At 66.7% G+C, this 461373-nt stretch carries 405 protein-coding genes, 3 tRNA genes and 4 pseudogenes (2 of these 412 only partly in view); 221 read left to right on the top strand and 191 right to left on the bottom strand.

What is annotated here, in order from left to right:
* The 4 genes from ACNQR1_RS02645 to ACNQR1_RS02630 all read right to left on the bottom strand — a co-directional run.
* A protein-coding gene (locus tag ACNQR1_RS02645) for an MmpS family transport accessory protein (protein ID WP_418050253.1) crosses the window boundary here: on the bottom strand, positions 1-332 show its 5' portion. The gene continues 94 nt to the left of window position 1, outside the view; the window shows 332 of its 426 coding nt (coding positions 1-332); the start codon lies at positions 330-332; the stop codon falls past the left edge of the window.
* A 242-nt stretch (positions 333-574) separates the two neighbouring features.
* On the bottom strand, positions 575-1222 hold the full coding sequence (locus ACNQR1_RS02640) for a maleylpyruvate isomerase family mycothiol-dependent enzyme (protein WP_418043821.1): 648 nt from the start codon (positions 1220-1222) through the stop codon (positions 575-577).
* Between the two features lie 12 nt (positions 1223-1234).
* Positions 1235-1993, bottom strand: a complete 759-nt coding sequence (locus tag ACNQR1_RS02635; RefSeq protein ID WP_418043820.1) for an SCO6745 family protein — start codon at positions 1991-1993, stop codon at positions 1235-1237.
* A complete protein-coding gene (locus ACNQR1_RS02630) occupies positions 1990-2784 on the bottom strand; it encodes a DUF1906 domain-containing protein (RefSeq protein WP_418043819.1) in 795 nt (264 codons plus the stop codon). Before ACNQR1_RS02630 ends, ACNQR1_RS02635 begins: the two co-directional genes overlap by 4 nt.
* A 215-nt stretch (positions 2785-2999) precedes the next feature.
* On the opposite strand from ACNQR1_RS02630, the gene ACNQR1_RS02625 reads away from it, so the two are divergent.
* Together ACNQR1_RS02625 and ACNQR1_RS02620 are read left to right on the top strand one after the other, a co-directional pair.
* Positions 3000-5081: an AMP-binding protein gene (locus ACNQR1_RS02625; RefSeq protein ID WP_418043818.1), complete on the top strand. Its 2082-nt coding sequence runs from the start codon at positions 3000-3002 to the stop codon at positions 5079-5081.
* A 73-nt stretch (positions 5082-5154) separates the two neighbouring features.
* On the top strand, positions 5155-5718 hold the full coding sequence (locus ACNQR1_RS02620) for a dihydrofolate reductase family protein (RefSeq protein ID WP_418050252.1): 564 nt from the start codon (positions 5155-5157) through the stop codon (positions 5716-5718).
* Between the two features lie 11 nt (positions 5719-5729).
* On the opposite strand, the gene abc-f is transcribed toward ACNQR1_RS02620, so the two are convergent.
* Entirely contained in the window at positions 5730-7376 is a 1647-nt protein-coding gene (gene abc-f / locus ACNQR1_RS02615) for a ribosomal protection-like ABC-F family protein (RefSeq protein WP_418043817.1), read from the bottom strand.
* A gap of 150 nt (positions 7377-7526) precedes the next feature.
* Between abc-f and ACNQR1_RS02610 the strand changes: the two genes are divergently transcribed.
* Positions 7527-9560, top strand: coding sequence for a toprim domain-containing protein (locus ACNQR1_RS02610; protein ID WP_418043816.1), 2034 nt, complete (start codon positions 7527-7529; stop codon positions 9558-9560).
* A gap of 11 nt (positions 9561-9571) precedes the next feature.
* Positions 9572-11719 carry a DNA gyrase subunit A gene (locus ACNQR1_RS02605; RefSeq protein WP_418043815.1) on the top strand — a complete coding sequence of 716 codons (2148 nt, stop codon included), beginning with the start codon at positions 9572-9574 and terminating at the stop codon, positions 11717-11719.
* A gap of 24 nt (positions 11720-11743) precedes the next feature.
* Here the strand turns inward: ACNQR1_RS02605 and ACNQR1_RS02600 are convergent, their stop codons facing one another.
* Both ACNQR1_RS02600 and ACNQR1_RS02595 read right to left on the bottom strand, forming a co-directional pair.
* Positions 11744-12742, bottom strand: a complete 999-nt coding sequence (locus ACNQR1_RS02600) for a hypothetical protein (RefSeq protein ID WP_418043814.1) — start codon at positions 12740-12742, stop codon at positions 11744-11746.
* Entirely contained in the window at positions 12739-13404 is a 666-nt protein-coding gene (locus tag ACNQR1_RS02595) for a hypothetical protein (RefSeq protein WP_418043813.1), read from the bottom strand. The genes ACNQR1_RS02600 and ACNQR1_RS02595 overlap by 4 nt, the downstream gene beginning before the upstream one ends.
* Before the next feature lie 158 nt (positions 13405-13562).
* Between ACNQR1_RS02595 and ACNQR1_RS02590 the strand changes: the two genes are divergently transcribed.
* The gene (locus ACNQR1_RS02590) at positions 13563-14372 is read left to right on the top strand and encodes a DUF1906 domain-containing protein (RefSeq protein ID WP_418043812.1); all 810 of its coding nucleotides are present in this window, start codon (positions 13563-13565) and stop codon (positions 14370-14372) included.
* A 13-nt stretch (positions 14373-14385) separates the two neighbouring features.
* Here ACNQR1_RS02590 and ACNQR1_RS02585 read toward each other — a convergent pair whose 3' ends face one another.
* Positions 14386-15414: a coiled-coil domain-containing protein gene (locus tag ACNQR1_RS02585; protein WP_418050251.1), complete on the bottom strand. Its 1029-nt coding sequence runs from the start codon at positions 15412-15414 to the stop codon at positions 14386-14388.
* A 210-nt stretch (positions 15415-15624) separates the two neighbouring features.
* On the opposite strand from ACNQR1_RS02585, the gene ACNQR1_RS02580 reads away from it, so the two are divergent.
* Positions 15625-16515, top strand: coding sequence for a hypothetical protein (locus ACNQR1_RS02580; RefSeq protein ID WP_418043811.1), 891 nt, complete (start codon positions 15625-15627; stop codon positions 16513-16515).
* A 27-nt stretch (positions 16516-16542) separates the two neighbouring features.
* Here the strand turns inward: ACNQR1_RS02580 and ACNQR1_RS02575 are convergent, their stop codons facing one another.
* On the bottom strand, positions 16543-17310 hold the full coding sequence (locus tag ACNQR1_RS02575; protein WP_418050250.1) for an SDR family oxidoreductase: 768 nt from the start codon (positions 17308-17310) through the stop codon (positions 16543-16545).
* A gap of 138 nt (positions 17311-17448) precedes the next feature.
* Here ACNQR1_RS02575 and ACNQR1_RS02570 point away from each other — a divergent pair, with 138 nt between their 5' ends.
* Positions 17449-18834 carry an NAD(P)/FAD-dependent oxidoreductase gene (locus ACNQR1_RS02570; RefSeq protein WP_418043810.1) on the top strand — a complete coding sequence of 462 codons (1386 nt, stop codon included), beginning with the start codon at positions 17449-17451 and terminating at the stop codon, positions 18832-18834.
* Positions 18827-19519 carry a maleylpyruvate isomerase family mycothiol-dependent enzyme gene (locus ACNQR1_RS02565; RefSeq protein ID WP_418043809.1) on the top strand — a complete coding sequence of 231 codons (693 nt, stop codon included), beginning with the start codon at positions 18827-18829 and terminating at the stop codon, positions 19517-19519. The genes ACNQR1_RS02570 and ACNQR1_RS02565 overlap by 8 nt, the downstream gene beginning before the upstream one ends.
* A 52-nt stretch (positions 19520-19571) precedes the next feature.
* Here the strand turns inward: ACNQR1_RS02565 and ACNQR1_RS02560 are convergent, their stop codons facing one another.
* The 6 genes from ACNQR1_RS02560 to rpsF all read right to left on the bottom strand — a co-directional run bounded on the left by ACNQR1_RS02560 (position 19572) and on the right by rpsF (position 23820).
* The gene (locus ACNQR1_RS02560) at positions 19572-20297 is read right to left on the bottom strand and encodes a Type 1 glutamine amidotransferase-like domain-containing protein (protein ID WP_418043808.1); all 726 of its coding nucleotides are present in this window, start codon (positions 20295-20297) and stop codon (positions 19572-19574) included.
* Positions 20298-20310: 13 nt separating this feature from the next.
* Positions 20311-21696, bottom strand: a complete 1386-nt coding sequence (gene dnaB / locus ACNQR1_RS02555; RefSeq protein ID WP_019345200.1) for a replicative DNA helicase — start codon at positions 21694-21696, stop codon at positions 20311-20313.
* 499 nt (positions 21697-22195) lie between these two features.
* On the bottom strand, positions 22196-22651 hold the full coding sequence (gene rplI / locus ACNQR1_RS02550; protein ID WP_418043807.1) for a 50S ribosomal protein L9: 456 nt from the start codon (positions 22649-22651) through the stop codon (positions 22196-22198).
* Between the two features lie 11 nt (positions 22652-22662).
* Complete coding sequence (gene rpsR, locus ACNQR1_RS02545) at positions 22663-22923, bottom strand: 30S ribosomal protein S18 (protein ID WP_003884147.1); 261 nt, start codon at positions 22921-22923, stop codon at positions 22663-22665.
* A 36-nt stretch (positions 22924-22959) separates the two neighbouring features.
* Positions 22960-23460: a single-stranded DNA-binding protein gene (locus ACNQR1_RS02540; protein WP_064932225.1), complete on the bottom strand. Its 501-nt coding sequence runs from the start codon at positions 23458-23460 to the stop codon at positions 22960-22962.
* Between the two features lie 69 nt (positions 23461-23529).
* Entirely contained in the window at positions 23530-23820 is a 291-nt protein-coding gene (gene rpsF, locus ACNQR1_RS02535) for a 30S ribosomal protein S6 (protein ID WP_003884149.1), read from the bottom strand.
* 157 nt (positions 23821-23977) lie between these two features.
* On the opposite strand from rpsF, the gene ACNQR1_RS02530 reads away from it, so the two are divergent.
* The 3 genes from ACNQR1_RS02530 to ACNQR1_RS02520 all read left to right on the top strand — a co-directional run bounded on the left by ACNQR1_RS02530 (position 23978) and on the right by ACNQR1_RS02520 (position 26074).
* Positions 23978-24709 carry a hypothetical protein gene (locus ACNQR1_RS02530; RefSeq protein WP_418043806.1) on the top strand — a complete coding sequence of 244 codons (732 nt, stop codon included), beginning with the start codon at positions 23978-23980 and terminating at the stop codon, positions 24707-24709.
* An 87-nt stretch (positions 24710-24796) separates the two neighbouring features.
* Positions 24797-25378: a hypothetical protein gene (locus ACNQR1_RS02525; RefSeq protein ID WP_418043805.1), complete on the top strand. Its 582-nt coding sequence runs from the start codon at positions 24797-24799 to the stop codon at positions 25376-25378.
* Positions 25379-25444: 66 nt separating this feature from the next.
* On the top strand, positions 25445-26074 hold the full coding sequence (locus tag ACNQR1_RS02520) for a hypothetical protein (RefSeq protein ID WP_418043804.1): 630 nt from the start codon (positions 25445-25447) through the stop codon (positions 26072-26074).
* Between the two features lie 15 nt (positions 26075-26089).
* Here ACNQR1_RS02520 and ACNQR1_RS02515 read toward each other — a convergent pair whose 3' ends face one another.
* The 3 genes from ACNQR1_RS02515 to ACNQR1_RS02505 form a co-directional block, all read right to left on the bottom strand.
* The gene (locus ACNQR1_RS02515) at positions 26090-27733 is read right to left on the bottom strand and encodes a glycosyltransferase family 87 protein (RefSeq protein WP_418050249.1); all 1644 of its coding nucleotides are present in this window, start codon (positions 27731-27733) and stop codon (positions 26090-26092) included.
* A gap of 32 nt (positions 27734-27765) precedes the next feature.
* Entirely contained in the window at positions 27766-30207 is a 2442-nt protein-coding gene (locus ACNQR1_RS02510; RefSeq protein WP_418043803.1) for a transglycosylase domain-containing protein, read from the bottom strand.
* 151 nt (positions 30208-30358) lie between these two features.
* Positions 30359-30781, bottom strand: coding sequence for a DUF5318 domain-containing protein (locus tag ACNQR1_RS02505; RefSeq protein WP_036443617.1), 423 nt, complete (start codon positions 30779-30781; stop codon positions 30359-30361).
* A 69-nt stretch (positions 30782-30850) separates the two neighbouring features.
* Here ACNQR1_RS02505 and ACNQR1_RS02500 point away from each other — a divergent pair, with 69 nt between their 5' ends.
* From ACNQR1_RS02500 to ACNQR1_RS02455, 10 genes are all read left to right on the top strand, one after another.
* Positions 30851-31723 (top strand): DUF1707 SHOCT-like domain-containing protein, encoded by an 873-nt coding sequence (locus tag ACNQR1_RS02500; protein ID WP_418043802.1) that lies wholly within the window; start codon positions 30851-30853, stop codon positions 31721-31723.
* Between the two features lie 165 nt (positions 31724-31888).
* Positions 31889-32434: a PadR family transcriptional regulator gene (locus tag ACNQR1_RS02495; protein WP_418043801.1), complete on the top strand. Its 546-nt coding sequence runs from the start codon at positions 31889-31891 to the stop codon at positions 32432-32434.
* 57 nt (positions 32435-32491) lie between these two features.
* Complete coding sequence (locus ACNQR1_RS02490; protein WP_418043800.1) at positions 32492-33583, top strand: inositol-3-phosphate synthase; 1092 nt, start codon at positions 32492-32494, stop codon at positions 33581-33583.
* Positions 33584-33673: 90 nt separating this feature from the next.
* Entirely contained in the window at positions 33674-34567 is an 894-nt protein-coding gene (locus ACNQR1_RS02485) for an alpha/beta fold hydrolase (protein WP_418043799.1), read from the top strand.
* A 103-nt stretch (positions 34568-34670) separates the two neighbouring features.
* Positions 34671-36755 carry a PhoX family protein gene (locus ACNQR1_RS02480; protein WP_418050248.1) on the top strand — a complete coding sequence of 695 codons (2085 nt, stop codon included), beginning with the start codon at positions 34671-34673 and terminating at the stop codon, positions 36753-36755.
* Entirely contained in the window at positions 36752-37570 is an 819-nt protein-coding gene (locus ACNQR1_RS02475; protein WP_418050247.1) for an LLM class F420-dependent oxidoreductase, read from the top strand. The genes ACNQR1_RS02480 and ACNQR1_RS02475 overlap by 4 nt, the downstream gene beginning before the upstream one ends.
* Before the next feature lie 110 nt (positions 37571-37680).
* Positions 37681-38346 (top strand): GntR family transcriptional regulator, encoded by a 666-nt coding sequence (locus ACNQR1_RS02470; RefSeq protein ID WP_418043798.1) that lies wholly within the window; start codon positions 37681-37683, stop codon positions 38344-38346.
* A gap of 45 nt (positions 38347-38391) precedes the next feature.
* On the top strand, positions 38392-40164 hold the full coding sequence (locus ACNQR1_RS02465; RefSeq protein ID WP_418043797.1) for an ABC transporter substrate-binding protein/permease: 1773 nt from the start codon (positions 38392-38394) through the stop codon (positions 40162-40164).
* Positions 40164-40901 carry an amino acid ABC transporter ATP-binding protein gene (locus tag ACNQR1_RS02460; protein WP_418043796.1) on the top strand — a complete coding sequence of 246 codons (738 nt, stop codon included), beginning with the start codon at positions 40164-40166 and terminating at the stop codon, positions 40899-40901. Before ACNQR1_RS02465 ends, ACNQR1_RS02460 begins: the two co-directional genes overlap by 1 nt.
* Positions 40902-40987: 86 nt before the next feature.
* Positions 40988-41470 carry a MarR family winged helix-turn-helix transcriptional regulator gene (locus ACNQR1_RS02455; protein ID WP_418043795.1) on the top strand — a complete coding sequence of 161 codons (483 nt, stop codon included), beginning with the start codon at positions 40988-40990 and terminating at the stop codon, positions 41468-41470.
* 4 nt (positions 41471-41474) lie between these two features.
* On the opposite strand, the gene ggh is transcribed toward ACNQR1_RS02455, so the two are convergent.
* Positions 41475-42815 (bottom strand): glucosylglycerate hydrolase, encoded by a 1341-nt coding sequence (gene ggh, locus ACNQR1_RS02450; RefSeq protein WP_418043794.1) that lies wholly within the window; start codon positions 42813-42815, stop codon positions 41475-41477.
* 77 nt (positions 42816-42892) lie between these two features.
* On the opposite strand from ggh, the gene ACNQR1_RS02445 reads away from it, so the two are divergent.
* Entirely contained in the window at positions 42893-43582 is a 690-nt protein-coding gene (locus tag ACNQR1_RS02445) for an SDR family oxidoreductase (RefSeq protein ID WP_418043793.1), read from the top strand.
* A 48-nt stretch (positions 43583-43630) separates the two neighbouring features.
* On the opposite strand, the gene leuS is transcribed toward ACNQR1_RS02445, so the two are convergent.
* Entirely contained in the window at positions 43631-46477 is a 2847-nt protein-coding gene (gene leuS / locus ACNQR1_RS02440) for a leucine--tRNA ligase (protein WP_418050246.1), read from the bottom strand.
* Between the two features lie 259 nt (positions 46478-46736).
* On the opposite strand from leuS, the gene ACNQR1_RS02435 reads away from it, so the two are divergent.
* Both ACNQR1_RS02435 and ACNQR1_RS02430 read left to right on the top strand, forming a co-directional pair.
* Positions 46737-47663, top strand: a complete 927-nt coding sequence (locus ACNQR1_RS02435) for an LpqN/LpqT family lipoprotein (RefSeq protein WP_418043792.1) — start codon at positions 46737-46739, stop codon at positions 47661-47663.
* A gap of 58 nt (positions 47664-47721) precedes the next feature.
* The gene (locus tag ACNQR1_RS02430; RefSeq protein ID WP_418043791.1) at positions 47722-48072 is read left to right on the top strand and encodes a hypothetical protein; all 351 of its coding nucleotides are present in this window, start codon (positions 47722-47724) and stop codon (positions 48070-48072) included.
* 18 nt (positions 48073-48090) lie between these two features.
* Here the strand turns inward: ACNQR1_RS02430 and ACNQR1_RS02425 are convergent, their stop codons facing one another.
* Entirely contained in the window at positions 48091-48696 is a 606-nt protein-coding gene (locus ACNQR1_RS02425) for a YqgE/AlgH family protein (protein WP_418043790.1), read from the bottom strand.
* 89 nt (positions 48697-48785) lie between these two features.
* Between ACNQR1_RS02425 and ACNQR1_RS02420 the strand changes: the two genes are divergently transcribed.
* Both ACNQR1_RS02420 and ACNQR1_RS02415 read left to right on the top strand, forming a co-directional pair.
* Positions 48786-50069, top strand: a complete 1284-nt coding sequence (locus ACNQR1_RS02420) for an MFS transporter (protein WP_418043789.1) — start codon at positions 48786-48788, stop codon at positions 50067-50069.
* Between the two features lie 23 nt (positions 50070-50092).
* A complete protein-coding gene (locus ACNQR1_RS02415; protein WP_418043788.1) occupies positions 50093-50869 on the top strand; it encodes a TIGR03084 family metal-binding protein in 777 nt (258 codons plus the stop codon).
* A gap of 5 nt (positions 50870-50874) precedes the next feature.
* Here ACNQR1_RS02415 and ACNQR1_RS02410 read toward each other — a convergent pair whose 3' ends face one another.
* Positions 50875-51366: a pullulanase gene (locus ACNQR1_RS02410; RefSeq protein ID WP_418043787.1), complete on the bottom strand. Its 492-nt coding sequence runs from the start codon at positions 51364-51366 to the stop codon at positions 50875-50877.
* A gap of 18 nt (positions 51367-51384) precedes the next feature.
* Positions 51385-52842: a CCA tRNA nucleotidyltransferase gene (locus ACNQR1_RS02405; RefSeq protein ID WP_418043786.1), complete on the bottom strand. Its 1458-nt coding sequence runs from the start codon at positions 52840-52842 to the stop codon at positions 51385-51387.
* A gap of 84 nt (positions 52843-52926) precedes the next feature.
* Here ACNQR1_RS02405 and ACNQR1_RS02400 point away from each other — a divergent pair, with 84 nt between their 5' ends.
* The 8 genes from ACNQR1_RS02400 (at position 52927) to ACNQR1_RS02365 (ending at position 64079) form a co-directional block, all read left to right on the top strand.
* Positions 52927-53742: an NUDIX hydrolase gene (locus tag ACNQR1_RS02400; protein WP_418050245.1), complete on the top strand. Its 816-nt coding sequence runs from the start codon at positions 52927-52929 to the stop codon at positions 53740-53742.
* Positions 53739-56249 (top strand): DUF6049 family protein, encoded by a 2511-nt coding sequence (locus ACNQR1_RS02395; RefSeq protein WP_418043785.1) that lies wholly within the window; start codon positions 53739-53741, stop codon positions 56247-56249. Before ACNQR1_RS02400 ends, ACNQR1_RS02395 begins: the two co-directional genes overlap by 4 nt.
* Before the next feature lie 127 nt (positions 56250-56376).
* On the top strand, positions 56377-59937 hold the full coding sequence (gene murJ, locus ACNQR1_RS02390) for a murein biosynthesis integral membrane protein MurJ (protein WP_418043784.1): 3561 nt from the start codon (positions 56377-56379) through the stop codon (positions 59935-59937).
* Positions 59938-60036: 99 nt separating this feature from the next.
* The gene (gene sigM / locus ACNQR1_RS02385; RefSeq protein WP_418043783.1) at positions 60037-60690 is read left to right on the top strand and encodes an RNA polymerase sigma factor SigM; all 654 of its coding nucleotides are present in this window, start codon (positions 60037-60039) and stop codon (positions 60688-60690) included.
* Entirely contained in the window at positions 60641-61393 is a 753-nt protein-coding gene (locus ACNQR1_RS02380; protein WP_418043782.1) for a hypothetical protein, read from the top strand. Before sigM ends, ACNQR1_RS02380 begins: the two co-directional genes overlap by 50 nt.
* An 81-nt stretch (positions 61394-61474) precedes the next feature.
* The gene (trxB, locus tag ACNQR1_RS02375) at positions 61475-62410 is read left to right on the top strand and encodes a thioredoxin-disulfide reductase (RefSeq protein WP_418043781.1); all 936 of its coding nucleotides are present in this window, start codon (positions 61475-61477) and stop codon (positions 62408-62410) included.
* A 34-nt stretch (positions 62411-62444) separates the two neighbouring features.
* Positions 62445-62777 carry a thioredoxin gene (gene trxA / locus ACNQR1_RS02370; protein WP_418043780.1) on the top strand — a complete coding sequence of 111 codons (333 nt, stop codon included), beginning with the start codon at positions 62445-62447 and terminating at the stop codon, positions 62775-62777.
* A gap of 111 nt (positions 62778-62888) precedes the next feature.
* Complete coding sequence (locus ACNQR1_RS02365) at positions 62889-64079, top strand: peptidoglycan-binding protein (RefSeq protein WP_418043779.1); 1191 nt, start codon at positions 62889-62891, stop codon at positions 64077-64079.
* Between the two features lie 129 nt (positions 64080-64208).
* Here the strand turns inward: ACNQR1_RS02365 and ACNQR1_RS02360 are convergent, their stop codons facing one another.
* From ACNQR1_RS02360 to rpmH, 11 genes are all read right to left on the bottom strand, one after another.
* Positions 64209-65594 (bottom strand): family 1 glycosylhydrolase, encoded by a 1386-nt coding sequence (locus ACNQR1_RS02360; protein WP_418043778.1) that lies wholly within the window; start codon positions 65592-65594, stop codon positions 64209-64211.
* Positions 65595-65621: 27 nt separating this feature from the next.
* The gene (locus ACNQR1_RS02355) at positions 65622-66203 is read right to left on the bottom strand and encodes a TetR/AcrR family transcriptional regulator (protein WP_418043777.1); all 582 of its coding nucleotides are present in this window, start codon (positions 66201-66203) and stop codon (positions 65622-65624) included.
* A gap of 200 nt (positions 66204-66403) precedes the next feature.
* Positions 66404-67210 carry an acetyltransferase gene (locus tag ACNQR1_RS02350; RefSeq protein WP_418043776.1) on the bottom strand — a complete coding sequence of 269 codons (807 nt, stop codon included), beginning with the start codon at positions 67208-67210 and terminating at the stop codon, positions 66404-66406.
* A gap of 222 nt (positions 67211-67432) precedes the next feature.
* Positions 67433-68476, bottom strand: coding sequence for a ParB/RepB/Spo0J family partition protein (locus ACNQR1_RS02345; protein WP_418043775.1), 1044 nt, complete (start codon positions 68474-68476; stop codon positions 67433-67435).
* Between the two features lie 55 nt (positions 68477-68531).
* On the bottom strand, positions 68532-69398 hold the full coding sequence (locus ACNQR1_RS02340; RefSeq protein ID WP_418043774.1) for a ParA family protein: 867 nt from the start codon (positions 69396-69398) through the stop codon (positions 68532-68534).
* A 128-nt stretch (positions 69399-69526) separates the two neighbouring features.
* On the bottom strand, positions 69527-70243 hold the full coding sequence (gene rsmG, locus ACNQR1_RS02335; protein WP_418043773.1) for a 16S rRNA (guanine(527)-N(7))-methyltransferase RsmG: 717 nt from the start codon (positions 70241-70243) through the stop codon (positions 69527-69529).
* A 58-nt stretch (positions 70244-70301) separates the two neighbouring features.
* On the bottom strand, positions 70302-70844 hold the full coding sequence (locus ACNQR1_RS02330) for a protein jag (RefSeq protein WP_055119208.1): 543 nt from the start codon (positions 70842-70844) through the stop codon (positions 70302-70304).
* A gap of 39 nt (positions 70845-70883) precedes the next feature.
* On the bottom strand, positions 70884-71912 hold the full coding sequence (gene yidC, locus ACNQR1_RS02325; RefSeq protein WP_418050244.1) for a membrane protein insertase YidC: 1029 nt from the start codon (positions 71910-71912) through the stop codon (positions 70884-70886).
* Positions 71913-71955: 43 nt separating this feature from the next.
* Positions 71956-72309, bottom strand: a complete 354-nt coding sequence (yidD, locus tag ACNQR1_RS02320; protein ID WP_418043772.1) for a membrane protein insertion efficiency factor YidD — start codon at positions 72307-72309, stop codon at positions 71956-71958.
* Entirely contained in the window at positions 72306-72662 is a 357-nt protein-coding gene (gene rnpA, locus ACNQR1_RS02315) for a ribonuclease P protein component (RefSeq protein ID WP_418043771.1), read from the bottom strand. Before rnpA ends, yidD begins: the two co-directional genes overlap by 4 nt.
* Positions 72663-72683: 21 nt before the next feature.
* Positions 72684-72827 (bottom strand): 50S ribosomal protein L34, encoded by a 144-nt coding sequence (gene rpmH / locus ACNQR1_RS02310; RefSeq protein ID WP_003898363.1) that lies wholly within the window; start codon positions 72825-72827, stop codon positions 72684-72686.
* Between the two features lie 514 nt (positions 72828-73341).
* Here rpmH and dnaA point away from each other — a divergent pair.
* The 10 genes from dnaA to ACNQR1_RS02260 all read left to right on the top strand — a co-directional run bounded on the left by dnaA (position 73342) and on the right by ACNQR1_RS02260 (position 85473).
* Positions 73342-74874, top strand: coding sequence for a chromosomal replication initiator protein DnaA (gene dnaA, locus ACNQR1_RS02305; RefSeq protein WP_418043770.1), 1533 nt, complete (start codon positions 73342-73344; stop codon positions 74872-74874).
* Between the two features lie 623 nt (positions 74875-75497).
* Positions 75498-76691, top strand: a complete 1194-nt coding sequence (dnaN, locus tag ACNQR1_RS02300; RefSeq protein ID WP_418043769.1) for a DNA polymerase III subunit beta — start codon at positions 75498-75500, stop codon at positions 76689-76691.
* A gap of 25 nt (positions 76692-76716) precedes the next feature.
* Positions 76717-77610, top strand: a complete 894-nt coding sequence (gene gnd, locus ACNQR1_RS02295) for a phosphogluconate dehydrogenase (NAD(+)-dependent, decarboxylating) (protein WP_044514326.1) — start codon at positions 76717-76719, stop codon at positions 77608-77610.
* Positions 77611-77621: 11 nt separating this feature from the next.
* Positions 77622-78776, top strand: coding sequence for a DNA replication/repair protein RecF (gene recF, locus ACNQR1_RS02290; protein ID WP_418043768.1), 1155 nt, complete (start codon positions 77622-77624; stop codon positions 78774-78776).
* Positions 78773-79351, top strand: coding sequence for a DUF721 family protein (locus ACNQR1_RS02285; RefSeq protein WP_418043767.1), 579 nt, complete (start codon positions 78773-78775; stop codon positions 79349-79351). The genes recF and ACNQR1_RS02285 overlap by 4 nt, the downstream gene beginning before the upstream one ends.
* Before the next feature lie 210 nt (positions 79352-79561).
* Positions 79562-81589 (top strand): DNA topoisomerase (ATP-hydrolyzing) subunit B, encoded by a 2028-nt coding sequence (gene gyrB, locus ACNQR1_RS02280; RefSeq protein ID WP_418043766.1) that lies wholly within the window; start codon positions 79562-79564, stop codon positions 81587-81589.
* Between the two features lie 85 nt (positions 81590-81674).
* A complete protein-coding gene (gyrA, locus tag ACNQR1_RS02275; protein WP_418043765.1) occupies positions 81675-84179 on the top strand; it encodes a DNA gyrase subunit A in 2505 nt (834 codons plus the stop codon).
* A gap of 52 nt (positions 84180-84231) precedes the next feature.
* On the top strand, positions 84232-85122 hold the full coding sequence (locus ACNQR1_RS02270) for a DUF3566 domain-containing protein (protein WP_418043764.1): 891 nt from the start codon (positions 84232-84234) through the stop codon (positions 85120-85122).
* Positions 85123-85178: 56 nt separating this feature from the next.
* A tRNA-Ile gene (locus ACNQR1_RS02265) sits at positions 85179-85252 on the top strand.
* 148 nt (positions 85253-85400) lie between these two features.
* A tRNA-Ala gene (locus ACNQR1_RS02260) sits at positions 85401-85473 on the top strand.
* Positions 85474-85633: 160 nt separating this feature from the next.
* Here the strand turns inward: ACNQR1_RS02260 and cwsA are convergent.
* Positions 85634-86032, bottom strand: a complete 399-nt coding sequence (cwsA, locus tag ACNQR1_RS02255) for a cell wall synthesis protein CwsA (RefSeq protein WP_418043763.1) — start codon at positions 86030-86032, stop codon at positions 85634-85636.
* 144 nt (positions 86033-86176) lie between these two features.
* Here cwsA and ACNQR1_RS02250 point away from each other — a divergent pair, with 144 nt between their 5' ends.
* On the top strand, positions 86177-86704 hold the full coding sequence (locus ACNQR1_RS02250) for a peptidylprolyl isomerase (protein ID WP_418043762.1): 528 nt from the start codon (positions 86177-86179) through the stop codon (positions 86702-86704).
* Positions 86705-86780: 76 nt separating this feature from the next.
* Here ACNQR1_RS02250 and ACNQR1_RS02245 read toward each other — a convergent pair whose 3' ends face one another.
* Together ACNQR1_RS02245 and crgA are read right to left on the bottom strand one after the other, a co-directional pair.
* Complete coding sequence (locus ACNQR1_RS02245; protein WP_418043761.1) at positions 86781-87197, bottom strand: PH domain-containing protein; 417 nt, start codon at positions 87195-87197, stop codon at positions 86781-86783.
* 155 nt (positions 87198-87352) lie between these two features.
* The gene (gene crgA / locus ACNQR1_RS02240; RefSeq protein WP_418043760.1) at positions 87353-87637 is read right to left on the bottom strand and encodes a cell division protein CrgA; all 285 of its coding nucleotides are present in this window, start codon (positions 87635-87637) and stop codon (positions 87353-87355) included.
* A gap of 94 nt (positions 87638-87731) precedes the next feature.
* Between crgA and ACNQR1_RS02235 the strand changes: the two genes are divergently transcribed.
* Together ACNQR1_RS02235 and ACNQR1_RS02230 are read left to right on the top strand one after the other, a co-directional pair.
* Positions 87732-88481: a DUF881 domain-containing protein gene (locus ACNQR1_RS02235; protein WP_418043758.1), complete on the top strand. Its 750-nt coding sequence runs from the start codon at positions 87732-87734 to the stop codon at positions 88479-88481.
* Between the two features lie 31 nt (positions 88482-88512).
* Positions 88513-89187 (top strand): aminodeoxychorismate/anthranilate synthase component II, encoded by a 675-nt coding sequence (locus ACNQR1_RS02230; protein ID WP_418043756.1) that lies wholly within the window; start codon positions 88513-88515, stop codon positions 89185-89187.
* Here ACNQR1_RS02230 and pknB read toward each other — a convergent pair.
* The 7 genes from pknB to ACNQR1_RS02195 all read right to left on the bottom strand — a co-directional run bounded on the left by pknB (position 89165) and on the right by ACNQR1_RS02195 (position 98852).
* Positions 89165-91033 (bottom strand): Stk1 family PASTA domain-containing Ser/Thr kinase, encoded by a 1869-nt coding sequence (pknB, locus tag ACNQR1_RS02225; RefSeq protein WP_418043754.1) that lies wholly within the window; start codon positions 91031-91033, stop codon positions 89165-89167. The two genes, ACNQR1_RS02230 and pknB, sit on opposite strands and share 23 nt — an antisense overlap.
* A complete protein-coding gene (locus tag ACNQR1_RS02220; RefSeq protein ID WP_418043752.1) occupies positions 91030-92307 on the bottom strand; it encodes a protein kinase domain-containing protein in 1278 nt (425 codons plus the stop codon). The genes pknB and ACNQR1_RS02220 overlap by 4 nt, the downstream gene beginning before the upstream one ends.
* 73 nt (positions 92308-92380) lie before the next feature.
* On the bottom strand, positions 92381-93859 hold the full coding sequence (gene pbpA, locus ACNQR1_RS02215) for a D,D-transpeptidase PbpA (RefSeq protein WP_418043750.1): 1479 nt from the start codon (positions 93857-93859) through the stop codon (positions 92381-92383).
* Complete coding sequence (locus ACNQR1_RS02210; RefSeq protein ID WP_418043748.1) at positions 93856-95271, bottom strand: FtsW/RodA/SpoVE family cell cycle protein; 1416 nt, start codon at positions 95269-95271, stop codon at positions 93856-93858. Before ACNQR1_RS02210 ends, pbpA begins: the two co-directional genes overlap by 4 nt.
* Positions 95268-96779: a PP2C family protein-serine/threonine phosphatase gene (locus ACNQR1_RS02205; protein WP_418043746.1), complete on the bottom strand. Its 1512-nt coding sequence runs from the start codon at positions 96777-96779 to the stop codon at positions 95268-95270. Before ACNQR1_RS02205 ends, ACNQR1_RS02210 begins: the two co-directional genes overlap by 4 nt.
* A 31-nt stretch (positions 96780-96810) precedes the next feature.
* The gene (locus ACNQR1_RS02200; RefSeq protein WP_029110475.1) at positions 96811-97278 is read right to left on the bottom strand and encodes an FHA domain-containing protein FhaB/FipA; all 468 of its coding nucleotides are present in this window, start codon (positions 97276-97278) and stop codon (positions 96811-96813) included.
* A gap of 131 nt (positions 97279-97409) precedes the next feature.
* The gene (locus ACNQR1_RS02195; RefSeq protein WP_418043744.1) at positions 97410-98852 is read right to left on the bottom strand and encodes a DUF3662 and FHA domain-containing protein; all 1443 of its coding nucleotides are present in this window, start codon (positions 98850-98852) and stop codon (positions 97410-97412) included.
* Between the two features lie 274 nt (positions 98853-99126).
* On the opposite strand from ACNQR1_RS02195, the gene ACNQR1_RS02190 reads away from it, so the two are divergent.
* Positions 99127-99209, top strand: a tRNA-Leu gene (locus tag ACNQR1_RS02190).
* A 347-nt stretch (positions 99210-99556) separates the two neighbouring features.
* Here the strand turns inward: ACNQR1_RS02190 and rfbA are convergent.
* The 3 genes from rfbA to ACNQR1_RS02175 all read right to left on the bottom strand — a co-directional run bounded on the left by rfbA (position 99557) and on the right by ACNQR1_RS02175 (position 101958).
* Entirely contained in the window at positions 99557-100423 is an 867-nt protein-coding gene (gene rfbA, locus ACNQR1_RS02185; RefSeq protein ID WP_418043742.1) for a glucose-1-phosphate thymidylyltransferase RfbA, read from the bottom strand.
* 98 nt (positions 100424-100521) lie between these two features.
* The gene (ygiD, locus tag ACNQR1_RS02180; protein ID WP_418050243.1) at positions 100522-101295 is read right to left on the bottom strand and encodes a 4,5-DOPA dioxygenase extradiol; all 774 of its coding nucleotides are present in this window, start codon (positions 101293-101295) and stop codon (positions 100522-100524) included.
* 30 nt (positions 101296-101325) lie between these two features.
* Positions 101326-101958, bottom strand: coding sequence for a nitroreductase family protein (locus ACNQR1_RS02175; RefSeq protein WP_418043740.1), 633 nt, complete (start codon positions 101956-101958; stop codon positions 101326-101328).
* A gap of 227 nt (positions 101959-102185) precedes the next feature.
* Here ACNQR1_RS02175 and ACNQR1_RS02170 point away from each other — a divergent pair, with 227 nt between their 5' ends.
* The 4 genes from ACNQR1_RS02170 (at position 102186) to ACNQR1_RS02155 (ending at position 108316) form a co-directional block, all read left to right on the top strand.
* On the top strand, positions 102186-104114 hold the full coding sequence (locus tag ACNQR1_RS02170; RefSeq protein WP_418050242.1) for a hypothetical protein: 1929 nt from the start codon (positions 102186-102188) through the stop codon (positions 104112-104114).
* Complete coding sequence (locus ACNQR1_RS02165) at positions 104111-106570, top strand: hypothetical protein (protein WP_418043738.1); 2460 nt, start codon at positions 104111-104113, stop codon at positions 106568-106570. The genes ACNQR1_RS02170 and ACNQR1_RS02165 overlap by 4 nt, the downstream gene beginning before the upstream one ends.
* A 1-nt stretch (position 106571) precedes the next feature.
* Positions 106572-107729: a hypothetical protein gene (locus tag ACNQR1_RS02160; RefSeq protein WP_418043736.1), complete on the top strand. Its 1158-nt coding sequence runs from the start codon at positions 106572-106574 to the stop codon at positions 107727-107729.
* Positions 107730-107812: 83 nt separating this feature from the next.
* A complete protein-coding gene (locus ACNQR1_RS02155) occupies positions 107813-108316 on the top strand; it encodes a pyridoxamine 5'-phosphate oxidase family protein (protein ID WP_418043734.1) in 504 nt (167 codons plus the stop codon).
* Here the strand turns inward: ACNQR1_RS02155 and ACNQR1_RS02150 are convergent.
* Positions 108313-109281 (bottom strand): pirin family protein, encoded by a 969-nt coding sequence (locus ACNQR1_RS02150; RefSeq protein WP_418043732.1) that lies wholly within the window; start codon positions 109279-109281, stop codon positions 108313-108315. The two genes, ACNQR1_RS02155 and ACNQR1_RS02150, sit on opposite strands and share 4 nt — an antisense overlap.
* Positions 109282-109325: 44 nt before the next feature.
* Here ACNQR1_RS02150 and ACNQR1_RS02145 point away from each other — a divergent pair, with 44 nt between their 5' ends.
* Positions 109326-109592, top strand: coding sequence for a DivIVA domain-containing protein (locus tag ACNQR1_RS02145; protein ID WP_418043730.1), 267 nt, complete (start codon positions 109326-109328; stop codon positions 109590-109592).
* A gap of 232 nt (positions 109593-109824) precedes the next feature.
* Here ACNQR1_RS02145 and ACNQR1_RS02140 read toward each other — a convergent pair whose 3' ends face one another.
* A complete protein-coding gene (locus ACNQR1_RS02140; protein ID WP_418043728.1) occupies positions 109825-110118 on the bottom strand; it encodes a WhiB family transcriptional regulator in 294 nt (97 codons plus the stop codon).
* A 385-nt stretch (positions 110119-110503) separates the two neighbouring features.
* Between ACNQR1_RS02140 and ACNQR1_RS02135 the strand changes: the two genes are divergently transcribed.
* Positions 110504-111295, top strand: coding sequence for a transcriptional regulator (locus ACNQR1_RS02135; protein WP_418043726.1), 792 nt, complete (start codon positions 110504-110506; stop codon positions 111293-111295).
* A gap of 10 nt (positions 111296-111305) precedes the next feature.
* Here ACNQR1_RS02135 and ACNQR1_RS02130 read toward each other — a convergent pair whose 3' ends face one another.
* Positions 111306-112805, bottom strand: coding sequence for a MinD/ParA family ATP-binding protein (locus ACNQR1_RS02130; protein WP_418043724.1), 1500 nt, complete (start codon positions 112803-112805; stop codon positions 111306-111308).
* Between the two features lie 392 nt (positions 112806-113197).
* Here ACNQR1_RS02130 and ACNQR1_RS02125 point away from each other — a divergent pair, with 392 nt between their 5' ends.
* The 18 genes from ACNQR1_RS02125 (at position 113198) to ACNQR1_RS02040 (ending at position 135976) form a co-directional block, all read left to right on the top strand.
* Positions 113198-114745, top strand: a complete 1548-nt coding sequence (locus ACNQR1_RS02125; protein ID WP_418043722.1) for an EspA/EspE family type VII secretion system effector — start codon at positions 113198-113200, stop codon at positions 114743-114745.
* A gap of 31 nt (positions 114746-114776) precedes the next feature.
* The gene (locus ACNQR1_RS02120) at positions 114777-115088 is read left to right on the top strand and encodes a type VII secretion target (protein WP_418043720.1); all 312 of its coding nucleotides are present in this window, start codon (positions 114777-114779) and stop codon (positions 115086-115088) included.
* A gap of 15 nt (positions 115089-115103) precedes the next feature.
* Positions 115104-115955, top strand: coding sequence for an ESX secretion-associated protein EspG (locus ACNQR1_RS02115; protein ID WP_418043718.1), 852 nt, complete (start codon positions 115104-115106; stop codon positions 115953-115955).
* Positions 115956-115969: 14 nt separating this feature from the next.
* On the top strand, positions 115970-116548 hold the full coding sequence (locus ACNQR1_RS02110) for a YbaB/EbfC family DNA-binding protein (protein WP_418043716.1): 579 nt from the start codon (positions 115970-115972) through the stop codon (positions 116546-116548).
* Positions 116541-118265 (top strand): type VII secretion AAA-ATPase EccA, encoded by a 1725-nt coding sequence (gene eccA, locus ACNQR1_RS02105; RefSeq protein ID WP_418043714.1) that lies wholly within the window; start codon positions 116541-116543, stop codon positions 118263-118265. Before ACNQR1_RS02110 ends, eccA begins: the two co-directional genes overlap by 8 nt.
* A 2-nt stretch (positions 118266-118267) precedes the next feature.
* Positions 118268-119710 carry a type VII secretion protein EccB gene (eccB, locus tag ACNQR1_RS02100; RefSeq protein WP_418043712.1) on the top strand — a complete coding sequence of 481 codons (1443 nt, stop codon included), beginning with the start codon at positions 118268-118270 and terminating at the stop codon, positions 119708-119710.
* Positions 119707-121935: a type VII secretion protein EccCa gene (gene eccCa / locus ACNQR1_RS02095; RefSeq protein ID WP_418043710.1), complete on the top strand. Its 2229-nt coding sequence runs from the start codon at positions 119707-119709 to the stop codon at positions 121933-121935. Before eccB ends, eccCa begins: the two co-directional genes overlap by 4 nt.
* A gap of 2 nt (positions 121936-121937) precedes the next feature.
* Positions 121938-123689 carry a type VII secretion protein EccCb gene (gene eccCb, locus ACNQR1_RS02090; RefSeq protein WP_418043708.1) on the top strand — a complete coding sequence of 584 codons (1752 nt, stop codon included), beginning with the start codon at positions 121938-121940 and terminating at the stop codon, positions 123687-123689.
* Positions 123690-123869: 180 nt separating this feature from the next.
* A complete protein-coding gene (locus tag ACNQR1_RS02085) occupies positions 123870-124163 on the top strand; it encodes a PE domain-containing protein (RefSeq protein WP_036390665.1) in 294 nt (97 codons plus the stop codon).
* A gap of 40 nt (positions 124164-124203) precedes the next feature.
* Complete coding sequence (locus ACNQR1_RS02080) at positions 124204-125532, top strand: PPE family protein (RefSeq protein WP_418043706.1); 1329 nt, start codon at positions 124204-124206, stop codon at positions 125530-125532.
* Positions 125533-125627: 95 nt separating this feature from the next.
* A complete protein-coding gene (locus tag ACNQR1_RS02075; protein WP_418043704.1) occupies positions 125628-125930 on the top strand; it encodes a WXG100 family type VII secretion target in 303 nt (100 codons plus the stop codon).
* Between the two features lie 35 nt (positions 125931-125965).
* On the top strand, positions 125966-126253 hold the full coding sequence (locus ACNQR1_RS02070) for a WXG100 family type VII secretion target (protein ID WP_003883250.1): 288 nt from the start codon (positions 125966-125968) through the stop codon (positions 126251-126253).
* A gap of 130 nt (positions 126254-126383) precedes the next feature.
* The gene (locus tag ACNQR1_RS02065) at positions 126384-127814 is read left to right on the top strand and encodes an ESX-1 associated ATP-binding protein EpsI N-terminal domain-containing protein (RefSeq protein WP_418043702.1); all 1431 of its coding nucleotides are present in this window, start codon (positions 126384-126386) and stop codon (positions 127812-127814) included.
* The gene (gene eccD / locus ACNQR1_RS02060; RefSeq protein ID WP_418043700.1) at positions 127811-129346 is read left to right on the top strand and encodes a type VII secretion integral membrane protein EccD; all 1536 of its coding nucleotides are present in this window, start codon (positions 127811-127813) and stop codon (positions 129344-129346) included. Before ACNQR1_RS02065 ends, eccD begins: the two co-directional genes overlap by 4 nt.
* 642 nt (positions 129347-129988) lie before the next feature.
* A complete protein-coding gene (locus tag ACNQR1_RS02055) occupies positions 129989-130636 on the top strand; it encodes a hypothetical protein (RefSeq protein WP_418043698.1) in 648 nt (215 codons plus the stop codon).
* A 214-nt stretch (positions 130637-130850) separates the two neighbouring features.
* Positions 130851-131816: a hypothetical protein gene (locus ACNQR1_RS02050; protein WP_418043696.1), complete on the top strand. Its 966-nt coding sequence runs from the start codon at positions 130851-130853 to the stop codon at positions 131814-131816.
* The gene (locus ACNQR1_RS02045; protein ID WP_418043694.1) at positions 131813-134215 is read left to right on the top strand and encodes a hypothetical protein; all 2403 of its coding nucleotides are present in this window, start codon (positions 131813-131815) and stop codon (positions 134213-134215) included. Before ACNQR1_RS02050 ends, ACNQR1_RS02045 begins: the two co-directional genes overlap by 4 nt.
* A gap of 198 nt (positions 134216-134413) precedes the next feature.
* The gene (locus ACNQR1_RS02040) at positions 134414-135976 is read left to right on the top strand and encodes a PPE domain-containing protein (protein ID WP_418043692.1); all 1563 of its coding nucleotides are present in this window, start codon (positions 134414-134416) and stop codon (positions 135974-135976) included.
* A gap of 157 nt (positions 135977-136133) precedes the next feature.
* On the opposite strand, the gene ACNQR1_RS02035 is transcribed toward ACNQR1_RS02040, so the two are convergent.
* The 7 genes from ACNQR1_RS02035 to ACNQR1_RS02005 all read right to left on the bottom strand — a co-directional run bounded on the left by ACNQR1_RS02035 (position 136134) and on the right by ACNQR1_RS02005 (position 143538).
* The gene (locus tag ACNQR1_RS02035) at positions 136134-136472 is read right to left on the bottom strand and encodes a YbaB/EbfC family nucleoid-associated protein (RefSeq protein WP_043368130.1); all 339 of its coding nucleotides are present in this window, start codon (positions 136470-136472) and stop codon (positions 136134-136136) included.
* A 49-nt stretch (positions 136473-136521) separates the two neighbouring features.
* Positions 136522-137919 (bottom strand): type VII secretion protein EccE, encoded by a 1398-nt coding sequence (eccE, locus tag ACNQR1_RS02030; protein WP_418043690.1) that lies wholly within the window; start codon positions 137917-137919, stop codon positions 136522-136524.
* Positions 137916-139265 (bottom strand): type VII secretion-associated serine protease mycosin, encoded by a 1350-nt coding sequence (mycP, locus tag ACNQR1_RS02025; RefSeq protein WP_418043688.1) that lies wholly within the window; start codon positions 139263-139265, stop codon positions 137916-137918. Before mycP ends, eccE begins: the two co-directional genes overlap by 4 nt.
* A gap of 252 nt (positions 139266-139517) precedes the next feature.
* On the bottom strand, positions 139518-139775 hold the full coding sequence (locus tag ACNQR1_RS02020) for an HPr family phosphocarrier protein (RefSeq protein WP_075922126.1): 258 nt from the start codon (positions 139773-139775) through the stop codon (positions 139518-139520).
* A gap of 9 nt (positions 139776-139784) precedes the next feature.
* Positions 139785-141809 carry a PTS fructose transporter subunit IIABC gene (locus ACNQR1_RS02015; RefSeq protein ID WP_418043686.1) on the bottom strand — a complete coding sequence of 675 codons (2025 nt, stop codon included), beginning with the start codon at positions 141807-141809 and terminating at the stop codon, positions 139785-139787.
* Entirely contained in the window at positions 141806-142774 is a 969-nt protein-coding gene (locus ACNQR1_RS02010; protein WP_418043684.1) for a 1-phosphofructokinase family hexose kinase, read from the bottom strand. The genes ACNQR1_RS02015 and ACNQR1_RS02010 overlap by 4 nt, the downstream gene beginning before the upstream one ends.
* Positions 142771-143538, bottom strand: coding sequence for a DeoR/GlpR family DNA-binding transcription regulator (locus ACNQR1_RS02005; protein WP_418043683.1), 768 nt, complete (start codon positions 143536-143538; stop codon positions 142771-142773). The genes ACNQR1_RS02010 and ACNQR1_RS02005 overlap by 4 nt, the downstream gene beginning before the upstream one ends.
* 102 nt (positions 143539-143640) lie before the next feature.
* Between ACNQR1_RS02005 and ptsP the strand changes: the two are divergent.
* Both ptsP and ACNQR1_RS01995 read left to right on the top strand, forming a co-directional pair.
* Positions 143641-145322: pseudogene (gene ptsP, locus ACNQR1_RS02000) on the top strand (phosphoenolpyruvate--protein phosphotransferase).
* An 81-nt stretch (positions 145323-145403) separates the two neighbouring features.
* Complete coding sequence (locus tag ACNQR1_RS01995; RefSeq protein ID WP_276130889.1) at positions 145404-146378, top strand: pirin family protein; 975 nt, start codon at positions 145404-145406, stop codon at positions 146376-146378.
* A gap of 7 nt (positions 146379-146385) precedes the next feature.
* On the opposite strand, the gene ACNQR1_RS01990 is transcribed toward ACNQR1_RS01995, so the two are convergent.
* Both ACNQR1_RS01990 and ACNQR1_RS01985 read right to left on the bottom strand, forming a co-directional pair.
* Positions 146386-152094 (bottom strand): CHAT domain-containing protein, encoded by a 5709-nt coding sequence (locus ACNQR1_RS01990; protein WP_418043681.1) that lies wholly within the window; start codon positions 152092-152094, stop codon positions 146386-146388.
* A 13-nt stretch (positions 152095-152107) separates the two neighbouring features.
* On the bottom strand, positions 152108-152953 hold the full coding sequence (locus ACNQR1_RS01985) for a caspase family protein (protein WP_418043679.1): 846 nt from the start codon (positions 152951-152953) through the stop codon (positions 152108-152110).
* Between the two features lie 203 nt (positions 152954-153156).
* Here ACNQR1_RS01985 and ACNQR1_RS01980 point away from each other — a divergent pair, with 203 nt between their 5' ends.
* The 5 genes from ACNQR1_RS01980 (at position 153157) to ACNQR1_RS01960 (ending at position 160500) form a co-directional block, all read left to right on the top strand.
* Complete coding sequence (locus tag ACNQR1_RS01980) at positions 153157-153894, top strand: hypothetical protein (RefSeq protein ID WP_418043677.1); 738 nt, start codon at positions 153157-153159, stop codon at positions 153892-153894.
* Between the two features lie 178 nt (positions 153895-154072).
* Positions 154073-155449, top strand: coding sequence for a toll/interleukin-1 receptor domain-containing protein (locus tag ACNQR1_RS01975; RefSeq protein WP_418043675.1), 1377 nt, complete (start codon positions 154073-154075; stop codon positions 155447-155449).
* A complete protein-coding gene (locus tag ACNQR1_RS01970; protein WP_418043673.1) occupies positions 155446-157593 on the top strand; it encodes a hypothetical protein in 2148 nt (715 codons plus the stop codon). The genes ACNQR1_RS01975 and ACNQR1_RS01970 overlap by 4 nt, the downstream gene beginning before the upstream one ends.
* Before the next feature lie 89 nt (positions 157594-157682).
* Positions 157683-159002, top strand: coding sequence for an IS256 family transposase (locus ACNQR1_RS01965; protein ID WP_016894482.1), 1320 nt, complete (start codon positions 157683-157685; stop codon positions 159000-159002).
* A gap of 37 nt (positions 159003-159039) precedes the next feature.
* On the top strand, positions 159040-160500 hold the full coding sequence (locus tag ACNQR1_RS01960) for a WD40 repeat domain-containing protein (RefSeq protein ID WP_418043671.1): 1461 nt from the start codon (positions 159040-159042) through the stop codon (positions 160498-160500).
* A 2-nt stretch (positions 160501-160502) separates the two neighbouring features.
* Here the strand turns inward: ACNQR1_RS01960 and ACNQR1_RS01955 are convergent, their stop codons facing one another.
* Complete coding sequence (locus tag ACNQR1_RS01955; protein ID WP_418043669.1) at positions 160503-162659, bottom strand: FUSC family protein; 2157 nt, start codon at positions 162657-162659, stop codon at positions 160503-160505.
* An 11-nt stretch (positions 162660-162670) separates the two neighbouring features.
* Positions 162671-163246: a TetR/AcrR family transcriptional regulator gene (locus ACNQR1_RS01950; protein ID WP_418043667.1), complete on the bottom strand. Its 576-nt coding sequence runs from the start codon at positions 163244-163246 to the stop codon at positions 162671-162673.
* 123 nt (positions 163247-163369) lie between these two features.
* Here ACNQR1_RS01950 and ACNQR1_RS01945 point away from each other — a divergent pair, with 123 nt between their 5' ends.
* The 3 genes from ACNQR1_RS01945 (at position 163370) to ACNQR1_RS01935 (ending at position 165972) form a co-directional block, all read left to right on the top strand.
* Complete coding sequence (locus tag ACNQR1_RS01945) at positions 163370-164005, top strand: TetR/AcrR family transcriptional regulator (RefSeq protein WP_418043665.1); 636 nt, start codon at positions 163370-163372, stop codon at positions 164003-164005.
* Between the two features lie 72 nt (positions 164006-164077).
* Positions 164078-165040 (top strand): class I SAM-dependent methyltransferase, encoded by a 963-nt coding sequence (locus ACNQR1_RS01940; RefSeq protein ID WP_418043663.1) that lies wholly within the window; start codon positions 164078-164080, stop codon positions 165038-165040.
* Complete coding sequence (locus ACNQR1_RS01935) at positions 165037-165972, top strand: class I SAM-dependent methyltransferase (RefSeq protein WP_418043661.1); 936 nt, start codon at positions 165037-165039, stop codon at positions 165970-165972. The genes ACNQR1_RS01940 and ACNQR1_RS01935 overlap by 4 nt, the downstream gene beginning before the upstream one ends.
* Positions 165973-166026: 54 nt before the next feature.
* Here ACNQR1_RS01935 and ACNQR1_RS01930 read toward each other — a convergent pair whose 3' ends face one another.
* Positions 166027-166194, bottom strand: a complete 168-nt coding sequence (locus ACNQR1_RS01930) for a hypothetical protein (RefSeq protein ID WP_090429246.1) — start codon at positions 166192-166194, stop codon at positions 166027-166029.
* A gap of 218 nt (positions 166195-166412) precedes the next feature.
* On the opposite strand from ACNQR1_RS01930, the gene ACNQR1_RS01925 reads away from it, so the two are divergent.
* Genes ACNQR1_RS01925 through ACNQR1_RS01900 form a run of 6 tightly spaced genes read left to right on the top strand, consistent with a single transcriptional unit; the run spans position 166413 to position 170692 of the window.
* Positions 166413-167276: an SDR family oxidoreductase gene (locus ACNQR1_RS01925; protein ID WP_135451404.1), complete on the top strand. Its 864-nt coding sequence runs from the start codon at positions 166413-166415 to the stop codon at positions 167274-167276.
* A gap of 5 nt (positions 167277-167281) precedes the next feature.
* The gene (locus ACNQR1_RS01920; RefSeq protein WP_418043659.1) at positions 167282-168259 is read left to right on the top strand and encodes an NADPH:quinone oxidoreductase family protein; all 978 of its coding nucleotides are present in this window, start codon (positions 167282-167284) and stop codon (positions 168257-168259) included.
* Complete coding sequence (locus ACNQR1_RS01915) at positions 168256-168954, top strand: haloacid dehalogenase type II (RefSeq protein ID WP_418050241.1); 699 nt, start codon at positions 168256-168258, stop codon at positions 168952-168954. The genes ACNQR1_RS01920 and ACNQR1_RS01915 overlap by 4 nt, the downstream gene beginning before the upstream one ends.
* Before the next feature lie 9 nt (positions 168955-168963).
* On the top strand, positions 168964-169686 hold the full coding sequence (locus tag ACNQR1_RS01910; RefSeq protein ID WP_418043657.1) for a methyltransferase domain-containing protein: 723 nt from the start codon (positions 168964-168966) through the stop codon (positions 169684-169686).
* Positions 169683-170171 carry a DUF456 domain-containing protein gene (locus tag ACNQR1_RS01905; protein WP_418043655.1) on the top strand — a complete coding sequence of 163 codons (489 nt, stop codon included), beginning with the start codon at positions 169683-169685 and terminating at the stop codon, positions 170169-170171. Before ACNQR1_RS01910 ends, ACNQR1_RS01905 begins: the two co-directional genes overlap by 4 nt.
* Complete coding sequence (locus tag ACNQR1_RS01900) at positions 170168-170692, top strand: YceI family protein (RefSeq protein WP_418043653.1); 525 nt, start codon at positions 170168-170170, stop codon at positions 170690-170692. Before ACNQR1_RS01905 ends, ACNQR1_RS01900 begins: the two co-directional genes overlap by 4 nt.
* A gap of 285 nt (positions 170693-170977) precedes the next feature.
* Here ACNQR1_RS01900 and ACNQR1_RS01895 read toward each other — a convergent pair whose 3' ends face one another.
* Both ACNQR1_RS01895 and ACNQR1_RS01890 read right to left on the bottom strand, forming a co-directional pair.
* Positions 170978-171778: a tyrosine-protein phosphatase gene (locus tag ACNQR1_RS01895; protein WP_418043651.1), complete on the bottom strand. Its 801-nt coding sequence runs from the start codon at positions 171776-171778 to the stop codon at positions 170978-170980.
* On the bottom strand, positions 171775-173016 hold the full coding sequence (locus ACNQR1_RS01890; protein ID WP_418050240.1) for an acyl-CoA dehydrogenase family protein: 1242 nt from the start codon (positions 173014-173016) through the stop codon (positions 171775-171777). Before ACNQR1_RS01890 ends, ACNQR1_RS01895 begins: the two co-directional genes overlap by 4 nt.
* Before the next feature lie 55 nt (positions 173017-173071).
* Between ACNQR1_RS01890 and ACNQR1_RS01885 the strand changes: the two genes are divergently transcribed.
* A complete protein-coding gene (locus tag ACNQR1_RS01885; RefSeq protein WP_418043649.1) occupies positions 173072-173557 on the top strand; it encodes a nuclear transport factor 2 family protein in 486 nt (161 codons plus the stop codon).
* Here ACNQR1_RS01885 and ACNQR1_RS01880 read toward each other — a convergent pair.
* On the bottom strand, positions 173503-174762 hold the full coding sequence (locus ACNQR1_RS01880; protein WP_418043647.1) for an MFS transporter: 1260 nt from the start codon (positions 174760-174762) through the stop codon (positions 173503-173505). The two genes, ACNQR1_RS01885 and ACNQR1_RS01880, sit on opposite strands and share 55 nt — an antisense overlap.
* Before the next feature lie 46 nt (positions 174763-174808).
* Positions 174809-175690 carry a LysR family transcriptional regulator gene (locus ACNQR1_RS01875; RefSeq protein WP_418043645.1) on the bottom strand — a complete coding sequence of 294 codons (882 nt, stop codon included), beginning with the start codon at positions 175688-175690 and terminating at the stop codon, positions 174809-174811.
* 43 nt (positions 175691-175733) lie between these two features.
* Between ACNQR1_RS01875 and ACNQR1_RS01870 the strand changes: the two genes are divergently transcribed.
* Positions 175734-176384 carry a response regulator gene (locus ACNQR1_RS01870; RefSeq protein ID WP_418043643.1) on the top strand — a complete coding sequence of 217 codons (651 nt, stop codon included), beginning with the start codon at positions 175734-175736 and terminating at the stop codon, positions 176382-176384.
* Position 176385: 1 nt separating this feature from the next.
* Positions 176386-177552, top strand: coding sequence for a sensor histidine kinase (locus ACNQR1_RS01865; RefSeq protein WP_418043641.1), 1167 nt, complete (start codon positions 176386-176388; stop codon positions 177550-177552).
* 6 nt (positions 177553-177558) lie between these two features.
* On the opposite strand, the gene ACNQR1_RS01860 is transcribed toward ACNQR1_RS01865, so the two are convergent.
* Positions 177559-179178 carry an LCP family protein gene (locus ACNQR1_RS01860; RefSeq protein WP_418043639.1) on the bottom strand — a complete coding sequence of 540 codons (1620 nt, stop codon included), beginning with the start codon at positions 179176-179178 and terminating at the stop codon, positions 177559-177561.
* Positions 179179-179270: 92 nt separating this feature from the next.
* Here ACNQR1_RS01860 and ACNQR1_RS01855 point away from each other — a divergent pair, with 92 nt between their 5' ends.
* Positions 179271-180185 carry an alpha/beta fold hydrolase gene (locus ACNQR1_RS01855; RefSeq protein WP_418043637.1) on the top strand — a complete coding sequence of 305 codons (915 nt, stop codon included), beginning with the start codon at positions 179271-179273 and terminating at the stop codon, positions 180183-180185.
* Here the strand turns inward: ACNQR1_RS01855 and ACNQR1_RS01850 are convergent.
* Positions 180160-181299 carry an acyl-CoA dehydrogenase family protein gene (locus ACNQR1_RS01850; RefSeq protein WP_418043635.1) on the bottom strand — a complete coding sequence of 380 codons (1140 nt, stop codon included), beginning with the start codon at positions 181297-181299 and terminating at the stop codon, positions 180160-180162. The two genes, ACNQR1_RS01855 and ACNQR1_RS01850, sit on opposite strands and share 26 nt — an antisense overlap.
* A gap of 114 nt (positions 181300-181413) precedes the next feature.
* On the bottom strand, positions 181414-182574 hold the full coding sequence (locus ACNQR1_RS01845) for an ROK family protein (RefSeq protein ID WP_418043633.1): 1161 nt from the start codon (positions 182572-182574) through the stop codon (positions 181414-181416).
* Positions 182575-182695: 121 nt separating this feature from the next.
* Between ACNQR1_RS01845 and ACNQR1_RS01840 the strand changes: the two genes are divergently transcribed.
* Both ACNQR1_RS01840 and ACNQR1_RS01835 read left to right on the top strand, forming a co-directional pair.
* Positions 182696-185509 carry an Ig-like domain-containing protein gene (locus ACNQR1_RS01840; RefSeq protein ID WP_418043631.1) on the top strand — a complete coding sequence of 938 codons (2814 nt, stop codon included), beginning with the start codon at positions 182696-182698 and terminating at the stop codon, positions 185507-185509.
* Between the two features lie 216 nt (positions 185510-185725).
* Positions 185726-188515, top strand: coding sequence for an Ig-like domain-containing protein (locus ACNQR1_RS01835; RefSeq protein WP_418043629.1), 2790 nt, complete (start codon positions 185726-185728; stop codon positions 188513-188515).
* Between the two features lie 72 nt (positions 188516-188587).
* Here ACNQR1_RS01835 and ACNQR1_RS01830 read toward each other — a convergent pair whose 3' ends face one another.
* The 5 genes from ACNQR1_RS01830 to ACNQR1_RS01810 form a co-directional block, all read right to left on the bottom strand.
* Positions 188588-188971, bottom strand: a complete 384-nt coding sequence (locus tag ACNQR1_RS01830; protein WP_418043627.1) for a RidA family protein — start codon at positions 188969-188971, stop codon at positions 188588-188590.
* Between the two features lie 103 nt (positions 188972-189074).
* Positions 189075-190514 (bottom strand): Re/Si-specific NAD(P)(+) transhydrogenase subunit beta, encoded by a 1440-nt coding sequence (gene pntB, locus ACNQR1_RS01825; protein ID WP_418043625.1) that lies wholly within the window; start codon positions 190512-190514, stop codon positions 189075-189077.
* A gap of 34 nt (positions 190515-190548) precedes the next feature.
* Positions 190549-192075, bottom strand: coding sequence for a Re/Si-specific NAD(P)(+) transhydrogenase subunit alpha (locus tag ACNQR1_RS01820; RefSeq protein WP_418050239.1), 1527 nt, complete (start codon positions 192073-192075; stop codon positions 190549-190551).
* A gap of 248 nt (positions 192076-192323) precedes the next feature.
* Positions 192324-193340 carry a magnesium transporter CorA family protein gene (locus ACNQR1_RS01815; protein WP_418043623.1) on the bottom strand — a complete coding sequence of 339 codons (1017 nt, stop codon included), beginning with the start codon at positions 193338-193340 and terminating at the stop codon, positions 192324-192326.
* Positions 193337-193999, bottom strand: coding sequence for a helix-turn-helix domain-containing protein (locus tag ACNQR1_RS01810; RefSeq protein WP_418043621.1), 663 nt, complete (start codon positions 193997-193999; stop codon positions 193337-193339). Before ACNQR1_RS01810 ends, ACNQR1_RS01815 begins: the two co-directional genes overlap by 4 nt.
* A gap of 123 nt (positions 194000-194122) precedes the next feature.
* Between ACNQR1_RS01810 and ACNQR1_RS01805 the strand changes: the two genes are divergently transcribed.
* The 3 genes from ACNQR1_RS01805 (at position 194123) to ACNQR1_RS01795 (ending at position 197118) form a co-directional block, all read left to right on the top strand.
* On the top strand, positions 194123-195436 hold the full coding sequence (locus ACNQR1_RS01805; protein ID WP_418043619.1) for a cytochrome P450: 1314 nt from the start codon (positions 194123-194125) through the stop codon (positions 195434-195436).
* A gap of 55 nt (positions 195437-195491) precedes the next feature.
* Complete coding sequence (locus tag ACNQR1_RS01800; RefSeq protein ID WP_418043618.1) at positions 195492-196106, top strand: DUF3159 domain-containing protein; 615 nt, start codon at positions 195492-195494, stop codon at positions 196104-196106.
* 148 nt (positions 196107-196254) lie between these two features.
* Entirely contained in the window at positions 196255-197118 is an 864-nt protein-coding gene (locus tag ACNQR1_RS01795; RefSeq protein WP_418043616.1) for an ABC transporter permease, read from the top strand.
* Between the two features lie 44 nt (positions 197119-197162).
* On the opposite strand, the gene ACNQR1_RS01790 is transcribed toward ACNQR1_RS01795, so the two are convergent.
* Positions 197163-198344 carry an RNA-guided endonuclease InsQ/TnpB family protein gene (locus tag ACNQR1_RS01790; RefSeq protein ID WP_418043614.1) on the bottom strand — a complete coding sequence of 394 codons (1182 nt, stop codon included), beginning with the start codon at positions 198342-198344 and terminating at the stop codon, positions 197163-197165.
* Positions 198345-198457: 113 nt separating this feature from the next.
* Here ACNQR1_RS01790 and ACNQR1_RS01785 point away from each other — a divergent pair, with 113 nt between their 5' ends.
* Positions 198458-199489, top strand: a complete 1032-nt coding sequence (locus ACNQR1_RS01785; RefSeq protein WP_418043612.1) for a glycine betaine ABC transporter substrate-binding protein — start codon at positions 198458-198460, stop codon at positions 199487-199489.
* Positions 199470-200258 (top strand): ABC transporter ATP-binding protein, encoded by a 789-nt coding sequence (locus ACNQR1_RS01780; protein ID WP_418043610.1) that lies wholly within the window; start codon positions 199470-199472, stop codon positions 200256-200258. The genes ACNQR1_RS01785 and ACNQR1_RS01780 overlap by 20 nt, the downstream gene beginning before the upstream one ends.
* Before the next feature lie 141 nt (positions 200259-200399).
* Here ACNQR1_RS01780 and ACNQR1_RS01775 read toward each other — a convergent pair whose 3' ends face one another.
* Genes ACNQR1_RS01775 through ACNQR1_RS01765 form a run of 3 tightly spaced genes read right to left on the bottom strand, consistent with a single transcriptional unit; the run spans position 200400 to position 202917 of the window.
* Complete coding sequence (locus tag ACNQR1_RS01775; protein ID WP_418043608.1) at positions 200400-201380, bottom strand: zinc-binding alcohol dehydrogenase family protein; 981 nt, start codon at positions 201378-201380, stop codon at positions 200400-200402.
* Complete coding sequence (locus ACNQR1_RS01770; protein ID WP_418043606.1) at positions 201377-202054, bottom strand: haloacid dehalogenase type II; 678 nt, start codon at positions 202052-202054, stop codon at positions 201377-201379. The genes ACNQR1_RS01775 and ACNQR1_RS01770 overlap by 4 nt, the downstream gene beginning before the upstream one ends.
* Entirely contained in the window at positions 202054-202917 is an 864-nt protein-coding gene (locus ACNQR1_RS01765; protein WP_418043604.1) for an alpha/beta fold hydrolase, read from the bottom strand. The genes ACNQR1_RS01770 and ACNQR1_RS01765 overlap by 1 nt, the downstream gene beginning before the upstream one ends.
* Positions 202918-203002: 85 nt before the next feature.
* Between ACNQR1_RS01765 and ACNQR1_RS01760 the strand changes: the two genes are divergently transcribed.
* Positions 203003-203530, top strand: a complete 528-nt coding sequence (locus tag ACNQR1_RS01760; RefSeq protein WP_418043602.1) for a CGNR zinc finger domain-containing protein — start codon at positions 203003-203005, stop codon at positions 203528-203530.
* On the opposite strand, the gene ACNQR1_RS01755 is transcribed toward ACNQR1_RS01760, so the two are convergent.
* Positions 203531-203641 carry a hypothetical protein gene (locus tag ACNQR1_RS01755; RefSeq protein WP_003883225.1) on the bottom strand — a complete coding sequence of 37 codons (111 nt, stop codon included), beginning with the start codon at positions 203639-203641 and terminating at the stop codon, positions 203531-203533.
* A gap of 126 nt (positions 203642-203767) precedes the next feature.
* Here ACNQR1_RS01755 and ACNQR1_RS01750 point away from each other — a divergent pair, with 126 nt between their 5' ends.
* The gene (locus ACNQR1_RS01750) at positions 203768-204445 is read left to right on the top strand and encodes a TetR/AcrR family transcriptional regulator (RefSeq protein ID WP_418043600.1); all 678 of its coding nucleotides are present in this window, start codon (positions 203768-203770) and stop codon (positions 204443-204445) included.
* Between the two features lie 3 nt (positions 204446-204448).
* Entirely contained in the window at positions 204449-205222 is a 774-nt protein-coding gene (locus ACNQR1_RS01745; RefSeq protein WP_418043598.1) for an SDR family oxidoreductase, read from the top strand.
* Here ACNQR1_RS01745 and ACNQR1_RS01740 read toward each other — a convergent pair.
* Positions 205215-205595: a DoxX family protein gene (locus tag ACNQR1_RS01740; RefSeq protein WP_418043596.1), complete on the bottom strand. Its 381-nt coding sequence runs from the start codon at positions 205593-205595 to the stop codon at positions 205215-205217. The genes ACNQR1_RS01745 and ACNQR1_RS01740 overlap by 8 nt on opposite strands.
* Before the next feature lie 80 nt (positions 205596-205675).
* On the opposite strand from ACNQR1_RS01740, the gene ACNQR1_RS01735 reads away from it, so the two are divergent.
* Positions 205676-206560 (top strand): sigma-70 family RNA polymerase sigma factor, encoded by an 885-nt coding sequence (locus ACNQR1_RS01735; RefSeq protein WP_418043594.1) that lies wholly within the window; start codon positions 205676-205678, stop codon positions 206558-206560.
* Between the two features lie 9 nt (positions 206561-206569).
* Positions 206570-208288 (top strand): acyl-CoA dehydrogenase, encoded by a 1719-nt coding sequence (locus tag ACNQR1_RS01730; RefSeq protein WP_418043592.1) that lies wholly within the window; start codon positions 206570-206572, stop codon positions 208286-208288.
* On the opposite strand, the gene ACNQR1_RS01725 is transcribed toward ACNQR1_RS01730, so the two are convergent.
* Complete coding sequence (locus tag ACNQR1_RS01725) at positions 208285-209376, bottom strand: alcohol dehydrogenase catalytic domain-containing protein (RefSeq protein WP_418043590.1); 1092 nt, start codon at positions 209374-209376, stop codon at positions 208285-208287. The two genes, ACNQR1_RS01730 and ACNQR1_RS01725, sit on opposite strands and share 4 nt — an antisense overlap.
* A gap of 26 nt (positions 209377-209402) precedes the next feature.
* On the opposite strand from ACNQR1_RS01725, the gene ACNQR1_RS01720 reads away from it, so the two are divergent.
* On the top strand, positions 209403-209867 hold the full coding sequence (locus tag ACNQR1_RS01720) for an acyl-CoA thioesterase (RefSeq protein ID WP_418043588.1): 465 nt from the start codon (positions 209403-209405) through the stop codon (positions 209865-209867).
* On the top strand, positions 209836-210276 hold the full coding sequence (locus ACNQR1_RS01715) for an SRPBCC family protein (protein WP_418043586.1): 441 nt from the start codon (positions 209836-209838) through the stop codon (positions 210274-210276). Before ACNQR1_RS01720 ends, ACNQR1_RS01715 begins: the two co-directional genes overlap by 32 nt.
* Here ACNQR1_RS01715 and ACNQR1_RS01710 read toward each other — a convergent pair.
* From ACNQR1_RS01710 to ACNQR1_RS01700, 3 genes are all read right to left on the bottom strand, one after another.
* On the bottom strand, positions 210273-210575 hold the full coding sequence (locus ACNQR1_RS01710; RefSeq protein WP_418043584.1) for a hypothetical protein: 303 nt from the start codon (positions 210573-210575) through the stop codon (positions 210273-210275). The genes ACNQR1_RS01715 and ACNQR1_RS01710 overlap by 4 nt on opposite strands.
* Positions 210576-210579: 4 nt before the next feature.
* A complete protein-coding gene (locus ACNQR1_RS01705) occupies positions 210580-210729 on the bottom strand; it encodes a hypothetical protein (RefSeq protein ID WP_418043582.1) in 150 nt (49 codons plus the stop codon).
* Between the two features lie 311 nt (positions 210730-211040).
* Complete coding sequence (locus ACNQR1_RS01700; protein ID WP_418043580.1) at positions 211041-211733, bottom strand: GntR family transcriptional regulator; 693 nt, start codon at positions 211731-211733, stop codon at positions 211041-211043.
* Between the two features lie 126 nt (positions 211734-211859).
* Between ACNQR1_RS01700 and fadD5 the strand changes: the two genes are divergently transcribed.
* From fadD5 to ACNQR1_RS01630, 14 genes are all read left to right on the top strand, one after another.
* Entirely contained in the window at positions 211860-213449 is a 1590-nt protein-coding gene (gene fadD5, locus ACNQR1_RS01695; protein ID WP_418043578.1) for a fatty-acid--CoA ligase FadD5, read from the top strand.
* A 304-nt stretch (positions 213450-213753) separates the two neighbouring features.
* Positions 213754-214491, top strand: a complete 738-nt coding sequence (locus ACNQR1_RS01690) for an MlaE family ABC transporter permease (RefSeq protein WP_165610635.1) — start codon at positions 213754-213756, stop codon at positions 214489-214491.
* A 94-nt stretch (positions 214492-214585) separates the two neighbouring features.
* Complete coding sequence (locus tag ACNQR1_RS01685; RefSeq protein WP_418050238.1) at positions 214586-215362, top strand: ABC transporter permease; 777 nt, start codon at positions 214586-214588, stop codon at positions 215360-215362.
* A 4-nt stretch (positions 215363-215366) separates the two neighbouring features.
* On the top strand, positions 215367-216584 hold the full coding sequence (locus tag ACNQR1_RS01680) for an MCE family protein (RefSeq protein ID WP_418043576.1): 1218 nt from the start codon (positions 215367-215369) through the stop codon (positions 216582-216584).
* Positions 216585-216645: 61 nt separating this feature from the next.
* On the top strand, positions 216646-217677 hold the full coding sequence (locus tag ACNQR1_RS01675) for an MCE family protein (RefSeq protein ID WP_418043574.1): 1032 nt from the start codon (positions 216646-216648) through the stop codon (positions 217675-217677).
* Entirely contained in the window at positions 217674-219239 is a 1566-nt protein-coding gene (locus tag ACNQR1_RS01670; protein ID WP_418043572.1) for an MCE family protein, read from the top strand. The genes ACNQR1_RS01675 and ACNQR1_RS01670 overlap by 4 nt, the downstream gene beginning before the upstream one ends.
* A gap of 21 nt (positions 219240-219260) precedes the next feature.
* Positions 219261-220901 (top strand): virulence factor Mce family protein, encoded by a 1641-nt coding sequence (locus ACNQR1_RS01665; protein WP_418043570.1) that lies wholly within the window; start codon positions 219261-219263, stop codon positions 220899-220901.
* A 35-nt stretch (positions 220902-220936) separates the two neighbouring features.
* Complete coding sequence (locus tag ACNQR1_RS01660) at positions 220937-222091, top strand: virulence factor Mce family protein (RefSeq protein ID WP_418043568.1); 1155 nt, start codon at positions 220937-220939, stop codon at positions 222089-222091.
* Positions 222092-222097: 6 nt separating this feature from the next.
* Positions 222098-223651: an MCE family protein gene (locus ACNQR1_RS01655; RefSeq protein ID WP_418050237.1), complete on the top strand. Its 1554-nt coding sequence runs from the start codon at positions 222098-222100 to the stop codon at positions 223649-223651.
* Positions 223621-224277, top strand: coding sequence for a hypothetical protein (locus ACNQR1_RS01650; protein ID WP_418043566.1), 657 nt, complete (start codon positions 223621-223623; stop codon positions 224275-224277). The genes ACNQR1_RS01655 and ACNQR1_RS01650 overlap by 31 nt, the downstream gene beginning before the upstream one ends.
* Entirely contained in the window at positions 224274-225248 is a 975-nt protein-coding gene (locus tag ACNQR1_RS01645; protein ID WP_418043564.1) for an RDD family protein, read from the top strand. Before ACNQR1_RS01650 ends, ACNQR1_RS01645 begins: the two co-directional genes overlap by 4 nt.
* Positions 225245-225796, top strand: coding sequence for a mammalian cell entry protein (locus ACNQR1_RS01640; RefSeq protein ID WP_418043562.1), 552 nt, complete (start codon positions 225245-225247; stop codon positions 225794-225796). Before ACNQR1_RS01645 ends, ACNQR1_RS01640 begins: the two co-directional genes overlap by 4 nt.
* Positions 225763-226674 (top strand): mammalian cell entry protein, encoded by a 912-nt coding sequence (locus ACNQR1_RS01635; RefSeq protein ID WP_418043560.1) that lies wholly within the window; start codon positions 225763-225765, stop codon positions 226672-226674. Before ACNQR1_RS01640 ends, ACNQR1_RS01635 begins: the two co-directional genes overlap by 34 nt.
* Positions 226675-226690: 16 nt before the next feature.
* Positions 226691-227389 (top strand): YoaK family protein, encoded by a 699-nt coding sequence (locus tag ACNQR1_RS01630; protein ID WP_418043558.1) that lies wholly within the window; start codon positions 226691-226693, stop codon positions 227387-227389.
* Here ACNQR1_RS01630 and ACNQR1_RS01625 read toward each other — a convergent pair.
* The gene (locus ACNQR1_RS01625; RefSeq protein WP_418043556.1) at positions 227340-228095 is read right to left on the bottom strand and encodes a hypothetical protein; all 756 of its coding nucleotides are present in this window, start codon (positions 228093-228095) and stop codon (positions 227340-227342) included. The genes ACNQR1_RS01630 and ACNQR1_RS01625 overlap by 50 nt on opposite strands.
* 95 nt (positions 228096-228190) lie before the next feature.
* On the opposite strand from ACNQR1_RS01625, the gene ACNQR1_RS01620 reads away from it, so the two are divergent.
* On the top strand, positions 228191-229009 hold the full coding sequence (locus ACNQR1_RS01620) for a fructosamine kinase family protein (RefSeq protein ID WP_418050236.1): 819 nt from the start codon (positions 228191-228193) through the stop codon (positions 229007-229009).
* 347 nt (positions 229010-229356) lie between these two features.
* Positions 229357-231570, top strand: a complete 2214-nt coding sequence (locus tag ACNQR1_RS01615) for an AAA family ATPase (protein ID WP_418043554.1) — start codon at positions 229357-229359, stop codon at positions 231568-231570.
* Between the two features lie 2 nt (positions 231571-231572).
* On the opposite strand, the gene ACNQR1_RS01610 is transcribed toward ACNQR1_RS01615, so the two are convergent.
* Positions 231573-231899 (bottom strand): antibiotic biosynthesis monooxygenase family protein, encoded by a 327-nt coding sequence (locus ACNQR1_RS01610; protein ID WP_418043552.1) that lies wholly within the window; start codon positions 231897-231899, stop codon positions 231573-231575.
* 61 nt (positions 231900-231960) lie between these two features.
* Here ACNQR1_RS01610 and ACNQR1_RS01605 point away from each other — a divergent pair, with 61 nt between their 5' ends.
* Genes ACNQR1_RS01605 through ACNQR1_RS01595 form a run of 3 tightly spaced genes read left to right on the top strand, consistent with a single transcriptional unit; the run spans position 231961 to position 234625 of the window.
* Entirely contained in the window at positions 231961-232416 is a 456-nt protein-coding gene (locus ACNQR1_RS01605; protein ID WP_418043550.1) for a MarR family winged helix-turn-helix transcriptional regulator, read from the top strand.
* Positions 232413-233060 (top strand): TetR family transcriptional regulator, encoded by a 648-nt coding sequence (locus ACNQR1_RS01600; protein WP_418043548.1) that lies wholly within the window; start codon positions 232413-232415, stop codon positions 233058-233060. The genes ACNQR1_RS01605 and ACNQR1_RS01600 overlap by 4 nt, the downstream gene beginning before the upstream one ends.
* A 17-nt stretch (positions 233061-233077) precedes the next feature.
* Entirely contained in the window at positions 233078-234625 is a 1548-nt protein-coding gene (locus ACNQR1_RS01595; protein WP_418043546.1) for a carotenoid oxygenase family protein, read from the top strand.
* Positions 234626-234628: 3 nt separating this feature from the next.
* On the opposite strand, the gene ACNQR1_RS01590 is transcribed toward ACNQR1_RS01595, so the two are convergent.
* Positions 234629-236764 (bottom strand): acyltransferase family protein, encoded by a 2136-nt coding sequence (locus tag ACNQR1_RS01590; protein WP_418043544.1) that lies wholly within the window; start codon positions 236762-236764, stop codon positions 234629-234631.
* A 92-nt stretch (positions 236765-236856) separates the two neighbouring features.
* Here ACNQR1_RS01590 and ACNQR1_RS01585 point away from each other — a divergent pair, with 92 nt between their 5' ends.
* From ACNQR1_RS01585 to ACNQR1_RS01575, 3 genes are all read left to right on the top strand, one after another.
* Positions 236857-237291, top strand: coding sequence for a ribonuclease domain-containing protein (locus tag ACNQR1_RS01585; RefSeq protein ID WP_418043542.1), 435 nt, complete (start codon positions 236857-236859; stop codon positions 237289-237291).
* On the top strand, positions 237288-237566 hold the full coding sequence (locus tag ACNQR1_RS01580; protein ID WP_418043540.1) for a barstar family protein: 279 nt from the start codon (positions 237288-237290) through the stop codon (positions 237564-237566). The genes ACNQR1_RS01585 and ACNQR1_RS01580 overlap by 4 nt, the downstream gene beginning before the upstream one ends.
* A gap of 207 nt (positions 237567-237773) precedes the next feature.
* Positions 237774-238307 (top strand): LuxR family transcriptional regulator, encoded by a 534-nt coding sequence (locus ACNQR1_RS01575; RefSeq protein ID WP_418043538.1) that lies wholly within the window; start codon positions 237774-237776, stop codon positions 238305-238307.
* 8 nt (positions 238308-238315) lie between these two features.
* On the opposite strand, the gene ACNQR1_RS01570 is transcribed toward ACNQR1_RS01575, so the two are convergent.
* The 7 genes from ACNQR1_RS01570 to ACNQR1_RS01540 form a co-directional block, all read right to left on the bottom strand.
* The gene (locus ACNQR1_RS01570; protein WP_418043536.1) at positions 238316-239395 is read right to left on the bottom strand and encodes a phosphodiester glycosidase family protein; all 1080 of its coding nucleotides are present in this window, start codon (positions 239393-239395) and stop codon (positions 238316-238318) included.
* 63 nt (positions 239396-239458) lie between these two features.
* Positions 239459-240190: a TMEM165/GDT1 family protein gene (locus ACNQR1_RS01565; protein WP_418043534.1), complete on the bottom strand. Its 732-nt coding sequence runs from the start codon at positions 240188-240190 to the stop codon at positions 239459-239461.
* Positions 240191-240493: 303 nt separating this feature from the next.
* The gene (locus ACNQR1_RS01560; protein WP_418043532.1) at positions 240494-242857 is read right to left on the bottom strand and encodes an ATP-binding cassette domain-containing protein; all 2364 of its coding nucleotides are present in this window, start codon (positions 242855-242857) and stop codon (positions 240494-240496) included.
* A gap of 3 nt (positions 242858-242860) precedes the next feature.
* Entirely contained in the window at positions 242861-243271 is a 411-nt protein-coding gene (locus tag ACNQR1_RS01555) for a VOC family protein (protein ID WP_064881344.1), read from the bottom strand.
* Positions 243272-243276: 5 nt separating this feature from the next.
* On the bottom strand, positions 243277-243711 hold the full coding sequence (locus tag ACNQR1_RS01550; RefSeq protein WP_418043530.1) for a helix-turn-helix transcriptional regulator: 435 nt from the start codon (positions 243709-243711) through the stop codon (positions 243277-243279).
* A 16-nt stretch (positions 243712-243727) separates the two neighbouring features.
* Positions 243728-244978, bottom strand: coding sequence for a PQQ-dependent sugar dehydrogenase (locus tag ACNQR1_RS01545; RefSeq protein ID WP_418043528.1), 1251 nt, complete (start codon positions 244976-244978; stop codon positions 243728-243730).
* A complete protein-coding gene (locus ACNQR1_RS01540; protein ID WP_418043526.1) occupies positions 244956-245675 on the bottom strand; it encodes a pirin family protein in 720 nt (239 codons plus the stop codon). Before ACNQR1_RS01540 ends, ACNQR1_RS01545 begins: the two co-directional genes overlap by 23 nt.
* Before the next feature lie 72 nt (positions 245676-245747).
* Between ACNQR1_RS01540 and ACNQR1_RS01535 the strand changes: the two genes are divergently transcribed.
* The 5 genes and pseudogenes from ACNQR1_RS01535 to ACNQR1_RS01515 all read left to right on the top strand — a co-directional run bounded on the left by ACNQR1_RS01535 (position 245748) and on the right by ACNQR1_RS01515 (position 248458).
* Complete coding sequence (locus tag ACNQR1_RS01535) at positions 245748-246524, top strand: SDR family NAD(P)-dependent oxidoreductase (protein WP_418043524.1); 777 nt, start codon at positions 245748-245750, stop codon at positions 246522-246524.
* A gap of 93 nt (positions 246525-246617) precedes the next feature.
* A pseudogene (locus tag ACNQR1_RS01530) lies at positions 246618-246716 on the top strand (hypothetical protein); the annotation flags it as partial.
* Positions 246717-246779: 63 nt separating this feature from the next.
* Entirely contained in the window at positions 246780-247109 is a 330-nt protein-coding gene (locus tag ACNQR1_RS01525; protein ID WP_418050235.1) for a transposase, read from the top strand.
* Positions 247106-247960, top strand: coding sequence for an IS3 family transposase (locus ACNQR1_RS01520; RefSeq protein ID WP_418043522.1), 855 nt, complete (start codon positions 247106-247108; stop codon positions 247958-247960). The genes ACNQR1_RS01525 and ACNQR1_RS01520 overlap by 4 nt, the downstream gene beginning before the upstream one ends.
* Positions 247961-248044: 84 nt before the next feature.
* Positions 248045-248458 carry a YkvA family protein gene (locus ACNQR1_RS01515; RefSeq protein ID WP_418043520.1) on the top strand — a complete coding sequence of 138 codons (414 nt, stop codon included), beginning with the start codon at positions 248045-248047 and terminating at the stop codon, positions 248456-248458.
* 59 nt (positions 248459-248517) lie between these two features.
* Here ACNQR1_RS01515 and ACNQR1_RS01510 read toward each other — a convergent pair whose 3' ends face one another.
* A complete protein-coding gene (locus ACNQR1_RS01510) occupies positions 248518-249642 on the bottom strand; it encodes an NDMA-dependent alcohol dehydrogenase (protein WP_418043518.1) in 1125 nt (374 codons plus the stop codon).
* Between the two features lie 125 nt (positions 249643-249767).
* On the opposite strand from ACNQR1_RS01510, the gene ACNQR1_RS01505 reads away from it, so the two are divergent.
* Positions 249768-250286 (top strand): VOC family protein, encoded by a 519-nt coding sequence (locus ACNQR1_RS01505; RefSeq protein WP_418043516.1) that lies wholly within the window; start codon positions 249768-249770, stop codon positions 250284-250286.
* Between the two features lie 14 nt (positions 250287-250300).
* Here the strand turns inward: ACNQR1_RS01505 and ACNQR1_RS01500 are convergent, their stop codons facing one another.
* Positions 250301-251326 (bottom strand): sigma-70 family RNA polymerase sigma factor, encoded by a 1026-nt coding sequence (locus ACNQR1_RS01500; protein ID WP_418043514.1) that lies wholly within the window; start codon positions 251324-251326, stop codon positions 250301-250303.
* 24 nt (positions 251327-251350) lie between these two features.
* Here ACNQR1_RS01500 and ACNQR1_RS01495 point away from each other — a divergent pair, with 24 nt between their 5' ends.
* Genes ACNQR1_RS01495 through ACNQR1_RS01475 form a run of 5 tightly spaced genes read left to right on the top strand, consistent with a single transcriptional unit; the run spans position 251351 to position 255072 of the window.
* Positions 251351-252190 carry a lysophospholipase gene (locus ACNQR1_RS01495; protein WP_418043512.1) on the top strand — a complete coding sequence of 280 codons (840 nt, stop codon included), beginning with the start codon at positions 251351-251353 and terminating at the stop codon, positions 252188-252190.
* The gene (locus ACNQR1_RS01490; protein WP_418043510.1) at positions 252187-253173 is read left to right on the top strand and encodes a hypothetical protein; all 987 of its coding nucleotides are present in this window, start codon (positions 252187-252189) and stop codon (positions 253171-253173) included. The genes ACNQR1_RS01495 and ACNQR1_RS01490 overlap by 4 nt, the downstream gene beginning before the upstream one ends.
* Before the next feature lie 9 nt (positions 253174-253182).
* Positions 253183-253926: a DUF2786 domain-containing protein gene (locus tag ACNQR1_RS01485; protein ID WP_418043508.1), complete on the top strand. Its 744-nt coding sequence runs from the start codon at positions 253183-253185 to the stop codon at positions 253924-253926.
* Positions 253923-254393, top strand: coding sequence for a TIGR04338 family metallohydrolase (locus tag ACNQR1_RS01480; protein ID WP_418043506.1), 471 nt, complete (start codon positions 253923-253925; stop codon positions 254391-254393). Before ACNQR1_RS01485 ends, ACNQR1_RS01480 begins: the two co-directional genes overlap by 4 nt.
* A 22-nt stretch (positions 254394-254415) precedes the next feature.
* Positions 254416-255072, top strand: a complete 657-nt coding sequence (locus ACNQR1_RS01475; RefSeq protein WP_418043504.1) for an O-methyltransferase — start codon at positions 254416-254418, stop codon at positions 255070-255072.
* A gap of 106 nt (positions 255073-255178) precedes the next feature.
* Here ACNQR1_RS01475 and ACNQR1_RS01470 read toward each other — a convergent pair whose 3' ends face one another.
* The 3 genes from ACNQR1_RS01470 to ACNQR1_RS01460 are packed head-to-tail and all read right to left on the bottom strand — an operon-like array spanning position 255179 to position 259063.
* Positions 255179-258079, bottom strand: coding sequence for an RND family transporter (locus tag ACNQR1_RS01470; protein ID WP_418043502.1), 2901 nt, complete (start codon positions 258077-258079; stop codon positions 255179-255181).
* Positions 258076-258450 (bottom strand): MmpS family transport accessory protein, encoded by a 375-nt coding sequence (locus ACNQR1_RS01465; RefSeq protein ID WP_418043501.1) that lies wholly within the window; start codon positions 258448-258450, stop codon positions 258076-258078. Before ACNQR1_RS01465 ends, ACNQR1_RS01470 begins: the two co-directional genes overlap by 4 nt.
* A complete protein-coding gene (locus ACNQR1_RS01460) occupies positions 258368-259063 on the bottom strand; it encodes a class I SAM-dependent methyltransferase (RefSeq protein ID WP_418050234.1) in 696 nt (231 codons plus the stop codon). Before ACNQR1_RS01460 ends, ACNQR1_RS01465 begins: the two co-directional genes overlap by 83 nt.
* A gap of 155 nt (positions 259064-259218) precedes the next feature.
* On the opposite strand from ACNQR1_RS01460, the gene ACNQR1_RS01455 reads away from it, so the two are divergent.
* Positions 259219-259800, top strand: a complete 582-nt coding sequence (locus ACNQR1_RS01455) for a TetR/AcrR family transcriptional regulator (protein WP_418043499.1) — start codon at positions 259219-259221, stop codon at positions 259798-259800.
* Positions 259801-259805: 5 nt separating this feature from the next.
* Here ACNQR1_RS01455 and ACNQR1_RS01450 read toward each other — a convergent pair whose 3' ends face one another.
* A complete protein-coding gene (locus ACNQR1_RS01450; RefSeq protein WP_418043497.1) occupies positions 259806-261497 on the bottom strand; it encodes an aldehyde dehydrogenase family protein in 1692 nt (563 codons plus the stop codon).
* A gap of 1 nt (position 261498) precedes the next feature.
* Complete coding sequence (locus ACNQR1_RS01445) at positions 261499-262584, bottom strand: oxygenase MpaB family protein (protein ID WP_418043495.1); 1086 nt, start codon at positions 262582-262584, stop codon at positions 261499-261501.
* A 91-nt stretch (positions 262585-262675) separates the two neighbouring features.
* Between ACNQR1_RS01445 and ACNQR1_RS01440 the strand changes: the two genes are divergently transcribed.
* The gene (locus ACNQR1_RS01440) at positions 262676-263383 is read left to right on the top strand and encodes a TetR/AcrR family transcriptional regulator (protein WP_418043493.1); all 708 of its coding nucleotides are present in this window, start codon (positions 262676-262678) and stop codon (positions 263381-263383) included.
* 92 nt (positions 263384-263475) lie between these two features.
* Here the strand turns inward: ACNQR1_RS01440 and ACNQR1_RS01435 are convergent, their stop codons facing one another.
* Both ACNQR1_RS01435 and ACNQR1_RS01430 read right to left on the bottom strand, forming a co-directional pair.
* Positions 263476-264456, bottom strand: coding sequence for an NAD(P)H-dependent flavin oxidoreductase (locus ACNQR1_RS01435; protein ID WP_418043491.1), 981 nt, complete (start codon positions 264454-264456; stop codon positions 263476-263478).
* Positions 264457-264556: 100 nt separating this feature from the next.
* A complete protein-coding gene (locus ACNQR1_RS01430; protein ID WP_418043489.1) occupies positions 264557-266080 on the bottom strand; it encodes a hypothetical protein in 1524 nt (507 codons plus the stop codon).
* Positions 266081-266217: 137 nt separating this feature from the next.
* On the opposite strand from ACNQR1_RS01430, the gene ACNQR1_RS01425 reads away from it, so the two are divergent.
* Both ACNQR1_RS01425 and ACNQR1_RS01420 read left to right on the top strand, forming a co-directional pair.
* Positions 266218-266658 (top strand): SPW repeat protein, encoded by a 441-nt coding sequence (locus ACNQR1_RS01425; RefSeq protein ID WP_418043487.1) that lies wholly within the window; start codon positions 266218-266220, stop codon positions 266656-266658.
* A gap of 185 nt (positions 266659-266843) precedes the next feature.
* Entirely contained in the window at positions 266844-269450 is a 2607-nt protein-coding gene (locus ACNQR1_RS01420; RefSeq protein WP_418043485.1) for a LuxR C-terminal-related transcriptional regulator, read from the top strand.
* Here the strand turns inward: ACNQR1_RS01420 and ACNQR1_RS01415 are convergent.
* The 3 genes from ACNQR1_RS01415 to ACNQR1_RS01405 form a co-directional block, all read right to left on the bottom strand.
* The gene (locus ACNQR1_RS01415) at positions 269422-270591 is read right to left on the bottom strand and encodes an ankyrin repeat domain-containing protein (protein WP_418043483.1); all 1170 of its coding nucleotides are present in this window, start codon (positions 270589-270591) and stop codon (positions 269422-269424) included. The two genes, ACNQR1_RS01420 and ACNQR1_RS01415, sit on opposite strands and share 29 nt — an antisense overlap.
* 61 nt (positions 270592-270652) lie before the next feature.
* The gene (gene ilvD / locus ACNQR1_RS01410; protein WP_418043481.1) at positions 270653-272353 is read right to left on the bottom strand and encodes a dihydroxy-acid dehydratase; all 1701 of its coding nucleotides are present in this window, start codon (positions 272351-272353) and stop codon (positions 270653-270655) included.
* 96 nt (positions 272354-272449) lie between these two features.
* Positions 272450-272905 carry a hypothetical protein gene (locus tag ACNQR1_RS01405; protein WP_418043479.1) on the bottom strand — a complete coding sequence of 152 codons (456 nt, stop codon included), beginning with the start codon at positions 272903-272905 and terminating at the stop codon, positions 272450-272452.
* Positions 272906-273005: 100 nt separating this feature from the next.
* On the opposite strand from ACNQR1_RS01405, the gene ACNQR1_RS01400 reads away from it, so the two are divergent.
* Positions 273006-273311 (top strand): metal-sensitive transcriptional regulator, encoded by a 306-nt coding sequence (locus ACNQR1_RS01400; RefSeq protein ID WP_064933699.1) that lies wholly within the window; start codon positions 273006-273008, stop codon positions 273309-273311.
* Here ACNQR1_RS01400 and ACNQR1_RS01395 read toward each other — a convergent pair.
* Together ACNQR1_RS01395 and ACNQR1_RS01390 are read right to left on the bottom strand one after the other, a co-directional pair.
* Positions 273308-273607, bottom strand: a complete 300-nt coding sequence (locus ACNQR1_RS01395; protein WP_418043477.1) for a thiamine-binding protein — start codon at positions 273605-273607, stop codon at positions 273308-273310. The genes ACNQR1_RS01400 and ACNQR1_RS01395 overlap by 4 nt on opposite strands.
* A gap of 47 nt (positions 273608-273654) precedes the next feature.
* Entirely contained in the window at positions 273655-274044 is a 390-nt protein-coding gene (locus ACNQR1_RS01390; RefSeq protein WP_418043475.1) for a PPOX class F420-dependent oxidoreductase, read from the bottom strand.
* 64 nt (positions 274045-274108) lie between these two features.
* Between ACNQR1_RS01390 and ACNQR1_RS01385 the strand changes: the two genes are divergently transcribed.
* Together ACNQR1_RS01385 and ACNQR1_RS01380 are read left to right on the top strand one after the other, a co-directional pair.
* Positions 274109-275356: an MFS transporter gene (locus tag ACNQR1_RS01385; RefSeq protein ID WP_418043473.1), complete on the top strand. Its 1248-nt coding sequence runs from the start codon at positions 274109-274111 to the stop codon at positions 275354-275356.
* Between the two features lie 142 nt (positions 275357-275498).
* Positions 275499-276518 carry a L,D-transpeptidase gene (locus ACNQR1_RS01380; protein WP_418043471.1) on the top strand — a complete coding sequence of 340 codons (1020 nt, stop codon included), beginning with the start codon at positions 275499-275501 and terminating at the stop codon, positions 276516-276518.
* A gap of 57 nt (positions 276519-276575) precedes the next feature.
* Here ACNQR1_RS01380 and ACNQR1_RS01375 read toward each other — a convergent pair whose 3' ends face one another.
* Entirely contained in the window at positions 276576-278564 is a 1989-nt protein-coding gene (locus ACNQR1_RS01375; protein WP_418043469.1) for a M13 family metallopeptidase, read from the bottom strand.
* 65 nt (positions 278565-278629) lie between these two features.
* On the opposite strand from ACNQR1_RS01375, the gene ACNQR1_RS01370 reads away from it, so the two are divergent.
* On the top strand, positions 278630-279238 hold the full coding sequence (locus ACNQR1_RS01370) for a hypothetical protein (RefSeq protein WP_418043467.1): 609 nt from the start codon (positions 278630-278632) through the stop codon (positions 279236-279238).
* Positions 279235-279924, top strand: coding sequence for a hypothetical protein (locus ACNQR1_RS01365; protein WP_418043465.1), 690 nt, complete (start codon positions 279235-279237; stop codon positions 279922-279924). Before ACNQR1_RS01370 ends, ACNQR1_RS01365 begins: the two co-directional genes overlap by 4 nt.
* 70 nt (positions 279925-279994) lie before the next feature.
* Here ACNQR1_RS01365 and ACNQR1_RS01360 read toward each other — a convergent pair.
* Positions 279995-280453 (bottom strand): annotated as a pseudogene (locus ACNQR1_RS01360) (XRE family transcriptional regulator); the annotation flags it as partial.
* Positions 280454-280869: 416 nt separating this feature from the next.
* Positions 280870-283728 (bottom strand): MMPL family transporter, encoded by a 2859-nt coding sequence (locus ACNQR1_RS01355; RefSeq protein ID WP_418043463.1) that lies wholly within the window; start codon positions 283726-283728, stop codon positions 280870-280872.
* A 270-nt stretch (positions 283729-283998) separates the two neighbouring features.
* Between ACNQR1_RS01355 and ACNQR1_RS01350 the strand changes: the two genes are divergently transcribed.
* From ACNQR1_RS01350 to ACNQR1_RS01335, 4 genes are all read left to right on the top strand, one after another.
* Positions 283999-284556: a hemophore gene (locus tag ACNQR1_RS01350; protein ID WP_418043461.1), complete on the top strand. Its 558-nt coding sequence runs from the start codon at positions 283999-284001 to the stop codon at positions 284554-284556.
* 169 nt (positions 284557-284725) lie between these two features.
* A complete protein-coding gene (locus tag ACNQR1_RS01345; RefSeq protein ID WP_064933716.1) occupies positions 284726-285109 on the top strand; it encodes a heme-binding protein in 384 nt (127 codons plus the stop codon).
* Positions 285110-285185: 76 nt separating this feature from the next.
* Entirely contained in the window at positions 285186-285854 is a 669-nt protein-coding gene (locus ACNQR1_RS01340; RefSeq protein ID WP_162563172.1) for a response regulator transcription factor, read from the top strand.
* A 49-nt stretch (positions 285855-285903) separates the two neighbouring features.
* Positions 285904-287244 (top strand): sensor histidine kinase, encoded by a 1341-nt coding sequence (locus ACNQR1_RS01335; RefSeq protein WP_418043459.1) that lies wholly within the window; start codon positions 285904-285906, stop codon positions 287242-287244.
* Here ACNQR1_RS01335 and ACNQR1_RS01330 read toward each other — a convergent pair.
* Genes ACNQR1_RS01330 through ACNQR1_RS01320 form a run of 3 tightly spaced genes read right to left on the bottom strand, consistent with a single transcriptional unit; the run spans position 287232 to position 289984 of the window.
* On the bottom strand, positions 287232-287597 hold the full coding sequence (locus tag ACNQR1_RS01330; protein ID WP_418043457.1) for a DUF3054 domain-containing protein: 366 nt from the start codon (positions 287595-287597) through the stop codon (positions 287232-287234). The two genes, ACNQR1_RS01335 and ACNQR1_RS01330, sit on opposite strands and share 13 nt — an antisense overlap.
* Complete coding sequence (locus ACNQR1_RS01325) at positions 287584-288783, bottom strand: M23 family metallopeptidase (protein WP_418043456.1); 1200 nt, start codon at positions 288781-288783, stop codon at positions 287584-287586. The genes ACNQR1_RS01330 and ACNQR1_RS01325 overlap by 14 nt, the downstream gene beginning before the upstream one ends.
* Before the next feature lie 22 nt (positions 288784-288805).
* Complete coding sequence (locus tag ACNQR1_RS01320; protein WP_418043454.1) at positions 288806-289984, bottom strand: lysylphosphatidylglycerol synthase transmembrane domain-containing protein; 1179 nt, start codon at positions 289982-289984, stop codon at positions 288806-288808.
* 71 nt (positions 289985-290055) lie between these two features.
* Between ACNQR1_RS01320 and ACNQR1_RS01315 the strand changes: the two genes are divergently transcribed.
* On the top strand, positions 290056-291204 hold the full coding sequence (locus ACNQR1_RS01315) for an AI-2E family transporter (protein ID WP_418043452.1): 1149 nt from the start codon (positions 290056-290058) through the stop codon (positions 291202-291204).
* A 7-nt stretch (positions 291205-291211) separates the two neighbouring features.
* On the opposite strand, the gene ACNQR1_RS01310 is transcribed toward ACNQR1_RS01315, so the two are convergent.
* Genes ACNQR1_RS01310 through trmB form a run of 3 tightly spaced genes read right to left on the bottom strand, consistent with a single transcriptional unit; the run spans position 291212 to position 295750 of the window.
* Positions 291212-294211, bottom strand: coding sequence for an MMPL family transporter (locus tag ACNQR1_RS01310; RefSeq protein ID WP_418043450.1), 3000 nt, complete (start codon positions 294209-294211; stop codon positions 291212-291214).
* Positions 294212-294239: 28 nt separating this feature from the next.
* On the bottom strand, positions 294240-294938 hold the full coding sequence (locus ACNQR1_RS01305) for an NYN domain-containing protein (protein ID WP_418050233.1): 699 nt from the start codon (positions 294936-294938) through the stop codon (positions 294240-294242).
* Positions 294939-294952: 14 nt separating this feature from the next.
* Positions 294953-295750 (bottom strand): tRNA (guanosine(46)-N7)-methyltransferase TrmB, encoded by a 798-nt coding sequence (trmB, locus tag ACNQR1_RS01300; protein ID WP_418050232.1) that lies wholly within the window; start codon positions 295748-295750, stop codon positions 294953-294955.
* 276 nt (positions 295751-296026) lie between these two features.
* Between trmB and ACNQR1_RS01295 the strand changes: the two genes are divergently transcribed.
* The 4 genes from ACNQR1_RS01295 to ACNQR1_RS01280 all read left to right on the top strand — a co-directional run bounded on the left by ACNQR1_RS01295 (position 296027) and on the right by ACNQR1_RS01280 (position 301432).
* A complete protein-coding gene (locus ACNQR1_RS01295) occupies positions 296027-296884 on the top strand; it encodes a hypothetical protein (protein ID WP_418043448.1) in 858 nt (285 codons plus the stop codon).
* A complete protein-coding gene (locus tag ACNQR1_RS01290; protein WP_418043446.1) occupies positions 296881-298407 on the top strand; it encodes a hypothetical protein in 1527 nt (508 codons plus the stop codon). Before ACNQR1_RS01295 ends, ACNQR1_RS01290 begins: the two co-directional genes overlap by 4 nt.
* A 157-nt stretch (positions 298408-298564) precedes the next feature.
* On the top strand, positions 298565-300391 hold the full coding sequence (locus tag ACNQR1_RS01285; protein WP_418043444.1) for a phosphoenolpyruvate carboxykinase (GTP): 1827 nt from the start codon (positions 298565-298567) through the stop codon (positions 300389-300391).
* A gap of 153 nt (positions 300392-300544) precedes the next feature.
* Positions 300545-301432, top strand: coding sequence for an LLM class flavin-dependent oxidoreductase (locus ACNQR1_RS01280; protein WP_418043442.1), 888 nt, complete (start codon positions 300545-300547; stop codon positions 301430-301432).
* Here the strand turns inward: ACNQR1_RS01280 and ACNQR1_RS01275 are convergent.
* Together ACNQR1_RS01275 and ACNQR1_RS01270 are read right to left on the bottom strand one after the other, a co-directional pair.
* A complete protein-coding gene (locus tag ACNQR1_RS01275) occupies positions 301356-301799 on the bottom strand; it encodes a MerR family transcriptional regulator (RefSeq protein ID WP_418043440.1) in 444 nt (147 codons plus the stop codon). The genes ACNQR1_RS01280 and ACNQR1_RS01275 overlap by 77 nt on opposite strands.
* Positions 301800-301841: 42 nt before the next feature.
* Positions 301842-304892, bottom strand: coding sequence for an MMPL family transporter (locus tag ACNQR1_RS01270; protein WP_418043438.1), 3051 nt, complete (start codon positions 304890-304892; stop codon positions 301842-301844).
* A gap of 85 nt (positions 304893-304977) precedes the next feature.
* Here ACNQR1_RS01270 and ACNQR1_RS01265 point away from each other — a divergent pair, with 85 nt between their 5' ends.
* Positions 304978-305538: a TetR/AcrR family transcriptional regulator gene (locus tag ACNQR1_RS01265; protein WP_418043436.1), complete on the top strand. Its 561-nt coding sequence runs from the start codon at positions 304978-304980 to the stop codon at positions 305536-305538.
* A gap of 3 nt (positions 305539-305541) precedes the next feature.
* On the opposite strand, the gene ACNQR1_RS01260 is transcribed toward ACNQR1_RS01265, so the two are convergent.
* Positions 305542-308214 carry an adenylate/guanylate cyclase domain-containing protein gene (locus ACNQR1_RS01260; RefSeq protein WP_418043434.1) on the bottom strand — a complete coding sequence of 891 codons (2673 nt, stop codon included), beginning with the start codon at positions 308212-308214 and terminating at the stop codon, positions 305542-305544.
* 223 nt (positions 308215-308437) lie between these two features.
* Here ACNQR1_RS01260 and fadD4 point away from each other — a divergent pair, with 223 nt between their 5' ends.
* Both fadD4 and ACNQR1_RS01250 read left to right on the top strand, forming a co-directional pair.
* Positions 308438-309958, top strand: coding sequence for a fatty-acid--CoA ligase FadD4 (gene fadD4 / locus ACNQR1_RS01255; RefSeq protein ID WP_418043432.1), 1521 nt, complete (start codon positions 308438-308440; stop codon positions 309956-309958).
* Between the two features lie 5 nt (positions 309959-309963).
* Entirely contained in the window at positions 309964-310848 is an 885-nt protein-coding gene (locus ACNQR1_RS01250; protein WP_418050231.1) for an enoyl-CoA hydratase/isomerase family protein, read from the top strand.
* On the opposite strand, the gene ACNQR1_RS01245 is transcribed toward ACNQR1_RS01250, so the two are convergent.
* Together ACNQR1_RS01245 and ACNQR1_RS01240 are read right to left on the bottom strand one after the other, a co-directional pair.
* Positions 310838-311263 carry a nitroreductase/quinone reductase family protein gene (locus tag ACNQR1_RS01245; RefSeq protein WP_418043430.1) on the bottom strand — a complete coding sequence of 142 codons (426 nt, stop codon included), beginning with the start codon at positions 311261-311263 and terminating at the stop codon, positions 310838-310840. The genes ACNQR1_RS01250 and ACNQR1_RS01245 overlap by 11 nt on opposite strands.
* Positions 311260-312513, bottom strand: a complete 1254-nt coding sequence (locus ACNQR1_RS01240) for an NADH:flavin oxidoreductase/NADH oxidase family protein (protein WP_418043428.1) — start codon at positions 312511-312513, stop codon at positions 311260-311262. Before ACNQR1_RS01240 ends, ACNQR1_RS01245 begins: the two co-directional genes overlap by 4 nt.
* A 144-nt stretch (positions 312514-312657) precedes the next feature.
* Here ACNQR1_RS01240 and ACNQR1_RS01235 point away from each other — a divergent pair, with 144 nt between their 5' ends.
* From ACNQR1_RS01235 to ACNQR1_RS01210, 6 genes and pseudogenes are all read left to right on the top strand, one after another.
* Positions 312658-313224: a TetR/AcrR family transcriptional regulator gene (locus ACNQR1_RS01235; protein WP_418043426.1), complete on the top strand. Its 567-nt coding sequence runs from the start codon at positions 312658-312660 to the stop codon at positions 313222-313224.
* 93 nt (positions 313225-313317) lie between these two features.
* Positions 313318-314223: an acyl dehydratase gene (locus tag ACNQR1_RS01230; RefSeq protein WP_418050230.1), complete on the top strand. Its 906-nt coding sequence runs from the start codon at positions 313318-313320 to the stop codon at positions 314221-314223.
* Entirely contained in the window at positions 314223-315335 is a 1113-nt protein-coding gene (locus ACNQR1_RS01225) for a CoA transferase (RefSeq protein ID WP_418043424.1), read from the top strand. The genes ACNQR1_RS01230 and ACNQR1_RS01225 overlap by 1 nt, the downstream gene beginning before the upstream one ends.
* Positions 315329-316606, top strand: coding sequence for an amidohydrolase family protein (locus ACNQR1_RS01220; RefSeq protein WP_418043422.1), 1278 nt, complete (start codon positions 315329-315331; stop codon positions 316604-316606). The genes ACNQR1_RS01225 and ACNQR1_RS01220 overlap by 7 nt, the downstream gene beginning before the upstream one ends.
* Positions 316603-317748, top strand: a complete 1146-nt coding sequence (locus tag ACNQR1_RS01215) for an MFS transporter (RefSeq protein ID WP_418043420.1) — start codon at positions 316603-316605, stop codon at positions 317746-317748. Before ACNQR1_RS01220 ends, ACNQR1_RS01215 begins: the two co-directional genes overlap by 4 nt.
* Positions 317714-319178: pseudogene (locus ACNQR1_RS01210) on the top strand (aminotransferase class I/II-fold pyridoxal phosphate-dependent enzyme). The gene ACNQR1_RS01215 and the pseudogene ACNQR1_RS01210 overlap by 35 nt, the downstream one beginning before the upstream one ends.
* Here the strand turns inward: ACNQR1_RS01210 and ACNQR1_RS01205 are convergent.
* On the bottom strand, positions 319094-319795 hold the full coding sequence (locus tag ACNQR1_RS01205; RefSeq protein WP_418043418.1) for a UdgX family uracil-DNA binding protein: 702 nt from the start codon (positions 319793-319795) through the stop codon (positions 319094-319096). The pseudogene ACNQR1_RS01210 and the gene ACNQR1_RS01205 sit on opposite strands and share 85 nt — an antisense overlap.
* A 79-nt stretch (positions 319796-319874) precedes the next feature.
* Between ACNQR1_RS01205 and ACNQR1_RS01200 the strand changes: the two genes are divergently transcribed.
* Positions 319875-320858: an alpha/beta hydrolase gene (locus ACNQR1_RS01200; protein WP_418043416.1), complete on the top strand. Its 984-nt coding sequence runs from the start codon at positions 319875-319877 to the stop codon at positions 320856-320858.
* A 50-nt stretch (positions 320859-320908) separates the two neighbouring features.
* Positions 320909-321172 (top strand): hypothetical protein, encoded by a 264-nt coding sequence (locus tag ACNQR1_RS01195; protein WP_418043414.1) that lies wholly within the window; start codon positions 320909-320911, stop codon positions 321170-321172.
* Between the two features lie 8 nt (positions 321173-321180).
* Here ACNQR1_RS01195 and ACNQR1_RS01190 read toward each other — a convergent pair whose 3' ends face one another.
* From ACNQR1_RS01190 to ACNQR1_RS01145, 10 genes are all read right to left on the bottom strand, one after another.
* The gene (locus ACNQR1_RS01190; RefSeq protein ID WP_418043412.1) at positions 321181-321948 is read right to left on the bottom strand and encodes a GntR family transcriptional regulator; all 768 of its coding nucleotides are present in this window, start codon (positions 321946-321948) and stop codon (positions 321181-321183) included.
* A gap of 49 nt (positions 321949-321997) precedes the next feature.
* Positions 321998-322777 (bottom strand): 3-oxoacyl-ACP reductase FabG, encoded by a 780-nt coding sequence (gene fabG, locus ACNQR1_RS01185; RefSeq protein ID WP_418043410.1) that lies wholly within the window; start codon positions 322775-322777, stop codon positions 321998-322000.
* Between the two features lie 18 nt (positions 322778-322795).
* Positions 322796-323791, bottom strand: a complete 996-nt coding sequence (locus tag ACNQR1_RS01180; RefSeq protein WP_418043408.1) for a phosphotransferase enzyme family protein — start codon at positions 323789-323791, stop codon at positions 322796-322798.
* Between the two features lie 127 nt (positions 323792-323918).
* On the bottom strand, positions 323919-324581 hold the full coding sequence (locus ACNQR1_RS01175; protein WP_418043406.1) for a microcompartment protein: 663 nt from the start codon (positions 324579-324581) through the stop codon (positions 323919-323921).
* A 2-nt stretch (positions 324582-324583) separates the two neighbouring features.
* Complete coding sequence (locus ACNQR1_RS01170; RefSeq protein ID WP_044514625.1) at positions 324584-324865, bottom strand: BMC domain-containing protein; 282 nt, start codon at positions 324863-324865, stop codon at positions 324584-324586.
* Between the two features lie 12 nt (positions 324866-324877).
* Positions 324878-325141 (bottom strand): EutN/CcmL family microcompartment protein, encoded by a 264-nt coding sequence (locus ACNQR1_RS01165; protein WP_044514627.1) that lies wholly within the window; start codon positions 325139-325141, stop codon positions 324878-324880.
* On the bottom strand, positions 325138-325650 hold the full coding sequence (locus tag ACNQR1_RS01160; RefSeq protein WP_418043404.1) for a hypothetical protein: 513 nt from the start codon (positions 325648-325650) through the stop codon (positions 325138-325140). Before ACNQR1_RS01160 ends, ACNQR1_RS01165 begins: the two co-directional genes overlap by 4 nt.
* Positions 325647-326252: a BMC domain-containing protein gene (locus tag ACNQR1_RS01155; protein ID WP_036446433.1), complete on the bottom strand. Its 606-nt coding sequence runs from the start codon at positions 326250-326252 to the stop codon at positions 325647-325649. The genes ACNQR1_RS01160 and ACNQR1_RS01155 overlap by 4 nt, the downstream gene beginning before the upstream one ends.
* Positions 326253-326256: 4 nt before the next feature.
* Positions 326257-327810: an aldehyde dehydrogenase family protein gene (locus ACNQR1_RS01150; protein ID WP_418043402.1), complete on the bottom strand. Its 1554-nt coding sequence runs from the start codon at positions 327808-327810 to the stop codon at positions 326257-326259.
* A complete protein-coding gene (locus ACNQR1_RS01145) occupies positions 327807-329087 on the bottom strand; it encodes an aspartate aminotransferase family protein (protein WP_418043400.1) in 1281 nt (426 codons plus the stop codon). The genes ACNQR1_RS01150 and ACNQR1_RS01145 overlap by 4 nt, the downstream gene beginning before the upstream one ends.
* A gap of 184 nt (positions 329088-329271) precedes the next feature.
* Here ACNQR1_RS01145 and ACNQR1_RS01140 point away from each other — a divergent pair, with 184 nt between their 5' ends.
* Entirely contained in the window at positions 329272-330807 is a 1536-nt protein-coding gene (locus ACNQR1_RS01140) for an APC family permease (RefSeq protein WP_418043398.1), read from the top strand.
* The gene (locus ACNQR1_RS01135; protein ID WP_418043396.1) at positions 330808-331053 is read left to right on the top strand and encodes a hypothetical protein; all 246 of its coding nucleotides are present in this window, start codon (positions 330808-330810) and stop codon (positions 331051-331053) included.
* Here the strand turns inward: ACNQR1_RS01135 and ACNQR1_RS01130 are convergent.
* Positions 331033-331968 carry an alpha/beta hydrolase gene (locus tag ACNQR1_RS01130; protein WP_418043394.1) on the bottom strand — a complete coding sequence of 312 codons (936 nt, stop codon included), beginning with the start codon at positions 331966-331968 and terminating at the stop codon, positions 331033-331035. The genes ACNQR1_RS01135 and ACNQR1_RS01130 overlap by 21 nt on opposite strands.
* A 118-nt stretch (positions 331969-332086) precedes the next feature.
* A complete protein-coding gene (locus tag ACNQR1_RS01125) occupies positions 332087-334249 on the bottom strand; it encodes an acyl-CoA dehydrogenase (protein ID WP_418043392.1) in 2163 nt (720 codons plus the stop codon).
* Between the two features lie 123 nt (positions 334250-334372).
* Between ACNQR1_RS01125 and ACNQR1_RS01120 the strand changes: the two genes are divergently transcribed.
* The 3 genes from ACNQR1_RS01120 (at position 334373) to ACNQR1_RS01110 (ending at position 338719) form a co-directional block, all read left to right on the top strand.
* Positions 334373-335596, top strand: coding sequence for an alpha/beta hydrolase fold domain-containing protein (locus ACNQR1_RS01120; RefSeq protein WP_418043390.1), 1224 nt, complete (start codon positions 334373-334375; stop codon positions 335594-335596).
* Positions 335597-335623: 27 nt separating this feature from the next.
* Positions 335624-337054, top strand: coding sequence for a WS/DGAT/MGAT family O-acyltransferase (locus tag ACNQR1_RS01115; RefSeq protein WP_418043388.1), 1431 nt, complete (start codon positions 335624-335626; stop codon positions 337052-337054).
* Positions 337055-337216: 162 nt separating this feature from the next.
* On the top strand, positions 337217-338719 hold the full coding sequence (locus tag ACNQR1_RS01110) for a GMC family oxidoreductase (RefSeq protein WP_418043386.1): 1503 nt from the start codon (positions 337217-337219) through the stop codon (positions 338717-338719).
* Positions 338720-338748: 29 nt separating this feature from the next.
* Here the strand turns inward: ACNQR1_RS01110 and ACNQR1_RS01105 are convergent, their stop codons facing one another.
* Positions 338749-339645, bottom strand: a complete 897-nt coding sequence (locus ACNQR1_RS01105; RefSeq protein WP_418043384.1) for a LysR family transcriptional regulator — start codon at positions 339643-339645, stop codon at positions 338749-338751.
* A 110-nt stretch (positions 339646-339755) separates the two neighbouring features.
* Between ACNQR1_RS01105 and ACNQR1_RS01100 the strand changes: the two genes are divergently transcribed.
* Complete coding sequence (locus ACNQR1_RS01100) at positions 339756-340169, top strand: cupin domain-containing protein (protein WP_418043382.1); 414 nt, start codon at positions 339756-339758, stop codon at positions 340167-340169.
* Between the two features lie 33 nt (positions 340170-340202).
* Here ACNQR1_RS01100 and ACNQR1_RS01095 read toward each other — a convergent pair whose 3' ends face one another.
* Together ACNQR1_RS01095 and ACNQR1_RS01090 are read right to left on the bottom strand one after the other, a co-directional pair.
* Positions 340203-341015, bottom strand: a complete 813-nt coding sequence (locus tag ACNQR1_RS01095) for a transposase (protein WP_418043380.1) — start codon at positions 341013-341015, stop codon at positions 340203-340205.
* A 128-nt stretch (positions 341016-341143) separates the two neighbouring features.
* A complete protein-coding gene (locus tag ACNQR1_RS01090) occupies positions 341144-341488 on the bottom strand; it encodes a transposase (RefSeq protein WP_418043378.1) in 345 nt (114 codons plus the stop codon).
* Between the two features lie 73 nt (positions 341489-341561).
* Between ACNQR1_RS01090 and ACNQR1_RS01085 the strand changes: the two genes are divergently transcribed.
* Complete coding sequence (locus ACNQR1_RS01085) at positions 341562-342485, top strand: NADP-dependent oxidoreductase (RefSeq protein WP_418050229.1); 924 nt, start codon at positions 341562-341564, stop codon at positions 342483-342485.
* A gap of 85 nt (positions 342486-342570) precedes the next feature.
* Here ACNQR1_RS01085 and ACNQR1_RS01080 read toward each other — a convergent pair whose 3' ends face one another.
* The 5 genes from ACNQR1_RS01080 to ACNQR1_RS01060 are packed head-to-tail and all read right to left on the bottom strand — an operon-like array spanning position 342571 to position 346906.
* Positions 342571-343416 (bottom strand): TauD/TfdA dioxygenase family protein, encoded by an 846-nt coding sequence (locus tag ACNQR1_RS01080; protein WP_418043376.1) that lies wholly within the window; start codon positions 343414-343416, stop codon positions 342571-342573.
* Positions 343417-343444: 28 nt separating this feature from the next.
* Entirely contained in the window at positions 343445-343780 is a 336-nt protein-coding gene (locus tag ACNQR1_RS01075) for a hypothetical protein (protein WP_418043374.1), read from the bottom strand.
* Positions 343780-345048, bottom strand: coding sequence for an aromatic ring-hydroxylating oxygenase subunit alpha (locus ACNQR1_RS01070; protein WP_418043372.1), 1269 nt, complete (start codon positions 345046-345048; stop codon positions 343780-343782). Before ACNQR1_RS01070 ends, ACNQR1_RS01075 begins: the two co-directional genes overlap by 1 nt.
* A gap of 53 nt (positions 345049-345101) precedes the next feature.
* Positions 345102-345845: an SDR family NAD(P)-dependent oxidoreductase gene (locus ACNQR1_RS01065; RefSeq protein WP_418043370.1), complete on the bottom strand. Its 744-nt coding sequence runs from the start codon at positions 345843-345845 to the stop codon at positions 345102-345104.
* Positions 345842-346906: a 2Fe-2S iron-sulfur cluster-binding protein gene (locus ACNQR1_RS01060; protein WP_418043368.1), complete on the bottom strand. Its 1065-nt coding sequence runs from the start codon at positions 346904-346906 to the stop codon at positions 345842-345844. Before ACNQR1_RS01060 ends, ACNQR1_RS01065 begins: the two co-directional genes overlap by 4 nt.
* A 232-nt stretch (positions 346907-347138) precedes the next feature.
* On the opposite strand from ACNQR1_RS01060, the gene ACNQR1_RS01055 reads away from it, so the two are divergent.
* Positions 347139-348236, top strand: coding sequence for a fatty acid desaturase family protein (locus tag ACNQR1_RS01055; RefSeq protein WP_418043366.1), 1098 nt, complete (start codon positions 347139-347141; stop codon positions 348234-348236).
* Positions 348237-348258: 22 nt separating this feature from the next.
* Here ACNQR1_RS01055 and ACNQR1_RS01050 read toward each other — a convergent pair whose 3' ends face one another.
* Genes ACNQR1_RS01050 through ACNQR1_RS01035 form a run of 4 tightly spaced genes read right to left on the bottom strand, consistent with a single transcriptional unit; the run spans position 348259 to position 351612 of the window.
* Positions 348259-348711 (bottom strand): MarR family winged helix-turn-helix transcriptional regulator, encoded by a 453-nt coding sequence (locus ACNQR1_RS01050; RefSeq protein ID WP_418043364.1) that lies wholly within the window; start codon positions 348709-348711, stop codon positions 348259-348261.
* A 48-nt stretch (positions 348712-348759) separates the two neighbouring features.
* Positions 348760-350019 (bottom strand): amidohydrolase family protein, encoded by a 1260-nt coding sequence (locus tag ACNQR1_RS01045; RefSeq protein WP_418043362.1) that lies wholly within the window; start codon positions 350017-350019, stop codon positions 348760-348762.
* On the bottom strand, positions 350016-350342 hold the full coding sequence (locus ACNQR1_RS01040; RefSeq protein WP_418043360.1) for a hypothetical protein: 327 nt from the start codon (positions 350340-350342) through the stop codon (positions 350016-350018). Before ACNQR1_RS01040 ends, ACNQR1_RS01045 begins: the two co-directional genes overlap by 4 nt.
* Before the next feature lie 4 nt (positions 350343-350346).
* Positions 350347-351612, bottom strand: a complete 1266-nt coding sequence (locus ACNQR1_RS01035; protein WP_418043358.1) for an aromatic ring-hydroxylating oxygenase subunit alpha — start codon at positions 351610-351612, stop codon at positions 350347-350349.
* 145 nt (positions 351613-351757) lie between these two features.
* Between ACNQR1_RS01035 and ACNQR1_RS01030 the strand changes: the two genes are divergently transcribed.
* Positions 351758-353218: an aldehyde dehydrogenase gene (locus ACNQR1_RS01030; protein WP_418043356.1), complete on the top strand. Its 1461-nt coding sequence runs from the start codon at positions 351758-351760 to the stop codon at positions 353216-353218.
* Positions 353219-353228: 10 nt separating this feature from the next.
* Positions 353229-354383, top strand: coding sequence for an amidohydrolase family protein (locus tag ACNQR1_RS01025; RefSeq protein WP_418043354.1), 1155 nt, complete (start codon positions 353229-353231; stop codon positions 354381-354383).
* Positions 354384-354461: 78 nt separating this feature from the next.
* Here ACNQR1_RS01025 and ACNQR1_RS01020 read toward each other — a convergent pair whose 3' ends face one another.
* On the bottom strand, positions 354462-355064 hold the full coding sequence (locus tag ACNQR1_RS01020; protein WP_418043352.1) for a TetR/AcrR family transcriptional regulator: 603 nt from the start codon (positions 355062-355064) through the stop codon (positions 354462-354464).
* Positions 355065-355188: 124 nt separating this feature from the next.
* Here ACNQR1_RS01020 and ACNQR1_RS01015 point away from each other — a divergent pair, with 124 nt between their 5' ends.
* The 3 genes from ACNQR1_RS01015 to ACNQR1_RS01005 are packed head-to-tail and all read left to right on the top strand — an operon-like array spanning position 355189 to position 358882.
* Positions 355189-356358: a spirocyclase AveC family protein gene (locus ACNQR1_RS01015; RefSeq protein WP_418043350.1), complete on the top strand. Its 1170-nt coding sequence runs from the start codon at positions 355189-355191 to the stop codon at positions 356356-356358.
* Entirely contained in the window at positions 356355-357176 is an 822-nt protein-coding gene (locus ACNQR1_RS01010) for a CbbQ/NirQ/NorQ/GpvN family protein (protein ID WP_418043348.1), read from the top strand. Before ACNQR1_RS01015 ends, ACNQR1_RS01010 begins: the two co-directional genes overlap by 4 nt.
* Positions 357173-358882: a nitric oxide reductase activation protein NorD gene (locus tag ACNQR1_RS01005; RefSeq protein ID WP_418043346.1), complete on the top strand. Its 1710-nt coding sequence runs from the start codon at positions 357173-357175 to the stop codon at positions 358880-358882. Before ACNQR1_RS01010 ends, ACNQR1_RS01005 begins: the two co-directional genes overlap by 4 nt.
* 49 nt (positions 358883-358931) lie before the next feature.
* On the opposite strand, the gene ACNQR1_RS01000 is transcribed toward ACNQR1_RS01005, so the two are convergent.
* The 5 genes from ACNQR1_RS01000 to ACNQR1_RS00980 form a co-directional block, all read right to left on the bottom strand.
* A complete protein-coding gene (locus ACNQR1_RS01000; protein WP_418043344.1) occupies positions 358932-360305 on the bottom strand; it encodes an FAD-binding oxidoreductase in 1374 nt (457 codons plus the stop codon).
* Between the two features lie 10 nt (positions 360306-360315).
* A complete protein-coding gene (locus ACNQR1_RS00995; RefSeq protein ID WP_418043342.1) occupies positions 360316-361551 on the bottom strand; it encodes an alpha/beta hydrolase in 1236 nt (411 codons plus the stop codon).
* On the bottom strand, positions 361544-363190 hold the full coding sequence (gene fadD12 / locus ACNQR1_RS00990; RefSeq protein WP_418043340.1) for an acyl-CoA ligase FadD12: 1647 nt from the start codon (positions 363188-363190) through the stop codon (positions 361544-361546). Before fadD12 ends, ACNQR1_RS00995 begins: the two co-directional genes overlap by 8 nt.
* Positions 363191-363196: 6 nt before the next feature.
* On the bottom strand, positions 363197-364006 hold the full coding sequence (locus ACNQR1_RS00985; protein WP_418043338.1) for a 1-acyl-sn-glycerol-3-phosphate acyltransferase: 810 nt from the start codon (positions 364004-364006) through the stop codon (positions 363197-363199).
* A 149-nt stretch (positions 364007-364155) separates the two neighbouring features.
* Positions 364156-364728 (bottom strand): hypothetical protein, encoded by a 573-nt coding sequence (locus ACNQR1_RS00980; RefSeq protein ID WP_418043336.1) that lies wholly within the window; start codon positions 364726-364728, stop codon positions 364156-364158.
* Positions 364729-364786: 58 nt separating this feature from the next.
* On the opposite strand from ACNQR1_RS00980, the gene ACNQR1_RS00975 reads away from it, so the two are divergent.
* The 3 genes from ACNQR1_RS00975 to ACNQR1_RS00965 all read left to right on the top strand — a co-directional run bounded on the left by ACNQR1_RS00975 (position 364787) and on the right by ACNQR1_RS00965 (position 367144).
* The gene (locus tag ACNQR1_RS00975) at positions 364787-365626 is read left to right on the top strand and encodes an arylamine N-acetyltransferase family protein (RefSeq protein ID WP_418043334.1); all 840 of its coding nucleotides are present in this window, start codon (positions 364787-364789) and stop codon (positions 365624-365626) included.
* Between the two features lie 63 nt (positions 365627-365689).
* Complete coding sequence (locus ACNQR1_RS00970) at positions 365690-366613, top strand: helix-turn-helix domain-containing protein (protein ID WP_418043332.1); 924 nt, start codon at positions 365690-365692, stop codon at positions 366611-366613.
* Positions 366614-366616: 3 nt separating this feature from the next.
* On the top strand, positions 366617-367144 hold the full coding sequence (locus tag ACNQR1_RS00965) for a dihydrofolate reductase family protein (protein WP_418043330.1): 528 nt from the start codon (positions 366617-366619) through the stop codon (positions 367142-367144).
* Here ACNQR1_RS00965 and ACNQR1_RS00960 read toward each other — a convergent pair.
* Together ACNQR1_RS00960 and ACNQR1_RS00955 are read right to left on the bottom strand one after the other, a co-directional pair.
* Positions 367128-367772, bottom strand: coding sequence for a TetR/AcrR family transcriptional regulator (locus tag ACNQR1_RS00960; protein WP_418043328.1), 645 nt, complete (start codon positions 367770-367772; stop codon positions 367128-367130). The two genes, ACNQR1_RS00965 and ACNQR1_RS00960, sit on opposite strands and share 17 nt — an antisense overlap.
* Positions 367756-367920 carry a hypothetical protein gene (locus ACNQR1_RS00955; RefSeq protein WP_418043326.1) on the bottom strand — a complete coding sequence of 55 codons (165 nt, stop codon included), beginning with the start codon at positions 367918-367920 and terminating at the stop codon, positions 367756-367758. The genes ACNQR1_RS00960 and ACNQR1_RS00955 overlap by 17 nt, the downstream gene beginning before the upstream one ends.
* Positions 367921-368086: 166 nt before the next feature.
* On the opposite strand from ACNQR1_RS00955, the gene ACNQR1_RS00950 reads away from it, so the two are divergent.
* Positions 368087-368884 (top strand): crotonase/enoyl-CoA hydratase family protein, encoded by a 798-nt coding sequence (locus tag ACNQR1_RS00950; protein ID WP_418043324.1) that lies wholly within the window; start codon positions 368087-368089, stop codon positions 368882-368884.
* A gap of 20 nt (positions 368885-368904) precedes the next feature.
* Here ACNQR1_RS00950 and ACNQR1_RS00945 read toward each other — a convergent pair whose 3' ends face one another.
* The 3 genes from ACNQR1_RS00945 to ACNQR1_RS00935 all read right to left on the bottom strand — a co-directional run bounded on the left by ACNQR1_RS00945 (position 368905) and on the right by ACNQR1_RS00935 (position 371579).
* Positions 368905-369126, bottom strand: a complete 222-nt coding sequence (locus tag ACNQR1_RS00945) for a hypothetical protein (protein WP_036446466.1) — start codon at positions 369124-369126, stop codon at positions 368905-368907.
* A gap of 150 nt (positions 369127-369276) precedes the next feature.
* Positions 369277-370764 (bottom strand): aldehyde dehydrogenase, encoded by a 1488-nt coding sequence (locus ACNQR1_RS00940; protein ID WP_418043322.1) that lies wholly within the window; start codon positions 370762-370764, stop codon positions 369277-369279.
* Positions 370765-370820: 56 nt separating this feature from the next.
* Complete coding sequence (locus ACNQR1_RS00935; protein ID WP_418050228.1) at positions 370821-371579, bottom strand: class I SAM-dependent methyltransferase; 759 nt, start codon at positions 371577-371579, stop codon at positions 370821-370823.
* Between the two features lie 48 nt (positions 371580-371627).
* Here ACNQR1_RS00935 and ACNQR1_RS00930 point away from each other — a divergent pair, with 48 nt between their 5' ends.
* Positions 371628-372797: a glycosyltransferase family 4 protein gene (locus tag ACNQR1_RS00930; protein ID WP_418043320.1), complete on the top strand. Its 1170-nt coding sequence runs from the start codon at positions 371628-371630 to the stop codon at positions 372795-372797.
* Between the two features lie 86 nt (positions 372798-372883).
* On the opposite strand, the gene ACNQR1_RS00925 is transcribed toward ACNQR1_RS00930, so the two are convergent.
* Positions 372884-374536 (bottom strand): hypothetical protein, encoded by a 1653-nt coding sequence (locus ACNQR1_RS00925; protein ID WP_418050227.1) that lies wholly within the window; start codon positions 374534-374536, stop codon positions 372884-372886.
* Positions 374537-374550: 14 nt separating this feature from the next.
* A complete protein-coding gene (locus ACNQR1_RS00920) occupies positions 374551-375747 on the bottom strand; it encodes a DUF3068 domain-containing protein (RefSeq protein ID WP_418043318.1) in 1197 nt (398 codons plus the stop codon).
* A gap of 238 nt (positions 375748-375985) precedes the next feature.
* Between ACNQR1_RS00920 and ACNQR1_RS00915 the strand changes: the two genes are divergently transcribed.
* Complete coding sequence (locus ACNQR1_RS00915) at positions 375986-377104, top strand: acyltransferase family protein (protein WP_418050226.1); 1119 nt, start codon at positions 375986-375988, stop codon at positions 377102-377104.
* Here ACNQR1_RS00915 and ACNQR1_RS00910 read toward each other — a convergent pair.
* From ACNQR1_RS00910 to ACNQR1_RS00895, 4 genes are read right to left on the bottom strand one after another with little or no spacing between them, the layout of a single operon-like run.
* Positions 377067-378551: an AMP-binding protein gene (locus ACNQR1_RS00910; protein WP_418043316.1), complete on the bottom strand. Its 1485-nt coding sequence runs from the start codon at positions 378549-378551 to the stop codon at positions 377067-377069. The two genes, ACNQR1_RS00915 and ACNQR1_RS00910, sit on opposite strands and share 38 nt — an antisense overlap.
* A gap of 1 nt (position 378552) precedes the next feature.
* Positions 378553-379524 carry a phosphotriesterase family protein gene (locus tag ACNQR1_RS00905; RefSeq protein ID WP_418043314.1) on the bottom strand — a complete coding sequence of 324 codons (972 nt, stop codon included), beginning with the start codon at positions 379522-379524 and terminating at the stop codon, positions 378553-378555.
* Positions 379525-379543: 19 nt separating this feature from the next.
* Complete coding sequence (locus tag ACNQR1_RS00900; RefSeq protein ID WP_418043312.1) at positions 379544-379960, bottom strand: PPOX class F420-dependent oxidoreductase; 417 nt, start codon at positions 379958-379960, stop codon at positions 379544-379546.
* Positions 379957-380442, bottom strand: coding sequence for a MarR family winged helix-turn-helix transcriptional regulator (locus ACNQR1_RS00895; protein WP_418043310.1), 486 nt, complete (start codon positions 380440-380442; stop codon positions 379957-379959). Before ACNQR1_RS00895 ends, ACNQR1_RS00900 begins: the two co-directional genes overlap by 4 nt.
* A 121-nt stretch (positions 380443-380563) precedes the next feature.
* Between ACNQR1_RS00895 and ACNQR1_RS00890 the strand changes: the two genes are divergently transcribed.
* Complete coding sequence (locus tag ACNQR1_RS00890) at positions 380564-381178, top strand: class I SAM-dependent methyltransferase (protein ID WP_418043308.1); 615 nt, start codon at positions 380564-380566, stop codon at positions 381176-381178.
* Here ACNQR1_RS00890 and ACNQR1_RS00885 read toward each other — a convergent pair.
* On the bottom strand, positions 381175-381492 hold the full coding sequence (locus ACNQR1_RS00885; protein WP_418043306.1) for a GNAT family N-acetyltransferase: 318 nt from the start codon (positions 381490-381492) through the stop codon (positions 381175-381177). The genes ACNQR1_RS00890 and ACNQR1_RS00885 overlap by 4 nt on opposite strands.
* Before the next feature lie 40 nt (positions 381493-381532).
* On the opposite strand from ACNQR1_RS00885, the gene ACNQR1_RS00880 reads away from it, so the two are divergent.
* From ACNQR1_RS00880 to ACNQR1_RS00870, 3 genes are read left to right on the top strand one after another with little or no spacing between them, the layout of a single operon-like run.
* Complete coding sequence (locus ACNQR1_RS00880; protein ID WP_418043304.1) at positions 381533-383119, top strand: MFS transporter; 1587 nt, start codon at positions 381533-381535, stop codon at positions 383117-383119.
* A gap of 54 nt (positions 383120-383173) precedes the next feature.
* Positions 383174-383839 (top strand): TetR/AcrR family transcriptional regulator, encoded by a 666-nt coding sequence (locus ACNQR1_RS00875; RefSeq protein WP_418043302.1) that lies wholly within the window; start codon positions 383174-383176, stop codon positions 383837-383839.
* Between the two features lie 14 nt (positions 383840-383853).
* Complete coding sequence (locus tag ACNQR1_RS00870; protein ID WP_418043300.1) at positions 383854-384795, top strand: R2-like ligand-binding oxidase; 942 nt, start codon at positions 383854-383856, stop codon at positions 384793-384795.
* A gap of 370 nt (positions 384796-385165) precedes the next feature.
* On the opposite strand, the gene ACNQR1_RS00865 is transcribed toward ACNQR1_RS00870, so the two are convergent.
* Both ACNQR1_RS00865 and ACNQR1_RS00860 read right to left on the bottom strand, forming a co-directional pair.
* A complete protein-coding gene (locus ACNQR1_RS00865; protein ID WP_418050225.1) occupies positions 385166-389440 on the bottom strand; it encodes an alpha-(1->3)-arabinofuranosyltransferase domain-containing protein in 4275 nt (1424 codons plus the stop codon).
* A 7-nt stretch (positions 389441-389447) separates the two neighbouring features.
* The gene (locus tag ACNQR1_RS00860) at positions 389448-389621 is read right to left on the bottom strand and encodes a DUF2613 domain-containing protein (RefSeq protein ID WP_003891682.1); all 174 of its coding nucleotides are present in this window, start codon (positions 389619-389621) and stop codon (positions 389448-389450) included.
* Between the two features lie 103 nt (positions 389622-389724).
* Here ACNQR1_RS00860 and ACNQR1_RS00855 point away from each other — a divergent pair, with 103 nt between their 5' ends.
* On the top strand, positions 389725-390864 hold the full coding sequence (locus tag ACNQR1_RS00855; protein WP_418043298.1) for a glycoside hydrolase family 3 N-terminal domain-containing protein: 1140 nt from the start codon (positions 389725-389727) through the stop codon (positions 390862-390864).
* A 16-nt stretch (positions 390865-390880) separates the two neighbouring features.
* On the opposite strand, the gene ACNQR1_RS00850 is transcribed toward ACNQR1_RS00855, so the two are convergent.
* Positions 390881-392065 (bottom strand): amidohydrolase family protein, encoded by a 1185-nt coding sequence (locus tag ACNQR1_RS00850; RefSeq protein ID WP_418043296.1) that lies wholly within the window; start codon positions 392063-392065, stop codon positions 390881-390883.
* Between the two features lie 154 nt (positions 392066-392219).
* On the opposite strand from ACNQR1_RS00850, the gene ACNQR1_RS00845 reads away from it, so the two are divergent.
* From ACNQR1_RS00845 to ACNQR1_RS00830, 4 genes are all read left to right on the top strand, one after another.
* Positions 392220-392840: a TetR/AcrR family transcriptional regulator gene (locus ACNQR1_RS00845; RefSeq protein ID WP_418043294.1), complete on the top strand. Its 621-nt coding sequence runs from the start codon at positions 392220-392222 to the stop codon at positions 392838-392840.
* Between the two features lie 81 nt (positions 392841-392921).
* Positions 392922-393227, top strand: coding sequence for a hypothetical protein (locus tag ACNQR1_RS00840; RefSeq protein ID WP_418043292.1), 306 nt, complete (start codon positions 392922-392924; stop codon positions 393225-393227).
* Between the two features lie 2 nt (positions 393228-393229).
* On the top strand, positions 393230-395104 hold the full coding sequence (locus ACNQR1_RS00835) for an alpha/beta hydrolase (RefSeq protein ID WP_418043290.1): 1875 nt from the start codon (positions 393230-393232) through the stop codon (positions 395102-395104).
* A 95-nt stretch (positions 395105-395199) separates the two neighbouring features.
* Positions 395200-395610 (top strand): hypothetical protein, encoded by a 411-nt coding sequence (locus tag ACNQR1_RS00830; protein WP_418043288.1) that lies wholly within the window; start codon positions 395200-395202, stop codon positions 395608-395610.
* On the opposite strand, the gene ACNQR1_RS00825 is transcribed toward ACNQR1_RS00830, so the two are convergent.
* Positions 395607-396695 carry a methyltransferase gene (locus tag ACNQR1_RS00825; RefSeq protein ID WP_418043286.1) on the bottom strand — a complete coding sequence of 363 codons (1089 nt, stop codon included), beginning with the start codon at positions 396693-396695 and terminating at the stop codon, positions 395607-395609. The genes ACNQR1_RS00830 and ACNQR1_RS00825 overlap by 4 nt on opposite strands.
* Before the next feature lie 143 nt (positions 396696-396838).
* On the opposite strand from ACNQR1_RS00825, the gene ACNQR1_RS00820 reads away from it, so the two are divergent.
* The 5 genes from ACNQR1_RS00820 to ACNQR1_RS00800 all read left to right on the top strand — a co-directional run bounded on the left by ACNQR1_RS00820 (position 396839) and on the right by ACNQR1_RS00800 (position 403559).
* Complete coding sequence (locus ACNQR1_RS00820) at positions 396839-398317, top strand: DUF3375 domain-containing protein (protein ID WP_418043285.1); 1479 nt, start codon at positions 396839-396841, stop codon at positions 398315-398317.
* Entirely contained in the window at positions 398314-399087 is a 774-nt protein-coding gene (locus tag ACNQR1_RS00815) for a DUF4194 domain-containing protein (protein WP_418043283.1), read from the top strand. The genes ACNQR1_RS00820 and ACNQR1_RS00815 overlap by 4 nt, the downstream gene beginning before the upstream one ends.
* A complete protein-coding gene (locus ACNQR1_RS00810) occupies positions 399080-402442 on the top strand; it encodes an ATP-binding protein (protein WP_418043281.1) in 3363 nt (1120 codons plus the stop codon). Before ACNQR1_RS00815 ends, ACNQR1_RS00810 begins: the two co-directional genes overlap by 8 nt.
* A gap of 401 nt (positions 402443-402843) precedes the next feature.
* Positions 402844-402987 (top strand): hypothetical protein, encoded by a 144-nt coding sequence (locus ACNQR1_RS00805; RefSeq protein ID WP_418043280.1) that lies wholly within the window; start codon positions 402844-402846, stop codon positions 402985-402987.
* Positions 402987-403559 (top strand): hypothetical protein, encoded by a 573-nt coding sequence (locus ACNQR1_RS00800; RefSeq protein ID WP_418043278.1) that lies wholly within the window; start codon positions 402987-402989, stop codon positions 403557-403559. Before ACNQR1_RS00805 ends, ACNQR1_RS00800 begins: the two co-directional genes overlap by 1 nt.
* 143 nt (positions 403560-403702) lie before the next feature.
* On the opposite strand, the gene ACNQR1_RS00795 is transcribed toward ACNQR1_RS00800, so the two are convergent.
* Complete coding sequence (locus tag ACNQR1_RS00795) at positions 403703-404518, bottom strand: MaoC/PaaZ C-terminal domain-containing protein (protein ID WP_418050224.1); 816 nt, start codon at positions 404516-404518, stop codon at positions 403703-403705.
* 13 nt (positions 404519-404531) lie between these two features.
* Positions 404532-405884 (bottom strand): 3-oxoacyl-ACP reductase, encoded by a 1353-nt coding sequence (locus ACNQR1_RS00790; RefSeq protein WP_418043276.1) that lies wholly within the window; start codon positions 405882-405884, stop codon positions 404532-404534.
* 109 nt (positions 405885-405993) lie between these two features.
* Here ACNQR1_RS00790 and ACNQR1_RS00785 point away from each other — a divergent pair, with 109 nt between their 5' ends.
* The 5 genes from ACNQR1_RS00785 (at position 405994) to ACNQR1_RS00765 (ending at position 411626) form a co-directional block, all read left to right on the top strand.
* Positions 405994-407295: an acetyl-CoA C-acetyltransferase gene (locus tag ACNQR1_RS00785; RefSeq protein WP_418050223.1), complete on the top strand. Its 1302-nt coding sequence runs from the start codon at positions 405994-405996 to the stop codon at positions 407293-407295.
* 414 nt (positions 407296-407709) lie between these two features.
* Positions 407710-408621: a TIGR03564 family F420-dependent LLM class oxidoreductase gene (locus tag ACNQR1_RS00780; RefSeq protein WP_418043274.1), complete on the top strand. Its 912-nt coding sequence runs from the start codon at positions 407710-407712 to the stop codon at positions 408619-408621.
* A 78-nt stretch (positions 408622-408699) separates the two neighbouring features.
* The gene (locus ACNQR1_RS00775; RefSeq protein WP_418043272.1) at positions 408700-409974 is read left to right on the top strand and encodes a sensor histidine kinase; all 1275 of its coding nucleotides are present in this window, start codon (positions 408700-408702) and stop codon (positions 409972-409974) included.
* Complete coding sequence (locus tag ACNQR1_RS00770) at positions 409971-410618, top strand: LuxR C-terminal-related transcriptional regulator (RefSeq protein ID WP_418043270.1); 648 nt, start codon at positions 409971-409973, stop codon at positions 410616-410618. The genes ACNQR1_RS00775 and ACNQR1_RS00770 overlap by 4 nt, the downstream gene beginning before the upstream one ends.
* Before the next feature lie 69 nt (positions 410619-410687).
* Complete coding sequence (locus ACNQR1_RS00765; RefSeq protein ID WP_418043268.1) at positions 410688-411626, top strand: aromatic alcohol reductase; 939 nt, start codon at positions 410688-410690, stop codon at positions 411624-411626.
* Between the two features lie 16 nt (positions 411627-411642).
* On the opposite strand, the gene ACNQR1_RS00760 is transcribed toward ACNQR1_RS00765, so the two are convergent.
* Together ACNQR1_RS00760 and ACNQR1_RS00755 are read right to left on the bottom strand one after the other, a co-directional pair.
* On the bottom strand, positions 411643-414540 hold the full coding sequence (locus ACNQR1_RS00760) for an RND family transporter (RefSeq protein ID WP_418043266.1): 2898 nt from the start codon (positions 414538-414540) through the stop codon (positions 411643-411645).
* Complete coding sequence (locus tag ACNQR1_RS00755) at positions 414537-414983, bottom strand: MmpS family transport accessory protein (RefSeq protein ID WP_418043264.1); 447 nt, start codon at positions 414981-414983, stop codon at positions 414537-414539. Before ACNQR1_RS00755 ends, ACNQR1_RS00760 begins: the two co-directional genes overlap by 4 nt.
* Before the next feature lie 153 nt (positions 414984-415136).
* Here ACNQR1_RS00755 and ACNQR1_RS00750 point away from each other — a divergent pair, with 153 nt between their 5' ends.
* Positions 415137-415733, top strand: coding sequence for a TetR/AcrR family transcriptional regulator (locus ACNQR1_RS00750; RefSeq protein ID WP_418043262.1), 597 nt, complete (start codon positions 415137-415139; stop codon positions 415731-415733).
* Between the two features lie 15 nt (positions 415734-415748).
* Here ACNQR1_RS00750 and ACNQR1_RS00745 read toward each other — a convergent pair whose 3' ends face one another.
* Together ACNQR1_RS00745 and ACNQR1_RS00740 are read right to left on the bottom strand one after the other, a co-directional pair.
* Complete coding sequence (locus ACNQR1_RS00745) at positions 415749-416042, bottom strand: DUF3618 domain-containing protein (protein ID WP_418043261.1); 294 nt, start codon at positions 416040-416042, stop codon at positions 415749-415751.
* Complete coding sequence (locus ACNQR1_RS00740; RefSeq protein WP_418043259.1) at positions 416029-416439, bottom strand: phage holin family protein; 411 nt, start codon at positions 416437-416439, stop codon at positions 416029-416031. The genes ACNQR1_RS00745 and ACNQR1_RS00740 overlap by 14 nt, the downstream gene beginning before the upstream one ends.
* A gap of 168 nt (positions 416440-416607) precedes the next feature.
* Between ACNQR1_RS00740 and ACNQR1_RS00735 the strand changes: the two genes are divergently transcribed.
* Complete coding sequence (locus ACNQR1_RS00735; RefSeq protein ID WP_418043257.1) at positions 416608-416880, top strand: DUF4235 domain-containing protein; 273 nt, start codon at positions 416608-416610, stop codon at positions 416878-416880.
* A 15-nt stretch (positions 416881-416895) separates the two neighbouring features.
* Here ACNQR1_RS00735 and ACNQR1_RS00730 read toward each other — a convergent pair whose 3' ends face one another.
* The 4 genes from ACNQR1_RS00730 to ACNQR1_RS00715 form a co-directional block, all read right to left on the bottom strand.
* Positions 416896-417387 (bottom strand): hypothetical protein, encoded by a 492-nt coding sequence (locus ACNQR1_RS00730; RefSeq protein WP_418043255.1) that lies wholly within the window; start codon positions 417385-417387, stop codon positions 416896-416898.
* Between the two features lie 113 nt (positions 417388-417500).
* The gene (locus tag ACNQR1_RS00725; RefSeq protein ID WP_418043253.1) at positions 417501-418142 is read right to left on the bottom strand and encodes a DUF1361 domain-containing protein; all 642 of its coding nucleotides are present in this window, start codon (positions 418140-418142) and stop codon (positions 417501-417503) included.
* Between the two features lie 91 nt (positions 418143-418233).
* The gene (locus ACNQR1_RS00720; protein ID WP_418043251.1) at positions 418234-419823 is read right to left on the bottom strand and encodes a phospholipase D-like domain-containing protein; all 1590 of its coding nucleotides are present in this window, start codon (positions 419821-419823) and stop codon (positions 418234-418236) included.
* A gap of 94 nt (positions 419824-419917) precedes the next feature.
* The gene (locus tag ACNQR1_RS00715; protein ID WP_418043249.1) at positions 419918-421756 is read right to left on the bottom strand and encodes an acyl-CoA dehydrogenase; all 1839 of its coding nucleotides are present in this window, start codon (positions 421754-421756) and stop codon (positions 419918-419920) included.
* 235 nt (positions 421757-421991) lie between these two features.
* On the opposite strand from ACNQR1_RS00715, the gene ACNQR1_RS00710 reads away from it, so the two are divergent.
* Positions 421992-423071 (top strand): dihydrodipicolinate reductase, encoded by a 1080-nt coding sequence (locus ACNQR1_RS00710; RefSeq protein ID WP_418043248.1) that lies wholly within the window; start codon positions 421992-421994, stop codon positions 423069-423071.
* 98 nt (positions 423072-423169) lie between these two features.
* On the top strand, positions 423170-424912 hold the full coding sequence (locus ACNQR1_RS00705; RefSeq protein ID WP_418043247.1) for a DUF3556 domain-containing protein: 1743 nt from the start codon (positions 423170-423172) through the stop codon (positions 424910-424912).
* A 106-nt stretch (positions 424913-425018) separates the two neighbouring features.
* On the opposite strand, the gene ACNQR1_RS00700 is transcribed toward ACNQR1_RS00705, so the two are convergent.
* Positions 425019-436205 (bottom strand): type I polyketide synthase, encoded by an 11187-nt coding sequence (locus tag ACNQR1_RS00700; protein ID WP_418043246.1) that lies wholly within the window; start codon positions 436203-436205, stop codon positions 425019-425021.
* Positions 436206-436438: 233 nt separating this feature from the next.
* Here ACNQR1_RS00700 and ACNQR1_RS00695 point away from each other — a divergent pair, with 233 nt between their 5' ends.
* The 4 genes from ACNQR1_RS00695 to ACNQR1_RS00680 all read left to right on the top strand — a co-directional run bounded on the left by ACNQR1_RS00695 (position 436439) and on the right by ACNQR1_RS00680 (position 443982).
* Positions 436439-437860, top strand: a complete 1422-nt coding sequence (locus ACNQR1_RS00695) for a condensation domain-containing protein (protein ID WP_418043245.1) — start codon at positions 436439-436441, stop codon at positions 437858-437860.
* Positions 437861-437966: 106 nt separating this feature from the next.
* Entirely contained in the window at positions 437967-440945 is a 2979-nt protein-coding gene (locus ACNQR1_RS00690) for an RND family transporter (protein WP_418043244.1), read from the top strand.
* A 95-nt stretch (positions 440946-441040) separates the two neighbouring features.
* Positions 441041-442180 carry an acyltransferase PE gene (gene pe / locus ACNQR1_RS00685; RefSeq protein ID WP_418043243.1) on the top strand — a complete coding sequence of 380 codons (1140 nt, stop codon included), beginning with the start codon at positions 441041-441043 and terminating at the stop codon, positions 442178-442180.
* Between the two features lie 47 nt (positions 442181-442227).
* The gene (locus ACNQR1_RS00680) at positions 442228-443982 is read left to right on the top strand and encodes an AMP-binding protein (RefSeq protein WP_418043242.1); all 1755 of its coding nucleotides are present in this window, start codon (positions 442228-442230) and stop codon (positions 443980-443982) included.
* Positions 443983-443984: 2 nt separating this feature from the next.
* On the opposite strand, the gene ACNQR1_RS00675 is transcribed toward ACNQR1_RS00680, so the two are convergent.
* Positions 443985-444647 carry a GAP family protein gene (locus tag ACNQR1_RS00675; RefSeq protein WP_418043241.1) on the bottom strand — a complete coding sequence of 221 codons (663 nt, stop codon included), beginning with the start codon at positions 444645-444647 and terminating at the stop codon, positions 443985-443987.
* Between the two features lie 83 nt (positions 444648-444730).
* Between ACNQR1_RS00675 and ACNQR1_RS00670 the strand changes: the two genes are divergently transcribed.
* Positions 444731-445699, top strand: coding sequence for an isopenicillin N synthase family dioxygenase (locus ACNQR1_RS00670; RefSeq protein WP_418050222.1), 969 nt, complete (start codon positions 444731-444733; stop codon positions 445697-445699).
* A gap of 46 nt (positions 445700-445745) precedes the next feature.
* Positions 445746-446231: a flavin reductase family protein gene (locus tag ACNQR1_RS00665; RefSeq protein WP_418043240.1), complete on the top strand. Its 486-nt coding sequence runs from the start codon at positions 445746-445748 to the stop codon at positions 446229-446231.
* Between the two features lie 18 nt (positions 446232-446249).
* On the opposite strand, the gene ACNQR1_RS00660 is transcribed toward ACNQR1_RS00665, so the two are convergent.
* The 5 genes from ACNQR1_RS00660 to ACNQR1_RS00640 form a co-directional block, all read right to left on the bottom strand.
* The gene (locus tag ACNQR1_RS00660; RefSeq protein WP_090433699.1) at positions 446250-446411 is read right to left on the bottom strand and encodes a hypothetical protein; all 162 of its coding nucleotides are present in this window, start codon (positions 446409-446411) and stop codon (positions 446250-446252) included.
* Between the two features lie 124 nt (positions 446412-446535).
* Positions 446536-447285 carry a succinate dehydrogenase/fumarate reductase iron-sulfur subunit gene (locus tag ACNQR1_RS00655; protein WP_418043239.1) on the bottom strand — a complete coding sequence of 250 codons (750 nt, stop codon included), beginning with the start codon at positions 447283-447285 and terminating at the stop codon, positions 446536-446538.
* Positions 447286-447287: 2 nt separating this feature from the next.
* The gene (locus ACNQR1_RS00650) at positions 447288-449207 is read right to left on the bottom strand and encodes a fumarate reductase/succinate dehydrogenase flavoprotein subunit (protein ID WP_418043238.1); all 1920 of its coding nucleotides are present in this window, start codon (positions 449205-449207) and stop codon (positions 447288-447290) included.
* A 63-nt stretch (positions 449208-449270) separates the two neighbouring features.
* Positions 449271-450092, bottom strand: a complete 822-nt coding sequence (locus ACNQR1_RS00645; protein WP_418043237.1) for a hypothetical protein — start codon at positions 450090-450092, stop codon at positions 449271-449273.
* 52 nt (positions 450093-450144) lie between these two features.
* Complete coding sequence (locus tag ACNQR1_RS00640) at positions 450145-450441, bottom strand: hypothetical protein (protein WP_044514772.1); 297 nt, start codon at positions 450439-450441, stop codon at positions 450145-450147.
* A gap of 211 nt (positions 450442-450652) precedes the next feature.
* Between ACNQR1_RS00640 and ACNQR1_RS00635 the strand changes: the two genes are divergently transcribed.
* On the top strand, positions 450653-451411 hold the full coding sequence (locus ACNQR1_RS00635) for an isocitrate lyase/PEP mutase family protein (RefSeq protein WP_418043236.1): 759 nt from the start codon (positions 450653-450655) through the stop codon (positions 451409-451411).
* A 102-nt stretch (positions 451412-451513) separates the two neighbouring features.
* The gene (locus tag ACNQR1_RS00630) at positions 451514-451990 is read left to right on the top strand and encodes a hypothetical protein (protein ID WP_418043235.1); all 477 of its coding nucleotides are present in this window, start codon (positions 451514-451516) and stop codon (positions 451988-451990) included.
* 50 nt (positions 451991-452040) lie between these two features.
* Here ACNQR1_RS00630 and ACNQR1_RS00625 read toward each other — a convergent pair whose 3' ends face one another.
* Entirely contained in the window at positions 452041-452949 is a 909-nt protein-coding gene (locus ACNQR1_RS00625) for a DMT family transporter (RefSeq protein WP_418043234.1), read from the bottom strand.
* Here ACNQR1_RS00625 and ACNQR1_RS00620 point away from each other — a divergent pair.
* The 3 genes from ACNQR1_RS00620 (at position 452948) to nirD (ending at position 457416) form a co-directional block, all read left to right on the top strand.
* Positions 452948-454360 (top strand): PLP-dependent aminotransferase family protein, encoded by a 1413-nt coding sequence (locus ACNQR1_RS00620; protein ID WP_418043233.1) that lies wholly within the window; start codon positions 452948-452950, stop codon positions 454358-454360. The genes ACNQR1_RS00625 and ACNQR1_RS00620 overlap by 2 nt on opposite strands.
* Before the next feature lie 114 nt (positions 454361-454474).
* The gene (nirB, locus tag ACNQR1_RS00615) at positions 454475-457048 is read left to right on the top strand and encodes a nitrite reductase large subunit NirB (RefSeq protein ID WP_418043232.1); all 2574 of its coding nucleotides are present in this window, start codon (positions 454475-454477) and stop codon (positions 457046-457048) included.
* On the top strand, positions 457045-457416 hold the full coding sequence (gene nirD, locus ACNQR1_RS00610; protein ID WP_418043231.1) for a nitrite reductase small subunit NirD: 372 nt from the start codon (positions 457045-457047) through the stop codon (positions 457414-457416). The genes nirB and nirD overlap by 4 nt, the downstream gene beginning before the upstream one ends.
* Here the strand turns inward: nirD and ACNQR1_RS00605 are convergent.
* The 4 genes from ACNQR1_RS00605 to ACNQR1_RS00590 form a co-directional block, all read right to left on the bottom strand.
* Positions 457401-457652 (bottom strand): Fur family transcriptional regulator, encoded by a 252-nt coding sequence (locus ACNQR1_RS00605; RefSeq protein ID WP_418043230.1) that lies wholly within the window; start codon positions 457650-457652, stop codon positions 457401-457403. The two genes, nirD and ACNQR1_RS00605, sit on opposite strands and share 16 nt — an antisense overlap.
* Before the next feature lie 671 nt (positions 457653-458323).
* A complete protein-coding gene (locus tag ACNQR1_RS00600; RefSeq protein WP_418043229.1) occupies positions 458324-459019 on the bottom strand; it encodes a sirohydrochlorin chelatase in 696 nt (231 codons plus the stop codon).
* The gene (locus tag ACNQR1_RS00595) at positions 459016-460167 is read right to left on the bottom strand and encodes a uroporphyrinogen-III synthase (protein WP_418043228.1); all 1152 of its coding nucleotides are present in this window, start codon (positions 460165-460167) and stop codon (positions 459016-459018) included. Before ACNQR1_RS00595 ends, ACNQR1_RS00600 begins: the two co-directional genes overlap by 4 nt.
* A 34-nt stretch (positions 460168-460201) precedes the next feature.
* A protein-coding gene (locus ACNQR1_RS00590) for a nitrate/nitrite transporter (RefSeq protein ID WP_418043227.1) crosses the window boundary here: on the bottom strand, positions 460202-461373 show its 3' portion. 244 nt of this gene lie beyond the right edge of the window; 1172 of the gene's 1416 nt are visible here — the last part of the coding sequence; the start codon falls outside the window, past its right edge; its stop codon occupies positions 460202-460204.

The raw sequence follows: 461373 nt of genomic DNA, 5'->3' as shown, positions 1-461373 counted from the left end.
ATGCTGTCGCCGTCGGTCTGGGCCAGGATGTTCGGTGACGACGAGGGGGCCGTGGTCGTCAACGTCAGGCTCCAGGGCAGCCCCACGGTTCCGGCGCGCTGCGGTTTTCCGTCGAGATCCTTGTAGTTGATCACCGCCGTACTGCCCGAGCCGTAAACCTCATACGTGACGACCTTGGGATTGAACTTCTCCGCGGTGTCAGCGCCGATGGGTGTCACCAGCACCGGATGCGCGCCGAAGATGGTCCTCAGGTGCGACACCGTGAGAACGCCAACGGACAGGGCAACCACGATGGCGATCGGCAGCCAGACCTTCCGGAAGATTTTTGTCAGCATGGCTGCCTCCCGAAGTTGACCGATGCAACCTTCGGCCACCTGCCGACCCGACCTGTTTCCCAAGGCCATCGAACACGTGGCCGGGGCACACGTGTCGGAAACCTATTGGCAGCTGTCATCGTCCAGGCCCTTCGACGTTTCGAATGGCCACAGGATTCGGTGGTCGTGGTCAGCTTAAGGAGCAAATACGGGCTGCCGGATGAAAATGCAACGAAATGCGTGGTCGAGAGCTCAGCCCGCTACTGCAGACGCGAGACGAGGACGGGAAGTCCGGGGCCTGACAGTCCGTCGATCGCGACGGTACGTCCGCACACCGCCAGCATCAGCGCGACGCCGGGGCCGGCAATGACCTGGCCGTCACCCCAGGTGCGCCCGGTGTCCTCGTCGTGCAGCGCGATGCCGCGCAGCCGCCGGTGCGGAAAGAAACCCAGCTGCGTTCGGCTGGTGAGGAAATCGAGTACCTGCGCGACATGCTGCGGATCCGGGTGATGCGGAAGTCCCAGCGGTATCCGCATGTCGGCGCCGTGCACCAACACGTCGGTCAGGCCTGACCGCGGACCGGTGACGGGCGGGCTCAGGCGATGATCGGCTTGGCTGCGCAATGTCTCGGCGATCTCGGCGGCGGATGCCTTGGCCCGGCGACGGGCCAGTGCGTCGATCCCGCGGTCGACACTGCCGTGGCGGATGCCGCTGGCCAGAAAGCCCCAGAAGCCGTCGGTGAAATCGCTGACCAGGTGCGCCGCAACGGTTTTGACGTCCCATCCGGCGCACAGGCTCGGCGTGGTCAGCTGCTCGGCATCGAGCCCTTCGACCAGGGTGGCGATCGACCGCCGCTCGTCGGCCACGGCCGCGAACACCCGCTCGCGTTCCTCCCGGCTCAACCGCATTGCGTGGACCGCTCAGCCCGGTACGTTCGCCTTCAACGACTCCAGTGCCTCGGTGCTCAACTCCGCCAGTTCCCCGGCCTCGGCCGGATCGAGAGCGGCCGTGAAGATCTCGGCCATGCGCCGGTTGGTCACCTGCTCGATCTCGGCATAACGGTCCTTCTTGTCCGCGCCGTCGGCGAACGGCTCGGGCCAGCCGAACATCGTCGTGTACTGCGGCCCCTTGTTCAGCATGTGCGCCTCCACCGGGGCGATGCCGGAGATCGTCAGTGCATTGAAGTGCACCCCGGCGCGCAGTTCGCGGAGCACGAACATCACCTGCAGCGCGCGGGCGGCGGCGTCGTCGGCCAACGGCATCGCACGCCAGCCGGCGAACAACGGCAGCCCCGCGATCGGAGTCTGCGCGATGATCTTCTCTCCCAGTGCGGCGATGCGGTCCAGGCCCCGGGCGCCCGCCAGGTACTTGGCCCCGAACTCCGCGGCCTGCTCCCAATACTGTTGCGCCGCACCGGCAGCACCGCGCACCGCCACGCCCTGGTCCCACATCGCCGCGAGCCCGTTGGGTTCGAACACCGCGAAGACGGCGCTGACGGTGGCGCCGGTGGCGTCACCCAGCACTCCGCCGCGGCCGGCGACGTAGCCGGCCAACGGGTTCTCATAACCGGCGGCAACGCTGGCACCGAAATTCTCCGGGTGCAGCATGAAGATCGCGACGGCCTGCTCCATCGCCGTTCCCGTGGTCGCGGCAGCGTCCAGCATGTCGGTGTTGCTCATGACGGTGACTCCTGTCTGGCGAGATCCCATTGGCCGTAATCGGCTGCGAGAACGTCGTTCACGTCAACGTGGATGCCGTCGATGACAAACCCCGGATCGGAGGCGGTGACGACTTCCCTCTGGAACAATACGGCGGCCGGTTCGCGCTCACCCCGCGACCATGCCTTGGTCTGCCACGCCCACCGATGACCCGGGCTGGTCGAAGAGCCCACGACACCGTCGGCGATCGCCCAGCCGCACTGGCGACGCCCACCGTAGATTCCGGTGCGGCCAACCCCCAGTACCGAGTTGATTCCCCGAAACCACTGGACCCCCAGGGTTTTCCAAGTCTTGGCGTCGATGTCCTCGTCGACGCTGAAGAAGATCGGCGCCGACGCCGGACCGCCGGCCGCGGTGTGCAGGCCCAGTGCCGTCTGCGCGTCGGCCACTCCCCCGTCGTAACCGCGGGTGAAGTCCGACGGCGTCGGCCAGCCCGGTTTGCCGAATTGGTAGCAGCTGACGACCTGCAGTCCCGCCGATCGGAGGCGGTCAGCGTAGTCACGGGTCACAGGTTTGAAATCGAACGTGGCCCCCGGCCGCAGTTCGGACACGTAGACCAGAGCGCCACCGAAGCCCGCGGACTTGATCTGCTCTGGCTGCACCAGCCGGTCGGCGAAGTCGACGAGCTGCAGTCCGTCGGCAGACGCCCTCCCGGTGCCGACCGATGCGGCCAGCGCACCAGGTACTGCCAGAGCCGGGACAAACAGCGCTGCATACCTGAGGACTTCACGTCGCGAAGCGGATCGCGTCACGGCCCGAAGCGTATCCGCGGATCTGGCGCAACTCCACCCCCCGCCCGGCCATTGTCCAAGGCTCACCAGCGGCATTCCCCGCTGCGGACTCTGCCCCGAACTTTGCCCGGGGAACAGCCAAATGTGCGTACGTCGGCGAAACAGGCCCGTACCGGGGACAGATGAACCAGAATGGCTAGTCGCAGCTAACTCCCGACACCCTGGCAGAAACCACAGTGGCACGAGACGTGATCGCCGTCGACACGACGCTCGATCACCCATGTCCGGACATCTGGTCCATCCTGGAGGCGCCAGAGCTGTACCCGCGGTTCTTTCGCGGCCTCGGTTCGTGCGAACACATTGCCGGCGACCCACATCTCTTCGAGTTACGTCTGTCCACCTCCCGCGGTGCCGTCGTCGTGCAGGAGATGCGCCGGACAGTCCGCCTGTCGGGCATGGAGTTGCGCCTCGACGCAACCCAGACGGGTCGCTGTTTCGCCTCGATTCGTCTGACTCCCGAAGGGACCGGCGCTCGGATCGCATTGCGGATCTTCGCGGTCGGCACCCTGCATCCCGACATCGCGAAAGCCAGCGACAGCGCCATCGAGAGCTGGATCCGCGAAGGCCTCCAGCGAATCTCGGACTCCCTTGCGGGTAAACCGTCCTCACAGCTGGTCAATATGGGCGACGGGCGCTCCCTGCAACTCAACGTCTTGAAGACCATGATCACCAGCGGTGTGGTGCGCGCGTCTCGACCCGATCGTGGACTTCGCCAGCTCAATTCGCTCGCCAAATGGGGATTCACGCTCGCGGGCGGACTCACCGCTGCCGCCGCGCGCTCACCGCGCACAATCGCGTCGATCGACCGGTACGGGACCTCGACCTACGCGGACGTGGCCGAGCGCACCAACCGATTGGCATCGGGCCTTGCGGTGATCGGTTTCAGCAGCGACAGCACGTTCGCGGTTCTCGCCCGCAACCATTCGGCGATGGTCGAGTGCATGGTGGCGGCGAGCAAGTTAGGTGCGGACCTGGTGTTGCTCAACACCGGCCTCGCCGCCCGCGCGATCGAAGAGATCGTGAAACGCCACGCCGTCGACGCCATTTTCCTCGACGGCGACTTCGAACCGGAGGTGCGGTACGTTTCCGCGGACATCCCGCGAATCTCGATCCACGCTAATTCGGCTACCCAGCATCGGCGTTCGATCGACGATCTCATTTCCACCGGCACCGGCGCCGCACCCGTGGCACCACCGAAACAACCCGGCAAACTGGTGGCGCTCACCTCGGGCACCACCGGCACGCCCAAGGGTGCCCGACGGCCCACGCCACCCGGCTTCGGCGCCATCGCCGCGATGTTGTCGCGCATGCCGCTGCGTCACGGCGAGGTGATGCTGATGTGCGCACCGATGTTCCACACCTGGGGTCTGGCCGCACTGCAAGTGAGCACACCGTTGCTGGCAACGGTGGTGTTGATGGACCGGTTCGACGCCGAAGAATGCCTCAAAGCCATTGAGCGCCACCGCTGCACCGTGGTGATCCTGGTTCCGGTGATGCTGCAGCGCATTCTGGAATTGCCCGCCGCCGTGGTCAACCGATACGACACATCGTCGCTGAAGGTGGTCGCCAGCAGCGGGTCGCCCATTCCCGGCGCAGCCGTCACCAAGTTCATGGAGATCTTCGGCGACGTGCTCTACAACTTCTACGGATCCACCGAGGTGTCCTGGGCCACGATCGCCGACCCCGCCGACCTGCGCGTGGCCCCGACCACGGCAGGCCGGCCACCCCTGGGCACTCGCGTCGCCATCCTCGATGACGCGGGCGCAATCGCGCCGGCAGGCGCCGTCGGTCGCATCTTCGTCGGCAACGACATGCTGTTCGACGGCTATACGAATGCGGCATCACCTGCCGTCGAGGACCGGCTGATGGACACCGGCGATCTCGGATACCTCGACGGCAGCGGACGTCTGTTCGTCGCCGGACGCGACGACGACATGATCATCTCCGGAGGCGAGAACGTCTTTCCACGGCCTGTCGAAGAAGCCATCGCCGTGCTGCCACAGGTCGCCGATGTGGCGGTGGTCGGGGTTCCGGACCCGGAGTTCGGCCAGCGGCTGGCGGCGTTCGTCGTCCGCACCGAGGGGGCGTCGCTCGACGCGGACACCGTCAAGAACTATGTCCGGAACCGGCTGAGCCGGTTCTCGATTCCGCGTGATGTCACCTTCGTCGACCAGCTCCCACGCACCGCCACCGGAAAGGTCCTGAAGCGGCATCTGATCGAGGGCCAGTTTCCCCTGGAGATGGGCTGGCCGGGCTAGCTCGCAGTGCCCGATGAGTTTTTCCTGCGGTGCCGGTCTGTACGACGACCATCGACTACGGGAGGACGCCGCGATGCGGAAGCTGATCTACGGCATGAACGTGACCCTTGACGGCTACATCGCCGCCCCCGGCGACAACATCGGCTGGGGCGGGCCGCCGAGCGACGAGCTGTTCCAGTGGTGGCTGGACCATGACCTGGAGAGCAGCGTGGCGCTGTACGGGCGCAAGCTGTGGGAGACGATGAGCGCCTACTGGCCGACCGGCGATCAGCAGCCCGGCGCGACACCGGCGGAGATCGAGTTCGCCCGCAACTGGCGGGACACACCGAAGGTGGTGTTCTCCTCGACGATCGAGAAGGTCGACTGGAACGCCCGACTGGTCACCGGCGACCCGATTGCCGAGATCACCCGGCTCAAGGCCGAGGACGGCGGCCCGATGACCATCGGCGGGGCGACGCTGGCCGGGGCGGTCATGCGGGCGGGGCTGATCGACGAGTACGTGATGGCGACCTACCCGGTCCTGACCGGCGGCGGTACGCCGTTCTTCACCGCGATGGACAGCTCAGTGGACCTGAACCTGGTGGAGACGCGGACGTTTCCCGGCGGCGTGGTGCTGGCCAGGTACGAGACGAGCTGAAGCCTCGCCGACTACAGCTCCGCCACCTGCCCGTGGTCGACCGACCACGAACGATCCAGCCGGACGTTCTGCAGCATGCGGCGATCGTGCGTCACCAGAAGCAGGGCACCGTCATAGCTTTCGAGCGCCTGCTCCAGCTGCTCGATGGCGGGCAGATCGAGATGGTTGGTCGGCTCGTCGAGCACCAGCACGTTCGTCCCACACGCCTGCAGCAGCGCAAGGCCGGCGCGGGTGCGCTCACCGGGCGAGAGATCGTCGACCACACGCTCCACGTGGTCGGCCTTGAGCCCGAACTTCGCGAGAAGAGTCCGCACGTCGGCCGTCGACCACTCCGGCACGCGGCGCTCGAACCGATCGACGAGCCGGTCCCGTCCGGTGAAATCAGAACGGACCTGGTCGATTTCGCCGATGGCGACGTTCGCACCCATGCCCGCCCGTCCGTCGTCAGGTTGCCGGCGGCCCAGCAGCAGCCGCAGCAGCGTCGACTTGCCGGCCCCGTTGGGGCCCGTGATGCCGATCCGCTCGCCCGCGTTCACCTGCAGTGACACCGGCCCCAGGACGAAATCGCCCTGCCGCACAACAGCATTGTCGAGGGTCGCCACCACCGAACTCGACCGGGGCGCGGCCCCGATGCTGAACTGGAGTGTCCACTCCTTACGAGGCTCCTCGACCTCCTCCAGGCGGGCGATCCGGCTCTCCATCTGCCGAACCTTCTGCGCCTGCTTCTCACTGGACTCGGTTTGGGCCCGGCGCCGGTTCTTGTCGTTGTCGGGCGCCTTGCGCATCGCGTTGCGCACACCCTGGCTCGACCACTCCCGCTGGGTACGGGCCCGCGCCACCAGATCGGCCTTCTTCTCCGCGAACTCGTCGTATTCCTCGCGGCGGTGCCGGCGGGCGACTTCGCGTTCCTCCAGATAGCTTTCGTACCCACCGCCGTAGACAGTGGTCCTGTTCTGCGCCAGATCCAGCTCCAGGACGCGGGTCACGGTGCGGGACAGGAACTCCCGATCGTGGCTCACCAGCACCACTCCGCCGCGGAGGTCCCGGACGAAGTCCTCCAGCCGGGCCAGTCCGTCGAGGTCCAGATCGTTGGTCGGCTCATCGAGCAGGACTATGTCGAACCGCGACAGCATCAGCGCCGCGAGTCCGACTCGCGCCGCCTGCCCGCCCGACAAGGCGGTCATCAGGGTCGACTCCGGCCGCATCGCGTCGACATCGAACCCCAGGTCGGCCAGCACCCCGGGCAACCGTTCATCGAGGTCGGCGGCGCCGGTGGCGAGCCAGTGGTCCAGCGCCGCGGAGTAGGCGTCGGCGTCTGCTCCGGGATCCGCCAGGGCTTCGGCTGCGGCTTCCATTGCCAGCGTCGCTGCAGTGCATCCTGTGCGCCGCGCGATGTAGGCCGCGACGGTCTCCCCCGGCACCCGCTCGTGCTCCTGCGGCAGCCAACCGACGAACCCGTCGGCCGGAGCGAGATTGACCACACCTTCGAGCGGATTGAGATCTCCGGCAAGGATGCGCAGTAGTGTGCTCTTGCCCGCACCGTTGACCCCCACGACCCCGACGACGTCGCCGGGTGCCACGGTCAGGTCCAGCTCCTCGAACAGCGTGCGGTGGGCGAATCCGCCTGCCACATTCTTCGCGACAAGCGTTGCGGTCATGGCCTCATCGTCGCATTTGCCGGAATGTCAGCCTGCATCGCCAGGTTGAGCGCTGTTTCAGCCGCGGCGGTGAGACAGAGCGTCGGCCGACCAAGGCAGAATGCTTACGCCACCCGCGGGATCCGGAGTGGTTGGTGGAAAGGACCAGCAGTGAGTTACAACGCCGCAGACATCACCGAACTCGATGATGTCCAGCACACGCGCCTGCGGCCTGCGGTGAACCTGGGCCTCGACGTGCTCAACACCGCGTTGCGCGAGTTGGTGGACAACGCGATCGAAGAGGTCGCCGATCCCGGCCACGGCGGGTCCACCGTGACCATCACCCTGCACGGCGACGGATCGGTCAGCGTCGCCGACGACGGGCGCGGCCTGCCCGTCGACTCCGACCCGGTGACCGGGAAGAACGGCATCGTCAAGACACTTGGCACCGCTCGGGCCGGCGGCAAGTTCTCCGCCCACAGCGACGCGACCAGCACGGGTGCCGGATTGAACGGGATCGGCGCCGCGGCAGCGGTGTTCATCTCCGCCCGCACCGACGTCACGGTGCGCCGCGCCGGCAAGACCTATCTGCAGAGTTTCGGCCACGGGTACCCCGGCACGTTCGAAGGCAAGGAATTCGACCCGGACGCGGAGTTCACCCGTGCCGACACGCAGAAACTGCGCGGCGCAGGCAACCGCAAGCCCGATGCGCACGGCACGACGGTGCGGATCCTGTTCGACCCGGCCGTCGTGCCCGATTCCAGCCTGGATGTCGGGGAGGTGCTGCTGCGGGCGCACGCCGCATCGCGGATGTCGCCCGGGGTGCACCTGATCGTCGTCGACGAGGGCTGGCCGGGCGAGGAGGTCCCGCCCGCGTTACTCGAGCCGTTCAGCGGCCCCTGGGGCACCGACACCCTGCTGGACCTGATGTGCACCGCCGCGGGCACGCCCCTGCCCGGCGTGCGCGCCGTGGTGGAAGGCCGCGGGGAGTACTCCACCGGACGCGGGCCCACCCCGTTCCGCTGGTCGTTGACCGCCGGGCCGGCCGAGCCGACGACGGTGGCCGCGTTCTGCAACACCGTGCGCACCCCGAACGGCGGATCTCACCTGACCGCCGCGGTGAAAGGACTCTCCGAGGCCTTGGCCGACCGCGCGTCCCGGATTCGCGACCTCGGTCTGGCCAAGGGCGAGGACGGGCCGGAGGCACAGGATTTCGCCGCCGTCACCGCGCTGGCCGTGGACACCCGCGCACCCGATGTGGCCTGGGACTCCCAAGCCAAGACCGCGGTGTCATCACGATCACTGAACGTCGCGATGGCTCCCGATGTGGCGCGCAGCGTCACCATCTGGGCGGCGAACCCGGCCAACGGCGACGCGGTCACGCTGTGGACGAAGCTGGCTCTGGAGGCCGCCCGGGCCCGGCGCAGCGCCGAAGGGGCCAAGGCCCGATCGCGTGCCGCGTCCAAAGCCAAAGGGCTCGGCACGAATCTGTCGCTGCCACCGAAGCTGCTGCCCAGCCGGGAAACCGGGCGTGGGTCGGGTGCCGAGTTGTTCCTGTGCGAGGGTGACTCGGCGCTGGGCACGATCAAGGCAGCCCGCGACGCCACCTTCCAGGCGGCCTTCCCGCTGAAAGGCAAGCCGCCCAACGTGTACGGCTTTGCCCTGAGCAAGGCGCGGGCCAAAGACGAGTTCGACTCGATCGAGCGCATCCTGGGCTGCGGGATCCGTGACAGCTGTGACCCCGAACTGTGCCGGTATGACCGGATCCTGTTCGCCTCCGACGCCGACCCCGACGGCGGCAACATCAACTCCAGCCTGATCTCGATGTTCCTCGACTTCTACCGGCCACTCGTCGAGGCCGGGATGGTCTACGTGACGCTGCCGCCACTGTTCGTGGTCAAGGACGGCACGCAACGGATCTACTGCCAGGACGAATCCGAACGCGACACCGCCGTGGCCCAGTTGAAGGCCACCTCCAAGCGGAAGGTGGAGGTGCAGCGGAACAAGGGTCTCGGCGAGATGGACGCCGACGACTTCTGGAACACCGTGCTGGATCCACAGCGCCGCACGGTGATTCGAGTTCATCTCGATGACGGCGAGAAGAAGCTGCACCACACACTGTTCGGCGGTCCGCCGGAGGGTAGGCGCACGTGGATGGCCGATGTTGCCTCCCGTGTCGACACCTCCGCGCTGGACCTCACCTAGGAGGAAGTACCGTGACCGCCACCCTGGACGTTCCTGAGCAGAACCAAGACCTGGTGCTCGACCAGAGCGCCGACGACTACTGGAATCACTACCAGCTGACGTTCGCGCTCTACAGCGTCAGCGACCGCGCGATCCCGTCGGCGTTCGACGGACTCAAGCCGGGCCAGCGCCGGCTGCTCTACCAGATGCACGACTCGAAACTGCTCCCCGGAAACAAGCCGCAGAAGTCCTCCAAGATCTGTTCCGCGGTCACCGGCAACCTGCACCCGCACGGCGGTGCGTCGATGTACGGCGCCGCGGCGTTGATGGCCGCCGAGTTCCAGCGCGTGAAAGTCATCGACGGACAGGGCGCTTTCCCGCGCATTCAGGGCGACATCCCCGCCGCCGACCGCTACACGGAGATGCGGCTGTCCGCACCGGGTGCGGCGCTGACCGCCGAGCTCGACGATCACGCCGTGCCGATGGTCCAGACCTTCGACGGCGAATGGACCGAGCCGACGATGCTGCCGGCCCAGTGGCCGGTGCTGCTGTGCAACGGCGCGGTCGGCATCGCCGAAGGCTGGGCCACCAAGGTGCCCGCGCACAACCCGCGCGAGGTGATGGCCGCCTGCCGGGCGCTGCTGAAGACCCCGAACATGACCGACGACAGGCTGGTGAAGCTCATCCCCGGCCCCGACTGGGGTTGCGGGTCGACGGTGGTCGGCACCGCCGGACTGCGGGAGTACATCACCACCGGGCGCGGCCAGCTCACCGTGCGCGGCACGGTGTCCGTCGACGGCAAGAACTGCGTCATCACCGAGCTTCCGCCCGGTGTCGCGAGTAACACTGTGCAGGACCGGATCCGGGCGCTGGTCGAATCGGGTGAACTGTCGGGTGTGGCCGACATGTCGGACCTGACCGATCGCCGCAACGGGCTGCGGATCGTCGTCACCGCCAAGCGCGGCCACAGTGCCGAGACCATCCGTGACCAGCTGCTGGCGCTGACCCCGCTGGAGTCGACGTTCGCCGCCAGCCTGGTCGCGCTCGACGAGGACCGGGTGCCGCGCTGGTGGAACGTACGCGAGCTGATCGGCGCGTTCCTGCACCTGCGTGACTCGGTGGTGCTGCACCGCAGCGAGTACCGGCTGGAGAAGGTCACCGCCCGTCGCCATCTCGTGGCCGGCCTGATGAAGATCCATCTCGACATCGATACCGCCGTCGCGATCATTCGGGCGTCCGACACCGTCGACGACGCCCGCCAGGGTCTGCAGGAACGGTTCAAGATCGACGAAGAGCAGGCCAATTATGTTCTGGCACTGCAGCTTCGGCGACTGACCAAGCTCGACGTGATCGAGCTGCAAGCCGAGGCCGACAAACTGGACGCCGAGTTCGCCGAGCTGACCGAACTGGTGTCCAACCCGGACGCCCGCCGCAACGTGATCGACAAGGAACTGGTCGAGACCGCCAAACTGTTCAAGGGCCCCGAGTTCGACCGCCGTACCGTGCTGGACGCCGAGGCCACCCCGGTGACCTCGGGCTCCGACGAGGACGGGCCGCGCGAGCGCAAGGTCAACGCCGCATGGCGCCTCGACGACCGCGGGGTGTTCTCCGACAGCCATGGCGACCTGCTCACCTCAGGCCTCGGGTGGGCGGTGTGGACCGACGGACGGGTGAAGTTCACCACCGGCAACGGCCTGCCGTTCAAGATCCGTGACATCCCCGTCGCGCCGGACATCACCGGGCTGCTCCGCTCGGGCGTGCTTGCCGACGGCTACCACCTGGCCTTGGTGACGCGACGCGGCAAGATCCTGCGGATCGACCCCGCCGCGGTGAATCCGCAGGGCGCGGCCGGTAACGGTGTGGCCGGGGTGAAGCTGGTGGCCGGCGACCCGGAAGACGCCGTGATCGCCGCGCTGCCTGTCACGTGTGAAAACGGCGAGGCGATCCTGTCGATCTCCGAAAAGGGTTGGAAGGTCACCGAAGTCGCCGACATCCCGGTCAAGGGCCGCGGCGGAGCCGGCGTCGGGTTCCACCCGTTCGTCAACGGCGAGAACGCCTTGTTGTCGGCGTCGATCTCCCCGACCGGATTCGTGCGGGGCAAGAGGGCGGTACGTGCGGAGAATCGCGCAAAGGCCTCGGTCAAGGGCGCGGGCGGCGCCGACGTGACGCCTGCCGGCTAGACGCACGCAAGCCGGCAGGTTGCATCACGCGGGACTGCACGCAAACTTCTCATCGGCGCCGGCCCCGCCCAGTCCTGCGGTGGGAACGAACTGAAGCCGGATCGCCCCTGACCGCGGGAGCACCACCGCGACGCCATCACGGCGAGTCCACTCCGTCGGGATAAGGACCAGCTGATTGCCGGACTGCAGCATCAACTTCAGCCCGTCGTATCGGTAGCCGTACGCCGCGTCGCTTGCCGGGCAATGGATCTGCCTGACCCCCGGTGCGGCGATGTTCAGGCTTTTCTCGCTGTACACGATGGTGCTCGGATACGTCGGGAGTTCGGCCACGAACTGGGCCGCACGAGATCGCCCGACCGCTGCGGAATAGTCGTTGGCCGCCCAGAACATGCTGAGCCCGACCAGCACGAAGATCGTCGCCCACTCGGCCAGGGCGAGTCCGTGCGGACTGTCGGCGTCCGCACGCGTCAGAAGACTCCGGCGTACATACGCGGTGTAGGCGAGCAGTAGGACGCCGATGGCCAGGGTCAGCGGCGCCGCGGCAACTCGCTGGTCCAAGGGGGTTTCGATGACGATGCTCAAGGCCCCCGCGGCCGCTGCGGCCGCGCCGATCGCGGTGACGACCCAGCTGGCCCGCCGCCAACGCGTATTGGCCGGGTCTGCTTCGATCCGCTTGCGCAGCAAATGATGCACGCGAAAGGCGATCAGCCCCGCGATGGCCAGCACCACCGCAGGCACGAACAATCCGTCCTGGCTGCGCATCAGATAGTCCGACGTGGTCAGGCCCAATGTCGTCGAATGCACGCCGAAGTACTCGAAGAAGTAGTACGCGTGAGACCACCCGAAGTAGAACAGCAGCGCAGTGACCGCCGTGGTCGGCGCCACGGCCGCACCCACCAAGCGAGCCAGCCGCGGAAGGGCGGACGGTGCACCCGCGTCTGCCGGCTCGCGGGTTGGCACCGAACCCTGACCGGTCGCCGTCGAGGCGGCCTGACCGTTCGCCTCCGCTTCGACTTCGGTCATTCGGCATCCCCGCCGGCGGGTGTAGTGGCCGTCGGGCTTGCTTCGGGTGTTCCGGGATCCGCCGAGGTTGGCGGGGTGTCGGGATCCGGAACCGGGCTGGAATCGTCGGGTTCCTTGTAGTGCCACACGCAGTTGAGCGCGATGGTTGCCGGCTCGGTGTAGGTGACGGATTCCTTCTGTTCCTCGCCCTGGGTGTAGGCGCAGTAGTCGCGCTCAGCGGACGCCTCCGGCGGGGTATCAGGCTCGTGACGAACCGCGGTCACGGTGAAGCCGCACAACGTGCCGTCAGCACACTGATTCCGGATGAGCTCCTCCACGAAGCCGATCACTCCACCGGGATATCGCACGTCGTCGTCGACCGGCTGGCCCTGCTGTTGGATCGCGGGAATCGTGATCGGCGAGGCGAGCGCGGTGCCCGTCTTGGATCCGTCACCGATCGGGCCGCCCTTGGCCTCACCCTGACCCTGACCATTCGGGGCGCCTTTGGCGCCCTGCTCGGGCCACTCATCGGTGGGCCCCTTGTCCGTTGTCGGGGTATTCGCCCCCGCGGTGGTTGAGCGCTCGGCCCCAAGCTCTGGCTGCTCGTCTTGCTTGGCGCAACCCGTCGGCAGCAGGAGACACAACACGGCGGCGGCAATACCCGCTGTCCTGCGTGATGGCATGGCTTGATGGTGCGCCGGATCCACCGCAGCGACGTGCGTAGTGCACTACCCGAAATTTGCCTGGGCAACGTCGGCGTCGACGACTGGATCGGATGACGCCAATCGTCTCCCCGGCGTGGTCACATTATTAACATTGGCCACTTTGTTAACATCACGCAATGCAGGACTCGCCTGGGAGCAGCGGCCTGCGCCGCTCAGGCCCGGTTTCCCGGCGCGACGCGCTGCGCTACGCCACCGCGGTGTCGGCGCTCGCCGGGCTGGGTGTGGCAGCAGCAGGCCTCGGCACGCCCACAGCATCGGCCGCCGCTCCGACACTCATCGACTTCGCCATGCGCCAGATCCCGGCGCACGACATCCGGGCCGCGGGCCACTCCGGCGTGATCAACTACGTCTCGACGTCGCGTCCCGGCTCGTCCTTCGGGGCCAAGCCGATCACCCTGCCCTACGCTCGGCAGCTCACCGCCGCCGGGCTGGTGATCGTCAGCAACTTCCAGTACGGGAAGCCCGGGGGCACCGCGCCGTCGGACTTCACGCGCGGCTACCCCGGCGGCGTCGCCGATGCACGCACCGCCTGGCAACTGCATACCGCCGCGGGGGGCGGCCAGAGCGCACCGATCTTCTTCAGCGTCGACGACGATATCGACCGCAACACCTGGAACACCGTCGCTCTGCCGTGGTTTCGCGGGATCAACTCCGTGATCGGAGTGCAGCGCACCGGCATCTACGCGGGGATCAACCCGTGCCAGTGGGCGATCGCCGATGGTGTCATCGGGAGATCGAGCACGCCCGGCCGCGCGTGGGCGTGGCAGACCCGGTCTTGGTCAGGCGGGCAGGTCCATCCCGCCGCAGTTCTGTACCAGCGCATCATCGACACCGCCTCGAATCCCGGACCGGTGGTCGGCGGTCTGCGTGTCGACGTCAACGACGTCCTGGCCCAGGATTGCGGCCAGTGGAACATGCACCCGTGAGGGTGCGAACCACTCAGTGACTCGGCGTCGTGGTGATGTGCACGTGGTCGTAGTGGCCGTAACCCGAGGACTGCGGACCCGATGGCGTGTAGTAGGTACCCCGCCAGATCACATCCTGTAGCCCGAATCGGGCCGCGTTGCTCATCGCGAACGCGAGAATCTCGTCTCCGAGTGCGATGCCTTCGGGGCTCCCTGGATTGGGAATCATGATGTCGATGGCCAGACCACTGGGGTGCCATGGCTTCGAGTCCGGCCGGACGCCGTCGATGTCGGAAATCTGGGGAAACCGTGCACTGACGGCCCGGGCGGCCAGGATGGTGTTGGGCTGCAGTCCGGCCTCGGAAGCGACCCCGACGGGCAACCCCTCCGGGATGTCTGCGGGGACGGCTGCCGGAAGCGGGCCCGCACTGTCGATCACCGCTTGCTGCTGCGGCGACAACGACCCGTATTGCGCCTCTGCGGCGGCGATCTGACGCTGGAGTTCACTCCATTTGGCCTGCAGGTCGGCGCGCACGGTGGAGGCTCGCTCGGCCGCGGCGCGGGCCTCGGCAGCTGATCTCTGCGAGGCCTCTGCCGCGGCGGCGGCGCGTTCACGCGTCGACCGGAAGGCCTTCATGTCGTCGGCCGCCTTGGCTGTCACCACCCGCTGCAGCGACAGCTTGTCGATCAGGTGTCGCGGCGAGGCCGCGGTCAGCACCGCCGCCATCTGGCCATCCCCGCCACTCGTATAGGTCATCGCAGCGACCCGGTTCACCGCCGCCTGATACGGCTGGAGCTGGGAGTTCGCGACCGCAAGTGCCTCTACATCGATGCGGTGGCGGTCCTCGGCCTCCGCCTGGGCGGCCAACCTGGCGTCGACATCCCGTTGGGCGGTGGTGACGGCCGCCCGGGTCTGCACCGCCTGCCGGGACAACTCGTCGAGCTTGGACATCGCGTCAGCTGCGGGCTCCGCCTCCGCAACGCCCACCGAGGTCGCCAGCATCAGGACCGCGACCGCTGAACCACACGCCCTTCGCCCAAGTGAATGGCGCAACCAGGTCATACGGATTGTCACGGTCTTTCGCTGCAAGGACCGATGTCGGCCCGGCCGGGGAGGTCTGGGACAGGCTACGAATTGACATGGGCGATGTCTAGTCCCGGCGACCGACAGATGCATGACCCGCATCGTCGGGGCCTGCCGGTTAGGCTGAGACCCCCTGGCAGGCGCAGAGTCCATCTCAACTCCCCTGGCTCTGGATCATTTGGAGGACTTATGCGGAGGCGGCTGTCGAAGCCGGCGATGGCAAGCTTGGCGATCGTCAGCGTGGCGATGCTCGTCAATGGGTGTGAGGCACAGGCCTCGGGCATGCCGTCAGTTCAGAACGTTCCCCGGGCACCGGTCATCGACCCGCAGGCCCCGGTGGCGCCGCTGGAGGGGCTCGACGCCCGCACCCGGCAGGCCACCGCCGACGCGGCCAAGTCCGGGGCCGACATCGAGATCGTCGTGCTGGACCGCGACACCGGCCAGGTCGTCTCCAACGGTGCCAGCCAACCCTTCCCGATCGCCTCGGTGGTCAAGCTGTTCATCGCCGACGACCTGCTGCTGCAGGAATCGAAAGGCGAGACGAAACTGTCTGCTGCCGACCGCAAGTCACTCGACATCATGTTGCGCTCGTCCGACGACGGTGCGGCCCAGACCTTCTGGGACCGCAGCGGAGGAAACGCCGTCATCTCACGCATCGTGGCGCGGTACGGGTTGTCGGGCACCACCGCGCCCTACAACGGTCACTGGGATGTCACGCAGAGCACCGCAGCCGATCTCGTGCGGTACTACGACAAGCTGCTCGACGGCAGTGGCGGGCTGCCCCCCGAACAGGCCGGGGTGATCATGGGCAACCTCGCGCAATCCACACCCACCGGCACCGACGGCTACCCGCAGCGATTCGGCATACCAGATGGTCTGTACGCCGAGCCGGTCGCGGTCAAGCAGGGCTGGTTCTGCTGCTGGAACGGCGGCAACCAGTTGCACGTGTCGACCGGGGCGATCGGACCCGACCGGCGCTACGTGATGGTGATCAGCTCCCTCGAACCCGGCGACGCCGCCTCTGCGCGCAACACCGTCACCCAGGCCGTCAAGACGATGTTCCCCGGCGGGCACATCTGAGAACCTCTGGTCCGCAACGGAGTTCGCTCAGATCAGGTAGTCCGCGCCACCGACATAGGTCATGTCGCGATGGTCGGGATCCGTTGCCGCCCGCGCGATAACGGCGGCGAACTCCTCGACGCTGGGAAGCGCGGCCCGGTCGCGCCGGGCAGCGACGGCAGCGGGGTCGCGCCGTTGCAGCAACCTGACGATGATGGTCCCGTCGATCATGTCGCCGGACACGACCTTGAGCGCGATTCCACGTTCGGCCAGGGAGGGTTTCGCAGCCAGCAACGCGTCTTCGCCGGCACGTTTACTCAGTGCGATCGGTTCATAGCCCTCGGGCACCGGCTTGGCGGGGTAGAAATGCGCTTGATGACTGGTGACAAACACGATTCGTGCCCCTGACGGCATGAGCGGAAGTGCCAGCGTCGCGAGACGCAGTTGCGCATCGCGGTTGAGGCGCATGGCGTAGCCCGGGTCGGCTCCGCGCTCCAGACCACCGGAGGCGTTGAGTACCAACACGTCGAGCGCGCCGAATCGCCCATCGATATCGGCCAGCAGCGCCTTGACCGCGGCCGCGTCGCAAACGTCGGCACCGACAGCCGATGCCTGTCCCCCGGCTGCACGAATGGCGTGAACCACGGTGTCCGCCCGCGCGGCCTTCTCACGGTAATTGACCAACACATGGAGGCCGGCCGCACCCAGCATGCGGGCCACCTCGGCGCCGATTCCGCGCGAGGCACCCGTGATCAGGGCGACCCGTTTCCGCTGCTCATGCTCGCGGGAAGCCCCAATGTCCGGGACGACATCCATCTCCGCGCCCTGTCTGCTCACCGAATTCTCCTCCACCCTCCGGCCTTAGCGTTTACTTATTTTTACCTTATTTTTCTTAATTTTGTGCTAGCGTCGGCGCCATCGCTCAGTTCGACACGCAGGGGAGGCGTGCACGACATGACTGATCAATCCGTTGTCCTCGGCGCGGGCATGGCGGGCCTGCTGGCCGCGGCCGCACTCGCCGATACCGGCCACGACGTGACGCTCGTCGAACGAGACCGCCTGCCGGACAAACCCTCTCAGCGCCGCGGCATACCGCAGGGACCTCACCTGCACAGCCTGCTGTCGCGCGGCTGGCACACCATCGAGGATTTGGTCCCGGGCGTGATCGACGACGTGATCGCCGCAGGCGGACACGTTCTCGACGACGCCCGCCTGGGTGCGCGCATGCACATCCAGAACGGCCCATACGCCTTCAACCGCACCGACCCGGTCGCGGATCCGGCCGCGCTCGCCAACTACCTGGTGACACGACCGCTGCTCGAGTGCGCCTTGCGCCGCAGGGTCGCGGCCCTGCCCAACGTCATCGTCAAAGATGGTCACGACGTCGGCGAACTTGTCGCCGCACAGCCCGATCGCATCACCGGTGTCACCATCCACGACCGGCGGACCGGTGCGGCACAGAGGCTCGAGACAGATCTCGTCGTCGACGCCACCGGACGCGCAACACGCACGCCCCGACTGTTGGAGATGCTCGGCTACGAGCGACCACCGCAGCGGTCGTTCACGGTGCGCGGCGTGTACTACAGCCAACAGATCGCCATCCCGGACCAGGACACCTTTCCTGAGCGTCTTGTCCTGGTCATCCCGTCCGGTGGTGCCGGCCGCGGAGGCCTGGTCATCGGTGAGAACGACACCTGGACGTTGACCATCGCGGCACACACCGGCGAACACCCGGCACCGCCCACGACCTTGGCCGAGATGCTCACCCTCGCCGAGGAGTTCGTGCCGTCGCATATTCAGCCCGCACTTCGCCGGGCCACACCGCTGTCGGACGTCGCGGTCTACCACTACCCCGGCGGCACCTGGCACCGCTATGACCGCTGCACCCGGCACCCGGCCGGCCTGCTCGTCATCGGCGACGCGCTGTGCTGCCTGGACCCCATCCACGGGCAAGGGATCACCATGGCCGCGCTACATGCCGCGGCGCTGCGCACCCATCTCCGCGACCGTGGAACCATTGAGCCACAACGGTTTTACCAGTCGATGGCGCATCTCATCGCCCCGGTATGGGCTGCCAACCAGCCTCCTGGCCATCGACCCGACCGAGGGGTGAAGGACAGGGCCCGACGCCGTGTCTTGCAGTGGAGTCGCCGCAAGGTGCTCGAGGCCGCCGACGACATCGTCATCACCGAACGCCTCGTGCGGATCGTGAACATGGTCGACTCGCCCCAGCGACTCCTCGAACCCCGCATGCTCGCCCGCGTCGCCGCCCACCACCTCCGGAAGGCGCTGCCATTGCCCGTGACCCGACCCTTCTGGAGGACGAAAGCCCATGCTTGACACGTCATATCGCAACGCCCGTCTTCGCGTCGCCGCCGTCGCGGCGGGTCTCGACGAAACTCAGCTGCTGACACCGGTTCCGGCGACACCCGGCTGGACCGTGCACGATCTGCTGGCGCACCTGGTCGGTGGCGCGGCCGACGGCGCATCGGGTCGCCTCGACGGCGCGGGCGGCGCCCGCTGGACGGCGCGACACGTCGCAGAGCGACAACAGGATTCGGTCGAGTCGCTGCTCGCCGAATGGGAGCGGGTAGCCCCCGTGGTCGAGGTGAACCTGGCCGGTCAGCAGTTCACCGGACCCAACCTCGCCGCCGACCTCATCTGTCACGAGGCCGACCTGAGCGAGGCACTCGGCCTACCCCCCGTGGACCGTGCCCACTGGCATCAGCCGTTCCTGACCGTGATGATGCGGCTGCTGGTCCACCGGCTCAAGCCCCTCACCTCGGCCCTCCTCCGCGATGAGCAAGGCAACGAATGGCACTGCGGGTCAGAGCAACCCGCGCTCACGCTCGACGCCGATGGTTATGAGCTCTTTCGTGCCATGTTCAGTCGGCGCTCTCGGCGGCAGATCGCCGCGTGGAACTGGATGCCCGCCCCCGGACAGCAAGTCGTCGAGAGCTTCGGGTTCTTCGGGCCGCGCGACGACGACCAACCGCTGCCGCGGACGAGAGGTAACGCGCCGTAGTTCTCCAGCTCGATGGCCTCGCCGCCACCCAGCACGGTGTGTGCTCGCGTGGTCAGAGCCGCCGGATGTCGAGCGCCGTCTCGGTTACGCCGCCATCTCGCGCCTGCACGAAGTAAGCCCCGGCAGTGGGGTTTTCGGCGACTGCTTCGGCAAACGCACTACCGCGGTACAGCAGTCCGGCGCCGTCATCGGTGGCATAGGCGTCCGGTAGCGACCCGTCACCGACCAGTCGGTGCAGCAGAGGACGGCGCTGGTCCTCGGAGTCGTAGTGCACACCATTGGCGTACGGAACGAACCCGAGGCCGTTGGTGACTGGTTGCAGGTCAGGTCCGAACGAATCTGTGGTGCCGCCGGCGTGCCAACAGATCGATCCCGCCGAGATACCGGTCAGCACCACCCCGGCCTGCCACGCCGCGTGCAAGGCGTCATCCACACCGTGAAGGCGCCACATCGCCAGCAGACCGGCAACACTGCCGCCGAACACCCACACCACGTCCTGCTCCAGCAGATGAGCAGCGATGTCCTCAACCGTGGGCATTGGGAACAACGCCACATGCGACGGGACGAACCCTCTGCTCTGCGCCGCCTCGGTCAGATGATGCAACACGGCCTTGTCATCACCCATGGCCGTAGCCAGCAGACAGATGCGTGGCGCCCGGCCGGTCACCCCGGACAACTCCACAGCGAAATCGGTCAGTGCGGTGAACGTGAAGCGGGTGCGCTGTCCCTCCCCGATTCCACCACTGGTCGCCAAGATGGTCGGTGTATCAGCAGGCATGCTGCGACTATGCCTAGCGCGCCATATTCGTGAATCGCGAGAAGTGAAGCTGGTGCGCCACAGTGATATTCGCCGTCGGGCCGTTTCGGTGCTTACCCAGGATGATGTCGGCCTCACCGCCACGCGGGTCTTCACGGTCGATCGCGTCAGGGCGGTGCAGCAGCAGCACCATGTCGGCATCCTGTTCTAGCGAGCCGGATTCGCGAAGATCCGAGACCTGCGGACGCTTGTCGGTGCGCTGCTCGGGACCACGGTTGAGCTGGCTGATCGCGATCACCGGCACTTCAAGTTCTTTGGCCATCAGTTTGAGGCTTCGGGAGAAGTCCGAAACCTCCTGCTGCCGTGACTCGTACTTCTTGCCCGAGCTCATCAGCTGCATGTAATCGACGACCACGAGCTTCAGATCCGCCTTCTGGGCCAGCCGCCGGCCCTTGGCCCGGATCTCCATCATGGTCAGGTTCGGAGAGTCGTCGATGTAGAGCGGAGCCTCACTGATCTCGCTCATCCGGCGGGCCAGCTTGGTCCAGTCGTCGTCGCTCATCCGGCCCGAACGCATGTCGGCCAGTTTGATCTTCGCCTCGGCCGAGAGCAGTCGCATGACGATCTCGGACTTGCTCATTTCCAGCGAGAAGATGACGCTGGCCATCCGGTGCTTGATGGAGCAGGACCGCATGAAATCCAGTCCCAGGGTCGATTTCCCGACGCCAGGTCGAGCCGCGATGATGATCATCTGCCCTGGGTGCAGGCCGTTGGTAATCTCGTCGAATTCGGTGAACCCGGTCGGCACACCGCGCGAGATGCCGCCCTGCGAAGCGATGGCGTCGATCTCGTCCATGGTGGGCTGCAACAGGTCTTCGAGCGCGACGAAGTCCTCGGACGCGCGCCGCTCGGTCACGTCGTAGATCTCGGCCTGCGCCCGGTCCACCACGTCGGTGACATCGGCACCGTCGGCGCCGGCGTAGCCGTACTGGACCACCCGGGTGCCCGCCTCCACCAACCGGCGCAGCAGCGCCTTCTCGGCCACGATGCCGGCATAGAAACCGGCGTTGGCCGCAGTGGGCACGGTGGAGATCAGCGTGTGCAGATACGGCGCCCCGCCGATGCGACGAAGCAGTCCGCGGCGATCGAGTTCGGCGGCGACGGTGACGGCGTCGGCGGGTTCACCCCGGCCGTAGAGGTCCAGGATCGCGTCATAGACGTTCTGATGCGCCGGCCGATAGAAGTCTCCGGGACGCAACCGCTCCAGTACGTCGGCGATCGCATCCTTGCTCAACAGCATGCCGCCGAGGACTGCCTGCTCGGCCGCCATGTCCTGAGGCGGCTGCCGGCCGAAGTCCTCCCCAGGCGGAGGGCCATCCATCTCCGAATCCGGATGCCCCAGGTCGTCCACCACCGCCACGGACTCCCCACCCCCTTCCGAGACCCGCCTCACGACGGGCTCGAACGTTTATTCGAATCGGTACTGCAACTGTAAAACAGGGCTCCGACAAAGCTTCGTGACGGCGCTGCGACGCATCACGGTAGACGTTGCTGGCGCCGCCCGAAACCACCCCTGTTGATGAACCTGTGGATGGCATGGGGATAGGTCTCGGTCGCAGTGTTGAGCCTCTGGGGAGAACCTGTGGATCATTCCCGAGCAATATGAAGTTTCCCCAGGTCAGGGTGCCATAGGGGTTGTCAGTGATTGTGTATGGGAAGTTCTTCGGCGTGTCGTGCCGGGTTGCCGTCCCGGGCGTGTTGTGTTGCGCCCAGGGACCCGGCGGGTTAACACCGAGTTAGCTTCGCTGTCCAGAGTTTTGCGCAAAGGGTTCGCCAGAGATACAGCAAACGCCCGGGCGGAAACCTCTGCAGGCTCCGACCCGGGCGATTGAGTGCTGGCGGAATTACTCCGCTACGGATTACTCCGCTACGACATTCAGCGACACCTTGGCTTCGACCCCGGTGTGCAGCTTCACGGTGATCGGATGCGTGCCGACCGACTTGATGTGCGCCTTGGGCAGTTGCACGGTGCGCTTGTCCAAGTTGGGGCCGCCGGCCTTCTTGATCACGGCCACGACATCAGCCGCGGTGACCGAGCCGAACAGCTTGCCCGTGTCGCCTGCGGCCTGAACCGGCAGCGACACCTCGCCCAGACCCTCCAGCGCGGTCTTGAGCTCGTTGGCGTGCTCGACGCCACGGATGGACTTGGCCTCGCGCGCCCGACGGATCTCCTCGGCCTGGCGCTCGGCGCCGCGGGAGGCCACGATGCCCAGCCCACGGGGCAGGAGGTAGTTACGGCCGTAGCCGTCCTTGACCTCGACGACATCGCCGGCGACACCCAGGTGCTCAACCTCAGCGGTGAGAATCAGCTTCATTGGTCTGCCCCCTACCGCGTCGACGAGCCGAACGGCAGCAGAGCCACCTCGCGGGCATTCTTGACCGCGATGGCGACATCGCGCTGGTGCTGGACGCAGTTGCCGGTCACCCGGCGGGCACGGATCTTGCCGCGCTCGCTGATGTAGGTGCGCAGCAGCGCAGTGTCCTTGTAGTCGATGACCTGCCCCTTACCCTTCTTGGAGCAGAACACGCACTTACGAGTCTTGACCGGCTTTTCCGGTGCCGGCCGTCGCTTTGTGGACTTGGCCATTGGTTATCTCTTCCTTGCAAAAATTTTCGTTGTTGATCAGAACGGCGGCTCGTCGTCGGCCCCACTGAAGGAGCCGGACGCCGGTGCACTGCCCCACGGATCGTCCTTGGGCTCGGCCTGGCGCGACCCACCGCCGCCACCACCGCCGAAGCCGCCGCCACCGCCACCACTACGGCTGGCCTTGTTGACCTTGGCCGTGGCGTAGCGCAGGGACGGACCGATCTCGTCGACCTCGACCTCGACAACGGTGCGCTTCTCACCCTCGCGGGTTTCGAACGAACGCTGCTTGAGCCGGCCGGTGACGATCACCCGCGAACCCCGGGTGAGGCTCTCGGCCACGTTCTCGGCCGCCTCACGCCAGATGTTGCACCGCAGGAACAGCGCCTCGCCGTCTTTCCACTCGTTGCTCTGCCGATCGAACATTCGCGGCGTCGAGGCAACGGTGAAGTTGGCGACTGCTGCGCCAGACGGAGTGAAACGCAGTTCCGGGTCAGCGGTCAGGTTTCCGACAACTGTGATGGTGGTGTCACCAGCCACGAGATCCTCCTGGGATAGGCATGTCCGTTTGCGCGAAGCCTACGTAGCCCCGCCGACGACTGACAGCCTTTAGTGCTTGTCGGTCCGCATCACCTTGGTCCGCAGCACGGACTCGTTCAGGTTGAGCTGACGGTCGAGCTCGGACACGGTGGCCGGTTCAGCCTTGACGTCGACAACGGCGTAGATGCCCTCGGCGTGCTTGGCAATCTCGTAGGCCAGCCGGCGGCGTCCCCAGATGTCGACCTTGTCGACAGAACCGCCATCCTTGCGGACGACGTTCAGGAACGTCTCCAACGACGGAGCTACGGTGCGCTCGTCAAGTGTGGGGTCGAGAATGACCATGATTTCGTATGGACGCATTAGAACCTCATCACCTCCTCTGGTCGTGTGCGGCCACGGCGGATTCCGTGGCAGGAGGGTCGCCTGCGTCGGCAACCGGCCCAGGCTACCCGAAACCCTCCTGATCTGCGAAATCCGTATAGGGTGAGCTCCTTGGTTCTGGAGTCGAGGGGGATGCGTGAACTATCCGTACGGGCCTTACGGGCAGGGCCTCCCGGGGCAACCCGGCCAACCGCAGCCGGGATATCCGCAGCAGCCTGGATTTCCGCAGCAGCAGGGCTACCCGCAGCAACCCGGTTTCCCGCAGGACCCCGGCTACCCCCAGCAACCCGGCTTTCCCCAACAGCCCGGCTTCCCGCAGCAGCCGGGCTACCCGCCTCCGGGGTTCCCCCAGCAGGGCGGCTTCCAACCCCAGCCCTACGGGATGCTCAGCCCTGAACCCAGTGGTGTCACGGGCACCATCGCAGCGGTGCTCGCGGCCCTGGGCGCTGTGGCAGGACTCAGCGGCGGCGTTCTCGCCGCCATCGGTCTTGCCGCACTCGGCGCCGACTCCAGCCTCTCGGGCGGGTTGTATGCGGTGATGATCGTCGCGATCCTGTTCAACTTCGTCTTCGGAGTGATGATCGCCGCCGGAGCGGTGCTGCTGTTCCAACGAAAGATGCTCGGCCGGTGGCTCGTGGTCGGCGCATGCGCGCTGGCGATCCTGAGCAACTTGATCAGCTTCGGCGTGGCTGCCGCCGCGACATCCGCAGCCCACGGTTCCTTGGGCGGTGGCGGCTTGGCCACCTTGGCGGGTCTCATCTTCCCGATCGCGACGCTCGTGCTGGCCATGCTGCCGTCGACGACGGCGTGGATCAAAGCGAAGCCGAATCCGATTGCACCCCAATTCTACCCGCCCTATCCGGGCTGAGCTGGTAGCTTCCCGGTCTACGAGGTGCCGCGCAGCCGGCCGTTGTCGACTCGCCGGGCTCCTCGATCGTGTCTCTGAGGGGGGTCCGTGAGCTATCCGTACGGGTCTTATGGGCAAGGACTCCCGCCGCAATCCGGCGGACCGTACCCGCCGGGCTTTCCGCAACAGGCCTTTGCGGGGGCGCCCGGAAAGCCCAGCGGGGCGACAGGCATCACCGCCGGTGTTCTCGCCGGGCTCGGTGGCCTGGCGAACTTCGTCGGCGGCATCGGGATGGCTTTCGGGCTTGCCGTCATGATCGGCGCGTCGACCGATGCCACCGGCTTCACCGACAGTGCGTGGAACGGGCTCATCGCGATCACCGTGCTGAACGTGGTCGCCGGGCTGCTGCTTCTGACCGGCACGGTAATGCTGTTGCTACGCAAGATGGTTGGACGCTGGCTCGTGGTCGCAGGGTGTGCCGTCTCCATCCTGAGCACCCTGATCAACTTGACGTTGCTGCCCTCGTCCATCGCGGACTATGAGTACGACCGCGGCGTGGGGCCCGACCTCGTCGGCGTCATGTTCGCGATCACCACACTCGTTCTGGTCTTGCTCCCGTCGACGACGGCGTGGATCAAGGCGAAGCAGTACCCGGTTGCACCCCAGTTCTATCCGCCCTATCCGAGTTGACCTGACACCGGCTGATCTGTGAGTACCGCTGTGCGGACTCGCCGATCATCCAGGATCGGAGCCGCAGTGACCTCCCCCCACGGACCCCAGGGCCCGGAGTTTCCCGGCGAGCCCAGCTATACCGAGCAGCTTGGCCACCAACAGCCCGAATACCCGCAGTCCGAAGCCCCGTCGGATGCACTGCGGCCCGGCGCGGCGAGGTCGCCGAGCGCGGCCACCGCGATCATCACCGCCGTCCTCGCCGGGCTCGGCGCCCTGTTGACGCTCAGCAACGGCATTCTCGGGCTGATCGGACTCGCCGCGCTCGCCGGCGACGCGGGACTGCGGACTCTGGCAGCCAGGTCTGCCGGGGCCCTCACCCTGACCGTCCTCGCGACCCTGCTGAGCGTGGTGTGCGGAATCCTGCTCCTGGCCGGAACGGTGGCCCTGTTGCAGCGCAAGATGATCGGCCGCCGGCTGATCGTCAGCGGCTGCGCGTTGATCATCCTGGGCAGTTTGATCAGCCTCGGGCTCAGTTTCGGCGCGGCTGCCCGCTACGGCACCCCAGGCACCAACGGACTGGCAGTCCTGAGTCTCATACTTCCGATGGTCACGCTCGTGCTGGCCGTTCTGCCGTCGACCGCGGCCTGGATCCAGGCGAAACAGAATCTCGGCGCATCACCCTCTCCCCCTTCGTCTTCCGAAGGCGATGTGTGAATCGTCCGTCGCCGTCTACTTGGACGCGGCCAACTCGGGTTCGGGTTCCGGCTTGGGTTCGATCCTGACGCGGTCCGCCGAAGGGCGCAACCAGTCCGGGAGCCACCGGGGCGGATTGTCCGGCGCGTGATCGAACACCCCGCCGGTGGGATCGTCGATGCGCCCGCCGTAGCGGACGAGATCTAGCTGCGGGCGGTAGATCTGACGAATGACCAACGCACACAACACGATCACCGCAAGGTCACGCACCAGGACGGTGGTGGTGAACCACTGTTCGGGCAGACCCTTGTTCTGTTCGCCGTACAGATAGAGCATGCGCGGCACCCACACCAGGGCATCGATCGTCATCCACGCCAACAGGATTCGGCGGTGTGGCAGTGCCAGCACCGCCAGCGGCACCAACCACAGCGAGAACTGCGGACTCCACACCTTGTTGGTCAGCAGGAACGCCGCCACCACCAGAAACGCCAGTTGCGCCACCCGCGGCCGCTGCGGCGCCGTCAGTGCGATGTAACCGATCGCAATGCAGCACGCCGCGAACAACACCGCGGTGACAGTGTTGAGCACCGTCGGGGGCTGCCAGAAACCCAGATCCGGATCGAAGCCGCGCCAGTCGCTGAACGACTTCACGACGTTGTAGAGAGAGTCCATATCGTCACCGCGACGGGTGTTGAGCCGGAAGAACTCTGACCATCCACGTGGGAACAGCACCATGATCGGCAGGTTGATCAGCAACCATGTCACGACGGCGGTCAGCGCGGCCTTGCCGACCTCGCGCAGGCGTCCGGAGCGCAGCCCGAGCAGCACCAGCGGGACGAACAGCAGCAGCGGATACAGCTTGGCCGCCACGCCGATTCCGATCAGCGCCCCGGCCCACACCGGTTTTCGCCGGGCCCAAGCCAGCATCGCGCCCGCGGCAGCGGCGGTCGCCAGCGCATCGAAATTGGTGAAAACCTGGAAGATCACGATCGGCGAGCCCGCCACCAGCGCGGCATCCCACACCCGTCGGCCGGCCATTCGCGAGGTGGCCCAGACCGTGGCCAACCAGGCCAGCGCCAGACCGAAAGCCGAAATGTTGAAGAACATCACCACTTCGGCGATCAGCGGCACCGACACCAGCTTGGTCACCGCGGTGTAGGTCTTGGCCAGTGACATCGACACGTACTGGTAGAGCCCGGTGAGCACCGGATACTCCATGTAGCGGATCGCCGGGCTTCCGTCGTACTGCGCGCGTGGCTTGCCCGTCGCGTCGTTCTCGACCCAACTGGACTTGTAGGGAAACTTGCCCCGGTTCAACAACTCTGCGGTGTAGAGCGGAACCGTGTCGGAGTAGCACAGCTCGTAATAGGCCCGGTTGTTCTGCCAGTTGGCCACGCGCTCACCTGCGGTGCCCTTGCCGGTCGTCTGCAGACAGGCCGCCTTGGTCGTGTACCCCAGCGCCAGGAACACCACGGCGATCACGAACATCACCCGCAGCGGGGTCATGAACCGCGTCCGGCCGATCAACGCGTGACGGCCGACGGGCCCGCCCACCGTCTGTGACAGCGCCGCGGCGAGCCGGTCGTTGCGGCTGGGGAGATCGCGGTCGTCGGCACTCCGCCGGTCTTCTGCCGGCGGAGACGGCGAGTCCAATCCAGCCGGCGGAGACGGCGAATCCAACCCTGCCGGCGGAGACGGCGAGTCCCGGTCCGTCACGGAGGCGGCGGTGGCACCGGGACGCCCGGCGCGCCGGGCACAACGGGAGCCCCGGGCGGCGGTCCGATCGGCACGGTCGTCGGAGGGCCGATCGGGATCGTGATGCCCGGGGCCACTTCGATGGTCGGCTGAATCACGGTCTCCGACGGCATCACGATCGGTGGGCCGCCCGGTGTACCGGGGGCCGGTGGCGGCGGCGGGGCCTGCGGCACACCGGCATAGCCACCGATCTCGGTCGGCTTGGGGAACGTCTCGTTGTCGGTGCCTTTCAGCGCACCGTCCATCGTGGACTTCCAGATGTCCGACGGCAGGCCCGATCCGTAGACCGGCCCACCACCGGGCGTCTTCAACGGGTTCACGCCCTCTGAGGTACCCACCCAGACCGCGGTCGAAAGCGACGGGGTGTATCCGACCATCCAGGCGTCGCGATTGTCGCCGGTGTCACCGAGCTGGTTGGTGCCCGTCTTGGCGGCGGAGGCGCGGCCGCCCGCCAGGTTGTGACCGCGCGACCAGCCGGCGATAGGCTGCATGGCCGCCGAGACGTTGTCGGCGACCGCCTTGTCGATGCGCTGTTCACCGTTGTCCTGGCTGGAGGCGTCGAACAACACCTGCCCGGAGGAGTTCACGACCTTCTGCACGAAGTGCGGCTTGTGATACACGCCGGAGGCCGCCAGCGTCGCGTATGCGGAGGCCATGTCGATCACCCGGGACTGGTACTGGCCGAGCACCACACCGTTGTTCGGCGGGCCGCCCTTGCCGTCTTCGGACAGCGTGTGCTCAACGCCCGGGAAGCTCTCGGCCACACCGGCATCGTGCGCGGCCTTGGCCACATCCTCGGGACCGTGCTCGAGCTTGAGCATCAGCCGGTAATAGCTGGTGTTGAGCGACCGCTTGAGCGCCTCGGCGATCGAGCAGGTGCCACACCCTTCACCTTCGACGTTGCTGATCTTGATGCCGTTGACGGTGACTGGCCCACTGTCGACCTGGTAGCCCAGGCCGATGCCCTGTTGCAGGGCTGCGACGAGCGCGAACACCTTGAACGACGAACCCGTCGGCAGACCGGCCTGGGCGAAGTCGAAGCCGTTGGCGTCCGAGCCGCCGTAATAGGCCTTGACCGCGCCGTCATTCGGATCGATGGAGACCACAGCCGTCCGCATGTCGGGGTCCTGGCCATCCATGTACTTGGACACCGCGTTCTCCGCGGCTTGCTGGGCCTGCGGGTCGATCGTGGTGGTCACCTGCAGACCTTCGGTGTTCAGCGCCTGCTCACTGATGTCGAACAGATCGAGCAGCTCCTTGGTGACCTGCCGCTCGATCAGTCCGTTCGGGCCGGTGGTCTGGTTCGCCTGACGGGCCTGATCCGGCGGCACCGTCGGCGGGAACACCTGGCCGGCACGTTCCTGGGCCGACAGCGCGCCCATGTCGACCATGCCGTCGAGCACCCAGTTCCACCGGTCGGCCGCGCCGTCCGGATTCACCGCCGGGTCCAGCCCCGACGGTCGCTGGATCAGCGCGGCCATCAGGGCGCCCTCGGCGACGGTGAGTTGCTCGACCGGCTTGTCGAAGTACGCCTTGGCCGCCGCGGCGATTCCGTACGAGCCGCGGCCGAAATAGATCATGTTCAGATACGCCTGCATCACAGCGTCTTTGGACCACTCGCTGGCCATCTTCGTCGAGATGACGAGCTCCTTGGCCTTACGGATCAGACCGCCGATGCCCGAGCGCTCGTCACCGACGAGCGCGTTCTTGACGTACTGCTGGGTGATGGTCGATCCGCCCTGCAGATCACCACCGACCAGGTTGTTCTTGATCGCACGCAGCAGCGCGGTGAACGAGAAGCCCGGATTGCTGTAGAAATCGCGGTCCTCGGCGGCCATCACCGCGTTGCGGACATGCTCCGGGATCTTGTCGATACCGACGTCGACCCGGTTGCCTTCGGGAGGCACGATCCGGGCGATCTCGCTGCCGTCGGCGGCCAGGATCGTCGACACCTGGTTGGTGCGGATGTCGCCGGGCTGCGGGACGTCGACGATCATGTACGCCATACCGAACGTCACGAGCGGAAGCAGGATCATCGCCGCGACGGCGGCGACCGACAGACGTCGGACCAACTTCCAGTTGATGTGGAACTGTCGGGTCGGCCCGGGGCCCGGGCCCGAGGGACCTGAGGGCCCCGACCCACGGCCGCCTCCCGGCGGCGGGGGCGGCGGAGATTTGGGTGGCTGCGGTTTCGGCGGCGGAGTGCCGTCCATCGCTGCCCTGACGACATCGAGCGGGGCCGGCCCGCCGTCCCGCACCGGCGGCAGCACCGCGGTCAGCCGGTCGTCGGGGGGTACCGCCGGACGACCCGGACGACCCGTCGGGGCGTTCTCCCGGCCCGTGGGGCCGTTCTCGCGGGCCGGAGGGCGGTTCTCCCGCACCGGGGGCTTGTCCAGCATCGGGGGTTTTTCCCGTGCCGGCGGGTTCTCCCGTGCGGGCGGGTTTTCCCGCACCGGGGGCTTCTCCCGTGCAGGCGGCCGATTTTCGCGCGCGCCGAGACGGTCAGCCGCATTACGGATGTCGTTGGCTGACCGGCTATGGCGCCCTTCGCTATTCACTGGCCGTACGCGCCGACTTGCGCGTGCCTCGAGTGCCACGTGCCTTCGGCGGCCGAGGCGCGCCCAGGACATATGACTTGACCAAATGATTCCAACTGCAGGTGCGGCATACCTCAACCACATGGACTGCGAACTCGTCGTAACGAGTTGCCAACATCACCAGCTCCTCCGCGGTGCGCGCTGAGCCCGACACCGGACCCAGATGATCACCGAAAACCCACGACACCAGCGTGAGCTGCTCTTTACGGCAGATCGGACACATCACCGAACTCTGCTTGCCGTGAAACTTTGCCGCGCGCAGCAGGTACGGGTTGGCATCACAGACCTCCGAGACGCCGGTGCGCCCCGAGTAGACCTCAGCCAGCAGGGACCGCCGCCGAAGCGCGTAGTCCACCACCTGTCTCTGCAATCGCACGATGACCAGAGTACGTCGACCCCCTACACATCGAGGCGCGACCGCGTCACAGCTCCTACGATCATCGGCGTGGCAACTCGGCAGACCGCGACGACCCGGGCCAAAGACAGTGATCGCAACGACACCTGCAAGGTGCTCGACAACGCGCTCGGTGAGGGCCAGTTGTCGATGGAAGAACACCGCCAACGTGTGTCGGCGGCCACCAACGCCACCACCCTGGGGGATCTGGCCCGCCTGGTCGAAGATCTGCAGAACGCCGATGCGCCGGTGCAGTTGCCGACCCTGGCCAAGCCCCGCCTGCCCCGTGTCCGCAAGCCGGCCGGATCCGGGTGGGGCCTGCGGCTGGCCACGGCGGCAGTGCTGGTCCTGCTCGGCATGGGCATCGGCTGGGGCGTGTACGGGAACACCTCCTCACCGTTGAGCTTCAACCCCGACCCGGGGGCCGTGCCCGACGGCATCGACCCGGTGGTGCTGACCCCGCCGACACAGCTGCAATCGCTCAACGGGCTCAAGGGACTGTTCGAGCAGATGCGCCAGAAGTTCGGCAACACCACGGGCTTCGAGCTGCACATCGACCCGGACTCGGCATTGCTCTACCGGCCGGACCCGCAGGACAGCCGTAAGAAGCTCTATTACCGGTACACCGGGGGCTGGGGAGATCCGAGCACCGATCCGCGCAATGTCGAGAAAGACGATCGCCTCGTCGACCTCGCGGCATTCGACTACGAGAAGGTCCTCGGGATCATGCGGGGCGCGCCCGACACGCTCAACACCAAACGCGCCGACGTGAAGAGCACGTGGCTGCGTCTCACACCGTCCGAGGATCCGTCGACACCTGAGGCCGTCAACATCGCCGTCATCGTCAGCAGCGATTTCGGCGGCGGGTCCATCGACCTTTATCCCGACGGCACCGTCAAGGCGATGTACCGCAACAACGGGTGAGCCCTCTCCGCTGAGCGGCCGCCGTCGCGGTTCGGCGGCCGGCCTCATGCTGCGCGACTATCGGCGATCACTTGGCACCAAATATATCGGCGCGATACAGTTTGGCGAGGTGTTGATCCGTCGTAGCGATCAATTCCATCTGATCTGTCGAAAGGGGTGATCTTGATGCTTGAGCTCGCAGTTCTGGGCCTCCTGCTCGAGTCACCCATGCACGGCTATGAGCTGCGCAAGCGATTGACGGGTCTGTTGGGGGCGTTCAGAGCGTTCTCGTACGGGTCGCTCTACCCGGCATTACGTCGCATGCAGGCCGACGGCCTGATCGTCGAGGACGCGGCACCCTTGGGTCCGACCAAGGTGCGCAGGGCTCGGCGCGTGTATCAGCTGACCGATGCCGGCAAGCAGCGATTCACCGAGTTGGTCGCCGACACGGGGCCACAGAACTTCTCCGACGACGGGTTCGGTGTCCACCTCGCCTTCTTCAACCGCACCCCGGCCGAGGCCAGGATGCGAATCCTGGAGGGGCGGCGGCGTCAGGTGGAGGAACGCCGGGAAGGTCTGCGCGAAGCCGTGGCGCGGGCCAGCAGTTCGTTCGACCGCTACACCCGTCAGCTGCACCAGCTGGGCCTGGAGTCCAGCGAACGAGAAGTCAAATGGCTCAACGAGTTGATCGCGGCCGAACGTACGGCGCAGGGACGCTCGGAAAACGCATGAACACAGTCCCGCACATGGCCCAAGGCCGAGCACACAGAACGAGTAAGGAGATCGTCCATGTCTGAGCACGCAGGAGAAATCCGGGTCGCCATCGTCGGCGTCGGTAACTGCGCATCGTCCCTGGTCCAGGGCGTGCAGTACTACCACAACGCCGATGAGAACACGACTGTGCCGGGCCTGATGCACGTGAAGTTCGGCCCGTACCACGTCCGCGACGTGAAGTTCGTGGCCGCGTTCGACGTGGACGCCAAGAAGGTCGGCTTCGACCTGTCCGAGGCCATCTTCGCCTCCGAGAACAACACCATCAAGATCGCCGACGTGCCGCCGACCAACGTGACGGTGCAGCGCGGCCCGACCCTCGACGGCATCGGCAAGTACTACGCCGACACCATCGAGATCTCCGACTTCGAGCCCGTCGACGTGGTCCAGGCGCTCAAGGACGCCAAGGTCGACGTGCTGGTCTCGTACCTGCCGGTGGGTTCCGAAGAGGCCGACAAGTTCTACGCCCAGTGCGCCATCGACGCCGGCGTGGCCTTCGTCAACGCGCTCCCGGTGTTCATCGCCTCCGATCCGGTGTGGGCCAAGAAGTTCGAGGACGCCGGCGTCCCGATCGTCGGCGACGACATCAAGAGCCAGGTCGGCGCGACCATCACCCACCGCGTCATGGCCAAGCTGTTCGAGGATCGCGGCGTCACGCTGGACCGCACCTACCAGCTCAACGTCGGCGGCAACATGGACTTCCTGAACATGCTGGAGCGCTCGCGGCTGGAGTCCAAGAAGGTTTCCAAGACCCAGGCCGTCACCTCCAACCTGACCGGCTCGCTGGCCGGCAAGGTCGAGGACAAGAACGTCCACATCGGCCCGTCCGACCACGTCGCGTGGCTCGACGACCGCAAGTGGGCCTACGTGCGCCTGGAGGGCCGCGCCTTCGGTGACGTGCCGCTGAACCTGGAGTACAAGCTCGAGGTGTGGGACTCGCCCAACTCGGCCGGCGTGATCATCGACGCGGTGCGTGCCGCCAAGATCGCCAAGGACCGCGGCATCGGCGGCCCCATCGAGGCAGCCTCGGCCTACCTGATGAAGAGCCCGCCCAAGCAGATCGCCGACGACGTCGCGCGCATCGAGCTGGAGACCTTCATCGAGGGCTGAGACTTCGCATTCGATTCTGCGCTCAGGGCGTGTGCTTCTCGCACATCTACGCCCTGGGCGCAGAGTCGTTTTGGAAGTAGGGTCGGCGGCGTGGTGAGCGACGACGCATTGACGGGCCTGGACGAGTTCGGGCTCCTGGACGAGAACGCCGAACAGATCGGTGCGACCGGCCCACTGCCGCCGGTCGAGCGTATCGAGCAGGGGCCGATCAGCGCGTTGAAGTTCGGCACCGAGACCCCTCGGATCGTCTTCCTGCACGGCGGCGGCCAGAACGCACACACCTGGGACACCGTGATCCTCGGCCTCGGCGAACCCGCGCTGGCCGTCGACCTGCCCGGGCACGGCCGGTCCGCCTGGCGCGAGGACGGCGACTACGGGCCGAAACTCAATGCCGCAAGCCTGATTCCGGTGCTCGAGCAACATGCCCCCGCCCCACGCCTGGTGGTCGGCATGTCGCTGGGCGGGTTGACGGCACTGCGGATCGCGGCGACCGAACCCTGGCTGGTACCCGAACTCGCGCTCGTCGACGTCACCCCGTCGGCACCCGAACGGCACAACGAGATGACCAAGGCCCAGATGGGCACCGTCGCGCTGGTGCAGGAGAGCCGCACCTTCCCGTCCTTCCAGGCCATGCTGGACATGACCGTCGCCGCTGCTCCGCACCGGGATCCGAAGTCGTTGCGGCGCGGGGTGTTCCACAACTCCAAACAGCTCGACGACGGCACCTGGACGTGGCGCTACGACTCGTTCCGCAAAGGTGACGGCTTTGAGGGGCTATGGGACGACGTCCCGGCGATCACCATGCCCACCACCCTGATCCGGGGCGCCAACTCGTTCTTCGTCAACGACGAAGACGCCGACACCTTCGCCAAGACCGCGCCCGGATTTCAGCGCACCCACGTCGTCGCCGACTCGGGACACTCCGTGCAGGGCGATCAGCCGGCCAAGCTGGTGGAGATCCTGCGCGGCATTCTCGGTACCTAGCAGGTTGCCTGCTGTTAACCCGCTGCTAGCTCAGCTCCCGTAGGTTTCCGCCCGTCCGGCCACTCAGCCCGTGGCCGCTGTCTGGTGGAAGGATCTGCGCGGAATGCCGCTCGTACCGCTGAATCTCTTTGTCACCCACCGTGGGACGTCGTCGCGCCAGCACGTGACCTGCCGTTACCGCTGTGGCGATGCGTGTTCCAAGCCCGCTCCGAACACCAGTGACAACCAGTATTTCGGCGACATCGTCAAGCAGATGTCACGCCGATCGATGCTGCGGGCCGCAGGTGTCACCGTGCTGGCCGTCGGCGCCGGATCTGCGCTGGCCGCCTGCGGTACCGACACGAAGCCTGGACCGACACCGTCCCCCGCTGCGCTGCCCGTCGAAACGCCGCCCGGCATGAAGTTCACCGCCGTCGCACCGAACACCGAAGACGCCGTGGTCATCCCCGACGGCTACCAGCAACGGGTCGTGATCGCGTGGGGCGACGCGGTACTCCCCGACGCCCCGATGTTCGACATCAACCGGCAGACTGCCGATGCACAGCGCAAGCAGTTCGGGTTCAACAACGACTTCGCCGCGCTGCTGCCGATCGAAGGACAAGCCGACCGGTTTCTATTGGTCACCAATTTCGAGTACGTCACGCCGGAATTCATGTTCCCCGGCTATAACGCGGCGGCGCCCACCCGCGAGCAGTTCGACATCGAGATCGCGGCGGTCGGGATGGGCGTGGTCGAGGTGGAACGGGGCACCGACGGCGCACTCAAACCCGTGATGGGCCGCTACAACCGCCGCATCACGGCAGACACTCCGTTCACGCTCACCGGACCCGCGGCGGGCACCGACTTCGTCAAGACCGCTGCGGACCCAACCGGGCGTGCCGTGTCAGGCACCTTTGCCAACTGTGCCGGCGGCGTAACACCCTGGGGCACAGTACTTTCCGGTGAGGAGAACTTTCACGGCTACTTCGGGGCCGCCGAAGGCGCTCCGGCGCCGAAGCCGGCCGACGCCGACCGCTACGCCCGCTACGGCGTCGAGCACGAGCGGTCCGAACTCAAGTGGGAAGACTTCGACCCGCGCTTCGACCTCACCAAGACGCCCAACGAGGTCAACCGCTTCGGCTACGTCGTCGAACTCAACCCGTGGGATCCGGCCTCGACGCCGGTCAAACACTCGGCGCTGGGCCGGCTCAAGCACGAGGGCGCGAACGTGTACGTGACCGGCGACGGCAGCGTGGTGGTCTACACCGGAGACGACGAACGCTTCGACTACATGTACAAGTTCGTCTCCGCCAAGAAGATCGCGCCCGAATGGAAGACCGGGGACCCCGCCGCGATGGCCCACAACATGACCATCCTCGAGGAAGGCACGTTGTACGTCGCCAAGCTGGCCAGCGACATCCCCACCGACGAGATCGATGGCACGGGCAAGCTTCCGGCGAAAGGCTCGTTCGCCGGCTCCGGCACCTGGATCCCGCTGCTGAAGTCCGGACCGAACGGGCAGGCCGAATCTCTCGTCGACGGCGTGACCGCCCAGGAGGCCGCCGTGTTCACCCGCATCGCCGCCGACAAGGCCGGCGCCACCAAGATGGACCGGCCCGAAGACTTCGAGGCCAACCCACACACCGGCAAGGTCTACGTGGCGCTGACCAACAACGCCGAGCGCGGCACGCCCGGCGAGGCCGGCGTGGACGCGGCCAACCCGCGCAACGAGAACAAGAACGGCCAGATCCTGGAGATCACCGACAACCACACCGGCACCGACTTCACCTGGGATCTGCTGCTCGTGTGCGGCGATCCCAAGGCTGCCGACACCTATTACGCCGGGTTCGACAAAGGCCAGGTCAGTCCCATCTCCTGCCCCGACAATCTGGCCTTCGACACCCACGGCAACCTGTGGATCTCGACCGACGGCAACGCGCTCGACGCCAACGACGGACTGTTCGCGGTGGCGCTCGACGGCCCGAGCCGCGGTGAGACCAAACAGTTCCTCACCGTGCCGGTCGGTGCCGAGACGTGCGGGCCGGTGGTGACCGACGATCTCGTCACGGTATGCGTGCAGCACCCGGGCGAGGGTGACGACTACAGCCTCGACAAGCCGCTGTCGCACTGGCCGGGCGGTGGCAACACCCCCGCACGGCCCGCCGTGGTCGCGGTGTGGAAGCCCGGCGGCCAGATCGGCACCGTCTGAGTAGGCTCGAAAAAGTGAGCCATCCCATACGCATCGGTGTACAACTGCAGCCGCAACACTCCCCCAAGTACAGCCATATCCGCGATGCGGTGCGCCGCTGCGAGGACATCGGCGTCGACATCGCCTTCAACTGGGACCATTTCTACCCGCTCTACGGCGACCCCGACGGCGCGCACTACGAATGTTGGACGATGCTCGGCGCCTGGGCCGAGCAGACCTCGCGCATCGAGATCGGCGCCCTGGTCAGCTGCAACTCGTATCGCAACCCCGAACTGCTGGCCGACATGGCCCGCACCGTCGACCACATCTCCGACGGCCGGCTCATCCTGGGCATCGGAAGTGGTTGGAAGCAAAAGGATTACGACGAATACGGGTACGAGTTCGGCACTGCGGGCAGCCGGCTGGACGACCTGGCCCAGGCATTGCCCCGCATCGAAGCCCGGCTGGCCAAGCTCAACCCGGCGCCCACCCGGGAGATCCCGATCCTGATCGGCGGCCAGGGCGAACGCAAGACGCTGCGCCTGGTGGCCGAGCATGCCCACATCTGGCACGCGTTCGTCGACCGCAACACCTATCCGGGCAAGGCCGCCGTACTCGCCGAGCACTGCGCCACCACCGGCCGCGATCCGTCCACCGTGCAGCGCTCGGCAGGTGTGCAGGAAACCGGCGGGATCGACGCGATGCTCGCCGAGGCCGACGCGCTGGCAGACCTGGGGGTCAGCATCATCACCGTCGGCGTCAACGGACCGGAATACGACCTGACCGCCGCCGAGGCTCTCTGCCGGTGGCGCGACGGGCGCGCGCGCAAAGAATAGCGACTGCGCTGAGGCCGCTCACGTCTCCGATCGGGCGAACACGTGAGAAACTTTTGCAACGCCAACGCACGGGGGGTGTGCGTCCCGACTCAAAGGGGGAGTTAACAAGGGTGCCGAAAAACTACGGGGTCAAGGAGAAGGACCAGGTTGTCACGCACATCATCAATCTGGTGATGACGGGCAAGCTGCGTTCCGGCGACCGGATCGACCGCAACGAGATCGTCCGTGACCTCGGGCTCAGCCGCGTCCCCATCCAGGAGGCAGTGGTTCAGCTCGAGCACGACGGAATTCTCTCGACGCGGTACCACCGCGGCGCATTCGTCTCCCGATTCGACGAGGCAACCGTGGCCGAACACCACGAGTTGTACGGGATCCTCAACGGCATCGCCTCAGCTCGCTGTGCCACAAACCCCACCCCGCGCATCATCGCCCACCTCGATGACACGTTGCGCGTGATGCGTTCAGCAAAGGACACCAAGACCTTCCAGGAGGCCTGCTGGGTGTTCCGCGACTCGATCAACGACGAGTACGCCGGACCGCGGCTACACGCCACCATCCGGGCAGGTAAGAGCTTCGCGCCATCGGAGTTCTGGATCAACTACCCGAAGGCCAAGGCCGAGTTCCTCGCCGGCTACGAAGAGGAGACCGCCGCCATTCGCGACCGTGATCCCGAGGCGGCCCGGAAGGCCTGCACCGAGCGCGCCGACCGGATGGCGGAGATCATGATCGCCGAGCTCACCCGGCGCGGAGTGCTCGGCGACTTGCGGTCCCCGTGAGCGGAATCCCTCATCGCCGGGCGTCCGCCCACTAGGTTGCTTCAGATGGACGCCAGACGACCGGCCGCGTTGCTGATTACGGTCCTGATCGTGCTCGGGCTGGTGTGGGCGGCGCCGGCCGGCGCGGACGTCGACCAGTGCGCGCCCCCCGGTGTGGACAGCGCCAGTGCGCTGCCGACCAACCTGGCAGCCGCGGCCACCGGGCCGGGCGCCGACAAGTACACGACCGCCACCGTCGCCCCTGTGGACACGATCCGGGCCGAGAACCTCGGCCTGGGAACCCCGGGCGTGCTCACCGTCGGCACGCTGTCGGACGCACCGCCCAGCATCTGCATCAACTCGGCCGGCCAGTTCACCGGTTTCGACAACGAACTCCTGCGCGCCATCGCCGACAAGCTCGGCCTGCGGATCAACTTCGTCGGCACCGACTTCTCCGGCCTGCTGGCCCAGACCGCTTCCCGACGCTTCGACGTGGCGTCCTCGTCGATCACCACCACCGACGCCCGCAGACGCACCGTCGGCTTCACCAACGGCTACGACTTCGGTTACTTCTCGCTGGTGGTTCCGACCGGCTCACCGATCACCGGCTTCGGCCAGCTCGCCCCCGGTCAGCGCATCGGGGTGGTGCAGGGCACCGTGCAGGAGGCCTACGTCATCGACACACTGCACCTGCAGCCGGTGAAGTTCCCCGACTACAACACCGTCTACGCCAGCCTGAAGACCCGCCAGATCGATGCCTGGGTGGCGCCGTCCCAGCAGGCCTCGGGCACGGTGCAGCCCGGTGACCCGGCACAGATCATCGAAAACACGTTCAGCCTGGACAATTTCGTGGCGTGGGCGGTGGCCAAGGAGAACCGGCCGCTGATCGACGCGCTCAACTCCGGACTGGACGCCGTCATCGCCGACGGCACCTGGGCCCGCCTGTACTCCGACTGGGTCCCGCGGGCCCTGCCCCCCGGCTGGAAGCCCGGCTCCAAGGCCGCGCCCGTCCCCCAGCTGCCCGATTTCGCCGCGATCGCCGCCGCCAAGGAGAAACCCGCCGCCGGAGCCCCGGTGGCGGCCAAATCGACACTGGCGCAACTGGCGGACTCGTTCCTGGACTGGGACCTCTACAAGCAGGCGATCCCCGACCTGCTGCGCACCGGCCTGCCCAACACGCTGATCCTGACCGTGTGCGCCAGCGTCATCGGGCTGGTCCTGGGGATGCTCCTGGCGGTGGCGGGTATCTCGCGGTCGCGGTGGCTGCGGTGGCCGGCCCGGGTCTACACCGACATCTTCCGCGGCCTGCCCGAAGTGGTGATCATCCTGCTGATCGGCCTCGGCATCGGGCCTGTGGTCGGATCGCTCACCGGCAACAGTCCCTACCCCCTTGGCATCGCGGCGCTGGGCCTCATGGCAGCGGCCTACGTCGGGGAGATCTTCCGTTCGGGCATCCAGAGCGTCGAGCCCGGGCAGCTGGAAGCCTCACGCGCCCTTGGCTTCAGCTATGCCTCGTCCATGCGTCTGGTCGTGGTTCCACAGGGCATCCGGCGGGTGCTGCCGGCCCTGATGAACCAGTTCATCTCGCTGCTCAAGGCCTCGTCGCTGGTGTACTTCCTCGGCCTGGTGGCCAGCCAGCGAGAACTGTTCCAGGTGGGCCGGGATCTCAACGCGCAGACCGGAAATCTGTCGCCGCTGGTGGCAGCCGGACTGTTCTACCTGCTGCTGACCATCCCGCTGACCCATCTGGTGAACTTCGTCGACAACCGGCTGCGCAGAGGACGCCCGCCCGCCGAAGAGGATCCCCTGCCGGCGGCGACCAACCAGGAGATGATCTGATGTCGGCACCACAGCCAGTCGCGCTGGCCGCGAAGGACATCCACCTGTCGTTCGGGCCCAACGCTGTGCTGCGCGGGGTGGATCTGGATGTGCCCGCGGGCACCACGACGGCCATCATCGGCCCGTCGGGCTCCGGGAAATCGACGCTGCTGCGCACGCTGAACCGCCTGTACGAGCCCGACCGCGGCGACATCCTGCTCGACGGCCGCTCGGTGCTGGCCGACAATCCCGACCGCCTGCGCCAGCGCATCGGCATGGTGTTCCAACAGTTCAATCTGTTCCCGCACAAGACCGTTCTGGACAACGTCACCCTCGGCCCGCGCAAGCTCAAAGGGCTCAGCGCCGACCACGCCCGCACATTGGGGCTCGAGCAACTGGAACGGGTTGGTCTGCGGCACAAGGCCGATGTCCGTCCGGCAACGCTGTCGGGCGGCCAGCAGCAGCGCGTCGCGATCGCCCGCGCCCTCGCCATGGCGCCGGAGGTGATGTTCTTCGACGAGGCCACCTCGGCGCTGGATCCCGAGCTGGTCAAGGGAATCCTCGAGTTGATCGCCGAGCTGGCCGCCGAGGGGATGACGATCCTGGCGGTCACCCACGAGATGGGCTTCGCCCGATCGACCGCCGACGCGGTGGTGTTCATGGACCACGGCAAGGTGGTCGAGTCGGGTACCCCTGACCAGATCTTCGAAGCGGCCGAGACAGATCGGCTGCGCCGCTTCCTGTCGCAGGTGCTGTGAGGGCGAAGCGGTGGGGAGGGAAAGCGCTGCGCCAAACCCCACAAGCTGCCGACCTGGCAGCTTCAGACAGGTTAGACTAGCGAATTATGGCGGAGCCCGATTCACAGGTCACTGAGCTGGCCGGAGAGCTGCAACGCGTCCTCTCCAAGGTGTTCTCCGTGCTGCGCCGCGGCGACACCAACAAGGGCACCGCCGGCGAACTCACGCTGGCCCAGCTCTCGATCCTGCTCACCCTGCTCGACCAGGGCCCGATCCGGATGACCGAACTGGCCGCCCGTGAGCGCGTACGCACCCCCACCACCACCGTCGCGATCCGCCGGCTGGAGAAGCTGGGCCTGGTCAAGCGTTCTCGCGACCCTTCGGACCTGCGGGCCGTGCTCGTGGAGGTCACCCCGCGCGGGCTGGTGCAGCACCGCGAATCGCTGGCGGCTCGACGGGCCGATCTGGCGGCCCGCCTGGCCAATCTGAGCCAGGATGACCTCGCCACCCTCGCCACCGCGCTGGCCCCGCTTGAGCGCCTGGCCGTCCAGAACGAGCAGGCGCCGGCCGCCAGCGCCAAGTCCGAGTAGCGGTCTAGCCCAACCAGTCCAACACCGCGGCCGCGGTCCACGACTGCTGCATGCTGCCCAGCGGCTCCCCGGTGAACGGCTCGTAGTACTCGGCGAAAGTCCCATCGCTGGCCTGGCGCAACCCTTCCCGGCGCAGGGTCGAGGCCCGCTCGGCCCAGCCCCGGCGCGCGAAGCACCACGAGAACAGCCACGTCATCACCGGCCACACCGGGCCGCGCCAGTACTCCCGCGACCGAAAGTCCCGCGACACCGGCGACGTCGACGGGATGAGCCCGTACCGCAGGTCCGGATGCCCACAGAAGCGTGGGCCTTCCAGCAGCTTCAGCAGTGCGCGTTCCCGCTCGTGCGGCAGCCCGCCGCACAGCAGCGGTGCGAACTGCGCGACCGTCTCGGTGGCCACCCACTTGTTCGCACGCACGTCGTAATCCCTTGCTGCGCCGGTGCGTTCATCGGTGGTTTCGACGACGCCGACGCGGAAGCGCTCCGCCCAGGAGTAGAGATCGCGGACATCGGCATGCGGGCGCTTGTAATCCTCCCCGATCTCGGCGAGCACCTGGCAGGCCACCGAGAAGATCGCCGAGACGAACACGTCCTCGACCGCGAAGCTCATCACCTTGGGGAGCAGATCATCGTCGTACCGAACGGATTTCATCTCCTCGAGCAGCCACAGATACCGGTCGTACTCGAGATCGCTCGGCCGCTGCGTGGCGTCGGTGATGATCGCGTTGTCCTCACGCTGATACTCCGGCACGGTACCGGGAATCACGTTGGCGTACGCGCTGTCCCAGCGCGGTGAGTTGTCCATGCCGGACTCCCACCCGTGGTACAGCGTGATGCGGCCCCGGCCGTCCTGGTCCCGGGTCTCTGCCAGCCAACGGTGCCAGCGCACCAGGTCGGCCCACCGCCGGTCCAGGAAGCTGGCCGCGACCGCCCGGGTGGACCGGCCACGGCTGCGCGCGTGATCGAGGATGCGCTGCACCGCGATCGCGTGCACCGGTGGCTGCGTGATGCCGGAGGTGTGCCGGACCCGCGGCGCGTTGGCCGCCAACGCCGAGGTGGCCCATCTGGCCGGGCCGGGGAAGTAGCCGTCGACGCCGTTGGCGAAGACGATGTGCGGGATCATCCCGTTCCGCCACTGGGCGGAGAGCAGCGTGTCGAGCTCCACCACAGCGCGCTCGACACTCAGCGGGGCGAGCCCGATCGAGACGAACGCCGCGTCCCAGCTCCACATGTGCGGATACAGCAACGGCGCGGCAGTGGTCATCACACCCAGGTCGTTGCCGCGCAGGAGGTACGCGGCCCGCGCGGCGAGCTGGGTGGGAGCGAAGCTGGGATCCGGTGGCATCCCTACCATGATGCGACGCCGCGCCCCGGTCCGCAGGTCGGCCCCGTGTCGTCGAGCGTCACAGTAACGTTGCAGTCGTGCCGTCTGCATTGATCACCGGAGCCGCTGGCGGCATCGGTTCGGCCATCGCCGCCGCCCTTGCCCCCACCCACACGTTGTTTCTGGCCGGACGTCCGTCGGCCCGCCTCGATGCGCTCGCCGAACGCCTCGGCGCGCCGACCTGGCCGCTGGACCTGACCGACGCCGATTCGATCGAATCGGCCACCGAGGTGCTCGCCGAGCTCGACGTGCTGGTGCACAACGCCGGGGTGCTCTATCCGGGCCGGGTCTCCGACTCCATCGCCGAACAGTGGCGGGCGTCCTTCGAGGTCAACGTCACCGGGGCGGTGGCCCTCACCCTGGCCCTGCTGCCCGCACTGCGGGCTGCCCGCGGGCATGTCGTCTTCATCAATTCCGGTGCCGGCCAGAAGGTTTCACCCGGGATGGCGTCCTACTCCGCAAGCAAGTTCGCGCTGCGGGCATTCGCCGATTCGCTGCGCGCCGACGAACCGTCACTGCGCGTCACCTCGATCTTCCCGGGGCGTACCGACACCGAGATGCAACGCGACCTGGTGGCCTATGAGACTGCAGTAAGCGATACCGAAGGCGTCGGCGAATACGACCCGGCGAAATTCCTCAAGCCCGAGACGGTCGCCGGGCTGGTGGCGACGGCTGTCACCACCCCGCCCGACGGCCACGTGCACGAAATCGTGGTCCGCCCAGGGTGATTTGTGCACCTCCCGTAACGGTCAGCGTTACGGGACGTGCACAAGTCACTACACGACGAGGTTGACCAGCCGGCCCGGGACGACAATGACCTTCTTGGGGGTGGCGCCGTCCAGGAAGGCCAGCACCTTCTCGTCGGCCAGCGCCGCGGCTTCGAGCCCGGCCCTGTCCACATCGGCGGCCACCGTGATCTTGCCCCGCACCTTGCCGTTGACCTGGACCGGGAACTCGATGGTGTCGTCCACCAGGTACTGCGGATCGGCCACCGGGAACGGCCCGTGCGCAAGTGGGGTGTCGTGGCCCAACCGCTTCCACAGCTCCTCGGCCAGGTGCGGCGCCAGCGGGGCCACCATCAGCACCAGTGGCTCGATCGCGGCGCGGGCTGCCACCCCCTCCTTGGTCAGGTGGTTGGTGTACTCGATCAGTTTGGCTGCGGCGGTGTTGTTGCGAAGCGCCGCATAGTCTTCGGTCACCCCGGCGATCGTGCGATGCAGGACCTTGAGCGTGTCGGTGTCGAGTGCCTCGTGCTCGTTGACGCCGCTCGCGCCGGTTCCCTCGTCGACCACCGCACGCCACACCCGCTGCAGGAAGCGGTGCGCACCGACGACGTCCTTGGTGGCCCAGGGCCGCGACGCCTCCAACGGACCCATCGACATCTCGTACACGCGCAGGGTGTCCGCGCCGTACTCGTCGCAGATCTCGTCGGGTGAGACGGAGTTCTTCAGGCTCTTGCCGATCTTGCCGAACTCCTGGTTCACCTCGATCTCACCGTCGGGGCCGGGCCAGAAGAACTTCCCCCCGCGCTCGACGACTTCGGCCGCGGGAACATAGCTGCCGCGGGCGTCGGTATAGGCGAAGGCCTGGATGTAGCCCTGGTTGACCAGACGGCGGTACGGCTCCTTCGAACTGACGAAGCCGAGGTCGAAGAGCACCTTGTGCCAGAACCGCGAGTACAGCAGGTGCAGCACCGCATGCTCGACACCGCCGACGTACAGGTCGACCCCGCCCGGATCATCCGGACCGTGCTCGGCCGGACGGGGGCCCATCCAGTAGGCCTCGTTCTCCTTGGCACACAGCTCTTCTGAGTTCTGCGGATCGGTGTAGCGCAGCTCATACCAGGAGCTGCCCGCCCACTGCGGCATCACGTTGGTGTCGCGGGTGTAGGTCTTCAGCCCGTCACCGAGATCCAGCTCGACATGCACCCATTCGGTGGCCTTGCCCAGCGGCGGCGACGGCTCACTGTCGGCGTCGTCGGGGTCGAACGACACCGGCGCGTAGTCCGGGATGTCCGGAAGTTCCACCGGCAGAGCCGATTCCGGCAGAGGGTGGGCCCGACCCTGGGCGTCGTAGACGATCGGGAACGGCTCACCCCAGTACCGCTGCCGGGCGAACAGCCAGTCCCGCAGCTTGTACTCGATACGGGCGCGGCCACGACCGTCGGCCTCGAGGTGTCCGATGACAACTTCCTTGGCCTCGGCCACCGACAGCCCGTTGAGGTAGTCGGAGTTCACCATGGTGCCGTCACCGTTGTAGGCCGCCTCGGTGATGTCGCCCCCCGAGACCACCTCGATGACGGGCAGGCCGAACTCGGTGGCGAAGTCCCAGTCGCGCTGGTCGCCACCGGGCACCGCCATGATGGCGCCGGTTCCGTAACCGGCCAGCACGTAATCGGCGATGAACACCGGAACCTGCTGCCCGTTCACCGGATTGGTGGCGTAGGCGCCGAGGAACACGCCCGTCTTGGTCTTGTTCTCCTGGCGCTCCAGATCCGACTTGGCCGCGATCCCGGCCCGGTAGGCGGCCACGGCCTCGGCCGGCGTCGCCGCACCGAAGGTCCAGCGCGAATCGGTGCCCTCGGGCCAGGCGTCGGCGACCAGTGCGTCCACCAGATCGTGTTCGGGGGCCAGCACCAGGTAGGTGGCGCCGAACAGCGTGTCCGGACGGGTGGTGAACACCTCGACATCGCCTGCCGCGGTGCCGAATTCGACAGAAGCTCCGGTGGACCGGCCGATCCAGTTGCGCTGCATGGCCTTGACCTTGTCCGGCCACTCCAGCAATTCCAGGTCGTCGAGCAGCCGGTCGGAGTAGGCGGTGATGCGCATCATCCACTGCCGAAGGCGCTTCCGGAACACCGGGAAGTTGCCGCGGTCGCTGCGGCCGTCGGCGGTGACTTCCTCGTTGGCCAGCACGGTGCCCAGACCTGGGCACCAGTTCACCATCGAGTCGGCGCGGTACACCAGCCGATAGCCGTCCAACACGTCGGCACGCTCGGCCGCCGACAACTCGGCCCACGCCTTGCCGACGTCGAGAGTCCTTGTCCCGGACTCGAATTCGGCAACCAGCTCGCTGATGGGCCGGGCCTTGGCGGCTGCGGTGTCGAACCAGGCGTTGTAGATCTGCAGGAAGATCCACTGCGTCCACTTGTAGAAGTCGACATCGGTGGTGGCGAAGCTGCGCCGCGAGTCGTGGCCGAGGCCGAGCCGGCCCAGCTGCCTGCGGAAGTTGACGATGTTCGCCTCGGTCCGGGTCCGCGGATGCGTGCCGGTCTGCACGGCGTACTGCTCGGCAGGCAGGCCGAACGCGTCGAAGCCCAGTGCATGCAGCACGTTGCGTCCGGTCATCCGGTAATACCGGGCGTAGACGTCGGTGGCGATGTAACCCAGCGGATGCCCGACATGCAGGCCGTCACCGGACGGGTACGGGAACATGTCCTGGACGAACATCTTGTCGGCGGGCAGCTCCGAGCCGTCCTGCGGTGCCAGCGAGCCCACCGGATTGGCCACGTTGAACGTCCCCAGCGCGTGCCACCGCTCTTGCCAGGTGCGCTCGATCCGGCCCGCCAGTTCCGCGGTGTAGCGATGCTGCGGGGTGTCTTCCCCCGCACGAGAGGAGGACAAATCACCTTCTGACTGCCCTGGCTGGGACGTGGTGGCGGGTTCGATCACGACGTTCAGGGTATAAGGCCACGGTTTGAGCAGCTCACCACCCGTCTGCCGTCCCCGTCGGCCACAGCTTGGTATCGGTTGCGTCGCGGCACTGTCAGGGGTTGATTCCAGGTCGATTGAGTTGCTGGTGGCGGGTGGTGACCCGTGGATAGTCTCGGCCCCTAGTGAAGAGGCTGCCTGGTGAGGGCACGGTTTGCGGAGGGAACGAGTGATGATCGAGTTGGCCCGTCGGTGGCGGGTGCTGGCAGCAGGCACGGCCGTCGGAGTGGCCGGGGTTGTCGGCCTCGCCGGTCAGACTGCCGCAGCCGAACCCCTGCTGCCGGCTCCCAGCGTCCCTGGTCCGGTGACGGTGACCCAGACCGTCACGGTCGCCCCTGCCGCAGCCCCCGCGGCACCGGTCGCGGCAGCACCCGCGGCACCCGCGGCCGTCGCCCCCGGCGCGGCCGTCGTCCCGGGTGCGGCGGCCAACCCCGTCCCCGCGGTCGCGGCGCAGGCCCCGGTGGCCCAGACCATCACCCCAGCCACGTCAGGCACCTTCGCCGAGTTCTTCAAGAGCAAGGGCGTGAAGATGGAGCCGCAGGTCAGCCACGATTTCAAGGCGCTGAGCATCGTCCTGCCGCTGCCGTCGGGCTGGACCAAGGTGCCCGATCCCAACGTCCCCGACGCCTTCGCGGTGATCGCCGACCGGGGCAGCGCCGACCTGTACACCCCCAACGCACAGGTGGTGGTCTACAAACTCGTCGGCAATTTCGACCCGGCCGAGGCGGCGAGCCACGGTTTCGTCGACACCCAGCAGTTGCAGAGCTGGCGGCCCACCGACATGGCCATGGGCGACTTCAACGGTTTTCCGTCGGCCTTCATCGAAGGTAGCTATATGTCGGGCAGTCAGATGCTCAACACCTCGCGCAGGCACATCCTGGCCACCGCGGGACCCGACCACTACCTGGTGTCACTGTCGGTGAACTCCTCGGCCGCCAACCAGGGCGTTTCCGCGGCTGCCGACGCCGCCGACGCGATCGTGTCCGGGTTCAAGGTCAGCGCTCCGGCCCCGGCCGCTCCCCCGCCGCCAGCTACTCCGGCCGCGCCCGCAGCTGCTCCGGCGCCGGGTTTGCCCCAGCTCCTGGGCCTGCAGGGCTGAACCACCAGGGCCCTCCCCGACCTCGCAATACCGACCGGCGCCTCGTATTGTGTGGCGCATGCTGATCGCCGCGCTGCTGTGCCTGAGCGCCGCCGTCATCGTCGGTGTGTTCGGGCTGTGGTTGTTGACCAGACCTCGTACCGGTGATCCCGTGCGCTCGGTCCTGAGGGCCGTGGCCCCCACCCAACTGGCTGCCGCGGTGATGCTCGCCGCCGGTGGTGCCGCCGCCCTGGCGGCCGCACCCCACACCGGCCTGATGGTCGTCATGGTGTGCATCATCGGCGCCGTCGCCACGGTCGCCGCCGGCTGCTGGCAGAGCGCCAAGGCCGTCGCGGCGGCGGAGGCCGGCTCGGCCTCCGGTGCGGGCTGCGCCGGTCCGTGCGCCAGCTGCACACTTTCTTGCAAGTGACGGAGTGCAGGTAGCCCGTTAGTTGCGGCTCACATCGATCGGATGGGTCGCCAGTAGCGACATCGGCAACGGCTGACGACGCAGCACCCGGGCCCACAGGTCGATCCGCGGCTCGATCAGCACATCCGACGGCAACGCCGAGAGCACGATCCAGTCGTCGCGTTCGATCTCGCCGTCCAGTTGTCCGATGGTCCAGCCGGAGTACCCGGCGAATATCCGCACGCCCTCGATGGCCGGGGCCAGGGTGTCCGGGTCGGCGTCGAGATCGACCATCACCACGCGGCCCTGCACGTGCCGCAGCCCCGGAATACCCTCGGCCTGCACGCCGACCCGCAGCGTCGCCAGGCACAACGCCGAGTCCCGCTTGACCGGGCCGCCGATGAACATGGTCTTGGGTTTGGTGGTGAGCTTCGACCACTGCGGCAGCACGTTGTACACCGCTGTCTCGCTGGGCCGGTTCAGCACGACGCCGAGGGTTCCGCCGGCGTTGTGCTCGACGATGTAGATGACGCTGCGCCGGAATGTCGGCTCCAGCAGATCGGTGTTGGCCAGCAGCAGTGTGCCCGGTCGTACCCGGTGCGCCGCAGGCGCGATGAAATCCTCCGGATCTTCTGACTGCGCCACGCCCTACATCATGGCACCGCAATTGCCCAGACGTGGCGAACAAGCCCGGGCGCGGTCGGATTTCGGCGCAGCTTTGTACTGTTGATCGGGTGATTCATGCGCGTGCTCCCCGTGCCCTCTGGCACTCGTTGCGCGGCATGACCGAATTCCGCAGGCTGCTGGAGTTGCGCGCGGTCAGCCAGTTCGGCGACGGCCTCTTCCAGGCCGGTCTGGCCGGCGCGATCCTGTTCAACCCGGAGCGTCAGGCCGAACCGTGGCAGATCGCCGCGGCATTCGCGGTGATGTTCCTGCCGTACTCGGTGCTGGGCCCGTTCGCCGGAGCCCTGCTGGACCGCTGGGACCGGCGCCTGGTGCTGATCGGGGCCAACCTGGGCCGGCTGTTGGTGGTGCTGCTCGTGGCCGTGCTGCTGGCTTTCGGTGCCGGCGATGTGCCGATCTTGTGCTGCGCGCTGATCGTCAACGGGTTGACCCGGTTCGTCTCGTCGGGCCTGTCGGCCTCGCTGCCCGATGTGGTGCCGAGCGACCGGGTGATCACGATGAACTCGGTGGCCACCGCGGTCGGTGCGCTGGCCGCGTTCCTCGGCGCGGACTTCATGCTGGTGCCGCGCAAGGTGTTCGGTGCCGACGACACCGGAGCCTCGGTGGTCATGTTGATGGTGGCGGTCCCCGTGGCGCTCGCGCTGTGGCTGTCGGTGCGCTTCGGTCCGCATGTGCTGGGCCCGCACGAGAGCAAGCGCACCATCCACGGCTCGGTCGCCTATGCGGTGGCCACCGGCTGGGTCCACGGTGCCCGCACGGTGTGGGCCGTACGGCCCGTCGCGGGCACCCTGGCCGGGCTGGCCGCGCACCGGATGGCGTTCGGGATCAACTCGCTGCTGGTGCTGGTGATCGTCCGGCACAGCGACAACCCCGATGTGACCGGACTCGGTCTGGGTACCGCGGTGCTGTTCATGGCCGCCGGCGGTATCGGACAGTTCGCGGCCACGGTCGCCGCCCCGGCGGTGATCGGCCGCTTCGGACGCTACGCGACGGCCAACGGCGCCCTCGGTTTCGCCGTGGTGGTCCAGCTGGTGGCGATCGGCCTGCACATACCGGTCATGGTGACCTGCGGCCTGCTGCTGGGGGCGGCGGGCCAATTGGTGAAGCTGTGTGCAGACTCGGCCATGCAGATCGACGTCGACGACGCGTTGCGCGGCCACGTCTTCACCGTGCAGGACGCGCTGTTCTGGATGTCGTTCGTCGCGGCGATCTCCGTGGCGGCCGCGGTGATCCCCGCCGACGGGCACTCCCCGGCCCTGGTGGCCGCCGGGGCCGTGGCCTACGTCGTCGGGCTCGGTCTGCACGCCGTGGTGGCATCGCCGAAGCGGGTGTGACCCACCGGTCTAGGCTGACCGCCATGGTGAGCGCCGAGCCGATCGTGGCCGACCTGTCCGCCGAGAGCGACGACCTCGATGCCCTGGTGGCCGACCTCCCGCCCGAGCGCTGGGCCACCGCCACCCCGGCCGAGGGCTGGACCATCGCCCACCAGATCGCCCACCTGCTGTGGACCGATCGGGTATCGGTCATCGCGATCACCGACCAACCCGGCTTCGACGCCGTCCTTGCCGATGCGATGCAGAATCCGACCGGGTTCGTCGACGCCGCAGCCGAGGAGCTCGCGCTGACGCCACCCGAGCGGCTGCTGGAAGACTGGCGCGAGACGCGGGCCAGACTGCACACCGAACTCGTGAACGTCGCCGAGGGCCGCAAGCTGCCGTGGTTCGGCCCGCCGATGAGCGCGACGTCCATGGCCACCGCCCGCATGATGGAGACCTGGGCGCACGGCCTCGATGTGGCCGACGCGCTCGGAGTGCACCGGCCCGCCACCGCACGCCTGCGCTCGATTGCCCACATCGGTGTGCGCACAAGGGATTTCGCGTTCACCGTGCACGGTCTGACGCCGCCCGCCGAGCCGTTCCGCGTCGAACTGCGCGCGCCCGACGGCACCCTGTGGGAGTGGGGACCCGACGATGCGCAGCAGCGCGTGACGGGGTCGGCCGAGGATTTCTGCATGCTGGTGACCCAGCGCCGGGCGCCCGCCGAACTGGACGTGACCGCGGTCGGTGACGACGCCACCAAGTGGCTGACCATCGCGCAGGCCTTCGCCGGTCCGCCGGGCGCCGGGCGAGGCTGAGCGCCTCAGGACACCGCGTCGGCGCGGCCGTCCCCATCGGTGTCGGCCAGCTTCAGGTCCCACCGCCCGTCACCGTCGGTGTCGACGTATGCCAGGCCCCCTGCCAGCACCCGGTCCGCCCGACCGTCACCGTCGGCGTCGATCAACTGGTCATCGACAGCACCGTCGGCGTCGAAATCCACCATCGGTCCGCCGGTGGCCTCGACCCCGTCCAGACCGAACCAGCGAACCTGCCCCGACCGGTCCACTCGCACCGCCCAGGTGCCCGAACCGTCGTCGGAGAAATAGCTCTCGGCCTGCCCGTCGTCGTCGCCGTCGAGCACTGCCCGCTCGGCGACACCGTCGCCGTCGAAATCTGCCATCACGTCATCGATGCGGCCGTCACCGTCGAAATCCAGGCCGATACCGTCAGGGCTGCCGTTGCCGTCCACATCCACATCGGGCACCCCGGTGACGATGGTCGCGGTCCCGTCAGGGTCACCCAGGCAGTAGTCCATGACTGATCAGACGCACGATCAGCTTCTGGCGTTCCACCATTTCAACAATTCGTCGATGGCCTGCTCGCGAGACAGCGGGCCGTGGTCGAGGCGCAGCTCTTTGAGGTACCGCCAGGCCTCGCCGATCTGCGGGCCCGCCGGGATGCCGAGGATCTCCATGATCTCGTTGCCGTCGAGGTCGGGCCGGACCCGCTGCAGATCTTCCTTGGCCGCCAGCTCGGTGATCCGGTTCTCCAGATCGTCGTAGTTGGCCTGCAGCCGTGCGGCGCGACGCTTGTTGCGGGTGGTGCAGTCGGCGCGCACCAGCTTGTGCAGCCGGCCCAGCAGCGGGCCGGCGTCGGTGACGTAGCGGCGCACCGCCGAGTCGGTCCACTTGCCGGTGCCCTTGTCGTCGGCGTAGCCGTGAAACCGCAGATGGAGATACACGAGCTGCGAGACGTCGTCGACCATCTGCTTGGAGTACTTGAGCGCACGCATCCGCTTACGGGTCATCTTGGCGCCGACCACCTCATGGTGGTGGAAGCTCACCCCGCCGTCGGATTCATGCTTGCGCGTCGCGGGCTTGCCGATGTCGTGCAGCAGCGCGGCCCAGCGCAACACCAGATCAGGACCCTGATCTTCGAGATCGACCGCCTGGCGCAGCACCGTCAGCGAATGCCAGTAGACGTCCTTGTGCTGGTGGTGTTCGTCGATGGCCATCCGCATCTCGCCGACCTCGGGCAACACCACGTCACCCAACCCGGTCTGCACCATCAGATCGACACCGGCCACGGGATCCTTGCCCAGCAGCAGCTTGTCCAGCTCCGCGGCGACCCGTTCGACCGTTATCCGTTCCAACTGCGGAGCCATCTCCAGCAGTGCCTCGAGCACGCGCGGCGCCACCCCGAATCCCAGCTGCGACACGAACCGGGCCGCCCGCAGCATCCGCAGCGGGTCGTCCCCGAACGACACCTGCGGCGCCGACGGCGTATCGAGCACCTTGGCCTGAATGGCCGCCAAACCGCCGAGGGGGTCATGGAATTCGGCCGGGCCGTCAGCCGTGATGCGGACCGCCATGGCGTTCACGGTGAAGTCGCGGCGCACCAGATCGTCGTCGAGGTTGTCGCCGAACTCGACAGTCGGATTGCGTGACACCTGGTCGTAGCTGTCCGCCCGGAACGTGGTGATCTCCAGGCGGTGCTCGCCCTTGCCGACGCCGATGGTGCCGAACTCGATTCCGGTGTCCCACAGGGCGTCGGCCCACGGGCGCAGGAACTTCAGCATCTGCTCGGGGCGGGCGTCCGTGGTGAAGTCGAGATCGCTGTGCTCGGTCAGGCGGCCCAGCAGGGCGTCGCGCACACTGCCGCCGACGAGATACAGCTCGTGGCCCGCCGCAGCGAACACCGCGCCGAGCCCGCGCAGCACCTCGCCGCGGTGGTTCAACGAGACCAGCGCGCCGGCCAGCAATTCGGCATCAGTAACAACAGCGTCGGACACGTTCGATGAGCCTAATGCTCGCGGTGTGGTCACAACCGGCGAGTGCGGCAGGAGGCCAACCCCATGGCAGCTACTATCGCTTGGGTGTCGGACGGCGAACAGGCCAAACCACGACGGCGCCGCAACCGGCGTCGTGGCCGTCGTCGTGCACAAAGGGCGGCCGGCCCACCCGCCGGTGATCAGGGTAATGATGATGCCCGTCACACCGACGGTCCCGGCGAAGCTCCCGTCGGCACCGCAAATCCCGCCCCGACCCCCCGTGACCAGTCCAAGCAACACAAGTCGAGGCCGCGTCGTCCAGCGGAGCGGCTACGCACCGTTCACGAGACCTCAGCCGGCGGACTCGTCATCGACGGTATCGACGGACCCAAGGACACCCAGGTGGCAGCGTTGATCGGCCGGGTCGATCGGCGCGGCCGGATGCTGTGGTCGCTGCCCAAGGGCCACATCGAACTCGGCGAGACGGCCGAGCAGACCGCGATCCGCGAGGTCGCCGAAGAGACCGGTATCCGCGGTGACGTGCTCGCCGCGCTGGGCAGCATCGACTACTGGTTCGTCACCGAAGGTCGCCGGGTGCACAAGACCGTGCACCACTATCTCCTGCGCTTCCAGGGCGGGGAACTGTCCGACGACGACGTCGAGGTGACCGAGGTCGCCTGGGTCCCGCTGCGGGATCTGCCCTCCCGGTTGGCCTACGCCGACGAGCGCAAGCTCGCCGAGGTGGCCGGGGAGCTCATCGACAAGCTGCACACCGACGGGCCGGGCTCGTTGCCGCCGCTGCCGCGCAGCGCGCCGCGCCGACGGCCCCAGACCCACTCGCACGCCCGTAACCACCGCCGAGACGATCCTGCGCAACCCCAGCCCCGCCGGCGCACGAACGGATGCGGACAGGGACCGTGACCGCCGCCCCGGCGGTGCGCCGAGGGGTCTCCCTCCTGGCGCACACAGTGGTGCTTGTGGCGGTGGTGTTGCTGTTCTCGGTGTGGTCCACCGCCGCGCTGCCTGTTCTGCTGCCCCGAGCGGAGGCAAGCGAACCCGGCGCCCTGCCGTTCCTGCAGATCCGCATCGACCGGGTCACCCCCAACGTCGTCACCACCACCAGCGAATCGGTCCTGACGGTCAGCGGGGCCGTGCTCAACGTCGGTGACCGGCCGGTCCGCGACGTGGACATCCGCATGGAGCACGCGCAGGCGGTGAGCTCGTCGAGTCAGCTGCGCACCGACCTCACCGGCGATGTAGACCGGTTCGAGCCGGTGGCCGACTTCGTCACATTGGCACCGGAGATGCAGCGCGGCGAGTCGGTGCCGTTCACGCTGACCTACCCGCTGCGGTCCGAAGGTGCCGGGTCGCTGCACATCACCGAACCCGGTGTCTACCCCGTACTGATCAACGTCAACGGCACGCCCGATTACGGCGCCCCGGCCAAACTCGACGACGCCCGGTTCCTGCTGCCGGTTCTCGGAGTGCCCCCCGACCAACCCGGAGACGGCAACCCGGAATCGATGTCGGCCGCGGACACCCTCAATTCGGTGGTGCCTCCGGACACGTCCCGGCCGGTGCGGATGACCATGCTGTGGCCCCTGGCCGACCGGCCGCGGCTGGCCCCCGGCGCCCCGGGCGGCACCACCCCGGTGCGGTTGCTCGACGACAGCCTCGCCGCTTCGCTGGCCCCCGGCGGACGGCTCGACACGTTGCTGTCGGCGGCCGACTTCGCCACCGGACCGACCGTCGACTCCGGCGGCCAGATGCGGGCCACCCTGTGCCTTGCCGTCGACCCCGACCTGCTGGTCACGGTCAATGCCATGACCGGCGGCTACGTCGTCAACGACGGACCCGACGCCGGCCCCGGCACCCCGACGCGCCCCGGCGCCGGCCAGGAGGCCGCCCTCGGCTGGCTCAATCGACTGCGGGCCCTCGCCGGGCGGCTCTGTGTGGCACCCACCAATTACGCCCAGGCCGATCTGACCGCACTGCAGCGGGTCGGCGATCCCGGATTGAGCGGGATCGCCACCAACGGTGCCGGTGACATCGTCGACCAGATTCTGGGCGTCGCCTCGATCCGCGGCGCCAGCATCATGGGCGACGGTCCGCTCACCCGTCCCGCCCTGGACCTGCTGGCCGCCCAGGGCCAGACGGTGGCCATCTCCGCCGCCCACATCACCGCCCAGGATTCCGAGACCGGCGCACCAGAGACCGCCGATGTGACGCCGCTGCGGTACGGGCCGGAGGTTGTGGACGCCGGGTTCGACCCGGCCGTCGGTGCCGCGCTGGCCGGTGCGGGCACCGATCCCGTCGTGCCGTCCTATCTCGACCCCTCACTGGAGATCCCGGTACGCCACGACTCGCAGACCGCGCGGCGCCAGGACGCACTGGGTGCGCTGCTGTGGCGCGGGCTCACGCCGACCGAGGAGCCCCGCACCCAGATCCTGATGCCGCCGCTGGTGTGGTCACTCGACGCCGACGACGCGCAGGCGGTCCTGACGACGGTGGCCACCACGATCCACGCCGGGCTGGCCGTGCCGCGCCCGCTACCCGCGGTGATCGCCGAGAGCAACGCGGTGCCACCCGAGCCCGTCGCATCCCCGCCACCGGACACCCTCGGCAGCCCCCGCGGCAGCATCGACGACAACATCAACGGCGGCATCGCGGCGGTGATCAGCCGGCTGTGGGGGCTGACCGCCGCGCTGACCACCGACGAGCGCACCGGGCTGACCGGCCTGCAGTACACCGCGCCGCTGCGGGAGGACATGCTGCGGGCGCTCAGCCAGTCGGTGCCCCCGGAAGCCCGTGAGGGGCTGGCCGAGCAGCGGTTGCAGACCGTCAGCCGCAGCGTGGACGACATGTTCGGTGCGGTGACGATCGTCAATCCGGGTGGCGCGTACACCCTGGCCACCGAGCGCAGCCCGCTGCCGCTGGCCCTGCGCAACGACCTGCCGGTGCCGGTACGGGTCCGGCTGCACGTCGACGCCCCGCCCGGCATGACCGTGACCGACATGGGCGAGATCGAGCTGCCGCCCGGCTACCTGCCGCTGCGGGTGCCGATCGAAGTGCACTTCACCCAGCGGGTGGCCGTCGACGTGAGCCTGCAGACCACGGACGGTCTGACCCTCGGTGAGCCGGTGCGGTTGTCGGTGCACTCCAACGCCTACGGCAAGGTGCTGTTCTTCATCACGCTGTCAGCCGCGGCGGTACTGGTGGCGCTCGCCGGGCGGCGGTTGTGGCACCGCTTCCGCGGCCAGCCAGACCGCGCGGACCTCATCCCACCGGGCGAGCATCCCGACCCGCTCGACGTCGCCATGGCGTTCAACAACGACGCGGCCGACGATGACGTCGAGGCCGCCCCGAAGCCGACCGCCGCGACACCGGCCTCCCCTCCGGCGCCCGAACCCAGTTCGGATCGACCCTGATGATCCCGCCCGACCAACCCACGGCCCGCCCCCCGGCCCGCCGAGGATTCCGCATGCGACCGGTCCGATCCGGCCAGCCGGGCGCGCGGAACTCTCGGACGCCGCGGTCGTTTCCCGCTCGTGGGGCATGGCGTTCGCGACGCTGATCTCACGCATCACCGGGTTCTTCCGGTTCGTCCTGCTCATGGCTCTGCTCGGCGGTGCGTTGACCAGCTCGTTCTCGGTGGCCAACCAACTGCCCAACATGGTGGCCGCGCTGGTGCTGGAAGCCACCTTCACCGCGATCTTCGTGCCGGTCCTGGCCCGGGCCGAGCGTGACGACGCCGACGGCGGCACCGCCTTCGTGCGGCGGCTGGTGACCCTGGCCACGACGCTGCTCCTGGTCACGACGGTGCTCTCGGTGCTGTGCGCGCCGCTGCTGGTGCGCCTGATGCTCGGCAGTGATCCGAAGGTCAACAATCCGCTGACCACCGCGTTCGCCTATCTGTTGCTGCCGCAGGTGCTGTTCTACGGCCTGTCGTCGGTCTTCATGGCAATCCTCAACACGCGCAACGTCTTCGGTCCTCCGGCCTGGGCCCCCGTCGTCAACAACGTGGTGGCGATCGTGACCCTGGGCGTGTTCGTCCTGGTGCCCGGCGAGTTCTCGATCGATCCGCCCCACATGGGCACGGCCAAGCTGTTGGTCCTGGGGATCGGCACCACCCTGGGCGTGGTCGCGCAGGCCGCCGTGCTGCTGGTGGCGATCCGCGCCGAGCGGATCAGCCTTCGGCCACTGTGGGGCGTCGACGACCGGCTGAAGAAGTTCGGGACCATGGCCGCCGCCATGGTGCTCTACGTTCTGATCAGCCAGATCGGCCTGATCGTCGGCAACCAGATCGCCAGCGGGGCGGCCGACACGGGGCCCGCCATCTACAACTACACCTGGCTGGTGTTGATGCTGCCGTTCGGGATGATCGGCGTCACGGTGCTCACCGTCGTGATGCCGCGGCTGAGCCGCAACGCGGCCGCCGACAACATTCCGGCCGTGCTCGACGACTACTCCCTGGCCACGCGGCTCACCATGCTGACGCTCATCCCGGTGGTGGCGATGATGACCGTCGGCGGGCCCGCCATCGGCAGCGCACTGTTCGCCTACGGCAACTTCAGCGCCACCGACGCCGGCTACCTCGGCATGGCGATCACCCTGTCGGCCTTCACCCTCATCCCCTACGCGCTGGTGCTGCTGCAACTGCGGGTGTTCTACGCCCGGGAGAAGCCGTGGACACCGATCGCCATCATCGTGGTCATCACCGCCGTCAAGATCGTCGGCTCGATCATCGCGCCCCACCTGACCGACAACCCCAACATGGTGGCCGGCTATCTCGGACTGGCCAACGGGCTGGGGTTCGCTGCCGGGGCCGTGATGGGTTACGTGCTGCTCAAGTCCGACCTGCGCCCGCGGGGCGGCCGGCTGCTGCGCGACGCGGTGATCCGCACGATCCTGGTGACCATCGCGGCGTCGTTGATCGCGAGCCTGGTGGCCCACGCCGCCGATCGGCTGCTGGGCCTGGACTCGCTGACCGAGCATGCCGGCGCCGCGGGTTCGTTGCTGCGCCTGCTCGCGCTCGGCGTGATCATGGTCCCGATCATCGCCGGCGTGATGCTCGCGGCTCGGGTGCCGGAGGCCCAGGCGGCGCTGGCCATGGTCCGCCGTCGGCTCGGGCGAGGGCGCGTGGCACCGCTTCCGGCGGCCGGACAGGTAGCCGTGCAAACAATTGCGCCGCCCGTCGGGCCTCATCCCGCTGCGCCCGTCACGTACCCTGATCAGAGGAATTCTTCTCCCAGCGGGTGGCCGTCAAGCCCGGCAGCCGCCGGAAGCGGGACTCCGGCAGGTGTTGCCGGGGCGGGGATGTGGAAAGGATCACCGGTGACCGACGAATCTGCGGACGGCCCGGCACCGAACTCCGCGTCGAGTTCTGGGATGACCACCGACACGACGAAGTTGCCGCGTCCGGCCGCCGACGAGTTCCAACCGGACGTGGCCCCGGCCGCTCCGGCTGCGGCCACCCAGTCGGCCGAGGGCACCGGGTCCGGCGACTCCGCTGCGACCCGGACCAACGGAGCCACGCGCCCACTCACCGACTACGGCGGTGACCCGACCCGTGAACCGATCTCGTTCGCCCCGCCGCACGACGCGGCGCTGGAATCGGCGGACGACGATGTGCACCTCATCCCGGGAGCGACCATCGCCGAGGGCCGCTACCGGCTTCTCGTGTTCCACGGCGGACCCCCGCACCTGCAGTTCTGGCAGGCGCTGGACACCGCGCTGGACCGTCAGGTGGCACTGACCTTCGTCGACCCGGACGCCACCATGTCCGACGCGCAGGTGCAGGAAATCCTTTCGCGCACACTCAAACTCAGCCGCATCGACGTTCCCGGCATCGCCCGGGTGCTCGACGTGGCCCACAGCGGATCGGGCGGCCTGATCGTCTCCGAGTGGATCCGCGGCGGCTCGCTGGCCGAGGTGGCCGACACCTCGCCGTCCCCGATCGGTGGGGCCCGGGCCATCCAGTCGCTGGCCGCTGCCGCCGAGGCCGCCCACCGCGCCGGGGTCGCCCTGTCGATCGATCACCCGGGCCGGGTGCGCGTCAGCATCGAAGGCGATGTGGCACTGGCCTTCCCGGCCACCATGCCCGACGCCACGCCCGACGACGACATCCGCGGCATCGGGGCCGCGCTCTACGCGCTGCTGGTCAACCGCTGGCCACTGCCGGAATCCGGGGCGCGCAGCGGCCTGGAACCCGCCGCACTCGACCAGGCCGGACAGCCGGTCGAGCCCCGCGCCATCGACCGGGACATCCCGTTCCAGATCTCCGCGGCGGCCGCTCGTGCCGTCCAGCCCGGCGGTGGGATCCGGAGCGCTCCAACCCTTTTGAATCTGCTGCAGCAGGCCACCGCGATCGCCGACCGGACCGAGCTGTTGGGGTCGGTCGAGGAGACTCCCGCTCCGGCCGCCCCGGTCCGGACGCATGAGACGCCCGAGGAACACGAGGCTGCCGAGGCCCGGCGCCGCAAAGGCCTGATCATCGGGATCAGCGTGGCCGCGGGCATCATCCTGGTGGCGCTGCTGGTGATGGCTTCGGTGCTCAACAGCATCTTCGGCGACGTCGGCGGCGGGCTCAACCGGGATGAACTCGGCCTGAACGCACCGTCGTCGAACGGCGAAGAAACCCAGGACAATTCGTCGGCCGCCACCGGAAGCACGGTGAAACCCGTTCGGGCCACGGTGTTCTCACCGGAGGGCGAGGCTGATTCACCGGCCACGGCCGGTCAGGCCATCGACGGCAACACCAGCACGGCGTGGTCCACCGACACGTATTCGGATCCCGCCCCGTTCCCCGGGTTCAAGAACGGCGTGGGCCTGATGCTGCAGTTGCCGCAGCCGACGGTCGTCGGCTCGGTCACCCTCAACGTGACGAGCACCGGCACCTCGGTGCAGATCCGCGCGTCCCAGTCCGCCACACCGTCGTCCCTGTCGGACACCACGGAGCTGACCCCGACGACTCCGCTCAAACCCGGCTCCAACACCATCTCGGTGAACAAGGCGTCGTCGACGTCCTACGTCCTGGTGTGGATCTCGACGCTGGGCACCGTGGACGGCAAGAGCCGCACCGACATCTCCGAAATCACCCTCAAAGCGGCCTCCTGACCCGTCATCCCCAACCCGCACAGCGCGTTGACCTGGCCATATATCAGGCCCGGCAAACAAGTGTCCAGGGCACGGCCGGACAGCGTTTAAGTTCAGCGTGTGGGAAGGTTCGGGGGGGCCGACAAGCCGGGCGCAGAGCAGCCGTCGGGGCATGACGCGGCCGCGCGCTCGGATGCCGAACTGCTGGCCGCCCACGTCGCCGGGGACCGCTACGCGTTCGAGGAACTGGTCCACCGGCACCACCGCCAGCTGCGCCGCCTGGCCTTTCTGACCAGCCGGCACCACGAGGACGCCGACGACGCCGTGCAGGACGCGTTGTTGTCGGCACATCGCACCGCCGCCTCGTTCCGCCACGACTCTGCGGTCAGCAGCTGGCTGTACCGGATCGTGGTCAACGCCTGCCTGGACCGCGTCCGCCGATCCCGCAGCCAACCCACCGCGTCTCAATACGAACTCGGTCACCTGGTGCACCTGCGCGACCCTGCCGGCGACCCGGCTCCCCGGGTGGCCACCGCGATCGTGGTGGAGCGCGCCCTCATGCAGCTGCCGGTGGAACAGCGCGCCGCGGTGGTCGCGGTCGACATGCAGGGCTATTCGGTGGCCGAGACGGCGCTGCTGCTGGGGGTGGCGGAGGGCACCGTGAAGAGCCGCTGCGCCCGCGCCAGACACAAGCTGGCCCGCCTGCTCCAGTATTTTGAAGCCGATGAACGGCAGCACGCCCCGAGCGCCGTCGGACGGCCCGATTCCTGCTGAGCTGCTGGCCGACCTGCAGGCCGGGCTGCTCGACGACGCCACCGCCGCGGACCTGCGCCGGCGTGTGCGTACCGACCCGCTGGCCGGTCCCGAGGCCAAAAACACCCTCGCCGCCCTCGACCGGGTGCGCCGCGACCTACGCGAGCTCGGTGTGGATACGGAGTCCGCTGCGCCGGTGCCGGCGGAGGTCAGTGCGCGGCTGTCCGAGGCGCTGCGTGCCGAGGCCGCCCCGCCGGCGGCGCCAGAGCGGCGCTGGAAGGTCATCGCCGCTGTCACCGGAGCAGGTGCAGCCGCGCTGGCCGCCGTGGTGGGCGGCGCCATGCTGACGCGCCCGGCCGGTCACACTCCGTCGACGATGACCAGCCTCGGGCAGATCACCGTGTCACCGCCGCGCGGCGAGATCAGTTTGTCCGAACCCCAGATCCTGGGCCTTCTGTCGGCACCACCGGACCTGGGGCCGTTGACCGACCCGACGCGCCGCACCGGGTGCCTGACCGCCCTGGGCCGTCCCTCCGGCGTACCGGTCCTCGGAGCCCGGCCCCTGGAGGTCTCAGGCCGGCCCGGCGTGCTGGTCTTGGTGCCCGCCGGCGCGCCCGCCACGCCCGACACCCTCGTCGCCCTGGTGCTGCCGGTGGACTGCGATGCCGAACACGCCGGGACGCTGGCCCAGACCGTGGTGAAACGCCCGGTGAAACGTCCGTAGTCTGTCCTACGAACTCACCTGGGAACACATCCGGCCTAGGCTGACGTTGCAACCCGTGCCGAGTACGGCAGAAAGGCCTACATGTCCACCTCAGCGACGGTTCACGACGTCATCATCATCGGTTCCGGCCCCGCCGGATACACCGCAGCCATCTACGCTGCCCGCGCCCAGCTCAAGCCGCTGGTGTTCGAGGGCACGCAGTTCGGCGGTGCATTGATGACCACCACCGAGGTGGAGAACTACCCGGGATTCCGCGAAGGCATCACCGGCCCCGAGTTGATGGACGAGATGCGGGAGCAGGCGCTGCGCTTCGGTGCGGATCTGCGCATGGAGGACGTCGACGCCGTCGACCTCACCGGCCCGGTGAAATCGGTCACCGTCGGTGACGAGACCCACCAGGCCCGCTCGGTGATCCTGGCCATGGGTGCCGCCGCACGTCACCTGGGTGTCCCCGGCGAGGAAGCACTGACCGGTATGGGTGTGAGCACCTGCGCCACCTGCGACGGCTTCTTCTTCCGTGACGAGGACATCATCGTGGTCGGCGGCGGAGACTCGGCGATGGAGGAGGCGACCTTCCTCACCCGGTTCGCCCGGTCGGTGACCCTGATCCACCGCCGCGACGAGTTCCGCGCCTCCAAGATCATGCTGGAGCGCGCCCGGGCCAACGAGAAGATCACCTTCCTGACCAACACCGAAATCACCCAGATCGAGGGCGATCCGAAGGTGACCGGTGTGCGGCTGCGTGACACGGTGACCGGCGAGGAATCCAAGCTCGAGGTCACCGGCGTGTTCGTGGCGATCGGCCACGACCCCCGCTCGGGTCTTGTGCGCGGCCAGATCGATCTCGACGACGAGGGCTACGTGAAGGTCGTCGGCCGTACCACCGCCACGACACTCGATGGCGTGTTCGCCGCAGGCGACCTCGTCGACCACACTTACCGCCAGGCCATCACCGCTGCGGGCAGCGGCTGTTCGGCGGCTATCGACACCGAGCGCTGGCTCGCCGACAACGACTGACCACCAACAGATTTCGACCTGACAGGAGAATTCCATGAGTGCGGACAGCGCGACAGTAACGGTCACCGACGATTCGTTCTCCACCGACGTCCTGACCAGCAGCACCCCGGTGCTGGTCGATTTCTGGGCGACCTGGTGCGGCCCGTGCAAGATGGTGGCCCCGGTGCTCGAGGAGATCGCCGGCGAGAAGGCGGGTGAATTGCGCGTCGCCAAGATCGACGTCGACGCCAACCCGGCGACCGCCCGCGATTTCCAGGTGGTGTCGATCCCGACGCTGATCCTTTTCAAGGACGGCGCACCCGTCAAGCGCATCGTCGGCGCCAAGGGCAAGGCCGCGCTGCTGCGGGAACTCGCCGACGCACTCTGACATCACACACACCCCGGATACGCCTGGCGTTTTCCGGTATGTGGCCGAAGTCTGAGACAATGCTGGCTAGCTAGTCCGGCAGACGGCCGGAAACCAGCATGGAGGGGCCGAATGTCGAGTCTGCGTCGCGGTGACCGTGGCGGAGCAGTCACCGAGATCCGGGCAGCGTTGGCCGCGTTAGGTCTGATGGACAACCCTGACGCGGACCTGAGCACCGGTCGGCATGTTGCGCTCGACGCTTTCGACGACGAGCTCGACAGTGCCGTCCGGGCATTTCAGCAGCATCGTGGCCTGCTGGTGGACGGAATTGTCGGGGAGGCCACGTATCGCGCTCTGCGCGAGGCCTCCTACCGACTCGGTGCACGCACGCTGACCCACCAGTTCGGTGCGCCCATGTACGGCGACGACGTGGCCACCCTGCAAGCCCGCCTGCAGGACCTGGGTTTCTATACCGGCATGGTCGACGGACATTTCGGCCTGCAGACCCACAATGCGTTGTCCTCGTACCAGCGTGAGTACGGGCTGTACCCAGACGGTATCTGTGGTCCGGAAACGTTGCGCTCGTTGTATTTCCTGGGTTCTCGGGTGACCGGCGGGTCGCCACATGCGATCCGGGAAGAGGAGCTGGTGCGCCGCTCCGGCCCGCAGCTGTCGGGTAAGCACGTCATCATCGATCCGGGCCGCGGCGGCGCCGACCACGGCATGATCATGCACGGGCCCGACGGCCCGATCAGCGAAGCAGACATCTTGTGGGACTTGGCAAGTCGGCTCGAAGGCCGGATGACCGCGATCGGCATGGAGACGTTCATCTCGCGGCCGGCCAATCGCAGCCCGATGGACCCCGAACGTGCCGCCACTGCCAACCGGGTCGGTGCCGATCTGATGATCAGCCTGCGGTGTGAGAGCCAGCGCTCCCCCTCTGCCAATGGGGTCGCTTCGTTCCACTTCGGGAATTCGCACGGCTCGGTGTCGACCATCGGCCGCAACCTTGCCGACTTCATTCAGCGGGAAGTGGTGGCCCGTACCGGTTTACGCGACTGCCGATCCCATGGCCGGACCTGGGATCTGCTGCGGCTGACCCGGATGCCCACCGTGCAGGTCGACATCGGCTACATCACCAACCCCCACGACCAGGGCCTGCTGCTGTCCACCCAGACCCGGGACGCGATCGCCGAGGGCATCCTGGCCGCCGTGAAGCGGCTGTACCTGCTCGGCAAGAACGACCGGCCGACAGGAACTTTCACTTTCGCCGAGTTGTTGGCGCATGAACTTTCGGTGGAACAGGCCAGCCGCGGCGCGTGAGCGCCAATCCCGCCTGAGCGCGTGAGCGCCAATCCAACGTGAGCGCGGGATATCCAGGCATCCGCGACCCGTTTCGTCATGTGACATCACACATCTGGTGAATCGGCCCATCACATCGACCGCCAGGACTCACTTCAGCTCGGCGAGCGGCCCGTTCGGATCCAGTGGTTCACAGCTGTCCTTGCCGACAGTCGTCGAGCAGTGCGCGGCGGGGAGCGCCGGCCGGTAACCCGGGACGGTGCCGCCGTCGCGCGTGATCTGGGCATAGGTCGCCACCGCGTCGGTGGGTACGCGCTTGAGTCCCGGGTCGCCCAGCGCGTCCACGGTGTACAGGCCGAAACGTGGCCGGTAGCTGCCCCATTCGTAGTTGTCGACCAGCGACCAGTAGTTGTAACCGATGATCGGGATACCGTCGGCCTTCGCACGCTGCAGCCAGAACACGGTGTCCTCGAGGTACTGCGACCGAGTCACCCTGTCGGACCGCGGTTTACCGTTGTCGGTCACCATCCCGTTCTCGACGACATAGATCGGCAGGCCAGGGTACTGCTGGGAGTAGTGGCGCGCGACATGGTAGATGTCCTCGGCTTGCAGTTTGGTGTTCCATCGCGCCGTCATGCTCTGCGCCGACGCAGGATTGTCCTCGGCTGTTCCGGTGTAGTAGTCGAATCCGAGGTAGTCGAGGCTGTCCTCGACCCGGTCGAAGAAGGAGCCTTCGATGCCCTTGACGCCGAGACCGACGAACTGCGCCAACACTTCCGGCGAAATGTAGGCCTCGTTGGTGGTGACCTTGGCGTCCGGGTCGGCGGCGTGCGCCGCGCGGTAGACAGCACGGTGTGCGTCGGCCACGCGATCGAGGAAGGCATCGAACTGGTCCGGTTTGATGGCGCCGGTGCGTACCTCCATCGCTCCGAAAGCCAGCGGTTCGTTGATGCTCACCCATAGGACACCTTGTCCCGCATAGCGTTTGGTGATCGCCGTGGCGAACTCCTCGAATGCCCCGACATTGTTCATGAACCCGCCTCGATCGGCGATCCATCCGGGATATACCCAGTGCATCAGCGTGATCATCGGAGTCATGCCGTTCTTGCGCAGCGTCGCCAGCACGTCGTCGTAGTACGCCAGCTCCCGCTCGTCCCATCTGCCCGGTTCGGGCATGACCCGGGCCCACTCGATGCCGAGACGAAAAGTGTTGACACCCATGGCATGGGCGTTGGCGATGTCCTCGTGATAACGGTGCCGGAAGTCGACGGCCTGTTTGTATGGGTCGACCGGACCCGCCCCCAATGGATCAGAGTCGGGCGTCACCGGCTTGCCTGCGGTCCGGTCGACGTAGCGGCGCCAGTTGCTGTCGGGCGCATCTCCCTCCACCTGGTACCCGGCGGTGGCAGTACCCCAGTAGAAGTTGCGGTCCCAGGCCGCTTTTTGGGTGGCCGAGGGCTGCGCATCACACGCGGTCACACTCAGAGCGGCAAGGATGGCGGACGCCAACAGGACCCGGTTCCACTTCAACACCATACGAAAACCATACACTGCATGGTTTTACTACGAGAGCAGCCTCTCCCACACCCTGCGCACGTGATCACCCATATCGATGGACGCATCGGACATCCACTGGATCTGGATGCCGTCAGCCGCGGAAATCAATGCCGCGGCAACGAATTCAGCGTCAACATGCTCCGGTACGGTCCCCGCGGCCTGCCGGCGTCGCACGTAGTCAGCCACCCCATCGCGCATCCGTCCGTACCGTCCGCGCAGATACAGCGCGGCCGGATGCGACGGGTCGACGGCCGCGGCGGCTGCCAACGAAAGGTAGACCGTTCCTGACCCCGGCTTGCTCGCCTTGTCCACCATGGCCCGCGCGAGCGCCTCCCCCGGGTCGACATCGACATCTGAATTCCGGTACCACTCTTCGAATTTCGCGTCCCCGTCACGCTGGATCTCGGTGAGCAAGAGATCCCGTGTCGGGAAATAGTGCATCAGCCCCGCCAGGCTGATGCCGGCTTCCTTGGCGATCAGCCGCATCGATGCACCCGCCTCGCCGTCGCGTTCCAGGAGTGCGAGTGCGGCCGCCTTGATCTCGGCGCGTTTGACCTCACCCTTGGCGTACCGCCCCACAGCTGGCATGACCACAGGCTAGAGCTCGACGGTGGTGACTTCCAACCTCCCGCCCACGATCATGACCAGATGCCCGAGTGAATACGCGCGATATGAACTGCTGTCGGGTTTTCGTTCCGTGAGGACACGGACCAGTTCACGTGAAACCCCAACGCGGGAGATCCGCCTCGCCAGTACCAGGACGGCCGGCAGGACCTGCGGTTGACGGCCTACGTCAGACCACGCTGCCGGACAACGCTTTTCGCCCCGACCCCGGCACCGGACATTCCCGCACCGACCGGCAATTCGATCCGGGCACTCTCCAGCAGCCGCTCGAGTGCGGCCTCCACCTCGGCCTTCCAGCCGAGTCCCTTGTCGAGTTCCAGGCGCAGCCGCGGGAAATATGGATGCGGCGCCACCACCGTGAAACCGACGTCCTCGAGGAAGTCCGCTCCGAGCATGCACTGGTCGACGGCACAGTCCCCCAGCACCTCGACGACCGGGGCCAACTCTGCGGGCATCCGGCCGCAGTCCGCGAGCTCGGTCAGTGCCGACGTGTAACCGAACGCCTCCAAAGCGCGGACGCCTCGGCGCACCAGGTCGTTCACCACCGCGGCGAGCAGACTCTGCGACAACCGCTCGGTGTCGTCGGCACATTCCACACCGACCGCCGTCAGCAGGATCGCATCGGCACTCACCGGGGCGGTGGGAAAAAGCCGGGCCCGAGGCACCGCACCCGGGGGCGCATAGAACGCGAAGCCCAGGCAAGGCTCGTCCGACGCGACCTCGCCTGCCATGTCGCCGGTGTCCGGCCCGAGGTCCGCAACCGCGTCCGGACGGGCAGTGACCGCCAGCTGACCACACGATCCCCACTCGAGCATGACCATCGAGAGCCACGCTTCTTTTTCGAACTCGGGATCTGTCAGGTGGTCATCGCCGACTGTGGACGGATCGACTTCCCAGAACACACAGCGCCGCGCATGCTTGGGCAGCTGCTCGAAGCCCTCGAGCCGAAGCGGCGTGATTCGTGCTGTCACTGAGGTCCCTGGCTTTCACACTGTGTGCGTGGCTGCCCCTCAAGGATAGGAGAGTCCGCCGGAGCCGGCTCACTGCGCCCCGCAAATCTCATCGAGTTCCGCCTCCGAAGTGAAATGCTATGCCGCACAAACGCTTTGCGCTATGTGGCGATCGCAACTGCATACGCTGATCACTGATGTGTCACAGTGACGGAACAACCTGGTGTCGTTGGTCGTGGGCTCTCAGTGCTCTTCGGCGCTCATGATGTCGACAATCCGCTGAAGGTCGTCGACCGACCCGAACTCGACCACGATCTTGCCTTTTCGTTTACCGAGACTGACCGTGACGCGGGTATCGAAGGCCGACGAGAGCCGCTCAGCAACGTCCTGCAGTCCTGGCATCTGAATCGGCTTGCGCCGCGGCGCCGGCGGTGCGGTGTTGCCGTCTCGGTTGGCCAGTGTCACGGCCTCCTCGGTCGCCCGCACCGACATCCCCTCGGCCACGATCCGAGCGGCGAGCTCCTCCTGTTTCTCCGCTCCCCCTTCCAGGGCAAGCAGTGCCCGCGCGTGGCCCGCGGAGAGCACGCCGGCTGCGACACGGCGCTGCACGGCGATCGGCAGGCGCAGCAGACGGATCATGTTGGAGATCAGCGGGCGTGAGCGACCTATGCGCGCGGCGAGTTCATCGTGGGTGACTTCGAATTCGTCGAGCAGCTGTTGGTAGGCGGCCGCCTCCTCCAGCGGGTTGAGCTGGACCCGGTGGATGTTCTCCAACAGCGCGTCGCGCAGCATGTTGTCGTCGCCGGTCTCGCGGACGATCGCCGGGATGGTCTCAAGGCCGGCCTGCTGTGCGGCCCGCCAGCGCCGTTCCCCCATCACCAGCTGATAGTGGGATTGACCGTTCTCCTCGACCGCGCGGACGACGATCGGCTGCATCAGTCCGAACTCGCGGATGGAGTGCACCAGTTCGTTCAGTGCCTCTTCATCGAACACCTGGCGGGGCTGACGCGGATTCGGCTGAATCAGGCTGGGGTCGATCTCGCGGTAGGTCGCACCGACATCGCCGGTCAGGACCGGGTCATCTCCATCGGGCACCGCGGACGTCGGGGCCGACGTCGATGTCCCGGAATCCCCCGCGCCGGCCGGTGGGCCGCCGAGCAGAACATCGGCTGCGGTCGCACCGATCCTGGGGCTCAGGGCGTCGGTGCCGTCCTCGGCAGGACCGGTCGGAATGAGGGCTGCCAGTCCCCTGCCGAGGCCACTCCGCTTCCGTACCGGCTGATTCATGGTCGTCTCCTGCTCATTGCTGCCGTCCGCTGTCTGTCTGCTCGGTTACTAGCGTCTACTGCCCGCGGGGCGGTGCCCCGCGCTCTGCGATCTCGCGGCTCGCGTCGAGGTAACTCAGCGCTCCACGGGAACCCGGATCGTAGTCGAGGATCGTCATGCCGTACCCGGGAGCTTCCGACACCTTCACGCTGCGCGGGATGACCGTGCGCAACACCTTGTCGCCGAAGTGCTCGCGCACGTCGTCGGCGACCTGATCCGCCAGCTTGGTCCGCCCGTCGTACATCGTCAGTATCACGGTGGACACCGACAGTTCCGGGTTCAGATGCGCCTTCACCATCTCGATGTTGCGCAGCAGCTGCCCCACACCTTCCAGCGCGTAGTACTCGCACTGGATCGGGATCAGCACCTCGGGTGCAGCCACCAGAGCGTTGATGGTCAACAAGCCAAGGGACGGCGGGCAGTCGATGAACACGTAGTCGAAGTTGTGGTTCGCCAGCGCCGCCAGTGCCGCCCGCAGCCTCCCCTCGCGCGCAACCATGCTGACCAACTCGATCTCGGCGCCGGCCAGATCGATCGTCGCGGGAATGCAGAAGAGCCGGTCGCTGTGGGGGCTCTGCTGGAGCGCTTCCTCCACAGGGATGTCTCCGATGAGGACCTCGTACGAGGACGGGGTCCCGGGTCGATGTTCGATGCCGAGCGCCGTGCTGGCATTGCCCTGCGGATCGAGATCGATCACCAACGTCCGCAATCCCTGGAGCGCGAGGGCCGCGGCGACGTTGACCGCCGTGGTCGTCTTGCCGACGCCGCCCTTCTGATTCGCGATCGTGAACACCCGCTGGCGCGACGGCCGAGGAAGCTGTCCGTGCGAGGTGTGGAGCACGCGCGTCGCCTGCTCCGCCTCTGCCGCGATCGGGGTGTCCATGCTGGCGTCCGTGGACCACGCGGTGCCGCCATTGTTGTTGTTCTTCCATGTTTCACGTGAAACCGTTTCACGTGAAACGGCGGGCGTAGCATCCGCGCCAGCGGTTGCCTGCCGATCAGAACCCATCCTCATCTCCTGCCCGATCTCCCCCGCGACCCGGAGGCTCTGCCCGTTGACCGGCTGGCCGGCCTCACCGCCACGCGTCGCACGGCGACGACGGTTACGGGCGGGTTCAAATAGTTCACGCCACATTTCACCACCCTGGCATCGACTGCACCCAGGGAAGCCATCACACGCCGATGCTCTTCGATCTCAGCTTCGGCGCGCTCGCCTTTGAGGGCGAGCATCCTTCCGTCGACGCGAAGCAGCGGCATGCTCCAGCGCGTCAACTTGTCCAACGAGGCGACCGCTCGCGAGGTCACCACATCCAGTTCGCCAACTGATTTGCGAACCTCGGAGTCTTCGGCCCGGCCGCGGACCACCGTCACGTCGAGACCCAATTCATCGACCGCCTCGCGCAGGAATTCACTGCGGCGTAGCAGCGGCTCGATCAACATGACATGCACATCGGGGCGCGCCAGGGCCAAGGGAATTCCAGGGAGGCCGGCCCCGCTGCCGATATCGGCGACGCGCTCATCGGGAGCCAGGAGCTCACCGAGAGCGGAGCTGTTGAGAATGTGTCGATCCCAGAGCCGGTCCACTTCCCGCGGACCGATCAGACCCCACTCGACACCGGCACCGGCCAGAATCGCCGCGTACCGTTCGGCGGTCTCCAGACGCTCTCCGAAGACCTCCGCCGCGGCGTCCGGTGCCGCGGGGACCGGTCCATGTTTCACGTGAAACATCCTCCGCACTCCCTACGGCACCGTCGCCGCAAACGAACTACACCTTTGTAACTAAGACTCAGCCAAGCAGAACGACGACGCGTCGCGACGGCTCCACGCCCTCGCTCTCACTGCGGACACCATCGACCGCGGCCACCGCGTCATGAACGATCTTCCGCTCGAACGGCGTCATCGGAGCCAGCTCTTCACGCTCACCCGACTCCAGCACACGCCGGGCCACCTTGTCGCCCAATGCCGCGAGCTCATCGCGGCGACGGCGACGCCACCGCGCGATGTCCAGCATCAGCCGGCTGCGCTCACCGGTCTTCTGGTGCACGGCCAGCCGGGTCAGCTCCTGGAGTGCGTCGAGCACCTCTCCCTTGCGCCCGACCAGCTTGCTCAGATCGCCGCCGCCGTCGATGCTCACGACCGCGCGGTCCCCCTCGACATCGAGGTCGATGTCGCCGTCGAAGTCCAGCAGGTCGAGCAGCTCCTCGAGGTAGTCGCCGGCGATCTCGCCTTCCGCGACCAGTCGCTCCTCCAGGTCGTCCTCGCTCTTCGGCGCGGACTGGGTGTCCTCCTCCAGCTCTGCGCCGGGCTCGGTCGTCTGTGCGTCCGTCATATCGGTCTTCTCCCTACTTGTAGCCAGTGTGAGAACTGGTCACCGTTTCCGCTTCTTGGGGCGTGCACCGGGCTTGGGCGTGCGGCTCACGCTCGGCCCTCCCGATCCACCTGCCGTATCGCTCTGAGCCTCGCCCTGCGTCGTATCCGCGTCCGGTTGCGCGCCTGCCGCCTCACCGGTCCCGGCCGGGCTCGCAGCGTCGCTCTTACGGGCCTTGTTGGGCTTCGCGCCCGGGGCGGGGGCATTCGCAGAGCGGCGTTCCAGCGCCTCGGCCTTCTTGGCCTCTTCTTCCTTCTCGATCATCCCGAACACGTAGTGCTGCTGACCGTAGGTCCAGATGTTGTTGGACAGCCAGTAGATGATCACGGCCAGTGGCAGGAACGGTCCACCGACGACCACGCCGAGCGGGAACACGTAGAGCGCGAGCTTGTTCATCATCGCGGTCTGCGGGTTGGAGGCAGCCTCCACACTCTGGCGCGCCACCGAGGCACGGCTGTTGAAGTGCGTCGCGATGCCGGCCAGGATCATGATCGGCACGCCGACCGCGACCACGGCGATCCGGTTGAATTCCGTGAACGCCTCGAGCCCGTGCTGCTGGATCATCGTCGCGCCGAGCGGAGCACCGAACAGGTTCGCGTCGAGGAAGTGACCCACGTCGGTCGCGCTGAAGACGTAGTTGGCCAGGCTGCGGTTCTCCTCCACCGACAACCCCAGCCGGCCGATGCCGGTCTGCGTCCGGTTGAAGGACATCAGCACGTGGTACAGGCCGAGGAACACCGGCACCTGCGCCAGCATCGGCAGACAGCCGAGGATCGGGTTGAACCCGTGCTCGCGCTGCAGCTTCTGCATCTCCAGCGCCATCCGCTGGCGGTCCTTGCCGTACTTCTTCTGCAGCGCCTTGATCTGTGGCTGCAGTTCCTGCATCTGCCGCGTGGTGCGGATCTGCTTGACGAAGGGCTTGTAGAGGATCGCGCGCAGGGTGAACACCAGGAACATCACCGACAGCGCCCAGGCGAAGAAGTTCTCGGGGCCGAGCAGGAAGGCGAACGCCTTGTACCAAACCCACATGATCGCCGACACCGGGTAATAGATGATGTCCAGGCTGAACCAATTAAACACGCGACTTGCTCTCCCCTCGCTTCGCTGGGGTCTCCCAGACAAGGTTTTCGGCGGCTATATCGCCAGACACGGTCTCATCGGACGTGAAGGACTCGTGATCGTGTGGGCACCGGTCCGGGATGGGGTCCCATCCCCCTGGATGCCATGGCCCGCATTTCAGCAGTCGGATCAATGTCAGCCACCCACCGCGGAACATGCCGTATTCGGTGAGGGCGTCGACCGCGTACTGACTGCAGGTCGGCATGAACCGGCACGACGGCAGTCGAAGCGGAGAGATGGTGTGACGGTAGAGCTGAATCAGGAAGATCGCACCGCGGGCAGCACCGGCACCCGCCCTGCGGATCATGGGGACGTCCTGCGCCGCGCCTCGAGGCGCTCCAGCGCGCGCTGCAACTGCTGCTCCAGCTTCGACGACGGCGCTTCACTGCTGCCCGCCCGAGCCCGGATCACCACCCGATCGGTGGCATCCAATTGCGGTATCACTGTCCTGGCGACATGACGCAGCCGCCGGGACACGCGGTGGCGTTCCACGGCGTTACCGACGGCTTTGGACACGATGAGACCGACCCGCGGGCCGGTAGCGTCCGTCCCCTCGTGTAGCGCGTGTACGACAACGTCAGGTTGGACCGCACGCACGCCACGACTGACGGTGGCACTGAACTCCGCGGACCGCCTCATCCGGTATCGAGCCGGAAGCACCGCGCTAGATCCTGCGTCGAATCACGCAGTAAGTGCGCGACGGCCCTTGCTACGACGGTTGGCGACGATTGCGCGGCCGGCGCGAGTGCGCATCCGCAGCCGGAACCCATGCACGCGCGCACGGCGGCGGTTGTTGGGCTGGAAGGTCCGCTTGCCCTTGGCCACGTCAATCTCTCCTTGTTCCATTTGGCACCCGCGCTCGCCGACGACAAAATGTCGTCGAGAACACGGTTACCGTGCAAGCTCGGTTTAAGCTCGTCCGTCGTGCTTTACTAACCGGCGCGTTCTCCGGAACTTCCCGGGCGCAGCCGTATCGCCACGTGCGGGCGACTGCTCGAGGGTACTGATGAGATTTCCCTCGGTCAAACCTGCGCCGAACCGCCCAGATCGTCGGCATTCGATGTTGCAGAACTGTTGGCACATCGAGAGAAAACTGTTAGCTTCTGGCAATGCCGTTCCGAGCCTGGACCGGCTCCGGACAATAAAATGAGGACGTCGCTCCGCGGTGCAGCTTCACAAGATGTGACGAACCCGGCCCCGACGCTCTCACAACAGACAACAGAGCGACGACGACTGTCCTTTCTCCACAAGCTGTGGATAAATATGTGGACAGTTCGTCATCGTTCTTTTTGGTCGTCACCGGGTCGACCTCGATGCACCTCAAAGGGGGAAACGGTCGTTGACAGCGGACCCCGACCCACCATTCGTCGCCGTCTGGAACAGCGTCGTAGCCGAACTCAACGGTGACCGCGATGCCGAGTCCGGTCCCGCGGGTGATTCAGCCGCACCCCAACTGACCCCCCAGCAAAGGGCCTGGCTCAAGCTGGTGGAGCCACTCGTGATCGCCGAGGGGTTTGCTCTGCTCTCGGTTCCCACCACGTTCGTCCAGAACGAGATCGAACGCCACCTCCGCGAGCCCATCATCAACGCGCTCAGTCGCAAACTGGGGCAGCGCGTGGAACTCGGTGTGCGTATCGCCACTCCGTCCGAGGAACCCGCCGACTCCCCCGCCGACGCGCCGGACTCCGGTGCCGAGCCGGCATCGGACACCTCTTCGGCCGAGCCGGCCGCCGACACCGACGAGATCGACGACGACCGCGCCGCCAAGGTCAGTGCCGAGGAGAGTTGGCCGACCTACTTCAGCAGCCCGCAGCGGGACTCGACGGTCAGTGACGACAACGCGGTCAATCTCAACCGGCGCTACACCTTCGACACCTTCGTCATCGGTGCGTCCAACCGCTTCGCCCACGCCGCGACCCTCGCCATCGCCGAGGCGCCCGCCCGGGCCTACAACCCGTTGTTCATCTGGGGTGAATCCGGCCTCGGCAAGACGCATCTGCTGCACGCGGCCGGAAACTATGCGCAGCGTCTCTTCCCCGGCATGCGCGTGAAGTACGTCTCCACAGAGGAATTCACCAACGACTTCATCAACTCGCTCCGCGACGACCGCAAGGCGTCGTTCAAGCGCAGTTACCGCGACATCGACATCCTGCTCGTCGACGACATCCAGTTCATCGAGGGCAAGGAAGGTATCCAGGAAGAGTTCTTCCACACCTTCAACACCCTGCACAACGCCAACAAGCAGATCGTCATCTCCTCGGACCGGCCGCCCAAGCAGCTGGCCACCCTCGAGGACCGGCTGCGCACTCGCTTCGAGTGGGGACTGATCACCGATGTCCAGCCGCCCGAACTCGAGACGCGCATCGCGATCCTGCGTAAGAAGGCGCAGATGGATCGTCTGGACGTGCCCGACGACGTGCTCGAGCTCATCGCCAGCAGCATCGAACGCAACATCCGCGAGCTCGAAGGTGCGCTGATCCGTGTCACCGCCTTCGCCTCGCTGAACAAGACCCGGATCGACAAGTCGCTGGCCGAGGTCGTGTTGCGCGATCTCATCGCCGACGCCACGACCATGCAGATCAGTACGGCCGCGATCATGGCGGCCACGGCCGAGTACTTCGAGACCACCGTCGAGGAGCTGCGCGGTCCCGGCAAGACCCGGGCGCTGGCTCAGTCCCGGCAGATCGCCATGTATCTGTGCCGGGAGCTCACCGATCTGTCCCTGCCCAAGATCGGCCAGGCATTCGGTCGTGATCACACCACGGTCATGTACGCGGAGAAGAAGATCCGCGGCGAGATGGCCGAGCGACGTGAGGTTTTCGACCACGTGAAGGAACTCACCACACGGATCCGTCAGCGCGCCAAGCGCTGAACCACTCCGAAACCCCGCGCTGAATCCCCCGCCGCCCCGTCGAGATGACTTCGGACGGGGGTTTGATGCTGCCGTGATGGGGTATCCGCCGTCTCACATCGTGGTCACCCTGGACCCGTTCGGCGAAAAATCTTGTAACAACTTTCGCCCCGCGAGTCATCAGATGTCACAGGTGACCGCTGTGGATACTGCTGTGCACAACCTGCGGGCAAACCACGGGATGAATGACAAAATCATCCACACGATGTCATTTGTCCACACTCGGCGGCCGGTCCGTCCACCGGTCTCCACAGCGCACTCACATTGCGACACACCTAAGGTGCAGGGCAAACACCCGTTCATCCCCAGTTTTCACAGGCCCTAATACTGTTACTCAAATATCTTCTAAGAATTCTTTCTAGAAGAAGGGTGTTGGGGACACCGGGCGGACCTCCCGTCCGACCGGGCTCGAGGAGCAGGGATGTCACCCCGATCGATTAGCTTTCAAGTTGATGCGGAAAGCTCTACGGTGGTTCATCGACAGCGGTTTCCAGCTTTGTCATTCAGCGTCATGCTGTGTGGTGCGGTTTCGGGAAGACGCTGGTAGAGCTCGTTATGGGGATCATCGAAGGGGCGCATAGCACGTGGCGACGACGACGGCTGGGCTGACCGACTTGAAGTTCCGCGTGGTGCGTGAGGACTTCGCGGACGCGGTGGCCTGGGTGGCCCGCAATCTGCCGACCCGGCCCACCATCCCGGTGCTGGCCGGCGTCCTGCTGACCGGCACCGATGACGGCCTGACCATCTCGGGCTTCGACTACGAAGTTTCCGCCGAGGTGCGTGTCAGTGCCGAAATCGCTTCTCCGGGAAGCGTTTTGGTGTCGGGACGGTTGCTGTCCGACATCACCAAGGCGCTGCCCGCCAAGCCGGTCGAACTCAGCGTCGAGGGCACCCGGGTCGCGCTGACCTGTGGCAGCGCCCGGTTCTCGCTGCCGACCCTGGCGGTCGAGGACTACCCCGCGCTGCCGACCCTGCCGGAAGAGACCGGCGTGGTGTCCTCGGATCTGTTCGCGGAGGCCATCGGCCAGGTCGCCGTCGCGGCGGGCCGCGATGACACCCTGCCCATGCTGACCGGCATCCGGGTCGAGATCTCCGGTGAATCAGTGGTTTTGGCGGCGACCGACCGTTTCCGTCTCGCCGTTCGTGAGCTGACCTGGGAAACCAGCGCCACCGACGTCGAAGCGGCGGTGCTGGTGCCGGCGAAGACGCTGGCCGAGGCGGCCAAGGCGGGCACCGACGGCAATCAGGTGCATCTGTCGCTGGGCTCCGGCGCGTCGGTCGGCAAGGACGGCCTGCTCGGGATTCGCAGTAACGGCAAGCGCAGCACCACCCGCCTGCTCGACGCCGAGTTCCCGAAGTTCCGTCAGCTGCTGCCTGCCGAGCACACTGCAGTGGCCACCATCGGGGTCGCCGAGCTCACCGAAGCCATCAAGCGTGTGGCGCTGGTGGCCGACCGGGGTGCCCAGATCCGCATGGAATTCGGTGACGACGTGCTGCGGTTGTCGGCAGGCGCCGACGACGTCGGCCGGGCCGAGGAAGATCTTCCGGTCGAGTTCGCCGGGGACCCGCTGACCATCGCGTTCAACCCGACCTACCTGACCGATGGTTTGAGTTCGCTGCATTCCGAGCGCGTTACTTTCGGTTTCACCACGCCGAGTCGTCCCGCCGTGTTGCGGCCGACCGACGAGGATGGTGGTACCGGTGGTGGTTCGGGTCCGTTCCCGGCCGCCAAGACCGATTACGTCTATCTGTTGATGCCGGTACGCCTTCCCGGCTGACCGGCCCGGGCTAGAGAGGGCGCACATGCAACTGGGGTTAGTCGGCCTGGGCAAGATGGGCTTCAACATGCGCGAGCGCCTGCGCACCGGGGGCCATGAGGTTGTGGGTTACGACCCTCGGCCCGAGGTGAGTGACGTGGCGAGCCTGGAGGATCTTGCCGGGGCGCTCGAGGCGCCGCGGGTCGTCTGGGTGATGGTGCCGTCCGGAACGGTGACGCACGAGACCATCGGCGAGCTCGCCGACGTGCTGGGTCCCGGTGATCTGGTCATCGACGGTGGGAACTCCCGCTACACCGAAGACGGTCCGCACGCAAAGTTGTTGGGCGACAAGGGAATCAATTTCATCGATGCCGGGGTATCAGGCGGTGTCTGGGGTCTGCACGAGGGTTACGGGCTGATGGTCGGTGGCAGTGACGCCGACGTGGCTCGAGCCATGCCGATCTTCGACACGTTGCGTCCCGAGGGTGACGTGGCCGACGGATTCGTCCACGCCGGCCCGGTGGGCGCGGGTCACTACGCCAAGATGGTGCACAACGGCATCGAATACGGCCTGATGCACGCCTATGCAGAGGGGTATGAACTGCTGGCGGCCGAGGAACTGATCACCGACCCGCAGGCGGTGATCCAGGCCTGGACCAACGGCACGGTGGTGCGGTCGTGGCTGCAGCAGCTGCTGGCCAAGGCACTCAAGGAGGATCCGGGTTTCTCCGCGATCAGCGGGTACACCGAGGATTCCGGTGAAGGCCGCTGGACCGTCGAGGAGGCGATCAGCCACCGGGTTCCGATGCCGGTGATCGCGGCGTCGCTGTTCGCCCGGTTCGCCTCGAGGCAAGAGGACTCCCCCACCATGAAAGCGGTGTCGGCCCTGCGCAACCAGTTCGGTGGGCACGCTGTGCACCGGATCAGTGAGTCCGGTTAGGCGCCCTTCCGATGTATGTCCGTCACCTGGGACTGACCGACTACCGGTCCTGGGCACATGTCGAGCTCGAGCTCGAGCCCGGGCGCACGGTATTCGTCGGATCGAACGGCTTCGGCAAGACGAATCTCGTTGAGGCGCTGTGGTATTGCGCCACGCTGGGGTCTCACCGGGTGGCTTCGGACGCACCTCTGATCCGGGCGGGCGCGTCGCGCGCGATCGTCTCGAGCATCGTGGTCAACGAAGGACGCGAACTCGCGGTCGACCTCGAGATCACCAGTGGCCGGGCCAACAAGGCGAGGCTGAACCGGTCGCCGGTACGTTCGCCGCGCGAAATCCTCGGAGTCCTGCGGGCGGTGTTGTTCAGCCCGGAGGACCTGGCGTTGGTCCGGGGCGATCCCGGCGAGCGGCGACGCTACCTCGATGAGTTGGCCACCACCCGCCGGCCCGCCATCGCCGGGGTCCGCGCCGACTATGACAAGGTCGTGCGCCAGCGCACCGCGTTGCTGAAAACCGCTGCCGGAGCACGTTATCGGGGTGATCGCAGCGTTCTGGACACCCTCGATGTGTGGGACGGGCACCTGGCTGCCCACGGCGCGGCGCTGATCGCGGCGCGCATTGCGCTGGTCGAGCAGCTGCATCCGGAGGTACAGAAGGCCTACCAGTTGTTGGCGCCGTCGAGCCGGCCCGCGGCCATCCGGTATCGCAGCAGCGTGGAGGCCATCGAGAACGCTCCCGGCCCGGAATCCGTGGAGTTCTACGAGGCGGCTCTGTTGGACGGACTGGCCCGGCGGCGCGACGCGGAGTTGGATCGCGGGGTCTGCCTGGTGGGTCCGCATCGCGACGATCTCGAGCTGTGGCTGGGCGATCAACCCGCCAAAGGTTTTGCCAGTCATGGTGAATCGTGGTCGATGGCGTTGGCTCTGCGGTTGGGTGCCTACGAGTTGCTGCGGTCGGACGGCGTCGACCCGGTGCTGCTGCTGGACGACGTCTTCGCCGAGCTGGACACATCGAGGAGGCAGGCACTGGCTGCCGTGGCCGGTGAGGCCGAACAGGTTCTGGTCACCGCGGCGGTCGGCGAGGATATCCCGCAGGACTGGGCGGTCAACCGCGTCGAGATCAGGATGACCGACGACGACCAGGGACGGATATCGGTGGTGCAGCCATGACGAACAATCCCGGAGAATCCTCCGACCCGACCCCGGCCGTGACGCCCGAAGATCTCACGCGCATGCGCGGGATGGATCTGGTGCGCCGCACCCTCGAGGAGGCTCGAGGCGCGGCCCGCAGCCAGGGCAAGGATGTCGGCCGCGGCCGTAGCGCCCCGGTCCGACGCGTGGCGGGCAATGCCGGCCGGCGCCGGAGTTGGTCGGGCCCTGGGCCCGATGTCCGGGATCCCCAGCCGCTCGGGGCCGCGACCCAGGATCTCGCCAAGGTGCGCGGCTGGTCCTCGAGGGTGGCGGAGGGATCGGTGTTCGGCCGTTGGCGGACAGTGGTCGGCGACCAGATCGCCGACCATGCCAACCCGACCGGCCTGAACGAGGGCGTGTTGACGGTCTCGGCGGAATCCACCGCGTGGGCCACCCAGCTGCGGATGGTGCAGTCCCAGCTGCTGGCCAAGATCGCCGCCGCGGTCGGTGACGGTGTGGTGACCTCGTTGAAGATCGTGGGCCCGGTCGGTCCGTCGTGGCGGAAGGGCCGGTACCACGTGGCGGGCCGCGGGCCCCGCGACACCTACGGCTAGGACTGCGCTGAGAACGCCGAGACGCCCAAAATGGATCTCCTCAAGCGTCCGGAGGCACCAATGGCCGAGAAATTCCGCGCACGGCGCAGTTAGATAGGTGAAAACGCCGCTACAGAGTCAGCCCTGTAGGTGTCGACCGGTAGACTGTGGCGAGATCTGCAGGGCGGTGACGCAACCGCCTCCCGCGAACCCCAAGGAGACGCGTCCGACGTGGCTGCCCAGAAGAAGAATGCTCCAACCGAGTACGGCGCCGATTCGATCAAGGTGCTCGAAGGCTTGGAGGCAGTTCGTAAACGTCCGGGCATGTACATCGGTTCCACCGGTGAGCGGGGTCTGCACCACCTGGTGTGGGAGGTCGTCGACAATGCGGTGGACGAAGCCATGGCCGGCTTCGCCACCAAGGTCGATGTCCGCATTCTCGAGGACGGCGGGGTCCAGGTCACCGACGACGGCCGAGGTATCCCGGTGGCCATGCATGCCACGGGCATCCCGACCGTCGACGTCGTGATGACGGTCCTGCACGCCGGCGGCAAGTTCGAGGAAGGCGCCTATCAGGTGTCCGGCGGCCTGCACGGCGTCGGCGTTTCCGTGGTCAACGCGTTGTCGACCCGGCTCGAGGCCGACATCTACAAAGACGGTTATGAGTGGTTCCAGACCTACGACAACTCGGTGCCGGGAACCCTCAAGCAGGGTGACAAGACAACGAAGACCGGTACCACCATCCGGTTCTGGGCCGACCCGAATGTCTTCGAGACCACGGTGTACGACTTCGAGACCATCGCCCGGCGCCTGCAGGAGATGGCCTTCCTCAACAAGGGCCTGACCATCGAGCTCACCGATGAGCGGGTCACCCAGGCCGAGGTCGTCGACGAGGTGGTCGCCGACACCGCCGCCGCACCGAAAACCGCGGAGGAGACGGCGGCCGAGGCGGCCGCACCCCACAAGGTCAAGCACCGGACCTTCCACTACCCCGGTGGTCTGGTCGATTTCGTCAAGCACATCAACCGCACCAAGACCGCGATCCAGCCCAGCGTCATCGATTTCGACGGTAAGGGCACCGGCCACGAGGTCGAGATCGCGATGCAGTGGAACGCCGGCTACTCCGAGTCGGTGCACACCTTCGCGAACACCATCAACACCCACGAGGGCGGCACCCACGAAGAAGGTTTCCGCTCTGCGCTGACCACCGTGGTGAACAAGTACGCCAAGGACAAGAAGCTGCTCAAGGACAAGGATCCGAACCTCACCGGCGACGATATTCGCGAGGGCTTGGCAGCGGTGATCTCGGTCAAGGTGGCCCAGCCGCAGTTCGAGGGCCAGACCAAGACCAAGCTGGGAAACACAGAGGTCAAGTCGTTCGTCCAGAAGATCTGCAACGAGCAGTTGACCCACTGGTTCGAGGCGAATCCCGCCGAGGCGAAAACTGTTGTGAACAAAGCGGTTTCGTCGGCACAGGCGCGTATCGCCGCACGTAAGGCCCGTGAACTGGTCCGGCGCAAGAGCGCGACCGACATCGGTGGCCTGCCGGGCAAGCTCGCGGACTGCCGCTCGACCGATCCGACCAAGTCCGAACTCTATGTGGTGGAGGGTGATTCGGCCGGTGGCTCGGCCAAGAGTGGCCGGGACTCGATGTTCCAGGCCATCCTGCCGCTGCGCGGCAAGATCATCAACGTCGAGAAGGCCCGCATCGACCGGGTTCTGAAGAACACCGAAGTCCAGGCCATCATCACCGCGCTGGGCACCGGTATCCACGATGAGTTCGACATCAGCAAGCTGCGCTATCACAAGATCGTGTTGATGGCCGACGCCGACGTCGACGGCCAGCACATCTCGACCCTGTTGTTGACCCTGCTGTTCCGCTTCATGAAACCGCTGGTGGAGCACGGCCACATCTTCCTGGCGCAGCCGCCGCTGTACAAGCTCAAGTGGCAGCGGCAGGAACCGGAGTTCGCCTACTCCGACCGCGAGCGCGACGGCCTGCTCGAGGCAGGCAAGGCGGCGGGCAAGCGGATCAATGTCGACGACGGTATCCAGCGTTACAAGGGTCTCGGAGAGATGGACGCCAAGGAACTGTGGGAGACCACCATGGATCCGTCGGTGCGGGTATTGCGTCAGGTGACGCTTGACGACGCGGCCGCGGCCGACGAGCTGTTCTCCATCCTGATGGGTGAAGACGTCGAAGCACGGCGCAGTTTCATCACGCGTAACGCCAAAGATGTTCGGTTCCTGGACGTTTAGGCGTACTACATGCGCGCCACCGTGATTCACGCCGCTTCCAGATGGCCTTTGACCACATCACGCCGAGCCAACGAGCGAGGAACACATGACTGACACCACGTTGCCACCGGGCGACGGAGCCTCTGACCGGATCGAACCGGTAGACATCCAGCAGGAGATGCAGCGCAGCTACATCGATTACGCGATGAGCGTGATCGTGGGCCGTGCGTTGCCGGAGGTCCGCGACGGTCTCAAACCCGTGCACCGCCGCGTGCTCTACGCGATGTACGACTCCGGCTTCCGCCCCGACCGCAGCCATGCGAAATCAGCGCGGTCGGTGGCCGAGACGATGGGTAACTATCACCCACACGGTGACTCGTCGATCTACGACACCTTGGTCCGGATGGCCCAGCCGTGGTCGTTGCGTTACCCATTGGTCGACGGCCAGGGCAACTTCGGCTCGCCGGGTAACGATCCCGCCGCCGCCATGCGTTACACCGAGGCCCGGCTGACGCCGTTGGCCATGGAGATGTTGCGGGAAATCGACGAGGAGACAGTCGAATTCATCCCCAACTACGACGGCCGGGTGCAGGAACCCACGGTGCTGCCCAGCCGGTTCCCCAACCTGCTGGCCAACGGTTCGGGCGGTATCGCCGTCGGCATGGCCACCAACATCCCGCCGCACAACCTGCGGGAGTTGGCCGAGGCGGTGTACTGGTGCCTGGAGAACCACGAGGCCGACGAAGAAGCCACCCTCGCGGCGGTGTGTGAGCGGGTCAAGGGTCCGGACTTCCCCACCTCGGGCTTGATCGTCGGATCCCAGGGCATCCAGGACGCTTACACCACCGGCCGCGGCTCCATCCGGATGCGCGGTGTGGTGGAAATCGAAGAGGACAGCCGTGGCCGCACCGGCATCGTCATCACCGAGCTGCCCTACCAGGTCAACCACGACAACTTCATCACCTCGATCGCCGAGCAGGTGCGCGACGGCAAGCTGGCCGGCATCTCCAACATCGAGGACCAGTCCAGCGACCGCGTCGGTTTGCGAATCGTGGTGGAGCTCAAGCGCGATGCCGTCGCGAAGGTCGTGCTGAACAACCTCTACAAGCACACCCAGCTGCAGACCAGTTTCGGCGCCAACATGCTGTCGATCGTCGACGGGGTGCCACGCACACTGCGCCTGGACCAGATGATCCGGTATTACGTCGCACACCAACTCGACGTCATCGTCCGGCGCACCCGGTACCGGCTGCGCAAGGCGAACGAGCGGGCCCACATCCTGCGCGGACTGGTCAAGGCCCTCGACGCACTCGACGAGGTGATCGCGCTGATCCGGGCGTCGCAGACCGTCGAGATCGCGCGGGCCGGCCTGATCGAGCTGCTCGACATCGACGAGATCCAGGCCCAGGCCATCCTGGACATGCAGCTGCGCCGGTTGGCTGCCCTGGAACGGCAGAAGATCGTCGACGATCTGGCCAAGATCGAAGCCGAGATCGCCGACCTCGAGGACATTCTGGCCAAGCCGGAACGGCAGCGCGCGATCGTCCGCGACGAGCTGGCCGAGATCGTCGAGAAGCACGGTGACGACCGCCGGACCCGCATCATGCCGGCCGACGGCGAGGTCAGCGACGAAGACCTGATCGCCCGCGAGGATGTGGTCGTCACGATCACCGAAACCGGGTATGCCAAGCGCACCAAGACCGACCTCTACCGCAGCCAGAAGCGCGGCGGCAAGGGTGTGCAGGGCGCCGGGCTCAAGCAGGACGACATCGTCAACCACTTCTTCGTCTGCTCGACCCACGACTGGATCCTGTTCTTCACCACGCAGGGCCGCGTCTACCGGGCCAAGGCCTATGAGCTGCCGGAGACCTCACGCACCGCGCGCGGTCAGCACGTCGCGAACCTGCTGGCGTTCCAGCCGGAGGAGCGGATCGCCCAGGTCATCCAGATCAAGAGCTACGAGGACGCGCCGTATCTGGTGCTCGCCACCCGCAACGGGCTGGTGAAGAAGTCCAGGCTGGTCGACTTCGACTCGAACCGTTCCGGCGGCATCGTCGCGATCAACTTGCGTGACGGTGACGAACTGGTCGGTGCGGTGCTGTGCTCGGCCGACGACGACCTCCTGCTGGTCAGCGCCAACGGTCAGTCGATCCGTTTCTCGGCGACCGATGAGGCGCTGCGGCCGATGGGCCGGGCCACCTCGGGTGTGCAGGGCATGCGGTTCAACGAGGATGACCGGCTGTTGTCCCTGAATGTGGTGCAACCGGACACATATCTGCTGGTCGCGACCGCCGGTGGCTACGCCAAGCGGACTGCGATCGAGGAATACTCGGTTCAGGGCCGCGGCGGCAAGGGCATCCTGACGATCCAGTACGACCGCAAACGTGGCAGTCTGGTCGGAGCGTTGATCGTCGATGACGAGACGGAGCTGTACGCCATCACCTCCGGTGGCGGCGTCATCCGGACCGCCGCACGTCAGGTTCGCAAGGCCGGCCGCCAGACCAAGGGTGTCCGCTTGATGAACCTGGGCGACGGCGACACACTGATTGCGGTTGCGCGCAACGCCGAAGAGGACTCGGATCCGGATGGCGAAGAGTCCGACGAGGCGTGACGCTGTCGCCGGGGTTCGCCGCGGACCCCGGCCCGAGCTAAGGAGCTGTTAGGTGAGTTCACCGAGCGAGCCGGGGTACCCGCGAGCGGGCGACCGGCCCGGCAGCTCCAACGGCTCGGGCAACGGGACCGCCGGGGCCGAGAGCGCCTCGTCCACGAGCAAGGCGGGCGGGGGCCAGGCCCGGCCCGCAGGCGGTCAGATCACCGAAACCGGTGAGGTGCCGCCGTGGCAGCGCGGGACAGGGATGACCACCCCGCCGCCGGCCACCGAGTCGCGCGACGACAGTGCCCGCACGCCAGGCTCCCACTCCCCTGGTGTGGAAGCCCGGCTGCAGCGCTTCGTCGCCGGTACGGAGAACCAGGAGACCGAGCAGCAGGCGCGTCCCGCACGTCCGGCGCCCCCAGCCGGGCGCAGCGAGCCGGCGCGGCCCGAGGCCTACGCGAGTGAGATCCCGGACCTGTCCGGGCCGGCGCCGCGTCCGGCGCCGCGCAAGGCGTCCGCCGAGACCCCGGCTGCGAGGTCTTCGAGCAACTCCCCGACCACCCGGATTCAGGTCGGCAACCGTGCTGCACATCAGGGGCCGGTCCGGGCGAGCATGCAGATCCGCCGGGTCGACCCGTGGACTGTGCTGAAGGTCTCACTGGTGCTGTCGGTGGTGCTGTTCTTCGTGTGGATGATCGCGGTGGCGTTCCTCTACCTCGTGCTCGGCGCGATGGGCGTGTGGAGCAAGCTCAACAGCAACGTCGGCGACCTTCTGACCAGCGCCAGCGGCGCCTCAGGAGGCGAATTGGTGTCCAGCGGAACGATCTTCGGCGGGGCGGCGCTCGTCGGCCTGGTGAACATCGTGGTGCTGTGTGCGATGGCGACCATCGGCGCCTTCATCTACAACCTGACCACCGATCTGGTCGGCGGGGTCGAGGTCACGCTGGCCGACAGGGATTGATTTGGGAGTCTGCGCCTCGGTGCGGTAATCTCTGCGCTCGGTCGATCCCAATTTTCGGGCCTATAGCTCAGGCGGTTAGAGCGCTTCGCTGATAACGAAGAGGTCGGAGGTTCGAGTCCTCCTAGGCCCACGACACCCGGTGTAACCGGTGATCACCGAGAGGTTGCGCCCATGCGGTATCTGCTTCTGGCCGGCGTCGCAGCCGTCGCGGTGATCATCTGGCGATCACGACACGGTGAAGAGGTTTGGCACCACGCGGAGAACCCGCGGCCAAATGAGGGGCCTTAGCTCAGTTGGTAGAGCGCTGCCTTTGCAAGGCAGATGTCAGGAGTTCGAATCTCCTAGGCTCCACAAATCAAGACAGTCATGAGCGGTTCCGGTCCAGATGCCGGGGCCGCTTTTTCGTTTGTCACCCCCGCGCGGCCGGCTGACGGCAGCTATCGACCGATCACATTGTCCGACAAGTAATTCCGAACAGTGACGACGGCTGGCCCGCCCAGCAGGGTTGCCGCTAGGGCCTGGGGCTGACCTCGACGCTCGGCGGCAGCGGCGAGGGCTCGGGCCGGGTGGAGCGCCGCACGATCGAGAAAGCCACGGCCCCACCGGCCAGGACCGCAGCGGCGACCCCCGCGATCACCAGGCGGCGGCGGCGCCGCTTCGGCTGTGGGTCTGCGGCGGCCTCCTGCAGGACCACGGGCAGGGCGGCAACCGCTTCTGCGGCTGCCGCCAGCTGACGGCGCAGCTTGCCCGACTCGTAGCGCTTGCGCAGACCGGCTGCGGCGGCGGACACGGTGTCGGCGCTCAGACCCACCACCCCGCGGGTCACGTCGACCGGCCCGACGGTGCTGTATTTCAAACCGCGGGCTAGACGCTGACGGGGGGCCAACCGGGTATCGACGTTCGCGGTCATCTGGCACCTTTCTGGGCACTGGCGGCGGAGTGAGCTGAGGCCGGTGTGTCGGCTGAGATCCACATTGCCATCTCAGGGCAAGTCGCGGGGTGTTGGTGGGGTATCTGACGGCCGCCGACGGCCGGGATGGCAGACTGAGTAGCCGTGACGAGCCCCATTCAGACCGCGACGGCGACACTGCACACCAACCGCGGCGATATCAAGATCGCACTGTTCGGAAACCACGCTCCCAAGACCGTGGCCAACTTCGTCGGCTTGGCGCAGGGCACCAAGGACTACAGCACCGAGAATGCCTCGGGCGGTACGTCGGGTCCGTTCTACGATGGCGCGGTCTTCCACCGGGTGATCGACGGCTTCATGATCCAGGGTGGCGATCCGACCGGAACCGGCCGTGGCGGCCCGGGCTTCCAGTTCGCCGACGAGTTCCACCCCGAGCTGCAGTTCGACAAGCCCTACCTGCTGGCCATGGCCAACGCCGGGCCGGGCACCAACGGGTCCCAGTTCTTCATCACGGTCGGCCAGACGCCGCACCTGAACCGGCGCCACACCATCTTCGGTGAGGTCGTCGACCCGGAGTCCCAGAAGGTGGTCGACGCCATCGCGTCCACCCCCACCGATCGTTCCGACCGTCCCGCCGAGCCGGTGGTCATCGAATCGGTCACCGTGTCATAACGGGCCCAACCCCGCACCTATAAATGCGCGACGCCCCCGACTACGGGGGCGTCGCGTGTTGTGTGGGGTCTGTTTCTCAACGGGGCGCGTAACCGGCCTCGGTGAGCACATCCAAGACGTCGAGCGGGTCTGTTCCCAGATCCCATCTCGTGAGGACCACCAGGCGGTCGTCGACGGTGTCGATCTCCAACAGGCGGACCTTCCGGGCGATCCGACGGAACTCCGTGATGCGGATCGTGCGGATGTCATTGCGGCGATATGTCCGGGTATGCAACCAACCGGCGACCGTGAGACCGTCTTGGTTCATTGCCAGTTTGGGTCGGGCCCGCCACGACAATGTTGCGAACGTGAGCAATCCCACCCCAGCTATGCCGGCAAGAGCACGTCCAGGCGGGTCTGTGATCAGGGTCACAGCTGCGATAGCCATCATAACTCCGGCTATGCCGCAACCAGCGACTCCGGCGGCAGGTGGGCCCCAATGAGTTTGCTGCACGGGCTCTTCACACCCTCTTACCGCGACTAATGGAGTTATCCACAGGTGCTATCCCCAATGGGGATGAATCACAACGATGTGATTGAGCATCGCCAAGGTTGCTGAACCGGTAACGCTGAAAACGTAAGATGAATTCATTATGACGTCGCCCGGGGTCAGCGCCAGCGCATCGTGAGCAACAACCCACTGATCATGAAGGCAAAGGCGACCGCGTAGTTCCACGGACCCAGGTCGGCCATCCACTGAAGGAAGGACGGAGTGTCCACCGGATTGGTAGCGGCCAGCTGGAAAACCAGCAACCAGATGAGGCCGAACAACATGAGGCCGATGAACAGCGCGACGAACCACACACTCGACGGCCCGGCTTTCACCTTGACCGGGGTCCGGCTCACCGCCTTGATGGTGAAATCGTTCTTCTTACGGACTTTGGACTTGGGCATGGGTACCTTCGCGGACAGTCGGCGTCACACGGTGCGACGATGAGGCAGGATGCCTCACGAGCCTAACGTAGCTGCACGTCCAGGAGAGACTGCGATGGACCAACCGGATCGATCCCCGTGGCGCTTCGGCGTCCCGGTCGTCTGCCTGGCCGCCGGCTTGCTGCTGGCCGCCACACACGGGGTCTCCGGCGGTGACGAGATTCGCCGCAGCGACGCGCCCCGCCTGGTCGACCTGGTGCGCGAGGCTCAGCAGTCGGTGGACCGGCTGACGGCCCAGCGCGATTCGCTGGCCACCGCGATCGACAGCCATCACGGCGGATCCCCGGGTTCACACGCGGCGCTGGGAGCCATCACCCGGCGTTCGGCCGAGCTGGCCGTCGATGCAGGCACGGTGCCCATGCGCGGACCCGGCCTGGTCGTGACGCTCAACGACGCCCAGCGCGACGCTCAGGGCCGCTTTCCCCGCGACGCCTCCCCTGACGATCTGGTGGTGCACCAGCAGGACATCCAAGCCGTCCTCAACGCACTGTGGAGCGCAGGTGCCGAGGGCATCCAGATGCAGGACCAACGGATCATCGCGACGTCGGCACCGCGCTGCGTCGGCAACACCCTGCTGCTCAACGGGCGGACCTACAGTCCGCCCTACGTGATCACCGCGATCGGCGACGCCACCGCCATGCAGGCCGCCCTGGCCGCGGCTCCGTACGTCACCCTCTACAAGCAGTACGTGGTGAGATTCGGACTGGGCTATGTCGAAGAGCCACGCGGCGAGGTCGAGCTGACCGGCCACACCGAGCCGTTGCGGATGCGCTACGCGAAACCCGCGGGTCCTGTCGGCTACTAAACCCGCTTTTCGGGGCCGGTAGCCTAAGTCAATGCAGGTTCTGGTCGTCGACAACTATGACAGCTTCGTGTTCAACCTGGTCCAGTATCTGGGCCAGCTCGGGGTGGACGCGCAGGTCTGGCGCAACGACGACGAACGCCTGGCCACCGAAGCCGACCTCGCCGAGGTGGCGGCCGATTTCGACGGCGTCCTGCTGAGCCCGGGCCCGGGTACCCCGGAACGGGCCGGCGCCACGATCCCCCTGGTCCGCGCCTGCGCGGCAGCCGGCACTCCCCTGCTGGGCGTCTGTCTCGGCCACCAGGCCATCGGGGTGGCGTTCGGCGGCACCGTCGACCGGGCGCCCGAGCTGCTGCACGGCAAGACGAGCGTCGTCCATCACGCCGATGCCGGTGTGCTCAAAGGACTTCCCGACCCGTTCACGGCCACCCGCTACCACTCGCTGACGATCCTGCCCGAGACCGTGCCGGATGAGCTGGAGGTCATCGGACAGACCGACGGCGGCGTCATCATGGCCGTGCGCCACCGGACGCTGCCGATTCACGGCGTGCAGTTCCACCCGGAGTCGATCCTCACCGAGGGTGGGCACCGCATGCTGGCCAACTGGCTGGGCGTGTGCGGTGCCGCCCCCGAGGAACATCTGGTGGGCGCCCTCGAGGCCGAGGTGGCTCGCGCCGTAGCGGCGGCTACGACGCGAAGCTCAGCGTGATCCGCGCGTCGCGGTTCACCCCGGTGCCCGGCGCCGGGCTCTGGGTGACCACGGCATTGGTGCGCTGACCGCTGTCCCTGATATCCGGGCCCTTGTCGAGAACCCCGGTCCAGCCGAGCGCGGTCAGTCGCGGGTAGACGTCATCCCAGACCTGACCGACCAGGTTGGGCATGACGAACTGATTGCCCTTGGACACGTGGATCTGGATCGGGGTGTCCTTCGGCACCGAGGCGCCTGCGGCCGGTTCGGTGCCGACGACCTGCCCCGCGGGTGCGGTGTTGTCGACATCGATCACGACCGTGCTGGTGAATCCCGACGCGGTGAGGATCTGCTTGCACACATCGGCGCTCTGGCCGCTGCAGTCGGGAACCGCGGTGGCTTCCGGCCCCGAACCGATCACGAGGGTGACCTCGTAGATGATCCCGGCGGTCTGGTTGGCCGGCGGGTTGGTCGCCAGCACGCGGCCCTTCTGCTCGGGCGTCGACGGGCTCGGCGATTCCTTGACCTTCTCGAAGCCGGCGTCCTTGAGCTTCTGTCGGGCCTGAGACGGGCTCAGGCCGGCGACGTCGGGGATCTGGGCCTGCTTGGGGCCGATCGACACGTTGACGGTGATCTCATCGCCTGCGGCGACCATGCTGTTGGCCGACGGGTCGGTGCTGATCACGTACTCCGGCCGAACCTGGTTGTCTTCCTTGGATTCGGTGCGGGTCTTGAATCCCCGGTTCTGCAGCGCGGCAATGGCGTCGGCGGATTTCTGGCCACTGACGTCGGGCACCTGCACGTCCCGGGGCTTGCCGTCGAACATGTTGATCGCCACGGTCACCACGACGGTTAGCACCGCCAGCACCGCGACCGCGATCAGCCACCGGGCGACCGAGGCATTGCGGTCGGCCGGACGGGGCACCACCAGGTTCTGCGTGGGCACGCCACCCGGGGCCAGCATCGGCCCGGAGTTCATCATCGACGTCCGCTCGGATTCGGTCAGCACCTTGGGAGCCTCGGGGGCCTCCCCGCTGTGCACCCGGATCAGATCCGTGCGCATCTCGGCAGCGGTCTGGTAGCGGTTGTCCGGATTCTTGGCCAGGGCCTTGAGCACCACCGCGTCGAGTTCCGGGGAGATCCCGGTGTGCCGCTGCGACGGCGGGATCGGGTCCTCGCGGACATGCTGATACGCCACCGCGACCGGCGAATCGCCGATGAAAGGCGGTTCCCCGGTGAGCATTTCGTACAGCACGCAACCCAGCGAGTAGACGTCCGACCGGGCGTCGACGGTTTCACCGCGGGCCTGCTCGGGCGACAGGTACTGCGCCGTGCCGATCACCGCGGCGGTCTGCGTGACGCTGTTGCCGGTATCGGCCAGGGCCCGCGCGATACCGAAATCCATCACCTTCACAGCGTTGTTCTTGCTGATCATGATGTTGGCCGGCTTGACGTCGCGGTGCACGATGCCGTGCTGATGGCTGAAGTTCAGCGCCTGACAGGCGTCGGCGATGACCTCGATCGCGCGCCGCGGCGACATGGGCCCGTCGGTGTGCACGATGTCGCGCAGCGTCACACCGTCGACGTACTCCATGACGATGTAGGGCAGCGGCCCGTTGGGTGTCTCGGCCTCGCCGGTGTCGTACACCGCCACGATGGCGGGATGGTTCAGCGCAGCCGCGTTCTGCGCTTCGCGACGGAACCGCAGGTAGAAGCTGGGGTCGCGGGCCAGATCGGCGCGCAGGACCTTGACCGCGACGTCGCGGTGCAACCGCGTATCGCGTGCGATGTGAACTTCGGACATGCCACCGAAGCCGAGAATTTCACCGAGTTCATATCGGTCAGAGAGATGCTGAGGCGTCGTCATCGCAGTATCTGTTCCGGTGCCTTCGGGACCGCCTGAGCGTCCGCCCCGGCTTCCCTAGGCATGATCACGTGGAATGCCAGGTCCGGCAACGCTGCCGGAGTCTGGTAGGGCGTCGTCTGGGTCACCGTGTCGGTGACCGTGGGCGGTGGTGACTGCTGCTGATCCTTGCGGTCCTGCGCGTTGAGCACGATCAGGATGGCAATCACGATTGCCAGCGCGCCGAGTACCCCGGCGGCCCACAGCAGGGCCCGCTGACCGGACGAGAACGTACGCCGTGCAGGTGGCGCAGGTCGATGTGCGGCCGTGGTCGGCCTGGCCCGCGTGGCGGTCACGGGGGTGCGGCCGGAGAGGTCCGCAGCGGCGCGGGCCTGGGCGGCCGACGGCACCGCGGCCGGAGCGGCCCGGCCGAGCGTCGGAGCCTGGTTGGGGCGCGGGGGGCGGCGACCGGAGCGCACCGCGGCGACCGCGTCGGCGAACGGACCGCCGGACTTGTAGCGCATCCCCGGGTTCTTCACCAGGGTGATCTCGATCAGCTCGCGAACATTGGGCGGCAGATCCGCGGGCAGCGGTGGCGGCGTCTCCTTGATGTGCTTCATCGCCACCGTCAGCGCTCCGTCGCCGGTGAACGGGCGCTTACCCGAAACCGATTCGTAGCCAACGACTCCCAGCGAGTACACGTCGCTGGCCGCGGTGGCGTCATGGCCGAGGGCCTGCTCGGGCGCGATGTACTGGGCAGTGCCCATCACCATGCCGGTCTGGGTGACCGGGGCGGCGTCGACGGCCTTGGCGATGCCGAAGTCGGTCAGCTTCACCTGGCCGGTGGGGGTGATCAGGATGTTGCCGGGCTTGACGTCGCGGTGCACCAGACCCGCGGTGTGTGCGACCTGCAGGGCGCGCCCGGTCTGCTCGAGCATGTCGAGGGCATGGCGCAACGACAGCCGGCCGGTTCGCTTGAGCACCGAGTTCAGCGGCTCGCCGTTGATCAGCTCCATCACCAGGTACGCCGTACGACCCTCGCCGTCCAGTTCGGTCTCGCCGTAGTCGTACACGCTGGCGATGCCGGGGTGGTTGAGCATGGCCACGGTGCGGGCCTCGGCGCGGAACCGTTCGACGAACTCCGCGTCCTCGGAGAACTCCGCCTTGAGCACCTTGACCGCGACACGTCGGCCCAGCCGCGAGTCGACGGCCTCCCAGACCTGACCCATACCGCCCGTGGCGATCAGTCGCTGCAGCCGGTACCGCCCGGACAGCGTGACTCCAACGCGAGGGCTCATCGCTCGACTCCCACTCGCTCCGGTCCTCGCTCGTCCCTCGCTGCGATCCTCACTCGGGGTCGCCTTCGCGGACTCATGAACCCTCCCGCAGCGCCGCGGCTATCGTGGCGCGTCCGATCGGGGCGGCGAGTGCGCCGCCGGTGGCCGACAACCGATCCCCGCCGTCCTCGATCAACACCGAGACCGCGACCTTGGGGTCGGAAGCCGGTGCGAATGCGATGTACCAGGCATGCGGCGGAGTGTTACGGGGATCCGTCCCGTGCTCTGCCGTACCGGTCTTCGAAGCGATCTGCACGCCGGCGATGGCTCCCTTCTGCTGAGTCACCTGCTCGGCGGCGACCATCAAGTCCGTAAGTGTAGCTGCGACCTGGGGTGACACTGCCCGGCGCTCTTGGGCAGGTGCGGTGGTGGCGATCGTGGCCAGGTCGGGTCCTTTTAGGCTATCCACAAGATACGGGCGCATCGCGATGCCGTCATTAGCGATGGTCGCGGCCACCTGCGCGTTCTGCAGCGGAGTCAATGCGACATCGCGTTGTCCGATGCTCGACATCCCGAGGGCGGCCCCGTCCGCGATCGGTCCGGTGGTCGACTCAGCCACCTGCAGCGGGATGGCCGGCGGGGGAGAGTCGAGGCCGAAGGCCTGGGCGGTGGACTTGAGCTTGTCGGCGCCGGTCTTGAGACCCAGCTCGACGAAGGCGGTGTTGCACGATTTCGCGAACGCCTCGCGCAGCGTGGCGGTCGGACCGGACCCGCACGACGCTCCACCGAAGTTCTCCAGCGTCGCGGTGCTGTCGGGCAGCGGGATCCGCGGCGCCGCGGTGAGCTGGGTGTCGGGGGTGCTCCCGGCCTGGAGCGCCGCCGCGGTGGTGATCACCTTGAACGTCGAACCCGGCGGGTAGGTCTCCGAGATGGCGCGGTTGAGCAGGGGGGACTGCTCGTCATCGCGCAACTGCTGCCAGGCCTGGCTCTGCGCGTTGAGGTCGTGTGTGGCCAGCTGGTTGGGGTCGTAGGACGGAGACGACGCCATGGCCAGGATCTTGCCCGTCGAGGGCTCCAGGGCCACCACAGAGCCCTTGCAGGGGCCGTCGCTGCAGCCGTGCTGCAGCGCGTCCCAGGCGGCCTGCTGGACCTGCGGGTTGATCGTGGTGTCGACGTTGCCGCCACGCGGGTCGCGGCCGGTGAAGAAATCGGCGAGCCGGCGGCCGAAGAGCCGCTCGTCGGAGCCGTTGAGGATGCCGTCCTCGGCCCGCTCCAGCCCGGTGCTGGAATAGCCCAGCGAGTAGAACCCGGTGATCGGGGCGTAGACGTCGGGGTTGGGATAGGTGCGCAGGAAGCGGAAGCGGCCGTCGGTGGCGACCGAGTAGGCCAGCAGCTGGCCGCCTGCGGTGATCTGGCCTCGCTGGCGCGAATACTCGTCGAGCAGCACCCGCTGGTTGCGCGGGTCGGCGCGTAACCCGTCGGCCGTGAAGACCTGGGTGATCGTGGCGTTGGCCAACAGCAGCACGATCAGCACCATGATCGTGACTGCCACCCGGCGCAGGGAGGTGTTCATACCTTCTCGATCACCTCGGTGTTGGCCGCGGCGATCGGGGTGGGGTTCGGCGTCGGGGTGGTGGTGATGGGCCGCCGGGCGGCGTGCGAGATGCGCACCAGGATGGCCAGCAGGATGTAGTTGGCCAGTAGCGAGGAGCCGCCGTATGACATCCACGGGGTGGTCAGACCGGTCAGCGGGATCAGCTTGGTGACGCCGCCGACGACGATGAACAGCTGAATGGCCAGTGTCGAGGCCAGGCCGGCGGCGAGCAGCTTGCCGAAGCTGTCGCGCACCGCGATCGCGGTGCGCATCCCGCGGATGATCAGGATCGTGTAGAGCATGAGAACGCCTGCCAGCCCGACCAATCCGAGCTCCTCGCCGATAGCGGCGATGATGAAATCGGTGGCCGCGGCAGGCACCGTCCCGGGCTGTCCGTTGCCCAGGCCGGTGCCGAAGATGCCTCCGGTGGCGAAGCTGAACAGGGACTGGACCATCTGGTAGCCCGCGCCGTCAGGATCGGCGAACGGGTCGAGCCAGGTCTCCACCCGCACCCGCACATGGCCGAAGACCTGGTATGCCACAACGCTTCCCGCGGCGAACAGGGCCAGACCGATGACGACCCAGCTCAGCCGCTCGGTGGCCACGTAGACCAGTACGAGGAACGACGCATACAGCAGAAGTGAAGTGCCCAAGTCTTTTTCGAAGACCATCACGCCCACCGAGGCGGCCCAGGCCAGAAGCAGGGGAGCCAGATCGCGCGGCCGCGGCAGGTCGAGTCCGAAGAAGTGTTTGCCCGCGCTGGTGAACAGATCGCGCTTGGCCACCAGCACCGCCGCGAAGAAGATCAACAGCAGGATCTTGGAGAACTCGGCGGGCTGAATCGAGAAGCCGGGGAACTGGATCCAGATCTTGGCGCCGTACTGCTCGGAGTACTTCGTCGGCAGCAACGCCGGAATGACAAGCAGCACAAGGCCGGTCAGGGCGCAGATGTACCCGTACCGGGCGAGCATGCGGTGATCGGTCAGCAGTGCCACCACGACGGAGAATCCGATGACACCGACCAGCGTCCACATCATCTGCTGGTTGGCGGTGCCGCCGAGCCCGTCGGAGGTCATCTCACCCTTGGCCAGGTCCAGCCGGTGGATCATGACCAGGCCCAGTCCGTTGAGCACTGCCACGACCGGCAGCAGAAGCGGGTCGGCGTAAGGGGCGAACCGGCGCACGGCCAGGTGTGCGGCGCCCATCAGGACGATGAAGGCCAGGACGTAGCGGACCAGGTCCCAGCTGAGACCTTGTTCCTGATTGGCCTCGACGATCAGGAGTGCGACCGTGGTGATGAAGGCCGCGAACCCCAGAAGCAGCAGTTCCGCGTTGCGCCGATTGGGTAGCGGCGGCATGACGGTAACCGGCGACTGGGGTTGAGTCGTCATGACACGGCTCGGCAGTTCTTCCCCGGTTCTTGTGGTGGGGGAGGCAGTGCGGTGACGGTAGGTGACGGCGACGGGGGAGCCGGGGTCGGGGCGCCAGGCACAGGTGCGTCGGGCGCGGGTGCCTCGGGGGCAGGTGGCTCCGCGCTGGGCGTGGGGGTCGGCATCGGGCCCGGCGAAGGCGCGGGTGACGGTGACGGGCTGGGTGCCGGGGTGGGCTTCGACGTCGGCGTGGCGGTACGCGGAGCGCACACCGGCAGGACCGAGCTTCGTGCCAGCTTGGTGATCTGCTCGATGGCCTCGTCCTGGGTGCCGCCGATCAGACCGGCCTTCACCGAAGCCCGCTCCGAGGGACGCAGGTCGTCGATCGCCATCAACCGGCAGTCGCGCTGGTTCTGGTTGTCGTCGGCGCTGATCAGCGAGAGTTCATTGCGGGCGTTGAGGCAGCCGAGGCGATAAGGCTCCTGCAGGGAGACGCCGAGAAAGGAGCCCTGCACCCCCCGCATGATCGAGACCGTGCCGTCGTGCTCGGCGACGTAATAGTTGTTGCGGATGATCTCCCGGCCGATGGCCAGGCCGCCGACGAGCACCAGTACCAGCAGCACGGCGGCGATGAGGAACCGGCGACGCGATCGAGGCCGGCGGGCCGGTTCGGCCGGCTGGGGCACCACGCGTTTGGGCTCATTGCGGCGGGGATTGAACGCCGAGGCCCGTCCGGCAGCCGTGTCCGGCGGCGCGGACTGATCGTCGTCCCCGGACACAGCGCCGGCCAGGATGGGCTGGGTTTGTCCGTAGTCGTAGTCGACGACATCGGCGACCACCACGGTCACGTTGTCCGGGCCGCCGCCGCGCAGGGCCAGCTCGATCAGCCGGTCGGCGCTCTCGGCGACGTCCTCGATCTGCAGGGCCTCGTGGATGGTCTCCTGGCTGACCGGATCGGACAGACCGTCCGAGCACAGCAGGTAGCGATCACCGGCCTTGGCCTCACGCATGATCAGGGTCGGCTCGACCTCATGCCCGGTCAGCGCCCGCATGATCAGCGATCGCTGCGGATGGCTGTGGGCCTCCTCGGCGGTGATGCGCCCTTCGTCGACCAGCGTCTGGACGAACGTGTCGTCCTTGGTGATCTGGGTCAGCTCACCGTCGCGCAGCAGATAACCGCGGGAATCGCCGATATGGACGAGGCCCAGCCGGTTGCCCGCGAACAGGATCGCGGTGAGCGTGGTGCCCATGCCGTCGAGCTCGGGGTCGGCCTCCACGTGGGCCGCGATCGCGGAATTGCCCTGGCCGACTGCGGTGTTGAGCTTGCTGAGCAGGTCGCCGCCGGGCTCGTCGTCGTCGAGATGCGCCAGAGCCGCGATGACGAGCTGTGAGGCCACCTCGCCTGCGGCATGGCCGCCCATGCCGTCGGCCAGCGCCAGCAGCCGCGCCCCGGCATACACCGAGTCCTCATTGTTGGCGCGAACCAGTCCGCGATCACTGCGCGCGGCGTATCGGAGTACGAGGGTCATAGTGTGTCTCGCGCTCCTCGCATGCGGGGCGTCACGGACGCAACTCGATTACCGTCTTACCGATTCGAACCGGTGTCCCGATTGAAACCCTTACCGCTGTTGTCACCTTCGCCCTGTCAAGGTATGTGCCGTTGGTCGATCCTAGGTCCTCGACGTACCACTCCGAACCTCGTGGTGAGAGCCGGGCGTGGCGCGTTGAAGCGTAATCATCGGTGAGCACGAGAGTGGAGTCGTCGGCACGGCCGATCAGCACCGGCTGGGCACCCAACGTGATGCGGGTGCCGGCCAGTGCGCCCTCGGTGACCACCAATTGCCGCGCGATATGGCGTCGGTCCCGACTCGGCAGCAGGGAACCGCGGAGAGCCAAACCCCGGCGGACCATCACCGCGCCCGTGGGCGCGTAGATGTCCGTCCGCAGGATGCGCAACACCGACCAGATGAACAGCCACAGCAGCAGGAGGAATCCGACACGCGTCAGCTGCAGCACTAACCCCTGCATCTGACGTCCTCTCCGTATCCGCCCCACTGGTATCGCTCAGCTACCGTCGGCAACGTCACGATACTTGGACGGTGATCGCCGTGAGGGCGAAGCGGGGTGCTTGCCACTCAGGTGTGTCCGGTCTCAGACGCTCAGTGCACGCGCACGATGATCTCGGAATGGCCCAGCCGGATCACGTCGCCGTCGGCCAACTGCCACTCCTGCACCGGCGCGTTGTTCACCGTGGTGCCGTTGGTGGAGTTGAGGTCTGACAGCAACGCGACCTGGCCGTCCCACCGGATCTCCAGATGCCGGCGTGACACCCCGGTGTCGGGGAGACGGAACTGGGCGTCCTGGCCGCGGCCGATCACGTTGGCACCCTCGCGCAACTGGTACGTCCGGCCACTGCCGTCGTCGAGCTGGAGGGTGACCGCAGCGCCGCCGGCGGCATAGTCGCCGCCGCCGTACCCGCCCTGCTGGCCGCCGTACCCGGCCGGGCCGCCCTGCGGCGGTGCGCCGTACTCGCCGCCGCCGTAGCCGCCCTGCTCGCCATAACCAGGCTCGCCGTAGCCGCCCTGTTCGGGGTAGCCGCCCTGCTGGGGCTCGGCATAGCCGCGGCCGTAGTCCTGCTGTTGGCCGTAGTCCTGACGTCCGTAGGGCTGGCCGCCGCCGTAGCCGCCACCCTGTTCGGGGTAGCCGCCGCCTTGGCGCGGGTCCTGCCGTCCGTAGTCGTACTCGCCGCCGCCGTAACCGGGCTGACCGCCCTGGGCGGGCTGGCCGTAACCGCCGCCCTGCTGGCCGCCGTAACCGCGGTCGTAACCGCCGCCCGGCTGGCCGCCGTAACCGGCGGGCGGACGCTGCTGCTCGTAGGACTGCGGGGGGTACCCGCCCTGATCGGGGTAGCCGCCTTGATCCGGATATCCACCCTGGTCCGGGTAGCCGCCCTGATCGGGGTATCCACCCCGGTCGCCGCCGTAGCCGCCGCGCTGCTGCGGGGGGTAGCCGCCCTGATCCTGAGGCGGGTAGCCGCCCTGCTCAGGCGGGTACTGGCCGCCGCGGGGATCGTCCTGCGGGTGGCCGTAGCGGTCGTCGTAATAGTCGTCGCCGGGCCGCCCTTGTCCCTGGCCGCCGCGGTAATTCGGGTTATCGGTCATAGGTGGTTCTCCTGATTCTGCGGTGAACGCATGGTCGCCTTGGGCTCGCGCGGATTCGCCAGCGGTCGAATCGGGGTTGACCGCGCCATGGGCGCGGAACTGTCCGGTGTGCAAGTTCGGTGATTGCTCGAATCTAACGACCACTTCACCATACGTTTGCCACCCCTGATCACGAATGAATCCCCCCAGATGTCTGGCGAACGCGGTCGAGGTCAGGTCAGTATCGGCGCTTACTTTCTTATAGTCAGTGCCACTGAGCGTAATTACGTAGTCGTTCGGTGCCAAAACTTGTCCACCGGCCACGGTACGGGCCCGGGACTCGGCTTCCCGGCACAACGCCGTCTCTACTTCTTGAGGCACTATCGAGCCGCCGAAGACCCGGGCGAACGCATCGCCGACGGTCGACTCGAGTTTGCGTTCGATGCGGTCGACCAGACCCATGTCACCGCCCGCCTTTTCTCGTTGTCGTTCGTCGCCTCGACACGGCCACCCGTGCTCCCGCGTGTCGCTCTGGCCACACTGCTCACAAGCATGGTATCGGCCTAGTGCCGTAATGCGGGACCAACAGAACTCTGAGAATCCGATCGTTGCAGGTCAGTGACCTGATCTAGATGAGCTTAAGGATTCTCTGACAGTCCCCTGACCGTCTGATCGACCTGCTGATCGGCCGGTTTGGGAACTGCGCGCTCGCAGTGCTACGCTTCCCCGGTCATTCGGGCGAGTGGCGGAATGGCAGACGCGCTGGCTTCAGGTGCCAGTGTCCTTCGGGACGTGGGGGTTCAAGTCCCCCTTCGCCCACACAGAGCGGTTCAGATGAACTGCGACGAAGGCCGTGAACTCAACTGAGTTCACGGCCTTCGTGTTTCGGGCCGACTGCCGTCGCACCGGCCGGGCACCGGATCGTGCGGCGCGCGAGACGAGACCACCCCACCGAGTGCCACTGAAGGCGCCCCACAGTTTCGCCGCGGAGGCTGCCGATCTACGGTGCGTGCTGAATTGCGCGAGTGAATCCTTTGGCGGGAAGGCGCATATCGTCGGCGGGTCCAATAGGCGACGGTCGTCCTTTATGCCGCCGCGGCCGATGCCGATCGAATTGCATCGCCGGCCTTGTTCGAGCCGCCATTGCTGTAGCCGGGCGCAGGTGACTACTTACGCTCCAACAACTGCAGCAGATAATCGCCGTACCCGGATTTGGGCAGTTCCTTGGCGCGGGCGGCCAGCTGATTGTCGTCGATGTAGCCGGTCCGCCATGCGATCTCCTCGGGCACACCGATTTTCAATCCTTGGCGGCGTTCGATGGTGCGGACGAAATCGCTGGCGTCCAGGAGTGAGTCGAAGGTGCCGGTGTCCAACCACGCCGTTCCGCGGGCCAACACCTCGACCGAGAGCCTGCCCTGGTTCAGGTAGGTCTGGTTGATCTCGGTGATCTCGTATTCGCCGCGCGCCGACTTACGGAGCGAGCGGGCCATCTCGATGACGTCGTTGTCGTAGAAGTACAGTCCCGGCACGGCGTACTGCGATTTGGGGACGGCCGGCTTCTCCTCGAGGGACAGTGCTGTGCCGTCCTCGCCGAACTCGATGACGCCGTAGGCGGCCGGGTTGGCCACCCAGTACGCGAAAATGGCTCCGCCCTTGACATTCTGGAACCGGCGCAGGTTGGTACCCAACCCCGGGCCGTAGAAGACGTTGTCGCCCAATACAAGTGCCACCGAATCCGTGCCGATGTGGTCGGCCCCGATCACGAACGCCTGGGCCAGGCCTTCGGGCTCCTGCTGTGCGGCGTAGCTCAGGTTCACCCCGAAGGCCGAGCCGTCACCCAACAGGCGCTGGAACGCCGGTGCGTCGACAGGGGTGGTGATCACCAGGATGTCGCGGATCCCGGCCATGATCAGGGTGGACAGGGGGTAGTAGACGAGAGGCTTGTCGTACACCGGCAGCAACTGCTTGCTGACACCTGTGGTGATCGGATGCAGCCGGGTGCCGGACCCGCCGGCCAGGAGAATTCCGCGCATGCCTGCCTACACCCCGACGCCGTCTGCCGGCTTGTCATGGCACAACACGCCGACACCTTATCGTGCGGGCACCGGCGGCCTCGCCGGAATGAACAGCCTCAACGCAGCAGGTAGGACGTCATCGACAGCGAGCCGTAGGTGTAGCCGCTGACGATGGCGTCGACCGAGCGGGCGGAATCGGATGCGGCACCGGCCAGCCCGGCGAAGTACAGCATCGGGATGAAGTGGTCCGGGGTGGGAACCGCGGACGCATAGTCGGGGTGGGCCTCGAGGGTGAGGACGTCGGCAGGGGAGTGGGTGAGTTGTCGGCGGGCGGCATCGTCGAAGCGCTCGGCCCAGGCGAATCCCTGCTCGGGCTTCCCGGGGTCCATCCCGGCGAGGTTGTGCACGATGTTGCCGCTGCCCACCACGAGCACTCCGCGCTCGCGCAACGGCGCCAGCTTCGCACCGAGTCGCAGGTGGTACTCGGCCGGTTCGTTGGCATTGATCGCCAGTTGCACAACAGGTATGGACGCATCGGGAAAGGCGTGCACCAGCACCGACCAGGTGCCGTGGTCGATACCCCAGCTGTCCACGTCGGCACCCACCCAGGTCGGGTGCACCACGTCGCTGACCTCCTCGGCCAATTCGGGCAACCCCGGCGCCGGGTATCGGACGTCGAACAGCTCGCGCGGGAATCCGTAGAAGTCGTGGATGGTGCGCGGGCGCGGCATCGCCGTGACCGCGGTGGCGTTGATGTACCAGTGCGCACTGATCACCAGGATCGCGCGGGGCCGGGGCACCGCCTGCCCGAAATCGCGCCAGGCCGCGGTGAAGCGGTTGGATTCGAGGGCGTTCATCGGGCTGCCGTGGCCGATGAACGCCGCGGGCATGAGTGCAGGTGCCGGACCCATGAACCGAGCCTAGGTCGACGGGTTGTCCCAGTGGTCCGTGCAGACCAGTTCGCCGACAGGGCGCCGGCGCACCGGACCGTGGGATCCGCGCGGCCAGCCCACCACGACGTGGCCTGCCAGCATCCAGTCCGCGGGTACCCCGACTGCCTCGCGCAGCAGCTGCTCCCCGCCATAGGAGGCCCAGCTGGTCAGGCAGGCGCCCAACCCCTGGGCCCGGGCCGCGAGCAGGAAGTTCTGCATGGCGGGAAAGATCGATCCGCCAAGCAGAAGTTCCGAGGCGGTGGGGAAGCGCTGCTGGGTGAACAGCACCGAGGTGAACTCGCCTGCCCGGTCGTGCAATTCATAGGTGGCGCGGTTGGTCCTGGCGCGCCGGCTGGCGTCGTCCTCGGCCGGCCGGGTCATGCCGTAGACGGGTTCGATGACGGCCAGCGCTTGCTTGGCGGCCTTCGCCACCACCGCGCGCTGCTCGGCCGAACGCAACACCACGAACCGCCAGGCCTGCGCGTTCGCCCCCGACGGTGCCCACGCCGCGGCCTGCAGGCAGCGGGCCAGGGTCGCGTCGTCGACCGGTTCATCGGTGAACCGCCGGATGGTCCGCGATGTCGACATCACTTCCCAGATGTCGTCGCTGGCAGATGACATGTCCCCCCTCAGATCGCGGCCCATCCGAATGTGCCGGACACATGCGGTGGCGCACAAGCCCATCGCGTCGGCCCGGCCAACCATGTGAGGGTCATAGGGCCGCCGCTGCGGTAGCGTTTCCGGGTGTGCAGGCCAGTGTGGGTCTGGCACCTCAGGAGTTCGCGCTGTTCGAGCTGCCGGAGCAAGTGATCCGCAGCGATCACGTCCGGCGGGGATTTGGTGTTCTGATGCCCGATCTGTATCCCGTCGACGATCCCGACGACGCGGATCCCCGCTTGGCGCCGCTGCTGGCCTGGCGCCAGCAGCTGGTCGACTCCGGCGCGGTCGCGGCCCGCAGTTTCAAAGAGGCGCATCTGCGCCTGGTCCTGAAGTCCGGCCGCACCGATGTCGAGCAGATCCGCGAGATGCTGCCGGGCTCGGTGGCCGACCATGCCGAAGCGATGGCCCGGCTGCTGGCCGAGCTGGAATCCGGGACTGCGGACACTCCGCCGGAGCCAGTGGTACCCGCAGGCGTTGACGTGCACGCCATCGCGTTCCGCCACGGTGAATCCCGGCCCGACGTCGTCGAATTGAGTTGGCCCGACTACCAGGCCAACGGGGGAGTGGTCCTCTACCGGGTGGTCAGCGGCGAAGACCGAGCGCCCAAATCCCCGGAGAACGCCGACCTCGTCGCGGCCACGCCGTTGTCGGCGGCCAGTGACGACCGGCCCTTGACCGGGCCGGTGCGCTACTACCAGGTCTGGGTGATCACCGGGACGTCGCGTGCGGATGCCCTGAGCACCCGGCCGGTGTTGCATGCCAGTGGGGTGTTCGTCGCGCCACTCGGCGACGTGTCCGTCCGTGAGGACAACGGCCTGGTGATCGGCCAGTGGACGGAACCACCCGCGACGAGTTCGGTGCACGTGTACCGCATCCCGCGCGACGCGGCCGATGAAACCGGGATCGACGAGGCGCGCTACCGGATCCTCGCCGATGGCGAGCATCGGACCGGCTTCGTCGACTCCGGCGCCGCCCGGGGGATGCGCTACCGCTACCGGGTGCGTTGCGCCGTCACCGTCGACGGGGCCGTGCAGTACTCGGAGCCCGCCGACGTCGACGTCGAGGTGTCGGCGGTACTGGCTGCGGTCACCGATATCGCGGTCGACACCGGTCTCGACGGTGAGTCGTTCGACGTGTCGTGGGCCGCGCCCGGGGCTGAGGTCGTCATCTACCTCAGCCAGACCGGTCCGAGTGCCGGTGGCGTTTCCACCGAACTGCCCCAGAACGCGCTCGAGCAGGTCGGGCTCACCCCGGATCTGCGGTTGCGGCAATCGGCGACGGATCAGGTACTGCCCGACGGCAGCCATCGCTCGATGATCGCGGGGGTGGCGTGGCCGCAGGGCTGGAGCCGGGCCTACCTCACGCCGGTGACGATCCTGGCCGGGCGGGCCGTGCTGGGCCGGACCGTGTCGGCGGTGCGCACCGGCGCGATCCGCGACATCGAACTCGCCGAGTACTGCAACAAGCAGGTGCTGACGTTCGAGTGGCCCGACGGGGCGGCAGGGGTGGTGGTGACCCTGGCGGCCACGGGCTACGACCCCCGAGCCGGCCTGACCGGCAGATCCTTCGAGATCTCACTCGAGGACTACGAGAAATACGGCGGGATGCACCTGACCGGCGCGCTCCCGGTGGGCGGATGCTCGCTGCACCTGGCGCCGGTGGCGTTCTCCGGTGGCCGGCGGGTGACCGGGCCGGTCGCCAGCGTCGAGTACCCGGGCATGTTGCGGCTGCAGTACGCGGTGCGAATCGGGCGTGATCCCAACGGTTTTCCCAACACGGCCACCGTCGCCGTGCGTTCGGAGTACGACATCCCCGGCTCGCCGTCGTTCGTGTTGGTCAACAACCCTCAGCGGATGCCGTTGAGCGTGCATGACGGCGCGCCGGTCGATGTGGCGCCGCTGGACGCCAACGGGCAGTTGGCGGACCAGCCGTCGAAGCAGTTGCGCTGGACGGCGTTGACGGCGTCGGGCAGCGGCGAACTGTGGGCCGCCAACGTCAGCGGCCTGCACGGCTGGATCCGGCTGTTCCTCAACATCCCGGACCCGGCCCAGCTGCGGACCCTTGCACTGCTGGACCCGCCGGTGCAGACCCTGCAGCTCACCGCGACGGTGCTATGACGTCGCGCTACGGCCAGCTCGCCTATACGTCGTTCGATGCCGTCGGGACGGTCGGCGGCTGGCAGGTCAAGGAGACCAGCGGAGGTCTGACGCCGGCGGAGACGCAGGCGTTGATCGCCGGCGTCCGCACGGTGTTCCGTCCGGTGGGCGAGATGCCCGATTTCCCCACCCCCGAGCAGCTCGAGCACGGCCCGCGCCGGCTGGCCTACCGCCACCTCGGTGACGCCGCCGGCTACTGGCACACCTTCCCGGCCGGGTCGGACAGCACGGGCCGGCCGGGCAACGTGTTCGCCCACGCGCTGTTGGACCGCGCGCCCGACACCCATCCCCGCTACCGGGCCATCCAACGGTGGCGGTCTCCGCACTGGTTGCAGCCTTTCGGCGCGGCTGCGGTGGCCCGTGCCGCACTGCCCGGGACATTGCCCGAGCTCGGCAACGCGGTGACGAAGGACAGCGTGGTTACTTTCGCGCTGGACACCGTCACCTGGCGGTTGGCGACGTTGTTCGCGCTGATGGATGCGGTAGCCGCGGCGCTGGCAGGCGGCCCGCCGGTGGTGCTGGGCGTGCAGTCTCCGGATGCGGCAGCGCAGTGGATCGGCCTCGTGAGTTTCCTGATGTCGCCCGGCACCGCAGCGGCACTGAGCTTCTCCACCTTCGATCGCGCAGAGCAGGTGGCGCCACACAATGGTCAGGTGCTCAGCGCGGTGCCGATCGAGGACCTCGTCGCGGTCGAACCCGGCATGGTCGTGATCAGCGAAACCGAGACCGTATCGCTGGGTGAGCTCGGTGGCGATCCGCACCGCACCGCGGGCGGACACCGCATCGCGGTGACCCGGTGGTCGGTGATGGCACAGGTGGTGTTGCTCGACGTGGCCTCGGCCCGGCGGGTGCTCGACGACATCGACACGTTGTCAGGTCAGGTGCGCGATGACGGGCTGCACCCGGCGTGGCCGATGGCCATGGCGGTGGCCGGGCGTCCGGAATTCGCCGACGCGCAGGTGGAGGCCCATGAGGTGATCGCCGGGCACTCCCCGTCGGGTGCGCTGGTCGGGTCTGAAGCCGCGCACATCATCGCCGATGTGCTCGCCGCCGTGATCGGCACCACGACGGCCGACGCCTGGCGGGTGGTGCACGAGTTGCAGGATGGGGCAGGAGCGGCGTTCGCCGACGCCACCTACTTCGCCCGGGCCATCGCCGACGACACCTGGATGGCCCAAAGCGGACCAATCCCGTTGGGGCCGAGAATGTTTCACGGGAAACCAATACCTTCGTCGCTGCGGGTGGCCATCGGCCCGGCCCTGGAACGCAGCCGGGAGCAGGGTCCCGACCGGTTGCTGCGGGTCGTCGACCTGCTGTTGCGGGCCGGGGTCGCCGACGACCGGCTGACGGCGGCGCTGACCGACGCCGTACTGCCCGGCCTGGCGGATCCGGGGGTGCGCACGCGCATCGGTCCGGCGGACCGGCTGTCGCTGGCAGCATGGTTGCTCCGCGACGTCGACGCCGAGGGCACCGCCATCGACGATGACGTATTGGACTGGCTGGCCGAGGCGGCTCCGGTGCCGGTGCCCGCGGAGCTCGCGAGCGCGCAGCCCGGGGATCCGGTGTGGATCCGGGCCGCGCTGCGCGGCTTGCGGTCCCGTCGGCACGGACCACAACTCGCCGGTGACCTCGGCGCGCAACTGTGGTGGCTGCGGATGACGGAGCCCGGGCACTTCGCGGCTGCCGCAGCGGCCTCGGTGTGGAATCCAGCCGATCTGTTGCTGGCCATCGGGACCGAGCCGCTACCCAGGATGGCCGCGTTACGCACCCTGGTGGGGGCTGCGGACTCGGCCGCATTGCACCAGTTGGCCGGCAAGGTGATCGAGGACAACGGCGACAACGTGGCGGTGGCCTGTGCGGCGGTGCGCCACATCGAGCCGCGGGAGTGGCTGCATCAGCGCTATCTGCACACCCACCAGAGTTCCTATGTGCCGTTGTGGGACCACGTCCTGGCCGGTTTGGAGCCGGGGTCCGTGCACCCGGATTTCTCGGTGCGGCTGCTGGCGTTCGCGCTGCTGGGCGTGCTTGCCGGTCAGCCGTATCCGCAGGCCTGCAACACGTTGGCCGTCGAAAACGGTTGTGGCGCACAGGCGGTGGCCCGGGTGCTGCCGTTGGTCGACGGCGGACAGTTGGCACCGGTGACGGTGGTGGCGATCAGCCTGCTCCGGGCGGCCGCGGCCGAGTCCGGCACACGCGCTCTCGACCCGGTGGATCAGCTCGCCGGTGTGCTGGCAGGGCAGGTGGCGGCCACCATGGGCGGCGCCGACGCGGAATCCGTGGTGGTGTTGATGGCGCAGATGTCGGGCGATGCCTCTGAGGGGACGATGCGCGGATACCGCAAAATGGTGAACAGGCTGTTGACGCGGCGGGGTGAGCAACCGTCGCTGGCGGAGCGACTGAGGGGGAGCCGGGGCTGACATGAGCAAATGCCCGCGGTGCTTCACCGTATTGAGCCCGAACAACCATCTGTGGACGTTGCCTGCCCAGGCGGGGGGCACCCGGTACCGCGATGACGTCGCCTCGGCGTATGTCGGTGCACCCGCCGATTGCGGACCGCTCTACACGTGGACCCGCACCCCCGGTTACAACGGGCCGCCGCCGCCGACGTCCGAGGCCAGCCGGGCGCTGCAGGGACCTGCGGTGGAGATCTGCCCGGTCTGCCACTTCACGCTGCCCGACGGCTTCCGCGAGGGACACGCGATCTGCATCGCGCTGGCCGGCGCGCGCGCGACGGGCAAGAGCCTCTACATCGCAGTGCTGGTCAAGCAGCTGGAACTGCTGTGCGAGCGCTTCGGGGTGGTGATGGAACCGGTCACCCGGGCCACCGCCCAGAACTACGCCGCCAACTACGAGGGGCCGCTGTACGTCCAGCGGGGCCTGTTGCCACCCACCCCGACGGTGCACACCCAGGCCCCGAATCAGCGTGAGCCACTGGTGTTCTCGATCGGCGTCTGGCACGGGATCCGCCGGTTCCTGGTGCTGCGCGACGTGGCGGGTGAGGACCTCGAGAACGGTGACCTGCGCGCGGCGCCCTTCCAGTTCTTCGCCCACGCCGATGCGGTGTTCTTCATGTTCGACCCGTTGCGGGTCAAGGCCATCCGCGATCAACTGCAGGACCTGCTGCCGCCGCAGCCGTTCAGCGGTGGGGAACCGCGTTCGGTGCTGGGCAATCTGCTGTTGGCGGTCAACCCCGGTCAGCCCAAGCTGGCGGTGATCCTGTCCAAGTTCGATGTGCTGCGGGCGCTGCGGGACGTGCAGGGGTCGGAATGGGCGCTGGTGATGTCGAACGGGGGAGCGGCCTTCCTGCGAGACACCTCCGACGGCAAGCACTACGACGACGCAGACGGTCAGCTCCTCGACCAGGAGGTGCGCAGCCTGCTGGTCCGCCTGCACGGCGGTTCGATCGTCGCGGGCGTGGAGAACCCGTCTTTGGGTGCGCGGTTGGCCAGCCGGTACTTCGCGGTGTCCGCGCTGGGGCATCCGCCGAACGGAAATCGTCTGCACGCCAGGGGTATTGCCCCCTTCCGGTGCGTGGATCCGGTGCGCTGGGTGACTTCGCAATTCGGCGTGCTGTAGCCGGCCGGTCGGGTTAGCGACCGCGTTCTCGGGGCCGGGTGACCCCGTGGCTATGGTGGGCTGACCGAGCAGAGAGGTGACAGGTGGGCAAGAACGAGCGCACGAAGATCGTCATGGGCGACGATGAGATCGCCGAATTCATCGAACGCAGTCGGACCGCGACGATGGCCACGGTGCTGCCGAGCGGCCGACCTCACCTGGTCGCCATGTGGTACGCGGTGCTCGACGGCGAGATCTGGTTCGAGACCAAGGCCAAGTCGCAGAAGGCGGTCAACCTGCGTCGCGACCCCACGATCACGGTGATGATCGAGGACGGCGACACCTACGACACCCTGCGCGGCGTGTCGATCGACGGCACCGCAGAGATCATCGACGATCCGGAAACGATTCTGCGCGTGGGCATCAGCGTGTGGGAGCGCTACACCGGGCCCTACACCGAGGAGATGCGCCCGTTCGTCGACCAGATGATGAACAACCGCATCGCGGTGCGGGTGGTCCCCAGCCGTCAGCGCAGCTGGGACCACCGCAAGCTCGGGCTGCCCGAGATGCCGGTGGGCGGCAGCACCGCTCAGTATCTGAACGCCTAGCCCGACGGGCGCGGTCGCGGCTTGAGCCGTCCATTGGGCAGGGGCGGCGCGGGTAACCGCGCGACACGGCCGGTGTAACCCTGCACATCGCCGAACCGGACGTCGCCGGCCTGCCACAGTTCGCGGTAGGTCGCGATGTCGTCATGGCTGCGGCCGACGAAGTTCCACCACATCACCAGTTCCTCGGTGAACGGTGGCCCGCCGAGCAAGATGGCCCGGGCCGGCCCGTCGCCGCGGTTGGCCAACCGCAGTTGTGCGCGCCCCGGCGCCTGGTAGGCCAGGTCGGCGACCGCCAGCGTGGTGCCGCACACCTCGATCACGCCCTGGTCGAGCAGGACGCCGTGTTCGAATCCCGGGTCGACATCCAAGGTCAGCATCGCTCCGGGATCCAGGTCGATCTGCGCGCCCAGTAGTGGCGTGAAGGTGTGCACCGGGGACGTCGAGTCGGCCAGCTCACCGAGAAACACCCGCAATGTGGCGCCGTCGAGGATCCGAGGCGGCGGCGCGTAGTGCGCGAAGTCGCGGTCGGTGTCGCGGGAGGGGTCGGGCAGGGCCACCCACAGTTGCACGCCGTGCAGGATCGTCGTCTCCGGCGTCGAGACCTCCGAGTGGCAGATCCCGGCGCCGGCCGTCATGAGGTTCAGCTCACCCGGCCGGACCATGGCATGGACTCCCGCACTGTCCCGGTGTTCGATCAGGCCTTCGAAAAGCCAACTCACCGTTTGCAACCCGGTATGGGGATGTGGCGGTACATCCATGCCCCTGCCGGCGGATCGGACGTCGTGCGGACCGTAGTGGTCGGCGAAGCACCAGGCACCGATCATGGACCGGTCCCGCTGCGGCAGGGTGCGACGGACGAGCATCGCGCGCGGCCCGCCCAGCGGCACCTCCCGCGGATGCAGAACACCGGTGAACTCCGAGTTGGCGCAGGTGACTTCGGCGGGCGCCGTATCGGTGTTGCTCATGAACCTCACGGTAACCGTGTTCGAGTGAACCGGGCGCGATTAGCATGACCGGCATGACCGGGGGATTGACAGCCGAAGATGTTCGCAGCACCGAGTTTTCGAAGCCGCCGCTGGGCAAGCGGGGATACGACAAGAAGTCGGTGGACGATTTCATTGCGCTGGTCGCCCGGAGGCTCGACGGGCGCGGGCATCTGGGTGCCGAGGACGTCCGCAACATCATTTTCCCCAAGCCGCCGATGTTTCAGCGCGGCTATGACGAAGACGAAGTCGACTCGCTGCTCGATGCGGTGGTCGCCACGCTGGAGCAGTAGTCGAAGGAGAAGTTGGGGGACGGTGCCGTCACTGCGCCTCTCGGCGAGTGGTCGCTCGAAGCGACGATTCTGGTGTGGGGCCCGGGGCAATGCCCGACACCGTCAGCTGGTGTAACGACATACCCCGGGCCCCTATTCCTCCCCCGGTGGAAACCTGCCCTTGCCCTGCCGTCCCCTCGAATCGGCAGCGCAAGGGCCAGAAAAGATCTCGTGTGTTGCGCGGAATCGAGGATCAGGCGGCTTCAGGAAAGACCAGGCCGAGTTTGCGTACCGGGTAGCCGTTGCGTTCGGCCAGCGATCGCAGCTGCTTGAGCGCGAAGCTGCGGCCACGGCCGGCCTCGGGAACCATGATTCCGGCCCAAACTCCTTCGGCGCGTGGCAGTTCGCAGGCCTCGCGGGCGCACAGCCAACGCCGCGGGCATTCGCGGCAGATGACCTTGGCCTGATCGTCGGGGGTGGAGGTCCACCGCTCCGGGTCACTGGTGCACACGCCGAGCGGGATGCCGTTGGCCATGAGTGCGTTCATGCTGCTGCTCCTGTTTAGGACTTTTGTTGCGGTGTCTTCCGCGTTGGGGGGAACGCTATAGCAAGAACCGTAGCGATGCAACAGTTTGGTGCAAACCGCAGCGGTGCAACGCTACGGAAATTTGCATTGGTAACGATGGGGAATCACCAGGGAAAAGTGGCTTTAGATCTAAAACCGCACGTCAGAACGCCCGTGGGTACCTTCATGTACCCGTAGCAGCAGTACGGTTTGTCCTGCTGGGAAGCCGTAGCGTAGGGGTTGTTTGCTACGAAAGCGAAAAACCCATTGCGTAGCGGTGCTTCGGTCTGGGGTTAGGATTGACGGGTCCCGGCAACCGCTTCAGCACTGGCTGAGGCTGAGCACATCGGCGAGGAAACAGCCCCGTATGACCGACGCTGAGTACGATCTCGCCACGGGCGAGTTCGATGTCGGACTCATCCGCGCCGGCGCCGCAGCCGCGGCCAGGCGCCGCGAACTCGACATCAGTCAGCGCAGTCTCGCCGCCGACGGGATCATCAACGCCGGGGCCCTCATCGCGTTCGAGAAGGGCCGCAGCTGGCCCCGAGAGCGCACCCGGCTCAAGCTCGAAGAGGTGTTGCGCTGGCCGCCGGGCACCATCGCCCGGCTGCGCCAGGGTGGCCCGGTACCCGATCCGGCCCTGCCTCCTCCGGCCCCTGTGGAATCGCCGACCGTCGTCACCGCGCAGCCGATGGCGGGGCCGTTGGCGACCACGCCGCCGGCCAGCGAAGAGGTACCGCTGATCGCCCAGGCGGTCCTGACCGCGGTGAGCACCCTGGAGTCGACGATCGCCACGCTGCCCGCCGTCGGAGAACCCGAGTTCACCCCGCGGGTCACGTCGGTGCTGGCTGACCTACGTCAGCTCGAGGCGGTGGCCGCCCGCGCCGCGCGGCTCAGCATGGTGACTCCCGCGCTGATCAAGGCGCTCAGCGCGGTGCGGCGTCAGATCGATGAGCTGACCACCCGCGCGGCCACCGCTCCCGGTGCCACTCTCGGGCAGCGCCTGTACGCCGCCCGACGGCACGCCAATCTCACGATCGGTGAGACTGCAACGGCCGCAGGTGTTTCCGAGGACACCGTGGCCCGCGCCGAGGCGGAATATCCCATCGACGCACCCGCAGTCCATGCCCTGGAGGGGCTGATCGGCGCGATGCGCTGACCAGATCCGGCTAGCGGTCGCGCCGCTCGTCCTGGGTCGGGAAGTGCTCGGCAAGGGCCGCGGCGATCTCGAGGAACTTGCGGCGGGTCGGGGTCGACATCTCCCGCGGGTCGACGACGCCACCGGGCCGCAGATGCCCGTCGAACGGCACCTCGATCACCCGCTGGCCCTGGCCCGAGAACTGACCGGCCAGGATCGTCCGCGTGCGTTTGTCGGCGTGGCCGTCGGAATCGTTGAGCACCACGACGGTGCGCTGCAGCAGGTCCGTCATCTCATGGGCCGCGAGCCAGTCCAGCGTCTGGCCCGCGGTCGCGGCGCCGTCCACCCACGGTGAGGACACCACGATCAAGCCGTCGAGGTCGCGCAGCACCTCCTGGGTCACCGGCGAATCCATCGTCGAGCTGCAGTCCACCACGGAGATGGAGAAGTGTTTGTCGAGCCGAGTGGTGGCCTCGCGGTAGATGGCGGCGTCGAGCACCCGGCGTCGGGCCGGCGTGCCCTCGCCGGCGAGGACGAACAGCCCGGCGGCGTTGGTGCCGACCCGGCTACGCACGTCGGCGAATGAGTCGAGGTGCTTGTCGTTGGCGAGTTCCCAGTACGAGCTCTGCGCCTGCGGGTCGACGCGGCTGCCGAGCTTGCCGAAGGACGTGTCGGCGTCGATCGCCACCACGCGGTCGTCCTGGCGCAGCTGGGCGAAGATCGACCCGACGCTGGCCGAGACGGTGGTCTTCCCGACCCCGCCCTTGCCCATCACTCCGACCTTGTAGTGCCCGCGCAGGAGGCCCTTGATCTTGGTCTCCAACTCGGCCATCCGAAGGTCCTCGGGTGACGGACCGGGATTGACCAGTCCGAATGTCGCCCGGTAGACGAACAGTCGCCAACCGCTGCCCGGCGGCTGACGCTTCGGCGGCACGAGGTCGTTGACCCGGATGCGGTCGGCGTACGAGCCGGTCGGCAGTGGGGGAATGCCCTGTGTCGCGGCTGGATCCGGTGCGAATCCACCTTCGGTGGGCCAGGGCTGGCCGGGAGGCGGCCCGTATGGATGCTGCGGCGGCGGGCCTCCGGGGCCGGGCGGACGCTGCTGCGACGGAAGCTGCCAGCCGGGCGGATGCTGCTCCCATGCGTCGGTCCGGGGATCGGGCTGGCCCTGGTTGGGCGGTGCCTGATGGGTCTCGCGCGGAGGGTGCGATGGTGCCGGAGGCGCGGGCGGTGGGGGTGGTGGTGGCGCCTGCTGCTGCGGAGGGGCGGGTGCTGCGGGCGGCGCCTCCCGGAATGTGCTGCGGGCCCGCTCGGCGTCGGGGTCGGTCGGTATTCCCTGCGATGACCCGGAATCGTCGGGATCAGTACGTTCCGGGGGTTTCGACGGCACGAAATTGACCGGCGGGCGCCCGGGAATCGACGGCGGCTCTGGCGGCTTGCGACGGGTCGGCCGGGTGTCGGGTTCGAAGTGGGATTCCTCCGGACCCGTCCAGCCGAGCTCTCGCCGCAAGGTGTCGTCGGGGTCGGGCACGCCTGAATCTCCTCCGGAACTCACACAAGGGAACTTTGACCGTGCTCAAGTATCGACTACAACCCGTCCGGCTTGCACGATCCGTCCGTAATCGGGCCGAAATTGCGGTGCAGCAAATTTGTGCGGCAAACCTCGGAGTACTCCGAAACCGCGGTTGAACGGTGCCCATCGGAGGGGGTGCAGAACCCGGGTACAGCCACTGTGCGCGACGCGCGCGGGCGTTGTTGGCGCGGGTTCGCACACCACGGGAAAAACGACCGTTCAAATGCGATAAACCGTGGTCGGAGTCACTCCCGGGACCGTCGATCTCGTCGGCGTCGAGGGCCGAAATTAGTGTGCTGACCGGGTCGGATGCGCTGGTAATCTCTGTTCCGGCGAAGGGGATACGGGGCATGGGACTGCTGGGCGATATTGCCGATTTCGGCAAAGGCGTGATCGCGAACAATCTGAAGTGGACCGAGCGTGCCGCGAAGGTCGGAGAGTTCATCGCCCGCAACACAGTGGGTCCCGAACTCGAGCAGGTTGGCAAGTTCGGCGGCCAGATCGTCGATCTCAGCCAGAAGGCCACCAACTTCTTCGCCTCGCAGATCGGCCAGCGGCTGATCAGGACGGCGCGGTCGCCCATCCTGGCCGCCGGTCAGCAGACCATCGAGTCGATGAAGCACAGCACCGGGGTCGGTGCTCCCGAGAACGGACAACGCTTCGGTCAGGGGGCTGACAAGATGGGCGCGGTCGGGCAGGTGCTCGCGTCGGCGTTCCCCGACGACAGTTGGAACAGCGGCGGCGCAGGCGTCTACGCCAGTCGCAACACCGAGCAGGTCGGCCGGGTCCAGACGATGCTCGGTCTGGACAACATGGTGGCGGGGGTGCTGACGGCCGAAGCCGGCCAGATCACGGCTGCCCGCGACAGCCTCGACGAGCATTCCGACTGGCTGGGCGCGATGAGCCTGCTCACCACGAGCGCCGGAGTCATTCCGGGCTTCGGAACGGCAGCCCAGATGTCAGCTGAATTCGCGATGGTGGCCAAGGCAGTCGGCGACTCGAGCGGCGATCTGAAAACCCTGCATGGGCATATCGACCAGAACGCAGCGGTATTGCGCAGCGCTGCATCGCAATACGAGAGCCTGGCCGGCGGTGCGGCCCCCAGCGGTGCGGAGTTCGCGCCTCCGGTCGGCGACCAGGAGGAGCCCGCCACACCGGGAGAGCCCGGGATCACCGCACCGGGCGAATCCACCGGCGAGCCGTCGGGCGGTGGCGGAGATGCCCCGTCCGGAGGAGGTGTTCCGACCGGTGGTGGCGCAGGCGGCGCACCCACGGGTTCGACGGGCCCGGCGGCGGCTTCCGCGATGCCATCGAGCATGCCGGCTGCTGCGCCGTCTCCGTCCCCAGCGATGGCCTCGGAAGCCGCCGGCGCGCTCGGCGGGATTCTGGGGTCGTTGGTGAGCCCGCTCGGCGGAATCCTCGGCGGCGTGTTGCAGGCGGCCAGTCAGGCGGCCCAGGCCGGAATGCAGGCGGCGCAGTTGGGCAGTCAGGTGGGTGGCGCCGGCGCGGACCAGCTCGTCCAGGCTTCGGGCGGCACCGACGCTGACAACCCCGATGACGAGGACCGCGAGGACGGGGACGGCCGCGACAAGGACGACTCCAAGGACGGCGAGAAGGACGACGAAGGCGAGGGTGACGAGCCGGCGAAGGACCAGGCCGAAGGCCCGTCCACAGCAGATGCTGCGGGTGAGCCGGCCGATCCGCTGGGCGGCGGGGCGGCGGACGAGCCCGCCAAGACACTGCCGCCCGACTTGGAAGCCGTGGCCGCCGGCGGCGGCGTGGCGGGTCCGGCTCCGGTGCATGTCGGGGCGGATTTCGAGCAGGGCCAGCTGCATATGGCAGCGGCGGCTACATTAGATCGCGGTGTACCCGGATCTGCGGCCGTGATCGACAGGTAAGAATCCGGGGACAGGGATCGAGGGGAATTTCATGGCGGGTGATTTGCGGGTTGCCACCGCTCATTTGCACGAGCTATCAACAAAACACAGTCAGGCTGCGAACGGCCTGGCCATGGCTACCGGAGTTGTCGACGGTGTCGGCGCGTCCGTGCGTGTCACACACGGGCCGATTTCATCGTCGTCGGCTGCGGCCGTGGAGGCCGCGCTCAACGCGCGTCGAGCTGCCGGGGCCGGTATGGCCAGGGTGTCGCAGGACCTCGGCGAGAAGCTGACCCGCGCAGCGGGTGGGTACGACCGGACGGATTCGACGATGGCCGGCGCCCTCCGTGGAACCGTTCGATAGCGGCGGGGCGGACTCATGACCAATCCCTACAGTGTCGACGACGCGAATACCGCGGCGATCGACGATGTCGTCGGGGCCGAACTGACCATCGACGGAATCCTGGTGGTCGCCGACAAGCTGGGCCTGGCCGATTTCCCGCCTTCGATGGGAATCCGGCTGAACATTCCGCAACCCGACCTGCGCAAGACCGTGTGGGAACAGGTTGAGCGGGACCTCATGGCCCAGGGCGTGCTGGACGTCTTCGGCACCCCGCACCCCGAGGTGGCCGCCATGCTCGACACCTTGAGCAGGCCCGATCGCACGTTGGAAGGGCGCTGGTGGCGTCGCGACGTGGGCGGGAAGATGATCCGGTTTGTGGTGTGCCGCAAGGGTGGTCGGCATGTGGTCGCCGCCCGCGACAACGACATGCTGGTGCTGCAGCGGGTGGCCGCGCAGGTGGGTCTGGCCGGCATGGTGATGACGGTGCTCGGAGAAGGCATGCCGGCCAGTGTCGAGCCGTTGACCGGTGTCGCGGCGACCCTGGCCAATTGTCGGACCGCCGACGAGCTGACCGGTTACGGGATCCCGCCGACCTCGGCGCGGGTGTACGCGAACATCATCTCCGAGCCGGAGAGCTGGGTAGAACTCGTGGTGTCCGAGCGGAATCCGGGCGGCACCACCTCTCAGGTCGACGTCGCCGCAGGTGTGCTCGATTCCAAGCTGGGACGCATCGTGTCCATCCCGCGCCGGGTGAACGGGGAGCTCTACGGCAGCTTCCTGACCGGAACCAAGGACAATCTCCAGCGTGCCCTGGATGGGTTGATCGAATTCCTGCCCTCGGGTTCATGGTTTGACAAGGCTGAACCGGATAGCTCCTACCTGCACTGAAAGAGGCCGCCACGGTGGGTGACTTTCCGCCACATCATCCGGACGACGATGACGACTATGACAACCTCTCGGCCCTGGATTCCTCGTACCCGGACGACGGTTCGGACGCTGCAGCTCTGGATGCGTTCGGGACGTATGACGACGACGGTGTCGTCTTCGGGGATGTCGAATCGGACGAAGACGAACCAGAGTCCGATGACGCCGCACCCGGCGGCACCGGGTACTGGGACGGCTCCGTCGAAGAGGACGAGAACCTTGCAGTGCCGCTGTTCACCGTCACCAACCCGCCCGAAACCGTCACGGTGACGGCGTTCATGGACGGCAGGGTGCATCAGATCGAGCTGGCACCCAGAGTCACCAACCTGACCGAACGGGATCTCGCCGAGGAGATCCTGGTGATCGCGGGTCTGGCCGCTCAACAGGCCAAGTCCGCCCAATACTCGTTCATGCTCGAAGGAATGCGCGAGCATGGCCACGACGACGCGGCGACCCGCGACTTTCTGACCCGCGACCTGGATCTGCTCACCCCGGAGCAAGCCGATGACGCTCGGGCCCAGGTCTTTTCGACTCGCTATGGAGGCGATCATGGTTGACCACCTCGCTGGGATGTTCGGCTCGGCAGTCGGGATGCTGAGCAGTTCTCCGGCGCGTTCGCTCGAGATGTTCACCGAGATCACCAATTACGACGAATCCGCGTGTGACGCGTGGGTCGGCCGGATCCGCTGCGGTGACAACGACCGGGTCACGCTGTTCCGGGCCTGGTACTCGCGCTCGAACTTCGGCCAATTGGCCGGCTCGGCCGAGATCTCGATGAACAGTGTCGGCGCGCGGATCCCGATCGGCGGCATCTACGGGAAGGACATCTCCTACCCGATCAACTCGCCGTTGGCGATCACCATGGGCTTCGCCGTTCAGGAGGCGTCCGAGGGGAACTTCGCCGACGCGATGGAGGCGTTGGAGGATGCCCCGTCCGGTGGGTCCGACCATCTGGTGGCCTGGGTCAAGGCGGTCATCTACGGTGCGGCACAACGCTGGACCGATGTGATCGACCAGGTGCGCGGCGCCGATCAGTGGCCGGACAAGTTCCTGGCTGCGGCGGCCGGGGTGGCCCACGGCGTGGCGGCGGCCAACCTCGGGTTGTTCACCGAGGCGGACCGCAGGCTGACCGAGGCCAATGACACCCCGGCCGGTCAGGCGTGCGCACCGGCGATCGCCTGGTACCTGGCGATGGCCAGGCGCTACCAGGGCAACGAGGAGTCCGCCCAGGTTCTCCTGGAATGGCTGCAGGCCAACTTCCCTGAACCCAAAGTCACTGCGGCGCTGCGTGACTCGGCGTATCGACTGGAGACCACCACCGCCGAGAAGATCGCTGCCCGCACCGATCCGTGGGATCCGTCCAGCGTGGTGGCCGACACCTCGGGCCGGGACAAGCTGCTGGCCGAGGCGCAGGCCGAGCTCGACCGGCAGATCGGTCTGGGCCGGGTCAAGGAGCAGATCGAGGCGTACCGGGCGGCCACCCAGATGGCCAGGATCCGTGCCGCGCGCGGCATGAAGGTGGCCCAGACTTCCAAGCACATGATCTTCGCGGGCCCGCCCGGCACCGGTAAGACCACGATCGCGCGCGTGGTGGCCAACATCCTGGCCGGCCTCGGGGTCATCGCCGAGCCGAAGCTGATCGAAACCTCGCGTAAGGACTTCGTCGCGGAGTACGAGGGTCAGTCGGCGGTGAAGACGGCCAAGACGATCGACCGGGCCCTGGGCGGCGTGTTGTTCATCGACGAGGCCTACACCCTGGTGCAGGAGCGCGACGGCCGCGCCGATCCGTTCGGCACCGAGGCATTGGACACCCTGCTGGCCCGGATGGAGAACGACCGCGACCGGTTGGTGGTGATCATCGCCGGCTACAGCAACGACATCGACCGGCTGCTGGAGGCCAACGACGGCCTGCGCTCGCGGTTCGCGACCCGCATCGAGTTCGACTCCTACTCGCCCGACGACATTGTCGAGATCGGCAAAGTCATTGCCAAGGCCAATGATTCGTGGCTCGACGATGACGCTTGCAAGCGGGTCAACGAGGCTGCGACGTTGTTGAGCCAGCGCAGGCTCAACAACAAGCCCGCACTGGACATCGCGGGCAACGGTCGTTACGCGCGCCAGCTGGTGGAGGCCGGTGAGCAGAACCGCGACATGCGGCTCTCCCGATCGCTGGATTTCGAAACGCTCGGCGTCGAGCAGCTCAGTGAGATCAACGGAGAAGACATGGCGGCGGCGATCGCGGCGGTCCACAGCCGCCTGAACATCGGCGAGTAGGGATGGCAGGTTTCCGGCTCACCACCAAGGTCCAGGTCAGCGGCTGGCGCTTTCTGCTGCGGCGCGTCGAGCACGCGATCGTGCGCCGGGACACCCGGATGTTCGACGATCCGCTGCAGTTCTACAGCCGCGCGGTGTTCGCCGGCGTCGTGGTCTCCGTGCTGATCTGCCTCGGTGCGGCGCTGATGGCGTACTTCAAGCCGTTGGGCAAGCAGGGCAGCGACCAGCTGTTGGTGGACCGCACCACCAATCAGCTCTACGTGATGCTGCCCGGCAGCAACCTGCTGCGGCCGGTCTACAACCTGACCTCAGCCCGGTTGGCCCTCGGTAATTCGGGCACCCCGTCGGCGGTGAAGTCCGAGGAGCTCAATCGGCTGCCCAAGGGCCAGCCGATCGGTATTCCCGGTGCGCCGTATGCCACGCCGACCGGCGTGCCCGCGTCGCGCTGGACGCTGTGTGACACGGTGGCCAAGCCCGACAGCTCAGCCCCCAAGGTGGAATCCTCGATCCTGATCCGTTCATTGGCAACCGATCTGGCCGTCGGACCGATGAAGCCGAACCAGGGCATGCTGGTGTCGTTCGAGGGCGGCAACTGGCTGGTCACCGCCGACGGCAGGCACAGCATCGACCTGGGCGACCGGGCGGTGAGTTCGGCGGTGGGCATCCCGGTCACGGCGAAGGCCACACCGGTATCGGAGGGATTGTTCAACGCGCTGGCGAACATGGGCCCGTGGCAGCTGCCGGCCATCGCGGCCGCCGGTGCACCGAATACCGTTGGCCTGCCCGACAATCTGGTGATCGGGTCGGTTTTCCAGACGGCCACCGAATCCGAACCCCAGCATTACGTGGTGTTGCCGGACGGGGTGGCCCGCGTCAACCCGACCACCGCGGCGGCCTTGCGCGCCACCAACTCCTACGGACTGTTGCAGCCGCCGTCGGTCGAGGCCAGTGTGGTGGCCAAGATCGCCGAGCAGGTGTACGTTTCGCCGCTGCCGGACAAGCCGCTCGAGGTGCTGCTGCGGCAGGACTCGCCGGTGCTGTGCTGGGCCTGGCAGCGTGAACCCGGCGATCAGGCGCCGAAGACCACCGTCATCGCCGGCCGACGGCTGCCGATCCCGTCGTCGGCGGTCGGCACCGGGATCGACCAGATCGGCGGTGACGCAACGGTGTACATCGAAGGCGGCCAGTTCGTCCGGCTGCAGTCACCGGATCCCCGGGTGGGCGAGAGTTTGTATTACATCGACCCGCAAGGGGTGCGGTACGGCATCGCCAATGACGATGCCGCGAAGAATCTGGGCTTGTCCGGTTCGGTGAACGCGCCGTGGCAGGTCGTCGGGCTGCTGGTCGAGGGCCCGGTGTTGTCGAAGGACGCGGCGCTGCTTGAGCACGACACGCTGCCTGCCGACCCACATCCGCGCAAAGTCGAAAGCAAGCAAGGCTCATGACGACCAAGAAGTTCACTCCCACGATCAAGCGGGGGCCGCGGCTGACACCGGGCGAGATCAACGTCGCCGCACCGGATGACCTCGGGATCGAGATCCCGCCCTCGGGCATGCAGAAGGCCATGCCGTGGGTCATGGGTGGCTGCATGATCGGCATGATCGCGATCATGATCTTCACCGGCGTACGCCAGCTGTCTCCGTACATGCTGATGATGCCGCTGATGATGATCATGGGCACCGTCGGTTTCATGTCCGGCGGCGGTCAGGGCGGCAAGCGGGTGCCCGAGATCAACGCCGACCGTAAGGAATACCTGCGGTACCTGGCCGGCCTGCGTACCCGCGTGACGTCGTCGGCGACCGCGCAGGTGGCGTTCTTCGGTTACCACGCACCGCATCCCGACGATCTGTTGTCGATCATCGGCACGCACCGGCAGTGGTCCCGTCAGGCCAACTCGGACTTCTACGCCGCCACCCGGATCGGCATCGGCGCCGAGATCGCGGTGGACCGGCTGCTCAAGCCGAACACCAGCGGCGAGCTGGCCGGTCCGCAGGGCGCGCCGCAACCGCACCTGGAGCCGGTCAGCCACATGTGGGTGACCAAGTTCCTGCGGACCCACGGCCTGATCCACGATTGCCCGAAACTTGTTCAGCTGCGCACCTTTCCGACCATCGCCGTGGGTGGTGACATCGACGGTGCCTCGGCGTTGCTGACCGCGATGATCTGTCATCTGGCGGTGTTCCATCCGCCGGACCTGCTGCAGATCCGGGTGCTCACCGACAACCCGGAAGATCCGAAGTGGTCGTGGCTCAAGTGGTTGCCGCATGTGCAGCACCAGACCGACACCGATGCGGCCGGGCCCACCCGGCTGGTCTACACCCGCCCCGACGGTCTGAGCGACCTGACAGCGCGCGGCCCGCACAGCGCGGACGCCGCTCCGGGCGGTCCGTACGTGATCGTGGTGGACCTGACCGGCGGCAAGGCCGGTTTCCCGGTCGACGGCCGGGCCGGCGTCACCGTGCTCACCCTCGGCAACCACCGCGGCTCGGCGTACCGGCTGCGGGTCGACGCGGACGGGACGGCCGACGACAAGCTGCCGAACCAGAACTACCGCGAGGTGACCCGGGTCGTCGACCGGATGACCCCGGCGCAGGCCGGCCGAATCGCCCGCAAGCTGGCGGGCTGGTCGATCACCGGGACGATCATCGACAAGAACGTCCGGGTGCAGAAGAAGGTCTCCAAGGAATGGCACCACCTGGTGGGCGCCAAGTCGGTGGAGGAAGTGACCCCGTCGCGTTGGCGGATGTTCACCGACACCGACCGGGACCGGCTCAAGATCCCGTTCGGCCACGAGCTCAAGTCCGGCGAGGTGATGAAGCTGGACATCAAGGAGGGCGCGGAGTTCGGTGCAGGCCCGCACGGCATGCTCATCGGAACCACCGGCTCGGGTAAGTCGGAGTTCCTGCGGACGATGATCCTGTCGCTGGTGGCCACCCACCACCCCGACCAGATCAACCTGCTGCTCACCGACTTCAAGGGTGGTTCGACCTTCCTGGGTATGGAGAAGCTGCCGCACACCGCGGCCGTCGTCACCAACATGGAAGAGGAAGCCGAGCTCGTCGGCCGTATGGGCGAGGTGCTCACCGGTGAGCTCGACCGGCGCCAGCAGATTCTGCGTCAGGCCGGTATGCAGGTGGGTGCCGCGGGTGCGCTCTCGGGTGTGGCCGAGTACGAGAAGCACCGCGAGCGTGGTGCGGACCTTCCGCCGTTGCCGACGCTGTTCGTGGTGGTCGACGAGTTCGCCGAGCTCCTGCAGAACCATCCGGACTTCATCGGGTTGTTCGACCGGATCTGCCGCGTGGGTCGCTCGCTGCGCGTGCACCTGTTGCTGGCCACCCAGTCGCTGAACACCGGCGGTGTCCGCATCGACAAGCTCGAGCCGAACCTGACCTACCGAATCGCGTTGCGTACCACCAGCTCCGCTGAGTCCAAGGCGGTGATCGGTACCCCGGAGGCGCAGTACATCACCAACAAGGAGAGCGGCGTCGGTTTCCTGCGGGTGGGTATGGAGGACCCGGTGAAGTTCAGCACGCTCTACACCGGCGCCAACTATGTGCCCGAGGTGGAGGACTCCGCGGACGGCGAGGCCCGGCCGCGGTCGCAACGGCAGACCCGGGTGCGGATTCACCAGTTCACGACGACCCCGATTTTTGATACGGCGGTGAGCTAACCATGAGTACCGACGCCGAACCCCGGGTGTTGCGCGAGGTCGTCCTGGAGCAGTTGGGCACCGGTGAGAGCCGCGCCTACAAGATGTGGCTGCCACCGCTGACGGATCCGACCCCGGTCAACGAGCTGATCGAGCGCGACTACCAGCGGGCGCCGCTGCGCTTCGCGCTGGGGATCATGGACGAGCCGCGCCGTCACCGGCAGGACATCTGGGGCGTCGACGTCTCGGCGGCCGGCGGCAACATCGCCATCGGCGGTGCGCCGCAGACCGGGAAGTCGACCTTCCTGCAGACCCTGATGCTGTCCGCCGCGGCCACCCACACGCCGCGGCAGGTGCAGTTCTACTGCATCGACCTCGGCGGTGGTGGCCTGATGTACATGGAGGACCTGCCGCACGTGGGTGGCGTGGCCACCCGTGCCGAGCCGGACCGGGTCAACCGCGTGGTGGCCGAGGTCAAGGCCGTGCTGAGGGCCCGTGAACAGGTGTTCAAGCAGTACCGCGTCGGTTCGATCTCGTCCTACCGTGAGATGCGGGAGGATCCGAGCAACCCGGCTGCGCAGGATCCGTTCGGTGACGTGTTCCTGGTGATCGACGGCTGGCCCGCCTTCGTGGCCGAGTTCCCGGACCTGGAACCGGCCGTGCAGGATCTCGCCGGCCAGGGTCTGGCCTACGGCGTGCACGTCATCATCTCCACGCCCCGCTGGACCGAGCTCAAGTCCCGTGTGCGCGACTACCTGGGCACCAAGATCGAATTCCGCCTCGGTGACGTGAACGAGACCCAGATCGACCGCATCACCCGGGACATCCCGGCCAACCGGCCGGGCCGGGCGGTCTCCCTCGAGAAGCATCACCTGATGATCGGGGTGCCCCGGTTGGACGGCGTCCACAGCGCCGCCAACATCGTCGACGCCATCTCGGCGGGTGTGCAGGAGGTGGCCGCGCGCCACACCGATCAGGCGCCGCAGGTGCGCGTGCTGCCGGACCGGATCTACCTGCATCAGCTCGACCCGAATCCGCCGGGACCCGATTCCGATTACCGGACGCGTTGGCAGGTGCCGCTGGGGCTGCGCGAGTCTGACCTCACCGTGGCCTACAACCAGATGAACCTGACACCACATCTGCTGATCTTCGGTGCCCCGAAGTCGGGCAAGACGACCATCGCGCATGCGGTGGCCAAGGCGATCTGCAGTCGCAACAGCCCAGACCAGGTGCGGTTCATGCTGGCCGACTACCGGTCTGGCCTGCTCGACGCGGTGCCCGAGACGCATCTGCTGGCCGCCGGCGCGATCAACCGCAACAGCGCGTCGTTGGAAGAAGCGATCAAGGCACTGGCGACCAACTTGAAGAAGCGGCTGCCACCGCCGGACCTGACCACCGCCCAGCTGCGGGCGCGGTCGTGGTGGAGCGGTCCGGACATCGTGCTGCTGGTCGACGACTGGCACATGATCACCGCGGCCGCAGGCATGATGTCGCCGATGGCGCCGCTGGGTCCGCTGCTGCCTGCAGCAGCCGATATCGGCCTACACGTCATCGTGACGTGCCAGATGAGCCTGGCGCACCGGGCCACGATGGACAAGTTCGTGGGTGCCGCCTACGGCGCCGGTTCGCCGACCTTGTTCCTCTCGGGCGAGAAGAACGACTTCCCCTCGCGGGAGATCATCGTCAAGAAAAGGCCCCCTGGCCAGGCATTTATGGTCGCCCCGGAAGGCAAGGAAGTCATCCAGGCCTCGTATGTGGATCCACCCGCTGAATAAGTGTTCTCAGCACCCCAGAACGGCAGTTAGTATTTATCCAACGCACTCAGCAACGCTGGCGGCGGCCCGCCAGCAAAGGGATCGGGGGACAGATTCCTTGGCGACTTGGCAAACTTCATGCCACGTCGGTCTTGAGTGCTTGTCCCTGGTTATTTGCAATCGAAACAGGGGAGCAAGCAAATGCAACCGATGATGCACAACCCGGGTGCCGAAGGTGTTGCGGCACAGGTGATCGCAAACGCGGCCCGTGGTCTGGCCGGCGGCACCACCGCAGCTGCCGCCGTCACCGCGCTGGTTCCGGCAGGCGCCGACGAGGTCTCGGCAATGGCCGCCATGGCCTTCGCCAGCGAGGGTGTCGAGGCTCTTGCGGCGAACTCGTTCGCCCAGGAGGAGCTCACCCGGGCCGGCGCGGCCTACCAGGAGATCGCAGGCATCTACAACGCGGTCGACGCAGCCCAGGCGACCACGCTCTAGCAAGCCGTAGGCAAATCGTCAGAGATAGGGTCATCGAGTCATGGTTGCGGCACCACCCGTTCCACCGACCTGGTTCGCGCTGCCTCCTGAGGTCAACACCGCCCGCTTGATGGTCGGTGCCGGCCCGGCACCGATGCTTCAGGCGGCAACCGGGTGGGAGGGTTTGGCGATCCTGCTGGAGACCCAAGCTGACGAACTTGCCGGGGCCCTGAGCAACCTGACCGCGGTGTGGAGCGGCGGGGCCAGTGAACGCGCTGTCTCCGCGGCCATGCCGATGATCATCTGGCTGCGGACGATGGCGCTGCAGGCGCAGAAACGCGCACTGCAGGCCGGCGCTCAGGCCAGCTCGTACACCCTGGCTCTGACGACCACTCCGCCCATTCCGGAGATCGAGCAGAACCACATCACTCACGGCGTCCTGGAAGCCACCAACTTCCTCGGCATCAACACGATGCCGATCGGGCTCAATGAGATGGACTACTTCGTCCGGATGTGGAACCAGGCGGCCGGGGCGATGGAGGCGTACCACGCCGAAACGACCGTGAACCTGCTGTTCGAGCCGATCATGCCGATGACGCCGATCGTGCTGCCGGGGATCGGTGAGACGACCGTGGCGGCGGCGCTCGCGTCGACGGCTCCGCGGACGGCAATGGGTGCGGCCCGCAACATGACGGTTGAAGGGATCAGCGCGCTCTCCACGCTCTCGTCGATGAAACTGCTCGCCGGCAATGCCGCTGCGCAGGCCAACCATGCCGAGCAGCGGGCGGTCGGCGCGGCGAGCAAGGGTGAGAACGCCGGGCAGCAGGAGAAGCAGGACCCGACCGAGAAGAACCCGATGCAGCAGGGCATGCAGATGGCCATGCAGATGGGGCAGCAGGCGGGGCAGATCGCGGGGCAGATCCCGCAGATGCTCCAGAGCCCGATGCAGGCCATGACGCAGCCGTTGCAGCAGGTGACCCAGATGGTCAGCCAGTTCTCCAGCATGGGGGGCAGCGATCGGGGTATGCAGGTCGGGTTGATGGGGGCGATGCCGTTCTCCAACCATCCGCTGGCCGGCGGCGCGGGACCGAGTTCGGGAGCCGGTCTGGTGCGTGCGGCGTCGCTGCCGGGCGCGCTCGGATCGCCTCCGCGCACGGCGCTGCTGTCCAGCATGTTGGGCATCAGCGGCGAGGCCAAGCCGGCCGCGGCCGGTGTAGCTTCGGGCGCAGCCGGCCCGGTGGCACCCGTTGGTGCCGGCGGGGGCGGCGGACCCGGAGCACCGGTTGGTGCCGGGCACAACGAAAAAAAGGGTGGTGGCACGAAGGACGGGCTGATCGCGCCGACCGCTCTCACATACGACCAATCAGAAGACGCCGACGACGACTGGTAGTCGTCGGTCACAACACAAGACTTTCCGGCCACCCGGCCGGAGGACTCGCCAAATCGTTACTGGTGAGGACAAAGGAAAAATAAGGGGAATCCAACATGGCACAGATGAATACAGATGCCGCCGTCCTCGCCAAGGAGGCTGCTAATTTCGAGCGCATCTCGGGTGAGCTGAAGAGCGTCATCGCTCAGGTCGAGTCGACCGGTGGCACCTTGGCTGCCCAGATGCAGGGTCAGGCCGGCACCGCCGCCCAGGCTGCGCTGGCTCGGTTCCACGAGGCTGCTGACAAGCAGATCCAGGAGCTGAACGAGATCTCGACCAACATCCACACCTCGGGCTCGCAGTACTCGAGCACCGATGACGATCAGGCCGGCAACCTGGCCTCGTCGATGCAGATCTGACCTGACCTAACAGACCTCAAGAACGGAGACAAAACATGACAGAACAGGTTTGGAATTTCGCCGGTATCGAAGGCGGAGCCAGTGAAATCCAGGGCGCCGTCGGCACCACCGCCGGCCTGCTGGACGAGGGCAAGGGCTCTCTCGCCTCGCTCGCCTCGGCGTGGGGTGGCTCGGGTTCGGAGGCCTACCAGGCCGTTCAGACCCGTTGGGACAACACCTCCAACGAGCTCAACCAGGCGCTGCAGAACCTCGCCCAGACGATCAGCGAGGCGGGGCAGACCATGTCCCAGACCGAGGCCGGCGTCACGGGGATGTTTGCCTAGTACCGCGCGGCAACAAGCATGCTTTGGTGGGCGGGTGCTTGGTCTATCTGGTGATAGGCCGAACCCGCCCACCACTTGTGCTTGGGTGTAAAGATCTAACCATCTGTATTTGACTATCTGAGGGGTCCCCATGTCGGCCGACTATGACCGGCTCTTCCACTCGTCTGAACCGGGTAAACCGGTCGACGATGCCACCGCCATCGTGGACAGAGATGCCATTCTGAAGGCCGCCGCAGCCGCGTCGCCTCCGCCGCCGGTCCCGGTTGGGGAATCCAGTTCCACGGACGTGCCCGTGGCCCCCTCGGCAACCACTCAGACTCAGGCTGCTCCGCAGCCGCGGCACGCGGAGACCACGCCGCAGATGCCTGCGCCGATGCCGCAGCCGCCGGCGAGCGCTCCGCAGTGGCCGCAGAACTCTATGCTGCGGGCCCCGCAGCAACAGCAGTTCGGCGCGGGCGCACGCCACGAGCAGCCCCGCACCATGCCCGGCCCGGCCGCGCGCGTCGCGCCCGGCCCGGCGCCGTCACAGTTCGCCGACCTCGATCCCGAGGTCAGTGGCCAGTGGCGGGCGGGACAGGCGATCCCGACCCCAGCCGCGCCCGGCCCCACCTCGGCCGCCTCGATGGGTAACCACCGCGCGATCGACGCGCTGTCGCACGTCGGGGTGAAGACCGGTGTGAAGATGCCGTCGCAGCGCGGATGGCGGCACTGGCTGTACCTCACGACCCGGATCAACCTGGGCCTGTCGCCCGATGAGGTCTACGAACTCGAATTGCACGGCCGGATCCGGCGCAATGCCCGCGACTCCTACCAGATCGGCGTATTCGGACTGAAGGGCGGCGTCGGCAAGACCGCCGTCACCGTCGCGCTGGGGTCGGCGATGGCCAAGGTCCGCGGCGACCGCATCCTGGCGATCGACGCCGATCCGGACGGCGGCAACCTGGCCGACCGGGCCGGCCGGCAGTCCGCGGCGACGATCTCCGATCTGCTCGCCGACCAGGAACTGTCCCGCTACAACGACATTCGTGCCTACACGAGCATGAACGGGTCGAACCTCGAGGTGCTCTCCTCCGAGGACTACAGCGGCGCCCAGCGCGAATTCAACGACGATGACTGGAAGGGCGCCACCGCCGTGGTGTCGCGCTACTACAACCTGGTCCTCGCCGACTGCGGCGCAGGCCTGTTCCAGAAGGCGTCCCGCGGCGTGCTGTCCACGGTGTCCGGCATGGTGATCGTGGCCAGCGCCTCGATCGACGGGGCCCGGCAGGCCGCCATCACGATGGACTGGTTGCGCCAGAACGGATATCAAGATCTGCTCGGCCGGTCCTGCGTCGTCATCAACCACGTCACGCCGGGCAAGCCCAACGTCGACGTCGAGGATCTGGTGCAGCAGTTCGAGCGCCACGTCCCTCCGGGCCGGGTCATCGTGCTGCCCTGGGACAAGCACGTCGCCGCGGGCACCGAGATTCAGCTCGAGCTGCTCAGCGATACGTTCCAGCGACGGATCACCGAGCTGGCCGCTGCCCTGTCCGACGATTTCGACAGGCTTGAACGGCGTTGACCGCGACCGCAGCCGCCGCAGGCACGACCAGCGGCGCGACGTCCAGTAGGCCGTCCACCACCCGGGTCACCATCCTGACCGGCAAACGGATGACCGATCTGGTGTTGCCGGCCACCGCGCCGATCGAGACCTACATCGACGAAACCGTGAGTGTGCTGGGCGAATTGCTCGAGGACACTCCGAAGGACACCCTCGCGGGGTTCGACTTCTCCGAGCAGGGTATGTGGGCGTTCGCCCGCCCGGGTGCGCCGCCGTTGAAGGCCGACGAATCCCTCGACGATGCCGGGGTGGTCGACGGTTCCTTGCTGACGCTCGTCTCGGTCAGCCGTACCGAGCGGTACCGCCCGTTGGTCGAGGACGTGATCGACGCGATCGCCGTGCTCGACGAATCACCGATCTTCGACCGGACCGCTCTGAATCGCTTTGTCGGCGTGGCCATCCCGGTGGTGGCCACGGCCGTCACGGTGATGTCGTTGGTGTCCTCGAGTGGCGCCGGTCAAGGCTGGTGGTGGGCGATAGCGCTGGGACTGTTCGGCCTGGGCCTGCTCGGTGGCAGCTTCGCCGCCCAGAGTCGCTACGACAACCTGGACCTGTCCGAGAGCCTGCTGCTGGGCGCGACGATCGTGCTGGGCGGTGCTGCGGCGCTGGCCGTGCCGTTGCCCTATGACGCGGATTCGCTTGGCGCGCCGCAGCTTGCCGGTGCGGGCGCGGTGGTGTTGTTGTTGACGTTGGCGACCCGCGGCGGACCGCGCCGTCGCGCCGATGTGGCCTCGTTCGTCGCGATATTGGCGATCGCCATCACCGGTTCCGCGATCGCCGTCGGGTACGGCGGGGGTTTCTGGGTGCCGGCCGGTGCGATCGCGTTCGGCCTGATCGTGGTGACCAACGCCGCCAAACTCACTGTCGCTGTTGCCCGTATCGCCCTGCCGCCGATCCCGGCGCCCGGTGAGACGGTGTCCAACGATGAGCTGCTCGATCCGGTGATCACACCGGACGAGGTCGACGAGGCGTCACCCACGTGGAAGGCGATCATCGCCTCGGTGCCGGAATCGGCTGCGCGACTGCAAGAACGCAGCCTGCTCACCCGCCAGCTGTTGATCGGATTCCTGTCGGCCGGCTCGCTGGTGCTGTCGGTGGGTGCGATTGCGGTTGTGGTGCAGGGACATTTCTTCGTGCACAGCATGCTCGTCGCCGGCCTGGTGGCCGTGATCTGTGGCTTCCGGTCCCGGCTGTACGCCGAGCGGTGGTGCTCCTGGGCACTGCTCGCGGCGGCGGTCGCCGTGCCCACCGGGGTGATGGTGCGGCTGTGTCTGTGGAATCCGGGCAATGCCTGGCTGGTGCTGGCGATCTACACGGCGCTGGGACTGGTCGCGGTGATCGCGGTGGGTGCGACCGACGGCGTGCGCCGGGTGTCGCCGGTGACCAAGCGGATCCTCGAGCTGGCCGACGGCGCAGCCATCGCTGCGGTCATTCCGCTGCTGCTGTGGATCGCCGGTGTGTACGACCTGCTGCGAAACCTGCGGTTGCACTGACGGTTTACCGGTCCCGGGGACCGGCCTCGCCGGTTAGAACAGCGTGTTGCGTTGGGGTGAGCACGTATCCCTGCGCCACGACGTGACACCCAGTCATTCCACCCGTGAGCTTGTGCATCGCGTGCGGAACTTTTACGAACCCGGGCCCACGCGGGATCGGCGTACCGCAGGAGTCGATGGGTCAACTCGGCAATGGCAGTTCTGCAGCCCGTGGTTGCGAATGGTCAGTGCATCCGTGACCGAGATGCCCGAACAGCTGCCGGACGGTCTGACGGGCCGGGCAGATAGATGACGTGCGGTGCGAGTCGCGGCTGAGCAGCTAGAAGTTGTGCGTTCGGCGTGTCCTGAGCTCGGGTAGCATTTTCCTCAACCACTGGTAGAGGGGACTGTCAACGGTCGCTGCTGGGAACTCGTGTTTGGCGGCCGTAACTGTGGCTCGTGTTCCCGGGGCCATGCTGCTGGTCGGCCCGGCAGTCAGGTCTCCTCGTGACTAGTTGATGGGGGTATGTGGTGACTGGTGAGTTGCGGGTCAATATTGCCGAGCTGAGGGCGGGTGCCCTGGGCTTTAGAGATGCGGCTGACGCGCTTCCGGATCCGCCGAGTGCGTTTCCTTCGTTGGGCACAGATCGGTTGGCGCAGGCGTTGACCAACCGCACGAATGACGTGGAGTCGTCGCTGCACGACACGATGCCGACGGCCAGAAGCGATGCGCGCACGACGGCAACCAACATCGGCACGGCCGCTGACCGCTATGAGAAGACCGACCAGCAGGCCCACGCTGATGTCAATGCCCGGTTGGCGGAGTTCGATTCGAAATTCGGTTCGTCGAGCGGCGGCGGTGGCGGCATGGATGCGATGGGCCAGTTCGGTCAGCTCATGCAGATGCCGATGCAGATGGCTCAACAGCTGGGCCAGGTGCCGATGCAGATGGCTCAACAGCTGGGCCAGATTCCGCAGACGATCATGCAGAGCGTGCAGCAGCTCGGCCAAATGGGTGGCGGGCTCGGCCAAGGCGGTGGTGGCGCGGAAGGCCCCGGGGGGGCGGGCGGCCCTGGCGCGTTGGGGTCTGGTGCGAAGCAAGAAGGCCCTGCCAGCGACGAAGACCGCGACGACCGGGCTGAGCGGAAAGACCATGAGCAGCGTGAGGGCGCTGCGGCTCCCGACGGTGGCACGCAGCGAGCTCCAGCCGCTGGGCCATCGGCCGAGGCAGCGGCCCCTGGGCCGAAGGCAGAGGCCGCGCCGGCCCAGCCGCCGCGCCGACCGCCGGTTGATCCTTCAGTGTTGTTGTGACCAACAGTTCTTTTGATGTGAAGGTGTGTTGATGACTCTTCCTCCCCAGGGGCCGTACGGTGCGCAACCGACCGGGGGTGGTGGGCCGCAGTGGGGCGGGCCACCACCGGGCGCACAGCCGCCATACGGGCCGCCCGGCGGGCCGTGGTCGCAGCAGGCGTGGGGTGCCCAGCCGCCTCCTAACCCCAAGGGCGGCAAGGGGAAGTGGATCTTGGTGGGTCTCGCGCTGGTCGCCATCATCGCCGTCAGCATTGTCGGCACCGTTCTGGTACTGCGCACAGACTCAGGAGGCGGCAACGGTCAGCAGGCCAATACCGCCAATGGGTCCGAATTCGCCAGTGCCAACGATACCGGGCCTGCGAACATCATAATTGAAGAACCCACTTGTGAAGCGTGGGTAAAGATCGCGCACGATATCGATACGGCGGCCCCTGATTGGAACAAACAGGATTATTCGATTCCGGCGACGGAATGGACGCCTGAGCAGAAGTCGGTATTTGAAAAGAAGAGTGTCGCGTTAGCGGACGCAATCAAGAAATCGTCAAACCTCGCGAAGCAGACTCCGCACCGGGTAATGCGCGAGCTTTACGGTCAGTACATTGCCTACGCTCAGGCGGTTATCGATTTGATTCCGAGGTACTCAACAGGAGACGATAATATTGTTGGTGCCTCCAATCAATTCTTTAGTGCGCTGAACAGAATATGCGATGCCATCCACTACCGTGCAGCCCAGCAGACCGCTCCCCTTGTGCCGGTCCCATCGCCGCCGTCGGAAGTACAAACGTTTAATCGGGAGGCGGCCACGGCGCCGGAACGATTTCTCAATGGCGATAACGGCGTCTGCGCTGACTGGATAACCGCCGCTGAGCGTTTCGACAATGACACGAAGGACTGGCGCGGCATCGATTCAAAGATACCGGCGACAGAATGGACGCCAGACCAGAAATCGGTAATGGACGCGGTAGGGCCGGTGATGACCGCTTATGCCGATGATGTGGAACGCATGGGTCGAAAGAGCGGGAATGCAGTCTGGGAAGATTTCTCAGTAGTCACTGCGCAGTACTTGCGCGCGTACATTGAGACGATACCCACGTATTCGGTGAACTCTAGCTACCTCGCGTCAGCGTCGACACGTCTAGCAAATGCGATCTATTGGGCATGTAAAGCTGAGTCGTCATGAGCACCGTCGCTCGTCCCACGCTCACCGGACCGGTGATGCTGGACGATATTACAGATCTCGTTGCCCTGCTGGGTGGACAAATTGCAAAGCCAGGCGGTGACGAGTACCTAGATATCATGGCAGGTCCGGGTGCCTGGCCAGAGTTCGATGAGTCAGTGTTCGATCAGCGCAAGGAAATGCTCAGCGGTATAAAATCGACGGTTACTCAAGCCCGTGTGAATTGGGATGCCGTCCACGCGGCAATCTTTAATGGGCTGTTCGTATGGGTTGGTGGTAGTGCATCGGCCGCGTCGACTAAATCCGAGCAACACAGCAAGGCAATGCAAGAGATCGAAAACCAACTTGCCGCCGCGATTGAATGGTGCGCTAATGCGTGGTCGACAACCAGAAATGCGAAAAAAGCGATCGCTGATTTTATCTGGCTCACCCACAACGCAATTAGTGATTTACTAAGTAAAGACTACGAAAACGATACGGACAAGAAAGACGCCGAGAATGCCGCCAAGAAGATGGCCGAGCAGGCATACCTCGCTAACAAGCAGTTCCTTGACAGCCTCGCGGAAAGCCTGAGCGGAAAAATCGAGGAGGACGGATCTCCGCCGTCTGAAACTCATGCCGCCGCACCTCTTGACAACGGCACCGAAGGATCAGAATCGGCACCATCCGCTGGTAGCACCTCAGGTGCAGGTGGATCGTCGTCGGCATCGCCGGCGAGCGGTCCAACTCAAGGAGAATCCGGATCTGGGGCGGGTGCGCCAGCCGCTGAGGATGCGGATCCAGGGTCGGACAAGGCGAGCTTGTTTTCCAAGGCTGAGACGCCTCCTGAGACGCCAGCAGTTGTTAAGGATGCGGCTCCTGGGGCGGCTCAGGTTGGTTTGCCTACTAAGGCTGAGACGCCTCCTGACAGGCCAGCAGATGCTGAGCCTGCGGCTCCTGGGGCGGCTCAGGTTGGTTTGCCCACTAAGGCTGAAACTCTTCCTGACACGCCCGCGACTGTCTTGCCAACTCCCGCCCAGCCCACTCCCGGGCGCCAATCACCTACAACCCCAGTAACTCCGTCTGTCCCGTCGGCGCCGAGTGCCCCAAGCGCTAGCCCTTTGTCTAGCGCGGCGAGCAGCCTGCCCAGCGCCGGGTCACCGTCCTCCTCTGCGGCCAGTCCAGGCGCCGGGATAGATCCGTCAAAGGCAGCGGGACAGGCGCCGATCGGTGGTGCGCCGACCGATCCGCTGCAGGCCTTCTCACAGGGCTTCGCTGACTCGGCGGGAACGCCCGTGCATGCCGCTTCTTCTGGTGGCGCACCCCCGCCGTTGGCTCCATCGCCCGTAGTGCCGGCCAGCGATGCAATGACACCGGCCAGTACGACGTCGGCGCCGCTGTCGCAGGCAGGTACACAAGCAACTGCTGCCCCGGTGCAGGCTCCACCGGCGGGTGGCTCGATGGGTGGTGGAATGGGCATGGGTGGTATGCCGCTGGGTCCGCCGCCGACGCCACCTCCTGCCGCACCCGTAGCGCCGGCAGCTGCTCCGCCGCCCGCGGTTGCCCCGCCGGCGAATGTCGCCGGTGGTGCTCAGGTGGCGCCGATTCCGGTGTCCGCAGCTCGAGCCGAACGGGACGCGGCGCAGAACGCGGCCAAGCGCAGTTCGGATCCGTTGGCTTTGGCACGCACGATCGCCGCGGCGCTCAATGCACCTGACATGGTCAATCTCGACGACTTCAACTTCTACTGGATCACGGCGCTCACCACCGATGGGCAGATCGTGGTGGCCAACAGTTATGGGTTGGCCTACATCCCTGCGGAGGTTCACCTACCTGCACAGGTGAAGATGGCCTCGGCGGACGAGTCGATCCCGCCCGCTGACCGCGCCAGCTGGGCCACCTACCCGATCGTGGCGTTGCAGCGTTGGGCCCAGCATCACGAGGTGACGCTGCGTGCGGTGATCGGCTGTGAGCATCACTTCACCAATTCCGATTCCGGTGTGCACCAAGTGGTTTTGGCGCCCGAAGACATCCCGGCCAAGGGCAAGATGGCGGGCCGCGATCGGCTGCAGGTCATCGCTCCGGACATCAGCATGAGGCTGGCGGGATTCAGTGACGCCGATCTGGTGAAGATCCTGCCGCCCGCGCCGGCCGACACCACGCCGCCGGCCGATCATCGACCCGAGCTGTGGGACAAAGTCTGGCAGCCGTTGGCCAGCAGCGCATCCAACCGTGGCCAGGTGCATTTGCAGGCGTTCTTGGCCTATGCGGCCCACGCGCAGGAGTACGCGGTCTATGAAGCGCACACCGCGGTGGAGGCTCAAGACCAGCGCCGTGCTGTCAGTGACTTCATCTACTGGCAGCACGTGGGTCAGTTGATCGCAGACGCGCTCGCAGACGCCGACGTCAGCAGCAGAGGCTAGTGACCGGCTAAACGAACGAACCGCAGCGTTCAGTCAAATTGGCGAGTTCACGGGGGCAGACCGGCCCTTACTATTGTTTGCGAGAAACCGTTGGGGCGGACTGTTGGTGACAACAGGCCGGCCGCGGGGACAACTGTGGTTTCGCTAGCGCGTCTGTACCGATCGGGGAATCGGCAGGCGTAGGGAGGAAGAGTTGCGATGGGTGCGCCGGGTGACAAGGTTCAAGTCACGTCGTCGGAGCTGACGACAAAAGCCGAGTCGATCTCGACACCCCGGCCGCAGGGGCCGGGACCTGCAAATCCCCCAGATGGTTTGGACATCACCTCAGCTGCGATGAGTCAGCTCCATGCGTCGGTCGAGACTCTCGCGACGACCCTTTCGGCAGGCGATGTCGAGGCGCAGCGTCTCGCGGGGGCCCTTCGTGCCGCCGCCGGTGCGTACGACAAGGTCGATGCGGATCGCAAGGCAGCACTCGATGGTCAGATGAACGGCGGCAACGGCGAGACGCCGGCCGGCGGGAGCCCGGTCGCCCCGGATATGAGCGGCATCCCGGAGGCGCCCAGCATTCCGTGCTTCGCGTATCCGGACGCAGGCAGCTGGGACTTCTTCACCGATTGGCAGAGCGCAGCGCGCACGATTCATTCCGGCGACACCCAAGCACTGTCCGTCAAGTATTTGCGCGACCAGTGGAAGACCTACAAGCAATCGCTGCACGAGCACGCGAGCAATTTCGCGCGCCCGCCTGCTGAATGGGAAGGCGCCGCCGCTGAGAGCTGCGCGGGTTCCATGCAGAGCCTCTACGGCTGGTGGCTGGACATGGGTGACGAGGCAGAGAGATTGGGCTTGCAGGCGGAGAAGTTCGCCGACGCACACGACAAACTCGTGGGCGACCACCCCACGATGGAGGATGTCGAGACCTTCAACGGCATGAACTGGTCGTCGTTCGTGCCCGGCGCCAAGGCCGCCCAGTGGGCGGTCTTCCAGACACGCTCAGAAGTAGCGCTGCGCGAGTACGCCAATGGCACCGGCCTCATGCAGATCAGGCCGGGTAAGCCGCCGTCAATCGGTGGTCTGCCTGCGGTGAATCCCGGCGAGGTCCCGTCGAAGCCCGGCAACCAGACGCCGGGCGGTCCCAGCACGCCGACCGGTGGTGGCGGGACCGGCGGCGGAGGTGCCGGAGGCGGCACTCCCGAGATGCCGTCGGTTGACTCACCGTCGATGTCGCCGGCCAGCGCTGATCCGTCCGCTGGTCAAGGCTCGGGCGGTTCTCCCAGCGGTGGTTCACCGAGTGGCGGTCAGGGCGGTGGCCAGCCGAGTGGTGGCTCGCCCAGCGGCGGGTCCCCGTCGACGGGCGGCCTGCCCACGGGAACCGAGGGCATGCCGGAGATGCCCGGTCTCGACGATCCCAGCCTCAAGCCGGCCAGCGCGGGCGGCGGCGGTGGCGGTACTGGTGGCGGTGGTGGCGGTATGGGCGCCGGACCGCTCGGGCCCGCCGTCGGCGCTGAAACGGTGGCGGCATCGCCGTCCGGTTCCCGAGGCGCTGGTGCCGGACCCGCAGGTATGGCGGGTGGCGCTGGTGCCGGTGGTATGGGCGGCGGCATGGGCGGCATGGGTGGTGGCCACGGTCAGGGCGGCCAGGGCAAGGAGAAGCGCCGCAACCCGAACCTCACGGAGGACGAGGATCTTTACGTCGAGGACCGCGCGTACACCGAGGCGGTCATCGGTCGTCGTGCACGCAAGGACGCGAAGGACGGCAAGTAGACCGGCGCCGGTAGACAGACGCTCGCCGACGACACGCAATGTGTCGTCGGCGAGTTTCGTTGTACGCCAAGCTGTTCCCGCAATACTCATAGCCACATGAGTCAGCCCGCCTCGCCACACGGACGAGACGGGCTGACTTGCAGGAACTTCGTGGGCCTCAGCCCAGTTGCGGCCCATCGGCCGTCAGCTCCGCGACCATCGCATCGAGCCGCTCACGGTCGGCTTCGATGGACGCCGTCGCTGCGGCCGTTGCCTTCTGGATCGCTTCGTTGAGGCGCTGCTCGACGGCTTGAGCGCCCAGACGCAGCAATCCGTCCTTGATGTACACGTCGATCAGGTGGTGGTGCCCGTTGAGCGTGACTTCGACGCTCTGGGCTTCGTCTGCCGCCGTGAACGTTTCGCTGTTCATCTTGTGCAGTTGATCATCCATGAGCGACTGCAGCTGCTGGGCCTGACGCAAGACCGCGGCGACCTGCGGATGCATCTCGTCTGTCATGACTATTCCTCCCGACCTTTCTGGGACCCCTCTCCCAGGAAGCTTGATGTCATTGCTCCAGCGCCATCTGGTAGCGGCTCTCCTCACGCGGATTGATCAGCGTGATGGGCAGCTGCCGGTGGCGTGGTGTGTCAATGAAGTTGGGGCGCATGATCACTCGGCCGACACCTTGATGCGGACCGAGGTAGGTCGTGGCATGGGGCCACGCGACGCGCGGCACACGGCCGACGCGTCCGTTGATCATGGTGGCGAATTCACGGAACTGCGGCCCGAGGGTCACCACGGCGCCGGAAGCAGCGGAGCGGATGACGAACTGGGTGAACAGCCGGGCGTCACCGAGGTTGATGCTGACGTCGACGTTGTCGAACGGCATGTAGACCGGGTAGCGGTCAGACGTCTCGCCGACCAGCACGCCGGCCGACCCGATCGGCAGATCGTAGTGCTTGTCGGTCACCGGGGTGAGCCCCTGAAGGGCGGCCCGCTGCCCGCCGTACAGGCAGGAAAACCCTCGCGGCGTCGTCGGATTGGACAACGTCGTCAGCAACACGGTCGACGTCGGCGCCGCTCCGGGACGAATCCGCACGCACGTCGTGGTGTGGTCGGCCCGGGCCGACCACCAGACGTCCGGGCCGCCGGGTGCGTTGTAGGCCGCGGTGAAGGTACTGCGGCCCTTGATCACCGACCAGGTTTCCTTCTCGAAGCTGATCTCGGTGGCCTTGTCGTAATCGTCGAAGCTGCGCGAGCACCGCGCATCGATTCCGTTGCTGGCCAACTGATCCGCGATCCGGGTGGCTGACGCCACCAAGTACCGGGCCAATCCGGACACCCCGCTGTCGCGGCGCTGGGCCGAGCGCCGGGTCTGCTCCGGGTCGGCGCGCAGCACGATCCAGGTGCGCCGGTTCGCCGGCGCCGGGTAAGGCCCCACCACCTGCTCGTAGAGCGCCACCAGGCTGGCCGGGGCGGTCTTGCCGACGCGATATCCGGCCGACACCACATCGGCCTCCAGGTCGGGGCAGTGCGCCCGCAGCAGCTTCTCGACCAACTTGGTGCTGACGGTGTCGTCCGAGACGGCCTCGCCGTTGACGATCACGGTCGGGGTGAAAGGCCTTGGAATCAGCTCGATCACCGCGACCAGGTAGTCGCCCTGCCAGCGCACGGCAACGTGATCGCCCGGCATGACGGTCGCCCCGACCGCAGGCTCCGACGGCACATCGGGGGTGCTGCGGTGGCGTCGCCGCCAGGAAAACACTGCCCTGACCCAGCCGGTGAGCCGGTAGCCGCGAATCGTGAGCACGGAGAAGATCGCGATCAGGACCGACAGTGTGATCCCCAGCCAGAGCAGCTTGAAGTGCAGGCACACCGCGATGCACGCGGGGATCAGCGTGGCCGCCCAGATGGCGTGCCCGGTGGTGAAGCGGAAACCGAAATGCCGCCGTAAGAAGTTCATGGGCGGCGCCGCAACGCGCGTCGGGTCATCGCAGCGATCCCGAGGATGACTGCCAATGCGGCTCCGGCGACCACCACACCGGTGATCGGGCCGCGGTCTGGCGGCGGGATGTAGACGGGCGGCGGAACTTCCTTGACGCGGAACGGCGCCTTGGCCGGACCCTCGGGCACCTCCCACGTCAGTGCGGCCACCGGATCGACCACGCCGGCACCGACATAGTTGTCGACGCCTCCGCCGGGATGCCGTGCGGTGGACGTAATCCGGTTGATGATCTGGGCCGGGGTCAGATCCGGGTAGCGCTGTTTGACCAGCGCGGCCAGACCGGAGACGAACGCGGCCGAGAACGACGTGCCGTTGAGCGGCACCGGGCCGTCCTCACCGGGGGTCGCGTTGATCGGCTGGCCTTCGTAACCCAGCGCGGTGAGATTCTCGCCGGGAGCGGCGGCGCCCAACCACGGACCCGACATCGAGAAGTTGCTCGGCTGACCGTTCTGGCCGACGCTGCCTACGGTGAGTACCAGCGGGTCGTACCAGGCCGGGCTGACGATCGTCTGCACGCCCTTCCAGCCGCGCGCGTCGGCGGGAAGCGACGGATCCGGCGGCGGGTTCTGCGTGCAGTCCTGGCCGGTGTTGCCGGCCGCGACGACGATCACCACGCCCTTGACGTTCACCGCGTAGTTGATGGCCGCACCCAGGCTGGACTCGTCGATCCGGCGGGTCACCTTGTAGCAGGCGGCCTCGCTGATGTTGATCACCTGCGCACCGAGGTTGGCCGCGTGGACCACCGAACGGGCCAGGCTGCGGATCGAACCCGCGGTCTGGGTGGTGTTCGGGTCGTTGGGATCCTGACGCGAACCCTTGGGCTGGAACGCGACGGACGTCTGGCGCAGCGAAATCAGTCGTGCATCGGGGGCGACACCGACGAATCCGTCAGTGGGGGACGGCCGCCCGGCGATGATCGACGCGGTCAGCGTCCCATGTGCGTCGCAGTCGGACATCCCGTTGCCTGCGGCGTCGACGAAGTCGCCACCGGGCTCGGCTGGAACCCTGGGGGACCCGTTGACCCCGGTGTCGATCACCGCGACAGTTACGCCGGCCCCGGTTGCGAACTTCTGCGCCTCGGAGAGCTTCAGGTAGTCCGCTGCCCACGGCTTGTCGGCGAAGTTCGAATTCGGCATGACCGTCGGCGCGGCGCAGATCTTGCGCTGCTCCGTGGGCTGGTCCGGACCGGTTTCATCAGGTGGAACGGCTGCGGCGTCGATCGCAGGCGGATCGATCGCAAACGCCGGAGGCGCACTGAAAAGGGCCAACAAAACTGCCAGCAGCATCACGGCTAAGCGCTGCACGCCTCACACTCCCCCAAGGACATCGGACATGTCTGCAGTGTGCTGACGCACTTTCAGCAAACAAAATCCGGTCTGCTCGACAATGCATCTTCTCACTTCAAGCCGTCCGGCTAATTGCACGCAGGCAATCATAAGGGTGCCCAGGTGAGGCTGATAACGCTTTGTGCCCGCGGTGACTGCTGCGCGTGGCAAGGCTTGGGTGTGACGGCGCCGCGCCACCTCGGGTTCTACCGCCCGGTGCGCGACAGGGAGCTACGCGTCCAGATCCTGCTCCACCAGCCCGGCCACGGTGGCCAAGGCGTCGGCGTCGTCGGATTCCACGGTCACCTGAGCCCCTTTGCCGGCACCCAGCGTCATGATCATCAGGGCCGAGCCGGCGTCGACGGGCTCACCCCCATCCATGGACAGGGTGACCGGAACTCCGGCGTTGACCACAGCCTCGGCGATGATCGCGGCGGGGCGGGCGTGCAGGCCGATGGCCGAACCGACGGTGACAGTCTTGCTGGGCATGTTTTCTCCTTAGGTGGTGGCCAGCGCCGGGGATTCCGGCGTGGTGACGGATGATTTGGCTAACTGTTTGGCCGTGATGACCGCCAGGGCGCTGACGACGGTGCCTGCGGCCAGGGCGACCAGGAACCACAGCAGGTTGCCGATCGCGAAGAACACGAAGATGCCGCCGTGCGGTGCTTTGAGCGTGACGTCGAAGGCCATGATCAGACCGCCGGTGACAGCGCCGCCGAGCATCATCGACGGGATCACCCGCAGCGGATCAGCCGCGGCGAACGGGATGGCACCTTCGGAGATGAATGATGCGCCCAGAAGCCATGCGGCGCGGCCATTCTCGCGTTCCGGTTCGGTGAACAGCCCGGGCCGCAGTGTCGAGGCCAGCGCCATCGCGAGCGGTGGCACCATCCCGGCCGCCATCACCGCGGCCATGATGCGGAGTGTGGCGGGGTCGGCGACATTGAGGCCGGCGGTCGCGAAAGCGTAGGCCGCCTTGTTGACCGGGCCACCGAGGTCGAAGCACATCATCAACCCGAGGATGACACCGAGAATGACGACGGAGGTTCCGGTCATGCCGCTGAGCCAGTTGGTCAGGCCGGTGGTCAACGCGGCCAGCGGTCGGCCGAGCAGCAGGAACATCAACAGGCCCACGATCAGTGACGCGCCGAGCGGGATCACCACGACGGGCATCAGTCCCCGGAACCACTGTGGCACCTTGAAGGAACTGATCCATTGCGCGGCGAACCCGGCGATCAGACCGCCGACGATGCCGCCGATGAACCCGCCGCCGACGAACACGGCCACCGCTCCGGCGGTGAAACCCGGTGCGATACCGGGCCGGTCGGCGATCGCGAACGAGATGTAGCCGGCCAGGGCGGGGACCAGGAACATGAAGGCCAGCCCGCCCAGGGTGAACAGCACCGCCCCGAGATACTGCGTCAGGCCACCGGGCGGCAGGTCGGCCAGGGTGTTGGTGACGGCGATGTGATGACCCAGCGAGTTCATCCCGTAGGCCAGCGGGCTCGGTTGACCCTCAGCGGTGTTGCCGATGTCGTAGCCGGCGAACAGGAAGCCCAGCGCGATCAGCAGGCCGCCGGCGGCGACGAACGGGATCATGTAGCTCACACCGGTGAGCAGGATCTGGCGGATGCGGGTACCCCAGCCCACATCGCCTGCCGTGGCCGGGGCCGCGGTGGCATCGGCCGATCCGGCCACCCGCGGGGCATTGGGATTGCCTGCGGCACCGATGGCTTCGGAGATCATGGCGCCGGGTTCGTTGATGGCGCGTTTGACACCGGAGGCGACGACGGGCTTGCCGGCGAAGCGCTGCTTGTCCTTGACCCCGACGTCGGTGGCGAAGATGACGGCATCGGCCGCGGCGATCGTCGCCGCGGACAGCGGCGTGCTTCCGGACGAGCCCTGGGTTTCGACGGTCAAGTCGACGCCGGCGGTCTCGGCGGCCTGCTTGAGCGCATCGGCAGCCATATAGGTGTGGGCGATGCCGGTGGGGCAGGCCGTGATCGCGACGATCGAGACGGCCTTGGCGGGTTCAGCGACAGGTGCAGGCACCGGGGCAGGCGCGGGCGCCGGATTGACGACGCCGTCGACGAGCGTCACCACTTCGTCGTCACTCGCAGCCTCGCGCAATGACGCCACGAAGTCCTTGCGGACCAGCGCCCGGGCCAGGCTCGACAGCAGCTTCATGTGTTCGGCCCCGCCGGATTCCGGTGCGGCGATCAGAAACGCCAGATCGGCCGGACCGTCCGGGGCGCCGAAGTCGACCTTGGGTGAGAGCCGGGCGAAGCCGATCGTCGGGGTGTCGACGTAAGGGGAGCGGCAGTGGGGAATCGCGATTCCGCCGGGCAGACCGGTGGCGGACTGGGCTTCCCGCGCCATTGCCGCGCCCACCAGGCCGTCGGCGTCGGAGGTGCGGCCCGCCTGGGCGAGCGCACTGACCAGACGCGTGATGACGGCCTGCTTGTCACCGCCCGCGTCGACATCGAGCAGGACCAGACCGGGGGTGATGATCGGTTGGGTCATAGTGGCACCTTCACGGGGTGGGTACGGACAGCATCGAGGTCGAGTTGATCGGGGCCGGGCAGCGCCGATCCGGGCAACGCCGCAGCGGCACTGCCGTAGGCGACGGCCATCTGCAGTCGTTGTGCGGCTTCGGCACCGGCGACGGCGGCCCGCAGGTAGCCGGCCAGTGAGGCATCGCCCGCACCGACGGTGCTGCGCGGAACGATCGGCGGTGGCGTGGCCAACCAGGCGCCGGTGCCGTCGACCAGTACCGCGCCGGCAGCACCCAGCGTGGCCAGCACGGCGCCGACGCCTCGCGAGACGAGGGCCTGAGCGGCGTCCACCACAGGCGACGGATCGCCCTGCGCGGCAGCGTCTTCCAGGTCAGCAGCCGGAACTCCGGCGAGGTCGGCGAGTTCCTCGGCGTTGGGCTTGATCAGATCGGGCGCGGATACGTCGAACGCGGCGGCCAGAGCTGCCAACGGTGCCTCGGAGGTATCGACGGCCACCCGGCAGTCAAGTGGCGCCAGCAGCGAGACCACCTGCGCGTACCAGTCGACCGGCATCCCGGGCGGCAGCGACCCGGACAGTGCCACCCACGACGCGTCCTGCGCCTTGGCCAGCACGCAGCGGGTCAGCGCCTCGAGCGCGTCGGCATCCACGACCGCGCCACGTTCATTGATTTTGGTTGTGGTGCCGTCGGATTCGGTGATCGCGATGTTGGTGCGGACGGACCCCGCAATGGGAACGCCCGTGAACGGGACATCAAGCGCCCGGAGAGCGCTCAGGAGCGGATCGGAGTCGGCGGCCGGCAACACGGCCTCCGCGGCAACGCCGGCCAGGGTGAGGGCTCGGGCCACGTTGATGCCCTTGCCGCCGGGTTCGACGGTGACGGAGTCGACGCGCTGGACTGCTCCGCGCGTCAACGGCGATCCCAACGTCACGGTGCGGTCCAGGCTGGGGTTCGGGGTGACAGTGACGATCATGCGACCACCACCTCGACGCCGTGCTCGGTGAGCAGTGCGCGGTCGGCATCGGAGATTTCACTGTCGGTGATCAGGGTGTCGACACTGTCGATCGGGGCGAAGCTGACGAAGTCCTCCTGACCGACCTTCGATGAATCTGCGACCACCACGACGTAGTTCGCTGCCTGGACCATGGCCCGCTTGACTGCCGCTTCTTCGGTGTCCGGGGTCGACAATCCGTGCCGTGTGCTGATGGCGTTGGTGCCGATGAACGCGATGTCCACCCGCATGGTCTCGAGTACGCGCAGCACCTGCTCGCCGACCGCGGCTTGGGTGAGGCCGCGGACCCGTCCACCGAGCAGCTGCAGGGTGACGGTCGGCACCGTCGCGAGCAGGCCGGCGATCGGTACCGAGTTGGTCACCGCGGTGAGCTCCCGATCGGTAGGCACCTGCGAGGCGACGCGGGCTGTGGTGGTCCCGGCGTCCAGCAGGACGCTGGCACCGCTGAGGGGAAAGAAGTCGACAGCGGCCGCGGCGATGGCATCTTTCTGGGCGGCGCGGGTGGTGTCCCGTTCGCCGACGCCGGCTTCCACGAGGTGCAGGGTCCGGGCAGGCACGGCTCCTCCGTGTACGCGGCGCACGACGCCGGCCTTGTCGAGTACGGCGAGATCGCGGCGGACTGTCTCGGTCGTGACGTCGTATGTCTGCGCCAGTTCGGCGACCGAGGCACGGCCCCTGCTCATGACCAGCGCGGCGATGGCCTGCTGGCGCTCCTCGGCGTACATGAGCCTCCGTATGTGTGGGTTAAAGCCCGCTAGAATGTTGATATATGTTGTTTTACGCTTGACTGTGTTGACTTGTCAACGTTTTCTTGTAATCTGTCTCACATGGGCACTACATCGTCGGTTGGATCACGCACCGTCCTCCGCGGGGTTCCGGTGGTCCCGGGTGTGCAGTACGCACCTGTGATCCGCGTCAGCAGGCTTCCGGAGATCCAGGTCGCTGCCGGCGACATCGATGAGGGGGACCGGCCGGCCGAGGCGGGGCGTTTCGCCGCTGCGGTGACGGAGGTCGCCACCCGGCTGCGAGACCGGGCCGCGCACGCCACGGGTGCCGCCTCGGAGGTACTCGCCGCGACCGCGACACTGGCCCAGGATCGGGCCTGGATAGGCGCGGCCGACAAACGGATCGCCGCAGGCGCGCCCGCGGTCCGCGCGGTAACAGAGGCCGTCGACCAGTTTGTAGACCTGTTCACGCAGCTCGGCGGGCTGATGGCCGAACGTGTCACCGATCTGCGGGATATTCGCGACCGGGTCATCGCCGAGCTGTCCGGACTGCCGGAACCCGGGGTGCCGCTCCCGGATGTCCCGTCGATCCTGTTCGCAGAGGACCTGGCGCCCGCCGACACCGCGGGCCTGGACCCGCAGCTGGTGGTCGGGCTGGCCACCACCCTCGGCGGACCGACCAGCCACACCGCGATCATCGCCCGTCAGCTGGGAATTCCGTGCGTCGTGGCGGTGAGCGCGCTGGATTCGGTCGCCGCCGGTGCCATGGTGCTGCTCGATGGCACCGCTGGGACGGTGACCACCGATCCGGACCCTTCTGTCGCTGCTGATGCCGTGGCCGCCGCTCAACGGAACGCCCTGGCGGCTCGGCAATGGACCGGCCCGGGTGCGACGGCAGACGGTCACACGGTCGCCGTCCTGGCCAATGTCCAGGACGGTGCCGCAGCCCGAACGGCACGGGAAACTCCTGCCGAAGGCGTGGGCTTGTTCCGCACCGAGCTGTGCTTCCTCAATCGCGACACCGAGCCGACCGTCGAGGAACAGGCGACCATCTACGGCGAGGTGCTCGCGGCATTCGCCGGACAGAAAGTGGTGGTCCGCACCCTCGACGCCGGCTCGGACAAGCCATTGAAGTTCGCAGGTCATCCCGACGAGGCCAACCCGGCACTCGGTGTGCGCGGCATCCGGATCGCCGAGGGCAATCCCAGCCTGCTCGAGCACCAGCTCGAGGCGGTGGCCGCTGCGGGCACGGCCACCGGAAACCCGCCGTGGGTGATGGCGCCCATGATCGCCACCGCGGCGGAAGCGAAAAGCTTGCGGACAAAGCGCGTTCGTACGGGCTCACGCCGGGAGTCATGATCGAGGTACCCGCTGCGGCCCTACTGGCCGACAAGATCCTTGAGCACGTCGACTTCCTGTCGATCGGCACCAACGACCTCGCGCAGTACACGATGGCCGCCGACCGGATGTCGGCCGACCTGGCCGCTCTCACCGACCCGTGGCAGCCCGCGGTGCTGGCTCTGGTGGCGATGGCGGCCCGCGCCGGAGCGGCAGTGGACAAGCCGGTCGGAGTGTGCGGCGAGGCCGCGGCCGATCCGCTGTTGGCCGCCGTGCTCGTGGGCCTGGGTGTGACGTCGTTGTCGATGGCTCCGGCGGCCATCGCTGCGGTGGGCGCGCGGATCGCGCAGGTGACGCTGCCGCAGTGCCGCGCCGCCGCCGAGGCGGTGCTGGCCACGGCGACAGCTGCGGAAGCCCGCGAGGCTGCGCTGGCCCAGCTGTCCTGACCGTGTAAAGACGCCGGGGGAATAATCGGACCGCAGTCCGGTTATAGCTGGCATCAGGCTTACACAAACAGGAGGTAGGAGATGCCAGCCATCACCGCAGACACCTTGACCCTGCCCCGCATCGCGGCAGCTCAGGCGTCGGACACCGAACGCCCGGTCCGCTCGATCACGACCGGCCCGCGCGGATACGAAGGCGAGGGATTCCCCGTCGTGCGCGCATTCGGTGGAGTGAGCGCCGCAGACCTCGACCCGTTCGTCCACATGGATCAGATGGGTGAGGTGGAGTACCAGCCCGGCGAGCCGCGGGGCACCGATTGGCACCCGCACCGCGGGTTCGAAACCGTCACCTACATGATCGACGGTCGTTTCGCCCATCAGGATTCACACGGCGGCGGCGGTCTGATCACCGACGGCGCCACCCAGTGGATGACGGCGGGATCCGGCATCCTGCACATCGAGACCCCGCCGGCCGAACTGGTCGAGAACGGCGGCACCTTCCACGGCATCCAGCTGTGGGTGAACCTGCCCAAGAAGGACAAGTTCGCGACGCCGCGCTACCAGGCCATCGAGGGTCCCGACGCCAAGCTGCTGTCCTCGCAGGACGGCGGAGCCTTGGTCCGGATCATCGCCGGCGAGATCGACGGTGCGCAGGGCCCGGGCAGCACGCACACCCCGATCACCATGGCGCACGCCACGATCGAACCGGGTGCGCAGCTCAACCTGCCGTGGAACCGCGACTTCAACGCACTGGTGTACGTACTGAGCGGACGCGGCAGCGTCGGCCCGGTGGGCCACCCGATCCACCAAGGCCAGCTCGCCGTCCTGGGCCCCGGTGACCGGATCACGGTCTCGGCCGAGGGAACCCAGGACTCGAACCGGCCCGCGATGGAGGTTCTGCTGCTGGGCGGCAAGCCGATTCGGGAACCGGTCTTCCACTACGGCCCGTTCGTGATGAACTCGAAGTCCGAGCTCATCCAGGCGCTGGAGGACTACCAGGCGGGTAAGTTCGGCCAGATCCCGCCGAATGCGCTCATGCCGCACCGGCCCCTGAGCTGACCACCGACTACCCCGAAATACCGACGCCGCCCTGTCTGCGACTGGGCGGCTTAGGCTGGCTCGCAGTCGGTTTCGGGGTCGATCCGTTGGTCTGAACTATGGCTGCCGTGGGTTCGAGGCTTTGCCCGTTGCGCTGATCACCGCCGATTCTGCGGCGCAGCTCGTCGAGGTGAGCCACCGTTATCCGGCTGCTGGCGCGGTTGGGATGGATCTTGATCAAGAGCCTGCTGGTGATGTCGAGGTGCGTACAGACCGAATCGAGGTTGCTCGCGGTAGGCGCAGCCAGTTGAACCACCTCTTCGAAACGGGCCAGCAACCGGGCTACTTCCTGTTGTCCGGCTTGGCCGTTCCGCCCGAGCCTGCCCGACCTGAGCGCGCGCACCAAGGCCGCATCGGCGATCGCGACTGCCGTGTAGAACGTGCGGTCGATCGAGAACCGCTCGCGTGCGGTGGCTTCGCAACGGTCGATCAACGCATCGGCGTCCGTCACGCTTTCACCCAGGATTGCCGCCAAGGTCAACCAGTTCAGCACCGAGTAGGGATCGAGGCATTGACGCTGCAGGGTGAGCAGATGCGCCCGGTGGTATCGGCAGGACGCTTGGCGCAGCATTTCCGTGGCGGCCCCGGCGGTCGGTTCTGAGGCGGCACGACGCTTGTAAGCGCTACCGAGCAGGTTGTACCGCTCTGCCGTCTTGGACACCTCGAGCAGCCGTTCGAGGCGCGCGATGGCCTCTCCGTACAACTTCTTGGCGCGTTCGGGCTCGCTACCGGCGAGATCGTTGGCCATGCGTGCCTCGAAATTGGCGAGTTGTTCAACGGCGCGCATCGTCGTCGTTGACGTCTCGCCCTCCCCGGCCAGCGCGGCGATCAGGTACCGGCGGGCATCCTCGAAGCGGCGCAGATTGCCATAGGCGTAACCGATCGCCATCTGAACATCGGTCTGCTCAAGCCAGTCGGCGGGGCATTCCTTCACCAGTGCGTTGAGTTGTTGTGCGGCCTCACTCGGCGCAATCGCGGGAGCCGAACCAGCTTCCGGCTTGCGGCCGACGTAGCTCACCGCTTCGATGAACTCGGCCACGTCCACCCGCCCCGGCCCGGCCGCTGTCGTGCCGGTCGCGGTGGGATCGAGCCGGTAGTCCGGATCGCCATACGCCTGATATGCGCCCCAGGTATTGCTGTCGCCGAACTCTTCGTGGGTGTGGCCGCGAGCGGCCTTGAGCGCGAAGCCGAAAGACTCTCCGCTGAGCATGCATTCGTAGAATTTCTGGGCGAACTCCTTGGCGGCGTCATCCTTGACAGCCCAACCGGCGGCTACCACAGCGCGCACACCCATCTCGATCAGTTCGCGGGAAACGCTGGCGGCCAGTCGATTGAACTCGACAGTGGGCGTCTGCGCTGGTGCCTCAGGTCCGGTCTGGCCGATGTGGCAGCAGTTGAGGAAGACCAATTCCGGTACCTGCTGCATCTGGCCGACCTCGACTGCGGTGAGAAACACGCCATTGTCGAGCACCATCCCACTGCGGGCCTTGCCGTCCGCACTCGCAGGCGGCTCGTAGTAGCCGTGGCCGGCCAGATGCACGATGCGGTAGGGCTTTCGGTACAGCCCGGCGAGGACTTCGAGCGCCGTCGGTTTGGTCACCGGCTTGTCGACGTCGAATCTCCCGCGCAGTAGGTCATACACGGCGCTGGCCTCGGCCATCGCGCCGGGTAGTTGATTGAACGGTGGACTGACCAGCGGATCGCCGACAACATAGGCTGCCGTGCCCGCCCGCGCACCGATCTGTGGGCGGTAGTTCGAGGTCTGCAACTGCCGTACCAGAGCCTTGTCGAGACACAGAGCCTTGTCGCCCGCGCTCATCAGCTCCCATGGATAGGCGGCGGTTTCGGCGTCCAAGACCAGCACCAGGTTGTCGACCTGTGCGAGCCCGGACTTGAGCTCGTTGGGAACCGTGAGTTCGAACAGCACGCGCGATTCGTCTGCCCGGAATCGGGTTTGGGAGATCGAGTCCTTGATCAGCCGGTCCACCAGCTCGGGCTGCCGCTGCTGCGAGGTCGCCTCGGCGCGGGCGCGGTCCGACAGTGTGAGGAACTTGATCTGACGGTGGGTGTCAGCCCGGCCGGCCGGTGCGCTGATCGCCAATTCCGCCAGTGCGGCAAGGAGTTCGGGGTCTGCGTTGTCCGATTCGAGTACTGCGCGCTTGAGCCGGTCGGCCAGCGGCTTGGGCAGGCAGGCCGGTTCGGACTTGCGCTGCGGCACCACGACGCTGACCTCCCACCGGCGCCAGGCGTGTTGGCGCCCCGCGGAGGCAGTCAGGCGCCGACGGCCCTCCCGGCCGCGCCGCAGCAGGGGAGCCGCCTCGATTTCGGTCTCGAGCTCCTTGCCGATCAGCGGAGCCAGGCGCTTGACCGCATGCGCGGCTTCGATCGCCGTGTCGGCGTAGAGCTCGACGATCTCGACTTCCTGGATGGTGAGGGGGGTGCTATTGCCTTCGGCGAGTTCGCGATTGGCCTGGCCGATAGCACGCAGAATGGCACCGACCGAGTCCCCTATTGCGATGTTGGCGGTCGAATTGCCGCCGACGAGCAGCACCGACAAGCCGATCTTCTCCGTTGCGGAGTCGTCCTCCGGCGACCCGGACAGACCGTCCCGCCGTTCGAGAACGTACTGGAGCGCGGCGCGTCGAAGCAGATCGCAGAGTTGGCCCGCACTGAGGTCGCCCCATTTGCCCAGGCCGACGACAATCGCCCCGGTTGGCAGGGCCAGCGCCTTCTGTAGCGCCGTCGGCTTGCGTAGGACCACCGCCACGGATCCGAACACGCCGGGGTAGAGGCCGAGCGCGTAGCGCTCCGTCAGCGCGCCCCGCAGCAGCCCATCCAATTGGGCCTCGGCGCCGATGATGGTGTCGCCCTCGTAGTGCCCCACCACAATGGGATAGCGCGCGTAGCGCAGGTCGTCGTGGACCACTGATACCCGGAAGCTCGGCTGGGCACCTTCTTGATACGGCTTGCGCGCGGACTTTCCCAGGAGGTCGGCAGCCAACGATGTCTCGGTCGGATAGAGCACCGGTTCGGGCAGGGCCCGGAAGTCCTGCGCGCCTCCGCGTGCCGCGCTGAGCGGAGTCTCCGAGAGTCGTGAGGTGGTACCGGAATCGAGAAGATCCTGGAGCGCGAGGAAGCTCGGAACGTGCGACGCCAGGTCGCCGTGCACCGCATCCATGTACCAGGTGCGGACGCCGGGCAGGCGGCCGGAGAGATACGTGACCCGACCGTCGCCTTCCGTCGTACATTCCAGGACGATCCGGTCGCCGACGTGGTCGACGCCCTTCACGGTGCGTGGCGAGGTTCCCGCCACGTAGTGCACCCGATCCGCGTGGGGTAGACCCGACAGCTGGTCTTTGATGGCGTCGCGCGTGGCACGCGCGCCGTCCAGCAGTGCTTCACCGGGAATGGCCGACTTGCGGCGTTCGCTCCGGTAGTCCTGCCAGTGCGACACCGTGAAGAAACGTTCGTCGTCGGGCAGCAGCTCGAGCACACCGGGGAACTTCGCGATGGTGTCGACAACTTCCGCCGTGTTGTGGGTCAGGTCCAGCAGCGCGAGCTTTTGGACGGTCGCTGCAGTGCCCAGCAAGGATTCGACGATGTCGTGCGAGCCGCGGTTTGGGGTGCCGAGCATCACCAGGCGCCCGCCGGGGCGTTTGCAGATGCGGTCCCACAGGTCGGGCGCTTGCGCGATCATCGCGCGCACCACAAGCCCGCCCATACTGTGGGCGATGATGCGTACCGGCTGCTGCGTTCGTCGCAAGGCATTCTCGAGCTCGACGATCAGCAGATGTGCCGCGTCGGTCACCGACCGGCGCCAGTCGTAGGCGAACGGGACGACCTCGTGCGTGTTCTGCAGGAACTCGCACAGCTCGCGATAACCGTCGCCGACCAGGGAGACGGGACGCACGTTCGCCGCGGTGACGTCGGCGAGATCGCCGAGCCCGCCGCGCAACAACGCGAGGTAGCGCATCCAGACCTCGCGCTCGCCGATGTTCAGGTGGGAACCCATGATCCCCGGTAGGACAAAGACAATCGGCTGGTCTGCGTTGGCGCGGGTCTGCAGCGACCGCAGCATCGGCACTGGATCGAGCTCGCTCGCCACGATGTCTCGGAAGATGATCGGAGGCTTGTCGGCGGGCGCCGCGAGCCACTCGACCAGCGCCCCGCGCGTGCTCGGATTGGCGAAGTAGTTGAAGTGGCTGACGTCGGCGCCCTGGTCGAATACATAGCGGGCGGCGGTCCGCCGGGCCCCGTGGAACATGGCGTCGGTGTTGACGACCAGATCGTTGTCCCGGCCTTCGTAGATGATGTGATCGCTGGCGAACACCCCGATCTTCTTGAGCCAGTTGCCGCCCTGGATATCGCCGGCGATGACGCCCATCGCGCCGCGCGCGGGATCGGTCAGATTGTTGAGCAGCGCGACCAGCGGCGATTGCGGCATCATCGCTTCGAGTCCCGGAACCAGAGACGGCAGGGTCCGGTTCTTGACGATCTCCAGCGTGATCCGCTTGATCACCTCGTAGAGCGGCGTTCCGCCGATACCCGGAATGAAACCGATGAGGTTGGTGAGCACAGACAGGAAGACGTCGATGTTCTCACCCGCCAGTAGCGTGCCGCGGGACGGCGAGGCGCAGCGGACGAACCGTTCCACCCGAAGCTGTTTCTGCGCAACCAGTTCCGCGAGCCGGCCGAGTTGTCTGCGGTCATGCAGATCTGCCAGGTCCAGATCGGAATTGCCACGTTTGAAGTTCGCGACCAGTTCGGTGTTGATCGATGTCAGCGTGACGAGATCACCGACCAGTCCGCCGCGTGAATGGGACACGATGCTGACCCGGGCATTTCGCGGCAACGCGGTGAGCAGTTCGATGGCGTTGTCGATCGGGCTGTCGCTCAAGGTGCGGTGCTCGAAGGCGTAGATGTTGTCGCCGAACAACCGCTGCAACTCTTGCCACTGTGGTTGCGCTTCGGTGTTGAGGAAGGAACCGAAGCTGCCGCGAGTGGAAGAAGCGGTGCCATGGATGAACACCAATAGGGGCTTGTCGACGTCGAAGCCCTCGAGATCGACGGGTGCGGAAGCTGCCTTCCCGGCCTCACCTGTGGCGTCCTCCCACTTGTACAGGCCGGGACCGGATCTGAGATTGTTCTCGATCATCCGGATCAACGCTTTGGTGGCGTACCAGGCGGGGACTTTCGCCAGGAGATCGACTCCGAGGCCCTTCGCTTCATCGAAGAGTTCGGTCGGCCATTGCGTGGGATCGGTGAGCTTGTCGGTGATGGCGTCAGGATTCAATCGGAGCACCCGAAGCCGAGTGGTCAGCCACTCTTTGACGCCCCGCTCGGATACACGCGGTAGCGAATCGACGCTCACTGCGTCGCCGACTCTCGCCTCAGGCCTGAGAAGTGGGGCTTCCTCGTGATACCGCTTGGCCGAGACCCAGGTGGTGAACCCGCCCTCGATCTCGATCTCGAGTACGGCGTCGTCGTCGACCGAGATGCCTTGGGGTTTCGGGCTTTGCTCGCGGGCCGACGGAGAGAGGTTGTAGGAGTCGACCACCTCGATCACGCCGAGCAGCCCGGTGCCGGGAACCTCGGACTCGACGCCTGGCATGCCACCCCGCGTCGAATGGGTGTCGGTCGTGTCTTGGAGACCGGAAACTTGCAGCTTGATGGTCATCGTTTCAACAGCGTTAGTCGAGTGGCGACAGGAAGGGCTGCTCGAGACGCGCTTCGCTGCCTTCGAGCTGTGGAACCTGCTCGTAGCGGCCGCGTTTCAGCTTCGAACTGGTCTGGTCGTGTAGTTCCCGGTATGACAGCGGTGCGGCGGATTCTGTCAGCGCCTCGACCAGGTTGTAGGTCAGCGCTCCGGCGAAGCCACCGCCGATCGCGGCGTCAGCCGAGGTTTGGTCAGCCCGGCAGCCGGAGATGAGCACCTCGGGAATGTCGACGTGAACGATGTCGCTGGTGCCGTGATCGGACGTGGACTTGCGACGGCGAGTTCCTCGCGTCGTCCCGGTCAGGCCGCGCCCGGACTCCACCGCATCCAGGTCCCACGGACTCGGCAGGTACCGCTCGATCAGGGGAGCGTCGGGCGGCTCGAGAGCCCGCGTGATGGTGCCGGAATGGCAGCAGTCGGTGATCACGGTGAGGCTGACGCCTGCGCCCAGGCCGTCGAAGACATTGCGCAGCCAGTCGTCGCGCAGCGGGTCGTTCCAGTCGAGGTCGGTCGGGCACAAAATCTCGTCGCGGTTGTCGTCCTCGTCCCCGTCGTTGTCGGGCACGTTCGACCCGTGACCGGAGTAGTGCACGAGCAGTACATCGCCGCGCCGGGCCTCGCGGATCAATCCCGTGACGGCTTCCTCGATGGCTGCTTTGGTGGCGTCGAAGTCCGTGATCACGGAAATATCGCCGGACTCGAATTCGTACTGTCGCTGAAGCAGATTGGCCATGTTTTTCACATCGGGAACGCACCCGCGTAAGTCATTGCCCGGAATTCGGTAGCGATTGACGCCGATGAGCACCGCTTTCTTGGCCATGGTGCGCTCCTTTGCATTAGGCCGTCGGCCAGGGTTGATGTTCGAATTCCGGTCCGGAGAAGCGGCAGGCCTGGTCGGGCATCGCAGTATCCTCTCCTGAGACAACGAAACGTCAGGTGGGCAATTGCAGTATGTGCACGTGACGCATAAGGGTCGTGAGTAGTCGGGTACTCGAATTTGCGCCGCGGAGAGGACGGGCCCCCGTGACGTCACCGTTCCGTTTGGAGTTTCCGGATGTGGGCAGTGCGCTCGTGGCACGTGTCACGGAAACCGTGGAATTGCGCTCGGCACTCGCCGCTTTGGAGCTGTTTCCGCCTCGACCAACTGTGGTGGTCGTCGGTGGGGCCGGAGGACTCGACGCCATTGAGATGGACCGCCTCCGCCCACTGTTCGCGTCGGGGATTGCGTCTGTGATGGAGAAATTCGGTGCGGTCGGCGTGGACGGCGGAACGCTGGCCGGAGTCATGCAGCTCTTCGGCGAAATTCGTGCGACGGCTGCGTTTCCACTCCTGGGCGTGGTCGCGGCGGGCACGGTGCGCTTGCCCGGCACCTCTTCGCCCGATGACGGGCACAGTTTCGAGCTGGAGCCTCGGCACACCCATTTCCTGGTCGTGCCCGGTGACAAGTGGGGTGCGGAGGCCCCGTGGATCGCCGAGGCCGCGACCGTTCTCGCTGGGGGTTCACCCTCGGTCACGGTGCTGATCAACGGTGGCGATATCGCCTACTCCGACGTCGAGCTGAGCGTCCAAGCCGGACGCCCCGTCGTGGCGATCGACCGCTCGGGGCGAACAGCTGACGTTTTCGCGACTGCGTTGGCAGGTGAGTTGGTAGATGAACGGGCGTCGTCGCTGGTTCGGTCCGGGCTGATCCGTTCGGTGCCGGCGGATGAGCCGGAAGGTCTTGCTGAATTGCTTGAGACCGTTCTCGGTGACGGCCGCTGAGTGAATTGAACCTGACAGTTCCCGCCAAATTCGAGTAGTCGACTACGCTACGCCGCCATCACGCCGGCGAGGACCATTGATTTGTGCCTGGAGCATTCCCTGGTCACCCCGCGCTGGTGATGCGCCATCCCAGCGACGCCGGTAGTTGTCTGGCGCAATTTGAATCGAGCAATTCGACATGAACGAGGAATTCTGGGGCACCCTTCTCTCTCATATCCGGCACCAGGTGCTGATACCGGTTGTGGGTCCCGATGTCACCGTGGTCAAAGTCGACGGCGCCGAACAACGATTGACGACGGCGGTGGGTGAGCGCCTCGCCCAGCGGTTCGAACTCAACGTTCCTCCCGGGGTCACCACCACGGATCGGGCGGTGGCCGCCTTTCTGCGCGAGCGCGGCCGCGACGAGGTCGATGACCTGTATGCCGTGATCGACGAAATCGTCGTGGACCTCGATCCGGAACCTGGTGATGCGTTGCGAGACCTCGCCGCCATCGATGATCTGAGCCTGTTCGTGACAACGACGCCAGACCGCTTGCTTGCAAGAGCGTTGGGCACCATCCGCGGCCGGCCGGTGCGTGAGGTCGCCTTCTCCCCGTCAAAGTCCACTCCGGATCAGGAGCGGGATGCGCGAGAGCCGTCGCCGGCCGAAACCGTCGTTCTCAGCCTGTTTGGCCAAACCGCAGCCATGCCGGAGTATGCGATCCACGAGGAGGACCGGCTGGAGTGGATCCATGCGTTGCTCAGCGAGAAGGCCAGCCTCCCCGACTGGCTCGACTATCCATTGAAGCATCAGCCGATGTTGTTCATCGGCTGCGAGATCCCAGACTGGTTCGGGCGGTTTCTCGTTCGGCTGTCCAGCGACAAACGGCTCTCGCTCGGCGGTAAGCCATTCTTCTTCGCCGCAAACTCGCGCGAACCGTCGCTGTCGAGCTTCTTTTCGACCTACTGCCGCCGAACGATGGTCAAGCAGTTGGACATGGATCCGACGGAGTTCGTCGCAGAGTTACGTAAACGCTGGGAGGCGAAACAATCCAAGCCTCGACCCCCCTCGCCGCCCGACACCTACAACGGGAGCGCGCTGGACCCGGCGTCTCTGGACACAGCGGAGATATTCATCAGCTACAAGCGTGAGGATCTCATCGCCGCGCGGCGGCTATATGACGCGATCACCAGACTCGGCGGTGTGGCCTGGCTCGACGAGCGGGAGCTGCGCACCGGGGATGCTTGGGAACCCGAAATTCTGAGCTGCATTCGCCAAACAGTCAGCCTGTTCGTGCCGGTTATCTCCGCCAACACCGAACGGAAGAAGGAGAGCTACGTCTTCAAGGAATGGAACGAGGCGGTAGAACGAGCGCGGGGCATTCTCGGCCAGCGTTTCATCATGCCGGTGGTCATCGACCCCGACTATGACGGGGACGCGAGCCGCTTCAAACAAGTTCCGCAGGGTTTCAAGAGCTTCCAGTACGGTCATGCGCCCGGTGGCGAGCCGGATGAGGACCTGATCAAGGACGTCGTATCCGCAATTCGGGAAATACGACGTACCGATGCAGCATGACGTACGCACTGACCACGACGCAGCTCGACGCCGATAATCCTTGGCCGGGACTCGAATCCTACGGCGAAGACGCGCGGGGCTTCTTCCACGGCCGCGTCCATGAATGCGAGAAGCTTCTGAAAAAGGTTCTCGACGCCCCCGTCACGGTGTTGTTCGGCCGCTCGGGTCTGGGCAAGACATCACTGTTGCACGCGGGGTTGTTCCCCTTGTTGCGCAACGAAAACCTCTTGCCGATCTATGTCAGGTTCGAGCTCAATCCGGGTGCGGCATCACTCAGCCATCAGCTGCACGACACGGTCCGCAGAGCCATCCAGGCGGCGGTGCCTGATGCGAGTCTCCCCGAGGACAACGAATCACTGTGGGAATACCTGCATCGTGCCGACCTCGAGCTGTGGAGCACACGAAACTACTTGCTGACACCGGTGATCGTTCTCGACCAGTTCGAAGAGCTGTTCACGCTCGGTGACAGCTGTCCGGACAAGGTGGAAGCCTTCAGGTACGACCTTGCCGACCTGGCCGAGAATCGGATACCCGCGGATCTGGCCGCACGAATCAAGAATGACCCGACGGAGGCGCGGCGATTCAACCTACGGACGCACAACTGCAAACTGCTGATCAGTTTGCGAGAGGATTATCTCCCCCACCTGGAGGAATGGTGCCGGTACATTCCGGCGCTTGGGCGGTCGCGAATGCGGTTGCTGCCCTTGGGGACTCGCGAAGCGTTCGATGCCGTACATAAACCGGCCGCACGTCTGATGACGGCTGAACTGGCGCACCAGATCGTGGACATCATCGCCGGCGTGGGTCTGCACCTCGGACGCAAGAACACGCTGCCGGACAACGACTTTCCTATCGATCAGCATGGCGCGGCCGAGGTCGAGCCGACGCTGCTCAGCTTGGTCTGTCGCGAACTCAATGAGGAACGCAAGCGCCTCGGCAAAACACAGTTCGATGAGCAACTCGTCGAGGAACACGGCCGCTCGACGATCCCTAACTACTACACCTCATGCGTGAGTGGAATGCGGAAAGAAGTCGCGGAATTCATTGAGGACAAGTTGATAACCACGACAGGCTTCCGCGACTTCGAAGCCGTTGAGGACGCGGTGCCATCGCGTCTGACACGCGACGAACTTGACCAGCTGATCGACTTGCGGCTGGTCCGTCTCGCGGAGTACCACGGCACGCAACGGATCGAACTGATCCATGATGTGCTCACCGGTACGGTGCGTGACCACCGTGACCGGCGGGTTGCCGCAGAGGACCTACGGCTCGCCGAAGAGCGGAAGGAAAAGGAAAAGGCCGCGCTGGCGGCAGCCGCGGAGCAGGACCGGCAAGCCCTCGCCCAGGCTGCCCAGTTGCGTGAGGCAGAGCTGGATCGCGAGCGCCTCGTTGAACGAGAGCGGCGACTCGAGTCCGAGAAGACGGCGGCACAGCGACTCAGATGGCTATTGGCAGTGCTGGCCATCGCGTGCGTCCTAGCGGTTGTCGCCGCTGGGTTCGGACTCAAGGCGGCCCAAACCCGCAGCCAGGAAGCTCAAATCGATCGGTTGTATCTCAACTCCCAACTGATGCTGGGTGGGCTGTCACCGCTCGGAAGCCACGAGGTCAAGCTGATGCAGATGTTGTTGGCGGCGCAGGCCATCCCGTCGACGCTGCCAGCCAGAAAGTATGAGTTGCTCACGACGCTCAATAGGGAGCGCGATCTGCTCAAAGTCATTGACCTTCCGGCAACCACCAACAGTGTGGCGTTCAGTCCTGACGGCGCTCGCATTGTGTCTGGCTCCGACAAGACGGTGCGGATGTGGGGTCTTGATGGGCAGCCGGTCGGCCAGATCATGCACGGCGACAAGGTGACCAGTGTGGCGTTCAGTCCAGATGGGTCTCGCATTGTGTCTGGCGGTGAGGACAAAGCGGTGCGGTTGTGGAGTTCTGATGGACAGCCGATTGGCGTGCCGATGCGTCATGAGGACAAGGTGACCAGTGTGGCGTTCAGTCCAGATGGGTCTCGCATTGTGTCTGGTGGTGAGGACAAAGCGGTGCGGTTGTGGAGTTCTGATGGGCAGCCGGTCGGCCAGATGATGCACGGCGACAAGGTGACGAGCAATGATCAGAACCTGTGGATGAGCCTTGGTAGGGCGGCGTGAATGTGGGCGCGCCTTCCCGGGGATGATCACAAGTCCAGTTCGTTTCTGATCAAGACCGGCGTTGGCGCGCTGGTTGGGAAGGCACGCCCGTGCTCACCGTAGTTCACGATGTCGCGCAGGCCAACGACACCCGCAGCGGTGCCGGTCGGTCGTTGTTGGATGAGATTGTCCGCGACGGTGCCCGGCAGATGCTGGCCGCCGCTTTGCAGGCCGAGGTCGCCGCCTATGTCGACCAGTTCGTCGATCAGGTCGACGAGAATGGGCACCGGCTGGTGGTCCGCAACGGCCACCACAACGTCCGGGAGGTGCTCACCGGCGCTGGGGCGATCGAGGTGAAGGCGCCGCGGGTCAACGACAAACGGGTCGATCCGGAAACCGGTGAGCGGCAACGATTCTCGTCGAAGATACTGCCGGCGTGGGCGCGTAAGTCCCCGCAGATGGCCGAGGTGCTGCCGTTGCTGTACCTGCATGGCCTGTCCAGCAGCGACTTCGGTCCGGCGTTGGAGCAGTTCCTCGGCTCGGGGGCGGGGCTCTCGGCTCCGGCGATCACCCGACTGACCGCGCAGTGGCAGGACGAGGCCGCCGCGTTCGGCCGCCGGGACCTGTCGGGCACCGATTATGTGTACCTGTGGGTGGACGGCATCCATCTCAAGGTCCGCCTGGAGCAGGACAAACTGTGCCTGCTGGTGATGCTGGGGGTGCGCGCCGACGGCCGCAAGGAACTGGTCGCGCTGACCGACGGGTACCGCGAATCAGCGGACTCGTGGGCGGATCTGCTGCGGGACTGCCGGCGCCGTGGCATGCGCGCCCCGGTGCTCGCGGTCGGGGACGGTGCTCTGGGGTTCTGGAAAGCGGTCCGTGAGGTGTTCCCCGATACCCGTGAGCAGCGGTGCTGGTTTCACAAGCAGGCCAATGTCCTTGCCGCACTACCGAAGTCGGCGCATCCGGGGGCGATCGCGGCGATGCGGGAAATCGCGGGCGCCGAGGACATCGACCACGCGCAGGTCGCGGTCAAAGCCTTCGAACTGGACTACGGCGCCAAGTTCCCCAAGGCCGTGGCCAAGATCGTTGACGACCTCGATGTGCTGCTGGAGTTCTACCACTATCCCGCCGAGCACTGGGTACATCTGCGCACCACCAATCCGATCGAGTCGACCTTCGCCACGGTCCGGTTGCGCACCAAGGTCACCAAGGGGCCGGGTTCCCGCGCGGCGGGTATCGCCATGGCCTACAAGCTCATTGACGCCGCACAAGCCCGCTGGCGGGCGGTGAACGCCCCGCACCTGGTCGCCCTGGTCCGGGCCGGAGCGGTGTTCCACAAAGGCAAACTGCTCGAACGACCCGTCGACATCACCCCACCCGAACCGGCCGACAACCCGGCCACCCCGACCGGAACGGAGGTCGCCTGAAAAACACCAATCCACAGGTATTGACAATTACTCCAAGGTGACCAGTGTGGCGTTCAGTCCAGATGGGTCTCGCATTGTGTCTGGCGGTGAGGACAAAGCGGTGCGGTTGTGGAGTTCTGATGGGCAGCCTGCGGCTGAGCCGATGCGTCATTACGACAAGGTGACCAGTGTGGCGTTCAGTCCCGACGGCACGCGTATCGCGTCTGGCGGTCAGGACGGCATCGTCCGAGTGTGGGACGCGCTCACTGGGCAGCAAGTCGGCCCACCTCTTATCCACCCTGGAGCCGTGAACGGCGTGGCGTTCAGTCCCGACGGCACGCGCATTGCGACCGCCGGCAGTGACAGGATCATCCGGCTATTCAGCGCGGAGACCAACCGTCTTATCGGTTACCTGACAGGGCACGAGTCTGCGGTGAACGCCGTGGCGTTCGACCGTGATAATCCGTATCTGGTGTCGGCCAGCGGCGATGGGACAGTCCGTCTGTGGGACATCAGGTGGCAGCGCATGGTCGGCCATGACGGAGCGGCCTGGGCTGGGTACTTCGACGGCGGTCGCCGTATCGGTTCAGGCAGCGCGGACAAGACGGTGCGTTGGTGGGATCCGGCAACTGGGCGGCCCATCGGTGAACCGCTGAGCATCGGCGATGCCGACGTTAGGTATCTGTTCCCGGCCGACGAGGATCGCCTGCTGTCGTTCGGATCGAACGACGATGTGCAACTGTGGAACGCGCGCAACCTCCAGCCAATTGGCCGACCGCTGCGCCTTCCCGGAGAGCCAGATCTCGCGGCCGACTACAGGGTGACGCGGATCGCGGCACGACTCGAACCCCGCGCAGTGCAGGTGTACAAGACCGACACGATGCAGCCGGTCGGAAAACGCATCCTTCCGGCGGAGGATGTCTCGAGGATGAGTTTCAGCCGTGATGGCCAGATCCTGGCCACCGGCGGCGTCTCCGGCACCGTCGAACTCTGGGACACCGACACCGGAGCCCGGCTGGGATCTCCGATGAGTGCTGGCGGCGCATCGGTGTGGAGTATCGAGTTCAGTCGCGATGGACAGATGCTCGCAGTCGGGCACGAGGATTATGGCGTGCGACTCTGGCGCACAGATACCTACCAGCGCGAGGGTAGGCCTATGTCCTTGGAGGACGCTGTTGCCACCTCTGTGGCGTTCAGCCCCGACGGGCTGACGCTGGCATCGGGCGGTGACGATGGCACCCTCCGACTGTGGGATGTCGCGGACCAAACCCCACTTGGTACCCCACTCCCTGTGCACAACGGCGCAGTGATGAGCCTGGAGTTCAGTCCGGACGGGAAGAGATTGGTTTCAGCCAGCGATGACAACACTCTTCGAATCTGGCCGGTTCTACCAGCGGATCCGCACTTGCTGTGCGACAAACTCACCCACTTCATGACCCGCGATCAATGGAAGGAAAAGGTTCCCGGGACCGGCTACAAGAATTTCTGCGACCTGCCGGAGTCCGAGTACGCCGGATAGCCCTAACCCACAGCTTCAGCCGGCTGCGGGTAGAGCAACTCCAGTTCGCCGAGATGCGCGGCAGCCGTCACCAGTGGCAGGGCCGCCGAAACGGCGAGGTCCGTGCCGGCGGCCTCGGCGCGCAGTGACACCACGAAACTCTCGCCGATCGGCACCAGCACGGCTGCCGCGTCCTCACCGGTGAGCCGGGCGCAGATGGCCGCGGCGTGCTCCTCGATCACCGAGCGGGTCTGGTCGTAGACACCGAGCGGCGGGGGCACGACGTCGGCGATCAGCTCGGCCGCGGCCCGCACCCGGTTGGCCCGGTTGGCTGCGCGGACCACCGGAGCGCGTTGGTCGCTGGGCCCTCCGTTCTCCGAAAGATATTGCCGGACAGCATCATCAAGGGTTCGGGAAGCTGAAAGCGCGTCGTGGCCGAGTGCGACGACGCGGTCGGTGGCCTGCTCGGACGCTCCTCGGGTCACCCGAAGCACGGCGAACTTCAGGAATTGCGCACCCACCGCGCGGGCCTGGTCGATCGCCTTGGACACCGAGGCCGTCGCGCCGCGCGGCCACAAGAGCAGCGACACCACGATCCCGACCATGGCGCCGACCACGACGTCCTCGACCCGGACCAGCCCCACGCGCCATCCTGTCGGCACGATCAGGTTGAAGTTGATCAGCACCATCATGGTGAACGCGGCCTGCCCGGCGATGAACGATCCGACTTCGGGCACGTAGGCGGACCCGAATGCCACCAGCGGCAACAGGATCCACAACACCACGGGGTCCACGCCGACGAACTCGATCAGCACCGCACCCAGTACGAAGCCGATGGCGGTGCCGGCCACGGCCCGCAACACGCGAGTGCCGGTGGTCAGGGCGCTGCTCCGCAGGACCGACATCGCGCCCAGTACCACCCAGAATCCGTGCTGCACCGGGAACACGTGCGTCACCGCCACCGCCAGGGCCAATCCCAGCCCGGTGCGCAGGCTGTTGCGCAGTACCACTGCCCGGGTGGCCACCAGACCCCTGGCGATGGCCGCGACGGCGACGGCCTCGGGCATCACCCAGTCCGCTGCGCCGGTCTCGGGCAGGCGCAGTCCCAGCACCCGGGCCCATACCGGGCGCGCGTCGGCCAGCGCGGCGTTGCCGATCACCCGTCCGGTGACTGCGATGGTGGCCGAGATGGTGCGCCGGACCAGCAGACCGCGGCCGAGTTCGACGGCGGCCTCGTCGTCGGCGGTGCCCAGGATCTGGGTGATGTCGTCGCGATAACTGCCCTGGGCCACCGTGCGCTGCTCGGCCAGGGCTGCACGCAGATCGATTCCGCGTGCGGCGCGTTCGGCTCGATCGTGGATCCGCAGCAGCGCGGCGCTGTCACGCAGCACCCGCACGGCAGGGTCGCGCATTGCGCCGAGCAGCTCCCCGGTGTCGTCGGTGACCTGGTCGCAGATCCAGCCGAGGTCGTCGACGACGCGCACCAGCGCTCGACTGCCCGCGCTGAGGGCAACCGGTCGGTAGTCCGCGCCCAGGAAGCTCTCGTACAGCTTGTTCATCGCGCGGGTGACGTCGCGGGCCGAGGCCTGGCCTTCGAGCCGGTCGGCCAGCAGCCGGCACACCCGCGCCGAGTAGCGGCGCAGCTCGTCGTGATGCTTCGGCCGGAACAGGAACAGCGCGGCGGGCACGCAGATCACGAGCGCGATCAGCCAGCCCAGCAGCCGGTCGGGTATGGGCCCGACGGGCGTGCACAGCGGCAGGACGAACAGCAGCAGCGTGGCGCGCTGCCCGGCGGCGACGATCTCACTGAGCACGCCGGAGAACGACACCACCATGCCGACGATGAACATCGCCGCCACGCTCAGCCATGGATACGGGGCCAGCACGGTGCCCAGCACGATCAATACGGCGCCGTTGACGGCCAGGCCGCCGTACGCGACAGCCCGGGCCGGCCGGTTGCCGGGGAAATCGGCGGTGATGAGCAGAGAGACCGCGCCGAAGATCGCGAACAGCGGCGTCTGGGAGTCCCCGCCGACGGCGAAGCCCACTGCCGCGGCGATGGGCAGGACGATTGCGGCCCGAAGTGCGCGGCGCAACGCGTCGTATTCGGGGTCCTTCTCACGCAGCCGATCGCGGAGACGGCCTGCCGTCCCGTGCCAGATCTCGGCCGGGGTCAGCATGTTCGCCGATGTTAGACCGGTTGGTCCGCTCCCGGCGGCGGAGTGAACCGGCCCGTTTCCAGCGCGTCGCGCATCTGGCCGGTGATCCACTCCAGAGTGTCGGGGTCGCGGGGCAGGGTCGTCTGCTCATAGCCGACGACCAGATACAAACTCCACGCCGCGAAATATCGGGCGTTGCGTTCGTCGCCGATGATCTCGTAGGCGGATTCGAAAATGATGTCGAAACGCAGCCGGTCCACCACCGCCTGCACGTCGTAGACGTAGGGATCCAGCGAGCTCCACACTCGGATGGCGGCCTCGGCGCCGTGCGGCAGCGCGAGCGCCTCCATGGTCAGGGACTCGATGCGGTGATGTGGATCCTGGTCGGCGCGGATCGCCTCGACCACGCGCAAGGTGCGGGCCTCACGCCAGTGCGCGATGAGTTCCTTCGTGTACGACGCCCAGTTGGGGAAGTAGTGATAGAACGACCCCGTTGTGACGCCCAGCCGGTTGCACACTTCGGCAAGTTTGAGGCCGCCGTACCCGCGATCGGACAACACGTCCAGACCGGTTTCGAAGTACGCCTCCCGCGAAACAACCCCCGCCATAACGGACCACGCTAGTTCGTCGCCGATTTTCGGGTGCGGTGGGGCTTTGCTGGTCAGCCGCATTTAACGCACACAAACATGACAGCAGCGGGACACTCAGGTGACGTGTGGCACAATTTGGATGTGGCCCACACAGCGAGCCGAGGACCGGGACGCCCTCCGGCAGCAAAGGCAGCGGAGACTCGTGAGCGCATCGTGCGTGCTGCCCGGGAAGTTTTCAGCGAACTTGGCTACGACGCAGCTACATTTCAGGCGATCGCGATCCGCGCTGATCTCACCCGCCCGGCAATCAATCATTACTTCAGCAGCAAACGCGTTCTGTATCGCGATGTGGTCGAGCAGACCAACGCGAAAGTGATCGCCGCGGGCATTGCCAAGGCCAGGGAAGCCACCACCCTGCTGAACCGGATTGCGGCGTTCTTCGCCGCGGCGATGGATGCCGAATCGACTGATCGGTCGGCGGCCGCCTTCCTGGTCACCTCGGTTCTGGAAGCCCAGCGTCATCCCGAGCTGATTTCCGAGGAGCACGACGCACTGCGTAGCTCCCGGGAGTTCGTCAAGTGGGCGGTCGACGAGGCCATCCAGCGCGGCGAGCTGAGCACCGACACCGACATCCCGGCGATCGTGGAAATGCTGGTCGCAGTGATGTGGGGAATGGGCTTTTACGCCGGTTACGTGGGCCATCGCGACGACGTGGCCGTCATCGTCGACAAGTTCGAACTGTTGATGGCGAACAAGCTCTGGCAGCTGCGCGACTGACCCATCGGCATCGTGAGGTGCCCCACATCACCGTATAGCTTAGCTAAGTTCTTCGGTAGCATTGTTTGGCAAATGACTGATCTGAGCGACGTGCGGCCGGGTCGGGCCGAAGGCGACAGTTGGGACATCACCGAGAGCGTCGGGGCGACCGCGCTGGGGGTGGCCGCTTCACGTGCTGCCGAGACCGCACAACCTGAACCATTGATCCGCGACGAGTTCGCCTTCCTGCTGGTGGCGGCCGCCGGCCCTGCGTGGGCGCAGCTGGCCGGCAGCGAACCGCACTGGATCGGTGACAACCCGGAGGCACACCGGATCCACGACATGGCCCGCAACTACCAGGCCGTGCGAACCCACTACTTCGACGATTTCTTCACCGAGGTCACCCATGACGGCATCCGCCAGGTCGTCATCCTGGCCGCCGGCCTGGACTCGCGGGCGTTCCGGCTGGACTGGCCCGCCGGAACCACGGTGTACGAGATCGACCAGCCCAAGGTGCTGGAGTACAAGACTTCGACACTGGAGGCGCACCGGGCCCTCGCCCGCGCAGAACATGTGCCCGTGCCGATCGACCTGCGCGACGACTGGCCCGCAGCCCTGATCGAAGCCGGATTCGACCCCGAGCAGCCGACGGCGTGGCTGGCCGAGGGCTTACTGCCGTACCTGCCCGGTGAGGCGCAGGACCGGCTGTTCGAGCTCGTCGGAGCGCACAGCGCCCCGGGTAGCCGCCTGGCGGTCGAGGACTTCGCCATGGATCCGGCCCGCTACACGCCGGAGAAGCGCGCGGTGCGCCGCGCCCGCGGCGAGCACATGCGTGCCTCGTTGGGATTGGACATCGACGCCGACGCCCTGATGTACACCGGTGACGAGCGGGCCGACGCCGCCGAATGGCTTACGGCGCATGGCTGGGACGTGAGCGCGGTGGACAGTGCCGACGAGATGGCCCGGTTGGGCCGACCGGCCGACGTCGATGAACTGGCAGAACTCGGCTTGGACAGCGTGCTGTTGCGCGCCCGATTGGACGGAGAAACCCGATGAGCTCACTGCGGAGTCACGACGACACCTGGGACATCGCCACCAGCGTGGGCTCGACGGCCGTGATGGTCGCTGCCGCCAGGGCCGGGGAGACCGAACGCGAGGACGCGCTCATCAACGACCCGTACGCCAAGATCCTGGTGGTCGGTGCGGGCACCGGGGTGTGGGACACGTTGTTGGACAACGATTTTGTCAGCAAGGTGGAAGGTCTCGACGCTGAGGCTGCGCAGATCTTCGCGCACATGGGCAACTACCAGGCGGTGCGCACCCACTTCTTCGACGCGTACTTCGCCGGGGCTGTGCAGGCCGGCATCCGCCAGATCGTCATCCTGGCCTCTGGGCTGGATTCCCGCGCCTACCGGTTGGACTGGCCGTCCGGCACCACGGTCTACGAGATCGACCAGCCCAAGGTGCTGGAGTACAAGGCCGAGACCTTGGCCGCCCACGGCGCGCAGCCGTCCGCGCAGCGCCATGAGGTGGCCATCGACCTGCGTCAGGATTGGCCGAAGGCGCTGCGGGAGGCCGGTTTCGATGACAGCGCGCCCACAGCCTGGCTGGCCGAAGGGCTGCTGATGTATCTGCCCGCCGATGCCCAGGACCGGTTGTTCGAGCTCGTCACCGAGTTGTCGGCTCCTGGTAGCCGGCTCGCGGCGGAGACGGCCGGGGTGAGTTCGGCCGATCGGCGTGAGGCGATGCGGGAACGGTTCGAGAAGTTCGCCGACCAATTCAACATGGGCTCCGCGCTCGCCGTCGCCGACCTGATGTACGAGGACCCCGACCGTGCCGACGTCGCGGAATGGCTGCGGTCGCACGGTTGGCGGGCCGAGGGTGCGCACTCGTTGGACGAGATGCGCCGGCTGGATCGCCTGGTTCAGCTCAGCGAGGAGCCTGAACGCGACGCGTTCTCGACCTTCGTCACCGCCGAAAAGCTCTGACCTACAAACAGAAACGGGGCGCTCCAGCAGGAGCGCCCCGTTTCTGTTGTCCGGTCAGTGACTCTGGTGAACGGTGGTGTCGACGTGCGGCACGGTCACGTGCGGGCCGATCTGATCCAGCCAGCTGTGGTGGGACACGTCGGCCGATGCCGGGCCGGCCAGACCCAGGACGGCGGCGGCCAGACCACTGGCGATCATCGCGGTGAACCCGAACTTCTTCATTTCCTCTGCCTCTTTTCAAATCTTGCTTTCTTGATTGGTTCAACTAAAGGAGGCGCCGGTTGATTCCTGGTCGGCGTGGTTGGCGGCAATTGACCGTTGGGTGGCAGGAATGCGGTGGCCCCGGCGGTAACCGACCCGGTTGACCGGGAGTTATCCGCCCGCCGTATACAGGAGGGGAGCTGAGCCGTTTTGCGGCCCGTTAACGAGGAGGAATCCCCATGCCAGGAGTGCAGGACCGCGTCGTCGTCGTCACCGGAGCCGGTGGAGGTCTGGGCCGTGAATACGCCCTGACGCTCGCCCGCGAGGGCGCCAGCGTCGTCGTCAACGACCTGGGCGGTGCCCGCGACGGCACCGGCGCCGGCCACAACATGGCCGACGAGGTCGTCAACGAGATCAAGGCCGCCGGTGGTCGCGCGGTCGCCAACTACGACTCCGTCGCCGAGTCCGAGGGCGCCGAGAACATCATCAAGACCGCGATCGACGAGTTCGGCAAGGTCGACGGTGTGGTGTCCAACGCCGGCATCCTGCGTGACGGCACCTTCCACAAGATGACCTTCGAGCAGTGGGACGCCGTGCTCAAGGTGCACCTCTACGGTGGCTACAACGTCATCCGCGCGGCCTGGCCGCACTTCCGCGAGCAGAGCTTCGGCCGCGTCGTCGTCGCCACCTCCACCAGCGGCCTGTTCGGCAACTTCGGTCAGGCCAACTACGGTGCGGCCAAGCTGGGCCTGGTCGGCCTGATCAACACGCTGGCCCAGGAAGGCGCCAAGTACAACATCAAGACCAACGCGGTCGCCCCGATCGCCGCCACCCGCATGACGCAGGACATCCTGCCGCCCGAGGTGTTCGAGAAGCTCACCCCGGAGTACGTCGCCCCGGTCGTGGCCTACCTGATGACCGAGGAACTGCCCGACACCGACTCGGTGTTCATCGTCGGCGGCGGCAAGGTGCAGCGCACCGCCCTGTTCCAGAACGACGGCATCACCTTCACCGACGTGCCCTCCGTCGATGACATCGCCGCCAAGTGGGGCGAGATCACCGACCTGTCCGCTGCACAGCAGGCCAGCTTCAAGCTGGGCTAGAACTAGTGAAAGCGCTTGTAGCGCAGGCACTTACCGGTACATCCGGGCTGGCGTACGTCGACGTCGATGATCTGGCCGGCGATCCCGCATATGCGGGTTCCGTCATCATCGACGTCGGCGCCGCCGGCGTCTGCTTCCCCGATCTGCTGTTGTTGCGTGGTGAGTACCAGCTGCGGCTGGAACCGCCGTTCACGCCCGGCATGGAGGTGGCCGGAACGGTGCGCTCGGCACCCGAGGGTTCCGGGTTCACGCCGGGGCAGCGGGTTTCGGCGTTCTCGATGATCGGCGGGTACGCCGAGCAGGTCGCGGCCGTGCCGGCCAACGTGATCCCCACGGCCGACGGTCTCGACGACGGCGAGGCGGCATCGCTGCTGGGCAACTACTACACCATGCAGTTCGCGCTGGCCCGTCGCGGCGGGTTGGTGGCCGGAGAGACCGTCCTGGTGCTCGGCTCGGCCGGTGGCATCGGTGCTGCGTCGATCCAGTTGGCCAAGGCCATGGGCGCCAAGGTGATCGCGATGGTGCACCGGTCCGGCGCCGAGGAGTTCGTCTCGTCGCTCGGTGCCGACGTGGTGTTGCCGCTGGCCGATGGCTGGCGGGAGGCGGTGATGGAAGCCACCGGCGGGCAGGGCGTCGACTTGGTCGTCGACCCGATCGGTGGCCCAGCCTTCGACGACGCCATCCGGGTGCTGGCCCCAGAGGGCCGGCTACTGGTCATCGGCTTCGCGGCGGGCGGCGGGATCCCCACTGTCAAGGTGAACCGGTTGTTGCTGCGCAATGTCAGCGTGGTCGGCGTGGGCTGGGGCGAGTTCGTGCGCCGCCATCCGGCCGCTCAGGCGCAGGTCGGAGCCGAGCTGACGAAGTTGGTGGGCGCCGGGTTGCGTCCGCCTCCACCGGTGCGGTTCCCCTTGTCCGAGGGGGCGGCTGCACTCGATGCACTGGCCAACGGCTCGGTGCGTGGGAAGCTGGTGCTGGAGCCATAGTGCGAGCCCTGGCCTTCGATGTGTTCGGGACTGTCGTGGACTGGCGGTCCAGCATCATCGGTGAGCTGGAAGCCTTCGGTAAAAGCCGAGGGCTGCAACGGGATTGGCCGGCTTTCGCCGACAATTGGCGGGCCGGCTACGCCCCGGCGATGGACCGGGTGCGCCGCGGCGAGCTGCCGTGGACCAGGATCGACGATCTGCATCGCGCGATCCTGGTCGACCTGCTCGGCGCCGCGGACATCCGGGCCGGGGAAGCTGAAATCGACCATCTCAACCGGGCCTGGCACCGGCTGGATCCGTGGCCGGATTCGGTGGTCGGGCTGACCCGGCTCAAGCAGCGCTACCTCATCACGACGTTGTCGAACGGCAACGTCTCACTGCTCACCAACATGGCCAAACATGCCGGGCTGCCGTGGGATTGCGTGATCTCGGCCGAGCTGTTCCGGCACTACAAGCCCGACCCGGAGGCCTATCAGGGCTGCGCCGAGCTGCTCGACATCGCGCCCGAGGAGCTGACGCTGGTCGCGGCTCATCCTTCAGACCTGCGAGCCGCCCGCGCGGCCGGGCTCGGGACGGCGTACGTAGCCCGGCCCCTGGAGTACGGTCCCGGTCGCGCTCCGCACGACGTCACGTCCGACGAATTCGACATCGTCGCGACGGATTTTGTCGACCTCGCCGACCAATTCGGTGCGTAGCGTAGGGGTGTGGACACCGCATCAAGTTGGGCGTTGCGCAAGGCTCTGGATCTTCTCGCCGACCCACCGGCCGAGCCGGACGTCAGCAAGGGGTATCTCGATCTGCTGGGGGACGGCAGTGACGCCCCGAAGAACGCGGGATTCATCCAGAAGGTCTGGGCGTCACCGGTCGGGTCGATGCTCTACGACAATGCTCAGGCCCTTGCCCGCAAGGTGATGACGGCGTGGCAGGAGCCCACCGAATGGCTCGACATCCCGCCCGGCGGGATCGCCCTCGACGTCGGTTCTGGCCCGGGGAATGTGACCGCCGCACTGGCACGGGCAGCCGGGCTGGACGGGTTTGCGTTCGGCGTGGACATCTCGGAGCCCATGCTGGCCCGTGCGGTCGAGGCCGAAGCGGGCCGGCAGGTCGGGTTCCTGCGTGCCGACGCCCAGAAGCTGCCGTTCCGGGACGACGTATTCGATGCGGTGACCTCGATGGCGGCGCTGCAGTTGATCCCCGACGCCGAGGCAGCGCTGGCGGAGATGGTGCGGGTGCTGCGTCCGGGCGGACGTATGGCGATCATGGTGCCCACGGCGACGAACCGTGGGCCTGCGCGGCTGCTGTCGAAGGGTGGCGCCCGCTTCTTCGCCGAGGATGAGCTGGCCGATCGGTGCGAGGGGCTGGGGCTGGAGCGGGTACGTTCCAAGACCATGGGCACCATGCAGTGGGTGCGCGGGCAGAAACCGTGAGCACTCTTGGCGTTGTTCTCGTCGCATTGGTGATTGCTGTAGGACTTGTCGGCATCGTGCTGCCCGTCCTCCCCGGCGGCGGGTTTCTGGTGTTCGCCGCGATCGCGGTGTGGGCGATCGTCGAGCGCGCCACGGTCGCCTGGGTGACGTTGGGAGTCGCGGCCGTGTTCTTCGTGACGGCCGAGGTGATCAAGTACGCGTGGCCGGTCCGGCGGATGCGGGCCGCCGACGTGGGGATCTGGAGCCTGGTGGCCGGTGGGGTGCTCGGTCTGATCGGTTTCTTCGTCATCCCCGTGATCGGGTTGGTGATCGGTTTCGTCGCCGGCATCTACCTGGCGGAGTTGGCCGCACGTCGTGACTACCGGCGGGCCTGGGTGTCAACTGTGCACGCGCTCAAGGGAGTTGCGCTGTCGGTCGGGGTCGAGCTGACCGGAGCCCTGTTGGCGACCATCACGTGGGTGGTGGGTCTGGTGGTCACATCGTGACGCAATGGGACCTGGGCCCCGACTCGGGCGAGTTGCTGCTGCGTACCGGCGTGACGGGTAGCGCGTCGCGGATGGGCCATCGGTTGACCATCGCGATGCGCTCGTGGCACGCGACCGTGGAATGGGACGGCGAGGAACCGTCGGCGGTGGAGGTGACGGTCGACCTCGATTCCATGGACGTGCTGCGGGGCGAGGGCGGTATGACGCCGTTGACCGGTGCCGAGAAGGTGCTGATCCGTTCCAATGCGTTGAAGACGTTGCGTGTGAAGAAGTTTCCCCAGGCCAGGTTCCGGTCCACATCGATCCAGCGCTCCGGTGCCCTGGTACGGCTCGCGGGGATTCTCGAGCTCGCCGGCCGTTCCGGTGAGCAGACGGTCGAGGTTGAGGTCTCCGACGAATCGGTGCGCGGTACGGCTTCCGTACGGCACAGCGACTTCGGGATCAAGCCGTACTCGATGCTGATGGGCGCGATGAAGGTTGCCGACGAGGTCGGCGTGAGCCTGACGGCCAACCGTCCCTGACCGAGGCGAGACACAGCTGCCACAGATTTCGAACCGATGGGCGTTGTGCCTGGCTGAGCGCGACACTGTCGCTGATAGGTGGGCACAACGAAATCCGTTGCGTACGAGGCCGATGGGGCTCCAGGTGCGTGAGTAGAGATCGACGGTGTGACCACAGGTGTCACGGATACCTACGAGGCGATTGTCGCTGAAAAGTCGCTCATAAGCGGGCAGGTCAGGTGGACGCCTTCCGCGCGCGACACGCCATTCGGCCGCCCAGCGCGGGTCGCGTCGTGACTGCGTCGGTTAACCGAGCAGGCGGGTCCGCAGCGTCGTGAGGTCCTCCGCGGACACTCCGGCCGCGTCGAGGAAGCCGCCCATCGAGCCGTACGCCTCGTCGAGCTTCTTCCGCGCGGCGGCGAGGTACTCCTCGCGCACACCGAGAACCTCGTCGGTCAACCGCGCCTCCGCGAAGGTGATCATCTCGGGAGCTTCCTGTGCCCGGGCACGCACCGACTCCATGATCCGGTTCCGCAGGGCCGGGATGGCGCCGTTGCTGGCCAGGAAGTCGGCGATGATGCGGTCCCGGTCGACGCCCACGGCCTCCAGCACCGTGGCGACCGTGAAACCGGTGCGATCCTTGCCGGCGAAGCAGTGTGCGATCACCGGACGTTCCTGTCCCAGAAGGGAAATCACCTCGCGTACCGCGCTGTGCGCGCCTGGCAGGGTGGGGAACTCCTCGTACACCTCGGTCATGTACCGCCGAGCCGAGGTGGCGATGTCCTCGCCCTCGGCGGACTCCGACATCACCCGCTGGAAGGTGTTCTCATGCGGCGCATCTTGATTCGACCCGTTGTCGGGGTGGAACGGAAGCAGATGGACGGCCACCCCGTACGGGACCTGCCCGGTGCCCTGCCGCTGCACCTCCTGGTGCGACCGCAGGTCGGCGACATCGGTGATGCCGAGCCGGCGAAACACCTCCCGGCCGTCATCGGAGAGCTGGCTGAGCTGACTGGAGCGGTAGAGCAACCCCGGCCGGATTGCGGTGATCTCGGCGACGTCCCGAAAGTTCCATGCCCCCGACAGTTCTCCGAGTTGGGCGGTCACTGCGCAGCCACCGCCGTATGCGATTGGCGGCTCGCCGCCGAAGCCAGCGGGGACTTCTCACGACCCAGCTCAGCCCGGGCAATGGTCCGCATGTGGACCTCGTCGGGTCCGTCGAACAGCCGCATCGCGCGGTGCCAGCTGTAGAGTCGGGCCAGCGGGAAGTCGTCGCTGACCCCGGCCGCGCCGTGCACCTGGATGGCCCGGTCGATGACGTTGCAGGCGATCTGCGGGGCCACCGACTTGATCTGGGAGACCAGCACGTGGGCGGCCTTGTTGCCTTCCTGGTCGATCATCCAGGCGGCCTTCTCGCACAGCAGCCGGGCCTGGTCGATCTCATTGCGCGACTTGGCGATCGACTCCCGCACCACACCCTGCTCGGCCAACGGCTTGCCGAACGCGACGCGCGTCTGCACGCGGTCGACCATCAACGCCAGAGCCCGTTCGGCCGCGCCGAGCGCGCGCATGCAGTGGTGGATCCGGCCCGGACCCAGCCGGGCCTGGGCAATCGCGAAACCGCTGCCCTCTTCGTGCAGCAGGTTCTCCGCGGGCACCCGCACATTGTCGAACACGATCTCGCAGTGTCCGTGCTGGTCCTGCCAGCCGAACACCGGCAGCGAGCGCTGGATGTCCACCCCGGGGGTGTCGACGGGCACCAGGATCATCGACTGCTGGGCGTGCGAGGCGGCGTCAGGGTTGGTGCGGCCCATCACGATCAGGATCTTGCAGCGCGGATCGGCCGCCCCGGTGATCCACCACTTACGGCCGTTGATCACATAGTCGGCACCGTCACGCAGCATGGTGGTCTCGATGTTGCGGGCATCCGAGGACGCCACGGCGGGCTCGGTCATCGCGAACGCGCTGCGGATCTCACCGGCCAGCAGCGGCTCCAGCCACTGCTTGCGCTGGGCCTCGTCGGCGAACAGGTGCAGGGTTTCCATGTTGCCGGTGTCCGGTGCCGCACAGTTGAGCGCCTCGGGGGCGATCTCCATGCTCCACCCCGACAGCTCGGCCAGCGGCGCGTACTCCAGGTTGGTCAGGCCCGACTCCGAGGGCAGGAACAGGTTCCACAGGCCCTGCTCACGTGCCTTGATCTTGAGCTCCTCGACCACCGGCGGCACCGTGTGATCTCCTGCGCCCTTCTCCTCGCGGTAGGCGTGATAGGAGGCTTCTGCGGGGAGAACGTGCTCCACCATGAAGTCGGTCAACCGGGAGTGGTAATCAGCAGCTTTGGCCGACATCGCGAAGTCCATGCCAGCCACGATAGCCACATGGTTAGACAGGTAGAAAGGTGGCATGTCTGGAACGCCGCCCCCCGTCCCGCCCGAAAGTCGTCCGCCTGTCCCGCCCTTCACTCTGGAAACAGCCCTTCAGAAGGTTCAAGCCGCCGAGGATGCCTGGAACACCCGCGACCCGGAGCGGGTCAGCCTGGCCTATACGCCGGACTCGCAGTGGCGCAATCGCGACCTACACATCGTCGGGCGCGAGCAGATCGTGGAGTTCCTGACGGCCAAATGGGAGCGCGAGCTGGATTACGTATTACGGAAGGGGCTCTGGTCTTTCAGCGAGGACCGGATAGCTGTGCGGTTCCAGTACGAATGGCATGACGCGCAAGGCCAGTGGTACCGCAGCTACGGAAACGAGCTGTGGCAGTTCACGCCCGAGGGGCTGATGGCCCGGCGTGAGGCCAGCATCAACGACGTCCCGATCGAGGAGTCGCAGCGGCGCTACTTCGGTCCGCGCCCGGAATCGGAGTACGGCCGCGACATCGAGCTCTGGTAGCCGCGCTGGTGGGTGGTGCTAAGCGTGCAGGCCAACACCCCGGCCAGCACCGCCAGGCCCATCACGGTGCCTGCCACGGCCTGCCACCCCGCGGCGTCGAACGCCAGCCCGCCGGCCCAGCCGATGACGCTGGACCCCGCGTAGTAGAAGAGGTTGTACAGCGAGGACGCCTGCGCCTTGCCATGACCGGCGGCTGCGCCGACCCAGCCCGAGGCGATCGCGTGCGCGCCGAAGAACCCGGCGGTGGCGATCACCAGCCCGATCAGCACCACGATGACGTTGCCGGCCAGGGTGATCGCGACGCCGGCGATCATCGTGGCGATCGAGCCGAGCAGCACGGTCTTGCGGCCGAACCTGGTGGCCTCGGCGCCGGCCCGGGCCGACGCCCAGGTGCCCGACAGGTAGGCCAGGAACACCAGGCTGACCACTGTCTGCGGGAGACCGAACGGTGCGGCCATCAGCCGGAAGCCGAGGAAGTTGTACATCGCCACGAACCCGCCCATCAGCAGGAAGCCCTGGCTGTAGAGCACCAGCTGTCGCGGGGAGCGCAGGTTCTCGGCCAGTCGCCGGACCAGGTCGTGGGTGCGGGCCGGGGTGAACCCGCGTGCGGGTGGGGCGAGTTTGACGAACGCGAACGCCGACAGGCCGCACAGCACCGCGACCACCAGCACGCCGACGCGCCATCCGGCGAACTCGGCGACGGGCCCGGTGACCAGGCGGCCCGCCAGCCCGCCGATCGTGGTGCCCGCGACGTAGGTGCCCGCGGCCCGGGCGGCGTGCCCGGCCTCGATCTCCTCGGTGAGGTAGGCGATGGCCACGGCGGGCACACCGCCCAGCATCAGCCCTTCCAGGAGCCGGCCCGACAGCAGCAGCGGGGCGGTCGGCGCCAACGGCACTACCAGCCCGAGAACCGTTGCCGCAGTGATGGATATCGTCATCGCCTGGACCCGGCCGATCCGGTCGGCCAGGGCGGACCATGGGATCACGCCCAGTGCGAGGCCGACGGTGGCGGCCGAAATCGTCAACGCGGCATGCGCGGCGCCGGTGCCCATGTCGCGGGCGATCAGCGGAAGGACGGCCTGGGGCGAATACAGCTGCGCAAAGGTGGCGACGCCGGCGCAGAACAATGCTGCCAGCAGGCGCCGGTACTCGCTCGAGCCACGTGAATGCCCCTGCCAGTCAACGGAGGTCAGGGAGGCGGACACTCAGACGACGGTAGGGCGCCGGCAAAGATGTGTCCAATGCATGAGATTACTCATGCTCATGCACATTATGCATGACAAACTCAGCCAAGCGCGCCGCGGCGGGCGGCAGCTGGCGGTCCGCGTACCAGGTCAGGCCGATCTGGCGCTTGGCCGAACTCTCCGACAGCGGGATGTACGCGGCACCCGGCTCAGCCCGTTCGGGACGCGGCACCGGCACCACGGCGACCCCGAACCCCGCCGCCACCAGCCCTTCCATCGTCGGGATCTCCATGGCCTCGAACACCACCGGCGGCGAGATCCCGGCCTCGGCCCACAATTCATCGGTGAGCTGGCGCAACCCGAAGTCGGGCGCCAGCGCCACGAAAGGTTCGGCCCCGGCGTCGGCCAGCCGGATCCGCGACCGTCGGGCGAACCGATGCTCGCGGGGTACGGCCAGGCACAACCGCTCCATGTAGAGCCCGCGCCAGCGGAAGCCCTCCGGACGCGGCGAGGTGATCGCCAGGTCGGCCTCGCCGTTGGCCAGGCGTTCGACGATCTGGTGGGCCGCACCCTGGAACAGCTCGAAGCGCACCGACGGGGCCTCGGCGCGGAACCGTCGCAGCAGATCAGGTACGAACCAGCCGGCCTGCGAATGCAGGAAGGCCAACCGTACCGTCCCGGTGTCGGGATCGCGCAACTCAGCGATTCGCTCTGTGGCCGAGCGGATTTCGCTGATACCGCGGCGGGCGTGCTCCAACAGGATGCGACCGTAGGCATTGAGCCGAAGGCGGCGGTTGACCCGATCGAACAGCGGCACCCCCACCTGCTCCTCGACCCGGGCCAGCGCGCGCGATAGGGTGGGCTGGCTGATGCCGAGTTCGGCCGCGGCGTCGGTGACATGCTCGGTCTCGGCCAGCACCACGAACCACTGCAGCTCGTCCAGATGCATACTGCCGACTCTAAACGCGCTGATCACCGACCCGCGCTGTGCCATGCTGTGGCGCATGGCCGAAAAGGTGCGGGTGGTGGTGGGCGATGACCACCCGATGTTCCGCGAAGGCGTGGTGCGCGCCTTGACCTCCAGCGGCGAGATCGACGTGGTGGCGGAAGCCGACAATGGCGCCGACGCACTGGAATTGATCAGAACCCATCAGCCACAGGTGGCGCTGCTCGATTTCCGGATGCCACAGCTCGACGGGGCACAGGTGGCCGCCGCGGTGAGCCGTGACGAACTCCCCACCCGGGTGCTGCTGGTCTCTGCGCACGATGAGTCGGCGATCGTCTACACCGCGTTGCAGCAGGGGGCAGCAGGTTTCCTGTCCAAGGAGTCGACCCGCAGCGAACTGGTGAACGCCGTGCTGTCGTGCGCCAAGGGGCGTGACGTGCTCGATCCGAATCTGGCGGCCGGGCTGGCCGGTGAGATCCGTCGCCGCAACGAACCCGATGTCCCGGCGCTCAGCCCGCGTGAACGCGAGGTGCTCGACCTGATCGCCAAGGGCCGGTCCATCCCGGCGATGGCCAAGGAGTTGTTCCTGGCCCCGTCGACGGTGAAGACGCATGTGCAACGTCTGTACGAGAAGCTGGGCGTGAGTGACCGGGGCGCGGCAGTCGCGGAGGCGATGCGCCGCCGGCTGCTGGACTGACATGGCCAGCGGGCGCGTCGTCGAGTTCTTCACCACTCAACCGGTCCGGGTCTCGGCGCTGCTGCGGCTGCCGCTGATCGGCCTGATCGTCGTGCTGGTCTCGGTCTGGGATGTCGACCATTGGTTGCCGGTCCTGTACGCCGTGATCCTGAGCGTGTACACCGCCGTGGCCGTGCTGTGGCTGGTCGTGGTGTTCCGCGGGCCCATGCCGCCGTGGGCGGAGTGGGCGTCCACGGCGGTCGACGTGCTGGTGCTCGTCACGCTGTGCGCGGTGTCGGGCGGTGCCACCGCGGCGCTGCTGCCGGTGTTCTTCCTGCTGCCCATATCCGTTGCGTTCCAGGACCGTCCGTGGCTGACCGCGGTGCTCGGTGGCAGCACCGCACTGGGCTACCTCGCGGTGTGGATCCTGTATTCCGAGCGCGACGACAATGTCGGACTGCCCGACATCGTGTACATGCACGTGGGATTTCTCGCGTGGCTGGCGGTTGCGTCGGCGGCGTTGTCCTTCGTGCTGGCGCGTCGCTCGGCGCGGGTGCAGACCCTGATGGAGGTGCGGCGCCAGCTGGTGTCGGAGTCGACCCGGGCCGACGACCTGCGCAACGCCGAACTGGCCGAACACCTTCACGACGGCCCGCTGCAGATCCTGCTCGCCGCGCGCCTGGAGCTCGACGAGATCCGCGAACGCATCCCGGACCCGGGGCTGGACCGGGTGCATGCGGCCCTGCAGGAGACGGCGGTCGGACTGCGCTCCACGGTGACCGCGCTGCATCCGCAGGTGCTGGCGCAGCTGGGGCTCACCCCGGCTGTGCAGGAGCTGTTGCGCCAGTACGACACTCGGCCTGACATCACGGTGCGCGCGGATCTGCAGGACGTAGGGCACCCCGAAGGTCAGGCCCTGCTGTACCGCGCGGCCCGTGAGCTGCTGGCCAACATCAACAAGCACGCGGGTGCGAGCACGATCTCGGTCGGCCTCTTCCGGTCGGGGGACGGCGTCGTGCTGACCGTGGCCGACGACGGCAAGGGGTTCGACCCGACGACGGTGGCGCAGTCCGTCGCCGAGGGCCACATCGGTCTGGCCTCCCTGCAGGTCCGTATCGAGGCCATGGGCGGTTCGATGGCGATCAGTTCGGAGGCCGGATACGGCACTCAGGTCCGGGTGACCCTCTAGCCGCAGCTATTTCACGCAGGGAACGCCGGAGACCTTCATCTGGCTCAGATCGGTCGGTGCCGCGGACTTGGTGCCCGATGCGGTGGCGGCCACGGTGGTCACCGGCGTACTGGCGGTGGTTTCCTCCGTCGTCTCGCTGCTGGAGTCCCACGTCGAATCCGATCCGTCCGAGGAAGTCGCCCAGGAGGAGTCGTCCGATCCGCTCAAATAGTCCTTGCCGGGGAAGTCGGTACCCAGCGTCAGCTGTACCGTCCCGGGGCTCACCGCGGACGACGGCGTGGCGATCACCTTCAGCTCGTCGGCAAGCGACTGGGCGCCGGCCTCGGCGCCGGTCCCGTAGTCGATCGTGGTGACGGCGGCCAGAGATTCCGCGTCGCCGATCTGGCCCGGGGTGAATCCGTTTGCGGAGAACGTGGTTTCGAGCTGTGCAGCCAGTCCGGAGTAGGTGGAGGCGTTGACCACGTCGAGCACCGCGCCGTGGCCTTGGAGGACATGGGCGGGTGCGGCGGGGGCGCCGGTGGAGCCGCCGGGTTCGGCGACCAGGTCACGCACGATGGCCCGGATCGTGGGGATGTCGACGATGTTGATGTCCTCGCCCAGCGAGTTCTGGCCGAACTCCTTGATGGGCAGCGTGTAGAGGGTGGGCGGCGCACCGGTCAGTGCCGAGGCCCGGCTGGCGAAGCTGGCCAGGTCGAACCCGGAATCCAGTGCGACGTTCTGCTTGGTGACGTTGAGCAGATCGCGCAGCATGGTGGGACTGGACAGGGCGCCGCTCTTGCCCAGGGCCGATACCAGTGCGGCGATGAAGGCCTGTTGGCGTCGGGTGCGGTCGAGGTCGGTGAAGTTCTCGTCGTTGATGTCGCGGCGCTGACGCACGAACGCCATCGCCTGCGCGGCGTCGATCTGCTGTACGCCCTGGTGGAAGTCCGCGCCGGAGTACGGATCCGCAGTGTCGGCGTTGAGGCACACGGTGATCGGCGCCACAGCCTTGGCGATCTGGAAGAACGCACCGAGAGTGACCTCGACGAAATGGTCGATGGGGATCCCGAGCAGGTTGCGCACCGTGGCGATCTGGGCCCTGCGACCGGCCTCACGGGCCTGCTGCTCATTCGTCGAGGAATCCTCGGACGAGGACTCCAGCGTCTCCATCTCGCGCTGATAGGCCCACCCATAGGCCTGCTTGACCTTGCCCTTGCACGGGTCGACGTCGCAGCCGGCGAGCTCGACGTAGTCGTCGCGGGGGATGGAGAACGCCGTCGCCGGGCCCCCGTTGCCCGGCAGGTGCACCACGATCAGCACGTTGGCGTTGTAGCCGCCGACCGTCTCGTCGCCGGCGTGCAGTGCTTCGTAGACGTCCTGGGGCAGCGGGTTGCCGTGCTGATCCAGCCGGCTGTCCAGCCCCATGATGAGGATGTTCTCGGTGTCCCCGGACGAGACCGGGCCGCCTTCGAGTGCGTTGGACGTGGTGATGCCGTCCAGCGCGCCGTGGTAGGAGACCCACCCGGCACCGGTTCCGGCCAGCACCGTCGCCGCCACCAGGCCGACCGATACCCGGCGGGCAACCGCCACGCCACGGCGCGGCATGCGGTGCCGGGCGGTGCTCGCGGCATGGGTGGGTTCGTTCATGGCACCTGTCATTATGGGGCCGTTCGCTGAGACTCCGCCCACCGGGGAAAACAGCTGGTCATCGCAGGCGTCTCGGCATTAGCGTGCACAGCGTGAAATTGCGCATCGCCGTGAGTGTGCTCCTGCTGGCCGTCGTCGCGTTGCTGGTGAATGAACTGATCGTCACCAAGGAGGAGCGAAAGGCCGAGCCTTTCGCCGGTGGGCACGTGCTGGAACTGGACGGTCCTGATCTCAACGTGCGTGAGTACGGGCCGCCGGGGGAGCGCGCCGTGGTGTTGCTGCACGGGTATTCGTCCTCGATCGAATGGTGGGAGCGGGTTGCCCCGCAGCTGGCCCGCGATCAGCGGGTGATCGCGATCGATCTGGTCGGCCACGGCGGCTCGGAAGCACCCAGCAACGGCACCGCGTATCAATCGGCCGAGCAGGCGAAGGCGGTGCGCAATGCGCTCGTGGCGCTCGGGGTGCGTCACGCGGTACTGGTCGGGCACTCGATGGGCGGCGCGGTGTCGGCCGAGGTGGCCCGGCAGTATCCGGACCTGGTGGACCGCGTCGTGGTCTCCGACACCCCGGGCGCCGACGACCTGGTCAGCATGCCGTTGCTCGGAAAGATGGTGTGCTGGCCGGTGATCGGTCCGGCGCTGGACCGGTTCCGGACCGTGGATGCCATCACCGAGAGCTCCTTGCAGACCGGATTCGCCGCGGACTACCCGGTGCCCGACTACGCGCACCGCTCGTTGGAGCGCCTCACCTACGCCGGGGTGTGCGACTCCACCGAAGGGCCGCACCCGGTCGTGGAAACGCTTGCCGCACTGCACAAGCCGGTGCTGGTGCTGTGGGGAGACCAGGACGTGCTGACCCCGACGGCCCCCAACGTCGAGCGTTACACGAAGGCCGGACTGGCACCCGTGGTGATCAAGGGCTCCGGGCACACGCCGATGGTCGAGCAGCCCGATCAGTTCCTGGCGGCGGTGACGCCGTTCGTCAGGACCCCAGCCCCCGCGAGATGACCAGGCGCTGAATCTGGTTGGTGCCCTCGAAGATCTGGGTGATCTTGGCTTCGCGCATGTAGCGCTCGACTCGGAAGTCACGGGTGTAGCCGACGCCGCCGAACACCTGCACGGCGTCGGTGGTGACCTTCATCGCGGCGTCGGTGGCGATCAGCTTGGCAACGCTGGCCTGGGTCGAGTACGGCAGGCCGAGATCACGGCGGCGGGCTGCATCGAGATAGGTGGCCCGCGCGCTCACCACTGCGGCGGCCATGTCGGCCAGCAGGAACCCGAGCCCCTGGTGGTCAGCGATCTTGCGGCCGAACGTGGTTCGTTCGTTGGCGTAGCGGACCGCCTCGTCGAGGGCGGCCTGGGCGATACCGACCGCGACGGCGGCGATGCCGAGCCGGCCGGAGTCCAGCGCGGAGAAGGCGATCGAAAGGCCTTGTCCCTCTTGCCCGATCAGCCGGTCGGCGTCCAGGCGGGCATTGTCGTAGAAGGCCGAGGTGGTGGGCACCGCGTGCAGGCCCATCTTCTCCTCGGGCTTGCCGAAGCTCAGCCCGTCGAGACCGGCGGGGACCAGGAAGCAGGAGATCCCCTTAGAACCCTCGCCGGTGCGCGCGAACAGCGTGTAGAAGTCGGCCTTGCCGCCGTGGGTGATCCAGGCCTTGGAACCGTTGAGGACGTAGGCGTCGCCGTCGCGGGTGGCCTTGCAGTTCAGTGCGGCGGCGTCGGATCCGGCCTGCGGTTCGGACAGGCTGTAGGCGCCGATCTGATCTCCCGAGAGCATGCCGGGCAGCCAGCGTTTCTTCTGCTCGTCGGTGCCGTAAGCGAGCAGTGGGTGCGACGACAGGCTGTGCACGCTGACCGCGACCCCGACCGCGGCCCACCGCGCCGCGATCTCTTCCAGAACCTGCAGGTAGACCTCGTAGGGCTGGCCTGCGCCGCCCCACTCCTCGGGCTGGGGCAGGCTGAGCAGCCCCGCTGCGCCGAGCTGGGCGAAGACGCCCTCGGGGTAGGTCTCGGCCTTCTCATGCGCATCGACGATCGGATCGAGCACCTTGTCGGCGATGTCGCGGGTGAGCTCGATGAGTTCGCGCGCCTCATCGGAGGGGAGCAGGCGGTCAACAGGCATACTTGCACATCCTAGTTTTCCCGCGAGCAGACGTGAAGGCGGCCCGTTCTGGGCAATTCGGGGAATCTCGGCTGAGGGCCTCCCGCTTGCGGGGCTGCTCGGGCACGAGGGATGTCACCCGGTTGGGGTGTGCAACATTCCGGCGATGTCGGGGTCGAGCTGTTGCAGCGCCACGATGACCGCGACCCGGTAATCACGCCCAATCTGCGAACGCACGGTGGTGGTCCGTCCGCGTCGCTCGGGTGGGCGGATCTCCTCGATGCGCGCTTCGAGGGCGACGATGAGTTGTTCGAACTCGGTGATGAGCCCGGACAGGATGAGAATCTCCGGATCGAGCACTGCTTCGATCAGGATTGCGGTGCGGGCGATCTGGTCGATGACATCGCTGATGATCTTCTGGGAGTGCGGGTTTCGTGCTGTCTCCTGCGCCACCGCCTCGAGGTCGATCTCCCTGAGTGCCATCCCCTCGGTGTGCGGTGCAACCGATTGCATGGCGTGCAGGGACATTCCGGCGTTGACGCAACCGATCCGCCCGCATGCGCATTTCGCTTGGCTGCCGGCGACAGGCATGTGTCCGATCGCGCCGGCTACACCGCTTGCCCCCGCATACGGACGTCCGCCGATGACGAGACCCACATTGACGTGCCCACCGCAATTGAGCAGTACGGCCGAACGCACCTCTCTGGCTTGGCCCGCAATCGTCTCGGCCAGCGTCATGGCTTGGGTGGTGTCCTGGACGGCGGTCGGTACACCCAGCGCGTGTGAGATCGGCTTGCCCAACTCCACCTCGGACCAGCCGAGCGCTTTCGATTCAACGACGAAACCCGTTGTACTGTCGACGAACCCGGGGAGGCAGACGCCGGCGGCGGCGACTGAACTGTCTTCGGCTTCCTCGATCATCTGCTTGCCGATTCGAGTGATCGAGCGGATCACCGAAGCGGGGGTGCGGCCGGCTGTAGGTGTCTCGTCCTCGCGCGAGATGTTGCCGGTGGCGTCGGCCAGGGCGATACGCGCCCGACGTTCGTCGATCCAGATGCCGAGTACCCGTCTTGCCTGTGGGTTGCAGCCCAGTAGTTTGCGCGGGCGGCCACGGTAGCCCGGACCTTCGATGCGGGCATCCAGTTCGATAAGGGTCCCGTCGTCGATCAACTCGCCGACTATTGCGGTGATCGAGGGACGGCTCAGTCCGAGCCGATCGGCCAAGTCGGCCCGGGCCAGTGGGCCCTCGGTCCGAAGCAGGTGGACGACGCGTTGGCGATGCAACAGGTGCAACACCTGCTTTTCCTGCCGCGCCGATTCTGACCGTTTCAGCAGAACCTCCTTGACGGTCTCAACGATATGCTGCTATTAAGTTCGTCACATAAATTAAATCGGCCTAGGGCATCGGAGCCGCGCCATGACTGCTGTCAATCCGCTCATCAATCCGCAGTTCACCTCCCCTCATTCGGGCGCTCCGGCAGGCCCGACCGCATCTCGCCGGATACTTCAAACTACCGGCCGTATCGGTGCCTACAGCGGCATCGTGGTAACGGGGTGGCTGGTCGCAGCGGTCGTCTCCGGATACGGCGTCGCTGCAGCCGACCCGACCGGGGCGTCCTCGTCGGAGTCGTCCACCTCGAGTCCGGCGGGTACGTCGCCCGGTGGCACCTCCACCGGGACCCGGGGCGACAGTTCGGCGGCGGGTAAGGGCGGATCATCGGCCGACGGTCCTGGCAAGGGTTTGGTCAAGAAGCCGGTCAAGCCGAAGCGGTCGGGCAAGACCTCGTCGACCAGGGAGTTGGCGCCCGGCGTGACGGTCAGCAGCAGTGGCGGTGTGCGGAACGCACCGACCCAAATAGATGTCGAAGGCCCTGCACCACAACAGAAAACGGATAAGCCAGCTGGCCTCGCGGAGGCGATCGACGCGCAGTTGGACGGGCTGGCGTCAATTCCCGACAAGGTGAAGTCGACGATTGCCCACTTGTCGGACGGAATCCAGAAGCCGGCATCGTCCCTGCCCGACCTGCGGTTGCCCGAGGTCGCGTCGCCGCGCGCATCAGAGGCGGTGTCCGATACCAAGGCGCCCCTGGCTGCGGCAGATTCGGTGGGTATCGGCGCCGCCTTTGAGCAGTCGGTCGGGCGGGTGGAGCAGGTCACCAGGAAGCTCGCCGACAGGCTCGAGGGACAGATCGCCGCTCCAGGCGCGCTGACGACCGCGGACGAGCAGTTATTCGATTCTGTCGCGGCCGATCTGCGGACCACTGCGAAGGCGACGGTCACGGCGGCCGCCGTACCGGTCGAGGCTGCGGCTCCCGTCGAAGGCGTACTCGGTGTGTTGAACGGGATCGTCACCACGGTGCTCAACCCGTTCCTCGCGCCGGCTCCGGATTCGCCGGAACCGTTCACGCCGATCATGTGGGCGGCACTGGCGTGGGTGCGGCGTAACGCGTTCAACCAGGCGCCGACGGTGCCTTCTGACCCGGTGACGACGGTCCAGACGGGTCAGACCGTCACCGGCAACGTGGGTGCCACTGATGCCGAAGGTGATGAGCTGACCTACACGGTGACCGAGCAGCCGAAGTACGGCACGGTGACCATCGATCAGGAGACCGGCGAGTTCACCTACACCCCGAACGATATCGATTATGTTGCGGCGCAGACGGATACGTTCACCGTATCGGTTACCGACGGCGACAAGATCAACTTGTTGAGCCTGTTCAAACCGCGTACGGCCCAGAAGGACATTGACGTCACGGTGCTCAGTCCCGAGGTGGAGCGCGTGATCCTGGACCTGCCCGACAGCATCAGCAACCCGACCCGACCGCGGTTCTCTGAAGACGGTCAGTCGATCTACTTCGGGGGGACACCCACGGCCGGTGGTCGCGACGAGATCTACCAGATGAACATCGACGGCACCGGGCTGGAGTGCCTCACCTGTGGTGTCACGACGACCGTTACCGACGATCTACAGAAACCGTTGCCTTTCGAAGACGGCTCGGGCCGGGTGCTGATCCGCGTTACGTCGAGTACGGGGTCGTACACGTATGCGGTCCTGGAGGACGGTGTCAACGGACGGGAGCTGGTGCCGCTCACCACGCCGGACAGCCCGACGTACGTCGTCGACAGGCAGCGTGAGATGAAGATCTCGCCGGACGGCACCCACGTGTTGTTCAGCCGACTCGAGATGGGCACCAACGGTTACGTCGCGATCGTGCCGGTGGTCGGCAAGCTCGTCCGCACAGAGGCCGGGTATGAGATCGAGGATGCTCGCGTGGTCGCGCCCTATGGTGAGGGCAAGTCTTGGACACCCGACGGCAAGAGCGTGATCATCATGGGCGGCCAGTACGACGCGGGCAATGTCGACGCCATCAAGGTCGATCTCGCTACCGGGAACATCACCCGCGAGACAGCCGGTCTCGACTACGAGGAGAACGTTTTCGAATCGCCGAACGAGCAGTGGATCGTCACCGGAAGTACGCGCGGCCTCGATGCACTGACGCCCATGTCGCGGATACAGCGACCGGCATTCCTGCCTGCCTACATCGTGGGGCCGGTCTACAACGCCTACGCATCCCCGGTCAATGTGTCCAACCAGGCTTGGGTAGTCGCGATCGACGACGAGCTGGAGCGTGAAGCCGGGTTGCCGTTGATTGTCGAAGGTGACGGATACGCCGGTCAGAGCATGCCCGGATGGAATCCGGACGGCAGCGCGGTCGCGTTCTGGGAACAGAGCAAGGACGACCCGACGGATACGCGGTTGATCATCGCCAACCTGAAGTACACAACGAGCGTCGGCCCACTCGAGGGAGACAACTCGACTCCGGAAATGTCGTCCACACTGCCCAAGCTGAGCACGTACGTTCCCAGCGCACCGGAGCTTCCACCGACCGGTACCTACGCCGGCGCGGGTGGGGGCACCGCTGTGGTGAGTGAGGCCGCGGACCAGACGAACCCGGGACACACGATCCGCACAGTCACCTACAGCGATTACGTCAACGAGGACGGAATGGTCCTCAACGGCACCGAGTCGACTGATTCGACTGCCAATCAGCTGTACATCCACTACACCGCCGACATCACCGTGACCGGAACGCACACCGGCTACCTCAAGGGCGATGCCACCATCACCAACCGGCAGACCTACAGCGGCTACATCACCTCTGATGTGGACGGCGATGTGCAGAGCATCCTGGATCAGGATGCGATCGAGGACGCCCAGCAGAACGTGTAGCGGCCAACGCCGAATTCTCGAAGTCGACCACTCCGACCCGGATCCACTCACGATCTGTGTCGGAGTGGTTGGCGTGCAACGGATTCGGCCCGGGTTACGCCGTTCCATCTGAGATCTACCCAATTCTGTCAATCGGCTTCCGGTCGCCACAAAACGTGCTGTTATTAAATTCGTCAATCCAATTAAACCTGCCCACAGGGCAACTGGAGCCACGCCATGACTGTTGTCAATCCGCTCTTCAACCCGCAATTCACCGCCCCTCCATCTCGCCGGACACTTCAGGCCACCGGGCGTATCGGTGCCTACAGCGGCATCGTGGTAACGGGGTGGCTGGTCGCCGCGCTCGCCTCCGGATACGGCGTCGCCGCGGCCGACCCGACTGGGACATCCTCCCCGGACTCGTCGACGTCGACCTCCACGAGCTCGGCTTCCGGTGAGACCTCGACCGGGCCGGCATCTGCCGGGGCGCCGGCCGGGAGCTCGCCGGGCAAGAGCGGAATATCGGCGGACGGTCCCGGCAAGGGCTGGGCCAAGAAGTCGCCCAAGCCGAAGCGGTCGGGCAAGACGTCATCGACCAAGGAGCTGGCGCCAGGGGTGACGGTCAGCAGCAGCGGCGGGGCGCAGAAGGAGCGGGTCCGGTCGGAGGGCCTTGCCGGAGCGATCGATGAGCACCTGGAGTCGTTGTCCTCGATACCGGACAAGGTGCGCGAGAGCGTGCTGACCCACAATGACGGCAAGGAGCAGCCGGAGTTGTCACTGCCGACGCTCTCGCTCCCGGAAGTCTCGCTACCCGACGTCGCGTCGCCGCGGGCGGTGGATGCCGTGGCCGATGCCGATTCGAAAACCGCCGTGCCGGTCGGGCCGGTGAAGCTCAGCGCCACCCTCGAGCGGTCACTGGCGATAGCCAAGGAGGTCACCGACCGGGTCGAGCAGGTCACCGGCACGATCAGCGATCGGGTGACCGAGAAGATCAGCGATGCGGGACTGACTGCGACGACGAAGGGCGCCGAGTCTGTAATCGCCTCTGCCGCGGGCGATGTGCGTGCCAAGGCCGGCGCGATTGCCACCCCTGCAGTGCAGGCCGACAACCCGGCCGAAGGCGTGCTCGGTGTCCTCAACGGGATCGTCACCACGGTGCTCAATCCGTTCCTCGCCCCGGCTCCGGATTCGCCGGAACCGTTCACGCCGCTGATGTGGGCGGCACTGGCGTGGGTGCGGCGTAACGCGTTCAACCAGGCGCCCGTGGTCAGCAGCCCGACCACAACGGTGCAGACGGGCCAGACCGTGACCGGCAATATCGGTGTGACCGACGCCGAGGGTGACGAGTTGACCTACACGGTGACCGAGCAGCCGAAGTATGGGACGGTGACCATCGATCAGGAAACGGGGGAGTTCACCTACACCCCGAATGACATTGATTACGATGCGGCGCAGATGGATTCGTTCACCGTATCGGTCACCGACGGTAATAGAATCAACATGCTGAGCCTGTTCAAGCCGCGCACGGCTCAAAAGGACGTCGACATCACGGTGCTCAACCCGACCGTGGAACGCGTGATCCTGGACCTGCCCGACGGCATCACCAACCCGAACACGCCACGCTTCTCCGAGGACGGTCAGTCCATCTACTTCGGGGCCACCCCTGCTGAGGGCGGTCGCCAGGAGATCTACCGGATCAGCGTCGACGGCTCGAACGTCGAGTGCATCACCTGCGGGGTGTCCACGGAGGTCACCGCAGGCTTGTCGAGAGTCGTTCCGTTCCAGGACGGTTCGGGGCGGCTGATGATCCAGGTCACGACGAGCCCGAACTCCTATGTCGTCTACGAGGAGACCGCGGACGGCAAACAGCTGGTTCCCGTCATCACGCCACCTTCCGGTGCACGTGCCATCGATCCGCAACGTGAGATGAGAATCTCGCCGGACGGCACGCATGTGTTGTTCAGTCAGATCCAGATGACTTCGACGGGTCTCATCACGGCGGTGCCGGTGGTGGGGCGGTTGGAGCGAACGGACGCGGGCTATGAAATCGCCGATGCCCGCGTGGTGTACCCCGTCGGCGAGGGCAAGCAGTGGACCCCCGATGGCAAGGGCGTGATCATCCTCGGCGGTCGCTACGAAGCGGGCAATGTCGATGACATCGTGGTCGACCTGGAGACCGGCGAGGTGACCCGGCTGACCGGCAACCTCGATTACGACGAAGACATCGACATGTCGCCCAATGGACAGTGGATCGCGGTAGGCAGCACGCGTGGGTATGACGCGCTGACGCCGATGTCGCGGATTGTGCGGCCGGCGTTCCTGCCGGCGGACATCCAAGGGGCGGTGTACGAGAAGTACCGGGGAACCGGGGATTCGACAAACATCACCAACCAGGAATGGGTCATCGCCATCGAGGATGACCTCAAGGGCGAGAACGGGATTCCGGTATTCGTCGACGGCGACGGATACACCGCACGCAGCATGGCGAGCTGGAACAGCACCGGAGATGCGGTGGCATTCTGGGAGGCCAGCGGGGCTGATGCGACAGACACCCGGTTGGTCATCGCCAAGCTGAACTACACCACCAGCGTCGGCCCGGTGCAGGGTGATCGGACCACCCCGGATCCGACGTGGGCCCCCGAACTCAAGACGTACGTGCCCAGCACGGCGCCGTTGCCGCCGACCGGAACGTATGCCGGCGCCGGTGGCGGTACCGCGGTGGTCACCGAGACCACCGATTCGACGACGGGTCACATCGTCCGCACCGTCACCTACACCGATTACGTCAACGAAGAGGGGATGATCCTCAACGGCACCGAATCGACGGACACCACCGCCAGCCAGTCCAACATCCACTATGTCGCCGACATCACCGTCACGGGCACGCACACCGGCTACCTCGACGCCGATGCCACCATCAACAAGCTTCAGCGGACGATGACCGGCCACATCACCTCTGACCTCGACGGCGACGTGCAGAGCGTCAACGACCAGGACAGGATCGACGAGGACAGGGACAACATGTAGCCGCTGGATAGCTCAGCAACCTAACCGCTCCGGCCCGCCCACTCACGGTGAGCGCGTCGGAGCGGTTGGCGTTCAACGCATCCGCGCGATGATCTGGATCTCGACCAGCGCGCCCGGTATCGCCAGCTCGGTGACACCGACAGCGGTCCACGCCGGGTACGGCGCCGCCACGAACTCGTCCTTGACCTCACCGAACACCTGCACGTGCTGTTGCAGGCCGACGTGGTAGCTGGTGATGTCGGTGACGTCGGCGAAGGTCAGGCCCGCCTCGGCGAGCAACCCAAGCAGGTTCTCGAAGGCCTGGCTGAACTGTTCCCTGGGCTCCTCGGCCACGCTCATGTCGGGCCGGATGCCGATCATCCCCGAACAGCGCAGGTGATCGCCGTCGACCACCGCCGGCGCGAAATGGTGGGTGTCGCACATCGGCTGCATCCACTGCGGGACAACTATTTTCATGCCTGGCTCCTGATTCGGCGCAGCTGCGCGAAGTACTCGGGGTGCGCGAAAGTCCCCCATTTCCGAAGAAATAGGGGACTTCCGTGTCTGCTGGGCAGAGGAACTAGACGTGTTCCGCCACGGGCAGCGCCGCGAGGATGTCGTTGACGCGGTCGCGTGCGTCGCCGAACAGCATCTGGGTGTTCTCCCGGAAGAACAGCGGGTTCTGCACACCGGCGTAGCCCGAGGCCATGGACCGCTTGAACACGATGACGTGGTCGGCGTTCCACACCGTGAGCACCGGCATGCCGGCGATCGGGCTGCCCGGATCTTCGGCGGCGGCCGGGTTGACGGTGTCGTTGGCGCCGATCACGAGCACGACGGAGGTGCCGTCGAAGTCGTCGTTGATCTCGTCCATCTCGAGCACGATGTCGTAGGGCACCTTGGCCTCGGCCAGCAGCACGTTCATGTGGCCGGGCAGGCGGCCGGCGACGGGGTGGATGCCGAAGCGGACGTTGACGCCGCGCTCACGCAGCTTGCGGGTCAGGTCGGCCACACCGTACTGGGCCTGGGCCACGGCCATGCCGTAGCCGGGCGTGATGATGACCGAGTCGGCGTGGGCGAGCAGCTCGGCCGCACCCTCGGCGTTGATCTCGCGGTGCTCGCCGTAGTCCTTGTCCTCGGCGGGCCCGGCCTCGATGCCGAAGCCGCCGGCGATCACCGAGATGAACGACCGGTTCATGGCCTTGCACATGATGTAGGACAGGTAGGCACCGGAGGAGCCGACGAGGGCGCCGGTGATGATCAGCAGGTCGTTGCCGAGCAGGAAGCCCGAAGCCGCTGCGGCCCAGCCCGAGTAGCTGTTGAGCATCGACACCACGACGGGCATGTCGCCGCCGCCGATCGAGGCGACCAGGTGCCAACCGAGCAGCAGCGCGAGAGCGGTCACGACGATGAGCAGCCACAGGTGCGGTTCGATGACGAACCACACGGTCAGTGCGGCGAAGACGACCAGCGCGCCGACGTTGAGGAAGTTCTTGCCGGGCAGCATCAGCGGCGCGGACTTCATGCGGGCCGACAGCTTGAGGTTGGCCACGATCGAACCGGTGAAGGTGACCGCACCGATGAAGACGCCGATGAAGACCTCTGCCGAGTGGATGCCGAGCATCTTCTCGCCGACCAGCTTCACGGCTTCCTCGCCGCCGAGGTTGTTCTCGACGTGCAGGTAGCCGTTCCAACCGACCAGCACGGCGGCCAGACCGACGAAGCTGTGCAGCAGCGCGATCAGTTCGGGCATGCCGGTCATCTCGACGACCTTGGCGCGCCACAGGCCGATCGCGGCGCCGACGATCATGGCGCCGATCAGCAGGGCCAGGCCCAGTGGCTCGATCTTGCGGTCGAAGGCCAGGGCGATGGTCGCGATGAGGGCGATGGCCATGCCGGTCATGCCGAAGGTGTTTCCGGCCCGTGATGTCTCGTGCTTGGAGAGGCCGGCCAGCGCGAGGATGAACAGCAGTGCCGCGACGACGTAGGCCGCCGAGGCAACGTTTTCTAGGGTGAACATGGAATCCGTTCCAAAGTTTCTGTGGGTAGGACCGTCAGCTGCGGGAGAACATCGCGAGCATGCGACGCGTCACCGCGAAGCCGCCGAAAACGTTGATACTGGCCAGCAAGATGGCGACGAAGGCCAACGAAGTGATGGCGATGTCGCCGTGGCCGATCTGCAGCAGGGCACCCACCACGATGATTCCCGAGATCGCGTTGGTCACCGACATCAGCGGCGTGTGCAGCGCATGGTGCACATTGCCGATCACGTAGTAGCCGATCACGATCGCCAGCGCGAACACGGTCAGGTGCACCTGCAACGCTGCCGGTGAGAGAGCGATCAGCGCGAACACGGCGGCCGCGGCGGCGAACGTGACGCCCAGGCGGCGCCCGGTCGACATCGGCTTCTTCTCTTCCTTGACCACCGGGGCGGCCGCGGCCGGCTGGGCGGCCGGCGCGGCGGAAACCTGCACCGGCGGCGGGGGCCAGGTGGTCTCGCCGTCGCGCACGACGGTCATCGACCGCTGCACCACGTCGTCCCAATCGAGGACGACCTTGCCGTCCTTCTCCGGGGTCAGCAGCTTGAGCAGGTTCACCAGGTTGGTGCCGTACAGCTGGGAGGCCTGGGCGGGCAGGCGGCCGGCCAGGTCGGTGTAGCCGATGATCGTTACGCCGTTGTCGGTGACGATCGCCTGGTCCTTGACGGTGCCTTCGACGTTGCCGCCGTTGGCCGCGGCCATGTCGACGATCACGCTGCCCGACTTCATCGAGGCGACCATCTCGGCGGTGATGATGCGCGGCGCGGGCCGACCCGGGATCAGCGCGGTCGTGACGATGATGTCGACGTCCTTGCACTGCTCGGCGTACAGCGCCGCCTCGCGGGCCTTGTAGTCGTCATCCATCTCCTTGGCGTAGCCGGTGGCCGACACCTCGGCGGCCTCGTTGGCCACGGACAGGTACTCGCCGCCGAGCGAGGCGACCTGATCGGCCACCTCGGGGCGCGGGTCGGTGGCCCGCACGATGGCGCCCAGGCTGCCTGCGGCACCGATCGCGGCCAGGCCGGCGACACCGGCGCCCACCACGAGGACCTTGGCCGGGGGCACCTTGCCGGCGGCAGTCACCTGGCCGGTGAAGAACCGGCCGAAGGCGTGGGCCGCCTCGACGACGGCGCGGTAGCCGGCGATGTTGGCCATCGACGACAACACGTCCAGCGACTGGGCCCGCGAGATACGCGGCACCGCGTCCATCGCCAGCACCGTGATCGGGCGGGTGGAGAGCTTCTCGACCAGTTCGGGCTTGAGCGCGGGTGAGATCAGGCTCACCAGCGTCGCTCCGTCACGCAGCTTGTCGATCTCGGCATCATCAGGTGCGTTGACCTTCAGCACGACGTCGGCATCCCATGGCGTGCCGATCTCGGCACCGGCGTCTACGTAGGCGGCATCGGAGAAGCTCGAGGCTGCGCCCGCGCCGGACTCCACGACTACTGTGTAGCCGAGCTTGATAATCTGCCCGACGGTTTGCGGTGTGGCAGCGACGCGCGTTTCCCCAGGTAGGGACTCGAGCGGTATCCCGATGTTCATCGACTCCGGTCCGATCTGTTGGTTGGACACCGAAGAGTCTCCCATTTGTGTGCTGGGCCTCGTGCGTCCCCCTCGGCGGATAAGCAGTGCGATTACCGCAGGATTCCCTACTGAATCGTTACCACCAGCCGTGGCGCTTGAACATCACGTCCAGCGATATGACGAACACCACGGTCAGCGCGGGAAAACGGATTCTTCCGGGTTGGCACCGGTTGGACTGCGGATGACGGTGAGGTTGTAGCTGTGGTCTACAGCCAGTCCCGGCGTTTGAACATCAGATACAGCAGGATCACGAGCACAACGATCAAAATGCTGCTGGCGATGAACCCGACCACGGTGTTGATCCCGGGGTACATGACGTTCTGGCCGTAGAAGCCCGTGATGGCGGTCGGCACCGCGATGATGGCGGCCCAGCCGCTGAGTTTCTTCATCACCGTGTTGAGCCGGGCATCCTGCAGGGACAGGTTGGTCTCGAACACTGTGGTGACCATGTCGCGCAGGGATTCGGTCCACTCCGAGGCCCGCAGCACGTGGTCGTAGAGGTCGGCGTAAAGCGGGTCGAGGTCTGGCGAGGTGGACGAGTCCAACCGTCGGTGCTGGATCGTGCTGACCACCTCACGCATGGGCAGCACCACCCGGCGCAGATCGACCAGGTCCTTGCGCAGCTGGAACGTGCGACGCTGGAGGCCGCGATGCGGGCCACCGTCGGCGAACAGCTCGTCCTCGAGTCCTTCGATGGCATCGTCGAGCGCCTCGACGGCCTCGAAATGCCCGTCGACCACGACGTCGAGCAGCGCATGGACCAGCGACCCGACGCCGTACCGCTGTCCACCGAGGTCATCGAAGCGCCGCGACACCTCGCTGATGTCGAACTCGGTGGCCTCTCCGTTGAAGCTGGGTAGCCGGACGGTGATCAGGCCTCGCGGCAGGACGAATGCCGAGATGCGATGTTTGATCAACAGGGACGTGTCGGGCGTCGCGTCCGCCGTAGGCTCCCGGGTGTCGACGGCGTACACGGTGAAGAATGTATGTGTCTGGTACACCGAGGTTTTCGTGCGTTCCTTGGGTGCGACGGCGTCCTCGACGGCCCACATGTTGAGTCCGAGCTCGGTGGCCAACTCACGCAGTGCCTCGTGGTCGGGGTCGTAGATGTCGGCCCATACCAAGGTGTCCTCGTCGGCCAGGCACTCCGAGATGTCCGAGAACCTGAAGCCGCCATCGACCGGCTGACCGGCGCGCCAGACCCGGCCCTGCACCTGTCTCATGAAGCGGCCACCATCGGCAGCAGGTAGGTGCGCACGTAGTCGCGGGTGTCTTCCAGGCTGGTCAGTTTGATGCCGCTATGCGGAGTGACGATGAACGACAACGTAAGTCGGGTGTGCAGCTCGGCGACCGTGCGGAGGTGACGTTCCTGCGCCGGGGTCGTTTCGGTGGTCCCGTAGAGATCGGTGCGCAGGTGCGCGACGGAGTACTCGGTCGCGAAATCGATGATGGCGCCCCCGTCGACGGTGAGGCTGGGCAGGATCGTCTCGGGTTCGGTGCGTAGGAGTTTTTTGAGCAGCGCATGCTCGCGCAGGAACGTCACCGTGAAGACGGTTTCGTAGACCATGCGGTCTTCCAGGGTTTCGGCGTGTGCCCGGGCTTGCGCACTGCCGTCGAGATAACGCCGTGCCTCGGAGAGCACCACCGCGTCGATCAACACGTCCTTGGTGGGGAAGCGCCGGTACAGCGTTGCCCGCCCGACGCCGCTGCGCCGCGCGACGTCTTCCATGGTGGTGCGCCGAATGCCGACCAGCTCGGCTTGTTCCAGCGTCGCGCTCAAGATGCGCGCGGTGATCTCGTCAGGGTCGCGCACACGCGCCAGTACCGCGGGATCCGGTTCGGCGAGTCGCCGCACGAAGTCCGCTGTTCGCGTGGAAGTCACGAAATCCCTCCTTGCCCGTGCGTCCTGATGGCCGTAGCCTAACCATCGAGACTAGAGAGACAAAGATCGTCTCTCTGTCTCAGAGTCTCACGGTAGTTGTCCGGGCCGACGAGGGAGGGCGTTATGAGCATCGGATTGTGGACCCGCTGGATGGCGCTGCATGCCGTACCGAAGGCGTTCATGTCGTTTCAGGGCCGGGTGGGTAATCCGATGGGTGCGCTGATCTCCAGCCACGGCAAGGGCATCGACCCGTATCCGCTGATGGAGCAGATCCGTCGCCGCGGGCCACTGGTGAAAACCCCGTTCGTCTGGGTGACCGTGGACCACGAGGTTGCTCGGGAAATTCTGCGGGACAAGCGATTCGGCGTCACCGCACCCACCGGGATGGGAATGCCCAAACCGGTCCAGCAGGTGCTGGACCTGACCGATCCGAAAGTGGCCAATCCGGTGGAGCCGCCCGCGATGGTCATCGTCGACCCGCCCGCGCACACGCAGTACCGGCAGCTGGTCGCGCAGAGTTTCACCCCGCGTGCGATCGACAAGCTCGACGCCAGGGTGGCCGAGGTGACTGCGGAACTCGTCGAACGGCTCGCCGGAGCCCCCCGACCCGATCTGATCGCGGACTTCGCCGCCGTACTTCCGGTTGCCATGATCGCCGAGATCCTCGGCCTGTCCGGCGAATCCCATGCGCAACTACTGGACTGGGGTCATGACGGGGCGCCGCTGCTCGATGTCGGGATCCCCTGGCGGACCTACCGCCGTGGCATCGACGGCATGCGTGGACTCGGCGGATTCCTCGCCGACCACTTCGACAAGGTCCGCGCCGGGGCCGCGGAGGACAACCCGTTCACCAAGATGGCCGCCGACCACACGCTCACCGACCACGAACTCTCCGCCAACGCAGCGCTTCTCATCGGTGCTGGATTCGAGACCACCGTCAACCTCATCGGGAACGGGATCGTGCTGTTGCAGCAACACCCCGATCAACTCGCCCTGCTGCGTGACAATCCGGACCTGTGGCCCGCCGCGGTGGAAGAGATCCTGCGTATCGAAAGCCCGGTGCAGATGACCGCGCGCACGGCACAGCAGGACGTCGAGATCGCCGGGCAGCGCCTGTCGGCCGGAACCATGGTCGCGGTGTTGATGGGCGGTGCCAACCGGGACCCGCGGGTGTTCCGCGATCCGACGCGGTTCGACATCACCCGCTCCAACGTCCGCGACCATCTGGCGTTCGCCTCGGGCATCCATGTCTGCCTGGGTGCGGCGCTGGCCCGAATCGAAGGGGCCACCGCCCTGCGGGCGCTGTTCGAGGCCTATCCCGACCTGCGGCTGACCGAGACTCCCCGCCCACGGGGGCTGGTCAATCTGCACGGATATGTGGAGCTGCCTGCCCTGCTGGGGACCAGGCGCACCGAGCCGGCCGGTCTGGTCTGCTGAGCTCGGTACTCTCGGTGGGGACCTGCCAGATCTTGAACGCGAGGCCCACACTCCCATGACGGATTCCCCACTCGACGGACTGATGGCGCGTGTCGGCGGTGTCAGCGGCATGGTCTATTCGGCGCTCCCGGTAACCGTGTACGCGACGGTCTCGGCGCTCTCGGGGCGGGTGCCCGCGATCATCGCCGCACTGGTGACGGCGGCCGTGGTGCTCGGCTGGCAGCTGCTGCGCCGCGAATCGGTCCGGCCCGCGCTGTGGGGATTCGTCGGGGTGGCGGCCTGCGCACTACTGGCCCTGGTCACCGGTCAGGCCAAGGACTTCTACCTGCCGGGCATCTGGATGTCGCTGGCCTCCGCCATCGTGATGACCGCCTCGATCCTGGTTCGGCGTCCGCTCGTCGGCGTCATCTGGGCGTGGGCCACCGGTCGCGACAACACCTGGCGCCAGGTCCCCGGGGTGCGGCTGGTCTTCAACATCGTCACCGCGATCTTGGCGACCGTGTCCTGGTCGCGGTTCCTGGTGCAGAACTACCTCTACGACACGGGTCAGGACGGCCTGCTCGCGGTGGCTCGGCTGGCGATGGGCTGGCCGTTGTTCGTCGTGACCACAACGCTGGTGCTGCTCAGTGCCCGGTATGCCATCCGGGCGCTGCCACGCTCGGCAACCTGAGCGGCAAATAAACTCACCTCGATTTCAGACCTTCACCGCACCCGCGGTCGCCGGTACCAATACCCGGGTGAACGGAACACTGCCCGGTTGCTGTTGTCGCTGAAGCCCATCGCCACCCCCTGCCTTCAGCAACAGAAAGCTGCCCACAGTGTCTGTGTTCGTCGACATCGTTCCCCCGGAGGCCGAAACGGCTCCGCCACGCCCTGCCGCGCCGTCGGGCCGATGGCGTGCCCTGCTCACCAAATCAGCACTGCCGCTGCTGTCGGTCGTCGTGTTCTTCGCGGTGTGGCAGGCAGTGGCCTGGGCCGGCATCTGGAATCAGACGTTCGTGCCCAACCCGTCGACGGTCTGGCGCGCGTTCATCGACGTCTCCACCACCCATGACGGGGCCCGCGGTTACGCCGGATACCTGCTCTACGAGCACCTCTACATGACGCTGCGCCGCGTGCTTGCCGGTGTCGTCATCGGCGTGGTGGCCGGCGTCCTCCTGGGTCTGCTGATGGGCTCGGTGGGATGGCTGCGCAGCGTGCTGGAGCCCTGGCTGACCTTCCTGCGCGCGCTGCCGCCACTGGCCTACTTCTTCCTGCTGGTGATCTGGCTAGGCATCGACGAGGCGCCCAAGATCACCCTGCTCGCCCTTGCCGCGCTGCCGCCGGCCGCGGTGGCGACAACGGCGGCCGTCGTCGCGGCACCCGTCGGGTTGCAGGAGGCGGCCCGGGCACTGGGAGCGTCGCGGGCACAGGTCATCCGCGACGTCGTCGTGCCCTCGGCGCTGCCGGAAACCTTCACCGGCATCCGGCTCGCGGTGGGCATGGCGTACTCGTCGGTGGTGGCCGCCGAACTGTTCAACGGCATCCCCGGGATCGGCGGATTGGTCAAGGACGCAAGCAATTACAACAACACACCGGTCGTGCTGGTCGGGATCTTCGCCATCGGGATCTCGGGTCTGGTGATCGACGGAGGTTTGCGGGCCGTCGAACGACGGGCCGTCCCCTGGAGAGGAAAGATTTGACGTCCTCACGGGTGTTTCCCGAGATTTCAATCGCATCCATCGGGTTAGGCCGAAGGAGTGACGAATTGAGGTTCACGGTTCGCAGACCGCCTACTGGCGAGGTCTCCCCGTGCTGTCACCGCCCGTCCGGCGATGTTGCGTGCAGCGTTGACGTCGGCGTTGCAGCGGCCGGAATTGCAGGCTTCGCATTCGAAGACCGCTTGGCTCTTGCGGTTTCCGGGTGCGACGTGCCCACATGCGGAGCAACGTTGCGACGTATACATTGCGGACACTCGTTCGAGGCGACCAAACACCTTGTGCTGCAGACGTTTAGTCAGCATTCCCCAGGCGCTTCGATTGATTTCGCGGTTAAGTCCACGCTTGTGGGATACACGAGTGCCAGGTCGGTCGAGGGTTCCGCGCGCGGAGCGCGTCATGGCTCGTACATGGAGAGCCTCGACTTTGATCACCTCGAATCGCCGCGCGAGGTCAGTGGTGGTCTTCTCGACCCAATCTTTTCTCCGATCGACTTCGCGAGCTCTCAGCTTTGCAATCGCACGCTTGGTTCTCGCGCGACGTTTCGAGCCACGTTGGCAGCGCGCCAGCTGTTGCTGCAGTTTCTTCAACCGTCTCGACTCTCCCAGGGTGAGCCGCGGCGCGTGCAGAAGCTCGCCGGTGGACAGTGCGGCCGAGACGACGACGCCACGGTCAATGCCGACCACACTGCTGTCTTTCGGTCCCGCGATCGAGTCGGGGATGTGGGCGAACGCGATATGCCAGCGTCCCGAACGATCACGGGTAACCCGGTACGACTTGACGCCGCGTGGCACCGGACGCGAGAGACGAAACCGAACCCAACCAACCTTAGGTACCCAGACTCGGCCAAATTTGCGGCTCAGTTTCTCAATGTGGTGCGGCCGCACTGCAATCTGCCGAAATCCTTCGTACACACTGGCCTTACGCCAGGTCGGACGCCCGTGCGTACCGCCGAAGAAACTCTTCATTGCCTGTGCAAAATCCCGCAACGCCTGCTGCTGCACCGTCTGACTCCCGGCTCGAAGCCACTCAAACTCAGCACGCGCTTCCGTCAACTGTGCCGATTGGGCGATATATCCGGGAGCCTTTCGGCCCCGTTGCCAATGCCGCTGTTGCTCGACTGCCAGGTTCCACACGTACCGCGCGTCCCTGCAGTGAGCCAGCAGAACCCCCTCCTGCTCAGGGCTGGGCAACAACCGGAACCGCGACATAACCGCACGCTAGCCGTCGCCACCGACATTTCCGCCCGAGCGCTCCCATTGCCCAGCGACGGGGCCATGCTCCCGGACCGCCGACCACGTTTTCCAACCGGAAGGACAGCATCTTGAGATTCAAAGGCGTACTAGCTGCATTTGCGATAACGGCGGTGGCCGTGTCCGGCTGCGCGGTGGACCACTCCGGGGAGAACTCCCAGAAGCCCACCATTCGCCTTGGTTACCAGTCCTTTCCGAGCGGGGACCTGATCGTCAAGAACAACAAGTGGCTCGAAGAGGCGCTGCCGGACTACAACATCAAGTGGACCAAGTTCGACTCCGGGGCCGACGTGAACACCGCGTTCATCGCCAAGGAACTGGACTTCGGCGCCCTGGGGTCGAGCCCTGTGGCCCGCGGTTTGTCGGCGCCGCTGAACATTCCGTACAAGGTGGCCTTCGTGCTCGATGTCGCCGGTGACAACGAGGCCCTGGTGGCCCGTGACGGCGCGGGTGTCAACACCATCGCCGACCTGCGCGGCAAGCGGGTCGCCACCCCGTTCGCGTCCACCGCGCATTACAGTCTGCTGGCCGCACTGGCGCAGAACGGACTGTCTGCCAAGGATGTTCAGTTGATCGACCTGCAGCCGCAGGCCATTCTGGCGGCCTGGGAGCGCGGAGACATCGCCGCGGCCTACAGCTGGCTGCCCACGCTGGACCAGCTCCGCAAGACCGGCAAGGACCTGATCACCAGCAGGCAGCTGGCCAAGGACGGCAAGCCCACGCTGGACCTCGCCGCGGTGTCCGACGACTTCTCCGCCGCTCATCCCGAGGTGGTCGACATCTGGCGTCAGCAGCAGGCCCGCGCCCTGAACGTCATCAAGGACGACCCGCAGGCCGCGGCCAAGGCGATCGCGGCCGAGGTCGGGCTCAGCCCGGAAGATGTTGCCGGACAACTCAAGCAGGGTGTCTACCTGACGCCGGCCCAGGTGGCCTCGCCCGAGTGGCTGGGTAGTGACGGCACACCGGGCAACATCGCCGCCAACCTGCAGAGCGCATCGCAGTTCCTGGCAGATCAGAAGCAGATCCCCGAGGCTGCGCCGTTGGACACCTTCAAGAACGCCATCTACACGAAGGGGTTGCCGGATGTCATCGCCAAGCAGTGACGCCTCCGGCGCGCTGAAGATCAAGAACGTCGCCCACCGCTACGGGCGCGGCTCCGAGGAGGTGACCGCGCTGGGGCCGGTGGATCTCGACGTCGATCCCGGCTCGTTCCTGGTCCTGGTCGGGGCGTCGGGATGCGGCAAGAGCACCCTGCTGCGGCTGATCGCCGGCTTCGAGACGCCGTCGGAGGGCGAGGTCGAGGTATCCGGCGCCCGCCCGACGCCCGGGGTCACCTCCGGCGTGGTGTTCCAGCAGCCGCGGCTGTTCCCGTGGCGCACCGTCGGCGGCAACGTGGACCTGGCGCTCAAGTACGCCGACGTGCCTCGTGAGCGACGCGCCGAGCGACGCGAGGAACTGTTGGAACGCGTCGGCCTGGAGGGCACCGCCAAACGCAGGATCTGGGAGATCAGCGGCGGGCAGCAGCAGCGCGTCGCGATCGCGCGGGCGCTGGCCGCCGAGACCCCGTTGTTCCTGTTGGACGAGCCGTTCGCGGCGCTCGATGCGCTGACCCGCGAACGGTTGCAGGAGGATGTCCGCCAGGTGAGCGCGGAATCCGGTCGGACAACGGTTTTCGTGACGCACAGCGCCGACGAGGCCGCATTCCTCGGGTCACGGATCGTCGTGCTGACGCGACGACCCGGGAAGATCGCGCTGGACCTGCCGGTCGAACTGCCCCGGGCCGGCGTCGACGCGCACGAACTGCGTCGCTCGCCGGAGTACCTCAAGTTGCGGACGGACGTGAGTGAGGCCGTCAAGCTCGCCGCGGCCTAGCCGCGAATTGAGCCCCGCGGCCTAGCCGCGAATTGAGCCCCGCGGCCTGATCCCGCCGCGAAACTGACGCCAGGGTCGTAAACCTTCGCGGTCAACGACCTTGGCGTCACTTTTGGCGGAGCCGCTTCGAACACGTCGCGGTCAGACGACCACCACCATCTTCCCGCCGGCGGCGCCTGACTCCATGACCTCATGCGCTTCGCGGATCTGGTCGAACCTGAAGACCCGCGACGGCGCGGCGTCCAGCACGCCGTCGGCGACCTGACGGGCGATGTCGCCCAACGGCACGTCGGACAGCGGGAACCCGGGTGTGCCGAACACGAAGCTGCCGAAGAACGTCAGGTTGACGCCGCTGGCCATCCGCAGCAGCGGGTTGAAGTCGGGGATCGGGTCGAGCCCACCCAACCAGCCTGCCAGGCAGGCGGTCCCGCCGCGCCGCAGCATGTCCAGGGAGTCCAGGATCGTGCTGTTGCCGACCAGGTCGAGCACCGCGTCGACCTCTCCGGACTCGGCGAGGTGGGCGCTCAGGTCGGGCACTTCCTTCTCTGCGCGGGCGACACCGAGACCTTCCAGCAGCGCGAATCGTTCGGCGCTGCGAGTGGTGGCGATGACCCTGGCCCCCGCGTTGACGGCGAGTTTGACCGCGGCCTGGCCGAATGACGATGTCGCACCGCGGATCACCAGGGTCTGGCCGGGCTGCAGGTTGATGTTGCGGAACAGGCAGGTCCAGGCCGTCGCATAAGTCTCGGGCAGGGCGGCCAGTTGGTCCCACGGCAGCTCTGCCTCGATCAGCGCCACGTTCGCGGCACGTACCCGGGTGTACTCGGCGTAGCTGCCGTTGATGGTGCGACCCAGACCGCCCATGAGTGCGGCGACCTTGGCGCCGACCGGGAATTCGCCTCCGGGACACGAATCGACGATGCCGACGCATTCGATGCCGCTGACCGGTGCGGCTTCCGCCCACTCGCCGCGGCGCATGTGCATCTCGGCGTGGTTGATGCCGAAGCCCTTGATCTTGATGACCACTTCGCCGACCTTCGGCTCGGGCTTGGGAATGTCGGAATACACCAGATGGTCGAGCCCGCCGAAGCCGTCGAGAACGATGGCGCGCATTGTGCTCATGATTGTTCCTCCAGAATGTGGCTGAGTTGTACGAGGTCTGATGCGATGACGTTGGGTTGGGGCACATCAGGAGCCCGCAACACGGCGTTGCCGGGGCGGGTGATGAGTGCCCCGCTGAATCCGGCGGCCTGGGCGCCCAGGGTGTCCCACATGTGGGCGGCGACCATCATGCAGTCCGAGGGCGCCACCCCAAGGTGGTCGGCGACGCCGGTGTACAGCGTCGGCGCCGGCTTGAAGACGCGTTGGGTGCCGACCGTGAACTGGTGCTCGAAGAAGCCCGCCAGCCCGGCGTGATCCAGGGGCGTGGGTTCGTCGCCGTGTGGCGAATTCGTCAGGGTGACAAGACGATAGCCGCCGTCGTGGAGTCGGTGCAGACCCTCGGCGACATCGTCGTGTGCCGGCATGGTGCGCATGCCGTGGGCGAGCGCGATGAGATCGTCCTCGGCGAGATCCACGTGGTGGATGTCGGCGGTCATCCGCAGTACGGCCTGACCGAGAGTGAAGAAGTCGCTGTATCGCCCCGACACCGTGATGGCCATCGAATACATCACGAGTTGGCCGAACCACTCACGCAGCACCTGAGGGTCGCCGAACATTCGCTCGAAATGTGGTCGCAGGGAATCGATGTCGATCAGTGTCTCGTTGACGTCGAACACCAGCACCCCTGGCCTCATCAGGCGACCCGGCGCTGCAGGAAGCCGTCGATCAGGCGCGCGACCTCGTCGACGTGCGTCTCCAGCAGGAAGTGTCCGCCGTCGAGCAGGTGGATCTCGGCGTCCGCCGCATCCTTGGCGAAGGCCCGGGCACCGTCAGGACCGAAGATCGGGTCACCTTCGCCCCACACGGCAAGCACGGGAACCTCGCTGGTGCGCAGGTATTCGTGCAGCGACGGGTACAGCGGAGCATTCGTGGCGTAATCCCGGAACAGTTTGAGCTGCACCAGATCATTGCCCGGCCGCGAGACCATCGCCGCGTCGTGCACCCAGGTGTCCGGGTTGACCAGGCTTTCGTCGGCGACCCCCGTCAGGTACTGCCACTTGATGCCGTCGAAGCTCAGTGCGGTCCGCACTCCCGCCTCGGTCTGTGGGTTCTGGTCGCGCTGGTAGGCCCACACCCCGGTCCAGAAGCTCTCGACGAAACCTTCGTCGTAGCCGTTGCCGTTCTGGCTGACGATCGCGGTGATGGCTTCCGGATGCCGCAGGGCCAGTCGCCAGCCGATCGGGGCGCCGTAGTCCTGGACGTAGATCGCGTACCGGGACACCCCGATCTGGGTCAGCAGTCCCTCGGTGAGGTCGGCCAGTGCGTCGAAGGTGTAGTCGAATTCGTCTGCCGCCGGGGCATCGGAGTGGCCGTAGCCAAGGTGGTCGGGCGCGATGACGTGGTAGCGCTCGGCCAGCCGGGGGATGAGGTCGCGGAACATGTACGAGCTCGTCGGGAAGCCGTGCAGCAGGACGATCGCCGGTGCGTCAGGTGCTCCGGCCTCGCGGTAGAACAGGCGCTGCCCGTCGACGGTGGCGTAGCGATGGTGAACGGTCATGACTAACTCCTATAACTAGTTTTAGTGGTTAGTGACATCTAACGCCCGTCGGCATAACCTGTCAATAGATATTTGGAGGTTAGATATGAAGCTCATGGAGGTTGGCCTGCCGGACGAGTCGCTGCTGCTCGACCTCCTCAACACCACGCCGGTGGTGGAGGGAATGCAATACGACGTGCTGAAGGAACGGACCGCCGCGCGGGCCTGGTTGCGTGAGCACGGGGCGACCGAAGCCGAACTGGCAGACCTGGTCGCAGCCCGGAACGTGCTTCAGGCTGTGGTGCGCGGGACCGAGACGGCGGTCGCGCTCCAGCCGTTCATCGAGGAGGCGGTGCTACGGGCACGCGCCACGCCGGAAGGATTGAGCTGGCACATCGATGCCGACGACGCGCGGCACGGGGCACTGCGGGCCATCCTGGCGTGGGATGCGCTACGGGTCGGGAGCCCGGGGCGGCTACGCGCGTGTGGGAATCCGGACTGCCGGTTGTTCCTGGTCGATCGCAGCAAGCCGAACACCGCTCGCTGGTGTTCGATGGCTACCTGCGGAAATCGCATGAAGGCGCGCCGGCATCACCAGCGTGCCAGGACTGCGGAGAGTGGCGAACAGTCCTGATTACACCGGGGGATAGGCGGGCGGCGGGTAGACGCCGCGCAGACCCCAGGCCAGCCACGGAAAGAAGAAGTCGCTCTCGTCGCTGAGGTCGTAGTCAGGATTCGGATCCATGCCCGGAGTCTAGACGCAGTAGGCAAGGGGGGAACAGGGCCGCGAAGAGAATTGCCTACACTCTTCAACCATCTAGTTGATTGATTTCCTGGGCAAGGTCCGGGCGATGCTGATAGTGAGTGTGCTATGTCATCCGATGCAGAGGGCGGCCGGGGCCGCGGAGGCGCGGCTGCCAACGGGACGTCCCGCCGCGACGAGCTGCTGACCGTCGCGGCCAAACTGTTCGCTGCCCGCGGCTATCACGGCACCCGGATGGACGACGTCGCCGAGGCTGTCGGACTGAACAAGGCCACGGTCTATCACTACTACTCCAGTAAGTCGCTGATCCTCTACGACATCTACAAGGGCACCGCCGACTTCACCGTCGAGGCGCTGCACGATGACCCGACCGCCTCGGCGCGGGAGACCATCTACAACTTCACCCGGCGGCTGATGGTCGGTATCGCCAACGACCTGGAGCGGGCCGCGGTGTACTTCCAGGAGGGCCCGTACATCGCGGAGTGGTTCACCGAGGAGCAGGTGGCCTACATCCGGCGGGCCGAGACACAGGTCTACGAGCATGTCCGCGACGTGATCGACCGTGGCATCGCCAGCGGTGAGTTCTACGACTGCGACTCCCATGTTCTGGCTCTGGGCTACATCGGCATGACGCTCGGCTCCTACCGCTGGCTGCGGCCGCACGGCCGACGGAGTGCCCAGGAGATCGCCGTCGAGTTCAGCACGGCGCTGCTCCGCGGGCTGATCCGCGACGAGGCAGTCCGCACCGAATCCCCGCTCGGTGTCGAGATCGAAGAGAAGGCCTAGAGCATGACCGATCTGTTCCGACTGGACGGCAAGGTCGCCGTCGTCACCGGAGGCGGCCGCGGCATCGGCCTGATGATGGCCCGTGGCCTGCTGCAGGCCGGGGCGTCGGTGTACATCTCGAGCCGCAAGGAACCTGAACTCAACGCGGCGGTGGAGGCGTTGTCCCCGCTCGGGCAGGTGTCCGCGGTACCTGCTGATCTCGGGACCGCCGAAGGGGTCGCCGCGCTCACCGCGGCCGTCACCGGGCGCGAGGACGCGATCCACGCACTGTTCAACAACGCGGGCGCAGCCTGGGGCGCACCGTACGAAGAGTTCCCGGAGTCCGGGTTCGACAAGGTCTACGACGTCAACGTCAAAGGCGTGTTCCTGCTGACCCGCGCGCTGACCCCATTGCTGAATGCCGCTGCCACCGAAGAGGATCCGGCCCGTGTCATCAACACCGGCAGCATCGACGGCATCGTCGCGCCGGAGAAGGGCCGGGACAACTTCTCCTACAGCGCCAGCAAAGCGGCCGTGCACATGCTGACCCGCCACCTCGCCGGTGAACTGGCCCCGCGAATTCTGGTCAACGCGATCGCCCCGGGCCTGTTCGAATCCCGCATGACCAAGGAGATGCTGCGCGCCGGCTCGGAAGAGGTAGGTGCCGTTCTTCCCTTGGGTCGCATCGGGCAGCCCGACGACATCGCCGGCATCTCGGTGTTCCTGGCCAGCCGGGCCAGCGCCTACATCACCGGCGCGGTCATCCCTGTCGACGGCGGCGTGAGCACCATCAGGTGACGGGCAGGGTGAACCAGCCCCAGGCCAAGAAGGCGAACACCCCGAGATAGAGCACGTCGCCGGCCATGTAGAGCCACTCGCTGCGGCGGAATCTGGTCGTCGCCGCACCGGCCATGAAAAGCGCCAGGCCGCAGGCGGCCACCGGGGTGAGCACCGGTGCGATACCCGTCGCGACGGGTAGCACCAGGCCGATCGCGCCGACCAGCTTGATGGTCCCGATCGCCTTGAGGTGACCGTCACCGAACTCGTCGACCCAGTGCTGGGTGCTGCCCATCGCCCGGTATCGCTCCCGCGACATCAAGAGCATGGTGGTCCCGCCCGCGGCGTAGGCCGCAGCGGCGACGATGGTGATGATCCAGAGGGTGATGTGCATTCCTCGCTCCGTTTCGTGGTTACGTCGAGCCCCGCCGGCTCGTCACCCTTATGACGGATCCGCGCGACGAGAGGTAACCGATGACGCCCGAGGGATCACTGGCGCAGACATTCGAAGAACAGCGCCCGCGGCTGCTCGCGGTCGCCCACCGGGTCCTCGGATCCCAGGCGGACGCCGAGGACGCCGTCCAGGAAGCGTGGCTACGCCTGTCCCGCCAGGACGCGGACTCGATCGACAACGTCGCCGGGTGGCTGACCACCGTGGTGGGCCGGATCTGTATCGACACGCTGCGGTCGCGCAGCAGTCGCGACCAGGTGACCACAACCGCCGACCTTCCCGAACTGGTCATCACCGAAGACGTCGACTCCCCGGAGGACGCCGCGGTCCTCGCGGACTCGGTCGGCCTGGCGATGCTCGTCGTGCTCGGATCGCTGCGCCCGGACGAGCGTCTCGCCTTCGTCCTGCACGACATGTTCGCGGTGCCGTTCGCCGAGATCGGGCAGATCCTCGACAGGTCGAGCGACGCGGCCAAGATGCTGGCCAGCCGTGCGCGCCGGAAGGTGCAGGACGTGCCGCCGCCCACCGGGGATCGCCGCCGGAAACAGCAGCAGCGTGAGGTCGTCGACGCCTTCCTGACCGCGGCCAGGGAGGGCGATTTCGACGCACTTCTGCGCGTGCTGGATCCCGACGTCAGCTGGCAGCGGTACACCTCCGCCGGAGTGACCGGCGGAACCGGATCGGATGCCGTCGTCGCCGCGGTCCGCCGGGGCCAGGGGACCCGCGTCATCGCCCGGAGGGTGTCGGTCAACGGTGAGCCGGGGATCCTGGCGTGGGGACCGAAGGGACGTCCGCTCGGCGTCATGGCGTGCTCTGTCGAAGGGGGCCGGCTGGTCGGGATCGTGTCGATCGTCGACCCGGCACGGCTGGCCCGGATGTCGCTGCCCCGGCCGCCCGCCGACGATTAACCTGGCCGCATGAAGTCGACCATCCTGTCCCGGCGCGACCTGGACTTTTTGCTCTACGAATGGCTCGACGTCGAAAAGCTCACGAAGCTGGACCGGTTCACCGAGCACTCCCGCGAAACCTTCGACGGGGTGCTTGTCCTGTGCGAACAACTCGCGACCCGCTACTTCGCGCCGCACAACAAGCTCAGCGATGCGAATGAGCCCACGTTCGACGGGCAGACCGTCACCCTGATCCCCGACGTGAAAGAGGCCTGGGACGCGTTCGCGGCGGCCGACCTGATCGCGATGGGTTTCGACGACGAGCTCGGTGGTGCGCAACTGCCGGTCACCGTCGCGCAGGCAGCGTTCGCCTGGATCGCTGCGGCGAACGTGTCGACGTCGGGTTATCTGATGCTCACCATCGCCAACGCCAACCTGCTGGCGCGTTTCGGCTCGGCCGAGCAGATCGAGCGGTTCGTCAAACCCATGCTGGCCGGCCGGTTCTCGGGAACCATGGCGTTGTCGGAGACCCAGGCCGGATCGTCCCTGGCCGATATCACCACGCGTGCCGAACCGCAGCCTGACGGCAGCTATCGGGTGTTCGGGTCGAAGATGTGGATCTCGGGCGCCGAGCACGAGATGACCGAGAACATCGTCAACCTGGTGCTGGCCAAGATTCCCGGCGGGCCGGCCGGAACCAAGGGCATTTCCCTGTTCATCGTGCCCAAGTACCTGGACGACGGAAGCCGCAACGGCGTGGCCATCTCCGGGCTCAATCACAAGATGGGGCAACGCGGTATCACCAACACCGTGCTCAACTTCGACGGTGCGGTCGGCTACCTGGTCGGGGAGCCGCACCGGGGCATCGTCTACATGTTCCACATGATGAACGAGGCCCGCCTCGGCGTCGGGATGGGTGCGGTTGCGCTGGGGTACACCGGCTACCTCAAGTCGCTGGAGTACGCACGCGAGCGTCCGCAGGGCAGGCCGCTGGGCGTCAAGGACCCGTCGACGCCACAGGTGCCCATCATCGAGCATGCCGATGTCAAGCGAATGCTTCTGGCGCAGAAGGCCTATGTCGAGGGCGGGCTGGCGCTGGCGCTCTATTGCGCCAAGCTGGTGGATACGGGGTCCGCCGATGACACCGCCGTGCTCGACATCCTCACCCCGGTCGCCAAGAGCTGGCCGTCGCAATGGTGTGTGGAGGCCAACAGCCTGGCCATCCAGGTTCACGGCGGCTACGGCTACACCCGCGAGTACGACGTCGAGCAGCACTACCGCGACAACCGGCTCAACCCCATCCACGAGGGCACCCACGGTATTCAGAGCCTGGACCTGTTGGGCCGCAAGGTGACCCAGAACGCCGGCGCCGGCCTGGCGGCATTGGGTGAGCGGATCGGGGCAGCCGTCTCGCAGGCCAAGGGCGCGGCTCCTGAGTTGGGCGCTCAGCTGGACGAGTCCTGGCAGCGGCTGGTCGCGGTCACCGGCGCGATGTTCGCCTCCGGCGACGTCGAGACCGCGATGGCCAACAGCGCGGTGTATCTCGAGGCGTTCGGGCACATCGTGGTGGCGTGGATCTGGCTGGAGCAGTTCCTGGCCACCGAAGACCGGACCGGGGATTTCTACGACGGTAAGCGGCAGGCCGCGCGGTACTTCTTCCGCTACGAACTGCCCAAGACCGCACCGCAATTGGATCTGCTGGAGAGCCTGGACCGCACCACGCTGGAAATGCGCGACAGCTGGTTCTAACCGAACTCGATGATCTGCCGCACGGCTCGCCCCTCGGCGAGGGCGTCCATGCCGGTGTTGATCTCGTCGAGGGTGATCGTGTCGGACACCAGGGATTCCACCGGCAGCCGGCCGGCCCGCCAGAGTTCGACGAATCGCGGGATGTCGCGGGCCGGCACAGCCGAGCCCAGGTAGCTGCCGATCAGCGACCGGCCCTCGGCCACGAAACCCAACGGCGACACAGAGATTCGGGCATCCGGACGGGGCAGGCCGACGGTGATCGTCCGCCCGCCCGGCCCGGTGATCGCGATCGAGGTCTCCAGTGCGGCGGGGTGGCCTGCGGCTTCGATCACCACGTCGGCCTTGAGGTCAGCGGCCTGCTCGGGGGTGTAGGCCTCGTGCACGCCGAGCTCGCGGGCCCGGGCCAGCTTGTCGGGCAGCTGGTCCACGCCGATGACGCGGACACCGTCATGGGCCAGTGCGGTCAGGGCGGCGGCCATGCCGACGCCTCCCAGGCCGACCACTGCCACGGTCTGGCCTGGCCGCGGCGTGCCCACGTTGAGCACCGCGCCGCCACCGGTGAGCACCGCACAACCCAACAGCGAGGCCACCGTGGCGGGGACGTCACCGGGGACGGGCACGACCGACCGGCGGTCGACGACGGCATAGGTGGCGAACCCGGATACCCCGAGGTGGTGGAACACCGGCCGGCCGTCGCGGGTCAGCCGGATGTCGCCGTTCATCAACGTGCCCGCGCCGTTGGCGGCCGATCCGGGACCGCACGGTGTCAGCCCGTCGGTGGCACACGCGGTGCACTCCCCGCAGCGCGGCAGGAACGTCATCACCACTCGTTGGCCCACCGGCAGATCGGTGTCTCCCGCTTCGACGATTCCGGCGGCTTCATGCCCCAGCAGCATCGGGACCGGGCGTACCCGATTGCCGTCGACCACAGACAGATCGGAGTGGCACAGCCCCGCGGCCTCGATGCGCACCAGCAGTTCGCCCGGACCGGGTTCGGCGAGGTCGAGGTCGCTGACCCGGATGGGTCGGGACTCGGCGTACGGGCGGGACAGGCCGATGTGCTCGAGGACGGCTCCGCGGATCTCCATGGTGACCAGCCTGTCAGACTTCCGGAATGACCGACGGAGCCGAATTGACCCGCGCGGACTTTCCGCTGCACTGGCCGGTGCTGACCCGATGGACGGACAACGACATGTTCGGCCACCTCAACAACGCGGTGTATTACGAGCTGTTCGACACCGCGATCAACGCCTGGATCAACACCAACTGCGACGTCGATCCGGTCAACGCCCCGTGGCTGGGTGTGGTCGCCGAGTCCGGATGCCGCTACTTCGCCGAGCTGAAGTTCCCCGACCCGTTGGTCGTCGGTCTGGCGGTGGCCCGCTTGGGGAACAGCAGCGTCACCTACCGGCTCGGATTGTTCGAGCCGGATGGGCCGGTCGCGGCGGTCGGCCATTGGGTACATGTCTATGTCGATCGGACCTCGCGACGTCCGGTACCGATTCCCGACGTGATCCGCGATCTGCTGCAGTCGATATGCTCGCCGGATGCCACTCGTGAGCAAGACCGTCGAGGTTGATGCCCCTGCCGAGAAGATCATGGCGATCGTCGGCGATTTCGAGGCCTATCCGCAGTGGAACCCCGAGATCAAGGGCTGCTGGATCCTGGCCCGCTACGACGACGGCCGGCCCAGCCAGCTGCGTATGGACGTCGAGATCCAGGGTCAGTCCGGCACCTTCATCAACGCGGTCTACTACCCCGCCGAGAACCAGATCTACACCGTGCTGCAGCAGGGCGACCACTTCACCAAGCAGGAGCAGCGCTTCTCCGTCGTTCCGCTGGGCCCGGACAACACGCTGCTTCAGGTCGATCTCGAGGTCGAGGTCAAGCTGCCGATCCCGGCCATGATGGTCAAGAAGCTCATCGGCGACACCCTGGATCACCTGGCCAATGCCCTCGTCGGCAGGGTGCAGCAGCTGTCGGCCTAGGCCGCGCGGTCGGCCGCTGCCGCCCGCAACTCCAGCACGCGGTTGCGGATGCGGTACTCGGTGGCCCGTGGCATCTCGGCTGGGCGATATCGGCCGTGCCTGACCCGATAGACCCGGCCGTGGTTCATCTCCCATCGCAGGGCGTCGGAGATCGCCTTCGACGGGCGCCCGCCGGTCGTGAACCCCTGATCCTCGAGGGCGTCCACCAGATCGGCGACCGATTGTGGGCCGTGCTGCAGTAGCTGCATGGTGAGCACGTAACGGAGGTTGGTGCCCCGCAGTAGGAGTTTGTCCGCCATGGCGTCACGGTGCCAGCAGGGTATGACAGTCCCCCCGTTCGCCGATTTCGGGCGGATACCCGATGTGCCCGGCAGCGAGCGACAATCCAGCGACAATCGCCACTTCGGCATCATACGCCTCGTCAAACCCGTTGTCGCTGAACGTTTTTGCCACTACCGCACCTCTGGCATCGCGTGCCTCAGTTGTTCAATGCCCGACTAACAGCGACTCTGTCGCTGATAGTCGGGCAACCCGAAAAGCGTTACGCATGGGGTTGGCTTTGCCTGGAGTGACGCGAGTATGGATGGCATCTGTGACCGGAGATGCCAACGGTGTGCCTGAGGCGATTGTCGCTCGATTGTCGCTGACAGCCGGGCAGGTCGGACATCGATTTCGCGACACGACACACCGGCAAAGCCGCGCCGACGCGCCGACGCGGGCACCGGCGCCGGATGCCTGACACCCTGGAGCTGAGCACTCAGCCGTCAGTCCCACATCCCGATGTCGTTCAACCGCGCGATCAGCCGCTGGGCGGCGTCGGTGAACTGGTTGGCGTTGAGCTCGACCGCGGCCTCCGAATCGCGTCGGCGCAGCGCCTCGATCAGCAACCGGTGATTCTCGACGGCCTCGGAGCCCCACTTCGGATCGGTCGAATAGATCAGGGCGGGCAGGTACCGCGCGACGTGCAGCAGGAACCAGGCCAGCTTGATCCGGCCGCTGGCGTGGTTGAAGGCCCGGTGGAAGGTGAACTCGGCTGACGAGATCGCCACGGGGTCCTGCTCCTCGACCGCCGCCGCGAGCTCGGCGTTGAGCTGCTCCAGCTCGTCGATCTGGGCCGAGGTGATGCGGGCGGTGGCGGTGGCGGCCAGCTTGCGCGCGATGGTGGCCTGCAGCCAGAAGATGTCCTCGACGTCGGCCCGGGTCAGGGGCACGACGACGTGTCCGCGGTTCGGCTCCAACTGCACCATGCCCTCGCCGCGCAGGGTGCGCAGCGCCTCCCGCACCGGAGTGATGCTCACCCCGAGTGCCGCGGCGGTCTCGTCGAGCCGGATGAAGGTCCCGGGCCTCAGCACCCCGGTCATGATCTCGGCTCGCAGTTGCGCGGCAACCTCGTCGGAAAGTTGCTCGCGCCGTCCTCCGCGACGGCGTTGCACGGCCGTTCTGGCAGGTGCATTCACGCGAATCCGGTCGCCTTTCTGGTGGGCTTGTCGCCGAGGCGCCGAGGCCATAGTGTGACCGGGGCAACCCCATGTTTGATCAAATATAAAATTCGTGCAACTCGATACCGATGGAGTACAGATCCGTTGACTGCCGAGCCGTTCCCCACTGAGCAGCCATACCTGGCCCGTCGTCAGAACTGGGCCAATCAACTGACCCGGCATGCCCTGATGCAGCCCGACAAGACCGCCCTGCGGTTCCTGGGGCACACCACCACGTGGCGCGAACTCGACCACCGGGTGACCAGGCTGGCCGGCGCCCTGAGCAGGCGCGGAATCGGCTTCGGCGACCGGGTGCTGATCCTGATGCTGAACCGGCCAGAGTTCATCGAGGCGATGCTGGCGGCCAACAAGCTCGGCGCCATCGCGGTGCCGGTGAACTTCCGGATGACTCCACCCGAGGTCGCCTTCCTGGTCAGCGACTGCGAGGCCCGTGTCATCGTCACCGAGCCAGTGCTCGCCGGGGTCGCCACGGCGGTACGCGATCTCGATGCCACGCTGTCGACGGTCATCGTGGCCGACGCGCCTTCAGAAGACGGCGTCCTGGGCTACGAGGACCTGATCGCCGAAGACGGTGAGCCCGCACAACCGGTTGACATCCCCAGCGATGCCCCCGCGCTGATCATGTACACCTCGGGTACCACCGGCAGGCCCAAGGGCGCGGTGCTGACGCACAACAACCTGGTCGGGCAGGGCATGACCAACTTGTTCACCACGGGTGTCGACATCAACAACGATGTCGGCTTCATCGGTGTCCCGCTGTTCCACATCGCCGGTGTCGCGGGAAACGTGAACACGGGTCTGACGCTCGGCCTGCCGACGGTCATCTACCCGCTCGGCGCGTTCGACCCGGGTGCGTTGCTCGACGTCCTGGCGGCAGAGAAGGTCACCGCCATCTTCCTGGTGCCTGCACAGTGGCAGGCGGTTTGCGCTGAGCAGAAAGCCAATCCGCGCGATCTCTGCCTGCGGGCCCTGTCATGGGGTGCCGCGCCGGCTTCGGACACGTTGCTACGGGCGATGGCCGAGACGTTCCCCGGCAGCCAGATCCTCGCTGCCTTCGGTCAGACCGAGATGTCTCCGGTTACCTGTATGTTGTTGGCGGACGACGCAATTCGCAAGCTCGGTTCGGTCGGGCAGGTCATCCCCACCGTCTCGGCCCGCATCGTCGACGAGAACATGAACGACGTCCCTGTCGGCGACGTCGGCGAGATCGTCTACCGCGCCCCAACTTTGATGGCGGGCTACTGGAACAACCCCAAGGCCACCGCCGAGGCGTTCGCCGGCGGCTGGTTCCACTCCGGTGATCTCGTCCGTCAGGACGAGGAGGGCTACATCTGGGTCGTCGACCGCAAGAAGGACATGATCATCTCCGGCGGCGAGAACATCTACTGCGCCGAGGTCGAGAACGTCCTCGCGGGTCACCCCGCCATCACCGAGGTCGCGGTCATCGGCCGCCATGACGAGAAGTGGGGCGAGGTCCCGGTTGCGGTGGTGGCCCTCACCCGGGGCGACGCACTGAATCTCGGGGATCTGGACGGCTTCCTCACCGAACGCCTGGCGCGGTACAAGCATCCGAAGGCGCTCGAGGTTGTCGATGCGCTGCCCCGCAACCCGTCGGGCAAGGTGCTCAAGACCGAACTCAGGGAACGGTTCGGGTCCCCCATCAACGCCCAATAGGGTTGACGTTTGCGAAATTAACTCAGCGTCAACGGTTTCTGCAGGTCGCGGCGGAAGTTTGCTGTCTTTGCATGCCCTTGTTAACGGTTGATGGCACAATCCACCCGATGCAGTGCACGGCTCTGTTTCCATCGGGTACAGTCCGGTGGTCTCAATTACTACTCGCGAGTAGGGAGAGACGGATCACACAGGCTGACAGGCGACGAGGAGGGGGCGTGCGACACGTCCAAGGGGCGCACCGGTGACGGCGCCCGCCGACGGGCTCGTCGGCTACGTACGTGGTCAATTGGAGAAGCCGCTGGCTATGGTCGGTGGCTTCTTCAAGATGACTGTGCTCACTGGAAAGGCCTTTCTCACACGGCCATTCCAGTGGAAAGAGTTCGTGCTGCAGAGCTGGTTCCTGATCCGGGTGGCATTCCTGCCCACCCTGGCGGTATCGATCCCGCTGACCGTGCTCATCATCTTCACGCTCAACATCCTGTTGGCGGAGTTCGGCGCGGCTGACGTCTCGGGCGCCGGCGCGGCGCTGGGTGCGGTCACGCAGCTCGGTCCTCTGGTGACGGTGCTCGTGGTGGCCGGCGCCGGTTCGACCGCGATTTGCGCAGACCTCGGTGCCCGCACCGTGCGTGAGGAGATCGACGCGCTCGAGGTGCTGGGCATCGACCCGATCGAACGGCTGGTCGTACCCCGTGTGGTCGCCTCGACATTCGTGGCCTTCATGCTCAACGGCGCAGTGATCACCATCGGCCTGATCGGTGGCTTCTTCTTCGGCGTCTACGTCCAGAACGTCTCCGCCGGCGCCTATGTGTCCACGCTGACCCTGCTCACCGGATTCCCCGAGGTGATGATCTCGGTCATCAAGGCGACTCTGTTCGGCCTGATCGCCGGTCTCGTCGGCTGCTACCGCGGCCTGACGGTGGCCGGTGGGTCCAAGGGCGTCGGCACCGCGGTGAACGAGACCCTGGTCTTGTGCGTGGTGGCATTGTTCGCAGTCAACGTCGTGCTCACCACCATCGGTGTGCGGTTCGGAACAGGGCACTGACATGAGTACTGCAACAGTCCTTCGGTCCCGGTTCCCCCGGGCGTTCTCGCGAACTTCGGACATCGCGGGCACTCCGGGCCGGTTCCTCGACAGCATGGGCCACGTCGCGTGGTTCGTCGTCCAGGCCATCGGCTCCATCCCGCACGCGTTCCGGCACTACCGCCGTGAGGCTCTGCGCCTGGTCGCCGAGATCGGTATGGGCACCGGCGCCATGGCCGTCATCGGCGGCACCGTGGCGATCATCGGTTTCGTGACGCTGTCGGCCGGCTCCCTGATCGCCATCCAGGGCTTCGCCTCCCTCGGCAATATCGGTGTCGAGGCCTTCACCGGCTTCTTCGCCGCCCTGGCAAACATCCGCGTCGTTGCCCCGGTCGTCACCGGTCAGGCCCTGGCCTCCACGGTCGGCGCCGGCGCGACCGCCGAACTCGGCGCCATGCGCATCAGCGAAGAGGTCGACGCGCTGGAAGTGATGGGCATCAGGTCGATTTCGTATCTGGTGTCCACCCGGATCATCGCGGGCACGATCGTCATCATCCCGCTCTACGCGATGGCGATCCTGCTGTCCTTCCTGTCTGCGCAGTTCGTCACGACGATCTTCTACTCGCAGTCAGTCGGTACGTATGAGCACTACTTCCATACGTTCCTGCGGGTCGACGACGTGATGTGGTCGTTCCTCCAGGTCATCATCATGTCCATCGTGGTCATGTTGAACCACTGCTACTTCGGCTATTACGCCAGTGGCGGTGCTGTCGGTGTGGGTGAGGCAGTAGGGAGGTCGATGCGAACTTCGCTGATCGCAATCGTGTTGGTGGTCCTGTTGGCATCGTTGGCGCTCTACGGCACCGACCCCAACTTCAACCTCACGGTGTAGCGGCATGACGGCCCCCCACGCACCCCTGAACAAGCCCAAGATCCCGCCGTACAAGCTGGCCGGACTGGTGCTCGCGCTCGTCACCGCTGTGGTCTTCGCGTTGACGTGGATGCAGTTCCGCGGAACCTTCGAGAAGAAGACCCAGCTGACCGTGTTGTCCGGTCGGGCTGGTCTGTCGATGGACCCGGGTTCGAAGGTCACCTTCAACGGTGTGCCGATCGGTCGGTTGGCGTCGATCGATGTCGTCACCGTCGACGACAACCCGGAGGCCAAGCTGACGCTGGACGTCAAGCCTCAGTATCTGAAGCTGATTCCGGAGAACGTGACCGCCGAGCTGCGGGCCACGACGGTGTTCGGCAACAAGTACATCTCGTTCCTGTCGCCGTCCAATCCGTCGCCGAACCGGTTGACGCCGGGTACGCCGATCCGCGCGCAGGGCGTGACCACGGAGTTCAACACCCTGTTCGAGACGATCACCGCGATCTCCGAGCAGATCGACCCGATCAAGCTGAATCAGACGTTGACCGCGACCGCTCAGGCTCTGGATGGGTTGGGTGACAAGTTCGGTCAGTCGATCGTCAACGGCAATGACATCTTGAGCGATCTCAATCCGCGTATGCCTCAGATTCGCCGTGACATCGCTGGATTGGCCGATCTGGGTGAGGTGTATGCCAATGCGGGTCCGGATCTGTTCGATGGTCTGACCAATGCGGTCACCACGGCGCGCACGCTCAACGAGCAGCGCGGGAATCTGGATCAGGCGTTGGTGGCCGCGGTGGGCTTCGGCAACACCGGCGGGGACATCTTCGAGCGCGGCGGGCCCTATCTGGTGCGCGGCGCCCAGGACCTGCTGCCGGGCAGCGAGATGCTGGACCGCAACAGCCCGGCGTTGGCGTGTTCTGTCCGCAACTATGCGGAGGCCGCTCCGAAGTTCGCCGCCCAGACCCGCAACGGCTACGCCCTTGAGCTGCATGACTTCCTGATCGGCGTGGGCAACCCGTACGTCTATCCCGACAACCTGCCGCGGGTCAACGCCAAGGGCGGGCCCGAGGGCCGGCCCGGCTGCTGGCAGCCGGTCACCAAGGACCTCTGGCCGGCGCCGTACCTGGTGATGGATACCGGTGCCTCCATCGCCCCGTACAACCACCTCGAGTTGGGTCAACCGCTCGTGGCCGAGTACGTGTGGGGCCGCCAAGTGGGGGAGAACACGATCAACCCATGAGAGACGCTTGCGGAACGAATAGTCAGATGGCATGCGGGACCCGAGCCTGCGAGGGAGCCGCATGAGCATCAAGGGCACGCTTATCAAGCTCGGCATCTTCTCACTGGTGCTGCTCACCTTCACTGCGATCATCTTCGTGGTCTTCGGTCAGATCCGGTTCAACCGGACCGCCGAGTACTCGGCGATCTTCAACAACGTCAGCGGTCTGCGCACGGGGCAGTTCGTCCGTGCCTCCGGTGTCGAGGTCGGCAAGGTCTCCGGCGTCAAGCTGATCAACGGCGGCCAGCAGGCCGAGGTCACGTTCAACGTCGAGAAGTCGCTGCCGTTGTTCGACCAGACCACGGCCGCGATCCGCTACCAGGACCTGATCGGTAACCGCTACCTCGAGCTCAAGCGCGGGGAGAGCAACACGAAGATCACGCCGGGCAGCACCATTCCGCTGGAACGCACCGAGCCCGCGCTCGACCTCGACGCGCTCGTCGGCGGCTTCCGTCCGCTGTTCCAGTCGTTGAGCCCGGAGAAGGTCAACACCATCTCCAAGTCGATCATCACGATCTTCCAGGGCCAGGGCGGCACCATCAACGACATCCTGGATCAGACGGCGCAGCTCACCCAGAGCATCGCCGATCGGGACCAGGCCATCGGCGAGGTGATCAAGAACCTCAACATCGTCCTGGACACCACCGTCGCGCATCAGCAACAGTTCGACGACACCCTCAAGAACTTCGAGACGCTGATCACCGGGCTGAAGAACCGGGCCGATCCGATCGGATCCTCGGTGGCCAACATCAGCAACGCGGCCGGCTCGCTGGCGGACCTGCTGTCCGACAACCGTCCGCTGCTCAAGGACACCATCGGCTACCTCGAGGTCATCCAGCAGCCGCTGATCGACCAGAAGCAGCAGCTCAACGACATCCTGGTGCAGTTCCCCCAGGCGTTGAAGATCATCGGCCGTGCCGGTGGCATCTACGGTGACTTCTTCAACTTCTATGCCTGCGACCTCTCGCTGAAGCTCAACGGGTTGCAGCCAGGTGGCCCTGTCCGAACCGTCAAACTCAGTTCACAGCCGTCGGGTAGGTGCACGCCGAGATGAGGACACTGCAAGGTTCCGACCGCTTCCGCAAAGGCCTCATGGGCGTTGTGGTGGTGGCGCTGGTCATCGGCGTCGGTTCGACGCTGACGAGCGTGCCGATGCTGTTCGCGGTCCCCACGTACTACGGCCAGTTCTCCGATACCGGTGGCCTGAACCTGGGTGACAAGGTGCGGATCGCCGGTATGGACGTCGGCACGGTCAAGAGCATGGACATCAACGGCGACAAGGTCGAGATCGGCTACACCCTGGGTGGGAAGACGATCGGCACCGAGAGCCGGGCGGCGATCCGTACCGACACGATCCTGGGTCGGAAGAACATCGAGATCCAGCCCCGCGGCAGCCACACCCTGCCGCCGCGCGGGATGCTGCCGCTGGGCCAGACGACGACGCCGTACCAGATCTACGACGCGTTCCTGGACGTCACCCGCAACGCGTCGGGCTGGGACACGAAGTCGGTCAAGGAATCGCTGAACGTGTTGTCGGAGACGGTCGATCAGACCTCGCCGCACCTGAGTGCCGCGCTGGACGGCGTGGCCAAGTTCTCCGAGACCATCGGCAAGCGCGACGAGGACGTCAAGAAGCTGCTGGCCAACGCCAACAAGATCGCGACGGTTCTCGGTGACCGCAGCACGCAGGTCAACCAGCTGCTGGTGAACGCCCAGACCCTGCTGGCCGCCGTCAACGAGCGTGGCCAGGCAGTCAGCATGCTGCTGGAGCGGGTGTCGTCGGTGTCGCACCAGGTCGAGGGCCTGATCAACGACAATCCGAACCTGAACCACGTGCTCGAGCAGCTGCGTACCGTCAGCGACCTGCTCGTCGAGCGCAAGCAGGACCTGGCCGACACGCTCACCGTGGCCGGCAAGTTCATCACCTCCCTGGCCGAGGCGCTGGCCTCCGGTCCGTACTTCAAGGTGATGCTGGTCAACCTGATCCCGCCGCAGATCCTGCAGCCGTTCGTCGACTCCGCGTTCAAGAAGCGCGGCATCGACCCCGAGGAGTTCTGGCGTAACGCCGGTCTGCCGTCGGCCCGCTTCCCCGATCCCAACGGCAAGCGTTTCGAGAACGGCGCCCCGCCGCCGGCCCCGACGCCGCTGGAAGGCACCCCGGAGCACCCGGGACCTGCCGTCCCGCCCGGATCGCCGTGCTCGTACACGCCGACCGCGGCCGGAATCCCGTCCCCGGGTAACCCGATGCCGTGTGCAGCGGCCACCCAGGGTCCGTTCGGTGGCCCGGAGTACGGCCCGCCGGACCTGGCGACCTCGGCGCCGAATCCTGACGGCATCGCGCATTCACCGGGTGTGCCCAGTGCGGCCATCCCCGGCGACATGCCGCCGGATCAGCCGGGTGCACCGGTTGAGCTGGCGCCCGGTCCGCCCGGCGCCCGCACCGTTCCGATCGCCCCGTTGCCGGTGGCACCGGGACCCCTCCCGGGTTACGCACCGCACCCGGCACCGGTGAACGCTCCCCCGGCACCGCCGGGACCGGGGCCGGATGCCGGGCCGGTGGGTACACCGCCGCTCCCGGGTAATCCGCCGTTCCTTCCGCCCGGGTCGCAGGGCTAGGCCAGGGGGAGAGACAGAGACATGTCAACTGTTTTCAACGTTCGAAACATCAAGTTGCCCACGGCTTCCCGGGCAACTGTCATCTTGGGTGCGCTGGCGGTGGCAGCAGCCCTGGTGCTGGGTTACTTCGGTATGAACCTGTACAAGAAGATGACCAACACCACGGTCACCGCGTACTTCCCCGAGGTGCTCGCGCTGTACCCCGGCGACAAGGTCCTCATCATGGGCGTCAAGGTCGGTGCCATCGACAGCATCGAGACCGACGGCGACAAGATGAAGGTCGTCTTCCACGTCAGCAACAAGTACAAGGTGCCCGAGAACGTCACCGCGTCTGTGCTGAACCCGAGCCTGGTGGCCTCGCGCGTCATCCAGCTGTCCCCGCCCTACACGGGCGGGCCGCGGTTGCAGAACAACGCGGTGATCCCGATCGAGAACACCCAGATCCCGGTCGAGTACGACGAGCTGCGCAACCAGATCACCCGTCTGCTCGACGATCTGGGCCCGACCGCCGAACAGCCCAAGGGCCCGTTCGGCGACATCATCGATTCCTTCGCCGACGGTTTCCAGGGCAAGGGAGATCAGCTCAACCGCACTCTCAACGGGTTGTCGGAGGCTCTGACCACGCTCAATCAGGGCCGTGGCGACTTCTTCCAGGTGGTCAAGAGCCTGGCGTTGTTCGTCAATGCCCTGCACAAGAGCGATCAGCAGTTCGTGGCGCTCAACAACGATCTGGCGCAGTTCACCAACTCGTTCACCAACACCGACCAGGAGCTGGCGACAGCCCTGGAGGATCTGAACCGGGTGCTCAAGACCACCCGTGAGTTCCTGGACAAGAACGGCGGCGTGCTCGCCCACGACGTCAACAACTTGTCGGAGGCGACGACGGCGATCCTGCAGCCCGAGCCGCGCAACGGCCTGGAGACGGGTCTGCACGCCTACCCGAACCTGGCCGCCAACGTGCTCAACATCGTCTCGCCCAACCAGGGTGGCATCGTGGGTCTGCCGGTTCTGCCGGGCCTGACCAACTTCTCCAACCCGCTGCAGTTCGTCTGCAGTTCGATCCAGGCGGGTAGCCGGTTGGGGTACCAGGATTCGGCCGAACTGTGCGCGCAGTACCTGGCCCCGATCCTGGACGCGATCAAGTTCAACTTCTTGCCGTTCGGCCAGAACCTGGCCAACACCGCGATGACGCTGCCGAAGCAGATCTCCTACTCGGATCCGCGCCTGCAGCCGCCAGGGGGATACAAGGACACCACCGTGCCGGGTATCTGGTCGCGTGACACCTTGTTCTCGCACGGCAACCACGAGCCGGGCTGGACCGTGGCGCCGGGGATGCAGGGCGTGCAGGTGCAGCCGGCCACGCAGCAGATGCTGACGCCGGAGTCGTTGTCCGAGTTGATGGGTGGCCCGGACATCGTGGCCCCGCCGGCCCCGCCGGCGTTCGGTGCTCCTCCGGGAGGCAACCTGCCCGGACCGCCGAACTCCTACGACGAGCGCAATCCGTTGCCGCCGCCGTGGTACCCGCAGCCCGGACCGCCGCCGGTGCCTGCGCCGGGTGTGATCCCGGGAGATCCGATGTCGGGTCCCGCCCCGGCCGCAGCTCCTGCACCTGGCCCGGCTCCTGCCGGACCGGCGCTGCCTGCCGAGGCGGGAGGGCAGTGATGATGAGCCGTTTGCGCGAAGAACAGAGAGGCCGGATGAAGGCACGCAACTGGGGTCGCGTCGGTAGACGCGTCGCGGTGTTGTCGGCTTCCGCGTTGATCCTGACCTCGTGTGGTCAGTGGCGGGGCGTGGCCAACGTGCCGCTGCCGGGTGGGCCGGGCACCGAGTCCGGCCGCACCACGCTGTATGTGCAGATGCCGGAGACGTTGGCGCTCAACGCCAACAGCCGGGTGCGGGTGCGCGACGTGTTCGTCGGCCGGGTCCGCAAGATCGAGCTGATCAACTGGGTTCCCACGTTGACCGTCGACCTTGAGCCGGGCATCGAGCTGCCGAAGAACACGCTGGCCAAGATCGGCCAGACCAGCTTGCTGGGTTCGCAGCACGTCGAGCTCAATCCGCCGGACAAGGACCCGTCCAAGGAGATGCTGCGCAGCGGGGACACCATCCCGCTGGCTCAGTCGTCGGCCTATCCGACGATCGAGCGGACGCTGGCCGGTATCTCGGGCATCCTGACCGGCGGTGGTATCCCGAACATCGAGACCATCCAGACCGAGGTGTTCAACATCCTCAACGGTCGCGCCGATCAGATCCGCGACTTCCTGGGCCGGCTCGACACGTTCACCGACGAGCTCAATCAGCAGCGCAACGACATCACCCGGGCGATCGATTCGACCAACCGGCTGTTGAACATCGTGGCGACGCGCAACGACACGTTGGACCGGGTGCTCACCGAGTTCCCGCCGCTGATCCAGCATTTCGCCGACACGCGCGACTTGTTCGCCGACGCGGTGACCTCGCTGGGCCGGTTGTCCAAGGCTGCCGACGACACGTTGTCGAACAGCAACGCGAATCTGCACACCAACCTGCAGAACCTGCAGCGGCCGCTCAAGCAGCTGGCCCGCTCGGCCCCGTACCTGGTGGAAGCGCTCAAGCTGATCCTCACGGTGCCGTTCAACATCGAGAACATCCCGAAGGCGGTGCGCGGCGACTACATCAACGTGTCGCTGACGATCGACCTGACGTTGAGCTCGGTGGACAACGCGTTCCTGTCCGGCACCGGTGTCTCGGGCATGCTCCGAGCGCTGGAGCAGGCGTGGGGCCGCGATCCGGCGACGATGATCCCGGACGTCCGGTTCACGCCGAACCCGCACGACGCACCTGGCGGCCCGCTTGTGGAAAGGGGGGAGTGAGGCATGTTGCTGACCCGCTTCATCAAGATGCAGCTCGTTCTCTTCACGGTGCTGACGGCGATAGCTCTGGTCGTGCTGGCACTCGTGTACCTGCGGTTGCCCACCTGGGCCGGGGTCGGGATGTACAAGCTGAACGCCAACCTCCCGAATTCGGGCGGCTTGTACGCCACGGCCAACGTCACCTATCGCGGTACGACGATCGGCAAGGTCACCTCCGTCGAGCCCACCGAGCAGGGCGCGCGGGTCGAGATGAACATCTACGACCAGTACCGGATTCCGCTGGACGCCAGTGCCAACGTGCACTCGGTGTCGGCGGTCGGTGAGCAGTTCATCGACCTGGTGTCCGACGGCGGCAGTACCGGAAAGTACTTCCGCGACGGGGACACCATCGAGAAGGGCACCGTGCCGGCCGAGGTCGGCCCGTCGCTGGACGCCGCACAGCAGGGCCTCGCGGCGCTGCCGAAGGAGAAGATCGCGGTACTGCTCGACGAGACGGCCACGGCCGTCGGCGGGCTCGGGCCGTCACTGCAGCGCCTGGTCGATTCGACCCAGGCGATCGCCAGTGACTTCAAGGACAACATCGGTCCGGTCAACGACATCGTCGAGAACTCCGGACCGATCATCGACAGCCAGGTGAACTCGGGCGACGCCATCTCGCGGTGGGCCAAGAACCTGAACACGCTGGCAGCGCAGAGCGCTCAGAACGATGCGGCGTTGCGGGGCGGTCTTCAGCAGGCCGCACCGACGGCCGACCAGCTGAACTCGGTGTTCAGCGATGTCCAGGAGTCGTTGCCGCAGACGCTGGCGAACCTGGAAATCGTCATCGACATGCTCAAGCGCTACAACAAGAACGTCGAGCAGGTGTTGGTGGCGTTGCCCCAGGGTGGCGCTGTCGCCCAGACCGCGACGATCTTCGCGCCCAAGGGTCTGCTGCACTTCGGCCTCGGTATCAACATGCCGCCGCCGTGCCTGACCGGCTTCCTGCCGGCCTCGCAGTGGCGTTCGCCTGCGGACACCTCGGAGGCACCGCTGCCGTCGGGCCTGTACTGCAAGATCCCCAAGGACGCGCCCAACGCGGTGCGCGGTGCGCGTAACTATCCGTGCGCCGACGTGCCGGGCAAGCGCGCCGCCTCTCCGGCGGAGTGCCACAGCGACGAGCCCTACCAGCCGCTGGGCACCAACCCCTGGTACGGCGACCCGAACCAGATCCGCAACTGCCCGGCCCCGGCCGCGCGCTGCGATCAGCCCGTCGATCCGGGCCGGGTCATCCCCGCGCCTTCGGTGAATAATGGGATGAACCCGTTGCCGGCAAGTCAGCTTCCACCACCGGAATCAACGGCGATGCGCAGCGACCCGCTGACCGCGCCGCGGGGTGGCAATGTGAGTTGTAGTGGACAGCAGCCGAACCCCTGCATCTACACTCCGGCAGCAGGTTCGACCGCTACCTACAGCCCATCCAGCGGCGAGGTGGTCGGTCCCGGCGGTGTGAAGTACTCCGTCACCAACTCGAATAAACCAGGAGATGACGGATGGAAGGAGATGCTGGCGCCAGCCAGCTGAACCTCGCCGACCAGCAGGACCCCCATACCCCTGAACCGCAAGCGGAGGCCGTCACCGAGATCTCTGATGCGGACGTCTCCGGCACGGAGGCCGAAGCTGCTTCTCAGGAGGCCACGTCCCGGCCGTCACGGCTGGGGCGTGGCTGGATGGCGGCGATCCTCGCAGGCCTGCTGGTCCTTGCGGCAGCCGTCGGAGTCGGTGGCTACCTGGCATTGCGTGCGCATCAGGACAGCGAGCGCATCGCCGGCGACGAGGCCGAGGCCCTGGCCGCGGCCAAGGACTGCGTGACCGCGACCCAAGCGCCTGACACCCAGGCGATGATCGCGGCCCAGACCAAGATCATCGAATGCTCGACCGGTGACTTCGGGGCGCAGGCCGGCCTCTACAGCGGCATGCTGCTGGACGCCTACCAGGCCGCCAATGTGCAGGTGAAGGTCTCGGATCTGCGGGCCGCGGTGGAGAAGCACAACGACGACGGGTCGATGGACCTGTTGGTCGCGGTGCGCGTGTTGGTCACCAACAGCGAGAAGTCCGACGAAGAGCAGGGTTATCGGCTGCGGGTGAAGATGGCCCGCGCCGAGGACGGCAACTACAAGGTCGCGCGGCTCGACCAGGTCACGTCGTGACCGCTGTGCTGGACAACGCCGGCACGGTCTCCGCTGGGGGGACCGGGACGGACCAGACCCGGTTGGCTTCGTGGTCGGCTCGGGCCGGGGCGTTCGCCATCGATGTGCTGGCGCCTGTCGGGTTGATCGTGACGCTGGCTCTGCTGGCGTGGTCGGCCTCGTTGTACGGCTGGTTCTGGTGGGTGTGCACCGTGGCCGCGGCCGTGGTGGTCGTCGCGATGCTGCTGAACCGGATCGGCCTGCCCGCTTTCACCGGTTGGTCGCTGGGCCGGTCGGTGTTCGGTATCCGGGTGGTGTCGGCGGTCGGCGATGCGGGCCTGCTGCGGCTTCTGCTCCGTGACCTGGCGCATCTGCTGGACACCGCGGCGGTTTTCCTGGGCTGGCTGTGGCCGCTGTGGGATTCACGCAACCGGACCTTCGCCGATCTGCTGACCCGCACCGAGGTGCGTCGCATCGATCGGCCCGAGACAGATGTCCGGCGTCGCGCGGGTGCGGTGTTGCTCGCGCTCGCGCTGCTCAGCGGCATCGCGGGCGGGCTGGGATATCTGGCGGTGTACCGCGAGGATCGGGCGGTGGACCAGGCCCGCGCGCAGATCGCCGACCAGGGCCCGCGAATCGTCGAGGAGCTGCTGAGCTGCGGGGTGGATTCCGTCGACGCGGATTTCACCAAGGCGCAGTCGTTGACCACGGACAATTATCGGCAGCAGTTGGTCGCCCAGCAGGACGCGGTGCGTAAGGCCGGGCCGACCACCAATGACTACTGGGCGGTGAGCAGCGCGGTGCTGCCGGGTGTCACCGAGGACGCGGCCTCGATGCTGGTGGCGTTGCAGGGCCAGCGTGGCACCAATCCGCAGGAGCTGAAGTTCATTACCGCGACGGTGCGGGTGGAGTTCCAGAAGTCGGATGACCGCTGGCTCGTCGACAACCTGACGGTGCTCAAGCGGCCGGTGCTGAACGGGGGCGGACAGTGAGCCCGCGGCGCCGGATCGAGCCCGATGAGCGTGACTATTTCGCGGTCGAGCCCAAGGAGCCGATCCGTTGGGGTCTGCCGATCGTCGGGATGATCTCGGCTCTGCTGATCGCGGCGGCCATCGCGGGCAGCACGCTGATCCTTGTGCGGCACGAGTCGGATCACCGTGCGGAGATCAAGAGTGCGGGCGCGCTGGACTACGTACGTGAGTTCATGACGGTGTACACGACGCTGGATCCGTACCACGCCAACGACTATGCCGACCGGATCGCGGCACAGGCGACCGGCGATTTCCGAAAGATGTTCCAGGAGAAGCAGAACGAGATCGTGGTGCAGGTGGCCCGGGCCGAGCCGACCGAGGGGTCGGTACTCGATGCCGGCATCCAGCGATGGAACGACAACGGGAGTGCCGACGTCCTGGTCGCAACGAAGATCAGTACCCGAACCCCCGACGGGAAGTCCGTGGTGGAGAGCGGCAGCCGTTGGATTGCGACGACGATTTGGGAAGGACAGCAGTGGAAGATCAGCCAGCTGATTCAGGTGATCTGACCACCGGCGAGCCTGACAAGCCGCGCCGCAGATTGCGTTTCGGGCGGCGTCGCCGTGCCGAGGAAGTGGTCGAGACGCCGGCCGATGAGGGCGCCCCGGATTCCGGCCCGGATTCCGGTGACACCGCGGAGCGTCGTACCCCGACGGGCAAGGCAGGCCGCAAGGCGCCTGCCGATCCCGAGGCGCCTGCCGAGGTTGCGTCGGAGGCCGAGCCCGAAGACGAGGCCGAAGAACACGCCGAGCCGGAATCGACGGAAGAAGCCGACGTCGACGCTGAAGCCGGCGGTGACACCGATGCGGTCACCGACGCCGAATCGGCGGACGCGGAACCCGCCGAGGACGAGGTCCTCGTTCCGCACCGTGAAGCCGGCAAGCGCCTGACCTACCTCGCGGCGGGTGCAGCGGCGGTGTTCGTTGTGGCCGGGGCATTCGGCGGCGCGATGTTGCAGCCGTACCTGGCCGACCGCGCATTGGTGGCGACCAAACTTCAGGTGGCGCGCACCTCGGCCGATGCCATCACCACGTTGTGGACCTACAACCCGGACAACATCGAGTCGCTACCGGACCGGGCCGCGAAGTACCTGTCCAGCGACTTCGCCAACCAGTACCGGCAGCTGATCGACTCCATCGTGCCGACCAACAAGCAGGCGCAGGTCACCAACAACACCGAGGTGATGGGTACCGCGGTGGAGACCATCGGTCGCGATGAGGCCACCGCGATCGTGTACACCAACACGGTGTCGACGAGCCCGGTGACCAAGAACGTCCCGTCGCTGCGGTACATGTCGTATCGGTTGATACTGCAGCGCACTGACGGGAACTGGCTGATCACCCAGATGCCGGCTTTGACGCAATTGGACCTGTCTCCGCAGTTGTAGCGGCGAGGATGTAGGCATGGCCATCGCCTCACCGGTGACGCAGCGGTCGACCGTTGTGGCGCTTCTGTTGTTGACGTGTGCCACTGGGATCGTCGACGCGGTCAGTGTGTTGGTGCTGGGCCATGTGTTCGTCGCCAACATGACGGGCAACGTGATCTTCCTCGGGTTCTGGTTCGTACCGCACTCGGGTGTGGACGTGACCGGGGCGCTGGTGGCGTTCATCGGTTTCGTGCTGGGCACCGTGGTGGGCGGACGGCTCCGCCGTCATCTCGACGGCCACGTCCGGAACTGGCTCACCACCGCACTGGGCGTGGAAGTTGTTCTGCTGACCGTGCTTTCGATCCTGTGCGGAACGGGCGTGCTGGCCTACGACGACAACCGCAAGCTGATTCTGATCCTTTTGGCGATGACCTTCGGGATTCAGAACGCGACGGCGCGCCAGTTCGGTATCCAGGAGTTGAGCACCACGGTGCTGACGCAGACGATCGTCGGCATCGGCTTCGACAGCAGGCTGGCCGGCGGCACCGGCGATCGCGAGAAGTTGCGCTACGGCGTTGTGCTGACCATGTGCGGCGGTGCGATTCTGGGGGCGACGGTGTCGCGGTTCACCGTGGCGCCGGTGATCGCGTTGGCGGCCGTGGTGGTGGCCACCAGCGCGCTGATCTTCAAGTTCGGGCCGGCGTCGGAGCCGGCGGCTGCGCAGAGTGCTCGCTGATCCAGGCCGCACCCTCATCGGCCGCATGCAGCAGGGCGGTGAATTCGCCGAAGTAGTCGGCCACCGCGCCGACGCCGGGCAACATCCCCAGGTAGCGGTAAAGCTTCTGCGGGTGCGGCCTTTTCGTGAACTCGTCGCCCACGGCACGTAGTGTGCCGGCGAATTCCCAGAGTTTTTCGGGCAGTGACTGCGCGGCTTCATCGGCGGCGCCGGTCGATGCGTCACCCTCGGCGTCGGGGAGTTGGCGGTCGCACAGGACAGCGCCCAGCAGCTGCACCTGCTCGTCGTGGTCGGTGACGCCGTCCTCGCGGGCCACCGCGCACAGCACGATCGCCTGGTTGGTGAAGCCCAGGACGTCCTGAACGCCCAGCCGGTCGGCGAGGACTCCGAACGCACCAGGGAATGCGACGAGGATGGTGGTCACGGCCCCGGCGCGATGTACCCACCACTTCACATGACCGTCTTGGTCCATCTCGGTCCAGGCCTTCGTGCCGGGCAGCTCGGCGAAATTGAGCAACGCGGCCGCGAGGTCGAGCGACTTGCCGACTGCACCTCCGGCGGGTTCCTCACGGTGGGTACGCCGTCTCAGGCCGAGCGGGTCGAATCGGGTGAACACGTCGAGCGCCGGATTGATCACGGCTACCGCATGGTCGAGTGCACCCGCGACGGCGGCGTCCGACAGGCGAGTGAAAGGCAACAGGCTCATCCCCACCACAGCTATCTTGCCGGATGGGGACATCTGCGCTTGCCGCGTACTGAAACATTCCGCGCGACTCGCTGGTCAGGCATGATTCTGGGGTGCTGAGGGGAGCCAGGTACATTGCCGAGGACCGGGCCGATGTCTTCGTCAAACGCAATCCGTCGGCGCCCGCCGGATTCTTCGCGGCGGAGGCGGCCGGCCTGAGCTGGCTGTGCATCGAGGTCGGGGTGCCGAGCGTCACCGTAATCGATTACGACGCAATCTCATTGACCTTGCGGCGGCTGGAACCGGTGGCGCCCACCGGGCAGGCCGCGCGAGTCTTCGGCCGGCGTCTGGCTCATACCCACGATGCCGGGGCACAGGCCTACGGCTGTGGCCCGGCCGGGTATACGGGGAACGGGTTCTTCGGGCCGATGGCGCAGCCGTTGCCGATGTCGTTGGCCCACCACGATTCTTGGGGCACCTTCTACGCCGATGAGCGTCTGACGCCGATGGCGAAGCTGGCATCGCGGCGGCTCGGTGGACCGGCACAGGAACTGGTCGCGGCGGTGGCCGAGCTCTGCCGTGACGGCGTGTTCGACGACGACGACGGGCCGGCCAGGCTGCACGGCGACCTCTGGAGCGGCAACGTGATGTGGACCGGGGACGGTGCAGTCCTGATCGACCCCGCCGCGCATGGCGGCCATCGCGAAACGGACCTGGCGATGTTGGCGCTGTTCGGTTGTCCGTTCCTGGATGAGGTTCTGGCGGGGTACCGCTCGGTGCGGCCACTGCGCGATGGGTGGCCGGATCGGGTCGACCTGCACCAGCTCTATCCGCTGCTCGCCCATGTCGTGCTGTTCGGGGGCGGCTACGTGAGTCAGGCAAGCGCGGCTGCGCGGCGGATCCTGGAGACGTTCAGCAAACCGCGGATCCGGTAGTCGCCGGTGCCGGCGCGACACCGATGGGATCGAGTGCCGCAGGTTGAGACGTTTTCGGTGCCGGACTGAATCGGTTGACACATTGGCCGCTGATTGACAACGGCAAGGAGCTCGGCGTCGGCATGCAGCAACATGGTGCAGACGCGGCACCCTAAAATCGCACATTAACTGTCGTATACGTAAATATCGTGATGCCCAGTACACCACCGATAAAGGTACTACTCCAAGGTTTGCGACGGGTGCGAAATTGAAGATGAAAATTCTTTCCAGCAATGTAGTGAGCAAGGTCACAATAGTGTTAAGTTGCCTGAGATCAACCTGAGAAGGCGGCCGAAAGGACTGATCAGATGGCAGTCAAACACCGTAGGCAGCGGCAGCGCGTCAAGAGGGTGGCGACCCTCGGCGCGGCAACCGCAACAGTCACAGCGCTTACGGTTGGTGTTGCTCCGCCGCCGGCCCAGGCCGCCGCGGTCCAGCGCGACTTCCGGCTGCAATCCGGGGTCCAGATCTTCCCGCCGCCCGACCAGATCCCGGACCTCACCGGCGGATTCGGAACTCAGGTCTACAACCAGTTCCAGACCGTCGGCGCACAGCTCGAGACGGCGTTCGTCGACAACTTCAACCTGCTCGCCATCCTGCAGGCGGTGGGAATCGATCCGACGGCCGCAGTCGAGGGTCCGCTCAACGATGCGCTGGGTGGGGCGCTCGGCAGCGCCCTGGGCGGGCTGCCCGTCGGCGATCTGGCCGAGGTTCTCGGAATCGACCTCGAGGACCCACTGTCGTCGGTCGGGATCAACCTGATCACCACCGGTGGCCCGTTCACGCTGCTGCGACTGCTCGGCGTCGACCTCGGGTGGGTACCGTCCTTCCCGAATTCGGTGGCCGACGAGATCAACAACACCGACTACCTGGACATCAGCCTCGATTCGATCTTCACGGCGCTCGGTCTCCCGACGAGTGGCATCGCCTTCGAAACCTTGAAGGCCACTTTCAAACTCATCACCGGCCAGGACCTGCCGCCGCTGAGTGCGAACGTCGCCGATGTGCGGATCCCGATCGTGGCGGGCTGGGGATTCGGTGCCTTCGCGGCGGGTGCGGCCTATCAACAGGTGGTCGACGATCTGCCGAATCAACCGGGTGGCGCCGACTACACCGGAACCGACAATCCGCTGCTGGGCAGCTTCACGATCATGCCGATGCTCTTGATCGACAACCCCGGCCGGGCCAACGGCGGCATCCTGGCTCGCGCCTACCCGTTGTTCGGCCTGCTGGGCATCGACACCGTGACTCCGGATACCCAGGTGCAGAGCAGCGGGACCAGCGTCATCGGTGACGTCCCGGTGATCGGTGATGTGCCGTTGCTCGGGCTCACCCTCGGCGGCGCCAACCTGATCCCGATCAAGATCGACGCGACGGCCGAGTATCTCCCGCTGTCCGATTTCGCTGCGTGGCCCAACCCGTTCACCATGGCGAACAACGTTGCGGCAGGCATCTTCCCGACGTATATCCTGCGTAACCAGTCGCTGGACACGCTCGGTACGGTGCTGGTCGACCAGATCACGACGCAGCTCGGTGCGGACATCGCCGACTATCTGGCCAATCCCGGGGACGATCCTCAGCTGGGCCCCAAACTCAACATCTACGTCACCGTCCCCGCGCAGAGCCTGCCGCTGCTGGAGCCGACGTACCTCGCCGTGGACGTCGTCAACCTGCTGACCGGGGCGAACTTCAACAACCCGATCGGGACGGCGCTGAGCCCGGTGCTGACCAGCCTGGTCAATCTCGGCTACACCGATGTGTACTACGACGAGCAGACCGGTGTGTACGACCGCACGCTCGACGAGGCCGATATTCCAACCGCTTTCGGAACACTGCCGGCAGACGTCGACTGGGCGCAGGTGCCCGGGCACCTGGTCAACAACCTCGTCACCGGCATCCAGAAGGCGATCGACGATGGCTTGATCAACCAGAACCCCGTCCCGAGCCCGATTCAGCAGCTGCTCAGCCTGCTCGGGGTGGGCAACACGCTCACGACAGGTGGCTCCGGGCTGGGACTGGCGGGTCTCACCGACGCGCTGAACAACCTCACCCCGGACGAGCTGGACAACGTTGGGGCGCAGGGCCTTGCGAAGACCAGCTTCGAGCCTCAGGGCATCACCCAGACCAATGTCGGCTCGGACACGGTCAATCTGAAGTCTGTGGCGGACGAACCTGCTGTCGAGGATGCGAAGGTGAACCTCGACGACAGCACCAAGAAGCTCACCACCGCAGCCGACGACGCCCGCCAAGAGGTCGAGAAATCGGTCAAGGAGGCCGGCGAGCGTGTGAAGGCTTCGGCGGAGAAGGCACGTGAGCGGACGGCGAAGACGGTCAAGGACGCCCAGGATCGGGTGAACAAACTCGCCGAGGATGGTCGCAAGCAGATCAAGTCCGCGGCAGAGGGCGTCCAGAAAGGCGCTGAGAAGGCGGTCGACGACGTGAAGAGCAACGTCAAGAAGGCCGGCGATTCGGTGAAGCCCGCCAAGAAGGACACCAAGGACACCAAGAAGGGCGCCGCCTGAGGCTATCCCGCTCGGTGCACCGATTCCACGGTGTACAGGTGGGGGTCGAAACTGGTCGCGATGTCAGCGCACCGGTCCATGTGCTCGCGCGCAGTGGGATCGGCGAGCATGGCGCGGAAATCCTCGGCGCTGCGCCACTGTGCGTAGTTGGCGACGCGCGTGCCGTCGGTACTCAAATGGATGTTGGCGCTGGTGAATCCGGGAACGTGGCACATCACGTCCTCGGTCGCCTGTCGTAGCAGTTCCACGAGTTCGGCTGCCCGATGGGGCTCCACGGTGAACACGTTGATGAGGGTGGCGTGGGGGCTGTGTTCCTGGATGGTCGTCACGATTCCTCCAATGTCAGGTTCCTTACATGTTCCACGGTAGCACTGATGTAAGGTTCCTGTCATGCCCCAGGACGTGGAACGCGGCGCCGGCTATCTCGTCAAGCGGGTCCAGCAGAGCCTGCGCCGCAATTGCGATGCGGCACTGCGCCCTACGGGGCTGTCGATGGCCCAGTACACGGCCTTGCGCGCTCTGGCCGACCACCCGCAAGCCTCGGCCGCGGAGCTGGCTCGGCTGTGTTTCGTCACCCGCCAGTCCCTGCAAGACGTGCTGGCCGGCCTGCGCGCAGGTGGTCTGGTACGGGATTCGGCCGGCCCGCAACGGGGCCGTGCCCGGGCGCTGGAGCTGACCACCACGGGCAGGCGTCGGCTGGCTGAGGCGCACGCGGCAGTGATCCGGGTCGAGCAGGACATGCTGCACGGAGTTCCTGACAAAGCCCAGGCCGAACTCGCGTCAATGCTGCTGCGCTGCGCAGAGAACCTCGAGGCGGCCGAGGCGGAAACTACGATTGACCGGTGACCTCGGCAAGGCGCGGGCGCGGTAGGCCCGCCGGACCTGGCGTCGACGTCGAGCAGCGACGCTCGGATCTGCTCGACGCCGCCGAACGTGCGATCCGCACCCACGGGCCCGATGTGGGGATCGCCGAGGTGGCCAAAGAGGCCGGGTTCGTGCGGTCGGCGGTCTATGCGGTCTTCCCGAACCGGGCGGCCATCCTGTCCGCACTCGGCGAGCGTCAGGCCCGCCGGCTGCTGGGCGAGATCACCAGGCGGGCCGCCGGTTCCGCCGATCTACGGCAACGTATGTCGTTGTTCTTCGATGTCATCTGCGGCTGGATGCAGGACGATCCGGACCTGTACCGGGCGCTGAACGTGCATGCCGCGGCCGGCCACGAGATGCCGGGAATCTTCGATGAGCTCGCGGCAGCGGTCGAGGCGATGCTCGCGGTGTCGATGGCGGCCAGTGGAACCGACACCGCTGCGGCGGCGCCGTGGGCCCGGGCCATCGTCGGGTCGGCCATGGTCAGCGCGCAATGGTGGCTGCGGGATTCGTCGATGCCCCGGGCCGAGCTCGTCGAACACCTGACGACGTTGTGCTGGGACGGTGGCTCGGCCCTGCCGTTCAGCCCTTTCGATGTCTCGGCTATTGACAGCGGCCAACCATAAAAGACACCATGTCTTTTATGGCTGCTCCCACCTCACCTCAGGTCGACGGTCCCTCGCGCTACTGGGAGGACGTCGCCGGCGAATATGACCTGGCCCTCACCGAGATCACCGGCACGATCCCGCAGGGGCTGACCGGAACGCTGTACCGCAACGGATCAGGCCGCTGGAACATCGGCGCGTCACGGGTGGACAGCCTGTTCGACGCCGACGGCATGGTGGTCGCCTTCGCGATCGACGGCAACGGGGTGCGGTTCAAGAACCGCTTCGTCCGCACCGAGCATTACCTGACCACGACGGCGGCCGGCGGGATGGTGAAACGCGGATTCGCCTACCAGCGCCCAGGTGGTATGCGGACCAACGCGTTCAGGCTGCCGGCCAATACCGCCAACACCAACGTGATGATCGGCCAGGACCAATTGTTGGCCCTGTGGGAGGCCGGGCGCCCGCACGGCATGGATCTCGACACCCTCAACACCATCGGGATGTGCAGCCTCGACGGCGTCCTCAAGGGCCCGATCGGTGCGTACTCGGCGCACCACACCTACGATGCGACGACGGACTCGCGCGTCAACTTCGGGTTCGAGCCCTACTTCCCCCGCCTCGACCTGCGTCATGTCCGCAGTGCACCGAGTCGTGGCGAGAAGGTCAGGCGCCTGCGGGAACTCGCCGGTGAGGCGATTCCCAGGGTCCGGTTGCGTCTGTACGAGACCGACAGTCGCGGCGTCACCCGCTACCTGCGAGCGGTACCGCTGCCGGGCATGGGACTCCTCCACGACATGGCGTTGACCCCGCGCTACGCCGTGTTCATGCTGTCCCCGCTGCGGATCAACCCGTGGGCTCTGCTGGGGCGTCGATCCTATTGGGACGCCATCCAGTTCAAGCAGAACGAACCCTCCTACTTCATCCTGGCACCGCGCGACGGCGGCAAGGTGCGGGTCATCGAGACCGACCCGTTCTACATGTGGCACTACGCCAACGCCTACGAGGACGGCGCCGACGTGGTGGTGGAGTTGCCGCGGTTCGCTCCCGAAACCTTCGGTGGCATGCAGGCCTGGGGATCCGACGTCCGCAGCGACATGTCTCGGATGTACGCCGACGTCGCCCCGGAGAAGACGCCGGATTCCGTGCGGCTCACCCGCTTCCGGATCACTGCCGACGACCGCGTCCTGGCCGAACCGCTGGCCCAGCTGGGTTGCGAGTTCCCGCAGATCGATCAGCGCCGCTCGACTCGGTCGCACGCGGTGACCTATGTGACCGTGCCCGGTGACGGGGAGGGCGGCGGGGAGGGGATCGGTCGTTTCGACCATGCCGACGGCAGCGTGCAGACCTACTGCCCGCCGGGCCACAAACTGGTCGAGCCGATCTTCGTTCCGCGCCCGGGCAGCACGGCCGAGAACGACGGATGGGTGCTGACGGTGGGCTACGACGAGACGCAACACCGCAGCCGGCTCATGGTGTTCGACGCGCCGGGCATCGACGCCGGCCCGATCGCCGAGGCCTGGCTGCCGTTCCACCTGCCGATGAGCTACCACGGAGCGTTCACCGATCGGGTGGCCAGGTTCTAGAGGCTAGTTGGGCGCCAACGCACTTTCGGTCAGGCGCGCGATCACCGGCGACAGCAGTTGCGCGTACTCGGCGGTGATGTGGTTGTCGTCGCGGAAGACCAGGGTGTTGCCGACGATCACCGGGCAGCGTTGGTCGGTGCAGAAATACCGGTCCAGCCGGGCGTACTGTCCGCCGCCGGCCCGCACCGCGGCGGCTTCTGCGGCAATACCGTTGTCGTTCAGGGCGATCGAGCGGCCGGGCGCGCAGACCGAGGCGTCGTCCATGTGTGCCGACAAGCAGGTCGGCACCGTGGTGTGGGGATCGGGAACCGGACCGAGCACCAGGACCCGTGCTCCGGTGCCGCGCAACTGCGACACCAGCCGGGTCAATCCGTCCAGCCAGGTGGGGTCGTAGCTGACGAACCCGAAGTCAGCGCCATAGCGCCGCACCATGTCCAGCACGATCAGCGACGGACGTTCCTTGGCGATCCGGGTCAGCACGTCGGCCCGCCACTGCTGGCATTCGGTGAACTCGCGCCCGAGGTACGGGCTCAGGATCGGGAGCTTCATCGGTGGGCAGGTGACTTTCGCGAAGGCCTCCAAGCGCCAACGGTGTTGCTGTGCTGCGGTTTCCAGGGCCGGCTGCCACATCCCCGCGTGCGAGTCGCCGATCAGTGCGACCTTGGTCGCCGACGCGGCGTCGCCGGATACGCAGTCCGGCACCGCCACGTCTTGCCAGGACAGGACACAGCCGTTGACGAACGCCTCGGGTTTGGTGATGTTGTCCAGCGGCGGTGACAGATTCGACGGCACTGCGCGCAGATCGGCCGACGCGGTCACCGCCGCCTGCACCTGCTGCTCGGGCGTCAGCGCCGGAGCAGCCGCGCGGGCCGGGCCGATCGCGACGACCGGAACCGCTGCGGGGCCCGATCCGGTCGGCACCGGACGCACCGCCAGCAGCACCAGGCCCGCGCAGACCGCCACCCCGGTCGCCGTCGCGCCGACGGCCAGGCTTCGCCACGATGAACCCCGCAGTGCCTCGGCGAACCGGGCCGGGTTCTCAACCAGGTGCAGCGTCAGGATCGCCAGGCCCAGCGACATCACCATCATCGCCAGCCGGCCCGCCAGACCCAGACCGTGACCGAACACCGCGGGCGCCAGCAGCAGTACCGGCCAATGCCACAGGTACCACGAATATGACAACCGGCCGAGCCCGCGCATCACCGGTTTCGAGAGCAGCCGTCCCACACCGAGATCGGGTATGGCGCAACCGGCCCCGATCACCAGCGCTGTCCCCATCACCGGAAGCAATGCTGCGGCGCCGGGGTACGGGGTAGCGGTGCCGAGCTGCATGCAGGTGGCCAGGATCAGTGCCAGGCCACCCCAGCCGACCAGCGCCGCACAGACGGGCGGAAGGCTGCGCCAGTGCGCCGCGGTCAGCGCGACCAGCCCGCCGGCGGCCAACTCCCACGCGCGGGTCGGCAGGGAGAAGAACGCCCAGGGCGGCATCGTCTGGGTCCATGACAGCGACACCGCCAGCGAGGCGCCGGCCACCGCTGCCAGCACGCACGCGTACGGGACAGCCGAACGGGTGCCCCGGCCTCTGCGGGTCAGCAGCCAGGCGGTGCCGAGGATCAGGGCCGGCCACAGCAGATAGAACTGTTCCTCCACGCCGAGTGACCAGTAGTGCTGCAGGGGAGAGGCCGCCGTCTCGGCCGCCAGATAGTCGGTCCCCTCCGCAGCGAAGCGGTAGTTCCCGACATACAGCGCACTGGCGATCGCGTCGGCCAGCACGGAGCGGGCCTGCAACGGGGGCAGCAGGACGGTGGCCGCCATCGATGTCGCGACCAGGACCAGTGCGGCGGCCGGGAGCAGGCGGCGGGCGCGCCCGGCATAGAACCGCGCCATCCGCACCGTCCCGGTGCCTGAGGCTTCCCGCCACAACAGGCCGGTGATGAGGAAACCCGACACGACGAAGAACACGTCGACGCCGATGAACCCTCCGCCGAACCCGGGCGCCCCGGCGTGAAACAGCACCACGGCAAGTACCGCGACCGCCCGCAGTCCCTCGATGTCGGGGCGAAACTGCTTGTTCGGCAGGGCTTTCCGACCGCTCGCGGTGCTGCCGCGGCGGACGCTGGGTTCCGCGAGGTTGGTCACTCTGTTCACTCGAGTAACGATCGTCGCACGGCAGGCGCTGTTGACCCTGGATTTGAGGGGCTTGTTGTGTGCCTGTTGCTAGCCTCATCCCGATGGGACGATCACGCATTGCGGCGCTGGCAGTGCTGTGCGGCCTGCTTTCGGGCTGCTGCGCTCCGACTCAAACCACGTCGTCTCCGGTGGCACCACCGGCCGCGGCGCCCGCATCTCCCTCGAAGTCAGCGGCAGCGGACGGCACCTGCGATCTGAGCGGTCTTCCGCCGGAGGCGGACCGGACCGTCGAGTTGATCCAGTCCGGGGGACCGTTTCCCTACCCGCGCAACGACGGGGTCGTGTTCGGGAACTACGAAGCCCGGTTGCCCAAACACGAGCGCGGCTACTACCACGAGTACACGGTCCCGACGCCGGGCAACAAACATCGGGGCAAGCGGCGCATCGTCACCGGTGGAACACCGCAGAACGACCCGCCCGAGTACTACTACACCGGCGACCACTACGAATCCTTCTGCCTGATCGGAGGCATGTGAAGACGTATCGGATCGATGGGACCAAGGTGGCCTCCAAGGCGGACTTCTTCACCGAGATGGGCCGGGCGGTCAACGGCGACGACGGTTACTTCGGCTCGAACCTGGATGCGCTGGCCGACTGTCTGCGCGGCGGCTTCGGCACCCCGGACAACCGCAGGTTCCGGTTCGTCATGACGTCCTACCGCAACATCAAAGAGGCGCTCGGACAAGACACCTGGAGCACGGTGCTCTCGATCTTCGCCACCGAGGGCGTCGACCTGTGGCTGGAGAGCTGACGCTCACCCGGTCCAGCAAATAGGGTACGGGACGGCTTACGCGCGTCCCACGCGGGCAATATCGCTGCAGCCGCGAGTTGGCAACGAGGTTCTGCGGCAACGGCGTTCACCGTGGGCCCGCGTCTTGTGGAAACTGGTTACGCTGGCATTCTGCGTGCCTATCGGTGCGGGGGTGACTGGCCGGCAACAGGCGGGAGCAACGGGCGCGTGACCAAGGAGCTGTCGACCGGGACGACGTGGCTGATGGCCCGCACCGAGGAGTCCGCACGCCTGTGGCAAATGCAGCCAGAGGTGATGGCCGCCGCGCTTCCGTACTATCGCGCGACGCTGACCCACTTCGTGGCACTCCATGGCGGCATCCTGTCTCCGACGCAGCCCACCTGCGACGGGTTCACCGCCACCTTCGACCGCGCATCCGATGCGGTGTCCTGCGCGCTGTACCTGCAGCTGACGCCGCTGGATCCGTTCGAATTGTGTATTGGTGTGCACACCGGACGTAGCGGCACCCAGCGGTTGCGCGATGTCGCCCATACCGGGCAGACGTTGATATCCGGCACGACGGCGTCATCGGTCGGCGGCGACCTCCCCTCCGGCGCCACCCTGAAATACCTTGGCGACCAACGCATGGGAGACGCCGAGCCTCAGGAACGGCTTCTGCAGCTGTGCCACCCGGGATTACGTAAGTACGTGCTGCCGTTGCGGATGCCCAATGCGGTGCTGGCGGAAATCCTGGTGAACTGACCGGCTGCTCAGTTGAAGGCCAGCCAGCTGGGCAGGGCCCGCTCGCGCGAATCGCACAGCACCTGACGGGTGTCGCAGTTCCCGCGGGGTGACCCGGCGCCGCTCCACATGCCGCCGGTGTCCCGGCGCAACACGATCGCCGAGGACCCGCCGCCGTCGAGCAGCAGCGCGTTGTCCGCCCCCAGCCCGCGGAACAGGTCCTGGATGTTGTCCGGGGTGTAGCTGCCGCCCTGGAAGACGAACAGCTGATCGGCGGCCCGGTTGTAACCGACGGCGGTGCGCGCTGCGCTGGGGCCGTTGTCGTTGAGCTGGCCGGTGTCGCCGGGAGCGAGGAGCCCGATGCCGGCGACCGCGACGAACCGGGCGTTCTGATCCAGCAGCCGTTGGATCACCGGAGTGGCCGAATCGTAGTCGTCTTTGCTCTTTGGCATCACCACGTAGGGGGCGCCGCCCATGGGCAGGATCATCGTGGCCAGTGCCGACCAGTGCTCGTTACCGCCGGACAGTCCCTGCTTGCCGGCGTAGGCCAGGGTGCCGGTGACTGCGGCGTTGGCCCGACCCTGCCCTCGGGTGTTGTCGACATAGGCGCCCAGTGGGGAAGAGCACTTGGTGTCGCGCCACGAGCCGCCCTGCTGCCCGCGCACGTCGAAGAAGTTGGCGTTGACCGCGATGGTCGGCTGTCCGAGGACCTGCCAAGCGGCAAGGGGTGCATAGGTTTCCGACGCCTGCCAGAGCCCTTCGCCGGTACGCGCGCCCGGGGTGCGCTCGCACCGGGACTGATACCCCTGGTGGCTGTCGACGAGCAGGCGCGGGTTGAGCCGGCTGGAGGCGTTCTTCATCGCCATCAGGTGGCCGCCGTTGTTCAGCGTGTAGGCGCGGCCGTCGGCGGCCAGGAACGGCGCGGCGAACTGGCCGCCGAAGTTGTAGACGAGGTAGGCGCCCTTGGTGTTGGCGATCGCGCCGAGCAGCAGCGCCCGGGCGTCTTCGGCGCGTGCGACGGGGGAGCCAGTGGTGGCCAGTGCCGCGCAGACGGCAACGGCGGACGCAGCGGCGACCGCACGGTGGAGGAGTTTTGCCAGGCCTGGCACGAACTACACAATAACCACACAGGAAACTCTGTCAACATGCGTAACAGCCTGGTCACGGTTGGGTCAAGGGGCGATCGCACCTGGTTGATCAGAGTTAGCTGGTTCGGCAGTCTCGGGCTTGCGCATCACCGCCGGCCGCAAACGCGCGGGCAGCGCGTACAGGGCCGCCGCGGACAGTGCCGCCACCGCGATCGCCCCTGCAGTGGTCAGCAGGGCGGGGGCCGCCGGGAACGCGCCCTCGAGCAGCATCGCGACACCGAAGATGACGAACAGCGCCGCCGCGCCCAGCTGGATCACCCGCTCGGGCAGGTGCTTGCCGGCGATCGCGCCGACCACGATGGCCAGTGCGTCGGCTGCCACCATGCCGATGGTCGAGCCGATCCACACGCCGACCCAGTCGTTGTCGGCGGCGAGCGTGATGGTCGCGAGCATCGTCTTGTCGCCGAGTTCGGCGAGCAGGAAGGCCGAGGTGACCGTGAAGAACGCCGGGGCGGTCGAGCGTTGGGCCTTGGTCGCCTCGTCGTCGGACAGCTTGTCGCCGCGCAGGGTCCACAGCCCGAAGAACACGAACGCCACCCCGGCGAGGATGCCGAGCAGGTGGGTCGGCAGTGCCGCGCCCAGGTAGTGGCCGACCGCGACGGAGATCAGGTGAACTGCGGTGGTGGCCGCGGTGATACCGACGAGCACCACCCACCAGCGGTAACGCAGCGCAAAGGTCATGGCCATCAACTGCGATTTGTCGCCGAGCTCGGCGACGAAGATGACGGCGAAGCTCAAGAGCAGAGCAGCGAGCACTCAACAACTCCTCGGTCGTTGGCTGCCGTCGGGGGCTGAATCACATGCCTCCGGCCGGCAACCCAATGGTCAACGGCCGAAGGTCTCGCCCACCGGTCCGTGACCGGTTCGGATAACCGGGCCGTTGATGCATCGCTGCGCGGCCAGTATGTCGAATATCCGATTGGGGGCTACTCCCCTTCGCTGTCCTCCACCATACGCACCCCGGACGGGACGACGCAAACCGTCCCGTCCGAAAGTGCTTATTCGACAATAAGTTTGGGGATCGACACGAGAAAGTTCGGGTGCCCTGACTCTGTTGGTTCAGGCGCCCACATATTCGGCCAGGTGTTGTCCCGTCAGCGTGGCACGCTCGGCGACCAGATCTGCCGGGGTGCCCTCGAATACGACACGGCCGCCGTCGTGCCCGGCGCCCGGTCCCAGGTCGATGATCCAGTCGGCATGCGCCATGACCGCCTGATGATGCTCGATCACGATCACCGACTTGCCCGAATCCACCAGCCGGTCCAGCAGGCCGAGCAACTGCTCGACGTCGGCCAGGTGCAGGCCCGTGGTCGGCTCGTCGAGGATGTAGGTGTCACCCTTCTCTCCCATTTGGGTGGCGAGTTTGAGCCGCTGCCGCTCACCGCCGGACAGCGTGGTCAGCGGCTGCCCGAGCGTCAGATAGCCCAGACCCACATCGGACATCCGCGACAGGATCTTCTGTGCGGCAGGGACTTTCGCGTCGCCGTCGGAGAAGAACGGCTCCGCCTCGCTGACCGGCATGGCCAGCACCTCGGCGATGTCGCGTCCGCCGAGGGTGTACTGCAGCACCGAGGCGCCGAACCGCTTGCCCTCGCACTCCTCGCATGTGGTCTCGACGGTGGCCATCACCCCGAGATCGGTGTAGATCACCCCGGCGCCGTTGCACGCCGGACAGGCGCCTTCCGAATTCGAGCTGAATAGGGCCGGTTTGACGTTGTTGGCCTTCGCGAAAGCCTTGCGGATCGGCTCGAGCAGCCCGGTGTAGGTGGCCGGGTTGCTGCGGCGCGAGCCGCGGATCGGGCTCTGATCGACCACCACCACGCCGTCCCGGCCGGCCACGGAGCCGCCGATCAACGAGCTCTTGCCTGAGCCCGCGACGCCGGTGATCACCACCAGGGTGCCCAGCGGGATGTCGACGTCCACGTCGCGCAGATTGTGGGTGTCGGCCCCGCGGACCGCCATGGCATCCTCGGACTTACGCACCGAATCCTTCAGCGCGGCACGGTAACCCAGGTGTTGGCCGGTGACGGTATCGCTGGCCCGCAGATCTGCCACGCTGCCCTCGAAGACCACCTCGCCGCCGGCCGATCCGGCACCGGGGCCCAGGTCGACCACATGGTCGGCGATAGAGATCGTCTCGGGCTTGTGCTCGACCACCAGCACGGTGTTGCCCTTGTCCCGCAGTGCCAGCAGCAGATTGTTCATCCGGGCGATGTCGTGTGGGTGCAGGCCGATGGTCGGCTCGTCGAACACGTAGGTGACATCGGTCAGAGACGAGCCCAGATGACGGATCATCTTGACGCGCTGGGCTTCTCCGCCGGATAGGGTGCCGGCAGGGCGGTCCAGGGACAGATAGCCCAACCCGATCTCGACGAACGAGTCCAGTGTGTGCTGCAACGCTGCCAGCAAGGGCGCCACGGACTTGGCCGCCGGCTTCTTTGCGAGGCTGTCCAGCCATGCCGCCAGATCGGTGATCTGCATCGCGCACAACTCGGCGATGTTGACGCCCTCGATCTTCACCGAGCGTGCGGTCTCCGACAGCCGGGTGCCGTCGCACTCCGGGCAGGTGGTGAACGTGACCGCGCGCTCGACGAACGTGCGGATGTGCGGCTGCATCGCCTCGACGTCCTTGGACAGGAACGACTTCTGGATCTGCGGGATCAGTCCGAGGTAGGTCAGGTTGACCCCGTCGACCTTGAGCTTCGTCGCCTCCTTGTGCAGCAGCGCGTCGAGTTCCTTCTTGGTGAACTTGTTGATCGGCTTGTCCGGATCGAAGAAGCCGCAGCCCCGGAAGATCCGGCCGTACCAGCCGTCCATGCTGAAGCCGGGGATGGTCAGGGCACCCTCGTTCAGCGATTTGGTGTCGTCATACAGCGCGCTCAGGTCGATGTCGTTGACCGCACCGCGCCCCTCACAGCGCGGACACATCCCGCCGACGATGTTGAACTCGCGACGTTCCTTGACGGTGCGCCCGCTCTTCTCGAGCGTCACCGCCCCCGCGCCGCTGATCGAGGCCACGTTGAACGAAAAGGCCTGCGGTGACCCGATGTGCGGCTTCCCGACTCGGCTGAACAGGATCCGCAGCATCGCCCCGGTGTCGGTGGCGGTGCCGACCGTGGAGCGCGGGTCGGCCCCCATCCGCTGCTGGTCGACGATGATCGCGGTGGTCAGCCCGTCGAGGACGTCGACCTCAGGGCGGGCCAGGTTCGGCATGAAGCCCTGCACGAACGCGCTGTAGGTCTCGTTGATCAGGCGTTGAGATTCTGCGGCGATCGTGTCGAACACCAGAGAACTCTTGCCCGACCCCGAGACGCCCGTGAACACCGTCAACCGGCGTTTGGGCAACTCGATGTCGACGTCCTTGAGGTTGTTCTCCCGGGCACCGGTGACCCGGATCAGATCGTGACTGTCGGCGGGATGCATCGGCTAGCGCGACTCCTGGATACGGACCATGTTGCCTGCGGGATCACGAAGGGCACAGTCCCGCACGCCGTATGGCTGCTCGGTTGGTTCCTGGACCACCTCGACGTCGCCGGCCTGCACTTTTTCAAACGTGCTGTCGAGATCCTTGGTGGCCAGCAGGAGCGTGCCGAACGTGCCCTTGGCCATCATCTCGGCGATGGTGCGGCGCTCGTCATCGGTGAGGCCGGGGGTGGCGAATGGCGGGTAGAGGACGACGGACGTGTCGGGCTGGTTCGGTGGGCCGACCGTGATCCAGCGCATCTTGTCCTTGCCGACGTCGAGGCGGACCTCGAAACCGAGCACATCGCGATAGAAGGCGAGGGATTCTTCCGGATCGTCGAGCGGCAACATGCTGGAGTGAATTGTGAGTTCCATGCGCTTCACGCTAGGTGGAGGCGGGTGGCGGGCGCTTCTCGATTCCTGATCGGTTTGGTGACCTGTTTCTCGACGCAGGACGGCATGCCATTTTTCACCCCGGCGGTCTGCTCCCGATACGCACTCGGCGGGATGCCGACGAGTTCGGTGAACCGGGTGCTGAACGTGCCGAGAGACGAACAACCGACGGCGAAGCAGACCTCGGTGACCGACATGTCGCCGCGACGCAGCAGTGCCATCGCGCGCTCGATCCGACGGGTCATCAGATACGAATAGGGTGACTCGCCATAGGCGATCTTGAACTGCCTGCTGAGGTGTCCGGCCGACATGTTCACGCCGCGGGCGAGCGCTTCTACGTTCAGCGGCTGCGCGTACTCGCGGTCGATCCGGTCCCGGACCCGGCGCAGCAGCTTGAGATCGCCTAGCTGTTGGTCGGCCACATCGGCGATCGTACGTCTAGGGAGCCAGCCGATACACCGCGCCGGCGTAGTCGTCGGTGATGTACACGGCGCCGTCCGGACCCGTAATCGCGGACACCGGACGGCCCCACCGGGTGCCGTCGTCGGCCTGGAAACCGCCGACCAGGGTCTGCTGCGGGCCCAATGTGGCGTTTTGCCAACCGAAGAACGACACCTCGGGCGCCTGTGGCGACTGCCGGTTCCACGAGCCGTGCACTCCGACGAGCGCTCCCGGCCCGAAGGGCGTCGGCAGCTCGGCGAAACTCATTCCCAGTGGGGCCGAATGCGCGCCCAAGGTCTGCTCGACCGGTGGCAGCGCCGCGCAATCCATCTCGCCTCCGTCGGCGTTGGTGTCCATGTCCCGGATGAACCCGGCCGGTGGTGTGCCGTCCGGATTGCAGTAGGGCCAACCCAATTCGCGTCCCGGCGTCACCTTGGCCACCGTTTCCGGTGGGTGGTCGTCCACATAGTCCTGTCGTACCCGGCCCTGTGGATCGGGCACGTTGTCGCGGTTGTTCACCGCCGTCCACAGCGAGCCGTCCGGCGCGAGGGCCAGGCCCGTGCCGTTGCGCACCCCGGTGGCGAACGGGGCGGCCGGGCCGCCACCGGGCGGTACCCGCATGATGGTGGCCCGCGGCGGCGAGGCCGTGCGGTCCTCGGCCGAGGTGTTGCCGGTCGAGCCGATCGAGAAGTACACCGCGCCATCGGATCCCACGACGACACTCTTGAGCGCGTGGGAATAGGCGCCGTGTAGCTCGGGGCTCTTGGCATCCGGGAGATCACCGGCGATGGTGCGGCGGTTGACGGCGCGGCCGTCGGCGTAGTCATAGGCGTCGACGCGGTTGCTCTCGGCGACATACAACGTCGTTCCTGCGAAGTAGAGCCCGTGCGGCTGCTCCAGCCCGTCGAGCAGGGTGCGCTGGACGGGGCGCACCGTCAGCACCTGCCCGGTGGCAGGCACCGACACCAGCAACGCGCCGTCCGGGGCGAACGCGGCCATCCTGGCCCTCGGTACCCGGGCGATCACCTCGATCGTCCATCCGGCGGGGATCAGGGCCTGACGAGGCACGTCGAGCGGGGCCCCGGCGAGTTCTGAGGGGACCCGCAGGGGCGTAGATGCCAGCCCGGCGGGCGGTTGCCCGGCGGCCGACGTGGGCGTCGGGGGCGAGGGTTCGGGATGCGTCCCACACGCGGCCAGTGCGGCCGCGGTGACGAGTGCGATCGCGCTACGCGCCGCCCAAACCCGCATTCATCTCCCAGACCAGGATCTCGGCTTCGGTGTCGGCGGTGACCTTCCCGCCCGAAGCGGTGAGCCGGGCGGCATCCCCCTCGGCGAGCGGTCCGGATCTCTCCAGCGTGACCGAACCGCGCGCGACGAAAAGGTGGACGTAGGCGGCCGATGGCAACTCGACCGCGTCACCGGGGTTCAGGCGGGCGCCGTACAGCGTGGCATTGCGGTTGTGCAGGGTGACGGCCGCGTCGACCGCGCCGGAGGCGATCGGCGTCAACGTGTTGGTCAGTTCGATCTCCTGCTGCTGATAGCCCGGCGTCACCCCGGCGGTGTCGGGGAGCACCCACATCTGCACGAAATGCACGGGTTCACTGGCAGATCCGTTCTTCTCGGAATGCTCCACACCCGTCCCCGCCGACATCCGCTGGGCCAGTCCCGGGTAGATCACCCCGGAGTTGCCCATCGAATCCTTGTGCGCGAGCTGACCGGACAGCACCCAGGTGACGATCTCCATGTCCCGGTGCGGGTGGGTGTCAAACCCAGCAGCCGGCGCGACGATGTCGTCGTTGTTCACCAGCAACAGACCGTGGTGGGTGTTGGCCGGGTCGTAGTAGTCGGCGAACGAGAACGAGTGCCGCGATTGCAGCCAGTCGGTCGTGCTGGCGCCGCGGTCGTCCGCGCGTCGGATGTCGACCCTGGACGTCCCGGAAGCCATGGCGCCAGCCTACCGACGGCCTTCGCTGACCAACCGGTGGATCGGGTACGGCAGGGGCTTAGTGTGTTGGGCGTGGAACTCAATGGAGCAAGCGCCATCGTCACCGGTGGCGCATCAGGTATCGGCGCGGCGACTGCCCGCCAGTTGGCTGCCAAGGGAGCCCGCGTCGTCGTGGCTGACCTGCAGGCGGATAAGGGCGAGGCCCTCGCCCACGAGATCGGCGGTGTGTTCGTCACTGTCGACGTCACCAACACCGACCAGATCCTCGACGCGGTCAACACCGCCGCCGACCTCGGTCCGCTGCGGGCCCTGGTGAACTCGGCCGGTATCGGCTGGGCCCAGCGCACCATCGGCAAGGACGGCGAGTTCGCCTCCGCGCACAACCTGGACGCCTACAAGAAGGTCCTGGCGATCAACCTGGTCGGCACCTTCGACTGCATCCGGCTGGCCGCCACCGCGATGAGCCGCAACGAGCTCACCGACACCGGCGAGCGCGGTGCCATCGTCAACATGACCAGCGTCGCGGCCTTCGACGGCCAGATCGGCCAGGCGGCCTACTCGTCGTCCAAGGGCGGCGTGGTCGGCCTGACCCTGCCCGTGGCGCGTGACCTGTCCGCCTCGGGCATCCGCGTCAACACCGTGGCTCCCGGCCTGATCGACACCCCGATCTACGGCGAGGGCGAGGCGTCGGAGGCATTCAAGGCCAAGCTGGGCGAGTCGGTGCTGTTCCCGCACCGCCTCGGCAAGCCGGACGAGCTGGCCTCCATGGTCGTCGAGCTGCTGACCAACTCGTACATGAACGCCGAGGTCGTCCGCGTCGACGGCGGCATCCGGATGCCACCCAAGTAACTCTCGCGAACAGACACGGAGGTCCCCCGGAGCTGAAGTGCTCCCCGGAAGTTGGACTGAGAAATTCAGTTTCTTCTTCTGGGGAGTACTTTTTTGCATCCTTCTAGTTCGTTGACTGAGGCCCAGCGCGGTGCGGCGGTAGCGTTGTTCGAGCAGGGGCGGGGCTATAGCGCCACCGCGAGGTATCTGGGAGTGAGCCGGGGGCCGGTTCGCGAGATACATCGCCGTTGGGTCCTGCATGGCAGGAAGGCGCTGGTGGCAAAACCGACCAAAACGCAGTACTCGTTCGAGTTCAAGCTCGAAGTGGTGCGCAAGGTGGTCGACGAGGGTGCGGCCGCCCAGCAAGTAGCTCAGCAGTACCGGCTGTCCTCAGCCGCGCTGGTGCAGACCTGGGTGCGGACCTACCGCCGGCTCGGTGAGGACGGGTTGAAACCCAAACCCAAAGGACGCCAACCCAAAGACGCTGATTCCTCGTCACAGGAGTTGACGGAGCTGGCGCGGCTGGAGCAGGAGAATGAGCGGCTGCGAGCCGAGAACGCCTACCTAAAAAAATTGCGGGCCTTGATGGCGCACGAACGGCGGTGAAAGCCGCCGCTGTCGCCGCTCTCAAGGCTGATCATCGGTTGCCGGTGCTGCTGGAAGTCGCGCAGTTGGCGCGGTCGACGTTCTTCTATCACCAGGGCAAACCCGAGGCGCTCGACCCGCGCGCCGACCTCAAAACCGCGATCACCGAGGTGTTTGAGGCTGCCCACGGCCGCTACGGGCACCGCCGCATCCACACGGTGTTGATCCGACGAGGTTTTGTGGTGGCCAAAAAGACCGTGCTGGCGTTGATGCGCGAGCTGGCGCTGATCTGCCGGGTGCGGCGCCGCCGGCGCTACACCTCCTACACCGGCGGGCCCGGTCAGGTCGCCGAAAATCTTCTCAACCGCGAGTTCAGCGCTGCCGCGCCGAATCAGAAGTGGGTCACCGACGTGACCGAGTTCCGCATCACCGATCGCAAGGTCTACTTGTCCCCGGTGCTCGATTTGTTCGACCGGTCGGTGGTGGCTTACGCGTGGTCGATGAGCCCGAATGTGGAGTTGACCAACACCTCACTGACCGCGGCGATCGCCACCTTGGAACCGGGTGAATGTCCGCTGGTGCACTCCGATCAGGGCTTCCAATACCGGCATTGGTCCTGGCGCAAGTTGCTCGGCGACGCTGAGGCGGTGCAGTCGATGTCGCGTAAAGCCAACTGCTATGACAACGCGGTCATGGAGAACTTTTTCGGTCACCTGAAGTCAGAAATGTTCCACCACAACAGGTTCGACACTGTCGAGGACTTCACTGCCGCCCTTGACACCTACATCCACTGGTACAACACCGAACGAATCTCGACAAAGCTCAAGGGCCTGAGCCCGGTCCAATACCGAGCCCAGGCCCTTGCCGCTTAAGCTCCAAACGTCAGTGTCCAACTTTCGGGGACCACTTCAAGCGCGCGTTCCGGGGGACTTTCGCGTCTGCTGGACAATCGTCAGGTGGCCGATACCTGGTGGGGCAACACGCTGATCGGCCTCGGCGCCGCCCTGCTGCTGAGCTGGCTCGTCCTGGTCATCGCGCTGCTGGCCGTACGGCCCCGCGGAAACCTGCTCAGTGAGGCGCTGCGGATACTTCCCGACCTGCTTCGGCTGATCCCACGGCTGGCCGCGGACAAATCGTTGCCGCGCGGCGTACGGATCCGGTTGGCGCTGCTGGTCGTCTATCTGGCGCTGCCCATCGACCTGATCCCCGATTTCATCCCGGTTCTCGGCTACGCCGACGACGCCATCATCGTGACCGTGGTGCTGCGCAGCGTCGTGCGGCATGCGGGCTTGGACGCGGTGCGGACGCACTGGCCCGGCACAGACGACGGGTTCGACGCCCTGGTGCGCCTGACCGGGCTCAACCGCTGAAGAGACGCAAAACCCCCTTTCCACGCTGAAAGGGGGTTTTGGGTCCGGTGCGGTGGTGGTTACCAGTCCGACTCGTCGAACTTGATGACGCCGCGAATGTTGTTGCCGTCCAGCATGTCCTGGTAGCCCCGGTTGATGTCTTCGAGCTTGTAGGTCCGGGTGATCATGTCGTCGATGTTCAGCAGGCCCGACTTGTACAGGGCCGTGAGCCGCGGCGTCTCGACGTGCGAGTTGCCACCGCCGAAGATGTTGCCCTTCAACGTCTTCTGCAACATGGTGAACAGGAAGAGGTTGAGCTTCACGTCGGCGTCCATCATCGACCCCATGCCCGTGACCACGCAGGTGCCGGTCTTGGCGGTGAGGATCATCGCCTCTTCGATGTACTCGCCCTTCATCTCGCCGACGGCGATGATGACCTTGTCGGCCATCAGACCCCAGGTCGTATCGATGACCGGCGCGATGGCCTCGGCCATCGACGGGTAGACGTGCGTGGCGCCGAACTTGATCGCCTGCTCGCGCTTCCACTCGTTCGGGTCGATCGCGATGACGTGCTTGGCACCCGAGATGACCGCGCCCTGCAGGGCGCTCATGCCGATGCCGCCGACGCCGACGACGATGACGGTCTCGCCGGGCTTGACGTCGGCGACGTTGGTGGCCGAACCGAAGCCCGTCGGCACTGCGCAGCCCATGATGGCCGCGGTCTCGAACGGGATGTCCTTGTCGATCTTGACGACCGAATCCTTGTGCACGGTCATGTACGGCGCGAAGGTGCCGAGCAGGTTCATCGGCGACACTTCACGGCCGCCTGCGGTGATCCGGTTGGTGCCGTCGGCGATCGCCTTGCCGCCGAGCAGGACCGCGCCGCGGTCACACAGTGAGCGGAAGCCCTTCAGGCACGGCGGGCATTCACCACAGGCCGGGATGAAGGCGAGGATGACGTGGTCGCCCTCCTCGATGCCGGTGACGTTCTTGCCGACCTTGGTGACGACGCCGGCGCCCTCATGGCCGCCGAGCGCGGGCAGCGCCATCGGGGTGGCACCGGTGGTCAGGTGGTAGTCCGAGTGGCACATGCCGGCGGCATGCATCTGGATCTGTACTTCGTCGGCGACGGGGTCGCCGAGGTCGATCTCGTCGACCTGGAACGGCGAGTTGAGTTCCCACAGCAGGGCGCCTTTGGTCTTCATGAGAGGCGATAATAGAACAGGTTGCAGTACTGTCAGGTAACTGGCCTCTGAGCTGCAGTTATGCAAGCTTGATTTCGTTGTTGGGTGACGGTTGTGGGGTGCGGCTCAGGGCCGGACGATGAGAAATGCACCTGACGCCGGTCTACTCCGACATGACCGAGATCAGAGCAAGCATCGTCCCGAACCTGTGGTTCGACAGGGAGGCCGAGCAGGCCGCCGAGCACTACATCTCCGCTTTCGGCGGCAACGGCCGCATCCTCAACACCATTGCCTCGCACCCCGATTCACCGTCTCCGCAGGATGTGCCGGTGGTGGTCGAGTTCGAGCTGGCCGGACAGCGCCTCGTCGGCATCAACGGTGGCCCGCAGTTCACCTTCAACGAGGCCGTCTCGCTGGAAGCGCGTGTCACCGGCCAGGAGCAGCTCGACCGGCTCTGGGCCGCCCTGGTCGACGGCGGTGAGGAATTGCCGTGCGGCTGGCTCAAGGACAAATACGGCCTGGCTTGGCAGATCACTCCGACCGAGTACTACGACCTGTTGGGCAAGGGTGATGCCGAGGGCGACTCCCGGCTGATGGCGGCGGTGCTGAGCACCCACGGGAAGTTCGACATTGCCGAACTGCAGGCGGCCTACAAAGGTTCATGACCGCCGAGTGGCGATCACAAGGCGAGGGGCAGCCCGAACTTCTCGAACAGCGACAGCTCCATGAACGCCACCACGTGTGAGATGCCTTCGGGGCGTACCTCGAGAACATGCAGTTGGAACGCATCGTGCCGGCCCGTCTCGCGGTTGAGCATGTACATCGCCGCGGCGGGCTGGCCGTTGGCGCTCGTCGCGATGAACCGCATGTCCCCGGGCTCCTCGGCCGGGCATTTGTACCGGGACAGGTCGCCGATGGCCTGCGGCCCCTGGTACCAGCTGTCGAACGGCGGCATCTCCCACACAGCCTCGGCCGTGAACAGCTCGACCAGCTTGTCGATGTCGTAGGCCTCGAACGCGGCCATGTAGTCGCGCAGCAGGTTCTGGGCGTGCGGGGAGTCCGGCGCGGTGATCTCGTCGTCCTGGCTGGGGCCCACGGCGTCGAGCTGGGCCCGGGCCCGCTGCAGCAGGCTGTTGACCGCTGCCGTGGAGGTGCCGATCGCCCCGGCGACTTCGGCGGCCTTCCACTGCAGTACCTCGCGCATCACCAGCACCGCGCGTTGCCGAGCCGACAGATGCTGCAGTGCGGCGACGAACGCCAGTCGCACCGAATCACGGGTCCCGACGATCGTGCTGGGGTCAGCCGGGTCGTCGGTGGAATCCGGCAGAGGCTGCAACCAGGGGATCTCGTGGTGCTCGGAGATCTCGTCGGTGGGCGATGAACTCGGGTTCCCCAGTCCCGACGGCAGCGGGCGGCGTTGCCTGCCCTCCAGCGCCGTCAGGCAGGTGTTGGTGGCGATCCGGTACAGCCAGGTGCGCACCGAGGATTTGCCCTCGAAACCCCCGTAGGCCTTCCAGGCCCGCAGGTAGGTTTCCTGCACCAGATCCTCGGCATCGTGCAGCGAGCCCGTCATCCGGTAGCAGTGCGCCAGCAGCTCACGCCGGTAGCGTTGGGCATCGGCCAGGAACGCATCGGCCGGGCTGTCGTCGTCAAGGCGGTGAGCGAGGACCGTCACATTCGCGAGCTTACGCAGCACCCCCGACAACTTCGATCGAATACGCTCGCCAGGGTGACCAGCACGCGCAGTGAACAGACCTTCGACGGCGTCGGCGGGGTCCGCATCGTCTACGACGTGTGGACACCGGACATCGCGCCGCGGGGCGTCGTCGTCCTCTCCCACGGCCTGGGCGAACATGCCGGGCGGTACCACCACGTCGCGCAGCGGTTCGGGCAGGCCGGGCTGGTCGTCTACGCCCTGGACCACCGTGGTCACGGCCGCTCCGGCGGCAAGCGGGTCTATCTGCGCGACATGTCCGAATACGTCGGCGACTTCCACACACTGGTCGGCATCGCCGCCGCCGAGTACCCGCAGGTGCCCCGCCTCGTGCTGGGGCACAGCATGGGCGGCGGCATCGTGTTCAGCTACGGCGTCGAATACCCCGACGAATACACCGCGATGGTGCTGTCCGGGCCCGCGGTGGCCGCGCAGGCGTCGGTCTCTTCGGCTCTGGCGGCTGTGGCCAAGGTGCTCGGCAAGATCGCCCCCGGACTACCCGTGGAGAACCTCGACGCCGATGCGGTGTCCCGCGACCCCGAGGTGGTGGCCGCATACAAGGCCGACCCGCTGGTGTGGCACGGCAAGGTTCCGGCCGGCATCGCCCGGGCGCTGATCATCGTGGGCGAGACCATGCCGCAGCGCGCCTCGGCCCTGACGGCGCCGCTGCTGGTGGTGCACGGCGAGAAGGACCGTCTGGTGCCCGTCGAGGGCAGCCACCGTCTCGTCGAATGCGTGGCCTCCGGGGATGTCCACCTCAAGGTGTACCCGGGCCTGTTCCACGAGGTGTTCAACGAGCCGGAGAAGGAGCTTGTCCTCGACGACGTGACGACCTGGATCGAGACCCACCTGTGAGAAAGCTTGTTGCGGCGGTGCTTTCGGTCCTGCTGGTGGCCGGCTGCGGTGGTGCATCGAAGCAGGGGCAGCCACCGACGTGGACCGACACCGACGTCACGTTCGACGCCGACGGTCTCACCATCCACGGCACCTACCGGCACCAGGACAAGGCGAACCCGGCCGCGCTGCTGATCTCCGAGAGCGGTCCCACCGACCGCAACGGCGACAACAAGGTCGTCGGCGCGATTGGCAACATGCGTCAGCTCGCAGAAACGTTGTCGGACAAGGGTGTTGCCAGCCTGCGCTACGACAAGATCGGTACCGGCGCCACCAAGCTCGGCCCCTACGAGAAGAAACCCACCGAGGTGGTCAGCGGCGTCTACACCAGCGGGGCGGCCGCCGCGCTGCGCTTTCTGGCCGGGCAGCCGGGTACCGATGCGGGCGAGTTGTCCATCTACGCGGTGGGCGAAGGCGCCATCCACGCCATGACCCTGGCCGGTGCCGGTGACCCGAAGGTCCACTCGCTGGCGCTGTTCCAGCCCCTGTCCGGGCGCTATCTCGACATCATCACCAACCGGGTGCGCGCCGGCGCCACCCCCGAGGTGCTGACCGCCTGGCTGGGCGCCGTCGACGAGATTCGCACGAAGGGCACCGTGCCCGCCAACCTCCCCGAGGGGCTGAGCGCGATCGTCAACAAGGACAACCTCAACGCCATCATCGAGGCCGACAAGATCGACCCGCTGCAGCTGGCCGCCGCGCTGCCCGACGGCATGCCGGTGCTGTTGACCTGTTCGGACTCGGACTCCCAGGCCAGCTGCGCGATCGAGCGCCCGTTGATCGACGCCCTCAAGCACACCGCGCTCACGCTGGTCGAGCTCAAGGGCGTCAACCACGTCCTGCGCGACGATCCGACCGACAGCATCGCCAACTACGCCAAGCCCGGACCGTTGTCACCGCAGGTGGTGGATGCGATCAACAAGTTTGTCGGTGCCGATGGCTAGGTTTGTCGCGTGAGCGACGACAAGATGTTGGCGCGGATCGCGGCACTGTTGCGTCAGGCTGAGGGCACCGACAACTCCCACGAGGCCGAAGCGTTCATGGCGGCGGCTCAGCGGCTGGCCACGGCGACGTCCATCGATCTGGCGATGGCCCGGTCCCACTCGGCCGAACGCACCAAGGCGCAGATGCCCGTACAGCGCACCGTCACCATCGGGGAGGCCGGCACCAAGGGGCTGCGCACCTATGTGCAGCTGTTCGTGGTGATCGGCATGGCCAACGATGTGAAGTGCGATGTCGCGTCCAACTCGACGTTCGTCTACGCCTACGGGTTCGCCGAGGACATCGACGCCACCCATGCGCTCTACACCAGCCTGGTGCTGCAGATGGTGAAGGCGTCCGAGAGCTACATCGCCTCGGGTGCGCACCGCCCGACGCCCACCATCACCGCACGACTCAACTTCCAGTTGGCGTTCGGGGCCCGCATCGGGCAGCGACTGTCGGAAGCCAAAGAGGAGGCCCAGCAGGAGGCGGACCGCAATGACCGCCCTGGAACGGCAATCGCCTTGCGGAACAAGGACATAGAGCTGAAGAGCTTCTACCGGTCGGCGTCGCAGGCCCGCGGCACCTGGCGGGCCACCAATGCATCGGCCGGATACTCCTCGGCGGCCCGCAGGGCCGGTGACCGTGCGGGCAAGCGAGCGCGGCTGGGGCCGAGCACGGAGTTGTCCGGCGCTCGCGGCGCGCTGGAGAAGTGAGTCCGCGCGACAGCCAGCGGGCCCGCGTCTATGCCGCGGAGCAGTTCGTGCGGACCATGTTCGACCGTGCGGCACAACACAGTTCGCGGGCCATCGACTTCTTCGGCACTTCGCTCACGTTGCCTCCGGAGGCGAAGTTCGGGTCTGTGGATTCGGTGCAGCGCTACGTCGACGACGTGGTGGCCCGGGTCGGTGCTGATCCGGTCGCCGTGCGTCGCCGCCGAGGGGTGACCGCGGCGCACTACGAGCTGATCGACGGCAATGCCGTCATCGCCGTGCCCGAGCGCAACACCTGGGCGCTGCGAGAGCTGGTGGTACTGCACGAACTTGCCCATCACCTGAGCCACGCGGACCCGCCACACGGACCGGACTTCGTCGCGGCCCACATCGAATTGTGCACGGCGATCATGGGACCGGAGATGGGGCTGGTGCTTCGGATGGTCTACGGAAAAGAAGGCGTGGCCTGAATCTGCGGCTAGCCTGGCGCACATGACCGAAGCGCGCGATGTCGACCTGATGTTCAACAAGGTGCTGCGCACCGAAGACGATGCGCTGGCCGCGGCGCGCCAATCCGCGCAGGACGCCGACATGCCCGCCATCGAGGTCTCGGCCCAACACGGCAAGTTGTTGTCGCTGCTGGCCACGATCTCCGGGGCGCGACGGGTACTCGAGATCGGCACGCTCGCCGGCTACAGCACCATCAACCTGGCCCGCGGGGTGGGGCCGGACGGCAGCGTCGTCACGCTCGAATACGAGCCCCGTCATGCCGAGGTGGCGCAGGCCAATCTGGCGCGGGCCGGTGTGGCCGACCGGGTCGAGGTGATCGTCGGTGCCGCCCTCGACACGTTGCCCCGGCTCGCCGAACGCGGTGACGTGTTCGACCTCGCCTTCATCGATGCCGACAAGGAGAACAACGTCCGCTACGTCGAGTGGGCGATCGAACTGGGCAGGCCGGGGTCGATCATCGTGGTGGACAACATCACCCGGTCCGGACGCGTGCTCGAACCCGCGGCCGACGACCAGCAGGCGCGTGCCGTGCGGGACATGCTGGAGATGATGGGCAACGATCCGCGACTGGATGCGGCGGCCATTCAGACCGTGGGCACCAAGGGCTGGGACGGTTTCGCCGTCGCACTCGTGCGGTAGTCGACCCAACTCGCACCGACGGACCCCTCAAACGCCACGAGCGTGCGCAATCTGCCGGTGGTTGACGGTGTGTCGACCAGCAGACGCGCACGCTCGCGGAGCTTGATTAAGCGAGGGTGTCCTGCGGCTCGCGTTGGATCGGCCGGGGCCAGGGCTCCGGCTTGGGACGCTGACGCACCATCTGCGGCCACCAGAACCATTTGCCGAGCAGCGCGGCGATCGAGGGTGTCATGAAGGCCCGGATCACCAGGGTGTCGAACAGCAGGCCCAGGCCGATCGTGGTGCCGACCTGACCGATCACCGCCAGCTCGCTGATCGCCATCGACATCATGGTGAACGCGAACACCAGACCCGCGGCCGTCACCACCGAACCACTGCCGCCCATTGCGCGGATGATGCCGGTGTTCAGGCCCGCGTGGATCTCCTCCTTGAGCCGGGAGACCAGTAGCAGGTTGTAGTCCGCACCCACGGCCAACAGGATGATCACCGACATGGCCAGCACCATCCAGTGCAGTTCCAGCCCGATCAGGTGCTGCCAGATGAGCACCGACAGGCCGAATGCGCTGCCCAGTGAGATCACCACCGTGCCGACGATCACCGCGGCGGCCACCACGCTGCGCGTGATGATCAGCATGATGATGAAAATCAGGCAGAGCGAGGCGATTCCGGCGATCAGCAGGTCGTAGTTGGCGCCCTCCTGCATGTCCTTGAAGGTGGCCGCGGTACCGCCGAGGTAGATCTTGGAACCCTCCAACGGGGTGCCCTTGATGGCCTCCTTGGCGGCCAGCTTGATGGCGTCGATGTGCTTGACACCCTCGGGGCTCATCGGGTCGCCCTCGTGGCTGATGATGAACCGCACCGCGTGCCCGTCAGGCGACAGGAACATCTTCATGCCGCGCTTGAAGTCCGGGTTCTCGAAGGTTTCCGGCGGCAGGTAGAACGAGTCGTCGTTCTTCGCGGCGTCGAAGGCCTGACCCATGGCGGTGGAGTTGTCCTGCATGGCCGCCATCTGATCCTGCAAGCCGCCGTTGGTGGCCTGCATGGTCAGCATCATGGTCTTCATCGTCTTCATGGTCGCGATCATGGGCTGCATGTTCGCGATCATCACCGGGATGAGGGCGTTCATCTTGTCCATGTCAGGGACGATCTGCTCGAAATCGGCTGTCATGGTGTCGACGCCGTCAAGGGTGTCGAACACCGAGCGCATCGCCCAGCACATCGGGATGTCGTAGCAGTGCGGTTCCCAGTACAGGTAGTTGCGGATCGGCCGGAAGAAGTCGTCGAAATCCGAGATGTGGTCGCGGAGTTCCTTGATGTCGTCGACCATGCCGTGCATCTTGCCGACCATGCTGTTCATGACCGCCTTCATCTGCTCCATGAGCGCGATCATCTTGGTCATCGTGTCGATCGTGACCTGCATTTCGTCGGCCTGCTTGAGCATGTCGTCCATGCGGTCCTGCATGTACTTCTGATTCATGGTCTGGGTCGTGCCCTGCATGCTGATGTTGAACGGGATCGAGGTGTGCTCGATCGGCGTTCCCTGCGGGCGCGTGATGGCCTGGACCCGAGAGATGCCGGGCACCTGGAAGATTCGCTTGGCGATCCGCTCGATCACCAGGAAGTCCGCCGAGTTGCGCAGATCGTGGTCGCTCTCGATCAGCAGCAGTTCGGGGTTCATCCGGGCCGGGGAGAAGTGCCGGTCGGCCGCGGCGTAGCCGCTGTTGGCCGGCAGGTCCGCCGGCATGTAGTCGCGGTCGTTGTAGTTGGTCCGGTAGCCGGGCAGGGTCAGCAAGCCGACCATCGAGATGGCGATGGTGGCGATCAGGATCGGTCCGGGCCAACGCACAACGGCCGCACCGACTTTGCGCCAGCCGCGGGTACGTGAGGCCCGCTTGGGCTCAAGTGTCTTGCCGAACTTGCTGGCCACCGTGATGATGGCCGGTCCGATGGTCAGCGCGGCGGCGACCACGGTGACCATGCCGATGGCCAGTGGGATGCCCAGGGACTGGAAGTACGGTAGCCGGGTGAAATGCAGACACAGCGTGGCGCCCGCGATGGTCAGGCCCGAGCCCAGCACGACGTGTGCGGTGCCGTGGAACATCGTGTAGTAGGACTGTTCCCGGTCTTCGCCGACACTTCGGGCCTCTTGATATCGGCCTATCAGGAAGATCGCGTAGTCGGTGGCCGCGGCGATGGCCAGTGTCACCAACAAGTTGGTGGCGAAGGTCGAGAGGCCGATGATGTTGTAGTAGCCCAGGAACGCGATCACGCCACGGGCTGCGGTCAGGGACAGCACCACCATGACCAGGGTGAGCAGCACCGTGATGATGGAGCGGTAGACCATCAGCAGCATGATGATGATGACCGTGAAGGTCAGCGCCTCGATCATCCGCATGCTGCGGTCACCGGCGATGTTCTGATCGGCCGACAGTGCGGCCGGCCCGGTCACATAGGCCTTGACCCCGTCGGGCGCCTTCACGCTGTCGACGATCTTCTGCGTGGCCTCGACCGATTCGTTGGCCAGCGCCTCGCCCTGGTTACCGGCGGTGTAGACCTGCACGTAGGCGGACTTGCCGTCGGAGCTCTGGGCGCCGGACGCGGTCAGCGGATCGCCCCAGAAGTCCTGGACGTGCTCGATGTGCTTGGTGTCGGCCTTGAGCTTGGCGATGATCTCGTCGTAGTACTTGTGAGAGTCGTCGCCGAGAGGCTGGTCGCCCTCGAGGACGACCATCACCGAGCTGTTGGACTTGAACTCCTGGAACACCTCGCCGACGCGCTTCATGGCGATCATCGACGGCGCGTCGTCCGGTGTCATCGACACCGAGCGCATCTTCCCGACTTCTTCGAGCTGGGGAACGATCACGTTGAGCAAGGCGATGACGGCGATCCAGCCGATGATGATCGGCACCGACAGCCGCCGGATCCACTTGGCGATCCCGCCATGGTCGGTGTGCTTCGGTGCGGGGGCGACCGGGATCGAGTCGGTCGGAGTGTCGTAATTGCTCATGCAGATTTCACCAAGCAGAAGGTCTGGGCGTTCACGCCGTTGGAGGTTCTCTCGTCCTTGAGTTCGTCATCGACGGTGATGCGACAGCTGATCGTGTCGCCGTTGCCCTGGGCCACGATGTTGGGGAACACCGACGGCGCGGTGGACTCCAGCCGCAGCGTCCACGGCAGCGTCACCCCGTCGATGCGCTGGGGCTGAGCGTCGAGATCGAGGTAGTTCACGTCGGCGGTCGCGCCGGGCACGCCGTCGATCTCGTAGACCACGACCTTGGGATCGAACGGCTTGGTGTCATCGACCTTGGCGCTGGAGATGCCGGTGCCGTCGCCGGCGCCGAAGAACGTGCGGACCCGCATCACCGTGAACCCGCCCACCAGCACCACCGCGGCGATGATCAACGGAATCCAGAACCGTCTCAACAGCTTCATATTCGCTGGTCGGCCTTTCGGAGGTCAGGTACGCGATGACGTACCGGCTGGCTGCGCAGCTCCATTGCCACTTCGTGATCATGTCGGCGTCGGCGGATTCCCGCCAACACCTTTCTACGTCGACGTCTCCGTCGGATTCGTCCCGGAAGGGACTGACTGACATCTCCGAGATCAAGCGACTGCCGGGCCCGCTCATGACGGTGATGTCGGCGACGAGCCGACGTTGCTCATCCAATGGGATGAAGGGTAGTACGCCTTCCACGCTCCACAGGGTGGCCCGTTCGGCGTCGAACCCCGCCCGAACGAGGGCGACGGGCCAGTTTCCGCTGATGTCGGCAGGGACGCTGTGTACGGCGGCCGTGGGTGTGGCGTCGGCCATAGCGTCGGTCTTGACTTCCAGGATCGCCGGATCGTCGAGGACGTACACCGTGGTTCTGGCGGGCCACGGCAGCTGATATGGACGTGGGTCCAGATCGGAAGCGAGGAAAACCACCTGCTCGATGCCGGTTTCGACGGCCGTCATCAGATAGGTGTCGAGGAGGTCGGCCGCTGGTGCCATGCACGAACTCGGCATCAGTACTCCTCCCCGCAGATCTCCTTGCCGGATGTAAAGTGAAACCTATACAGTCGGCTAACTGCAATCAAGTTAGTTCGTTTAATTTACGGTGTGATCTAGCACCCTTGGATACGCTCAGGCGCGACGAAGGGACGGGTGTGGCGAAGGCTGTGGCGCCGCGTGGCTTTGCGCGCGAACGAGTGCTGGAAGCTGCCCTGAGCCTGTTCGCAGAGCACGGCGTGAACGGCACGTCGCTGCAGATGATCGCCGACCGCCTCGGCGTCAGCAAGGCCGCCGTCTACTACCAGTTCCATTCCAAGGACGAGATCGTGCTGGCTGTCATTCAGCCGGTCTTCGACGACATGATGCGGCTGGTCCGCATCGCCGAGGCGATGTCAACGCCGGAGGCCCGGCGGGAGGCCGCCATCAGCGGAATGGTGGAGATGGCCGTGCGGCATCGCCGCGTGACCGCGGTGTTCCATGGCGATCCTGTCATCGACAGCCTGGTGCACAGCCGGGAAGAACTTCAGGACACGATCGAACGCCTCACCGGGATCCTGCTCGGCCCCGATCCCGACGTCTCCGATCGGATCGCCATGTCGGTGCTCGCGGCCGGGGTCTACGGCAGCGCCACCGATCCCGCGCTCAGCGACGTGACCGACGAGGAACTGCACCGGGCACTGCTGGACTGCGCGCAGCGGTTGCTGCACGCGCCCGTGCAGCGCGTCGCTTCCGCCTGACCGGCCTAACCTCGCAGCGCCGAAGCGAAGATCGCCGGCAGCTTGCCCCAGCCCGGGGCCGCCGCGAACTCCACCAGCAGCCGCCCCGTCCTCGCCGCGGTGCGGTTGTTGACGAACCACGGCGGCTTCGGCGACAACGACCACTCGCCTTTGAACACCGAGCGCGGCGCGGGCCGGAACGGGCCGCGGACCACGGTGCGTTCCGGACGATCGAGCAGAAAAGCGTTGTGCACCACGCCGGTTCCGCTCTGGATGTCGTTGCGCTCGTGTCCGGGGAAGGCTCCCCAGGTGGCCGTTGGTGTCAGGTAGCCGACGCCGGTCCAGGCGTTGATCGCGATGGTGCCGTAGCGCAGCCGCTCGATGAGGTGGTCGAACTTTTCGCCGAGGCCCGCGATGGTGTTCGGATGCGCGATGATGTTCACCCCGAGGGTGCCGACGAACTCGTCGTTGGCGATACGCACGGCCTCTTCGGCGAACTCGTCATCCGGGACGTCGAGGTCGATCACGCCGAGCACTGGACCGAAGTATTCGGTCCGCAACAACGCTTCGCCGTCGGCCGGATCGATCACCAGGACCCGGGCACCCCTCGAGCCCAGATGCTGCGCGTCCGGGTACGACGCGTCCGCGCTGGCCACCCTGACGTCGGAACCGGGGTAGTAGGCGGCCCGGTCCGGCGCGTCGTTGACGGCCTTGCGGAGCGCGGCGATGAACGCGTCGCGCTGCGCCCAGCGCTTGGGCAGCACCACCACCTGCGCGGCCACACAGTTGTAGCCGTTGTTGTGCAGCCGTTGCGTGGCAACGTGATTGGCCTGGAACTCGATGTCGTCTTTGCTCCAGGTGCCGGGCAGTACGATGGTCGGAGACACCCCGCCGAGCTCGGCGGTCATCTCCTTGTCGAGCACCGGCTCGTCGGCGGCCTTGCGCCGGGCGCCTTCATCCCCGGTGCCGAACACAATGGCGTCATAGGTCAGTGCACTACCCGTCATGTGCACGTGGTCGACGAGCTTGTGCCGCACCAGATATGTGCCGGCGTCGGCTCCGCCGGTCAGGATGCGCACCGCGCCGATGGCGATGAACGGCGCCAGCACCTTGGTCAGTACCGGCAGCAGATCATCGGTGATCGGGTTGAGCTTCAGGGCCACCACACGGTTGTTGGCATACAGCTCATAGATGGTGTCCAGTGGGGCGATCGAGAAGATGTTGCCCGCGCCGAGTACCGCGCCGACACCGTTGGTGCGCGACGGATCGCGCTGGGCCAGACCGGCCGCCCGGATCGCCTCGGTCTTCTCGATACCGGGCTGCAGCCACACCTCGGCACTGAACCCGGACAGCAGCAGCTGATCGAAGGTGTTCAGCGGCAAGGCTTTTACCGTCGTGCGTCCGCCGGGGGCGTAACCGAACTCGGCGCCGTCCAGTGGGCTGCGGCCCGCTTCCAGCTTGGCCAGGCTGTCCGATAGCGCGCCGAGGGCGGCCGCCAGCGAGTACGGACCGGATATCCACTCCTCGCCGACCAGCGGGGAGGCCGGGTCCAATTGTTTGATCCCGACGGCGGCGTCCACCCACTCGCCGGCATGGCGCGCGGTCAGTGCCCGCACCTCGTCGAGCAGTCCGCGTCGGGCCGCCAATGACAGGGAAGCCCAGGTCTTTTCACCTTCGACGAGTTCCTCGAGGGCCTCGTCGATCTGCGTTTCGGTCATCTCAGCTCGCGCTCTTGTCGAATCGGACCAATGCGTCGTGATGATTGTGGGCATACGGTGTCGGGCCCTCGCCCGCCTGCCGCTTGGCCACGATGGCAGCGTACTGCTCGAACGGAGTGGTCCGGTCCCATTTGGTCCTGGCCTCGGCCGGGGTGTAGGTCACGGTGTTCTTGGCCGGGATGTGCATGAGGGTGGGGCCGACGATGGGCGTGGTGTTGGGCGTTGTGAGGTCCAGGACCGCAAGCTCCAGCCGCGGATAGGCGGCGACGACCCGCAGGAAGGGGCGAACCACCGCGCGCGCCGCGATGTCGGCGAACCGGCGCTGCGGGATGCCGCCGAGCAGTCGCATCCACTGCGGCATGGTGGCGATGATGGCGGCGCGCATCGGGATGTTGAACAGCTTGCGCATCCAGCGTGGCATCCGCTCGGGCAGGATGTGGTAGCCCAGATCCACCAGGTAGTCCATCATGCGCTGGGCCACCTCCGAGCCGACCAGATCGGGCCGGAATCTCTCGAAGTACTCGCGGATGCCCTCGCGGGTGCGTGGGACGTCGTCGGGGTTGATGGTCTGGAACTCCGCGGCCCGTGCGCACTCCTCCCAGTACTGGCTCTCCTCGGCCGCCGACAGCTTGCCTGGGCCGAACATCTCGTAGCTGTAGAGGATCGAGTGCCACGCGGTCAGGTGGATCCACAGCTGCGAATGCGGATCGTTGGCGTCGAACGGGCGCTTGGTGATGGGTTCGGTGCCGATGGCCTTGGAGTGGATCTTGACCAGGATCTCGGACGCGTCGAGGACGGACTTGGCGTCGCCGAAGGCCACCAGGGCGAAGTACTGCATGGTCCGGTCGTAGCGCAGCCGGGTGCGGCTGTAGACCTGCCCGGTGGCGTCGACGGCGGCGGCCAGGAACGGGTCGAGGTGCTCGATGGTCACCGCCCGTGAGAAGCCGATCAGCAGTGAGGTGGGGTAGCTCCACACCTTCCAGGTGACCGAATCCGGGCCGAAGAAGCCGTAGTCCTCGGCCGGCGCCAGCGGTTCGGCGATTGCCGGCAGGCCCGCCGCTTTGCGAAGTGCGATCAGCGCGTCCATCTGCGTGTTTCCCTTCGAAATTTAGTGGTACATGACGTACCAGTTGGCTGAATGGTACGTCATGTACCAGTTAATTGGCTAGGGTGTATCCGTGGAGAGCGGCACTACCGGGAGATGGGCGGGCCAGCGGGAACGCCGGCGGGGCGAGTTCGTCGACGCCGCACTGTCCGCGATCGCCGAGCACGGTCCGCAGACCTCGACCGAGCAGATCGCGGCCCACGTCGGCGTCACCCGCACCAAGCTGTACCGGCACTTCGCCGGCGCCGCCGACCTGCAGCGGGCAATCGCGCAGCGAGCCGCGGAGATGCTCAACACCGAACTCGCGCCGCTGTGGACCCCGCACGGTTCGATGGCCCAGATCATTGAGGCCAGCGTCGGCGCCCACGTGGGGTTCCTGGTCGAGCACCGCAACCTGTACCGCTACCTGGCCCGGTGCTCACTCGGTGAGGACGGCTCGACACCCGACGCCATCGCCGACATCAGGCTGACCATCGGGACCCAGCTCGGTGTGCTGTTCACGGTGTATCTCAACGCTTTCGGCGTGGACACCGATCCGCAGCCGTTGGCGTTCGCCATCGTCGGGCTGGTCGAATCGACGACCGGCCGGTGGCTCGACCACCCCGGCACGACCTTGCAGGACCGTCTGGTGGCCGATCTGGTCCGGTGGATCTGGCTGCTGGTCGACGACACCCTGCGAGCCGGCGGGGTGTACGTGGACAGCGCAGAGCCGCTACCCACCCCCGACGTGATCGCCGCGCAGGCCGAGATCTACCGGGACCCGCACCGCGTCGGCGTCTGAGTCCTCTTTTGCACCGCGAGCGTGCGTGTCTGCTGGCCGCCACGCCGTCACGCGTCGGCATTTTCCGCACGCTCGCGACGCGCGGGATGCAGTTACGGCGCGAGCTCGGCCACCGCCTGTGCGGCCGACGTGACGCGGTCCAACCGCAAGGCGGTCTCCCCGGCATAGAGCGCGGCGCGGTCCACCCAATGGGCGGGCATGGCCGCGGTGAGCGTGATGGGGGTGAGGAACGGCAGCGCTGGGTGTTGAAGGTGCAGCAGTGCGCCGTCGCCGCGGTCGGGGATCCGGGACAGCGGCGCACTGAACTTGTTGATCGCCGCAGGCAGCCGGCGGGCGCTTCCGTCGGGGTGGCACCAGCGCCGGGTTGTGGCGTTCGGGAGTACCCGATGTCGCTCCGGCCAGCCCAGGCCGAACACCGTGGTCTCGATCGTGCTGTCCGCGTCGATGATTCGCTGCCGGTAGGCCGGGTGGGCACCGGACTCGTCGGTGAGCAGGAACCGGGTGCCTGCCACCACGCCTGCTGCGCCTGCACCGAGCGCCGCGCGGGTATCGGCTGTTGTGGCGATGCCTCCGGCCGCGAACACCGGGCGGGAACCGGCCAATGCCAATGCCTTTGGTAAGAACGCGGTCTGATCCACGACGCCGACCAGGTGCCCGCCCGCCTCCCGGCCCTGTGCGATCAACCCGTCCGCTCCGTAGGCCAGAGCCTCGGCCGCCTGCTCTTCCGTGCCGACCATCACCATGACGAATATGCCGCTGTCCGAGAGCCTTTGGATCAGTGCACGATCGATCGCGAAGGCCATCACGGCGATGTCGATCCGCGATTCCAGACAGGCCTCGATATGCGGGCGGCGGGTGAACGGCATCAACAGATTGACCGCGACCGCTCGGCCGGGCGCCTGGTCGCGGACCGTCGCGATGGCCGACTTGAGCTGCCCGGGTGGCAGGAGCCCCAAGGTGCCCAGTCCGCCGGCCGCTGCCACCGCGGCGGCCAGCGGTGCGCCCGCAATGCCGCCGCCCATGCCGGCCTGGGCCACGGGTACATCGAGTTTCAGCCGGTCTGCGATGTCCATGCCGCGATTCTGCGTCATCTGGGTCGGCGCGAGCGTGCGCAAACTGCCGACGTTTTACGGCGTGGCGGCCGACAGACACGCACGGTCGCGGTGCCTGGGGTTACCACCGGCAGAAGTCGGGACCGGAACCGGAGTCGACGGCGCGGAAGGCGAGCAGATGCCGCTGCCACCACGGCAGCGGCGCCGACAGGACCGGGTCGTGCGTCGCGTCGTCCACCACCTGCGGGGGTCCGTCGTGCAGATAGGCGACGCGGACGCCGGTGAGTCCAGCATCCCGCCACAGCAGCACGGTGCGCCGCAGCTCGAGCCAGGGGATGCGGACCGGAGGATCCTCGTCCATCCAGCGGGTCTGCCTACTGAGGGCCGTCACGTCGCCCGGCCGCTCGGGCAACTCCAGCCCGACCAGGGTGACGGTGTCGCGTTGGTAACCCGCCAGCTCGAGGGCGGTGACGCCGGGCAGCAGGTGGTTGGTGGTGCCCTCCTCGGTGTGCAGGTTGCTGAACATCGAGTAGTTCGCGACGGTCTTGAGCCCCAGATACGGCGTGATCCCGTTGGCGAAGGCCAGCAGCGGCGCGAGGAGCAGTACCAAGGGGCGTAGCTGCCAGCTCGGGGCGCGGACACCGGTCGACTCGGCAGCACGGTAGGCCCGCAGTAGCGCGACCATGAACGGGATCACCGCGACGGCCCAGGTGAGTACGAGCAGGGTGTGCCACGGCAGGCCGATCGGGCTGTCCGGCGATTCGGCCGAGCTCGATACCAGACTCACCAGCACATGGGCCGTGAAGCCCGTGAGCGCCAGGCCCCGCGGTCGCCCGATCGTTGCGAGCGTGCGCAAAATGCCGACATTTCGCGGTGTGTCGGGCGGCAGACACGCACGCTCGCGGTGCCGGGGTGTCAGGGTCACGAACACCTCGGCCGGGACCAGCAGCACGTACAGCGCGAAGACGACGGTGGCGAAGTCGTAGAACGAGGCCAAGGCCAGGATCGAATGGAAGCCGACACCGAGAAGGATGCCCCAGAAACGCAGCCGCGGCACCGCCAGCAACGCCAGAATGGCGGCCTCGCTCACCACTGCGACGATGGCGACGAACTGCCCGACAGCTGGGCCCGGCACCACAGCGTCGAAGCCGTTGAGCCAGATGAGCTGGCCGAACAGGTCGCTGCCACATGAGGTTTCCGGCGAGAAGTAGCCGGTGTTCAGCTTGTCGAACACCGTGAACAGGTAGACCACCAGCAACACCAGGCCGACCGGGCTGCGCGCGGCATCCAGCCAGCGCCCGACAAAACTGTCCGCCATACCCGGCCGGTTCCGGGCCACCGATGCCCACAGGGCCGCGGTGCCCAGCGCCACGGCGACCAGCAGGCTCAGCACCAGGTGGTTCGACGCCGCAGGCAGGTTCAGCACGGCCACCGTGGCGCCGGCCGCCACGGCCAGAGCAGCGGCGGCGACCGAGCCGGGAAACAGCAGGGCGGGCAGACCGGCCAAAAGGACCGGCAGCACCGCGAGGGGCTGACTGTCGGAGTAATGGAAGACCAACGCCATCGCGAACAACGTTGCGAACCAGCCGAGTTGCTGACGTGCGCCGGTGGGGTCGTCCGATCGGACGTTGCTGCGCCACCGCATTGAGAAGACTGTACTTGCCGGCCGTCCTGGGCCGTCGGCAGCCGCCGCCACCGCCCCGATCCCGGCGTAACCTGGAAAGCGATGGATGGGTGCGGTAGGACCCAAACGCCTTGCCGTGTAACGGAAAGGACAAGAAAATGAGTACAGTCCATTCATCGATCGACCTACACCCGGACATCATGGCCCTACGGGCGGGCTATGACCGTGTCGCAGAGTCGATGGCCGCGCAGGTCACCTTCGGCCTGACGTTGCTGACGGCGATGTACGTCGCGCTGTCTCCCTGGATCGTCGGCTTCGACGCCTTCAACAGGCTGACGGTCAACGATCTGATCGTCGGAGGGGCGATCGCGTTCCTGTCAATGTGTTTCAGCTTCGCGCTGGACCGCGCGCACGGCATGACCTGGACACTGCCGATCTTCGGTGTGTGGCTGATCGTCTCGCCGTGGGTGTTCATCAGCGGACCGACCGCAGGCATGATCTGGTCGCACGTGATCAGCGGTGCGCTCGTGATGGTGCTGGGCTTCAACGCGATGTACTTCGGGATGCGAGTGCGCAATTCTGAAGCGCGGCACGCCTGACCGGCAAACGGGCCGGTAGGCGCAGCTGGTAGGCCAGCCGGACCCCGGCTGGGAGGGGATTCTGCGCGCCGCGCCCTCCCCCGTGTCGAGCGATGCACCAATTTGTGCCCCGGTGCCGGATTTGCGCCATATCCTGGGCAATCGCAGGACTTCCATGACGGCGATGGCGGGTACGAACTGCTGAGATGAAGCTGGCGGGGCGGGAAGAAGAACTGGCGACGATCCGTCGCTCCCTTGGTGGGCCGGGAACCCATCACGGTGTGGTCATCGTCGGCAATGCCGGCGTCGGCAAGACCCGGCTGGCTCGGGAGGCCCTCGGCCATGCCGCGGCGTCCGGGCACCGGACCAGTTGGTTCGTCGGCACCGAATCCGCGCGGGAGATCCCGCTGGGGGCGTTCACCGGATCGATCAGCCAGAGCATGTGCGACCCGCTGCCCGACGTGCGGCGCGTGATCGATTCCTTCGTCGCCCAACAGCGCATGGGCAAGGTCGTCATCGGCATCGACGACGCCCACCTGCTCGACCCGCTGTCCGCCCATGTCGTACACCAGCTCGCACAGACGCAAGGGGTGCGTCTGGTCGTCACCGCGCGTTCCGGCGGCCCGGAACCCGACGCGGTGACCGCCCTGTGGAAGGACAGCCTGCTCGACCGCATCGACCTCGAACCGCTGTCCGCCCACGCGGCCACCACCCTGATCGAATCCGCGGTCGGCGGCCCGGTCGACAGCCGCAGCACCCGCCGGTTCTGGAGGCTCACCGGAGGCAATGCGCTCTACCTGCTGCAGCTGGTCAAGGACCAGATCGCCGCCGGGCGGATGCACCAATCCGCCGGGGTGTGGATGTGGGACGGCGATGTGGCCGTATCGCAGAGCATCACCGACATGGTCGGCCGCCGTCTCGGTGAGCTCGAACCCGGGATGGCGCTGGTACTCGATACGTTGTCGCAGTGCGAGCCGCTGAGCGTCGACGTCCTTATTGACCTGGTCGACCAGGACGACCTCGAGGCCGCCGAGCAGATGCATCTGGCCAGGGTCGATCGGGCCGGGCGTGGCCTGGTGGCGACCCTCGCCCACCCGCTGTACGGCGAATTGCGGAGGGCCACAGCCGGTGAGATGCACCTGTCGAAGATCCGCGGCAAGCTCGCGACCCGGCTGGCGTCGGAGCCCGACGGGGATATGCGCGCGACGGTGCGCCGGGCGCTGCTCGCGCTGCACTCGGACCTGCCACCTGATCCGCAGCTGTATCTGACGGCAGCCCGTTGCGCCGCGGTGCTGCTCGACCCCGATGCCGCCAACCGATTCGCCGCTGCCGCAGGTGAATGCGGCGCACCCGAGGCGGCGCCGATGCGAGCCATGACGCTGCTCCTGTTGAGCCGGGGTGACGAGGCCGAGTCGGTGCTGCGTGACATCAGTGCTGACGGTGCGCCGGACAGCCACCATTGGGCGACGATCCGGGCGGCCAATCTGGCGTGGATGCTCAGCCGGCCGCTCGATGCGCGTGCGATCCTGGAAAAGCTCTCCGGCACAGCAGAATCCGATGGGCAGCGGATGGAACGCCTGGCCATTCAGGCCTGCGTCGATGCGGTACTCGGGCATTGTGCCAGTGCCGAGGAAAATGCCAGGATCGCCCTGGATTCCGCTGGACTGCCGGATTTCCACGCGATGATGGCCTCGATCGCGTTGATGATGGCATTCGGTGCGCTGGGCCACGTCGACGACATCGACACCGTCGCCGAGGAGGCGATCGAACGGGCCAACACCTCGTTCGAATCCTCGCCGATGCGCTTCTGGTTCGGTGCGGTCCATGGCCGCGCCTGCCGGCTGACCGGCCGTTTCGACGACGTCACGGCGATGGCGGCCCGGCTGGACGAGTCGGCCCGTGATGTCCCGGGCCTCGTCTACGCCAACCTCGCTCATCTGCTCGGCCACGCCGAACTGGTCCGGGCCGATTTGCCTGCCGCCGTCAAACACCTGCATGAGGCGTACGCGGGCGCCGAAACACATGAGATAACAACGGGTTTGCGTATCGCCAGCTGTTTTGCCCTGGCCGAGGCGTACGCCAAACTCGGCCGGACCGCCGCGGCAACCACAGCGCTGGCCGGGGTCGGACAGCTGATGCCCGACGACTACGTGTTCGCGCGCACCGCGATGTCGGTGGCCACCGGGTGGACGCTGGCGGCCGGTGGTGCGCTCACCGATGCCATCGACGTGGTGCGCGAAGCGGGCCGGGACGCGGCGAAATGCGGCCAGCCGACGCACGAACTGCTGTGCCTGCAGGCGGCCGCCCAGTGGGGCGACACGGCCGGCGCGGCGCGCGCACGGGAACTCGCGGACACCCTGAAACTGCCGCTGGCTGAAACGGTTGCCCGCCACATCGAGGCATTGGCGGCCGATGACGGCGCCGGATTGCTGGCTGCCGCAGAGGGTTACCGCGCCCTCGGCGACCGGGCCACCGCCACCGACGCCCTGGCTCAGGCCGCGGTCGCGTTCGGCCGCCATGGTCAGGGCAAGCGCAGTGCGTATGCGGCTGCGCTGGCACAGGCGAGCGCCGGCGAATGCGGCGGGCTGTGCACCCCGGCGCTGCGTAACCCTTCCGGTCAGCCGCTGACCGGAAGGCAGCGCGAGATAGTCGAACTCGTCGTCGCGGGCTTGTCCAACAAGCAGATCGCCGAGCGCCTGGTGATGTCGGTGCGCAGCGTGGAAGGCCACCTCTACCGGGCCTGTCAGCGGGTGGGCGCCAGTTCTCGCGAGCAGCTCGCCGCGATCATCCGTGGTGGTCCGAAGGGGCTGTGACGGCGCCTCGGAGCATGTCGGCCGCCTCGGTCTGGTAGGCGTGCTCGGCCCAATCGAGTGGGGTCGAGCCGAATCTCCGGTCGGTGACGGTCGGGTCGGCACCGGCGTCGAGCAGACGGCGGATCAGCTCGAGGTCACCGGCCCAGGCGGCCTGATGCAGTGCCGTGGCGCCTTCGTCGTCCAGGGTGTTGGGGTCCTCGGGGAACACCGGAGCGATCACATCGACACCGGCGACGTCGATGCCGTGCCGGGCGAGCAGGTCGAGCCGGTCGGTAAAGCCGTGCCCGGCAGCCCAGTCGATCTGGCGCTCCCACATCTCGTCGCGGGATTCCATGGCCTCGCCGAGTCGCGACTCCCACGGGCTGGGACCGGCGTCGGTGAGCCCGTGCGCGAACAGCAGTTCCAGGTGTGAATCGTCGGCGCGGAACATCCGGTTGTAGAGCGTCTGCTGGTCGGCTGGGTGCGCGCCTCTCGTCAACAGCAACGTGGCCAGCTCGGCTGCGAACGGATGACGGGGCTGACGACGCGGTCCCTGCTCGCCCTCTCCGAATACACCCGTGAGCACCGTGAAGGGCGTCGACAATCCGCACCACAGGTAGCCGGCGTTCGGGTCTGCGCCGGCGTCGAGCAGCAGCGTCGCAGCCGCCAGGAACTCGTCAGCGGTGCGGCGGCCCAACGGAACTCGCGAATAGCACAGATACATCAGCGGAACCCAGCCGAACGGGCCGCCACCGGAGTCCGCCAGTGCGGGCCGGCCGGTCAGATGACGGGTAAGCGCCGCAGGGTCGGCGGCCGACGCAGCCGCCCAGATGTGCTGGTCGACCACGCCGGGTTCGGCGGTGAGCATGGCCGCGGCGGTGTTCCAGCGTGGTGGTGCATCGGTTTCGTTGTAGCGCAACGATGCCCGCGAGCAGAACCGGTCCGCGGAGTCCAGGGCTTCCTCGTCGAGCGCGCCGGGGTCGACGCTGAGGTCGGCCGCATCGCGGAGGTAGTGCACGAGCTTGGGCCAGCTGCTGAAACCATAGTCACGGGCGACGGTGAACTCGGCTTCGTGCAGCGGGATCCGATCCGCGCGCTGCCGCGTGCGGGCTTCGGCGCGGAGGTGGTCGATCGAGGGGTTGCTCGGCAGACGACTGGCCATTATCAGGTGAACTGTGCACGATTTTCCGCGGTCAGCGCGGAAAATCGTGCACGAATCCCGTCTAGTTGCAGACAGCGCCGACGGCGGCGGACTGGACCAGCTTGGTGTACTTGGCCAGCACACCGGTCTTGTAGCGCGGGGGCAGCGGTTCGAAACCGGCCTTGCGGGCCTCGAACTCGGCCTCGTCGACGAGGACGTCCAACGTTCCGTTCGCCACATCGAGGCGGATCCGGTCACCGTCCTCGACGAACGCGATCGGCCCGCCGTCCACGGCCTCGGGCGCGATGTGCCCGACGCACAGACCCGTCGTCCCGCCGGAGAAGCGGCCGTCCGTCATCAGCAGGACGTCCTTGCCCAGCCCGGCTCCCTTGATGGCACCGGTGATGGCCAGCATCTCGCGCATACCCGGGCCACCCTTCGGGCCCTCGTACCGGATCACCACGACGTCGCCGTGGGTGATGGTGCCGTCCTCCAGCGCGTCCAGGGCGGCCCGCTCGCGCTCGAAAACCCTTGCCGTGCCCTCGAACACGTCGGACTCGAAACCTGCGGACTTCACCACCGCACCCTCGGGGGCCAGCGATCCGTGCAGGATCGTGATGCCGCCGGTCGGATGGATCGGGTTGTTCATCGCCCGCAGCACCTTGCCGTCGGGGTCCGGCGGCGCGATGTGCGCGAGGTTCTCGGCCATGGTCTTACCGGTGACGGTCAGACAATCGCCGTGCAGCAGACCGGCATCCAGCAGTGCACGCATCACCACCGGAACGCCACCGATCTCGTCGACGTCCTTCATCACGTGGCGGCCGAACGGCTTGACGTCGGCAAGGTGCGGGACCTTGGCCCCGATGCGGGTGAAGTCGGCCAGGGTCAGCTCGACCTCGGCCTCGCGGGCGATCGCCAGCAGGTGCAGCACGGCGTTGGTGGACCCGCCGAAGGCCATCACGACGGCGATGGCGTTCTCGAAGGCTTCCTTGGTCAGGATGTCGCGTGCGGTGATGCCGCGGCGCAACATCTCCACGACGGCCTCGCCCGACTTGCGGGCGTACTCGCCGCGTCGCTTGTCCACGGCCACCGGAGATGCGCTGCCCGGCAACGACATACCGAGAGCCTCGGCTGCCGACGCCATGGTGTTGGCGGTGTACATGCCGCCACAGGCACCCTCGCCCGGACAGATCGCGCGCTCGATGATGTCGACGTCCTCCCGCGACATCAGCCCGCGCACGCACGCGCCGACGGCCTCGAAGGCGTCGATGATGGTGACTTCCTTCTCGGTGCCGTCGGTGAGCTTGGCGACACCCGGCATGATCGAGCCGTTGTAGAAGAACACCGAGGCCAGGTCGAGGCGGGCCGCGGCCATCAGCATGCCGGGGATCGACTTGTCGCAGCCGGCCAGCAGCACCGAGCCGTCGAGGCGCTCGGCCTGCATCACGGTCTCGACGCTGTCGGCGATCACCTCACGGGAGACCAGCGAGAAGTGCATTCCCTCATGCCCCATCGAGATGCCGTCGGACACCGAGATGGTGCCGAACTCCAGGGGGTAGCCCCCGGCCTCGTGCACACCGTCCTTGACGTCCTGGGCGAGCCGCTGCAGCGACATGTTGCACGGCGTGATCTCGTTCCACGAGGACCCGACGCCGATCTGCGGCTTGACCCAGTCGTCGTCGCCCATCCCTACCGCGCGGAGCATTCCGCGGGCAGCGGCCTTCTCCAGGCCGTCGGTGACGTCGCGGCTGCGGGGCTTGATATCGGGCTGGTCAGAAGACATGCAGGTAAGTATGCCCCTCGGTTAGTTAGCCGCCCAAATTCTTTCCGATACCCAAGGGGGGTATGAACGGGTAGGCGGGGAAGCCCGCCGTGCAGGTCAGCCGGTCCACTCCGTGGACTTGATGGTGAGGTCGAGCCCGCTCAGGAACCCCACGACGGTGCACACGATCGACAGCACGGGCCACACCCACAGCCAGCGGCGGGTGAAGAACACCATGACGATGCTGCCCACGAGCCCGGCGGCCAGCCCGCCGCCGATCCAGCCGAACGTTGTCGGATACACCCGGTCGTCATACGGAGTGGGGCCACAGGTCGCGTGGCAGGTGTCGGTCGACATCCCGAAGAACAACGACAGCCACGCGGCCGCGGCCGCACCGAGCACCGCCGCGATCCACAGCCCGATCGTGAGGACGATGCTGATCACCGTGACGGCGGTGCCGAGCCCGGAGGGGGCATCCGCGTTCGCCGGCCGGGGTGGCGGTGGAACGGGCCAGCCATGCGGGGGATGAGCCGGTGGCTCACCGTACGGGCCAGGCCAGGGAGGCTGTGACATCGCGTCGAGCGTATCGGCCCGCGCATCGCCTCGGCTGCACCATTTCGGCCCGGCCAAAATAGTCATGCATACCCCGGTGGGGTACTCGTATACTGGAGCCATGGACGTGGCTGACAACTCGGGTGCACATGGCTACTCGGCGCAGAAGGAGAACTACGCCAAACGGCTGCGTCGAATCGAAGGCCAGGTCCGGGGCATCGCCAAGATGATCGACGAGGACAAGTACTGCATCGACGTCCTCACCCAGATCAGCGCCGTCAACAGCGCGCTGCAGTCCGTGGCACTCGGCCTGCTCGACGAGCACCTGGGGCATTGCGTGACGCAGGCCGTCTCCGAAGGCGGGGATCAGGCCGAGGCCAAGCTTGCCGAGGCATCGGCCGCCATCGCCCGCCTGGTCCGGTCCTAGTCGCTCAGCGCCTGCTCTATCCGTTCGACCTTGGCGGTCAGTTGCCCGGTGTAGCCGGGACGGATGTCGGCCTTCAACACCAGGCTGACTCGTGAGGACACGGCGGCCACAGCGTCGACAGCCTGTTTCACCACGGCCATCACCTCGTCCCATTCACCTTCGATGTTGGTGAACATGGCGTTGGTCTCGTTGGGCAGGCCCGAGGCCCGCACCACCCGCACCGCTTCGGCGACCGCGGCGCCGACGCTCCCGGACTCGTCCCCGCCGGTGGGGCTGATGCTGAAGGCGACAATCACAGAATCGATTGTGCGCTCGCGTTGGTCGCGCGGCGGCGCGCTCCCGGCTAGTGCTTGCTGAACAGCGTCGGGCGCACCGTCAGGATCACCCGGTCGGCAGCATCGGCAGGCACCTCGTTGAGCGACCCGCTGTAGCGGTCGTTGAGCGAAAGGAAGAACGCAGCGGTGGGGTCGGGCACGATCTCGTCCACCACGCCGCGCACCTCCAGGTAGCGGTACGGGTTGTCGGGATCGTGGATCGACATCGCCACCTCGGGATGCGCCGTCACGTTGCGGTACTTCTGGCGCTTGGTGGTGTGGGTGAACCGCAGGTGCGTGCCGTCCCATTCGAACCACATCGGATTCACCTGCACGGTGCCGTCGGGTCTGGTGGTGGCGAGATGGCCGAACAGCGGCCGGGTCAACAGGTCCTCGTAACCATCTGGCACTGCAACCATTGCGCATCCTCTCGGGTCGGCTACCACGCACGGCAACGTTATGGCGCTACCGTGGCATTCCAGCATGGCCTTCAGCGTCACCGGCGAATCGCTCCCGGCCCACACCAGCCCGTGGACACCGCGTGTTGCCACGCAACTCGCCGTGCTCGCGGCGGCGGCGTTCGTCTACGTCACCGCCGAGATGCTCCCGGTCGGTGCGCTTCCGGCCATCGCCACGGATCTTCAGGTGAGCGAGGGCCTGGTCGCCACTCTGATGGCCAGCTACGCCCTGGTCGCGGCGCTCACCACCGTCGGACTGGTCCGGTTGACGGCCCGCTGGCCTCGTCGCCGGACCCTGGTGGCGACCCTGGTGTGCCTGACGGTCTCCCAGGTGATCTCCGCACTCGCGCCGAACTTCGCGGTGCTGGCCGGCGGCCGGGTGCTGTGCGCCCTGGCCCACGGGCTGATGTGGTCGGTGATCGCACCGATCGGGGCCCGACTGGTCCCGGCCAGCCACGCAGGCAGGGCCACCGCCGCGGTTTATGTGGGCACGGGCCTGGCCCTGGTGGTGGGCAATCCGCTCGCCGCGGCACTGAGCGAGATGTGGGGCTGGCGGCCTGCCGTGGCGGTCATCGCCGTGGCCGCGGCGATGGTGGCCCTGGCCGCGTGGACGATGCTGCCGCCGCTGGTGCCCGCGTCCGGTGCTGCCCGGGATCCGGGGGCGCCGCGCGGGCACCGGCGCAACCGCCGACTGCTGTCGCTGTCGGTGCTCACCCTGATCGGTGTCACCGGACACTTCATCGCCTACACCTTCATCGTGGTGATCATCCGGGACGTGGTCGGGATACACGGCCCGCACCTGGCTTGGCTGCTGGCCGCGTACGGCGTTGCCGGTCTGGCCGGGATGGCCGCCATGGGCCGTCCGCTGGACCTGTGGCCGAAGGCCTCGGTGCTCGGGTGCCTGGCCGCACTGGCAGTGGCGCTGCTGGTCCTGTCGGTGCTGGCAGTCGAATCGTGGTCCGGACGGGCTGCGGTGGCGCTCGGCGCGGTCGCGGTGGTGGTCTGGGGCGCGGCGTCCACGGCGTTGCCGCCGATGTTGCAGGCCTCGGCGATGCGAACCGCGCCGGAAGACCCCGACGGCGCCTCCGGCCGGTACGTCGCGGCCTTCCAGGTCGGCATCATGGGCGGTGCGCTGATCGGCGGCGGCATCTATGACCACGGCGGTGCCGCCCCGACCCTCGGCACCGCCGCGGCACTGATCATCGTCGTGATGAGCGGCGTCGCGCTGTCCCGCGGCGTATTCACGGTTTCCTGCGCTACCACCGAGAAGTAACGCGAGCACGCTCACAGTCGATAAACACCGCAGTTCAGCGCCGTGGAATCGGTCGCTGTCGGGGAAATACGGCGTCTCGCGGCAGTAGCTGGTCATTGCGTTGTGCGACACTGGAGCGAGTTGTGCTGTCTGGAGGTTACTCATGCCGAAATCGGCAAAACGTGCACTGATCACCGCATTCATGGCCGCCGGAGTGGTCGGCGGCATGGTGCTCAGCCCATCCGCCTACGCAGACCCCGAGGTGCCGCCGGCACCCGTCGACCCGGTGGTCCCGGGCCCCCCGCCGGGCGCGTACATCCCCCCACTGCCGGCCGACCCCGCGGCTCCGGCCCCGGCCGCCGCCCCCGGCGTTCCTTCGACACCCGCACCGATCATCAACTACGGCTCGCCGACGATCCCGTTCGAGAGCACCCCGCCCGGGCAGAACTCCGAGCCGTTCACCGGTGAGGCCCCGTTCCTGCCGCCGTCGTTCAACCCGGTCAACGGGTCGATGGTGGGTGTGGCCAAGCCCATCTACATCAACTTCCAGCGGCCGATCGCCAACCGGCAGATGGCCCAGGACGCCATCCGGATCACCTCGAACCCGCCCGTGGCAGGCCGCTTCTACTGGGTCACCGACACGCAGCTGCGCTGGCGCCCGCAGGACTTCTGGCCGTCCAACACCGTGGTGAACATCGACGCGGCCGGCACCAAGTCCAGCTTCCGGGTGGGTGACTACCTTGTGGCCACGGTCGACGACAAGGCTCACCAGATGGAGATCATGCGCAACGGGAAGCTGGAGAAGACCTTCCCGGTGTCGATGGGCAAGCCCGACGGCAAGCATGAGACCAAGAACGGCACCTACTACGTGCTGGAGAAGTTCCCCGACATCGTCATGGATTCCTCCACCTACGGCGTGCCGGTGGACTCCAAGGAGGGCTACAAGCTCAAGGTGAAGGACGCCGTCCGCATCGACAACAGCGGCGTGTTCGTGCACAGCGCGCCGTGGTCGGTCGCCCAGCAGGGCCGGAGCAACGTCAGCCACGGTTGCATCAACCTCAGCGCCGAGAACGCCAAGTGGTTCTACGACAACTTCGGCAGCGGCGACCCGGTGGTCATCAAGAACACCGGTGGCGGCTGGTACAACACGCCTGACGGAGCGTCCGACTGGCAGATGTTCTAGGCGAACGTCGATACAACAAAACCCCTGCCCAGAGGCAGGGGTTTTGTTGTATGCGGGCTAGTTCCAGATGCGCACGCGCTGAGCCGGTTCCAGGTACAGCTCGTCGGAGTCGGCCACCTCGAACGCCTCGTAAAAGGAGTCGATGTTGCGGATGACGCCGTTGCAGCGGAACTCCGGCGGCGAGTGGGGATCCACCGCCAGGCGCCGGATCGCCTCCGCGTCACGGGATTTGGTCCGCCACACCTGTGCCCAGCCGAAGTAGACGCGCTGCACGCCGGTGAGTCCGTCGATCACCGGCGCCTCCTGGCCCTTCAACGACAGCTGATAGGCCAGCAGCGCGATGGACAGCCCGCCGAGGTCGCCGATGTTCTCCCCGACCGTGAACGCACCGTTGACGTGGTGGGAGCCGTCCAGCCCGCGCGGGCTGAACTGTTCGTACTGATCGATCAAAGCCTTTGTCCGGACCCCGAATTCAGCACGGTCGGCATCGGTCCACCAGTCCACCAGGTTGCCGTCGCCGTCGTACTTGGCGCCCTGGTCGTCGAAACCGTGGCCGATCTCGTGTCCGATCACCGCGCCGATACCACCGTAGTTGGCCGCGTCGTCGGCCTCGGCGTCGAAGAACGGCGGCTGCAGAATTGCTGCGGGAAAGACGATTTCGTTCATCCCGGGGTTGTAGTAGGCGTTGACCGTCTGCGGGGTCATGAACCATTCGTCGCGGTCCACCGGGCTGCCCAGCTTGGCCAGCTCGCGGTCGGAGTTCACCACGTGGCCCCGGCGGTAGTTGCCGTAGAGGTCGTCACGCTCGACCACCAACGCCGAGTAGTCGCGCCAGCGGGCAGGATAACCGATCTTGGGGGTGAACTTGTCGAGCTTCACCAGCGCCTTGGCCCGGGTCTCCGGCGTCATCCAGTCCAGCTCGTCGATGCTGACCCGGTAGGCCTCACGCAGGTTGGCCACCAACTCGTCCATCCGGGCCTTGGCCTCGGGCGGGAAGTACTGCTGGACGTAGAGCTTGCCCAGCGCGTCACCCATCAGGCCCTCCACCAGGGAGACGCCGCGCTTCCACCGGTCGCGGTTCTGCTCGGTGCCGCTCAAGGTGCGGCCGTAGAAGTCGAAGTTCTCGGCCACCAGCTCGTCGGTCAGCAGCCCGGCGCGCGAATGGATGACGCGCCAGCGGGTCCAGGCCTTCCAGTCCTCCAGGTCCTCGCTCGCCCACAGTGCGGCGAACGCCGTCACGAAGTCGGGCTGGCGCAGCACCAGCTCGGAGACCTTCTCGGGGGTGGTGCCCAGAGCTCCGAGCCAGCCGGTCCAGTCGAATCCCGGGGCGTCGCCGGACAGGTCGGCGAACGTGCGCAGGTTGTAGGTCAGGTCGGCGTCGCGGCGCTTGACCACATCCCAGTGCGCGGCGGCCAGCTTGGATTCCAGCGCCACGATCCGGGCCGCCGTCTCACTCTGATCGCCGCCATAGACGAGGGCGAACATCCGGGCGATGTGCCCCGGGTAGGCGGCCAGGATCTCGGCGTGCTGCTCGTCGCGGTAATAGGACTCGTCGGGCAGCCCGAGGCCGGACTGACTCATGTGCAGCAGGTAGCGCGTCGAATCCTTGGAGTCGGTGTCGACGTACACACCTGCCCCGCCGGACACCCCGGTGCGCTCCAGACCGCCCAGCACCGAGGCCAGCGCGTCGCTGTCGGCAGCGCCGTCGACGAGGGCGAGCTCGGCCAGCAGCGGCGCCAGGCCGCGCGTGGCGATGGTCTGCTCGTCCATGAAGCTGGCGTACAGATCGCCGATGCGCTGCTCGTCGGAAGGCGACGAGGACCCGGAAGCTGCAGCCTTTTCACTGGCCTGGGTGATCAGATCGCGGATCTGCTCCTCGGCACGGTCGTGCAGCAGCCGGAAGGCGCCGTCGGTGGCGCGGTCGGCGGGAATCTCGTAGTCGGTCAACCAACGGCCATTGACATGGCCGAAGAGGTCGTCTTGCGGGCGGGCCTGCGGGTCGACATGGCTCAGGTCGATACCCGACTTGATCGCTTCTACCGTCACCCCGACATTCTTCCAGAAGGCCGCGGGTGCGCTGGGTGGGTTTCGCTGCCGGTACCCTCACGGCCATGCCCGAGGCGCCGAGCAAGGACAGCAAGGACAGCACCGACGATCACTCCGGCGGTGCCCTGACCGGCTTCGGTTTCGCATCGGCGGTCGCGGGCCTGATCGCCGTGGTCGCGGTGGTCCTGGCGGTCATGGTGTGGACCGGACACCGCAGCGAGGCCGACGAGCGCGCGTACCAGACAAAGGTGCTGCGGACCGCCGCCGATTGGACCAATGTCCTGATCAACATCAACAAGGACTCGGTCGAGGCTGGTATGCAGCAGCTGCGCGAGGGGACCGTGGGCCAGCTCAATTCCGACTTCGACGCCGCCGTGCAGCCCTACCGCGACCTCGTGCAGCGGCTGCAGGCACGCACCACCGGCCAGATCGACTCGGTGGCCATCGAATCGCTCTACCACCCGCCGCCGGGCCCGGACGGTCGTCCGGTGCCCGCACCCAAGACCGAACTGGCCGGCATGGTGTCGCGCACCGACACTGTGCTGGTGGTCGCGACCTCGGTCAGCGAGAACGCGGGCTCCGACAAGCCGCAGACCGTGCGCTGGACCCTGCGGCTGGATGTCTCCGACGTCGACGGAAACCTGATGGTCTCGCGGTTGGAGCCGATCCGATGAGGAACCGGTTGCGCGTCCTGGCCTTCGACATCGCGGCCCCGCTGGCTGCGATCGCGGCGCTGCTGTACATCGGCCTGGCGCTGTCCTGGCCGTTGTGGTGGGTCTCGCTGTGCTCGGTGCTGTGCCTGCTGATCGTGCAGGGCGTCATCGTCAACATCGTGCTGGCCCGTCGCGACGGCGTGACGCTGGGCACCGACGACGATGCGCCCGGCCTGCGGCTCGCGGTCGCGGGCGTGGCCGCGGCCGCCCTGGTGGCCGCGGTGACGGTGGGGTACCTGCGCTGGACCGTGCCCGACCGCACCTTCAACAACGACCGTGACGAGGTGGTGCGGATCGCCAGCAGCGTCTCGGAGGCCACCGCCACCTTCAGCCCGCAGAGCCCGACCTCATCGATCGACCGTGCCACCGCGATGATGTCGCCGAAGCAGGCCGAGCAGTTCAAGAACGAATTCGCCAACGTGGCAAAGGAATTGGCCAGCAAGAACGTGTCGGCCACCGCCGCCACCATCTCGGCCGGGGTGGAGGCACTGGGTCCGCAGGTGGCCAGTGTGGCCGTGGTGATGCGGGGCACTCAGAGCGCGCCGGGCAAACCGACGGACAACGCGGTGATGGCCCTGCGGGTCGCCCTCAGCAAGAGCGACGGCCGATGGCTGGTCGACAACGTCACCCCGCTGCACTCGCGCTAGGCGGCGCCGCGAGGCGAAGCGGGAGTACTCGACTCTCGGTCAGAGATCCTGGGTGATCAAGGAATCCGGGCTATTTCGCGGAGCGCTGCGCGGAGAGCTTGGCGAACCGGTCCGCGAGCCGTTGCATGCGCAGCAGCAGTGAGGCCGGGGGACTGGTCGTGCCCTCCAGATAGTCCGCGAAGGACTCGTTGGACACCCCGCAGCGCGAAGCGAACTCGGGCGCCTGCAGTTCCGAACGGCGCAGCATGGCCTGGATCTGGCGAGCCACCTCGGCGCGTTCGGTGGACTCCAGGTGCTCACGGGTACGCACCAAGACCTCCGACAGCGCCTTGGACACCCCGTAGGGGCGCGCGGTCTGCAGCACTTCCTCGACCTGGCGGGCCGTGCGGCCGTAGGGATCACGCTTGATCGCGGCGACGATGCGCTGCCAGACCGCCATGTCGTCGGTCTCCAGTGCCGCGCGGATGGCCGCGGTCGGCCAGTACTCGACCGGCCGATCGTCGAATGCAGGTTGACGCTGCGGCGGCGCGGCCTTCGCCGGACGTGACTGTCGCGGCTGTGCCGGCTGCTGCGAGCGCTGTACCGGTGTGCGTGGTGTTTGCGTGCCCTGCCCCTGTGTGCGCTGTGCCTTGGTGTCCTGCCCCGGAGCGCGTTGCTCCTGTTTCCGTTGTACCTGGGCGGGCGCATTCTGGGGGCGTTGTGCGGAACTGCGTTCCGAGGAAGTGCGCGGCGTCGTCGTCCGCGGGGTTGCGGCACGCGGTGTGGCCGTCGTCCGCTGGGCCGCCGTGGCGCGCTGGGTCGTGGTGCGCTGGGCCTGGGTGCGTTGCGCCTGGGGCGCTTGGGTGCGCTGACTCGGGGGACGTCGGGCGGGCGATTGAGCCGGCTGAACTTCGTCGCGACGCGCAGTCCGCGCATCCCTCGATTCCCGGACGTCGGGGGCCAACGTCACTTCGCCTCCTCCAGCATTGCTACCGCAACTGACAGGCAGCGCTGCCTGACCTTCTCCCATTCGGCAGCTGCATCCGGGTCCGACATCACGAAGTCGTGTTCATCGGACGGTTGCGGGTCGGCCAGCCGCCGCACCAACTGCGTGGCCACCCATCTGCTCTTCGGGTTCTGCCCACAGTAATACCGGTCCATGCCCGACAACACCAGAGCTGCGGTCTCGGTTTCTACCGAGTCGACAAGATCAGCAAACTCTTCAAAGTCCTTGGTGCTGTTACGGCACATGATCAGATAACTTTTCAGCCGCAGAGTTTCTGCGCCGGTCGGGATCTGCAGCCGATCACCGGTCGGCAGTTGCACATTCGTGGTCTCCACCGGGCCGAGGCGCTCCATGGGTGCCGGCTGTGCGTCGGCTTCGGCCTCCAGGGCGTCCACGGCTACCGACAGCCTGCCGCGCCACATCGTCACCGGATGCACCCCGGGGCAGCGCTTCGGGCCGCCGGGCCGCCGCGCCGCCAACAGGGTGGACGGCTTGCTGCAGCCACTGAAAGCCAACGGATCGGTGACGATGATCGTTTGCGGGGCAAGGGTTTTCATCCGCGCAGCGGTTCGCACCATCATGCGCAGGTCCGAACCGCTCGGCCCCAGTGCGGAGATGTCGTCCGGGATGATCACCAGGTCGGTGACTTCGACCTTCGGCAAAGGCTTTTCGAAATCCACCTCGGGCAGCAGCCGGTCCAGCCAGTGCGGCAGCCACCAGTTCCACTCGTCGAACATGGCCATCAGCGCGGGCACGAGGATCAGCCGGACCACGGTCGCGTCGACGGCGATCGCCACCGCGCACGCCACACCGAGCTGTGCCACCAGCGGCATGCCGGCAAAAGCGAACCCGATGAACACCGCGATCATGATCAGCGCGGCGCTGGTGATGGTGCGCGCGCTGGTGCTGACGCCGTATGCGACCGCATCGCGGGTGCTGTTGGTCTGCAGGAACCGTTCCCGGATCCGGGTGAGCAAAAAGATCTCGTAGTCCATCGACAGACCGAAGGTCATCGCCAGGACCAGTGGCGGGACGGTGCTGTCGAGCGAGCTGATCTTCTCGAATCCCAGCCCCTCGAACCAGCCCCACTGGAAGACGACGACCAGGCTGCCGTACGCCGCGGCCACCGACAGCACGGTCATCAGCACGCCCTTGAGGGCCAGGAACACCGATCGGATCGACACCAGCAGCATCACGAAGGCGATCAACGCGACGAACAGGAACACCAGCGGCTGGGTACTGGAAACCCGATCGTCGAAGTCCTTGATCAGCGCGGTCGGACCACCCACGTCGACCCGCGCGTTCGGGCCCGCGGCCTGCGGCAGTTTGTCACGCATCCAGTCGATGGACTCGCGGGCGCCCAGATCCTCGGGATCCACCGACAGCACAGCCGACAGCAGTGCGCTGGTGTTGTTGTCGGCGAACACCGGCGGCTGCACAGTCTGCACCTGGGGTGCGCGGGTCATCTCCTGGCGCACCGCGTCGAGGACGGCGGTGCCCTTGGGCCCATCCGCAGTGCCTTCGGGGAAGGTCACCAGAACTCGCACGGGGCCTAGCGCACCGGGACCGAGAGCGTCGGCGGCGGCGTTGACCCCGCCGCGGATCTCGTGGGTGGGCTCGAACTGGCGTTGCATGCTGTTGCCCAGCACCATGCCGAACGCGGGTGCGGCCAGGATCAACAACAGGATCGTCGCGGCGACGGCCGAGGCCCACGGCCGGCGCATCACCGCGCCGGTCCAGCGGGTCCAGAACCGTGACTGCGTCGCCTCGGCGCGGCGGGACCAGTGCAGGTACGACGAGCGCTTGGCGGCCGCCTTGCCGAACGTCGCCAGCACGGCCGGGGTCATCGTCGTGGAGGTCAGCACCGCGACCGCGACGGCCAGGATCGCGCCGGTGGCCATCGACACCAGCACCGGGGTGTTGATGAGGTAGATGCCGGTCACCGAGGCGATCACGGTGAGGCCGGACAGGGCCACCGCCAGGCCCGAGGTGGCCATCGCCGCATCCACGGCATCGGCCGGGTCCCGGCCGGCGCGCAGCTCCTCGCGGTAGCGCATCAGGATGAACAGGGAGTAGTCGATGGCCAGGGCGATACCGAACATCGACACCGTCGACGTGACGAACACGCTCATCTGGGTGTACATCGACAGCAGATAGACCAGGCCCATGGTCACCACGACCGTGCAGATGCCGAGCACCAGCGGCAGCGCCGCGGCGGCCAGCGATCCGAACACCGCCAGCAGCACGATCAAGACGATCGGCAGATTCCACTTCTCGGCCGCGGCGATGTCGTGCTTGGTGGCCTGGGTCGCGGCCGCGCCGAGCGCACCCTGCCCGATGACGTAGAACTTGACCTTGCCGTTCTCGCTCTCGCCGGGCTCTTCGCCGTGTACACCGACCTTCTGGCGCAGCTGCTTGGCCACATCGACCGCGCCGGTGTTGTTGAAGTCCAGTTGCAGCGTGATGACGTAGGGCCGGTCGGGCTGCGGGGCCGGCTGCTGCGGATTCGGCACGATCTTGACGCTGGGCACCTCGCCCGCGACCTTCTCCAGCCACACCACCGCGGCGTTCATGTCCTGGAACGAGGCATCAGCACGGGGAGCCGCGATGAGGGCAAGCGGCGACGCGCCCTGGTCCGGGAAATGTTCCTCGAGTTGCCGCTGGACGTGGAGCGACTGCGAACCTTCGACGTCGAACCCGCCGCCGGTCAGATTGGACGACTGGTTGATCGCGAGGTAGATCGAGGGCACCAGAAGCAGCAACCAAGTCGCGAACACCGCCCAGCGGAATCTGCGCAGATAGCTGCTCAAGCGCATCATGAACTGCTGGATGCGACTTCCCCGCTTTCTCCCCCCAACCTGGCTGGGCGTGTCCTGGCTCGTACCAGCGAGAGCGTACCTCTACCGGTGTAATGTGGCCCGCTCTCTTGCGGTTCTGAGATCGGCCTGAGACCTCTCACAGCTGAGATCCGTAGCGTTGTGCTCACGCGGCTGACCCGACAGTGCTAACAGAAGCGCGCTGTCCGGCGACATAGCCAAGGACGACCCCGGCTGACGTGTGCGCCGGGGCCCACGCTGAAGGAGTACTCCATGCAACCGACCAACGGTGGACTGCGCCGCAGTCTGGCCGCCGCCCTCGCGGTGACCGGCGCCGGCGGCGCCGTGGTGGCCGCGCTCATGGTCCCGTCGGCCACGGCTGCGACCGACCCGTGCGCCGCGAGCGAGGTCGCCCGCACCGCGGGCGGCGTGGCCACCAACATCGGCAACTATCTGGACACGCATCCGCAGACCAACCAGGCCCTGACCACCATCAGCCAGCAGCAGGGTGGAGCCCAGTCGATCGCGGCCCTCAAAAGCTATTTCGATGCCAACCCTCAGGCCGCCAAGGACATGCAGCAGTTGCAGCAGCCCCTGGCCAGCCTGGGCGCACGCTGCAAGCTGCCCGTCACCCTGCCGCAGCTGATGGGGTTGATGCAGGCCACCCAATCGCAGGGCGGGACGGCGACCGGTGGTTTGCCGGGCTCGCTGCCCTCGGCGCAGAACGTCGGGGTGCCCAGTGTCGCGGTGCCCGGGCAATCGTCGCGTCCGTCGTCGGTGACAGCGGGCTCCGGTCCGCTTCCCGGCCCCGCCACGGCCTCGACCCGGTAGTTCGGCCGCCGTCGCGTCGTCCACGGTGACTCCGCTGAACTGCGGATTCATCAACGGGCGCGGCGGTTTGCGCGCAAGGCAGGAAAGTCGTCAAGGATTCTGCTTAGCTTTCTTGAGCCGATAACCGATTGGGGTTACGGCCTACCCCATCCGATGAAGGAGCTTGACCATGTTGCTCTCGGCCCGAAATGCGCGGCGCGTGGTAGCTGGCGTGGCCGGCACCGGCGCTGTAGCCGGTGCGATGCTGTTCGGCGCCATCCCGTCGGCGCTTGCCGACGACCCGGCGAACAACCCCCCCAACTGCAGCGCAGCCGATCTGGCCGGCGTGGCTTCGGGTGTGTCGGCATCGACCTCGGCCTACCTGTTCACCCACCCCGATGTGAACAACTTCTTCACCAGCCTGGAGGGCCTGCCGCGCGAGGAGGTCAAGACCAAGGTGCACGACTACCTGGAAGCGAACCCGCAGACGAAGGCCGAGCTGACCGGCATCCGCCAGCCGCTGGTAGACCTGAAGAACCGCTGCGGCGAAGCTCCGGCTCCTTCCATCCCCTGACCGAGTGCGGGTGGATGCAACCCCCGCCAGCGGCGAAGGACACGTGACGCTCGAGAGCGTGAACCGCACGGTGCTGATGGTCGACGACGACCCGGATGTGCGTACTTCGGTTGCCCGCGGACTGCGGCATTCGGGGTTCGACGTCCGGGTCGCGGCGTCTGGCAAGGAAGCGCTGCGCCTGTTGTCGAACGAGTCGCATGACGCGCTCGTTCTCGACGTTCAGATGCCAGAACTCGACGGCGTCGCCGTGGTCACCGCCTTGCGGGCATTGGGCAACGAGATCCCGATCTGCGTGCTCTCGGCGCGCGATACGGTCAACGACCGCATCGCGGGGCTCGAAGCGGGCGCGGATGATTACCTGACCAAACCGTTCGACCTCGGCGAACTCGTGGCACGGCTCAACGCCCTGTTGCGGCGGGCCAGCCATGCCGACCGCCCGTCGGACACGATGACCGTCGGCGCGTTGACCATCGACACCGCCCGCCGGCTGGTGTTCGTCGGCGGAGACCGGGTCGACCTGACCAAGCGCGAATTCGACCTGCTGGCCGTGCTGGCGGAGAACACCGGGGTGGTGCTGTCCCGGCAGCGGTTACTCGAGCTGGTCTGGGGATACGACTTCGACGTGGACACCAACGTGGCCGATGTCTTCATCTCGTATCTGCGGCGCAAGCTCGAGCGTCCCGACGTCCCGCGCGTCATCCACACCGTCCGGGGTATCGGGTACGTCCTGCGTGAGGACGCGTGAGCGCGAGGGTCGCGTGACGGGCGCGGCGAGGAACCAGCAGTAGGTGCGGATGTTCGGCTTCATCCGCTCCGCGTCACTGCGTACCAGGGTCGCGGTGGCCTCGGCGCTGGCGGCCGCGGCGGTGGTCGCGATGTTCACCATCCTGACCTCGGTGGCGCTGGCCAACAACGACTCCGCCCAACTGGACCGCAGGCTCGATTCGATCGTCGACGCCAGCATCAGCCCAGAGCATCTGCAGGATCCGACTCGCGGTGTGCTGACCACCGGCCGGTCGCGGTCGACCGGCCAGGTGGTGTTCCAGCGGGGCTTCCAGTTACCGGCTCTGCCGCCGGGCACCGAGACCGTCGAGGTCAACGGGGTCGACTACCGGGTGCGCACCGTCCATGTGGACCAGCACGGCGGGGTGCTGATGTCCATCGGTATCCGTGCGGACAGCATCTTGTTGAGTCCCAACAGGATTCCGCTGTACACCGGGTTCGGCGTCGCCACCGTTCTGGTGGCCGGGGGCCTCGGCTGGCTGCTGGCCGGCCCGGCCATCCGGCCGCTGCGCAAGCTCACCGAGCAGACCTCGAAACTGGACAGCGGTACCGACACGATGCCGAAGGTGCGCGGTGTGCGGGAGGCCGAGGACCTCTCGGAAGCCATGGCGGGCATGCTGACCCGCTTGGCCGCCGCGCAGCGCGCCACCACCAATTCTCTTCAGGCCGCACAGGATTTCGCCGCCAACGCCGCGCACGAACTGCGCACCCCGCTCACCGCGATGCGCGCCGATCTCGACACGCTGCGCATCCACAACCTGCCCGAATCCGAACGCGACGAAGTGGTCGCCGACCTGTCGCGTGCGCAGCGCCGGGTGGAGGCGATCATCACCGCGCTGGGCCAACTCGCCTCGGGAGAACTGGCCCAGGCCGAGGACCGTGAACTGATCGACATCGCCGACCTGCTCGACCGCGTGGTCAGAGAGAACGCCCGGGGCAGCGAGCATGTCCGGATCGACGTTCAGGTCGACGACGACGTCGGTCTGGTGCTGGGCTGGCCGGGCGGGCTGCGCATCGCCGTGGACAACCTGGTGCGCAACGCGATCATCCACGGCGAGGCCACCCGGATCGTGGTGACCGCCCACCGAAGCGATACGCATCTCGTCATCACCGTCGACGACAACGGCCGCGGGTTACCGGTAGAGGAGCACCAGACCGTTCTGGGCCGGTTCCGCCGGGGCAGCACCGCGACGGTGGGCGGTTCCGGACTGGGCCTGGCCCTGGTGGCGCAGCAGGCTCAGTTGCACGGCGGCGCGATCACGTTGTCCGACGGGCCGCTCGGCGGTCTGCGCGCGACGTTGACGGTGGCTGCGCCGGTGTCGTCCTCCGGTGCTGCGGCTCAGACAGATTGACGTCGGCGGACGGCCACCAGCACCCCGCGCCAGCCCAACAGCAGCAGCGCGGTCACCAGCGAGGCGACGACGATGAAGCTGACGGCCACGCCGGCCGAGGTCAGCTTGCGCACCACCATGCCCACCACGACGGTGCTGACCCACACCACGATTCCGGTGGGCGCCAACGATGTCGGGCGCTGCCAACCGCGGGAGAGCAACCAGCCCACCACGGTTCCGGTCAAAAACGGCCACGCCGTCTCGGCGACCCCGGCCACCGTCATGCCCTCGGCGTGGCTGCGCCGTCCGATGGTGCAGAACACCACCACACAGATCAGGTCGGCCAGGAACGCCGCCACGCTAGCTCGTCGCATATGTCATCACATCCAGTACCAGTGGGCTGACGTCGGTTTGGTCGCGCTCGGCAAAGCCCGGTTGCCGTGCGGCCGGCTTGCCGTCGAAGAGCGCATCGGCGACGGCCAGCGAGGTGAGCCGCGAATCGAGCCGGAACGATTTGAAGGTAAATGGTAAGCCATTGGACGCCAACGGATCCGGGCCGTCCATCACATGGAAGTGCAGGTGCGGTGCGTCGGAGTTGCCGGAGTTGCCCAGGGCGCCGATGACCTGCCCGGTACTGAGCTTGTCGCCGGGCTTGACCTTGAGGCTGTTCGGCTGCAGGTGCGCGTAGAAGGCGTAGTTGCCGTCGCCGATGTCCTGCACGATGTGGTTGCCGCCGTACTGCGCGAGGGTGAGGCCGCTCGGCGTGACACCCGGGACCTGCTCGTTGAGTCCGTCGAGCACCGCCACCACCGGCCCGTCGGCCACCGCGTGGATCTCCGCACCGAAGTACGGATAGCTCGCGACCTTGGCCCGGTCTCCGTTGGACAGCCGGCCATCGGCACCGAGCTGCACGTAGTCGATGGCGAATCGTTCTGCGGCCCAGACTTTTCCGTTGATCGGGTTGAGCGCCATGCGGTGCGGTGTCATATCGCAGCAACTGTTGGCGTCCACCCAGTTGTCCCCGGTCAGCGGCGGGGTGATGGACACCGGCTTGCGGGTCTGCACCGTCACCGGCGCCACCGGCTCGGTCAGCGTCGCCGGGACCAGTGGCGGCATCGGTTTGGCCACGGTGATTCCGAGTTCGTGGGTGAGTTGTCCCGGCACCTGCGTCGGATCGTCGGCGACGACGTCCAGCCATACATACGCGCTCTGCCCGGGGCCGATCATGTTGGTCGGGACGGCGGAATTGCCGACAACCCTGGTCCAGTACTTGAGGCTGTCCCCGGACAAGGTGAGCAACTTGCGGTCGGCGGTCGAGGCGCTCAACGAGTTGAGGGTGACAGCGCTCGGCGAGGTGTTGGTCAGCATCAGCTCGTAGGCCAGGTGGGTGCGACCGTCGGTGGCAGCCACCGGGACCGGTTCTGCCAGAACCGATCCCACCACCGGGGTGACCACCGGCGGCGGCGTGGTGGTCGTGGTGGACTCCGACTGCGGCGCCTGCGCCGACGAACACCCGGCCAAGGTCAGCGCGAGCACTGCGATCGGGTACCGGATTCGCATGGACGTCTCCTCGCGCTCGTATTCAGGGTTCAGGGTTTGGAGAGGTGCGACCGTCTGGGACTGCCGTCCCGCCGGCCTCTGGCTGGATTGCCGGCCCGCCGGCGTCTGGCTGGATTGCCGGCCCGCCGGCGTCTGGCTGGATTGCCGGCCCGCCGGCGTCTGGATCGAGGTCCTTCTCCGTACGGAACATGAAAAAGAACACCACCCACCCGATCGTGGAGATGAAGATCCAGCTGACCAGGCGGTAGATGAGCATCGCCGAGATCGCCGACGCCAGCGTCATTCCGGAGGAGACCAGCCCGGGCACCAGCACGGCCTCCACCACCAGCAGACCGCCCGGCATCAACGGGATCGAGCCCACCGCACGGGCCGCGGCGTAGGCGACGGTGACCCCGGCCAGCGACGGGTGCCCGCCGGCGGCGTAACAGGCGAACGCCAGGCAGGCCACGTCGGCGACCCAGTTGAACATCGACCAGCTGAACGCCACCGCGAGGTCGCGCCGGCCCAGGCTGACGGACTCCAGTTGCTGCAGGATCTCGCGCCACTTGCCCAGCCCGGTGTTCGGGGGCTTGCCGCGCAACGAGTTGACCCAGGACAGCACCTTGGCCCCGATGCCGTCGATCAGCTCGGGTCTGGTGGCCACGGCCTGGGCCAACAGGATGATCGCCAGGAACGCGCCGAGGGAGAAGATCAGCGACAGCGGGTTCTTGCTGGCGCCGAGCAGAAGTGCCCCGCCGAGGCCCAGCAACGCCAGGCCCACGATCTGCAGCACCCCTGACATCACCAGCTGCCACGAGGCCACCAGCGGTGAGGCACCCCAGATGCGTTGTTGGCGGTACACGAACGTCGCGGAGAGCACCGGGCCGCCGGGCATGGTGGTCGACAGCGCGTTGCCTGCATAGAACGCGGCCTCCGAACGCCACTGCCGGACGGGCACTCCCGCCGAGCGCAGCAGCGTCCGCTGGATCTGGGCGAAGCTGTGCATCGAGGCCATCGCAGCGCCCACCGCCGCCAGGACCCACCATCCGTTCGCGGTCAGCAGGCTCCGCCATGCCTTCGCCAGCTGGTCCCAGACCAGCGTCACCTCGACGGCGAGAACTGTCACCGCGAGTGCGATGACCACCCACCGCACCCACCAGTACCTGCCGCGCGTGGAGCCGACCCGGTCCCGGGTTGTGTCGGCCGGCGCGTCCTGTGACACGCCCTACAGGGTAACCGCGCAGGTCGTGTCGACATCGCCGGTTGCTGGGCGCGCCGCATTACGCTACCGACATGGCACTGGATCCTGCTGCTGATGAGGCCGTCACGCCGTTCGTCCGCAAGGTTGCGGCCTGGTCATGGCGGCTGCTGGTCATCCTGGCAGCCGTCGTGGCACTGCTGTGGCTGATCAAACACCTCGAGGTGATCGTGGTGCCGGTGGCATTGGCCACCATGGTCGCCGCGTTGCTGCTGCCCGCAGTCGACTTCATGGACCGTCGCGGTGCCCCCCGTGGCGCCGCCGTGGCCCTGGTGTTGCTCGCCAGTTTCGCGGTGGTGGGCGGCATCTTGAGCTTCGTCATCTCCCAATTCATCGAGGGTGCACCGCAACTCGTGGAGCAGGTGACCCGAAGCATCGACGGGCTGCGGCACTGGCTGATCAACGGCCCGCTGCAGCTGAGCAAGGAGCAGATCGACCAGGCCGGGAACACCGCGATCGAGGCGCTGCAACGCAATCAGGAGAAGCTCACCACCGGGGCGTTGTCCACCGCGGGCACCCTCACCGAACTGCTCACCGGCGCGCTTCTGGTGCTGTTCACCCTGATCTTCCTGCTGCAGGGCGGGCGCAGCATCTTCGCGTTCGTCACCAAGGTTTTTCCCAACCATGTGCGCGACCGGGTCCGCGACGCGGGCCGGGCCGGTTTCCACTCGCTGGGCGGCTACATGCGGGCGACGTTCCTGGTGGCCCTGGTCGATGCGGTGGGCATCGGTACCGGCCTGGCGATCATGGGCATCCCGTTGGCGCTACCGCTGGCCTCGCTGGTGTTCATGGGTGCCTTCATCCCGCTGGTCGGTGCGGTCGTCGCCGGATTCCTGGCGGTCGTGGTGGCGCTGCTGGCCAAGGGGTTCGTCTATGCACTGATCACCCTCGGCCTGATCATCGCGGTGCAGCAGCTGGAGGGGCACGTTCTGCAGCCGCTGGTGATGGGCCGTGCGGTGTCGATTCACCCGCTGGCTGTGGTGCTGGCCATCGCGGGCGGCGGTGTACTGGCCGGCATCGTCGGCGCGCTGCTCGCCGTGCCCACGGTCGCGTTCATCAACAGCGCGACCCGGATCCTGCTGGCCGACGATCCCGACGCCGAGGAGGCCCGGCAGCAGGACTCGGACAGCGTGCTGATCCAAGCCCCTGCCGACGACCTGCCGTCGAACGATCCAGACCGCTAGTCCTGGATCAGAGCCGGCCTTCGCGGCGAAGCAGATCCTGCGCGCTCATCCCGCCGCCGCGACGTGGAGGTTCGTCGTCGCGCGGGTTGAACTTCTGGGTCGACGGATCCTGATCACGCTGGCGTGGATTCGGACCCGGCCCCTGGCCCGGCCGCTGCGCGTTGAACGCGGTCGTCGGCGCACTCTCACCACCGGCAGGCGGACGCTGCTGCGGTTGCGGCATGGCGCGGGTGGCATCGGCCGACGGACGCGGTGCCGGGGGCGGCGGCGGCGGGGGCGGGGGAGTGCCGTTGGCGGGACCGCCCTTGGCCGGTCCGCCGCGCAGAGCACCCAGCCACGACTCGATCTCACGGTCTTCCCGCTGCGGGGGTGACGCCGGGCCACCTGCCGGCCGCCCGGTGGGCTGCTGCGGCGTGCGCTCCGTGCTGTCACTGGTGTTTCCGGTGGCGGTGTTGACCGTGTTCACCGCCGTGTTCACCGCGTTGCGCACGGCATTGCGGGCCATGGCGAACCGGGTGGTGGCCGGCTCTTGGCCGGGCTGCTGCGGCAGCTGCTTCTGCGGCGGGGTGATGCGGGCCGTGCCCGCGGCCGAGGGCGCGTTGGTCCTCGGCATCATCGGGCGCCTGGGCTCGGCCGCAGGATGTGTCGGGTCGTGCGGGCGGGGTGCCGGCAGGGCACCGACGCCGGCCAGGGCGCGGGGATCCTCCGCGGACTCCTGCCCCATCGGGCGCTTGCGCTCGTCGGGCAGTTCGGTCTCACCGAGGCCGAGCTTCTCCTGGATGCGCTTCATCCAGTGCGGAGCCCACCAGCAATCGTCGCCGAGCAGCTTCATGATGGCCGGGACCAGGAACATGCGGATCACCGTGGCGTCGAGCAACAGGGCGATGAGCAGACCGAACGCCAGGTACTTCATCATCACCAGGTCGGAGAAGGCGAACGCGCCCGCCACCACCGCCAGCACCAGCGCGGCACCGGTGATGAGGCGACCGGTCGTCGCGGTACCGATGCGGATGGCCTCGGCGGTCGACATGCCGCGTTCTCGGGCCTCCACCATGCGCGAGACCAGGAACACCTCGTAGTCGGTGGACAGACCCCAGATCACCGCGATGATCAGACCGATCATCGGTGCCATCAGTGGCTGTGGCGTGTAGTTCAGCAGTCCTGAGCCGTGGCCGTCGACGAACATCCAGGTCAGGATGCCCATCGTCGAGCCGAGGGTCAGGGCGCTCATCAGCGCGGCCTTGACCGGGAGCACGATCGAGCCGAAGGCCAGGAACATCAGCACCGTGGTGGTGATGACCAGGATCGTCACCATCAGCGGGAGTCTGGAGAACAGGCTGTGGATCGAGTCCTGCTCCAGGGCCGGGGTGCCGCCGACGAACACCTCGATGCCGTGCGGGGGCTGTAGGGCCCGCACGTCCGCGATGTTCTGTGCCGCGTCGCCGCGGTTGACCAGGCCGTTCTGGATCACCCGGACCGATTTGTCCTTGGACCCGCTGTCGGTGGCCGCGCGTTCCTTCCACATGGCATCCGGGTTGTTGTCCGGATCGGTGAAGCCCTTCACGGTCAGTGCCTTGGCGCGCATGTCGGCGATCTGGGCATCGGTGATCGGCTCACCGTCTTCGCGCTTCATCACCAGGGTGATCTGTTCGGTGCGGAAGCCGGGGAAGAGCTTGTCGAACTGCTCCTGGGACTGGCGCACGGCGTTGTCCGGGGGCAGGTACTTCTCGCTGATACCTGCGAGTGTGAGCGAGCCGATCGGGAGGACCAGCAGCGTCATGATGACCAGGATCGGTGTGGCGAAGGCGATGGGTCGCTTCATCACGACGTTGACCAGCCTGCCCCAGAAGCCCTGCTCGACTTCTTCGCGGGTCTTGGTCTTCTGGGTCTTCTCGGCGAACCAGTCGATGATCCGGCGGGAGAACGGCCAGTTGGCCAGGAACGGCACCTTCAGCAGTGTGGTCACGCCGAGCGCGTCGACCCGGGGCCCCAGGATGGCCAGAACCGCGGGCAGCACCGTGATGGACAGGAACGCCGCCAGCATGACCGAGGCGATGATCGCGTAGGTGATCGACTTCAGGAACCCGAGCGGGATCAGCAGCAGCGGCAGCGAGGACGCCACGATGATCACGGCGGAGAACGCCACGGTCCGGCCCGAGGTCATCACCGATCTTCGTACCGCGGCCTCGGTGTCATAGCCCTCGGCGAGTTCCTCTCGGAACCGGCTCACGATGAACAGGCCGTAGTCGATGGCGATACCGAAGCCCATCATCGTCACAACCGGCTGGGCGAAGAAGTGGACGGGCCCGAACTCGGCGGTGAACCGCAGGATGCCCAACGCGCCGCCGATGGTCAGACCACCGATGATCGCGGGCAGGGCGGCCGCGACCGCGCCGCCGAACACGAAGAACAGCACGACCGCCACCAGCGGCACGATCGCGAGCTCGGCGCGTTTCTGGTCGGTGCCGATGGTGCCGGTCAGTTCACTGGCCAGCGGGTTGAGGCCGGCCAGCTTGATGTCGCCGCCGTTGACCTGCTGCAGATCGGGCTCGACGGCCTGGTAGTTCTTGAGGATCGCGTCGTCGTCGTCACCCTTGAGGGGCACGCTGATGAACGTGTGGCGCTGGTCCTCGGTCTTCATCGCGGCAAGCGATGCAACGTCAGGCGCCTTCAGCCAGCCCACCCAGGCCTGGACCTGATCCGGGTGGTCCTTGACCACCTGGTCGAGTTCCTCGGTGACCTTCTTCTGCCACGCCTTGTCGGTGACCAACTTGTCATCCGGCGGCGTCAGGATGGCGACGACGTGGCTGGTGCGGTCACGGCCGTAGACCTCGTCGCCCAACAACGACGCCTGGACCGACTGGCTGCCCTCGTCGTAGAAACCACTTTGTGTGACGTGCTCTCCGAGACTGGCGCCGTAGACGCCGCCACCTAGGCACAGCGCCACCATGACACCGATGACGATGTACCTGAACTGGTACACCGTTCGACCCCACCAGGCGAACACTTAGGCTCCTAACGCTTTCATACTTCTGTTACACCCGCGCGGTCAGTAGCGATGACAGCGGCCGGAACGGCTGCAGCCATGCCCCCTGCTCGGGCAGCGAGTCCAGTCCGATCCGTGGCAGCGGTTCCCGGAACACACCAGGAATGTCCTCCAGATCGACAAACTCCAAGGTATCCGACGCTAACGCCCAGCTCGCATGTTCGCGAAATCCAAGCACCTGCACCGGGATGCCCTCACGGGCGATTTCTTCCAGCGGCTGGCGGAACGCTTGTCCGTCAGCCGAGGCCACGAGGACCGCTGCCAGCCCTTCGCTTCGACGCAGGGCGATGTGCTCGAGCATGTCGCTGTCGACATCGCTGTCATCGTCGATCTTCGGCTTGGCGAATACGGCGAAGCCCACGTTACGCAACGCCTCCACCCATGGGCGCACTACATCGGCGCTACCTGGGGCGATGTTGGTGAAGACCGTCGCCTCGGGCTCCAGTGAGACGTCCGCGTCGTCACTGCCTTCGGTCGCCAGTTCAGAGGTGTACCCCAGCAGCCAGCGGCCCAGTGCGTCGAACCTGGGACGGTGCGCGGCGGTGGGGCGGCCACCCAGGATCGCGCCCAATCCCATGTCCAGATTGGGGGCGTCCCACACCAGCAGCACCCGCCGCGCAGGGGCGGTGGCCGACGTCTCGGGTGCCCGCTCGGATCGGGCCTCTGCCTGCGCGGTCTCGTCTCGCATGTCTTCGGTCACACTCATGGGTGTTTCTCCCAGACCAACTCGGTGACGTCGGGACCGGCCAGTGCCTTGCGCTCGTACTTGGTGACCGGGCGCTCGACCGATATGGGCAGATGTGCGCCCGGCTCGACCCGGCGCAGCAGCGGCTCGGCGTCTCCGACTTCGGCGATGTGCTCGGCATACCCGGAGTGGTCGGTGGCGGCATGCAGGATCCCGCCGGGCCGCAGCCGGTCGGCGATCAGGGCGACCGTGGCCGGCTGCAGCAGGCGGCGTTTGTGGTGGCGGGCCTTGGGCCAGGGATCCGGGAAGTACACCCGGACGCCGGTCAGGGTCTCGCTGCCGATCATGTGCTCGAGCACGTCGACGCCGTCCCCGCGGACCATGCGGATGTTGGTGACCGGGGAGTCGGTCTGGGCGGCGCGGTCGATCGCGCTGAGCAGTTGGGCCAGGCCCTTGCGGTAGACCTCGACCGCGATCACGTCGAGATCAGGTTCGGCCTGGGCCATCGCCAGCGTGGAGGTGCCGGTGCCCGAGCCGATCTCCAGGATCAACGGGGCAGAGCGGCCGAACCATGCTGTGGTGTCGAGGTCGACGACCGGTGCCGAGTTCTCGTCGCGGGCCTGCATGCCCAGCTCGGGCCACAGCCGGTCCCAGGTCTGTTGCTGGGCCGGTGACAGCGTCGAGCGCCGGGTGCGGAAGCTGGTCACCCGGGGAAAACGGTGCGGTTGGGCGGGCGGCACGTCGGCCACCTCTTCTGCCGGCGCCTGCCCATCGATGTCGGACCTGGACGGGTGCATCCGTCCATGGTCTCTTATCTCCGGCGTTGTGCCCGCATCGTGGTAGAGATTGATACCCAACAGTTGCCTCCTACTGTTAAGGCTTAAACCTCTGTTCGCGCGCCCCCGCGGGTCGTGTCACGATTTTTCGTGGGCGCCGGGGTAGGCCCGTCACCACACAGGGAAGGCTGCCAGATTTTCGCAGACGAGCTCACACGCTTTGCCGACCGTGACGGCGATGCGCGGTTGGCGGAGATCAGTGCACGGGTTTCGGCCCCCGTCAGTGTGCGTGTCTGTGGGCGTCGCGGCGTCGGCGTGAGCACGGTGACCGCGGCGCTGGCCGGTGCAGGCCTCGCGATCTCCGAGTCGGGCGATGTCACGGTGCTGGTGATCGCCGAGGTGCTCAAACCCGAGGACCAGGCCCTGCTCGCCGAACTGGCCCGGGCGGGCCGGCCGGCGATCGTCGTACTCAACAAGGCCGATCTCGCGGGGTCCGGACCCGGCGGCCCGATCGCCACCGCGCACCGCAGGGCCCGGCTCCTGCAGAAGCCGGCCGGAGTGCCGGTGGTGCCGATGGTGGCACTGCTCGCTTGCGCGTCCCTGCGGGCGGTTCCTGCGAACCTGGTCGACGCGCTGCGGCTGCTGGCCGCCGCGCCCGCCGACCTGACCTCGGCCGATGCCTTCGTCGCCGGTCCACACCAGGTGCCGCGTGCGGTGCGCACGCAGCTGCTGGAACGTCTGGACCGGTTCGGGGTCGCCCACACCACCCTGGCGATCAGCCGTGGCGAACAGGCCGAGACAGTGCCGGTGTTGTTGCGTGGGCTCAGCGAGGTCGACCGGGCGGTGGCGGTCATCGATGCGGCGGCCGCCCCGGTCCGGTACCGGCGGGCGCTGTGGGCCCTGGCCGAGCTGCGTGCCGTGGGCGGCCCGGCGGTGGGACGGTTCCTGGCCGCCGATGACACGGTGATCGCGGTGATGGCCGCGGCCGTCGACGTGGTCGAGGCCGAAGGACTGCGCGTCGACCCGGGCGATGACCGCGACGCCCACCTCTGCCGCGCCCGGCGCTGGCGGCGTTACCGCGACGGGCCCGTGAATGCCCTGCATCGCAGCTGCGGTGACGCGATCGTGCGCGGTTCACTGCGACTGCTGGGTGCGGCGGGCAACCGAGGATGACCGACGTGGATACGGCCCGGGACCCGGCATCGGAGCGGACGCGAGAAGCGCAGATCGCCGCTGCCGATGCCGTGGTGGCCGCGATCGATCCCGGCTTGAACTCGCCGGGAGTGGAAACCCGCGACGCGGTGCTGGTCGCCGGTCCGTGGCTGGCCGGATCGACCAGTGTGATGGCGGCGTTGCGGGAGCGGATGCCGCAGACCACCTTCGTGGAATCCACCGAACTGGTGGCGGGCGAGGCCCCGGCAGCCGTGGTGTTCGTCGTCTCGGCGGCCGCACCTGTGACTGAATCAGATTGTGCGCTGGTCGATCTGGCGTCGCGTCACACCGATCTGGTGATCGGTGTGGTGTCCAAGACCGATGCGTACCGCGACTGGCGCGACGTGCGCGACGCCGATGCGCAGATCCTGAGTGAGCGCGACACGCGCTACGCGCGCATGCCCTGGGTGGGGGTGGCGGCTGCGCCCGATCTCGGTGAGCCTCAGCTCGACGAGCTGGTCGAACTGCTCACCGCCCAACTGGCCGATCCCGATATCGCACGCCGGAACCGATTGCGCGCCTGGGAAACTCGGCTGGATGCGGTCATCCTCCGGTACCAGGCCGACGGGTCGGGCGCCGACCGTCAGGCGCGGGTGGACGTGTTGCGCGAGCGTCGCGCCGAGGTGGCCAGGGCCCGCAGGCTGACCCGTACCGAGCGCAGCATCGCATTGCGAAGTCAGCTGCAGCAGGCCCGGGTCCAACTCGGCTATTTCGCCCGCAACCGGTGCAATTCGGTGCGCACCGAACTGCAGGAGGACGTCGCGGGCATGAGCCGGCGCCGGATCGAGACGTTCGAGGAGTACGCCCGGCAGCGTGCCGCCGAGGTCGTCGGCGACGTCGACGAGGGAGTCACCGCACACCTGCGCGGCGTCGCGGCGGAACTCGACCTGCCCGCGCTCGAGTCGCCGGCTGGATCACCGGCTCCGCCGGCTGTGGCTGGATCACCGGCTCAGCCGGCGGTTCCCACCCTGCCGTCCCCGCCGCTGAAGTCCCGGACCCTGGAGACCCGGCTGATGCTGGTTCTGGGCGCTGGCTTCGGGCTGGGAGTCGCGGTCGCGGTCAGCAGACTGTTGGCCGGCGCGGCGCCGCGACTGGCCGTGGCCGGTCTGGTGGTCGGTGCTGTGGTGGGTCTGCTGCTGGCGGTCTGGGTGGTCGGCACCCGCGGGCTTTTGCACGACCGGGCGGTCCTGGATCGCTGGGTCGGTGACATCACCACCACACTGCGTTCGGCCGTCGAGGAGCTCGTCGCGACGCGGGTGCTGGCCGCGGAGACCGCGCTCACCGCCGAGCTGGCGGCCCGTGAGGAAACCGAGGCCGCTGTGGCGGCCGAGAAGACCGCCGCGATGGATGCCGAACTGCGCGAACATGCCATCGCTACCGCGCGCGCGGCCGCCCAGCGGGACCGGCGGATCCCGCCGCTACAGCGGGCGCTGAACGCCGTCCGGGCTGATCTGTACGGCAACAGCGATGCTACTGACGAGTAACCACCTGATAACGTCGATCTGAATCGTTCCTGTGAGTGATCGGACATACCACTGGTTCACCGTGGGTATGTCACCCGCGTTAACCTCTACCCAAGGGGTAGCCGTGACCGCGTCGTGACGTGGCTTGGGTTCCACAAACCTACGCAGGAGAATTTTGATGACCTCAGCGACCATTCCGGGTCTGGACACCGCACCGACGAAACATCAGGGTCTGCTGGCCTGGGTCCAGGAGGTCGCAGAGCTGACTCAACCGGACCGGGTGGTTTTCGCCGACGGGTCCGCCGAGGAGTACGACCGCTTGGCCGCTCACCTGGTCGAGCAGGGCACCTTCCAGAAGCTCAACGAGGAGAAGCAGCCGAACTCGTACCTGGCGCTCTCCGATCCGTCCGACGTCGCCCGCGTCGAGTCGCGCACCTTCATCTGCTCCGAGCGTGAGATCGACGCCGGTCCCACCAACAACTGGATGGAACCCGCCAAGATGCGCGGGATCATGAGCGACCTGTACCGCGGCTCGATGCGCGGCCGCACGATGTGGGTGGTCCCGTTCTGCATGGGTCCGCTGGACGCCGAGGACCCCAAGCTCGGTGTGGAGATCACCGACTCCGAGTACGTCGTGGTCTCGATGCGCACCATGACCCGGATGGGTCAGGCCGCGCTGGACAAGATCGGCGACGACGGCTTCTTCGTCAAGGCGCTGCACTCCATCGGTGCACCCCTGGAGCCCGGCCAGAAGGACGTGCCGTGGCCGTGCAACGACACCAAGTACATCACCCACTTCCCGGAGACCCGCGAGATCTGGAGCTTCGGCTCGGGCTACGGCGGTAACGCGCTGCTGGGCAAGAAGTGCTACTCGCTGCGCATCGCCTCGGCGATGGCCCACGACGAGGGCTGGCTCGCCGAGCACATGCTGATCGTCAAGCTGATCTCGCCGGAGAACAAGGCGTACTTCGTCGCCGCGGCGTTCCCGTCGGCCTGTGGCAAGACCAACCTCGCGATGCTGCAGCCGACCATCCCCGGCTGGCGCGCCGAGACCGTCGGTGACGATATCGCGTGGATGCGGTTCGGCAAGGACGGCCGCCTGTACGCCGTCAACCCCGAGTTCGGTTTCTTCGGCGTCGCGCCCGGCACCAACTGGGACTCGAACCCCAACGCGATGAAGACCATCGCCGCCGGCAACACCGTCTTCACCAACGTGGCCAAGACCGACGACAACGACGTGTGGTGGGAAGGCCTGGAGGGCGAGCCCGACCACCTCATCGACTGGAAGGGCCAGGACTGGAACCTGCGGGAGGCGGAAACCAAAGCGGCGCACCCGAACTCGCGCTACTGCACCCCGATCTCGCAGTGCCCGACGCTGGCGCCGGAGTGGGACGACCCGCAGGGTGTGCCGATCTCGGCGATCCTGTTCGGCGGTCGTCGCAAGACCACGGTCCCGCTGGTGACCCAGGCCCGCGATTGGCAGCACGGTGTGTTCATCGGCGCCACCCTTGGTTCCGAGCAGACCGCGGCCGCCGAGGGCAAGGTCGGTACCGTGCGCCGCGACCCGATGGCCATGCTGCCGTTCCTGGGCTACAACGTCGGTGACTACTTCCAGCACTGGATCAACATCGGCAAGAACGCCGACGAGTCGAAGCTGCCCGCGGTGTTCTTCGTCAACTGGTTCCGCCGCGGCGAGGACGGCCGCTTCCTGTGGCCGGGCTTCGGCGAGAACAGCCGCGTGCTGAAGTGGGCCATCGAGCGCATCGAGCACAAGGCCGACGGCAAGAGCACCCCGATCGGCATCGTGCCGACGGCGGCCGACCTGGACCTGTCCGGGCTCGACGTCAATGCCGCCGATGTGGACGAGGCCCTGGCCGTCAACGCGGAGGAGTGGCGGGCCGAGCTCCCGCTGATCGAGGAGTGGTTCGAGTTCGTCGGTGAGAAGCTGCCCACCGGCATCAAGGACGAGTTCGACGCCCTCAAGCACCGCCTGTCCGAGGCTTAACACCGCGAGCGTGCGTGTCTGCCGGTAGACACGCCGCCACGCGTCAGCATTACGCGCACCCTCGTGAGTCACGAGGGTGCGCGTTTGCATAGGGGATCTGCCAAGTATCCGGGGTTGCGCTCAACCTTGGTTGAGCGGCAACGCTTGCGTGCTATGGAGATCAGCATTGCATTGCCCACCTTCGGTGAGCCCGGCGAGGACATCCCGGACGTCACCTCGATAGCGTGCCGCGCCGAAGCACTCGGGTTCGACTCAGTGTGGGCCGGTGATCATTTGAGCACCGGCGCGCCGTTCCTGGACAGTGTCGTGGCGCTCAGTGCCGCCGCTGCCGTGACAGACCGATTACGGCTGGGCTTCGGCGTCCTGCTGCTCGCACTGCGTCCTCAGGCCTGGGCAGCCAAACAGATCGGCTCACTCCAGGTGTTGTCGGGTGGTCGGACACTGCTCGGCGTAGGAGTGGGAGGTGAGCCGGCCGCAGAGTGGACCGCCGCAGGCGTTTCGCGAGAGGGGCGTGGCCGCCGGACCGACGTGCTGCTGCAGGCGTTGCCAGATCTGTTGTCCGGAAAAGAAACTGCACTGCGTACCGAACTCGGCGAGCCGACGGTCACGCTCGAACCGGCAGCGTCGATGCCTCCGGTGTGGATCGGTGGGGCATCGGAGACCGCGCTGCACCGCGCGGTCCAGTACGGAACCGGCTGGCTCGCTTCGTTGTTGAGCTCTGATCAGATCAGGCACGGACGTGCGCGGCTGGCCGAGATCGCCGACGCGCGCGGTGTTGTGCCGCCGCGCGTCGGTACCACGTTGTTCACGGCTCTGGGCGGCGCCGACCGGGAGCGAGCGGTGCGTTGGTTGGAGAGTCTGTTGGTTCCGCGGGAGGTCGCTGATCGGATGATGATCAGTTCGCAGGGTGAATTCGAGGACAGACTGGGCCACTACAGCGAAGCAGGGGTGTCCCACGTGCTCGTCAATGCCGGGACTCAGGGTCTGCTGACTCAGTACGACATGATTGCCGAGCTTGCTGTAATACCCCAGGGACGGTGACATTGTCACGAAAAAGGGGGCACTGCAGCAATTCAGGCCCGCTCCTGCACTCCAGTAATCGGTCCAGATAATCGCGCGCCCGGGTTAGCCCGTCGATGCGGCTTTCGATATCGCTGATCCGGCGACGCACCGTGTTCTGCCAATGATCTTGGGTCTGCAGAAGTTCGGCGATGTCCTCGATCGACAGACGCCCTTCGTGCCGCCACAAGTCGACGAGCGCGATGCGGTACACCTGTTCGGCGTCGTAGACGCGCACCCGGGCCCGGCGATCGGACGCGACGAGGCCGCGACGCTCCCAGTAGTGCAGGGTAGATACCGGCAGGTGGAAATGGTCGGCCACCTCACGGATCGTCACGTAGTCGGTCATCGCTCAATTGGACCCCAACGTCAACCTCCGGTGGGGTGTCCCCTACGCGCGGACCGTCTCACGCGACGGCCACCACATGCGATCGCCCAGCAGGCTCATGGCAGCGGGAACCAGGTAGGTCCGCACCACGGTGATGTCGAGCAGCAGGCCGATTCCGACGGTGGACCCGATCTGCACCAGGTTGAGTACCGTCCCACTGGTCAACGCGAACATGGTGATCGCGAAAACCACTCCGGCGGTGGTGATCACGCTGCCGGTGCTGCCGAATCCGCGGATGATGCCGCTGATCACCCCGCTGTGGGATTCCTCGCGGATGCGGGCGGCGAACAGCATGCTGTAGTCGGCGCCGACGGCGACCAGCGCCATGAACGACACCGGGAACACCGACCAGTCCAGGCTGATTCCGATCACGTGTTGCCAGATCAGGGTGGACATCCCGGCCGCTGCCCCGAAGGACAGCACCACCGCCGCGATCATCAGCACCGGGGCCACCAGGCTTCGCAGCATCACGATCAGAACCAGGAGCACGGCGGCCACCGCGACGACACCGAAAAGTGCGAAGTCGCGCCAGGTTTGGTCGATGTGACGTTGGGACAGTGAGGCAAGACCGGTCGATTCGATCTGGGCGTGCTCCAGCACGGTTCCCGTCGCGGCGTTGCTCGCTGCGGCGATGACGTCGGGTACCGCTCCCATGGCCTCGGCGCCGTACGGGTTCACCGCCCAGACCACCATCATCCGGGCGCTGCGGCCGTCCGGGGAGATGAGCAGTTGCTCACCGGCGGTGAGGCGGCGGTCGGAGCGGCCCTCCTCGGGCAGGTAGAAGCCCCGCCCTGCGCCGGTGCTGGTATCGGCAGACATCCGATGCAGGAATTCCGAAGCTCGCGAGAGCCCCGCACTGAGTTCGGTGGTCAGCGTGACCATGGTGTCGGTACCGGTCTTGACCTGACCCAGGCCGGAGGTCAGACGGCCCAGACCCGTTGTGAGTTCGTTGATTCCGGACAGGAGCCGGCTCAGTTCCTGACGGGTCTGTTCGGGGGTCCTGGTGCCGAGCTGATCGAGCATCGCCCGCAGTTTCTTGATGGCCGCGCGCAGGTCGGGCATCGTGTCCAATGCCGTGTTCACGGGCCCTTCGGGAACCAGGGGTGCGGCGAGGCTCAATCCGTCGATCGCCAGCTGTGCGCGTCCGCCGGTGGCCGCGTTGAGGTCGGCGAAGGCCTGCCTGGCCCGCAGGCATGAGCTGTCGGCAGCGCAGGCGGGCGAAGGGTCCGGCCCGGTGAGCGGATCGAACACTGCGTGTAACGCGGCTGTGGGGGCCGCCAATCGCTGCCGGGCGGAGTCGATGTCGTCGACCACCTGGTCCAGGGAATCGGTGGCGTTGGAGATGCTGCGCACCGCGGTCACAACGTCCAGCGACCCGCCGGAGAGGTTGCCGACCACCCGATCGGCGGATTCCAGTGTGCCGAGCAGGTTGCGGGCCAGGTTGACCAGGGACCGGGCGCCGACGGTGAGTTCAGGGAGCCTGGCGGCCGCATCCGCGGATCCGTCATGCAGTTGGGTCACCCCGGAGGCCAGCCGCTTCAGTTGCGGGATGGCCTCTTCGACCCGGTCGTGGGCATCGGCAAGGCCGGCGCCGACTTGCGCGGTCTGCGAGCCGATAGCCGTCTCGGGCAAGGGTTTTCCCTCGGGCCGGGTGATCGATCGGACGTAGGCCACCTCGGGAAGATTGCCGATCGACATCGCGATCAGGTCCAGGGCGGCCAGGTCGTTGGTGTTGCGCATGTCGTGGTCGGTCCGGATGGTGATGAACTCCGGCGCGGCCTCGTTGACTCCCCAGTGGCGGTAGACGGCCTCGTATCCGCGCTTGCTGTCGGTGGCGCGCAGCTGCATCGCGTTCTCGTCGATGTTGGGTTCGAAGGTGAACAGCACGGAGCTCATCGCGATGAGAAACGCCAGGGATGCTGCGACGAGTGCCGGCGCACGACGGATGATGGCGGCACCCCGCTTGCGCCAGCGTCGTTCGTCGAGGGGACGGGGTTCGGCGTATCCGCGCTTCCCCCACAGTGCCATGATCGCGGGGGTGAGGGTCAGGCTGACCGCCATGGTGATCGCGATCGACAGCGCGATCGGAGGTCCTGCGGTGCGGAACATCCCGATCTTGGTGAACACCATGGCCATTCCGGCGCCGGCGATGGTCAGCGCGGAGGCGATGACGATACCCGCGGTGTGCGCACCGGAGCGCGCCACCGCGTCGTCGACGGCCAGCCCGCGCCGCCTGCCCTCGTGATAGTTGGCCAGCAGGAAGATGCCGTAGTCGGTCCCTGCGCCCAGCACCATGGCGGTGACCAGGGCGATGGTGAAGTTCGAGACGGTCAGCAGATCGTGGCCGCCCAGCAGCGATATCACCGGCCGGGCGACTGCCAGCGAAATGCCCACGGTGAGAAGGGGAATCATCGAGGTGATCAGCGACCGGTAGACGGCGAGCAGCAGCAGCGTGATCAGTACCACCGAGACCACGGTGATGATGGCCAGCGAGGTGTCGATGGCGGAGAACAGATCCGACAGTGTGGGTGCGGCCCCGGTGAAATGTACGTCGAGCCCGGACGGACGGGGGAGTGCGTCGACCGCGGCGCGGACGTTCTCGGTGGACTGGTGCGCACGGGTGGAGCCGACGTCCCCGGTGGTGGCGACGATCAAGTGGATGGCTTTTCCGTCGGGGCTCAGGCCGATGCCCTCCAGTCCTGGGGTGCCGTATGTGTCGAGGACGTAGGCGACGTCGTCCTTGTCTGCCACCAATCGCGACACCAGGTCGCGGTAATACGCGGTGTCGGCCGGGTTGAGGACTCGGTCGCTGGACACCACGATGCTGCCGACAGCGGTGGTATCGGGCACGCCGAAGTCGCGGGACATCTGTCGCAGGGTCTCGGTGGTTGGACTCTCCGGAGTGAACGGCGCCGAGTGCTCGGCCACCGTGCGTTCGAGCTGAGGGATGGCCAGGTTCAGTACGCCGGCCAGGGCCAGCCACGCCCCGAGAATCAACCACGCATGCTTCGCGCAGACTCTGCTGAGTTTGCCGAAGACCGCCAGATTGTGCATTTGGGCATCGTAGACCAATCGGTCTATAAGTGGTCGACTAGGATGGACCAACTGGTCTATTTAGGTGATGGAGAGGGTGTCGGCGGTGGCAGGCCCGCGCGAGCGTCTCATTCTGAGCGCCATCGAGCTGATGCGTGAGTACGGCGTGCACGCGACGGGTCTCAGTGATCTTCTGGAACACAGCAACACCGCCAGGGGTTCGATCTACCAGCACTTTCCCGCGGGAAAAATCGAACTGATGGAGCAGGCGACCCTGACGGCCGGCCGGATCATCACCGCCAGGATTGAAGAGTTGACGCAGGCGCTACCTGCTGAGGACGTGATCAGCGCCTTCATCGCCGGCTGGAAACAGAACCTCGTCGACAGTGAATTCAGTAGTGGGTGTCCTATCGTGGCCGCTGCGCAGGCTGGTCCCGACGCGCTGGCCGTGCGTGAAGCCTCGGCCGCGGTATTTGCTGATTGGGCCCGGGTGATCGCCGCTTCGATCGAATCCAAGGGCGTTGAAGCCGCGACCGCGGGCCAGCTGGGCAGCTTCATCGTCAGCTCACTCGAGGGTGCGATCATCCAATGCCGCAGCGCGCGGTCGCTGCGGCCGCTCGATGACGCCGGTGCCGGCTTGATGTTGCTGCTGCGGGGGGTGCTCTAGAGGTCAGTGCAGCTGGCCATGGCGGCTCGGTTCAGCCGCCAGGTGAGACCTTCCGCGGTCGATCTGTTCGAATGCGTAGTCGGCAATCTCTGCGGTGGTCATGGTGGCACCTGTCATTGCCAGCGACTGGTAGCGCTCCTCGCCGAGAACGTTGTTCAGCTCGGTGATTGCGGCGTTGATCTCGGGAAAACTCGGGTGTCCGATTGCCGCCACGGTGAATCCCATGATGGTGGCCGCCGGCTCGTGAATGCCCAGTCGAACAAGCAACGCCGCGAGCAGCCCGAGCGTGACCCGCATGAGCTCCGTGGTGCCGGAATCGTAGTAGTGCCGGACGGTTTGGGTGATGTAGTCGAAGGCCTCGGTATGCTGGCCGCGGTCGGCCGCGAGTCCGGTCAGCAGCCCTGCGATGATGGAAGTCTGCTGGCGGTCGCCACTTTCGTCAGCGATCGCCAGTGCCCGGCGAAGGGCTCGGTATGCCTCGGTGGGATCGGACTCCCGCCGGGCCCAGCCGTATCCGAGCAGCGCGGCGCCGGCCAGGCTCGGATTGTCGGCCACGCCGGCAGCCGAGAGCAGGTTCTCCGATACCGCCATCGCTTCGGTCGTGGCACCGCAGACGGTCAACGCCACGACCATCACCGCGTCGCTGGCGGTGTGGCGGACGGGATTCCGTGCAATGCTGGCCTTGCACCATTCGACTGCCAGTTCGGGCCGACCCGTCGTGCTGTACCCGGCGGCCACCACACACGAGAATTCGTCGCCCACGCTGTCGAACTCTCCGCTCTCGATCGCCGCCCGGGCTGCATCCGCGTACTCGTCGAAGTCGTCGAGCCGGCCCAATGCCGCACAGTTCGCTGCCCCTACGTAGAGCTGCGCCAGCCGTGGATGCCGTGCGGCTTTCGCGGGCGGGATGGTCTCCTCGACCCAGGCGATGGGCTCCCACTGCTCCAGGAAATACCCGAGGAAGATCGAGGTCACCGCGATTGTGGCGGCGGTATCCAGGTCGCGGTTGTCGATGGCCCAACGAAATCCCGCACGCAGATTTGCCAATTCGACGTTGAACCACTCGTACGCTTCGCGTTGGCGCGGACTGTCCCACAACGCTTGCACTTCGGGTTCCATGGCCGCGAAGTACTGTGCGTGCGCGCTGCGCGCCGCCCGCGCATCACCGAGGCCGACGAGCTGTCCCTCGGCGAACTGCCGGATGGTCTCCAGCATCGAGAAGCGAGTGCGCGGCGATGTCCGGTCTGCCACCAGCAACGACTTGCGGACGAGCGCGTCGAGCAGATCCAGTGTGCCCAGGTCATCTCCGGACCCGGCGACGGCGCACGCCGCGGCTAGATTGAACCCGCCATTGAACACGGAAAGCTTTGTCAACAAAGATTTTTCGTCATCGTCGAGCAGGTCGTAGGACCATTGCACCGCTTGGCTCAGAGTCTGGTGGCGTTCCAGTCCCCGACGCGAGCCAACCAGCAACCGGAACCGATCGTCGAGGCGGTCGCGGATCTCGGTCGCCGTCATCGACACGATGCGGGATGCCGCGAGCTCGATCGCCAGCGGGATACCGTCGAGGCGACGGCAGATCTCGACGACCGCGGCGGACTCTGCCGGGGAGACGAACGATGCGCGAGGTGACACAGCCTGGGCTCGCTCGACGAACAGTGCGGCGGCTGTGGAGCCCATGTCGGAGTCGATGTCCAGGGATGGAACCGGCCACAGCTGTTCGTCTCTGAGCCGCAAGCCTTCCCGGCTGGTGGCAAGGATGGTGACGGTCGACGACTGGGCGAGGATCGTCTCGATCAGGTCGGCGGCGGCACTCAGGACGTGCTCGCAGTTGTCGAAAACGAGGATGCGTGAGCGTCCCTGGAGGGCTGCGGCGATGCTCTCGGAGACGGTGAGCCCAGGCTGCTGGGTGATTCCGAGCACCGTCGCGACGGAGTCCGGAACCGCCGCCGGATCCCCGACCGCGGCGAGCTCGATCACGAAGACCCCGTCCTGGAATGCATCGGCCGACCGTGAGGCGACCTCCAGGGCCAATCGCGTCTTTCCGACACCGCCGACGCCGGTCAGTGTCACCAGACGATGCACCTTCAGGGCCGCGTCCAGTTCGGCGAGATCAAGTTCGCGTCCGACCAGACTCGTCGTCGGAGCCCGCAGGTTCCCTCGCCCGGCGTTGACGGCGTTCAACGGCGGAAACTCCGTACGCAATCCCGGTGCTCGGACCTGATGGATGTCCACGGGTTTGGCGATGTCGCGTAGCCGTCTGGACCCCAGCGGGATCAGATCGACGGCGCTCAACAGGCCTGCCGTCAACCCGTCGAGCAGGATCTGTCCGCCGTGACCGGCCGCCATGATCCGGGCTGCCCGGTTGAGCGCCACCCCGAAATAGTCGGCGTCGCGGAACTCGGCTTCGCCGGTGGCGATGCCCATCCGTACCGGCAATTCGAGCGCCAGCTGCGCCGCCAATGCGGCATCGACGGCTGACGACGGTGACGTGAAGACCGCGCAGATGCCGTCGCCGGTGTGTTTGAACACCTGCCCGCCATGGGCGTCGACGGCGGTGCGGAGCACGTCGTCATGCCGGGTCAGCGCGGCTCGCATCGCGTCGGCATCGGCTTCCCACCGGCGGGTGGACCCCTCGATGTCGGTGAACAGGAAGGTTGCGATGCCGGGTGGCATGCTGGCCGTCCTCAGCGCCGTTCGGTGAATCGCATCGGCGCTCCCCACGCTCGATCCGCTGGGCGTTCTGACATCGTAGGTCCGGCGCGCGGGACTGGACCTCGGTTTGGCGGCGCGGGCGGTTCCGGTGCTTCTGCAGTCAAACACCTGCTCACGTCGATATCGGAGCGTGTAATCCCACGCCACTTGACACCTGTCAAGTGGCGCCGGTTACAGTGCCCTCATGCAGATCCGCGAGCATGCCGAGGCCAACCCCGAGAAGCCGGCCATCATCCTTCATCCGTCGGGCACCGTCGTCACGTTCGGTGAGCTCGAAGCCCGCGCGAATCGCCTGGCCCATTACTTCCGTCGGCAGGGTCTGCACGAGGGCGACGTGGTTGCGATCCTCATGGAGAACAACGAGCACATTCATGCCGTGATGTGGGCGGCACGCCGCAGCGGCCTGTACTACGTGCCGATCAACACGCATCTGACCGCGGCCGAGGCCGCCTACATCATCGACAACAGCGGGGCCAAGGCCATCGTCGGCTCCGCTGTACTCAAGGACATCCTGAGCGGCCTCGACAAGGAACTGCCGAGCGGCCTGCCGGACACCCTGCTCATCGCCGACGGTGAGCTCGACGGCTGGCAGCGGTACCCGGAAGCCGTCGCCGACCTGCCCGCCACCCCGATCGACGACGAGATGGACGGGGACCTGCTGCAGTACTCGTCGGGCACGACCGGCCGACCCAAGGGCATCAAGCGGGAGCTGCCGCACGTGCCGCCGTCGGAGACCCCCGGCATGATGTCGGCGTTGGTGGGTTTCTGGATGCAGCCGGATTCGGTGTATCTGAGCCCCGCGCCGCTCTACCACACCGCGCCGTCGGTGTGGTCCATGCAGACCCACGCCGCGGGTATCACCACGGTGGTGCTGGAGAAGTTCGACGCCGAAGGCACGCTCGACGCGATCCAGAAGTATGGCGTCACCCAGGGTCAGTTCGTCCCGGTGATGTTCACCCGGATGCTGAAACTCCCTGAGAACGTGCGGAATTCATACGATCTGTCCAGCCTGCGCCGCGTTATGCACGCTGCCGCACCGTGTCCGGTCGAGATCAAGAAGCAGATGATCGACTGGTGGGGCCCCATCGTCGACGAGTACTACGCCTCTTCGGAGGCCATTGGTGCGACGGTGATCTTCGCCGAGGACTGGCTGACCCATCCGGGTTCGGTCGGCAAGCCGATGAACGGCCTCGTCCACATCCTCGACGAGGACGGCAAGGAACTGCCACCCGGGCAGGCCGGTGAGATCTTCTTCGAGGGCGGCGCCGATTTCGAATACCTCAACGATGCGGAGAAGACCGCCTCCTCGCGTGAGTCGCACGGGTGGAAGACGGTGGGGGACATCGGATACGTGGACGAGGACGGTTACCTGTACCTCACCGACCGGCGTCACCACATGATCATCTCGGGCGGGGTGAACATCTACCCGCAGGAAGCCGAGAACATGCTCGTCGTGCACCCGAAGGTGATGGATGCCGCGGTGTTCGGCATCCCGGACGACGAGATGGGGCAGAGCGTCAAGGGTGTCGTGCAGACCGTGGACCCGGCCGACGCCACTCCGGAGTTCGCCGAGGAGCTGCTGGGCTGGCTGCGTGAGCGTCTGACGCACTACAAGTGCCCGCGGACAATCTCGTTCGAGGCCGAGCTCCCTCGCACCGATACCGGCAAGCTGTACAAGCAGGGGCTGATAAACAAGTACTCGTGACCGTTCTGGAGCTGCCCGCGGGAATCCGCGTCGGAGTCGACGTCCCGACGGATGCCGCGACGTTCACGCTGACCGAACGCTCCGCCGAGGACCGGCGGGTGGTCACCGTGGATTCGGTCGAGCAGGCTCTGGGGCAACTCACCGAACGGTGCCGGACGTGGCCGCAGGCCGCGGCGGTATGTGACGACGTGCTGCGGTCGCTCGACCCGGCCGGGCCGACCCGGGCCGGCCTGATCACCGAGTCGTTGGCGTACTCGACGTTGCAGGCGGGCCCCGAATTCGGCCGGTGGCTGGCCGAACGGGGCCCCGCCACCGCGCCGCAGCTGCCCGAGCCGGTGCAGGCGTATCGAGAGGGGAACACGCTGCACGTCCGGTTCAACCGGCCGCAGCGGCACAACGCGTTCTCCACCGACGCCAGGGGTGCGCTGCTGGAGGCACTCGAGGTGGCCCGGCTGGATCCGGCGATCGACGAGTTGGTGCTCGGTGGGAACGGCAGATCATTCTGCAGCGGCGGCGATCTGGCCGAATTCGGCTCGTTCGCCGACCCGGCCAGCGCCCATCTGGCGCGTACCCGGTACAGCCCGGCCCTGGTGCTCGATGAGATCACCGAACGGTTGGGGCGACGTTGCCGCGCCGAGGTGCACGGCCAGGTGTTGGGCAGTGGCCTGGAGATGGCCTGTTATTGCGGGTGGGTCAGCTGCCATCCGGATGCCACGATCGGCCTGCCTGAACTGGCCCTCGGTTTGATTCCCGGGGCGGGCGGAACGGTGAGCATCACGCGTCGTATCGGCCGTTGGCGCACCGCGTATCTCGTGCTCTCCGGTCGCACCATCGACGCCGCCACCGCGCTGGCGTGGGGACTGGTGGATGAGGTCGGCCTCAGTCGCTGAAGTCGATGCGCACCGAGACCGGCGTGGTCTCCAGGGCCTTGACGACGCGCGCGCCGATCGCCCCGAACTTGCGACCGCGCGCGACGACGTCGTCGTCGGGCCGAAACTGCGCGACGCCGGGCCGCCATCGGTTCCCTTGCCGCACACGAACGTTCGGGTTGGCCGCGATATTGCTCCCCCAGCCCGATCGGGTTCCTTGCTGGCAGATCACCCAGGCGCCGGTGGCGTCGAACTGCACGGAGACGGGAACCCTCCGCAGCTGGCCGGTCCTGCGGCCGGTGGTCTCCAATTCGGAGGCCAGCGCGGTGCGCACGCCCAGCTTCGCCAACAACGCGACGGAAGGGTTCAGCAGATAGCGTCCGAGCGCCCGCTCTCTGCGGAACTTGCCCAGGGTCTTGTCGGGTTGAGTGGTCATGAGCTCCTCCTTGCACGAAAAGCGTCGAGTCCGTTGCTTTTCAGCAGCCGCAGCGCGGTGGACAACGGGCCGATCGTCGGGTCCGGCTCGCGGCCGCCGCCCAGCCGGTGCAGCTGGGTGGCGTGCCACTGCAGTTCCAGCGCGCTGAGAAAAGTCTTGGCGCGCGCGGTGTTCGCGAGCCGGGCGGGCAGCGGAGGCGAGATGTCGGGAACTCGCAGGACCGCCTGGCGTGCCGCCAGCAGGTTGTCGGCTGCGGCCGGGTTGACGGTGGTGGGCCTGCCCAGCCCGATCACGTCGGTGGCGCCGGACCGGACGGCGTCACTCATCGCCGCCTGCGTGCGGAAACCTCCGGTCACGGCCAGCGGCACGTCGCCGGCGACCTCCCGGGCAGCGGAGGCGTACTCGATGAAGTAGGCCTCGCGAGCCGTTGTGGAGGCCGATTGCACCGCGGGCCTCCCTTCCATCGCGGGGGATTCGTATGTGCCGCCGCTGATTTCGATCAGGTCGATTTCCTCGGCGCTCAGCGCGGCGATGACGGCACGCGACTCTTCCTCGGTGAAACCTCCACGTTGGAAGTCTGCGGAGTTGAGCTTGATGGCAACGGCGAAGCCGGGGCTAACGGCAGCGCGGGTCCGCCGGACCACCTCGAGCGCGAAGCGCATCCGGCGCTCCGCATCGCCGCCCCAGCGGTCCGTTCGCTGATTGGTGCGTGGTGACAGGAACTGGGCGACGAGATACCCGTGCGCGCCGTGTATCTGGACTCCGTCGAAGCCGGCCGCGTCGGCGATCGCGGCTGTCCGCGCGTATCTGTCGACGGTGGCTTCGATCTCGTCGTCGGTGAGGGCACGCGGAGCCTGCCACCCGGGCACGCTCATGCGAATCGCGGACGGCGCCACCGGCTGAGACCGGGTGGCCAGCGGATTGGCCTGCCTTCCCGGGTGGTTCACCTGCATCCAGATGAGTCCTCCGCCGTCCTTGGTGGCCTTGGCCCATCGGGACAGTCCGTCGAGATGCCGGTCGTCTTCGATGACGACGTTGCCCGGCTCGCCCAGATGGTCGTGGTCGACCATCACGTTGCCGGTGATCACCAGCCCGTAGCCACCCGTTCCCCACCGCCGGTAGAGCTCGACCAGCCGATGGTCCGGGCCATGGCCTGCGCCGCCCAGGCCTTCGCTGAGCGCCGACTTCATCAGCCGGTTGCGCAGGACCTGGCCACTGGCAAGCGGCAGCGGGTCGTGAATGTCTGGCATGGCGGTCTCCTCGAAATGGCCGGGGGATGCTTCCCCGACGCTAGTACACCGATCGGTCTACTGCAATGAGGCGTTCCCGGCAGGTCCGTGCGGGTAGACTGATTGGTCTAGTGCATGGTAGGGACTACGAAGGCGACGGGCGCGATGTCAGCACGAGACACCTTGATCACGAGCGTGACGGGGCTGTTGCGGCGTAGGGGTGTGGCCGGTACCGGCGTCAGCGCCCTGCTCGAGGACAGCGGTGTCTCCCGGCGGACCATCTACCTGAACTTCCCGGGTGGCAAGGAGGAACTCGTCGCGGAGGCGACCCGGGTGGCCGGGCAGACACTGACGACGCTGATCCGCGCGACAGATGACGGCCGCGATCCCGCCGAAGCTGTGCAGGCGTTCATCGATCAGTGGAAACTGCAGCTGGCGGAGACGGAGTTGCAGGCCGGTTGCCCGATCGTCGCGGCGGTCCTCGGTCGATGTGAGGCGCCCAAGGCCGCCGAGGTGGCTGCCGAAACGTTCCAGGATTGGCACGCGATGCTCGCCGAGCGGATGATCCGCTCCGGTGCGGATGAGGACGCAGCTCGTTCGCTGGCGACCATGTCGATCGCGGCTATCGAAGGCGCGATCATCATGGCGATCGCGGCTCAGAAGACCGATGCCCTGGACGATGTCGGCCGGCACCTCGTCGAACTCACCAAGTTGTACCTGCCGGGCGCCTGATCTGCGGGCACCTGCTCTACAGTGCGAGTTGTGACTGGTGGCCCGCATTTCGACGACCTGCAGATCGGTCAGGTTTTTGATACCGCTCCGGCGATGACGCTGACGGCGGGTGCGGCTGCCACCCATCAAGCGATCCTCGGCGACCGGCTACGGCTCGCGCTGGACGCCGAACTCGCTGCCGCGGTGACCGGTGAGCCCGGGCCGCTGGCGCACCCGGCGCTGGTGTGTGACGTCGCGATCGGCCAGAGCACCCTGGTCACCCAGCGGGTCAAGGCCAACCTGTTCTACCGGGGGCTAGCGTTCCACCGCTGCCCGGTGATCGGGGATACCCTGTACACCCGCACCGAAGTAGTTGGTCTGAAACAGAATTCGACAAAGCCCGGGCGGGCGGCCACTGGTCTGGCAGCCCTGCGGATGACCACCGTCGACCAGTTGGATCGCAAGGTTCTCGACTTCTACCGCTGTGCGATGCTGCCGCTGTCCGGCGACGACATCGACACCGGGCACGCCGACGATCTGTCGACGATCGGGTCCGAGGCCACCGCACCGAATCCGACCGCAGGCTGGGATGCGGACGCCTTCCGGAGCCGGGTGCCCGGGCCGCATTTCGACCCGGCGCTGGCGGGGGTGGTGCTGCACAGCACCGCCGATGTGGTCAGCAGTGCTCCGGAGCTGGCCCGGCTGACGCTGAACATCGCTGCAACTCATCATGATTGGCGTGCCGGCGGCAAGCGCCTGGTGTACGGCGGGCACACCATCGGGCTGGCTCTGGCCCAGGCGGCCCGGCTGCTGCCGAACCTGGTGACCGTGCTGGGCTGGGAGTCCTGCGATCACACCGGCCCGGTCCACGAGGGCGACACACTCTTCAGTGAGCTACATGTGGAATCGGCCGACGCCGGGGTGCTCAAACTGCGCTCGCTGGTGTACGCGGCCGGCGGCCCCGACGGTGGCGACGACCGCCAGGTGCTGGACTGGCGGTTCAGCGCGTTGCAGTTCTGATGACACCGTTGGCGATTCCGCTGGCCCTGCTGAGGCAGGCCCAGAGGGTCGCCGACGACTTCACGACCCGCACCGGCGTCGCGGTCGACGCCACCGAGTTGCTCACCGGCCGCGCTGCGCAGTTGGACCTCGCGCCCCGGGGGCAGGTCTCGGCGGGCGGGGCGACGCGACTGGTGCCCGCCCGCGACGGATGGTGCGCGCTCACGCTGTCGCGCCCCGATGACGTCGCCGCTGTTCCCGCACTGCTGCAGGACGACTCGGCAGAAACCGACCCATGGCCGGCGATCGAGGCGTGGGTGGCCGTCAACTCCGCGCAGGCGGTGGCCGAACGGGCCCGCCTGCTCGCACTACCGGTCGCCGTGCTCGGGGAAACCGAGCCCGCGCCGCCGGTGATCAGCCCGCTCGGACCAGCCCGGAAGGGTTCGCTGGCCGGCACGCTGGTAGTCGACCTGTCGTCGATGTGGGCCGGGCCCCTGTGTGGGCAGCTGCTGGCCAGGGCCGGGGCAACCGTCGTCAAGGTGGAGAGCCGGAATCGCCCGGACGGCACCCGCGCCGGGGCACCGCAGTTCTTCGACTGGATGAACAGTGGAAAACTCTCGTACACGGTGGATTTCGATGACCCACGGGACATAACCGCCCTGATTCGGGTGGCAGACGTGGTCATCGAGGCCTCTCGTCCTGCGGCGTTGAGCCGGCGTGGGCTGGGTCCCGATGCGATCGCGCCCCGGCCCGGCCGGATCTGGCTGCGTATCACCGGGCACGGCGCCGCAGGGGAGAAGGCCGGCTGGGTGGCGTTCGGCGACGACGCCGCGGTGTCAGGCGGCCTCGTCGGATACTGCGGGGGCGCACCGGTGTTCAGAGGTGATGCCATCGCCGATCCACTCACCGGGTTGCATGCCGCGGCCGCCGTTGCGGCATCGCGGGAACGCGGCGGCGGCGAGCTGATCGAATTCTCGATGGCGGCCGTGGCCGCCGGATACAGCTCCTGCGATGGCGAGGACACCGAGGTGGTGCCGGTACGGCCCGCGGTGGGTGCCTCCGGCCCAGAACTGGGAGCCGACGACGAGGCCGTCCGCCGGTTGGTGGCGGAACGGATGGATGCTCCATGTTAATTCGTCGTGCGACGCTACTCGACGGGACGGTGGCCGACATCCGCGTCGGAGGCACCGTCGAAGCGGTCGCGGACTCACTGCCGCTCGAGCCCGGCGAAAAGGTGCTCGACGCCGCGTTCGGCACGGTCATCCCCGGACTGCACGATCACCATCTACACGTGTACTCGGCTGCGGCCGAGCAGGATTCGGTCCGTGTCGGCCCCGCCGAGGCGGCCGGCGAGACAGCTCTTTCCAGGGCGTTGACCGCCGCCGTCGTGGGCGGTGACGGCTGGATCCGGGCTGTCGGTTACCACGAGGCGGTGGCCGGACCACTGGACCGGCACGCCCTGGACCGGTTGGCCCCCGATGTCCCGGTACGCGTACAACACCGTAGTGGTGTCCTGTGGACGGTGAATTCCGCCGGTCTCGCGGCGCTGGGCCTGGGCGACCATCCCGACGGGCGCCTGCGCAGCGCGGACCCGACCTGGTCGGAGTCCCTGGAACGTCGACCCGCGGCAGTTGCGGAGTTCGGCGCCCGCCTGGCCGGCTACGGCGTCACCGGGGTCACCGATGCCACCCCGGACCTTCACCCTGCTGACCGCCCGACGGGCCTGCCCCAACGTGTGCACTACCTCGCGCCGGGCAAGCGCATCCTGCACGACGACGGACTCGATCTCGATGCGCTCTCTGCCTGGATCTCCGAGCGGCACCGGGCCGGTGAGCCGGTGGCCGTGCATTGCGTGACCTCGGCCCAACTCGTCGTGACCATCGCCGCCCTGCAGGCCGCGGGCAGCCACCCGGCCGACCGGATCGAGCACGCCGCGATGGTGCCGGCGGACTGCATCGCCGACCTCGTCGCCCTCGGGATCACGGTGGTGACCCAGCCCAACTTCGTGGCCGAGCGGGGCGACCAGTACAGCACGGATGTGCCTGCCGCCGAACAGGATCAGCTCTGGCGACTGGCCACCTTGCTGGCTGCCGGCGTGCCGGTCGCGTTGTCCACCGATGCGCCGTTCGGTGCCGCTGATCCATGGGCCGCGATGCGCGCGGCCGTGCACCGTCGAACCCCGAACGGCGCGGTGCTCACCCCGGCCGAACGAATATCGGGGCGGCGCGCGCTGGGGCTGTTTCTGGGCAGCGCAGAGAATCCGGCCCGGCCGCGGCGTATCGCGACCGGCGAGCCCGGTGACCTGTGCGTGCTGGCCGCTTCCCCGCAGCGGGTGGTCGACACGCTCGAGGCCGATCTCGTGGCGGCCACCATCATCGGCGGCCTGGTGGTGTTTGAGCGGTGAACGTTTGGCGGGTGCCGGGCATGCCCGCGTTGTTGGCTTGTGCTGCATTGGGATTCGCCGGGTTCTCCTTGCTGCTGCCGGTCGCCCCGATGTGGGCGGTGCGTATCGGCGCCGACAACCTGGGGGCCGGGGCGGTCAACAGCGTGCTGATGCTGTTCACCGTCATCGCACAACTGTTGGTCGGACGCCTGTTGCGGAGGGCCGGCTGGGCCGTCACGCAGGCACTCGGGCTCGTGTTGCTGGGCATACCGGCTGCGCTGCACTCGCTGACCGACTCCCTCTGGCAGGTACTGCTTCTGGCGGCGTTGCGGGGTTTGGGGTTCGGCATCCTGACGGTGTGCAGTGTCAGGGGCATCGCCGCGCTGATCCCGCAGGAGCGCCGTGGCCGGGCGATCGGCGCGTATGGACTGTCCATCGCGGCGCCGCAGTTCGTGTTGACCCCGCTGGGACCGTGGCTGGCGGAGAATGCCGGGTATCAGCTGGTGTTCGTGCTGGCTGCAGTCCCTCTGCTGGCGGTGCCGCTGGCGTTCACCCGCCCGGCACCGACCTTGGTGACCGAAGCGCATTCGGATCGACTCGACAGCATCGGCCGGTTGGTTCCGCCGATCGCTGCGCTCGTGGTGATCACAGCGGCAGGCGGCGCGATCCTGACCTTCGCACCGTTGTTGGGTGGTGCGACGACCGCGCTCGGCGCGTTGCTGGCGATGACCGGTATGGCGGCGTTGGCCCGGTGGCTGATCGGAGGCGTTGCCGATCATCACGGCGCCGCGAGGTTCATCGCTCCGATGCTCGGTGTCGGGGCCGTCGGGCTTGCGGTGATCGCCTTCGGCATCGGTGTCGGCGGAGTGTTGGTGATCCTCGGCTGCGCCTTACTCGGCACCGCGTACGGCGCGTTGCAGAACCTCACCCTGGTGCAGGCCTTCGCCGCCACCGGCGAGCATGCCCGCGGTGCCGTGAGTGTCGCCTGGAACGTCGGATTCGACGCGGGCACCGGTCTGGGGTCTCTGGCTGTCGGTGCGCTGGCCACGTCCTTCACGTTCCCGACGGCGTTCGCCGCGATGACGGCCGTGTGTGTGGGGGTCGGGTTGATGTGGGTACTCACCGGCCATGACGGGGAATCAGGGCGCGGCACCGCTGCTTGACGCGTTGCGCGAGTACCACAACTCGAACCGGTACGGCTTCTCGCCGCCGGGGCATCGGCAGGGCCGCGGTGTCGACCAGAGGGTGTTGCAGGTCCTGGGACGTGAGCCGTTCTTCAGTGACGTCCTGGCCAGCGGCGGCCTCGACGACCGGCGGATGAGCAATGGTTACCTCAAGCGGGCCGAGGAGCTGATGGCCGAGGCGGTGGGGGGCGAGGTCGGCATGGTTCTCCACATGCGGCAGTTCGCTGTCGGTCAAGGCCGCGATGATGGCCGTCGCGGGGTGCGACGGCAGCCTGCTGCTCAGCCGGGACAGCCACAAGTCGGTGGTGGCCGGGCTGATCTTCTCGGGTCTGTCGCCACGCTGGATCACCCCGCAGTGGGATGCCGAACGTCACTTCTCACACCCGCCGTCGCCCCAGCAGGTCGAGCAGGCCTGGCAGCGTCACCCGGATGCCGCGGCCGCGCTGATCGTCAGCCCCAGTCCGTACGGCACCTGCGCCGACATCAAAGGCATCGCCGACGTCTGCCATAGCCGGGGCAAGCCCCTGATCGTCGACGAGGCATGGGGCGCCCACTTGCCGTTCCATGAGGATCTGCCGACCTGGGCGATGAACGCCGGAGCGGACGTGTGCGTGGTGAGCGTGCACAAGATGGGGGCCGGTTTCGAACAGGGCTCGGTGTTCCATCTACAGGGTGATCTCGTGGACGAGAACCGGCTGTCCGCATGTGCCGATCTGCTCATGACCACGAGCCCGAACGTGCTTGTGTACAGCGCGATTGACGGCTGGCGGAGGCAGATGGTCGAGCATGGGCACGAGTTGATGTGTGCCGCACTGGATTTGGCTTCCGATACCCGCCACGCGATCGAGGAGATCGACGATGTGGAGGTCCTCGACCGGGAACTGCTGGGCAAGCAGGCCTCGCACGATCTGGATCGGCTGCAGGTGCTGATCGACATCTCGGCGACGGGCACCTCGGGCTACCAGGCCGCCGATTGGCTGCGGGAGTACTGCCAGGTCGACCTGGGGATGACCGACCACCGCCGGGTGCTGGCCACCATGTCGGCGGCCGATGGTCCGGACACCTCGGGCCGGTTGATCGAGGCGCTCAAGCTGTGGCGCAAGGCCGCAAACGATTTCGATCCGCCGCCGCGTGTCGATCTGCCCACTCCCGAGGAGTTGGAGCTGGAGACGGTGATGGCGCCCCGGGACGCGTTCTTCGGCCCCGTCGAGGATGTTCCGGTGGAGAAGGCGGTCGGCCGCGTTTCCGCTGAGCAGATCACTCCGTACCCGCCGGGGATTCCCGCGGTGGTGCCCGGTGAACGGATAAACCAGGCCGTGTTGGACTACCTGCGCACCGGGCTCGTGGCGGGCATGAACGTTCCCGACCCCGCTGATCCTGCGCTGCGCACGGTTCGGGTTGCCGCGTAGGCCGTGCGGAGGTCTGCGACCAGTCCGTCGAAGGCTTCGTCGCGGGTCGCCGACGGTCCGCGCAGCACCGCCGACGGGTGAATCGTGGCGATCAGCGCCGGCTCCCCGTTGGACACCAAGTCTGTGACATGGAAGATCTCACCGCGGTGGCGCGTCACCCGAAAATCGTTGCCCAACATGGATTTGGCGGCGGTCGCGCCGAGTAGGACGACGACCTCCGGTGAGACCGTGTCCAGTTCGGCGAGTATCCACGGCCGGCATGCCTCCACCTCGGTTCGGCTGGGGGTCTTGTGGATACGGCGCTTGCCCCGTTCATTGGTGGTGAACTTGAAATGCTTGACCGCATTGGTCAAATAGAGCTCGGCGCGGTCGATCTCGGCGGCAGCCAGGGCCTTGTCCAAGATGCGGCCGGCGGGTCCCACGAAGGGCGCTCCCGCGCGGTCCTCCCGGTCACCCGGCTGCTCGCCGATCAACATCATCCGGGCCGAAGGTGGTCCGGACCCGAACACGGTCTGGGTGGCATCCAGATACAGCGGACATCCCTTGCACCGCCGCGCCGCCTTGGCCAGTTCCGCCAGGTCAGGTGTGTCCGGGACGAATGCCGCTGCGCCGCTCATGACCGTGGGGTACCCGTACGCACCGTTTCACCACGCGCAGTTCGGGTACCCGATGTGGTGACAACAGGAGATGATGTACATGGCCCGGGCATGCGCGGCGAAACGGGTACTGCACCGCAGGAGCAGCCTGGAGGCCGCGGCCCTGGGAGTCGGCTGCCGGATGGCTGTGAAAAGCGTGATCCGTGCCTGGGCATGGCAGCCGGATCTGGCCTGGCCGCTGAGTTCGATCGACCGGCTCGCGGGCCTGGTTCCAGGTCGTGCGTCCGCGTCGGTTCAACCCGTGGCGTTGCCGAATTGTCCCGCGGAATTGGTCCGCGCACATGGAATTTCGGGCCACAACGCGATTGTGTACTTGCACGGTGGGGCGTTTCTTACCTGTGGGCTCAACACCCACCGTGCTCTGGCTTCTCGATTGTCGGCTGCGGCCGACGCCTTGGTGCTCAACGTCGGCTACCGGATGTTGCCCGCGTGTGGGCTTGCCGACGCCGTCGATGATGCGCTGGCCGGGTTGTCCTGGTTGCGGCGGCGTGGCTACGGCGCGGAGCGGACCGTGATCGCGGGCGACTCGGCTGGCGGATACCTGGCCTTCGCAATGGCGCTCAGGTCGCTGGCCCGCGGTGTGGTTCCGGCGGCCGGTCTGGCCGCGATCTCACCGTTGATCGATCTCGACCCAGCGCAAAAGCTGGCTCACCGCAACATCTCCCGGTGTTCGATGTTCACCGGGGCGGCGTTGTCGGCATTCGCCAGGTCCGTGCGTCGCAGCCAGGTTCAGCCGAACCGGTGTGACGCCGAGCCGTTGATCGACCCGGCCACCGCCGATCTCGCGGGCATGCCACCGGTGATGATCCACGTGGGTGCGGACGAAATATTGTTGGCTGACTCGGAATTGGTGGCCGGTCGACTGGCCGATGCGCAGGTGCCCTGCGAGTTACACGTCTGGAGCGGCCAGGTGCACGACTTCCCGCTCGCGGCTGACATCCTGCCGGAAGGCAGGCGGGCCATCGGCTACATGGGCGACTTCGTCAAGGGCGTGACCGCCGAGCCGGCTCAGCGCGCGGCCTGATCGCCTTCCCGACGAGTTTCCCGCGGCGGCGCCGCGGGCATCCCAACACCATGAGCGATATCGAGAACGGACCGGATGACACGCTGTCGCCGAGTGAGTCGACCGATTCCGACGAGGTCGCCAACGCTGATGGCGACGAGGTCGTAGATCCGCCCGACGACTGGCACGGTGCCGATCGTGCGGACACCGACGAGACCCTGGAGCGCAAGCTCGCGGCCGAGGAGCCCGAGCAGCCGAAGCGTCGTGCCGACCAGCGTGGTGACCGGGAGGATGGGGACGAGGGAGACGACTCGTTCTACTCGGTGGTGCGCTGAAGCGGGATTCAGCCGGCCTGCCGCTGCAGGGTGACCGATGCGGTGTTGGCATCGGCGTGGGTGGCGATACCGCTGCCCTTCGCCGTGACGGCAAGTGCCGTGCGGTCCCCGCGGAACAGGTCGCGGGAGAACTCGCACGGGGAACCGTTCTGGTCGTAGGTGACCCGGGTGATCAACAGCAGTGCGGCCTTGGGCTTGATGCCGAGGAGAGTGGCTTCGCTGCTGGTTGCGCTGACCGCCTCGATGCGCTCGTCGGCCCGGCCGGTGACCAAACCATATTGGGATTCCAGGATTTCGTAGAGTGACCCGCCCAGCTGCTGATCGAGCAGGCCCGGAAAGGCGTCGGCGGGGAACTGTGCGTGTTCGAGTGAGATGGGCGAGCCGTCGGCAAGGCGGACGCGCTGGATCTCGATGACGTAGTCGCCGGGACCCAGACGGAGGGCGGTCTTGGTGGCGTCGTCGGGGGTGGTGATGCGCGTCGAGAGGACCCGGGTGCCCGCGACATAGCCCTGATTGGCGAGGAAGGCGGGCACGCCGACGACATCGGAGAGGTGCCGCTCCACCTGCCCGTGGCTGATGAAGATTCCGCCGGCCCGGCCGATCACCCGGTGCACCAGCCCGGCTTCCTCCAGGGCGGCCAGCACCTGGCGCAGGCTGGAGCGGCTGGTGCCGTACTGCTCGGCCAGGTCACGCTCACTGCCCAGTTTGGCGCCCGGGGTCCCCGCGTTGATGTCCGCGACGATGCGCCTGCGCAACTCCTCGCTGTGAACTGCCACCCCGGCCCCCTGCCCGTGTATTGGTACAGCCAATTCTATCCAGGTTGACCTAGAGTTCAGCGATTGCCATGTGAGATTCCGGCAGAATCTGTCCGCCGTCCACGACCAGCGACTGTCCGGTGATGTACGCGGCTTCGTCGGTGGCGAAGAACAGCGCAGCGTTGCCGATGTCGGCGACTGATCCGAGTCGGCCGGCAGGCACGGCCGAGGCCATTTGGTCCATGTAGTCCTGGCCCATTTCGACGAGGCCCTCGGTGATGATGTTTCCCGGCAGCACCGCGTTGATGGTGATCTTCTTCGGGGCGAGCTCCATTGCGGCGGTGCGCAGGAAGCCCAGCTGGGCGGCCTTGGACGCCCCGTAGTGCGACCATCCGGGATAGCCCGTGATCGGGCCGGTGATCGACGATGTGATGACGACGCGTCCGTGGCCGCTGGCGGTCAGCGCGGCGAGGGCGGCTTGCACGATGTAGACGGTGCCCTTGAAGTTCACCGAGAGGACCTGGTCGATGTCGTCCGGGGTGAGGTCTTCCAGGCGCCCGGACGGGAAGATGCCGGCATTGGCGCAGACGATGTCGAGCCCGCCGTGCCGCTCGACGGCGGCGCCGACCACCTGGCGGGCGTCTTCGGGACTGGTCACGTCCGCGCGCAGGGCACTGACCCGGCCCGGTGCGTCGGCCAGCGCCGTGACCGCCTCGTCGAGGTCGGACTGGTTGCGCCCGGTGATCAGGACGTCCACGCCGGCGTTGGCGAATGTCTGGGCGATGCCGCGGCCGATGCCCTTGCTGCCACCGGTGACGATGGCCGAGCGGCCCTGAAGCGATGCGAACATGTTGGGATCCTTTGAGAGTCAGGTCAGGGTGAGGCCGTTGGAGCGCAGGTAGCGTTCGGCGAGTTCGCAGCTGCCTGCGGCATAGCTGATGGCCTTGGTCGCCGATTCCCTGGAGTGGCTGTGGCTGCCCATCCAGGCCAGCAGCAGCAGCCTGCGCAGCAGCACGAACGAGGCCAGCATGTCCTCGTCGGAGGCAGGCAGATCGCGTCGCGTGCGGTAGCCGCGCACCCAGGCGTCCTGCCATTCCGGCAGCGCCGGATCGTCCTCGATGAACGACACGGCAGTACCGAAATCGTAGAAATACCAACCGAACCCGCAGTCATCGAAGTCGATGACGGTGATCTTGGCAGCGCCCGCAGGGTCGGGGTCGACCAGCAGATTGGCCAGCCGTAGGTCAGCGTGGATAAGGCCGTAGACATCGGGCCCGGTGCCGTAGGCATGCAGCCGATCGTGCAGCAGCGCCTGGGCGCGTTCCAGCACCTGCTGCTCGGCGGCGCCGACACCTTCGGCATCGTGCCAGCGGCCCCAACGTGGAGCCGCGCCCAGGCTGTGCTCCCAATCCCAGGAGAACCGGCCGAACCCGGCGGGGCGCTCCCACCGCTGCGAATGGTCGTGCAGCGCAGCGGTGATCCGGCCCAGCGTGTGGAAGTCGTCGAGGGTCAACGCTCCTTCGTCGGGCTCGGCCCCGGCGACCATGCCGAAGTGCACGGCATAGCGGTCGGTTCCGTTGTCGTTGACGGTGACCAGCCGCCGGCCGTCGCGGGCCGGCAGCACGGTGGGCACCGTGACGTCACTGTCGGACCGCAACGCCTGCAGCCAGTCCAGTTCCGACTCGATCTCGTGGGGCTGGTGGTAGTTCTGCCGGTGTACCCGCAGGATGGACTGGGCACCGGCATCCTCGACGAGATAGGTGGCATTCTCGGACAGGTTCAGCAACCGCAGCGTCGCGTCCGTCCCGATGTCGTACTGGCGTAACGCCAGTTGGGCGACATCGATCTCGTCGGTGATGACCATCAGCGCCCTCTCCTCTTCGCGCAAGCGCTCATCAGTGCAATCTCTTCTTCGCGCAAGCGCTCATCAGTGCAATCTCTTCTTCGCGCAAGCGCTCATCAGTGCAATCTCTTCTTCGCGCAAGCGCTCATCAGTGATCCCGTCCTTCGATACCATCCAGCACCGCCGTGATCCGGTCCCGCGCCACGGTCACGTCAGCGGTGCTACCGCCGATGTAGAGCCTTCCAGCGGCGCCGATCATCTGCACGTCAACCACAGTAAGCCCAGGTGCGGCGCGCTCCGCCTCATTGGCCGCCACCGCTGCGAACAGCGCCGGGGTCATCTCGTACACCAGCAGCGACTGCCCGGGCAGGATCATCGATGCCTGCCGGTTGCGGTTCAGGATCACCGCATGCTGATCGGTGATGTTCTCGATGATGTCGTGGTAGAGCACCTGCGGCCGCAGCTGGTCGGAGGCTTTGTTGCCGGTGCCGGCCAGGATCGCCTCGCCGGCCCGCTGCACATCCTCCAGATTGGCCGAGTGGATCTCGAGAACCCCGAATTGGCGTTCCACGTAGAGGATTCCGGGCTGGATGCCGGGAACCTCGCGCAGTGCCAGGTCGATCACCCGCTCGATCGCCAAGGCGGGGGACACCTCGACGATCAGCGCGTGCTCACCCTCGTACGGTGGGTAACCCCGGGCCCGGGTCGGTGTTCCGAGGTAGGCGGCGAACTGACGCTGCAGGTCCTCCACCAACAGGTAGACGCGGATCTGGGTGCGAATCCGCGTGCTCTCGTCCGCTTTGGTCGGCATGGCTACTTGCTGGCGACCGCGAAGTGCGCGCCGAGTTCGTTGTGCGGACGCGGGATGACGTGCACGCTCACCAGTTCGCCGACCTGCGAGGCAGTCTCGGCGCCGGCCTCGGTGGCGGCCTTGACCGCACCGACCTCACCGGTGACGATCACGGCGACCAGGCCGTCGCCGACCTGCTGCCGATCGGTGATGGTGACGTTGGCAGCCTTGACCATGGCGTCGGCGGCGGCCAGCGCGGCCACGTAGCCCTTGGTCTCGATCAGTCCGATTGCGTTGCTGGACATGGGTGTTTCTCCTTATTTGTTGGGTTTGGTATCAGGTTTGCTGTCGATGGATCCGATGATGAGTGCGTCGACCGGGGGCGGGGTTCCGGTGAACCAGCCCGAGGCCACGGAACCCTGGGCGACGAGGACCCGCTCGCCCACACCGCTGCCGAGGACGTCGAAGGCGATCAGCTTCGACCCGGTGCCGTCGATCTCGACCTCGAGGAACGCACCGGGCGGGATGCCGTCGATCCGTCGGGTCGACCACACGTTGCCGGTGACAACCGCTGAGATCATTTGCGCTCCTTCTCGATCGTGATCCCCAGGGTGCGGGCCTTCTCCCGGGCCAGCGGGGTGAGTACCGCCTTGCGGCCGAGCACGAGCGTGCCGCCGGCCATGTCGGCGATCTGCCGTTCGGTTACCGCCCCGGTTTCGATGCGGTGACTGGCTCCGCCGCCGGGTGATCGCGTCGAACCCGCCAGCCGGAAACTGAGCCGCCCGGCCTTGAGGTCAGCCCTGGTCTTCGGGCTTTCGAAGAGCCGCAACAGCTTCCGCACGAAGTTGTCGAGGTCTCGGTCATCGGCCAACTGAACCGTCTCGGTGCGGTTCTTGCCGTCGACGGCACGGGGGCCGGTGGGTTCCACACCGAACTGGTCCGCGACCGTCGGCGGGGCAGATGGGGCCGGAGCCGGTGGTGGGGGGAGAGCCACCGGCCCCGGAGTCTTGGCGGTGGCCCGAACATCCCGAACGGCCTCCCGAACCACCTCACGCACGAGGGCGCGCAGTTCATCCCTGTTGATGCTCATGCGGTGGCCCTCGCCAGCGCATCCTGAGCCGCCTCGGCCGCCGTGCGGACATCGGCCTCGGTGCCGGACAGGTAGACACGTCCGGTGGCCCCGATCATCCGGAAGTCGACCACCTTGATGTCCGCGGCCTTCTCGGCCTCGTTGGTGGCGAGGATGGCGTAGGACGCGGGGGCCACCTCGAGCACGAACAGCGATTCCCCCGGCAGCACCATCGAGCCGATCTTGTTGCGGTTGATCAGGAATGCGTGCTGGTGGTCGACGCTGGAGATGATGCGTGAGGCCAGCACGTTCGGCTGCACCGCGCTTCCGGTGTTGCCGCCCAGCTCGTCCAGCGCGGCGTCGGCGGCGGCCTTGACCGCGCCGGTCTCCCCGTGGAACTCCAGGTAGCCGAATTGCCTTTCGACCACCAGGATTCCGGCCTTGACCTCGGCGTGTTTGAGGGCGACGTCGGTGACGCCCTCGATGTCCAGGCCGGGAGCCACCTCGATGATCTGGGCGGCCTGGTTGGCGCGCGGTAGTGCACCCTTGATCCAGGTGCCCAGATACGACATGGTCTGCGGTTGCAGCCGGTCGATGAAGATGAAGGAACGAAGTTCAGCCACAGCCCTACCTCTTGATCAGTTGTGCGAGTTCTTCGGCGACCAGCGCGCGCAACTCCGCGCGCAGCGCGTCCAGGCCCAGGTCGGTCGAGCTGGCCGGAGTGGACCGGCGTGACGCTGCCCTCATCTGAGAAGGCGAGCCGTTGCGGTCATTGGAAGCGCGCGGATACTCCGGCACCGGCCCGGCCGGCGAGTGCCACGGATTGATACCCGCGAAATTGCCCATGGGGACGGCGGAATCGCTGTTGTAGGCGATGCGAGCCCAGTTGACGAGGTTCTGCGGTTGCAGGTTCTCCCCGATCGAGCTGCGTCCGACGAACCCGGTGCCGATGGTCATCGACGGCGCCAGGTTGGTGTCCAGCCCGGAGCTCCCGGTGCTGTTGCCGACGTTGACCGACACCCGTAGTACCGGTACCTGGGCGGCGAAATCGGTGATGACCGAGGGATTCTCGCTGTGAATGGCTGCCGAGTGACCGGCGCCGCCGATCCGCACCACCGCCCGGGCAGCGCGGATACCACGTGCGGCATCGGCCGCTGTGGTCATGCCGAGCACCGGGGACAGCTTCTCGTGGGCCAGCATCTCTTCGGCGATGACGTCGTTGAACGGTGCGATCAGCACCCTGGTCTTGGGGGTGACCCGCAGTCCGGCCTGCCCGGCGATCCAGGCAGCGTCGCGGCCCACCACGTCGGTGTTGAGGTGGCCGTCGGCGAACATGTAGGCCCGCAGGCGCCGTGCGCCGTCCTCGTCGAGGATGTGCGCCCCTGCACGGGTCAGTGCGCCGTTGAGCTTGCCCGCGATCGCGTCCTCGGCGATGAGGACGGATTCGTTGGTGCACAGCACCGAGTTGTCGAAGGCCTTGCTGTCCACGATGCGCTTGGCCGCGGCGTTGATGTCCGCACTGGCCTCGACGAACACCGGGACATTGCCGGGGCCGACACCGAGTGCGGGATTACCGGAGGAGTACGCCGCCCGCACGACGCCGGTGCCCCCGGTCGCCACGATGACGTCGGTGCGCTGGTCGGCCATCAGCGCCTGCACCAGCGGGATGGACGGTTCCTCGACCACCTGGACGATGCCGTCCGGTGCGCCGGCGGCCACCGCGGCCTCGGCAAGCAGCCGGGCCGCGTCGGCCGAACACTGCTTGGCCCGCGGGTGCGGAGCGACGACGACGGCGTTGCGGGTCATCAGCGCCAGGATCACCTTGAAGTACACCGTGGCAACGGGATTGGTGGTCGGCGTCAATGCCAGCACCACCCCCGCCGGCCGGGGCAGCTCGACGATCTTGCGGGCCTCGTCGACGCGCGGCGACACGTAGTCCTCGCCCCGGTAGTAGTTGACGATCCCACGTGAGCAGGCCCGGTTCTTGGTGACCTTGTCGGCCACCACGCCCATCCCGGTCTCGGCCACCGCCTCGGCGGCGAACCGTTCGGCTGCGGCATAGGCGGCGTCGGCCACCGCGTTGACGATGTTGCTCACCGCCGCCGCGTCGTAGTCGGCATAGGCCGCCGCGGCCCAACCGGCCCGTTCCAGCATGTGGCCGGCCTGTGCGGTACTGGTCATGATGCTTTACGTCCTCTCACGACGGTCTCGGCCCTGGCCACCGCGACGGCGAGGCGGTCCAGGACGTCCTCGCAGAGTTCGCGCGAGAGCAGGAGACCCGGTTTGAACTGCAGGACACGGGGATCCAGCGTCGAGAAGATCGCCCACACCCCGTTTTCGTAGAGTTCCCGCATCACGAACTTGGCGCCTTCGGGGTGGTCGAACTCCAGGCCGATCACCACACCGTTCTGCCGGATACCGACGAACCAGTCCGGGTGGTCGGCCTGGATGCGCTGCAGTCCGCGGTCGAAGATGTCGGCGATGTAGTGGACCATCGAGCGCACTTCGGGGCGGGTGGAGATCTCGAGTGTCTTCAGCGCGGCGACACAGCCCAGCTCGGCGCCGCCGAACGTGGAGATGTGCCCGAAGCCGTCCTCGTCGAGCCATTTCGCGGCGCGATCGCTGAGCAGGGCCGCGGTGATCGGGTACATGCCACCGGACAGGCCCTTGCCGGTCACCAGGATGTCGGGCTCGATGCCGTGTTTGGTGATGCACCACAGCTCACCGGTGCGCATCAGACCGGTCTGCACCTCGTCGGCGATGTACAGGGTGCCGTGCTTCTCGGTGATGGCCTTGACGGCTTCCAGGTAACCCGGTGCGGGAAGCGGGAATCCGTAGGTAGCCGGGATGGTCTCCATGATCACCGCGGCGACATCGCCGGGGGCCAGCACCCGTTCCATCGCCTCGATGTCGTTGAACGGCACCTGGAGGAACTCGTCGGGCTGGTCGGCCAGGAAGAACTTGGCGAACCGGTCGTCGCCGGTGGCCACGGCCAGGCCGGTGTGGCCGTGGTAGGCCTTGACGATCGACACGATCTTGCGGCGTTTGGTCGCGTGCCGGGCGCTCTTGAGCGCGATGTCGATCGCCTCACCGCCTCCTGACCCGTACGCCACCTTCGTGATCGACGCCGGTGCCGTCTCGACGAGACGCTGTGCCAGGGCGGTGCGGGCCACCGACGGGAAGTGGTGATTGCCGACGTCGAAATGCTCCATGCCCTCGGTGATCGCCTGCATCACTTCGGGATTGCGGTGACCGAGGTTGTAGGTGCCACCGTTGAGGTGCAGATCGATCAGGCGGCGTCCGCCCATATCCCACAGGAAATATCCCTCGCGGCGGTCGATCACCAGATCGACACCGGTGTCAGTCCAGAACTGTGTCTTGTCTGGATTCCAGAACGTCTTCGCCTTATCCAGCACTTCGGCTTTGGATTCGAACGTGAACGTGCCGTAGTCGTACATGCGGCTCCCTCTTCAGCTATCCGGTAGCTGTGATGGGCCTCACCGTAAACGGTCGCAACCATTTGTGTCAATGGTTGCACGGAGTGCTTGCGAATCGATTTTGGTAGTGCCAATATACGTAGGTCCCCGCTGTGGCCCAGGCCACATCGGGTATCCCACTGTTACCTGGAAGGTATCCCGCTAGATGACCGATCAAGCTGTCGCCGGGAGTGAAGACACAGCTCACGACGTCCAGAGACTGAAACGCAACGCCGTCGGCACCGTCGGCGTCATCTTCATGGCGGTGGCGACCGCCGCCCCGATCACTGCAATGGTCGGCAATGTGCCGATCGCCGTCGGCTTCGGAAATGGTTCACATGCGCCGGCCGGCTACATCGTCGCGACCGTTGTCCTCGGCCTCTTCGCCGTCGGCTACGCGACCATGGCCAAGCACATCACCACCACCGGCGCGTTCTACGGCTATATCTCGCACGGCCTGGGCCGCATCGTCGGCATGGCCAGTGGCGGACTGATCACCATGGCCTACGTGGTGTTCGAGGCTTCGTTGATCGGGATCTTCTCGTTCTTCTTCCAGAACTTCATGCAATCCCAGCTGGGCATCCACATCCACTGGATCATCCCCGCACTGCTGATGCTGACGGTCAATGCGATCCTGACGTACTTCGACGTCAACCTGACCGCCAAGGTGCTCGGCGTGTTCCTGGTGACCGAGATCGTCATGCTCGCACTCGGTGCGCTCGCGGTGCTGCTCAAGGGTGGCGGTCCGCAGGGCTTCGCGGTCGCCGAGACCATCAACCCCATCGGCGCTTTTTCTCCGGCCGCCGGAATCGCCGGTGCCAGTGCTGGTTTGGGCCTGTTCTTCGCCTTCTGGTCCTGGGTCGGCTTCGAATCGACCGCGATGTACGGCGAGGAATCGCGTAACCCCAAGAAGATCATTCCCCGGGCCACCATGCTGAGCGTCCTGGGTGTCGGCCTGTTCTACGTGTTCGTCTCATGGATGGCGATCGCCGGCACCGGGCCGCAGCGCGCGGTGGAACTCGCGCAGGATTCTGCGACGTCGTCGGAGATCTTCTTCGGTCCGGTGCGGGGCACCTACGGTGAGTGGGCGATCACGGTGTTCAACATCCTGCTGGTCACCGGGTCGTTCGCCTGCGGCATGGCGTTCCACAACTGCGCGTCGCGCTACCTGTATGCGCTGGGCCGCGAAGGTCTGTCCAAGGGACTGCAGAAGACCATCGGCGCAACGCATCCCACGCACGGTTCTCCGCACATCGCCTCGTTCGTGCAGAGCGGGATCACCCTGGTGATCATCCTGGCCTTCCTGTTCGCCGGGATGGACCCCTACGTGCACATGTACACGTTGTTGGCGATCCTGGGCACCATGGCGATCCTGATCGTGCAGTCTCTGTGCGCGTTCTCGGTGATCAGCTACTTCCACATCCGCAAGAACCATCCGGTGTCCAAGCACTGGTTCAAGACGCTGATCGCCCCCGGCCTCGGTGGGATCGGCATGCTCTACGTCGTCTACCTGCTGTGGGAGCACAAAGATGCGGCGGCAGGTACGGCTTCGGGCACCCTGCTGTTCAAGCTGACACCGTGGATCGTGGTGGGCATCTTCGTCCTGGGCGCGGGCATGGCCACCTACTTCAAGCTGCGCGACCCGCGCCGTTATGAGTTGATTGGCCGGATTGTGTTCGAGGACAACGTTGTTCGGGACTAAATGGACTCGTTCGAACGTCTCCTGCTGAAGTTCGTCCTCGCGTGGGCTCCCTATGGGGGTCCGCGCGAGGACGACGTCTGGCTGGAGTTCGGGATGACCGCCGAGCAGTTGTGTGTCCGGTTCGCCGGAATCGTCTCGGGTCACGTGCCCAGGGCCAAGGCCCTGTCGGCCGCCGACCGCTGTCTACTGGGGCGGGCCTGCCGGTATCTGCGCCACCAGCGTGAATCAGGCGAACGCCGCCCGTAGATTCCTGACCTGGCTGGCCATGAAGTCCTGGGCCACCGGCGTTTTCGCGGCGATCTGATCGAAACCGTGGAACGCCCCGTATACCTGTTCGACCTGGCATTCGACGCCGGCGGCCCGCAGGCGCTCGGCATAGGCCATGTCCTCGTCGTGGAACAGGTCCAGGGTGCCCACACCGATCCAGGCCGGTGGCAGCCCGGCCAGGTCTTCACGGCGACCTGGCACCGCGTCGGCCGGATCGGCATCCCCGAGGTATGCCGACCAGCCGAACTTGTTGCTGCCCTGCGTCCACAGCCGGTGCCCCGGGTTCTCCAGCTCCGGGCCCACCGAGCGGTCGTCGAGCATCGGATAGACGAGGATCTGTGCGGCCAGCGACACCTCGCCGCGGTCACGGGCCAGCAGCGCGAGAGCGGCAGCCAATCCGCCGCCCGCACTGGCGCCGGCTATCGCCACCTTTGAGGCGTCGACCGCGGGAAGCGCGGCGAGCCATTTCAGCGCCGCGTAGCAGTCCTCCAACCCGGCCGGGTACGGGTTCTGCGGTGCCAGCCGGTACTTGACCGCCGCCACCGTGGCGCCGAGTTCCCTGGCGAAGCGTCGGCACAGGGCGTCGTCCTGCGCCGGGCTGCCCAGCACGTAGCCGCCGCCGTGGATCCACAACAGCGCCGGCGTCGCTTCGGTGACCCCGGTCGGCCGGAACAATCGCACCCCGGCACCGGAGCTCAGGGTCAGTACCTCGACGTCCTTGGGTGTCTGCCGATTCTGCAGCACCGTGAGTCGCTGCAGAACCGGCAGCGTGCGCCTGGACACCAGCTTGCGCGGGATGAAGCGGGCAATCCGTTCCAGGTCGGGATGGAACGTTGGCCGGGCGTGTGTGCTTGAAGTCACAATTACCGTTCTACCCGGTGATCTCGACGCCATGTCAAGCAGGCCTTCCGTAGTCCATTCGCGCCGCTTTCCACGCCGCGGTCGTGCATCGCGTCGGACCGCGACCCGCAGGTAGAAACCGGCGCGCCACCGGCATCCGGCGTACGGATCGCTACTTCAGCAGCGGATCGCGGGGCAGGCCCAGGATGCGCTCGGCGATGGTGTTGCGGGTGATCTCCGACGTGCCGCCGGCGATCGTCATGGCCCGGTTGCCGAGGTACGCCCGGGTCAGCTTCGGGGTCTCGCCCGTCACCCCGGCCGAGCCGACCAGGTCCATGCCCAGCTCGGTCAGGTGCTGGGAATGCTCGGCCACCAGCAGCTTGGTGACGTTGCCCTCGGGCCCGGGTTCGGCACCGGCGATCGCGCGGCTGATCCGGCGCAGGTTCAGCAGTCGCAGCGTGTGGCCCACGGCGATCACCTCACCGGCGCGGCGCACATACCGTGCCCCGTCGGGATCCGCGTCGATCAGGGCCACCAGCTCGTCGGCGTCGAACCCCGTCGGGGCCGCGGAACCGCCGCCGATCGAGATACGCTCATTGCCCAGGGTGGCGCGGGCGACCAGCCAGCCCTTGTTCACATCGCCCACGACGTCGGCGTCGGGGACGAACACGTCGTCGAAGAACACCTCGTTGAAGTGGGCGTCGCCGGTCAGCCCGCGGAGTGGATTCACCTTCACCCCTGGGGCTTTCATGTCGATCGCCATCATGGTGACACCGGCGTGCTTGGGCGCGTCGGGGTCGGTTCGCACCGTGGCAAGGCCCCATTGGCAGTGGTGGGCCAGGCTGGTCCACACCTTCTGGCCGGTGACCCGCCAGCCGCCGTCGACCTTCTTGGCCGCGGTGCGGACCGCGGCGGCGTCCGAACCTGCGCCCGGCTCGGAGAACAGCTGGCACCACATCACCTCGCCGCGAAGTACGGGCTCCACCCAGCGCTCGCGCTGATCATCGGTGCCGGCCTGGGCGATGGTCAGCGTCACCCAGCCGGTGATCCCCATGTCCGCCCGCTCGATGTCGGTGAACTCCTCCTCGATCACCAACTGTTCCAACACATCCGCGGCCCGGCCATACGGCTTGGGCCAGTGCGGCACCAGGTAGCCGGAGTCCACCAGGTAGTCGCGGCGCTTGTCCTCGGGCAGCGCCTTCACCTCGGCCGCCGCGGCCTGCGCATCCTGGCGGTACTGTTCGGCCTCTTCCGGTAGCGCGAACGATGCCCCGTGCGCCTGCCCACTGCGTTGCCCGTCGACGACGTCGATCAGTGGATCGGCACCGTCACCGAGCACAGCGGCCAGGGTGCGGGCCCGGCGCAGGTACAGGTGGGCGTCGTGTTCCCAGGTGAAGGCGATGCCGCCGTGCAGTTGAACATTGGTCTGCGCACAGAAGATCTGGGTTCGGACAGCGTGGGCGGCGGCCACCGCGGCGGCGAACGAGGCGCCTTCGAGGTTGTCGGCGCGGGCGGCGTCCCAGACCGCGGCCGTGGTCTGTTCGGCGTCGACGAGCATGTTGGCCGCGTGGTGCTTGACGGCCTGGAATGTGCCGATGGTGCGGCCGAACTGTTCGCGCACTTTCGCGTACTCGACGGCCATGTCGAGCGCGGCCCAGGACACGCCCACCGCCTCCGCAGAGCCGAGGACGCGGAACACCGTGTGCGCCGCCCGCGCCGCGCCGCGCAGGATCCGGTTCTCGTCGACGGTCACCGCGCGCAGATCGACAGTGCCGATGCTGCGGGTGGTGTCCAGGGAATCCTGTGCGGTGACGGTGATCCCGTCGGCCGTGGCATCGAGCACGACGATGTCGTCGCCGGCGGCGAGCACCAGCACCTGCGCGTCGGGTGCGCCCAGCACCGCACGCGCCTGCCCGCCGAGGAGGCCGTCGGCGCCCATGCTCACCGAACCCGCCAGCCCGAGCGCCGCCACGGTCGCGCCGTCGGCGAGACCCGGAAGTAGTTCGGCCCGAACGGCGTCCGGGGCACAGCGGTCGATGACCACCGAGGCCGCCACGGTCGGTAGGAACGGGCCGGGGCACAGTTCCCGGCCGGCGATCTCGGCGACCACCGCCAGCTCGGGCAGACCGAACCCCGAGCCGCCGAATTCCTCGGAGATGGCCAACCCGTTCCAGCCGAGTTCGGCCCCCGCGGACCAGATCTCACTGCTGTAGGTGCCGGCGTTCTCCAGCGTGGCGCGAGCGGCTGCGCGGCTGTCGAGGCGGTTCAGCTGCCCGAGCGTCGCGTCGGCGAGGTCCTGGTGCTCTTCGGTGATGGCCAGCGCAGACTTAGTCATGCTTAGCGAAGCTAACGGGGGTGACGCGGTACGTCGACGTGATCCAGGTCACATTTTGACGCCAGGTGAACAAGTCGGCGAAGTTGTCACCTGAGTCAACAGGCGGCGCGGTACGCTCGCGCAATGACGGCACGACCGGATAGCCGGTACCCCGCACCGACCCTCGCTGATCGTGCGCGATGGTTGCTACGCGCCAAGCCTGCCGACCATATGCTGGCGCTGACCGTGGCATCGGCTTCGCTGCCGGTGGTGGGTAAACACCTGGAACCGTTTGGTGCCATGGCCGCGATGGGCGTGTGGGGCTTCCGTCATCTGCCCGACTTCGTCACCGCCTCGGCGAAGTCCTGGCTCGCCCCGGGAAACAGCGAACTTCGCAAATCCGAGCGCGAGCAGACCAACACCGTCGTGCAGGACGGCCTGCGCGGCGTCGTTCCGGCCGTTGACCTGGCCATCGACTGGCCGGCGCCGGACAGCATGCCGCCGTTGTGGCACACCGTCGAATACCGGCGGGACGTGTACCGGACGTCGGTGCGCTACGGCGACGACCCGGCGCAGCTTCTGGATGTGTGGCGGCCCAAGAACCTGCCGTCCGAACCCGCACCGGTGCTGTTGTTCGTGCCGGGCGGTGCCTGGGTGCACGGCGGCCGGATCCTGCAGGGTTACGCGCTCCTGTCGCACATGGCTCGACAGGGATGGGTGTGTCTGTCGATCGACTACCGGGTCGCTCCGCATCATCGCTGGCCGCGGCACCTCGACGACGTCAAGGCCGCCATCGCCTGGGCGCGGGCCAACGTCGACAAGTTCGGTGGCGACCGCAATTTCGTCGCCATCGCGGGCTGCTCGGCCGGCGGCCACCTGGCGGCGCTCGCCGGCCTGACCCCCAACCACCCGGACATGCAGGGCGATCTGCCCGACGGATCCGATACCGGCGTCGACGCCGTGGTCGGTATCTACGGACGCTACGACTGGGAAGACCGCTCCACCGAGGAGCGCGTCCGGTTCATGGACTTCCTGGAGCGCGTCGTCGTGGGCCGCACTCTCGACCGGCATCCGGAGATCTACCGGCAGGCCTCACCGATCGCCCAAATTCATCCTGATGCCCCGCCGTTCCTTGTCATTCACGGAACCGGCGACAGCGTCATCCCGGTGGCGCAGGCCCGCAGCTTCGTCGACCGGCTGAAGGCCGTGTCCCGATCGATTGTCGGCTACATTGAACTGCCGGGGGCCGGGCACGCCTTCGACATGACCGACGGAGCCCGGACGGGGGCCATGGCCACAGCAATTGGCTTGTTCCTCAACCAAGTTCATCGAAACAGGGCGATTGACCGGACTAAAGCGGTTATATAGACGCCTCCACACCTGGGGAGGGACACCGTGAAACGGTTGAGTGGGTGGGACGCGTTCCTGCTGTACACAGAGACGCCCAATGTGCACATGCACACGTTGAAGATCGCCGTCATCGCGCTGGACGGTCTGGGCGACCGGAAATTCGGGATCGATGAATTCCGGGAGGTGATCCGGGGGCGGCTGCACAAACTCGACCCGTTTCGCTACCAGCTCGTCGACATCCCGTTCAAGTTCCACCACCCGATGTGGCGGGAGAACTGCGACGTAGACCTCGAATACCACGTGAGGCCGTGGCGGGTGCGTGCCCCGGGAGGGCGCCGCGAACTCGACGAGGCCATCGGCGAGATCGGCAGTACCCAACTGGACCGCAGCCGGCCGCTGTGGGAGATGTACTTCGTCGAAGGCTTGGCCGCCGGAGATGGGGGCGCGCGTATCGCGGTGGTCGGCAAGATTCACCACGCGCTGGCGGACGGAGTCGCCTCGGCGAATCTGTTGGCCCGCGGGATGGACCTGCGAGACGGCCCGGAGCGCGACGACGACTCGTACGCCGCCGACCCGGCGCCCTCGAAGACCGAGCTCGTGCGTTCGGCCTTTGCCGATCACATGCGCCAGCTCGGCAGGCTGCCCGGGACCGTGCGTTACACGGCCAAGGGGTTCGGGCGGGTTCGACGCAGCAGTCGCAAGCTGTCGCCCGAGCTGACCCGCCCCCTCACCCCGCCGCCCAGTTTCATGAACCACATTCTCGACGAAAAGCGCCTGTTCGCCACGGCCACACTGGCATTGGCCGACGTCAAGGAGACGAGCAAGAAGCTTGGCGTGACCATCAACGACCTGGTGCTGGCCATGTCGTCGGGTGCGCTGCGCGCGCTGTCGCTCAAGTACGACGGCAAGGCCGATCATCCGCTGCTGGCCTCGGTACCGATGAGCTTCGACTTCTCGCCGGACCGCATCTCGGGTAATCGGTTCAGCGGTGTGCTGGTGGCACTGCCGGTGGATGTCGCCGATACCTCCGAGCGGGTGCAGCGTGCGCACGACGCGGCCGCCCTGGCGAAGGAAAGCCATCAACTGATCGGTCCGGAACTGATCGCGCGCTGGGCGGCGTACATGCCACCGGCCCCGGTCGAGGCCGCGTTCAAGTGGCTGTCCCATCAGGACGGCCAGAACAAGGTGCTCAACCTCAACATCTCCAACGTGCCGGGACCGCGGGAACGGGGCAAGGTCGGCGGTGCCACGGTGACCGAGATCTATTCGGTCGGTCCGATCACCACCGGCAGCGGCCTCAACATCACCGTGTGGAGCTATGTCGACCAACTCAACATCTCGGTGCTCGCCGACGATGCCACGGTCGACGATCCGCACGAGGTCACCGACGGCATGCTCGAGGAATTCCGCGAAATACGCAGGGTCGCAGGACTTTCGGACAAGCTCACCGTCGTCGATAGTGCGATGCCGCAGTAGTTCCCCTGCACCGCGAGCGTGCGCGTTTGTCGCCGACACACCGCGCAACTGCGACAGTTTCTGCACACTCGCGGGCGGATCGGTATTGCCACAGAACCAGGCGAGCGGAAGGATTCGACCCGTGGGCATCCGTGACTCGGAGACCATCTCTGACGGGCCGCCATGACACAAGCTGACGTTGCCGATTTCATTGTCGTAGGTGCGGGTTCGGCCGGATCGATCGTGGCGTCCCGGCTGGCCGCAGCAGGGGCCGACGTCGTGCTCGTCGAGGCCGGCGGTACGGATCATCGGCCCGACGTCCGGATCCCGACCGGGATCGCGTCGCTGTACATGACCGCGAACTGGAAACACCAGTGCGCACCCGATGCCAGCAAGGGTGACGTGGTCGAGAGCTTCCCCGGCGGCCGCATCATCGGCGGCAGCGGGTCGATCAACGCCATGGTCTACGTGCGCGGGCGTGCCTCCGATTACGACGGTTGGGCTGAGGCAGGATGCGCGGGCTGGTCGTTCGACCAGGTGCTGCCGCATTTCAAGGCAATCGAGAATTGGGTGGGCGGTGGCGACGAGTATCGCGGTGACGCCGGGCCGATTCCGGTTTCGTGGTGCGGGCACCGGCACGAAGTGGACGAGGCGTTCGTCGCTGCGGCCAACGAAGCCGGACATGATCTCAACCCGGACCAGAACGGTCGGTCGCAACTAGGCGTGTCTCGAACCCAGGTCAACCAGCGTCGGGGTCTGCGGGTCTCCTCGGCGCGCGGCTTCCCTCGGTCACTGCCCCGCGATCGACGGCCACGGCTGCTCGCCAGGACGATCGTGTCGAAGGTCCTCATCGAGAACGGCCGGGCCGTCGGCATCGAATGCCGGGGACGCAAACTTCTTGCCCGCCAAGAAGTCATCTTGTGCGCGGGCGCCATCGGCTCACCGGCACTGCTGTTGCGTTCGGGAATCGGGCCGGCGGGCAGCACATTCGAACTTCGCGGCGTCGGCGAGAACTTCCAGGACCACCTGGTGGGCACCCAATTCTGGGAATCCAAGGTGCCCACCGCCAACACTCTCGGTCCGGTGAGGGCGCTCAGAGGTGTCAGCTCACTGCTGCTCCGGGGCGACGGCATCCTCACCATGTCGCCGTTCGAAGCGCAGATCTTCACCGAAGACTTCCAAATCGCGGTCAGCCCGATACATTACGAGCTCAATGCCGGCACCGGCCGGACGTCGATCCAGCGGGTCGACGGGTTCACGGTGTACACCGTGCTCATGCATCCACAGACCCGGGGCCGGGTCGGGTTGCACAACGGCAGGGCCCGGATCGAGTTCGAACGTCTGGGTGACGGTGACGACGTCGACCGGCTGCACAAAGGGATGAGTCATGCCCGTGACGTCGTCGAGGGAGCCTCGGCGATGAAAGGCGTTGCCGGCGCATACCTGAACACCGGTGAGCAGGATCATGCGTGGCTGGCCCGTCGGGAGACCAGCATCGGGCATGCCGTCGGAACCTGTCGCATGGGTACCGACGACGCGTCGGTCGTGGACCCGGAACTGCGTGTGCACGGCATCGACGGACTCCGTGTCGTGGACGCATCGGTGATGCCGACGTTGACATCGGGCAACACCAACGCACCCACCATGATGATCGCCCACCGCGCAGCCGATCTCATGCTGCGTTGAGCTTGACCAACTCCGCGAGCATCCGTGACTCAGCCCGCCGAGGCGGGGGCGGACGCGAGCAGGAATTCCGCCAGCCTGGCGCTGGCGGGTCCGAGCCGCGACTGTTCGGCCGAAGCGAGGTAGATCTCCCACACGATGGTCGGTCGTATTTCGATGGCGCGCAGGTCCGGATAGCGGGCGGCCTCACTGGCAGGCATGACGATGGTGCCGAGGCCGTGCCGGACGAGGCGGCCGGCGATCGAGTACTCGAGGGCCACCTCGTGCGAAACCCGTGCCGCCACCCCTGCAGATGCGAACGCGGCGTCGACGAGACGTCTGAGCCCGAACTCGGATGGAAAGCCGATCAGATCCTCGTCGCAGAGCTCGGTGACTTCGACAGCACCGCGGTCCGCAAGGGGATGATCGGTGCGGCAGACGAACACCATCGGCTCGCGACACAGCAACTGCATCTGGACGCGGGCGGGGAACCGGTCGGGGGCTGATACCAGGGCCAGATCGAGCGATCCGTCGGTGATCGCCGAGAGATAAGCCATGGAGCCAATTTGGCTCTGCCGCAGCCTGATGCGGACCAGGGGATACTCGCGGTGGAACTCGCCGAGGATCTCCGGCACGTCGAGCGTGCCGAATGAGATCAACGACCCGAGGTCCACCGTTCCGGTCAGCTGCCCGTGGTAGTCGCTCACCGCATCCTTCGCCATACGCGCGGTCTGGACCACTTGGCGGGCGTGCTCACGGAACAGCTCTCCCGCAGGCGTGATTCTGATCTGGTGTCTGGAGCGGTCGAACAGCTCCACGCCGAGTTCTTTTTCCAGTTTGGCCACCGCTGTGGACAAGGCTGACTGGACCACGTGCGTCTGATTCGCGGCTCGGGAGAAGCTCATCTCACTGGCGACCGCGATGAAGTACTCAAGCTGGCGAAGTTCCATGGCCCGAGTATCTCGTTTCGCGATAGAGATGATCAATATTGTTCGTTGGACTTGATAGGCCGGCGTTGGTCTGATGGAAGGACGATGGTTCGAACGAAGGAAAACGAACAATGCTGGCTGCAGGCAATGTCACGGTCACCGATCTTCTCTGTGTCACCCCACCGTGGATCCCCGATGGCGCACATGCGATGACGCAGATCGTCGAAATCCCGCCCGCCGACCCGGGCGTGCAACCGCACCGCCACTCGGGACCCGTGTTCGGTTACGTGCTGGAGGGCTCGATCCTTTTCGAGTTGGAGGGTGAGGCTCCGAGGAAAATTGTTGCGGGCGAGGCCTTCTGGGAACCGGGCGGAGATGTGGTCCACTACCAGGTCGCGAATCTGGACGTGGAGCACCGCAGCGTCTTTCTCGCGGTCTGCCTCTGTGCTCCCGGCGTCGACATGATCACCATGCTGGATCCCGACGAGATCACCGCCCGCGACCACCTACGTCATCCGAGCGCGCGCCGAACCAGCACCGACTGACCGAGAAACGAGGAGACAACCGTGTGTCTTGAGTCAAGTTTTTGGCAGGTTTTGGCCGTCGAGGTAGGCCTGTTTGGGGGTGCGGTCGCCGAGGGCTTGGTGGGGTCGGATGGTGTTGTAGATGATGCGGAATCGGTGGACTTCCATGTCGAGGGCGTCGCCGTCGCCGATGTAGCCGCGGAACAGATGCTCGTATTTGAGGGTGCCGAAATAGCGCTCGACGACGCCGTTGGTCTGAGGAGATTTCACTCGGGTCCGAACGTGGCGCAGCAGTGGATCGTTGTGGTCGGCGAACAGGGCCTGGAAGTCCTTGCCGCGGTAGCAGGGCCCGTTGTCGGAGACGATCGCGATTGGAGCGGGAATCTGGCCGATGGTGTTTTCGTCGGCGTCCAGCACGTCCATCAGGCCGCGATCTGTGCGTAGATCGGCTAGGTTCAGGATGCGCTGTGCTTCGTCGATGGCCAACTGCACGCAGTGCACTGCGTCGATGCCGCGGCTGGTCGGGGTGACGGTGATGGCCAGGCAGTATTTGGTGGCGTAGTCGATGACCGCGCTGATCCGCCAGATACCACCGTTGGTGGTTTCGAACTCGGAGAAGTCGGTCTGCCAGACCCGGTTGCGTTCGGTGGGCGGGTCACGAAACACTCGGCGGCGTAGCGCCGCCCAGGATTTACGGTCAGCGCGAAATCCCTGGGGCAACAACAACCCTCGCCGCTTCAGTGCGCGTTGCACCGAGGAATTGGTCACGTCGTGGCCGTCGGCGCGTATCAACGCCGCAATTTTGCGATAGCCCCACGCCGGCCACGCTTCGGCGTATTTGGCGGCCAGGGCCTCGATGCGGTCCACGACCGGCGCCGGCCACGGGCCTTTTGTGGACCCACCGCCGCGGAGGCGGGCCAGCCGTCGCCGGTAGGTGCGTTCGGGAATCGCTGCCAGGATGGCGAACCTCGAAACCGGCAGTCCCGCCGCCGCTCTTAGGGCTTCGAGGTCGGCGAAGGGACTTGATCGGCCAACGCGGCACCGCGCTGCCAGATCCGCAACTGCACCGTGGCTTCGGCCAGCGCAAGTTTGAGTTCCTGGTTTTCCTGTCGCAGCCGGCGCTGTTCGGGGGCACCCGCCCGGCCCGCGGGCCCGCTGGGCACTTCTTCGAGCCGCTCAGACCCTGCCTCCAGGAACTGATGCTTCCACCTGGTCATCGTCACCGTGGTGACCCCGCAGCGCCGGGCGGCTTCAGCGCAGGTCATTTCCCCAGCCAACACCGCCAGCACCAACCGGGTCTTGTCCGCGGCGGGGACCTTCGTGCGTCGCGATCGAGCCATCTCCACAACCTTCCAGCCATGGCCGCAGTTATCCACAACCTGCAACCCTGCCAAAAAGAATGAGTCAGTGGACGTGCAAGCAATTGTCACCGGCGACCGCGCAGCAGGCGTCGCTGGACTGTCACTGTCGGAGATGCCCTACCCGCATGCGGCCGAGAACGACGTCATCGTCCGGGTGCATGCGGCGGCGTTCACGCCCGGCGAGCTGGATTGGCCGGGAACGTGGACGGATCGCGCCGGACGGGACCGGACGCCGACTGTCCCGGGGCACGAAGTGTCGGGGACGGTCGTCGAACTCGGCTACGGTACGGCGGGTCTGACGATCGGTCAGCGGGTGTTCGGGATCACCGACTGGGCCCGTAACGGCACACTCGCTGAGTATGTCGCGGTCGAGGCGCGCAACCTCGCCCCGCTGTCGGCCGACCTAGAGCACACCGTGGCTGCGGCACTTCCGATTTCGGGCCTCACGGCATGGCAGGGATTGTTCGACCATGGGCGGCTCGGCACCGGGCAGACCGTGTTGGTCCATGGTGCCGCGGGTGCCGTCGGATCGATCGCGGTGCAGTTGGCACGCGCGCGCGGAGCCCGGGTGATCGGTAGCGGAAGGGCCGCGCAGCGGGACGCCGCAATCGATCTGGGTGTCGACGTGTTCGTGGCTCTCGAGCGCGGATGGCCAGACGCCGTGGGGCAGGTCGACGTCGTCTTCGACGTCATCGGCGGCGAGATCCTCGACCTCTCGGCGAAGTCGGTACGGCCGGGAGGCACCCTGGTGACCATCGCGGAACCGCCGCGAGTTCAGCCGGCCGACGCGCGTGCGGTTTTCTTCGTCGTCGAGCCCGACCGGACGCAACTCGTCATGCTGGAGCGCGAGCTTCGCAAGGGGCGACTGCGACCGTCCGTCGGAGCGGTACTTCCGCTTTCGGATGCGGTGTCGGCATTCGACCCGGCAAAGCGTGCCGCGGGCAAGTCGATCATCAGGGTCGTCGAGGGCGGCTGAAGTCGCGCTCCGCGAGCGTGCGCACAATGCCGCTGTTTCAAGGCGCGTCGGGCGACAAACACGCACGCTCGCGGTGGCAGGTGAGCTACTGGATCGGTTCGTCGCCGAGCACCGTGGTTCGCAGCATGTGGCGAGACGAGTTGGGCTCGTACGGAGCGGCGCGGTGCAGGACACCCTGGTTGTCCCAGATCACGGTGTCGCCGACGGACCACTTGTGGCGGTACACCTTGTCGGGCGTGGTGGCGTGGGCGAGGAGTTCGGCGAGCAGTGCGCGGCCCTCGTCGAGATCCATGCCGACGATGTAATCCGCTGAAGCACCCAGTACCAAGGACTTTCGTCCGCTGCGGTGCGTCCACACCAGCGGGTTCTCGTGTGTCGGCCGCGCAGCCCAGCGCTGCCGTTGCTCGGGTGTGGGGTCGGGGTAGACGCGCCGTTGCGACGCCTCCAGTGAATGCACCACCCGCAGGCTGCCGTAGAGCTCCTTCTCGGCTTCGGTGAGGGACTCATAGGCGGCATAGGCGTTGGCGAACTCGGTTTCCCCGCCGCGGGCGGCGACCTCGACGGCCGACAGCATCGTCGCCTTCTGCGGGCATTCGTCGTGCATGGGAGTGCAGCCGTCGATATGCCAGTCGAAGGTGGCCTTCAGGTACTCGGCGGCCTTGTTCTTCGTCCGGTCCAGGGTGATCGGGTAGATGCCGGAGACAGGATGGTGGCCGTCCGCGGAGCGATCGATCTCGCCGAGCCGCTGGGAGAACGCCACCTGGGCTTCGGGATTCAGGTGCAGGCCGTGGAAGACCAGGACACCGTTGTCTTCGAGCGCGTCCAGCACCGCCGCTCCGAGGCTGTCGTCGGTGCCCAGGCGTTCGGGGTCGACGCCGACGACCTCGGCGCCCACCGACGTGGTCAGCTTGTTGATGGTCAACACACTCACGGGTGCGTCCTCTCGTGTTCGGTGCCGGTTACGGCCGGGGGTCTCCGGTGCGGATCATGACGGCGTCGGCGGAATCGGTCGGGGCGGGTTGGTGCATGATCTCCACCGACATCGCGACCATGATCAGCGAATAGATCAGGTGCAGGAGGTTCAGCGCATCGTCGGGCACGTCGTCGAGGGAGAACTTGTCGCAGTACTCGATCGCTTCTTCGAGTCGGGGAAAGAACGCGTCGTAGAACTCGTGCATCTGGGGCATGGTGCTGGCCAGGCGGCGCTCCCAGCGCTCGGTCTCCGTTGGTAGGCACCAGATTTCGGCATAGGGTTCCAGTTCGGCAAAAGCGCTGGGCAGCCGGGTGGATACCATCAGCGGACGCCTGCCGGGGTGTGGTCGCGCTGATACGACTCCACCCAGTCGACCGCCATCTTGTGCAGATGACGTACCAGGATCTCCTGGTCGTTGAGGGGGAAGTCGTCGATGACGTCGTACTCGAGGGCGGCCTGCGTGCCGCCCAGCATGCCGGCATCCTGCAGGGCGAACTCTTTGAGCACGACGGCAGCCACCTCGTGTTCGATCCGCTCCCGCACGGTGCGGGCCGGATGGAAATACGTGAACGCCTCGTACCGGTGGGTGTTGTGAGACGTGGGCCAGTACCGGTAGAGCAGATACCAGCCGCCGTAGATCAGGATCTCGAGGTTGGGGAAGATCTGGAAATTGCTGATCCCCCAGGGTTCGATGTTGCCGGGGTTGAGCCCCGCCGGGAGCTCGCCGATGTCTGGGGTACGCCACGGGCCGACGAGGCCGCTCTGGGTGGCGCGTTCGATCGGGTACATGTACTCGGGTGCCAGCAGCCAGCGCCGGGTGCCTGCCGTCGAGACCAGCCGGTGCGGACCGTCGAGCTGAAAGTGTCCACAGGTGAAGCCGGCGTTGGGATCTCGAACCTCGGGCGGCACCTGCTGGGTGTGCAGCGACGGCACGTGGTAGTACTCCTGGAAGGCGTCGGCGAATATCTTCCAGTTGCTGTTGTTGTGCGCTACCCAGTCGTATCGCTCGGTGAGTTTGCCGAACGGGTAGTCGTCGAGCGCGGTGACCATGGGGCCGAGGAAGTCGCGAAGGCTCTGGCGCGGTTCGTGGTCGAAGTTGACGAAAACGAAGCCGGCCCAGACGTCGCAGTGCACCGGGACCAGGCCGTAGTCGGCGGTGTCCAGGCCGGTGAACTTGTCCGTATCGGGCAGTGATGTCAGCTTCCCGTCCAGGCCGTAGCGCCATCCGCAGTGCCGGCATTCGAATTCGGTGCCGGTGCTGCGTAATTCGGTAGCCCGGAAGTCGGTCGGTACCACGGTGTGGCCGCGCCGGCGGCACAGGTTGTGGTAGGCGCGGATGGCACCGTCGTGGTCTCTCACCAGCAGCAGCGACGCGTCGGCAGCCTCGATCTGGCGGGTGATGTAACTGCCGGTGTCCGGAGTCTCCTCGACCCGGCTGATGTTGAGCCACGCCCGCTTGAAGATCGCCTCCCGCTCAAGGGCGTAGAACTCCGGGGAGATGGAATCGCGGAACGGAATCGGCGCGGTACCCAGATCGGGATAGTGCTCGGTCCAGGATCCCTCAGCCGGTTTGGGCCACTTGGTTGCCATGCGAACCTCCGTGTGACTAGTGCGGGTTGGGACTTGTCATGCGGCTGACGCCGCTACATCACTGCGCCGCCGTTCACCCCGATGGTCTGTCCGGTGATGAAGCCGGCCTCCTCAGAGCACAGGAACCCGACGGCCGCGGCGATATCCGCTCCGGTACCGAGCCTGCCGAGCGGGATGTTGGCGGCGATGGTTTCGTTGGACGGCAGATGGCCCGCCGCTTGCGACTGGTGCTGCATAGGGGTCTCGATACCCGACGGGGGGATGTTGTTGACCGTGATGCCGTGTGCCGCGTATTCGCGGGCCAGCGATTTGGTCAACGTCAGCAGCGCCCCCTTGGACGCGGCATAGTGTGCCGCGAATGGGGTGCCGCGCTGGGCGCTCGACGACGAGATCATCACGATGCGGCCCCATCCGGCGTCGACCATGTCGGGGAGGGCCACCTGACAACACCGGAAGGTACCGCTCAGGTTGACGTCGATCATCCGTGCCCAGGACTCCTCGGTGATGTCGGCGAACGATGCGTAGCCGAACATTCCCGCGCTGGTGACCAGGACGCCGACCGGTCCGAGCTCACTGCGGACCTTGCCGAAGGCCTCTTCGACCGCGGCCCGGTCAGAGATGTCGGTGCCGACAGCGAAGGCGGTCACACCGGCCGACCGAAGTTCGTCGGTGACGCGTTGGGCGGCATCGGCATTCACGTCGAGCACGGCGACCTTGTGGCCGCGCCGTCCCAACTCGTGGCATGTCGCCTCTCCCATACCGGACGCCCCGCCGGTCACCACGGCCACCCTGTTCATTCGTAGACCACCTTCACTGTGCGGCTGGTGGGCAGTGCCTGACACGTCACCACCCAGCCCTCGGCCACCTCGTCGTCGTCGAGGGCATCGTTGTTGAGCATGCGTGCGCTGCCCTCGGTCACCTGTGCCATACACGTTCCGCACGAACCGGTTTCACAGGACGACGGCGCCTTCAGGCCGGCCAGTCGGGCCGTCTGGAGCAGCGTGTTGCCCGCGCGGTAGGGGGCGGTGACGGTCCGGCGGTCGAGCTCGATCGTCACCTCTTCGGTGACGGCGGGTTCGGTTGGGTCGGGTGGGGGTATCGCCGCGACCGTGAACCGCTCCAGATGCAGCTGCTGCTTGGGAACCCCGGTGTCGAGAAGGACCCGTTCGACGGTGTCCATGAACGGAGCGGGGCCACAGACGTAGTAGTCGGTGTCGGACTGGCTGCCGGCGGCGATGAAGTCGGCGATCTGTTGCGGCGACACGACACCGTCGAGGTCGTCGAGGTGGTGGTGCACCTCGAGGCGACCGCTGTGGGTATCTGTGAGGTCGGCCAGGGCGTCCCGGAAGATCACCGAGTCGAGGTTGCGATTGGCGTAGAACATGCGTGCCCTGCGGGTGCCGCCGGCCAGGGCCGAGTGCACCAGTGAGAACACCGGGGTGATGCCGCTGCCGCCGGCGAAGGTGACGATGTCGCGGTCGCCGGGGGTGAGAACGAAGCGCCCCTCGGGAGGTGCGGTGTGCAGTGTGTCACCGGGCGTCGCGGTGTTGTTGATCCAGTTGGAGACCAGGCCGTCGCGATCGCGTTTGACGGTGATCCGCAGATCCGGCTCGGTCGCCGGGGACGAGGACATCGAATAGCAGCGGCGATGTTCGGCGCCATCGATCGTCACTCGAATGGTGATGAATTGCCCTGCCGCATAAAGGAACCGGTCCCGGCTCGGCTCGGGGATGTCGAGAACCAGTGAGACCGCATCGGAGGTCTCCTGGATCACCTGTTTGATCCGCACGGGCGTGAACCCGTCGGCGTCGATCACGTCGGCGGATTCCGTGCGGGGCGTCGTAGTCGATGTCTCCATCGCGGCCAACAATATCAAGTACTTGTCATTAATCTCAAGTGGTAGATATCGATGACGGCGCGGGGCCATGGCCAACACCCGTAGGGGCGCGCAGACCACGCGTCAGCACCACCATTTCGCCTGTTCGGCGCATCTCGATTACCTGTCGGTAAGTCCTAGGCTCTAGGCTGCGGTCTGACGCTCGCGGTGATCGTGCCGCTCTACCTGCCGCACCCACCCCGAGGACACCTTGATGGCGATCGCCGATGTTCCCGCCTACCTGCATCTCAGTAGTGAGGATGTCGAAGAGATCGCCTATGAACTCGAGGTCATCCGCCGAGACGTCGAGGAGTCGCTCGGGGCGAAGGACGCGGCCTACATCCGGCGGGTGATCCATTTCCAGCGGGCGCTCGAGGTCGCGGCGCGACTGACGATCGCCGGGAGCCGATCGAAGACCGGTTGGCTGGTAGGCACGTGCGCGCTGGCATATGCGAAGTCCATCGAGAACATGGAACTCGGCCACAACATCTCCCATGGCCAGTGGGATTGGATGAACGATCCCGAGATCCACTCCAATACCTGGGAGTGGGACATGGTCGGGCATTCTGCGCAGTGGCGGTACTCGCACAATTACCGGCATCACGTGTACAGCAATGTGCTCGGCATGGACGAGGACATCGGCTACCGCCTACACCGGGTCACCACCGACCAGCCGTGGCGCTGGGTCCACTTGGCGACTCCGGTGCGAAACCTGGTGCTGGCCGCGATGTTCGAGTGGGGCATCGCCCTGCATGGCCTGCATTCCGAGCGTCTGCGGCACGAGACAGCGGACGGCCTCGCCGTGGAGAAGCGGAACTTTCGCGACAAGATCGTTCGGCAGTTCGCCAAGGATTACGTGTTCCTGCCCGCCCTGAGCCTGCGCCGGTGGCGCCGGACCCTGGCAGCCAACGTCGCCGCGAATGTGCTCCGGAACCTGTGGGTGTACGTGAACATCATCTGCGGGCACATCCCCGACGGCGCCGAGACGTTCGACCCGGCGGTGGTGAAGGACGAGACCAAAGGCGAGTGGTATCTCCGGCAGATGGTCGGGACCGCGAACTTCGACGCGAGCCCGCTGCTGGCGATCTCGGGCGGTCACCTGTGCTACCAGATCGAGCATCACCTGTTCCCCGACCTGCCGAGCAACCGACTGCCACAGATCAGCGTTCGGGTACGGGAACTGTGCGAGAAGTACGACCTGCCCTACAACACGGCATCGCTTCCGCGCCAGTACTTCCGGACGCAACGGATCATCCACGGATTGGCGTTTCCCGATTGGATGCTGAGCATCGCCCGGCGACGCCGCAACTAGGCGAGCGCCCCATCGGCAGAGGTCATGGGTCGATGTGATCGGAGTGCGGGGTGTGGCCCGTTCCCTGTTCGATCACCCGGCGCAGGAGTGCCTTCAGTTGCTCCTGCTCGTCGTCACTGAGCACGCCGAACACCCGCTCGTGTGCGGCGACGGCATCGGCCACCACCGCCGAGGCCACCGCACGACCTTCGTCGGTGAGGAAGACCTGCAGGATCCGCCCGTGCTGCGGGTCCTGTTTGCGCTCCACCAGGCCCCGCTTCTCCAGCGCGGTCAGGGCGAGCTGCACGCCCTGCGGGGTGATCAGCAGCCGCCGCGCCAATTCTGCGCCGGACAGGCCCGGTTGATTCGCCAGCTGGCGCAGTACGCCGATCTGGGCGGTGGTGACCCCGTGCTCCTTGACGGACTCGTTGACCTCGGTGAGCGAGAAATAGAACGCCTGCTTGAGCCACCACAAGGTGTTCTCGGTGAGGTCCATGCTCTCGTCTCCTGCCGTGCCCGTCGCTTTCGACGCTAGCGCACAGTGCTATCTGTGCTTGACGACGCTGCCGTCCTTCATCACGAACCGGACATCGAGCGTCGTCGCGATGTCCACGCTGGGATCTCCCGCAACCGCGATCACATCGGCCAGATATCCCGGGGCCAACTGCCCCAGTTCGTCGGCGGCATCAACCAGGTCGGCGCTGGTGAGGGTGGCGGCCTGCAATGCCTGCATCGGGGTCATCCCGCGTTCGACCAGGGCGCACAGCTCCTTGGCATTCTCGCCGTGCGGGATCGCCGGCGCATCCGTGCCGCACGCGATGCGGACTCCGGCGGCGATGGCCTTGGGAAGCATCGATTTTGCCCGCGGGAACACGTCGAGCGCTTTCTTGCGCAACTCTGGCGCGATCCGGTCGATGGCCATCGCATCGGTCAGATAGGTGGTGGACACCAGGAAGGTGCCGTGATCGACCATCATCTGGATCGTCTCGTCGCTGGCCAGGAATCCGTGTTCGATGCAGTCGATGCCGGCCCGGATGCACGCCTGGATGGCGGTGTCTCCGACAGCGTGGGCGGCAACCTTGACCCCGGCGCGGTGCGCCTCGTCGGCGATGGCGGCGAACTCGGCATCGGAGTACTGCTGGGCGCCCGGTGCGGTGCTATGGGACATCACGCCTCCGGAGGCCGACACCTTGATCAGCTTTGCACCGTGGCGGATCTGGTAGCGCACGCATGCGATGACGTCCGGCACGCCGTTGGCGATGCCCTCGGCGACCGTCAGCGGCATGATGCCCGGCGCCAGCCGCTGGAACACCGTGGGATCGAGATGCCCGCCATAGGGGGTGACGGCGTGACCGGCCGGATAGATCCGCGGCCCCTGGTGCCATCCCTGGTCGATCGCCCGCTGCAGTGCGACGTCGAGCAGGTAACCGCCGGTCTTGACCATCAGCCCCAGGTTGCGCACCGTGGTGAACCCGGCGTCCAGTGTCGTGCGGGCGTTGACCGCGCCGCGCAGCGTTCGGTACGCCGGGTCGTCCTGCACTCCGTGCATCGGTGTCGGCAGCCCGCCGGGATTACCCGGTCCGCCGATCAGCAGGTTGAGTTCCATGTCCATCAGCCCGGGCAGCAGAGTGACATCGCCGAGGTCGATGACGGTGGCCGAATCTGGCAGCGGCCCTTCCGGATTCACGGCCGTGATGCGGTTACCCTCGACGACCACGACACCCGGAGACCGGACCTCGCCGCCGGCCACGTCCACCCAGCGGGCGGCACGCAGGACCGTGGTCTGGTTGTCCGCCGGCGTCACGGCACCGGCTCGGCGACGCAGTCCAACGATGTCGCACCGGAGTCCGGTACGCGTGGCTGCTTCCAGCACTCCACCGGGAAGGACACCGTCACCATCGAGTACAGCAGGTGCATCAGATTGAGCACGTCCTCGGGCAGGTCGTCGAGGCTGAACTTGTCGCAGTAGCTGATCGCCTCCTCGGCCCGTGGAGTGATCGCGTCGTAAAAGGCCTGCATCTCGGTCATGGTGCAGGCCAGTCGCTTGGCGTAGCGCAGCGGCTCACTGGGCAGGCACCAGTCCGAAAACTGCTCCAGGTCGGCGAATTCGGCCGGAAGATTGCTCATCGGGTCACACTCCCGCGGTCTTGCGCTGGTAGTCGTCGATCCAGGCCGCGGTCTCCTTGTGCAGGTGCCGAAGCAGGATCTCCTGATCGCAGAGCAGGAACTCGTCCACCACCCGGGTCTCGATCGAGCTCTGGGTCGCCTCCAGGGTGTTGGCGTCCTGTAGGCCGTACTCCTTGAAGGACACTGCAGCGAGCTCCTGGGCCAGTCGCTCCCGCGGCGTGCGTGGCTGCGGGAAGTACAGCGTGCATTCGAAGATGTGCGTGTTGAACGAGGTCGGCCAGTAGTGGTACGTCAGATACCAGCCCTGCCCCCAGAACAACATGACGAAGTTGGGGAACAGCTGGAACGAGTCCAGCCCCCACGGATCGCATTTGGCGGGGTTGAGACCGGCCGGCATCTCGCCGAGGTCCGGCTTGTCCCACGGGCCGAAAAGCCCGCTCTGGCAGACATCTTCGATGGGCTTGCGCATCTCGTCGGGCATCTCCCAGGCCCGCACGCCAGACGTGCTGACCAACCGGTGCGGTCCTTCGATCCGGTAGTGCGGTGCCTCGAAACCGGACTCCGCAGCAGCCTTGGAATAGGCGGTGGGTGATTGGTTCGCGTGCAGGATGGGTGCATGGTAGAACTCCTGGAAGGCGTCCATGTAGAGCTTCCAATTCGCCTTCACCTCAGAGCGATAGGTGAATCGCGACGTCATCTTGTCGAACGGGTAGCCCTCCAGATCGGTGATCATGGGGCCCAGGAATTCGCGCAGCGATTGCTCAGGCGTCTTCGCGAAGTTGACGAAGATGAATCCGGCCCACACCTCGCAATGCACGGGGACCAGGCCGTAGCGACTCTTGTCGAGGTCGAAGAACTCGCCTTCCTGCTGGACGAAGGTGAGCTCGCCGTCCAGGTCGTAACGCCAGGCGTGGTACTTGCAGGTGAACTGCCGGCACACCCCGCTGGTCTCCTCCAGCGGCATGTCATCCCAGACCAGCTTGTTGCCGCGATGCCGGCAGACATTGTGGAAGGCCTTGATCTCCCCGGACTTGGTGCGCACCACGATGATCGACGTGTTGGCCGCCTTCATCTCCTTGGTGTAGTAGCTGCCCTTGCGTGAAAGCTGTTCGACCCGGCCGACATTCAACCAGGCCCGTTTGAAGATGGCCTGCCGTTCCAGTTCGTAGATCTCCGGATCGATGCAGTCTGCGTACGACACCGGGCCGGTGCCGAGTTCGGGGTAGTGCTGAGTCCAGCTGCCTTCAGCCGGCTTGGGAAACCGAGCCATGCCCGCTCCTCTGTGATGTGTTTCGACCGACGATGCCGACATGGGGGCTGCAGCTGCCGGCCGGGCTTCAGGCTCGACGGTAGACGGCGGTTCCACCAATGACAAGTAGTTGATACTCTGGCGTGGACTGAGCGGGAGGATCCGAATGGATCAGCATCTTGGGGAGTACCTCGGAGTCGAGGCCGACTGGTCGCTGGACGGCGACCCTGCCGACACGATCGAGGTCATCTCGCCACACACCGAGCAGCCCATCGCTCGTGCGCCGGCGGCGGGTCCGGCTGATGTCGACGCTGCGGTCGCGGCCGCACGCTTTGCCGTCGATCAGGGGCCGTGGCCACGACTCGACCCGACAGAGCGGATCGCCGCGATCCGCCGGCTGGCCGAGCTCTACGGGCAGCGACGCGGTGAGATGGCGCAGCTGATCTGTGCGGAGATCGGCGCGCCGATCAGCTTTGCCCAGCGAGCCCAGGTCGGGCTGCCGACGATGATGATGCCGGCGTTCTGCGACCTCGCCGAGAACTACCCGTGGCACGAGGTCCGCGCAGGCTTCTTCGGAGCGGACGTCCACGTCAGGAAGAACCCGGTGGGCGTCGTCGCCGCCGTCGTGCCGTGGAACATGCCGCAGTTCCTGATCGTCACCAAACTCGTGCCGGCACTGCTGGCCGGGTGCGCGGTGGTGCTCAAACCCGCACCCGAATCTCCTTTGGATGCATTGCTTCTGGCTGAGATGATCAAAGAGTTGGGCCTGCCCGACGGTGTTTTCTCGGTGGTTGCCGGAGACGCCGCCGTAGGCGCCCACCTGGTGAGCCACCCCGGCGTCGACAAAGTCTCGTTCACCGGCTCCAGCGCCGCAGGCCGGGCCGTCGCAGCGGCAGCAGCGGCGAACCTGACCAAGGTGAGCCTCGAGCTCGGCGGCAAATCCGCGGCCATCGTGCTCGACGACGCCGACCCGGAGACGGTCGCGGCCGGCATCCGGGCGGCCAGCCTGTCCAACAGCGGCCAGATCTGCAATGCGCTGACCCGCATCCTGGTTCCCGCCGCGCGCGAGCGGGAATTCGTCGACGCCCTGGCGTCCAGGATGAGTTCACTGGTCGTCGGGGACCCCGCCGACCCGGCGACCGAGCTCGGGCCGCTCGTTTCCCAGCGTCAGCAGCTACGCGTACGCGACTACATCGACCTCGGCCAGAGGGAGGGCGCCCGGCTGGTCTGCGGCGGGGCCGACCTGCCCGACGGACTCGACGCCGGTTGGTATGTCCGGCCCACCCTGTTCACCAGCGCAGACAACTCGATGCGCATCGCGCGAGAAGAGATCTTCGGACCGGTGCTCACGGTGATCGGGTACCGGGACGAGAACGATGCCGTCGCGATCGCCAACGACTCCGATTACGGCCTGGCCGGCTCGGTATGGACGGGCGACACCGACCGCGGCGTCAGCATCGCCGAACGTGTACAAACCGGCACTTTCGGGGTAAACCAGGGGTACACAATGGATCCGTTCGCACCGTTCGGCGGCGTCAAGGACAGCGGATACGGCCGGGAACTCGGCCGCGAAGGCCTCGACGGCTATCTCGAGACCAAGTCCATCGCCGTCGCAACCGCACGTTGAGGGGACGAGTATGACCGTCACAGTGCCGACCGATACGGCCCAGAGAAAGCCTGCCACCGAACGCATCGCGGTGCGCTGCGTCGACTCCGACGTCCATCCGGTGCCCCGCCGCGGCGTGCTCGGGCAGTACATCCCGGAGCCGTGGCGCAGCAGGTACTTCGGCAGCCACGATGTCGGCGAGCTGATCTACTACGACGCGCCCGACTATGCGCACGCCTACGCCATGCGCACCGACACCTTCCCGGCCGACGGTGAATTCGCCGGCAGCGATCCCGATCTGGCGTTCCGGCAGTTGATCATGGAGGCCGGGGCCGACATCGCGATCCTGGAACCCGCGGCGTACTCGGCCCATATTCCCGAGGCCAACCACGCGATGAACTGTGCGTTGAACGACTGGCAGGCCAATCACTGGCTGGACAGCCACAACAACTGGCACGAGCGCTGGCGCGGTTCCATCTGTCTGGCCGTCGAGGCGCCGGAGCTCGGGGCCCAGGAGATCGAGCGGTGGGCCGGCCACCCGTACATGGCGCAGATCCTGATCAAGGCCGAGCCGCGCCCGTCCTGGGGTGACCCGAAGTACGACCCGATCTGGGCCGCGGCCACCAAACACGACATCACGGTCAGCTGCCATCTGTCCCGGGGCGAATATGACGAGTTGCCGCTGCCGCCGGTCGGATTGCCCAGTTACAACCACGATTTCATGGTCACCTATTCACTGCTGGCGGCCAACCAGGTGATGAGCCTGATCTTCGACGGGGTCTTCGACCGGTTCCCCACGCTGCGGATCGTGTTCGTCGAGCACGCGTTCACCTGGATCCTGCCGCTGATGTGGCGCATGGACGCCATCTACGAGGCCCGCAAGTCCTGGATGGACATCAAGCGCAAGCCGAGCGAATACGTCAAGGACCACATCAAGTTCACCACCCAGCCGCTGGACTATCCCGAGGACAAGACCGAACTGTCGCGGGCCTTCGAATGGATGGAGTGCGACAAGATCCTGTTGTTCTCGTCGGACTACCCGCACTGGACCTTCGACGATCCCCGCTGGCTGGTCAAGCATCTGCCCGAGCATGCGCGCGAGAACGTGATGTTCCGCAACGGGATTCAGACCTACAAGCTCCCGGAGACGGTTCCTGTGCTGGAGGGACAGGTTCGCGTCTTCTGAGACTGAAATCCCGCGCCGAGACTACGCTTTGTGACGGAATTTCGGCTGATCGCATCAGAAACCGTAGTTTCGGCGCGGTCAGGGCAGTTTGATGGCCGAAACGTACATCTCGACGATCGGCCGGTAGAGGTCGACATCGTCGAGCTCGCTGCCCAGCACGACGGCGTCGCTGGTGGCGATGAGAACTTGGGCGAAGGTCGTGGCCGGAACCCGCAACGTTGCCCCCCAGCGCTCCATCCCTGAGGCGATGAACTTGCCCAGCGCCTCGACGACTTCGGCGCGCTTGGCCGCCACCCGCTCCCGGGCCTCTGGATTGCGGCGCAGGTAGAGCGTGAACTCGTGGCCGAGCGCGGCGTGGTCGGCACCCCGGTCACGGCTCAGCTCGCGCCAGCGTTTGGCGATCTCATCGAGTTCTGCCGGCCCGACCTGGGTCGCACCGGACATCACCTCGGCGAAGTTGTCGAAATACCGCCGCCAGTATCTGTCGCTGACGGCCAGGAAGAGATCGTCCTTGGTGGCGAAATGCTTGTAGATGGCACCTTTGGTGTAACCGGCGGCGCGGGCGATGTCATCGAGAGTGGCTGGTGCGAAACCTTTCTCGGCGAACACCTCCTCGGCGGCATCGAGCAGTACCGAGCGCGTGTGCTCAAGTCTGCGTTCCCGGGTCCAGCGCTCCGCCATGGCCAAAGTCTGCCACAGAATCTGAGTGACCTATTGGAATCTCAGATACCAGTGAGTATATTTGCATCGGTCGGCCTGCCTCGCGCCGAGGGCCGCATCCACGATCGTCAAGGGGAAACCGGTCATGAGTGATCTGTCGAAGAAACCCGTCATCACCGAAGACGTCAGCGGGATCGCTGACCTCGGAAAGCAAGCCCCGTCGTCATCGAACGCGTTCAAGATCTGGGCGACCGTCGGCGGTTTGGTGCTCGCGCTGACGTTGTATCTGTTCGTCCGATGGGTCACCGGGCCCTATTTCGAGCCGGTGTCGGGTGGCCCGAGCGAGCCGCCGCTGTACATGAAGATCCCGCTGCTGGCCAACGCTGTGGTGCTCTGGATCGGCCTGCCAGTTGCCTTGTGGTTCTTCATCATCCGGCCCTGGGTGCGGGAGAGGCGAATCACCCTCGATGGCATGCTGCTGGTGTCGATGGGTCTGATGATGTTTCAGGACCCGATGCTCAACTACTACAGCACCTGGTGCACGTACAACGCATGGCTGTTCAACCAGGGTTCGTGGGCACCGCACATTCCGGGCTGGGTGGCACACGAGGAACCGGGGCATACGGTTCCCGAGCCACTGCTGACCAACATCCCCGGCTACGCCTACGGTGTCTTGCTGCTCACGATCGTCGGATGTGCGCTCATGCGCAAGATCAAGAACCGGTGGCCCGGCATCAGCAACCTGCGTCTGGTCCTGGCCACCTATGGCGTCGCGATCGTCTTCGACTTCGTGATGGAGGCCCTGATCATGCTGCCGATCGGGTTCTACTCGTATCCCGGTGCCATCCAATCGCTCTCGTTCAATGCCGGGACCTACTACCAGTGGCCGATCTACGAGGGCTTCATGTGGGGTGGCGTCCAGACGGCGCTTGTCTGCCTGCGCTTCTTCACCGATGACCGGGGACACACCCTCGTCGAACGCGGAATCGACCGGCTCCGTGGCGGTTTCGTCAAGCAGCAGTTCGTTCGGTTCCTGGCGATCTTCGGCGGTGTCAGCGCGTGCTTCTTCCTCTTCTACAACGTTCCCGCGACCTGGCTGGGCTTGCATGGAGATGCGTGGCCCGAGGATGTCCAGAAGCGCTCGTACTTCAACCCCGGTATCTGCGGCGAGGGGACTGACCGGCCGTGTCCGAATCCTGATCTACCGCTACCGACCATGCACTCGGGATATGTCAACCACGAGGGTGAACTGGTGCTGCCGGACGGTGTGAGCATCCCGCCTGTGGTGCCGATCCAGAGGCCCGAGAAACGATGACGGTCAGTAAGTTTCGGTCGATCGCCGAATCGGGAATGCAGCCGCCGTTCTATCGGCCCGCGGGCCGGGAGGTCGAGACCTTCCGGGCGGCCGCCCGCCGCGGTGCCCCGGTGCTGCTCAAAGGTCCCACCGGGTGTGGCAAGACCCGCTTTGTCGAGGCGATGGCTCACGAACTCGGCCGTGAGCTCATCACCGTCGCCGGCCATGAAGACATGACATCGGCGGATCTCGTGGGTCGCTTCCTGCTGAAGGGCGGCGAAACCGTCTGGGTAGACGGCCCGTTGACCAGGGCGGTGCGCGACGGCGCCATCTGCTATCTCGACGAGATCGTGGAGGCGCGTCAGGACACAACGGTGGTCATCCACCCGCTCGCCGACCACCGGCGTGAGTTGCCCATCGACCGGCTGGGCACCAGCTTGCCCGCGGCGCCCGGCTTTCAACTGGTGATCTCCTACAACCCCGGCTACCAGAGCATCCTGAAGAGCCTCAAAGACTCGACCCGTCAGCGGTTCGTCGCGATCAGTCTCGACTTCCCGACCGCCGAGATCGAGACCGAGATCGTGGCCGCCGAGGCGGGGATCGACTCGTCCACCGCTGAATCGCTGGTCACCCTCGGGAATGCCATTCGGCGTCTCGACGGCTCCGCACTGAGTGAGGTGGCCTCGACCCGCATGCTGATTCTCGCCGGCGGTCTCGTAGCCGAAGGGCTCGGCCTGCGCGACGCCGTCCAGTCCGCCGTCGTGGAGGTGCTCTCTGACGATCCCGACATCATCCACAGCCTCGGAGAACTCGTCGACGCAGTCCTGCCGCGGCCGTGAGCGCCGGCCTCCCGGAACCGCACCACTTCCGTCTTCTGGCCGGTTTCCTCGCCGGGCACCCGGTCGAGGTGGCCGTGGGACCCGCCGACGAGCCCGCGTACACCGACGGGCGGGTCGTCTTCGTCTCGGCGAACGCCGATCGGGACCGGCAGCGTCGCGAGGTACTGGTCCAGAGCGCACTCCTGGGAGCCGGAAGCCTCGACGGTCAGTACGTCAAGCGGCTGCGGGCGAGGCCTTCGCTTGCGCGCCGCTATCTGGGCCTCGAAGGCCATCGTGTCCTGTCCGAACTCGGCCCGCGGATTGCCCTGGCGGCATCGATCGCCCCCGCCTCGGCGGCACAGTCGGCCAGTTGCGAGGAATCGTTGCAGATCGCTCTGGGCAGAACCAAACTCGACGCACCGCCGGATTGGTTCGGGACGATCAAACCGTCCAAACTGATCCGCACCCCCGACGGATCTGGTTCACCGGCCATCGATGCCGACGTCCGGATGAACGTCGAGTGCACCGACCCGTCCGAAATGGATGGTGACGATGACGATGACGGACCGGCAGAGAAGAGTTGGATACTCAAACTGTTCGAGGCTCCCGTCGGTATGCAGGCGCCCACGAAGTTCTTGCGCACCCTCTTCGGCAGCTCCCGCTCCTCGGGAAGCGAGGGCGCCGGCGGCGAGGTGGGGGCCGGCTCGATTCGACGGACATCGCGCGCCGGGGTGAACGCGCGGCCGATGCCGACCCCGATCCGCTTCATCGATACCGACAGACCTGGTGCGGCACTCACGGTCGGTGGCGCCCTGTATCCCGAATGGGACGTCTTCGGCGACCGGTATCGGGAGAACTGGTGCCGCGTGATCGATTATCCGATCACCGCCCCGGCGGATGTCTCCACTGTTCGGGTGGCGCGCGATGCGGTACTGCGACGCAGGCTGGCCCGAGTCGGACTCGGGCCCAGAGTGTTACGCGCCCGTGCCGACGGCGACGACGTGGACATCGAGGCCATGATCGACCTGTTCGTCGATCTGCGCTCAGGCCATTCACCGCCCGAGCATGTGTACACCGAGCGCCGCCGACTCGCGCGCAATCTCGGTGTGCTCATCCTCGTCGACGCATCAGGATCGGCGACCGACGCCGACAGTGAAGGCCTCGCCGTCCATGATCACCAACGCCGCGCGGCAGCGACGCTAGCGGTGACGCTCGAGGAACTCGGTGATCGCGTCGCTGTCTACGGCTTTCGTTCACAGGGCCGCCGTGCGGTGCACCTGCTCGCCGTCAAGACCTTCGGGCAGAGCTTCGGAGCTGCCGGCCGGGCCCGGCTCAGCCAGCTGCAGCCCTTCGGTTACACCCGCCTGGGCGCCGGAATCCGCGGCGCCGGTGAGATCCTCAAAAGCCAAGCGGGAACACCGCATCGGCTGTTGATCGTGCTTTCCGACGGCTTCCCGTACGACGATGGCTATGAAGGTCGCTACGCCCAGGCCGACACCGCCAAGGCCCTCGAAGAGTTGCGCGCAGACGGCGTGGCGTGCCTGTGCCTGTCGATCGGTGCCGACGGTGACGCCGGCGCACTCGACCGCGTCTTCGGACCGGCCAGTCACGCCGGCGCCGCGACGCTGTCCGAGCTGAGCCCCAGAATGGACGAGTTGTTCCTGTCCGCGCTGGCCGAGTTGGCTGCTCCGAAGGCTGAATCCCCGCGCCGAGACTACGGGTTCTGACGGAAATCCGGCGAATTACGTCAAGAACCGTAGTCTCGGCGCGTGGGAACTAGCGCAACACAGCACCCGGATTGAGGATGCCCTGTGGGTCCAGGGCGTCCTTGATCCGGCGGGTCAACGCCATCACGTCGTCGCCGAGTTGGAGTGGCAGCCAATCCCTTTTGAGCCGGCCGATCCCGTGCTCACCGGTGATGGTGCCGCCCATGGCGATCGCCAGTTCCATGACCCGGGCGAAGGCCTGCCGGGCCCGCTCACTCATGTCCGGATCGTCGGCATCGAACACCACCACGGGGTGGGTGTTCCCGTCACCTGCGTGTGCGACGACGCAGATCAGCACGTCGCAGTCCTCGGCGATGCGCTTGATGCCGGCCACCAGTTCCGGCAGGTCGGGTATCGGCACCGTGACGTCCTCGAGGTAGAACGTGCCCAGTTGCATGAGGGCCAGGCCGACCAGCCGACGGGCCGCGGTGAACGCGGCGCCCTCTTCGGGGTCATCGGTCGCGTAAACCTCTGTGGCACCGGACTTCTCGCAGGCTTCTACGATGTGGGTGATTTCCTCTGTGGCGGCACCCGGTGCATCGGATTGAACCAGCAGCATCGCCTGCGCCGAGCGGTCCAGGCCCATGCGGCGGTAGTCCTCGACCGCGTTGATGGTCGCGTGGTCCATCAACTCCAGCATGGCCGGCCGGACCTTGTCGGTGATGGCGACCACCGCGTCGGCGGCGTCCTCCACCGAGCTGAACAGCGCGACCGCGGTCGACGCCGGCGGCTGCGCCGGGATCAGCCGCAGTGTGAGTTCGGTGATCACCCCGAGGATGCCCTCGGAACCGACGAACAGCTTCGTCAACGACAGGCCGGCAACGTCTTTCAACCGCGGGCCGCCCAGCCGCACGGCCGTGCCGTCGGCCAGCACGACCTGCATGTCCAGCACGTAATCACTCGTGACTCCGTACTTCACACAGCACAACCCACCGGCATTGGTCGCCGCGTTCCCGCCGATCGAGGAGATCTCGACCGAACCAGGGTCGGGCGGGTACCACAGCCCGTACTCGGCGGCCGCCTTCTTCACTTCGGAGTTCATCAGACCGGGTTGCACCACAGCGGTGCGGTTCGCGGTATCGATGCGGATGTCGCGCATCCGTTCGGTGCTGAGGATGAGGCCGCCGTCGACTCCGTTGGCGCCGCCGGCGAGCCCGGATCCCGCCCCCCGCGGCACCACGGCGACACCATGCGCGCCGGCCCATCGCAGCACCGCCTGCACGTCCTCGGTGCTGGTTGCCCGCACCACGGCGCGTGCCCGGCCTGCCTCCGGATCGAGCGCCGCGTCGCGGCGATAGCCCTCGATCACGGCGGGATCGGTGATCACCGCATGGTCAGGCAACTCGGCGGCCAGCGCGGCGATCTCGGTGTCCGGCGTGGACATCTCAGAAATTCTAGTAACCGGAAGCGATGTCCGCGGTGTTCTCCGCCTGGGCGGTGGCCCGGGCCCAGTTCAGGAACTCGGAGACGGCATCAGCGGTGTAGTGCCCGCGCGCCGAGCCGAAGATGTCGAACGCGTGCTGGGCGTGCGGGATCTCCGCGTAGATCACCGGGGAATTCGACACCGCACGCAGCGCCTTGACGAACTCACGGCCTTCACGCACCGGGATCAGTGAGTCGTTGACCCCGTGCAGCACGAAGAACGGCGGAGCGTCCGGGTGTACCAGCGTGATCGGTGAGGCGTCCTTGTACACCTGATCGTTGGTGGCCAGCGGCAGTTTGACGATGAGCCGCTCGAGGACCTCGACGAACTCCTTGCGACCGGCGCCTGTGGTGCTGAACCAGTCGTAGCGGCCGTAGATGGGCACCGCGGCTGCCACCGAAGTGTCGGCGTCCTCGAAACCGGGCTGCCACTTGGGGTCGTTGGGGGTCAGCGCGGCCAGCGCGGTCAGATGCCCCCCTGCCGATCCGCCGGTGATGCACACCGCGTCGGGGTCGCCGCCGTACTCGGCGATGTTGGCCTTCACCCAGGCCAGCGCTTGCTTCACGTCGATGATGTGGTCGGGCCACGGGTGGCGCGGGCTGATCCGGTAGCCGATCGACACACAGATCCAGCCTTGCTCGGCCAGGTGGCTCATCAGCGGATATGACTGCGGCCGGCGCATGCCGATCATCCAGGCCCCGCCCGGCACCTGCAGCAGCACCGGCGCCTTGCCGTCGCGCGGCAGGTCGGGGCGCATCCAGATGTCGGCGAGGTTGGCCCGGTGAGGGCCGTAGTGCACGGTCTTGCGCACGTAGCGGCGCCGGCTCACCGACGTGGAGTACACCTCGCCGCGTCGCAGGGGACGCAGCGCCGACGGGTACTCGTCGGCGAGGGCCTCGCGTACCGGATCTTCGAAGTATGGCCGGGACTGCACACCGCGACGGTGCACCAGCACCAGCAGCGCCCAGGAAATGACTTTGAGCAGCAAAGAGATTCGACCGCTCGCCGACCGGTAGTCACCACGAACGGCGCGGCGCAGCGCATCGAGGGCCGAACCGGTGATCACCAGTGGTGCGTTCTCCGAGGTCGGCCAGCCGAACGCGAAGGCCAGGATGGTGCTGTAACCCCTGCGTCCGATCGGTTTCACTGCGTTGGCAGCATTGAGCAGCTCAGCGGCCGCTGCGAGCAGCCGTCGGCGTTCAGCCATTCACCTTCTCCTGGAGCTGGCGCCGGTCGATCTTGCCTGTGCTGTTGCGTGGCAACTCGTCGAGCACGGTGATCTCTCGCGGCACTTTGTAATTGGCGAGGTTCTCTCGAACATACGCCTTGAGCTCATCGGGGGTGATGGCACCGGCGAGCACCACGAACGCGACCAGCCGCTGCCCGTACTGCGCGTCGTCGACGCCGATCACGGCGGTCTCCGCTACATCGGCATGGCCGGCCAGGACCTTCTCCACCTCGATCGGGTACACGTTCTCACCGCCGGAGACAATCATCTCGTCGTCGCGGCCCACCACGAACAGCCGGCCCGCCTGGTCCAGGTAGCCGACATCGCCCGAGGACATGAAGCCCTCGTGGAAATCCTTCGTGGAGCCGGAGGTATAGCCGTCGAACTGGGTCGAGTTGCGCACGTAGATGGTGCCCACCTCCCCGGTGGGCACCTGCCGGAACTCGCTGTCGAGGATGCGAATCTCGGTGCCCTCTGCGGGTTTACCCGCGGTATCGGGTGCCGCGCGCAGATCGGCCGGTGTCGCGGTGGCGATCATGCCGGCCTCGGTGGCGTTGTAGTTGTTGTAGATGATGTCGCCGAACCGGTCCATGAACGCGATGACGACGTCAGGACGCATGCGCGATCCGGATGCCGCGGCGAACCGCAGCGTGCGCCCGTCGTAGCGGTTCAGCACGTTCTCGGGCAGTTCCATGATCCGGTCGAACATCACCGGCACCACGCACAGCCCCTTGGCCCGGTGCCGGTCGACGAGCTCGAGCGTGGCCTCGGGATCGAACTTGCGCCGGGTGACGATGGTGCAGGCCATCGACGCCGCGAAGGCCAGCTGGGAGAAACCCCAGGCGTGGAACATCGGCGCCACGATCACGACCCGCTCTTCGGTGTGCCACGGGGTGCGGTCCAGGATCGACTTCAGCACCTCGGGGCCACCGCCGGAATGCTTGGCGCCCTTGGGAGTTCCGGTGGTCCCGGAGGTCAGCAGGATGACCTTGCTCTTGTCGGTGGCCCGCCGGGGCTCCTGACGGCGGTGCTCCTCGACGAGCTTCGCCACGGTGACGTCGTGGGCGTGCGTGTCGGTCCAAGCCACAATCCGTGCGGTCGTGGGGAGATCGGCGAGCGCCCGGTCGACGGTATCCGTGAACTCCTCGTCGTAGATGACGGCACTGGTCTTGCCGTCCGTCTCACGTACCAATACCTCGGCCAGCGCCGGCGCGGCGAAGGACGTGTTGAGCAGTAGCACGTCGGCGCCGATGCGGTTGGCGGCGATCAGCGACAGCACGAAGCCGCGGTGATTGCGGGCCATGATGCCGAGCACTTTCGGCTCACCACCCGGCAGTGCCTGCAGGCCTGCGGCCAGGGCGTCGGCCTGCTGGTCGACCTGCTGCCAGGTCAGCGTGCCGAGTTCGTCGACCAGGCCGGGCCGGTTCGGGCAGCGCTGCGCCGCGGCGGCGAAACCCGAAGTGACGCTCATGTTCTCGCGCGCCATGGCGGCGGCGATGCGCAGGTATTTGTCCGGGCGCATCGCGGTGATGATGCCGGCCCGGCGCATGGTGCTGACCAGGCCGACGGTGTCGGTGACTCGGTCCAGCGGTCCCGTCAGCAGATCAAACGGATTCACCGGCGATCAACCGATCACCGGGAAGCGGCGCTCTTCGGCCAGCTCGTCCAGCGCACGCTGCATGACCCGGCGGACCTGCGCATCGACCTCGTCGATGTCGGGGTCCTCACCGAACTCGGCGGCGATGTCGATCGGCGGCAGCGTCTTCATCACGATCTTGGTGGGCAACGGCACATTGAGCGGCAGCACCGCCGACAGGCCGAACGGGAACCCGAACGACACCGGCACGATCTTGGTGCGGGCCAGCCGTGCAATCGGGCCGAGCGCCTTGGCGACCCCGGTGCCGCGGGACAGGAACAGCTGGGTCTCCTGGCCGCCGATACCGACCATCGGGACGATCGGTACGCCGGCGTTGATCGCGGCCTTGACATAGCCGGTGCGCCCGGCGAAGTCGATCTTGTTGGCCGAGAGGGTCGGCCGGTACACGTCGTAGTCACCACCGGGGAACACCACGACCACGCCGCCCGAGCGCAGCGCCTCGTCGGCGTTCTCGTGGTTGGCCCGGATAAAGCCGGTCTTCTTGAAGAAGGCCGCGGTCGGACCGGTCATCAACATGTCGTGGCTCAGCGTGTACACCGGGCGCTCGTAACCGAACTTCTCGTAGAAGCCCGTCGCGAACACCGGCACGTCCAGCGCGAACAGGCCACCCGAGTGGTTCGACACCACGAGCGCACCACCGTTGGGGAAGTTGTCCAGCCCTCGCACCTCGGCGCGGTGGTAGCCCTTGATGAGCGGCCGTAGGAAGCCCATGACCTTCTCGGTCAGGCCCGGATCCCATTTGGTGATTTCGGACGGGTCGATGTCGGTCGCAGCCACAGGGTCCCCCTGATGTGGATTGGAACGTGTTCTAGTTTTGCTAGTGTACCCAGGTCGAGGCCGAAAAACCCATTTGCTATGTGGGTCCCTCGACCTACCGCTGAGTAGCCGCGGACAATCCTCTCAAAACCACAGGTCGAGTGGCGTCGCTATGAGTTCAGCTCGCTCATCTCCTCGGTGACATTGCGCCGGGCCTGCTCCTCCCAGCGTTCCCGCCCGGGCACGGTATGGAAGATCGGTCCGTCGAGCAACGCCGAGAGCACCCGTGCCCGCGCAGGCCTGAACACGTCGTCGGGCACCGCCGCATACTCGTCGCGCACGGCGTCGGCGTACTGCCGGTAGCGAAGAGCAGGCGCGCCGAGCACCGAGAGGTCGGCGTCGCTGAGCACCGCGGCGTTCAGGTCGCCGGCGTCGACCTTGTGGGACTTGGTCGTCAGGACGAGTCGGGCCACTTCGTCGCGGTCCGGGGATCCGTCCAGGAGTTGGCGGGCCAGCATCGCCGAGCGCTCTTCGTTGTCGTCGCGGGCGGTGTCGTAGACCGCGTCGTGGAACCATGCCGCGAGTTCGACGGCTTCCCGGTCGAAATGCAGGCCGTCGTCGGCAAGGGTGCCGATCGCGTCGAGCACTTCGTGCAGGTGCGCGACGTTGTGGTGCCTGCGGTGGGATTCCGACCAGCGGGCCAGCAGATCCTCGCGCAATCCTTCGGTGAGATGGGCAGCCATCGGTCCAGTGTCCTCCGCGTTGACCTCAACCGTTGTTGAGGCAGCATCATTGACGGTCATGGGATCAGACCTCGCCGCCTACTTCGACCGGATCGGCTATCAAGGTCCGGCGTCACCCGGTTCGGACGTGCTGCGGAACATCGTCGCCGCCCACGGCCGGTCGATCCCGTTCGAGAACCTGGACCCGCTGCTGGGCATCCCTGTCGCCGATCTGAGTGCCGCGGCGCTGTCGGACAAACTCGTCACCCGTCGCCGCGGCGGCTATTGCTACGAGCACAACGGTCTGCTCGGCCATGTACTCGACGAGTTGGGGTACGGCGTCGAGCGGCTTGCCGGGCGGGTGGTCTGGATGAAGGAGCCCGACTCGCCGTTGCCTGCGCTCACCCACAACGTGCTGGCCGTGACGGTGCCCGGGGAAGCCGGACGCTACCTCGTCGATGTGGGCTTCGGTGGGCAGACGTTGTCGTCGCCGATCCTGCTGCAGACCGGTGCGGTGCAGCAGACCCGCCATGAGCCCTACCGGCTGGTCGAGCTGCCCACCCGCCACGAGCCGGAACTCGAGTTGGCAGCGCAGGTGCGTGGCCAGTGGCAGCCGCTCTACCGGTTCACCGCGGTGCCGCAGCCGCAGATCGACCTTGAGGTCGGAAGCTGGTATGTGTCAACGCATCCCGGAGGAGTCTTCGTCGTCGGGCTCACCGCCGCGCTGGTCACCGACGACGCCAGGATCAACCTGCGCGGGCGGAACCTGGCGATCCACAGTCACGGTGAGACCGAGCGCATCCGATTCGACACGGCCGCACAGGTTCTCGATGCCCTCACCGAACGGTTCGGCATCAACCTGTCCGATCTGGACGGCGTCGACGTCGAAGCCCGGGTGGCGCAGGTGCTGGACAGCTGAGCGCTCCCGGGTAACCAGAGCAGGAAATGTCATGTTCAGAGGGCAGGCGGCCGACCATACTCGGTGACCGTGGAGGACCAACCGAACGGTCGTGACCGGCTGCGCGAGCTGCTCGACGCCGTCGTCGACGACGAGAACTCGGGCGTCGGCGACATGGCTCGCAGCAGTTTCGCCTCGGAGTTTCACTTCTCCCGGGAGGTACGCAGGCTCACCGGGGAACCACCTGCTGCATTGCGGAGGCGGGTCATGCTGGAGCGGGCGGCCTGGCGGCTGCAGCAGGGGACCGGGGTGGCGGAGGTGGCCGAGGCCGAAGGGTGGTCGTCGGCCGAGGTGTTCTCCCGCGCGTTCCGCCGTGCCTTCGGCGTGCCGCCGTCTCGGGCCGACGATGTCGGGTTCCGGTTGACCGCTCCCAACGGCGTGCACTTCCATCCGCCGCAGTCGTTGTGGTGCGACGCCGACCCAGGGCAGGCATCCGGTCCGGATATCGCCCAGTTCATGCTCGTGCACGACGTCGCCGACACCGAGTACCTGATCGGTGCCGCCGCCGGCCTGTCTGAACAGCAATGGAACCAGGACATTTCACCGGGTCAGGTGGTGCTGGACTGGGACGGACCGGAGCCCAGCGTCGCGGCGGTACTCGGCGCGATCGTGTGGACCAAGGAGGTGTGGCTGGCGACCATCGAGGGCCGGGATTTCCCCTCGCGCGCCACGACCGGCCAGGCGACGGCCGGCCGACTCGCCGCGCACCATCGCACCATCGGAAAGCGCTGGACCACACTGATATCCGAGTACTCGGCCGCGGGGCGGCTGGGCGACACCGTGATAGATGCGCTGTGCGATCCGCCGGAATCCTTTCAGTTGTACGGGATCATCGCGCACGTGCTGACCTACTCGGCGCATCGGCGTGCACTCGTTCGGGGCATGTTGACCCGACACGGCATGGAAGTCGACCGGGGCGACCCGCTGGAATGGATGAGGAGGGACTGACCGGTGAGAACCGTGTATTACACCGCGTCGAGCCTGGACGGGTTCATCGTCGATGCGCAGGACAGCCTGGACTGGCTGATCTCGCGGAACATCGACCAGCAGGGCCCGTTCGGGTATGACGAGTTCATCAAAACCATTGGCGCACTGGTGATGGGCTCGGCGACGTACGAGTGGATCGTGAAGAACCACCCTGACGAGTGGATGTACGAACAGCCGACGTGGGTGCTGACCCACCGTCCGGAGATCGTCACTATGGGGCATCCGGTGGAGGTTTACTCGGGAGATGTCGGCGCGCTGCATCCCGAACTGGTGACGGCCGCGGCGGGCAAGGATGTCTGGGTGGTCGGCGGGGGAGAGGTCGCCGCCCAGTTCGTCGCGGCCGGGCTGATCGACGAGATGGTCGTCAGCTATGCGCCCTGCACATTGGGGGCGGGGGCCGCGGTGCTGCCGGTCCGTTCCGAGTGGGTGCTGGCCGAATCTGCACCCAACGGTGAGTTCGTCTGTGTCCGATGGGTCAGGCCGGCGGGCTGAGCCGGGGAACACCGTTACGCCGGACGAATTCCCTTGATTTGATCAGGAATTCGAGCTGTCGGGCGACGTCGTGCAGTGGGTCGACCGATCGCGACGACCGGCACAGCACCACAGCGCCCTCGAGAGTGGCGATACACATCACCGCCAGCGAGGACGCATCGGGTTCGTCGAAGCCGTCCGCGGCGAAGGAGGCGGTCAGGGCGGCGCGCCAGCGGTCGAAGATGGCCGCGGCCGCCGCGGCGAGATCCGGCTCTTCGTCCGGCGCGGCGATCGCCACCGCAACGACCGGACAGCCGGCGGTGAAATCACTGCCGGTGAGTACTCGTTCCCAGAATTCGACGAAACGGTGTACCAGATCCCATGCACTGTCGGAACTTTCGGCGCCGATGACACTGCCGATGGTGTTCGCGGCGAACTGGAGCGCCTCGATCAGGATCTGGCGTCGCCCACCGGGGAAGTGGTGGTAGACCGAGCCGCGCGGTGCGCCGCTGCGCGCGAGTACCCCGTCGATCGTGACGCCGGCGGCGCCTCGCTCGCGCAGCACCTCGACCGCGCTGCTGAGCATGCGGGCGCGGGTGGAGCCACGCTTGTTCCGTGGCTTCGTGGCGGTGTCAGGCGACCCGGTCATGCAGGAATTGCGAGGAACAGCGAAGCAGCATCCGAGGGGTGATGGTGCGCACCGGCGGGTGTGGTGTGCGGACCCGACGGGTGAACCGGTGACCGGCGAGGTTGAGTTCGACGACCCACATCGCGCACCGCCCTTCTATGTCATCCACCATAGAAATGATGGAATCCTCGCATGGTGTCGAGTATCTAACGAACATGCCTGTGAGCAAAAGACTAGCAGGTGAACTGCTTCTGAACAGGTCCTCACCGACACGGCGGATCAGATCCAAATTATGATGACTTGCATAATTTGGGGGACCGGCGTTGACTGCCCCTATGACGACAGACCCGGCCCTGGACACCCTCACGCTGCAGCGCGATGGTCACGTCCTGCTGATCGGACTCAACCGCCCGGACAAACGCAACGCGTTCAACGTCGCGATGCTCACCGACCTCGCACTCGCCTACGGACTGCTCGAGTCCGACGACGATCTGCGCGCCGGTGTGCTCTTCGCCCACGGTGGGCACTTCACCGCCGGGCTCGATCTCGTCGACGTGGCACCGTATGTGGCCAGTGGGGAACTGCCCATGCCCGAGGGCGGACGTGACCCGTGGCGCCTCGACGGCGACTGGACGAAACCGGTCGTCGCGGCAGCCCAGGGCCGATGCCTGACCCTCGGCATCGAACTGCTCCTGGCCGCCGACATCCGCGTCGCGGCGCAGGACACCCGGTTCGCTCAGATCGAGGTGCTGCGCGGCATCTACCCGTTCGGCGGTGCCACCCTGCGGCTGCCGCGCCAGACGGGTTGGGGCAACGCCATGCGGTGGCTGCTCACCGGTGACGAGTTCGACGCGACCGAGGCACACCGCATCGGGCTGATCCAGGAAGTCGTGCCGGATGCCGATGCGGCCGTCGCCCGAGCCCGGGAGATCGCGCACACCATCGCCGATCGTGCCGCCCCGCTCGGGGTCCGAGCCACTCTCGCCTCGGCGCACACCGCGCACCGCGACGGGGACGCCGCCGCGATCGCGCGGTTGCGGCCCGCCGTTGCCGAGCTGTTCGGCACCGCTGACGCCGCCGAAGGCGTGCAGTCCTTCATCGAGCGCCGAGCCGCGAGCTTCCAGGGGCGCTGAGGTTTTCAGCGCCGGCAGAACTAGCCGGCAGACTCCAGCGCGACCAGGGCCGCGGCCACCGCGAAGAACTTGTTGGACCCGAGCTGGCGCACGGTCTTGATGTTGAACGCCGCGGCGAGGTGCTCGGCATCGGCGTCGGTGACGCCGGCCAGTGCGGCCGGCGAGGCGTCCAGGATCTCCTTGAGCGACTTGTCCTCGTAGGCCTTGTCGAGCGACTTCGCCAGATCGACCGAAACTGCCATGGGTGCCTCCTTGTTGTCGGGGCGCCCACCGTAGTTGCGCAACCTGAATGCAGGCTGTCCGATCCCTGGCCCAGCAGACACGAATGTCCCGGAAAACCGTGGTCTTCCGGGACATTCGCGTCGGGTCGCGAGTATTACTCGCGCGGCGTGTTACTGCGGGGTGTAGCCGAACGGCAGCAGCACACTCTTGGCCTGGGTGTAGGCGTCGATGCCCTCCGGCCCGTTCTCGCGTCCGATGCCCGAGTTCTTGAACCCGCCGAACGGGGCGCCCGGATCGAAGGCGTACATGTTCACCGCGTAGGTGCCGGTGCGGATCTTCGACGCGATCTCGACGGCCTTGGGGAAGTCCGTCGTGTACACGCTGCCGGCCAGGCCGTACGGCGAGTCGTTGGCGATGCGCACCGCGTCTTCCTCGGTGTCGAACGGGATCACCACGAGCACCGGCCCGAAGATCTCCTCCTGGGCGATGGTCATCGAGTTGTCGACGTCGGCGAACACCGTGGGCTGCACGAACCAGCCCGAATCCAGGCCCTCGGGCCGGCCGCCGCCGGTGACGATGCGGGCACCCTCCTCGACGCCCTTCTTGATGTAGCCCTCGACCCGGTCGCGCTGCTTCTCGGAGATCAGCGGGCCGATCATCGAGGCCGGGTCGTCGGGCAGGCCCACCGGCATCGAACTGACAGCTTCCGCAAGTTTTTCTACGACCTCGTCATACCGCGACCGCGGCGCCAGGATGCGGGTCTGGCCGACACAGGCCTGGCCACAGTTCATCAGGCCGGAGAACACCAGCATCGGCAGGGTCGAGTCCACGTCGGCGTCCTCGAGGATGATCGCCGCGGACTTGCCGCCGAGCTCCAGCGTGCACGGCTTGAGCTTCTCGGCGGCGATCTTGCCGATCTCCTTGCCGACACCGCTGGAGCCGGTGAAGGTGAACTTGTCCAGCTCCGGGTTGGCGGTCAACGCGCGGCCCGTCTCGGGACCGCCCGGCACCACGGAGAGCACGCCCTCGGGCAGGCCGGCTTCGGTGAGCACCTCGGCGAACAGGTTGGTGGTCAGCGGGGTCTCGCCGGCCGGCTTGAGCACGACGGTGCAGCCGGCGAGCAGGGCCGGACCCAGCTTGTTGCAGGCCAGGAAGAAGGGCACGTTCCAGGCGATGACGGCGCCCACAACGCCGATCGGCTCCTTGATGACCAGGGTCTGGCCGTAGATGCCGTCGCGGATGTCTTTCCAGTCGTACTTGTCGGCCGCGCCGGCGTAGTACTGCAGGCTCGACACCCCCGCACCGAACTGCATCATGTCGACGATGGTCGGCGGCTGGCCGGTCTCCAGCTTCAGCAGGTGCTTGAACTCCTCGGCCCGCGCGTTGATGAGCTCGACGGCCTTGGCCAGCACGGCCTGGCGCTCCTCGGGCGACATGTGCGGCCAGGGGCCCTCGTCGAACGCTTTGCGGGCCGCGGCGCAGGCGGCGTCGACATCGGCCTCGGCGGCGAGCGGGACCTGGCCGACCTTCTCGCCGGTCGCGGGGGAGAACACTTCGATGACCTCGGAGGTCGAGGGCTCCACCCAATGGCCGCCGATGAACAGTTTGTCGAATTCCGTCCTGGTCACAGCTGGCGCGGCTGACGAAGTTTGTGTCATGGGCGTCACATTACCTAGATTTCCCGGAAAAACGAGAACCTGTTCCAGTGGCTGGGTCAGGACGGTCGAAGAACCAGCACCAGATTGCTCACCAGGAACTCCCGCAACCCTGGCACCGATGTCATCCACCACGCCCATCGCGGGTGGTAGCGGGGAAATGCGGCGATCAGTGCGCCGGTGGAGCGGGCCCATTGCAGGCCATCGGCGGCCGACACCGCGAACAACGACGAGCCGTAGTCGTTCTTGGGTCGATAGCCGTGTTTGCGGGTGTACCGCTCGGCGGCACGAGTGCCCCCGAGATAGTGCGTCAGCCCCATCTCGTGGCCGCCGAACGGGCCGAGCCAGACCGTGTAGGACAGCACCACCAGCCCGCCGGGCTTCGTCACCCGCAACATCTCGTTGCCCAGCCGCCATGGGTGTGGCACGTGCTCGGCGACGTTGGAGGACAGGCAGACATCGACGGTGTCGTCGGCGAAGGGAAGGGCCATTCCGGAGGCCCGGACAAAGGTGCCCTCGGTCGCATCGGTGGCCGGCCCCGCGTGCATTTCGCGCGGATCGGGCTCGACCCCGATGTAGTGCATGCCGGCCTGGTCGAACGCCGACGCGAAGTAGCCGGGTCCGCCGCCGACGTCGAGCACGGTGCGTCCGGCAGGCGATTCGCCGGTGGTCGCCGTCCACAGATCGGTGGTCATGGCGACGGTATCGGCGGCCAGCGCCCCGTAGAACCGGGCCGGTTCGCTCTGTTCGAACCGGAACTGCGCCAGTAGGCGCACCGATCGGCTCAGGGTCGCCCTGCGGGCGAACCGCGCGGAGATCTCGCTGGGCTGCACCCGCTCAACCTACTGACCGGTACCCTCAACACGATGTCTGCCCGTCCTGCCCCACGCCTGCGGAGCGTCCTGCTCCTGTGCTGGCGTGACACCGGGCACCCCCAGGGCGGTGGCAGCGAGGCCTATCTGCAGCGGATCGGCGCCTGTCTGGCCGACGACGGCGTCGACGTCACGCTGCGCACCGCGCGTTACCCGGGGGCGGCCCGCCGCGAGGTGGTCGACGGCGTGCAGATCAACCGGGCCGGTGGTCCCTACAGCGTGTACATCTGGGCCGGACTGGCCATGGTGGCGTCCCGCGTCGGCCTCGGTCCGTTACGCAGGGTCCGGCCCGACGTGGTCGTCGACACCCAGAACGGACTGCCGTTCCTGGCGCGGCTGGCGTTCGGCCGCCGGGTCGCGGTGCTCGTGCATCACTGCCACCGGGAACTGTGGCCGGTGGCAGGCCCGATGAAGGGCCGGATCGGCTGGTTCGTCGAGTCGAAACTCTCCCCTCGACTGCACCGTCGCAACCAATACGTCACCGTGTCACTGCCCTCGGCCCGTGATCTCAACGAACTCGGCGTCGACTCCGGCCGGATCGCTGTGGTGCGTAACGGACTCGACGAGGCGCCCAGCCCGACGCTGGAGCTGCCCCGGTCGACCAGTCCGCGGCTGGTCGTGCTGTCACGGCTGGTGCCGCACAAGCAGATCGAAGACGCCCTGGAGGCGGTGGCAGCGCTGCGTGCCGAGGTGCCCGGGCTGCACCTGGACATCCTGGGCGGTGGCTGGTGGCAGCAGCGGCTGGTCGAGCATGCCGAACTTCTCGGCATCTCCGATTCGGTGACGTTCCACGGCCACGTCGACGAAGAGACCAAACACCGTGTGCTGCAGCAGAGTTGGGTGCATGTACTGCCCTCGCGCAAAGAAGGCTGGGGGCTCGCCGTCACCGAGGCTGCTCAGCATGGGGTGCCCACCATCGGTTATCGCGCATCCGGCGGGCTGACCGACTCGATCGTCGACGGGGTCACCGGGCTGCTGGTCGAGGATCGCGACGCCCTGGTGACGGGAATCCGTCAGCTACTCGGTGACCCGGTGATGCGCGTCCAGTTGGGCAGCAAGGCGCAGACCCGCAGCGACGAATTCTCCTGGCGGCTCAGCGCGGACGCGATGCGCACCGTGCTCGGATCGGTGCACGACGGCACCTATGTCAGCGGACTGGTGTAGCCGCACCGGTCATTCCGCGGGGCGGTGCCCGTTGACTTTGAAACCACGCACACCGCTACCCGCAAAAATGCAGCGTCAGCTCAAAGTCAACAAGAAGTTCTGGCTCGCCAGACGCTGACCGTCATCCCCACTGCCCCACCGACCAGAGTCAGCAGCCACACCAGGTGTGCCGCGATCAACAGGCTTCGGTGCGGCGAGGCCGGGTGGTCACCGCCCATCCGGTACACGGCGATATCGCCGTCCCGGTAGGCCACCGGAAGGTCGAGCTCTGCCGGCGCACCGTTGGTTTCGACCACCAACCAGCCGACACCCGCGTCGGCCACCGTCTGTCGGTCTGCGCCCGAGCGCAGTAGGTCCTGCACCGCGTGGGCCCGCGTCCCCTCTCCGGGCACCACTTCGCCGCCGATCACCAGATCGCCCGTCGACAGCACCTCGGCGCGCAGCCACCGGGGCAACGGATCGAGTACCGGTGCGGCACCGGCCCAGTAGAACAACCGCATGCTGTCCGGCGGCAGAACGGCCACGGGACGGGGATCGGCATTGATCGCCGCCGCAGCCGCGGTCCACCCGGGCGGATACTGCACGGCCCTCATCTGATTGCCCACACCCCACGCCAGGTCGGGCAGGACCGCGATCAGGGCAGCACAGCCCACCGCGGCCGTCGCGGCCATGGGCACCCGCAGCCGGCGTAACGTGACCGGCGCAGCGGCGGCGGCCAGCACGTAGCCCGGTATGGCCAGAGCCACCCATTTCTGTCCGTCGCGCACGACGCCGAGGCCGGGCACTGCCCGGATCGTCGCATCGACAAATGCGAGCCCCGGGCCGGTGGACATGGCTGCCGGAATCAGTACTGCTGCTGCGGCCAGGATCAGCAGCGGTGCCGCCGTGCGGTTGCGTGCCACAACGGGAAGGCCGAGAGCGACCACGCCGAGCAGTACCGCGCTGGCCACCAGTGCGAAAAGCGTTGTGCGTGAGTCGGGTACAGCGTCACCGTTCCAGATGCCGCCGAGGCCTGCGAGGCTGCCCAGGGTGGCCAGCCCGGGCTCGGCCCGGGCCGCGAAGGCGTGAACGCCGGCCGCCGACTCGGGGGACGACACTGTGCCGCCGACAGCAGCAGCCACCAGCCACGGCGTCGCGGAAAGCACCGCCGCCCCCAACCCGAGCGCGGCGACCGGCAGGCGCCGCCGGCCTTGGCCGGGAACCGCCACGCACACGAGGGCCACCGTCGCGGCCAGCATCAGACCGGTCGGAGTCAACCCGGCCAGCGCGATCCAGAAGATCAGGCCCCACCCGGCCGCGGCCGAGGCATCGGCTCGCAGACGCAGTACGCACACCGCGACCCAGGGCAGGCAGCCGTAACCGACCAGCAGGCTCCAGTGGCCCTGCAGCAACCGCTCGGCGACGTACGGATTCCAGACGGCCAGCGTCGCCGCGATGAACTGGCCCGGCAAACCGGATCCCAGCCCGGTGCAGGCCAGCCGCGCGGCGCCCCAGCCGGCCAGCCACAGCGCAGCCACCAACATGATCTTGACGACCACCCCGCCGTCGAGCACGGTCGAGGTCAGGGCGACGAAGAAGTCCTGGGGCAGCGCCCGCGGTGCGGCCTCGGTCAGCCCCAGTGCCGCGTCGGTCAGATACGACTGCGGCGTGGAGACCGCGTCGCGCAAAAGCAGATAACCGGGCCCCAGCAGGGGCCCGGTTATCAGCAACGACAGTGCCAGCGCGTAGGCCGGCAGCAGAGCAGAGCGCAGGCTCAGACCGGCCGGTCCGGTGGTAGGTCGGACGGTCGTTGGGCGGGCAGTTTCTCCGTCTTGGCCTCGGCGCCGGGAACCTGGAAGCCCTGGGTGTCGAAGAAGCCGTGATCGGCGGTGTCGAGTCCGGGATCGATCAGGGTGGACTCGGCGCGCACCGCGAACGACCCCACCACGGCGCCACCGACGAGGGCCAGCAGGCCCAGTGCGGTGAACGTGATCGGCAGGACGCGGGTCCACAGCGACACCCGGTCACGCTCGTCCTGAGCGGCTGCGACCTGCGACTCCACGGTCTCCTCGTTGTAGGTGACCTTGTAGTCGACGTAGGTCACCTCGGGCTTGAGCGCGTCACGTGCGTAGTACTGGTAGCCGTGGTCCTGTGCCTTGACGATGGTGCCCGACACCGGATCGACCCAGAAGGTGCGCTGCGCGGCGTAGAAGCGGTCCATCGTGATCCGCTCGTCGGGTTCGCCGGGGACACCCCACATCTCGGGGCTTGCGGTGACCGAACTGTCGGCGTCGTCCTCGTAGAGCGAGGAGTACTTGACCGGCTCGGCGAGCTTGCCGTCGGAGTCGTAGCCCACGTTCTGGATGAACCGGTAGGTGGTCAGCCCGTTGACGTCTTCTTCACCGTCGTAGTTCGCGTCGAACGGCTTCTGCGCGATCGGGTCGAAGAACGGGTACGTCTTCTTCTCGGTGTCGAACGGGAACCGGTAGGTCAGGCCCTCGTGCGGCAGCGCGACGTTCGTCGGCGGCTTCTCGTCCTCGATGGCCCGCGGCTTCTGCAGGGCGCCGCCCGGGTTGTTGTCGCTGGACACGGCCAGCGCGGTGCCGCGGTTCATCGTGACGGTGTCCACCATCGCCAACAGCAGACCGGCGTCCTTCTGCCGGTCGGTGCGCCGCAGCGTGCTGCCGACCTGCAGCGTCACCACCTCGGCGTTGGACGGTGATTCCACGCTGACCTGTTGCTGGAGGGCGACCGGCACATTGCGGTCGACAGAGAACTTCTCGGCCACCAGCGATTCCGGATCGAAAGCGGTCGCGGTTCCGTCGCTGACCAGGCTGGTGTCCAGATTGAGCGGGATCTTGGCGATCTTGCCCTTGGTGTAGGTGGTCAGCAACAGTGCGGCAATGAGCAGGGCTGCACCCAGCCCCATCAGTCCACATGCCGCGATACGCAGCGCCACTGCGCGGTTCAAACCGGGCCTCCTTCGGTGTGGGCCAACTCGTCGTGAGGCAAACCCGTTCGACCCTAACAGCACTATTTAAGGCCATCACTTACTCCGGCGGCACGCCGCGGGTGCATTGACCCGCAGTTTGGCGGGGTTGCCGTGGCGCGGCACACTGGTCGCCGTGGCCACCCGAGCATCGGAGCCGGAAACCGGTCCGGATGTAGAGGTCGGAGGAACCCGCAGCTTCCTGCCGGCTGTCGAAGGCATGCGCGCCTGTGCGGCCATGGGTGTGGTGCTCACCCACGTCGCCTTCCAGACCGGACACACCACCGGGGTGAGCGGCCGGTTCTTCGGCCGGTTCGATCTCGCGGTCGCCGTGTTCTTCGCGCTCTCGGGGTTCCTGTTGTGGCGCGGTCACGCCGCGGCCGCCCGTGGGTTGCGCCCCCGCCCGCGCACCGGGCACTACCTGCGGTCCCGCATCGTGCGCATCATGCCGGGCTACGTGGTGGCCGTCGTGGTGATCATCCTGCTGCTCCCGGAGGCCAAGGCTGACCTGACGGTGTGGCTGGCGAACCTGACCCTGACCCAGATCTATGTCCCCCTGACCCTGACCGCGGGGCTGACCCAGATGTGGAGCCTGTCGGTCGAGGTCAGTTTCTATCTGGCGTTGCCGATCCTGGCGCTGTTGGCGCGACGACTGCCGGTGCGGGCCCGCATCGGTGTGATCGTCGCGTTGGCGGCGCTGAGCCTGTTGTGGGTGCGCATCCCGTTCTCCGGCACCACCGGGCTCAATCCGTGGAACTGGCCGCCGGCGTTCTTCTCCTGGTTCGCGGCGGGCATGGTGCTGGCTGAACTCACGGTGAGCCCATTCGGCTGGGCGCACCGCCTGGCCCGGCGCCGGGTGCTGATGGGTGTCATCGCCGCGGTGGCGTTCGGGATCGCGGCCTCGCCGCTGGCCGGCTTGGAAGGGCTGCGCCCGGGCTCGGTCGGCCAGGTGACGCTGAAGACCGCGATGGGCGCGATCGTCGCGGGCGCGTTGCTGGCTCCGCTGGTCCTCGATCATCCCGGCACCAGACACCCGATTCTGGGCAACCGGGTGATGGTGACGCTGGGCCGCTGGTCGTACGGCCTGTTCGTCTGGCATCTGGCGGCGTTGGCCATGGTGTTCCCGATGATCGGGGAGTTTTTGTTCAACGGGCAGATGCTGGTGGTGCTGGTGCTGACCCTGGTGTTCGGCTTCGCCCTCGCCGCGGTGAGCTATGCGCTGGTGGAATCGCCGTGCCGGGAAGCGTTGCGGCGCTGGGAGTACCGGAACGAGAGCCCGGTACCGCCGCTGGACAGTTCGATCACCGACGAGCCCGAGCCTGCTCCAGCCGCGCGATGACCTCGTCACGCACCGCCGTGCGACGGGCCTTGCCCGCGTCGTCACGCAGCGGGGTGGCGACGAACTCCACGGTGCGCGGCACCTTGTAGCCGGACAGACCGGCGCGCACGAATGCCTGCACCGCCGTTTCGTCCAGGTCTGATCCGTCGGTTGCCTGCACCAGGGCGTGCGGCACCTGACCCAGATCTTCGTGAGGTACCCCGACGACCAGACAGGACAGTACGTCGGGGTGTTCGGCCAGCGCGGCTTCGATCTCGGCCGGGTAGACGTTCTTCCCGCCGACGGTGAACATGTCCACCCGCCGGTCATTGAGATAGAAGAAGCGGTCGGGACCGTCATCGACGTAATACCCGAGGTCGCCGAGGGAGTCCCAGCCGTCGCGGCTCTTGGCCGTACTGCCGACGTAGCGGTAGGTGGGTGCGCTGCCGGGGCCGGGTCGCATGTAGATCTCGCCGGTCACCCCCGCAGGGCACTCCTGGCCATCGTCGTCGAGCACCTTCATCTCACCGGCCACCACCACGCCGACGGATCCCGGATGCCGCAACCACTGCTCACCCGAGATGAAGGTCAGCGCCTGCAGTTCGGTGCCGCCGTACAGTTCCCACAGCGCCTCGGGGCCGAGCAGGTCGATCCACGCTTGCTTGACCGCGGGCGGGCAGGGTGCGCCGACGTGCCAGAACCGCCGAATGCTGGACAGGTCATAGGCTTTCGGGTCGGCGCGGTACACCGGCAGCAACCGCTGCATGATGGTGGGCACCGTGGTCAGGAATGTCACTCGGTGTTCGGTGACCAGTCGCAGGAACTCGGCGGGGTCGAAGCGCGGCATCAGCACCAGGTGGTGGCCCTGCAACAAGGCGATGGCGAACGTGGTGAAGCCCGTGTTGTGACTCATCGGCACCGACATCAAAGTGACGTCACCTGGCTGAGCGCCCAGCGGAACACCGATCAGGGCGGGCACCCGGCTGTCGCCGCCCGCCTCGATCAGCTTCGGTCGCCCGGTGCTGCCGCCGGAGGCCATCGACTTCCACGTCGGCGCGACGGCCTCGGGAAGCGGTGCATCGGACAGTTTGGTATCGGGAGTGAAACCGGCTGGAACCCAGGCGGTTTCGCCCGCGTCGCGACCGACCACCAGGGCCCGGGGGCGTAGCGCCAGGATCCCGGCGAACTCGGTGTCCGGGAGTTGGGGCGACAGCGGCTGCGGCACCGCACCGAGTTTCCAGGTGGCCAGGACGGCCTGCACCCATTCGATCGAGTTTGGCAAACTGATGGTGACGTAATCACCTTGTCGCACACCGAGTTCGGCATAGGCGCGGGCCAGTCGATTCGTCGAGCGCTCCAGTTCGGCTCGGGTGAGGGTGATGCCCTGGCAGGTCACCGCCGGCCGGTCGGGGTCGGCCTCGGCCAGCAGTGCGACCTGGGTGGGGATCGTCGGAAAAGCCTCGGTCATCTCAGTAGCCGCCCTTGCGCTCGAAGATCCGGCGTGGGTTGTCCACCAGCATCGTGGTGATCTGCTCCTCGGTGACCCCGCGCTCGCGTAGGGCGGGCAGCACATCGTTGTGGATGTGCAGGTAGTGGCTGTTCGGAAGGGCCTGGGAGGTCAGGTCGTCGGGTAGTGCGTCGAAATAACACCAGGTGTCGTGCGAGAGCACCATCTTCTCGGCATGGCCGCGCTCGCACATGGTGGCCACGGTCGCGACCCTCTCCTCGAACGGGAGAAAGACATCCACACCGAAGCGGTCCATGCCGATGTAGGAGCCGTTGCCGATCAACTCCTCGAGGTAGCCGAGGTCGGTGGTGTCGCCACAGTGGCCGATGATCACCCGTGACAGGTCGACGCCCTCCTCTGCGAAGATGCGCTGCTGTTCCAGGCCGCGCCGGCTGGCCGCGTGGGTATGGGTGGAGATCGGCACCCCGGTCTGCCGGTGGGCCTGGGCGACCGCCCGCAGCACCCGTTCGACGCCGGGGGTGACGCCCGGCTCGTCGGTGGCGCATTTGAGGATGGCTGCCTTGATCCCGGTGTCGGCGATGCCGTTCTCGATGTCGCGGACGAACATCTCGGTCATCGGTTCGGGGAGACCCACTACGGGTCCGCTGAAGTGGAAGGTCAGCGGCAGGTCGTTGTAGGTGTAGAACCCGGTGGCGACGACGATGTTGAGGTCGGTGGCCTCGGCGATGCGGGCGATGCGCGGGATGTAGCGGCCCAGTCCGATCACCGTGAGGTCGACGATGGTGTCGACGCCGCGGGATTTGAGTTCGGTGAGCCGCGCGATCGCGTCGGCTTCCCGGCTGGCGTCGTCGCCCCAGGACTCGGGGTAGTTCTGGGTCAGCTCACTGCTCATGATGAAGACGTGCTCGTGCATGAGCGTGACGCCGAGGTCGGTGGTGTCGATGGATCCGTGGGCGGTGTTGACTGTCGGCACGCTGCCGATGCTAGGTCGGTCAGTCCGTTGCGTGCGGGGATTCGGCCCAGTCGCGTGCGGAGGTGCCGCTACCGTCGAGTCCCCAGCTGATGATCCGGCGCGGTGTGAGCCGGATGATGTCGCCGGACAGCCCGCCGTCGGTGGTGCCTGCCCCGGACAATGCGGTTGCAGTACCGCGGATTTCGATTCCGCGGGCGTCCGGTGGTCGCACCGACAGCACCGTGTCGACGATGAACGCCACCCGCGGGTTGCGAAGTACGTTGCGCCACTTCTGCGTCGACGCCAGGGCGTGTCCGACGATGTCGATTCCGGCTCCGTCGGGGCTGAGGTGGACGCCGACCGGTCGGATCTGCGGATCGCCGTCGCGGCCGACGGTGCTCAGCCGTCCGATCGGCTGTTCGCGCAGGTAGGCCAGTTCGGCTGCGGTGAACGTCATGGTGTCTGCTTTCCGTCGTCAGGTTGCAACTGGTCGGTCTGCAAGTGGGTGTGCAGCCGGGTGAATACCCGCTCGATGCACTCGAGTTCGTCGGGCTTGATCTGGGCGAAGAACAGTTCCCGCACCGATTCGCTGTGCAGGGGCACGGCGATGCGCAGTGCTTCGGCGCCCGTGGCGGTCAGCACCGCGCGGTAGCCCCTGCGGTCCTCGGGGACCGGTTCGCGCAGCACCAGGCCCCGCTTGGTCATCGAGTTGATCTGGTAGGTGATCCGGCTGCGGGAGAACACCATCTTCTCGGCCAGTTCACTCATCCGCAGGCGATGATCGGTGGCATTGGCCAACATCATCAGCAGGTGGTAGTCGATCAGGGTGAGGTTGGTGGCCTCCCGGAGTCGCTCGTCGAGCAGTGTTTCCAGGCGCAGGCTGGACTCGATGTAGGGCCGCCAGGCCTGCTCCTCGGCAGTGGACAGCTTGCGCGCCATGCTCCTCCGATCGGCCAATTGGTTCAGGTTTGAACAGTGTGAAGTACTCGCTTGTCAGCCCGTAGATCTCGGCCTACAGTCAATATAGTACAAATTTGAACTAAATGAACGGATGGATGACATGACTCATCGGATCGATTGGGACGATGCCTACCGGCAACAGCAGACCCCGGCCTGGAGCATCGGTGCACCCCAGCCGGAATATGCCGCGATCATCGACGCCGACGGCGCCGTACATGGTGAGGTGCTCGATGCCGGCTGTGGTCATGCCGAGCTGGCACTGGCATTGGCCGCGCGGGGGCACACCGTCGTCGGCATCGACCTCAGTCCGACGGCCGTGGCCGCGGCGGCCGCGGCGGCCGAGGAACGCGGGCTGACCGATGTCACGTTCGCGGCGGCCGACATCTCGTCGCTCACCGGCTACGACGCGCGGTTCGGAACGATCTTCGACAGCGGGCTGCTGCATGCCCTGCCGGATGAACTGCGGGACGGTTACCTGCGCTCGATGCAGCGCGCGGCGGCTCCCGGTGCGCGGTTCTACATCCTGGCGTTCGGTGTCGGAGCGTTCGGCGAGCACGACGGGCCCGGCCCGACCCAGTTCACCGAAGGCCAATTGCGCGAGGAGGTTTCGAAGTACTGGCAGGTGGACGAGATCCGTCCGGCCCGGTTGCACGCGGTCCTGCCCGAAGGCCGCACGCACATGCCCGGCTTCCTGGTGACCGCGACGAAGGTCTAGTCGGCGGCTTCGACCGCGGCCAGCACCTCGGGGGTGACGGCGTCGAGGGCGTCGTCGAAGTCGTGGTGCTTCTGCACGTACTTGGCGACGTAGGGGCAGACTGCCACGATGCGCTTGCCTGCCGCGCGGGCATCGGTCAGCGCAGCCGACACCAGCTCGCCGGCCAGGCCTTGGCCGCCGAACTCGTCGTCGATCTCGGTGTGATGGAAAATGCGCTGATCGCCGGAGTCGACATAGGCCGCGAGGCCGGCATGCTTGCCGTCAACAGTGATCTCGTACTCGCTTGCTTCGGGAATGTTGCGGACTTCAGCCATGTCCTCACTATGCCCCAGCGGCACTGGCACGATCAGGTAGATGGCCGTCACCGCAACGTCGACGTGGGCGCCGTTGTCGTCGCCGATCTACCGGGCGCTGTGGATCGCGCAGTTCGTCTCCAACCTCGGAACGTGGATGCAGACGGTGGGTGCCCAGTGGATGCTGGTCGGTGATCCGCGGGCTCCGGTGCTGGTGCCCTTGGTGCAGACCGCGACCACCTTGCCGGTGATGCTGCTGGCCCTGCCGTCGGGCGTGCTCGCCGATCTGGTCGACCGGCGCAGGCTGCTGCTCGCCACCCAGGGTGCGATGGCGGCCGGGGTGGCGGCGCTGGCGACCCTGACCGGTGCCGGGCTGGCCACCCCGACGGTGCTGCTCACCCTGTTGTTCCTCATCGGTTGCGGGCAGGCCCTGACCGCCCCGGCCTGGCAGGCGATCCAGCCGGACCTCGTTCCCCGCGAACAGATTCCAGCTGCCGCCGCACTCGGCAGCATGAGCATGAACGGCGCCAGGGCGATCGGCCCGGCGATCGCCGGGGCGCTGGTATCGCTGTCCGGTCCGACCCTCGTGTTCTCGCTCAACGCGGTGTCGTTCGTCGGCATCGTGGTGGTGCTGTTGCTCTGGCGCAGGCCCGTCACCGAGCAGCTTCTGCCGGCCGAGCGGCCGCTGGCCGCGCTGAGCGCCGGCGGCCGGTTCATCCGGAGCTCGCCGATCATCCGCCGGATTCTGCTGCGCGCCGTGTTGTTCATCGCGCCGGGCAGCGCGCTGTGGGGGCTGCTCGCGGTGGTCGCCCAGCGTCAACTGGGGGCGTCGTCGTCCGGGTACGGCTTGCTGCTGGGTGCATTGGGGGTGGGGGCGGTGCTCGGCGCCTTCGCCCTGGGCCGCTTGCAGTTCGCATTCGGCCTCAACACCCTGCTGATCGTGGCGGCGCTCGGATTCGGCGGTGCCACTGCGGTTCTGGCACTGGTCCACAATTTCGGCATCGTGCTGGCGGCGCTTGTCGTCGGCGGCTCGTCGTGGCTGTTGGCGCTGTCGACACTCAACGCGTCGATGCAGTTGAGCCTGCCCGCCTGGGTGCGGGCCCGTGGGCTGTCGGTGTATCAGTTGACGTTCATGGGCGGTCAGGCCGTCGGCTCGCTGGTGTGGGGGCTGGTCGCCGGTGCCGCAGGCACCATCACGGCGTTGTTGGTCAGCGCCGGGCTGTTGGTGTTCTGTGCCGCATCGGCGTGGTGGTGGCCGTTGCATGCGCGCACCGGCGATCTCGACATGACCCCGTCGGCGCACTGGCCCGAGCCCGCCCTGGTGTTCGAGCCGGAGCCGCCGGACGGTCCGGTCCTGGTGCTGACCTCCTATCGGGTCGAAGCCGAGCACGAGACCGAGTTCTTCGCCGCGATGGGTGTATTGGGCCGGTCCCGGCAGCGCACCGGGGCCAGCCAATGGCGGTTGTTCCGCGCCGTCGAGCGGGAAGGCGTGTTCGTCGAGGCGTTCGTGGTGCGGTCCTGGGACGAGCACGTGCGACAGCACCGCACCCGACTGACGGGTAACGACCTGGCCATCGAGCAGGCGGTTGAGCGTTGGGTCGAAGGCGAGCCGGTCTCGCACCATCTGATCGCGGTGAAGACTCCTTGACTGTGAGGCCGATCACAGTAATATGACCAGTGGTCATACAGGCTGGAGAGTCAGATGCCGACAGTCACCTGGGCACGATTGGATCCCGCTCGCAGAGCTGCGGTGGTGGATGCCGCCGAGGCGGAATTCGGGGCGCACGGGTACTCCCGCGGCAGCCTGAACGTGATCGCCCGTAAGGCGGGCGTCGCGAAAGGCAGCCTGTTCCAGTACTTCGCGGACAAGCGCGATCTGTACGCCTTCATCGCGGACATCGGCAGCCAGCGCGTGCGCGGGTACATGGAGGACCGGATTCGCGTGCTCGATCCGAGCAGGCCGTTCTTCGAGTTCCTGACCGACCTGCTCGACGACTGGGTGGCCTACTTCGCCGACCATCCCCAGGACCGTTCGTTGCACGCCGCAGCGAGCTTCGAGGTGGACACGGATGCCCGCGTCAGCGTGCGCACGGTGATCCACCGTCACTATCTCGAGGTGCTCCGCCCTCTGGTCCGGGACGCGCAGAACCGGGGTGATCTGCGGGCCGATGCCGACACGGACGCGCTGTTGTCGCTGCTGTTGATGATCATTCCGCACCTGGCGCTGGCGCCCTATGTGCGCGGCATGGACCCGGTGCTCGGCCTGGATGAGCAAACCCCGGAACAGCCGGCACTGGCTGTGCGCCGCCTCGTCGGCGTGTTGTCGGCCGCTTTCTCAGCATCAGATCAACCAGCCCGCCAGACCTGAGGAGGTCAATTCCCATGTCACACACAAAGTTCGGTTCCCTGGCCAAGGGTGGTCTCAATTGGGACAGTGTGCCGTTGCGGTTGTTCGCCGGCGGGAATGCGAAGTTCTGGAATCCGGCTGACATCGATTTCTCCCGCGACCGGGCGGACTGGGAAGCGTTGACGGACCGGGAGCGCGAGTACGCCACCCGGCTGTGCGCGGAGTTCATCGCGGGCGAGGAGGCCGTCACCAAGGACATCCAGCCGTTCATGAGTGCGATGCAGGCCGAGGGGCGCCTGGGTGACGAGATGTACCTGACGCAGTTCGCGTTCGAGGAGGCCAAACACACGCAGGTGTTCCGCATGTGGCTCGACGCCGTCGGGATCACCGAGGATCTGCACAACTATTTCGACGAGCTTCCGGCGTACCGGCAGGTGTTCTACGAGGAACTGCCCGAGTCGCTGGACGCGTTGTACTCCGACCCGTCGCCGGCCTCCCAGGTTCGGGCGTCGGTGACCTACAACCACATCGTCGAAGGAATGCTGGCGCTCACGGGATACTATGCGTGGCACAAGATTTGCGTCGACCGGGGGATTCTGCCCGGGATGCAGGAACTGGTCCGGCGGATCGGGGATGACGAGCGCCGACACATGGCGTGGGGCACCTTCACGTGCCGGCGCCACGTCGCCGCCGACGATGCCAACTGGGGCGTCTTCGAAGACCGGATGAACGAACTCATCCCACTGGCGCTGCGACTCACCGAGGAGGGCTTCGCCCTCTACGCACCGGACATCCCGTTCGGTCTGGTGCAGGACGAGTTCATGCAGTACTCGGCGGACAAGGGCATGCGCCGATTCGGCACCATCAGCAGCGCCAGGGGTCGCCCGCTGGAGGAGATCGACCTCGACTACTCGCCGCTGACGCTGGAGGACACGTTCGCCGATGAGGACGCACGGGCGCTGGCAGCGCCTGCCTGACGCACGCCGAGGCGACCGTTTGTGACAAATTTTTGCTGTGGGACCGTCACGAACGGTATAGCCGGCGCGTATCGGGGACCGTCCGCGCAGTCCCCCCGAGCGTGCGGTGTCGGCGAACCCCTCCGTCGCCGACACCGCAGCCGTACGCACCGAATAGTGCGCAGCCGCGCGAACACAGCTAAGCCTGATGGGCCAGGCTGTCAACCGGGTGCGTAGTTACTGCATCCAGTCGTGCCCAATCCAGGTCCGCCATCTGCGATCCCCTGCACAGCAAAGCGATTTCCGGGACTGCGCCACGCGTGCCGGTACCGTAAGTACTGGATACCCACGTTGTCAACAGCTCCACCGGATGATTCGGCACAACCCCAGTTCAGCCGTGGTCGGCCGGTTCCGCCTCGGGCAGCCGGACGGGGTCTGATGTCCGCTCAGAAGTTCGCTGGGGCGTGACCGTGGAAGCCGCGACGAACGTGATCGACAGCAGCGCGAGCAGCTGGACCCACGGCGAGTGCCCGACGTAGCCGTCGACCGACCGCCAGGGGTACTGGCTCAGCGTCGCGCCGGCCAGGATGAGCCCGCCCGCGGCCACCGCCACGGTCAGGTTGTCCCGCCAGCGGTCGCGGTCGCGCAGCGCGTAACGCACCCCGAGCGCGCCACCGGCCACCAGTAGGCCGGGCAGGCCGGAGATGGCGGTCCCCACCGCGAGCACCGCCGCGCCGGCGAGCATCGGGGCCGGCTGCCATGGCCGCACCGGTTCGAGATCCGGAACGCGGCGCCGGGCCGGCCACAGTGCGAGCAGGGCCAGGACCGGGAGCAGCGCGAGCCCGGCGATCAACCCGATGCGGTAGGGCCGGTTCGAGGGGAAGGACAGCGTCACCGGACCGCCTGAGCCGGCCGGGATCACCCAGCCCTGCTGCCAGCCGTTGACCTTCACCGGAGTCAGTGCCGCACCATCGGCGTTGCGCGCGATCCAGCCCGGGTTCACGCTCTCGGGCACCACCAGGACCCTGGCGCCGGCGGCGGTCGGCACCTGCGCTTCGCGCCGATCCGGTGACCACACCGGGGTTTCGACGGGAGTGGTTGTGGCCGTGCGTAGTTGGGCTGCGGCCCGGGTGTTGAGGACGACACCGTCGACGACGAACGCCGAGCCGGGGCTGACCAGCAGTTCCTGCTGACCGGCGGGCAGGGTGATCGGCCCGGTCCGGCAGGGGTGGGCGGCAATCGGATCGCCGTCGAGCAGCGCCCCCACGGTCGTGCGCACCGAGGTCTGCACGAACTGCCCGGCCACACCGATGATCGGACCCTGTCCGCACGGAAGTGACACTGTCCGTTTGCGATTGGTGGCGGAGTCGGCCGCGGCGACAGGCTTGCCGTGCACGTCGAGGACGGTCAGTTCGGCCAGGCCGGGCGGCTTGAGCTGATCGAAGCCCAGCGAGGTGCGGTCGATGATGTCGTTCCACCCCAGCAGGGACACCGTGATGGTGTCGGTCACCCGAGGCTTGAGCTTCGCGGTCCGGGGTTCGCCGTCGCCGGACAGTTTGGTTGTCTGCGGACCGTCGCCCAGGTCGATGGCCACCAGCGTCGGGTGTGCGGGCGGTTGGCCTGCGCCGGGATCGATCCGCAGCGCTCCGACTTCGGTCGGTGCGGGCAACTTCAGCGTCAGCGTGGGCGGTGCCTTGAACTGGACGACGCGCTGCGGAGCGGTCCAGGATGTCCGCGGGTCGCCGTCGGTGGCGGCGTAGGCCGACCCGAGGACGTCGATCGGGTCGGCGTCGCCGGAGGCGCGGGTGGTCCCGGGCTGAGCGACCAGATCGGCCAGCTTGGGCCCTTGACGCGACCGGATCCACACGGTCGGCTCGACGTCGGTGGGGCTGGGCACGTTCAGCGTGCGGCTCAGGTTGACGGGCTCCTCGGAGGCCAGCGCCAGCGCCGCCGCGCACCGCACGCCGGCGGGACTGTCCGCGCACCCGGTCCGGCCCAGGAGTTCTGTTCCCAGATCCCATTGGGCGACAACGGAATCAGCCGGTGGCGCGGGGACCTCGACAGTGTGCCGCAGGTTGATGGGATGGGCGAAGCCCGACGCGTCGTACTGGGTCACCGACAGGTCGGTGATGCCGAATTGCACACCGGCCGAACCGTCGTCGGTGGCGACCGCGGTGACCCGCACCCACGGGGTCTCGCCGACCGGCAGCGGGACGGTCAGCTGTTGACCGGCGGTGTCGAAACGCAGACTGCTGGTGCCGGTGGCGGTGGCGACCTCGATCCGGCGGACCTGGGCGCCGACGGCGGTCGCGCTGGGGGTGATGGTCAGCGTGGCGTTGGTGACCGGGTGATCGAAATCGACCTGGAGCCACTGCCCGACGGCGGCCTGCAGGGCGTTGGACACCCACGACGTCGAGCCGTCGCTGTCGATGGCCGCGGCAGGCCCGGTGGCCGGTGCCACGTTGGGCAGCGCGGTGGAGTCTGCCGCGGAGCTCGACACCGAAACCCGTCCGCCGTTCCACTTGCCGTACACCGGCGCGGCACCCTCGGCCGGATAGTCCGGAACCCGGTTGTGGGTGTGGCGGGCATCGTCCGGCGTGCGGATCGCGGAAGCATGGTCATCGACGCGGCCGTAGTCGATCTCGCGCGCGGTCGGGGTGTCGGTGACGATCACCCCGGCGGCTCCGTCCGGTTGTACCGGCAGCCCGGCCCGTTCGGCGTCGGCGGTCAGCAACATCGGCCCCAGCGGGGGTTTACCGGCCAGGCGGCGGCGTTCGTCCAGGCGCAGCAGAGCCTCGGGTGCGCCGGCCACCCGGGTCATCGCATCGGTGTCGACGAGATAGGGCGCGGCCGGATTGGTTCCGCCGGTGTCGACGCGGTAGATCTCGACGGCGGGATACCGGGGCCGCAGGCCGCTGTCGGCGACGAAGCCTTCCAGCGTTCCCGGTCCCACCGAGTCGCCGAACTCGGCGACCTTGGTGAGCCCGGGAGAGCCCTCGATCGAGCGGTGCACCAATACCGGCCGCGCCGAACGGGATACGTCGGGATCCAGGTCGTTGCGCACCACGACATAGGAAATGCCTTGCCGGGCAAGGCTGTCGGCGAGCCCGGCGGACGGTCGGCCGGCGGCGAACAACCGCTGCACCGAATCGAGCGCGCGGATCGTCTCAGGCGGTGTCAGCGGGATCGAATCGCGCACCCCCCATGGGCTGGATCCGAGCACCTGCAACGGCTCGTCGTGGCTGTTGCCCCAGGTCTGGGTGGCGAACGGGGCGCCCGGAGCGACCAGGACCCGGCCCCGTTCGGTGTTGTGCTCATCCAGCCAGTCCGCGGTGTCGTGCCAGTACTGCGGAATCGCGGTGAACGTACCGGCCGGGGCGATGCGGCCGGTCCAGGCGATCGAGGTTCCGGCGGCCATCGCTGCGAGCACGACGATCGCCACCGCGATCCGCTTGTCGCGTTCGGGCCGGGAGAAGGCGCGCACCCACACCATCCGAGGCGCGCTGCCGGGCAACGGAATCCGACCCAGCAGATGCGCCAGGCCCAGCGCCAGCGGCAGCCGCAGCACCGGATCGAGCTTGGCCAGGTTGCGCAGCGGCGTGCCGGTCCCGTCCAGGAAGTCCTGAACGGCCGCCCCCACCGGTGAGCCCAGCCCGCCGGAATAGCCCAGGGCCAGCAGCACCACGCCGATCAGCAGCATGGTGATCAGTCGGCCGCGGGCGGGCATCGAGCGCAACGCGAGCCCGGCCAGGCCGGCGGCCGCCACCAGCGTGGTGGCCAGCACCGCGACGGTGCTCGTCACGAGCGACGCGGCCGCAGTGGCGGTGGACGCCACGAACGGGGTCCAGGTGTGGGTACCGCGCAGCATCTCGGTCAGCGACATCCACTGTGTGGTGACACCCGAGGATTCGATGAAGTCCAGGAACGGTGGGCTGATCCGGCCGAGCAGCAGCAGCGCCACCACCCACCAGGTGACGGCCAGGACCCCGCACAGCGCCCACCACGCGGTGAATCGCCACCACAACCGATTCGGCCGGTGGCAGGCCCACCAGATGATCGCGGCCAGACAACCCGTCAGTGTGGCGACCGCGTTCACCGCACCCATGAGCGCCACGGCGCCCGCGGACCGGGCGGCCATGAGCCGCAGGTTCCTATCCCCGCGAAACACCAGGATGATCGGCAGCAGCACCCAGGGCGCCAGCATCACCGGCAGCGTCTCCGACGAGATCGCGCCCAGTGTGGTCAGCACCCGCGGTGACAGCGTGAACGCGAGCGCACCGAGCACGCGTGAACTGGTGCTGCCGATGCCGAGTGCTTCCGCGACCCTGATGAAGCCCCAGAAGCCGACGGTCAGCAGCAGTGCCCACCACAGTCGCTGGGTCACCCAGCCCGGAATTCCGAGCAGATCAGCGGCCAGGAAGAAGGTGCCGTGCGGGAAGAGATAGCCGTAGGCCTGGTTCTGCGCCTGCCCGAACGGCAGATCGCTGTTCCACAGATTGAAGGCGCGCGCCAGGAACCGCAGCGGATTCGCGGTCAGGTCGAGCTTGGTGTCGGGTGATATCTCTCCGGGCGACTGGGCGAAAGTCAGGAGCAGCGTCGCCGCGGCGACCACCCACAACCAGCGCCGCGACAGTGACGAGTCAGATGCCCGCCGCGTCAGCGGCACATCCAAGCTAGGACCGGTCGCCGTACTCGACCCTGTTGAGCACCGATGACGCAGGGTCGCCCGCTTGCAGAGGAGGCTTCGTGTCCTGCTGCACCATTAGCGTCACACCGAAGACGGCAGCCGCCCCCAACAGCAGGCCGACGACAATGCTGGCCGCGGAGGGTACGACGAACCGATTCACCCGGCCAACCTAGCATGGCGACCCCCCTGATCCGTGTGAGGTGGACCTGCGTCGACACGCAGAGAATCGATTACCGCTTGCACAGCGGCTAAGGTCGGGGCCCATGGCTTCACCGCGTCTCGTCGCAACTTTCGCAGCGTTGTCCGGGCTGTTGCTGGCCTGCTCTCCGAGCACTCCGGCGCCAGAGTCCCAATCCTCGGACACGAAGCCGATGTCCACCCACGCGCCGATGCCGGCTGCCCCGGTGTGTGACCTGGCCGGCCTGTCACCCCGCGACAAACTGGCCCAGCTGCTGACCGTCGGCATCAAAGATGCGGCCGACGCCCGCACCGTGGTGTCCGAGCAGCATGTCGGCGGCATCATGATCGGCAGCTGGACCGACCTGTCGATGCTCACCGACGGCTCCCTCCCCGACATCTCGGCCGCAGGCCCGCTGCCGCTCGCGGTCACCGTCGACGAGGAAGGCGGCCGGGTGTCGCGGCTGGCCTCGCTGATCGGCGAGCAGCCGTCGGCCCGGGTGCTGGCTTCGACCAAGTCCGCCGACGAGGTGTACGGCATCGCGCTGGAGCGTGGGAAGAAGATGCGCGATCTCGGGATCACCGTGGACTTCGCGCCCGTCGTCGACGTCACCTCAGATGCCGACGACACCGTCATCGGAGACCGTTCCTTCGGCGACGACCCGGCCAAGGTCACCGACTACGCCGGCGCCTACGCCCGCGGCCTGCGGGATGCCGGGGTGCTGCCGGTGCTCAAGCACTTCCCCGGCCACGGTCACGGCTCGGGCGACTCGCACACCGCCGGTGTCGTCACCACGCCGCCGCTCGCGGAGCTCCAGGCCAACGACCTCGTGCCCTACCACACCCTGACCACCCAGGCCCCGGTCGCCGTGATGGTCGGACACCTGGAGGTGCCCGGCCTGACCGGAACGGATCCGGCGAGCCTCAGCCCCGCGGCGTATGACCTGCTGCGCTCGGGCAACTACGGCGGGCCCGGATTCAACGGCGTCATCTACACCGACGACCTGTCCAGCATGGCCGCGATCAACCAGCGCTACGGCGTGGCGGCGGCGGTCCTGAAGGCGTTGCAGGCCGGGGCCGACAACGCGCTGTGGATCACCACCGACGAGGTGCCCGCGGTGCTGGACGGTTTGGAGAAGGCCCTGGCCGATGGCCAGCTGAACCAGGCCGCCGTGGATGCCGCGGTGCAGCGCAACATCGACGCCAAGGGCGGGGTGCACTGCTGAGTCCGGTGCGCCGGGTTCACAGCGAGTAGACCCGACTGGCGTTGTGGACGCCGATCATGTCGACGATGCGGATCGCGTCGGCCTCGCTGCAGTCCCCGGTCCGCACCCACTCACCCAGCGTGAGTCCCATCGCGCGGCGCCACAGCACCGAGCCCAACAGGTGTAACTCGGGTGGGCCGAAGGCATCCGAGGAGTACAGGTGTTTGGCGAACGGCGCTGTCTCCAGCGCCTCGGCGACCACGGTGTTCGAGCGTGCCCCGAGGTGATTGACGGCAAGGCCGACATCGAAATGCACCTGGTCGAAGGCCTGGGCGAGGTACCCGGCCTGACGGTGGAACGGGTAGCAGTGCAGCAGCAGCACCGGAACCGGTGCCATGGTGCGCAGCAACGGCAGCAACAGCATCGGGTCGGTGCGGTGCAGATCGAGGTCGCGGTCGCCGAACCCGACGTGGACCTGGATGGGCAACCCGTGGTCGGCGGCCTCGTGCACCCCGAACGCGATCAGCACCGGACTGTCCACCCGCTGCCGATCCCGGGCAGCCAGTTCCCTGGCGTGCTCGATCACCAGCTGATCGGCGGGGCGTGACCAGTCGATGTCGAACGACGTGCGATAGGCCGCAATCGTCTTGGTGCCCACCGTTTCCGGCGAGGCAACCGCTTCGGCGAGCGCGTACCGGAACGCGGCGGGAAACTCCTCGGGCCTGGTGCCGGACTCCAGAAGGTTCTGGCTCAGCTGCTCCAGCCGCAGAATTTCAGACGACGGACGGCCGCTGAGTTCGGTGAGGCGTTGCGGGGTGGTGATGAGGTCACCTTGGAATCCGGTGTCGACGATCCAGCGTTCGACGCCGGCCTGCGGCAACATGAGCGCCGCCAACTCGTCAGGGTCGAGCTCGCTGCGGCGCTCCCAGTAGGTGTCGGCGCCGGCTCGGCTGGGCAATCCGAGAACCGGTGCGCACCAACGCCGGATCGACAGGCCGAGCGGTGAGTCGAACTGCGTCATGAAATCCGGAATCGGGTCCGTGGACGCTTCGTTGATCGACGCCTCGAAACCGGCCCGGTCGACAGGCTCGTGGAACGCCCCGTGCACGTGGTGGTCGATCAACCGGATGTGGCGCAGATGCTCGGCGAGGGCGTCGGGCACCGCATCGTGGACCCCGTCGAACACGTCGATCATCGGGCCGGCGATCTCACCATCCGGCATAGCGTGCGACCTCCTCGGCGGCACGGTGATCTCCTGCAACGATGCCGCCGACGTAGTACACCACTGCACCCGGTTTTCGGGTACGGAAACTCACCCGCGCTGCGAGTCGCTGAGCTGCTGCCGCGACCGTCAACCCGACGTTTATCCTGTTCGGATGGCAGGTGGAACCAAGCGGCTGCCGCGAGCCGTACGCGAACAGCAGATGCTCGACGCTGCGGTGCAGATTTTCTCGGTCAACGGCTACCACGAGACCTCGATGGACGCGATCGCCGCGGAGGCCGAGATCTCCAAACCGATGCTGTACCTCTACTACGGCTCCAAAGAGGAATTGTTCGGGGCGTGCCTGAACCGGGAGCTGACCCGGTTCGTGGATGTGGTGCGCGGCGAGATCGACTTCACCCAGAGCCCCAAGGATCTGCTGCGCAGCGCCGTGCTCGCGTTCCTGACCTACATCGATGCCAACCGGGCTTCGTGGATGGTGCTCTACACCCAGGCCACCAGCTCGCAGGCGTTTGCGCACACCGTCCGCGAGGGCCGTGACCGCATCATCGATCTGGTGGCCCGGCTGCTCAGTACGGGAACACGTAATCCTCAGCCCGACAGTGACTTCGAGATGATGGCGGTCGCGTTGGTGGGTGCCGGTGAGGCGATCGCCAGCCGGGTCAGCACGGGCGACGCCGACGTCAACGAGGCTGCCGAGCTGATGATCAACTTGTTCTGGCGCGGTCTGAAGGGCACGCCGTCCGACGCCGGAAGTCACCCGGTCGCGGGTTAGCTCCACGCGGTTGGGCCGAGGTGTGGCGGCACGGGAGAATTGGTGTCTGAGCGACCCTCTTTGCGGCGTTAGGCTGCCCGTGTGGGTTCCGTGCTGAAAGTTGCTCCGGCCGAATTGCGGTCGGCCGCCGCCGCCGAGACCGCGGTAGGCGGGGTCATCACCGGGCTGGGGGTCGGGCAGCTGTTGTCTGCGGCCGCAACGGCCATGCCCGGCCTGCAGAGCGGTGCGGCCTGCGGCCAGGCTGCGGCGACCGTGGACAGCGCGGTCCAGGCGATCGGCAACGAGGTCGGCACGCATGCCGACAATTTGAACACCGCCGCCAGTGCGTACCAGACCTCTGACGACGAGTCCGCGCGCCGGCTGAAGTCAGCCCAGCCAGCTGGTTGACCATGCCGGTGTCGATTTCTCAGGTCGAGTCGTCGAATCCTGAGGCACTGGTGCAGAGCGGCACCGACGTCGGCAGCCGCGCCGCTACGTTGGCGACCCAGATGGACCAGCAGCGAGCCGTCATCGACAAGTTGCGTGCCGGCTGGACGGGTGCTTCTGCTGACGCCGCGATCGCCAGTGCCACAGCGTCACTGGAACGCATGCAACGGCTCCACGAGAGCCTGACGAAGTTGAGTTCCGCCTTGCAGGACGGTGGCGGCGAACTGGTGCAACAACGCAGCCGGATCCTGGGCACCGTCGAACGGCTCGAAGGGCAGGGGTGGCAGGTCGCCGACGACGGCACGGTGTCGATCCGCCCGGGCAGTGCGCTCGATTTCTTCGCCAGGTTGAGTCCGGTGAACCGGCTGATGTTGCAGGCGATGGCGGCGAACGCCTCTGTGGAGCTCAAGTCGATGCTGGCTCAGTTCGAGACCACCGACAACAAGGTCGGACAGCAAGTGCGCGATGCGGTGGCAGCGCTGAGCACTCCGGATCCCAAGCAGGCACCCGATCCGAACAGTCCCAGGGCGTTGGTCGACCGGCTGGCCGGCATGACACCTGACGAGCGGGCCGCCTTCCTGGCTGGGCTGAGCCCGGAAACCCTGCACGAGATGGTGCTCGCCGACCCGCAGGTGATGGGCAATACCGACGGTGTGCCGTTCGACACCAGGATCGAAGCCAACAACATCAACATTCGCAACGCGTTGGACGCAGAGCTGAAGAAACCGTCGCCCGACGATGCACGGGTCAAGCAGCTGCAAGCCATGCTGACCCCGATCGAATTTCCCCCAGGCAGCGGTCAGAAGGTGCCACGGAAGTTCGTCGGATTCTCCACCGAGGGCAACGGGCGGATGATCGAGATGATCGGTGACATCAAGCCGGGAATCAAGGGCGTCGGTGTGGTGGTTCCCGGCACGGGCACCAACCTGAACGGCAGCGGCTCGAACCACAATGCGGCGGTGGCGTTGGCAGATCAATCGGAATCGCCGGTCTTTTTGTACATGGGCGACGACTTCCCCCAAGATCTGCTGACCGATGCGACGGACCCTGCGTACGCTGCGTCGATGGCGCCCAAGCTGGTGTCGTTCGGCCACGAGATCGACCGGGAGGTCGGTGCGGGGGCGCCCGGCACACCGGTTACCTATATCGGCCATTCCTACGGCGGCGCGATCGTCGGAACCGCCGAGCAGATGGGGTTGCGCGCAGATCGCGTCCTGCATGCCTCTTCGGCGGGCACCGGCATTCTCACCGGCGAATACACCAACCCGAATCCGGACGTTCAGCGCTACTCGATGACCGCACCGGGAGATCCGATCGGGCCGGTTCAGTCGCTGCCCCGTGACGCCACCGATCAACAATGGATCGACTCGATACCGGGGATTCCGCACACCGTCGACGGGCAGGTGGGCAATCCGCTGGGTGGCCTGCCCTCGGCGACCGACCCCGACAAGATTCCCGGGGTCACCCGCCTGGACACCGGTTACTACGGGCTCGGGGGTGGGCACCACGGCGAGGTGATCGTGGGGCAGAACGCGCACGGAGAATACTGGAACGACCCGAATTCAGACGCGTTCAAAAACATGGTCGCCGTCATCAGTGGCGGTGAGGCCACCGGTTACGTCGAGCGTGGGATCGAGACCAACTATATGGATATCGATATCGGTGACGACGGGAACTTCCGGGCCGAGGCGTCGGATACGGCTCGCGGCTTCGGCGCCCCCAAAATTCCGGAACTGCCCTGGGACGATGACGGATCCTACGAAAGGCGGCAACATCCGTGGGACAATCCGGTGGTGACGGACAATCCTGGCAAGGGGCCCCGGATACAGGTGAAATGAAGCTGATCACAACGCTTTTCGTGACGATATTGCTGGTCTCCACGACTTCATGTGGATTCTTCCGGAAGGATCGGCCTGCTACCGAAGGTGAGGCGATGACGGAGCCGATTGCATTGACTGTCACCGAGGCGGCACGGGTGGTCGCGGGCTATGTGTCGATGATCGTCGACAGGCCCATCGATCCCGATCCCGCCTTCGCGGCCTTGCATGGCTGCCGCACGAATGCGGGGATGATGCCGGACGGGCCGCCCTGGCGGGTGTACCGCAATGCCTCGATTCCCGATCCCGCACCCGAACTGGTCCAGGCGGCCCTCACCCGTAGCGAAACCCTGCTCAACGAGGGGTTCCAACCCATCCCGTGGACCCGCCCGGAGCCGGAACCGCCGAACAACAAAGCCTATGAGGACAGTCGCGGGTACAGCGTCTCGGTACGGGCTGAAGTCAGTCCGGCCGGGACCTACAGACTCGACGTGTCCGCGACCTCGCCGTGTGCCAACGAGGATTAGACGGCCACACCCTCCACCAGGCTGAACGGTGACGCCGTCTCCACCACGCGGGTGAGCCGGAATCCGGCCTGCTCGTACAGCTTTCGGTAATCGTCCGCGCTGCGTTCCCGCGCGGCGATGCCGATCAGCATCTCCATGTCGGTCCACTTGCCCAGGAACTCCCGGTCGTGGTCGGGGATCACCCCTTCGACCAGCAGCAGGGTGGTGCCCGGCGCAGCCGCCGAGCGGATATTGCGCAGGATCGCCAGCGCCTCGTCGTCGGGCCAGTCATGAATGATGTTCTTCATCAGGTAGGCGTCGGCGCCGTCGGGGACACTGTCGAAGAAGGACCCCGGAACCACCTGAACCCGATCGGCCACTCCGTACCTGTCCAACATCGCCGGTGCCCCGTCGACCACCTGCGGCAGGTCGTAGAGCACCCCGCGGGCGGCCGGGGTGGCGGTCAGTACGGCGGCCAGCAGCCGGCCGTGCCCGCCGCCGACATCGGCGATGGTGCCGAACCGGGTGAAGTCATAGGCCGCCACCACGGGGGCGATGGCCAGTTCGGAGATGCTGGTCATGGCGTCGTTGAAGATCGCCCCCAGTTCCGGCTCGGAGCCCATGTAGTCGAACGCGCCTTTGCCGCGCAACTTGGGGATGACCGCCTCACCGGTGCGGACCGCATCGGCGAGATGGCTCCAGTGCTCGCGGTGCTGCGGCGAGCCGACGAACTTCGCCATCCCGGCGATCGAGACCGGCGCGTCTTTACGCAAGGTGTCGCCCAGCGCGTTGAGCGCGTAACGGCTGTCGCGGGTGCGGCGGAAGACGCCCTCGCTCACCAGCGCCCGCATCAGCCGGTCCAGTGCGTCCGGGTTGGCTTCGACCCGGCGCGCCAGCTCCTCGGCGCGCAGCGGGCCGTCGGCCAGCGCGTCGGCCACCCCGAGCTGTGCGGCGGCGGTGATGCCCTGGGCGACCCAGGCGCCCAGGATCATCTCCAGCATCGCCGCGGGCGGCGGGACCGCGCGCTGATGCACGCGACGCAGGTGATGACGGACGCGTTCGACCGCGCGAACCAATCCGGCGGGCGGCACCTTGGCGGGAGTCACCGGATGACTCTAGGGCAGGTGGGCCGAGGTGTCGGTCACTATGGCCGGTCTGATCGCCAACAGCAAACCGAACTGGAGTCGGAACCTGTCGCGTCAGCCGCCTAAAGTGGTGCCGATGTCCAATGCGAAACGAAGGGCCGGTCATGCCTGAAGCAGTGCCCGGCCATGGGTCGCTGGACCAGCTCTACCAGCTCAACCGCGAGGTCGCGGATTCGCGCTCGGCGCGGCTGCTGGTGGCCAACAACCTGGCCACCTACCTCACGCTGATGGAACGCCATCTGGACCGCGGCGCCAAGCTCACCGAGATGGAGCTGGTGGTCCGGCTGGAGCGTGACCTGGCCGACCTCGGCCCCGAAACCGAGCAGTCGGGTCTGGCCCTGATCAAGTACTGGGCCAGCCAGGGCTGGCTGCACCGGATCACCGAGCAGTCCGGCGACACCGAACGCAACGTCTGTTACCTCACCTACGAGGCGCGGGCCGTGCTGGATTTCGCGCGCCGCATGCGTCGTGAGGACACCATCGCCACCGGCGGCTCGATCACGGGCATCGCTGCGGGGCTGCGACGGGTGGCCGGACAGGTCAGCAACGATCCCGAGCGCATCCGCGCCGACATCGAAGCCGAGATCGCCAAGCTGCGTGACGAATTGGATGCCCTCGAGCAAGGGCAGCGCCCCGAACCCGACCTGGTCGACGTCGAGGACGAGGCCAGGGCCATCGCCTTGCAGATGGAGCAGATCGTCTCGGACATCGGTCAGTACGGCAGCATGCTCAACCGCATCACCACCCGGCTGCTGGATGCCTCCGCCGACACCGATCTCGGCTACCGCGAACGTCAACGCCAGCTGTTCGACGACTACGAGTCGCTGTTCGCATCCCGCGAGAGTGCGTCGTACACCGCCTTCACCCGGATGATCCAGGATCCCGAGCAGCGGGCCGCTTTGGTGGGCGACATCGAGGCGGTGACCCGCGAGCTGCCGCACCTGGATCCGGACCTGCGTGAGGTGATGACGGGGTTCTTCAGCCTGGTGTCGGCACAGACGGCGGAGGTGGGCCGGACCAGGCAGCGCTGCGCCCGCCGGATCAAGCGCTTCGTCGCCTCCGGCACGCTCGAGCACAGCCGAGGCGTCACCCGTCAGCTCAACGACGCACTGGCCAGTGCGCACGAACTACTCAGTGTCTCGCTCGCCGACAGCCGCATCGGCATCGAGGTGCCCCTGGTCCGCACGGACTTCAATTCGATTGGCGCCGTGGCGTTCAAGATCCGTGATGCGATCCCGCCGTCGCAGGCCGAGTCGTCGGAGGGGGAGGTCAACCTGTCGGCATTCTCGGCCCTGGCCTCGCAGGTGGACGCCGCCGAACTGGCCGAGCTGGTCAACGGCGCGGTGGCGGCCGGACCGCTGTCGCTGCCCGATGCGATCGGCATGCTGGACTCGGCCTACCTCGGGCACGTCATCGTGCTGTGGTCCTGGGCGCTCAAGCAACCCCCGAGCCGATCGGACGCCGAAGCCGATCATTCTGTGCGAGTACGGTTCCGGTCCCTTGAGGGTGCCGACCGCGAAATCGAGATCCCCCGACTGGTTTTCACCGAGCCGATCCCTACTGCCAGCGAGAGCATCCTATGACCGACACCCCTGACACGTCGCCGGCCACCGATACGGGGACCGGCTCAGATGCGGCGATCGATTTCGACGCCCTGCCGAGCATCGACGCGGTCGAGCGGTCCACCGATCAGCGCCGGGCACCCCGCTTCGACGGGGACGTCAGCGAACTGCCCGACCGGGCCTGCTGGGCACTGCAGCACCTGCTGTCGCGTCGCTATGTCAGTAAGGACAACCACTCAGAACTGTGGTCCTGGGTGACCCGTTACCGCTCCGAGCTGACTGTGCGGCTGTCGGAACTCGATATGCGCCTGTGCATTTCGGATGATCACGACATCGCCTACGTCGAGCAGGCCGACTACGAATCGCAGTGGCGGCGCCGCTTGCTGCGACGTGAGACCCTCAACACCTACGACTCGATCCTGGCCCTGCACCTGGCCAAGCTCATGCGTGCCGCGGCGCGCGACGAGAACGTGCTGATCAGCCGTGACGAGATCCACGAACTGTTCGCCGGGGTCAACAACGACACCGACCGTGACACCGCGTCGTTCGACAAGCGGATCGACAACGCGATCGAGCGGCTCACCGACATCGAGATGCTCGCCCGCAACCGGGAGGACGAGGACAGTTTCACCATCAGCCCGGTGGTCAACGCGATCATGACGGCCTCGATGATCACCGAACTGCAGCAGCAGTTCGAGCAGCTCAAGCGGGCCGCCAACGGCACGGCAGACGACGCCGACGACACCGATGCAGCCGAACGGCTCGAGGACGAAGTGGACGCTCATGGCTGAACCGACCAACCAGTTCTCGCTGTCGCGCCTGCAGGTCATCAACTGGGGCGTGTTCGACGGGTACCACTCGATCCCGTTCAGCCGGCACGGCACGTTGATCACGGGATCCTCCGGCAGCGGTAAATCCTCTCTGCTGGACGCGATTTCGTTGGCTTTCCTGCCTTCGCACCGCCGCAACTTCAATGCGTCCGGCGACACCACCGCTGCGGGTGCGGGCACCGGCAAGCGCACGGTCGACAAGTACGTCCGCGGCGCCTGGGGTGAGCGACGCGAGGGCACCAGCCGCCAGATCATGTACCTGCGTGGGACCGGTCCGGCCTGGTCGGCCGTCGCCGTCACCTACAGTGACCGCACCGGGCGGTCGGTCACCGGGCTGGTGCTCAAATGGCTGGCCGCCGAGAAGACCTCGGATCCGGGCAGCCGCTACTACCTGATCGACGACGACCGCGACATCTTCGGCCTGTGCAACCGGTGGGCGGCCAACGGCTATGACGCCTCGGTGTTCCGCGACGACGGCTGGACCGGCGGACGCAGCGAGAGCCAGTACCTGGCCCAGCTGTACTCCAGCATCGGCATCCGTGCCTCCGAGGCCGCCCAGCAGCTGCTCGGCAAGGCCAAGTCGCTGAAAAGCGTTGGTGGCCTTGAGCAGTTCGTCCGGGAATTCATGCTCGACGAGCCCGCCAGCCTCAGCGGCGTGGAAGAAGCCCTCGAGCAGATCAACCCGCTGGTCGAGGCGCGCGGCCTGCTCGACGTGGCCCGGCGCAAGCGCAACACCCTCGGCAACATCGCCGCGGTTCAGGCACGCTACGCCGACGAGGCGGCCAAGTTCGGCGTGATCGACACCATCGACAACGCCATGGTCCGCGATTACGTCGACCACGTGCGGTTGGCGCAGTCCGGTCCCGAGATCGCCAATCTCGACGACCAGATCACCCAGCTCGGCGCTCAGCGCGACGAGTTCGGCACTCAGCAGCGCCAGCTCAAGAACGAACACAATTCGCTCATGGCGCAGATCAACACCGTCACTGTGGATCTGGTGCCGCTGCAGCAACGCCTGACCGAGGCCGAGCGCATCAGTGAGGAAGTGTCGCGCCGGCGCAGCGGCTACGAGGACAAGGTCACCGCGCTGGGGTTGACCCCGCCGGACAACGGCGAGGAATTCTGGTCGCTGCGTGAGACATTGATGGACGAAGCCGACCGGCTGCATCGCGAACTGTTCACCGGCAACCAGCCCTACGTCGAGGCCTCGGCGAAGGAGGTCAGGGCCCGCGAGGCGCGGGAGAGTGTGGAAGCCGAGCTGGAACGGGTGCAGCGGCTGGGCTCTCCGCTGCCGCGGACCGAATACGAGATGCGCGCGCGCATCGCCAGGGCTCTCGACATCTCCGAGCGTGATCTGGTCTACGTGGCCGAGCTGATGGAGCTCAAGCCAGAGGAGTCGCGGTGGCGGCTGGCCGTCGAAAAGGTGTTGCGCGGAGCCGGATTACGCTTGCTGGTCCCCGACGCCTACATGGACCGGGCACTGCGTTTCGTCAACGAGAACGACATGCGTGGCCGGATCCAGCTGCAGCATGTCCAGCACGGGTCGCAGTTGCGTACCCCGGCTGCGGGCACCCTGGCCACCAAACTCCAGCTCGCCGACCCGACGCACGACAGCGCGGTGGAGGCACTGAATGTGATCGCGGGCATCGGCGACTACGTGTGCGTCGACGGGCCGGAGGAGTTCACCGAGCAGTCTCGCGCGGTCACCGACCAGGGCCTGCGCAAGGACAGCGGCCGGCTCTCGATCAAGGATGACCGGTCGAGGCTGCGGCCGTCGGACTACATCTTCCTCGGCGGTACTGCAGCCAAAGTCGAAGCGCTGCAAGATGATCTGGCCGCCGCCCAGGACGTATATCAGGGGGCGCGCACCGCACGTGAGCGGCTCGACGAACACCGCGGCCAGCTGCAATCCCGCGAGCGGGCCTGCCGGGCATTGTGTGACCAGTTCATGCAGTGGAGCGACATCGACACCGATTCGGTCGACGAGATGCTCGAGCGGCTGCAGGACGAACACGATCTGCTGGTGTCTGACAATCCCGATGCCGAACGGCTGCAACAGCGGGCCGACGAATGCTGGGAGCGCGTCGAGAAGGTCATCCAGCAGATCGGCTCGCTCAACGAACGCGAGACCACGCTGGACCGCAGGCGGACCGCGCTGCTGGAGCTGAGCGAGATGCTGGCCGGCCGGCTCGGGTCCGGCGAGTTCCCGTCGCATGCCCGCGACACCATCGACGGCTATGCCGCCGACGTCGCCCTGACCCTTGAGCTGCTCGAATCCGAGCCCTACCGAAGCGAACTGACCCGCGTCATCACCCGCGAGCGGGACCGGCTGCGGGCGGACCGTAACCGCTCCCACGACGAGTTGGCCGGCATCATGGCCGCTTACGACAGCTCGTTCCCCGACGCGATCCCGAATGACAGCGATGTGTTCGACGAGCGGGTTCACGATTATGTGGCGTTGTGCCGCCGCATCGACGAGCGGGAGCTGCCCGACGCCTACGAGCGCATGCAGCGCCTGATCACCGAACAGGCACCGGGCGCGATCCTGAACCTGCACATGATCGCCGACAACGAGGCGCGGCGGATCACCGAGCAGATCGCCCGGGTCAACACGGGCCTGGGTGCGGTGGAGTTCAACCGCGGCACCCGGCTGACCCTGCACGCTGGTACCCGGCACCTGGCGGCCGTCGATGAACTGAACGAGAAGGCCCAGCGCATCTCCTCGCGGGTGTCGCTGGTGAGCTTCGGCGACGAGACCGCGATGTTCGATCAGTACACCGACATCCTGCAGCTGCGGAAGTTGTTGGCAGGGAACACTCCCGAGGACCGGCAGTGGACGCGTGATGCGCTCGATGTCCGCAACCGGTTCGTGCTGTACTGCGAGGAGCGCGACGCCGAGACCGGCGAGGTGATCCGGACCTACAGCAATTCCGGTGACAACTCGGGCGGTGAGCAGGAGAAGCTCATGGCGTTCTGTCTGGCCGGGGCGCTGAGCTTCAACCTGGCCAGCCCGGACAGCAATGACACCCGGCCGCTGTTCGCCCAGCTGATGCTGGACGAGGCGTTCTCCAAGTCGGATCCGCAGTTCGCGCAGCAGGCCCTGTCGGCCTTCCGCAAGTTCGGTTTCCAGTTGGTGATCGTCTCGACCGTGCAGAACAGCACGACGATCCAGCCCTACATCGACAATGTGGTGATGGTGTCCAAGTCCGACGCCTCGGCGCCCAATGCCAGGCCGGTCGCGTCGGTCACCTCGGCGTCGATCTCCGAATTCGCCGATCTGCGAAAGACTTCGGGAGACGCGGTACCGAGCGCCTGAGCCGATGCCGAGTGTGCACACAGATCGCGATCTAGCGCGGAAACGCGATCTGTACGCACAATCGGCACGACGTTGGCTTGATCACATCCATGCCAGTTGCCAGTTTCCCATGCGTAAGGATGTAGAGATCGTTCAGGCGTTGGGGGATGCTCATGGACTTGGTTGGGAAGGCGGGTGATCCGTGCCCACCGGATCGCCGTTGGAATTGGAAGTGGGGGTATGGGCCACAACCGGACCTCCTGATCAAGCCCAGAGATTGGGAGACACACCACCTGATCGGGAAGTTTCACGAAAACGATCTGCGCAGAGCAGTTTGGGGATACGCCTTTCTGGCCGTGCTCGTAGGTTCGCCGGTCCTCCTCGGTCTGTGCGGGGGTCTGGTGGTCGGATTCTGGCCAGGATTGAATCAATGGGTCGACCTCGTCGTCGCATTGATGATCGCTGTTGCAGCCATTCTCGGGGTGATCGGCTATGCGTTGGTGGGGTTCAACACTCAACCACCGGCCAAGATCGCGCCTCGGCTTCCGCTTGAGGAGCCGACGTGATGGCGGTCATCGACGTCTTGGTTCTGCTTCTGGCAGTGCTGGGCACCGCCTTGCTGATTGGCCGTTGTATCCGTGCCAAGCGGGAGTTGTCGGCGTTGAGGGCCGAGAAGATCGAGCGTCGACGCGAACGTGGCGTTGGTGCTGACGATCCGATCGACTTGCTGTTTCTACTCAGCGATGAGGAAAAGCGAGCGCTGCTGCGTAAGCCGGCCGTGTTGCCGAAGTGGCTGGGGTCCAAGAATATCGCTGAACTTGAACCATATGAAGCGGCTTGGTACGCGGGATTTGCGCGTCCAAAGATGCACATGCAGCGCTACTTGTCGGCAATATTTGCCGTGGTCGGTGGGTTGTGTGTGACCCGCTATCTTTTTCCGCTGTTTGATTGGGTTTTGTCGCAGACCCCGCGTGACGACAAACACGTCTTGCCGGCCGTGGGGCATACATTTTTAGAGTTGGCGCATGTTCTGCCGTTGATGATCGGATTTGCGTTCATCGGCGTCAGCGTGTTGCTGAAGCAACGGTCTGACGATCTCGAATTCTATGCGGATGCGCTCGAGGAGCGATCAAAGTAGTGGAATTTGGTGATGTACAAGCGCGATCGCACAAATTGCTGACGCGCTTGTACATCACTATCTGACGCGATACACCCCGCGAGCACGGCGAGACTGCGTCCAGATCGTGAACGGGACCTGACGCAGGTCTCGTTGTGTCAGCGTCAGAGCCCGGCGACCGTCGCGGACAGGTGCGGGTAACCCTTCTTCAGGTTGCGCAGGGTCAGCTCCCAGCCGTCGGCGTCGCGCTCGACGTAGAGCCCGGCCTTGGCAGGCAGCACCACTGGCTTGGCGAACCGCACCGAGTACTTGACCGCATCGGGGAGTTGTCCCTCGATGTTCGCCAGAACGGCTGCCGCACTGAACATCCCGTGTGCGATGACGGTCGGGAAGCCGAACAGCTTGGCGGCGATCGCGTTGGTGTGGATCGGGTTGTGGTCTCCGCCGATCGACGCGTAGTTCCGGATCTGGCCGGCGGTGATGTTCAGCACCGCGTTGGGCGGCGGCAGTTTCGGCTGCTTCTGCGGTTCCGGCTTGGGCTCGCCCGAGAGGCTGGTCTTCTGCTGGTGCAGGAACGTCGTCACCTGGTGCCACGCCACATCGTTGCCGACCTTGAGTTCGGTGACGATGTCGACGAGCAGCCCCTTGCGGTGCTCACGCAGGTTCTCCGCGTGCACGGCCGCGCTGACGGCATCGGTCACCTTGATCGGCTGGTACTGGGTGATGTGGTTCTCCAGATGCACCGAACCCATTGCGGCGAACGGGAAATCGAACCCGGTGACCAGCGACATCACCGTCGGGAAGGTCAGCGCGAACGGGTAGGTCAGCGGCAGGGTGTCGCTGAACCGCAGCCCGGTCACCTGCGCATAGGCGGCCACGTTGGCCGGGTCGATGGGCAGGTTGTCGACCGTGACGGTGCGTGCCGGCAGGGTCTCGTCGCGCGGGATGAAGGGCAGGGCGCCGACGACGGCGCGCAGCATGTTGTTCACGTGCTCAGGCTCCCAGCATCGCCTGGCCGCAGACCCGGATGGTGTTGCCGGTGACCGCATTCGACGCCGGGCTGGCGAAGTACGCGATCAACTCGGCCACATCCACCGGCTTGCCGCCCTGGAACAGCGAGTTCAGCCGGCGGCCGACCTCGCGGGTGGCCAGCGGGATGGCGTCGGTCATCTTGGTCTCGATGAAGCCGGGGGCGACAGCGTTGATGGTGATGTCCTTCTCGGCCAGCACCGGTGCCAGCGCCTCGGTCAGCCCGATCATCCCGGCCTTGGTGGCCGCGTAGTTGGTCTGCCCGCGGTTACCCGCGATGCCGGCCATCGAGGACAGGCCGATAACCCGGCCGCCCTCGCTGAGCGTGCCGCTGGCCACCAGGCCCTCGGTGAGCCGCTGCGGGGCAAGAAGATTCACCGCGATCACGGAATCCCAGCGGCTCTCGTCCATGTTGGCGAGCAACTTGTCGCGGGTGATGCCGGCGTTGTTGACCAGCACGTCAACCTTGCCACCGTGCTGTGCAGTGACATGGGCAATGATGGCGTCGACCGCATCTTCTGAGGTGACGTCAAGCGTCAGCGCGCTGCCGCCGACCTTTTCTGCGACCTTGCCCAGGTCTTCTGCGGCCTGGGGAACGTCGACCGCGACCACGGTCGCGCCGTCACGCGCGAACACCTCGGCGATGGTCGCGCCGATGCCGCGGGCCGCACCGGTGACCACGGCGACCTTGCCGGCCAGCGGCTTGTCCCAATCGGCGGGCGGGGTCGAATCGGCTGCGCCGACCCGGTACACCTGCCCGTCGACGTAGGCCGACTTGGCCGACAGGATGAAACGCAGGGTGGACTCCAGGCCGGTGGCGGCGGGCTTGGCGTCGGCGGCCAGGTACACCAGCGACGCGGTCGCGCCGCGCTGCAGTTCCTTGCCCAGTGAGCGGGTGAAGCCCTCGAGGGCGCGCTGCGCGATCTGGGCGTTGACGCTGTCGGCCTGGTCCGGCGTGGTGCCGATGACGACCACGCGGGCGCACGACGCGAGATTGCGCATCACGGGGGTGAAGAACTGGTAGAGCTCCTTGAGCCCCGCGGCGTCGGCGATGCCGGTGGCATCGAGCACCACGCCGCCGAACGAATCGGCCCAGCGACCGCCGATGTTGTTGGAGACCACGTCGTAGTCGCCGGCCAGTGCGGCGCGCAGGGGCTCGACGACTCGGCCTTCTCCGCCGATGAGCAGGGACCCGTTCAAGGGCGGGTCGCCTGCGCGGTAGCGGCGCAGGGTCTCGGGCTGCGGCACGCCCAGCTGCTTGGCCAGGAACGATCCCGGCCCGGAGTTGACCACTTGGGAGAACAGGTCGGAAGCCACTTCAGCTGCCTTTCGCTTCGCAGTACTGCGTTGTCCACACCGAACTTACTCCAGAGTAAGAACAGTGGGTAATATGGCCCCGGACAACCCGACAGTGGAGGGCAAACAAATGGCCAACAACACGACCCGGCGACGCGTTGCCGTTTTGGGTGGCAACAGGATTCCGTTCGCACGGTCCGACGGCGCCTATGCCAACGCCTCCAACCAGGACATGTTCACCGCCGCGTTGGACGGGCTGATCGAGCGTTTCGATCTGGCCGGTGAGCAGCTCGGTGCGGTGATCGGTGGCGCGGTGCTCAAGCACAGCCGCGACTTCAACCTGATGCGCGAATGCGTGCTGGGTAGCTCGTTGTCGCCGTACACCCCGGCTTTCGACCTCCAGCAGGCTTGCGGCACCGGCCTGCAGGCCGCGATCGTCGCCGCCAACGCCATTGCGCTGGGGCAATACGAGTCCGCGGCCACCGGTGGTGTGGACACGGCATCGGACGCCCCGATCGCGTTCGGCAACGATCTGCGCCAGGTCCTGCTGGGCCTGCGCCGGGCGAAGTCCAACCTGGATCGGCTCAAGCTGGTCGGCAAGCTGCCGGCAGCCCTGGGCGTGGAGATCCCGGTCAACAGCGAGCCGCGCACCGGGATGTCGATGGGCGAGCACGCGGCGGTCACCGCCAAGAAGATGGGCATCAAGCGCGTCGACCAGGACGAACTGGCCGCCGCCAGCCACCGCAACATGGCTGCCGCCTACGACCGCGGCTTCTTCGACGACCTGGTCACCCCGTTCCTCGGGCTGTACCGGGACAACAATCTCCGGGCTGATTCGTCGGTGGAGAAGCTGGCCAAGCTCAAGCCGGTGTTCGGCGTCAAGGCCGGCGACGCGACGATGACCGCAGGCAACTCGACCCCGCTGACCGACGGGGCCTCGGTGGCGCTGTTGGCGAGCGAGGAATGGGCCCAGTCCCACGGACACGAACCGCTGGCCTACTTCGTCGACGGCGAGACTGCGGCAGTCGATTACGTCAACGGACCCGACGGCCTGCTGATGGCACCGACCTATGCGGTGCCGCGGCTGCTCGCCCGCAACGGGCTGACCCTGCAGGACTTCGATTTCTACGAGATCCATGAGGCGTTCGCCTCGGTGGTGCTGGCCACGCTGGCGGCCTGGGACTCCGACGAGTACTGCAAGGAACGTCTCGGCCTGGACAAGGCGCTGGGCAGCATCGACCGCACCAAGCTCAACGTCAACGGTTCCTCGCTTGCGGCGGGTCACCCGTTCGCGGCCACCGGTGGCCGCATCGTCGCGCAGCTGGCCAAGCAACTGGCCGAGAAGAAGAAGGAAACCGGTCAGCCGGTGCGCGGCCTGATCTCGGTCTGTGCGGCGGGTGGACAGGGCGTCACGGCGATCTTGGAGGCGTAGCTTGCGGAGCCCGACCATCGGGGAATGCGGCGTGACCTCCAGAAACCGCAGGCCGAAAAACATCCGAAAAGTTTCTTTCGGAGATGTGTAACGGCCGCGGCATAGGGGTCGATACATGGGTAGCTCCGTGTTGCCGTCTGACCCCCCGACCCGACGGCAACACGGGGCGACCTAGCTTCAAATTCTCGGCAAAATTCGGCCGTACTTTCTCTGGTTTGAGGGGTACCCGAGGCGTACGATCGAGTCTACGACGGGTTCGGGAGTGACTGATCCAAAGAGTCGGTACAGGGGTGAAAGACCGGCTGCGTGAGACGAATTGAAACGCCCCCAAGTGTCCTCCCGAACCCGCCCTTTTTTGTCTGAATGGCTTCCCCTTCCGATCCCATGCGGCCCGTCCTCGCATAGCGTGGTGTCATGCAGATCAGCCTCATCGCCTCCCTCAGTGAAACCGGGGGCCGCTCCCCGGTCGACGCCACCGTAGAGAACCTCGCGCAACTGCACGAAGAGGGATTCCGGCGGGTCTGGATGACGCAGATGCCCTATGAGCCCGACCTGCTGACCGTTCTGGCGGTGGCGTTTCGCGAGGTCGACGGTATCGAGGTGGGCACCGGCGTCATCCCCATCCAGAATCAGCACCCGATGCTGCTGGCCCAGCGTGCGCTCACGCTCAGCCTGATCAGCGGGGGCCGGTTCCTGCTCGGCCTCGGCATGACGCACGCGGCGGTGACCGAGGGCATGTGGGGCATTCCGTGGGACAAGCCGGTCCGTCGGCTCCGTGAATATCTCGACGGGTTGCAGCCCCTGCTGGACGGCGAGCCGGCCGACGCGCCGGGGGAGACCGTCACCACGCGCGGCGCACTGCAGATCCCCGGAGCCTCCGCGCCCGAGGTGTACATCGCCGCGCTGGGGCCCCAACTGCTCAAGCTCGCGGGCCGTCGCACCGCCGGCACCGTCACCTGGATGACGGGGCCGACCACGCTGGCAGAACATGTCGCCCCGACGCTGCGCGAGGCCGCCGGCGATCGTCCGGTCCGGGTTGTGGCGGCACTTCCGGTCAGCGTCACCGATGACGTCGACGGGGCGCGCGCCCAGGCCGCCAAACAGTTCGCGATGTACGGGCACCTGCCGTCCTATCGGGCCATGCTCGACCGGGAGGGCTACGCCGGCCCCGAGGACGCCGCGATCATCGGCGACGAAAGCACTGTGGCAGAACGCATCAAGGCGCTCGGAACAATTGGTGTGGACGAGTATGTCGGAGTGGTGTTCGACGCGTCGCCCGAAACCAGGTCCCGCACAAGGGCACTGCTGCGGTCGCTCGACAGCTGACGGTGTGGCTGGCCACACCCCGTACTGGCCGGGCAGCACCATCGCCCGGCACCGACGTAACCGGCCACGATGATGACCATGACCGCAACCGCCTCCGCAGTCGATGACCGGCGCCAAACCCTGAGAACGCCGTTCACCGCGGCAGCTGGCCGTGGCTATCTCTATTTCCTGCTGGTGAGCGTTCTTGCTCTCGTCGGTGTCGTCTACCTGTTCGTGACCGGCCTGACCTCGGGGCTGTTGCTCGTCACCCTGGTCGGCATACCCCTGCTGGCTCTCGTGGTGCTGTCAGGCCGACGGTGGAACGCGCTGTACCGGTCGCTGGCCCGGCTGGTCGGCGTCACCATCGACGCACCGGCGCCGTTCGCCCGGCAGGCCAGTTGGCCGCACACCGTGGCCGCCGCGCTGACAGACGGTGTGGGCTGGCGCAGCCTGGGTTTCCTTCTCCTGCAGAGCATCGTGATGACACCTCTCGGCTACGGGGTGGTGCTGGGAGTCATGATGGCCGTGGTCCTGGTCGCCTCCCCGGTGATCTGGGCGATCACGGGAGAGGCGATCGTCAGCTTCGGCGAACCCGTGGACTCGCCCGGTGTCTACCTACTGCTGTCGGCGGGCGGACTGCTCGCGCTGTACCTGTTGGCGTGGGTCATGATCGGTGTCGGGCGTGCCCACGTCTGGCTGGCCGGAGCGCTGCTCGCCCCGACCGGCCGCGAACGCCGGGTCGGCGAACTGGAGCGGGCCCGCGCCGATGTCGTCGACGAGTCGGCAGCCACACTGCGTCGCGTCGAGCGCGATCTGCACGACGGCACCCAGGCCAGGCTGATCGCGGTGGCGATGACACTGGCACGCGCCGAGGAACAGCTGGCCGACCCCGAGAAGGCCGACCGGGCCAGACAGCTGGTCTCCGATGCGCTGGCGAACACGCGGGACACCCTGACCGAACTGCGGGACCTGGTTCGCGGGATCCGCCCGCCCGCTTTGGATCTCGGCCTGGTGCCGGCTGTGCAGACGTTGGTGGCGCGCAACCCGATTCCTGTCGAGCTGGTCCACGACCTCACCGTGCGGCCGTCGATGGGCGTGGAAACGCTCGCGTACTTCTGTGTGGCGGAGTTGCTCGCCAACGTGTCCCGGCATTCGGGCGCGACGCAAGCCACGGTGTGGCTGTACAGCGATGCTGAACTATTACGGATCACTGTGACGGACAACGGGTCCGGTGGAGTGCAACCGGCCAACGGTTCGGGATTGACCGGACTGGCGGATCGGCTGCGCATGGTCGACGGCCGCCTCGACATCGAGAGCCCGTCCGGCGGGCCCACCACGGTGACTGCTGTCGTACCGTCGGGAGCGCAACGATGACCCGGCTGGCGATCGCCGAGGACAATGCGATCCTGCGCGACGGCCTGACCCAACTGCTGGTCGAACGCGGGCATGACGTCGTGGCCAAGGTGGGCACGGCCGACCAGATACGCGAGATCGCCGAGACGCTGCGGCCCGAAGTGTTCGTCATCGACATCCGCATGCCGCCGAGCTTGACCGACGAGGGACTGATCGCGGCGGTCTCGTTGCGGCGCTCACATCCGGACGTCGGTGTCCTGGTGTTCTCGCAGTGGGTCGAGACCCGTTACGCCGCTGAGTTGTTGGCGGGGAACCCGGAAGGGGTGGGTTATCTGCTCAAGGACCGGGTGGCCGACATCGGCGAGTTCGATGCCGCGGTGCGGCGCGTCGCCGCCGGCGGTACCGCGCTGGATCCGGAGGTGGTGCGCCAGCTGATGGGGACCCGGCGCAGCGGCGATGCGCTGGCCCGGCTGACTCCCCGCGAAAGCGAGGTGCTCGCGCTCATGGCCGAAGGGCACTCGAACAATTCCCTGGCCCAACATCTTTCGGTATCCGAGCGTGCGGTTGAAAAACACATCGGCAGTATCTTCACCAAGCTCGACCTGCCGCCGTCGACGGCGCACCACCGCCGCGTGCTGGCGGTGGTCACCCACCTGAACTCCTGACTGGCCCGGGATGATTGTCGGCGATCTGTCGGTTGCAATGCACGAATCACCGCAGAAACGGAGACCACAGTGCCCGCAGCCCCACCGACGGCAGACAGGCCGAGCATTCTCGTCATCGGGACAGGCGAACTCGGCGCCGGCGTGTTGGCCGCGCTCGCCCGTCACCTCGGAATCCACCCCGGCGCTGCAAACATCGCGGTGCTGCTGCGGCCACCGGCAGCAGGTCCCGATCCGCAACGCGATGCGCGCAGCAAGGAGCTGGCCGAGTCGGGTGTCGCCATCGAACACGCCGACGTCGCGACGGCATCGGTGGCCGAGCTCGCGGGCATCATGGGGCGCTACCACACCGTCATCAGCTGCGTCGGCTTCGCTGCCGGGCCGGGCACGCAGCGCAAACTTGCTCAATCGGCCCTCACTGCCGGGGTATCACGGTTCTTCCCATGGCAGTTCGGCGTCGACTACGACGAGATAGGGCGCGGTAGCGCACAGCCGCTGTTCGATGAGCAGCTCGACGTACGCGACCTCCTGCGCAGCCAGCACGCCACGGAGTGGGTCATCATCTCCACCGGCATGTTCACCAGCTTCCTGTTCGAACCCGAGTTCGCCGTCGTGGATCTGTCGACCGAGACGGTTCATGCGCTCGGAAGCTGGGACAACCAAGTCACCCTCACCACCCCCGAAGACATCGGTGTGCTCACCGCCGACATCGTCTTCGCCGAGCCGCGTATTCGCGACTCCGTCATCTATCTCGCGGGGGACACGGTCAGCTACCGCGAACTCGCCGACGTCGTCGATCGAGTCCGCGGGACAGCTGTCACCCGCACTCTGTGGACCACCGACCTCCTGCTGGACCGGCTACGGCAGGATCCCGAGGACACGATGAGCAAGTACCGGGCGGTGTTCGCCCGCACCAACGGTGTTGCCTGGCCGAAGGATCAGTCGTACAACGCTGTTCGCGGTATCAGGACGACCACCGCCGAGGAATGGGCCCGAGCGAACCTGGTGTGACGCCGGGCCCCGGAAACTAGTTCGATGTCGTCGGCTCGGCTTCCGGTTCGAGTAGGCGGCGTACCGAGGTGCGAGATCCGTACGGGCGCAACATGCGGCTGGCCGGCCGGGGTCGCACGATCTGCGGCCACCAGAACCACCGGCCGAGCAGCGCCGCGATGGACGGGGTCATGAACGACCGCACGATCAAGGTGTCGAACAGCAGACCGAGCCCGATCGTGGTGCCGATCTGGCCGAGCACGATGAGATCGCTGAAGATGAACGAGGACATGGTGGCGGCGAACACCAGGCCGGCCGCGGTCACCACCCGGCCGGTGCCGGCCATGGCACGGATGACACCGGTCTTGAGTCCGGCCCCGATCTCTTCCTGGAACCGGGATATCAACAGCAGGTTGTAATCGGCGCCGACCGCCAGCAGCAGGATGATGGCCAGTGCCAGCACGATCCAGTACAGCTGGATGCCGAAGATGTACTGCCACACCAGGACCGACAGACCGAACGACGCTCCCAACGACAGCACGACCGTCCCGACGATGACCATCGCGGCGACCAGGCTGCGGGTGATGAACATCATGATGAGCAGGATGAGGCTGATCGCGGCCAGCGCGGCGATCAGCAGGTCGTATTTGGCGCCGTCCTGGATGTCCTTGTACGCCGAGGCGGTTCCGGCCACGTAGATCTTGGCGTCCGACAGGGGAGTGGCCTTGATCGCGTCGAACGCGGAGTCCTTGATCGCGTCGATGTGTGAGATGCCCTCGGGTGTGGCGGGAGTGCCCTCGTGCGTGATGATCATGCGGGCGGCCTTGCCGTCCGGTGAGAGGAACAGTTTCAGGCCGCGCTTGAAGTCAGGGTTGTCGAAGGCCTCCGGCGGCAGATAGAACGAGTCGTCGTTCTTGGCGGAGTCGAAGGCCTGGCCCATCGCGGTCGAATTCTCGAGGGCTTCCTGGGATTGCGAGTTGGTCCCCGCCGTCGTGGCGTAGTTGGACAGGGTCAGATCACGGTTGCGCTCCTGGATGGCGATCTGCGGCGGTAGCAGTGCCACGAGCTTCGGCTGCAGGGCGTCGAGCTTGTCCAAACTCGCGGTGATCTGGCCGAACTGGTCGCTGAGTTTGTCGATCCCGTCGAGTGCGTCGAACACCGACCGCAACGCCGCGCACATGGGGATGTCGAAACAGTGCGGTTCCCAGTAGAAGTAGTTGCGCAGCGGGCGGAACTGATCGTCGAAGTTGGCGATCTTGTCGCGCAGGTCGTTGACGATCGCGACGGTGTCGTGGAACGCCTGGGTCTGCTCGTGCGTGGCGGCAGCACTGGCCTGTTGCAACGCGACCTGCTGCTTGAGGATGTTGATCGTGTTCGACAGCTCGTTGGCCTGCTTGAGCAGATCGGCGGCGCGATCCTGCTGATAGCCCAAATTCATGATCTGGCTGGCACTTTGGGCGCTGATCTGAAATGGGATGGAACTGTGCTTGATCGGGGTGCCCAGGGGGCGGGTGATGGACTGGACCAGAGCGATGCCGCGGGTGTGCAGAACGGCCTTGGCGACGCGCTCGAGTACCAGCATGTCCGCGGGGTTGCGCATGTCGTGATCGGTTTCGATCATCAGCAGTTCGGGGTTCAGCCGGGCTTCCGAGAAGTGGCGGGTGGCAGCGGTGTAGCCGATGTTGGCCGGTGCCGATTCGGGTAGGTAGGGGCGGCCGTCGTAGCTGGTCTTGTACCCAGGAAGGGCGAGCAGGCCGATGAGCGCGATCAGGCACGACACCACCAGGATGGGACCGGGCCAACGGACGATCGCGGTGCCGATGCGGCGCCATCTCGGCGCCCGTGGGTTGCGTTTGGGCTCAAGGAGTCCGAACCGGCTGCCGATGGTCAATACGGCGGGCCCCAGCGTCAGCGCGGCCACCAGCGTCACGAGCACGCCGATGGCGGCAGGCACACCCAGGGTCTGGAAGTAGGGCAGCCGGGTGAAGTGCAGGCAGGCCACGGCTCCGGCGATGGTCAGTCCCGAACCGACGATGACATGTACGGTGCCGCGAAACATGTCGTAATACGCCGCTTCTCGGTCCATGCCACGGCTACGCGCTTCGTGATAGCGGCCGACGATGAAGATGCCGTAGTCCGTGCCGGCGGCGATGGCCAGCAGCGTCAGCAGGTTCGTCGAGTAGGTGGACAGGCCGATGACCCCGGAGTGCGCGAGCGCGGCGACGACGCCGCGAGCGGCCGCCAGCTCGATCAGGACCGTGACGAGCATGAGGAGCATCGTGACGAGGGATCGGTAGACCACGAGCAGCATCACCGCGATGACCAAGAAGGTTATGCCGGTGACCTTTTCGGTGCCCTTGCTGCCGACCTCGAAGTTGTCGGTGATGAGCGGTGCGGCACCGGTGACGTAGGCCTTCACCCCGGGCGGCGGCGGGACGCTCGCCACGATCTCGCGGATGGCGTCGACGGACTGATTCGACAGCGCCTCGCCCTGGTTGCCGGCCAGGTACACCTGCACCAGCGCGGCCTTGCCGTCCTTGCTCTGCGAACCTCCCGCGGTGAGCGGGTCCCCCCAGAAATCCTGGATGTGCTCGACATGCTCGGTGTCCTCAGCAAGTCGTTTCACCAGGGTGTCGTAGAAGCGGTGGGCGTCATCGCCCAGGGGCTTGTCGCCTTCGAGCACGATCATCGCGGCGCTGTCGGAGTTGAACTCGTCGAAGACCTGACCGATGTGTCGCATCGCCATCGTCGACGGTGCATCGGGGGCGTTGAGCCCGACCGAACGTGCGGCACCGACGACTTCGAGCTGTGGCACAAGGATGTTCGTCAGCGCGGCGATGGCCACCCAGACGAGCACGATCGGTACGGCGAGCAGACGAATGGTCCGCGCCGTCCTGGAGCCGGCGGCTGTATCTTCGGTGTGCTGCCCGTTCATGCGGACTTGTCCAAGCAGGCGATGTAACCGTTCACGTTGCTGGTGGTCCTTTCGTCCTTGACCACACCGTTGACGGTGATGCGACAGCCGATGGACTCACCGTCCCCCTGCGCTCGCAGGTCGGCGAACATCGTCGGGTCGTCGGTGACCAGAGTCTGCGACCAGGGCAGCGTCACGTCCTCGGCCCGCTGCGGCTGTGCGTTGATGTCGAGGTAATTGATGGTGGCGACCGAGCCCGGTGATCCGAACACTTCGAAGAGAACCCGCTTCGGGTTGTATCCGGTGTTCTCCAGGGTGTCGGCACTGGGCCGTGACACCTCGTTGTCGGAACCGAATATTCCGTGGAGCCGACTGACGGTGAAGGCGACCACCGCGACCACCAGCACGGCAACGATCACCGTCCAACGCCGCCTGATCAGGCTTCCCACCGAGATCCCCTGCATCTCAGAGCCTTTCGACAACGATCTTGACCGCGCCGTCCGGCGGGAGTCTCAGCCGTTCTAATGCATCTGAACGGTACCGTACGGTACAGTTCAATCGGGGGCAAGAGTTAAGGCCGATTGAGTTTGGCTTCCTCCTAGTGAAAGGTTTGCGCGGTGTCTCCCGCTTCGACGCAGGATGTCTCGGTCCAGGACTCGCCGTGGACCGAGCGGGAAGCCGAGTTGCTGGCGGTGACCCTGCGGCTGCTGCAGCAGCACGGCTATGACCGGTTGACCGTGGAAGCCGTTGCGACCGAAGCCAAGTCGAGCAAGGCCACCATCTACCGCCGGTGGCCGTCGAAGACCGAACTGGTGCTGGCGGCCTTCATCGAGGGCACCCGGGTTCAGCTGGTCCCGCCCGACACCGGCTCGTTACGCACCGATCTGCTGAGTATCGGTGCGTCGGTCTGTGCCCAGGCGCGCGAGCACGGCAGCACGATGAGCGCGATCATGTCCGAGGTGGCGCACAGCCCCGAGTTGAGTGCGGCCCTACAGAACCAGTTCGTACTGCAGCGCAAGAAACTGATGGCCGAGGTTCTTGCCGCCGCGGTCGAGCGGGGCGAGATCGACGCCGCGGCCGTCCACGACGAGTTGTGGGACGTGATGCCGGGCTATCTGGTGTTCCGGTCCCTGATTCCCGGGCGTCCGCCGACCGAGGCGACCGTTCGCGCCCTCGTCGACGACGTGCTGATGCCCAGCCTGACCCGGTTCTGAGCTACGGCCGCCCGGTCAGCGGCGCCGCCACCACACCAGCAGGCCGACCGCCGCGATGACGGCGATCACGGCGGCTGCAGGCACCGCCGGCTTGGACCTTGCGGCCTCGGTCGCGGCGTGGGCCCGGTCGACGACGGCATCCTTCGTCTCGGCGACCTTGTCCTGGGCGCGGCCCTTGACGTCGAGTTTGTCTGACAGTGCAGCCACTGTCTCGCCCAACTCGCTGCGCGTCTTGTCGATGTCGGACTGCAGTTCGTCGATTCCGGCGTCCGGCCCTGGCTCGGGCGGAAGGCGATCAGCGTTGGCCATGTCGTGCCTCCTTGAGCTCATCGAGATCCTGCTTGACGCTGTCCAGTGATTCGGTAGCCGGCGGCGGAACCTGCTTCGCCTGGCTGCGGCTGACCATCGCGGCCACTGCGGCACCGATGAACAGCACCACGGCGACGATGGCCGCGGCGGCCCAGACCGGCAGGGCCAGAGAGATCGCCGCGACGGCGGCGGCAATGGCTGTCATGAGACCGAGCACCGCCAGCAGACCGGCGGCACTGATCAATCCGGCGCCGATGCCGGCGTGACGCGCCGACTCCTGCAACTCCCGCCGTGCCAACCGCAACTCATCGCGTACCAGTCGTGTCGTCTGCTCCTGCAACTGGCCGAGGAGTTGAGCCGTGGACGCTTGGCTGGTCGATCTTGATTCGGTAGTCATCGTCGGGCCTTTCCCCATGCGTACTACTTCTTCCACAGCTGTGCCCGACACGGGGCCGGGCAAAACCTCGAAAGGGCATCTACGCCGTTAGAACTGTTCGGTTCGGGGTACCCGCACGTCAGCCCGGAAGCCGTTTCTTCCGGGCTGGTGCCGATGCGAGGAGGAGCCGTGAGCCGACTCTCGAAGATGCTGTACATGCCGCTGTCGATGGCGACGAGTGTGGGCGGGGGCCTGCTGGCCGGCGCGGTGTTCACCCAGATCTGGAAGCGCATCGATCAGCCAAATCTGGAACCGCCCGATCCCAAGGATCTCGAACGGTCCGGCGCCAAAGCCTTGACGGCGGCAGCTATCCAGGGATTGGTGTTCGGACTGGTCCGCGCCGCCGTCGATCGGGCAGGGGCAAAGAGTTACCGGGCGCTTGCCCATGAATCACCGGTCTGAGGCAGACCGGTTCGGTCATGCCGACCAGGCCCGTCGGCTGGTTGCGCGTACGCGGCTGACGGCGACGTGGTGCGAACCGTCGCAGCGTGCGGCAGGGGTGAGTGGGTCGTTTTGGCGGCCGTGGGCGCGGTTGATGTGCCGGCCGAGCGCACGCTTTTGCTGGTTGGTCAGTGAGCGGTCGCGGTGGGCCAGGAGATCCAGTTGCTGCCAGCTCAGCCCGTCGAGCTCACCGTCGGGGTCGTGCGTGGCGACGACGACGCATCCGCGCAGCAGCGGAACCGTCTTGGGGGTGAAAGCTGTTGTGGCCAGCAGCAGTTCGGTGGCCTTTCGGTTCACGTGACGCTGGCACGAGTGTGTCGACGGACTGAACCAGAAGTCGAACTGCCGATCGGCGGAGGTCAGGCAGTGCAGCCCGTGGTCGTGGACGAGCTGGTTGATGTCGGCGGTGGTGTAGGCCCGGGTCTCATAGACGGCGCCGTAGACGCTGAAATATAGGACGGTGTTCATGGTGATGATCCATTCGCCTCTTTTTTCTGCTTTGGTGCGGTCGCAGGTTTGCTCCGCTGATACAGAAGTTACCCATGTGGCGAATGGGACAAACCTCGATAACGATCAGAACACTATCTGCGCACATTCAGCCCGTTGAGTGCCCAGACTGTCAGGTACGCCAGCCCGAAGAACGCAGCGACAGCTATCGCCACCCCGGTCGACTGCACGTAGGACAGCGGTGAGCGCATCCAGTCGAACGTCGCCGCGACCACCGCATCCGGCTGGGTTACCAGATCCCAGGAGTTCCATCGCTGGAACCGGCCGATGACCACACCCACCGCGCACGCCGCAACCGACAGCACGACGGCCAGCCAGCCCCAGAACGCGCCGAACTCGTCGTCGAGGCGTTGATGTACCAACAGCAGCGACACGACCCCCAGCAGAATCCCGGTCCACGCGGCGAATCCGTACTGCAACACGTGGCGCCACAGCTCGTATCCCTCGCCGAGGTGGACCAGATCGGTCACCAGATACGGCGCGTTGGGCAGGAACGCCAACCAGGCCAGCCCCAGCGGCAGCAACCACAGCCGGCGCTCGACCAGATCGAACGCGATCGCGACGACCATCGGAATCCACGCCAGCACCAGGTTCCACACCAGGAACTTGGTCGGGTACGACATGGGTGCGGCCGGATCGGTGATCCCCAGAGCGAGGGTCAGCGCTGTCGTCGCCATCAGCGAGACGACCAGCAGGATGCCGCGGGCTTCGGTCATGCGTTCAGTCTGTCATCCGCCGAATGTTGGCTGATGTCCCATGTTTCGGCCGAATTCGAGACACAACCCGACGTTGGGCTTGGCCACCGCTCTACCAGCGCTGGCGTAGCCGGTCGCGGTAAGACCGCCCGTCGGGGTCGTAGACGGCGCGGTACGCCGGTTTGGCCCACGCCTGGGTGAGCCGGCCGAGACGCTCGGGTTGATGCGGCCGGAGGCGCCCGGGCGGGCGCGGGCCGGTCCGCCCGCCGTCGTGCCAGTCCTGCAGCGCCTGCGCCGATGCCGTTACGGCCTCGACCGCTGCCGCTGGATCGATCAGGTCGACGTCGTCGTGGGCGGCGAGATCGAGATGTTCGGCGAGCAGCCGCATCCGGAGGTTGCGGGCGAACACTCGGGCGCCATCACCGCGGCCCGCCGGGTCATGGGGTTCACGTTGGTCGCGGGTGTCGTCGAGTACTGCGCACGACAACTCGCTGTCGTGCGTCCAGGACCGCCGGTTGAAGTTGTCGCTGCCGACGCAGGCCCAGACATCGTCGATCACACACACTTTTGCGTGTACGTAAACCGGTGTCCCCATGTGGTTTTCGACATCGAAGATATGTACCCGCCGGGGGTCGGCGGCGCGGCACGTCTCGATGGCCTGCTGGCGGCCCACCTGGTTGGGTGGCAGGGCCAAGCGGCCATCGACATCGGGGTGTCGCGGCACCACCGCGATCAGATGTAGGTAAGGGTTGTTCGCCAACGCGTCGGCGAACAACTGCGAAACCTGCTTGGACCACAGGTACTGGTCTTCGAGGTAGATCAGGCTCCTGGCCCGCTGCACGGCTTTCGTGTACCCACGTGCCACGCTGCGCTCACCGCGCGGGGCAAACGCGTACTCGAAGTGGGCATCGGGATAGGTCCGCAGTACCTGCACCGCCTGTCGGCCGCAGGGTGGGGGATCGGGCGGCTGCGGCGGCAATGTACCGGCGCTCAGGTCGGAGCCGCGAAGTTTATCGGCGATCCAGGCGATCGGCGACAGCATGTCCAACGGTGCCGGGTCGGTCCAGCGCTCCCGGAACGTGAAGTCCAGCGAGCCGACCGCCGGTCCTTGGATGCGTAGCTGGACGTCGTGCCACGGTGGGTGTTCGCCGTACTGGCGGGCCATCCGCATCGGCTGTGGGTCCCCATGATGGTCGGCGTCGTCGCGCCGCGAGTGGCACAGGTCGATACCGCCGGCGAAGGCGACGTCGCGTTCAGGTGCGCCGGGATGGCGCAGTACGACGAGCTTTTGGTGATGGGAACCGCCGATGCGCACCCGTTGGTCGAGCAGCACCTCCCCACCCGCCGCCTCGATCACGTCACCGAGATGCCGGTTCTCCTCCTCGCTGTAGGCGAATCGGTCCAGGTGCGAGCGCCACATCAGGCCCTTGACGACAACGCCACGCTCTGCCGCCTGGCAGAACAGCTGGGCGATGGTGGGTCCGTCATCGCGCATCCGTTCGTCGGGGTCGCCGCGCCAGTCGGTGAAGAACAGATGGTCGCCCCGCCGCATCTCGCTCACCTCGGCGGCCAACCGATCGAAGTAGGTCGCGCCATGGATCAGCGCTTCGACCCGGTTGCCGGCACACCAGTCCGGCAACGAGGTGTCCGGATTGCCGCGTTCCTCCTTCGTGAGGAACCAATTCGTCAACTCTGTGGGCACAGTCCGGGAATACCCGTTGGCGGTCGTGTCTCCACCCGGTGCATCAAAGACAAACGCCCCCGGGGTGACCCGGGGGCGTTTGACTTCGAACTTCTTAGAACGCAGCCTCGTCGAGCTCCATCACCTCGTTGTCGAGGGTCTCGATGACCTGACGGGTGCTGGTGAGCAGCGGCAGCATGTTCTTGGCGAAGAACGACGCGGCGCCGATCTTGCCCTCGAGGTAGCTGCGCTCCTCGCCCGTGGCGCCGGCGTCGAGCTTCTCGATCGCCACCGCGGCCTGGCGGGCCAGCAGCCAGCCGAGGAGCAGGTCGCCGACCGACATCAGGAAGCGGACCGAACCGAGGCCCACCTTGTAGATGCTGGCGGCATCCTCCTGCGCGGCCATCAGGTAGCCGGTGAGGGTGGCGGCCATGCCCTGGACGTCGGCCAGTGCGGTGCCCAGCAGCTCGCGCTCGGTCTTGAGGCGTCCGTTGCCGGTCTCGTTCTTGATGAACTGCTCGATCTCGCCGGCCACGAATGCCAGCGCCTGGCCCTTGTCGCGGACAATCTTGCGGAAGAAGAAGTCCTGCGCCTGGATGGCGGTGGTGCCCTCGTAGAGCGAGTCGATCTTCGAGTCGCGGACGTACTGCTCGAGCGGGTAGTCCTGCAGGAAGCCGGAGCCACCGAAGGTCTGCAGCGACTCCTGGCCCAGCAGGACGAAGGCCCGTTCGGAGCCGCAGCCCTTGACGATCGGCAGCAGCAGGTCGTTGACCTTGTGGGCCAGCTCGGGCTCCACCCCGTGGACGGCCTTGGCAACGTCCTCGTCCTGGAAGGTCGCGGTGTAGAGGTAGACGGCGCGCATGCCCTCGGCGTAGGCCTTCTGGGTCATCAGGGACCGGCGCACGTCGGGGTGATGGGTGATGGTGACGCGCGGGGCGGCCTTGTCCATCATCTGGGTCAGGTCGGCACCCTGGACGCGCTCCTTGGCGTACTCGAGGGCGTTCAGGTAACCGGTCGACAGGGTTGCGATGGCCTTGGTACCCACCATCATTCGGGCCTGCTCGATGACGTCGAACATCTGCGCGATGCCGTTGTGCACCTCGCCGACCAGCCAGCCCTTGGCGGGAACGCCGTGCTGACCGAAGGTCAGCTCACAGGTGGTGGAGACCTTCAGGCCCATCTTGTGCTCGACGTTGGTGACGAAGGCGCCGTTGCGCTCGCCCAGCTCACCGGTCTCGAAGTCGAAGAGGAACTTGGGTACGAAGAACAGCGACAGACCCTTGGTGCCCGGGCCTGCGCCCTCGGGGCGGGCCAGCACCAGGTGCATGATGTTCTCGAACATATCGTCGGAGTCGGCGGACGTGATGAACCGCTTCACGCCGTCGATGTGCCAGGAGCCATCCTCCTGCTGGACGGCCTTGGTGCGGCCGGCGCCCACGTCGGAACCGGCGTCGGGCTCGGTGAGCACCATGGTGGCGCCCCAGCCGCGCTCGGCGCCCAGCACTGCCCACTTCTTCTGCTCTTCAGTGGCGTTGTTGTAGAAGATCTCGCACATGCCCGCGCCCATCGCGTACATGTAGGCCGCGGGGTTGGCGCCGAGGATGTGCTCGATCAGCGCCCACTGCAGGGCACGCGGCACCGGCATACCGCCGAGTTCCTCGGAGAGGCCGACCTTGTCCCAGCCACCCTCGAGGAGGGCGCGCATCGACTTCTTGAACGACTCCGGCAGCGTGACGCTATGGGTCTTGGGATCGAAGACGGGAGGGTTGCGGTCGCCGTCGGCGAACGACTCGGCGATGGGTCCCTCGGCCAGTCGGGCGATCTCCGCGAGCATCTCGCGAGCCGAATCCTGATCGAGATCCGCAAACTTGCCGGTGCCGAACACCTTGTCGATGCCGAACACGTCGAACAGGTTAAAGACCTGGTCACGGACATTGCTCTTGTAGTGGCTCACTTTTCCTCCTTGTGGAATGCCACCTGAGGTTGGGTACTTTGGATAAGTTACCCACCAGTAACTGCGGCTAACTATACCGTTCAGTAACTTCAACGCAAAGAGACTCTGAGCAATTTCTGAAAGCTAACCAACCCAGTGGTTGATCGAGCTTTGTACTCCTCAGTGAAAACGCCTCTGGCCAGCGGTTTTAGCGCAATGTGACTATCCTCACGAATATCGCCACTAAGGTGGGCGGATGCGTCGAATCGCGGTGTGGGGCACGGGGAACATGGGTGCGACGGCCATCAGGTCGGCCACGGGATTTCCTGGGCTGGAACTGGCTGCAGTCATCACGTCATCTCCGGACAAGGCTGGTCGTGACGCCGCGACATTCGCCAAGCTCGACGGGCCCACCGGTGTCACCGCCACCACCGACGTGGACGCGGCGCTCGCCCAGTGCGACGCCGTCGCCTATATGTCCTCCGGCGACATCCGTCCCGAGGAGGCCGTCGCCGAGATAGAGCGCTGCCTGCGCGCGGGCAAACAGGTGGTGACACCGTCGCTGTACTCGCTCTACGACCCGGCCTCGGCTCCGGCGGAGTGGGTCGAGCGACTCACCGACGCCGCGGTGGCCGGAAACTCCGCGCTTCTGGTCAGCGGCGTGGACCCGGGCTGGGGCAACGACGCACTGGCGGTGATCGCGGCCGGATTGTGTACCCGGATCCGCACCATCCGGTGTCAGGAGATCTTCGACTACTCCACCTACAACCAGCCGCATTCGGTGCGGGTGCTGTGTGGTTTCGGCGGGTCGATGGACGAGACGCCGATGATGTTGCTGCCGTCCATCCCGACCATGGTGTGGGGTGGGAATGTGCGGTTGATCGGCCGCGGGCTGGGTCTGGAGATCGACGAGATCACCGAGACGGTCGAGCGGCTGCCGCTGACCGAGGCCGTCGACAACGTCATGGGCCGGTTCGAGGCCGGAACGCAGGGTGCGTTCCGCCTCCAGGTCATCGGATGGGCCGACGGTGTCGAGCGGGTGGTCATCGAGCACATCACCCGCATCGACCCGTCCTGTGCGCCGGACTGGCCGCAGCCGGACGAAGGGGTCGGCGACCACCGGGTGATCGTCGACGGCGACCCGCAACTGAGCATCGTGGTGCGTGCCGACGTGCCCGGTGGCACCCGCGCCGACGGCGGCAACACCACCGCGGCCAACCGCCTGCTCGGCGCGATCGACTGGCTGGCCACACAGAAGCCCGGTATCTACGACGGACTCGACGTGCCGCTGCACCCGCCGCTGCCTGCCGAGGTCGAGGCCACCCGCTGGATTTGACCGACCCGGCCGGCGAGCGCGCTTGCTGACGCAAACAACGGGTCGCTGCCCAAACCCAAAGCGCCGCGCAATCATCGACTGAAGCGGAACATTCCGGCATGGGGTTTCTCCAGCCGAACCTGCCGGTGGTCGACATCGCCGAATGGCGCACGGGCACGCGCGCCGAGCGGATCGTTCCGATGGCGCGCCACATCGCCGAGAACGGTTTCGGCACACCGCTGGTGATGCCGCTGATGTACGGCGTGAAGATCGTGCTGTACGTCCTGGGCGCGTGGTTGTTCGCACTGTCGACGCGGGGCATCGACGGTTTCACGAACGTCGCGTCGTGGTGGTTGGAGCCGATCGTCTTCCAGAAGGCGGTGCTCTACACCATGTTGTTCGAGGTGGTGGGTCTCGGCTGCTGCTTCGGGCCGATGGCCGGCCGCTACTTCCCGCTGATGGGGTCGATCCTGTACTGGTTGCGGCCGGGCACCGTCCGGCTGCCGCCGTGGCCGGACCGGGTGCCGTTTACCAAGGGCAACAACAGATCTCCGGTCGACGCGGCGTTGTACGCTGCTCTGCTCGCATTGCTCGTGATCGCCCTGGTGTCCGACGGCACCGGTCCGATCCCGGTCTTGGACAGCACGATCGGTGTACTGCCGTGGTGGCAGACCGTCGCGGTTCTGTCGGTCCTGGCCGTGCTCGGCGTGCGGGACAAGGTGATCTTTCTTGCCGCCCGCGGTGAGGTGTACGCGCCGCTGGCATTGGTCTTCCTGTTCGCCGGTGCGGACATCGTCGTCGGCGCCAAGGTGGTTTTCCTGGTCATCTGGCTGGGCGCGGCCACCAGCAAGCTCAATGTGCATTTCCCGTTCGTGATCTCGACGATGCTGGCGAACAACCCGTTCGTCCCCCGCGGCTTCCTCAAGCGGTCGATGTTCAAGCAGTATCCCGACGACCTACGGCCCAGTCGGGCTGCCGCGACCATCGCGCACTTCTCGACGGCGGTGGAGGGGCTGGTCCCCCTGGTGCTGTTCTTCTCCCATGGCGGCTGGCCCACGGCGATCGCGGCGTTCGTGATGGTCGTGTTCCACCTGAACATTCTGCTGTCGTTCCCCATGGGTGTTCCGCTCGAATGGAACGTCTTCATGATCTTCGGGGTGCTGTGGATCTTCGTCGGCCACGCGCACCTCGGGCTGTCCGACGTCGCGAACCCGTGGCCGGTGGCCGTGCTGTTCGCGGTCCTCGCCGGCGTCGTGGTGCTCGGAAACCTGTTTCCGGCCAAGGTTTCGTTCCTGCCCGGCATGCGGTACTACGCAGGCAACTGGGACACCACCGTGTGGTGTGTGAAGCCGTCGGCCGACGAGAAGTTGCGCACGGGCGCGCGTGCGCTCGGCCCGATGTATCACCATCAGCTGAAACGGTTGTACGGCGACGACGAATCACCGCTGATCGTCATGTATCTGGGCTACGCTTTCCGCGGCATGAACACCCACGGCCGGGCATTGTTCACCTTGGCGCACCGGGCGATGGCCGGCCGTCCCGAGTCCGAGTACAACCTGTGTGAGGGTGAACAGGTCTGCGCGATGCTGCTCGGGTGGAACTTCGGTGACGGCCATATGCACAACGAGTGCCTGATCGAAGCCATGCAGCAGCGTTGTGGATTCGAACCGGGCGAGATCCGCGTGGTGATCCTCGATTCGCAACCGATTCACATCAAGCGGCAGCGGTACCGGCTCGTCGACGCAGCGACCGGCGAATTCGAGCGTGGCTACGTCGATGTCGACGACATGGCGGTCAACCAGCCGTGGGCGGACGACATTCCGGTGCACGTCGAGCGGGGTGCGGCAGCCGGTATGGCCTGACGACTTGCGTTCTCTCCGACGAGAAGTCCCCGCAAGCGGGAGGGGCCCAGCCGCGGTACCCGAAAATCAGCGTTCTCGGGTACCGCAGCGTGTGCTCGCGTGAACCTCAGTCTTTTGTGACGGCAGCGGGTTCCGCCTCCACCGGTGCCGATTCCGGAACTGTCTGCGCCTCGGCAGTTGACTCCGCCGGAGCCTCCTGCTGTGAAGCCTCCGGTGATTCCGCCGGCGCTTCCGCGGCCTCCGTCGGTGCCTCAGTCGATTCCGCGTCCGGTAGCTGCCCGACGAGGTACTCGGCGAGGCCGCCGATCGTCGGGTAGTCGAACACGGCGGTCGCGTTGAGCGTGAACTTGCCGCCGAACTGCGTGTGCAGCCGGTTGCGAAGTTCGATCGCCATCAGTGAGTCCGTGCCGAGATCCAGGAAGCGGCTGGTGGCAGCCGGCGGTGAGGCGAGCCGCAGGAAGTTCTGCACCTCCTTCTGCAGGAACTCGGTCACGAACCCGGCACGCTGCGGCACCGGGATCTCGAGCAGCTGCTTGAGAACCTCGCTGTCACCGACGACCTCACCGACAGCACTCGGCAACACCAGGTCGAGAATCGGTGGCCGCTGACTGCCCAGCACCTTCGCGGCCCGCTGCCAGTTCGCCTTGATGACGGTGGCCTGGCCGGTTCCGTTGGCGATGACCTCGGCAAGGGCGGCGAGCGCTGCCGACGGCTCCAGCGGAATCAGGCCCTGTGCACTGATGTTCGCGGTCGCCGCCTCCGAGGAGGCCATGCCGCCCTGACCCCAGGGACCGAAGTTGATCCCCGTGGCCGGCAGGCCCTGAGCCCTGCGCTGCGCGATCAGGCCGTCGAGCAACGCATTGGCCGTCGCGTAGTTGGACTGGCCCGGTGAACCGAACAAGCTGGACACCGAGGAGGACACGACGAAGAAGTCCAGCTCGTCGTCCTTCGTCAGCCTGTCCAGGTACTCGGCACCGAAGGCCTTGGGCGCCAGCGTGGTCCGGAATCGCTCCACACTCTGCTGGCCCAGCAGTGCGTCGTCGAGTACACCCGCGAGATGTGCCACACCGGCCAGCGGGGGCAATTCCGTACGAATCCGGTCGAGGAGCTTCGCCACCTCGGACTCTTCGCCCACATCGGCGGCGAAGACGTGGATGCGGGTCTTGTACCGCTCGGTGATCTCGTCGATCAACCGTTGGGCGTCCGCATCGGGCGCACGGCGGCTGGTCAGGACGATGTCGCCGGCACCGAGCTGGGCCAGATACGCCGCGGTGTGCAGACCGATCGCACCGAGGCCGCCGGTGATCAGATAGGTCCGATCAGCCTTGGGCTGCAGCGGATTCGGGATCTGCACCACGATCTTGCCGATGTGCCGCGCCTGCTGCATGCGTCGGAATGCGGCCCTCGCCTCGGTCAGCGGGTAGATCTCGGCAGGCAACGGCTTCCACTTGCCCTCGCCGTCAGCCGGGGCCAGTCCGTCGGACACCTCGGTGAGCAGGTCGCGAATGCGATCGGGTTCGGTGAACATCACCGTGTCCAACGCGACGATCTCGTAGTCGATATCGGGTCGGACCTCGGCCATCTTCTCCGGTGACCAGATGTCGCGCTTGGCGATCTCGGCGAAGCGGCCCTTCTGGGCGGTGGCCTTCAGTGTCGCCTCGATGAAGCCCTCGCTCGTCAGGCTGTTGAGCACCACGTCCACGCCGGCGCCGTCGGTGTCCGCCAGGATCTGATCGGCGAAGTCCGTTGTCCGCGAGTCGTAGACGTACTTGACGCCCAGCTTGCGCAGCGTTGCGCGCTTGAAGGTGCTGGCGGTGGCGAACACCTCGGCCCCGAACTGCTGGGCCATCTGGATGGCCGCCAGCCCGACACCACCGCTGGCGGCGTGGATGAGCACCTTGTCGCCCGGCTTCAGCTGTGCCCAGTCGAACGCCAACCGGACCGTGAGCGCCGCGGCGGGAATCGTGGCGGCCTCGACTGCGCTGACCCCGTCGGGGATCGGCGCCAGGAACTGGGCGGGCACATTGAACCGGCTGGAGAAAGCGCCCTGCATGGAGCCGTAGACCCGCTGGCCCACCTCGACTCCGGTGGCACCCTCGCCCAATTGCGTGACGACACCGGCGAAATCACCGCCGATCGGTCCGGGATCGCCCGGGTACAGGCCCAGCACGTTGAGCACGTCGCGGAAGTTGAGGCCCGCGGCCTCCACCCGCACCTGGACATAACCCTCGTCCGGCGCAGGCACCTCCTTCTCGGTGATCCGCAGGTTGTCGATGGCACCACGCTCGGTGGGCGCCAGGACGTAGTCACTCCCGCGCGGCACCGTGAGATGCCCGCTGCGCGACCACGGCAGCAGCCGGGAGGCCAGCAGCTTGCCCTGCCGCACGGCGATTTCGGGCTCCTCGACCGGGTTGGCCAACAGATTCGCCACGGCCTGCACTGCCTCGGGTGATCCGTCGCAGTCGACGAGCTTGGCGCGCAGCGCCGGTTCCTCGTTGATCGTGGTGCGGCCGAATCCCCACAGCGCTGCCTGTACCGGGTCGACCGGCTCGCCTGATTCGGTGGCGACAGCCCGTTCGGTGACGATCCAGAGTCCGCCGGGCAGCTTGACCTCTCCGCCTTGCACGGTGTGTACCGCGCCGAGCAGGTTGGCGATCTCGGTCTCGAGTCGAGCCTGGCTGTCAGCGCTCGATTCTTCTGCACTCGGTGCGCCGGCGCGCCACACGACACCGGAGAACGGCAGGCCGCGCTCCTTGGCTTCTGCCAGCACCTCTCCCAACTGCTGACCGTTGTTCCGATCGAACGGGATGCAGCCCGGGACCTTGGCGGCAAGGTCGTCGAACCCGGCGATCAGCCAGGTGCCGCCGACATTTTCGGCCGCACCCTCTTCGACTGCCGGTACCGGAACCTCGGCCCAGCTGAGCGAGTACAGCAGCCGGGTGGCGTCACCACCGAGGCCACGCAGCAACGCTTCTCGAGGTGCCCGCTTGACCGTGAACTCCCGGATCCCGCCGAGATAACGGCCGTCCCGGTCGAGGTAGTCGAGATCGAAGACCTGGGTCTCGCTGTCCAGGGCGCTCTCGTGCCACTTCGCCCGGCAGTAGAACCGCCGTGGCATCTTCTCCTTCAGCGTCACCTGCCCGTACCGCAGCGGCAGGAACAGGTCGTTCACGCCCTGTTCGGCGGCGAGCAGGGCCGGGAACGCCGGGAAGGCGACACCGGTGCACAGATCCATCAGCACCGGGTGCATCGGTTCGGTTCCGAGTTGTTCGGCGAGTTCTGCGCCGACGAGGACGTCGCCGATCGCCTCACCCTCACCGAGCCACAGCGACTTCAGTGAACCGGACCAGTTCGGTCCCCACGACAGTTCCAGGTCGGCGAAGGTCTCGAACAGTTCCTGCGGACGCATCCGGTTCATGCGTTCGATCGCTTCGTCGACCGGATCGTCCTCTGACACCGGCGCCTCGGTCGCGTCATCGAGACCGCTCACCACGGTGCCCTCGGCGTTCAGCGCCCAGTCGGCGCCCCGGTCCCCGTACGGACGGCTGTGCACCTGGAACTTCCAGCCATCGCCGTCGTCCAGCGGGTGCAGCGTCAGCTGCACCTCGCGAGAGCTCTTCTCGGGCAGGATGATCGGCTCGTAGAAGAACACGTCCTTTGCCCGCGCCGGTGTACCGACCGCGGCCAGGGCCATGGCTGCGTACGTCGCCCCGGGGACGACGACGGTGCCGTAGATGACGTGGTCGGCAAGCCACGGTTGGGATTTGACCGACAACCGGCTGGTGTAGACCGAATCGCCGGAGGCGAGATCCTTCCCACTGCCCAGAATCCCCGAGCCCACTGCACCGTTCACGTCGGCGGTGATACCGCCGCCCTTGGGCCAGAAGCGGCGCCGCTGGAACGGGTAGGTCGGCAATTCCAGCCGGCGACGGGGCCGGCGATGCATCGCGGCGAAGTCGGGCCGGTGACCGCCGACGTAGGCCGAAGCCAACGCGTCGGCGATCTGGCGCCGGTCGGCGACACCCTTACGCATCGAGACGATCGCGCGCGGCGCCGGAAGGTGCTCCGGCCAGACCTGGACTGCCGCACCGGTCAACACGGGCTGCGGGCCGATCTCCATCAACACCGAGCAACCCAGAGCCGCCACGGTGCGCACGCTCTCGGCGAACTGCACCGGTTGACGTGAGTGCCGGCGCCAGTACTGGGCGTCGAGCGGGGTCTGGGCCGTGAGCACGCTGCCGGTGCGGTTGCAGACCAGAGGCAATGTCGGGGTGGCGAACTGCAACTGCGCTGCGTACGACTCGAATTCGTCGAGCACCGGGTCCAACAGTTCCGAGTGGAAGGCGTGACTCGTCTCCAGCCAGGTGCAGCGGATTCCCTCGTCGCCGAACTTCTCGACGATCTGTTCGAGATCCTCGCCCGGACCCGACAGCACGGTGTTGGGCCCGTTGTAGGCGCCGACCGACACCCGCGGGAACTCGCCGGCGATCTGCTCGACCTGCTTGGGGTCGGCGAACACCGCCACCATTCGTCCGCCTTCGGGCAGGCTGCCGAACAGCCGGCCGCGCTCGGCCATCAGCCGGGCGCCGTCCTCGAGGCTGAACACTCCGGCCACGCATGCCGCGGCGTACTGGCCCACGCTGTGCCCGAGCACCACGTCGGGCTCGATGCCCCACGACTGCCACAACCGAGCCAGGCCCATCTCGACGGCGAAGATCGCCGGCTGCGCAAAGGACGTGTGCCGCAACGTCTCTCCGGCCTTGCCGCCCGTCTCGCGATCGGTCGCGAAAATGACCTCGAGCAGCGGGTTCGGCAGGATGTCCTTGACCGCGTCTGCGCAGCGTTTCACGGTTTCCGCGAAAACCGGTTCGGAGTCGAACAGTTCACGAGCCATTCCCGGGTACTGGCTGCCCTGGCCGGTGAACAACCACGCCGTGGTCGGGTGGTTGAGGTGCTCGCCGCGCACGACGCCGGGCCGTGTGCGGTTCTCGGCCAGGTCTTCCAGGTAGATGCGCGCGTCGTCGACCGAGTCCACCACCAGCGCGGCGCGGTGCTCGAAATGTGAACGGCCCGTGCCCGCGGTGAGGCACAAGTCCGCGAGGTCGGCGTCCGGATGGGCGGTCAGCCACGTTCCGTAACGCTTCGCCAACGCGACGAGCGCCTCTGGTGACCGTGCGGACAGCGTCAGCACATTCACCTGTTCGGGCTCGGCGTCCACCACCGCATCCGGCGCGGCGTCCCGGGTGAGATCCCCATCGGCGAGGTCGTCGCCGGCCGGCGCCGGTGCCGGTGGCGTGGGCGCCTCCTCGACCAGCACGTGGGCGTTCGTGCCGGTGAACCCGAAGGAGCTCACGCCGGCCCGCCGCGGCCTGCCGTTGGCCTGCCACGGAATCGCCTTGTCGACGACCCGCACCGGCAGCGAGTCCCACGGGATGTGCGGCGAGGGATTGTCGAAATGCAGGCTCTGCGGCAGCGTCTCGTGCTGCAGTGACAGCACGACCTTGATCAGACCCGCTGCTCCCGACGCCGATTCGGTGTGGCCGATGTTGGTTTTCACCGATCCCATCAGCAGTGGCCGGTCCGTGTCGCGTGAGCCGCTGTAGGCGGCTGCGGCCACCTGCACCTCGATCGGATCACCCAGCGGAGTGCCAGTTCCGTGTGCCTCGAGGTAGTCGATGTCTCCGCCGTTCAGGCCGGCGCGAGCCAGTACGGATCCGATAAGGCGTTGCTGTGCACCGCCGTTGGGCACGGTCAGACCGCTCGACGCGCCGTCCTGGTTCACCCCACTGCTCGGGATGATCGCGCAGATCCGATCGCCGTCACGTTCCGCGTCGCTCAGTCGCTTGAGGACCAGAATTCCGCAACCTTCGCTGCGCACATAGCCGTCCGCGGAGGCGTCGAACGTCTTACACCGTCCCACGGGGGACAGCATCCGGGCACGGGATGCGGCGACCACGGTCACCGGAGAGAGCAGGACGTTCACGCCGCCGGCCAACGCCATATCGCAATCACCGGACTGCAGTGCCTGGCAAGCCTGATGGACGGCCACCAACGCGGAACTGCATGCGGTGTCGACCGCCACTGCGGGGCCCTCGAGTCCTAGGGCGAAGGCGACGCGGCCGGAAATGGCATTGAGCGCGTTGCCGGTGATGAAGTGCGGCTCGATCTTGTCGATGGGCTCGGACGACAGCAGGTGCGCGTACTCGTTGGCCGCGACACCCACGAAGACGCCGGTCCGGCTGCCGCGCAGCGTGGCAGGCGCGTACCCGGCTCGTTCCAGACCTTCCCAGACCGTCTCCAGCATCAGCCGCTGCTGCGGCTCGATCCAGACCGCCTCGCGCGGAGAGATGCCGAAGAACTCGGGGTCGAATCCGTCTATGCCGTCGAGGAATCCACCGAAGCGCGTGTAGGTCTTGCCCGGAGCGTCGGGGTCCGGATCGAAGAACTCATCGATGTCGAACCGTTCTTCGGGAACTTCCCGGATCGCATCGACACCGCCGGACAGCACGTCCCAGAAGGCCTCTGGGTCGGGTGCGCCGGGGAAGCGGCACGACACCGCGACGATCGCGATCGGATCGTCGGTGCGGGTCGCCGTGGACCGAGGTGCGGACGTGGACTCCGCTGCCTGCTCGACCAGTCCGAGCACATCGCCGAGCAGGTAGTCGGCCACATCGGAGATTCGGGGGTAGTCCATCACCAGGGTGATGGGGATCTCCGCTCCCACGCCTTGTTCCATGCGGCGGCGCAATTCGACGGCCATCAGCGAATCCATGCCGAGGTCGAAGAACCCTGCGTCCTCACGGATCTCCGCGGCGTCGACCCGGGTCACCTCCGCCACGGCGTCGCGCAGGTAATCGGTCAGAAGCTTCTTGCGCTGTTGCACAGGGGCATTCGTGAGCTGCTCGACCAGCTTGGTCTTCCCGGACGCGGTGGTCGCAGACGCTGCTCCCGACAGCTGCGCAGGCACTTCGCGTTCCAGTTCGGCCAGGAAGGCCCGTCGGCCCGCCTGCTGATAGAGCGGGAGGAAGCGGGCCCAGTCGATCCGGGCTGTCACTCCTTGGGCAGTGCCCTGCGCCGACGCGGCCGCTGCGACATCGGCCAGACCGGCAAGGGCGTCGGAAGGCGACAAAGTCTTGATCCCGCGCTGCTCCAGCCGTGCGCGTGATTCCGCGTCGGCCATGCCGGCCGACCAGGGGCCGAAGTTGACGCTGGTTCCTGCGATGCCCTGCTTGCGCAGGCGCCAGGCCAGCCCGTCCAGGAACGCGTTCGCCGCGCTGTAGGCGGTCTGACCGAATCCGCCCCACACCGAGGCGATCGAGGAGGTGCTGATGAAGAAATCGAGCTTGTCGTCAGCTGCCGCTTCGCTCAGATGCCAGGCGCCCCAGACCTTCCCGGCAAACACCCGGTCCACTTCGGCGTCGTCGAGTTCACTCAGCGGCGTGGTGCCGATCTCACCCGCGGCGTGCACGATGCCCGCCAGCGGAGGCAGGTCGGCCCGTACACCGGCCAGGAGGCGGGCGACGTCGTGTGCGTCGGCGACATCGGCCGTGGCCACCCTGATTTCACAGCCGTGCTGGTCGCGCAGGGCATCGATGCGCTTCTGTGCGGTGTCGCTGGGCTGGCGCCGGCTGGTCAGCACCAGTTGCCTGGCGCCGTGTGCGGCCAGGTACCCGGCGATCTCCAGCCCGATCGACCCGAGGCCTCCGGTCACCAGATACGTTGCGTCACCCCGCAGTTCGAGCGGCTTGCCGCTCGGCAGGTCCGCCGGCCGAACCAGCCGGGGAACGTAGACGTCTTGACCGCGCAGCGCGAGCTGGTCTTCCTTGACGGCAGATTCGGATGCCGTCGTGATCCGGCTGAGCAGTCCGGACCATTCGCCCGTCGTCCCCTCGGCGAGATCGGCGAGACCACCCCACACCTGAGGAAGCTCGAGAGCCGCGGCCCGGCCGAATCCCCACAGTGCGGTCTGCTCCGGGGTCACGGCGTCCGCATCGGTCACGTGTTGTGCCCCGCGGGTGACGAGCCAGATCGGTGCCCTCAGATCAGCGGCGACCACGGCCCGGAAGAGCCGTCGAGTACCGGCCAGGACCTGGTGTTGGATCCGCAGCAGTGACTTCATCGAAGGCGCAGCAACGGAATTGGGGTCCGCGTCAAGCGCGGCGACATGCACGATGCGCAGCGTCGAATCGTCGCTAGCCGCGGCGCGCAACGTCTCCGCGAGTTGCGCCTCGTCCGCGTCGGAGGCAGGCAACCCGAGGAAGCGGTACCGATGCCCACGTGCGGTGAGGGTGTCCACCAGCGGTTTGACGGCTTCGGACTCGTCGCCGATGAGGATCCAGGAACTCTCCCCGGCTTCCGCGCCGGAGAGCGGAGTGACGGCCTTTTCCCAGCGGAACTCGTAGCGGTCGTCTGCGATGGACTGGGTCGAGCGTTGTTGGTTGTGTTGCGCCGCAAGCTTGGTCAGCACTGCGAGCGTCTGGCCGTCACCGTCTGCACCGTTGAGCAGGGCCGCGAGTTCCTCGAGCCTGCCGTCTTCGAGCAGCCGGATGGCCTGGGTACGTGCGGCCACGTGCTGCTGCTGGTTGGGCTCTTCACGATTGTCGCGGTACCAGTACTGGCGGTGCTCGAACGGATAGGTGGGTAGGTCCAGCTTTCGCGCATGAGCCTGCCGGAAAGCACCGAAGTCGGGCAGGTGGCCCAATACATAGGCATCGGCGACGGCTTCGGTGATCTGCCGGTGGTCGGCGGTGTTCCGCCGCAGCGAGGTGATCACCCGCGGTGCGGTGGCCGGGTCGGGCCACGCACCCAGGGCCGTCGCGGTGAGCACCGGACGCGGGCCCACCTCGAGCAGTACCTTGCAGTTCAGCTCGGCGAGGGTGCGCACGCTCTTGGCGAATTCCACCGGTTGGCGTGCGTGTCGACGCCAGTAGGCGCCGTCCATCTTGACGCTGCGGCCCAGGGCTGCGCCGGTGCGGTTGTCGATCAGGATGCGTTGTGGGGCTTTGAAAGTGAACCGGTTCGCGTATGTCTCGAACTCGTCGAGGATCGGTTCGAGCAATGCCGAGTGGAATGCGTGGCTGGTCTCCAGCCAGTCACACCGCACGCCGTCGGCCGACAATGCGGCCACGGCTTTCTCCAGGTCGGCCGCGGGCCCGGACAGCACGGTGTTGGCCCCGTTGTATGCGGCGACCGACAGGGAGGGGTACTCGTCGGTGAGGCTCTCGACCCGCTCGGCCGCGGTGAACACGGCGACCATCCGGCCACCTGAGGGCAGGCTGCCGAAGAGGCGGCCGCGTTCGGCCATGAGCTGGGCGCCGTCTTCGAGACTGAACACCCCCGCGACGCACGCGGCGGCGTACTGGCCGACGCTGTGACCGAGCACCACGTCCGGCTCGAAGCCCCACGACTGCCACAGCCGGGCCAGGCCCATTTCCAGGGCGAACAGTGCGGGCTGTGCGTAGGAGGTCAGTCGCAGGGTTTCTTCGGCGTCCGGGCTGTCGAGGTCGAAAATGACTTCCAGTAGCGGTTTTTCGAGGACATCGGCGACCACCGATGCGCAACGGGTCAGGGTCTCGGCGAACACCGGTTCGGTGTCGAACAACTCGCGGGCCATGCCCGGGTACTGACTGCCCTGGCCGGTGAACAGCCACGCGGTCTTCGGCGTGTCATGGGATTCCCCGCGAACCAGACCGGGTGCCGGCCGGTCGTCGGCGAGTGCACCGAGCAGTTCGACCGCGGCCTCTCGGGAGTTGATCACCAATGCGGCGCGGTGCTCCAGGTGTGCGCGCCCGACCCCGGCGGTGAGACACACGTCCGCCAAGGTGGCCTCCGGATGTGCCTCCAACCAGGTGCGATATTGGCCTGCGAGCTGCACCAACGCGTCCGGTGTCCGTGCGGACAGCGGAAGCATGCTGAACCGCTTGCTCTCGGACGGGCCGGTCCGGCCCGGCTCCACCGCCGGCTGTGCCGCTGGTTCCGGGGCTTCTTCAAGGATGACGTGAGCGTTGGTCCCGGCGAACCCGAACGAGCTGACCCCCGCGATGCGGGGTTCACCGTTGCGTTCCCAGGGGATGGACTCCTTGACCACTTCCACCGCGAGCCGGTCCCACGGAATGTGGGGTGAGGGGTTCTCGAAGTGCAGGTGCTTCGGCAAGGCCTCGTTCTCGAGCGACAGGATGACCTTGATGACGCCCGCGATACCCGCGGCCGCTTCCAGGTGACCGATGTTCGTCTTTGCCGAGCCGATCAACAGCGGCCGGCCGGGTTCGCGCCCGGCGCCCAGCACCGCGCCTGCTGCCTGCGCCTCGATCGGGTCTCCCAGCGAAGTCCCGGTGCCGTGCGCTTCGAGATAACCGACTTCGCTGGGCTTGAGATTCGCGCGTTTCAGTGCATCGGTGATAACCCGTTGCTGGGCTACACCATTCGGCACCGTCAACCCACCGGATGCGCCGTCTTGGTTGATTGCGCTACCCCGGATCACGGCCCGAATCCGGTCGCCGTCCCGGATCGCGTCCTCGAGGCGCTTGATGACGATGACGCCACAGCCCTCGCCGCGCACATAGCCGTCCGCTGCGGCGTCGAATGTCTTGCAGCGGCCATCGGGGGCGAGCATGTGAGCGCTGGAGAACGTGATCATGGTGGCCGGTGTGAGCAGGACATTCGCACCGCCGGCCAAGGCGAGATCGCACTCACCCAGCTGCAGCGCCTGGCACGCCTGGTGGATGGCCACCAGCGACGAGCTGCACGCTGTGTCGACGGCGACCGACGGGCCCTGCAGCCCCAGCCGGTAGCTGATCCGACCCGCGGCCGCGGCGTTCGACGTCCCGATGGCCATGTAGGCCTCGATCTCGGGGTAGGTCAGCTCGTCAGATGCCATTCCCAGGTAGTCATGCGTGGCCAGACCCACGAAGACACCGGTGTTGGTGTCGGCCAAAGCTGTTGGCGCAGTACCGGAATGCTCCACCGCGCGCCAAGCCGTCTCGAGCAGGAGCCGATGTTGCGGGTCCATCAACCGGACCTCGCGGGTCGACATGCCGAAGAACGGTGCGTCGAAGCCGGTCACGTCCTCGACGAACCCGGCGCGCCGGGTCACCACCTTGCCGGGAACGCCCGGTTCCGGGTCGAAGAACTCGTCGGCGTCCCACCGGTCCTCCGGTATCTCCGACACCGCATCGCGGCCCTCGCTCAAGACCTCCCAGAACGCGTCAGCGTCGGGCGCGCCAGGAAACCGCGCAGCATAGCCGACGATGGCAAATCGGGGGTTCTTGTCGATCGGATGTTCAGCGGTTCCCATGGCCGTTGCCCTCCTAGCGTCGGCGGTCACTTCACATGACTACGCCGGACATTTGTCGCACGCGAAAATTGTCCACCCCCCGACGGCACTAGAGCACTATTACACGAGAACCTGTGACGAGTGAGGCACAGGATCGGCTGTGAGGCGGGGGGAGCGGTTGCCAGGAGACCGGGGGTATGTTGGGCAGCCACGGGTGATCACGGCCACAGCCGGCCAAATGGGAGGGCGACGCTTTGCGCATCGGGAAGATAACTGTTGGCGCACTTGGGGAATGGACGTTGAGTCCGGGTACGGTCACGTCCTGGCATCCGACGGCGGCCTCTCAGGAAACGGCAGATCGGGCTCCCGTCAGCTCGGTGCCTGTTAGCTACATGCAGAGTCAACATCTTCGGAATTACAGCGAGCGGAAGGCTGCGGGCCTGAACTTCTCGCGGCAGATCATCGCGAGCTGCGAGGTGGCCGGCCAGTGCGACATCTCGGCCATGGACCACGCGGTCAACACCTACCTGCGTCGGCACGACACTTTCCGCAGCTGGTTCGAAAAGGCTGATGACGGCAAATTCGTTAGGCGAACGATCGAAAATCCGGACGATATCGAGTTCGTACCGGTCGATCAGGGAAGTATGACCGTCGAAGAAATACACGACCACGTCGTGGGCATACCGAATCCCTTGGAATGGGGCTGCTTCACTTTCGGCATTATTCAGAACGAAGACCACTTCACTTTCTTCGCGGCCATGGATCACGTGCACGGGGATGCCACGTTGATCGGTACGACGATGATGGAAGCCAATGGCATGTATTCCGCGATGAGCGGAAGCGGTCATGCCCTTCAGCTTCCCGAACCCGGAAGCTTCGATGACTTCTGCGTCCGCGAACGGGAGTACACGTCAGCTTTGACCCTGGAGTCGCCGGGAGTGCAGGCGTGGATCGACTTCGCGGAGAACAACAGTGATGGATTTCCGGAATTCCCACTGCCGCTGGGTAATCCGGACAAGTCGACCAGTAGCGCCTGGAGTTCGATGGTGTTGATGGACACGGCGCAGACGGAACGCTTCGACGCGGCCTGCGGAGCGGCTGGCGCGCGTTTCGTCGGTGGCTTGTTCGCCTGTCTCGGCCTGGTCGAGCATGAGTTCACCGGTGCGCTGACGTACTACGGACTGACGCCGAGAGATTCCCGGACGGCCAGTGACAATTTCAACACGCAGGGCTGGTTTACCGGCTTGATCCCGATTGTCGTGCCGGTCGCTGCGACCTCTTTCAGTGACGCGGCAGGGGCCGCACAGGCATCTTTCGATTCCGGCCTGGACATGGCGAGGGTGCCGTACTATCGCGTCCTCGAGTTGGCGCCGTGGTTGAATTGGCCGCAGCCGAACTTTCCGGTCTCGAATTTCCTTCACGGTGGTGCCGCACCGCTCAACGCGATCCTCGCGGCAGGTGACCTGGGCCTCGCGAACAACATCGGGATGTACCCGGACAATCGGTTCTCCTACCAATTGACGATCTACATATTCCGATACGGCGAGGGCACCGTGATGGCGATCATGCATCCGGACAATGCCGTTGCCGAAAAATCTGTGACTCGGTACATGGAAGCGATGAAATCGGTGTCCTCCAGGGTTGCTGACAGTGGCCACTGGGGGCGCGTCGCGTAGCGGCGAGCAAACGACCGCGGACAGGGGGCAAGAGTCACCGCGGACCTGAGGAGCAAAAGGGCGATTGCCATGGAAGCCATGGAAGCGGCGCGAGGGTGAGGGCGACATGCGACGGCTAGCCGATTTCGTAGTGCGGTGGCCCTGGGCGGTGATCGGGATCTGGGCGGCGCTGCTGGTCGCCCTGCCACTGGCATGTCCGTCTCTGAGCGACATGGCCCAGAAGCACCCGCTGGCCATCCTGCCCAGCGATGCACCGTCGAGTGTCACCGCCCAGAAGATGACCGAGGCCTTTCACGAGTCGGGCAACAACGACCTGCTGTTGGTGGCCCTGATCAACGAGGACGGGCTGGGTCCGTCCGACGAGGCGACCTACCGCAAGCTGGTGGACGCGCTGCGCGATGACCAGACAGATGTCGAGAGCGTCCAGGACTTCATCGGCACGCCACAGCTGCGTCAGTTCCTGACGAGCAAGGACAAGACCACCTGGGTGCTGCCGGTGGGCCTGGTCGGTGAGTTGGGCACGCCGCGCGCGATCGAGTCGTTCGACCGGGTTTCCGACATCGTCAGACTCAGCACGGCCGGCAGCCCACTCCAGGTGCATCTCACGGGACCCGCGGCCACCGCCGCCGACCTCACTGTCGCCGGGGAGAACGACCGGCTTCCCATCGAGCTCGCGATCGCGGTCCTGGTCCTGTTGGTGCTGCTGGTGGTGTACCGCAATCCGGTCACGATGCTGTTGCCACTGGTGACGATCGGGTCGTCCCTACTCATCGCCCAGGCGCTGGTGGCGGGATTCTCCGAGCTGACGGGCGCGGGTGTCTCGAACCAGTCCGTCGTGTTTCTCAGCGCGATCATGGCCGGTGCAGGCACGGATTACGCGGTATTCCTGATCAGCCGGTATCACGACTATCTGAGGTCGGGTAAGGACTTCGAACAGGCGGTCCGGGCGGCGATGGCGTCGATCGGGAAAGTGATCACCGCATCCGCCGCGACGGTGGGGCTCACCTTCTTATTGCTGAGCTTTACCAAGATGGGAGTGTTCAAGACGGTCGGTGTGGCCGCGGCGATCGGTATCGCCGTCGCCTACCTGGCCGGACTGACTCTGCTTCCGGCCATTCTCGCGCTGGTCGGCCCCCGCGGGTGGGTGAAACCGCGACGTGAACTGACCGCCCGGTTCTGGCGCCGTTCGGGCATCCGCATCGTGCGCCGTCCGGTGCCACACCTCGTCGCCAGCCTGCTCATATTGGCCTTGCTGGCCGGGTCTGCGATCTTTGCCAAATACAACTACGACGATCGCAAGGTCGTCGCGGCGTCGGCCCCGAGTTCGATCGGGTACGCCGCGGTCGAGCGTCATTTTCCGATCAGTCAGTCGATTCCCGAGTACATCTTCATCCAGTCGCCGCACGACCTGCGGACGCCGCGGGGCCTGGCAGATCTGGAGCAGATGGCTTCGCGCGTCGCCCAGCTCCCCGACGTCGGTCTGGTCAGCGGCATCAGCCGTCCCCTGGGCGAGGTGCCCGCGGAATTCCGGGCCACGTTCCAGGCGGGCATCGTCGGTACCCGGCTGGCCGACGGTTCCCAGCAGATCGATCAGCGCTCCGGCGATCTGAACCGGCTGGCGAACGGGGCCAACACCCTGGCCGGCAGCCTCGCTGACGTACGTGCTCAGATCAACCAGATCGCGCCCAGCCTCCAGAGTGTGGTCGACACGTTCTCCTCGGCGCGCAGCGAGTACGGCGGCGACAAGTTGGTCAAGGACGTCGCGACCGCGGCCAAGCTGGTGCAGAGCATCAACGCGCTCTCCAACGCCATGGGGTACAACCTGTCGGCGGTCAAGAACATCTTCGGCTGGATCGAGCCGGTGCTGGCGGCGCTCCAGAACAACGCGGTCTGCGACAACAACCCGTCCTGCGCCGAGACCCGCATCCAGTTCCAGCGGCTGGTCGACGAGAACAACTCCGGCAGCCTCAGCGAGATCAACGATCTCGCCCATCAGCTCAACGGCGCCGGCGACGACAAGCAGACCCTCAACTCCACGGTGACCAAGCTGAACGCCGCCCTGGCCAGCGTCAACAAGGCGGTCAACGCCATGGGGCTGAACAAGCCGGGTGGCCCGCAGTCGGGCTTGAAGGATCTGCAGTCGGGCGCCAACCGCCTGGCCGGCGGAAGCCGGGAAGTCGCCGGTGGCGTGGATGAACTGGTCAAACAGATCAAGGTCATCTCCGCCGGTCTGAACCAGGCCTCGTCGTTCCTGCTGACGATGCGCAACGAGGCCAGGGATCCCTCGCAGGCGGGATTCAACATTCCGCCCGAGGTGCTGGGCCTGCCCGAGTTCAAGAAGGCCTCCGCGGCGTACGTCTCTCCGGATGGCCGGTCGGTGCGGTATCTGGTCCAGACCAAGCTCAACCCGTTCAGCTCCGAGGCGATGGATCAGGTCAACCAGATCCAGGACGTCGCCCGCGGCGCGCAGCCGAACACCACGCTGGCCGACGCCTCGATATCGATGGGCGGATTCCCGGCCGGACTGCGGGATACGCGGGATTACTACCAGCAGGACATCCGGTTCATCATGACCGCGACCCTCATCGTGGTGCTGCTGATCCTGATGTTGCTGTTGCGCTCGATCCTGGCACCCTTGTACCTCGTCGGATCTGTGGTGGTCTCGTACTTCGCGGCGCTCGGTATCAGTGTCCTGGTGTTCCAGAACCTTCTCGGCCAGCAATTGCATTGGAGCGTGCCGCCACTGGCCTTCGTGGTGCTGATCGCGGTGGGTGCCGACTACAACATGCTCATGGTGTCGCGGCTGCGCGACGAATCGCCGCACAGCACGCGCTACGGCGTGATCCGTACGCTGAGTTCAACGGGCGGCGTGATCACCGCAGCGGGTCTTATCTTCGCGGCCTCGGTGGCGGGTCTGATGTTCTCATCCATCGGCATAGTGGTACAGGGCGGCTTCATGATCGGCGTGGGCATCCTGCTGGATACCTTCCTGGTGCGCACCATCACGGTGCCTGCCATCGCCGCGCTGATCGGTAAGGCGAACTGGTGGCCGTCGGGATCGATCGGCCGAAAGGTGCGCACGTGAGGAGCGATCTTGATGTTGCACACGCAACGGTGGGTGAGCACGCACGTGTGATGTGTGTGAGACTACGAAACGAAGCGGGGCGATAGGGAGTGGAGATGAAGAAACTCCTTGCAGGACTTGCATTGTTGATGGCCACCAGCGTCACAGGATCCTTCGGGGTCCTCGGGAATGCCTGGGCCGATGACACGCCGGCCCCGACGCCGCCGCCGGGCGGCCCCGCCGCCGGTACGCCGTCGAACCCAGGAACCGCGTATGCCTTGGGTGGCGCCCACGTCCTCGGGATCCCTTACGACGAGTACATCCGGATGACGGGTGAGAAGTGGTTCCCCGGGATGAAACGGACGAAGGTCGACTACCCGGCCGGTCAGGTTCAGGGGCACACCCTGGAACGTTTCTTCCCGGGTATCGGTGCTCTCGGGGAGAAGTTCTACCCCGGCATCGGTCTCGACGGTCCCAGCATCGGTGAGTCGGTCGACGAGGGAGAAGGAAACCTCGACACGGCAATCCGCAACGGTGGCAAGGGAACAGCGATGGGGCTGTCCGAGGGAGCGCTCGTGCTCAACGCCGTGAAGGCGCGACTGGCCAACGATCCGACTGCTCCGCCGCCCGACCAACTGAGCTTCGCGACATTCGGCGATCCGATTGCCAAGCATCCCTTCGGTGAGAGCTTCCTGACCCAGAACTTCCCCGTCGGCAGCGTCGTGCCGTTCATGGACTACCGGATCCCGGCTCCGGTGGAGAGTCAGTACCACACCGACCAGTACATCTCCGCCTACGACAGCATCGCCGACTGGCCCGACCGGCCCGACAACTGGATGAGCGTCATCAACGCGATCGCCGGCCTGGCCACCGGTCACACCGCGATCGCGTTCACCGATCCGAGCAACGTCCCGGCGCAGAACATCAGGACGACGGTCAACTCCAAGGGGGGCACCACGACCACGTACATGGTTCCCGAAGAGCACCTTCCGCTGGTGTTGCCCTTCAAGTACCTCGGATATGACAAGAACACGCTCAACGAACTGGACCGGGTACTGCTACCCATGGTCGATGCCGGTTACTCGCGCAACGACGACCCGGCGACCGCTCCGATCACGGTGGACCCGGTGCACGGTTTCGACCCTGCCGAAGTCACCGCACCTGCCAACGAGGCGACCTTCGGCGGCGGCACCGATCCGATGTCGGAGCTTGCCAACGCTGCGTTGTCCGTGCTGAACCCCAACGGCGCGGGCTGACCGCGCTTTCCGAGCTGATTGATTCGACGAGTTACGGACGTGACGTGATGCCCAATCCCCAGTCATCAATTCTCTCGATGCTGCACGGACGTGCCAGCATGCGCCCCGACGACGTGGCCTTCACCTTCACCGACTACACCGCTGACCCAGCGGGCGTCGACGAGACCCTGACCTGGTCGCAGCTGTCCCACCGGACGATGAACGTGGCACGCGAACTCCGCCTCCACGGGTCGGTCGGTGACCGGGCGGTGATCCTGGCGCCCCAGGGCCTCGAGTACATCCTCGCGTTCCTGGGCTCCATGCAGGCCGGGTTCGTGGCGGTGCCGCTGCCCATGCCTCATCGCGGCTCGAGCCACGACCGCGTGAGTGCGGTCTTCGTCGATACGAAGCCGTCGGTTGTCCTGACCACCACCGCGGTTGCCGAGGATGTCGGTGATTATGTGGATCAGTCGCGCTTGTCCACCGCGCCGAAGATCGTTGCGATCGACGCGTTGAACCTGGATGCCGAAGGCGGAGCTGACGGGTTCGACGGCGCTGCAACCGAATTCCCCGCCACTGCCTATTTGCAGTACAGCTCGGGTTCGACCCGGCTGCCAACCGGCGTCATGGTCTCGCACCGCAACGTCCAGGCGAATTTCGAGCAGCTGATGCGCAGTTTCTTCGCGGACGCGCAGGTCGGATCCATCAGCGATGCGACCATCGTGTCGTGGCTGCCCTTCTACCACGACATGGGTCTGGTGCTGGGTGTCTGCGCACCCATCCTGAGCGGCTATCACGCTGTGCTGACGAGCCCGCTGGCGTTCTTGGAGAAGCCGGCCAGATGGGTGCGTGCGCTCGCCCAGCATCCGCACGCCTTTTCCGCGGCGCCCAACTTCGCCTTCGACCTTGCTGCTCGCAAGACCAAGGACGCTGACCTGGACGGGCTGGATCTCGGTGGGGTGTTGGGCATCATCAACGGTGCCGAGCGTGTCGAGCCGGCCACCTTGGAACGATTCACAGATCGGTTCGCCCACTTCAATTTTCAGGACCATATGCTGCGGCCGTCCTATGGGCTGGCCGAAGCGACCGTGTTCGTGGCCAGCGGCACGTGGAGTGAGTCGGCCGAGGCGGCTCACTTCGATGTCGACGAACTGTCCGCGGGCAGAGTCCGGCGGTGTGCCACGGGAACCGGCACCGCCCTGGTCAGGTACAAGCCGCCGCAGTCACCCGTGGTGCGCATCGTCGACGTCGAGACCGGCCGGGAATGCGCGCCGGACGCGGTCGGCGAGATCTGGGTCCACGGGGACAATGTCGCGGCCGGCTATTGGAGCCGCTCACCGGAGGAGCAGCAGTGCTTCGGCGCCACCCTCGTAGACCCCAAGTCCGGCACGCCTGACGGACCGTGGCTGAAAACCGGTGATCTGGGCTTCGTCTCCGAGGGTGACCTGTTCATCGTGGGACGCATCAAGGACCTGCTGATCATCCGCGGGCGCAATCACTACCCCGAGGACATCGAGGCGACGGTCCAACAGATCACCGGCGGCCGGGTCGCGGCGATCGCGGTTCCGGTGAACAGCACCGAGAAGCTGGTGACCGTGATCGAGGTCAAGAAGCGGGGAGAGTCCACGGTGGAGGCGGTGCACTGGCTCAAGGAGATCAAGAGCGACGTCACCTCCGCGATCTCCAATGCGCACGGGCTGAATGTCGGGGATCTCGTCCTGGTGTCGCCGGGATCGATTCCCACGACGACGAGCGGCAAGGTCCGGCGTGCCGCCTGTGTCGAGCAATATCGGCAGGACGAGTTCACGCGCCTGGACGCCTGAGCTCAGAGGCCGACGAGCCCCACGACGACCAGCACCACCCCGACCGTGGCCACCACGGCGGCGATCTTGCGATGTCGTTGGGTCTGCAGCCAGTCGTGCAGTGCCGACAGGGCGGCGCGGGTGCGTTCGGGGGCGACCAGGTAGGAGATCAGCGGGATCTCCACGAGCCCGAATGCCACCACGTTGAACAGCAATAGGGCACCCACCTGGGTGGCCGCCGCGGCGCCGGAGGCGACGATCAGCGCCAGCGCGGCCAGGTAATCGACCGACGGCAGTGCGATACCGAGGCCCGCAACGCTTGCCGTCCACAGCGAGTGGCCGCCCAGCATTTGCCGGACACGTGTCATGAGCGGTCCGGGTTCCCGGTCTTCTTTGGGCCTGAACATGCTCGCGGGCCGTCCCGCGGCCAGGACCGCCGCAGCCAACAGCGCCAGGGCGCCGACCGCCAGTTGCATTCTGGGAAGGGTGAAATGGGCCGACCCCAAGGCGGGCCGCAAGATGAACAGCACGACGAGGCCGACGGCGGTCCCCATCGCGAACCCGCCGATGAGGAAGGCCAATAGTTGCAGCAGCGGCCGCGGCCGGTTGAGCATCAGGACCGTCATACCGATGCGGAACGGCTCCAGGCTGACGGCGGCGGCCATCACCAGAAGCGGAATCCACATGATGGGCGCCAACTTACCGCCCGGACCCCGGGTTGTGTTCAGCGCGATTGCGACCCTGGCCGATACCGCTGGTCGCGACGATGATGGAGCGCGTGACGTCTGTGCGGACGGCCCTGCCGGTCGTCGATCTGAACGACGCGCCCGAGCGACTGCGCCAGGTCGCTCACGACGTGGGCTTCTTCTATCTGACCGGCCACGGGGTCCCGAGCGAGTTGTCGGACCGGCTGCTGGCCGCCGCGCGCGGGCTGTTCGCGTTGCCGCAGGCAGTCAAAGATGCGGTGGCGATGACCAACAGCCCGCACTTCCGCGGTTACACGCGGCTGGGTGGTGAACTGACCGGTGGGCGGGTCGACTGGCGCGAACAGATCGACATCGGGCCCGAGCGCGATCCGGTGGCAGATCCCGATCAGGACTATCTGCGGCTGCAGGGTCCCAACCAGTGGCCTGCGGGCCTGCCGGAACTGCCGGAGGTCATCGCGCAGTGGGATGCCGAACTGGCCCGGGTCGGGCGCGTGCTGTTGCAGCGCTGGGCCGTCGGCCTCGGCGCCGACCCGGGAGTGTTCGACGCCGCGTTCGCCGAAACGCCGGCCACCCTGATCAAGATCGTGCGGTACCCCGCGCAGGCCGAGACCGACCAGGGCGTCGGTGCGCACCGTGACGCGGGGGTGCTGACCCTGCTGCTGGCGGAACCAGGCACCCGCGGTCTGCAGGTCCGTGGCGGCGACGGCGCGTTCATCGACGTCGATCCGCTGCCGGGAGCCTTCATCGTGAACATCGGCGAGATGCTCGAGATCGCGAGTGGCGGCTATCTGCGGGCCACCGAGCACCGGGTGCAGGTCAGTGCCGCCGAGCGGATCTCGGTGCCGTACTTCTTCAATCCCCGGCTCGATGCCAGCCTGCCGGTGCTGACGCTGCCCGGTGACCTGGCGGCCCGTGCCCGCGGCGTCAGCGTCGACCCGTCGAACGACCGCATCTACGCGGTCTACGGGCGCAATGCGTGGAAGAGCCGGGTGCGCGCGCACCCGGACGTGGCCGCCGCTCACGGGTACTGACGGGCGGAGCAGATGTGATGAAGCGCTGTGTGAAGATGGAGGTGTTATGAGTGCAACAGAACTGAGCCCGACGACGCTGCGTGAAGCGTTCGGCCACTTTCCGTCCGGTGTCATCGCGATTGCTGCCGAGGTAGAGGGCACCCTGGTGGGCCTGGCCGCCAGCACTTTCGTGCCGGTGTCGCTCGACCCGCCGCTGGTGTCGTTCTGCGTGCAGAACTCTTCGACCACCTGGCCCAAGCTCAAGGATCTGCCGTCGCTGGGGATCAGCGTACTCGGCGAATCTCATGACGAGGCAGCTCGCACACTCGCGGCCAAGACTGGGGACCGGTTCGCCGGGTTGGAGACCGAGTCACGCGAATCCGGCGCTGTGTTCATCCACGGCACCAGCGTGTGGCTGGAGAGCGCCATCGAGCAGTTGGTGGAGGCCGGCGATCACACCATCGTGGTGCTGCGCGTCAGCGACATCACGGTCAATGCCGATGTCGCGCCCATCGTGTTCCACCGCAGCACGTTCCGCAAGCTCGGCGCGTAACCCGACGGCGGCTGCGGGTCAGGGCCGCGCGGCGAGTTCCTCGCGATACTTGGCGATGCGCTGCTCGATCTCGCCGGCATCGCCGGGCCGACCCTCTTTGCGGGCCAGGTCGGCCCGGACCGACAGTTCCCGGATCGCGGTCCGGATCTCGTTGACGCTGTGAGTCTGTCCCATGCTCATGGAGCTGCCTTTCGACGCTGATTGGCTGCTTTCCTCGAGCCTACGCGCCTCGAGCAAGAGCGAGCGTGCACTCAGATCCCATTCTGAAATGATCGCGATCTGAGCGCACGCTCGGCGGGAGTTCCTACCGCCTGAACAGCTTGTTGCCCAACCACACAATCGGGTCATACTTCCGGTCGGCGACCCGTTCCTTCATCGGGATCAGCGCGTTGTCGGTGATCTTGATGTTCTCCGGGCACACCTCGGTGCAGCACTTGGTGATGTTGCAGTAGCCCAGCCCGAAATCGTCCTGGGCCATGTCCTTGCGGTCCAAGACATCGAGCGGGTGCATGTCCAGCTCGGCGATCCGCATGTGGAACCGCGGGCCGGCGAACGCCTCCTTGTTCTCCTCGTGGTCGCGCACCACGTGGCAGACGTTCTGGCACAGGAAGCACTCGATGCACTTGCGGAATTCCTGGCTGCGCTCGACGTCCTCCTGCTGCATCCGGTATTCGCCCGGCTGCAGCTCCTTGGGCGGCGTGAACGACGGGATCTGGCGGGCCTTTTCGTAGTTGAACGACACGTCGGTCACCAGATCGCGCATCACCGGGAACGTCCGCAGCGGCGTGATGGTCACCGTCTCGGACGGGTCGAAGGTCGACATCCGGGTCATGCACATCAGCCGCGGGCGGCCGTTGATCTCCGCCGAGCAGGATCCGCACTTGCCGGCCTTGCAGTTCCACCGCACCGCGAGGTCGCCGGCCTGGGTGGCCTGCAGCCGGTGGATGATGTCGAGCACCACCTCGCCGTCGTTCACCTCGACGGTGTAGTCCTCCAGACCGCCGCCGGTGTCATCGCCGCGCCAGACGCGCAGGTTCGCGTTGTAGGCACTCATGCTCAGCCCTTCCGATCGGGGTGTTCGGCCAGTTCTTGTGAGGTGTAATACTTTTCGAGTTCGGACAGCTCGAACGTGGCCAGCAGGTCCTCCCTCATCGGCAGCTGCGACTCGGGTGTCACCGTCACGTCCGGCACCACCTGATCGTCGCCGCTTGCACGGCAGACCAGCAGGGTGTTGCGCCAGTTGGGGTCCATGTCCGGGTAGTCGTCGCGGGTGTGCCCGCCACGGCTCTCGGTCCGGGCCAGCGCGGCTTTTGCGACGCACTCGCTGACCAGCAGCATGTTGCGCATGTCGATGGCAAGGTGCCAGCCCGGGTTGAAGACGCGACCGCCCTCGACGCTGACGTTGTGCACGCGGGTGCGGAGCTCGGCGAGCTTGGCCAGAGCTTCTTCGATCTCCTCGGCCTTGCGGATGATGCCGACCAGGTCGTTCATGCACTGCTGGAGTTCGGCATGCAGCGTGTACGGATTCTCCGGATTCGCGTGAGATTCGAACGGAGACAACGCCAACTCGGTGGCCTGGACGATCGAGGCCTCCGAAACCTTGGGCCGCTCCGGCAGCGTCGTCACGTAGTCGGCCGCACCGAGACCGGCGCGTCGGCCGAACACCAGCAGGTCCGAAAGTGAGTTCCCGCCAAGGCGGTTGGAGCCGTGCATGCCGCCCGAGCACTCGCCGGCCGCGAACAGGCCGGGCGTGGTGGCACCGCCGGTGTCGGGATCCACTTCGATTCCGCCCATCACGTAGTGACAGGTCGGGCCGACTTCCATCTCGTCCTTGGTGATGTCGACCTCGGCCAGCTCCATGAACTGGTGGTACATCGAGGGCAGCCGGCGCTTGATCTCCTCGGTCGGCATGCGGGAGGCGATGTCGAGGTACACGCCGCCGTGCGGCGAGCCACGTCCCGCCTTCACCTCGGAGTTGATGGCCCGGGCCACCTCGTCACGGGGGAGCAGGTCAGGGGTGCGTCGTGCCGAGTCGTTGTCCTTGAGCCACTGGTCGGCTTCTTCCTCGGTCTCGGCGTACTGCCCCTTGAACACCGCGGGGATGTAGTCGAACATGAACCGCTTGCCCTCGGAGTTCTTCAGCACCCCGCCGTCACCGCGGACACCCTCGGTGACCAGGATGCCCTTGACCGACAGCGGCCAGACCATGCCGGTCGGGTGGAACTGGATGAACTCCATGTTGATCAGGCCCGATCCGGCGCGCAGGGCCAGGGCGTGGCCGTCGCCGGTGTACTCCCAGGAGTTCGACGACACCTTGAAGGACTTACCGATACCGCCGGTGGCCAGCACGATCGCGGGGGCTTCGAACAACACGAAGTTACCGGTCTCGCGGTAGTAGCCGAAGGCACCGGCAATTCTCTTTGCGCCGCCGGAATCTTCCAGGATCAGCTCGGTGATGGAGCACTCGTGGAAGACCTTGATCCGGGCCTCGTAATCGCCGAGTTCCTTCTTGTCCTCCTGCTGCAGCGAGACGATCTTCTGCTGCAGCGTGCGGATGATCTCCAGGCCGGTGCGGTCACCGACGTGAGCCAACCGCGGGTAGGTGTGCCCGCCGAAGTTGCGCTGGCTGATCCGGCCGTCCTTGGTCCGGTCGAACAGGGCGCCATAGGTTTCCAGCTCCCAGACCCGGTCAGGGGCTTCTTGCGCGTGCAGTTCGGCCATCCGCCAGTTGTTGAGGAATTTGCCGCCGCGCATGGTGTCACCGAAGTGCACCTGCCAGGAGTCCTTGGTGTTGACGTTGCGCATGGCTGCCGCGCAGCCGCCCTCGGCCATCACGGTGTGGGCCTTGCCGAACAACGACTTGGTCACCACGGCCACCCGCAGACCGCGTTCGCGGGCCTCGATCACCGCGCGTAGACCCGCTCCACCGGCACCGATCACGACGACGTCGTAAGTGTGCCGTTCCAACTCACCCATGAAAATCCCCACTCGCCCTTTCGCGTGTATGTACTTGTCGGCCAACGAATTCGGTTGGGCGACTCAGCCGATGAACCTGAGATCGGAGATGGTGCCGCTGGCCACCAACATGATGTAGAAGTCGGTGAGGACCAGGGTGCCCAGCGTGATCCAGGCGAAGAGCATGTGGCGGGTGTTGAGTTTGCTCACCTGTGTCCACATCCAGTAGCGCACAGGGTGTTTGGAGAAGTGCTTCAGCCGGCCGCCGGTGACGTGCCGGCACGAGTGGCAGGACACCGTGTAGATCCACAGCAGGATGACGTTGCCGACCAGAATGATGTTCCCGAGACCGAATCCGAAGCCGGAGGGCGAATGGAACGCCACGATCGCGTCGTAGGTGTTGAGCAGTGAGATGAGCACCGCGGCGTAGAAGAAGTACCGGTGCAGGTTCTGCATGATCAGCGGAAGACGGGTCTCCCCGGTGTATTTCGCATGCGGCTCGGCCACTGCGCAGGCGGTCGGTGACTGCCACACCGACCGGTAGTACGCCTTGCGGTAGTAGTAGCACGTCAGCCGGAAGGCCAACAGGAACGGCAGTGAGATGAACGCCATCGGGATGAACCAGGGCAGCTCGCCCACCCACTGTCCGAGGTGGCTCGATCCGGGCGCGCAGGCCGTGCTGATGCACGGTGAATAGAAGGGCGTCAGGTAGTGGTAGTCCTCTACCCAGTACGCGCTTCCCCAGAACGCCCGGACCGTCGCATAGATGACGAACGTCGCGAGCCCCAGATTGGTCAATAGTGGTGCCTGCCACCACCGGTCGGTCCGTAGGGTGCGCTGGGGGATCTCCGCTCGTGTGGGCGAGAAGACCCCGGTCGCGCGACGGTCAGCGGTGGGTGCGCTCACGGTTCCCTTTCTGAGGTTCAGTTGTTTCGTCGGGCGTCAAACGCCCGTGAGCTCAGCGGTATCCGCCGAGACCCTCGTCGGCGACGTCCTGCCAGAACTCGCTTCCGTATTGGGTGTCGGGGATGCCGATCTTCTCGCGGGCCTGTTTTTGGCGTGTCACGCCGTGACGCATCTCCAACTCTTCGGCGTCGATGTCCAACCGCTCGATATCGTTGAGGATCCGCTCGGCGTCGTTGACCACGCGGCGCATCGCCGGGGAATCCCCGTACTTCGACGCCAACGTGGTGACACAGCGACGCATATCGCCGATCAGGTTGTGCAGTTCAGAGAACTCGGTGGTGGTGGACAAGTGACCTCCTCGGGCTGAAGGTGTCAGGGCTCACAGTACGACAACCAATGCTAGCCACATCACGATCGAGACGTGATGCGCATCACGTCATGAGGGTCGCGCCAGGCCGCCCCTCCTGGGCCGTCGGAACCCTGGTCGTAGTGTTGGTTTCGCCGGCGTCGCGCCTGGCAGAAGGACATTTGAGCAGGACATCTGAGTACCTGGAGGTTCTATGAGTGAGACCACGTTGCAGGAGCGGGCGGCGGCGCTGCTGGCGCTGCACCAACCCGGCAACCCCGTTGTGTTGCCCACCGTGTGGGACTCCTGGTCGGCACGGCTCGCGGTCGGCGAAGGCTTTTCCGCACTCACCGTTGGAAGCCATCCGCTGGCGGATTCGATCGGTAAGGCCGACGGCGAGGTGATGTCGTTCGACGATCTGCTGACCCGCGTGCGGCAAATCACCGACGCGGTGGATGTGCCGGTTTCGGTGGACATCGAGTCCGGCTACGGGGAACGGCCCGAGCGGTTGATCGAGGGGCTGCTCGACGCCGGGGCGGTCGGTTTGAACATCGAGGACACCGTGCACAAGGAGGACAAGCGGCTGCGCAGCTCGGCCGAGCACGCCCAGTTGGTCGGGCAGCTGCGCGCCGCCGCAGACGCCGCGGGTGTGCACGTGGTGATCAACGCGCGCACCGACCTGTTCCTGCGCAAGGACGGCGACGCCGCTGATCGCGTGGACCGGGCGATCGCCCGGTTGTCCGAGGCCGCCGCAGCGGGTGCCGATTCGTTGTTCCCGGCCGGGTTGGCCGACCCGGAAGGGTTGGGGCGCTTCGTCTCTGAGGTGCCTCTGCCGGTCAGCGTGACCGTTCCGCCCGATTCTGCCGATCTGGCTGCGCTGACGGATCTCGGCGTGGGGCGCATCACCTTCGGGCCGTTCCTGCAGTGGGTGCTGAGCGAACGGGCCAAGGAAGTACTGAGGCGCTGGCGCTAGCTGTCGGCAATTTGCGCCAACTACCGCTTCTCGGCGTGCGATCTGTGCCAATAATTGCGCACTGATACGTCGAGCGGGCGGGATGCAGCGATGGTTTGGCGCATGAGAAGTGTGGCGACACTGGTGGCGGCCGGTGGGGTGGTGCTCAGCGGGATCGGCGCGGCTCCGGCCGGGGCGACGACGGTGGTGCCGTTGTCGAATTCCATCCGGGGCTGTGATTTCACCAAGGCGCTCTTTCTCGGCGGCATGGGCTCGGGTTCCGGGACCGGCCGGGCCAGCATCGGTTCCGACGGCTCGCACGTAGGTGCGGAGGTGTTGCTGCAGTCGGCCACGCCCGACACCGACTACCGGGTCAGGCTCATCCAGCTGCCACGGGCGTCGGTGGCGACGTGCAATGTCGGAGATCCCGGTGTGGCGGGCGCTGTGCTGCACACCGATGCCAGTGGGACGGCCAGTGTCACGGTCGCCGGGCCGCTGGGCCAGGACGCCACGCAGGCCTGGGTGGTCGTGGAGGGGCCGCCGGCGCCGGGACGCATTCGCGGTGATGTCTACAGCTCGGACTTCCCGGTAAACCTCTGACCCACCCGAAAGCCGGTGGGATCCAATGGATCCCACCGGCTTTCGGTGATTCAGCGCAGGCGGATGCGAACAGCCAGGGCTGCACAGCCGATGACCACCGCACCGCCGAGCACTGTCGACCAGGTCAATCGCTCGTGCAGTAACAGGGCGGCCCAGCAGATGGTCAGCACCGGCTGGATCAACTGGACCTGGCTCACCTGGGTCATCGGACCGATGGCCAGGCCGCGATACCAGGCGAAGAAGCCCACATACATACTCACCACGGCCAGATAGCCGAACGCGACCCACTGCACCGGCGTCGCATTCGGCGGCTGCTGCACGAAGGCCAGCACGGTCAAGGCCAGCATCACCGGTGCCGCGACCACCAGGGCCCAGGACACGGTCTGCCATGCACCCAGCTCCCTGGCGAGCAGCCCGCCTTCGGCATATCCCACCGCCGCCGCCAGTACCGCGCCGAACAGCAGCAGGTCGGGCCAGCTCAGATGGCCGAATCCGGCACCGTGCACCATCGCGAACACCACTGCGGCCAGCGCTCCGGCGGCCGCCATCACCCAGAACGCGGCGGGCGGACGCTCGTGGCCGCGGAGCACCGCGCACACCGCCGTGGCGGCCGGCAACAGCGCGACCACGATGGCTCCGTGGCTGGCGGGGACGACAGTGAGCGCATAGGAAGTCAGTAGCGGGAACCCCGCCACGACCCCGGCGGCCACCACGGCCAGCCGCGCCCACTGGCCGGCCGAGGGCAGGGTCTGCCGGGTGAGTGCCAGGGCGGCCGCGGCGATGGCTGCCGCCACGACGGCGCGTCCGGCCCCGATGAACAGCGGGGACAGTCCGCCGGTGGCCACCTTGGTGAACACGAGGGTGAACGAGAACGCCATCACGCCCAGTAGCCCCCACCACAGCCCCGGGTGGGATAGCGCCGACGGACTACTTCGAGTAGCGCTACTCTGTATCAACATGGATAACGATAGCACTGAGCGCATCGTGTCCGGCCTGCGTAAGTGGATCACCACGGCGCCGCCGGGCGCCCAGCTGCCGTCCAACCGGGCCCTGGTCGCGGAATACGCGGCCAGCCCGGTAACGGTCGCCAAGGCCATGCGCACGATGCGCAGCCTGGGTCTGGTGGAGAGCCGGCCGGGGGTCGGGACGTTCGTGCGAGCAGTGCGCAGCGCCCGGCTGCCCGACTACGGCTGGCAGACCGCTGCGCTGAGATCCCCGCACGCGCGCATCCCCGCGTTGTCCACGCCGCTGCGCAGCGTCGCGCCCGACGTGATCGCATTGCACTCCGGTTATCCCGTGCGCGAGCTGCTTCCCGAGCGGCTGGTCCGTACCGCATTTGCACGCGCTGCCCGCGGGGACGCCGCGCTGAGCGCGGCGCCCGCACCCGGCCGGCCCGACCTGCAGGCATGGTTCGCTCAGGAACTGGCCGAGGAGTTCGGCGCGGGGGTGACCCCGCCGACGGCCCGTGAGGTGATCGTGCTGCCCGGCAGTCAGAGCGGCCTGAGCTCGATCTTCCGTGCTCTGGTCGGATTCGGGCAGCCGATGCTGATCGAGTCGCCCAGCTACTGGGGAGCCATCCTGGCTGCGGCGCAGTGCGGCGTGCGGTTGGTGCCGGTGCCCAGTGGTCCGCGGGGCCCTGAGCCCGAGGAGCTTTCGCGGGCCTTCGCGGAGACCGGGGCCCGGGTGTTCTACGCCCAGCCCAACTACGCCAACCCGACTGGTGCCCAATGGGATCCGGAAATCGCAAGCCAGATTCTGGACGTGGTGCGCGACCACGGCGCCTTCCTGGTCGATGACGACTGGGCGCACGATTTCGGTATCGAGAGCACCTCCAGGCCGGTGGCGGCCTCCGACGACGCCGGACACGTCATATATCTGAGGTCCCTGACCAAGAGCGTTTCACCGTCGATCAGGGTGGCCGCCATGGTCGCCAGAGGTCCCGCGCGCGACCGGATCCTTGCCGACCGGGGTGCGGAGTCGATGTATGTCAGCGGGTTGTTGCAGGCCGCGGCGCTCGACGTGGTCACTCAGCCGGCCTGGCGCACCCACCTCCGGGACCTGCGGCAGCAGCTGCAGGTCCGGCGTGACCTGCTGATCAGCTCCCTGGCCGAGCATGCGCCAGGCGCACAGTTGGAGCATGTGCCGCGCGGCGGGCTTCATCTGTGGCTGCGACTGCCCGATGCGACCAACCTGCAACGGCTGGTCCGCGAGTGTGAGGCCGAGTCCGTACTGGTGGCGGCCGGCAACGAGTGGTTCCCCGCCGAACCGTCCGGACCCTACCTTCGACTCAATTACTCCGGGCCGGATCCGCAGCGGTTCGCCGAGGCCGCCCGGGTCATCGGCCAGGCGCTGGTGAGTCAGCTGGGTTAGCTGGACCTCACGGCAACGTAACCTCACATGTGCGTCGCGGACATGTGAGCACACCGTGACGGGCACTTCACACAGGGCGACATTTCGGCAACCTCGGGTTCCTAACCTCGCCATATGTCGTCAACACAGAACGTCGTGGTCGTCGGACACGGCATGGTGGGCCACCGCTTCGTCGAGGCGCTGCGGTCGCGTGACGCCGCAGGCACGTGGCGGATCACCGTGCTGTCCGAGGAAGCTGACGCCGCCTATGACCGGGTCGGCCTGACCGGTTACACCGAGCACTGGGACCGTGCCCGGCTGGCGCTGCCGGGCAATGACTATGCAGGTGACGAACGGGTCGACTTGCGCCTGGGATGTGCGGTCGCCGAGATCGACCGGGAGGCCCGCACGGTGCGCACCGCCACCGGCGAGAGCTTCGACTACGACGCGCTGGTGATGGCCACCGGGTCGTACGCCTTCGTGCCGCCGGTACCAGGGCGTGACCTGCCGGGTGTGCACGTCTACCGCACGCTGGATGACCTGGACGCCATCCGCGCCAGCGCGAAGAGCGCGGTGGATTCGAAGTCCCCGGTCGGCGTGGTGATCGGCGGCGGTCTGCTGGGCCTGGAGGCGGCCAACGCGTTGCGGCAGTTCGGCCTGAAGACCCATGTGCTGGAGATGTCGCCGCACTTGATGTCGGCTCAGCTCGACGAGGCCGGCGGCACCCTGCTGAACCGCATGATGCGGGGCCTGGGCATCGAGGTGCACACCGCGGTGGGCACCGACAGCATCCAGCCGGTGCAGCGCCACAAGCCGCTGCGCAAGTCCGACGTCGACGACTCGCTGCGGATTTCGCTCAACGACGGCACCACCATCGACGCCGGCCTGGTTGTCTTCGCCGCGGGTGTGCGACCGCGCGACGAGCTGGCCCGTACGGCCGGCCTGGACATGGCGCAGCGCGGCGGTGTGCTCACCGACCTGTCCTGTGCCACAAGCGATCCCAGCATCTATGCGATCGGTGAGGTGGCAGCCATCGAGGGCCGTTGCTACGGCCTGGTCGCGCCCGGTTACACCACGGCCGAGGTGGTCGCCGACCGGCTGCTCGGCGGTGAGGCCGAGTTCCCGGGTGCGGACATGTCGACCAAACTCAAGCTGCTCGGCGTCGACGTCGCCAGTTTCGGTGATGCCAAAGGGGTTACGCCGAACTGCCTCGAGGTCGTGGTCAACGACCCGGTCAAGCAGACGTACGCCAAGCTGGTTCTCTCCGATGACGCCAAGACACTGCTCGGCGGCATCCTGGTCGGTGACGCGTCGGCCTACGGTGTGCTGCGCCCGATGGTCGCCAGCGAACTCCCCGGAGATCCGCTGGCGTTGATCGCTCCGGTCGGGGACGGAGACGCACCTACGCTGGGCGTGGCCGCACTGCCCGACATCGCGCAGATCTGCTCGTGCAACAACGTCACCAAGGGTGATCTGAAGGAAGCCATCTGCGGCGGCTGCGACGACGTGCCCAGCCTGAAGAAGTGCACGCTGGCCGGTACCTCGTGCGGTTCCTGCGTCCCGCTGCTCAAGCAGCTGCTGGAAGCCGAGGGCGTAGAGCAGTCCAAGGCGTTGTGCGAGCACTTCAGCCAGTCGCGGGCGGAACTCTTCGAGATCATCAGCGCCACCGAGATCCGTACCTTCTCCGGCCTGATCGAGAAGTTCGGCACCGGAAAGGGTTGCGACATCTGCAAACCCACGGTCGCCTCGATCCTGGCATCCACCAGCTCCGATCACGTGCTCGACGGTGAGCAGGCCTCGCTCCAGGACTCCAACGACCACTTCCTGGCCAACATCCAGAAGAACGGCAGCTACTCGGTGGTGCCGCGGTCGCCGGGCGGTGAGATCACCCCTGAGCAGTTGATCCTGATCGGCGAGATCGCAAGGGATTTCGACCTCTACACCAAGATCACCGGTGGCCAGCGCATCGATATGTTCGGCGCCCGGGTGGAACAGTTGCCGCAGATCTGGGCGCGCCTGGTCGAGGGTGGCATGGAGTCCGGACATGCCTACGGCAAGTCGCTGCGCACCGTGAAGAGTTGTGTGGGCAGCACGTGGTGCCGTTACGGCCAACAGGATTCGGTGAACATGGCCGTCGAGATCGAGAAGCGATACCGCGGCCTGCGCTCACCGCACAAGATCAAGATGGCCGTCTCGGGATGCGCTCGTGAATGCGCCGAGGCGCAGAGCAAGGACGTCGGCGTCATCGCCACCGAACAGGGCTGGAACCTCTACGTGTGCGGTAACGGCGGCATGTCGCCACGGCACGCCCAGTTGCTGGCCGGTGATCTCGATGACGAGACGCTGATCCGCTACATCGACCGCTTCCTGATGTTCTACATCCGCACCGCCGACCGCCTGCAGCGCACCGCGCCGTGGCTGGAGGCGATGGACGGCGGACTCGACCATCTGCGCGATGTCGTGTGCAACGACTCCCTCGGTCTGGCAGCCGAATTCGAGGCGGCCATGGAGCGGCACGTCGCCGGCTACGCGTGTGAGTGGAAGGGCGTCCTGGACGACCCGGAGAAGCTGTCGCGCTTCGTGTCGTTCGTCAATGCGCCCGATGTGGACGACCCCACCATCACCTTCACCGAGCGTGCCGGCCGCAAGGTGCCGGGCGCGACCGATATCGGGATGCCGAAGATCCGTGGATTCCAGGAGGCGAAATGACACTGCTCGACGACCACAAAGACGTCAACGCCCCGACGCCTTCGGAATGGACGACGGCCTGCCGGTACGACTTCCTGATGCCGTGCCGCGGTGTCGCGGTCCTGTTGCCCGACGGTTCGCAGGCGGCCCTGTTCCGACTCGACGACGGTTCGCTGCACGCAGTGGGCAACATAGACCCGTTCTCCGGTGCCGCGGTGCTCTCGCGCGGGATCGTGGGTGATCGTGCCGGCCGGGCAACCGTGCAGTCGCCGATCAAGAAGCAGGCCTTCGCGCTCGACGACGGCAGTTGCCTCGACGACGACACAGTGTCGATCCCGGTCTACCGGACCCGTACCACCTCAGGCGGGGTCGTTCAGATCTCGGCCTGATCGGTCGCCCGGCTCCAGTGGGCGTCGCGCCCCTGGAGCTTGCGGCGCTGAACCGCGCCCCGGCGCTCGAGGACCGTCAGATTGCGGTAAACCGACTCGATCACGACGGGTGCGCGGAAGTGTGCGTGCATGTCGTCACGTAGCTGGGCAGTGGTCATCGGCCGGGACGTGCGTTCCAGAGCGTTGAGCAGGTGCTGACGCAGACGTTCGGCCGGGACCCGGTCACCGGGTCGCACTGCCGCGTGCGTCGTCTCGGCGGGCTGCGCCCGCCGGTGTTGTCACCTGCACCTTTGTCTCTACTCCTGCCGAATCGCTCGATGATCGCGCTAACGATAGCTGAGTTTTCGACCCGGATCTGACGCGTCGATCCGCCGGCAAACGCTCGGAGGCTCGTTACTCAGGCAACTACCTGGACAGAGGCGGTTTCGCGGAAAAATTTGCCAGATTTGCATGGTCTTGAATGTGCCCAAAGCTGTGGTACGCATCTCTCTGGCTAACTAGAATAGTTCGCTGGGTGTGTTTAGACTCCCTCTCAAGTAAGCGTCACACGAGGGGCTGACAAGGGATGTTCGCGCGTTCGGTAGTGAATCTGGTGGGGGCGGCAGCGATGCTGGGCGCACTCGGGGCAACGTTGATGCCCCTGGCCTTGAACGCTGTGGATCGCGCCGGTCAACCCATCCCGTGCGGTAACGGAGCGCGACCGGATTACAGCGTCGCCGCCCAACAGGACCAGCTCAACCTGGACCAGCACACGCTCGCCGGTCCGGGATTCATGGCCAGTGATTACGTCGAGCAATGTTCGGCGTTGGTCGGCACCCGGCGATCGGCGTTCTTCGCGGTCGCGGGGGCCGGTGGCGCACTCCTGCTGGCGGGAACGGCCGGGCCGCTCATCGCGCAGTCGGTCCGCTCACGCCGCGGCAGGCAGGCTCAGTACCCCGGCGCGGCGGAAGCGGTTCGCAATCAACCGAACCATGCCGGGGTGGGTGCCGAGCGGCTCGCTCACGAGGTCGGCGCCGGATTCACGCAGCCGGTCCTGGAAAAGCCCGTCGGCGAGCAGGTAGGACGCCACAGCTATGCGGCGATGGCCGCGGCTGCGCTGCGCGGCGACGGCTTCGGCAACAGTGGGCGCACCGGTCGCGGCGAAGGCCAGTTCTACGCGGTCGCCGGTCATCGCTGACAGCAGTGCAGCGGTGCGCCGGAGGTCGGACTGTGCGCTTCTGTCGGAGGTGCCTGCCGCTGCCAGGATCACCGAATCGCCTGGGCGCCATCCTGATTCGATGAGCCGATCGGCGAGGACCCGGACGGTCCCCTGGCAGGGGCCCAGCGGCTGGGTGACGGTGACGGCAGGGTGCTCGCTGGCGGTGACGTGTTCGGGCACGTCGACCCGGACGTGATACCCGGCAGCCAGGAACGCCGGCACCACCACCGCCGGACAGTCCGTCGGTAGGGATGCGAGAACTTCGCTCGGCGTCGGGCCGACCACGTCGACGAAAGAGACGTGCACGGGCCGGCCCAACATGTCGGACACCCGTGCGGCGAGATCGCCGATCATCGCGACACCGCCCGGCTTGCGGGTTCCGTGGGCGACCAGGACCAGGCTCATTGCGCCCGGACCATCTCGGTCTCGTCGACGGCCAGCCGGTAACCCCGCTTGACGACCGTCGACACGATGTTCTTGTCCCCCAGAGCAGTACGAAGCCTCAGCACGGCCGTCTCCACGGCGTGGGTGTCGGTGCCGGTGCCCGGCAGCGCGCTGAGCAGATCGAATCGCGACACCACCGCACCCGGGCGGTGGGCCAGTGCGCGGATCGTCGCCATCCCGGCCGGGGACAGTGACTTGACCGTGCCGTCGACCAGCACACAGGTGCCCCGGATCTCGAGAGTGTGTCCGGCGACCCGGACGGTCCGGGCCTGCAGCAGCGGCAACTCGTCGGTGATGTGACGGGCCAAGGCGCCCAACCGCATCCGTTCCGGCGCCGAGGTCGGAACCCCGAGCCGGACCAGGGGACGTGCGGTGACCGGGCCGACGCACATGGCGTGCACGTCGGAACGCAGCGCTGCGAGCACCCGGTCGGCGATATCCATCTCGGTGGCGCGCATCAGCACCGAGGCCACGGCCATGGCCGAGGTGAAACTGACTGCGTCGAAGCGCCGTTCGGCGATCCCGGTGACCATCTGATCGAAATCGCCGCCGCGTGGCGCGGGGTGCCAGCGGTAGACCCGGATCGGCACCACCTCGGCACCCGCGGACCGCAACTCGTCGAGAAACTCGGGGAACGGGTCCCACTCGTCGGTGGCTCCGTGCAGTTGCACGGCGATCCGTTGCCCCGCGACGCCCTGCTCGATGAGGTAGCGCAACACTTCCCGGGACGATTCCGACTCCGGCGACCACTCCTCCGGCAGGCCCGCGGCCCGCAACGCCCCCGTGGCTTTCGGGCCACGGGAGACGATGCGGGCACTGCTCAGGGCGTCGGTCAGCTCGGCGGCAAGGTCCCAGCCGTCGGCTGCGGCGAACCAGCCGCGGAACCCGATCCCGGTGGTCGCCACCACGATGTCCGGCGGCACGTCGATCAGCGACGCGGTGTGCGCGCGCAGCTCGTCGTCGTCGGGCAGCGGAACCATCGTGATGGCGGCCGCACTGGTCACCGTCGCGCCACGCCTGGTCAGCAGCGCGCTGAGCTCGTCGGCACGTCGGGCGGAGGTCACCGCCACACGAAAACCTGTGAGCGGTGCCCAGTCGGGCTCGTTCATGGATCCAGTGAAGGCACCTTGTGTTTCCAAGTGATTACCCGGCCATTGCCGAGGCGTGTCGGTCTGCGGGGGCCGATGTGACGGCCGTCGCAGCCGGCCGCCGGACGTAACGGAACCAGGTGCATGCCGAGGCCACCACGTAGAAGGCCAGGAAGATCCAGAACGCCGCGGTGGCTGATCCGCTGGACAGGTAGGACTGGCGCAGGGCCAGGTTGATACCCACACCGCCCAGGGCACCGATGGCGCCGGCGAATCCGATCAGCGAGCCGGACATCGACAGCGACCACCGCTGGCGCTCCTCCTCGCTGACCTGCAGGGAGTGGCTGCGGGCCTCGAAGATCGACGGGATCATCTTGTAGACCGACCCGTTGCCCAGGCCGCTGAGCAGGAACAGGGCGACGAATCCGATGACATAGCCGATCATCATCAGGCTGTTGGCCGCACCGGCGGTGTGATCGTCGAACATGCTGATCGCGACCAGCATGCCGGCCGCCAGGATCATGCCGCCGAACACCACCAGGGTCACCCGGCCGCCGCCGACCCGGTCGGCCAGCTTGCCGCCGTACACCCGGGACAGCGAACCGAGCAGCGGACCGATGAAGGCGATCTGCGCGGCGTGCAGCGAGGCCTGTGCAGCGGTCTGGCCGCCTGCGGCGAAGTTGATCTGCAGTACCTGGCCGAACGCGAACGCGAAGCCGATGAAGGATCCGAAGGTGCCGATGTAGAGCAGCGAGATCACCCACGTATCACGCTCTGCCAGAATGGCTTTCATCGCGCCCAGATCGATCTTGTGCTGATCGAGGTTGTCCATGTAGAGCGCCGCGCCGATGCCCGCCACAGCCAGTGCCACCAGGTAGACAGCGCACACCCAGTACGGGGCGCGGTTACCCGCGGTGGCGATCACCAACAGGCCGACCAACTGGATCATCGGCACGCCGATGTTGCCGCCGCCCGCGTTGAGCCCGAGCGCCCAGCCTTTGAGCCGCTGCGGGAAGAAGGCATTGATGTTGGTCATGGAGGAGGCGAAGTTGCCCCCGCCGAAACCGGCCAGGGCCGCGCACAGCAGGTAGGGCCACAGCGGCAGGCCCGGATTGGCCAGCAGCACCATCGTCCCGACCGTGGGGATCAGCAGGACGAAGGCCGAGAACACCGTCCAGTTGCGGCCGCCGAAGGTGGCGGTGGCCAGCGTGTAGGGGATGCGCAGAC

The organism is Mycobacterium sp. 48b (assembly GCF_048282725.1).
GTDB lineage: Bacteria > Actinomycetota > Actinomycetes > Mycobacteriales > Mycobacteriaceae > Mycobacterium.
Note: the sequence above shows the minus strand (reverse complement) of the source record. Positions and strands in the feature narration are given on the sequence as shown.

Bases quoted from the DNA above. Each gene is read 5' to 3' on its own strand.
- ACNQR1_RS02640 (WP_418043821.1), bottom strand. From the start codon at position 1,222: ATGCGGTTGAGCCGGGAGGAACGCGAGCGGGTGTTCGCGGCCGTGGCC.
- ACNQR1_RS02635 (WP_418043820.1), bottom strand. From the start codon at position 1,993: ATGAGCAACACCGACATGCTGGACGCTGCCGCGACCACGGGAACGGCG.
- ACNQR1_RS02620 (WP_418050252.1), top strand. From the start codon at position 5,155: ATGCGGAAGCTGATCTACGGCATGAACGTGACCCTTGACGGCTACATC.
- abc-f (WP_418043817.1), bottom strand. From the start codon at position 7,376: ATGACCGCAACGCTTGTCGCGAAGAATGTGGCAGGCGGATTCGCCCAC.
- ACNQR1_RS02600 (WP_418043814.1), bottom strand. From the start codon at position 12,742: ATGACCGAAGTCGAAGCGGAGGCGAACGGTCAGGCCGCCTCGACGGCG.
- ACNQR1_RS02595 (WP_418043813.1), bottom strand. From the start codon at position 13,404: ATGCCATCACGCAGGACAGCGGGTATTGCCGCCGCCGTGTTGTGTCTC.
- ACNQR1_RS02590 (WP_418043812.1), top strand. From the start codon at position 13,563: ATGCAGGACTCGCCTGGGAGCAGCGGCCTGCGCCGCTCAGGCCCGGTT.
- ACNQR1_RS02585 (WP_418050251.1), bottom strand. From the start codon at position 15,414: ATGACCTGGTTGCGCCATTCACTTGGGCGAAGGGCGTGTGGTTCAGCG.
- ACNQR1_RS02580 (WP_418043811.1), top strand. From the start codon at position 15,625: ATGCGGAGGCGGCTGTCGAAGCCGGCGATGGCAAGCTTGGCGATCGTC.
- ACNQR1_RS02575 (WP_418050250.1), bottom strand. From the start codon at position 17,310: ATGGATGTCGTCCCGGACATTGGGGCTTCCCGCGAGCATGAGCAGCGG.
- ACNQR1_RS02570 (WP_418043810.1), top strand. From the start codon at position 17,449: ATGACTGATCAATCCGTTGTCCTCGGCGCGGGCATGGCGGGCCTGCTG.
- ACNQR1_RS02565 (WP_418043809.1), top strand. From the start codon at position 18,827: ATGCTTGACACGTCATATCGCAACGCCCGTCTTCGCGTCGCCGCCGTC.
- ACNQR1_RS02560 (WP_418043808.1), bottom strand. From the start codon at position 20,297: ATGCCTGCTGATACACCGACCATCTTGGCGACCAGTGGTGGAATCGGG.
- rplI (WP_418043807.1), bottom strand. From the start codon at position 22,651: ATGAAGCTGATTCTCACCGCTGAGGTTGAGCACCTGGGTGTCGCCGGC.
- rpsR (WP_003884147.1), bottom strand. From the start codon at position 22,923: ATGGCCAAGTCCACAAAGCGACGGCCGGCACCGGAAAAGCCGGTCAAG.
- rpsF (WP_003884149.1), bottom strand. From the start codon at position 23,820: ATGCGTCCATACGAAATCATGGTCATTCTCGACCCCACACTTGACGAG.
- ACNQR1_RS02510 (WP_418043803.1), bottom strand. From the start codon at position 30,207: ATGCTGGACAAGCCCCCGGTGCGGGAGAACCGCCCTCCGGCCCGCGAG.
- ACNQR1_RS02495 (WP_418043801.1), top strand. From the start codon at position 31,889: ATGCTTGAGCTCGCAGTTCTGGGCCTCCTGCTCGAGTCACCCATGCAC.
- ACNQR1_RS02490 (WP_418043800.1), top strand. From the start codon at position 32,492: ATGTCTGAGCACGCAGGAGAAATCCGGGTCGCCATCGTCGGCGTCGGT.
- ACNQR1_RS02480 (WP_418050248.1), top strand. From the start codon at position 34,671: ATGCCGCTCGTACCGCTGAATCTCTTTGTCACCCACCGTGGGACGTCG.
- ACNQR1_RS02465 (WP_418043797.1), top strand. From the start codon at position 38,392: ATGGACGCCAGACGACCGGCCGCGTTGCTGATTACGGTCCTGATCGTG.
- ACNQR1_RS02460 (WP_418043796.1), top strand. From the start codon at position 40,164: ATGTCGGCACCACAGCCAGTCGCGCTGGCCGCGAAGGACATCCACCTG.
- ACNQR1_RS02455 (WP_418043795.1), top strand. From the start codon at position 40,988: ATGGCGGAGCCCGATTCACAGGTCACTGAGCTGGCCGGAGAGCTGCAA.
- ggh (WP_418043794.1), bottom strand. From the start codon at position 42,815: ATGCCACCGGATCCCAGCTTCGCTCCCACCCAGCTCGCCGCGCGGGCC.
- ACNQR1_RS02435 (WP_418043792.1), top strand. From the start codon at position 46,737: ATGATCGAGTTGGCCCGTCGGTGGCGGGTGCTGGCAGCAGGCACGGCC.
- ACNQR1_RS02430 (WP_418043791.1), top strand. From the start codon at position 47,722: ATGCTGATCGCCGCGCTGCTGTGCCTGAGCGCCGCCGTCATCGTCGGT.
- ACNQR1_RS02415 (WP_418043788.1), top strand. From the start codon at position 50,093: ATGGTGAGCGCCGAGCCGATCGTGGCCGACCTGTCCGCCGAGAGCGAC.
- ACNQR1_RS02410 (WP_418043787.1), bottom strand. From the start codon at position 51,366: ATGGACTACTGCCTGGGTGACCCTGACGGGACCGCGACCATCGTCACC.
- murJ (WP_418043784.1), top strand. From the start codon at position 56,377: ATGGCGTTCGCGACGCTGATCTCACGCATCACCGGGTTCTTCCGGTTC.
- ACNQR1_RS02380 (WP_418043782.1), top strand. From the start codon at position 60,641: ATGAACGGCAGCACGCCCCGAGCGCCGTCGGACGGCCCGATTCCTGCT.
- trxB (WP_418043781.1), top strand. From the start codon at position 61,475: ATGTCCACCTCAGCGACGGTTCACGACGTCATCATCATCGGTTCCGGC.
- trxA (WP_418043780.1), top strand. From the start codon at position 62,445: ATGAGTGCGGACAGCGCGACAGTAACGGTCACCGACGATTCGTTCTCC.
- ACNQR1_RS02365 (WP_418043779.1), top strand. From the start codon at position 62,889: ATGTCGAGTCTGCGTCGCGGTGACCGTGGCGGAGCAGTCACCGAGATC.
- ACNQR1_RS02360 (WP_418043778.1), bottom strand. From the start codon at position 65,594: ATGGTGTTGAAGTGGAACCGGGTCCTGTTGGCGTCCGCCATCCTTGCC.
- ACNQR1_RS02355 (WP_418043777.1), bottom strand. From the start codon at position 66,203: ATGCCAGCTGTGGGGCGGTACGCCAAGGGTGAGGTCAAACGCGCCGAG.
- ACNQR1_RS02345 (WP_418043775.1), bottom strand. From the start codon at position 68,476: ATGAATCAGCCGGTACGGAAGCGGAGTGGCCTCGGCAGGGGACTGGCA.
- ACNQR1_RS02340 (WP_418043774.1), bottom strand. From the start codon at position 69,398: ATGGACACCCCGATCGCGGCAGAGGCGGAGCAGGCGACGCGCGTGCTC.
- rsmG (WP_418043773.1), bottom strand. From the start codon at position 70,243: ATGTTTCACGTGAAACATGGACCGGTCCCCGCGGCACCGGACGCCGCG.
- ACNQR1_RS02330 (WP_055119208.1), bottom strand. From the start codon at position 70,844: ATGACGGACGCACAGACGACCGAGCCCGGCGCAGAGCTGGAGGAGGAC.
- yidC (WP_418050244.1), bottom strand. From the start codon at position 71,912: ATGTGGGTTTGGTACAAGGCGTTCGCCTTCCTGCTCGGCCCCGAGAAC.
- yidD (WP_418043772.1), bottom strand. From the start codon at position 72,309: ATGATCCGCAGGGCGGGTGCCGGTGCTGCCCGCGGTGCGATCTTCCTG.
- gnd (WP_044514326.1), top strand. From the start codon at position 76,717: ATGCAACTGGGGTTAGTCGGCCTGGGCAAGATGGGCTTCAACATGCGC.
- recF (WP_418043768.1), top strand. From the start codon at position 77,622: ATGTATGTCCGTCACCTGGGACTGACCGACTACCGGTCCTGGGCACAT.
- ACNQR1_RS02285 (WP_418043767.1), top strand. From the start codon at position 78,773: ATGACGAACAATCCCGGAGAATCCTCCGACCCGACCCCGGCCGTGACG.
- gyrA (WP_418043765.1), top strand. From the start codon at position 81,675: ATGACTGACACCACGTTGCCACCGGGCGACGGAGCCTCTGACCGGATC.
- cwsA (WP_418043763.1), bottom strand. From the start codon at position 86,032: ATGACCGCGAACGTCGATACCCGGTTGGCCCCCCGTCAGCGTCTAGCC.
- crgA (WP_418043760.1), bottom strand. From the start codon at position 87,637: ATGCCCAAGTCCAAAGTCCGTAAGAAGAACGATTTCACCATCAAGGCG.
- ACNQR1_RS02235 (WP_418043758.1), top strand. From the start codon at position 87,732: ATGGACCAACCGGATCGATCCCCGTGGCGCTTCGGCGTCCCGGTCGTC.
- ACNQR1_RS02230 (WP_418043756.1), top strand. From the start codon at position 88,513: ATGCAGGTTCTGGTCGTCGACAACTATGACAGCTTCGTGTTCAACCTG.
- pknB (WP_418043754.1), bottom strand. From the start codon at position 91,033: ATGACGACGCCTCAGCATCTCTCTGACCGATATGAACTCGGTGAAATT.
- ACNQR1_RS02220 (WP_418043752.1), bottom strand. From the start codon at position 92,307: ATGAGCCCTCGCGTTGGAGTCACGCTGTCCGGGCGGTACCGGCTGCAG.
- pbpA (WP_418043750.1), bottom strand. From the start codon at position 93,859: ATGAACACCTCCCTGCGCCGGGTGGCAGTCACGATCATGGTGCTGATC.
- ACNQR1_RS02210 (WP_418043748.1), bottom strand. From the start codon at position 95,271: ATGACGACTCAACCCCAGTCGCCGGTTACCGTCATGCCGCCGCTACCC.
- ACNQR1_RS02205 (WP_418043746.1), bottom strand. From the start codon at position 96,779: ATGACCCTCGTACTCCGATACGCCGCGCGCAGTGATCGCGGACTGGTT.
- ACNQR1_RS02200 (WP_029110475.1), bottom strand. From the start codon at position 97,278: ATGCAGGGGTTAGTGCTGCAGCTGACGCGTGTCGGATTCCTCCTGCTG.
- ACNQR1_RS02195 (WP_418043744.1), bottom strand. From the start codon at position 98,852: ATGGGTCTGGTCGACCGCATCGAACGCAAACTCGAGTCGACCGTCGGC.
- rfbA (WP_418043742.1), bottom strand. From the start codon at position 100,423: ATGCGCGGAATTCTCCTGGCCGGCGGGTCCGGCACCCGGCTGCATCCG.
- ygiD (WP_418050243.1), bottom strand. From the start codon at position 101,295: ATGCCCGCGGCGTTCATCGGCCACGGCAGCCCGATGAACGCCCTCGAA.
- ACNQR1_RS02175 (WP_418043740.1), bottom strand. From the start codon at position 101,958: ATGTCATCTGCCAGCGACGACATCTGGGAAGTGATGTCGACATCGCGG.
- ACNQR1_RS02170 (WP_418050242.1), top strand. From the start codon at position 102,186: ATGCCCGATCTGTATCCCGTCGACGATCCCGACGACGCGGATCCCCGC.
- ACNQR1_RS02165 (WP_418043738.1), top strand. From the start codon at position 104,111: ATGACGTCGCGCTACGGCCAGCTCGCCTATACGTCGTTCGATGCCGTC.
- ACNQR1_RS02160 (WP_418043736.1), top strand. From the start codon at position 106,572: ATGAGCAAATGCCCGCGGTGCTTCACCGTATTGAGCCCGAACAACCAT.
- ACNQR1_RS02150 (WP_418043732.1), bottom strand. From the start codon at position 109,281: ATGAGCAACACCGATACGGCGCCCGCCGAAGTCACCTGCGCCAACTCG.
- ACNQR1_RS02145 (WP_418043730.1), top strand. From the start codon at position 109,326: ATGACCGGCATGACCGGGGGATTGACAGCCGAAGATGTTCGCAGCACC.
- ACNQR1_RS02140 (WP_418043728.1), bottom strand. From the start codon at position 110,118: ATGAACGCACTCATGGCCAACGGCATCCCGCTCGGCGTGTGCACCAGT.
- ACNQR1_RS02135 (WP_418043726.1), top strand. From the start codon at position 110,504: ATGACCGACGCTGAGTACGATCTCGCCACGGGCGAGTTCGATGTCGGA.
- ACNQR1_RS02125 (WP_418043722.1), top strand. From the start codon at position 113,198: ATGGGACTGCTGGGCGATATTGCCGATTTCGGCAAAGGCGTGATCGCG.
- ACNQR1_RS02120 (WP_418043720.1), top strand. From the start codon at position 114,777: ATGGCGGGTGATTTGCGGGTTGCCACCGCTCATTTGCACGAGCTATCA.
- ACNQR1_RS02115 (WP_418043718.1), top strand. From the start codon at position 115,104: ATGACCAATCCCTACAGTGTCGACGACGCGAATACCGCGGCGATCGAC.
- eccA (WP_418043714.1), top strand. From the start codon at position 116,541: ATGGTTGACCACCTCGCTGGGATGTTCGGCTCGGCAGTCGGGATGCTG.
- eccB (WP_418043712.1), top strand. From the start codon at position 118,268: ATGGCAGGTTTCCGGCTCACCACCAAGGTCCAGGTCAGCGGCTGGCGC.
- eccCa (WP_418043710.1), top strand. From the start codon at position 119,707: ATGACGACCAAGAAGTTCACTCCCACGATCAAGCGGGGGCCGCGGCTG.
- eccCb (WP_418043708.1), top strand. From the start codon at position 121,938: ATGAGTACCGACGCCGAACCCCGGGTGTTGCGCGAGGTCGTCCTGGAG.
- ACNQR1_RS02085 (WP_036390665.1), top strand. From the start codon at position 123,870: ATGCAACCGATGATGCACAACCCGGGTGCCGAAGGTGTTGCGGCACAG.
- ACNQR1_RS02080 (WP_418043706.1), top strand. From the start codon at position 124,204: ATGGTTGCGGCACCACCCGTTCCACCGACCTGGTTCGCGCTGCCTCCT.
- ACNQR1_RS02075 (WP_418043704.1), top strand. From the start codon at position 125,628: ATGGCACAGATGAATACAGATGCCGCCGTCCTCGCCAAGGAGGCTGCT.
- ACNQR1_RS02070 (WP_003883250.1), top strand. From the start codon at position 125,966: ATGACAGAACAGGTTTGGAATTTCGCCGGTATCGAAGGCGGAGCCAGT.
- ACNQR1_RS02065 (WP_418043702.1), top strand. From the start codon at position 126,384: ATGTCGGCCGACTATGACCGGCTCTTCCACTCGTCTGAACCGGGTAAA.
- ACNQR1_RS02045 (WP_418043694.1), top strand. From the start codon at position 131,813: ATGAGCACCGTCGCTCGTCCCACGCTCACCGGACCGGTGATGCTGGAC.
- ACNQR1_RS02040 (WP_418043692.1), top strand. From the start codon at position 134,414: ATGGGTGCGCCGGGTGACAAGGTTCAAGTCACGTCGTCGGAGCTGACG.
- ACNQR1_RS02035 (WP_043368130.1), bottom strand. From the start codon at position 136,472: ATGACAGACGAGATGCATCCGCAGGTCGCCGCGGTCTTGCGTCAGGCC.
- eccE (WP_418043690.1), bottom strand. From the start codon at position 137,919: ATGAACTTCTTACGGCGGCATTTCGGTTTCCGCTTCACCACCGGGCAC.
- ACNQR1_RS02020 (WP_075922126.1), bottom strand. From the start codon at position 139,775: ATGCCCAGCAAGACTGTCACCGTCGGTTCGGCCATCGGCCTGCACGCC.
- ACNQR1_RS02015 (WP_418043686.1), bottom strand. From the start codon at position 141,809: ATGACCCAACCGATCATCACCCCCGGTCTGGTCCTGCTCGATGTCGAC.
- ACNQR1_RS02010 (WP_418043684.1), bottom strand. From the start codon at position 142,774: ATGATCGTCACTGTCACCCCGAACCCCAGCCTGGACCGCACCGTGACG.
- ACNQR1_RS02005 (WP_418043683.1), bottom strand. From the start codon at position 143,538: ATGTACGCCGAGGAGCGCCAGCAGGCCATCGCCGCGCTGGTCATGAGC.
- ACNQR1_RS01995 (WP_276130889.1), top strand. From the start codon at position 145,404: ATGCCAGCCATCACCGCAGACACCTTGACCCTGCCCCGCATCGCGGCA.
- ACNQR1_RS01990 (WP_418043681.1), bottom strand. From the start codon at position 152,094: ATGACCATCAAGCTGCAAGTTTCCGGTCTCCAAGACACGACCGACACC.
- ACNQR1_RS01985 (WP_418043679.1), bottom strand. From the start codon at position 152,953: ATGGCCAAGAAAGCGGTGCTCATCGGCGTCAATCGCTACCGAATTCCG.
- ACNQR1_RS01975 (WP_418043675.1), top strand. From the start codon at position 154,073: ATGAACGAGGAATTCTGGGGCACCCTTCTCTCTCATATCCGGCACCAG.
- ACNQR1_RS01970 (WP_418043673.1), top strand. From the start codon at position 155,446: ATGACGTACGCACTGACCACGACGCAGCTCGACGCCGATAATCCTTGG.
- ACNQR1_RS01955 (WP_418043669.1), bottom strand. From the start codon at position 162,659: ATGCTGACCCCGGCCGAGATCTGGCACGGGACGGCAGGCCGTCTCCGC.
- ACNQR1_RS01950 (WP_418043667.1), bottom strand. From the start codon at position 163,246: ATGGCGGGGGTTGTTTCGCGGGAGGCGTACTTCGAAACCGGTCTGGAC.
- ACNQR1_RS01940 (WP_418043663.1), top strand. From the start codon at position 164,078: ATGACTGATCTGAGCGACGTGCGGCCGGGTCGGGCCGAAGGCGACAGT.
- ACNQR1_RS01935 (WP_418043661.1), top strand. From the start codon at position 165,037: ATGAGCTCACTGCGGAGTCACGACGACACCTGGGACATCGCCACCAGC.
- ACNQR1_RS01930 (WP_090429246.1), bottom strand. From the start codon at position 166,194: ATGAAGAAGTTCGGGTTCACCGCGATGATCGCCAGTGGTCTGGCCGCC.
- ACNQR1_RS01925 (WP_135451404.1), top strand. From the start codon at position 166,413: ATGCCAGGAGTGCAGGACCGCGTCGTCGTCGTCACCGGAGCCGGTGGA.
- ACNQR1_RS01890 (WP_418050240.1), bottom strand. From the start codon at position 173,016: ATGTCGGCCAAAGCTGCTGATTACCACTCCCGGTTGACCGACTTCATG.
- ACNQR1_RS01885 (WP_418043649.1), top strand. From the start codon at position 173,072: ATGTCTGGAACGCCGCCCCCCGTCCCGCCCGAAAGTCGTCCGCCTGTC.
- ACNQR1_RS01875 (WP_418043645.1), bottom strand. From the start codon at position 175,690: ATGCATCTGGACGAGCTGCAGTGGTTCGTGGTGCTGGCCGAGACCGAG.
- ACNQR1_RS01870 (WP_418043643.1), top strand. From the start codon at position 175,734: ATGCTGTGGCGCATGGCCGAAAAGGTGCGGGTGGTGGTGGGCGATGAC.
- ACNQR1_RS01865 (WP_418043641.1), top strand. From the start codon at position 176,386: ATGGCCAGCGGGCGCGTCGTCGAGTTCTTCACCACTCAACCGGTCCGG.
- ACNQR1_RS01860 (WP_418043639.1), bottom strand. From the start codon at position 179,178: ATGAACGAACCCACCCATGCCGCGAGCACCGCCCGGCACCGCATGCCG.
- ACNQR1_RS01850 (WP_418043635.1), bottom strand. From the start codon at position 181,299: ATGCCTGTTGACCGCCTGCTCCCCTCCGATGAGGCGCGCGAACTCATC.
- ACNQR1_RS01840 (WP_418043631.1), top strand. From the start codon at position 182,696: ATGACTGCTGTCAATCCGCTCATCAATCCGCAGTTCACCTCCCCTCAT.
- ACNQR1_RS01835 (WP_418043629.1), top strand. From the start codon at position 185,726: ATGACTGTTGTCAATCCGCTCTTCAACCCGCAATTCACCGCCCCTCCA.
- ACNQR1_RS01830 (WP_418043627.1), bottom strand. From the start codon at position 188,971: ATGAAAATAGTTGTCCCGCAGTGGATGCAGCCGATGTGCGACACCCAC.
- pntB (WP_418043625.1), bottom strand. From the start codon at position 190,514: ATGTTCACCCTAGAAAACGTTGCCTCGGCGGCCTACGTCGTCGCGGCA.
- ACNQR1_RS01820 (WP_418050239.1), bottom strand. From the start codon at position 192,075: ATGAACATCGGGATACCGCTCGAGTCCCTACCTGGGGAAACGCGCGTC.
- ACNQR1_RS01815 (WP_418043623.1), bottom strand. From the start codon at position 193,340: ATGAGACAGGTGCAGGGCCGGGTCTGGCGCGCCGGTCAGCCGGTCGAT.
- ACNQR1_RS01805 (WP_418043619.1), top strand. From the start codon at position 194,123: ATGAGCATCGGATTGTGGACCCGCTGGATGGCGCTGCATGCCGTACCG.
- ACNQR1_RS01800 (WP_418043618.1), top strand. From the start codon at position 195,492: ATGACGGATTCCCCACTCGACGGACTGATGGCGCGTGTCGGCGGTGTC.
- ACNQR1_RS01790 (WP_418043614.1), bottom strand. From the start codon at position 198,344: ATGTCGCGGTTCCGGTTGTTGCCCAGCCCTGAGCAGGAGGGGGTTCTG.
- ACNQR1_RS01780 (WP_418043610.1), top strand. From the start codon at position 199,470: ATGTCATCGCCAAGCAGTGACGCCTCCGGCGCGCTGAAGATCAAGAAC.
- ACNQR1_RS01775 (WP_418043608.1), bottom strand. From the start codon at position 201,380: ATGAGCACAATGCGCGCCATCGTTCTCGACGGCTTCGGCGGGCTCGAC.
- ACNQR1_RS01770 (WP_418043606.1), bottom strand. From the start codon at position 202,054: ATGAGGCCAGGGGTGCTGGTGTTCGACGTCAACGAGACACTGATCGAC.
- ACNQR1_RS01765 (WP_418043604.1), bottom strand. From the start codon at position 202,917: ATGACCGTTCACCATCGCTACGCCACCGTCGACGGGCAGCGCCTGTTC.
- ACNQR1_RS01760 (WP_418043602.1), top strand. From the start codon at position 203,003: ATGAAGCTCATGGAGGTTGGCCTGCCGGACGAGTCGCTGCTGCTCGAC.
- ACNQR1_RS01755 (WP_003883225.1), bottom strand. From the start codon at position 203,641: ATGGATCCGAATCCTGACTACGACCTCAGCGACGAGAGCGACTTCTTC.
- ACNQR1_RS01750 (WP_418043600.1), top strand. From the start codon at position 203,768: ATGTCATCCGATGCAGAGGGCGGCCGGGGCCGCGGAGGCGCGGCTGCC.
- ACNQR1_RS01745 (WP_418043598.1), top strand. From the start codon at position 204,449: ATGACCGATCTGTTCCGACTGGACGGCAAGGTCGCCGTCGTCACCGGA.
- ACNQR1_RS01740 (WP_418043596.1), bottom strand. From the start codon at position 205,595: ATGCACATCACCCTCTGGATCATCACCATCGTCGCCGCTGCGGCCTAC.
- ACNQR1_RS01735 (WP_418043594.1), top strand. From the start codon at position 205,676: ATGACGCCCGAGGGATCACTGGCGCAGACATTCGAAGAACAGCGCCCG.
- ACNQR1_RS01730 (WP_418043592.1), top strand. From the start codon at position 206,570: ATGAAGTCGACCATCCTGTCCCGGCGCGACCTGGACTTTTTGCTCTAC.
- ACNQR1_RS01725 (WP_418043590.1), bottom strand. From the start codon at position 209,376: ATGGAGATCCGCGGAGCCGTCCTCGAGCACATCGGCCTGTCCCGCCCG.
- ACNQR1_RS01720 (WP_418043588.1), top strand. From the start codon at position 209,403: ATGACCGACGGAGCCGAATTGACCCGCGCGGACTTTCCGCTGCACTGG.
- ACNQR1_RS01715 (WP_418043586.1), top strand. From the start codon at position 209,836: ATGCCACTCGTGAGCAAGACCGTCGAGGTTGATGCCCCTGCCGAGAAG.
- ACNQR1_RS01710 (WP_418043584.1), bottom strand. From the start codon at position 210,575: ATGGCGGACAAACTCCTACTGCGGGGCACCAACCTCCGTTACGTGCTC.
- ACNQR1_RS01690 (WP_165610635.1), top strand. From the start codon at position 213,754: ATGGTCGGTGGCTTCTTCAAGATGACTGTGCTCACTGGAAAGGCCTTT.
- ACNQR1_RS01685 (WP_418050238.1), top strand. From the start codon at position 214,586: ATGGGCCACGTCGCGTGGTTCGTCGTCCAGGCCATCGGCTCCATCCCG.
- ACNQR1_RS01680 (WP_418043576.1), top strand. From the start codon at position 215,367: ATGACGGCCCCCCACGCACCCCTGAACAAGCCCAAGATCCCGCCGTAC.
- ACNQR1_RS01675 (WP_418043574.1), top strand. From the start codon at position 216,646: ATGAGCATCAAGGGCACGCTTATCAAGCTCGGCATCTTCTCACTGGTG.
- ACNQR1_RS01670 (WP_418043572.1), top strand. From the start codon at position 217,674: ATGAGGACACTGCAAGGTTCCGACCGCTTCCGCAAAGGCCTCATGGGC.
- ACNQR1_RS01665 (WP_418043570.1), top strand. From the start codon at position 219,261: ATGTCAACTGTTTTCAACGTTCGAAACATCAAGTTGCCCACGGCTTCC.
- ACNQR1_RS01660 (WP_418043568.1), top strand. From the start codon at position 220,937: ATGAAGGCACGCAACTGGGGTCGCGTCGGTAGACGCGTCGCGGTGTTG.
- ACNQR1_RS01650 (WP_418043566.1), top strand. From the start codon at position 223,621: ATGGAAGGAGATGCTGGCGCCAGCCAGCTGAACCTCGCCGACCAGCAG.
- ACNQR1_RS01630 (WP_418043558.1), top strand. From the start codon at position 226,691: ATGGCCATCGCCTCACCGGTGACGCAGCGGTCGACCGTTGTGGCGCTT.
- ACNQR1_RS01625 (WP_418043556.1), bottom strand. From the start codon at position 228,095: ATGAGCCTGTTGCCTTTCACTCGCCTGTCGGACGCCGCCGTCGCGGGT.
- ACNQR1_RS01615 (WP_418043554.1), top strand. From the start codon at position 229,357: ATGGCAGTCAAACACCGTAGGCAGCGGCAGCGCGTCAAGAGGGTGGCG.
- ACNQR1_RS01605 (WP_418043550.1), top strand. From the start codon at position 231,961: ATGCCCCAGGACGTGGAACGCGGCGCCGGCTATCTCGTCAAGCGGGTC.
- ACNQR1_RS01595 (WP_418043546.1), top strand. From the start codon at position 233,078: ATGGCTGCTCCCACCTCACCTCAGGTCGACGGTCCCTCGCGCTACTGG.
- ACNQR1_RS01585 (WP_418043542.1), top strand. From the start codon at position 236,857: ATGGGACGATCACGCATTGCGGCGCTGGCAGTGCTGTGCGGCCTGCTT.
- ACNQR1_RS01560 (WP_418043532.1), bottom strand. From the start codon at position 242,857: ATGCATCCCGCCGACAGTCACGATCTGATCCGGGTCACCGGTGCCCGG.
- ACNQR1_RS01555 (WP_064881344.1), bottom strand. From the start codon at position 243,271: ATGGAACTCACAATTCACTCCAGCATGTTGCCGCTCGACGATCCGGAA.
- ACNQR1_RS01545 (WP_418043528.1), bottom strand. From the start codon at position 244,978: ATGCGGGTTTGGGCGGCGCGTAGCGCGATCGCACTCGTCACCGCGGCC.
- ACNQR1_RS01540 (WP_418043526.1), bottom strand. From the start codon at position 245,675: ATGGCTTCCGGGACGTCCAGGGTCGACATCCGACGCGCGGACGACCGC.
- ACNQR1_RS01510 (WP_418043518.1), bottom strand. From the start codon at position 249,642: ATGAAGACCAAAGGCGCCCTGCTGTGGGAACTCAACTCGCCGTTCCAG.
- ACNQR1_RS01505 (WP_418043516.1), top strand. From the start codon at position 249,768: ATGCACCTGACGCCGGTCTACTCCGACATGACCGAGATCAGAGCAAGC.
- ACNQR1_RS01475 (WP_418043504.1), top strand. From the start codon at position 254,416: ATGACCGAAGCGCGCGATGTCGACCTGATGTTCAACAAGGTGCTGCGC.
- ACNQR1_RS01470 (WP_418043502.1), bottom strand. From the start codon at position 258,079: ATGAGCAATTACGACACTCCGACCGACTCGATCCCGGTCGCCCCCGCA.
- ACNQR1_RS01460 (WP_418050234.1), bottom strand. From the start codon at position 259,063: ATGGCACCAGCGGCCGACCTCCTCGACACCTATCTGATGACGGCCGTC.
- ACNQR1_RS01450 (WP_418043497.1), bottom strand. From the start codon at position 261,497: ATGACCGAAACGCAGATCGACGAGGCCCTCGAGGAACTCGTCGAAGGT.
- ACNQR1_RS01445 (WP_418043495.1), bottom strand. From the start codon at position 262,584: ATGGACGCGCTGATCGCACTTCGCAAAGCGGCGGGCCTGCCGGCAATC.
- ACNQR1_RS01435 (WP_418043491.1), bottom strand. From the start codon at position 264,456: ATGGACATCGCAGACCGGCTGAAACTCGATGTACCCGTGGCCCAGGCC.
- ACNQR1_RS01430 (WP_418043489.1), bottom strand. From the start codon at position 266,080: ATGCGGTGGCGCAGCAACGTCCGATCGGACGACCCCACCGGCGCACGT.
- ACNQR1_RS01425 (WP_418043487.1), top strand. From the start codon at position 266,218: ATGAGTACAGTCCATTCATCGATCGACCTACACCCGGACATCATGGCC.
- ACNQR1_RS01420 (WP_418043485.1), top strand. From the start codon at position 266,844: ATGAAGCTGGCGGGGCGGGAAGAAGAACTGGCGACGATCCGTCGCTCC.
- ACNQR1_RS01415 (WP_418043483.1), bottom strand. From the start codon at position 270,591: ATGGCCAGTCGTCTGCCGAGCAACCCCTCGATCGACCACCTCCGCGCC.
- ilvD (WP_418043481.1), bottom strand. From the start codon at position 272,353: ATGTCTTCTGACCAGCCCGATATCAAGCCCCGCAGCCGCGACGTCACC.
- ACNQR1_RS01405 (WP_418043479.1), bottom strand. From the start codon at position 272,905: ATGTCACAGCCTCCCTGGCCTGGCCCGTACGGTGAGCCACCGGCTCAT.
- ACNQR1_RS01400 (WP_064933699.1), top strand. From the start codon at position 273,006: ATGGACGTGGCTGACAACTCGGGTGCACATGGCTACTCGGCGCAGAAG.
- ACNQR1_RS01390 (WP_418043475.1), bottom strand. From the start codon at position 274,044: ATGGTTGCAGTGCCAGATGGTTACGAGGACCTGTTGACCCGGCCGCTG.
- ACNQR1_RS01385 (WP_418043473.1), top strand. From the start codon at position 274,109: ATGGCCTTCAGCGTCACCGGCGAATCGCTCCCGGCCCACACCAGCCCG.
- ACNQR1_RS01380 (WP_418043471.1), top strand. From the start codon at position 275,499: ATGCCGAAATCGGCAAAACGTGCACTGATCACCGCATTCATGGCCGCC.
- ACNQR1_RS01370 (WP_418043467.1), top strand. From the start codon at position 278,630: ATGCCCGAGGCGCCGAGCAAGGACAGCAAGGACAGCACCGACGATCAC.
- ACNQR1_RS01365 (WP_418043465.1), top strand. From the start codon at position 279,235: ATGAGGAACCGGTTGCGCGTCCTGGCCTTCGACATCGCGGCCCCGCTG.
- ACNQR1_RS01355 (WP_418043463.1), bottom strand. From the start codon at position 283,728: ATGATGCGCTTGAGCAGCTATCTGCGCAGATTCCGCTGGGCGGTGTTC.
- ACNQR1_RS01350 (WP_418043461.1), top strand. From the start codon at position 283,999: ATGCAACCGACCAACGGTGGACTGCGCCGCAGTCTGGCCGCCGCCCTC.
- ACNQR1_RS01345 (WP_064933716.1), top strand. From the start codon at position 284,726: ATGTTGCTCTCGGCCCGAAATGCGCGGCGCGTGGTAGCTGGCGTGGCC.
- ACNQR1_RS01340 (WP_162563172.1), top strand. From the start codon at position 285,186: ATGGTCGACGACGACCCGGATGTGCGTACTTCGGTTGCCCGCGGACTG.
- ACNQR1_RS01335 (WP_418043459.1), top strand. From the start codon at position 285,904: ATGTTCGGCTTCATCCGCTCCGCGTCACTGCGTACCAGGGTCGCGGTG.
- ACNQR1_RS01330 (WP_418043457.1), bottom strand. From the start codon at position 287,597: ATGCGACGAGCTAGCGTGGCGGCGTTCCTGGCCGACCTGATCTGTGTG.
- ACNQR1_RS01325 (WP_418043456.1), bottom strand. From the start codon at position 288,783: ATGCGAATCCGGTACCCGATCGCAGTGCTCGCGCTGACCTTGGCCGGG.
- ACNQR1_RS01315 (WP_418043452.1), top strand. From the start codon at position 290,056: ATGGCACTGGATCCTGCTGCTGATGAGGCCGTCACGCCGTTCGTCCGC.
- ACNQR1_RS01305 (WP_418050233.1), bottom strand. From the start codon at position 294,938: ATGCGAGACGAGACCGCGCAGGCAGAGGCCCGATCCGAGCGGGCACCC.
- ACNQR1_RS01290 (WP_418043446.1), top strand. From the start codon at position 296,881: ATGACCGACGTGGATACGGCCCGGGACCCGGCATCGGAGCGGACGCGA.
- ACNQR1_RS01285 (WP_418043444.1), top strand. From the start codon at position 298,565: ATGACCTCAGCGACCATTCCGGGTCTGGACACCGCACCGACGAAACAT.
- ACNQR1_RS01280 (WP_418043442.1), top strand. From the start codon at position 300,545: ATGGAGATCAGCATTGCATTGCCCACCTTCGGTGAGCCCGGCGAGGAC.
- ACNQR1_RS01275 (WP_418043440.1), bottom strand. From the start codon at position 301,799: ATGACCGACTACGTGACGATCCGTGAGGTGGCCGACCATTTCCACCTG.
- ACNQR1_RS01270 (WP_418043438.1), bottom strand. From the start codon at position 304,892: ATGCACAATCTGGCGGTCTTCGGCAAACTCAGCAGAGTCTGCGCGAAG.
- ACNQR1_RS01260 (WP_418043434.1), bottom strand. From the start codon at position 308,214: ATGCCACCCGGCATCGCAACCTTCCTGTTCACCGACATCGAGGGGTCC.
- fadD4 (WP_418043432.1), top strand. From the start codon at position 308,438: ATGCAGATCCGCGAGCATGCCGAGGCCAACCCCGAGAAGCCGGCCATC.
- ACNQR1_RS01245 (WP_418043430.1), bottom strand. From the start codon at position 311,263: ATGACCACTCAACCCGACAAGACCCTGGGCAAGTTCCGCAGAGAGCGG.
- ACNQR1_RS01240 (WP_418043428.1), bottom strand. From the start codon at position 312,513: ATGCCAGACATTCACGACCCGCTGCCGCTTGCCAGTGGCCAGGTCCTG.
- ACNQR1_RS01235 (WP_418043426.1), top strand. From the start codon at position 312,658: ATGTCAGCACGAGACACCTTGATCACGAGCGTGACGGGGCTGTTGCGG.
- ACNQR1_RS01230 (WP_418050230.1), top strand. From the start codon at position 313,318: ATGACGCTGACGGCGGGTGCGGCTGCCACCCATCAAGCGATCCTCGGC.
- ACNQR1_RS01225 (WP_418043424.1), top strand. From the start codon at position 314,223: ATGACACCGTTGGCGATTCCGCTGGCCCTGCTGAGGCAGGCCCAGAGG.
- ACNQR1_RS01220 (WP_418043422.1), top strand. From the start codon at position 315,329: ATGTTAATTCGTCGTGCGACGCTACTCGACGGGACGGTGGCCGACATC.
- ACNQR1_RS01205 (WP_418043418.1), bottom strand. From the start codon at position 319,795: ATGAGCGGCGCAGCGGCATTCGTCCCGGACACACCTGACCTGGCGGAA.
- ACNQR1_RS01200 (WP_418043416.1), top strand. From the start codon at position 319,875: ATGGCCCGGGCATGCGCGGCGAAACGGGTACTGCACCGCAGGAGCAGC.
- ACNQR1_RS01195 (WP_418043414.1), top strand. From the start codon at position 320,909: ATGAGCGATATCGAGAACGGACCGGATGACACGCTGTCGCCGAGTGAG.
- fabG (WP_418043410.1), bottom strand. From the start codon at position 322,777: ATGTTCGCATCGCTTCAGGGCCGCTCGGCCATCGTCACCGGTGGCAGC.
- ACNQR1_RS01180 (WP_418043408.1), bottom strand. From the start codon at position 323,791: ATGGTCATCACCGACGAGATCGATGTCGCCCAACTGGCGTTACGCCAG.
- ACNQR1_RS01175 (WP_418043406.1), bottom strand. From the start codon at position 324,581: ATGCCGACCAAAGCGGACGAGAGCACGCGGATTCGCACCCAGATCCGC.
- ACNQR1_RS01170 (WP_044514625.1), bottom strand. From the start codon at position 324,865: ATGTCCAGCAACGCAATCGGACTGATCGAGACCAAGGGCTACGTGGCC.
- ACNQR1_RS01165 (WP_044514627.1), bottom strand. From the start codon at position 325,141: ATGATCTCAGCGGTTGTCACCGGCAACGTGTGGTCGACCCGACGGATC.
- ACNQR1_RS01160 (WP_418043404.1), bottom strand. From the start codon at position 325,650: ATGAGCATCAACAGGGATGAACTGCGCGCCCTCGTGCGTGAGGTGGTT.
- ACNQR1_RS01150 (WP_418043402.1), bottom strand. From the start codon at position 327,810: ATGACCAGTACCGCACAGGCCGGCCACATGCTGGAACGGGCCGGTTGG.
- ACNQR1_RS01145 (WP_418043400.1), bottom strand. From the start codon at position 329,087: ATGTACGACTACGGCACGTTCACGTTCGAATCCAAAGCCGAAGTGCTG.
- ACNQR1_RS01140 (WP_418043398.1), top strand. From the start codon at position 329,272: ATGACCGATCAAGCTGTCGCCGGGAGTGAAGACACAGCTCACGACGTC.
- ACNQR1_RS01135 (WP_418043396.1), top strand. From the start codon at position 330,808: ATGGACTCGTTCGAACGTCTCCTGCTGAAGTTCGTCCTCGCGTGGGCT.
- ACNQR1_RS01130 (WP_418043394.1), bottom strand. From the start codon at position 331,968: ATGGCGTCGAGATCACCGGGTAGAACGGTAATTGTGACTTCAAGCACA.
- ACNQR1_RS01125 (WP_418043392.1), bottom strand. From the start codon at position 334,249: ATGACTAAGTCTGCGCTGGCCATCACCGAAGAGCACCAGGACCTCGCC.
- ACNQR1_RS01120 (WP_418043390.1), top strand. From the start codon at position 334,373: ATGACGGCACGACCGGATAGCCGGTACCCCGCACCGACCCTCGCTGAT.
- ACNQR1_RS01110 (WP_418043386.1), top strand. From the start codon at position 337,217: ATGACACAAGCTGACGTTGCCGATTTCATTGTCGTAGGTGCGGGTTCG.
- ACNQR1_RS01105 (WP_418043384.1), bottom strand. From the start codon at position 339,645: ATGGAACTTCGCCAGCTTGAGTACTTCATCGCGGTCGCCAGTGAGATG.
- ACNQR1_RS01100 (WP_418043382.1), top strand. From the start codon at position 339,756: ATGCTGGCTGCAGGCAATGTCACGGTCACCGATCTTCTCTGTGTCACC.
- ACNQR1_RS01090 (WP_418043378.1), bottom strand. From the start codon at position 341,488: ATGGCTCGATCGCGACGCACGAAGGTCCCCGCCGCGGACAAGACCCGG.
- ACNQR1_RS01075 (WP_418043374.1), bottom strand. From the start codon at position 343,780: ATGGTATCCACCCGGCTGCCCAGCGCTTTTGCCGAACTGGAACCCTAT.
- ACNQR1_RS01070 (WP_418043372.1), bottom strand. From the start codon at position 345,048: ATGGCAACCAAGTGGCCCAAACCGGCTGAGGGATCCTGGACCGAGCAC.
- ACNQR1_RS01065 (WP_418043370.1), bottom strand. From the start codon at position 345,845: ATGAACAGGGTGGCCGTGGTGACCGGCGGGGCGTCCGGTATGGGAGAG.
- ACNQR1_RS01060 (WP_418043368.1), bottom strand. From the start codon at position 346,906: ATGGAGACATCGACTACGACGCCCCGCACGGAATCCGCCGACGTGATC.
- ACNQR1_RS01055 (WP_418043366.1), top strand. From the start codon at position 347,139: ATGGCGATCGCCGATGTTCCCGCCTACCTGCATCTCAGTAGTGAGGAT.
- ACNQR1_RS01050 (WP_418043364.1), bottom strand. From the start codon at position 348,711: ATGGACCTCACCGAGAACACCTTGTGGTGGCTCAAGCAGGCGTTCTAT.
- ACNQR1_RS01040 (WP_418043360.1), bottom strand. From the start codon at position 350,342: ATGAGCAATCTTCCGGCCGAATTCGCCGACCTGGAGCAGTTTTCGGAC.
- ACNQR1_RS01035 (WP_418043358.1), bottom strand. From the start codon at position 351,612: ATGGCTCGGTTTCCCAAGCCGGCTGAAGGCAGCTGGACTCAGCACTAC.
- ACNQR1_RS01030 (WP_418043356.1), top strand. From the start codon at position 351,758: ATGGATCAGCATCTTGGGGAGTACCTCGGAGTCGAGGCCGACTGGTCG.
- ACNQR1_RS01025 (WP_418043354.1), top strand. From the start codon at position 353,229: ATGACCGTCACAGTGCCGACCGATACGGCCCAGAGAAAGCCTGCCACC.
- ACNQR1_RS01020 (WP_418043352.1), bottom strand. From the start codon at position 355,064: ATGGCGGAGCGCTGGACCCGGGAACGCAGACTTGAGCACACGCGCTCG.
- ACNQR1_RS01015 (WP_418043350.1), top strand. From the start codon at position 355,189: ATGAGTGATCTGTCGAAGAAACCCGTCATCACCGAAGACGTCAGCGGG.
- ACNQR1_RS01010 (WP_418043348.1), top strand. From the start codon at position 356,355: ATGACGGTCAGTAAGTTTCGGTCGATCGCCGAATCGGGAATGCAGCCG.
- ACNQR1_RS01000 (WP_418043344.1), bottom strand. From the start codon at position 360,305: ATGTCCACGCCGGACACCGAGATCGCCGCGCTGGCCGCCGAGTTGCCT.
- ACNQR1_RS00995 (WP_418043342.1), bottom strand. From the start codon at position 361,551: ATGGCTGAACGCCGACGGCTGCTCGCAGCGGCCGCTGAGCTGCTCAAT.
- ACNQR1_RS00980 (WP_418043336.1), bottom strand. From the start codon at position 364,728: ATGGCTGCCCATCTCACCGAAGGATTGCGCGAGGATCTGCTGGCCCGC.
- ACNQR1_RS00975 (WP_418043334.1), top strand. From the start codon at position 364,787: ATGGGATCAGACCTCGCCGCCTACTTCGACCGGATCGGCTATCAAGGT.
- ACNQR1_RS00960 (WP_418043328.1), bottom strand. From the start codon at position 367,772: ATGACCGGGTCGCCTGACACCGCCACGAAGCCACGGAACAAGCGTGGC.
- ACNQR1_RS00950 (WP_418043324.1), top strand. From the start codon at position 368,087: ATGACGACAGACCCGGCCCTGGACACCCTCACGCTGCAGCGCGATGGT.
- ACNQR1_RS00945 (WP_036446466.1), bottom strand. From the start codon at position 369,126: ATGGCAGTTTCGGTCGATCTGGCGAAGTCGCTCGACAAGGCCTACGAG.
- ACNQR1_RS00940 (WP_418043322.1), bottom strand. From the start codon at position 370,764: ATGACACAAACTTCGTCAGCCGCGCCAGCTGTGACCAGGACGGAATTC.
- ACNQR1_RS00930 (WP_418043320.1), top strand. From the start codon at position 371,628: ATGTCTGCCCGTCCTGCCCCACGCCTGCGGAGCGTCCTGCTCCTGTGC.
- ACNQR1_RS00915 (WP_418050226.1), top strand. From the start codon at position 375,986: ATGCGCGCCTGTGCGGCCATGGGTGTGGTGCTCACCCACGTCGCCTTC.
- ACNQR1_RS00910 (WP_418043316.1), bottom strand. From the start codon at position 378,551: ATGACCGAGGCTTTTCCGACGATCCCCACCCAGGTCGCACTGCTGGCC.
- ACNQR1_RS00900 (WP_418043312.1), bottom strand. From the start codon at position 379,960: ATGACGTTCACCGCAGCCGAACTGGCCTACCTGCGCGAACAGCCGATC.
- ACNQR1_RS00895 (WP_418043310.1), bottom strand. From the start codon at position 380,442: ATGGCGCGCAAGCTGTCCACTGCCGAGGAGCAGGCCTGGCGGCCCTAC.
- ACNQR1_RS00890 (WP_418043308.1), top strand. From the start codon at position 380,564: ATGACTCATCGGATCGATTGGGACGATGCCTACCGGCAACAGCAGACC.
- ACNQR1_RS00885 (WP_418043306.1), bottom strand. From the start codon at position 381,492: ATGGCTGAAGTCCGCAACATTCCCGAAGCAAGCGAGTACGAGATCACT.
- ACNQR1_RS00880 (WP_418043304.1), top strand. From the start codon at position 381,533: ATGGCCGTCACCGCAACGTCGACGTGGGCGCCGTTGTCGTCGCCGATC.
- ACNQR1_RS00875 (WP_418043302.1), top strand. From the start codon at position 383,174: ATGCCGACAGTCACCTGGGCACGATTGGATCCCGCTCGCAGAGCTGCG.
- ACNQR1_RS00870 (WP_418043300.1), top strand. From the start codon at position 383,854: ATGTCACACACAAAGTTCGGTTCCCTGGCCAAGGGTGGTCTCAATTGG.
- ACNQR1_RS00855 (WP_418043298.1), top strand. From the start codon at position 389,725: ATGGCTTCACCGCGTCTCGTCGCAACTTTCGCAGCGTTGTCCGGGCTG.
- ACNQR1_RS00850 (WP_418043296.1), bottom strand. From the start codon at position 392,065: ATGCCGGATGGTGAGATCGCCGGCCCGATGATCGACGTGTTCGACGGG.
- ACNQR1_RS00845 (WP_418043294.1), top strand. From the start codon at position 392,220: ATGGCAGGTGGAACCAAGCGGCTGCCGCGAGCCGTACGCGAACAGCAG.
- ACNQR1_RS00835 (WP_418043290.1), top strand. From the start codon at position 393,230: ATGCCGGTGTCGATTTCTCAGGTCGAGTCGTCGAATCCTGAGGCACTG.
- ACNQR1_RS00830 (WP_418043288.1), top strand. From the start codon at position 395,200: ATGACGGAGCCGATTGCATTGACTGTCACCGAGGCGGCACGGGTGGTC.
- ACNQR1_RS00820 (WP_418043285.1), top strand. From the start codon at position 396,839: ATGCCTGAAGCAGTGCCCGGCCATGGGTCGCTGGACCAGCTCTACCAG.
- ACNQR1_RS00815 (WP_418043283.1), top strand. From the start codon at position 398,314: ATGACCGACACCCCTGACACGTCGCCGGCCACCGATACGGGGACCGGC.
- ACNQR1_RS00810 (WP_418043281.1), top strand. From the start codon at position 399,080: ATGGCTGAACCGACCAACCAGTTCTCGCTGTCGCGCCTGCAGGTCATC.
- ACNQR1_RS00800 (WP_418043278.1), top strand. From the start codon at position 402,987: ATGGCGGTCATCGACGTCTTGGTTCTGCTTCTGGCAGTGCTGGGCACC.
- ACNQR1_RS00795 (WP_418050224.1), bottom strand. From the start codon at position 404,518: ATGCTGCGCGCCGTCGTCGGCGCCCTGCCCTTCATCCCGCGCGACGAG.
- ACNQR1_RS00785 (WP_418050223.1), top strand. From the start codon at position 405,994: ATGGCCAACAACACGACCCGGCGACGCGTTGCCGTTTTGGGTGGCAAC.
- ACNQR1_RS00780 (WP_418043274.1), top strand. From the start codon at position 407,710: ATGCAGATCAGCCTCATCGCCTCCCTCAGTGAAACCGGGGGCCGCTCC.
- ACNQR1_RS00775 (WP_418043272.1), top strand. From the start codon at position 408,700: ATGACCGCAACCGCCTCCGCAGTCGATGACCGGCGCCAAACCCTGAGA.
- ACNQR1_RS00770 (WP_418043270.1), top strand. From the start codon at position 409,971: ATGACCCGGCTGGCGATCGCCGAGGACAATGCGATCCTGCGCGACGGC.
- ACNQR1_RS00760 (WP_418043266.1), bottom strand. From the start codon at position 414,540: ATGAACGGGCAGCACACCGAAGATACAGCCGCCGGCTCCAGGACGGCG.
- ACNQR1_RS00755 (WP_418043264.1), bottom strand. From the start codon at position 414,983: ATGCAGGGGATCTCGGTGGGAAGCCTGATCAGGCGGCGTTGGACGGTG.
- ACNQR1_RS00745 (WP_418043261.1), bottom strand. From the start codon at position 416,042: ATGGCCAACGCTGATCGCCTTCCGCCCGAGCCAGGGCCGGACGCCGGA.
- ACNQR1_RS00740 (WP_418043259.1), bottom strand. From the start codon at position 416,439: ATGACTACCGAATCAAGATCGACCAGCCAAGCGTCCACGGCTCAACTC.
- ACNQR1_RS00730 (WP_418043255.1), bottom strand. From the start codon at position 417,387: ATGAACACCGTCCTATATTTCAGCGTCTACGGCGCCGTCTATGAGACC.
- ACNQR1_RS00725 (WP_418043253.1), bottom strand. From the start codon at position 418,142: ATGACCGAAGCCCGCGGCATCCTGCTGGTCGTCTCGCTGATGGCGACG.
- ACNQR1_RS00710 (WP_418043248.1), top strand. From the start codon at position 421,992: ATGCGTCGAATCGCGGTGTGGGGCACGGGGAACATGGGTGCGACGGCC.
- ACNQR1_RS00705 (WP_418043247.1), top strand. From the start codon at position 423,170: ATGGGGTTTCTCCAGCCGAACCTGCCGGTGGTCGACATCGCCGAATGG.
- ACNQR1_RS00700 (WP_418043246.1), bottom strand. From the start codon at position 436,205: ATGGGAACCGCTGAACATCCGATCGACAAGAACCCCCGATTTGCCATC.
- ACNQR1_RS00690 (WP_418043244.1), top strand. From the start codon at position 437,967: ATGCGACGGCTAGCCGATTTCGTAGTGCGGTGGCCCTGGGCGGTGATC.
- pe (WP_418043243.1), top strand. From the start codon at position 441,041: ATGAAGAAACTCCTTGCAGGACTTGCATTGTTGATGGCCACCAGCGTC.
- ACNQR1_RS00680 (WP_418043242.1), top strand. From the start codon at position 442,228: ATGCCCAATCCCCAGTCATCAATTCTCTCGATGCTGCACGGACGTGCC.
- ACNQR1_RS00675 (WP_418043241.1), bottom strand. From the start codon at position 444,647: ATGTGGATTCCGCTTCTGGTGATGGCCGCCGCCGTCAGCCTGGAGCCG.
- ACNQR1_RS00670 (WP_418050222.1), top strand. From the start codon at position 444,731: ATGGAGCGCGTGACGTCTGTGCGGACGGCCCTGCCGGTCGTCGATCTG.
- ACNQR1_RS00665 (WP_418043240.1), top strand. From the start codon at position 445,746: ATGAGTGCAACAGAACTGAGCCCGACGACGCTGCGTGAAGCGTTCGGC.
- ACNQR1_RS00660 (WP_090433699.1), bottom strand. From the start codon at position 446,411: ATGAGCATGGGACAGACTCACAGCGTCAACGAGATCCGGACCGCGATC.
- ACNQR1_RS00655 (WP_418043239.1), bottom strand. From the start codon at position 447,285: ATGAGTGCCTACAACGCGAACCTGCGCGTCTGGCGCGGCGATGACACC.
- ACNQR1_RS00650 (WP_418043238.1), bottom strand. From the start codon at position 449,207: ATGGGTGAGTTGGAACGGCACACTTACGACGTCGTCGTGATCGGTGCC.
- ACNQR1_RS00635 (WP_418043236.1), top strand. From the start codon at position 450,653: ATGAGTGAGACCACGTTGCAGGAGCGGGCGGCGGCGCTGCTGGCGCTG.
- ACNQR1_RS00630 (WP_418043235.1), top strand. From the start codon at position 451,514: ATGAGAAGTGTGGCGACACTGGTGGCGGCCGGTGGGGTGGTGCTCAGC.
- ACNQR1_RS00620 (WP_418043233.1), top strand. From the start codon at position 452,948: ATGGATAACGATAGCACTGAGCGCATCGTGTCCGGCCTGCGTAAGTGG.
- ACNQR1_RS00625 (WP_418043234.1), bottom strand. From the start codon at position 452,949: ATGTTGATACAGAGTAGCGCTACTCGAAGTAGTCCGTCGGCGCTATCC.
- nirB (WP_418043232.1), top strand. From the start codon at position 454,475: ATGTCGTCAACACAGAACGTCGTGGTCGTCGGACACGGCATGGTGGGC.
- nirD (WP_418043231.1), top strand. From the start codon at position 457,045: ATGACACTGCTCGACGACCACAAAGACGTCAACGCCCCGACGCCTTCG.
- ACNQR1_RS00600 (WP_418043229.1), bottom strand. From the start codon at position 459,019: ATGAGCCTGGTCCTGGTCGCCCACGGAACCCGCAAGCCGGGCGGTGTC.
- ACNQR1_RS00595 (WP_418043228.1), bottom strand. From the start codon at position 460,167: ATGAACGAGCCCGACTGGGCACCGCTCACAGGTTTTCGTGTGGCGGTG.